Below are 461,373 nucleotides of genomic sequence, written 5' to 3'. Positions count from 1 at the left end.
TTAAAAAAAGCCTGCCACAGTGGCAGGCTCCAGATTGTTGACAAAGGGCTAAAATGAACTTTATTTTAGCCCTTTGTCTTCTTTTCAGCGTGATAGAAAACCTTTGCAGCCCTAGGAAGGACGAGTACTGGCGCGGAGCGAATTTGGCATTCGTGAGCACCAGAGCGCAGGACTGACAAAGAATGCGAGGGTTTGTCTACACGCTGAAGCCTGCCATAGCGGCAGGCTCTTTCTCCATTATGACAATTCGAGCTGTTTTCTCAGCTCTTGTCTCACTTCTTCTAATCCTGGTCCATCTAACTCAAAGTAATACACATTCCCAGGCTGGTAATCGTGCCCTTTTAATTGGATGGTATCCACTGATTTTAATGAACTCAGTAAAGGGAATAGACCGATCAACTGTTTCATGGATAAATTGGTGGAGACGTTATCCCCAAGTGTATCAATGATGTTGTCATAAGACGGTATGGAAGAAATGGATTTTGATTTTTCAAAGATGGCTTGAAGTGCTTCCATTTGGCGCTTTCCGCGCATGAGATCACTATCTGCCTTTCTCGTTCTCACAAACGCTAATGCTTCTTCACCACTGAGCGTATGCGTGCCTGTTTCCACATGAACTTTTCCTTTTGAATCCTTCTCCATTTGTTTTGCAATGCCTTCATCTTCAATCGTTACGTCAATTCCATTTAGCTCATCGACAATGTCTTGAAACGCCTTAAAGTTTCCTGCAATCACATAGTCTACCGGGATGTTTAACAAATTCTCTACCGTTTTGACTGATAAATCTGCACTCCCAAACGCATGGGCGTGAGCAATTTTATCATATCCTCTCCCCGGTATATCAACATAAGAATCACGAGGAATACTTAGGAGCTTGATCGTTTTGTCTGTTCGATTCACCGTCGCCAGTAAGACCGCATCACTTCTTGCTTCGTCTACCGTTTCACCTGGACGGCTGTCAATCCCTAAGAGCAGCACCGAAAAACTATCCTTTCCTGGATCAAAAGCTTTCACACGCTTTTGCGAGGTCTCTCCTCTTTCTAAAGATACTTGCGCTTTATTCGACGCTTTTGAAATTTTATAGTATGCGTATCCTGTGACAGATACTGCCATGATCATGACAAATGCCATGATAAACAGCACGACTTTCACCCAAGGTCTTAGCCTTCTTTTTGATCTTGTTTTCTCCTTCATCCTTTCCGAACCCTCACTCTATCTTAGTCTCACAATGTAGGTTCCACTATAACATATTTTGATGAAAGTTTCCTGCACGCAACATATTTTTATGTATCCACAATAAAAAAGCTGCTCGATAGGAGCAGCTTTTCATCCATTACTTTTGTTCAATTCCTTTTTTCACTTCATCAATCATCGCATTCAATGATTCAAGGCCGCCGCCTGCTAAATACCACATGTCAGAGTTTAAATACACCACATGATTGTTTTTAACCGCTTTGACTGATTTCACATAATCATTTTCAACAAGCTGTTTCGCAGACGTTTCTTCTCCAATTGCCGCGCCGCGATCCACGACAAATAAGTAATCTGGGTTCGTTTTGACCATATACTCATACGAAATGCTTTGTCCATGTTTATCAGATGGCTCTAGCTTTTGATCTGCTGGTGTGATGCCAAATACATCATGAATCAGACCATATCTTGACTTAGGACCAAATGCCGTCATTTTGCTGTCGTTCGCCATAATGACGAGTCCATTTTTCTTTAACTCTTTGGCTTGTTTCTTTAATGAAGCCACTTTTTGGTCAATGGCAGAAAGTTCTTTTTTGACTTTGTCTTCCTTATCAAAAATCTTTCCTAATGTTTCAGCATTCTTTTTAAATGATTCCATATAGTTTGCGTTATCTACATCCATATAAATCGTCGGAGCAAATTTAGAAAATTCATCAAATGCATCTGCTTGACGGTGCTGAATAATGATCAAGTCAGGCTTCATCTCTGCAATTTTCTCAAAGTTTGGCTCTTTTAACCCGCCGACATTCTCATATTTGTCACTTTCATATTTAGATAAATAGTGAGGAATCACTTGTTTTGGTAAAGCTGTCACGTTGACACCAAGCTTATCAAGTGTATCGAGACTTCCCATATCAAAAACGACGACTTTTTTCGGGTTTTTCTTGATCTTCACACCGTCTTTATTCAACATATCCTTTACTGTTACGGTTTCCTCATTCGTTCCCGCTGTTTTTCCTTGGTTACCACAGGCAGCAAGGACAGCAATCGCTGTTAATACTGTTATCATCCAAATCCATTTTTTCATGATTGATCACCTCTTCATTTTTTCAAGAAAAATATAAGCAAATACGCTCACCACGAATGACTTCGATCGGTATGCGCATGTCATAAATGTGTTCAAGTGCTTCTGTTTGAATCACTTCATCAACGCTTCCTTCTTTGATTACCTGACCCTCTTTTAAGGCGACGATGTGATCTGAATAGACAGATGCAAAGTTAATATCATGGAGAACAACAACAATCGTTTTTCCAAGATCTTTCACGAGCTGCTGAAACAGCTTCATCATTTCAACTGAATGGTTCATATCTAAATTATTTAAAGGCTCATCTAAGAAAATATAATCCGTATCCTGAGCCAGCACCATGGCAATAAAGGCTCTCTGCCTTTGTCCGCCGCTTAGTTCATCTAAATATTGATGCTGGATTTCGACGAGTCTCATGTATTGAAGCGACACATCAATCATGTTCTCATCTTCTTTTGTCAAGCGGCCTTGAGAGTAAGGAAAGCGGCCAAAGCTGACAAGCTCACGAACGGTCAGACGCACACTCATGTGGTTCGACTGCTTCAAGATGCTCATTTTTTTCGCAAGCTCCTGAGGAGCGTACGCTCGATAAGGTTTATCCTCTAAATAAGCTTCCCCAGTATCAGGTTGAATCAGGCGGCTCATGATGGACAAAAGCGTACTTTTGCCTGCACCATTTGGACCAATGAGAGAGGTCAGCTGTCCTTTTTTTACACTGACAGTTGTTTCGTGAAGCACTGTTTTTCCGTTATATGTCTTACTGACTCCCTTCATCACGACCATGAACGACTCTCCTTTAAAAGTAGATAAATAAAATACAGTCCGCCGACTAAATCAATTAGCACACTAAGCGGTGTTTGAAACGTAAATACCTTTTCCACAAGAAATTCCCCGCCTACAAGCGCAATGACACTAATGAAAAACGAGCCTAATAGCAAGTACGTGTGCCGATATGTACGAAACAGCTCTCTTGCCACATTCACAACGAGTAAGCCAAGAAACGTAATCGGGCCGACGAGGGCCGTCGCAATAGAAACAAGGACGGCAATGACGATCAGCATCTTTTTTGTGATCCCGTCATAGTCAATCCCGAGATTCACAGCCTGTTCCTTTCCTAACGACATGACATCTAATTTCGCGCGGAAGGTCCATATATAAAGACAAAGTGCCGCAAATAAAAGAGAAGCGAAGAGTAAAATATCTGTGTTCATGTGATTAAAGCTGGCAAAGGACTTGTCCTGTACGACTTGGTATTCATTCGGGTCAATGAGCATTTCCATAAAGGAAGAAAGACTTTTGAACAATGTTCCAAACACAATCCCGACAAGCAGGAGTAAGAAAATATGCTTGTTTTTGCGCTTGAACATCACCGTATAGAGCAGCACAGAAAAAAGAATCATCAATCCAACGCAGAGAAAGAAATTCAGGTTCTTATTCGCGATCATCAAATTGGTCGATCCAAAAAGATAAATAATTGCCGTTTGCAAAAACAAGTAAAGCGCGTCTAACCCTAAAATGCTTGGCGTTAAGATTCGGTTATTGGTCAATGTTTGAAACACAACAGAGGAAAAGGCAATCGCGCCTCCTGTCAAAGTCATGGCAAGCACCTTTTTTAAACGGCTCGGCACTGTGTACTCCCAGTACCCCATTTGAAAGGTGACGAAGATGACAACGAATACGGCTGCAATGGCTGCAATGAGAAATAATGTTCGTTTCTTATGCATAGCGCTTCCTCCTTAATAACATGTACAGGAAGATCGCACTTCCAATGATGCCGACCATAAGCCCGACAGATATTTCATATGGATAAATGATCACTCGTCCGAGCACGTCACATATGAGCACAAAAATGGCCCCTAATAAAGCCGTATGCGGAAGGCTCTTTTTCAAGTGATCCCCTCGGTAGATCGATACAATATTCGGAATGATTAAGCCGAGGAAAGGTAGCATGCCAACAGTCAAAATCGTTACAGAAGTAATCATCGAAACAATCACCAAACCAACTGCCATGACACGTTTATACGTTAAACCTAAATTGACGGCAAAGCTCTCACCCATACCAGCCACTGTAAAGCGGTCAGCATATAAATACGCGATGATCAATAGAGGAACACTTACATAGAGCAGTTCATAACGCCCCTGAACAATAAGAGAAAAATCCCCTTGCAGCCATGCGGATACGTTTTGGATCAAATCATATTTATAGGCTATAAACGTGGAAATTGAACTAACAATTCCGCCAAACATTAAGCCGACTAACGGTACGTAGATCGTATCGTTCACCTTAATATGGCGTAGAATTTTTAAGAATAATAGATTGCCAGCTAACGTAAATAAAAACGCAATCGCCATTTTCATCAGCGGGCTTGCCTGTGTAAAAACAAGCATAGCGGTTAAAATACCCAGCTTGGCCCAATCCATTGTTCCTGCAGTCGTTGGAGAGACAAATTTATTTCTCGTCATGCTTTGCATGATAAAACCGCATAAGCTCAGGCTCATGCCAGCAAGCACAATACTCATCAGCCGCGGGATGCGACTTGAAAATAAGGTGTTCATTTGTTCATCTGATAGATGAAACAACTGTAAAAGAGACAGGTCCTGTACTCCGACAAACAGCGACGCACATGCCAAACACACAAACAACAAACTTAATTGGTACAACTTCATACAGGGTTCACACTTTCTATCAAGCTCTCTGCCACAAATGATTATCATTATCAATTAACGGCAGTTCATATATTATCATATTTAGTGAAATATTCAATAGTAGAATGAGAAAGGGTGAAAACCGCATAAAAAAACAGCTTTTAGGATCAGCTGCTTTTTTACGCTTCAATATTCAATTGAAACTGCCCTTGCAATTCCTCTTCAGCCTCTTGAAATAACTGCCGCAAATTCTCTGCATAATCACCAAGCTCGTCTTTGCTTGCTTGATAATGAATCCATGTAAGCTCTACAGGCAAGCTCACTTCTCCTGTTAAACAGTCCCAAAGGGCATCAAGATTTTTCCCGTAATGATCAGGAAGTTGTAACACTGTTTTTAGTTGATCATGAAGCTCCTCTTGTGATCTGCACATCGCACCATTTAGCTGTACTTTTTTCATTTCCCTCCCCCTCTTCTGTCTTTATTTTAAACGAATTGGAGAGGAAAGAGAAAGAATCCATTTCACTTTTGCCTCTCTCTGAAACTTAAACTAAACAAGATCAGACAGGCTGCCAGCACGAGCATGAAAAAGAGCGTTAACACTGTCTGAGTACCGTACATATCAGCAAAGAGACCAACGAACACACTTGGTATGCCAAGACCTAGATACGCAAACAAGTAATATCCAGCAACGGCTCTAGCCGCTTCCTTCTTCCCTTTCTCAACAATCAGCTGGAGACCGCCTAAGTAAGTAAATCCATAGCAAGCTGTGCCCGCTAAAAGAGTTCCAGCAAGGACAAGGAATATAGACCCGCTATTAGCACCGAATAACAGCAGGCCATATCCGCACGGAAGACAAATAAAACCGATACGAAGCGCTGCACTGCTATTCATCTTTCGGACAAAAGGCTGCATCAGAACACCTGCCATATTAATAAAAAACAGCGCCGGGCCTACCCACAATTCATAGCCATTTAATTTAAGCTGTGCTGGCAAAATCGAAATGACAAGACCGCACACAGACCATGCGATAGCAATGGCTATGTTCGCAGGCATTGTCCCTTTTGGAAACCTCGGCATGTTCATTAGCGGTTTACTTGCATCCCCTTGTACAGGCGGCACCAAAAAGAATACAGCAACAATCGTCAACATGATCAAGACCAACACAATCCAATAGCTAAGAGGCGTCAGTGACACTCGCTCAAAAGAAAGAATCGCTGTAAAAAGAGCACCTCCTCCAAATCCAATTGAACTGCATAATGCGATAAACGTTGGGATCCAGCCCGATTTCTCTGGATATAAAGCAATCAAGTAGGCAGTACATGTGCCAACACTTAACCCAAGTCCCACTCCTTGCAGCAGCCGGGCGACAAAGAGCATTTGTATGGTCGGCTGCACGATCATGAGCAGGGTGGCACATAATGAAAAGCAAAGAGCGATCAATAAAATCGGTTTTCGTCCAGCCCGGTCAGACATGCCGCCAAGTAACAATAATACTGGAATCAGTCCGAAAACATACGCAGCAAACACAAGGGCTGTTGACGCCTTTCCGTATCCTGCCTGCTCTGCATATTCCGTATAAAGAGGGACTTGCAGGTTCACTGCTGTTGTAATCATAAAAAGGCTAAATAAAACGAACACAAACGGAATCATAGATAGCTGTGCTGTTTCTTCTTTTGATGCAGGAATCATGGGACTCTCTCCTCTGTGTAAATGATATGAACCAGTGTACACATCATTTGGATTTCTTCCCACATCCAAAAATGAAGCTATTGACCAGTCCATAATTCCATGTCATCATCAATGATGACATGACAAAGGAAAGAAGGTGCACTGTGTACATTCATTTAGACCGTTCCAGCTCTACCCCGCTCTGGCAGCAAATCGTCAATGGCATCATTCAAAAAATTCATACAAACACACTGAATCCTGATGATCAGTTGACTCCGACAAGAGTATTAGCACAAGAGCTCAACGTATCTCGATCCACCGTACAGCTTGCCTATGATGAACTGCTAGCAAGAGGCTATGTCAGCACCTCTAGAAGAGGCGGGACAAAGGTCATTTCAAGTAATCACTATGCTGCTTCTCCCCCACATCAAAACGAACCGCCTTTTGCACTTCCGACAAGACCTCACTTTGACGAGGCTGAAAAACAAATGGATCACTGGCTCTCGGCCAATCAATTTCATGACACACTTGAGATTGATTTCCGCCATCAAGAACCAGCCATCGACGACCATTTTCAAAACATATGGAAACGCTCGCTTCTAAAAGCACTACAGCGCTTAAATATGAAGGATTGGGGCTATTCTTCTCCGCATGGATTATGGGAAGTGCGTTCAGAAATTCGCCAATACTTATCGGTTGAACGCGGCATTGATATAGAAGAAGACCAAATGGTGTTAACAGGGGGCACACAGCAAGCCATTGACTTAATTTCACAAGTCATGCTCAAAAAAGGAGATACAGTCGCTGTTGAAGATCCTGGTTTTCCTGGAGCTAGGTTGTCCTTTTTACATCGCGAAATGACTATTTACCCCGCACCAGTCGATGAAGAAGGAATGATGGTGAATACATTGCCAGAACGTACAAAGCTGATCGCTGTAACGCCCTCTCATCAGCGGCCAACCGGTGTCTGTATGAGCGTCAATAGAAGACGGGAGCTGTTGCAGTTTGCTGCGAAGGCTCAATCTTACATATTAGAAGATGATTTTGATGGGGATTATCGTTATCATGGCGGACCGCTTCCTTCTTTATTTTCAGAAGCACCCGATCATGTGATCTATATTGTCAGTTTTTCCAAGGTACTTGCTCCAGGCATCCGCCTTGCTGCCATCATCGGCTCCAAAGCAGTCATCAAAGAAATCGCTGCACTGCAATCACTTATTCAAAGACAGCTGCCGATCATGGAGCAAATCACCCTTGCCTCTTTTTTCAGAGAAGGCGAGTTTACGCGATATGTCAGGCGGATGAGACAGGTGTATAAAAAACGGCAGGCAGCGATGATGGATGCTCTTTTGACACATCACTTTGACAAACACTTCCGTTTATATGGAACCGATACAGGCCTTCACGTCTTTTTGGAAGGAACATCAGACTTTGATGAACAAGGTACGATTGAGGCCGCAAAAGCGGCAGGTGTCGGCATTTATCCATTAAGCCCCTATTGTTATGAAAGCAAAAGGAAAGGGTTGCTGCTTGGTTTTGCCTGTACGGATGAAGCCATGATTCAAGAAGGTGTACGCCGATTAAAGCAAACACTGCACATCTAAAAAAGCCTGGAAGTCTCTCTTCCAGGCTTTTCATTGTGATTGCTGAACGTTTCCTACTTCTTCAATGAAAGAGGCTGTCTCTTGCAATCCATCTTGAAAATATTGAGTGGCTGACATAAACAGCTTTTCTTGATCAGGACGCTTCAACAGCTGCTCTACCTTGCTCATTCCTTTTTCAAATGAAGCAAGACCTGTCTTTAATTGTTTGTCTGCCTTTTGATACACAGCTGGCACTTCTTGATGAGTAAGCCCTTTTTGAATGACACGGTCGAATGCTTTCGTTGCTTTTGTCAATTTGTCATTGACTTGAATTTTTCCATGTCCATCCGAAATAAATTGATCGGTCATGTTTTCATATGCTTCATTTAACTCATCCATATAACGCTGAACCCATTGTTCATACGCAGCTTCTTTTGTGTTTTGTTTTGAAGGCGGCTGACCTGCTTGATTGCAGGCCGTGAGTAGTGTCACTGTCACGGTAAATAGCAGCATCAAATGCCATCGTTTTTTCATACACGGCCCCCATTTCTCTTTCCCATTTGTTCATATCGGTCAAATATGATCAACTTTTACCTCATACGAACACCTTGCAAGAAATGACTTATTTTTATTGTAACAGACCGCATGTATCACTTCTGTGATTTATGCGGAAATGAATGAAAATCCTTCTAATGGTTCACATTTCCCTGCCATTTCATGATGATACAGTCAATAGACGACGAGAAAGGCACATTTGGTTTCAATCTAATTCATCTTCGCCATTTTTTCTCCAATAAAAAAGACCCCTTTCGGCGCCTTTTATGATCCTACCCATTTATTGCAGCTTTCCTTTACAAGCAATCTCCAGCTCTTCTACCACTTCGCCATCTTGAATGAGGTATGCTTTTTCATGAAGATTCACAGCAGGACAGATGTGATTCGGAATAATTTGCACCTTCTCACCGATCTGTACACTTTGACGAAAGCCTTCATGATAGATAATGGCATGCTCGTCAAATACGCTTGAAACAAATACATCATCATATTCTTTCACTTTGCCTAAGCCCTCTGTTTTGGTCAGCCCTTTTGTACGTGTTTGTGCCGTCAGCCCCTTGGCCCCTACATCTGTAATCACCCGGCGCTCTGTCGGTTTACTAATGACCGTCGTCAGCACAGATGCTGCACAATGTGAATATGTGCCGATTACATTGGACTGGGAAGCATCCATCAAGATGTATGTGCCTGGCCGTATTTCTGTGACTCCTTTTGGGATATCAAATTGAAATAAAAATGGCGGTGTTGATCCAATACTGACGACCTCTATCGGCATACCAGCTTCTTCTGCAATCTGCGCAAAACGGAGCGTTCGATTTACAGCCTCCTTGTATAATGTCCGGCAATGTGCTTTACTTTCCGCTTGATATGTATGGCCATCATGAGAAAAAATCCCCTTTAAATGAACGGCATCACTTGTTTGAATCGCCTCTAATATGTGGCAGAAATCACGTTCTTCAATGACACCAGACCTTCCTTCTCCAACCTCTATCTCAATTAAAACCTCCGCTTTTTTCTCTGATTCACGAAAGACTTGCTCAATCTGCTTCACATGCTCAACACAATCTATACCGAATGAAATCTGTATCGACTCTGCCAGTTTACGAATCCGCTTGAGTTTAGTCTCACCTACAATTTGATTGGCGATAAAAATATCCTTGAGCCCATGGGCTGCCATTACTTCAGCCTCTCCTACTTTCGCTACCGTAATGCCAGATGCACCTTTCTCTTCCTGCAGCTTGGCAAGTGCAGGCGTTTTATGCGTTTTCGTATGAGGGCGCAATTTGACATGCTGACGGTCTGCGTATTGCTGCATCGCCGCTACATTCTCCATCATCACCCGTTTATCAATGAGTAGTGCCGGCGTATCCAGTTCTTCATACATCATCCCCATGACCCCTTTCGTTGTATAAAAAATTATATGATATAGATAAATTATATATTTTTTTATATAATAATCAATGGTTTTTTCTGCAAAAAAGTGATGACGATGGGTAAGCATTCCAGCGGCTGTCTGCCGCTGGTCTCTCACTAATAACGATTACGAAGTTCTCTTAAGATAAAATCATACACAAGGTTGAGCTGCTGTTCCTTTGGATACAGCATAAATTCTTGTTTCTTAGGAAGACCTCCATCAAGTCGATCTTGAAATTTCGTTCGGAGATACGCTGTTCGGTGTACCTGACTCTCAAATGACTTATATGAGACATCTAGTTTGACCGATTGCTCATTTGTAAAAGTAACAACCGTGTCTCCGAGGGATGATTCCTGAAAGATATGAATGTATTTGTGGGAGATCCATCCGCATTGAGGGCGGTTGGATGAATAGGTTGGGAAGAAATACAGATGATTGGATGAGTCAATCACGATGGGAGGCTTGTGGGAAATACCTGTTACTTCATATGTTCCCGCTTTTCTGCCTGCATAGCTTGAGCCAAAGAACCTGCAACTGCGTTCTATAATTTGCAGCGGCTTTAATTCAACATAAAAGCTTGTCTCTCTTTCGATCACTTTTGAATATACTCGTTTTCCTTCTTCAACCGGAAGGACCGCCATTGTTGTTTGATTAATGACGTATGAATCTAATGGTGTTTCACTAATTCCTGACACTTCATTTCCTCCTGTGTTAATTTTTGGTTATTTTAGATACTATTAATCTATCACCAACGTATAAGAAACGACAGGATTTTTTCAATATTTATTTAAAATTATCTTTTTATCATGTTTTTTAGTACATTCGATCTATCTAAAAGCCATTTTTAAAGATATATCGCATCTTGTCGACTGGACAAGGGGTGTCGATATGGCTCAAAAATAAATTGTCTAAAAATTATAAATTCTTGTTGATTTTTTCTCCGCCAATCCATATACTATAAAAAAGGCATCGGGGGGATTCTTTATGAAAGAGAAAAAAACGTATGCTGAGCTCATGAAGTCCCGCAACACCCAAAAAACCGAAGAGAATGGCGTTACTATTTTAGACATTTATATTCAAATGGTTTTAGATGAGGCGCTTTATAAACAGCGCTTAACCTTCCTTAGAGAAGAGATTGACAAGGCGCTAGATCAGCGTGATGAAAAACGTTTTAATGACCTGTCAGCTCAATATGCAGAACACTGCTTACATCAATCATGATGATTTTACTTGCGGCAGAGAGACAGAAACTTGTCTCTTTACCGCAAGTTTTTTGTTTTTATCCATTTAATATGGTTCCGCCATTCACATGAATCATTTGTCCATTTATATAAGAAGAGTCTTCGCTCGCTAAAAATAAATAACTCGGCGCTAACTCTACTGGTTCACCAGGCCGCTCCATTGGGACATCTCCACCAAATTCAGACACTTCCTTTTCCGTAAATGTGGATGGAATCAGCGGTGTCCAAATCGGTCCAGGCGCTACCCCATTTACCCGAATCCCTTGTTTGATAAGAGATAGAGATAATGATCTTGTAAACGTTACAACCGCCCCTTTTGTCGATGAATAATCAATTAAGGTTTCATGACCTTTATAAGCAGTGACCGATGCTGTATTAATAATACTGCTTCCTTTCTTTAAATGAGGGAGCACCGCTTTTGTTAAATAGAACATGGCAAATATATTCGTTTGAAATGTCCGAAGAAGCTGGTGAGAGGTAATCTGTTCAATGCTTTTTTGCGGATGCTGTTCACCTGCGTTGTTGACCAAAATATCAATCGAACCGAAAGCATCTTTTGTTTTTTTGACGACCTCGTTTGAAAAAGCTTCATCCCCTAGGTCACCTGCTATTAAAATGACGCGTCCTCCCATCTTTTCAATATAGTCCTTCGTTTCTTCCGCATCGCGATGTTCATTCAAATAAACAATTGCTACATTGGCTCCTTCTTTCGCAAATAAGACAGATACTGCTCTTCCAATCCCGCTGTCTCCACCTGTGACAATCGCCGTTTTCCCTGTCAGCTTTTTGCCTTGCACCTCTCGATCAAAGATAGGTCTAGGGTTCATTTTATATTCAAGTCCTGGACGTTCGTTCTGATGCTGAGGCGGTAACGTTTTCTTTGGCTGCTTTGTTGACACGTCAGTCCACTCCTTCCTTTTTATCTCGTTTATTTTTATGTGTTGCTCATTTTTTTATGTATTTCGCTCTTGTTTCCATTAAAATGTATGATTTTCAGCATCGTGGAAAAATTATACACAACAAGTGACTGGAGGCGACAACATGGAACAAGAACATAAAGGATCGGAACAAGCAAAGTCGTTATGGCTAGCTGATAGTGAGAAGCCCTCTTTTCCTACTGTCAGCGAAGATCTTACAGCAGATGTCATCATTGTCGGTGCCGGTATTACAGGTATCGCTACTGCATTTGAGATGATAGAACGCGGGCTGGATGTCATCATCATAGATGCTGATCAAGTATTGCAAGGAACCACCGGACATACAACAGCGAAAATTACCTCCCAGCATGATGTTTACTATCATGAGCTGATTCAGCATATTGGTATGCCGAAAGCCCGTTTATATGTAGAAGCAAATGAAAAAGCAAAGGAGCTCATCCAAGCACGTGTGAAAGAGTATGACATTGATTGTCAGCTTGAGGTAAAAGATGCTTACCTTTATACAACAGAAGAAAACGGCGTCAAAAAGTTAAAGAAGGAATTAGATGCGTATAAACAGCTCGGTATCGATCGCGAATGGAAAACAGCGCTCCCGTTTGATGCTGGCATCAAGGCAGCCCTCGCCATGACGCAGCAGGCACAATTTCATCCTCTTCATTATCTTCATGCACTGATCGATCAGCTCATTGACCGAGGCGTGCGCATATTTGAACAGACAACGGCAGTCGATGTAAAAGAAGGAAAACACCCTGCTGTCATCACAAAAAGTGGCCATCATCTGATGGGGCGCTCTATCATTTCATGCTCACACTTTCCTTTTTACGATGGCAAAGGACTGTATTTCACTCGAATCCATCCTGAGCAATCTTATGTCGTCGCAGCCAAAACAAAAAAACCGCTCCCAGACGGCATGTACTTAGGAATTGATCAGCCTGCCCATTCATTAAGAACGGCGAGATTCCATGGAGAAGATGTCGTGCTCATCGGTGGACAAGGTCATAAAACCGGACAAGGCGGAGATGAATCCGCACACTATGAAGCACTAGAAAAGTTTGGTGAAGCCACCCTTGGTATAACGGAAGTCCTTTACCGCTGGTCCACTCATGATATGGTCACAATGGATCAAATCCCTTACATTGGCCGCCTGACATCACATCATTCGAATATTTTTGTGGCAACAGGCTTTAGAAAATGGGGCATGACCACAAGCCACGTAGCAGCGACACTGATCGGAGATTTGATCGAAGGAAAATCGAATCCTTACGAATCCCTCTTTACTCCATCAAGACTCGTGTCAGACGCATTCGTAAAAGACTTTATCAAAGAAAACACCAATGTTGCAGCAAAGCTGATCAGCGGTAAATTAAAGCGAGCTGATCAAACAATTGATGATTTAAAACCGGGTGAAGGCGGCATTGTATCTTATGAGCACAAAAAATGTGGCGCTTTTAAGTCAGAGGACGGCGATCTCTTTCTTGTCGATACAACCTGTACTCACTTAGGCTGCGAAGTCGCGTGGAATAATAGTGACCGCACGTGGGACTGTCCTTGTCACGGGTCTCGTTTCTCCATTACGGGAGAAGTAGTAGAAGGTCCGGCGAAAAAACCACTAAAAAGGTCATATAAAGAACAGTAAAATTTCACTGTTTCCCCTTTAAAAAATCCAATATTATCCGATAAAAAACATAAAGTCTGATATTTTTGATGATCATGGGGGGACAAACACATTGTTATTTAAAAAAGAGAGTAAAAAGAAAAACACTGCTTTTTTCACACAGCAGGATGATGGGATAAAACGAATCAATTTTCCGGAGAATACGGACATTGCCAAACAAATTAAAATGATTGATTTGACGCAGCAAGACCTTTTTATCTTGAAACAGCTGAATCCAATCGTTCAAGATGAAATTGAACATATCGTCGATAAATTTTATAAAAACCTAGAAGTCGAGTCTTCCTTGATGCACATCATTCAAGATAACAGCTCAGTCGAGCGTCTAAAGAAAACACTACGCATTCATATTAGTGAAATGTTTGCCGGTGTGATTGACGAATCTTATGTGGCCAAAAGAATTAAAATTGCACAAGTTCATTTAAGAATTGGGCTTCAACCTAAATGGTATATGGCAGCCTTCCAAGACCTATTGCTATCCATTATGGATTTATTTGCCCAGCATATCCAAGATTTCAAAGAATATCAGACGGCAGTGAAGGCGACGACGAAAATTTTAAATCTAGAGCAGCAGCTTGTCCTAGATACGTTCCAAAATGAATACTCTAAAGTTCGTGATGAAGCAGAACTACAGCAAAAAGAGCTTCATACAAAAATTACAGAAACATCTAATTCACTTGCTTCTCTCTTCTCAAACACAACAAATGCAGTGGACAAACTTGTATCAAAATCTGATGAGATGGCGGATATGTCACAGGCTGGCACAAAGATTTCTGCACAAGTTGAAGAGAAATCAATTGGCGGTAAAAAAGAGTTAGAAATTCAGCAGACGCAAATGAACCAAATTGACGGCAGTATGACAAAGATTGAAACAGAAATTAAACGCTTAGAAGAAATTGCAAAACAAATTGAACAAATTTTTGGGATCGTCACAGGTATTGCGGAGCAAACGAATTTACTATCTTTAAACGCTTCAATCGAATCAGCTCGAGCAGGTGAACATGGCAAAGGCTTTGCTGTCGTTGCAAACGAGGTTCGCAAATTATCAGAGGATACAAAGAAAACGGTTTCAACTGTATCTGAGCTCGTCAACAACACAAATTCACAAATCGCCATTGTGTCACAGCATATTGCTGATGTGAATTTACTTGTGACAGACAGTAAAGAAAAAATGACCCAAATCAACTCGCTATTCGATGATATCGTCAGCAGCATGAACTTAAGCAAAAACCAAAACGGAAAAATTGAAATAGATTTGCAAACATTCCTAAACGAATTGAAAGAAGTCAAACAAACAGTGTCCCAAGTGGCAAGTTCGGTCGAGTCCTTAACGAGTCTGACAAATCACTGATCCAGTCATTCTTCTTCTGTTTTAGTATAATAGAAGAAAAGATAGAAAAGGCGGGATTTGATTGACAGCAATTTGCCTAGTCAGACACGGAGAAACCGATTGGAATGCAGCAAAACGAATTCAAGGACGAACAGATATCCCTTTAAATGACACTGGTAAATGGCAAGCGGAACAAACCGGTCTTTACTTAAAAGATGCCCACTGGGATGTTGTCATTTCCAGTCCGCTATCAAGGGCAAAAGAAACAGCTCATTTGATTTTACAGCATGTACATGCACCGCTCGTGATCATGGACGATTTTATTGAACGTGACTATGGCGACGCTGAAGGCATGTCATTTGAGGAACGTCAGAAACTGTTTCCAAATAAACAGTATCCAAATATGGAACCACTATCGGCACTTCAAGATCGAATGCTAGAAGGTATCGAAAAAGTGAGAGCAACCTACCCAGATCAACGGGTACTAATCGTAGCACACGGTGCTGCCATCCATGCCTTACTCACCTCACTAGCTGACGAACAGATGGGTATTAAGGATACAAGACTTGAGAATGCCTGCTTAAATTATGTGGAATGGACAGATGGTGAATGGAAGGTGAACGATTACAACGTGGTCAGCCATTTAACACAATCTGCCCCTTCTTAAAGAACCTGTTTTCATAACAGGTTCTTTTTCATGTCAAAAATAATGATAAAATAATATTTTTTTATATCGAAATTCGAAATAGATGATAGCCTTTTCTACCTATTTTATAGCATTTCGGGTATCGAATGTTTATCCCCAAATAGATCATGAGAAAAAAAGCACGATTCCTTTTTAACAGAAAATCTTTGAAGACACACAATAAACATATTTTACCATCATTTCCAAGCGACTTAATTCCCTATTTTCCGCTAGGACTTCCACAAAAATTCAGGTCTACTCTTATTTGCCTACCTCTATTAAACTGAAAATACAGAATAATCAAACGGATCATTCTTATAGACTACGGATGATTATTCTGAAATAAGAAAAAAGGGATGTGGAATGTGCGTGAAAAAGAAAAATGTGATGACAAGTGTTTTATTGGCTGTCCCTCTTCTGTTTTCAGCAGGGTTTGGAGGCTCGATGGCAAATGCCGAGACTGCCTCAAAGACAGAAAGTGAAAAAAGCTATATCGTTGGCTTTAAAGCTTCTGCCACCACAAACAGCTCTAAGAAACAAGCAGTGACACAAAATGGTGGGAAATTAGAAAAACAATACCGCCTCATTAATGCTGCACAAGTGAAGATGTCTGAACAAGCCGCAAAAAAACTTGAACACGACCCTAGCATTGCTTATGTAGAAGAAGACCACAAAGCAGAAGCATATGCCCAAACCGTCCCTTATGGTATCCCTCAAATCAAAGCTCCAGCCGTACACGCTCAAGGTTATAAAGGTGCTAACGTCAAAGTAGCTGTACTTGATACTGGAATCCACGCCGCACACCCTGACTTAAATGTTGCAGGCGGTGCTAGCTTCGTCCCTTCAGAGCCAAATGCCACACAAGACTTTCAATCACACGGAACTCACGTAGCCGGAACCATTGCTGCCCTTGATAACACGATTGGTGTTCTTGGGGTCGCGCCAAGCGCCTCCTTGTATGCCGTTAAAGTGTTAGATCGAAACGGAGATGGACAATACAGCTGGATTATCAGCGGTATTGAATGGGCTGTTGCCAATAACATGGATGTCATCAATATGAGCTTAGGCGGCCCAAGCGGCTCCACAGCGCTTAAAAATGCTGTAGACACAGCGAATAACCGCGGAGTGGTTGTCGTTGCCGCAGCAGGGAATTCAGGTTCCACTGGCTCTACTAGCACCGTAGGCTATCCTGCAAAATACGACTCTACGATTGCTGTTGCCAACGTGAACAGCAACAATGTCAGAAACTCGTCCTCTAGCGCAGGTCCTGAATTAGATGTTTCTGCACCTGGTACATCGATTTTAAGTACAGTACCAAGCAGTGGATATACATCTTATACGGGAACATCGATGGCATCTCCTCATGTAGCAGGAGCAGCAGCGCTTATCCTTTCTAAGTATCCGAATCTATCAACGTCTCAGGTTCGTCAGCGCTTAGAAAATACGGCAACACCGCTTGGTAATTCGTTCTATTATGGAAAAGGATTGATTAACGTTCAAGCAGCTTCTAACTAAAATAAGTGTGACAAAAAATCCGGCTAACTGAGCCGGATTTTTTATTTATTGCTTTTTCGATGTTTCCTCTTTTTTCGATGTTTCCTCTTTTTTCGATGTTTCCTCTTTTTTCGATGTTTCCTCTTTTTTCGCCGCTTTTTCCATATCGATGATTCTCTCCATCATCGTCGGGTGTCCATAGCGGAATATTTTCACTAAAAGTGGCGGATTGACTTGGGAAAGCCCTGATTTTGCAAGCTTTTGAAATGATGTTACCCCCGCCTCTCCATCTTTCGTCAAGTTCACGGCGTATTCATCAGCTGCACGTTCTTGATGCCTTGACACAGCATTTGTGAAAGGAGAAGCAGCAAATGACAGCATAGATACAATGATCAAAAGAAGCGGAAGAGCAGCAACGTCATATGGTGCCTTCAGACGAAATGGAGAAGCGCCTTTTTGGTAAAGGGAAAAATAAAGACGGTCAATGGCAAAAAATCCAACCAGAGACAACACTAAATATCCTGCTAAACCGATATACACATGCTTCATCACGTAATGTCCCATCTCATGCGCCATGATAAATAAGATTTCACGGTCTTTCAGCTTTTGAAGTGTCGTATCCCACAAAACAATACGTTTATTTTCACCAATTCCTGTGACGTAAGCATTCATCGTGTTTGTTTTCTCTGACATGTTGACTTCATATACATGATCTGCTGGAATGTGTGCTTTCTCTGCAAGAGTTAATATCTTTTTCTCAAGCGCTTGATCCTTCAATGGGTAAAAATCATTGTAGAGTGGATCAATAACGACCGGCTGTATAAAGAAGAGAAATAGTGTAACTGGAACGGTTAAACACCAAGCATACAGCCACCAATATTTCCTTTTCTTTTGAATGAGCCAAAAGAACACAATCGCGCATAGAACAAGCAGTGGATATTGAATCCAAAAATCAAGCGTTTGGTCTTTTAGCCAACTTGCTGTGCTTTGTGCTGAAACACCGTAGTACAAGGACAACTGGTAGCTCACCCACTTGACCGGCAATGTGATCAGCATCGTCAAAAGTGACAGCACAAACACATACACAAGTTTGCTCACAAGGTGAAAACGAGCTGCTGCCAAGCTCCAATCTGCTAATTTCCTTGAAAACCCTGAAATGAGCAAAAGGAAAAAGACATACCAATCTAAAGGAATTGTCATAAAGTACAACAGGTTACGAATGTTCGAGTAATTTCCACTGATCAAAAGCTCATGGCTTGTCATAAATGTATGCGGGTCTGCACTTGTCCCTTTCACACTGTCAGGGACAGATGAATCCCCCATTAGAAATAAGTAAGAATAAATAAAAAGACCATACAATATGTATGCTACCGTTGCAAGGGCTATCCATTTGCGTACTCGCACTGGTCAGCCTCCTTTCCATTTCTCTCTCTATTGTAATCACGCACGTTTTTGTTTAGAACCTGTCTCATGTGGCTCCATCATAGCATGCCCTATCTGAAAAAGCTTGAGTGAAAAAAATGATTATGCTGTTCAAAAATCGGAGAAACTAACTATAAAAAAGTGAGTTGGAGGTTCATCATGAAGAAAATCCTTGCAGGAATTGTGATCTTTGGGCTTTTACTGATTACCTTCTTTTATGTGTTCAGCCGGACAAGTGACATCTTCGATGAAAATCGAGCAGAGAAATTATTGCTTTCACCGACGAACCAGTCCATTTCTTATGAAATAGATGATAAAGATACAACTGAGGATCTAATTGAACAATTAAACAAAGGGAAACAAACAAGCAGCCATCTCAAAAAGAATGTAAAGAAGCCAGATTATATCGCCAAGGTCATGTTCGGACGGACAAATGGCACTTCTTTTCAGCTATGGACCAACCGCTCTCAAGTTGTTTTTTTAGTAGACGGCACCTATTATGAATTAAATCAAAAACAGTCAAATTCCTTTCGAAAACAGGTACAAGAAGCGATTCAAAAAGGAGCCTCTTCATAAGAGACTCCCTAGATTGTTGACAAAGGGATAAAATGAACTTGATTTTATCCCCTTGTCTTCTTTTCAGCGTGATAGAAAACCTTTGCAGTCTAGGAGGCGCGGAGCGAATGTGACATTCGTGAGCACCAGCACGCAGGACTGACAAAGAATGCGAGGGTTTGTCTACACGCTGAGGAGCCGCCTCATAAGAAGAGACTCTTTTTTTATTTACTTGTTTCTGCTTGGTACTTATCCTTTAGCGCTCTTCTTAAAATTTTACCAGTCGTGTTTTTTGGAATATCATCAATGAAATGGATCGTTTGGGGCTGCTTATATTTCGCCAAATAGCGTGAACAATGTGTGATGATGTCTTCTTGATTGATGTGAGCATGTTTCTTAGGGGAAATGTAACAGACAACAGCCTCTCCTGTGTTTGGATCGGGCACACCGATGACAACGGCTTCTGCTACAGCTTCATGTTGATAAAGCACTTCTTCTACTTCTCTTGGATAGACATTATACCCGCCTACGAGAATCATATCCTTTTTTCGATCGACGATATAAATATATCCGTCTTCATCTCTTCTCGCCAAATCTCCTGTGTACAGCCAGCCATCTTTCAGTGCTGCTTCTGTGTCTTCTGGCATTTGATAATAGCCTTTCATAATGTTTGGCCCTTTTGCGATCAGTTCTCCGACTTCGTTTGGTCCAACTTCCTCTCCAAGTTCATTCACGATCTTATTTTTCACATTCATAATATCAGTGCCGACCGAGCCTGGTTTTCTTTTTCCATCAAGGGGATTGAATGCCGTCACTGGGGAAGCCTCTGACAATCCATAGCCCTCTAACACCGTGACACCGAACTTTTCTTCAAAACCGTGAAGTAAAGCAACAGGCATGGACGCACCGCCTGATATACAAATCCTCACCGACTTCATCGCTTCCTCATGACCGTCCTGACGATATAAATAGTTATACATGGTTGGAACACCAACAAATAGCGTTGGTTTTTCTTTCTCCATCATTCGTAAAAGCTCTGATGGGCTGAAATGCGGCAGGACATAGATGGTCGCTCCATGAATCAAAGGGGCATTCATACAGACGGTCAAACAAAACACATGGAACATCGGCAAAGCAGCAATCACCTTGTCCTTCTCATCAATTGACAGGTACTCCGCAATGTCTCTTGCATTTGAATATAGGTTAACATGAGTGAGCATTGCCCCTTTTGGTTTTCCTGTTGTGCCAGATGTAAATAAAATAACGGCCGTATCGTCAGGTTGTATGACAGGATGCTCAGTTTCCGGCGCATCTCCAGACACAAGCTTTCCGAAGAAAACAAGACGATCAGATACTTCTTTTAAACTTGACCTGCACGCAGATTCATTTTGTGCACAAATAATGACTCGTTCAATAGATGGAAGCTGTTCATACACCTGCTCGTATATCGGCAGAAGCTGATCCGGTGCAACAATCCCTTTTACATCACCAGTGACAAGCATATAGCCGATTTCACTTGGCGTATATGTTGGATTGACAGGTACAACAACAAGTCCTGCCTTTAATGCACCAAAAAATGAAATCACAAAATGCGGTGAATTTCCTAAAATCAGCGCGATATGATCTCCCGCTTGAAACCCTTCGCTCACTAAACCATCTGCAAAACGTTCGATACTTGTCATCAGTTCTTGATAGGTCCACTTGTTCCCTTCAAAGATCAGTGCGACGTTCTCTCCCTTGGTCATCGCAGTCTGCTCAAGATTTTTGATCAAATCCATTCTCCCACCCCTTATACTTCATCAATGAATGAATAGCCATTCATTTCATGACCAAACATTCCTCCTTTCTATTATAATAGACAATCGAAAAAATTCACAAGATCAAATGTAAACCGCTTTCATCTCTTTCATTAGAAAAAGCACCGCTATCTCTAGCCGTGCTTGTCCTTGCTTAATAAATCAAATCCAGAAAATCTTCTTTTGATACGTTACCAAAATAATGGCGCATATCCATGTCTTCTAATACATCACTAATGGTTTTGCGATCATATTGCTGCCCAATGAGTCGTTTCTCAATATCAGCAATATCCCCTACACCGAAGAAGTCACCAAAAATTTTGCAGTCTTGAATGATGCCTTTTTTCACTTCTAATCGAAGATCAATCGATCCAGCTGGAAAACGCTTAGAGTGCTGCAAGTTAAACTTAGGTGAACGGCCGTAGTTCCATTCCCATTTTTGGTATCGATCACGAGAAATCTCATGAATCTTCTCCCAATCCTTTTCTGTCAGCTGATACTCAGGCACGTCTCCGTTCGTGTCAAAAATATAGCTTAAAAGAATTTTTCTAAATTCTTCTGTTGTCATCTTTTGATCCATCAGTTCACTAATATTCGCAACCCTGCTTCTAATGGATTTGATACCTTTTGATTCGATCTTTTCTTTCTTCACATTTAATGCCGAGACAACATGTTCGATTTCTGAATCAAATAATAGGGTGCCATGACTGAAGATACGTCCTCGTGTAGCAAATTGAGCATTCCCCGAAATTTTACGCCCATCTGCCATGATGTCATTTCTGCCGCTTAATTCCGCTTTGACGCCAAGCTTTTCAAGCGCTTTGATGACTGGCTCGGTGAATTTTTTAAAGTTATGAAAGCTGTCCCCATCGTCTTTTGTAATAAAACTGAAGTTCAAGTTTCCTTTGTCATGGTAAACTGCACCACCGCCAGATAACCTGCGAACGACTTTGATGCCATTGTCTTCGACATATTTTGTATTGATTTCTTCTATTGTATTTTGGTTCTTTCCAATAATAATGGATGGCTGGTTGATGTAAAACAGCAAATACGTTTCTTCTGGATCTAAATATTTTAAGCAATACTCTTCAATTGCTAAATTAATCATTGGGTCATAATGTTGCTCGTTATCGATAAACAGCATCTCTATCTTCCTTCCTTGTTCCATCTAAGCCCTGATTGGGCAAGCTGTATATTGCCAGTATATAACGCCTGTGCTTCATTGACTAGGTCTTTATGCCGACCGAAATGAGGCAGATGGGTGATGATAAGCTCTCCAACATTTGCTTCACTTGCCAGCTTCCCTACTTCAGTGCTGTTCATATGTCCTGCACCCGATCCGTCTTGTCCGGCGTAAAAGTTGCTTTCGGCAATAAGTAAGTCTGCATCCTTGCTAAAAGGGATAAATGCATCTTGATAGCTGGAGTCAGCTGTATACACCACCACAGCCTCATTTGCCTGAATTCTCATCGCATAGCATTCTGCCGGATGAACCGTTTTCAAAAAATCAATTTGAAATGGTCCAATTTGAATGCCCTCTTCCGGGTGATAAGGTTTTGTCTTTGTATGTACATCATCAGAGAGCCGCTGAAATGCTGCTTGATCCCCGGTATGTCCGTAGATCGTCAGCGGACCACTGCTTTTTCCTAAATGATAACCCACTAGCTTCGCATATTGGAGAGGTCCGATATCTGCAACATGATCGTGATGATAATGAGAAAGGAGTACAGCATCTAGTTCTTCTATATCAATGTATTGCTGAAGCTTTGACAGAACTCCGCTCCCGCAGTCGACAAGCAGACGAAAACCATCTGATTCAAAAAGATAACCTGATGTGGCTTCACCAGCTGCTGGAAATCCTCCGTAGCAGCCAATCACGGTTAATTTCATCGTCATATTTCCTCCTTTTCAAAAAATCCCCTTCTTACAATATACCCATTTTTCATAAAAAAAGCATTCTTCTTGCCTATTGTTACAAAACAGATTGACAATTATCAATCTGTTATAATACAATGATAGCAATAAAACGTATTGGAGGATGACAAATGCTAGGAAAAATCACTGAGTTTTTTAGAAATTTGCCTTCAAAAAAATGCACAAAATGTGGAAATGATTTAATGGAACAGCACGAGTGTTACGGTAATGAATGTGAGGAATGCTCACAAGTAAGTTATCTCAAATAAGGAAATAAATAGAATAAAAAAGCACTTTTTTCCTCCTTCGTCAGTTGGAGTCAAAAGTGCTTTTTATTTTTTCTGAAAAATAGGTAAAAAGGTAAAACCCTTGGTACAAAAGGGTTTTTTAGTATTTTCATATGATGACTTTTAGTTCGGAAGGCACTTTTTATTGACTTAAAACAACGAAGGGGGTTCGAAGTGTCCATTTTTTCAAATAATTTTGTATTTTCTTAATATAATTTAATCGTGGACGAACCTCTTTAATTTTAGTTATACTTTAATTCATATATTAAAACTTAATATAATGGGAATATTCCTTTAATGAATATGTTAGGGAGGAAATCTATGAAAAAATTAAAATTTGGATTAGCTACTCAAATCCTAATCGGTCTTATTCTCGGTGTCGTGGTTGGTGCGATCTTTTTCGGTAACCCTGGTGTTGAGACATATTTAAAACCAATTGGAGACTTCTTCTTACGACTCATTAAGATGATTGTCATTCCGATTGTCGTATCTAGCTTAATTTTAGGTGTTGCAGGTGCGGGTGATGGTAAAAAAGTAGGGAAGCTTGGTTTTAGAACCATTCTTTATTTTGAAATTATCACAACGTTTGCGATCATCCTTGGTCTTGTGCTTGCGAACTTTGTTCAACCAGGTGCAGGCGTTGACTTTGGACATACAGAAAAACAGGATATTAGCCAGTATGTTGAAACGGAAAAAGAACAAAGCAGTAAATCAGTTGCTGATACGTTCCTTCATATCGTTCCGACGAACTTCTTCCAATCATTGGCGGAAGGTGATTTGCTTGCGATTATTTTCTTCACTGTATTATTCGCACTTGGCGTTTCAGCGATTGGTGAACGCGGCAAACCAGTGCTCGCCTTCTTTGAAGGTGTGTCACATGCGATGTTCCATGTCGTCAATGTTGTGATGAAAGCTGCACCATTTGGTGTGTTCGCGCTCATTGGTGTGACAGTATCAAAATTTGGTCTTGAATCTCTTGTTTCATTAGGTAAGCTCGTAGGTCTTGTTTATTTTGCGCTCGCTCTCTTCCTTATCGTTGTATTCGGAATTATTGGAAAGATGATTGGCGTCAATATTTTCAGATTTCTTGCTTACATGAAAGACGAAATGCTTCTCGCCTTTAGTACATCCAGCTCTGAAACAGTTTTACCGAGAGTCATGGATAAAATGGAGCGCATCGGGTGTCCAAAAGGAATTGTTTCTTTTGTTATCCCAATTGGTTATACGTTTAATCTGGACGGCTCCGTCTTGTATCAAGCCATTGCGGCGCTTTTCCTAGCGCAGGTATATGGCATTGACCTCACGATCATACAGCAGCTCACACTAATCCTTGTACTGATGGTGACATCAAAAGGAATGGCTGCCGTTCCTGGTACATCCTTTGTTGTATTACTTGCAACACTCGGAACGATTGGTGTTCCTGCTGAAGGTCTAGCCTTTATTGCAGGTGTTGATCGTATCATGGATATGGCAAGAACCGTTGTCAACTTAACTGGTAATGCACTTGCAGCAGTCGTGATGTCTAAATGGGAAGGGCAATATGACCCTGAAAAAGGACACCGCGTGATGACTGGACAAGATGTACCTGAGCCAACACAACTTTCAAGCTAATCAAAAAGAACCCCGATCATGGGGTTCTTTTTTTATACTGTGATTAATTTGCTTTGAACATAGTGGTACAGTAGATTGGCTGTATGAATCAATGAGTCTTCATGGGTTCTTTCAAAGGCATGCGAAGAGTCAATGCCAGGTCCAATCAGTCCATGAATGATATCATGCCCTGCTCGAATCGCTGCCGACGCATCTGAGCCATAATAAGGGTATATATCAAGGCGGTAATCGATCTTATTTGCCTCAGCTAATGCTGCTAAATGTTTGCGCAGACCATAGTGATAAGGACCGCTAGAATCCTTCACACATATCGACACACTGTATTCATCGGTTGATTGACCATCACCGATGGCTCCCATATCAACAGCCAAATATTCCACCGTTTCTTCCGGGATATTCGAGTTCCCACCGTATCCGATTTCTTCATTATTTGAAATTAAGAAATGTGTCGTATGCGGCAATGTGATGTTCTCTGTTTGAATGCGGTGAATCAATCTCAGCAACAACGCCACACTTGCCTTATCATCAAGGTGTCTTGATTTAATAAAACCTGAAGATGTCACTTCCACTCTAGGATCAAATGAGATAAAGTCTCCTACTTGAATGCCGAGTGCTTGCACATCGTCTGCATTTTTCACTTTCTCATCTAAGCGAATCTCCATATTTTCTTGATTTCGCTTCGCTTTTCCAGCATCCTCATATACGTGAACGGACGTTTGATGCATCAGAATGGTACCTGTGTATGTACGACCTGTTACTGTTTCAATTTCACAATACTCGCCTTCTATCGAGTTATATTGAAAGCCTCCAATGAGTGCAAGACGCAGCCGGCCATTTGATTTAATTTCTTTGACCATCGCACCGAGCGTATCGACATGTGCTGTCAACATGCGGTGTTCCTTGTCATCTGTTCCTTTTAGGGTGGCAATTAATCCACCTTTTCGATTTCGCTTCGTTTCAATATTTAAATCTTGTAAAAAACGTTCGACAAAGCCAATCACTTTCTCAGTATTTCCTGATGGACTTGGGATCGACACAAGCTTTTGAATAAGCTGAATCGTTTCATTTACTTCCGTTGTCATTCGGCATATCCTCCTTCATCTAAAAGAAATTCTTTCCAAGCATGCCTTTTTTCAGCATCCTTCTTAAAATATATCGCTTCGGGTTCCTGATGTCTAATTTCTAATAGAAAAACCTTTCTCATGAAAGAGAAAGGTTTCAGATTGTTGACAAAGGGCTAAAATGAACTTGATTTTAGCCCTTTGTCTTCTTTTCAGCGTGATAGAAAACCTTTGCATGCTAGGAAGGACGAGCATCGGGGCGGAGCGAATTTAACATTCGTGAGCACCGAAGCGCAGGACTGACACCGCATGCGAGGGTTTGTCTACACGCTGAAAACCTTTCTCATGGAAGAGAAAGGTTTTTTTGATTAAGCTTCTTCTTGTTTCATTTTTCTTATGTTCCAAGCAAAGTATGCTGTTGTTGCAGCCATCATGATGATGGCTACTGTTCCAAGAATCGCTGCTTGGTGCCATAAATAACTGTTATCACCGCTTGCAATGATCGTTCTAAATCCGTTGATGGTATACGTCATTGGAAGCAGACTGTGAATGACTTGGAAGAATTTTGGTACAAGCTCAAGCGGGAATGTACCCGCACTTGCTGCAAGCTGAAGAACCAAGATAATGACGGCAATAAAGCGTCCTGGGTTCCCCATCGTCGTCGCAAGAAGCTGAATGATCGCTAGGAATGTCAGACTGACGATGATTGCAAAGAGATAGAAGCGCCAGAGGCTTTCCACTTCAAGTCCAAGCCCAAAGATCAGCATGGTGCTTGCAATCACTGCCTGCAAGATACCGACTAAGAGAAGCACACTATATTTGCTGACAAACCATTCAAACGCATTTCTAGGGCGTCCTGCAGGATCTTTCATTGGGAATACAACAGTCAGCATAAGAGCTCCAACAAAGAGTCCCATTGATAAAATATATGGTGTGAGCCCTGTTCCATAGTTATCAATTTTTTTCGCTGTATCATTCTCTGTTTTGACTGGGCTTGCAATCATATTGTAGTTGTCCTGCCCCGCATCAATGTCTCCTGTTTCATCTGCAGCGCTTTTTAGCTTATCAGAAAGCTTTCCAGTTCCACTTTTTAAGTCACCTAATCCTTTATCAAGGGATTTTGACCCTTCAGCCAGTTTAGATGAGTTGCTTTGGATACTCTCTGATCCACTTTCTAGTTTATTCAATGCTGCACTAAGCTGGCTTGAACCATTTGCCAGTTTATCCGCACCACTTTTCGCTGTGTCAAGCTTTCCATTTGCTGTTTGCAGGCCATCTTGTAATTTCCCTTGACCCGTTTGAAGCTTCAGTGCACCTTGATACAATTTATTCGTACCAGATGTCATTTGATCAATCGCATTTTGTATGGCGACTGTTGATGTATACAGCTGTTCTGTTTTCTCTGGCAGCTGCTTGACTTGCTGTAGCTGTGCTTTTGCAGATGCAACCGCAGACTGAACTTCACTTGCGTCAGGCAGTTCTTGCAGCGCCGCTAAGCTTTGCTCAAGACCAGACAAATCAGGCAGTTCGATTGTAGGAAGACTGTCTAGCTGATCCATTGCCGCCTTTTTCTCTTCATCTGTCATCGAGCTGTTTTGAATAATACTTTTTACTTTTGCATCTCGATTAGATAATGCTTCTTTTAAAGAAGCAAGTTTGGTACTAAACGTTTTTGCATCTTTTTTCACCTGATCAATCTTAGGCGCCATCTTTTCAAGATTCGCTAATTCAGGTGAAGACAATACTTTCTCCACAGCAGCGATTTTTTCTGAAAATGACTGTGCTTTATTGTTCAGCTGCTCAATGCCTGCTGTGAATTGCGGCATTTTAGAAGAAAGCTGCTCATGACCTTCACGGCTTGTGTTTAACCCTTCGGTCAATGTATCAATTCCTGTGCCAAGTTCACCAAATTTCTGATCAATCGTTTGATAGCCTGTTAAGAGCTGACCAAGACCGCTATCAAGAGATTGAATTCCAGTGTTCAGTTCACCCATTTTTCCTGCAAACTGATGAACACCTTCGCTATACGTTAACGTTCCTTCTGCCAATTTCGCCAAATTGTCTTTTAACTTTTGGCTACCGTCTTTTGCGCTTTTTGTTCCGTCATCAATTTTCTTCGCTCCATCGCTTGCTTGATCTAATCCTTTTGCAATCGTTTTGAAGTTATCAAAGATGACCTCTGCATAATTTTCTGTGACTTCCTTTGAAACCGAATCTTTTAATTTGATAATGGCGTTATTCGCAATTTGAGACGCAGCATAGTTTGCGCCTGGATTCGTATAATATTTCAGATTCGATTTTTTCGGATGTTTGTCTAGTACTGTACTCGCATTTTTCGAGAAATCTTTCGGAATCTCGACGACGAGATAATAGTCTTCGTTATTTAACCCATTGATGGCCTTTTCTTCACTATCAACAAAATGCCATTTAAAACTATCGTTTTTCTTCAATTCCTTCACTAAATCATCGCCCACTTGAAGGGTTTTGCCGTCATAATGACTGCCTTCATCCAAGTTGACAACCGCTACAGGTAATTGATCAACTGTACCATATGGATCCCAGTAAGCTTTTAAAAATACACCACTATAAATCAGTGGAATAAATAAGACAGCTAAAATCGGGATCAGTAGTTTTTTGCTCGTCACAATGTCTTTCCATTGATTCCGAATTACATTCATTGCTGTTTTCCTCCCATTGGTGAATGACTAAATTAAGAATTCGGTCATTTGAACTTAAAAAAAATTATGTTGTTGCAGACAGTCCTTTTAGTACATAAAGCTCGAGCGATTCAGCGACCTCTTCTTTTGTTAAAGGCTCATATCGCTTTTCCCAGTCAAAAATAAGTGCAATATATAGTTTCACCATCACAAATGCCGTCAATTCAGGATCACAGGGCTTAATGTCGCCTTTTTCAATCGCTTCTTTTACTTTTGTTTTAATATAGCGAATGATCATCTGTTCCATTTTTTCAATCATTTCTTTCACTGCTGATGTGCCAAGCTCCGCATTTTCCTGAAAGATTTTAATTGTAAGCTGGTGGTTTTTTCGAAATTCTAATATTGCAAAGAGTGCTAAATGAAGGTTTTCTGAGAAACTATTCTTCTCATCTATTGCTTCATCTGCAATTTTCCTCATCTCCATTAACAGTGATGTGAAAATTTCATCGAACAGCTCTTCTTTGTTTTTGAAAAAAGTATAAATCGTTCCTTTTCCAACGTTGGCAAGCTTTGCTACAAGGTCCATTGTCGTGGCTTTATACCCGAACTGGGTAAATGCCTTTGTTGCTCCATCTAAAATCATTTGTCTCCTATCAACACTCATGATCTCACTCCCAAAATGACTATTTGAACGTTTCGGTCATTAAGTACAGAAAGTAATATACCACATCCTTTTCCTCAGATGCAACAACTTTGTTCAATTTTATTATTCACCACTCTTTTCTAAACATACGAACATGAAAAACTCCCTTTCCATGACAGAAAAGGGAGTTTGTTTTTTATGAAAATAGATAAGATACAGCTTCTGAGATGGCAGCTTTTCCTTGATCAATACAATCAGGAATTCCAACACCTTCAAATGCAGCACCCGTGATATAAATACCAGGATATGATTGCTTAAACGTTTCTCTCATCGTCGAAATCTCTTTTTGATGACCCACATGATATTGCGGCATGCTTGTTTTCCAGCGAGTCACTGTCGTCAGCTCTGGATCTGCTTTAATATCCATGATCTTCTTCAAATCCTCCAGCACGATGCTCACGATTTGATGATCAGACTGTTCAACAATTGATTCATCGCCAGCTTTCCCAACGTATGCACGGAGCAATGTTTTTCCTTTAGGTGCAGTGTGAGGCCATTTCTTATTTGTCCACGTACATGCTGTAATGGAGAAATCACTATTTCTTGAGATGACAAAACCAGTACCATCATATTCATTGTGAACATCCTCTTCTTTGAATCCGAGTGCAACTGTTGCAACAGAAGTCGATGTCATGTCATGCAAGTACTCAAGCCCTGCTTCTTTTGGAAACATGGAATAGATCGATTGGTGAGGAGTTGTCACAATGGCAGAATCTGCAAAAAGCGTTTGACCGCTGTCTAATTGAACGCCATAGCCTCCCTCGGCTTTTTCGATCTGGGTCACTTTTGTCCCTTTGTAAATCTTCGTCAGCTTGAGTTTACTTTCGACCGCTTCAACAAGTGCTTGCAGCCCTTGATTGATTGTCTGGAACTGTCCTTGCTTTTTCGCTGTCACTTGTTGCGCTTTTGCATGCTGCTGTGATTTTTTCATCCCAAGAATCAAACTGCGATGCTTCTGTTCTGTTTGATAGAACTGCGGGAAGGTAGACATTAAGCTCAGGCGATCAATGTCACCAGCATAAATGCCTGATAGTAGCGGTTCAATTAAATTCTCCACCACTTCATCACCCACACGTCTTCTAAAAAATTCCCCCAGAGACTGATCTTCTGTCTGTTTGCTTTTTGGCAAAACGAAATCCATCGCTGCACGTGCTTTTCCGACAACTGAAAAAAGCCCAGTTGTAATGAAAGGACTGATTTGAGTTGGAATGCCCATGACAGCGCCCTTTGGCATCGGATGAAGGGTTTCATTGACTAATACATACGCTTGCCCTGTTTCATTATTGACGAGCTGATCAGATAGGCCAACATCTTTTGCCAGCTGGGGTCCACTGACCTTTCTTTCTAAAAATGAATCGGGTCCACGTTCAATGATATAACCGTCTTTATATAATGTTTGAATTTTTCCACCTAGCCTAGGACTCGCTTCAATAAGAGATATTTGGATAGGAAGGCCTTTTTCTTCAATTTCCTTTTCCAAATAGAAGGCGGCGGCCAAACCTGTGATGCCACCGCCAATGATGACAAGGTGTTTTTGATTGTCATGCATAGGATCGCCTTCTTTTATATGATTACTTGCTTTCATTAAGCTTCTTTAATACGACTGCTGCCAGTGCATCAATAAATGCTGGTTTCGCATTTGGCATTTCTGGACGATAGTAAGCTGCACCAATTTCATCCGTGACGACTTTACATTCATAATCATTGTCGTATAACACTTCAAGGTGATCAGCGACAAAACCAACAGGCACGTATACAAATGTTTTATAGCCTTTTTGCTCAAATAGGTCACGCGTGAGATCCTGTACGTCTGGTCCAAGCCACGGATCAGGCGTATTGCCTTCACTTTGCCAGCCAATTTCATAATGCTCAATTCCTGCAGCTTCAGCAATCATTTTTGCAGATTGTGCAAGCTGATCAGGGTATGGGTCCCCTGCTGCAATAATTTTTTCAGGAAGACTGTGTGCAGACACAATCAGCACTGCTGAATCTCTCTCTTCCTGACTCATGGATGCATACGTCTCTTTCACTTGTTTCACCCAATAGTCCACAAACTTCGGCTCATCGTACCAGCTTTCAACAGAAGTAATGTTCAGATGGCCAAGCTTTTCTGCTTCATCTTGTGCACGTTTGTTATACGATTTCACACTAAATGTGGAGAAGTGCGGTGCTAGGACAATACTCACCGCTTCTGTGATGCCATCTCGGTGCATGTCAGCGACTGCATCTTCAATGAAAGGCTCAATATGTTTTAACCCAATGTATACATGAAATTCAATCTCGTCTTGGATCTCATTCAAATGTTCACACAAACCATTTGCCTGCTGTTCTGTAATTTTTGATAAAGGAGAAATGCCGCCAATTGCCTTGTAGCGGTCCTTTAAATCTTGCAGCATCTCCGGCTCTGGCTTTCTGCCTCTGCGGATATGTGTATAGTAACGTTCAATGTCTTCTTCTTTATATGGGGTGCCATATGCCATGACAAGTAGCCCCATTTTCTTTTTCTCCACAACCAACACTCCTTCAGATCATTTGAAATCATTTAGATGGATGTCTTTTTATGTTTAGCTGAATAATCGTGAATAAAATCAGTCAGCTTCTTTAACGTGTCTGGTGAGACATCAGGAAATACCCCGTGACCTAAGTTAAAGATGAATTGATCTGATTTCATTCCTTGATCTAAAATCGCTTTTGCTCTTTCTTCAATCACTTCCCAAGGAGAAAGTAAAATCGTTGGATCAAGGTTTCCTTGTAACGTTTTTGTTAAGCCTTCTTTTCGCGCTTCGTCTATACTCATACGCCAATCCAGTCCAACGACATCAAGCGGCAAGTCATGCCAATCTTTCGCCAGATGGCTCGCACCGACACCATACATAATCATTGGTACGTTTTCAGACTTCAGCTCTGTGAAAATACGCTGCATGACAGGCTTAATGAAGTCCCGGTAATCTGCTGCATTTAAAGCGCCAACCCAAGAGTCGAAGATTTGAAATGCTCGGACGCCTGCTTTTACCTGAGCGCGTATGTATGTGATCGTCATATCGGCTAATTTATTCATCAAAAGCATCCATGTCTCTGGCTCACTGTACATGAGCGCCTTTGTTTTATGATAATTTTTAGATGGACCGCCTTCGATCATATAGCTTGCCATCGTAAAAGGTGCACCTGCGAAACCAATCAGCGGAACATTCAACTGCTCCTCTGTTAACAGCTTGATCGTATCAAGCACATACGGCAGGTCTTCTTCAGGATGAAGCTCTCCAAGACGCTGGATATCTGCCTTTGTCCGAATAGGCGAGTCAATCACTGGTCCAATTCCATTTTTAATTTCAACATCCACACCAATAGCTGGAAGCGGAGTCATAATATCTTTATATAAAATAGCGGCATCTACACCATATTGTTCTACAGGAAGTCTTGTTACGTAAGCACATAGCTCTGGCTGATGCGTAATTTCAAATAGCCCGTATTTTTCTTTAAGGGCACGATATTCAGGCTGCGAGCGTCCTGCCTGTCTCATATACCAAACCGGTACATGGTCTGTTTTTTCCCCTTTGCACGCCTTTAAGAACGTGTCATTAAAAGCCTTCGTTTTTCCCATTACCTTTCATTCCACCTTTCGCCTCACACTCTCTTTGTATAAGGCTCAAACACTGCTTTTACTATACCGCTTTTTCAGGGCTCGGTATACTAAAGCGGCTCAATGTTCAAAAAATCGCCGAATATTAACGTCCAAAAGCCTCTGGCTTGATATAAGCACTGCCTTCGCCTTCTTCTTGTGTTTGAGTATTGTATGGAACAACCTTATACTGCGCATCTGAAAACACATTCGCATACGGCATTGTGTAGCTGTTTGTTCCTGTTACTGAGTCGATCAGAGTCTCGCTTCCATTTCTCTTTTCATAAATACGATATTCAACGCGTTTGTCTTCCTGTTCATCCCATGACAGCTCCAATGTAAAGAGCCCTTTGATTTTAAATGCATACCGTGCTTCAAAGCCTGACAATCCTTCTAAATGGATTGGCGATTGAAGTTCTTTAATTCCCTCTGGTTTTTGGAATGTTTCATTGGTTATTTGAGCGGTCGTTAAAATATCTTTCATTAACTGCACTGGATACTGACTGCCGCCAGTTAAATAATGACTGTTATCCGTTTTGTCATACCCCATCCAGATTGCCCCTGTTGTACTAGGCGTGTAGCCAGCAAACCAAGCATCTTTCGTTGCCCCTTTGACACCGGAATACGTAGTTGTGCCTGTTTTACCAGCCAAATCTCCAGCGTATGATCCGCTCTGAGCGGTTCCGCCTTTGACGACCTGTTGAAGCATTCTTGTCATATTCCAAGCATTTTGTACGCTAAACACTCGTTCTTCTTTGTTTCGATTTTTTTCAACGGTTTCACCATCATCATTCGTGATTTTCTGAATGAAGAACGGCTTTTTATAGACGCCTTCATTTGCAAATGTATGAAATGCTCCAGCTATCTGCAATGGAGAAACCCCTTTTTCTAGACCGCCAAGCGCTATGGCAAGTCCCTTATCCGAAATATCCATTCCCATTTTCTCAAGATAGGATTTAGACGTATCGATGCCAAGCTGGCTTAACGTCCATACGGCAGACGTATTTTTACTTTTCATGAGAGCCTCTACCATCGTGACCCTGCCCTCGTACTGTCCATCGTAGTTCTTTGGAGAATAGCCGTCATAGCTTTTTTCCTTGTCCTCAAGCAGTGAATATGGTCTGAATTTTTTCTCCTGAATCGCTGGACCATATACTGCGATCGGCTTAAAGACAGAACCAGGCTGTCTAACAGCTGTGACTCTGTTATAGCCTCTTGCCTGATATTCTCGTCCGCCTATTGCTGCTTTTACACCACCAGATGCGTTGTCAATAAACACAGCGCTTCCTTCAGGTGACCCGCTTTTTCCCGGGAAATAACGATTGTTTTTCATCGCATCATAGGCAACTTTTTGCAAATTCATATCGATTGGTACCGTAATGGTATAGCCGCCTTGAAGCAATTGTTCATGCGAAATCGAATACTGTGATTCTGCTTCTTTAATCATGAGATCTACATAACTGTCCACCCAAGGGGTTTCTGATTTCTTTTTTAAATGAATACCAAGTGTTCTTCCTTTTGCTTCAACTGTTTCTTTAGAAGACAAATATCCTTGTTCATTCATTAAATTCAGGATGGTATCCCGTCTTTGTTTATTTTTATCTGGGTATAGAACAGGGGAATACGTTGAAGGTGCCTTTGGCATGGCAGCAAGTGTAGCTCCTTCACTGACAGTGAGATCTTTTACATCTTTACTAAAATAGTAATTGGCCGCTGCTTGGATCCCATAGACGCCATGACCAAAGTAAAGCTGATTCAAATACATTTCGAGCAGCTTGTCCTTTGAATAATCTCTTTCTAAATTGATCGCAATAATGACTTCTTTTGTTTTTCGAAGAAACGTTTTATCATTTGTGAGAAAGATATTTTTGGCGAGCTGCTGGGTGATGGTACTGCCGCCTTCTACCTTTCCACCTGCTAATATATCTCGATAAACCGCCCTTGAAATCGATTGTGCATCAATTCCGTGGTGCTCATAAAAGCGCTTGTCCTCTACAGCAACAAAAGCTTTCGCCACTTTATCTGGGACCTCTTTTAATGACACAGGGTCCCGATTTTCTGAATACATGCTTGTGAGTTCTTTTCCATTCTGATCAATGATTTTCGAGGAAGCGTGAAAAACGAGCTTCTTCTCATCTATGACATAATGTCCTAAAAATAAAATGGTCAGATAGCCAATAAATGAAAGCACGATTGTACTTCCTGCAATGACTAATGGAATGATTATCTTCTTTTTCTTCAAATTAGGTCACCTCATTCCTTTATACGGATAGTATGGGATGTATTGCTTCATAATATGTTTTATGGATTGACTACCAAAGAATTATATATCATTCTTTTGTTATACTATCAAGCAGGAGGCGGTTTAGATGAATTTCTATATTACATATGGAACAGCAGACTTTTTGCAAAAAATCGCAAAAAAACATCATCTTGAAAATCTGCTTTATACGGTCGGTAAGGAACAAGCGGCTCTTTTTCATGAAACGGAGGGTGAGACAGTCTTTAAAGCCCCCCATGCCTATGATGTGATTTATACAAAAGGTGAGCTCGTCCAATCTGGCTTTGTCACGCTGAATCATATCCCTGTAAAGCTCGAAAGCAGAGCACTTTTTGAATCCACCTTTCAGAAAAAAACAAACATATCAGAACACCAGCGCGGCTTTCAGGCGCTTCGTGTGTTAAGACCAAAAAAGGATGAAGAAGTGTACTTAATTTTGACCCTTTGGGAATCTGAAGACTTATTTCAAGACTTCCAAGAGTCAGAAGCATTCTTTCAGCCACACGAGGATACTGGCTCCATCTTCTCTCGTCCTGCCTATCTGACATCCTATCATGCCGTCATAGACCATTAAGGAAGTGCTACTTTTCGCACTTCTTTTTTTCATAAAAAAAAGCCCTTCTGCTGGGCTTTCAACGCTTATCTCTAAGCTCGTACCGATGAATGATTGGCTGAAGTACATAAAAATTCAGCAAGATCCATCCTAATAAGATTGGCCATTTGAGCATAGGTGAAGCACCTTTCATCTGAATAAGTAGTACCAACAGTGGAATCAAACAAATCATCAAAAAGCTCATCTTCGAAACGAACGTTTCTTTGATTTGATGCCGGCAGCTTGGACAAAGCATCATTCTCGTATGCGATAAATGAAATTTTTCGACGAAAGAAAATGCTTTTGAACAATTTGGACAGCTTCCCAATGCCACTCCCCCTTTTCAAGCTTCATACTTAACCTTCGACTTTTATGTAAAATGACCTTTTCTGTCATTCTCGACATCCTCTTCTGTTGAAAGATTCTAACAATTACCATACAATCAGTAAAAGAGCTTAAAGGAGGTTTTCGGATCAATGACAGTATCCACTTTACACAAAAGGATCAATGAACGTCTTGATGAACATTATGAGGAAATGGTTGAAATTAGACGCCATCTCCATATGAATCCAGAACTTTCTTTTCAGGAAGAGGAAACAGCTGCTTACATCGCTCAATATTATGACAGATTACATATCCCAACACGCACACATGTAGGCGGACATGGTGTACTCGCTTTTATTGAAGGAGCTTCCCCTGGACCGACCATTGCATTGAGAGCTGATTTTGATGCACTTCCCATTCATGATGAAAAGGATGTACCTTACCGTTCAACAAAACCTGGCGTCATGCACGCATGCGGTCACGATGGCCACACAGCAACACTTCTCGTCTTAGCGAAGATCTTACATGAGCACCGAGATCAATTAAAAGGAAAAATCGTCCTCATTCATCAACACGCTGAAGAATATGCCCCCGGCGGTGCGAAACCAATGATTGAAGATGGCTGTTTAGACGGTGTTGACGTCATTTTCGGCACCCACCTTTGGTCCTCAGAGCCATGCGGCACTGTTCTTTATAAAAGCGGGAACTTTATGGCAGCCGCCGATCGTTTCTCTATTCAAGTGCAAGGGAAAGGCGGACATGGCGCACAGCCGCACCTGACGAAAGATGCCGTACTCATCGGTTCACAAATTGTAGCCAATCTTCAGCAGGTCGTGGCCCGTAAAGTCAACCCGATTGATTCTGCGGTGGTATCTGTAGGGGGATTTGTCGCTGAAAATGCCTTTAACGTCATTGCAGATTCGGCCGTGCTAACAGGTACTGCACGTTCCTTTGAAGAGAGTGCACGCCATATCATTGAACGTGAAATTGAACAGGTGGTGAAAGGTGTCTGCCACATGCACGATGCCTCTTATACTTATGAATATGTAAGAGGCTATCCTGCAGTCAAAAATCACCCTGCACCAACTGAATATATAGCAGAAATAGCCAAACAGACAGAAGGAGTCACAGAAGTAAAAGAAGCCGAAACCCAAATGGGCGGAGAAGACTTTGCTTACTACCTTCAGCATGTTCCTGGTACTTTCTTCTACACAGGCGCTATGCCAGAAAACAGCCAAGATGTGTATCCACATCACCATCCGAAATTTGATATTAACGAAAACGCAATGCCTGTCGCAGCAAAGGTAATCGCTCATGCCGTCCTTTCCTACGATGAATGAAAAAAAGCCGCTGCTGGGCAGCGGCTTTTCTATTTCGATTCTTTCAACACTCTCAAGTGAAACACATGGCGTGCGACTTCACCAAGCTGTCCTGTCAGCTGATGATTTGCCACCCCACCAACAGCGGCACCGACCACAGGCATTAATTGAAACAGCTTCACAAGGTCAATATAATCTCGATATTCCTGCTGAAAGCTATACCAATCCATTTCTTCCCGGGTTGTTTCCCATTCTTCAATGAGTTTCATCATTTTTTGACGGTGTGTACTGCTTGAAAAGGCGAGTTGAAAAATACAAAGCAAAAAGAGTCTTTCCTCTTTTTGAGACAAATCAAATCCATATATACAGGCAAGCTCATAAAGACATTTCATCTTGATACTTAAAAGGAGAGGGAAATCCGCCATTCCGAGAAACAATCCACCCGCACCTGTGCCAATTCCTTCAATCGCAGCGGCCTTTTGATAATATGTCACCTTTTCCTTTGCCAGCTCATTTCGCTCTACAATAGACAATTGTTCATCAATGACTGTAAATGAAGTAAAATGGCTTCCTGATACGGTGGATTCAACCATTGTTTTCACCGCACTTGTGATGACTTGATGAAATCGAGCAGGGATTCGGCGATTCACTTGCTGCTGAACACCTTTTGAAAACCGCTCGATCTTGGATGGTTTTCCCGCATTTGAAAAAAAATGGCCTCTTCATACAGTTCCCGTTCAGCTGCATTCATCCCAGTTCCCTCCTTGGTGACATCATACACACGCTGTAAAAAATGCTTATCTCATCTTTTTTAATCTGCTTTGTACGTAAGGCTTGAATAGGACAAGCACAAATACCAATGAAATGAGAAGAGCAAGTCCGCTTCCCTTCCATCCACCTGCTGGGAAAACGGCGGAGCTCAGTACAATTGACTGGATGATGAGTACATTTCGTACGAGAACAAAAAAGCTTCGATCTTTTTCTTGCTGAGACACAGGATAAAGTGCCTGTAACGACAGATGAGCAAAGTGCTTTGTTAACGGGACAAGCTGTACACCTGTGATAAAGACTGTAAACAAGACAAGTAATGCCCCCACCCAGCCTGCTGCACCTGTATACAAGAGGATGAGCACAAACACGACCGTTAACCTAAACACAAGACCAAAATAGTCATTTGAACGTAAAAACGCCCTCACATACATATAAGAAAAAGCTTTACGCTGTTCATCAGGAACAAACTGCAAGACCCAGTCCATATACGCCCTTCTTTTCACTTGTTTCTTTAAATGAGGGACATCCGTAAATAAGTTTGCCAAGCGGTAAAAACGCTGTTTTCGTTTTAACTCATCAGAAATATGCAATTCCCATTGAAAGGGCTGTTTTTTTACTGCATTTGTTAGATAAATGAGATAGACAGCATATAAAAGATAAAAGACGATGGCAATGGCATAAGCTGCTTGTAAAACGGTATACATTAACATTGTATTGAGCAGAAAACGAATCACTGCATCAATCCATCTCACATGTTTCCCTTGAAAATAAGTGATTCTCCACTGAATCGCTGTATTCAGACCTTTTATTAAGATCATTTGCGCCAAAATGAGCACATATAGCATCAGATCGCCTGAGGAGACAGCCGAATATAGCGGAAGTGCAATAATGGACACGGCAATCAAAGGAAATAACTGAGAAATGAAGCTAAAGTTAAACGCTTGTTTTAAATAAGGGTCCATCTTAGCTTCCAAAGGAAGCATAAACACAAGATCTGCCTCTTTGATCAACGTTCGCACGTAAGAACTAGTCAGTACCAATGAGAAAACAACTGCCATGACCCAATAGGATGGAAAGTGAGCTGGAATATGCTTCAGCCAATTACTGTACCAGCTCGCCCCGCCTGCAAGGAAAAAAATGAGCACAATCACAAGATGATCGTTGAACATATATTTTAAATATTTTCTTGTTTCTTGTACGTGTTCTTCTAATCGTGATTTCCAAATGGTTTGCGTTGTTTTACTCATAGCTTTCTTCCTTTGTTAATTCCAAATAAAGATCATCGAGTGTCGCATCTCTCATGTTGAACTGCTCTCTTAGTTCTGTCAGTGTTCCTTTCGCTCTAATTTCCCCTTCATGCAAAATAATAAAGGAATCACAATAACGTTCCGCTGTGGCTAAAATATGCGTTGACATCAGAACACTTGCGCCGTTTTGTTTCGCCGCATTCATCCGTTCTAATAGTGCGTTGATCGCAAGCGGATCAAGCCCTAAAAACGGCTCATCGATAATATACAACTCTGGCTCCACAAGAAACGCACACATAATCATCACCTTCTGCTTCATCCCTTTAGAAAAATGAGCAGGGAACCATTTCAATCTCTTCTCCATTCGGAATTCCTTCAGCAAAGACGGCAGACGTTCTTCTAATTGTTCTTTTGAAAGGCCGTAAGCCATCGCTGTCAGCTCTAAATGCTCTTTTAACGTTAATTCTTCATATAAGACAGGTGTCTCTGGAATAAACGTAAATTGTGAACGATACGCCTCTTGATCTTCTTGAAGGGTTCGTCCATTCAGCTCAATGACCCCTTTATGAGGTTTCATTAATCCAATAATATGACGAATGGTTGTACTTTTTCCCGCCCCGTTTAAGCCAATGAGACCAACGATTTGGTTTCTTTCTAATTCAAATGAAATATTTTTCAGAACGGGATTCTTTGTATATCCACCCGTTACATCTTTTACAGTTAGAAGGGACATCAGTTCGTTCCTTTCTTTCTTTTTTCCTTTATAGTACCAAAAACGAAAGACAATTTGAAATGTTTACCTATAGACAACTCATGAATAAAACATCGGCATACTGGTCATCATAATGTATGTAGAAGAAATGAACTTGATGACCAATACGTAAATGAGGTGTTTGTTAAAGGCAATAACCGCATGACAAGTTGGTTTTTCATCTAAAAACCTTAGCTTCTGTTTTGCTTCACTGATTCTTGATTTTTGTGTCCTATACAAATATGTATACGACGAATCAAAACGTCAAATGAGGTGTTTACGGCAGAAATAGCAGGCATATGAATTCTTTATTTCAGTAAATAGAGAATTCAAAAGGCATATCAAATGAAAACATCAGCATTTCTTCTGCAGGAGCAGGATGAGCGACCAAAGGAGTTCGCTTGTCCTGTTTTCTTTTTTGCTTCTTTTTGTGATACGATAAAGGAAAAATAATGAGGAGTGACATGGCGTGAGCGACTGCATTTTTTGCAAGATCATTGATGGAGACATTCCATGTGCAAAAGTATATGAAGACGAGCATGTATTGGCTTTTCTTGATATCAGCCAAGTAACAAAAGGACATACCCTTGTAATCCCGAAAATACATAAAGAAAACATTTATGACATGACACCAGAAGTGTCTAATCATTACTTCCAAGCGATTCCAAAAATCGCTAGAGCCATCAAACAAGAATTTGAACCAATTGGTTTAAACCTTCTGAACAACAACGGTGAAAAAGCCGGACAATCTGTGTTCCATTACCATATGCATATTATTCCGCGTTATGGCAAAGGCGACGGCTTTGGTGCCGTATGGAAATCTCACCAAGATCAATATACATCAGAGGATTTAAAAGACATTTCTTCTGCCATCCATACGCGCCTTACCTCATCTTAATTGATGAGGTTTTTCTTTTTTTCGCCTCTTTTCTGAGCTTATCCTCTGAATCGTAAGATATTTAGGACGATTCAAATTTTTTGTCCAAATGCTTCAAATTTGTGATAGGATGGTTTTATCTTTTGATCCATTAACGCGAGAAATAGGGAGAGATTGTGATGAAGCGAACGACGAATTTTAATGCTGGTCCGGCGGCGCTGCCGCTAGAAGTGCTTCAAAAAGCACAGGAAGAACTTGTTGATTTTAAACAAACCGGGATGTCTGTGATGGAACTTTCTCATCGCAGCGGTGAGTATGAAGAAGTCCACAATAAAGCGAAAGCACTCTTGGTAGAATTGATGGACATTCCAGAAGATTATGAGGTCCTCTTTTTACAAGGCGGGGCAAGTCTTCAATTTGCAATGATTCCGATGAACTTCTTACATGAAGGCGAAACGGCTCATTTCATCCAAACAGGTGCTTGGTCAGAGAAAGCCTTGTCAGAAGCAAAAGGGTTTGGTGAAACATCAGTGTTTGCCTCAAGTGAAGACGACAACTATTCGTATATTCCAGATGTAGATGCGTCCGTTTTAAATGACGGTGCTTACTTGCACATCACATCGAACAATACCATTTTCGGTACTCAGTGGAAAACGTTCCCGAACACGTCACTCCCGCTTATTGCCGACATGTCCAGTGATATTCTCAGCAAAAAAATAGACGTGTCTTCATTTGATTTCATTTATGCCGGGGCACAAAAAAATCTAGGGCCTTCTGGTATCACGATTGTGATCGCGCGCAAACGTTTATTAGAGAAAGAAAAAAGCGGCACACCTAAAATTTTAAAATATTCAACACATGCCAAAGCCAATTCTCTTTATCACACACCACCAACTTTTGCGATTTATATGCTGTCCCTTGTCCTGGAGCATGTGAAACAGGCGGGCGGTGTAGAAGCAGCAGAAAAACGCAATGAACAAAAAGCAGCGCTTCTGTATGATACGATTGATCAAAGTGGCGATTTTTACAAAGGGCATGCACGTGCTGACAGCCGTTCACATATGAATGTCACGTTTACCCTGCGTGATGATGCACTCACTGCATCCTTTGTGGAGAAAGCAAAACAAGAACAAATGGTTGGACTCGCCGGCCACCGTTCTGTTGGCGGATGCAGAGCCTCGATTTACAACGCCGTCTCTATAGAAGACTGCCAAAAGCTTGCGGACTTTATGAAAAAGTTCCAGCAAGAAAATGAGTAAAAAGGCTTTTCTATCGTGAAATAAATTTGTTATAATAACGAGAAATATAAAGTCATGACTCTTGCAATAAATGATCAGCCATATTATTGGAGAGTTCTAAGAGCTTAGCAGAGGAGAGCATAGAAATGAAAACAAAAGAATTAGTGATTATGTCATTGCTTGCAGCAATGGGAGCTGTTTTGCATACGATTTTCCCGCCCATCTTTTTTGGAATGAAACCTGATATGATGCTGGTTATGATGTTTTTAAGCATCATCCTTTTTCCGAAGGTACAGCATGTCGTTGTGATCGCCCTAGTCACTGGGGTCATTTCCGCTTTGACAACAGGTTTTCCAGGCGGACAAATTCCAAATATGATTGATAAACCGGTGACAGCCTTTATCTTCTTAGCCCTTTTCTTATCTTGCCTGAAGATCAAGAACAAAGTCGTTCTGACCGCTGTACTCACCGCTGTTGGGACCGTCGTATCGGGCGTGATTTTCCTATCTGCCGCTTTACTGATTACTGGACTGCCGGCTGCGTTACCAGCACTTCTTGTAGGTGTTGTCCTGCCAGCAACTGTGATCAATACGATAGCTATGGTATTTGTCTTCCCGATTGCTCAGTCCATATTAAAGCGCGCAAGAATGATTGAAGTCGCTTAACGAATAACTGAACCTCTTCATTAGATGAAGAGGTTTTTTTCATGCTTCTATAAAAGAAAAAGGGTAAGCAGCAAAATGGAGAGCGAAATCCCTGCACCTGCTGCACACACAATTGCTTTTTGTCTTAATACATGTTTTGGCGGATAAGACCCTGCATACCCAAGCTGCCTTACATAATGAATAGAACCACCTGCGAAAATCACACACATACACGTAAAAACGAACAGAAAGACAGACAACCTTCTCCCCTCCCTTTTCTTCAAAAGTATGCTAAAATAAAGCAAGCTATGTATGGAAGTTCAATGAAGCTGATCGTCAGCTCAGAGAGAACATGCGAATGTGTAAAATTTGACTAGAGGTGATTGGAATGGCTAGTGGACGTTCTTTATTAACAGGATTATTTGTAGGCGGTCTCCTCGGAGGTGCGGCAGTGCTCCTGACGACTCCCTCTTCTGGCAGAGATGTACGCGGAAAGATGAAAGACGGCTATGACAAATTCGAAGATACGCTGACAAGATTAAAAAGAGATGGACAAGCTTTAAAAGAGCAGATTGTTGAAACCGCAAAAGAAAGTGCTGAAGTCATTAAAGAGGTCGGAACTGAATTACAAACATCGATACAGCAATGGCGCGAGGAAATCAAACCTCATCAGCAGGACTTACAAAAGGAAATTCAGGAAATTGAGGAAAAGCTCAAACAACTGGAGAAAACCTTACAAAACTAATATACTCACAAAAAAATATTCGTTTACAAAAGTGTGCGGGGTGCGTATCCCGCACTTTTTTTGTTGAAAAAAGGTTATTTTATCAATGTTTTTCATGACTTTTAAAAATTCTTGAATTTTCAGCTTTATTAATCTTTATTTTATTGGCATAATAGAATTACAAGAAAAAGAGAAGTAGGTGAAATGGATGAATCATTCGGAACAGCCTTTCGATGTAAAAGAAGCACTTTTATTCAGTCAAAGAATGGCCCAATTGAGCAAAGCTCTTTGGAAATCCATTGAAAAGGACTGGCAGCAGTGGATCAAACCGTATAACCTAAATATCAATGAACATCATATTTTGTGGATTGCGTATCAATTAAAAGGAGCTTCAATATCAGAAATTGCAAAGTTTGGCGTCATGCATGTATCAACGGCGTTTAACTTCTCTAAAAAATTAGAGGAAAGAGGATTTTTAAAATTTTCTAAAAAGTTAAACGATAAACGCAATACGTATATTGAACTAACGCCAAAAGGCGAAGAGACATTCCATAAACTACTCGAAGATTACGACCCGGCCCGAACTGGTATTGTCAAAGGCGCACAGCCGCTTCATGACATTTACGGAAAGTTCCCTGAAATTTTAGAAATGATGTGTATTATCCGAAACATTTATGGTGAGGATTTCATGGAGATTTTTGAGAAATCGTTTTCAAACATTGAGAAGGACTTTTTGAATGAACGTGGGAAAGTCACGAAAAAGCCTGAAGAACTTGAAGACTCAGCAGAGGAAAAAGCTTCTAAAGCAAATCAAATTGTTTAATGATCTTTATAAATTCATTCATTAACGGCTGAAACAGCCCTTGATCATGCAAAGCAAAAATCGTCTCATGAACATCCAGCTTTTCAATTAACTGTCCCGCAAACAGCGCAAGGAGATCGTCGAACATGACGTAGCCTTGTGCTTTTTGCTTGTCCATTTCATCTGAGAGCTCAGCACAAATACGCTCAATGTCCTTTGCCTCTTCTTTCGATACACGCTGCCGGATCAATAGCGCATAATATGGATAACGGCTCATATCTGTTGCCGTCAGTAACAGTTCCATATAATATTCGAGCTGGCTCATTCGTTCCTCAATACTCATGTACGTTCCCTCTTTCTCTTAGTCACTCTATTTTAGCCGAAATTACTCATTGACGAAAGAGACGAACCTCCCCCTTATGTCTTTTTTTCTTGAAAAACCCAAAGTTCCCTCTCTTTATTCCATATGAATGTAACAATTTATTTTTTTTCTTGAAAACCATTGATTTTTATCCTCAGGAAGAGTAAATTATCTTGAGATATTCAATTAGTTTTTTTGAGATTGGAAGGATGAAAAATGAATTGTTGGAAGACCATTAATCTTGAAAAGGATTATGGTTATACGAGAATGATGATTTCAGCCATATGTCTTACTGTATTTTTTTTCATTATGGCATTTTTATGTTTTCAACTGACTCATCCTGAAACGAGACTCAGCAGTCACAATGCACCACTTTTTGTCGTGCTTTTACTTGCGACATTGCTTGTCCACCGCGTGGTTCACTTGATCCCAGTCATGAAACATAAGAAAAAAATGACGTTATTTAAACGAAATTGCTGGCAGCGCGTGCCTAAGAGAGTGATGCTTTTCTCACTGCTCAGCCCGTTTTGTGTCATCTCACCTGTTTACTTTGTTTTAGGAATGGCATTTCCAATGTACGCACACTATTTTATCATGATCGCAAGTATTCATGCAGGCTATTGTTTGCCTGACTTTTTATTTGCTTGGAAACTGCTAAAAGCGCCAAAATCATGCATCATTGATCAAGCCCAAGACGAGTTTGATATTTTAGTTGACCCAACTTCCTCATCATGAGGTTTTTAAAGCCAACTTCTATCTTTTTCATAAAAAATTTGGTAATGTAGTATGGGAATAGCATAGAGAGGGGGGATCTCCGATAGTTTTATTTTACTTCATCGTCTTTGCCGCGTTTATTGTGTATTCAATAAACAGGCTTACTAATACATTATGCCTTGTCAGAGAGATTCCTGAAGAACGGCAAGATAAGGTGTTTCGCTTTATCAATGTATCGATACTGATCTTACTGATCTCATCATTTGTTGAAATTACCATATCTATTTAAGATCAAAGCAAAAGCTGCCTGTTTGATGGCAGCTTTTTGTGTATGATGATCTATTAGCAAATCCACGATGCACCGATAATGATCAATAAGATGAATAACACGACGACTAGTGCAAAACCGCCAGCAAAGACTTCTCCTCCCATGTGAAAACACCTCCTGCCAGTTCTTCCTCTGTTCTAAGCTCAGTGTATGCAAAAAATTTTAAAACGTTTAGGCACCTGTCATCGTTTTAAAAAAGAACCGCCCGCACGCATGGCAGGACGGCTCCTTTCTGTTACAGCGATTTAATTAATAAAGATATGCTGCACCAACGATGATCAGCAAAATGAATAGCACGACCAATAAAGCAAACCCATTAGAATATCCTGCTCCCATATAATTCAGCCTCCTTTTTGTGATCAATATATGTGTATGTTGGTCGCAAAAATTTGACTAGACGAATGCCCTCCCATTTGCATTTCTTTTTACAGCATGTCACAATATGTTATGATACAAGCAATGATAAATAAATTGGAAAGATTAGGAGTGTTTTTTGAATGAAAAAAATGGCTTTAGCAGCTGTAACAGCAGTAAGTGTTTTAACTCTTGGCGCATGCAGTAGCGGTGACAAAGAAGTGATCGCAACAACAAAATCAGGAGATGTCACAAAAGAAGAGCTTTACACAACACTTAAGAAACAAGCAGGTGGAGATGCTTTAAACCTACTTGTTCAACAAAAGGTTCTTGCTGACAAATACAAAGTATCAGATAAAGAAATTGATAAGAAATTGGAAGAATATAAAAAGACACTTGGTGAAGATCGTTTAAAACAACTTCAAGATGAATTCGGAAAAGATTACATCAAAGATCAAGTAAAATATGAGCTGCTGACTCAAAAGGCTGCCAAAGCTAACATCAAAATCACTGACAAAGAAGTAAAAGCGTATTACGATGACCTAAAAGGAAAAATCCGCGCAAGCCACATTTTAGTTGCTGACAAGAAAACAGCAGATGAAGTAGAAAAGAAATTAGATAAAGGCGAAAAGTGGGATGACCTTGTATCTGAATATTCAACTGACACTGCTTCAGCAGCACAAGGCGGCGATGTAGGCTGGTTCGCAAAAGATGGCCAAATGGATGAGAACTTCAGTAAAGCTGCCTTCAAACTAAAAGTAAATGAAATCAGCAAACCAGTAAAATCTCAATTTGGTTACCATATCATTAAAAAGACCGAAGAACGCGGTAAATACGATGACATGAAAGCAGACTTGAAAAAAGAACTGCTTGATCAAAAACAAGCAGATAACAATGAAATTCAAACGATCTTAAACAAATTGGTGAAAGATGCTGATGTGAAAGTAAAAGATAAAGAACTTGAAAATACATTCAAAGAAAAATCTGAGCAAACCACACAACAAACAACAAACCAATAATGAACGAAAAACCCCTCTACATGAACTTGTAGAGGGGTTTTTTATTCTTATTGATTATGCAATCGAATGGTCCTCATGCTTCGCTGTTTCCTGTGATCGTTTCATTTGCTGTCCTTGACGTCTACGCTCTCTCTCCTGCTCCATTCGTTCGATAAAGATTTCTCCCTCTTTTTCAATAAAGGATTGATCAATCTCTTGCTCCTCTTTGGCTGTCGTCATTAATTTATAGGCACAAAAGATAATACCAATGATACATGCATATACCCACCATGGAAAAAATAACATTGTCTTCCCCTCCTTTTTCAGGACTAATCTCTCTTCCTTTGTGTTACATGCTTATGCGAAAAGAAGACAAGTTATGAAAAAAAACGCCCGCATCAAACGGGCGTTTTATCATGATGATTCATTGTGAAAGGTTGGTTTATAAAACGAACGATTCTCTAGTGCAAAAATACGCTCTGTATATTCTCCTGGCTTCACATGCTCAAGCGCACGATCCATCATGTTCATTTTTGCATCTAAATTATCTATATAGTGGAGAATTTCGGCTTCCTTCACCATTGGTGGTTTAGGACTGCCCCACTCCCCTTTTCCATGATGACTCAGCACTAAATGCTGCAGAATCAGAATTTCCTCAGAATCAATGCCAAGCTCCTCTGCGGCTTTCGCAATTTCTGTCACCATAATAGAAATGTGGCCAATTAAGTTCCCTTCTACTGTATATGTGGTGGAGACAGGACCCGAAAGCTCTTTGACTTTCCCTAAATCATGTAGAATGATCCCTGAATATAAAAGATCTCGATCTAGTGATGGGTATAGATCAACAATGGATTTCGCTAAATGAAGCATCGATACCACGTGATAGGCAAGACCCGAAACAAACTCGTGATGGTTTTTCGTAGCTGCTGGGTAATCAGCGAATTCCTGTCCATATTTCTTCAGCAAATGTCTTGTGACACGCTGAATATTAGGGTTTTTCATATCAAAAATATATTGCATGATGGTATCCATCATATCGTGCTTTGGAATAGGAGCTGTTTCTAGAAAATCATCAATGCGGATTTGCTCGTTTTCAGCAACAGGACGTATATTCCTAAGCTTCAGCTGATTCCTTCCGCGATAATGATGAATATCACCTACTACCTTCACAATGGTTTGCGCAGCATATGTGAGTTCATCATTCTGCTTTGCATCCCATAGCTTCGCCTCAATATCTCCACTTTGATCTTGAAGAATTAACGTTAAAAATGGTTTGCCATTACTCGCAATCCCTTTAGTAGATGATTTAATTAATAAATGCAGGTCAACTTGTTCGCCGACGTCATAGGTCATGATCCCTTTAGCCATTCAATAAATGCTCCTTCCATGTTTCTGCTCATATAAGTATAACATAAGTCATAATTTGTCAATCATTCCACTACTAAACTCGTAATCTGCCCGTCTTCCGCTGCTTGTTTCATATAATGATGACAAGTGAAATAAAACAGCTGTGTTTCAAAACGAGTGAGTTCACTCATCAGCTCCAGCACCCTGTCTAGACGGACATGATCAAAGTGAACGAAACTGTCATCCATCATAAATGGGAGCTGACAATCTTGCTGGTGGGACAAAGCAAGTGCAAAACGAATCGAGAGATAAATTTGCTCACATGTTGCTTGTGAAAGCTCCTCCGGGCGGAATAGGCGTCCATCCCTCCGTTTCACAATCAGACGGTCATCTTCGGCAGAAAATAAAATCACTTCATATCGATCATTCGTTAACGGCTGAATAAATCGTGAAGCTGTTTGGAGGAGTGCTGGTAGCCTCGTTTCTTTATGCTCATTGAGTTTCTCTCGAATGACGGAACGAACGAGCTGAATAGCCGCCCATTTTTTCGCTAGATGCTTTGCCTGCTCCTGCTCTACAGCAAGCTGATGAGTCAAATCAGACACTGTACCTGATGCTTCTATTTGGCGTATTTCTACTGCTAATTCTGCCAAGCGTTTTTTCATATTCGTCACATTCTCTTGCATGTCATTCAGACGTCTTTTTGCTTGTGCACACTGCTCCTCAAGGGTGCGTAAACCTTTACGGACAATGACCTCTTCCTCATCTATATAACCGCTTTTGTGCAGCTCTTGGTTCTGCTGCTGCAAATTGTACAGCCGCTCACGGTATTCTTTGGATAGATGAGACAGGACATGATAATCTTCTTTTGACGCTGCTTCTACTTTTCGAAAAAGCTCGTCCGTTTGTTTTTCATAATATTGAACTTCTCCTTCTAATGTTGTCAGCTGCTGCTCTACATGCTGAATGGATACGTGCAATGTCTGACGTTCTTTTTCTCTTTTTTCCTCATCTTTCAATATCTCTTGAAAGGCTGAGATATTCTCTTGAATGGTCCCTTCTTTTCTTTGAAGGAGACTCATGAGCGCTGAAACTCTTTGCTCGTAGGTCGATTGCTGCTGTGTGAGCATCTTTATTTCCTTGTTAAGCGCCTCATATGCCGCTGTATTCGCTTTTAATTGTTTCAAGATATGGAAAGCTTCCACAAGGAATGAGAGCTCTGAGGACAACCCCAGCTGCCTTCTCATATCTTCTACTTGCTGCTGTACAGGTTCCAGTTCCCGCTCCCAGTCTTCATATTGCTGTATCATTCTTTCGTATAAAAGCTCCTTTTGCTTCACTAGCGTTTCAGCTGAAGCTGTTTGAACTTGAAAAGAATGATAGGCGTTACTGTCGTTTGCTTCCTTCATCTGAGTCTGTTTAAGCACTGGATAAATAGCAATCAAGATAAATACGGAAAATCCTGCAAACAGTAACGTCACCCAGCTCTCTGCTAAAACGAATAAGACCGTGAGAATGATAGCACATAGCACGAACATCAGCGGGAATAACCACACTCTGGAATGCTTCTGTTTCACTGTAGCCTTTGTGCCCCTGACATCTTCTGCATCTTGCTCTTTAACGGGCTGTTCCTTTAATCCTTTTAGAGCGGTTTCCGCTTCTTCTAGCTCATGTCTTGCATGATCAAACCGGTCATCGAGCTGCGTTTTCCTATCCATTAAACGAACGTATTGGCTCACAGCCTCTTTTAATTCCCACTCAAAGTCAAGTGAATCATCCAGCTGGTCAAGCTTGATTGGACGCTGCCACTTCAGCTTCGCTGATGCTTCTTCTATTTTTTGTTTCAAAGAATTCTGCTCTGTTTTCCCTTCTGCTAAGCGTTTCTTCACAAGTTCAGCATCAGATGATTCAGCTATGACTCGCTTCATCTCCAATACCGTATCCTTGTCATAGAGTGGCTGAACTTGCGTGAGCGACGTTTGCAAATGATCTAATTTTTGTTTCAGTGCCGTCACTTGCGCCTTTTTTGGGTGAAGGTGTGATTCTAATTTATCAAGTTCATGCGCAGTTTCCGGTCTAAACCGTTTGACTCGTTCTGGATAACTAGCCAAATCTTTTTTTAACTCTATCTTGTTTTCTACCATAGGATAAAGTCGAATATGTTCAGTCAAAAGCTGAATCTCTTCTTCAGTCTGTCTCATTTCATGCTGAAGCATTTCTACCTTCTCGGTTAATTCAGCTTGTTCTTTTTTCTTTGCGGTATAACGACTTTCTACCAATTTGGCCTGTTTTAACTTACCTGACAGCTCTTTTACATGATCAAGCTGCTGATTTAATTCAGGCTTACGTCCATTCGGTTTAAAAAGCTGCTCCTGCTGTTTTAGCAGCCTGCTGTCCATTTTGGATGCCGCATCTGAGCCAAACAAACTTGAAAAGAGTAGAAATTCCCCTATTTGATCTTGATTTAATGCTTGTACATTTTGCAGACCAAACACGTCAAAAGAATAGATCGATTGGTATAATCTGCGATCTGTTCCCTTTAACATCGCATGTAGAAACGCTTCATCTTTCACTTCACCATTTGGCAGCAACACCTGAGCTTGGCCGCCATGATCAGATGTTCTTTCAATATGAATCACACCTAATTCATCATCTAAACATGTAAGAGACCCGCCATAAAATGAGCCATGCTTTGGCTTATACATATGGCTTTTGGAAAAACCAAATAACATCGATTCAATAAACGCCTTCAATGTCGTTTTCCCCGATTCATTCAGGCCATAAACCAACTGAAAACCGTCATCAGAAAAGTGGAAGGTTTGATTGGAAAATTTCCCGAAATTCGCAATATGGAGTGAACGTATTTTCATCATGCCTCTCCTTTTCTCATAAATGCTTCAGCTGTTCTGCCAGCAGCCTTTGTGCCTCTTCTTTAATATCGATCTCGTCCTCTTTTGTAAAAGCTCTTCCTGCCTTTCTATAGGTTGGATGACGCTTGATCGGTGAAAGCAGCTCATCATACGCATCAAACTCGGCAATTTCTGCTGTTAGTTCTGTCAAAAAAGAATCTTCTGGATAGACGGCATCTTCATGTGTCCGGCAGTCAATCGACATCACCCAAACGAACAAGTCTTCATCTTCCTCCTGTTCATGAAGAACAGCCATCAGCTCCTCAAGCACTTCAAGCTGCGTGAGCTCCATATAAGCAGGAGCATCGCCAGTTAGTTCGATTTTCACAAAATGAGGAACACCTCTCTCTTTCAGTCCACTCATCTTTTTGTCCACAAGTATCACAAGATCGGTCATATGAGCGGTATGTGTGATATCTATTGTCAATGTCTCAAAGATGACATCTGAACAGCCCATAAACTCCGCTCTTTGAGCATCTTCAGATAGGTAAACGACATAACAGCCTTTCTCTCCTGTTTCTTTTATATGTCTTCCTTGCACGTTTCCAGGATAGATCACCATCGGGTCTTCATGCAGAAGAGCCCGCTTATGAATATGTCCAAGCGCCCAATAATCAAAATCCCGCGCTAGAAGCTGCTGAAGCTGAAATGGTGCATACGCATCATGCCCTTCTTGACCTGCTAATGTGCCGTGAAGCATTGCAATATGATAAGGGGCATCTGTTGTTTTTTCATAATAAGGTGTCATATTTTCATGGACAGCTCGCTCTTTGTAGCTGAACCCGTAAATACTTGCCACAAGCTGACCTTCTCTATAAAAGGCTTGCTCACTTGGCGTACTGCTCAAAAAAACGTGAACATTCTCTGGCCACTCAATTGGTGTCCATTCACCACCTAAATGATCATGATTACCATAAATAATAAACACTTCAATCCCGTGTGATTGTAGCTGTAGAAACTGATTTCTTAAAAAAAGCTGTGCTTTTAGGCTGCGATTCGATTCGTCAAATATATCTCCGCTCAGCAGCATAAAGTCTACTTCTCGATCAATTGCAAGTTCAAACATGTTCTTGGCACTTTGAAATGTACTTTCTTTCAACCTCTTAAAAATTCGGTTCGGTATATTGGACATTCCCGCAAACGGACTATCTAAATGAAGATCTGCGGCATGAATAAAAGTGAGCTTCGTCAAACGTCTATCTCCTTGTACGTTACTGTAGTTGTCCATATTTTATCACGCCGTTTTTACGAATGCACGTTCTATCGCTCTCATTCTAAAAAACACATTTTTAGGGGTGAAAAAAGAGGTTTTAACTTCCTCCTTGTATAATTCATTAAAAAACAAGAAGGAAGGGAAGATCAGAGATGGAGAAAACCTACTATTTGACTGTATTTGATTCGTCAGGTGAAACCTTATTAAACGAAAAAATCACCACAGATAGTGATGAAAAAGCAAAAGAATTAGGACGTCATCGTTTAATCGAACAACAATACACAAAGCATTCTCACCGGCTCGTAAATGATGCAGGTAAACTTCTTTTATTTGAACGTTAAAAAAGCCGGCATCCGCCGGCCATTCATTCTTCTATTTAATGAAACACAGGACGTCTTTTTTCCAAAAACGCTTGAACACCCTCCTGATGATCACGGCTTTGTCTCAGTCTAGCTTGTGCAGCACGCTCTTTTTGAAGAACGGCTAACAGCTGTGATTCTGACTGCTGAAAATAAATCATCTTTGTTTCAACAAAGGCTTGAAGCGGCATATTTAAAAATGGCTTGACGCACGCTTTTTGATACGTATCCACCTCATCTTGAAACACGCCGTCTGCAAGGCGAAGCTTGAGCGCTTCTTCAGCCGGCAGCTTTTGCCCGCTCCAAATCAATTGTTTAGCGGTTTGTTCACTAACTCTTTTGGTGAGGAAAAAATGCCCTCCTCCATCTGGGATTAACCCGATTCCATTAAAGTTCATGGCAAGTTTAGCATCTTGATGCATAAACAAATAGTCACAACTAAGGGCAAAGCTAAAAGCAAGACCAGCCGCTGCCCCGTGGACAAGTGCAATCGTCACTTTTTTCATACTGGCTAAAGAAAGTGTAATTCCCTCGATCAGATCCATCACGCGATGAAAATCTTCTTCACGATCTTGCTTTAGCATCATGCCAATATCTCCGCCTGCTGAAAACCCTTTGCCCATCCCCTTGAGTACAACAATTTTCGCACTGCTCTCACTCGCTGTATCACACGCTTCCTTCAATTCAGCAAACATGTCAACATGAAACGAATTATACGCTTCAGGCCTATTGAAAACGATTTCAAAAATATCCCCATCTACCTGACAATTGATATATGTCATCATCCATTCCCCCTCTTTCTTTTCAAGCTCATCACTTACTTCAATTTCCATCAAGCAATTCCTTTTCCTCTACACAAAAAATTTCAAGATCAACTGATACTAAAATAAGCATAATTGTTGAAACGAGAAATATATTTTTATATAGTAAAATAAGAAATAAAACATCATATGAAAGGGGGAGAATGTTTGATAAGAAGTTCCATATGTATATTGATTAGCTGCATCGTCATGTTTTCTCCCTTTTCAAATGTCGTTTTTGCTTCACAAGCAGAAGCGAGCACACCGAGCCTGATTTCTCCATCGGTTTATGATGAAGAAATCAACGCTGTGAAGACACCTCCATTTTCAAAAAAACATGCATCATCTCTTCTGTTAAAACAGAGGTTATCAATGGGCGCTTCAAAAGCTTTTCTTGTAAAGCTTGCACTAGCCACAGCGTTATCTATTGATTTATGTTTTTTAGAAATGAAGTGTGCAATCCCCATTATGTACCAATCAAATTACCTCGACTTATTCATTTTATTTCATCCGTACTCACTATATGAAAAACAAAACCTATCATATTCGGAGGGATAAAATGAACATTAAAGAAAATGATCTTCCTGGGATTGGAAAGAAATTTGAAATTGAAACGAGAAATAGAGAAAAGATGACGATTGTGATTCATGATGATGGCAGACGGGAGATTTATCGTTTCGACGATGAAGATCCAGATGAAGTACTGTCCACCATTTCTCTCGATGATGCTGAAGCCCGGCAAATTGCTGCCATTATTGGCGGTATGGTGTATAAGCCGCAAGCACTTGAAACGATTGAAATGGCGTTCAATGATTTGATCATTGAATGGTTTAAGGTAGAAAAAGACGCAAAAGCGGTTGGACATACACTCGGCGATTTAGATGTGAGACAAAATTATGAAGTCACCGTCATTGCGATCATTAAACATACAAATGAAAAATTACTCAACCCTGGTGCCGATTCGATTATTCAAGCAAATGATACGATGGTCATTTCAGGCGAAAGAAAACACTTGAAGCGATTGATACGTGATTTTCTTTCTAGAGGGGGAGAGTGATGAATGGATCATTTAGTCTTTGAAGTTGGAACGGCGCTTATTCTCATCGCCATTGCCAGCTTAATCGCCAATAAAATTAAATTTTCTATCATTCCTTTTCTCATTGTCCTCGGGATGATTGTTGGTCCGCATGCACCAACCATCGGGATCATTGATTTGAAGTTTATCGAGAGCACCGAGATTATTTCATTTTTTGGTAGAATGGGTGTCCTGTTCCTTCTATTCTACCTTGGGCTTGAGTTCTCTGTCGGCAAACTCATAAAATCGGGTAAATCCATTGCAGTCGGCGGATCTATTTATATTTTGATCAACTTTAGCTTAGGATTGCTTTATGGGTTTATCACAGGCTTTGGATTCCTTGAAGTTCTCATTATGGCAGGCGTTATCACCATTTCATCCAGCGCCATTGTCGCCAAAGTCCTTGTCGATTTAAAACGGACAGCGAACCCTGAAACAGAGTTAATTCTTGGGATTATTATGTTTGAGGATATTTTTCTCGCCGTTTATTTATCTGTCGTATCAGGTCTTGTCCTTGGAGATGCCACATCCGTTGGCGGTGCCTTATTATCTATTTTAATCGCTTTTGGTTACATGATGATTTTCTTTATCATCGCGCGTAAGCTGCCAAAACTATTAAACAAACTATTCGATATCCGTTCAAATGAAGTATTTATCATTGTCATTTTTGCCGCTTTGTTCTTCGTGGCTGGTTTTTCAGAGACGATTCATGTCGCAGAGGCCATTGGCGCTCTCTTACTCGGTCTTGTGTTTTCAGAAACAGAGCACTCAGACCGCATTGAACATCTCGTTGTTCCTTTTAGAGATTTCTTTGGCGCCATGTTCTTCTTCAGCTTTGGACTAAGTATTGATCCATTTACATTAGGAGATGCCTTCTGGCTTGCGATCGGTGCTGTCATTCTCACCTTGATCGGGAACTTCACCGCCGGGATGTTTGCTGGAAGAAGAGCCGGTTTCTCTCATAAAGCCTCTTCTAATATTGGATTAACCATCGTATCAAGAGGAGAGTTTTCCATCATTGTAGCCGAACTTGGGATTGCAGGCGGGCTTGCCGCTACATTGAAGCCATTTGCTGCATTATATGTATTAATCCTTGCGATTTTAGGACCGCTAGTGACGAAAGAATCAAAGCGTATCTATCAAATCCTAAACAAAATCTTCAAATGGAAAACTGAAAAACCAAAAGTAAAAAGAGAAACAACCATTTAATTGAAAAGGGCCCTGTGCAGGGGCCCTTTTTTATATCTATTCAAATTGCTGAAATGCTGTTTCTTGCTTCACTTGTTCTTTCGTATCCCCGCGAATGGTTCGGATGACTTTCTGATTGCGGTAGATCGATAGTTTTAAATTGGTCGCCGCTGTTCCATGAGAGTGATCGAGGTTCGTGAATGTAAAGAAATGATGAGACCGTTTGTCTTTAAACACAAGCCTGAAGTCATCTGTCACTTTAAAATGCTTATCGCTCTCCCATTCAATCAATGGTTCATATGCGCTAAACCATTCCGGAATATTAGGCGTATATCCTGTAGCCAATACCACATGATCGGCTGTCATTTTCTTTTCTTTCTTCAGTTGCCATTGTTTCAAATGCAGCTCTAACTGCTGCTCATCCTCCATATGTATCGCTTCAAGCTCAGTCATTGGCTGAATGAGTACAGAAGGCTCTTCTCCTGAAACGGAGCGATGGTACAATTCCTGATAAATACGAGAAAGCGTCGATGCATCTATGCCATTCCTTAATCCTGCCAGTCTAGGCAATGTGTTCATCCGTTCTTCATAAGGAAGGGAATGAAAATATTCAACATACTTAGGTGTAAATAGCTCCTGACCAAGCTCCGCTGTCTCTAGTTCTCTAAATTCACTTGAACGTGTAAACCATGAAAGCTGCTGTCCTTTCTTCTGATGCTGAAGCAGGTCTAAGAAAATTTCAGCTGCACTCTGACCTGAACCAATCACCGCCACCGTTTCAGCTTCATGAAGTTCTTTTTGTTGATCTACATAACGGCTGCTATGGGTCACATGCGGCAACGCAGCTTCTGGCACATCGACAGGGACCATCGGCTTGCTTCCAGTTCCAAGGACGACATGCTTTGCACGATATTCAGAAAGCGCCCCATCTTTCAACCGCCGAACTTTTACAAGATACCCGTCTTCACAGTCGGTCACTTCTTCCACCTTCATCCCGAACTGACAGCTATCTAATTCACCTGCAACCCAGGATAAATACTCATTGAATTCTCTCCGGGGGATATCAAATTGTTCAAATGTATAAAAGCGGTGAAGCCTGTTTGATTCATGTAAATAATTTAAAAATGTATACTTGCTCCTTGGATTAGCCATTGTCACAAGGTCCGCTAGAAAGGAAACTTGCAAGTCCGTTCCTTTGATGAGCATACCAGGATGCCAAGCAAATTCGGTTTCCTGTTCAAAAAAACAGCATGTCACATCTTCATACTCCTCTAATAAAGCGGCCAATCCTAAATTTGCTGGCCCAATCCCAATTCCGATCACATCCATCATATGTACACCTGCTTTATCTTTTTACCCCCTATATACCCTTTTACAAATGAAAAAAACACTGCGTCACCGCAGTGTTTACATGTGAGAAACAAATAATGACTCAAGAAACTGAATCTTCTCTTCCGTATAGTGCTCATAACGATCATTATAAGATTTTGGATCTTTTGGATTGGCATATTGCGTAATTTTTCCGGTTCGCGGATCAATGAATTTACTCGCAGCACCGCATCCGATGCCAATGATCGTCTGCACCTCTTCCATAATGATAATATTATACAAACTTTCCTGTCCATCTAACGAATACCCGACATTTTCGAGATTCCCCAAAATGTTTTTTTGTCTGTATAAATAGTACGGATGATAGTCATGTGCTTTTGTCCAAGCAACCGCTTCATCCATCATACGTGTGATCTCTTCTCGGTCTGCCACTTGATACTTTTCCTTATTGCGGGTCATTTCAGACGCTCTCTTAAAGGAAAGTGTATGCACCGTTAAAGATTCAGGCTTCAGTTCTTCTGTTTGCTGCAAGGAATGTTGGAATTCCTTTAGCCCTTCTCCTGGCAGCCCGATGATTAAGTCCATGTTAATATTATTCATGCCATACTGCCTTGATAAATGATACTTTTCAATCGTTTCTTCCACACTATGGTGCCGGCCAATCGCTTTCAATGTTTCATTCTCATATGATTGCGGATTGATACTAATCCGGTCAATATGATAACGGTTGAGCACCTCCAGCTTATCAGGTGAAATCGTATCAGGTCGTCCCGCTTCTACTGTGACTTCCCGAATATGTTTCACATCTGGAAAAGAGCGATACATCTCCTCATACAGCAAATCCATTTCTTCTGCTGTAATACTCGTTGGAGTACCTCCGCCAAAATAAACAGTCGTCACTTTAATCCCATGTTCCTTTAACCATTCGCCCATTTTTTGCATCTCATAATGCAGCCCAAAAAGAAACGTTCCCACTCTTCCAGCTTGTCCTTGAATGGCATAAGCAGGGAACGTGCAATAAGCACATTTTGTTGGACAGAAAGGAATACCGATATAAATACTCACTTCCTCCTGTAGATCGTACAGATCTGGAATGGCTTTGATTTGACGATCAACAATTTCCTGCATCAAATGGATCTTTTCATCATGAATCAAGTAATCGCGCTTTAACGCTGCATGTGCTTCTTCCTTTGTCATGCCTTCTCTTAGCATCTTATGAAGTAATTTTGTAGGGCGTATCCCCGTAAGAATCCCCCATTTTTGCGTCATTCCTGTATAATCCTGAAGCAGATGTAAATAAACAGACAGCACAGTGTTTTTGATTTGCTTCCAGCGCTCTTTTTCATTCAAGCCCTCTGGCATCTCTCTTGTAAAACGACTCGTCATATCTGTTCCGGCGATATGGCCAGAAGCCTCCACCATACCGCCAGTTTCTTTCCAATCAAACACCATGACCAGGCCATCGTTTGCTTCACCTGAATCAAACAGCACTTCACTATCTTCTTCAAATAAATTGGCTATATTGACAAGCGGTCGATGAAATCGTTCATCAGACAGCCCTTTAACTAAAATTCGCATCGTATCACCTTTATCTTCAAACTTGTTTCATTTTACAAAATTCATCTAGGAAAAGCAATGAAGAGAACAGACGAAGGCCCTGCCATTTCTTAATAGACAGGGCCTTCACTATATTATCGTTTAATATCAAATTGATGTAAAAAACCTTCCCTTTGCTGCATTCTAAAGTATTCTTTGATCATATAAGCAACACCCTGTTCATCATGAGAACGTGTCACCCAATCGGCTTTACGTTTGACCGAATGAGGTGCATTCCCCATCGCAACGCCTAAGCCAGCTAACTCAAGCATCGGGATGTCGTCTGTCCCGTGACCGATCACGACCGTATCTTCTAATGTAAAACCTAATGCTGAAGTTAAAAGAGAAAGTCCTGCTTCTTTCGATACCCCTTTGCATACAATGTTCATTTTCTCATCACTGATCTTAATCAGATCAACAGATGGGAATGCTTGTTGAATGGTTGTGTGGATTTCAGGCTGAAGTGCTGCCGTCGAATACACTTCAATGACAGGTGTGCTAACCGGTTCATCCATGAGCATATCACTTAATGATTCAACAAATTGAACGGGATAGAAAATGGGATCAGACGGATGAATCAACGTTTTTCCCATCAGTTGAGACTGTGTTTTTTTCCGATTGCCGATTGAGAATTTTTCATGTAACAAGCGAACATTACAATCAAAGCTTTCAAGGATCTGCACAAGATTAAATGTTTTCTCTTCCGTTAATTTCTTCACATGGAGCGGCTCATCAAGCTTATCCGCGATAAATGCACCACTATGCGTCACAAGAGTTGAAGTTGGTATTTTCAACGCCTTGGCAATTTTTTGTGCAGATCGAAAATGACGGTTGGTGACAATCGTCACGTAAACCCCTTTTTTCTTAACATATTCCACAGCTTCTTTTGTAGCGGAATGGATTTTCCCATTGGAACGAAGTAACGTTCCATCTATATTGAGTGCAAGTAGCTTTTTTGACACTGAGGCATCCCCCTTCTTGATGACTGTACTTACGATGAGGATATGCCCTAGCTTATCGCTTTAGAACATGCAGTTGAAGCAGCCCTTGTTTTATGCCTCAATCGCAAATAAAAAAAGCCTACCCCTAGGCTTTTTTTTATGTATGGTTTGGATGCGTAACAATGGCGTGATGAAGCTCCCTATGATCCCCTCATCTTTCACACACCAAAGCATTGCTTATATCATATCCCCTTATGCTTTGCTTTTCTCCCAGAAGCGCTTCTCTCTCATTTGACTCATCGTCGTAAATCCAAAGTGGAACGCACCCAATTCATCACGATAGCGCTTTTTGAAAGCACTTTCAATAAGTATTATCGCAGAATTTACGAGCTTCGACAACCCTTTTTTTAAAGATATACAAGCGGCGATATGAATGAAAAAAAGGGCGAATATGATCGCCCTTTCAATTAATTTTCTTCTGCATTTCCATAAAGCTCTTCAAGAGGCTTCATGATAATTTTATTTAATTCACCGATGAGAACACTTACGCGTTGTTCTGCTTCCATCAACTGAGAGATTTTATCGTGCTGCTGCACAAGTGCAACCGTTTTTTGCGCTTGCTCTACTTCTTCTTGTGTAATCTCTTGACCAGTCATTTGTTTTTGTTGAAGGTTTACTTGAATGTCACGGAAGTTCTCAAACATTCTTTTAGAGGACTCATCCCCGTTTACCTCATCATAAAGATTTCTTAACGCTGAATATTCTTCGCTATGACGCAGTGCTTTTTCAAGGTCATATGCAACATCATAAAGATTTACAGACATGTTATGTCTCCTTTCTATCCGTTATCACCGATATGGATCGGCGGACACCACTCCACTATAACAAACTATGGCTTTCGTTTCACATATATACAATAAATTCATCGAAATTTCTCGATCTTGCCTTAGAATAAGGTGACAAAAATCGCTTGGACAGCACCGATCAATCCACCTAAAAGACCGCCTAAAAATGTGATCATCTTCAGCTCCTTATTAGATATGCTGATCACAAGCTCTTCCATTTTTTCAAGCGGGAAAAGTTCAATTTGTTCACGAATAATTTCTTCAAATTGGAGCTTTGCGAGCAGTCCCTCAAGCGCATTAGATGCGGCTTCAATCCCTTTATCAATGAGAGATGGAGCAAATTTGGTCTTAAGATCACCCGCTACTGCACTGATGTAAACTCCTACTGGTCTATCTAACAGCACCTTTGTAGAAAAATGTGAAAGCAATTGCTTTTTCACACTAAATAGAAGCTCTTTCACATTCCATTTTTCATCAAGCTCATGTAAAGAAAATTGCTTTACCTTGTCCCATTCTTGAACAAGTAGATCTGATAAAAACCTTTTTGTCTCTGCATTCTTTAAGAACTTCATCATTTCAGGATGCACGCGATCAATTAAACTTGAATTCCCTAAAAACATTTGGACCATACTGCCAAGCATTCCTCGTTCTTTTAAGAAATCATCTATCATATGACCGAGTCTTGCTTTTCCCTCATCACTTTCAAAATAATGAATGCCTCTCTTTAAAATATAATCTGCGGCATCTGGAATTTTGGATGCAAGCTTATTTTCTACATCCTGTGGCAACAGCTCAGACAGCGTTTGCTGATCATACTTTTCAAGCAGTGAGTGGAGCTTATGATCAGTCCACTGATGAAGCCATGCGTCAGCTTTAACGTCAGCCTGTGAAAAACCGTATTTTTCTAACATAGAGAAAACCGTCATTTCCATATCAGCACCTTTATCAATATATCGGTGCACTGCCTGCAATATCTCTTGCTTTGCCTCTGATGATTCAAATCGTTTTTTAATACCCTCTGGCGTTAGTAAATGCTCCATCACCATGACGCCAACCTGCTTGGCTACTTCATCTCTTCTTTTAGGAATGAGACCCGGTGTAAAAGGGAGCTGCTTCCCAAATAAATAATATGGCTTATACGGACGAAAAAGCATTTTAATTGCGAGATGGTTTGTTGCTGCCCCTATCACTGCACCTATCACAATCATAAAGAGAAACGTTGTGAATATATCCAAAGTCGTCATCTACCTTTCAAACAACACCTGAAGTTTATTGTTTTTATCTATACGTATTATAGTTGTTGTCAAGAGTCCAAGCAAATGAAGCATTCAATGTGACATATGAGACAACGATCTGTCGTAATGATATAGGAACGCCAAGTTTATGTAAAATCAACAAAAAGTGTTTTTCAGATGTTAAAAAATGAATTTGAAAAGTAGGTGTTGTTTCATGATGTCAACGCTCGGCATTGTCACTCTTTCTCCGAAGCATGAAGAAGCATTCACACATCAGCTTGCCAAAGCAGCCTCTTCTTTTGAATTAGAAGTTGTTCGTTTTTCACCTCTAGATTTAAAGCCTGCTTCAAATGTCATTCACGGTCAAAAATTTAAGACTGGCAAAGGATTTGAAGCGTCAGAATTTCAGATTCCTGACTTGATTTATGATCGTTGTCTTTATCAGCATGACGCACAATCAAAAAAAGCAAAACCTATCATGAATTGGTTAAAAAAGTATCCAAAAACCGTTTTTTTGAATACTGGAATTTCAAATAAAATGCGGCTATTCGAGCAGCTCCGTCTCCTCCCTTCTTTACAACCATACTTACCTGTCTGCTCTCTATTGACAGAGCCTTCAGACCTTCTCAACTTGGTTAGAAAGGGCGGATATTGTAAAATACAGCCGCTTTCTCAACAGCACGCAGCACCCTCTTGCTTCATTTCTTTAAGAGACAAATCACTCATTACTGTGCAGCTAAACGCTAAGCAAATCATCACCTTTTCACATTCAGCAGAGGTTGTGCGCTGGTGCAAAAAGTATATCGGCCGATCTTTCCTTCAATTTTTTAACACGAATGATCAAAAAGACGTTATATTCAATGAAATTAGGATTTTTCTTATAAAAAATTCACAAAATCAATGGAATAGCATGGGGATTCATACAAAACCATCAGTAGAAAACAGCCTTTTAAGCAATACACAAAATTCCATTCATGTGGTAGCCTTTGATCACTACTTAAACTCATTAAAGCCACACATCAAAGAGCTGCTGTTAGATGATATTGCCTCCATTCAGTCATCTCTTCCAGCGTTTATAGACAAAACTTTCTCACCGTGTATTGAATTCGCTATAGACTTGCTTCATACAAATGAAGGCAGACTTTTCATCTCAAATGTAAGATCCAAGCCAGGACGATCCTCTTTTTTAGAAGCTTACCCTGAGAGGGAGAATCAATTGATTCAGACCATACTTGAACATGCCAAATCGATGATGGCTGAAGAAAAGGAGGTTCCTTATGAACAGAAAACGCTACATCATCGCTCCTCATTCAGCAAGTGAAAAAACAGTACATCTCCCTGTCCAGTTTAAAGAGCAGGGGGCAATTTTATCTATTGCTTTAGTTTCTTGTTTAGTAGATGATTTCACCATTTCCTATCATCATCAATCACAAAGGATTTTATTATCAGAAGACCTTTATCGCGCTTTACTCATTCCATACAAAACGAAAGCTGATGTCATATTAGTTCAACATACACTCTATATAGGACCTCTCATCGGCATTTTCACTGCAGGATTCGAACAAAATACAGCACCTTTAGGCGCAAGATCTTCCTATTTTATAAAACTGCTGCAATCTTGCAGGCAGCATGCTGGTTTTGCATATCTTTTTGGTACTCATTCTATCGATTGGGATAAAGGAATAGTAGACGGTTTGCTTTACCAAGAGGAGCGCTGGGTAAAAAAGCAGATGCCCCTCCCATCCGTTGTTTATGACCGGCTGCCTAATAGAAAGGCTGCTCAGTCGGCATTCATTCAAGAAACAAAACGAAAACTCACTCAAGACTACGATATCCCTTGGTTCAACCCTTATTTTTTTAATAAATGGGACATTCATGAGCAATTATTAACAGATGAAAAAACAAGCTCTTTCTTACCACATTCCATACGATTAGATCCTTTTGATGCTTTAATTAAAATAGAAACACTCCTTCATCTGCATCATGTCATTTATTTAAAACCAACAAACGGCAGTCACGGAGACGGTATTTATCAGTTAAAGAAGACGGAAAACGGGATCACTGTCTGCTCAAATAAAGGGAAATCCACTTCATATCATTCCGTAGACCATTTCGTGAAAAAACTGCGAAAAGATTGTGCAATGCAAGACTTGATTGCACAACAAGGCATTGAGCTTCTTCAAATAGACAATCAACCACTGGATTTCAGAATTCATACGAATAAAAATAAGTATGGTCATTGGACTGTTACAGCCGTTGCTGGAAAAGTTTCAGGAGATCACACTGTCACAACCCATCAACTGCATGGTGGTTCAGTAAAAACACTGTATGATATCTTTCCTGATGCAGAGAAACGTTTGAAGATTTTGCAAGAGCTCTCTGATACTGCCCTCGCACTTAGTCGTGTGATAGATGAAAAAATGCCTGGTCTGATTGGGGAAATTGGCTTTGACTTAGGTATTGATCACTTGGGTGCTATCTGGATGTTTGAAGCCAATTCTCGTCCAGGCCGCGAGATTTTTCTGCATGCACCATTGAAAAACTCAGAATGGCTGATTGGGAAAAGAATCGTTGAATACGCATCTTACCTAACACAAATGGCTCTTACTCCTATAGACCATGCAAACGCCTACTGATGATTTCTTTTCATGTCTCTGAAATCTGTGCTTTCCCTATGCTCTTTTCATCAGATGAGATACAATAAAACCAAGTTCAAGGTTGTTTCCGTATTGTCGTGTGTATTTATTGTTTCATCAATAAAAGCAAGGAGGCAATGATGATATGATTTCTCATTTTCAATGGAAACCTCTCTTTAAAAAAGCGCAATTACCTGGCTGGAAAATATCCTTTTTTCATAATGGTTCACACTATGAAGGCATTTATCACAAAACGGGTGATATTGAATGGGGCTCTCAGCTTCCGCCTCATGAAGTTGAACCAACCTTAAAAGAAGAAATCCACGAATTAATGCTATTCCATGTGTATGATTAAACTGTTTAAGGAGCCTCGCCATGTTAGAAAAGCTAAAACTTGTTTACGGACACCATATCATCAGTTCACCAACAAATGATAAACAAACTCTCTGGTATCAAACAGACGAAGGCGAAATATTCGGAGTAAACAAAACGGAGCTAACAGAAAGGGAAACGCTTCTTCTCAATTCATTCCTCACACCAATTGATGTACCTCATACGCAGGAAACGGAAGAAGAACAGAAATGGTACAGCTATCTCTTTGAAAACAAATCAATCACCATCGATCACTCCGTCCGTGTTCATTTTTTTAAAATGGATCACCAAGCAGAACAAAGGCAGCAAATAAAAGAGGCTGTGAACAGCAGCCTCGAACATATTCATTTCATATGGACAGGCACTGAAACAGCTATGCTCATTCAAACAAACGCTACATCAGAAAATGGTCAACTTGAACAGCTACATGATTTGTCTCAAGCCATCACAAGTGATTTTTTAACAGACGTTGTCTTCATGCAAGGACAGCTGCATTTGCCGAATGGAAATTTAAAAATGAGATTATTAAATGAACATCAGCTCTTTTTATGGCATCTGAAGCAAGGAAAACTTAGGTCAGGGGTTGCAACATTTTATCAATGTCTACCTGCTTTCATTCGCCATGATACAGACATGGTTTCTGCCGCTATTTCAGATGCATTTATAGAAACAATCTTTGATCGGGACGTTTACCGGACTCTCACGACCTATATGCAGTGTAATTTAAATGCATCGCAGGCAGCAAAAGCTTTATATGTTCATCGAAACAGCCTTCAGTATCGGATTGATAAATTTATTGAACGGACAGGACTAGATATACGGCATTTTCAAGAAGCGTCAGCTGCCTATTTCATGATGAATCTTCTCGATCTTTCTTAAATGATCCTATCATGAGCACCTTGCCTAAAAATGAAAATAAGATGTTGTGCACGTTGTCCATTTACAGACACCCTTCCTTTTTATACACTTCATTTATAAGTAAAGCGCTTTCAAAAAAAGGGACTGGGAGGCTACCACCTATGGCCGAAATGATGCTGAATCAAATTTATAAAGTGTACGATAACAAAGTAACAGCAGTAGATAACTTTAATCTACATATTGAGGATAAAGAATTTATTGTGTTTGTTGGTCCATCTGGGTGCGGAAAATCAACAACCCTCCGCATGATTGCAGGCCTTGAAGAAATTTCACAAGGGGATTTTCTATTAGACGGCAAGCGAATGAATGATGTGGCACCAAAAGATCGGGATATTGCGATGGTTTTTCAAAACTATGCCTTATACCCTCATATGAATGTGTACGATAATATGGCTTTTGGATTAAAGCTTCGAAAATTTCCTAAAGCAGAAATTGATGAGCGGGTACGAAACGCTGCGAAAATATTAGGGCTTGAACAATACTTAGATCGAAAACCTAAGGCATTGTCTGGAGGTCAAAGACAGCGTGTTGCACTTGGAAGGGCCATTGTGCGCGATGCAAAAGTCTTTCTTTTGGATGAACCTCTTTCTAATTTAGATGCTAAACTTCGTGTTCAGATGCGTGCCGAAATTTCTAAACTTCATCAGCGGTTGCAGACGACATTCATCTATGTCACACACGATCAAACAGAAGCCATGACAATGGCTACTCGGCTTGTTGTCATGAAAGATGGCTTTATTCAGCAGGTTGGCGCACCAAAGGATGTGTATGAAAACCCAGAGAATGTCTTTGTAGGAGGATTTATTGGCTCTCCAGCGATGAACTTTTTTACAGGAAAACTGTCTGACGGAGCCATTGCCATTGGGAATACGCACATTCGTGTACCAGAAGGAAAAATGAAAGTATTACGCAGTCAGGGCTATATCGGAAAAGATGTGATTCTAGGCATCAGACCAGAAGATTTCCATGATGAGCCTGTGTTTATAGAGGCTTCTGAGGGAACAAAAATTGAAGCAAACGTAGAAGTGGCTGAATTAATGGGAGCCGAAACGATGCTTTATTCTTCTCTCGCTGGTCAAACGTTTATTGCACGAGTTGATTCTCGCACAGATATTCAGGCAGGTCAGACGATCCCTCTTGCCATTGATATGAATAAAGCTCACTTCTTTGATACAGAGACTGAGCTGCGCATCCGCTCAGCTGAATAAGAAGACGTTCCACAAACCATCACCATTGGGTGGTGGTTTTTTGTATATGAAAACAACATTTACCATGTTCTTTTTCCGTATGTTTTTTTCGTAGCGAACCATAATATTTAGTACAAAGCAGTTACCGCATTGGGTTTCGCCAAGTGGCAAATGACTTGGTCATTTCGCTGGTGCGACTCCAGCAAACCCAACCAAAAAAATCATATATAAAAAGGAGATTCACATCATGGCAAATTCTAATAGTTCAAATCAATTACTAGTTCCTGGAGCAGCGCAAGCAATCGATCAAATGAAATACGAAATCGCTTCTGAGTTTGGTGTAAACCTTGGAGCAGAAACAACAGCTCGTGCTAACGGTTCAGTTGGTGGAGAAATCACTAAACGTCTTGTATCTTACGCTCAGCAAAACCTTGGCGGAACAAAAGCTTAATTTCATATCTGGATCATAGAAGGCACCTCTTATGGTGTCTTCTTTTTTTGGTTTTATCCCTCACCGATTCCTTTTGAATTCATATGATGTATTAGAAAGGAGCGGATCTTCATGGACATTATTTCAGGTGTGAATTTTGAACTTCTACAATTTGTTGGTCTCTCTCTATTATGTGAATATGCTCATAGTATTCGGTCCTTTCATCTTTATAAAAAAAGCATGACATAAAACTGTACCATTTTAAGTTCTTTTCACTTATAGTATGTAGTGGAGGGATCGATCAGATGAAAATAGCTCTTTTCGGTGCTCATGGACGTGTAGGACAAGCATTTCTTCGTTTCGTAAAAGAAGATGATCGTTACATGGTTCGCTCGTTAATTCGGACAAACCGGGAAGAAATGCTTGCGGGTATGTTTCAAGTCACCGGCAATTCCAGAAATCAAGAGGATGTGCTTGAAACGATTAAAGGATCAGATATTGTCGTGAGCTGTCTATCAACAGATGGTGATGATACTTTATCTGTTTCAATGGAGCATATCGTACAAGCCATGAAGCAAACAGGAACATCAAGAATTATCACGATTGGCACTGCGGGGATTTTAAAAGCAAGGCAGCAGCCTGAGCTTTACCGCTTTGAAACAAATGAATCAAGGCGAACCACTTCCCGAGCTGCTAAAGAACATGCCAAAGCATTTGAAATTCTTCAATCAACTGAACTAGATTGGACAATCATTTGCCCAACCTATTTACCAGATGGAGAAGTGACACGGTCATATCGCTATGAAAAGAATTTTCTCCCTATAGATGGACAGAAAATTTCAGTTGAAGATACCGCACACTTTTTGTATCAGCAGTTAAACTCAAAGGAATTTGTGCATCAACGCGTCGGTATCGCTTATTGACCATTTAGTTCGTGTAAATGATATACAACGAGTAAAAGTCGAGATCATTTCATGAAGCCTCGACTTTTTTCATTGCCATGAAAAAAGCCTCTTTCAAATTGAAAGAGGCTTTTGCTGCTCATCCTATCAGCTGCTCGTCACAGCTCCCTTTTGTAATTCGTACATTTGCGCATACAGTCCGCCTTGCTCCATGAGCTCTTCGTGGCTGCCGCGCTCGACAATCTCACCCTTTTCTAACACCAAAATCATGTCAGCTTTCTTAATAGTAGATAATCGGTGTGCAATGACAAAAGTGGTTCGGCCTTCTTTGACGACATCTAGTGCCCGTTGAATGATGGCTTCTGTTTCTGTATCGATGTTAGCCGTCGCTTCATCTAGAATTAAGATCGCTGGATCGTATGCCAGTGCACGGGCAAATGAAATCAATTGACGCTCCCCAGAGGAAAGAGTACTCCCCTTTTCAACAACTGGTTCATCAAAACCTTCAGGCAAATGCTTTAATAGTTCTGCTGCGCCCACTTGCTTTAACGATGTTTCAATCGTTTCTCTTTTAATGTCTTCATTTCCTAAACTGACATTGGATGCGATCGTTCCAGAAAATAAATAAGGATCTTGAAGTACAATGCCCATTTGTTTACGCAACGTTTGGCGCGACTGATCATAGATGCTTTTTCCATCAATGAGGATGTCCCCATGCTGAATATCATAAAAACGTAGTAGCAAATTCATGATCGAACTTTTCCCAGAACCGGTATGTCCAACAAGTGCCACCGTCTGACCTTTTTTCGCCTCAAAGGTGATGTTCTTTAATACATTTTTCCCTTCATTATACGCGAAGGTAACATCCTGAAATTGAACGTGTCCCTCTAGTTTCTTCTGAACTGGTTCTTCCACTTCAGTACCTGGCTCATCTAATAATCGAAAGACCCGTTCAGATGAAACCCTTGCTAATTCTAATCTAGAAAATTGATTCACAATGCCTGTAATCGGCTGGAACAAACGATTTAAATAATCGACAAATGCATAGAGCACCCCAATCGACACAATGCCCGTCGCACTTAAGGACGCGCCGCCAAAATACCAAATGAGTGCGACATATGCTAAGTTCCGAAGCAGATTCACCAGGTTATGTGAAAGCAGTGAATTTAAATGAAGCATCTTTCGCTGATATCGAAAGTGATTGTTATTCAGCTCATCAAATTCTTCTTTCGTTGCTTGTTCATGTCGAAATGCTTGAATAATCGTCATTCCTTGAATAGCTTCATTTAGCTTGGCATTAATTTCACTGATGATGGATCGAATGCGATGATTGTAAACCGACGCAAACTTTCGGTAAGTCATCGACCATAGGAAAATAATCGGAACAGCCACTAAACAAATGAGCGCCAGCTTCACATTTAATAAGAACATGGCGATATAAATTCCAACCATGTAAATGGCACTTGTGACGAAATTAGCGAGTACTGTTACATATAAATCACGAATGGTTTCTGTGTCATTCGTAATCCGCGCGACAACCTTTCCAGCCGGTAAATTATCAAAATACCGAATCGGAAGCGTTTGGATATGTTCAAATACGTCCACTCGCATTTTTTGAATAATGCGATTTGCAATACGCTGGAGTAAATAGTGCTGCCCATATTGAAAGAAAATCGCAATGACGAGCATCCCAAAATAAAATAGAACAAGCTGCACCAAACCACTGATTTCCGGCTGATAAAAAGCGAAGATTTCCTCTTTGGATAAACGCTGTACCTGATACGTCTCACGCTCGCTCCCATTTTCAATGGTGAGCTGATCCCCTTCTATTGTCCGGCTCCCGTCAAATCGAATCGGTTCATTCACAAAATAGTACCCAAATCCGACTTGCACGACATTGATTTGCTTTCCAGCTTCATTTTGATTCTGTAGCCGGTCACTTCTTATATAGTTATTTCCCTGGTAATAAACCGTTTTATCTGTTTTTTCATCTACCTCAACATACGGTTTTTCTACACCTAAAATATGATCATCAATCATTTTTTTCCCAATGAAAGGTCCTGTCAACTCAGCACCAACTGCAATGATCAGAAAGATCAAAGCAACAGACAATACTTTTTTATATAGGAGTGCATAGGCAAGAAGTCTTCTCCCTGTTGTCATGCCTCATCCCCTCCTTCCAGCTGATTTGTCAGCTGCTGACGCAGAAATTGCTCTTTATACCAGCCATCTTGCTGAATAAGCGCTTGATGGGTTCCCTTTTGAACAATACGCCCTTCTTCCATGACAAGAATGAGATCCGCATGCTCAACAGCTGATAGACGGTGGGTTGTAATAAATGTCGTTTTTCCATGACGATTTTGTCTTAAATTCTCTAAAATAGCCGTTTCTGTTTTTGCATCAACTGCAGATAACGAGTCATCCAAAATCAAAATGTCTGGATCAATTAATAATGCACGTGCAATGGAAATCCGCTGCTTCTGTCCTCCTGACAGCGCCACTCCCTTTTCTCCAACCATGGTTTCCAAGCCTTCTGGTAAAAGGCGTAAATCCTTTTCAAAGTAAGCATCTTTAATCGCTTGTGCTAATTCAGCTTCTTTCGCGTCTCTATGACCGAAACGCATATTCTCTTCTACACTTTTTGAGAAAAGGACATGATCTTGCGGAACATAGCCAATCCATTGGAACAGTTGATCCAATTCAATGTCATCAATTGGAACACCTGAAAACAAGATCTTTCCATCACCTGTCGGATACTGACGAAGAAGCTGTTTGACAATCGTTGTTTTTCCGCTTCCCGTTTTTCCTGTAATACCAATCGTTTGCCCTTTTCGTACAGTAAAGGAGACATCCGTTAGATTATCTTTAGAAGAAGTTGGATACCTAAATGTCACATGTTCAAATTGAATATCGCCAGGCTCTTGTAATCTTTTTGGCTTGGCTGCGTCAGTTACATCCGGTTGATAACTGAGTGTATGATTCAACCGGTCTAATGAGGCATTTCCTCTTTGCATGATATTAATCAATTCACCAATGGCAAACATTGGCCAGATCATCATCCCCAGATAGACGTTAAATGCGACAAGCTCACCAATGGTTAAATCACTTTGGAACACAAGATATGCGCCGTAACCGATACCGATTAAATAACTGATCCCCACAAGCAATTTCACCGTCGGCTCAAACAATGAATCAATGATCGCCACTCTCATATTTTTTTGAAAGACATCATCTGTCATTTCTCGAAAGCGATTCACATCTTGTTTTTCCTGTACAAAAGACCGAATCACCCGAACGCCGGCAACTGATTCTAATACACGATCATTCATATCACCAAATGCATCTTGAGCGACTGTAAAGCGTTCATGAATTTTACTGCCATAAAACGCTATCAAAATCGCCATCAGTGGCATTGGAATAATGGCCATTAAAGTTAATTTCCAGCTGATCGTCAGTCCCATCGTAAAAAAGATCATCAGCATGTAAGCAGTGGAATCGACTAATGTTAAAACGCCAAAGCCTGTTGTTAAAGCCACAGCATTCAAATCATTTGTACCTAACGCCATTAAATTTCCGGTTTTTTTCTTTTCATAAAAGGTGGGTGTCATCTTAAGTAAGTGGCGCATTAATTTTCCGCGCATCACACGCTCCATGACATTTGCGCCGCCAAATAACTGATACATCCAAAAGTAGGTGAGCGCATAGACACTGACACCAAGTAAGCAAAAAATGGTTACGTAAAATAAGATACTGGATGTTGTAAATTGACCAGACCGAATGTCATCAACTGCTTGACCTAGATACCTCGGTGGCAGCATTTCAAGCACATTCACAATGAGTAGCAGCGTAATGGCGATTGTATAGCGCCTCCACTCTTGTTTAAAGAACCAGCCTAATTTCACAAATACTGAAAACATGTTTGTCTCTCCTTTTAAAGCTAGCCGCTTTCTATATTTTCCTGATTGTCACCTTGTTTCGTTTTTTGAGCTTTTGTCATTTGTCTTGCCTTTGGCATGTTCACATGCTTTCACTCCTCTTCATTTAGTTGTTGATGCATTCCATTATTTCGATATACGAAATGTATACAACAAAAAAAGAGGCAACCAGCTGACTGGTACGCCTCTTTTATACATGATAAAAAGGCGCATGTTGACAAATACGCAACATACGCCTTGATTCATCCGATCAATTGGAACATACGAGTCCCTTTTCAATGACCAATGAAGGTGTAATTGTCACGTGAATCAACCCATTCATGCAGTTTGATTTCATTCTTCCAATGATGTTGCACATGACATTTCCTCCTTTTGGCTCTTGAATCTTTTTTTATCTTATAGTGGCTGTCACCATTTTGTCAATAAATATTTTTCAATAAATGAAATTTTCTAACAAAAAGTTCACACCCTTTATGTGTATCTTTTTCAGATATCGGGTATACCATGAACGTATAGACTCCTTTTGAAAGGAATGAGGACATTGTTTCAAGCTGATCGGATGGTCGTTGCGTTTGATGGACATGAAGACAGTAAGAAAGCATTAAAGAAGGCAATCGCTTTAGCCAAAACTTTGCATGCCAAGCTGACCATTGCCTACGCTCATGATGGGAAATCCAGCAGACAGGTGTTTGATGCACCTCGCCCAATGACTGGCGGCGCTTATATCGGAGGCGGCATGGCAGACCTTCAAACACCCCCTGTGTATGTACCTCATGATGAACAGCAAAGTCCCTTGATTTTTGAAGACCATACAGAAGAGGTCGTTGCAGAAGCAAGAATGCTGTTAAATGAAGAGCAGTTTGAAGCTGCGATTGAAATTGTTGAAGGGGAGCCTGCAGAAGCGATTATCGAATACGCTGAAGAGATTTCAGCAGACCTCATCGTCATGGGAGCACGTGACCAAAGCAGATTGAAAAAAATGCTCTTTGGCAGTGTGAGTGAAAAGTTATCGTCCAAATCAGATATACCTGTACTGATCGTGAAATAAATGTCATCACAAAAGGCTAAAATGAACTTTATTTTAGCCCTTTGTCTTCTTTTCAGCGTGATAGAAAACCTTTGCAGCCCTAGGAAGGACGAGTACTGGCGCGGAGCGAATTTGACATTCGTGAGCACCAGCACGCAGGACTGACACCGAATGCGAGGGTTTGTCTACACGCTGAAAGGCTGTAAACATTGGTTTACAGCCTTTTTCCTTTTACGAAGAAATAGATGCTTCGCTTTCATGCTTAATTTTTTTCTGGAACCCTTCCTGTACACGCTTCGTGATCTCCCCTGGAACACCTTCCCCAACTGGCTGACCATCTATCTCTACAATTGGAATCACTTCAGCTGTCGTTGAACTAATGAAAATTTCCTGCGCATGCAAAAGTTCGTCTTTACTCATGCGGGTTTCTTCCACACGACATCCTTCTTCCTGACAAACCTCTAGCAGCTTTCTACGTGTAATGCCGTTTAAAATCAGGTTATTTGCTGGGTGTGTACGAATGACACCGTCAATGACGGCATACACATTCGAGGACGTTCCCTCTGTCACAAAGCCGTCTCTTATTAAAATCGCTTCAAACGCACCAGCTTCAGACGCTTTCTGCTTTTCCATGACGTTATATAAAAGGTTTAAGCTTTTAATATCACATCTTAACCAGCGAAGATCTTCAGACAATAGAGCTTTCGCACCAGCTGTCTGCTCTTGAATAGGCTTTTTCACTTGAAATGTATATGCCGTAATCTGAGGGGTAAGTGCACCATATTGATGTTTACGAGGTGCGACGCCTCGCGTGACTTGAATATACACGCCACCATCAATCACTTGATTATCTGCGACTAGCTTCTTCAAATTCTCTTCCATATCGGATACTGTACCTTGCAGATGAATGCCGATTTCCTTTGCACTCTTGAATAGACGCTCAGTATGCTCTTTTAATGTAAACAAAGTTCCATTATATACGCGGATGACCTCATAGACTCCGTCGCCAAATTGATAGCCTCTGTCTTCAATATCAACATGTGCATCTTTTTTTTCAATAAAATCCCCATTGTACAATACTTTCATATGGAATCTCCCCTTCGCTTTGCTTAATGGTTGAATCTGATGCTATCTTAGCGGATAAATGTAAACGTTTCAATGATTATTCAGAATTATTTCATATCCATTTGACTGGATAACCTTCTATTGTAACAAATATAGATTCATAACCAAAAAGATTCCAATTTTTTAGCATCTTCTATATTCATAGGATCTTTTTTCCTGTATACTTACTCCATATGAGCACGACAAAAAACAGCGAAAAAAGACAGAATCCACTACGTGATTCGACACAAACTACTGATTTATTGGAGCGATTGTAATGCAACGGGTTACGAAAAAACAGACACCTTCAAACACGATGCTGCTCTCAAAGGCAATTGGTCTAGTCATTCTGACATTGATCCTTTTTTTCATTTGGGATATATCTAAAACCAATATGCAGGCAGCAGATCAACCGAATGAAGTGTCTGCGAGCAGTCCATTTCGAGACACAAGTACAAGTCTGAAAGCAAAAGATGATTCGCCAAAAACATTAGATGCACATTTTAAGATCAATCCAAACAAACATGTAACGGATCAAACGATCTTTTTGACCTTTGATGATGGCCCTTCTGCTACATCAAATCAGCTGTTAGATGTGCTAAAATCACAGCAAGTGAAGGCCACATTCTTTATGCTCGGGCCGCAAATCAAAGAACACCCAACAGCTGTGAAAAGACTTCATCAAGAAGGTCATCAATTAGGACTTCATGGCATCACGCATGATGTGAAACGCTTTTATCAAAAAAGTGATTCTCCTGTAAATGAGATGAAAGAAGATCAACGTATATTGGCTTCTGTTACTGGTGAATATACACATCTTGTGAGAACACCTTATGGCAGTTCTCCAAACTTAACAGACCAGCAAAAAACACGTTTAAAACAAAAAGGCTTTGTATACTGGGACTGGACCATTGACAGTCTTGACTGGAAATATAAAAGCTCAAAATATGTACCAGAAGTATTAAATCAGCTGCAGGTACTTGAAACCAAGTACCCGAAAGAGCCAAAAATCATCTTAATGCATGATCAGCCAGCTACCGCAAAATACTTAAACAGTCTGATCACACAATTAAAGGCGAAGGGCTACACGTTTGAAGTCCTTGATGAAACAATGAAGCCACTACAACAATAAAGCAAACCCGCACCTATTGGATGCGGGTTTTTTATGATTTATAAAGCATTCACAAGCTCGCCAATTCGTTCGTGAAAGACAAGATCAAACAGCGGATCGAATTCCGTTTCACTTAAATTCATCATGACCTTAAAGATGGAAGGATGATGAGCAGCATCTTCTGGAATATATCGGGCTGGTGCCACTTCTAAGGACGTTCCCATGACGAGTAGCATGTCCGTTTGCAGGAGCGATTTCTCCACTTGATCAAAGTGCTTCACCATGTCCCCAAAAAGGACAACATCTGTTTTAAGTACTCGTCCACATGTGCGGCCGTCTGATGAAATCCGCTCACAAACCGGCACCTCTTCTTGTAATAAATAAGGCAGTTCGTATGTTGACCCGCATGATGGACATGTAGCTGTTTGAATGGAACCATGCAGTTCATACACATGCTGGCTTCCCGCTTTTTTATGCAGACCATCGATATTTTGCGTGAAAATATCCACGCGTTTTCCTTGCTTTTCTAAATTGGCTAAAAAAGCATGTCCAGCGTTTGGCTCGTACTCTCCACTCATCTTCATTTGAAACAATTCTTTGAATTTCGGCCAAAATTGATGAGGATGTGATAAAAAGTAGGACCGGCTCATTGCCTCCATGCGAGAGGTATCTTCTGTCCATAGTCCACCTGTTGATCTAAAATCGGGAATTCCCGATTCTGTGCTCATCCCAGCACCTGAAAGGACCGTAATATGTGAGGCCTTTGATAATCTCTCTCTTAGCGCTGCCACTTTTGTTTGATCCAACCACCATTCCTCCTTTATTCACCGAGCTGTTTCTCACCTTTTTGTTTCATATAAATGGTCTGTCCAGGGAAAGCAAATTCTACCCCTTCTTCATGGAAAATATCAATAATGCGATAGTTAATATCCTGCTTAATATCCAGGTTTTCAGACCAAGCCGTTGTGTTTGTATAAAAGTTAAAGAATAAGTTTAAATAGCTGTCTGCCAGCACATCGAAATTCACCATTATCGTTTCCTTATGAACCCCATCATGCTCATAAAGCATTTGTTTCAGACGTTTGATGCACTTATCAATGTTTTCTTTCGGTGTATTGTAAGATACGCGAACAGAGAACGTAATTTGACGTTTATTCATTCTCGTCCAATTTGTGATCGGCTCCTTTGAAAGGGTCGAATTTGGCACGGTCACCACCGCTTCAGCAGGTGTTCTAAATTTTGTGCTTCGGAAGGTAATGTCCTCTACAGTCCCAAGTACACTTGGAGTCTCTACAAAATCGCCCATTGTAAAAGGCTTCTCTGTAATAATCACAATTCCTCCAAAAAAGTTCGCCACTGTATCCTGCGCAGCGAGCGCAAAAGCAAGACCACCTAGACCAAGCCCTGCCACAAGTCCGTTCACATCATAATTAAACTCTTGTGCAATGACGCTAATACTCAGTGCAATAATAATAAAACGAAGAACCTTTGATAAAAATGGCGCTAAAATATCATCCATCTCTAATTCAAATTTTGAATTCACTTTTTGAAATAAGAAGGAAGAAGCTGCGGTTAGATTACAAAGTCCCCACGTCAGCATCAAAATAATAGAGGATCTATACAATTTGACAATGACATCCATATGGTGCTCAAAGTATGGGGCTTGTCTTAACGCAAAATATAAACCTAGTGCCACAAAAAACAGTCTCGCAGGTTTTTCAAACGCTACGACAATTTGATTAATGACTTCGGTTTTAGACCGGTTTGTCAGCTTAAAGAGCAGGTGAAACAAGTATTTCGTAAATACTTTTCGAAGTAATAAAAAAAGCAATAAAATACAAAGGCTAATGCCTATCTGGATCGCAATATCGACTGTAAAATATGTATCCATCCATTTTTGTGTAAACATCTCTGTCTCTCTCCTTTAAAACAATCCTCTCTAGTTTATAATATAACCTTCGTTTATGTCCTCTCTTAAATGTCTGACCTCTATATAAAAAGCCTCGGGACCTATCCCGAGGCATGATGTTCAATTATGAAATTTTGGCTTGAGACATATCGACGGGCAGCAAACTACTTTTTCTTCTGAGCCTGATCAAGGAGAGTCGCTTTAAACATTTCAGCATCCGTTTCGGCCTTAATACGTTCTTCCACTCTAATTCTCCCTTTACCCAATCATCTCGCCTCCTTTTCATCATTATAAAACATCAGAATTTTCAGTCAACATGACGAAAGCACTAATATTTTGACGAACGCTGACGATTTGGACAAAATTGATCGAAGAAAAATTGATGTAATTCAGGTTTACTCAATCAAAGCTTGCTCTATTCCTGTAACTTTTCAAAATGATACATCAAGCTTTTTCGGTACATGAGGTTCCATGATAATACCGCGCTCTTCTTCTCCATATAGTAAAGAAGGAAAACCACCAAAGCATTTGATATGATAAGACCAGAACTTATGTCAGGGAGCTGGAGCAAGTGTATATTATCGCACATAGAGGGTCATCAAGCGCCGCCCCAGAAAATACAATCGCTGCGTTTGATGTAGCTGTCGAGCAAGGAGCAGATTATATTGAATTAGACGTACAAATGACAATGGATCAGCACGTCGTCGTCATCCATGATGATACCGTTGATCGAACGACGAACGGAAACGGATTAGTCAAAAGCTATACACTTGATCAGTTGAAAAAACTGGACGCAGGAAGCTGGTTTGACCAACAGTATACGAATGAACGAATTCCAACATTACAAGAAATTCTTGAAAGATACAGTCAGCGGATTGGGATATTGATCGAGATCAAACACCCAAAACGGCAGATAGGAATCGAAAAGGCAGTTGCCCGCATCATCAATCGGTTTGCCTATTCTCGTCATATCATGATTCAATCTTTTGATGTTCATGCACTGCAAAGAATCAAAACATTCGCCCCTTCTCTTCGCACAGCTTTGATTATAAAGCCTGATGCATTTAAACTAACGAAACGAAAGTTAACGACATACAGCTCGTTTGCAAATGGTCTTAATATGAAGAAAACGATGATCAATAAATGGTGGATAGATCGTATTCATTCATTCGGAATGGAAGTATTCATATGGACTGTAAAAGATCAAAAAACAGCGGATCGAATTAAAAAATATCCAATTGATGGTGTGGTAACGGATAACCCGCTATTTTTTCAAAAGGAGAAATGATGCAGATGAAAACTTATTTCGCCGTTTTTATCGGTGGATTGATTGGTACACTTTGCAGATATGAACTAAGCCAAACTGTCATCAGCCAGACATTCCCCTATGCAACGATGATTGAAAACATTTCTGGCAGCCTGCTTCTTGGTTTTGCGACAGGATACTTTCTATTTCAGAAAGCAAAAAAAGATCTTGCAGCTTTGATTGGAACAGGGTTTTGCGGCGGGTTTACGACCATGTCCACCTTTTCTAAAGAGACAGTTCTTCTGTTACAGGCAGGGCAGTTCAATTTAAGTATGATGTACATCCTGCTCTCAGTCATTGCTGGAGTAGCCGCTGCTTTAGCTGGCCTGATCCTTGCTGAACGGCTCTTTCATCAAAATAAGCAGCAGAAAGGAAGCAGATAAATGATTGTTTTTTATACAGCTGTAGCTGGAGGGATCGGCAGTGCATGTCGTTTCTTCATCAGCCAAACAATCCAGAAAACTCCATCCCATGCCCTTTTCCCGTACAGTATTATTTGCATTAATTTATTAGGTGCAGCCGGTTTAGGTTTTCTCACAGGCGCTGTAACGTCCAATCATCCACTGCTAGTGATCATAGGAACCGGTTTTTTTGGCGGCTTTACCACATTCTCTACGTTTAGTGTAGAATCTGCGACGATGCTGATGCAGCGTCAAATAGGAAAGCTTGCTGCCTATTTACTTGTGACAATTATCGGCTCTTTATGCATTTTTGCGGTGTTTTATCAAATAGGACAACTTCTGTTTTAAATATCTGTGATGGCAGCTAGGCTGATGAGCAGTTGATCCATCAGCTGGCGCTTCATTAAAAATAGTGTCTTCTCACTATAGCCGATTTCGATTGCACATTTTGCCATGCGCCAATCTCGAAAATACTTATAATCAATGAGCTGCTGCTCTATTTCATCCAATTCTTTTAAAGCCGTTTCAATACAAGCAACAATCAGTTCATACTGACTTTTCTGCTCTTCTAATTTTTGACGTGCCATATGATGATGTTGGAGAGAACTTCGCTTTTCAAGCTGTCTTTCAATATTTAAAATGGCCGCTTGATAGTTCTTGAAATTTTTTAAATGAAACTCAATACGTTTCATTGAGGTTTTTTTCTCCGTGATACTTGCTGTTTCATACCAGAGCATGTCCATCCCCCTTTTACGAACGTTTGTTCTTATTATATACGAACATACATTCTCAAAAAAGAGGCTAAATACCTAAAAAAACCTTGAGCTTATTTTTCGCTCAAGGTCATTTCATTTACTAACAGTGGCTCTTTTATATCAAGCCCTGTTCGTGTATTTTCTTTTACTGATGATGTGACGCCTTTTTTCAGGTCGATCTTTTTCACATAGCGTCCATCCATCTCCAAGACCTTCATCCGAATATCATCAAGATAAATGGATTGTCCTTCTCGGATATCAATGTTCTCATTTAAGATTAGCCCGCCTATCGTATCAATTTCTTCATCATGATATGACATTTCGATCAAATCTTGAACTTCCTCTAATCTCACTTTTCCATCTAATATATAATGATGCTCCGCTCTCTTTTGAATGACCGGCTGCTCATCTTCATCGAATTCATCTCGAATGTCTCCAACAATCTCTTCTAAAATATCCTCCGTTGTGACAAGTCCAGATGTCCCGCCATATTCATCCGTTAAAATCGCCATATGCATTCGATCGCGCTGCATCTTGACGAGAAGCTCTTGAATTGGAATCGTGTCAATCACTTCAATCACTGGATAAATATAATCTTGAAGCTTCAGTTGATCTTTTTCTCCTAGATACACAATATCTGCAAAGAGCTGCTTTTTGTTGAGCATGCCAATGACATGGTCTTTATCCCCTGAAAACACGGGGAAACGTGTGTACTTTTCCTTTGTCATGATCGCCAGTATTTCGTCTAACGGCATATCTTCTGGAATCGCACAAATTTCTCTTCGCGGTATCATAATTTCTCTTGCGATTCGATTATCAAAATCGAATATCTTGTTCATATAATTATACTCTGATGAGTTGATTTCCCCATTTTTTAAGCTTTCAGATAATAAAATCTTTAATTCCTCTTCGGAATGGGAATGTTCTTTTTCAGACCCCATATCGATACCCATCATTTTCGTTAGTACACGGGCTGACCCGTTCAACACATAAATGAAAGGGTACATAAGGATATAAAATGCATGCAGCGGTCCTGACAGCCAAAGCGTCATTTTTTCTGCCTTTTGTATGGCAAGTGTTTTTGGTGCAAGCTCGCCAACAACTACATGCAAAAAGGTAATAATAGAGAACGCAAGTGTTGCTGAGATCAGGCTGATTGCTGAATCAGGAATGTTTGTCAAACCAAAACCTCGAACTAAAAGTTCTTTTACTGCCGGTTTACCGATCCACCCTAAACCAAGGGATGTCACTGTAATACCGAGCTGGCAGGCTGACAAATATTCATCTAGCCTTGATGTCACCTTTTTCGCCATGATAGCCTTTTTGGACCCTTCGGCAACAAGCTGATTAATTCTTGAACTTCTCACCTTTACAATGGCAAATTCAGATGCAACAAAGAAAGCTGTTAAAGCAATCAAAACTCCGACTATACTCAGATTAACAATATCGTCCATTTAACCTTGCTCTTTCTTAGAAGAACAAGGAGTCACCTCCTGATTGATGATGTTGTCTTTTGCAAAACGGTTAACTGATTAAATAAGACTACTTTGAGGGCCCCACTTAACCACCTCCGGTTCACGTAAAATCCGTCTCTCTACATATATATGAAACGGTATTCATTTTATCTTACCATAAATAATCTGAAAATTCCTGTATCGCTACAGTATTTTAGAGATGATAACCTAAATTGATGGAAATGCCCTTTGTTTCTTCATATTGGCAGGAAATCTGAACAATTATCTTGTATTTCAGACTCGAATTATATTAAACTATTTTCATAAACTATAACGTGACGGTTAGGAGGAGATGTTCAGATGGGGCTGAGAAAAAGTATCGTATTGGTGAACTAGCACAGATTGCACAGGTGACGAAACGAACTGTAGATTATTATACGAATCTAGGGTTGCTTGCGCCTGTTAGATCTTGCTCTAATTATCGTTATTACGATGAACATGCTTTAAAACGATTACAATTAATCGTTCTTTGCAAACAGCAGAGATTGGCTCTTTCTGACATCAAATCCAGATTAGATGAACAATTCCCTTCTCAAAAGGAAGAACATGACGAACTTGTCCATTTAACCTCTGATATCGATCGGATGAATGAGCATATGGACCGCATTTTGGCACGTTGTAAGCAGCTTCAGCCAGAACAACGTGAAAAACTAAAAGAGCAGCTTACTCCTGAAAAAATGACGGCTGTCCAATCATTTTTACTGCTGTTAAGTTAAAATTTTTACTAAACAGGAGGTGTTACCTTCGTTCTCAAAGTCAGAACGAAGGCCTTAATTGGACATAGTGAATTTACTCATAGTTGCTTTACTTATAGCTTTAACCGCGTTTTTCGTTGCATCGGAGTTTGCGATCATTCGCTTAAGAAGCTCAAGAATTGATCAATTAATTGCAGAAGGTAATAAAACAGCAGTTGCTGTCAAGCACGTCACGACTCACCTTGATGAGTATCTGTCGGCCTGTCAGCTCGGTATTACCATTACCGCCCTTGGGATTGGTTGGTTAGGGGAAGAAACAATTGCGCACATGCTTGCTCCACTATTTGTAGAGCTGTCGATTCCTCAATCAGCCAGTCATATTGTCACTTTTATTATTGCGTTTAGTATTATGACGTTTTTACACGTCGTGGTTGGAGAGCTTGCACCAAAAACACTCGCCATTCAAAAGGCTGAGCAAGTGTCCCTTCTATTTGCTAGACCGCTTATGATTTTTTACAAAGTGATGTTCCCTTTTATCTGGGTGTTAAATGGATCTGCTCGTTTATTAACGAAAGCATTTGGTCTTCAACAAGTATCTGAGCATGACATGGCGCACTCTGAAGAAGAATTGCGGATTATTTTATCAGAGAGCTATAAGAGCGGCGAGATTAACCAGTCTGAATTCAAATATGTGAATAAAATTTTTGAATTTGATGACCGTCTGGCGAAAGAAATTATGATTCCTCGTACCGAAGTCGTCAGCTTCCCTCATGATATTACGATTGAGGAAATGCTGAAAGTGACAAAGGTCGAGAAATATACACGTTATCCAATTGAAGATGGCGATAAAGACAACATCATCGGTGTTGTGAATATTAAAGAAGTACTCACTGCATGTATTAGTGGTGAATGTTCCACAAGTGATACGATCGAACATTTTGTAAACCCGATTATTCATGTAATTGAAACAGTTCCTGTTCATGATCTACTGCTTAAAATGCAGCGTGAGCGTGTACACATGGCCATTTTATCAGATGAATATGGCGGTACAGCAGGACTTGTAACGGTTGAAGACATCCTTGAAGAAATCGTCGGTGAGATTCGTGATGAATTCGATATTGATGAAATCAACGAAGTGCGTAAACTGGGAGAAGACCACTATATCTTTGATGGAAAGGTCCTTGTAGATCAAGTTAACCTGCTACTAGGTATTCAGCTTGATAACGAAGAAGTCGACACAATCGGCGGCTGGTTCCTTACACAAAAATATGAAGTCGAGAAAAATGACGCGATTCGTGAACAAGGCTATGAATTTATCATTAATGAAGTCGATGGACACCATGTGGCATACATCGAAGTCAAAAAACTAAACGAACAACTATTAGAAGCAGCTGAAGAAGGCGCTTCTTAAGAAAAAAACGACCCTTGCCTTAGCAAGTGGTCGTTTTCTTTATCCCTTTTCGATTAACTTAGCTTCAAGTTCTTTGATTCTTGTGTTTAATACTTCTGTCATCGCACCTAATCTTTCTTTTGGCGGCAGATGATCAAATTCAGACAGCTCAATCGGTTCACCAATGATTAAGCGCATTTTCCCCTTCTTAAAAAGGCTTTTTGCATTAGAAGGTCCTTTGTACGCTGCTGGTACGATTGGTGATTTGCCGAGCTGCGCAATCGTAACGGCCCCTCTTTTTAAAGGAACATCTTCTGTTGTACGTGTTCCGCTTGGAAAAATCCCAACGATTTTCCCCTCTTTTAATAATTTAATGGGCGTTTTAATACTGCTTGGCCCAGGATTCTCTCGATCAACTGGAAAAGCATGAATCTTCTTTAAAAATCCGCCGATCCATTTATTTGCAAACAATTCTTTTTTCGCCATGTAGTGGATCTCAAACGGAAGAATTCCTGCGCCTAATGCAAGAACATCCACAAAACCCTCATGCGTACAAGCAATGACAAACCCCCGGTCTGTTGGCAGATTCTCTTTTTGATATACTTTGATTCCGCCTCGGAGAGCAAAAAATGCTTTGACGGTATAGCCTGAAAATTTATACATAGTGCACTTCCTTTGTTTGAAGAATGAAGGATTTGTTTCTATTATAACAAATTTTTTATTACCTGGTACTAAAAATTTTCTCCTGCTGATAAAATAGAGACGGTTCACTAAAATCATCTTTTCACTTAAGATGACCGCTCCTTCTGTATTCAAGCATGTGTTTTTAGGAAAGAATAGAGAAAGAAATGTGTCCAAAATTGTCGTTTTTTGAGTTTTTTTCCTGATTTGTTCTATTGAAAACACTTTATAAATGATGCAAATTTCGCTATGATAAGGAGAAATGATTTTGATTCGGTGAAAGAGATGAGTAATGTACGGCCTATGAGAAGTTTCGTGCAACTTTATGCCTTTCTTATGCGTGTATAACATAGAGGGGAGAAAAATCAGTGACGATCGATGAAATTTATCAAATGTATATGAACGATGTTTACAGGTTTCTGCTCTCCATGACAAAAGACAAACATTTGGCAGAGGACTTATTGCAGGAAACCTTTATGCGTGCTTATATACATATTCATTCCTACGACCATAGCAAAGTGAAACCTTGGTTATTTCAGGTGGCACGAAATGCTTTTATTGATTATGTCAGGAAACATAAAAAAGAAGTGACCATATCGGATGATCTCATTGGCGGCCTTTTACAAACGTCTGTACAAAGTCCTGCTGAACAGATTGAAATAAAAGAAGTTCTCAACATGTATTTGGAGCAACTTCCAGATAACTACAAGGAAGCGTTGACATTGTATTATTTAAAAGAACTAAATTACAAAGAAGCATCCAAGGTCATGAATATTACTGAAGCAAATTTTAAAAGTGTTTTATTTCGTGCAAGGCAGCGCCTAAAAGCACTATATAACAGAGGTGTTAATGATGAATGAAGAGTTTAATAAGCGATGGGAACAATATAATAATGGCGAGATGAACGAGGAAGAAATGATGGCGTTTGAAGAAGAGCTGGAAGAAAATGAAAAACGCTTAAGCCAAGAACTGAATGACTCAGATTGGACAGACTTCTCCATCAGTCCTGAAAAACAAAAAGCCATTTTACAATACGGAAAAAGAAAGTCCTATTTACGTATTTCTGTGCTTGCTGTTATATCTACATTGATTATTTTACCGCTTTGTACACTAGGTAGTTATCTATACTACGGCGTTGGCGGAGCAGACAGTAAAGGCAATCATTTTATGGAAACGGCCGCTGTAACAGTCGCCCTAACAAAACCGAATGTCGCCATTGATATGAAGGATTTAAAAGGGCAAGTCAAACTATTTGGTATGAACACAGAACTTAAGCTGCAAAAACAAATTGGCAATAAAACAGAAGCCATCGGCAGTGAACAAATCGAAATGTTTTTCGATAAATTAAAGCAGCCTACGATCTCTTATTATGGCGACAGCGCACGTAATACGGAGGATTTCTTTACGCACCCTTCGTCTCAGGCAGATACATCTAAAAAACAAACACTCACTACTCTAGACAAGCTACCTGAAGGAACAGTGAGTGAAGTGTATGTATCCTATGACAAAGCATACACACCGAAAGACGTGTATTCATTTGCTAAAAAATATGATATGAAAGTGCTTTGGAATGCGATCAAAACAGAAGATTCATTAAGTGGAAATCAGCGTCCAATCGGTTTTCCCGGGAAAGACTCTGAATTTTTAAAAGAGCTTCAGCACACATCAAAAACAGAGGTTGATCAGTTCAAAGATGCCCTCGCCTATGTCAACCAGCATCCATCCTGGGCAAAAACGATCTCTGGCAGACCTGAACTTGACCTCTCTAACCGAATACGCTATATCAATCAAAATGGTGTCACGGTTTACGGTTCTGTTGTCACAGGTCCTTCTAAAGAAATAGAGAAATTTGTGAAGACAAAACGCATTAAAACGGCCAAAGTGAGCGAGGTGGAATTATGGAATTGGTAAGAATTTTTAAAGAGCATAATGTGTTTGGCTGGATTTCGGTCGGCACCGCTATTTTATCGCTGCTCATGCTGAACCTCGCCATTATCAGCAATGTGACATTTTATTCGTTTCAAATGCTTCCTTTTGCAATGGCCGCAGTTCCATTCGGTGTGATTGAACTGTTCATTAAAAAAGGCCGCACTGGACCAGGTTTCCTAGGCGTCGTTCTGAATATTTTTGTCATCGTTTGTGTCTATGCGATCGTCTCCATTGATGTCGATCTTCAATTAGGTTTTTAATACTAAAAAGCCAGTCATACTTGACTGGCTTTCAGATTGTTGACAAAGGGCTAAAATGTTGTTTATTTTAGCCCTTTGTCTTCTTTTCAGCGTGACCTGAAAACCTTTGCAGTCTATGAAGGACGAGTACTGGAGCGGAGCGAATTTGACATTCGTGAGCACCAGCGCGCAGAACTGACAAAGAATGCGAAGGTTTGTCTACACGCTGAGCCAGTCATACTGGCTTTTTCTGTACACTCTTATTTTTTGTTTAATTCGGAGTGCTTTCTTGAATATAAGAAATAGACAACAAGCCCAATGGCAAGCCAGATTAAGAAACGAACAAATGTGATGGTGCCAAGCTTATAAATGAGCAGTCCGCAAGATAGAATAGCCAAGATTGGAATGAGCGGCACTGCGGGGCATCTGAATGCTCTCGGTAAATCAGGTTGTGTTTTTCTCATGACAATGACAGCAACTGAAATCAAAATGAAAGCTGAAAGTGTTCCGATGTTCACTAGACTTGCCAGCTCATCAAGCGGAATGAATCCACCCATTAATGCTGACAATGTTCCAAAGAAAAGAGTATTGATATAAGGTGTTTTATGTTTTGGATGAACCTTTGAAAGAACCTTTGGTACCAAGCCATCACGAGACATGGCAAACATGACACGTGTTTGGCCGTACAGCATGACAAGCATGACCGTGGTCATCCCTAAAATCGCCCCAACATCTACAATACCCGCCACCCAATTTTGACCGGCTACTTGTAAAACAAGAGACACTGGATGGGATACTCCCTCAAAGTTCATAAATGGAACAATGCCTGTCATGATGGCACTGACTACCACATACAACACGGTACAAATCAATAAGGAAGTGATGATTCCTCTTGGCAAGTTGCGGGATGGATTTTTTGTTTCCTCTGCCGCAGAAGCAACTGCATCAAATCCGATAAATGCAAAGAATACGAGAGCTGCTGCACTTAACACGCCTGAAGTTCCAAAAGGAACGAATGGTGTCCAGTTTTCAGGTTTTACATATTTCACAGCGACTAAAATAAAGAGCAGAATCACCGCAATTTTCATAATGACCATAATGTTGTTGACTCGTTTTGATTCTTTAATACCGAAGTACAGCAAGAAGGTGATGATCATTAAAATAATAAATGCAGGAAGATTAAAATATGTCACTTGACCCTTTAAACCACCTGGTGCTGCTGTTAATTCAACCGGTATATGAATCCCTATCCCATTTAAAAACGACACAAAGTAGCCTGACCAGCCTGCTGAAACGGCACTAGCGGCTAGCATATATTCTAATATCAAATCCCAGCCAATGATAAACGCTAAAAATTCTCCCATAGATGCGTACGTAAATGTATAAACAGATCCTGATACTGGCACTGTGGAAGCGAATTCCGCATATGACAATGCCGCAAATAAACATGCAAGACCTGCAATCACAAATGATAAAACAAGTCCTGGTCCTGCTGTGACGGCGCCTGTACCTGTCAGTACAAATATCCCTGTACCGATAATCGCTCCAATACCAAGCATCGTTAAGTCAAATGAACCTAATTCCTTTCTTAACGCTTTTTCCCCTTGTGTTGCCGCAATTAGCTCTGAAATGCTTTTCTTTCTAAACAACGAATTGCTCATACCATCACTCCCAAAACTTAGTATCCGTCTAAAGACGCCACCACTTCGTAATTCACTTTATTTTCTGAATATTTAGATTTAATTTAGCGCAATAAATTAGTGGCGTAAAATTATTATATATGAAAATTAAAAAATGAAAACACTTTTTTTCAAAATAGAGTGAAAATTCTTATTTATCAACAAAATATTTGTCAATCATCAGGGTAGATTTTCTTCAATCTTTATTTAAATCATAGCTTGGCTTCTTCTATTTATTATACAACATACAAAATTATACTTTTTTGATATAATTTTTATAAAGTGAAAATAAAATTATTCTTTTGATAACTTGTCTTCACTTTTGCTTATTTAAAAGCCTTTAGACTCATAGAGAGCTATGATAAAGGACTGATTGAGCTGCGCAAACGATATACAAAAAAAGAGACTGCCTAGTAAGCAGTCTCTTAAGATCCATTATTAGTTTACAAATGTCTTTGCGCCAAGGTAAATTGGCTTCCAATAGCTTGAAGTCATATCGCTGATCGTCACACCATCAGAAGCAGCGTGGATAAACTTGTTGTTCCCAAGGTAGACACCCATGTGAGATGGGCCAGATTTATAGGTTGTAAAGAAGACAAAATCTCCAACTTTAGGTGTTGAGACGCTTTTCATTGATCCCCAAAAACCTTCAGTTGTTTGTCTTGAAATCTTTGTTTGTTTGTTAATGATATACCACATAAAACCGCTGCAATCAAAGCCTTTCGGTGTCGTTCCACCCCATTTATATGGTGTACCGTTTTGTGCTTTCGCATCTGCTACGAGTTTAGACGTGTTTAAAGAAGAAGTAGCAACTGTTTTTTCTTTGACAGGTGTTGGTTTCACTTTGGATGTCTTTTTCACTTTCAGCTTTTGTCCAATTTTAATCAGGTCTGTTTTGAGTTTATTTAACGATTTCAGCTCTTTCACTGTCATTCCATATTTTTTGCCGATTTTAGATAAAGTATCACCTTTGACAACTTTATGAGTGGCTGTCGCTGAAGACGCTTTTACTTTTGTTGTTGTTTTTGATGTTTTCGTTACCTTTTTTGAAGAAGTACCATTCACTTTTAAAGTTTGTCCAACATAAATCGTGTTAGATTTCAACTTATTGTCTGATTTAATCTTACTCACGGTTGTTTTGTATTTTTTCGCTAGAACAGAAAGAGAGTCACCTTTTTGAACCTTTACTGATTGTGCTGAGGCAGCTCCGGCAAATAATGTCGTCCCAAGTAGAACTGCACTTGCAGCTGTGATCAATTGTTTTTTCATTTGTTCCTCCTGTATGTATCTATCGTGATCCGAATTTTTATCTACTTTCTATTATAAGGATCGAATACCAGAAGAAATAGTCTTGACTTCCTACGACATTATGCTTATTAATTCGGCAAAAATTATTTTTTTTTAGGGTTCTTTTTATTTCATTTTTATTACACAATCATGACAAAACAAATGCATCTTGTCATAGATAAATCATACATTCATTTCTCTTTTTGGTTCATTCTATGTAAAGTGGACCTTTACAATTTTAAAGTGAACTTTACGGTGCTGTCATTTGGAATCCACACTTCTGTTCTACCATTGTAAACGTGAGAGCGATACATAAACAATGAGGAGGCAAAATGAATGAGTGTGTTGAAAAGCTCGAAAACGAAAATAGCTGCAATCGCAGCTGCATCAGTGTTATCGATTGGTATTTTTTCAGGAATTGAATTTGGACAGGCTGACAAAGCTGAGGCTAAAAAGAAACCAAAAAATGACGTACAAAATGTGATCGTGCTCATTGGAGATGGCATGGGAACACCTTACCTTTCAACTTACCGCTCATTTAAACACAACGGTGATCTTTCCAAGAAAACAGCGTTTGACCCTTACCTCACTGGCATGCATAAAACATACCCTGATGATTCTAAAAGTAACATTACTGATTCAGCAGCAGCTGGGACAGCCATGGCAACTGGTCAAAAGACATACAACAACGCCATTGGTGTAAACAAAAATGGCAAAAAACTAAAAACAGTATTAGAAGAAGCAAAACGCAAAGGAAAGTCTACTGGTCTCGTCGTCACATCTGAATTAACCAATGCGACACCTGCTGCGTATGCCGCCCACGATGTTTCTAGAAAAAACACAGCAGCCATTGCTGATGATTTCTTCGATGAGAAAATTGGTAAACAGCATACAGTCGATGTCATGCTTGGCGGAGGGCTGATCGATTTTGTCCGCAAAGATCGTGATTTGACGAAGGAATTTCAAAAAGCAGGCTATCGTTACGTAACCAATAAAGCTGACTTACAAAAAAACAAACAGCAAAAATTGTTAGGCATTTTTGCTGACGGTGGTCTCGATAAAGCAATTGATCGTGATAAAATGACCCCTTCCTTGCAAGACATGACATCCTCAGCCATCAAACAGCTGTCTAAAAACAAAAAAGGATTTTTCCTCATGGTTGAAGGCAGTCAAATTGACTGGGCTGGACATGACCACGATATTGTCAGTGCGATGAGTGAGATGAAGGATTTTGAAAAAGCATTTGAAGAAGCCATTCGTTTCGCAAAAAAGGATAAAAACACATTAGTCATCACGACCGCAGATCATTCAACTGGCGGCCTTTCCTTCGGGGCAGACGGCTCGGGCAGCTGGGATTATCAGCCTGTCAAAGCAGCAAAAAAGACACCTGATTTCATTGCAAACAAAATTGTAGAGGGTATGACGGTCGAGACTGCGCTCAAACAATACATCGACCTTGATTTCACAAAAGAGGAAATCGCCTCTATTCAAAAGGCAGCTGAAACAAAAGATCCTGTTCAAATTGATGATGCCATCGAAAAAGTCATCAATACAAGGTCTCATACAGGCTGGACCACATCAGGTCATACAGGGGATGAAGTACCATTTTATGCTTATGGACCAACAAGCGAACAGCTAAAAGGGCTCATGGAAAATACAGATCAAGCGAAACACATTTTCAAACTGCTGAAAAACCAATAAAGTGCTAATCACAAAAAAAGATGTCTAGTCGTAGACATCTTTTTTGATCATTAAGTGAGATACTTCCTATGAACCCCTTTTCCATCGTATGAAAACATCACTTCTTTTCCTTCAAGAACTGACTCGATGTGCACACTTCTTCCCCATAGCTGATACAAATATGGGAGCACCTTTTCTAAGTATTTGAGATCGAGCTCAATGCCTTCATACCAATGTTTAATATAGAGTTCATTGTTTTTTAAATAGTCACCATCGATGACTGTCAAATACGGAAAGCCGCCATTGACCCTCATGCTGACTAGCTGATCACGGACTGCCTTCCATTCTTTATCAATGACTTTATAGTCTCTCCCCTGCTTTTGAAACAAGTACAAATCTTCCCTCATCACAAGGTCTTTCGTTAAGTAATTTCGAATAAAAGAAATGTCTGATTCAATTTCTCGCACTTCAAACATTTTGCTGCGACCGGACCCTTCCGTCACTCCTGCTTTTTTTAATTCCTCGCATGGATGATCGTAGCGCTCTTCAATATCTTCAAAAATCTTCAGCCCTAAATAGTAAGGATTGATTCCTGTCTTAGATGGCTGCACGACACCTGCATTTAATTTGGCAAATTCAATCGATTCACTTGAATCTAAATCAAGTTCACGCATAATCCGCTGGTGCCAATACGATGCCCAGCCTTCATTCATGATTTTCGTTTCTAGCTGTGGCCAAAAATAGAGCATTTCCTCTCTCAGCATCGTCAGCACATCCCGCTGCCAAGGCTCTAGCTCTCGGGAGTGTGCCTCGATAAAGAGCAAAATATCTTTTTCTGGCTTTGGGGGGAATTGCTTGATCGTTTTCTTTTTCTCACGTGTTTTCGGTTCATCCATTCCCCACAAATCATCATATGGCGTTTGACGTTTTGGTTTGTCCTCTTCATATTCATCTTCATCGTCGAGATTCCAGCTTAATTTTGAACGAACAAGCGACGGATCAATATGCTCCTGCAATGCCAATACAGCATCTAAAAAGGACTCGACTTCTTTTGTACCGTGGATATGTTCATATTCTTTGATTCGCTCTGCTGCCGCTGACATACTTTCCACCATATCTCGTTTTGTGTTTTGGAAACGGCAGTTGTTTTTAAAGAAATCGCAGTGTGCCAAGACATGAGCCACAATTAGTTTATTTTGAACAAGCGAATTGTTATCAAGGAGAAAGGCATAGCAAGGATTTGAATTAATCACAAGCTCATAAATTTTGCTTAATCCTAAATCATAATGAAGCTTCATTTTGTGAAATTGCTTTCCAAAGCTCCAGTGGCTAAATCGTGTTGGCATGCCATATGCACCGAATGTATAAATAATCTCCGCGGGACAGATTTCATACCTCATCGGATAAAAATCTAGACCAAATCCTTCTGCAATTTCTGTAATTTCATCAATGGCTCGTTGTAATAGACGCTTTTCAGATACGCTCAAGGAAACCATCCCTCCTCATCGGACTTATCCCTACTATATGAGCGTACTTAATAAAACATGATGTTCAGCCAGTTGTTTAGACGACTTCCATCTCTTTCATGGACTGCCCGCCGAACGATTCATAATGGATATTCTCTTCCGGGATGTCCATCGCTTTTAAACTAAGGATCATCTCTTGTGTAAATGCTGGGGAACCGCAAACATAAAATTGGCCTTTCCCTTCACCAATGACTGATTGGAGGAATGGCTGGTCAATACGGGAAGCCGCCTTCTCAACCAGCTCACTCTTTACACTCTTTTCAAATTGTTCGTTACAAAGGATAATACGCCCCTCTGGAGATGAAATGAGAACGTGTTCAAACTCTTGTTCGAAAGCAGTTACATCCTCTAGTCTGTCTGCATGAATCATCGTGAATGGTTGATTGTTATGCGAAGCTGTTTTCACTAAACCAATCATTGGTGTGACACCAGAACCAGCACTAATCAAATAAACGGGTTCTTTTGTGTCATCTTGCAAGCAGAACATTCCCTGCGGCATACTGACGTGAAGAATATCGCCTTCTTCCATTTCATCATGCAGGAATGTGGAGACATGCCCATCTCGTTTCACGGTGATGCGATAGTAAGATGGGTGATATTGATCTGATAAACTGTATTGTCTGCTGCATATATAGGCTTCACCCGGCATATCTACCTGCACCGTAATGTATTGACCAGCTTCATACATTGGCAACTCCGATTCATCCTCTGGTACGAAATAAAAGGAAATGAGTGATGGAGATTCTTGTTTCTTTTTCTTCAGAATAAACGGTTTGACATCTGCCCATCCACCCGTTTGTTTCACATTTTCAGCCATCATTTCTGCCTCAATGGTGATGAATATATTCGCAATGATGTCATATGCAGCCTTCCAAGCCAACAATGTGTCATCTTCCTCTGATAACCCAAATACCTCTTTCATTGCTTCAAGAAGGTGATATCCGACGATTGGGTACTGCTCTTTTTTCACCATGACACTGACATGCTTATGGGCAATTTGTTTCACAGCAGGAAGCAAGTCTGCCAAGCGATCAATGTGCAGTGCAGCTTGATAGAGTGTTGCGGCAAGCGCCTCTGGCTGGCTTCCATTCATGAGATTTGTTTTATTAAACTGATTGAGTAGCTCTGGGTGCTGTCTAATCATATTTTGATAAAAAACAGTCACAAGTTTTGTTCCCTCAGCTTTTAGAAGAGGGGCTGATTGTTTAATGGCATTCATTTGATCTGTGGATAACATCGTTATTCCTTCTTTCAAAAGATGTATTTTGAATACATCTTTATCGTAATGGATGACAGCTTATAAAAGCAATATTTAAAATGCATGTTTTAAATGTTGTCACATTTAGTACTTTCTCGAACAGTTTTTGTCTAAAATGTGTTACGATGATACAAAACTCTATTAGGTTTAGAGGTCGTCCAAATGAAACTTACGAATTATACAGATTTCTCATTAAGGGTACTCATTTATTTAGCTTCGAGAGAAAACAATGAACTGTCAAATATTCAGCAGATTGCCGATATTTATGGCATTTCGAAAAATCACCTGACAAAGGTCATTTACCATCTAGGAAAACGTGGTTATGTAGAAACGATCCGCGGAAGAAATGGTGGGATTAGGCTGGGGAAAAGCCCAGAAAGCATTAATATTGGTGAGGTTGTCCGCTATACAGAGGATGATTTAGTCATGGTTGAATGCTTTGATCCGAAGAAAAACAGCTGTATTATCTCCCCGATTTGTTCATTAAAGCACGTACTTCATGAAGCACTCACTGCTTATTTACGCGTTCTTGACCAATACACATTAAGTGATTTAACACAAAACAAAGATGCTCTAAGAGAGCTTCTGCTCTAAGGCGAAAGAATTTTATTCTTTCGTCTTTTTCTTTACCTCTTTGTAATAATAATTTATTTAAAATTATTATAAATAAATATTGACTATCATGTTTGATTCAATATAATTAGGGTATATAGATTGCTAGAAACCATTTTTGTTTACAGGAGGAGAAAAAGAATGACAAATTCTAATCATAAAAATTTGACGACGAATCAAGGCGTGCCAGTTGGCGATAATCAAAACTCAAGAACTGCTGGTCACAGAGGGCCTTCATTTCTTGATGATTACCATTTGATTGAAAAACTTGCACACTTTGACCGTGAACGTATTCCAGAGCGTGTTGTTCATGCAAGAGGCGCTGGCGCTTATGGTGTGTTTGAAGTAGAAAATAGCATGGAGAAACATACAAGAGCAGCTTTCTTAAGTGAAGAAGGAAAACAAACAGATGTTTTTGTCCGTTTCTCAACGGTTATTCACCCTAAAGGTTCACCTGAAACATTACGTGACCCTCGTGGTTTCGCTGTCAAATTTTATACAGAAGAAGGCAACTATGATCTAGTTGGGAACAACTTGCCGATCTTCTTCATTCGTGATGCACTCAAATTCCCTGACATGGTTCACTCTCTTAAGCCAGATCCTGTAACCAACATTCAAGATCCTGACCGTTATTGGGATTTTATGACGTTAACACCTGAATCCACTCACATGCTCACATGGCTCTTCTCTGACGAAGGTATTCCTGCGAACTACGCTGAAATGCGCGGTTCTGGTGTTCATACGTTTAGATGGGTAAACAAATACGGAGAAACAAAATATGTGAAATACCACTGGAGACCATCAGAAGGCATTCGCAATTTATCGATGGAAGAAGCTGCAGAAATCCAAGCAAACGACTTCCAGCATGCGACAAGAGACTTGTATGATCGTATTGAAAAAGGAAATTATCCAGCATGGGATCTTTACGTTCAGCTTATGCCGCTCAGTGATTATGATGAACTAGATTATGATCCATGTGATCCGACGAAGACGTGGAGCGAGGAAGATTATCCACTGCAAAAAGTGGGCCGCATGACACTGAACCGCAATCCAGAAAATTTCTTTGCTGAAACAGAGCAAGCTGCTTTCACGCCAAGTGCCCTAGTACCAGGAATTGAAGCATCTGAAGACAAACTGCTTCAAGGCCGACTGTTCTCTTATCCTGACACGCAGCGTCACCGCCTAGGTGCAAACTACATGCGCATCCCAGTGAACTGTCCTTATGCGCCTGTTCACAATAACCAACAGGATGGTTTTATGACAACAACTCGTCCAAGCGGTCATATTAACTATGAACCAAACCGTTATGATGATCAGCCAAAAGAAAACCCTCACTACAAAGAAAGTGAACCAGTTCTTCATGGTGACCGTATAGTGAGACAAAAAATTGAAAAACCAAATGATTTCAAACAAGCTGGAGAAAAATATCGAAGCTACTCTGAAGAAGAGAAACAAGCATTGATCAAAAACCTGACAGCTGACTTGAAAGATGTAAATGAAAAAACGAAATTACTTGCGATCTGTAACTTCTATCGTGCAGATGAAGATTACGGACAGCGTTTAGCGGATTCACTCGGTGTGGATATTCGCTCATATCTTCAAGGAAGCATGAAATAGATCTTGTTTTCAGCTGGAGCACCTCTTTTTAAAAGAGGTGCTTTTTTATAGCCGAAATACGTTAATACTAATCAAATGACCCGTCACTGGATGAAAATAAATTTCTGCATGTGCTGCAAATCGTGTGGAGCCTTCCTTCACGGTCACGCGAAACACATCTTTTGTTTGATCTTCATTCACTTGTGTACGTCCAATGTAATGATAATCGTTTAAAGCGGCGCCTTCATATTCATCTTGCAAGGCAGTATACGCAAGTCTTTCCCAATTCTCTGCCGGCTGCACAGCTGCTTGTGAAGATGAATGAATCATGAGACTGCCAAATAAAACAATTCCTGCTGCAAAAAGCATCCATAATTTCGGGTGCATAATATCAATATTCTCACTTTCATGTCTATTTTGTTTAGGTTTTGCTGGTTGGTTCTTTTTCATACATCAAGCATTTATTCAGCCTATAATTCCCGGTACCCAGTTTATGCAGACACCAACTTTTCCCCTGAAAAAGTCGACCTGATCCGAGCAAACTAATGAGGACTTCTCAAGGGAAAGGAGAAGGTTTAATGAATGTGGCAGATTATGATAAGGCACTTTATTATACGCATCGCTCGCAATGGGATAATTTACTTATTCTTATGGTCCGTACGCAAGATGATTTGCTCTCGAAACGTATTGAGCATTTCTTACATGCGTATCAATTTAACCGGAACGATGCAGATGTTGAAAAATGTTTATATGGACTCCTGCAGTATATCGACCATGCTTCAGAAGCTGCCGTTGCTGAAGCATATGCTGAACCAATGTACACATAAAGGAAAAGGTTGATTTTCGATTGTTGACAAAGGGCTAAAATGAACTTTATTTTAGCTCTTTGTTTTCTTTTCAGCCTTTTACTAACCGCCTTTCATAAAGAAGAAAAGACTTCACGAGAGAATACTCATGAAGTCTTTTGGAATGTCCACCATGACTGTTTACAACAGCTCTTTCGGCTGATTTTTTTGATAATCTACCGCATATAGAGCGGCCTGAGTTCGATCTGCCAGCTCTAACTTTGATAACACATGAGACACGTGAGTTTTCACAGTCTTTTCAGAAATAAAAAGCGATGAGGCAATTTCTTTGTTACTTTTCCCTTTTGCGATTTCAAATAAGACATCACGTTCTCTATTGGTCAGTTCGTTCATCAATGCCCATTTCTGCTCTTTAGGTTCAGTTAGATGCTGGACGAGAAACGTCGTAATATGACCGTCTAATTGATACGTACCATTTTGCACCTCAATCATTGTCGTGAGAAGCTTTTCAGGTGCTACATCCTTGAGCTGATAAGCCTTCGCTCCCGCTTGGATAGCAGGGATCACATAGTCCTTATCTGCATAGCTTGTCAGAATGACAATGCGGACATCCGGCATATCCAGCGTCATTTGCTTTGTCGCCTCAATTCCATTCATTACAGGCATAGAGAGATCCATCAAGACAATGTCAGGCTTTGTTTGCCTAACTACCTGCAGTGCCTCTTCCCCATTGGATGCCTCACCGACGATGTCTACATCTGGCTGAGTTTGCAAGAAAAAGACCAGCCCTTTTCTGACAATATGATGATCATCTGCAATAACTACCCTCATGACAATCCCTTCCTTTCTTGAGAAAATGGTACTTTCACATCAATCGTCGTTCCCTTACCTAGCTCAGAATTGATGCAAAATGTACCGCCTGCTCTTCGGATACGATCAGCCATCCCTTTCAGCCCAAATGAAGGAAGACTCATTTGTTCATCATACTGAAATCCCTTTCCCTGATCGATGATTTTCATACCAAACGTATCTCCTGATTGCTCCAGTTTGACCTCTACTTTCTCAACGCCCGCATGCTTTTGGCAGTTATTTAGAGCTTCTTGACATACGCGAAATAAAGTCTCGTGCTTTGAATGATCTATTTCCATACAGCCTGATAAAGACAATGAACAATTTAGACCTAAAAGCTGTGCATACTCTTCAATCGCTGTCGTAAATCCTTTTTCAAGTCCTTTTGGTCTTAACTGCCATATGAGTGAACGCATTTCAATGAGGGCATCTTGTGATAAATGCTGAATAAAATCAATCATTTCCCCTAAATGTTGATCACTTGTCATTTGACGCGCTGCCTTTGCAGTCAAACTCACGGAAAACAGCATTTGATTCACAGAATCGTGTAAATCCTGCGCAAGCCGGTTTCGTTCTTCTAGCAGTGCATGCTGCTGCTCATTTTGCACAAGCTTCATGCGCTGAATAGCCGTACCTATTTGCAGTGCAATACTTTCAAGCAGATTCAGCTCCTCCTGTGTAAATGTGACCTTCCCTTTTGCCGCCACATTTAATAAGCCAAACGTACGCTTACATGCTTGGAGCGGAACGGTTGCATGATGGGTAATTCCTTCTGTATCTCCAAGCTTTTGCTCAATCGCCGTTTCAATCCGTTTACAATTGATGATATTGGTCGCTGATTGCAGTGAGCCTTTCGTGTAGCGGTTGATGCAATAGCAATCGTTTTGACACATGAGCTCTTTTTGATGCTTTGCCAGCGCTTCAGGTAAGCATACTTCTGCCATTAGTTCATACGATCCGTCTTCTTCTATAAAATAAATCCATGCTGTTTGAAAGCCTGTCACTTCCATAAGCATATGAAGCACTTCATGAAGCGTTTCCTTCATTTCCATTCCTTCATTTAACTTTTCAGCAATTTCTTTTAACGTTTTTAATGTTTTGACTTTTTCTTGGTAATCTCCCATCGTGTGTACCCCCGGCTTTTACTGCCTCTCTGATCAATATGTTGATTATACCATGAGCATCTGTGCGGCTCTTTCTCAAAAAGGATGATTTTTTCTCATCCTTTCGACTGAGAAAAGCCATCATGCATGACATGATGGCTTTGTGATGTTTTATTTAGCTGTTTCTTCCACAATGTCATAGACGACTTTCATGACTTCTTCTGATAAGTGTTTCAGCTTTTCTTCGCTGTCAGTTAACGATGTGCCTTTGACTGCAATATAAAATTTGACTTTAGGCTCCGTACCAGAAGGTCGTAAACAAAACCATGAGCCATCTTCAAGGAAATATTTCAGGACGTTTGATGCCGGCAGATGAATCGTTTCTTCTTTCTTTTCAGCTACAAGGTGCCTTTGACTTGATTGATAATCCTCAATGACCGTAATGCGCTGACCAGCGATGGAAGCTGGCGGGTTTGATCTAAAGGTATGAAGAATAGCAGAAATCTGCTCCGCTCCTACTTTCCCCTTTAAGGTTAATGACTTTAACCCTTCTCTGTAAAATCCAAATTCCTTAAAAATATCAACAAGCGCATCATATAATGACTTCCCTTGTTTCTTATAAAAGGCTGCGACTTCAACTGCTAATAGCGCAGCTTGAACTGCATCTTTATCTCGTGCAAAATCACCGATCAAATAGCCATAGCTTTCTTCATAGCCGAATTGAAACGTGTATTCTCCGCTTTCCTCAAACTGCTTGATTTTTTCTCCGATAAATTTAAAGCCAGTGAGCGTATCAATCGTGTCAGCTCCAAATGCTGAGGCAACAGCACGCCCAAGCTCACTTGTCACAATCGTTTTCATCACAACGGGGCGAGGCGGCAACTGACCTAGTTTTTGTTTTTCAGATAATAAATAATGAAGTAGTAAGGCGCCTGTTTGGTTGCCGGTCAAAACGGTAAATTCACCATCATGATTTTTCACAGCGATACCTAATCGATCTGCATCTGGATCTGTCGCAATCAACATATCAGCATTTTGCTTTTCGCCAAGCTTGATGGCGTATTCAAAAGCGGCATGCTCCTCTGGATTTGGAGACGTGACCGTCGAGAATTGTGGATCTGGTTTTTCCTGTTCAGGTACAACCGTCACATGCTCATAACCAAAGGCCTGAAGTCCGTTTCGGACAGGTTTATTCGCCGTTCCATGAAGCGGGGTAAACACCACTTTGACATCGACTTCTTTTGCAAGCTCAGGGTGCACACGAATGGTTTTTAATTTTTCCATATACGCTTGATCGATTTCTTCACCAATCATGCGGATCAAACCATTTTGCTTCAATACTTCTTCTGATTCCACTGAAATGGCTAATTCATTTTCGATGGCATCTACTTCTTTAATGACTTGATCTGCTTCAAATGGGGGCATTTGGCCTCCATCTTCTCCATATACTTTATAGCCATTATATTCCGGCGGATTGTGACTTGCTGTCACAACAATCCCTGCAAAGGCATTCAGTTCTCGAACTGCAAAAGAGAGTTCTGGTGTCGGACGCAGTTCATCAAATACGTATGTTTGAATGCCATGTGAAGCAAGTGTTTTGGCCGCTTCCATCGCAAATTCAGGAGATTTATGGCGTGAATCATAGGCAATGGCGACACCTCTTTTTTTTGCATCCTCTCCATGTGCTGCAATATACGCAGCAAGACCAGCGGATGCTTTTCGAACAGTGTAAACATTCATTCGATTCGTTCCAGCACCAATTTCTCCGCGCATTCCTCCAGTACCAAACTCAAGGTTTTTGTAGAAACAGTCTTCAAGTGCTTGATGATCATCTTGATGTGCCTCCAGCCATTCCCTCAGTTCAGTATCCAGGTGCTTCTCATTGATCCAACGCTCATAATTCGTATTCCAACTCATGGTCGTCCTCCCAGCTCTTATCATCAATAAAATAACATCTACTGTTATTTTATATGGAATTATCCTTCATGTCATGTTATATCATGAACATATGAAAAAACGATGAACAAAATAAAAAAAGCCGATACACGATCGGCTTTTTACTTATTCAGCATCAAGCGGTACGACTGCTTCATGGAATAGTCGGTCTAATTCAGTTTGATGTTTCTGTTTTGTCGCTTCATCCCAGCCAAAACGATCTGCCATATAGTCAACAACAGGCTGTGCATACGTTTTTGCCCAATTGATATTAAATAATAGGCTGCCTGTTCTTCTCAAGAAGAAATCAACAGGTGTTACAGCCAATTCTTCTTCGATCGCATAGACAAGTTCAGCCAACACATATGCGGGAATGTTTCGTTTGTCTGCTTCCCCTTGAAGCTGCTCTACACGATTGAAGACATTGCTGACGTTTGAGCCATATTTCTCAGCTAATTTTTGTGCAATCGGTTCTGTCAAACCAACGGATGCTCCTTCTGCCGTTTTCGCTTGAACAAAGGATGCCATATTTTTCGAACCGCCTACATGCCCACCTGAAATTGGCATATGTTTCGTTTTACATGGTCCGAAATCTTTTCCAGTTTCCTCTTTCAGTCCATCACGTACAAGATTCACAATGTGTTCAGCCATTTTACGGTAACCTGTTAATTTACCGCCGGCAATCGTAATTAAGCCTGAAGATGATGTCCATACCTCATCTTTACGAGAAATTTCTGAAGGATCTTTCCCTTCTTCATGAATAAGTGGACGAAGACCAGCCCAGTTAGATTCAACGTCTTTCTCTGTAATGTTAAGATCTGGGAACATATATTGAATGGCTTTGATCACGTAATCACGATCTTCTTTTGTCATACGCGGATGTTCCAGCTGTTTTTTGTAAACGGTATCTGTTGTTCCCACGTACGTTTTTCCTTCTCTTGGAATGGCAAAGACCATTCGTTTATCAGGCGTGTCAAAGTAGATTGCTTGTTTTAATGGGAAAACAGATTGATCAAATACTAAGTGAATTCCTTTTGTATGTTGTAAATGTTTCCCCTCTTTTGAGTGGTCCTTGTCTCTTAGCTGATCGACCCATGGACCTGTCGCATTGACGATTTTTTTCGCATATACATCGTATGTTTTCTGTGTTGTGACATCTTCAATGACAACACCGACAACTTTGCCTTTATCATAAATAAATTCTTTTACTTTCGCATAGTTGACCGCTTCTGCCCCGAATTTCACAGCCTCTTTCATGACTTCAATTGTCAGGCGTGCATCATCTGTACGGTATTCAACATAGTAGCCCCCGCCTTTTAAGCCATCCTTTTTCACAAGTGGTTCTTTTGCAAGTGTCTCTTTTGCACTTAGCATACTTCTGCGTTCACTATGCTTAACGCCAGCTAAAAAGTCATATACTCTAAGTCCGATTGAAGTTGAAAACTTACCGAATGTCCCGCCTTTATGCATCGGAAGAAGCATCCATTCTGGCGTTGTCACATGAGGACCGTTTTCGTATACGATGGCACGCTCTTTACCGACCTCTGCGACCATTTTCACTTCAAATTGTTTTAAATAACGAAGTCCACCGTGCACTAGTTTCGTTGAGCGGCTAGACGTACCTGCTGCGAAATCCTGCATTTCCGCAAGACCGACACGCATCCCGCGTGAAGCCGCATCAAGTGCCGTACCTGCGCCTGTAATACCCCCACCAATGATAAACACATCATATGGTTTTTTTGTCATGTCCTGAAGCATTTGTTCTCTTTCTAAGCTAGAAAAAGTCATCTCTTGTTCCTCCCATGTTGTACGGTAAAGAAAAAGAGACCGCAAACACCCAAAGCGTATTTCTACACTTCGGTGCTTGCGGTCTCTCCAGTTCTCCAACCGTTCTATTAACTTACTTGAAGTATACCATACTTTTTGTTTATTTGAAAGCTTGAGCTGCTTTTACAGCCTTTTTCCACCCGCTGTATAACGAGTCACGGCTGTCTTCTTCCATTTTAGGTTCAAAGCGCTTGTCAAGGTTCCATTGTTTTGCAATGTCTGAACGGTCGTTCCAGAAGCCAACTGCTATTCCCGCAAGATAGGCCGCACCGAGTGCCGTCGTTTCATTAATTTCTGGACGTTCTACTGGTACATCGAGCAAATCACTTTGGAAGCCCATTAAGAAATCATTCTTTACAGCTCCGCCATCGACACGTAATGTTTTAAGTGAGATGTTTGAATCTTTTTCCATCGCATCTAAAACATCTTTCGTTTGATAAGCAAGTGATTCTAACGTTGCACGAACAAAGTGCTCTTTAGAAGTACCGCGTGTTAAACCGAATACAGCGCCTCGGACATCACTATCCCAATATGGTGTGCCTAAACCAACGAATGCTGGTACGACATATACGCCGTCTGTTGACTCAACGCGCTCAGCATAAGCTTCACTGTCTTTTGAGTCTTTAAACATTCTAAGTCCATCACGCAGCCACTGGATCGCTGAGCCAGCAACGAAAATACTTCCTTCTAAAGCATATTCAACTTTGCCGTCAATGCCCCATGCAATCGTCGTTAACAATCCATGATCCGACTTAATTGCTTTTTCCCCTGTATTCATCAACATGAAACATCCTGTACCATATGTGTTCTTCGCCATTCCTTCTTCAAAGCAAGCCTGACCGAATAACGCAGACTGCTGATCTCCCGCCGCTCCTGCAATCGGAATATTTTTACCGAAGAAGTGATAGTCTGTTGTTTCACCATAAATGTGTGATGATGGTTTGACGTCTGGCAGCATGGAAGCTGGAACACCTAAGATATCAAGGAGTTCTTCATCCCATTTCAGATCGTAAATATTGAACATTAACGTTCTTGATGCATTCGAATAATCTGTCACGTGTGATTGCCCGCCAGTCATTTTCCAAATGAGCCATGTATCGATTGTGCCAAACAGTAAGTCACCATTTTCTGCTTTCTCACGAGCACCTTCGACATTGTCTAAAATCCATTTCACTTTAGTGCCTGAGAAATAAGCATCAATCAGAAGACCGGTTTTATTTCTAAACGTTTCATCGTGCCCTTGCGCTTTTAGCTCATCACATATACCCGATGTTTGTCTAGACTGCCAAACAATTGCATTGTAAACGGGTGCGCCTGTATGTTTATCCCAAACGACAGCTGTCTCACGCTGGTTCGTAATTCCGATACCGGCGATTTGATCTGCTTCAATTCCTGATTCGATTAAAGCAGTTGAAATAACTGATAGAACAGAGCTCCAAATTTCATTTGCATTGTGTTCTACCCAGCCTGGGTTCGGAAAATATTGATTGAATTCCTTCTGAGCTGTATGTGCAATTTTACCTTCTTGATCAAATAAGATCGCTCTTGAGCTTGTTGTCCCTTGATCTAATGCGAGAATATATTTTTCTTTTGCCATGGTGTTTTCCTCCCCTTACATACTTTCATTGACAGCATTTGTCTGGTTTTTCGTAGAAACATAGAGTCCTAACAATACCACAACTAAAATAACGCTTACAATCCAAAAGGCTGGTGTGACGTTCGCTTTAAAGGCTGCATTATAGAAAACACCGCCAAATGCACCGCCCAAAATTGGACCAACAACAGGAACCCAAGCATATTTCCAATTTGATGGACCTTTACCTGGAATCGGCAGAATGGCATGTGCGATTCTTGGACCTAAATCACGTGCAGGGTTAATTGCGTAACCAGTTGTACCACCTAATGAAAGACCAATTGCGACAATTAAGAAACCAACAATCAGCGGATTGACTCCGTCTGCAAATTTATTTGCACCAATCGCTAGAATTCCTACCACCAATACAAATGTACCGATGACTTCACTGAGCACGTTTGCAAAAGTATGCGGAATCGCAGGACCAGTTGAGAATACCCCTAGTTTTGCACCTGGATCGTCTGTCGCTTTCCAGTGTGGTAAGTAATGTAAGAAGACAATAATAGCTCCGAGTAATGCGCCAAGCATTTGACCGACAATATACATTGGAACATCAGCCCAAGGAAAACTTCCTTCTAATGCAAGACCTATTGTCAGCGCCGGGTTTAAATGTGCACCGCTGATTCCTCCAGTGGCATAAGCTGCAATCGCTACTGCAAATCCCCATCCGAAAGCGATTACAATCCAGCCGGACTGATAAGCGAGCGATTTCTTTAAACTGACTGCCGCACACACACCGCCTCCGAAAATAATCAGAAGCATTGTACCAACGACTTCACCCCAAAATGGTGTCATGAAAAATTCCTCCTCTGGTTCAGTTGCCATCCCCTATAAATGTGTAGAAAAGATAAAGAAAAAAGACCCACAACAAACATACTTTACATCAGGGTCATTTGTCACCTAGTAAAGCGTCGTTGTGGATCTCCGTTTCTCCATCACATGATATTAACTTAGTGCAATAGTATCAGAGGATGAAAACGTTGTCAATCAATTTTCACATTTTATCTTTTTCACTTTTGGAACGCTTTCCAAAGCTTTGTATTCGATGTGGTGACAGCTGTCGCCCCTGCTGCAAGCGCCCGTTCTACATCTTCTTTTGTTCGGATAAATCCTCCTGCAAATATTGGTATTCCAGCTCTTTCGCGCACTTCTGTAATTAAATCTGGCACGACACCCGGCAATACTTCAATAAAATCTGGACGATGTTTTCCGACAAACTCCATGCTTTTTTCCATCGCACTTGTATCAAGTAAAAACATTCGCTGGATGGCATATACCTTTTTCTGCTTGGCTTTTACTATGACAGAAGACCTAGTAGAAATAATGCCAGCTGGTTTCATTTCCTGACAAATAAATTCCGTTCCGTACTCATCATGTTTGATTCCGTGAATGAGATCGACATGGACAAACATTTTTTTATGATGCGCATTCGCCTCATTCATGATGCCCTTAAGCCGCCCTAAGTGAACATCAAGTAAGACCCCATATGTAAATGGACTTTTTAAAAATTCCTCAAATTGCTTCATATTGCGAACAGCAGGTAGAATGGGTTGATCATGAAAACTCATATGCCGTCTCCTTCTCGTGTGTATTGGTTCTATCTTCTCCTTACAGTAATAGAATCGCATGTTTTTTTCAATACACCTAGTGTGCCCATTGACCATTCAGCCTAGCAGATCTATTAAGATCTGATCCTTTCTGGACATAGAAAAAAGCAGAGAAATCTCTCTGCTACAGCGTGTAGACAAACCCTCGCATTCTTTGTCAGTTCTGCGTGCTGGTGCTCGTCCTTCCTAGACTTCAAAGATTTTCTATCACGCTGAAAAGAAGACAAAGGGCTAAAATAAAGTTCATTTTAGCCCTTTGTCAACAATCTGAAGCAGAGAAATCTCTGCTATAATTGCGCCATGCTTTCTTTTAAAGTATGAATAATGAATGAGGCGTCTTCATCAGTGATATTTAGCGGTGGTGCGAGCTGTGCCACGTTATTATAGCCAGCCACTGTATCGCCATTTTTCCCAATGATCAATCCTCGTTTTTTACATTCTGCAATCAATTGACCGACTACACTTGGATCAGCTGGCTTTTTTGACGCCTGATCCTGCACAAGCTCAATTCCAAACAGCAGGCCTTTTCCTCTCACATCACCGACAAATGGATGCTCTTTTAACTCTTGCAAACGTTCGAGCATGTCTTGGCCAAGCGTGCGTGACCGCTCCACTAATTGCTCGTTTTCCATGATCTCTAGGTTAGCAAGCGCAACCGCACAGGAAGCAGGGTGACCGCCAAATGTATTCACATGCCGTAGCCTGTCATACGTATCTTCTCCTGCATACGCTTCATAAATGTCTCGTTTCACGCACGTTGCAGATAGCGGTAAATATCCACTTGTGATCCCTTTTGCCATGGTGATAATATCTGGTTTTACCTCTTCATGCATAAATCCAAACCGCTTTCCTGTCCGGCCAAAGCCGCATATCACTTCATCCACAATGAGGAGCGCCCCATGATCTTCACAGATTTCTTTCACCTTCTTCAAATATCCTTTTGGCGGCATTAAGATACCGCCTCCTGTAATCATCGGCTCCATGATGACGCCAGCAATGGTCTCACTTAATTCCCACGTCATCGCTTGATCGATTGCATCAGCACTTGCCAAGCTCTCTTGATCTTCAGGATGCCGGTACATATCAGGCGGTGCGACATGGATAAATCCCTGCCCTAACGGTTCATATTTGTACTTGCGCTGCGCTTGACCCGTTGCGGCTAGAGCTGCTGCTGTATTGCCATGATACGATCGATATCGGGAAATGAATTTTGTTCGTGTACTCTCTCCCTTTTGCGCATGATATTGTTTGGCTATTTTAAATGCCGCTTCGTTCGCTTCAGAACCACTGTTAGAAAAGAAAATCACATAGTCCCCGCCTAGCCATTCATTGAGCTTCTCAGCCAGCTGAATCGCTGGCACATGGCTTTGTGTCAGTGGGTAGTAAGGCATCGTATTTAATTGCCTATACGCCGCTTCTGCAAGCTCTTTACGTCCATATCCGGCATTTACACACCACAACCCTGACATCCCGTCTAAATAGCGATTTCCATGAATATCTGTCACCCATGCGCCTTCTGCCTCATGAATCACCATACTTTCATTTTCTTTGTTTGTCCCTTTCATATGATGCCAAATAAACTGATCATCTTTCGCCTGAAGATCTTGTGCGTTATGTGTTTTCATCTTCCCACGCCCCCATGTATCCGTTTTCATCATCAAAGAAGCTTAAACCGGTCCTGCATATGACCTCTCCATTCATTATATGGATAAAAAGTGAGGCATATGAAACTGAAACAAGACCGCCCATGTCGTTACTCTCATTATAAAAAAGGGGCCAGACACATTACATTAGACAGATCGTCAACTGATTGAAAAGAACCATGAGACACTCTACTTGATCCCTTGGCAAATCTAACATATACCGTTAATGGCGATTCCCCTGTAAAAATTCATAAGCAAGGATCGCAAATTCAAGCGCTTGACGTTTCGGCGCTTGCATCATATCCTCACCAAGTAAAACATGAAGCTTATCCAATCTGTGATAAAGCGTCTGCCTCACAATATAGAGCTGGCTTGCGGTTTCTTTTTTAGAACCGTTTGTCTGTAAAAAGATATTCAGCGTCTGATAGAGCCTGCCGCTATTTTGTTTATCATATAAAATCACCGGCTCTAAATACTCTTTCACCATGCATTCTAATAACCCGCTTTCTTTCATGACAGGCATCAACCGAAGCATATGTAAATCTTGATAAAATGGGCTTTCTACCCGCTGCGGCATCACTTTCTTTAAATGCAGCACTTCTTTCGCTGCTTGAAAACTTTTTCTCATGTGCTGAAATTGCTCACAATATGAACCGATTCCATAATTGATGACTGCCTCGCCGGGCTGCTCACGGTCATATAATTGCGTGATGTCGTTTGCCGCTTTTTCTGCACGCTCTTTCCAGTCCTCAACTTTTCTTGTATTCAATAAGATAAATAAGGTTTGTCCTTGATGCTCGTACACAATCAAATGGAAACCAGCACGCTGAAAAATAGAGCGGCAAGAGACAAGAAAATAAAGATTCCCTGCGATTTCTTCTATTTGGTGGTTTTTTTGAAAGAGCATCACCACACAGCCGGTCGGTTTTTTCAGCCCTTCTGTCTCCTCAAGGTGTTCTATGATCTCTCTTTCTGTATGATCTTCATGAAACCATTTTTGCAGCCATTCATTCTCTTTTGTCTTCTTCAGCTCTTCTGTATACAGCTCTCTTAATGTTTGCTGGGCAAGGGCATTCGCTCCTTTATCCATCACAAGCAGTTCAAATTCCGAGAGCGTGTTCGATTGATGAATGAGGACGAGGTCTGCAAAGGTTTGTTTGAGTGCAAGGACTTGTTTTTGCGTCACTTCATATCCTTTTGGTAATGAAGCATATTGCAAATAATTCATCACAAGCTCTTCTGTTTGTTTGGAAGAATCACATAAAATAATCGGCTCACCTTGAACAGGGATCAGCAGTAGTATCCCTCTCACGTGCTGATACACTTGATCCAAAATATCCATCTGCGGATGAGGAGTTAGTAAAAGCTCATTCAGCTTTGACGACAAGGCTTCTAAATCTGCCATCATCTGATACTGACGTTCAATCATCATCGTATGGAGATGCTGTGTAATATTGACGAACTTCACTTCTTTTGTAAACAGAATTAGCGGAAAATCACGTTCTTCTGCATAAATAATCAGTTCTTCCGGTACATCAAACCGGAGCGGTACAAACTCAATACATAATCCAGCCGCACCTGAGTCAATCAACTGCCTTAAAAACGCCTGAAAGACTTCCAATTGATCATGGAAGCCTGCGGCCGTCGTTAAAATCAGCTCGCCTCCGTTTAACAAATCCTCTACAGCAGGCACTTCAAGTACATGTACCCATTTTACCTGCCGAAACAATCCCTTTTCCCCAGCTAACACTTTCGCATGCGTAAAATGCTTCGTTTTTAACACATCACTTACTTGAAAATGAACATCTACATTCATTCATAAGTCCCCCTTTGTTTGCCGTCCCCTATCCCAGAGGGTGCATGGATAAAATCCATAATAAAACAGGTAAAGTCACAATACTTAAAATCGTACTGAGAAACGTCGTGCTTGAGACAAACTCAGGCTTCGTTCGAAATTGCACAGCCATCAGCGTGGTATTCGCCGCAGTCGGCATCGCTGCAACTAAAATCATAATTTGTTTCACCAAATCATCTACCGGTAAAATAAGCGTAAAGCCGAATGCGATGAGTGGTGAGATAAACAGCTTCAGCAGCACCGCATAGGAAATATTACGATAATCCACTTGTTTAAAAGAAATCACTGCGAGCTGCATACCTAAAATTAGCATAATCGTTGGTATCGCTGCATCCCCGACCAGCTGAACACCTGTCATAAGCTCTTTAGGTAATGAAAGGTCAATGAGCTGAAATAATAGACCAAGAAGAGCCCCGTAAGCAACCGGCATACGCAGCACTTTTTTTAGAACGACCTTCAAGTCTCCCGCGTCCTCTCCACCTTTTGCTGCATAATACATGCCGATCGTACTCATGACGAGCTGCTGAAGGACCATTAGCACAATCGCAATATCTAAACCAGCTGCTCCAAAAACAAGAAGGACAACAGGCGTGCCGTAATTTCCATTATTCATAAATGCTGATGACAAAATCATGGCACAATACGTTTCATTCGAATACCCGTAAATTCGAGATAAAATGAAGACACATAAAACAAGTGAAAGACAAAGCCCTACGACAAATATTGATAAGTACACATAGTCCATCGATACTTTATTTTGATAAAAGGTTTCAAACGCAAGAAATGGTGACATTAAATATAAAGACATTGATGAGAGCGTATGTATATCAAAACCAATTGTCTTCTGCCCAATATACCCTATAAAGAATATGCCGAACACTGGCATTAAGACAAGTAAAAACTCCATGTAGCACCTACTTTTCTCTAGATGAATTCCTTCTTTTTTACCCTCTTATCATACCACTGATCATCAATTAAAAAGAAGCACCCTTATGAAAGGTCGCTTCTCTCCTCATCCATATAAAACACTTCCCATAAATGACCATCACGATCCTGAAAGCTCCAGCCATACATGAAATCATGGTCTTGTTTTTCTTTAAACGGTGAACCACCAGCTGCGATCGCACGCTCTACAAGCTCATCAACCTCTTCCCTCGTCTCGACCTGTAAAGAGATAATGACCTCTGCGCCATTTCTGGCATCTACCAATTCCTTCTCTGAAATGGATTGGAAATGCTTAAGTGATAACAGCATGACGGTGATCGTCTCATTCATCACAAAACAAGCAGCATGTTCATTCGTCAGTTCTTGTTGAAAGTCAAAACCCAGCTGTTCAAAGAAAGCCTTTGACTCATTTACATGCTTAACCGGCAAATTGATATACAAATGTTTAGATTGTCGCCCCATATCCCTCTCCCTTTGTAAAACATCATTTCCATTCAGTATATTCGTCTTTTCATTTGGCATCCCTTTGTCGCATGAAAAAATAAGCGGTAAGTCTCATTACCTTATTTTAACAAAAATGTATAATAAATCTCGTGCACAATACTAAATGAACTAGGAGGTTTTCTTAATGAAAACAATCGCAAAATCTTTGATGCTCTCCACCACTGTCCTTTTATTCGCTTCACCTATTACACAGACAGCTGATGCTGCATCTATTCAAACGAAGCAGGTGACAGCAGAAAGTGATTTTCAGCTTCCTTCAACAACAGACACCATTAAACAAAACATCGAACAATCTTTCCAAAAACAAGAAAAGTGGCTACAAAAATTAGAAGTGATTGCCGGACAAGAAAAACGTGAACAATTTGAACAGTTTTTCAACCAGCATGTAGGACCTGATTTAAAAAATCTTTTAGAAGAGTCTGATCTTACATGGAAACAAGTAGAAAAAACGATTTATCAATCTCTTGTTAAATCAGACGTTCCATTTTTAGCTGCCAAAAGCATTGCCCATTTTGCTACAGTGGCATTAAAGAAAATGTAAACATACAGAAAAGCGCCTCGCATAACTGCGGGGCGCTTGTTTTGGTTATTTCTTATATTCAATATGGTACACGTCTCTTCTTCGGTCTTTTAGCTGACGAACCGTCCCATCTTGACGCTGCCTTCTTAATATTTCTAAGTCGACATCACCAACAACCACCATTTCAATATTCGGGTTGCACTCACCTACAATGCCATCTCTTGCGAATTCAAAATCAGATGGTGCAAAGATGGCTGATTGTGCATATTGGACATCCATGTTTTCTGTTTGCGGAAGGTTTCCGACCGTTCCAGAAATGACCGTATATATCTGATTTTCAACCGCTCTCGCCTGCGCACAGTAACGCACACGTAAATAGCCTTGACGGTCTTCTGTACAGAATGGAGTGAAAATAATTTTCGCTCCTTTGTCAGCTGCAATTCGAGCAAGCTCAGGAAATTCAATATCGTAGCAAATTTGGATCGCAATTTTACCGCAGTCCGTATCAAATACCCGGACTTGGTCACCAGCTGAAATCCCCCACCATTTTCTTTCATTCGGCGTGATATGCAGCTTATATTGCTTTTCAATCGTTCCATCACGTCTAAATAAATAGGCGATATTATAGATTTTCCCTTCCTCTTCAACGAAATGAGAACCACCGATGATATTAATGTTGTACTTGACCGAGAGATCTGTAAACAAATTGATGTAGTCCTCGGTATATTCTGTGATCCGCTGCACTGCTAGACTTGGTGATCTCTCTTCTAAATATGACATAAGCTGCGTTGTAAAGATTTCCGGGAAAACGGCAAAGTCAGCTGACGCATCTGATGCCACATCCACGTAATACTCCACTTGATTCATAAACTCCTCAAAGGAATGTATTTGCTTCATTGCATATTGAATGACACAAATTCGTACTGGGAACGCCGATTTATAATATCTTTTCGATTGCGGACGATAATCGACATTGTTCCATTCCATTAGCGTTGCGTACGTACTGGAAGCTTTATCATCCGGCAAGTAATTCGGATTGATCCGCATCAGGCTAAATTCATTTAACAGCTGAAAAGATAGCACAGGATCATAAATTTGGTGCAGCATAACTTGCTCTACATATTGGCGAGGCGTCATTTCCTCTTGATATTTATGATAATTCGGGATACGTCCGCCAATAATGATGCTTTTTAAATTTAATCTTCTCGCTAAGTCTTTTCTTGCTTCGTATAAACGATGACCGATTTTCATCCGGCGGTACTCAGGACTGACCATTACTTCAATTCCGTACATATTCATCCCATCTGGATTATGGTTTGTGATATATCCATCATCTGTGATGTCCTGCCATGTGTGACGATCATCGTATTCATCAAAGTTAATTAATAAACTTGAACATGAGCCAATGATTTCTCCCTCGAATTCCGCACAGAACTGGCCTTCTGGGAAATGTTCAAGGTGGCTTTCAAGGTGCTCTTTTTTCCAAGGGTCCATGCCTGGAAAGCATACCTCTTGCAATGCGATGATTCGGTCGATATCTTCTTCTCTAATATTTCGAATCACCATTCTTTTTTCAAATCGCGTTAAATCTAGTTTTTCTGCCATGATGTATTGCCCCCTTACTGATCCTCTTTTTCAAGCTGATGGAATAGCTGGAGCAATTCGATTTCAGCCATGGATTCTAATCTCGCGTCATATTCTTCAAACTGCAGTGTGCTCGTCACTTTATTTGGCACGATGACACATTTCATACCCGCTCGTTTGGCAGCGATTGACCCATTCACAGAGTCCTCAAATGCCACGCAATCTTTTGGCTCAACGCCTAAGCATTGTGCGGTTTGCAAATAAAGTTCTGGGTGAGGTTTCACTTCTTCCACATCGTCTGACGTGCGGATACATTCAAAGTAATCGAAAAGTCCAATTTGTTTCAGGTGATCAGACACCCATTTATAATCTGAGCTGGAAGCAAGTCCAATCTTAATTCCAAGCTCCTTTGCCGCTTCTAAATAAGCTTCTACACCAGGTCTTGCTGCTTCGTCCTTCATTCTCTTTTGAAAACGTGAACGCCGATCTTCTGTGAGTGCCTCATGATCTAATGTCTTTCCTAACTGCTCTTCCAAATATTTAAAAGGCTTAAAACCTGCCTGCGTTCCAATCACATTTCCCCATACAGACAGAGGCAGCTCCGATTCATGCTCCGCAAACATTTCCTGCAGAACCTCATATTCATGTGTTTCTGTATCTAAAATTAATCCATCAAAATCAAATATAATCGCCTTTACCAAAGAGGCCACTCCTTTTTTCCGAAAGTCTGAAATATCTTCCATACTGCTATCATATCGTGAATAAAATTGACTTTCAAAGATGAATGTCTGCTAAAATGATTATGTATAAAAGGAGCCTGCATCGTTTGGTCAGGCTCCTGTCATGTTCGATTCTTTCTGCAAGAGATCCAAGCGCTCCGATTCGTGGAGAATAGACATTGTTGAAAAAGAGCGGAATTGGTATTACAGATCTTGAAGGTTTCTCCGTTCCCTTAAAAATAGTATGTGCGACGACCTTGTAAGTTAACAAGGAAGTTCACACCAACTTTTACGCATTTTGAAGGTGACGGCCTGCAAAATCATCTAAATCAAACGGGAAAGAAAAGCCGCACGCATTAACTTGTTCACGGTTGAGTTCAAATAACTCACGATCTCGTTTTGTGATATGACGCTTCGGCTTTAAAATAATGGTATGTAATAACTGAAGACCTGATAAAATACGAAAAGCATCATCCATTGTCCCGTTATACACACCATCAATGAATGTAAGCGGGGGTTGTTTTTCCTGCTCTTCTCCATTAACAGAATGGGATAAAAGATCTTCAATTTCCTTTGATATTTCTTCAATTTCCTGCTCCTGAAGGTCTGTCGCAGCTTTCATTAATCTCACGTGGCATCTACCTCTCTGTCGTTATTACTCCATTCAGAATAGCACAGAAAAAAAGTCATTCGCTAAGGTAAGTGTTTCCTATATATACCCAAAGAGAGGACGAATATCATGATCATAAAAGGACACACGCTCTCCCTAAAAGTAGGAGAGCAGCAAAATGGCATTTCCTTAAGTCAATTTTTAAAAGGCGAAGTGTTTGCCTCTAAACCGATTATCCATTTTTGGATGGAGCACCAAAAAGTCCGTCTCAATCAAAAAACTGCCCACCATGCTGCAAAAGTGAGTACAGGTGATCAGATTCTCATTGATTTATTTGAGACGGAAGAAAGTGATGTGACGCCAGAATACGGTGAATTAGAGGTACTCTTTGAAGACGAGCATTTATTAGTTGTCCAAAAGCCTGCTGGAAGGCCGACGCATCCAAATGAAAAAGGACAAACAGGTACGCTGGCGAACCTAGTCGCTTTCCATTTTCAAGCAAATGGAGAAGAAAAGCGGGTCAGACATATACATAGGCTGGATCAAGATACAAGCGGCACCGTCATTTTTGCCAAACACAGGTTGGCACATGCTGTACTCGATCAAATGCTTTCAAAAAAAGCGATTAACAGAACGTATCTTGCCATCGCACAAGGACTGTTTAAGAAAAAGAAAGGAACGATCCAAGCTGCCATTGGACGTGATAAACACCATGCCGTCAGAAGGAGAGTTTCTCCTACTGGTCAAAGCGCCAAGACTCATTATGAGGTCTTCCATCTCAATAAACGTTTACAGATGACGGCCGTCAAGCTGCAATTAGAAACAGGCAGAACACATCAAATTCGGGTTCATCTTAGCAGTCTCGGGCATCCTTTAGCTGGCGATACATTATATGGCGGGAAGCGTGACCTGATAAACAGATGCGCCCTTCATGCCAAACAAGTAGACATGAACCATCCATTCACAGGTGAAAAGCTGACGATAGAAGCACCGCTCCCACCTGATATGGCTGAATTAATGGACAATATGTAGAAAAAAGAGCCTGATCATACAGGCTCTTTTGACGTTAGACAGATGCTCTTTTCGCATAAATAATGTACCGCTCTGGTGCGTTGCCGACAAAATGAAATGGATAGCATGTGGTTAACACAAGCTCTTCTTTTTTATTTTGTAAGGTAATAATGGATGTATCATGCTGATCCACAATTTTCGTATGCGTGATTTCATAAACAAACTCACCATACGGTACAGTGATTTTCAGCTGATCCCCAATATCCAGTTCACCAGTCCGGCGGAAGACCGTATCCCTGTGTCCCGACAAAACGATTTGTCCATTTTGATCAGGGTAATAACTGCCTTTATAATGACCGACGCCTTTGGCAAGGTCGTCCGCATCTGTCCCTTCAACAATCGGCAAATCGGCTTTTAATTTCGGAATGGTCAGGATGCCAGAGGCTTTCCCCATTTCAGGTGAAAATTTTTCCTTTGTCATCCCTTGATCAGTTTCTACGACCTTCTTTGCTTCCTCTAACGAATGTGCTGTTTGTAAGTGAGTAGAAGCGATTTGCCAGATTCCCCAGCCAAGCACCACAATTCCCGCTGACATGACAATCACTGCAAGCCATTTTTTCATGCGTTAACTCCTTTGTCTTTGCTGATGATTCTTTAGCTTGCTGCTGCCTTTTCTTCTTGTTTCGCTTGTTGAATTCGGCCCTCTTTTTGATACACAATAGAAGCTCCCTCGAAGCTCTTTACAAAAGCAACCGTTGCTTCTAAATCTTCTGGGCCTGTTTCCGGATTTTTCCCTAGCCGCCCAATCGGTGCATACTTACTTCCAGTGGCAGTCGCCATGAAGTTGTTCACTGTGAGTGTATACGTTTTATCGAAATCAACGGAAGAACCATCAGGCAGTTTTAAGTCGACTACTTTATATGTTAACGGATCGTACGAATAAGAAAAGCCTGAAATGCTATAATCTGGTCCAAATTGAGGAGATATTTGAGCTTCAATGATATCAACTAAATCTTTCCCCTTGATGTCCAGCTTTACTAACACATTTCCAAATGGCTGAATATTAAAGAGGTCTCCCCAAGTAATGGGTCCTTTTTCGAGATTTTGTCTGATACCGCCGCCATTCATCATGGCAAAGTCACTTTTCATTGAATATCTCATGCCATCCGCAATGAGGTTGCCAAGTGGTGTATCACCATCATTGGAATAGCCACCTTCCATCTTGACGCCAGCTTCTCCAACAACCTCACTAATAATCGGCTCCACTTCTTTTCCGTAATGGGCTAAAATGTCCGCTGCTTCCTGATCCTTTTCAATACCAGCCTGGTCTACATACTGGATGTTTGCACTCTTTTTGACAATATCCTTTGTTTTCCGGTCAAGTGTGACATTGACTTCTCCAATTGCCTTTCCGTATTCAAAGGCTTGGACAATTAATTTTCCATTCATTTCTCCATTGACCACTTCGTGATTATGGCCAGCGAAAATGACATCAATTTCGTCATCACCTTCTTTGGCGAGCCTTGCGCTTTCTCCAGTAATGGTATCACCATTTTGAGAGGCGGTCATATGAGCCAGAACTGCGATCGCTTTAATCCCTTTTTGCTTTAATTCTTTCGTTGCTTCATTGACAGCTTTGACTTCATCAGTAAATTGAATATCTTTAATTCCTTCTGGCATGACCATTCCTGCCGCTGATGTTGTCACTACCCCGATAAAAGCCACAGGAATTCCTTCGACATCCATGATTTCATAGGCCGGTAAAAGTGGTTTGCCAGTGTCCTTGTATTCGCAGTTTGCACAAACAAGCGGGAAGTTCTGCCCATCGTATCCTTTTGTGCCTTTCGGGTGATCTCCACCTTTTAAGATGCGCAATAATTCATCTACACCTTCATCAAACTCATGGTTGCCGACAGTCCCAACATCAAAGCCGATGTTCTCCATTAGTTCAACGGTTGGTTCATCTTGTAAAAGAGAAGAAACCGGCGAGCTTCCGCCTATCATATCTCCTGCATGAACTGTCAGTGTATTTTTTTGCGCAGCTTGCTTTTGTTTTATATAAGCCGCCACATAATCCATCCGTCCATATGTTCCTTTACTGCCATCACCTTTTACATCCAGCTCATATTGCTGATCAATTTTCCCATGTAAATCATTCATGCTTAAAATGGTTAATGGAACTTCACGGGTTGATGCTGACGCCTGATATCCAGCCTGCTCTGCTTCTTCTTTAGAAGCAAAAAAGATACGTTTATCCACATCGATCTCATTCCAGCTGTCAGGTGATACGTAGGTTTTTGCAGATGAATCCCCCACATAACGTGTGAGCCCTTTTTTCTGCTCGCGTGCTCTAAATTCAAACGGCTGTTCTAGCAGAGGATCTTCTTCATTCCAAATACCAAGCCCTTTTTCCTTGGCATCTTTCACTGCTTGCTGGAACATCCGATACTCTTTTTCATCTCCAACAGGCCAAATGAAATAAGTAGGGGCATATCCTTTTTTCACAAGCTCTAGGTTCGTATTCAGCCCTTTTTTGGTTTTGACTTGAGCTAAAAGACGTCCATATCCATCCTTTGCTTCCGGGCCAATCTTTAATGTGACTCGATCACCACTTGAAAGAAGCGTTTTTAAATAATCCGTCGCTTTTTGTCCAAAGCGCAGCTGGTTTTGATCTAATTCATTTTTGGGCTGGTGGTAGGTTTCTGGTGTGTCCATATTCACGAAGCGTACCTTTGTTGTGCCGAGCACAGGCTTCTTCAAATGAATGGTATCTCCATCCACAACACGATCTACCGTTGCCTCATATTCTTTTTTGATTTTTGGCGGCTTTGGCTGGTGCTTCAGCAATTTGACATCGGTTTTGTGTCTTGGAAGTACTTGCAGCGTATCATATCTGCTTAAAACGCCAGTAAACTCATACCATTTTCCGGTCTTCACTTGATCAATGGCACCCGTATCAACCATGACTCTAAGAACTGTGCTATGATATTTTTTATCGATGATGACCACATTGTATCCACCGCCAGCTGGCTGATCTGGCGCTTGTTCTACATAGCCTTTTACCTTCACTAATCTTCCTTCATATTTGCTTGCCTGATCCGATTCCAATTGTTTAATGGAAACTTTCTTTGGCGAAGGCAATGGCTGATTCACAGCATCTATCTTCAGACGATCTTGATCTGGCACAATTTCAACGAGCCCTTTATAAGTCGTCACCTTGCCAGTCACCGTGACCTTCATGCCTGCTTTCAGTTCTGGAAAATTCTTCGGCTGCGCAGAATAAATATTGAGACCAGCTGTTTTGTCTTGAATATATGTTGATAGTTTCCCATTCCCTATAGCGGATTGATCTGCTGTTACGATTCCGCTCACCGTTACCGTTTCTCCTATCAGTTTTCGGGCTTTTTTTATGTTCATCGGCTTTGTTTGTTTCCATAAAGTCTCCTTTTTCTCAGAAGAAGAAAACGCCTCAGCTGTCATCATACTAGGCAGTAAAGATTGCAGACTAAATATCACCAAAATCAAACAACAGACCATTCGAATGGATTGTATACGTTTCATTAGATTTCTCCCCTTTGAACTTCATCTCTTCTATTGTACAAAGCAATTATTGAGAATGGATGGATTTCATGTAAAGCTGATCTCAATTACTTGGAAACGTAATAATCACACGTGTCCCTTCAAAGCTTTTGCTCTCAAAACGAATGGTACCGCCATGGCTTTCAATAATCTTAATGGTCATCATTAATCCAAGACCCGTGCCTTTTTCTTTCGTTGTGTAAAAAGGTTCACCTAATTTCCCAATCTCGTCTTCTGGTATGCCCTTTCCTTGGTCTTCAAATATCAGCATCATTTGGTCGTTTTTCAATAATGAAGTCACTTGGATCACACCTGTTACTCCATCCATCGCTTCAATTCCATTTTTAAGAATGTTAAGGAACACTTGTTTTAGTTCATTTGGAATGCCTTGAATATGTGGCAGAGAGGGCGCCAGATTCTTTTGAATCGACACTCCTTTTAAGACCGCCTGAGATTCAACGACCATAATGACTTCTTCGAGCAGAAGATTCACATTCACCGGTTCAAATTTAACAGATTTGCTTCTAGAGAGCACAAGGAATTCGTTAATAATAGACTCAAGCCGATTAAACTCTGACATCATCACATCGGCATAATCCTTCTGATACTTTTTACTTTGAATCATTAGCTGTAAAAAGCCTTTTAACGACGTAAGTGGGTTACGTATCTCATGGGCAATACCAGCTGCAAGCTGTCCAACTGCTGACAGCATTTCAGACTTCATCAGCATTTTCTCAGACTGTTTTTGACTTGTAATATCCTCCGAAATCCGCATGACAGTAGACTGCATTTTGTCAGGGTCATCGATTCGGTGTAAAGAGACTCTTTCCCATCGCTCACGCCCTGATAAGTCCTGAAAATACAACTCACCTGTCCAGCTGCCCTCTCTTAAACACACGTCCCATTGTTTCGCTAGATCATCACATTGACACAACGCATAATAGACAGAAAAAATATCTTTTCCGATCAAGTCATATTCATGCTGCTGTACAAACTGACAAAAGCGCTGATTGACACACTGAATAACGCCTTCTCCCGTTGCAACCACAATATGAATATGGCTGTTATCAAGTGCTGTCACCGCAAGATGAAGAGCCTGCTTCAATTTCGTCATTTCGGTCATTTTGATCCAGGTCATCACCGCTCCCTCGCGATCTTGATCATAGAAAGGTGTCATATGAACCGTGAATTGTTCTCCTTCGTTCGTTTCAATTTCACGTTCGATCACGCGCCTATCTGAAATGACAGATTGAATATCATGATAGAGCATTTCCTTCGATAGCTTCTTCACCATCGACTGAAACGTTTGCTGGTGCCGGGTTTGAGCTGAAGTGAATAAAGAGGTAGCTGTAGGAGTGTGATAGCGAATATTCATTTCCCGGTCCACAAACAACGTGGCAAGTTCTGGCTTCACAGACGGCCGGTACAGTTCTTCTCTTGTCACCTTTAAGTTGTTTATGATATTAATAAAATGCTCGTTTGTTTTCTCGCGCACTTCTATTTGCTTGTTTTTTTCTTTTAATTGAGCCCTTGCTTCTTGCTCCTTTTGTTTGACCTCATTGAGCTCGTTTTCTAAATCGACAATTCGCTGTTGATAAACCGAATTCTGCTCTAACATCCCTTTGTCCCTGCCGTTCTTTTGATTTTTTCCTCTCTCACTCTTCCGAATGAGAATGACGTATACTCCTTTAAAACGGCGATCAAAATGTTTCACTGTAAAATCTGCATACTGCTTTCTGCCATTTTCCGAAATGAGGACATGTTGAAAAACAACCTCAGTCTCTTCAGTCCATACCTTTTGAAAGCTTTGACTTAGTATCTCTTTCATATAATCAGGGGTTACATATTCACATAATTCATCTGAGACTTCTGCATGCGCTAAGAAAGAATAGGCACCGTTTGATATCGCGAGGATTTTCTCGCAATCGTCTATGATGAAACATGCATCATACTCCTGCTCTACTTCTTTCATATATTGGACAGCTCGTTTTTTTAACTCCGTATGACCTACATTGTATTTAGGAACGTTTGAGTGGGTGTAAATGTTCCACTTTTCATTTAACAAATGAAATAAACGAGGGATATTGGGTACCTTTTCATTCGGTCCTAATATCAACATCCCTTGATCCTTTAGTGCATATTGGAATCGAGATAAGACTCGTTTTTGTACTTCTGGCTGGAAGTACATCAGAACATTTCGGCAACTGATAAAATCGAGGTGGATAAAAGGTGAATCGATCAATAAATTGTGAGGAGCAAAGACAATATGTTTTCTAAGCGACTGCTTCACAATAAAAGCGTCACCTTTTTTTTCGAAATATCGCGCCCTCCATTTTTCTGGCATCCGTGCCATAGACTCAAGCGAATAAACACCTTTGCTTGCACTTTGGATGGCTTTCCGGTTGATGTCTGTTGCAAACACTTGAAGTTCAATGGACACTTGTCTTCGTTTCATTTCTTCTAAAAATAACATCGCAAAAGAATAGGCTTCTTCACCTGTAGAACATCCTGCAATCCAAATGCGGCATCGAGATTTCCCATTTTTCATTGTGTTTTCAATGATCGACGGAATGATGTGATGTTCACATACTCGAAAGGCTTCCATATCTCTAAAAAAGGAAGTCGTGCCGCTTAAAAGCTGTACATGCAGGCGATCAAGCTCATCTGGTTCTCTCTCTAATAAACGATCGTACTCGGACAATAAGGAGATCGATTGGTTCGCACTCCTCATTCTTTTTTGAATGACAGAGAGCAGTCTGCGCTTCTCATAGGTTGAAAATGCAATTCCTTTATGCATTTCAAGACGTTCAATGATTCTGATCAAAACAGGGTCTGCAACATCTGTATGCGGAACGTTGATGATGTTGGCTATATATGACGCAAGTGCAGAAGGGTCTTGAAATGTTTGATGATACATACGATCAAACCCCCTATTTGTCTCACTGCACGATATAGCTGTACCGCCTTGCTCAACGATTTGAAGCAAACCACTTCCTACACAATAGCCTTTTTGAAAAAAGATCGCATAGGCCTCTTCCTTTTGCACATTGGCAAGTGACTGAAACAACGAATTTACAGCACACGCCTTGTTTGTAGGATGCTGCTCTGTTATGTGTAGCCGTTTGTCTTCTGTCAATGTCACAGCTGCATGCTGCGGACAAACATAAATCGTATTTTTCATGACTTTCTCACCATGCTTAATCGGCTTTGCCCGGTAGCCAATCGGTAAAACAAGTGCTTCCAAATCAGTTACACAATCGCCTGTCACATGATTTTGCACAACAATAAAAGAGGCATTTAATTCATGCGGAAATGATTGAAAAAAAGCCTCAAGATGATGCTGTTCAAACGGCGAAACACCGATGCCAATCACTGGTGCCTGCACATGTTCGTCTTCTATCAAACGATTAATGATTTTGTCCTGCATCTGGTACCCCCATGTTCATTCGTCTGATACATTTTTTCGACAAAAAGGAAGAAAACCCTCTAATTGTAAATAATGTTTTTTGCATGAAAGGAGGAAAACTTCCTCACATTAAAACAGACTGTATAAAACAGAAGGAGGATTCTTTATGCAAAACGATCAGCAACCAAACGTTCAAGGACATGTCCAGCAGCCCCAATTCAATCATGGCGGGCATGAGTTATTTGATTTAAATGAGGTATTAGCAGGGACCATTAATATTTTGGATCAATACATGATCTTTCGGCAATTTATCCAAGATCCCGCATTATCCGACATGTTAGATCGACAATATCAATTTGTATTGTCCCAGTACAACGTCACGGTAGATTGCTTTTCTACTGGTCAAAAGCCTAGTGAAGAAACATCTACTTATATGATGAACGAACAGACACAGGTGACATACGGAATAAAACCATCTCAGCCTAAGAAGCCAAATCAATCATTACAGGATGTAAAGGATGCGGGAATTACAGGGCATATGCTTGGTCTCGTGAAATCTCATGCTGGATTACTCTCAATGACTGCATTAGAGGTCACAAACCCTGTGGTACGACGTGTGCTTGCAGCGCAAATCCCGAACTTTATTGAAATGGCGTATGAAATTTTCTTATATCAAAACAAACATAGCTATTATCAAGTTCCGCAGCTTACAGCTCAAGATATGCAGGCGATGACATCTACATTTGCCCCTATGCAGGGACAAGTGCAGATGCCGCCGAGCAAAGCCAACCAGCAAAAACCGCTTCATTAAACAAAAAAACGGCTACCCGATTTTCAGGTCAGCCGTTTTTTCTTTGATATTTCAGTTTAAATTGCTCTTCAAAATCTGTGAGACGTTGTCCTGTCGCTTGTTCAAACCCTCTATCAAAACGACTAGTTTTCGCCGTTTCCTCCATGATCTCATGTATGACATCTCGTCCATAAAGCTCCACAAGCTCATAGATCATATAGTAGCTTTGTAAATAAACATCTGTCTCATACGTCGTGCGAGATTCTTGCCAGTCTTGATCAGAATAAAGAGATTTAAAAGGAATGACGTCAAACCGTTCAGACGTGGCATTCAGCACATCATAGGCCGTCCATTCTGCTGTTCCTTCATGGAACCAAAGGGGAAAGACGACTGGAGATACCTTATATGCATGCACCTTTTCATAGAAAACAAAATGGGCATACTCATGAATGAATAACGTGTTGAAAAAGTATAAAGGCAGTGTCTCTTTCTTCAACAATTCTTCCCGTTTATCTGGGTATAATCCAATCATATGATCAACATCAGAATAAAAACCTGTAATATGCTTGATACCGGCAAATTGCTCAATCGTCTCTTTATCATCAAAATAAATGATATCTAACGGTTTATCAGCTTCATACTGAAACACTGACATCGTCCTCTTCTTTGCCTGCTCAAGCGCTTCTATGGTCAGATCGACAAAGGCGCCCTCATCCTCTGCATAGTAGATTCGAATATGTTCATAGACTTGCTTATTGAGTCCTTCCGTTAAAACCGTTTTAGGCGAAGAATGCTGCTCTAGATATTGCTCTGCCAGCTGGAACGCTACATAAATCAAGTACGCAGTGAACGCATAAAAAATCAAACCTGCTGCAATCATTCCGCTTACAAGTTTTTTATGAATTAATGACGGTTTTGCTTTCATTTACTCCCCACCTGAATTCATCCTGCAACCTCTTTCTCTTTCTATGAAAAAACAAAGATCAACAAGAGGTGATATATTTTTTACTTTATGCAGTCAGGTGCGCAAGGTGCGGTTCCAAACAAAAAAGCCGCATATGACATACGGCTTTTGTCGTAGCTATTTTGATTCAGGGAAGACACGTCGAACCGTTTCAGTAAACTCGTCGAAGAATCCTGAAATTGGTTCTCCACTTCTAATACGTTTTCCGTACCCTGCCATACGATCGACAAAGTCTGGATTAGCAGATACATACACATTATCAATTTGTTGATCCGTCGATTTGACTTTGTCAGAAATTTTCTTTTTCAAATCGTCTGTTACATCTCCGCTTTTATTGCCTTCAAGCACGACAGCAACAAATGCATTTTTCCCTGTGACAAGTACGTTCGCTGTTTTCACTTCAGACATGTTGGCAACAAGCTCTGATGCCTTATCTGCCACTTTCACCTTCTGAGGTGTCTGCACATTTGGTTGATCCTGTCTCATGTTGTCGTTCTTATATGTGACATTTTCATACTGTCGTTTCATTGTTCCTCTTCGTTCATCGCCCTGGTTGTTCATTCCACACCCAGCAGTGATCAATGTTGGAACGAGTAATAAAGATAGCATCCATTTCTTATTCATCAATTGATTCCCTCCTTTTGCTCATAGGTTTTTCATCCAGCAGACTTTTTATGCACACATCCTCTATTTCAGCAATGAATTCATAAATCAGCCTTGATTGGTCATCCTAAACATGATGAAGAAGTATCATCACGATCAAATGGAGGGATTCGTTTGTTTAAAAAGAGAAAAGGTATGAGTACTGGTGCAATGATCGCAGCATCAACAGCCATCATTGCATTATTTTCACCACTATTACGGAGAAGACTAAGCAGCATGACTCAAATGAATTTGTCCTCAATGATGAAAGGCAAAGATCAACACCAGCATGAGCCATCTCGCCATGAGTCCCATTCGCATTCACGTAAAGACTCAAAAGGCACAGCTGAAGTCGGACAAATGATCAAGCAGGCATTCACCGCTGTCCAGCCAAATGAAACAAATCAGCATCAAACATCATCAAAAACATACCAAACTCATCAGCCGCCGAGAGAGTCTTACGCCCAGTCTCTTCACATTGATGAAAGTGTCATGAATGTAATGGATGATGAATCTATTCAGCAAGTGCTCAATGACATCGAGCACAAATAACTAAAACAGGAGCCTTTTTTCAGAAAGGCTCCTGTTCATTCTCCTGAAAAATGCTCTTTCACCATGATGCAGAAGGAAGGTAAGAAGGTGATTTCGATCGTGATAACAAACCGTTCCACACCATCTAATAGTATCAACAGCTCTTTTTCATGCTGCCGATCCTTTTTTATTTCTACATGTCGCACAGTTTTAAAGGCATATACTCCTAAAACGGATGCGTCCTTTTTTCGAACAGCCTTCAAAGAAAATTCTTGTACTCCAAAAGACATCGTCACTATAAATCGCTCTTCCTCATTCTCAAACCGAAACGTTAGATCTTGATATTCAATGGGCATATCCCGTTCAAACCCTTCATCAGGCCACGTCTCAAAAAAAGAAAGCCAGTCCGTTCGATCTGGAAATTGATTTCTCCTCATTTTAAACCCCTCATAAGTGAAATTTTTATTAATTATCTTGTTTCCCCTTTTCTTTTGCAACAAATTTTAGTAATTTTAAAAAGGTGATTTTATTTTGCTAAGAGACCTCTTTATTAATTTAACAATTCTTGTCACTTTCCATTATTTATTGATGCTTGTGTTTAAAGAGAATTTTTTAAAAAAGGAAGACACCCTGCTCAGACAAATTTTTAAAGGAATGATTTCTGGGTTACTCGGTGTCCTCTTAATGTTTTTCTCTATTAAAGCAGGACCAGCCATCATCGATTTAAGACATATCCCCCTTATTTTAACGGCATTTTATGGAGGCATTGCACAAACGTTCATTGCAGCCTGTGTGATCATTATTGGCCGATTATTAATCGAAGCCAATGTCGCTTCTTTCATTAATATTTTTTCCATGATATTTATCGCCACAGCTTCCTTTTTAATTGCTGAGCGTCATATCAATCACGTCGTAAAAATGCTGTTATCGATTACCATGAGCAACGTCATTGCGACGATTTTATTTATCATCATCGTCAATGAAAGATCGTTTGAACTGCATACTGCCTATTGGATTTTCTCGTATATTGCCGGTTTATTTAACTTTTATGTCATTGAGCATCAAACAAAAGCGTATCAGATGTTAAATTTGTATAAATTCCAAGCTCATTATGACTTTTTAACTGGTGTTTTAAATAAACGGAAATTCGATGAAATATTAAGTGATGCTTTTTCTCTGAACTTAAAGCAACCTATCCATCAAATGTCCTTGATTTACCTAGACATCGATTATTTCAAAACCATCAATGATCAGTATGGACATCATGAGGGAGATATCGTTTTAAAAGAAATCGGAACAAGGCTGATTAAGAACACAAGAAGCTCTGATTATATTGGGCGGATCGGCGGTGAAGAATTTGCTGTGCTTTTACCGAATTGTTCCGTTGAAAAAACATGGCAAATTGCGGAACGTTTACGAAAAAAAATGGCGGATCAGCCAATTTATTTACAAAACGGAACATCGATTCACATTACGGTGTCAATTGGATGTGCTTATGATGCAGGAACAAGTGAAAACATGAAACAATTACCGATTATTGCAGACCAGGAGCTCTATAAAGCGAAGCAGTCAGGCAGAAACAAAGTGAGCTTTTCTGGACGAAAAAGAGAACACATAACATAGGCTTTTTCCTCAATTTGTTAGCGCTAATTATTTTTAAAAAAGTTTTCGTATAACAGTTGTTTTTTCCCGCAAACACTGGTAAAGTAAAGGTAATTATTTTTGTTCGTATCATCTTTAAGAAGAAAGTTTTGAAAGAGTTTTCGTCTTTGAAGTTTGTGTAAGAGCAAGAATAGTGAATTTAAGCGTTAAGATCGCTTTAGGAGGAAATTTCATGTTAGAAGGTAAAGTAAAATGGTTCAACTCTGAAAAAGGTTTCGGATTCATCGAAGTAGAAGGTCAAGACGATGTATTCGTTCACTTCTCTGCTATCCAAGGCGAAGGCTTCAAAACTTTAGAAGAAGGTCAATCAGTTTCTTTCGAAATCGTTGAAGGTAACCGTGGACCACAAGCTGCTAACGTTAACAAAGCGTAATTTAAGAGCATCTGCTCTTTTAGCACTTTATAGAGTGAAGGAAAACCGCTCGGCTTATGCCGGCGGTTTTTTTGTGTAATAAAAAAGAGAACCTGACGAGAGGTTCTCTTTTTATTTGTCCTTCTGCTTTAGTTTCTGTAAAGCAGAACGATACATATCATCATTCATTTTCGTCTCTGGTTCTTCTTCTTTGACAGGTGGTTCTGGCTGTTTAAACTTTTGAAGCGCCTGTCTATAGAAATCATCACCTGACGGAGCATCATCTGTCTGAGAAGGCTCTGACGCTTTTTCTTCCACTTCAGGCTCTACAGGTCTCGCCGCAACTTCTGGCTCGCTATGCGGCACGTCAGGATGATTCGATACATCTTCTTTGATCTCTTCCTTCTCGGCCGAAGCGTGTCTGACATTGAACGCTACTAATCCGATAATGACTAGAACAGCAGCTACTAACGCTACAATAATCGTCGCCAAAAGAACCCTCTCCTTATCGCTTAAATGACGCAGTGACTGATGCTACACGTCTTCCTAATGCTTTCCCCAGCTCAATGCCTTCTGAAGAAATCACTTCATCAGAATCAATCGGGCACGTCACACCTGCTCCATAATAAGAGCCATATAACGCATTTTCTGGAACATTTCCAGGAAGGCCGACCACAAGCATCCCTTGATGGAACATTGGCGTAATCAAATTATGCATCGTCATTTCTAATCCGCCGTGTGTTGTTGCAGTGGTACAGAAAACGGCACCGACTTTATCGATGAGTTTTCCTTCTGCCCATAAATACCCAAGTCGGTCAATCCATGTCTTTAATCCAGAACTAATGGTACCAAAGTGACCAGGGCAGCCCCAAATGATTGCATCCATTTGATCAAGCTTGCGGATATCCGCATCTTTCACATGATCAATGAACACTTCAGCTTGCTCTGTTTCACCTGCGCCAGCTGCAATCGCTTCTGCAAGTGCTTTTGTATGGTCACCTTCACTATCGTATACGACATAAATTTTCATGTACGGTCCCTCCACACTTATCTTGCATCTTGGTTTGCTTCCTTAGGTGCTGGAAGCAATGTCATTTCTTGTTTCTTATCCTGCTTTTCTTTTCGCTTTTTATCCTTACGTACATCTCGCAGGAACAAGCTGAGAATCACACCAGCTGCACAGAATAATGTCACCCACATGTAAGCATCATTGATGCCCATCACATTGGAATCAACTTGAGCTTTCGTAAAGAGCTGGGTCGACACATATTTTTGAGCAGCTTCTGCTGTCATGCCCATATGGTGCATCACATTAGAGACAGCCGCCTGGAATGAATTCATAAAGAACGGGTCAGCTGTATTCGTTTGATCTGCCATATTGGAATAATGGAATGTCGTGCGATTTGTATAAATCGTCGTGATCAAACTCGTACCGATTGAACCACTGATTTGTCTCAGTGTGTTTGACATCGCTGTACCATGACTGTTTAAATGTTGCGGTAATTGGTTCATCCCAGCAGTCATGACTGGCATCATCAAGAGTGACATACCAAAGGCACGTACTGCATACATGAGCACAATGTGACTATAAGATGTATCAATCGTCAGCCTTGTAAACTCGTATGTGGTGACAACCGTAATTAGCATCCCCACAATGGCAAGTGGACGAGGTCCAAATTTATCAAACAAGATCCCTGAAATTGGGGACATAATGAGCATCGCAAGTGCCCCTGGAAGCATTAATAACCCCGATTGCAGTGCAGTAAACCCAACGAGGTTCTGCAAGTAGATCGGAAGTAAGAACATCCCAGTGTATAAGGCAACAGTAATAATAATGTTGATAACACTTGATAATGAGAAAATACTGTATTTAAACACGCGGAAATCAAGCATCGGATTATCCGCTTTTAGCTGTTGGAAAATAAAGAGAATGATCGCAATCGCACCAATGATAATCGTAGATAAAACGATTGGATCTGTCCAACCATCACTTCCCGCTTCACTCACTCCGTATAGAAGCGAAGCAAAACCAACGATCGACAGAATCGCACCAAGAGTGTCCAGCTTGATTTTTTTAGGCTCTACAATATTTTTAAACATAAAGAAAGCCGCGATAATGACAATCGCACCGATTGGTACAAGTCCATAAAACATAATACGCCATGAATAGTGTTCAATAATATAACCAGATAACGTTGGTCCGACAGCTGGCGCAAACATCATCGCAAGACCAAAAATCCCCATTCCTTTCCCTCTGTTTTCTGGAGGGAAAATAAAAAGGATTGTTGTCATGACGAGCGGCTGTAAGATACCGCCACCGACTGCCTGAATCAAACGACCAATCAGCATCGTAGAAAAGTTTGGCGCAATACCGCAAATAAAAGTCCCTAGTGTAAATGAAATCATCGCCACGAGGAATAAGCTGCGCTGGCCAAAACGTGTGATTAAAAACGCAGATAACGGAATGAGCACACCGTTAACAAGCATGTAACCTGTTGTAAGCCACTGAATTGTCGTCGCACTCACATTAAATTCAGTCATTAAATGGGGCATGGCTACGTTCAAAAGCGTTTGGTTTAAAATCGCTACGAACAAACCGGCCATTAAAATGATCAGTAAAGACAAGGAGCCTGCTCCCTGTTTTGTCGCTGCAGGTTGATTTGCCATCTCAGACAACCTCCTTTCATTTTTTGATATCAGTCATCATTAAGATGAAATTTTGACAGAAGCATTCATACCTGGAAGTACTTTGTCAGATGGATTTTTAATTGAAATTTTCACTGCTACTTTTTGTGTCACTTTCGTGTAGTTACCACTTGAGTTTGTGGCTGGCAGCATATTGAATGTTGAGTTTGTTGCATAACCAATTTGTTCAACTGTTCCTTCAAATGTTGTATCAGGATCGCCGTCTACAACGATGTCCACTTTGTCACCTTTTTCAATGTTCTTAATGTCTGTTTCTTTAATATTCGCTGTAATGTAAAGCTTGCTTAGGTCAATCGTTTCACCAAGAACTGTCCCAGGCTGCACTTGTTGGTTGTTTTGTACTTCTTTTTTGACTAATGTGCCATCAGCCACTGCTTTAATGTTTGTTTTTGCTTCTCCTTCAACTTTTGCCACTGTGCTGTCTTTTTGCACTTCGTCACCTTCATTGATATCCCAGCCTTTGATTTGTCCAGCTGCTGGCGCTGTAATTTGGTACATGTCACCTGTCACTTTTGCTTCATCTGTTTTTACGAAGTTTGTGCTTTCGTAGTAGTAATAAGCACCTCCGGCAATAATGGCAAGAATCACAATAAGGCCAATAATATTTGTTAGCAATAAACGCCCTCTGTTCATGTTTTGTTTCTCCTTTCATGTATAAAAATATAGTGTCATCTGCTTTAGCAAACTTAGAATGCCCATCATCTGACAGATTATGAAACAAGCTCATAGAGCTGTCTGTTTCCCCTTTTTCTACTCCGCTGAAAATGGTGTGCAGCCCATTTATACTTATTGTTCACTTATGAGCAAAAAGCAGAAAAAGAAGAAAAGACGATCGGCATCTTTTTTGAAAAACTTATATTTAACAAGATTAAATATTAATAAATGAAAATTGAAATGTCAAAGAGAAAGTTTTACTTTTTTTCTGGTGATCCCTTCCTTCTCCACATAAAAAACCTTTCAGCCCTTATGCTGAAAGGTTTTTTTGAATGTTCTCTTTAAGAAAGAACTTCTTCCTGCTGAAAAAATTTTTTTAATGCGAGAAAAACGTCTGATTTTTGCTTCAAAATATAATGCTTAAATTTCTCATCCTGAATATGTTTATATGCTGACATTAACGTAGAATGCCGATTATATTGATTCACTTCACCATAACAAAATAAATTGGCTTTTTTCATAATTTCAGAAACGAGCTTCACGCACCGTGCATTATCAGAGGTCAAATTGTCACCATCAGAAAAATGGAAAGGATAAATATTATATCGTGACGGGGGATATCGTTCGTCTATGAGCTCTAGTGCCTTTCGATAGACAGAAGAACAAATGGTTCCCCCGCTCTCTCCCCGAGAAAAGAAGTGCTCCTCGTCTACGACCTTCGCCTCTGTATGGTGGGCAATGAATTCGATCTCGACTGTCTCATACTTTGTCCGCAAGAAACGTGTCATCCAAAAGAAAAAGCTTCTTGCCATATATTTTTCCCAAAGCCCCATACTTCCGCTCGTATCCATCATCGCTAGGACAACCGCTTTCGATTCTGGTTTGGTGACTTCATTCCACGTCTTATACTTAATATCCTCTGGATAAATGGGATAAAAGGAAGGGCTTCCTGTCATGGCATTTCGTTTAAATGCTGACAGCATTGTTCGTTTTTTATGGATATTACCGGTTAACCCCGTTTTGCGAATATCATTAAACTCAATTTCCTCGACAACGATATCATCAAGTTCCTTTTGTTTAAGATTTGGTAGCTCCAGCTCACGAAATAGCGCTTCCTCTAAATCCATTAATGAGACTTCAGCTTCGTAATAATCATCACCGGCTTGATCTCCAGCACCTTGACCTTTTCCCTGCCCTTGCTTACTGTCAGATCCATCCCGAGCGACCACATCGCCAACTTGGCTGTCTCCATCTCCTTGACCTACATGCTTATTTTTATCATAGTTGTACCGAATTTTATATTCATCTAAAGAACGGATCGGAATTTTGACCACATCTTTGCCATTAGACATGATGATGCTTTCCTCTGTGACAAGATCCGGCAAATTGTTTTTAATCGCCTCTTTGACTTTTTTCTGATGACGCTGCTGGTCATCAAAGCCTTTTCGATGGAGGGACCAGTCTTCCTGAGACACAATAAACTGACTTTTTTCTTGCCGGGACATCCATCCCCCTCCTCACCTTTTTGCACAATTCTTGTACCCATCGATTCCATTATCGTATGCTGGTCGTCGTCGAAATGACGACGATTTTTAAAAAAGACATTACCGGTGCTGGTTTGCGCCAATAATGCCTCCTTCATTTATTAACGATTCAGAAGACTGCCTACATATTTTAAGAGTTCATTTGCACTTGTAGAATTATAGCCATGCTCATCAATCAATCGCGCCACTACTTCATTGACCTTTTTCAACTGCTGCTCATCCGGCGTTTTCGTCGATGTTGTAATTTTCACGACATCTTTCAAATCGGCAAAGAGCTTCTTCTGAATGGCTTCTCGTAATCTCTCGTGAGAATTATAATCAAAGCGTTTGCCCTTTCTCGCATAAGCCGAAATCCGAATGAGGATTTCTTCTCTGAATGCCTTTTTGGCGTTTTCAGAAATGCCGATCTGTTCCTCAATTGAACGCATGAGCTTTTCATCAGGATTCATTTCTTCACCTGTTAACGGATCACGCAGTTTGTTTTTATTGCAGTACGCCTCAACATTATCTAAGTAATTATCCATGAGAGTTTTCGCAGACTCCTCATAGGAATACACAAATGCCTTTTGAACTTCCTTCTTCGCCATATCGTCATACTCTTTTCGTGCGACAGAAATAAAATTCAAATAACGTTCCCGATCTTCACTTGAGATCGATGGATGCTGATCGAGTCCCTCTTTTAAGGAACGGAGAACATCCAGTGCATTGATGGATTCCATGTTCTTTCGAATAATAGTGGATGAAATGCGGTTAATGACATATCTCGGGTCAATTCCGCTCATTCCTTCGTCATGAAATTCCTTTTTCATCTCATCAATATCAACAGATTGGAAACCTTCGACACTTTCCCCATCATATAGTCGCATTTTTTTCACCAAATCGATATCAGACCGCTTCGGCTCTTTCAGCCTTGTCAAAATAGAGAACATCGCAGCCACCTTTAGCGTATGCGGCGCAATATGAACATCTGAGACATCACTTTCTGAAATCATCTTATGATAGATGCGTTCTTCCTCTGTCACCTTTAAATTATAAGGGATCGGCATCACAATAATTCTTGAGTGTAAAGCCTCGTTCTTTTTATTTGAAATAAATGACCGGTACTCCGTTTCATTCGTATGTGCAACAATCAATTCATCCGCACTAATCAACGCAAAACGCCCTGCCTTAAAATTTCCCTCCTGCGTTAATGAAAGAAGATGCCATAGAAATTTCTCATCACACTTTAACATCTCCTGAAATTCCATCATTCCACGGTTCGCTTTATTGAGCTCTCCATCAAACCGGTACGCACGCGGGTCTGACTCTGAACCAAATTCAGCAATCGTTGAAAAATCAATACTTCCTGTTAAGTCGGCAATGTCCTGAGATTTCGGATCCGACGGGCTGAAGGTACCAATGCCGGTCCGTTTGTCCTCTGAGAAAAAAATTCGTTCCACTCTCACATCCTCAATGCGGCCACCATATTCCTCTTCGAGCCTCATCAAGTTCAAAGGTGATAAATTCCCCTGCACACGTATGCCGTATTCTCTATAGAAATCCTCCCGCAGATTTTGCGGAATGAGATGAAGCGGATCTTCATGCATTGGGCAGCCTTTAATCGCATAGACTGCGCCATGATCTGTTAGTGAATACTCTTCCAGCCCTCTTTTCAGCCTTGTGACAAGCGTCGATTTCCCGCCGCTGACTGGACCCATTAACAATAAAATACGCTTTCTGACATCTAAACGTTTAGCCGCAGGGTGAAAATACTCTTCCACTAGCCTTTCCAATGATTCCTCTAATCCAAAAAGCTCCTGATCAAAAAATTTGTAGGTTCTGACCCCATTCTCCTCTTCAATCCCGCTGTCCTTAATCATATGATAAACGCGAGAATGAGCAGATTGAGCGACAAGTGGATTTTCTCTAATAATATCTAAATATTCGCTGAATGTGCCTTCCCATTTCAGTCGCTGCTCTTCTTCTCTGTGCTGTTCAATTTTCTTTAAAATATCCATATGAACCTCCTCTTTCAAGATTGAAGCTAGAAATCAGATACTGTTTTACAATCTATGCGGAGGCGTCCTATTACATGCTTTCGTTCTTCAAAATGACGAATTGGCAAACTGAATTGACAACCATCGGCAAGACCCTTCATAATAAAGGAAAAACAGGAGAAAAATGATCTTCATCTCCTGCTTTTCAAGGCGAACTTCACAACATATGAAACCGGCAGCAAAGGAACAAAGGGATAAGGGGGAGCTTATATGAGAACGGTCATTATGATGGGCGTCATCATTACGTTTTTAGTATCCATTTTCACAGCTGGCTACGAAGGCAAGCCCGGTAAATGAAAAAAAGGATGTTCCATCAGCGGAACATCCTTTTTCATTTCGTTCATATTTTCAGCACTTACATATTCACTGAAAGCGAGATGGGATCTCGGCTTTTATCTTGTTCTTATATCAAATCTCGGTATTGCTGCTGGCGAAGCGCCTCATACACAAGAATCGCTGCCGTATTCGATAGATTCAGTGAACGAACATGCTCTGTCATCGGTAAACGTAGACAGCGATCCATATTCCGTTCAATCAAATCTTTTGGCAATCCACTCGTCTCTCTGCCAAATACAAAGAAGTAGTCTTCATCTAGCTGCGAGTAATCAAACGTTGTATGCGGCTTTTGCCCAAACTTTGTGATATAGAAAAATTGCCCCTTCGGATGAGCCTCAAACAATTCATCTAATGAATCATGATAGACGACATTGGCATATTTCCAATAATCGAGTCCTGCACGCTTCAGCATTTTATCATCTGTCGAAAAACCAAGCGGACGAATCAGATGAAGTGTTGTATTTGTTGCTGCACATGTTCGCGCAATATTTCCAGTATTAGCTGGAATTTCTGGTTGATATAAAACGACATGAAGTCCCAAAAAAGTTCACCTCTAATTTTCTTTTCCGCTCAACATTATACCATTAACTATCCTTCGGAGCATCGTCCAAAATGTGAAAAAACGTATAACGAATACTAGGTGTATAAGCCGTTGAATCTTCATACGACCAGTAACGCATACGGCTGTCATACGTTTGTGCATTCACAAGAGGCATTCCGCCTTTATCATGATCAACGACAATGGTTGTATGATTATACCTACCGTCACCTTCAAAATCGTAGCAAATAACATCACCTATTTGAAGCTCCTGCGGCTCCTTGAGCTTCTTCGCTCTCAACCCCGCTTTGGAATTCGCTAAATAATTTTTCATCGAATGGGCCACCGTCCAGCTGTAGCTCCATGTATGTGGACGAACCCACCAGCCAGATCCACGGTTCGGATATCCTCTCGTTGGCGCATTCCCTGCTTTTAGACATTGTGAAATAAAATTCGTACAGTTATCTTCGAAATTTTTATAGGCTGGATTTCGTTTATTCCAATACGTCTCAGCATATTGAACAGCTGCACGCCGGTCATAGTGAAAAGCTCTTCCAAATTGGTCTTCATTTTGGAAGCGCTCATCCACCTGATCTTCCTTTTGTCGTTCTTCTAACATCATCCGATCTTTCACAAGCATGTCGTTATAAAGAAACGCTTCTCTTTTCTCAACCTGTTCCTCTAAATAAAAAGAATCGTCTATATCCTTACAGACATAAGTGAGGTGCGCGAGATATTGTACTTGCTGAGCTCCATCATCTTGAATAGCTGAATCGAGAAGTTTTGCTTTTGCTTTCGCCTTGACAATCTCAACTTGTCTTCTTGCAAACAGCTCTTTCTTTCGCTCCACAGCGTCCACATCAGACATCAGCTGCGGCTGTTTGATCGTACTGCCATTTAATAAATATGCCAGTCTGTCTTCTAACGTTTGTTCTAATAATTGTTTCACACAGACACCACCAAACTTTTTTTAACATCTCTGTTTGGTTCATTCTATGTTCAATGGGAGGTTATTTAGTATTTAAAGGTGTTTGTAACAATTCAATCCCTTTGATGATCTCTTGTTTTGCTTCTTCATCACTTTCCCGCTCAAGGGCTTTTTCGAGTTCTGAAAGCTGCTGACCATCGCCAATTTTACCGATTGCCCAAGCAGACGTGCCTCGAATGACCGGTCTTGGATCTTTATGCATCAGTTCAACCAAATCTGGCAAAGCAGATGCATCTTTAAAGTGAGCAAGTGCCAAAATGGCATTCCGCTGAATAGGCTTTTTCCCTCGCCATGATCCAGAAACATGACCATACTTCTCTTTAAACTCACGATTGCTGATTGTCAGCAGTGGCTTTAAGAGCGGCTTTGCAATTTCAGGATCTGGCTCCATTTCAGGATGTAGATGAAAGTCTTTCCCTTTATTAATTGGGCAGACCGTTTGGCACGTATCACATCCATACAACCGATTCCCTATTTTCGAGCGAAATTCGTCAGGTAAAAACCCTTTTGTCTGTGTTAAAAACGAAATACACCTTTGAGAATTGAGCTGGCCTGGATTCACAAGAGCACCCGTTGGGCATGAATCCACACATTTATTACAAGTTCCGCACTGGTCTTCTATTTTCTCATCCGGTTCAAATGGAACATTTGTAATCATCTCAGCCAAATAGACATAAGATCCGAACTCTGGTGTGATAATCATACAGTTCTTTGCACTAAAGCCAATGCCAGCACGTTCGGCTACAGCACGGTCAGACAATTCACCTGTGTCCACCATTGATTTTGTCCGTATATCTTCGTGTTTACTGCGCAAAAACTCTTCAAGCATGTCGAGCTTTTTTTTCAGCACAACATGATAATCAGTTCCCCATGAAGCCCTGCAAAAAATCCCTCTTCTTGCATCCTTTGTACTTCGGGGAGCATCTTTCATTTTAGAAGGATATGCGAGCGCAATGGCGACAATTGATTTTGCTTTTGGAAGCAGCAAAGCAGGATTTGTTCGTTTTTCGATATCAGGCTCTTCAAAACCGGACAAATACCCTAACGATTCATGTAAGATGAGGCGGTCCTTTAATGAATCAAATGTATCAGCACTTGCAAATCGAATTTTATCGACACCAATTTCGTTCGCATATTGAATTAACTCTTCTTTTAATTGTCCAACATGAATCACCTTGCAAACCTCCTTTCTTTGTTTCTTCAGTTGTTTTCAGTATAATACGAGTGTATCATGACCGATTGGAGTGAGTCACTGTGAAGATACAAATGAAAATCTCCCAACCTCAAAGCCCGTCTATCCATGTTGGACAGATTGAATATTCACATATTGAGATAGGAAAATCCCCTCAAATGTTAAAAGGCCGACTGCGCCTGTTTCAAGAATCTTTGTTTTTTGAATATGAAGATCAAACTTTGGAAGAAGTACCAGCGATCAAAGAATGGACAAATCTTCTAGAAGATGTCCCTTTTCTTCCGCTTCTTGCTGATATTCAAAAAGAACAATTTATTGACTCGACCAATTCCGTACAGGATTTGTCGATATTTTTTTCATTAAAATATTTCTTGCCTATCCTTACATTAGATGCCGATCAATTGAAAGGGCCTCTTTCATTATCCAAAAATGAAACTGGTCATATTGAATGGCAGGATGGCGCAGAGCTTAAAGGGTTATTTTCTCAACCAAGTAAAGCTCAAATTTCTCAAGACACAAAAAGCATTCTTCAAATCATTCTCTTCCCACCATCTATTTCCCGGGAAAAGAGTGAGGCACTTATACAATCCTTGACGAAGATGTTTATACAAATACATGGTGGAGAAAGTAAATATGAACTCATTGAAAAAGCACTGTAGGTCACAGTGCTCTTTACATTATACTGACATAATAAAAAACGCAACACTTCGTTTATCTATGAAACGAAATACTGCGTTATAAACAAAATTATGTATTGGAGCGGGTGATGAGAATCGAACTCACGACATCAGCTTGGAAGGCTGAGGTTTTACCACTAAACTACACCCGCATCAATCTTTTAAAGACATCGTCATTGCGTTGACTTTTATTATGTTACAACTTTCTTAACAATTCGTCAAGAGAATATGAAGATTTTTCGTCAAAAAATTTCATATTCTCCATATATATTACGATAGTTATTTATCGAGCTGGATATAAAATAAGTAGGCATGTGAAATATGTTTCAGCGCTTGCTTTGGATTTTTTTCAATTTTATCAAGCATAGGAACATCGCCATTTTTCCCCATTGCCGCTGTGTACGCAATGAGTGCCTTATCTCCTGAAGCGACTTTAACAGATTCAGATTGTGCAGAGAAGACATAATCACTTACTTTGAATGGAAAGCTTGACGTCGCTTTCGTTATTCCGCCATTCTTCTTATCTGACCAAATGCTAAATTGTGAGTTGAATATATCTTTCTCATGACTTAGTTGAAAGAGTACATTCATCGTTTGGTCAGTTCCATCCTGATGTAACGTAAAAGTCGAAGAAGATACTTCCTTATCAACTAGTCGGCCATTTTTGTAGTGGCTCCCGATAAAAGTAATACTCTTATCATTCTTCGTTAATCCTTTAAGTGTAAGAGCTACTATTTCATTCGTCGTTGATGCCTCTAGTAAGTTTTTTTCTTTCTTTGTCAATTTCATTTTTTCAATCGTTACTTGGTTTTTAGAGTCAGACTCTGTTTCTATTTTAGAGACCGTTTTCTCTGTCGTTGTTGTTTCTGCAGCCTTCTCGCCGCATCCTGCTAATAGAAAAACAGTAAATAAAAGAATGCTCCATTTCTTAATCATTGATATCCCCTTTAGTATTTTTATTCTTTATTATACTAAAATTTGGTTGATTATACAAAAAAAGATTAGGAGAATTCTCCTAATCTTTCGCTTTTTTCTGTTTCATGGCTGATAGGAATGCCACAATGAGAAAACTGACAGCAAAAATGACAACCATATAAATAAAAAAGTTTGGTTTGATTTGGAACGTAAATGCAGACGAACCTTCCATTTCAAAAGCAAGACTGTTAAATAATAATTCATTATTTGTTTTTGATTGAAATAAGTGATAGAACAGAACACCAATGGTCAGCATCGGAAAACCTAAGAAACCTAGGAAACTACCAACAATTGCACCTTGTTTCATTGCCTGAACGTTCATGATCGTTGTCCTCCCATTCCACCAAGCAATAACTGCTTCATAATAGACTTACCATCCCCCATAAACGGAAGAAGGTAGAGCAATTGAATAAAATACGTGATTGAAAAAATGAAAAACCCTGTCGAAATTGGATTTTCTTTTAGAAATAAAACAGTCACAATGATTCCGGCTGCGCCAATGAGCCCCGGCAAAAGCGGACCAAGCAGTGTAATCCACACCTGTTTTTTCTGAAATGGATCTAAAACAGGCCTCACAAATTTCACAGACATCATATCGCTCGCAAAAAAGCCTTGAGGACCATCCCGGCCGGCGAACTTCCGATGTGCATACCCATGTGCCGCCTCATGCAAGGCAGTTCCTGTAATTAATCCGAAATAAATAATCGTAAAATAAATGGCAATGGCTGCAATCGATGGATCAGGAATAAATAAAAAGGCGATTCCCGCCATGATCATAAAGAGCACCCAGAAAAAAATGATTTTACGCGTCACCATCAGCAGAGCCGTGCCTAGTATGTGAAGAAATGAATGACCCGTGCAGTCAAACCGCTCTTTCATCTTTACTTGATACTGTTTAAAAAATTGACAGCAGGCTGTGACAGCTCGATATGGTGATTGATAATGAATCGATAGCAAGTGATGCTGATTCAGCCCCATCATCAATTGATAAAAATCGCGGGCAATCACAGACTCATCGACTTGAAACAAATCGGCGAGCTCTGCCGTAATACTCGCCTCTGTCCTTTGACCATCCACTTTCGTTAACATATGATATGCACTTTCGTTAATTGGAAGTGAGCTTCCGTACTGCGTATCAGTCAAATGCCTTTTTTGTAAAGTCACATAAGGCGCAAGTGCCGGCACCCGCTCAATCTTTAGCTTAGTGTTAAGAAGTTGAATCATGTGAATACCTCCATGAAAAACCTTTATATATGGCAAAGATGAGCAGACATTCAAATCCTGCCACAAGCAGCCACTGAATCATTTGACTCGATTCCCCTATCACATAGTTTCCAATAAATACAATCGGAATCATGATTAAAATAAGCGCTCCAAACGAGAAAATGCCTGTGTAAGGATTATTTCGATCAAGGGGCAATAAAATACCCACCACATAAAAGAGAGCCGTTGCATTACACAAGACAGCAGCACCAATCAACACGATCCAGATCTGATCCGGTAGCGTCAGTGTTGTGATCATAAATAAAACAATTTGGATCACACCAACGAGCAAAAGTCCGAGAAACTTATAAAGAGCCACTTCCCACGGCCTTAGACCAAACGTTTTATACATCCCAAGCATACGTTTGTCATTGCCAAATGAATTAAAAGCTGTTAACCCAGCTAGCGCACATAAGACAAAAAAAGCTTCTCCTTCAAAGCGGAAGGCAAACTGATAACGGACAAATAAAATGACAATAAGGAGGATGAGAAAATTTAAAATATTTTCTTCATTTCTCACTTGTGACTTTATTTCCTTTACAATGAGTGACCACTTTTTCGAAGATGAAAATGGCAGTTTGTGCAGAAAGGTTAACGCTTTTTTCTCAGCCATAATTGGCATTAAAGAAAGAGAAATAAATGCGCCTCCCGCAGATAATAGGATGAAGAGGATCAACATCGCATAATTCACCCCGTCAGGAGACATCCCTTGTGCCGCTAAGAAAAACGGTGCTGTAAAATACATCAAATGATAATCAAACTGTACATATGATTGCTGTATTTGATTGATGTCGAAATGTGTCATTCCATACGCTACAACTAGCGCTAATAAAACAAATATCGCTGCAAATTTTTGCAACGGTAATTTTAATTTTAGTACGAGTAAATAAGTCACGTTGTAAATGAGCTGAAGCAGTGTTAAGACAAAGAGTGATTGCAACAGCACCATCAAAAAGAACGTAAGAATAAAGAAAATACTGATCCCTTGTGCAATAAAATTAGGTAAAAGCAAGATCCCGATGAAAAATAAAACAAGCCCTGTGACGACTGTCACCATCGGAATGAAGTAACCAAGACTTTTTTGAAAGGTAGACAGCGGAAACCAGCTGAGCTGCATAGAAAAACGATCTTGTTCAGGTGTTCTGACTTTGATCAGCACAAATAACAAGCTTGTAAAAATGGATGCATTGATTGCCATCGACACAACCAACAACCCAAGTGAACGTTCATCTCCATTTAAGAAAGCCTTCATAAAGACACCCGTAAAACTGTATCCGATGATGGCTCCCATTGTGACTGCAAACAAAAAGAATAAGACCACAATGATTCGCTTCGTTTGAGTATCAAAGAGCTTATACATCTCCTGCTGCCACATTTTAAGCATCATTTTAGAAATGATTAATGATTTCATCAAAATGTGCACCCCTATCACTTAACATTGAAGCTTTCAGAAACACCTGTTCCAATGTGCTTGATTGATACTTTTCTTTTAAGGCTGAAACCGTCCCTTCATCCATTTTATTTCCTTTAGAAATAATGGCGATCTTGTGGCACAGCTCTTCCGCTGAAAGCATATCATGCGTTGAAAGCAAGATTGCACCATGGTGCTCGGCATAACGTTTCATCAGTTTCTTTGTGTTTATAACCGCTTCAATATCAAGTCCTCTAAAGGGCTCATCCATGATCACTAATTGACTCTCAAGCATAAAGGCAGCAATCAGCTGTGTCTTTTTTTTCATGCCATGGGAATAGGTTTCAATTGGTCTTGATAAAGCTGATTCCATATCAAACAATTCAATTAGTTGATTTCTTCTTTGAATTGTTTTACATTCATACATAGAAGAAACAAAATCTAAATATTCAGCACCAGTCAATGCTTCAGGGAGCAGCAGATCATCTGGAACATAGGCGACTTGTTTTTTAAAGGATGGATCATCATTTGTGACATCCTTGATATGAATGGTTCCTTCTGTATGCTTAATGATGCCGAGTACACAGTTAATCATCGTTGTTTTACCGGATCCATTTGGTCCAGCCACAGCAACGATTTGATGAGGGGCAATTTTCAAATGAAAATCATTGACAGCAGTCACGTTATTTTTATACGTCTTGGTTAAATTCTCGATCGTAAACATATAACCTCCAAGTGTCTGCATATTCTTTAAAAACAGATCAGGCTAAACCGCCCGCCACAGACGGTTTAGCCCTGGTGTCTTATCTAAGAAGTAAAAAGATGAATCCTAAGTATAGCTACTTACATTCAATTTGGACTTTTAAGCCACTTTCCCACTGAACGGCTCCTGTAAAGCTACCCTTGCCGTTTGCTAAACACCAAACTGCTGCTCCTAGAACAACTGTTGCTCCCAATCCAAGAAGGACAGCAACAAATACTAAGAACCAAGCTTGGTCCATAATAGCAGGTTCCATAGTGGAATAGTCAACTTGCGGCGCTGCATAAGTCATACTTTTCACCTCCCAGCTTATGATGATCGTATCATAGGCGTCACACTCCAAACATCAACAGAAGATCCCATTTTTGACCGAACATATTTTCGTGTAAAATGTGACTTTTTATTCAATTATTCATGTTCAACTGTATAAATTCTTCCTTTTTTACTATTTTTCACCACAACTCAAGAACCACAAAACCCATATAATGTCAATTAAACCATCTTTTTTCTGCCTTTTTTCAAATAGTTCATTTTCATCATCTCTTCTATTTAATCTTTCATTTTTTTGAGATAGAAAGAATTCCCCCGATATATCAGATATAAAAGTCCTAATTATATGTCGTTAACACATCAAATACGACATATTAACTGATAATTCCAACAAAAGAGTGAGCATATTTTCCTTCTTCTCTTGTCTCTTAAAATATGTATATACAAGAAAACCTATTGGGAAAAAAGCCCTTGCCTTCTTCCACAGCACATATCATTTTACTTGCATCTCTTTCTATAAAAAAAGCAAAGCAGCCCGACAAGTATGACTGCTTTGCTTTCATTTATGAGGAACTTGTAGCAGAGGCTGTATCAGGAAAGTAATTGTTCCCAATAATTTCACCAGCAGGAACGTGTGGTCCTGCATCACCATTTCTTTTAAATGGGAGAAGCGGGAAAACAAGTTCTGCTAAATAATAAGATTCTTCTAAGTGCGGATAACCAGAAAAGATAAATGTATCAATACCTAGAGACTGATATTCTATTATACGTTCTGCTACTGTATGCGGGTCCCCGACGAGCGCTGTTCCTGCCCCGCCTCTAACTAAGCCAATGCCTGCCCAAAGATTAGGGCTAATTTCAAGCTTCTCTTTATTCCCTTGATGTAATTCAACCATTCGTTTTTGCCCTACTGAGTCCATCCCTTGTAAAGTCTTTTGCGCCTCATCAATAGTCTCTTGATCTAAATGACGAATCAGATGTTCCGCTGCCTGCCAAGCTTCATCTTCCGTTTCTCTCACGATCACATGAAGTCGAATACCAAACCTCACCGTTCTTCCTTCCTTTTCAGCCTGCTTTTTCACTTGTGCGATTTTCTCTTTTACTTGTGCAGGCGGCTCGCCCCAAGTTAAATAAACATCTGTATGTTTTGCAGCGGCTTGAATGCCTGCTTCTGATGATCCTCCAAAAAAAACGGGTGGATGTGGTGTTTGAGCTGGTGGAAATAGCAGACGTCCATTTTGTGCTTGCAGATGCTTCCCTTGAAACTGAACATTCTCTCCTTTCAATAACCGCTTCCAGATGGTCAAAAATTCTTCTGTTGCCTCATAGCGTTCATCATGAGAAATGAATAGCCCGTCTCCTTCAAGTTCTTCTTTACTTCCTCCCGCTACAACATTGATCAGCAGTCTCCCGCCTGAAAGCCGATCAAATGTGGAGGTCATTCTAGCAGCAACAGACGGCTGCATCAACCCTGGCCGAAGAGCCACAAGAAACTTTAAATGGGTTGTTTCTGCAGCTAAAGCAGCCGCTGTCAGCCATGGATCTTCACAAGATCTACCTGTAGGCAGCAAGACCCCTGTGTACCCAAGCTGATCGGCAGCTTGAGCAATTTGTTTAAAATACGGATAGTCTGCCTGTCTTGCCCCTTTCGATGATCCTAAATAACGCCCATCCCCATGCGTTGGAATAAACCATAGAATATTCATCATATCGCCTCCTATTATTTTTCACCTTGATAACTTGTGCGCCATTTGAGCAGTCGCTTTTCTAACAGCCGTACAAATGAATCAGTCATCTTACCAACTACCGCAAAGATGATAATCCCTACAAACACTTTATCCGTTTGCGAGAATTGTCTTGCATCCATAATCATGTAGCCGACTCCACTACTCGACCCCATCAATTCAGCCACCACTAAACCAAGCCAGGCAATGCCTAATGAAAGCCTCACGCCCAGAAGAATATGAGGAAGGGCAGCAGGTAAAATGAGCTTTGTGATATTTTGATACAGATTAAACTCTAAAGCGCGAGCCACATCGAACAGCTTGTTATCTACACTGCGAATTCCTAGAAAGGTATTGATATAGATCGGAAAAAAAGCCCCAAGTGCAATCAATAAAATTTTCGCTGATTCATCAAAACCAAACCAAAGAATAAATAAAGGAGTCACCGCTAAATGAGGAACTGTTCTCAGCATTTGCAAGGTCGGATCTACATACTGCTCGGTTTTCCTAGAAAAACCGACACACAAACCCATCGCAAGTCCTAAACCTCCCCCAAGTAAAAACCCGCATATTGCTCTGTAGAGACTGATGTAAATATGGCCAAACAGCTCACCGGAACGAATCAACTCACGAAAAGATTCTGCAATGACAGTGGGTGCAGGTAGTACAGTAGAAGAAACGATTTGGGAAGCAGCAGCTCCCTGCCAAATCGCAATGAGTAAAGCAGGTAATACAAGTCCTTTTAACATGATGAAGGATGAAGCTTTTCTCCTTTTTTTCTTCATTCGCTCGGTTTTAGTCACAAGGGCTGGGTTAGATGCAGCTTTCATCAATTCTTCTCCTCTTTCAGCATTTTTTCAATAAACGAATTATCTACCACCTGATTGACATCAATCTTCCGCTGTATCGCCTTTGTTTGATATTGAAAATCAGCTGTATGCTGCTGGACGTTTATGATTTTCTTAGAAATGGGCTCATTGAGCGGCTCTGTATTGTTTAATACTTGTGTCACCACCTTCTGATCTAATTGTTTCAAACGAGCATAAAGTGTAATGGCTTCCTGTTGATGATCTTTCTGCCATTTCACCGCTTTGTCATATACTTTTAAAAATTGCACCACTAGTTCAGGGTACTCATCGGCAAACTTGGTTCTGACAAGTGTGAATCCAGGTGAATATAAATCGGTCGCTTCTCCATTAACCAGTAGCTTTGCTCCCTTTTCTATCGTTTCAAGTGATAAGAACGGCTCCCAGATCGACCAAGCATCAACTGACCCATTTTCAAACGCAGATATTGCCTCATCCGGCTGAAGCTGAATGATCTGGACATCCTTTGCAGATAAACCTGCCTGATCCAATACTTTGTATAAAAAGTCAAAACCACTGCTTCCTTTGGCAACGGCGATTTTTTTCCCTTTTAAATCTTCTACTTTTTGAATCTCACTGTTCTTATTCACTAAAATCCCATTCGCCTTTAACCCATCCTGAGATAAACCAATTTCCTTAAAATCAATACCTGCTGCCTGACCAGCTATAACAGGTGAATTACCAACCTGTGAAAAATCTAATTGATTGGCGGCAAGCCCTTCGAATTGGGGAGGACCACTTTGGAACTCCACCCACTTGACTTTCACACCTTCTTTTTCAAATGATTGCTCAAACCACCCTTTTTCCTTTGCTAAAAGAAGTGGGCTTAGACTTTGCTGAATCCCAATCCGAATCTCTTTCGGCTTGTCTTCTGATCCATTCGCTGCTTGACCACACCCAGCTAATACAAGGAGGATACCCAGAAAGAGAACGATCCTTTTTTGCCTTTTCATTCGATTTGACCTCCTTAAATTCCTGAGCCATTCGTCAGTAACAGCTCATCTGTTTTCTCAAATTCTGAAAGCACCTTTTGTCTTAAGCTCTGAAAAGCTGTTGACGTTCTATTCCGCGGGAATGGTAAGTTCACGGGAAGGATTTTATGAATTCGGCCGGGTCTTGCTTGTAACAGCACAATTTCATTGGCTAAATAAATGGATTCGTCAATATCATGAGTGACAAGCACCATCGTTGTTCTTTTCTCCTGCCAAATATCCAGCAGCACATCCTGTAAGTGTTTCCGTGTAAATGCATCTAGCGCACCAAAAGGTTCATCAAGCAATAAAATCTCCGGATCACGCAGGAGTGCTCTTGCAATAGCAACACGTTGTGACATCCCGCCTGAAAGCTCATGTGGATAGGCGTGTTCAAAACCTTTTAACCGAACAATTTCAATTAATTCATCCACTTTGCGGCGAACAGCTGCTTGTTTTAAATTGAAATTGGCAGCGATATTTTCTTCGACCGTCAACCATGGAAATAAGCGATGCTCTTGAAAAATAAAGCCCTGTTTCATTCCTGGTTCTGTCACACGCCTTTCTCCTATCACGATCTGCCCATCATAATCTGTATCAAGCCCTCCAATCATCTTCAGCAATGTACTTTTCCCGCAACCGCTCGGACCAATCACCGTCACGAATTCACCAGGAACGATGGTGAACCTTACGTTTTCAAGCACTTGAATGGTTTGTTTGTCTTTCCAAAAAGACTTATCCACAATATCAACGGAAATAGTCAATGCAAGTTCACTCCTCTTGTCATCAGATAGATACACAGAAAGGCCCTTATCCCAAAAATAGAGATAAGAGCCTTCGTGTTGTCCGATCAGCTATTCATATTGAGTTGTTAGCACCATCCTAAATCATATTATTCCTATGAATCAACTATATTTTATAAAATAGTTATTTCGACCTTGTATGCTTTTCATCAATACGATCGTAAATGGCTTCTATTCGTTCTTGATTGCTGTAAATCTCATATTTGTTTCGCTCAATCAAAATGTCTAATGTGATATCCAAATGTTTTCTGTATTTTTTTCGTTTTTTCTTTTTCTCCATCTTCAACTTCCCTCCTGATTAAAATAAAAAAAGGCCCTTCACTCATGCCTGAGTGAACGAGCCTTCGGTTGACCGATCAGCAATTCTTGTTGGTATTTTCAGTATGCTTATGTTAATACATACTATTCCGACATGTCAACTATATTTATTGTTTTTTCAGATTTATCTAAAAAATGATTGACCGGGCAGTAAACAAGATTTATAGTCTTATTAAATATTTCTTATTAAAGTAGTTGGTTTTATCTAACAAAAGGAGGATACACACATGTCAGAAGAACTTCAATTTCGTTTAGAAACAAAAGCAATACACGCAGGTCAAGAACTGGACTCAGCCACCTATTCAAGAGCTGTACCTATTTACCAAACAAGCTCTTTCGGTTTTAGAGATAGTGAGCATGCGGCGAATTTATTTGGACTTCAGGAACCCGGTAATATTTATTCACGTATTATGAACCCGACAAATGATGTGTTTGAAAAACGGATCGCTGAGCTTGAAGGCGGAATTGGTGCACTTGCTGTCTCCTCAGGACAAGCAGCGACCACTTACTCCATTTTAAACATTGCAGGAGCTGGTGACGAAATCGTATCCTCCAGCAGTCTGTATGGCGGCACATATAATTTATTTGCTCATACCTTGAAAAAGCTTGGAATAACAGTAAAGTTTGTGGATTCCTCAAACCTTGAAGAACTTGAAGCAGCCATTACAGATAAAACAAAAGCAGTGTATGCAGAGAGCATCGGAAATCCAAAAGGCGACATTTTACATATTGAAGCCGTATCAGCCATTGCACACAAGCACCACATCCCTCTAATTGTGGATAACACACTTGCCAGCCCTTATTTGTTAAGACCGATTGAATTTGGCGCAGACATTGTTGTCCATTCAGCGACGAAATTCATCGGCGGCCACGGCACATCCATTGGCGGAGTCATCGTCGACAGCGGCAAGTTTCCGTGGGCTGACAGTGATAAGTTCAAAGGACTGACGGAACCAGACCCTAGCTATCATGGCCTGACGTATACGGAAGCGATTGGAGAAGCGGCTTATATCACAAAGGCACGTGTACAGCTCTTACGTGATCTAGGGGCGGCTTTATCACCATTCAACTCATTTTTACTCTTGCAAGGCTTAGAAACATTGCATCTTCGCCTTGAACGCCACAGTGAAAATGCATTGAAGACAGCACAATTTTTACAAAATCATCCTCTTGTAGAATGGGTCAGCTATCCAGGTCTTGAAGGCCATGAATCCTTTGAGCTGGCTCAAACTTATTTACCAAAAGGACAAGGCGCCATCCTCACATTCGGCATTAAAGGTGGCAAAGACGCAGGAAAAAAACTCATTGATTCGGTTCAGCTTTTCTCACATCTTGCAAACGTAGGCGACTCTAAGTCACTCATCATCCACCCTGCCAGCACAACGCATCAGCAATTAAGTGAAGCAGAGCAAAAAGCCACAGGGGTGACACCAGAACTTATTCGTTTATCTGTTGGAACTGAAGCGATTGAAGATATTCTGGCAGATCTAGAACAGGCGATTTCAAAAAGTCAGTCTTAACCAAACAAAAAAAAGCACACCGGCGTGTGCTTTTTCTTATTGATTAGTGATTGATTAATCGAATATCTTGGAAGGGATAAAACACGAATGATGTTGTCCCTTGAATGTCACTCTTTGTAAAAAGACCTAAACCGTTGCGACTGTCCATTGATTTTTGGCGATTGTCACCCATGACAAAGTACTTTCCTTTAGGGACTGTAAGAGGACCAAAATCAGGTGTCAGCAAGGTGCCATCTGCGGCAGCTTTCTTTTTGTTTGATGTTAAATAAGGCTCCGCCACTTTTTGACCGTTCACATATAGCTGGTCATTTTTCATTTCGATTTTATCACCAGGTAAACCAATCAATCGTTTCACATAGTGAGTACTGCGGTCTTCCCCATCAAGAACAATGATCTGTCCGCGTTTATAATCGCCGAAGTAATCGACTGTTTTATTCACAAACACCCGCTCTGTATTATGCAGTGTCGGTTCCATAGAAGTCCCCTTCACAATATACGGTGCGAATAAAAAGTTACGAATGATAAAAACAGCAATAAATGCGATTAAGATGGCTTTGATCCAGCCCCATAATTCTGATTTCTTTTTTTGTGTTTTTGTATTTGTTGTCATAAGCTCCTCCTGAAATCCCCTAGGACAAAATGAGTTATCGCCAGCTGACCGCTAGCGCCACGCTTGTTTCTCCCTAAATATAAACATATTTTGCCAACAAATCAAGCTGTAAGAGAGAAAAAGGCAAGCACCTTTCTGTGCTTGCCCAAAACTCAGTTAGTTAGCAGAAGAATCCGTTTCTGTCTCTTTGTTTGTTTTACCATAGAAATAATCAGATGGATTTACTGGTTTAAAATCAGATAGCTTATGGAATCGAAGAAGATCCCTGTACAGTACTTTATCTGACAGGCTTAACTGATTATCAACACGGGCTTTAATCGCTTCTGTCTTTTTGTTTTGTTTCACCACTTTACCCGTTTTTGTATCGTAGACCGTATTATCTACAAGGGTATATTTTGGTGTCACATAGTTTCCGTTACGGAATGCAACAGTTTGATCATGCTTCTTAGAGAATAAATCTGTTCCAAAATTCACGTACTCATTTGAATCAATACCTTGTAAGTGAAGAAGCGTTGGCATCACGTCTACTTCACCGCCATACGTATGATTCACGCCGCCTTGTTTCCCAGGGATACGAATCATGAGCGGTACACGCTGATTTTGTGCATTTTGATATGGCGTAATTTCTTTCCCTTGAATCTCACTCATTGCACGGTTATGGTTTTCAGAAATACCGTTATGGTCACCATATAATAGAATCACTGAGTCTTTATACAGACCCGATTTTTTCAAGTCCTTAAAGAATTGTTCTAATGACTCATCCAAGTATCTCGCTGTTTGGAAATAATTATCCACTGTTTTATCGCCAGTTGTTGCCTTAGCGATTGTCGCATCTTTCTCATCTAAATTAAATGGATAATGGTTGGTCAATGTCATTAAGTGTGCATAAAATGGCTTTTTCATTGATTCTAACATTGGGATTGATTCTTTAAAGAATGGTTTATCCTTCAGACCCATGTTTACAAGGTTTTCTTCATCCATGTTGTAATAAGATGCATCGAAGAATTGATCAATTCCCATATGTTTATAAATCGTGTCACGGTTCCAGAAAGATTTATAATCCCCGTGAAGCACTGCACTCGTATAGCCTGCTTTTTGATCTAAGATGGCAGGAAGTGATTGGAAGGTATTTTCACCTTTTGTCACAAACGCTGCACCCTCTGGCAAGCCAAACATACTATTATCCATCATGAGCTCAGCATCAGAAGTCTTCCCTTGACCAGTCTGGTGGAAGAAGTTATCAAAATACGTAAAATCTTCTTTTCCATGAGCTAGTTTGTTTAAAAACGGCGTCACTTCTTCTCCATTTAACTTGTAGTCAATTAAAAATGACTGGAAGCTTTCTAAATGGATTTTGATGATGTTTTTCCCTTTAGCTTGACCAAAGTATTCTGCATTTGGTTTCGCATAGTGAGAGGTTGTATAGTTCACGACATCCGTTAAATCATCACTACTCGCATTTGCTACCTGCGTTGCATTTTGTGCGGTTTGCACGCCGTCATAAATCGCATAGTTATAAACACCTAAATATTTCACAATGTACTTATGATCAAATGTTCTCGTCAATAATTCTGGACGGTCTTTTTCAGCTAAGTGTAGGTTAACGAAGAATAGTCCAACACCTGCAGCCACAATCAGCAGTGCGAAAGTTTTTTTCATTTGGAACTTCTTCACTTCTGGTCTCCAAATGACAATGGCAATTAAAATGATGATATCAAGGAAGTACAAAAGGTCATGCGGCTTAATACTTGCTAAAACACCACCGGTCATACCTCCCCCAAGATTACCGGCTTGTTTCATTGTCGGGAATGTTAAAAAATCATCAAAGAAACGATAGTACGCTACATTCGCATATAAAAGTGCGGTCATAATAAAGTCAATGACAATTAAAACAATGGCCGATTTACGCCCCTTCAAAAAGAGAGCAAGTCCTAAAAACACGATGGCTGAACTGAATGGATTTAATAAGAGAAGACCCTCTTGAAAAGATCCCTTCACTCCTAAATTAAAGTCCATTTTGTAGGCTGTGTACGATTTTGCCCAAAATAAAAGGACAGCCAAAACAAAAAAGCTATATTTGTTCGCAAATATTTTTTTCATAAAACCTCTTCTTTCTTATTTTCGATCTGATATAAATGAAATCATAAAAAATTTACATTGATTTTGCAAATGTAAATCTTCTGCACCAAGCATTCCGATGCTCTTTTCTCCGCAGGTTACATGTGCTCCTTTAATATAACGAATAAGAAGCATCATAAGTTTCAAAAAAAATACGAGTAAATAAAAGGAAAAATATCCATTTACATTAAATTTACTGCCTCTACATGTTTCAGAGAATGATGAAGGTTTTGTAAATCACTCAGTACTACTTTACTTTTTTCATCTAATCGTGTCAAAGTAATTATAAAGAAAAGGAAGAATCACCTAGGCTTTTCGACTCACTTAGCCAAATTTATACAAAATCCGAACCGATTTGCTTTTTTATTGTGACTCAACCTCCTACAATCCATGTATCCTCTCTGCTGCCACATACCTAAAAAACAGTTTTAAATAAAAAAAGCTTGATTTCCCCTGCCAATGTACGGTGTGATAAAGGTATAGCTCCATCAAATAAATCAAGCTGGGGGACATCCTATGAAATCAAACAAACAAATCAACATATTTGAACAAAGATTCTCAGAAGAAGTGATAGACATCATGGCTGTTACAGGACCTTCTGGAGTCGGCGCAGGAAAAGCAGGAAAAGAGACTCTTTGGACTGCTTCAATCCCGCTCATTGCATGGAAGGAAAAAGACCGCATCATAACCGAAAAAGTGAGACTGTGCTGGTTAACAGATGAAAAGGGATTACGAGAAAAACAAGCGCAATTACATAAAGAATCTATCGTCACACTTCAAGTACGTAAAGGTGAAGGTGAATTTATGCTCGTTTCACTTGTTGATACAGATACTGAAGATAAAGAACTTCAAGAAATATTAGAAGAAGCTCAACAACCTATCTTTTACCATGATGACAAGCTGGGTACCTTTGAATTAGTGAAAGGACTAGACTTATTTGAAACAACCATCAAGTGGGGCAATGAGGAGTGCCTTCTTTACTTCAATCTTGAAGAAGAGGAAGAAATGAATGACTCTCTGAAAACGGCTAGACAACTCGTAGAAGAGCAGACAACATGGGATGCCTCCATGAAGTCATATGCAGCAAATCAGCTGATTGAACTAGCAAAAGATTGGCAGGAACAAGACGACTCCGCTGAACATTCAGAAGAGATCACACCGGATCAATTTATCAGCCGCATCTCTCTTGAAAGCCTCCATGCTTATCCAAATGGAGAATTCGAAGCCTACTATCATGACGGAGATTTATTTTGGGGACATGTCATCATTGTCTCTGGCAATATGAATGGAACGTTTCAAGATGCACACATTGCTGGCTAAAGAATGGAGGATAGATAAATGAAGATCAAAGCTTTTGACGAATTAAATCAACTAGGAAAAACACCTATTGTAGCCAAAATAGGCGGGTTTCGCCCTGATCCTTCTAAGTACAGCTGGTTTGCAGGTCATTTTTTCATCCAACGTGATAAAGGGTGGCCGGCAGATCAAGATGGAGCTATGATTCCCATTTTACAAATGTATTTACCCGAAGTACCAGGGGGAATGAACGGCTTTGATGAATGTAAGATGATTCAAATTTTCATCAACAAGAAAAACCTTCCGATCGATATCGCCAAAAACGGTGAGGGCTGGAAACTCATTGAATATTCATCAATGGAAGGATTAGAAATCGCTGAGACCCCTGAAGACGTGAAAGGAATGAAACCTTTCCAGATAGAGTGGCTCGAAGGGGAACAACCGGATTATCCATGCTGGGAGGAAGCTTGGTCATACGTTGACTTATCAGAGGTTAATGAAAGTGAAGAAGCGACAGATCATTTCTTCGAGCATTACTCAAACTACTCGTTCACAAAAATCGGTGGATACGGAGCTTACATCCAATCTCCTCCCCACCAGATGTCAGGAGAATTCATGCTGCAAATCGCCTCAGAAGAAAAACCTCGGTTCATGATTGGTGATAACGGCACGATGTATTTCTATTATGACAAAAACAATAAAGAATGGTTCATGCACTGGGATTGTTTTTAAAACCAACTGTATGGAACCATTCCCCTTTCTAATCGTAATAAACGATATGAAGGGGGCCGGTAATATGGGATTCATTTTAGACATCTTCAATCTTGCTCTGTATATCCCTTTTTTACAGGTAGATGAAGATGATATATCACGAAATGCAGCTCAGCTAAAAAAATACAGCTGGTTTCAAGCGTTATTAAGTGATCAAACGAGCAGAGAGCTGATCATTTATGATCAAGGAGTCCGCCGTGTAATTGGTCAATTTAAGACGAGTAAACTCCATAAGAAGCCATACAACATCAGATGCGAACGAAAGGTACAACAAGCCATACACCGTGCCATGTCAAAACACGGAAAGATCCGCACTTAGCTGTGGCTCTTTCCGTACAAATGTAGTAAATCCTTTTGAAGAAAACAATTGACGCTCGGACAACTCTCCCCGTATATTATGTATAAATCCATCTTTTTTTAGAAAAGGGGGCCTCACATGCGCTTGTTTAAGAACTGGAGAAAAAAGCAGCACAAACAGCCGATTACTTCAGATACGCAAGAAGACAGCATCCCAATTAATTTTTCTGCCCTTCCCTTTGGCACAGACACCGTAGATGATTTTTTGTTCAACTTAGACCTAACCTCCAAACTGATAGATCCATACAAAGAAGCAGACACGAACAAATAGAACCTCAACTTTCGTGAACCCTCATCCAATATTGGATGATTTTTTTATACTTAGAGGAAGGTGTCCCCCCTATGAAGACATATTATTTCGTCAGACACTGTCAAGCAGATGGACAATCCGAGGATGCGTCTTTAACGCCTCAAGGCATCACACAATCGCATGAACTCGCACAGTTTTTTTCCGACATTCAGCTCAACCAGATCATCTCAAGTCCTTATAAACGAGCGATTCAAACCGCTGAGCCCCTTGCTCATGCCAAGCAGATAAAGGTACAAATGGATAAGCGTCTCTCTGAACGTAGGTTAAGCAGTCAACCAATGGAAGATTGGTATGAAAAACTAAAGCTCAGTTTTTCGGACTTGCATATGACCTGTGAAGGCGGAGAGTCGAGCCAAGAAGCGATGAATCGTATTGTAGAGGCACTCTATGAACAAATAAACTTAGGAAGAGATCATACTTTATTCGCCACTCATGGCAATATTATGAGCCTGCTTCTAAAACACGCCGATCCTGCAATTGGATTCAAGGAGTGGGAACAACTAAGCAATCCTGATGTCTACATCCTGAAATATTTTAAAGCAGACCATGTAGAAATAGAAAGAATATGGCATAAATAAAAAAGGCAGGGTTGACCCCAGCCTTTTTCTTATGAAAAACAACTATTGATTATAGTAAAATGTCTGTACCCACTCATAGGGCTTCTTACGATCCGCACACCATTTCACAAAGCCTCTTGTCTCCGTCTGCTGAAATTCCTTCCAGTCCGATAAAAGTTGGTTATAGTAGACTGCTAGTTTTTCAACATTGGTTTGAACCTTTTTATCTTCGATCAGTTTCATGACATCTTGAATCCCTTGAATTCGCTCATGATCTTTCTCATAGGTACTTAAATAAAGATCTTCATGTATATGATGAAACGAATACCACAAAGCCGAGAAATAGGTTTCGCAAATTTGAACAATCACTCGCTGCTCTTTGCTGCCTCCCATCTCTAGTGCCTTCAATAAATAGGGCAGCCCTTCCCCCTGATGCACAAACAAGCCTTGCCAGCGATACGGTCTCACATCCATTGGATCAATATTTTCCCACTCTCGAATAACAGGATGGATCACCCCGTGTACCAATGGATACACAAGCAAATGATGACCATCCTCAAAACGTTCAATGTAATCAAACAGCCAAACAACAAATGAACGCCGTGCTGTAAATTCGTTCTTATTCATCTCTTCAACAAAAGACTGAAGAACCTTTAACGCATCTTTACGCAGCCCCTGTTCTTTCCTTACACAGTACTGTCTAAAAAGCGGATAATCATGTGATCGCTCATCTTCAATCATAGTCTGTAATATCGTCTTCATTTGCAAGATAACAACTCCGCCTCTTTACATTCATTTTATTGAACTATTATAACCAATTGTAACATCCACATGAAACTAGTAAAAAAATGAGTTGTCCTTTTTCTTTTATAAAACCCTTGGCATCCTCAAATCCATTCTTTTCTGTGTTCATGAATGAATTGTATGTCTTTTTGATAATGTTCAAGGTGCCCGTCATGAATCATTTTTTGAAAGGCTCTATCCCCTTCATTCGCTTTTCGCTTCATGTATTGACATAGACCTTCTAAACGCAGCAACACCATGTCCACATAATCTTCTGGTATTTCCTCACCATAAGCTTCAAAAAACAGTTTGACTCTATACTTTATATGGGCTGCATGCTCTAACGAATGATAATTTACGACCTCCCCTGTTACTGTACGAAAAAACCTACTGAGAGGGACACAAGTATAGAGAGTATATGCAATATCCCAAAGCCTTGGACCAGGGGCGGCTACATCAAAATCAATGATTCCCACTGGCTTTTTATTTTTGAAAATAATATTGTACATCGCAAAATCATTATGGCACACAACCTCTATGTTGTTAGGCGTATTGTCCATTCGTTCCCAATCGTCTGAAATGGGAAAATCACAAACAGCATCATGATACAGTCTAAGCATTTTCGCTATTTCTTTTAAAGCATTGTGAGAGCACATGTATTCTTTTAAGGGATCATGACCGGCCACCCCTTCAATGAAGGACAAGATCTCTCTACCTTTTTCATCAACCCCTAAAAATGTTGGAGCATAGGAGAAATTCTTTTTTTCTAAATGCTTTAGCAGCTTTTGTATATTCATATTGTCTGACTTTACCTCTCTGCGAACCGTATCTCCCGAACGATATACGTTGGAGACATTTCCACCTGTCAATAACTCTTCATGATCATTTTGTTTTTTCATAAATTCTCCCCCAAACTTGGGTCACAATGATGATGCCAGCTAAAGATGTGCATGTACCCACAAATATTCATTTAGTTACACAAAGGTAATTCACTGTTTTATGTGAATGCGCCAATCCATTCTGTTTCCTTATATGGTTAAATGTATCGTACCAAATGTTGCAAATCATCAAAAGTTTATTCTGTTAAAATTAGTACATGCTCATTCTATTCTAATAGGATTCTATTTTCATCTAAATAACTCATTTAAACCACAAAAAAACGTTTCACCACGAGGGTGAAACGTTAGGTTCACGGTAAAAAACAAAATTATAATAGATACCGGTGGCCGGAGTCGAACCGACACTCCGTGATAAATGAGTCCAAAAAGGCAAGGTATACTCTCTGAAAGTAAAGCAGCCGTTAATGAAATAAGAATTAAAGTTCTTCTTGATATATTGCTGATTTTATCGGCTTTAAAGTCAAAGGAATTTTAAACTCATGAATACTTTCAATATGATGAAAAAAATGATCTATATCGTCATAATCCATTGACCATTCTTCTACTACCTTTAACTTTTTTAACTCGCTTGTTGGTTTAAATAAAAATTCACAGTGCAGTTGTTCCATGTGAGAATAATCATCTTCTTCATAAATTGTAAACTGACGTACAAAATCAAGATGAAATAGTTCCTCTCCTGTAAAATCATAGACACCACACTGAAATAAAATTTCTTTATCTTCTTCGCCCTCAACGGTCTCCTTTGAAAAAGCCTTAAATGTTTCCCAAACCTTATTTATCTCATCGGTATCTTCACCGATGCTATCTTTAAGATAACTTTCAGCATTTTTAACCGTAATCATTACAACACCTCCTATGTACAATTGATCCAATCCATCTTCAATTGTCCTGCCCCTTTAGTTTAATCATAAGGTAACCATCAATAAAGTAAAAGTTAATCTCCTTTGAACACAATTTGAAGTAATTTTTTCGTGTGAAAAATCAGGTAAACAACAAATAAAAAAAGCCCTCCTACAATTTGTAGAAAGACGTTTTAAACGTTAATATTCCTTAATTCTTCTGTAATTGACGATAATAAAGAATATCTTAAACTAGATACCGGTGGCCGGGGTCGAACCGGCACTCCGTGAGGAACACGATTTTGAGTCGTGCGCGTCTGCCAATTCCGCCACACCGGCATGATCATTAAAGAGCGCAACTTATAATAATAAAAAATGGTGCCGAGGGCCGGACTTGAACCGGCACGGTAGTCACCTACCGCAGGATTTTAAGTCCTGTGTGTCTGCCAATTCCACCACCCCGGCAGTCTTTTCAAAAAAGGCGACACCCGGATTTGAACCGGGGATAAAGGTTTTGCAGACCTCTGCCTTACCACTTGGCTATGCCGCCATAATTGGAGCGGAAGACGGGATTCGAACCCGCGACCCCCACCTTGGCAAGGTGGTGTTCTACCACTGAACTACTTCCGCATATCAACTGGGCTAGCTGGATTCGAACCAACGCATGACGGAGTCAAAGTCCGTTGCCTTACCGCTTGGCTATAGCCCAATAATAAAATGGGGCGATTGATGGGAATCGAACCCACGAGTGCCAGAGCCACAATCTGGTGCGTTAACCACTTCGCCACAACCGCCATAGATGTTATGAATCATATAATTGGCAGGGGCAGTAGGAATCGAACCCACACCGGAGGTTTTGGAGACCTCTGTTCTACCGTTAAACTATGCCCCTATGAAAATAAAAATGGTGGAGGGGGGCGGATTCGAACCGCCGAACCCGGAGGGAGCGGATTTACAGTCCGCCGCGTTTAGCCACTTCGCTACCCCTCCACATTTGAAAAACAGTGCCGGCAAGAGGACTTGAACCCCCAACCTACTGATTACAAGTCAGTTGCTCTACCAATTGAGCTACACCGGCAAATAGTGGTGGCTCGGGACGGAATCGAACCGCCGACACACGGATTTTCAGTCCGTTGCTCTACCAACTGAGCTACCGAGCCAAGTATTCTTTTTAAAAAATGGCGGTCCGGACGGGACTCGAACCCGCGACCTCCTGCGTGACAGGCAGGCATTCTAACCAACTGAACTACCGGACCAATAAAGATAAATTTGGTTGCGGGGGCAGGATTTGAACCTGCGACCTTCGGGTTATGAGCCCGACGAGCTACCGAACTGCTCCACCCCGCGACGATATAAAAGATATGGTGGAGGATGACGGGCTCGAACCGCCGACCCTCTGCTTGTAAGGCAGATGCTCTCCCAGCTGAGCTAATCCTCCGAATAAAATGCTGGTATGTATTTCTATAAAAATGGTGACCCGTACGGGATTCGAACCCGTGTTACCGCCGTGAAAGGGCGGTGTCTTAACCGCTTGACCAACGGGCCCTTTATTATGTAAATTGTGGCGGAGAGCAAGGGATTCGAACCCTTGAGACGGGGTTACCGCCTACACGATTTCCAATCGTGCTCCTTCGGCCACTCGGACAGCTCTCCAAATTGGCTCCGCAGGTAGGATTCGAACCTACGACCGATCGGTTAACAGCCGATAGCTCTACCACTGAGCTACTGCGGAATGAAGAAAGCCTGGCGATGTCCTACTCTCACAGGGGGAAACCCCCAACTACCATCGGCGCTGAAGAGCTTAACTTCCGTGTTCGGTATGGGAACGGGTGTGACCTCTTCGCCATCATCACCAGACAATTTAGTGACAAAAAATATTATACTATGTATTACAAATAAATCAAGAGATTTTTGAAAAATGTTCTCTCAAAACTAGATAACAATGTTCATTTTTCACATTAGAATATAGGTTAAGTCCTCGATCTATTAGTATCTGTCAGCTCCACGTGTCACCACGCTTCCACCTCAGACCTATCAACCTGATCATCTTTCAGGGATCTTACTTCCTTGCGGAATGGGAAATCTCATCTTGAGGGGGGCTTCATGCTTAGATGCTTTCAGCACTTATCCCGTCCGCACATAGCTACCCAGCGATGCCCTTGGCAGAACAACTGGTACACCAGCGGTGCGTCCATCCCGGTCCTCTCGTACTAAGGACAGCTCCTCTCAAATTTCCTGCGCCCGCGACGGATAGGGACCGAACTGTCTCACGACGTTCTGAACCCAGCTCGCGTACCGCTTTAATGGGCGAACAGCCCAACCCTTGGGACCGACTACAGCCCCAGGATGCGATGAGCCGACATCGAGGTGCCAAACCTCCCCGTCGATGTGGACTCTTGGGGGAGATAAGCCTGTTATCCCCGGGGTAGCTTTTATCCGTTGAGCGATGGCCCTTCCATGCGGAACCACCGGATCACTAAGCCCGACTTTCGTCCCTGCTCGACTTGTAGGTCTCGCAGTCAAGCTCCCTTGTGCCTTTACACTCTGCGAATGATTTCCAACCATTCTGAGGGAACCTTTGGGCGCCTCCGTTACATTTTAGGAGGCGACCGCCCCAGTCAAACTGCCCACCTGACACTGTCTCCCTGCCCGATAAGGGCAGCGGGTTAGAAGGTCAATACAGCCAGGGTAGTATCCCACCGATGCCTCCACCGAAGCTAGCGCTCCGGTTTCCAAGGCTCCTACCTATCCTGTACAAGCTGTACCAACATTCAATATCAGGCTGCAGTAAAGCTCCACGGGGTCTTTCCGTCCTGTCGCGGGTAACCTGCATCTTCACAGGTACTATAATTTCACCGAGTCTCTCGTTGAGACAGTGCCCAGATCGTTGCGCCTTTCGTGCGGGTCGGAACTTACCCGACAAGGAATTTCGCTACCTTAGGACCGTTATAGTTACGGCCGCCGTTTACTGGGGCTTCAATTCGCACCTTCGCTTACGCTAAGCGCTCCTCTTAACCTTCCAGCACCGGGCAGGCGTCAGCCCCTATACTTCGCCTTACGGCTTCGCAGAGACCTGTGTTTTTGCTAAACAGTCGCCTGGGCCTATTCACTGCGGCTTCTCGGGGCTTTAACACCCTAAGAAGCACCCCTTCTCCCGAAGTTACGGGGTCATTTTGCCGAGTTCCTTAACGAGAGTTCTCTCGATCACCTTAGGATTCTCTCCTCGCCTACCTGTGTCGGTTTGCGGTACGGGCACCTCTCACCTCGCTAGAGGCTTTTCTTGGCAGTGTGGAATCAGGAACTTCGCTACTAAATTTCGCTCGCCATCACAGCTCAGCCTTCACGGGAAACGGATTTGCCTATTTCCCAGCCTAACTGCTTGGACGCGGATATCCAATACCGCGCTTACCCTATCCTCCTGCGTCCCCCCATTGCTCAAATGGTGAGGAGGTGGTACAGGAATATCAACCTGTTGTCCATCGCCTACGCCTTTCGGCCTCGGCTTAGGTCCCGACTAACCCTGAGCGGACGAGCCTTCCTCAGGAAACCTTAGGCATTCGGTGGACGGGATTCTCACCCGTCTTTCGCTACTCATACCGGCATTCTCACTTCTAAGCGCTCCACCAGTCCTTCCGGTCTGACTTCACTGCACTTAGAACGCTCTCCTACCACTGTTCGTAAGAACAGTCCGCAGCTTCGGTGATACGTTTAGCCCCGGTACATTTTCGGCGCAGAGTCACTCGACCAGTGAGCTATTACGCACTCTTTAAATGGTGGCTGCTTCTAAGCCAACATCCTGGTTGTCTAAGCAACTCCACATCCTTTTCCACTTAACGTATACTTTGGGACCTTAGCTGGCGGTCTGGGCTGTTTCCCTTTCGACTACGGATCTTATCACTCGCAGTCTGACTCCCAAGGATAAGTCATCGGCATTCGGAGTTTGACTGAATTCGGTAACCCGGTAGGGGCCCCTAGTCCAATCAGTGCTCTACCTCCGAGACTCTTACCTTGAGGCTAGCCCTAAAGCTATTTCGGAGAGAACCAGCTATCTCCAGGTTCGATTGGCATTTCACCCCTACCCACACCTCATCCCCGCACTTTTCAACGTGCGTGGGTTCGGGCCTCCATTCAGTGTTACCTGAACTTCACCCTGGACATGGGTAGATCACCTGGTTTCGGGTCTACGACCACGTACTCATGCGCCCTATTCAGACTCGCTTTCGCTGCGGCTCCGCATCTTCTGCTTAACCTTGCACGGGATCGTAACTCGCCGGTTCATTCTACAAAAGGCACGCCATCACCCGTTAACGGGCTCTGACTACTTGTAGGCACACGGTTTCAGGATCTATTTCACTCCCCTTCCGGGGTGCTTTTCACCTTTCCCTCACGGTACTGGTTCACTATCGGTCACTAGGGAGTATTTAGCCTTGGGAGATGGTCCTCCCGGATTCCGACGGAATTTCACGTGTTCCGCCGTACTCAGGATCCACTCTGGAGAGAACAACATTTCAGTTACAGGGCTGTTACCTTCTTTGGCGGGCCTTTCCAGACCTCTTCGCTTATATCGTTCCTTTGTAACTCCGTATAGAGTGTCCTACAACCCCAAGAGGCAAGCCTCTTGGTTTGGGCTGTTCCCGTTTCGCTCGCCGCTACTCAGGGAATCGCATTTGCTTTCTCTTCCTCCGGGTACTTAGATGTTTCAGTTCCCCGGGTATGCCTTCTCATACTCTATGTATTCAAGTATGGATACTACTCCATTACGAGCAGTGGGTTTCCCCATTCGGAAATCTCCGGATCAAAGCTTGCTTACAGCTCCCCGAAGCATATCGGTGTTCGTCCCGTCCTTCATCGGCTCCTAGTGCCAAGGCATCCACCGTGCGCCCTTTCTAACTTAACCATTTCTTACTTTAGAAAGAATCACTATGTGTGATGAACTTTGCATTGCATTCAATGTGAATGTATTACTTATTGTTATCTAGTTTTCAAAGAACAATCCTGTCTCGCTAGAGACATGTTTGAAGGAATGATCCTTCAAAACTAAACAAGACGAAAAACGTACGCTGCTCCATATATCCTTAGAAAGGAGGTGATCCAGCCGCACCTTCCGATACGGCTACCTTGTTACGACTTCACCCCAATCATCTGCCCCACCTTCGGCGGCTGGCTCCATAAAGGTTACCTCACCGACTTCGGGTGTTGCAAACTCTCGTGGTGTGACGGGCGGTGTGTACAAGGCCCGGGAACGTATTCACCGCGGCATGCTGATCCGCGATTACTAGCGATTCCAGCTTCACGCAGTCGAGTTGCAGACTGCGATCCGAACTGAGAACAGATTTGTGGGATTGGCTAAACCTTGCGGTCTCGCAGCCCTTTGTTCTGTCCATTGTAGCACGTGTGTAGCCCAGGTCATAAGGGGCATGATGATTTGACGTCATCCCCACCTTCCTCCGGTTTGTCACCGGCAGTCACCTTAGAGTGCCCAACTAAATGCTGGCAACTAAGATCAAGGGTTGCGCTCGTTGCGGGACTTAACCCAACATCTCACGACACGAGCTGACGACAACCATGCACCACCTGTCACTCTGTCCCCGAAGGGAAAGCCCTATCTCTAGGGTTGTCAGAGGATGTCAAGACCTGGTAAGGTTCTTCGCGTTGCTTCGAATTAAACCACATGCTCCACCGCTTGTGCGGGCCCCCGTCAATTCCTTTGAGTTTCAGTCTTGCGACCGTACTCCCCAGGCGGAGTGCTTAATGCGTTAGCTGCAGCACTAAGGGGCGGAAACCCCCTAACACTTAGCACTCATCGTTTACGGCGTGGACTACCAGGGTATCTAATCCTGTTCGCTCCCCACGCTTTCGCTCCTCAGCGTCAGTTACAGACCAGAGAGTCGCCTTCGCCACTGGTGTTCCTCCACATCTCTACGCATTTCACCGCTACACGTGGAATTCCACTCTCCTCTTCTGCACTCAAGTTTCCCAGTTTCCAATGACCCTCCCCGGTTGAGCCGGGGGCTTTCACATCAGACTTAAGAAACCGCCTGCGAGCCCTTTACGCCCAATAATTCCGGACAACGCTTGCCACCTACGTATTACCGCGGCTGCTGGCACGTAGTTAGCCGTGGCTTTCTGGTTAGGTACCGTCAAGGTGCAAGCAGTTACTCTTGCACTTGTTCTTCCCTAACAACAGAGCTTTACGATCCGAAAACCTTCATCACTCACGCGGCGTTGCTCCGTCAGACTTTCGTCCATTGCGGAAGATTCCCTACTGCTGCCTCCCGTAGGAGTCTGGGCCGTGTCTCAGTCCCAGTGTGGCCGATCACCCTCTCAGGTCGGCTACGCATCGTCGCCTTGGTGAGCCGTTACCTCACCAACTAGCTAATGCGCCGCGGGTCCATCTGTAAGTGACAGCCGAAACCGTCTTTCATCCTTGAACCATGCGGTTCAAGGAACTATCCGGTATTAGCTCCGGTTTCCCGGAGTTATCCCAGTCTTACAGGCAGGTTACCCACGTGTTACTCACCCGTCCGCCGCTAACATCCGGGAGCAAGCTCCCTTCTGTCCGCTCGACTTGCATGTATTAGGCACGCCGCCAGCGTTCGTCCTGAGCCAGGATCAAACTCTCCGAGGTATGCAGGATGCATATCACACATGCGTTGCTACACGATGTAGCGAACTTAGCATGTGATCATTTCCTGCCTCGTCAGTCTGACTGACTACCTATGATGTATCATAGGATTTTTTATAAAAACTCGAATTAACAGGTACGTTTTGTCTTGTTTAGTTTTCAAAGATCATCTTCGTTATCGCTCAGAGGCGACTTTCTTAATATAACATTTGAGCACCGTGTGCGTCAAGTGTTTTTCTGAAATTCTTTTTGTCCGCTTTTCTTTCAAAGCAACTCGGTTGCTCATTAGCGACGTTTAATAATATACCATCATAATATTCATGCGTCAATATCTTTTTTAACAAAATATCCTCGATGATAGATTTTTTGCCCCTTCGTCTCAATTGGCTCTACTAGCACAATGCCTTTTTCCACAAAGAAATCAATCATCACACTAAGATCAGGCGTGAAATGTTTGAGATCAGGATGTGCAAGAAGCTCGCCAAACAGCCAAATTTCCTGCTGTTCCATGACATGACGCAAATGAGCCGCACCAATTTCTGCTTTTGAATGAATCAAGAAATCATTCGCTAGGAATAAAAGTTCTAACCGCTTATGAAGACTTTCGTGGCTTTCAATCAACTCTGAATAAAGTTTATATACTTCTGGCTCCATATGACGTACTTGGTTCCAAACGGTCACTTCTGGGTGGAAGCCTTTATCAATCACTTCAATACGCGCCAGATGATGCAGGGCATGCACAATGGAATTATATGCATCGAGGAATTGATTTGATTCAAAAAATGCTTTTCCTTCTATATATCTACGAATGAGCTTGCCATATTCTAAACCAATTTTGAGCTTACGGTTAGAAAACGGGAATGTACTCAGTTCATCAATCAAGTTGAAAATATATTCATTTCGATCAAACAGGACTTTGCCGTTTAAAATCCAATCAATAATCCGCCTGTTGGTACCTAAGGTAATCCATTCCTTCAACTGATCATCTGTGACAACATTTAAAGAAGCTGTTTGGTGATCGGATTCATAGTGCTTAATAAATAACGGTTCTTCCGCATCCTTTACGATGACTAGAAGCGCTGCATCAAAGTTATCCGTCTCAGAAGATACTTTATGTCTTCTTTCTACTATAATCACAGCTAATGTATCTGGATGACTTGCTCTCTCTTGATAAATAGGACGGAGAAGATTTTCCATAGTGATTCCTCCAATACTCGGGTGTAAGGTTCTTCTCTAATGCTATGTATTTCTCCTCATAGAATCAAAATTCCTTCAATACATGAAAAAAGATCGTTGAATCATTATAAGCAATTTATTCACAAAACTCTATAACTAATTCAAACAGAAAGGTAAAATGTGCTATATTGGAGATAAGGGGGACTAGGGATGGCGAAATACTCCAGTAAGATTAATAAAATCAGAACATTTGCACTTAGTTTGGTTTTTGTTGGTTTTTTGATCATGTATATCGGTGTGTTCTTCAAGGAATCGGTCTGGCTGTCGACCTTCTTTATGCTACTCGGCGTGTTATCGATTGGTTTGAGTACAGCCGTTTACTTTTGGATCGGTATGCTTTCTACGAAGGCAGTCCGGGTCGTATGTCCAGGCTGTGAGAAGGAAACAAAAGTGCTTGGGCGGGTGGACATGTGCATGCATTGCAGAGAGCCACTTACACTCGATCCAGCATTAGAAGGCAAAGAGTTTGATGAATCCTACAATCGAAAAAAGTCATAAAAATAAGCTGACCATTCAACTGGTCAGCTTTTTCATTAATGATTTTCTTTTTTTGCACATTCTTGACAAGTGCCATAGATCTCCAAGCGATGATGACTTACTGTAAAGCCTGTCACATGGGATGCAAGCTGTTCTACTTCATCAAGGCCAGGATAGTGAAAGTCCACAATCTTTCCGCAGTTTTCACAAATCGCATGGTAATGGTCAGATGTCGCAAAGTCAAATCGGCTTGAGGAATCCCCATACGTTAATTCTTTTACTAATCCAGATTCCCGGAAGACTCGTAAATTGTTGTAAACCGTTGCTACACTCATATTAGGAAATTTCCCTTCAAGTGCCTTATATATATCGTCCGCGGTTGGGTGTGTCATAGAATTTACGAGAAACTCCAAGATGGCATGGCGCTGCGGAGTAATTCGAACACCGGTTTCTTTTAGAGCATCTAAAGCGTCTTTTAGTTCGTGAGCAGCCATTTCATCATGCACCTCTCTTTTCAAAAATATTCTTATATTATAATCTTTATAAATAGTGTACCCCCAGAGCCGAAACTTTGTCAATTACAATCCTCTTTTTTACCTATTCTTCAATACAAAAAAGACCGGCACGACTGCCGATCTCATCACGTCAACAGATTAAGCGTGAGCTTTCAGTTCCTCAAGCGCTTCTTCCACATGATCTTTCACCTTTACTTTACGCCACTCTTTCACAAGCTTTCCTTCTTTATTAATAAGAAACGTTGAGCGTTCAATTCCCATGTATTCCTTACCAAAGTTCTTTTTCAGCTTCCACACACCGAAAGCTTCAGACAATTTTTGTTCGTCATCTACAAGAAGCAGGAAAGGTAAGTCATGTTTTTCTTTAAACTTTTGGTGCTTGTCTTGACCGTCTGGGCTTACGCCGATAATCACAGCATCTAATTCGGCAAAGCTTTGATGGCGGTCACGAAAATCACAGGCTTCCGTTGTGCAGCCCGGCGTCATATCTTTTGGATAAAAATAAAGGACAATGTGTTTCCCTTTAAAATCAGAGAGCTTTACTTTCTCTCCATTATCACCAAGTAATTCAATATCAGGTACTTGCTGCCCCACTTCGATTGTCATGATACAATCCCTCCAACCTATTTTTTCATTAGCCTATCCAATTTCGAGAAGATATTCAACTAAGGACGCTTGCATCGGCATGTTAAAATAATGATAGACGACGTGATACGTTGAGATAGGAGGCTATTTATGAAATTCACCGAATCAGAAAAATTACATCAAGAGGCGCTGGAGCATATTGTTGGAGGGGTTAACAGCCCATCTCGTTCATATAAAGCAGTGGGCGGCGGGTCACCTGTTGCAATGGAAAAAGGCGAAGGCGCTTATTTTTGGGATGTTGACGGAAACCGTTATATCGACTATTTAGCAGCATACGGTCCAATTATTACGGGACATGCTCATCCTCATATTACAAAAGCCATCACGAAAGCAGCCGAGTCGGGTGTCCTTTACGGAACACCAACGAAGCATGAAGTCACTTTTGCTAAGATGCTGAAGGAAGCGATGCCTGCTTTGGACAAAGTTCGTTTTGTCAATTCAGGTACCGAAGCTGTGATGACGACAATCCGTGTCGCTCGCGCTTATACAGGCAGAACAAAGATCATTAAGTTTGCCGGATGTTACCACGGCCATTCTGATCTTGTGCTAGTTGCGGCCGGCTCTGGACCTTCCACTTTAGGAACACCAGATTCAGCGGGCGTGCCTAAAAGTATTGCTAATGAAGTCATTACCGTTCCATTCAACGATATAGACAGCTACAAAGAAGCATTAGACCGCTGGGGTGATGAAGTAGCAGCTGTTCTTGTTGAGCCAATTGTCGGGAACTTTGGCATCGTAGAGCCTAAAGACGGTTTCCTGCAGCAGGTGAATGACCTGACTCATGAAAAAGGGGCTCTAGTCATCTATGATGAAGTCATTACAGCTTTCCGCTTTATGTATGGTGGTGCACAGGACTTGCTTCAAGTAAAACCTGACCTCACTGCATTAGGTAAAATTATCGGCGGCGGTCTTCCAATCGGCGCTTACGGCGGCAAAAAAGAAATTATGGAGCAAGTCGCCCCGCTTGGACCAGCCTACCAAGCTGGTACGATGGCAGGTAATCCCGCCTCCATCCTTTCTGGTATTGCATGTTTGGAAGTGTTAAAAGAAGACGGAGTCTACGAACGTCTGGATCAGCTCGGGGCCATGTTAGAAGAGGGAATTTTAGCCCACGCAAAAAAACATCAAGTAGATATTACAGTGAATCGCTTAAAAGGTGCTCTCACCATTTATTTTACAAAAGAAACGATTGTGAACTACGAGCAGGCTGAAAATACGGATGGTGAAATGTTCGCCCGTTTCTTTAAATTCATGCTCGCACAAGGTATTAACCTCGCTCCTTCTAAATATGAAGCGTGGTTCTTAACCATTGCACATACTGAAAATGATATTTCTGAAACGCTCAAAGCGGTAGATCATGCGTTTGAACAACTGAAACAATCATAATGAAGAGAAAAACAGACGTAAATTCATGCGTCTGTTTTTTTATTTACCAGCTCTTGATTGTCAAAAGCGAGTGAATCTGTTACATTTTTTCTCAATACCTTCTTTTGATGTTTTCATGAACTTTCAAAAATCACTTGAATATTTCGGAAGACCGCTGTATATTACTTAGTTGTTTCATCAAAATATTTATGATATATGACAAGTGGTCATCTATTATCGAAAAGAAAGGAATGCAGGGACAAAACCAATGAAACTTGGAGCCCGTATTTTAAAAACTGGTATTGCCATTGTACTCGCGCTTTACCTGGCAACATGGCTTGGGTTGCCGACACCCGTCTTCGCGGGAATTGCAGCTGTATTTGCTATCCAGCCATCTATTTATCGATCATTTTTAACGATTGTTGATCAAGTGCAAGCCAATATTATTGGAGCAGCACTTGCCATTACGTTCGGTCTGCTTTTTGGCACAGGACCAGTCATCATCGGCTTAACTGCCGTCATGGTCATTGCGATTAATTTAAAGCTGAAGATTGAACACACGATTCCGATTGCACTCGTAACCGTCATCGCGATTTTAGAAAGTGCAGGGGATCATTTCCTTTCCTTTGCCTTAATTCGAACAGCAACTGTGGTGTTAGGCGTACTTTCTTCATTTTTAGTGAATTTGATTTTCCTGCCGCCAAAGTATGAAACAAAGCTTGTTCATCACATTATGGAAAATACGGAGGAGATTTTAAAATGGATCCGTCTGAGCTCCAGACAGTCTACTGATCATTCCACTTTAAAGGATGACATCGATCAAATAAAAGAACGCATGATCAAATTAGATCACATTTACTTGTTATACAAAGAAGAACGAAGCTATTTAAAGAAAACAACTTATGTCAAATCTAGAAAGCTTGTTTTATTCAGACAGGCAATCATGACGTCTAATCGAGCGCTGTACTTGCTGAAAAAGCTTCATAAGTTAGAAAATGAAATTCATTTGATGCCAGAGCATTTCAGAGAGAGCTTAACAGATGAGATTGATTATTTACTGTACTGGCATGAACGTACCTTGATGAAGTTTGTTGGAAAAATGAAACCGCAGGACGATGATTTTCAGAATGAATGCTCTCTTCGTCTTGAAGCATTAACGAAATCATTTATTCAGCACCAGCAAAATCAAGAAAACGACTTGCTGGATTACAATATGCTGAATGTGATGTCGAGTATTATTGAATACCGTGATGAATTGGAGCATCTAGATACTTTGATTACAAGCTTCCAAACGTATCACCCAAAAGATAGTGAGATTGAGACAGAAGAAAAAGAAGCTTAAATCGAAAAGACCGATTCTTAGAATCGGTCTTATTTTATTTTCTTCATTTTAGGATCAAGGGTGTCTCTTAATCCATCTCCCATCAAGTTAAAGCCAAGAACCGTCAGCATGATCGCAATCCCCGGGAAAAATAAAGTCCATGGCGCTTGTACGAGATAAGGTCTCGCATCTGCAAGCATTTTCCCCCACTCTGGACTTGGCGCTTGTGCACCTAATCCTAAAAATCCTAAAGCCGCCGCTTCAATAATGGCAGTACCAATCGCAAGCGTCGCTTGAACGATCACCGGCACCATACTATTTGGCAGAATGTGACGAAGAACGATGCGGCGGTGTGACATCCCGACTGCCTTTGCTGCTAAAACGTATTCTTCTTGCTTAATGCTCAGCACTTTTGAACGAACCAGCCGGCCAAATGTCGGGACGTTAATAATTGCTATGGCAATAAGGGCATTTTGTAAGGAAGGGCCTAAGATGGAAACGATCGCAATCGCTAATAGAATGCTAGGAAAAGCGAGTAAAATATCAAATAGTCTTGAGATGACAGCATCCAGCAATCTACCGCCGTAACCTGCCATCAATCCGAGCAATGTTCCTAAAATAACCGACCCGAGAACGGAGAAGAAACCCACCCATAATGAAATCCGAGCTCCATGCACGACTCTAGAAAATATGTCTCTCCCGAAATCATCCGTACCAAACCAATGCGCAGCTGAAGGGGCACTAAATCGTTCGCCTAGTGACTGCTCGTTGATTCCATAAGGAGCAATGAGCGGTGCAAAGATTGCTAGGATCAGGAATAAAAAGACAATCACAGTGCCAATGACCGCCAGCTTGTGCTGAAAGAACAGTTTCATCGATTCAAGAATCAGTGATTGAGAGCGTTCTTCCTTTTGTTTAGGTGCTTGAAGCTCTTTTTGCGCTTCCATGTCGTCACTCTCCTTCTCTTAGTATTTAATCCTCGGATCAATGACTGCATACAAGATATCCACAATGAAATTGATCAGCACAAATATGAGCGCAACAACAAGAATGCCAGTTTGAATGACAGGATAATCACGATAGCTAATGGCATCGTAAATATACCGCCCAATTCCCGGCCAAGCAAAGATCGTTTCTGTTAAAATGGCTCCGCCTAGCAAGAGACCTGTTTGAAGACCAATAATCGTTAAAATCGGAATGAGCGCATTTTTCAGCCCATGCTGATAAATGATGAAAAATGAACGTACCCCTTTTGCTTTTGCTGTTCGAATAAAATCTGAATGAAGAACTTCCAACATACTTGCCCTCGTAATCCTTGCAATAATCGCAGCAGGAATCGTTGCGAGAGCGGTACTTGGTAAAATTAAATGCTTGATGCTGTCAAAGAATTGATCAAATCGTCCTTGCAAAAGCGTGTCCAGCGTATGAATATAGGTGATCGACTCTACCGGATTTCTGACGTTTTCTCGTCCTGTAGTCGGCAAAATACCTAATTCAATCGAGAATAGCCACTGTCCCATTAAGCCTAACCAGAAAATCGGCATGGACACCCCAATGAGCGCAATAAACATGGCCACATAATCAAAGAAAGAATGTTTAAACCACGCACTAATGATTCCGGCATTCACACCGACAATAATCGCCAGCAACATAGCGAAGAAAGTCAATTCTAATGTAGCGAATAAGTAAGGCTTCATTTCCTGGGCAATAGCCGCTCCTGTTCGTATGGAAGTCCCTAGATCGCCTTTTAAAAGCCCCAGCATGTAGTGACCATATTGTACGTACCACGGCTGGTCTAAACCAAGCTGAATCGTCAATTGCTCTACTGCTTCTTTCGTTGCCCGCTGTCCTAAGATGACCTGCGCCGGATTTCCAGGGATAAACCGAATAATAGAAAATACAACTAAGGTCATTCCGATCAGTACTGGAATGAGCATTCCTGCTCGCTTCATACAATAAGCAAACAAACAGCTTTCACCGCCTTTTCATGGTTTGGATAAGGGAGATCGAACGATCTCCCTTATTTGCTTATTCGAAATATACGTCAGTCAATGCTTCGGAACCAGTCGGATGCGGCTGGTAGCCTTTTAAATCTTTAGATGCGGCAAGCATTGGAATTGAATGGACTAATGGAATCCAAGGCGCTTCATCATGAATGATTTCTTGAGCTTCTTGATATAATTCATTTCGCTTCTTTTGATCCGTATCGGTCTGCGCTTCAATGAGGATGTCATGCATTTTATCGTTTTGGAAGAATGTATAGTTGTTGCCGCCAATACTGTCTTTATCTAATAATGTATAGATGAAATTATCAGGATCGCCATTGTCCCCTGTCCATCCTAATAAGAACACATCTGCTTCGCCTTTACTTGCTTTATCTAAATAAGTCGCCCAATCATATGTGACGATTTCGGCTTTGACACCAACTTTTTCAAAGTTTGACTGAATGACTTCAGCTACCTTCATCCCGTCTGGCATATATGGACGCGGCACAGGCATTGCCCAAAGCTTGATGCGAAAACCGTCAGGGAAGCCTGCCTCTTTCAATAGTTCTTTTGCTTTTTCCGGATTATATGGATATGGCTCAATCTCGTCATTGTAGCCTTCTAATGACGGAGGAAGTGGATTTTTTGCTGGTTCAGCAAGTCCTCCATAAAACGACTCGATGATTGATTCTTTATCAACTGCATAATTGAGCGCCTGACGAACCAACTTGTTATCAAGCGGCTTTCTAGTCACTGTCAGCCCGATATAACCTACGTTCATGGATGGTCTTTCAATCAGCTGGAGCGCTTTGTCTGTTTTAATACCATCTAAATCGGACGGATTGACGCCATCCATTAAGTCGATTTCGCCTGTTTTAAGCGCATTTAAACGAGCAGAGTTTTCAGGAATAGAGCGGAAGATGATTTGTTTCAGTTTTGGTTTATCTTTTTGCCAGTAATCTTCGTTCTTTTCTAAGACAATACGATCGTTCTGCTTCCATTCTTTAAACTTAAATGGTCCTGTGCCAACTGGGTTTTCTCTAAATGAATCACCGCTTTTTTCAACTGCTGCAGGACTGGCGATACCAAATGGTGACATGGCGATGTTTTTCAGAAATGTTGCTTGAGGGCGTTTGAGTTGAAATTCAATTTCATGCTCTCCTTTGACGATGATGTCTTTAATGACATGCCCTTTATCTTTTTTATAGCCGCCAAACATGCCGTAGTAAGGAAATTTTTCGGCATCTCCATTCATCCAGCGGTCAAAGTTGAATTTTACAGCTTCTGCATTAAAGTCTGTGCCATCGTGAAATTTCACACCTTCTCTTAAGTAGAACGTGTACGATTTTCCGTCCTTTGCAACATCCCATTCTGTTGCGAGGCCCGGATGGATGGTCGTGTCTTTTTCACCGTAATTCAAAAGCTTTTCAAACATATTCTCTGTGACCTTAAAGGTTTCGCCTTCTGTTGTTGTAATCGGATCAAGTGACGTAGAGTCCCCTCCTCTGCCAAATACGAGAGTGTCTTTTGTGGCTTTTTCTTCTGATGTTGATGAAGATGAACAGCCCCCTAAAAATAACGCAAGTGCTAGCACAAGAATGAAACTACTGAATAACCATGTCTTCTTCATTGTGTTCCTCCTTTTGATATAAATAGCACGCAGCTGCATGACCTGTTTCCTCCTCATACAAAGGCGGAACAGCTTGCAAGCATTGCGCCCACCTTTTTGGACATCTTTTATAGAAAGGACAGCCATCTTCTGACACCAGGGTGGATTCTTCCGCTGACACATCCTGCGTTTCCAGCACGTGATCCATATGTGGAATGGATGTCAGAAGAAGCGATGTATAAGGATGAAGCGGCTTGTGAAATACGTCCTCCGCAGGACCCATTTCTACAATACGGCCAGCGTACATCACTGCAATTCGGTCGCTCATATACTTGACAACGCCTAGATCGTGAGAAATAAACAAGTACGTCAGAGAAAGCGTCTTTTGCAATTCGAGCATTAAATTCAAAATTTGCGCTTGAACCGATACATCTAAAGCGGAAACTGGCTCATCGGCAATCACAAGACTTGGATGAGTAATGAGCGCCCTAGCAATTCCAATACGCTGCCTCTGACCGCCGCTGAATTGGTGCGCATATCGATCTCCATAAGATGGGTCAAACCCAACAATGTGCAGCATCTCTTTTACCCGCTTTTGTCTTTCTGCTTTTGTTCCATGTTTATGGACAATGAGCGGTTCTTCTAAAATGTCTTTGATTTTCATTCGTGGATTTAAGGAAGCGTATGGATCTTGGAAGATCATTTGAATGTCTTTTCTGAAGGAACGCATGTCTCGTTCTTTCAGAAGCGTCACTTCTTGTCCTTTCATTTGGATTGAGCCAGAAGTCGGTTCGATTAATCTCATTAAGCTTTTGCCAAGGGTTGATTTCCCGCAGCCAGATTCGCCCACAATGCCGAGCGTCTCTCCTTCTTTCACATGAAAGGACACTTGATTTAAAGCCAAGGTCGTCTGTTTGTGTTTAGAAAAAAATGCCGATGTGTCATAACGCTTCGTCAGTTGATTCACTTGCAATAGTGGGTGATTCAGTGTCTTCTCCTCCTTCCATTAGAAAACATGCGACGCGGTGATTGTGTGAAATGGATTGTAAAGATGGGTCTTTTTCAAGACATTGCGTCATTTGATATGGACAGCGTGGTGCAAATTGACAGCCGGACCGAATAGCTCCTGGCTTAGGTACATGACCCGGAATAGACATGAGTTTTTCTTTTTTCTCTTTAAATGATGGAACAGAGGCGAAAAGACCTTTCGTGTAGGGATGCAGAGGTTTTTGAAAAATACGGTCAACGGTTCCTTCTTCTACGATTCGACCGGCATACATAATCATGACACGCTGGCATATTTGCCGCACGACGCCTAAATCATGAGTAATAAATAAAATAGCGGTGTCCATCTCTTCATTTAACTTTTTGAGCAAACGAAGAATTTGTGCTTGGATGGTGACATCAAGTGCAGTCGTTGGTTCATCTGCAATCATGAGCTTTGGGTGACACAGCATCGCCATCGCAATCATCACACGCTGACGCATGCCGCCCGATAGTTCATGTGGATATTTTTTGAGTAATGACGCTGCTTGTTTCAGGCCTACCGTTTGAAGCAAATCTACTGCCTTCACTTTTGCTTCTTTTTGGCTGATAGTCTGATGTGTAAAAAGGGCTTCTGTCATTTGCTTGCCGATGGTCATGAGTGGATTGAGAGAAGTCATGGGTTCCTGAAAAATCATTGAGATGTCATTCCCTCTGACCTCTCGCCATTGTTTCTCCGACAGTGACAGCAGGTTTTGACCTTCAAATTGTATGTGACCTGTTGTTTCTGTTTGGTGATTCAGCCCCATTAAAGACATCGATGTGATGCTTTTCCCGCAGCCAGATTCGCCCACAATACCTAAGGTTTCTCCTTTTTGAATAGAGAATGAGATGTCATGAACGATCGGCACTCTCTGCTTTTTTTGCTGAAAGGCAATGGACAGCTGTTTGACATCTAGCAATACTTCTTGTTCTTTCACATCTTCACCACCCCGTCATACTTTTTAAAATTGTATTGAGACAAGCTGGGAAATATGTCATGTTTTTGACAAGCATAAAAAAGCCTATCCGCTAGAATCGGATAGGCTTCTACTAATTTAATGTTTGAATGGTAAATAGATGGCGATAGTGGCTGTCTCGGTTCATTAATTCTTCATGTGTTCCTTTTTCCACAATCTCGCCTTGTTCCATGACCACAATGAGGTCCGCATGTGTAATCGTTGATAAACGGTGCGCAACTATAAAAGTTGTGCGATCTTTTGCCAGCTTTTGCATCGCTTCTTGAATGTAATGTTCACTTTCTAAATCAAGTGCAGACGTCGCTTCGTCTAAAATAAGCAGCGGTGGATTTTTAAGAAATACCCTTGCAATTGAAATTCGTTGTTTTTGACCGCCTGATAGCTTTACGCCACGTTCTCCTACTTTCGTGTCATATCCTTCAGGAAGAGACATGATAAAATCATGCGCATTAGCCGCTTTGGCAGCCGACACAATTTTCTCAAAGGATGCTTCCGGGTCTCCCACAGCGATATTTTCTTTAATGGTGTCACTGAATAAAAATGTATCTTGGAGCACCATCCCGACTTGATTACGCAGGCTTCTTGCCTTGTACTCTTTAATATCAATGCCGTCAATTTCGAGTGATCCGCTTGTGACATCATAAAATCTTGGAATTAAGCTGACGAGTGTCGACTTCCCTCCGCCGCTCATTCCTACAAGCGCAACGGTTTGGCCTTTTTCTACTTTCAAGGAGATATTGTGTAAAATCTCTTCCTGTGTATGTTCGTAACGGAACGTCACATCTTTAAATTCTACCTCTCCTTTTAAGTGATTGGCTTCTTTTGCATTGGGCTTGTCTGTTACTTCATACGGTTCATCAATAAACTCAAAAATACGATCCATTGAGGCTACTGACTGAGTTAAAGTCGTCGATGAGTTAATGAGACGACGAATCGGGTTGTACATCCGGTCAATGTAGCCAACAAAGGCAATCATTGTCCCAATTGAAAGCGACCCGTTAATGACGGTATAGCCAGCAAAAGCAATGATGAGCAGCGGCGCAATGTCTGTGATCGTATTGACGACGGCGAAAGTTTTGGCATTCCAATTCGTATGATTGATCGCTTTGTTTAAGAAATTTTTATTTTCATCGTGAAAATTTTCTTGTTCGTATTCTTCAATCGCAAAGCTGCGAATGACAGGCATTCCTTGTACTCGCTCATGCAGGTGCCCTTGTACCTCAGCGAGTGCCTGCGATCGCTCTTTTGTCAGCTTGCGAAGCCGTCCGTAAAAATACTTCACTGCTAACGCATACAGCGGAAAAATAATGACAGACACAATGGTGAGTTTAAGATCCAGTGTACACATAATGGCTATCACAATCAGGACGGTCATCAAATCAAGCCAAATGTTCATAAGCCCTGTGATGACAAATTCCTTTGTTTGCTCCACATCGTTGATGACCCTTGAAATAATTTCCCCCGTTCTCGTGTTGGCGTAATAACGAAGGCTTAGCTTTTGAATGTGCGAGAACAGCTTTTCCCGAATATCAAATAATACTTTACTGCCTGTCCACTGCGCATAGTATTGTCTGTAGTACTCAACAGGCGGTCTCATCACTAAAAATAAAACAAGCATGATTCCCATAATAATAAAGAGAGTGGATGTTTTTTCTTCAGCCGATCCAGAGCCTTGAATGACATCATCAATGACATACTTTAAAAGCAGAGGCAATGTTAAGGGAATCGAGAACTTAATCATTCCGATCACCATTGTCAATGCAATCTGTTTTTTATACGGTGTTACAAAAGCCATGTAACGTTTTATGACCCCCATGTAAATCTCCTTCCCAATCTATCAGTGCCTCTTATCCGTACGCAGTCAAAAACCTGTTGGCTTTGAAAAGCCAAACAGGTTTTAGCTGCTGTTACTTATTTTGTATAACGCAAAAAACGTTCATACCACATATCCACAAATTCTGGAGCAAACGGTCCTTTCCGCTGGTGAATCCAATGCAGTAATGTATTTAGATGCTCTCGTAAGATACTATCGATTTCTTTTGGATAATTCATCTGCCTCTTATGATCTGCATATTCATCCTCATCCAAAATATTATACGTCATGTCCGGAAAGACTTTGACATCTAAGTCGTAATCAATATACTTAATCGCCTCTTCATCTGTCGCAAAAGGAGAGCTGATGTTGCAGTAATAATACACCCCATCATCTCGAAGCATCCCAATGACATTAAACCATTGTTTTGCATGAAAATAGCAAATAGCCGGTTCTCTTGTCATCCATGTTCGGCCATCGGATTCAGTCACCATTGTTCGATCGTTTGCACCAATGATACACAATTCCGTTGCTTTCAGAATGGTGGTTTCATTCCAAATCCTGTGGATCAAGCCATTATGTTTATAGCTTTGAATTTGGATGGTTTCTCCTTCCTTGGGATAGCCCATATTTTCTCCCCTACTTTCTATAACAAACAAACCTAACAGTCCAAAGACCTAATTTCCCAACTAAACATGTCTCTATTATATTATACCGTTACATCATTAAAAAATGAAATGAAAAAGCCATTCAACCCAATTGAACGGCACACTCTTTTACATCACGGTTGATCTTTTCTCCATTTGTTTATACGAATTGATGACTTGTTTAGTCTGTTTTGTAAATAGTGTTTGGACTTTTTGCAGTTCCTCTCGTTTCCGTTTGATTTGATCATGAAGCTTATGCCGCTCTTCCTTTTTTTCACCTTGCAGCAATTGTTTTTCTGTCTCTAAGTACAGATCAAGTTCTCCTTGTACATCGAGCAGCTGATCCATAAGCTGCATTTGTTCTCTGACAAGCTGATCGAAATCAGACATCTAACTCCTCCCTTTCATTCGTATCGACTTTTTGTATCTATACCATTTCTTGAAAGAAGGAAGAAGTCCTTTGACTGTTTATGTAGAGGTTTTACAGGTTTTGTCGGATGGTGGGGAGAGGCAAAAAGAAAAGCACTTCATTCGTAGATGAAGTGCTTCCCTCTGTTTCAGTGATTAGCTGTTTTGTTGTTTGTTTTGCTCAGCTTTTTGGTTGTATTTTTTTACGTGCTGTGCGTCAGTCTCGCTAGCAAATTCAGTGCCATATTGACCACCTTGTGCAGCAGCTTGGTTTTGTTTTTTCACTTGTTGTGCGTTTGTTTTGTTTTGTTGTTTATCCATCATTATCACCTCCACGCACATTAATTTGTGCAGAAGGTGTACATCTTATTCATGATTTTTTTAAACAAGCAAAGAACGTCCGCCATCGACGATAATCGTCTGTCCTCTAATCATATCTGCTTTGCCTGATACAAGGAATTCTACACTGTCGACCATGTCTTTAATTTCCACCATACGGCCTGCTGGTGTATTTTTCTTAGCGTCTTCTAATAGCTCTTCACGATTTGGGAAGTGCTTGAGTGCATCTGTATCGATGGCGCCGCCTGATACGGCATTTACGACGATATTTTTTTGTGACAGCTCAACGGATAGGTAGCGTGTCAAAGCTTCTAGTGCTGCTTTAGATACACCGACCACCGTGTAGTTTTCAAGGTAGCGGATAGAGCCTAGTGAGCTAATGCTGACGATATGTCCGCCGCCGTTTTTCTCCATTAATTTGGCTGCTTCTTGTCCGCAGAATAACAAGGCTTTCGCATTGATATTCATGGTCCAGTCCCAATGATTTTCTTCAAGATCCATGATTGGGCGCTGAACGCCAGATGCCGCATTGTTCACAAATACGTCTAAACGGCCAAACGTTTCGTCAATTTGCTGGAACATGTCTTTGATTTTCTCTGGCTGACCAACGTTGGCTTTGACAACTAATGTTTTAACACCCATCGCTTCAATTTCTTCAGCTGTTTCAAGTGCTGCTTTTTTGCTTCTTGCGTAGTTAATGACAATGTCATATCCTTTTTCAGCCAGGCGAAGGGCTACTTCTTTCCCGACACCTCTACTGCTGCCTGTAATTAGTGCACATTTACGCTTGTTCATTATGGTTCATCTCCTGATTTGAATAGTTTTCGTCCATTCGCTTCACACTAATAGGAAAGTTCCTATTAGGAGGTTACATTCATGTATGTCGGACGCGATTTAAGCCAGCTTGGCATGATGTCAAAGGATCAATGGAAAGATACTGAGCTTGCTTTTTTTCATCATGCTTTCCAACAAATTTTACCTTATTTAAACGAAGAAGGGCAATCTAAGTATCGAGAAATCATTTCTGAAATTGAAAACCGCGGGGGTCTGCACCGAAATGAAGCCGATTATACCCATGGTACAACGGTTAAATATGACTAGGCTGTTCAAGTGCCATCTTCCATATTTTTTGATGTGAGACTGGCAAAGCATATGCCTCAAATTCTTCTGTTGTGACTTTTTTCAGCATCGTGTCATCAGATACAGAGGTCACACGTCCAAAGAAAACAGAAATATTCCAGATGAGGTGGGTAAATACATGTTGAATGGTGCCTTCTAAATCACCAAGTTCTGCTTGTACACCCGCTTCCTCTTTTAAGAAATCAATCAGCTGCTCTTTTTCCGTTTTTCTTCCCTTCATTGTTTCCATGTTTGGGAACTCCCATAAATTCGCAAGCAGACCTGTACTTGGACGCTTATGAATATAGAGGTGGCCTTGATCATCAAATAACACCACCGCTGCCATTGATTTCGCAGTCGGCTTTTTCTTTTTACTTTTCACCGGCAGCTCATGCTGAACGCCTTCCTCAAGTGCCGAGCAATGCATGTTTACAGGACAAATGAGGCATGCGGGAGAGGTTGGGGTGCAAATAAGCGCACCTAGCTCCATTAGCCCTTGATTGAATTCTGACGGCTTTTCCCGGGAAATGAGCTGATCAACCGCAAATTCGAAAATGTTTCTCGTTTTTGGTTTTGCAATATCATCCCATATGGACAAGATACGGGAAATGACCCTCATCACGTTGCCGTCTACCGCAGGGTATGGCTTGTTATAGGCGATACTCAGCACTGCGCCGCTCGTATACGGACCTACACCTTTCAGCTTTGAAAATTGCTCTTTCGTATCAGGGACAACGCCCTCGTAGGATTCATATACTTCTTTCACAGCAGCCTGTAAATTACGCACTCTTGAGTAGTAGCCAAGACCTTCCCATGCTTTCATGACCTTTTCTTCATCAGCTAGTGCGAGATCTTTCACCGTCGGGAATTGCTCCATAAACCGGTTGAAGTACGGAATGACCGTATCCACTCTCGTTTGCTGGAGCATCACTTCTGATACCCAGACGCGGTATGGATCTTGATTTTCACGCCATGGAAGTGTTCGTTGTTCTTTTTCATACCAATCAATTAAATCATGCTGAAAACCCGCAATATCTTTGCGGTCCAGCTTTTCTTGAATGTCTTTCATCTCTATACTCCTTCTTATCGAACCGAGAGCTAACGTTCTGAAAAGAACCTTATTTGTTGTATACTGTTTGTAGATACGTTAACATGTTACATTAAATCGGGATAAAGCAAAAGTGATTTTGCACATAGTCTTGTTGAGAAACGTATACTTTGTATGATTGTTCCTAAGCATGACAACTAGGAGGTAATCAATTGGACACTGGTACTCATGTAGTAATGGGCATTTCTCTTGGGGGACTTGCGCTTTTAGATCCAGCCGTCAGCGCAGATCCACACATGGCTCATGCCGTGATGATTGCGACTATTGCCGGCTCCCAAGCACCAGACATTGATACTGTGCTAAAACTAAAAAATAATGCAGTTTATATAAGAAATCACCGAGGATTTACTCATTCCATTCCGGCTGTACTGTTCTGGTCATTGCTGATTCCGGCTGTGATTTTCCCATTTGTGCCGGGGGCAAATTTACTTCACCTTTGGTTATGGACACTATTAGCCGTCGTGCTTCATGTGTTTGTCGATATTTTCAATGCATACGGCACACAGGCCATTCGGCCATTTTCAAAGAAGTGGGTAGCGCTAGGGATCATTAATACGTTTGATCCGTTTATCTTTTTTACACATCTTGTCGCCATTGTCGTTTGGGCGATTGGCGGGCATCCCGGCTATACGTTCATCTCGCTATATGCCGTGATTTTTTGTTATTATATCGTCAGGGTCATCATGCAGCTTCAGATTAAACGTCAGCTGCGTGCACGGTTCGATGAGATTGAAGACATTATTATTTCGCCTACAATGAAGTTCAGACAATGGCGTATTGCTGTGAAATGTAAATCCTCTTTCCATGTTGGACGCAGTATGAATGGTGAGATCATCATTTTAGACACCTTTAACCGTGTGCCGGTCCCTGATACTGAGATTATGAAAATTGCCAAACAGGATGAAAACATTTCAGCCTTTCTCTCCTTCTCCCCTGTCTACCGGTGGGAAGTAGATAAATACAAGGATCATTATGAAGTCCGGTTTATTGATTTGCGCTACCGCAGCAAAGGTCACTATCCTTTTGTTGCGATCTGCCATATCGACATGGACCACCAAATCAAAAATTCCTATACCGGCTGGATTTTCAGTGAAGAAAAACTGCAAAAAAAATTAAGACTCGGCTCTGTGTGAGCGAGTCTTTTTTTGTGCTTACATCTTCGTCATATATTCCACAATAAACTCCCAAAAGCCAGGTCCCTCTTGGTAAATCAGCCAGTCTACTTTTTCGATGAGTTTGATGTAGAGTTCTTGTTCGAGGTCTTCCCTTTCTTGATATGCCGTGTTTTGTAGTTTCTTTTTGATCATGGGTGTGAAGGTTTCAATGAGTTCTTCCATTTCTCCATTGGTCATTTTGTCTTCGTTCACGGACATTTCCCCCTGTTTCTTCTTTTAGTTTGTTGAGCGCTTTTTTGTGGATGTTTGAGATGTTTTGTCTCGTTTCGCCTAGCCGGTCGGCTATTTCTTTCATTGTTTGACCATCGACATAGATTTGGGTTAGAACCATTTTTTGTTTTTCTGTGAGCTGCTGATAGGCCTTGTACAATCTTGGGTCTTGCAGGTGCTCCCCTAAGTCTTGTTGGTTAAAGAGCACAGCTTCATACGTATCTGTTTGAACAGGGTCTTTCACTTCTTGCGTATCAGGATGATCGAGTATGAGCGGAAAACGCTGCTGCTTTTTTTTCACTCGTTTGTCAAAGTCGACTGAAAAGATGCGGATCATTGTGGAAATATACTTGATGATGCGGATTTTTTGATAAAACTGCTTGAACTCGGAATCTAGTTTTTTCGCATTTTCTTCGTTTGGCTCTTCCATGACTTGCCTAAGCAGTTGCTGGTTTTTAGGATTGCTTAAAAATTGCTGAATGAGCGGGTGGTCAACGATTTCCTTCCATTTTGCTTTCAATAACAGCCGATAATCCATGTGCATCCTCCCCTTTGTTCTCTCTACTTGCATTAAGTGGACAAAAGTTAAAAAAAGTAAACTTTGTGAAACGGGTCTAATGGTTCATTTTCTCCCCCTTTGCTTTCATATTTCTTCTTTCATACCACTTATAGAGAAGACGAGCATCCGCTGGGAGGTGAGATAAATGGAGACCTTTTTTTCGGAGGAATGGTTGAAGCAGCTCGGTCAGGCTGGCTTTCCTGCCATTTTGACGGTTTATTTGCTGACACGCTTTGAACGAAAGTTTGATGAATTAAGCAAACTCATCCAACGATTGGTCGCTGTTCAAAAAAATGATGAATCAGATTGACATCTTCTTGATTCGTTTCACCTTATGAAAGCGAGGGCGAAATGAAAGGCCTTTTGTCACCTCACACAATACGATGTTGAAAGGGGATTTTATCATGAGTGAAAAGCAAAATGGGGTACCGCAGCCGATTCGAGGAGAAAAAGGAGCAACGGTCAAAATTCCACGTAATCTCGAGCGAGACAGGCAAAACCCAGATATGCTCACGCCACCAGAAACCGATCATGGAACGGTTCCCAACATGAAATATTCTTTTTCTGATACGCACAACCGTTTAGAAAAAGGCGGCTATGCAAGAGAAGTCACGGTACGTGAACTGCCAATCTCTAAAAGTCTTGCCTCTGTGAACATGCGGCTAAAACCTGGTGCAATTCGCGAGCTGCACTGGCATAAGGAAGCGGAATGGGCGTACATGATTTATGGGGAAGCCCGAATTACATCGGTTGATGCAGAGGGGCGGAATTTTACAGAGGATGTGACTGAGGGAGATTTATGGTACTTCCCTTCTGGCTTGCCGCACTCTATTCAAGCACTTGAACCAGGAGCTGAATTCTTGCTTGTGTTTGATGATGGTTCCTTCTCTGAAAATAGTACGTTCCAAGTGACTGATTGGCTTGCCCATACCCCAGAGGAAGTCGTTCTCCAAAACTTTGGAATGACAAAGGAGCAATTTAAGAAGCTGCCAGAGAAAGAGAAGTATATTTTCCAAAAAGGAATTCCTGGTTCCCTTGAATGTGACAAGGTGAAAACAGAGCAAGGAGAAGTCCCGAACTCCTTTAAATATGAGCTGTTAAAGCAAGAGCCGATTACGTCAAGCGGTGGACAAGTGTGGATTGCGGATTCTACCAATTTCAAAGCGTCTAAAACGATTGCCTCCGCTCTTGTGAAAGTTGATCCAGGTGCCATTCGTGAGCTGCACTGGCACCCAAATACGGATGAATGGCAATATTTCATTTCTGGAAAGGCACGAATGACGGTCTTTGCTTCTGATGGACATGCGAGAACCTTCAACTATCAGGCGGGAGACGTTGGCTATGTGCCATTTGCGATGGGGCATTATGTAGAAAATACAGGCGACGAACCGCTCTATTTCTTAGAAATCTTTAAGAGCGATCATTATGCAGACATTTCACTCAATCAGTGGCTTGCGGTCACACCGAAACAGCTTGTTTTGGATCATTTAGATCAAGGCGAAGATTTCTTAAAACTGCTTGATACAGAAAAACACCCTGTCATCGCTGCCCCTAAAAAAGAGGATTAATTCCACCTTCCTGCAAAAAGGCTGTCCTTTTTGCAGGTATCTTCATGTAAAGGAGTGTTGTTTACCCATGCAACAATCTGTTCACGCTTTATGGCAAGGGCTGAAATGGCTCATGGCGCTATCAGCTGTCTGTTACATATTTTTGTTGTTTTGTGTGCTGTTCTTTCATTTGACCGGTGCTTTTTACCAATCGATTTTATCGCTGCTACTGTTTATGGGCATCTATGTTGTACTTGGGATCTCTTTTGAACATCTGGAACACGTGCTCATGCGGTTTGTTCGTAAGTGTCGGTCCAAAAAACGATCCATCGTTTTCTATACCGTTTTATTTCACCTTTTGTTTATTTGGGGTGCTGTCTACTTATCAGATGAATTGGTTGACGGCATTTTGCTGACTACTTCTGAAGAAATTCTCTTTGCGCTAAGTCTTTGGCTATTTCATTTTTTGTTTGATTATGCGTCGTTTTCGTTTGATAAGGAAGCTTCGTGAGGCGCTATCGTCTTTCTGTAGAGAGCGCTTGTTTGACCTGCTCCATATGATGGAGATCATGTTTAATCAAACCTTGAAAATAACTTGATAACGTCAGCTCGGTTTGACCGATCAGAAAGGGTGTAGCCCAGCGAGATGCTTCGATTTTCTTCATTTCTTGAAGCAATTTTGTTCTAACAGCAATAAATCGCCCGATCGTCTCGCTTCTCTCTTCCTTTCTTGCTCTTTCGGCTGACTGCTGATTCATTTCATGCACATCAGGTGCCTGAGGTAACGCTTTATTGTTCCAAAATTCCTTTAGGCGATCGTGTAAAATAAATTCATCCCATGGAACGAAATGTGCGATGATCTCAGCAATGCTCCACTTTCCATCAGCGATGGCGCTACGCCATTCTTCTTCTGTTACTTCCGTTAGTGACTGTACCCATTCAAGGGTGTGTTCATAGTGTTTTATCACGGTGTCTTTGTTCATGTTTTGTTATCCCCTTCATGTTTTTAAAAGAAGTTGATCAGAAATTGGTTAGTTTCATTCTTGCTAAATCATTTATAACATATTATCATATACTTTAATTACCAAATGAAAAGGGGGAATTGTGATACGCTGTCCTATATGAAAAAGCTAATTTTTTTGCGCCAAAATAAACCGACCGGTCTGTTTATAAAAAGGGAGGAAAAATGATGAAATCTCAAAATGTGATCATTATCGGCAGTGGTGTAGCAGGATTGGCTACTGCTTTATTTTTAAAAAAGGCTGGAATGGAAAGTACGATTTATGAAAGCAGGTCAGATGAAGAATTAGAAACAGGAGCAGGTTTTTTACTATCTCCGAATGGGGTAAAGATTTTGGATGGAATCGGGTGTAAAAATGAAGTGATAGCAAATGCAACAGTGATAAAGAAGATCCAGCAAATAAACAGTGAAAATGAAATAGAAGCGATCTTTCACAATTATAGTGAAAAATATTATGATGCCCCTTTACTGAACGTCATGAGAGACCAAATCATCAAATCACTTTTAAAAGAAGTTCACCGCCAAGGAATAGAAGTGAAATACAACAAAAAGTTAACCTCGATCAAACAGCAGCCTCATTCCGTTCAGGCTCTTTTTGAAGATGAAACTGTGATAACAGGTGATATCGTAATAGGAGCAGATGGAACTTTTTCTAAAACAAGAGAGGCTATTGCGTTTAATGCTAAATTAGACTATAGCGGTTTTTGGGGACTACAAGGAGTATCGTTTGTGAAGGATTTTGTATTGGATGAGGCAACAAGTTATTTTTACAATGACGGAAACTTTCAATTCATTTTTGGGAAAGCGCATCCAACAAATAAAATGAATATTTTATGGCAAGCTTTCTCTCAGTGTCCTGAGAAGTTACCTACAAAACATTTTGAGAAAGCCAATCAAGAAACCATCCGACAGTTATTATATAAACAAATGGAACATTGGAACATTCCTAAACACCTTTCTGACATCATCGATCATACAAACATGTTCTTTCCAAGAAGTATCTATGAAATAAAGGATTTTCCTGTGTGGTCAAAAGGACGTGTTGTTCTTGTAGGTGATGCGGTACATACGGCGAACCCTTTTGTTGGTCAAGGAGCATCGTATAGTCTAGAAGATGCCATGCTCATAGCAAAGATGCTAAGGGATCATGATTATCGAGATGCGTTCTATTATTATGAAAAGGATCGAAGAAAGAGGACAGAAGAATTGAATGCGCTATTTCAGCACATGAGTATTCAAAACGATATTGATAAAAAAATGAACGAATACACGATTGAATGGGATGAAGAAACTTACGTATGAGATGAAAGATAAAAAAACACCACTTATGCTGAAAAGTGGTGTTTCTTGTTTTTTCTCCGTGCATATAAAATCGCAACGATCAAACTGACGAGTGAAATCAATGCGAGAATTCTGATATAAGGCGGATAGTAGGTTAGCACGATCTCGTTTTTGCCTTTTTCTATTGGAAAACCGATAAACGCATAATTGGCTTGTTCAATATCGGTTTGATGGCCGTTCACCGTGAGCTCCCAGCCTTTTTCATATGGAACAGGCAGAATCATATAATCATCGCCGCGCTTGTTCTCATAAGAAATCGTAAAGCGGTTATTTTTAAGTTTCACCTGCTGGCTGCCATCATCCTGTTTTTCTTTTTCATATGCCCGCGCAAGGGTGCGGTAAGGCTCATGATACAGCTTTAATTGACTCAGCTCATACGTCCCTTTTGGAACTCGTATGGAAAGGATTTTTTCCGCAGGGACTCGGATCGTCACGTCATTAACGCCTGTTTTGTAGATAGACGTATTGCTTTTGCGTGATGTGACGTAGTCATCCACAGATAACTGAAATCCTTCGTTACGGTCGGTCCGCTTCACATAAAAGCTCACATACACATCCCCCATGCGAGCGATATCATCTGGAAGGGTGATATTCAGTCCGCCCGTTTTCCCGTATACATCAAGCATGCCATTTTCGTATACCGCTTGTTCAGTATGAATGTTTGTATCCTTTATTCGATCAGGCGATTGGTCGATTTCAGCATTTCCTTTTTTGTTTAAGATCACACCTTGCAACATCGCATGTTCTTTATCAAGTGCTGACGCATGCTCTAGTGACTTTTCTGAATAGACAGTACTCGTTGTTCTTGCAAATGGGAGCGGGCGTGTATTTTCATACACTTCATAATGTTCGCTTTCCAATATGGGCTTAAAATAAACCGGCGGTGAGAAAGACATCGATTTGTCTCTCATATAATACTTCCCGTAGGTCAGACTGTATAAATTCGCCCTGTCCCCCATTGTTGCATACCGGCTGACACTTTCCCGTCCCATATCAATTTGCAGGTCATTCCAGTAGAAATGGAGCAGATGCTGATTCAATATACTGGAATACGCACTCATGCCTTGAAAGCCTTCAAATAACGGGGTGTTGTTGCGCACGCCGTTCATCCAATCAATCCGGGCAAGCGGATCTTCTTTTGAGCGGCTTTGAATCTGCTGAATGAGCTTCATTTGCTCATGTCCAGCATACGCCTCACTATTCAGATACGTATCTGATACGCTCTTAATATTGCTTCTTTCAAATAAGTAGCCCTGCTGATACACGCCTGCTGTCAGTAAGCTCACAACGATGAGCACAGCTGAAAAGAGACGAAGGTGCAGACGTTTCCCAGCATGTATCGAGAGGAAGAACAAGCTGATCACAAGCAGTCCTATTCCGGTAAATACAACAACATCCATATTTCCCTTTGCTCGTTCTGAAAGGGCGACTGCGAGAAGGAATACAATCCAAGCGCCTAAAACCGCACGTGTTTTCCACTTCCACTCCATTTGCGAGAAATGCTTGATGGTGATGGCTACGACTGCTCCAACTGTAAAAGCAAGAATGTATTCAAATCTGTACTGCGGTGCAGAAAAACCATTAAACACGCTCGCCATCTTTGGACTGTAGTGAAAAATGATCAGCAGAACACTGATCGATGTGAACATGAAAAACCATCTGTTCCGGTATAGCGGAACGAGAAACAGACAAATCAGAAAGATGACCGGCAATAAATACACCCTGCTTGTAAACAGCAGATGATCATGCAGCTCGAACCAAGGAATTGCCTGTTCATACGGCGGTCTTACATTATTGAGAAAGCCGTAAACAGACGGGATAAAAAAGGCAGCACTGATCCCAAACGATAACAACGTAGAGATCGCAAGGGTCCAGAACACCTTCCAGCCTCGCTCCTCGCTTTGGAGCTTAATCATATATCTGAAGACGAGATAAATGGCTAAAAAGATAAAGTGAATGTAAGCAAAGTAAAAGTTATTGATCAGCATGAGACTGCAAGCCGCAATAAACCAAGCCGGCTTGCCTGTTTTAAAAATCCGTTCAACCCCGAGCACAAGCAGCGGAAGCCACATCATGCTGTCGGTGAAAAACTCCCAAAACGTTTGATGCCGAAAGTACACAATAGACAGTCCGTAAATACCGGCACCTGTCAGCGCCCCCAGCCTATGCTGCACAATCGAAAGGAGCACACGATATGCGATGAACAGAATGACTGTCAGCTTGATCACACTCAGCCAAATAACAGCATTTGCCCAAAAGTGAATGTCTGTTGACTGTATAAGGTGAAGCGCATTCAACAGCCAGACGACAGCGACTGTGACCATAAAGACCATCGACGTTGTAAAATAATAACCTAATTGCGTATATGTACCGCCGCCTAGACCAAATTGATAGGAATAAAAGAAGTTTCCTTTGACGTATTCATCATACAGCAGCTTTTTAAACGGGAGCATTTGCGAAATGCCATCTCCATCTCCCGTCATATATCGGCCTTGCGTATATTCATATAAGAAAAAGGAGTGTCCTAATAAAGCAAGAATGAGGCACATTCCAATGAGTATCCATCTACGTTTCATCATCTAAATCCTTTCTCCAAAAGATCCACTGTTCATTGAAACAAAACAACCCAGCAAGCGATTCGTGCTTGCCGGTTATTTGACTCCACGTTATTTAAATAACTGCGTTAACACTCGGTCTTGTTTTTTTGAGCTTGTCTCTTGTTCCATGACATTTGATTCTTGAATTAAGTAATGCGGCCTCTTTTTCGTTTCATAGTATATTCGGCCAATGTATTCTCCAATCACACCTAGACTCAAGAGCTGGACACCACCTAGGAAAAGCACAGCTGAGATTAAAGTGAAATAACCCGGTACCATGATGCCCGTTCTGACGATTTGAATAAAGGTCGCCACGATGTAAATCAAAGAGAGAAATAAGATCAAAATACCCGTATAAAAACAAATACGCAGCGGGCGGTTGTTAAAGGAAATGACACCATCAATCCCGTAGTTAAATAATTTCTTCAGTGACCATTTTGTATCACCATGCTGTCTTTCCACATTTTCATAATAGATGACCTTTTCTTCAAAGCCAATCCAGCAAAAAAGGCCTTTTGAAAAACGATTTCCCTCTTTCAGTTGAAGCAATGCGTCGATCGCTTGACGGGAAATTAAACGGAAATCTCCTACACCATCACGCAAGTCCACTTCGACCACCTTGTTCATCACTTTATAATACATCGATGATAGGTAAGAACGAAGCTTGCTGTCCCCTTTACGGTTTCGTTTGGCAATGACTTGATGATAACCTTCTTCGTAGCCTCTAACAAAATCCTGAATCAAATACGTTGGGTGCTGCAGGTCGGCGTCCATAATGATCGCAGCTTCCCCTTTTGCATGCTCAAGACCTGCTAAAATTGCAGCTTCTTTCCCAAAGTTACGAGAAAAGGAAATGTATTTGACTTTTGCACTTTTGTGAGAGAGCTCTCTCATGTATTGAAGCGTATTGTCTTTGCTTCCATCATTCACAAAGATGATTTCAAAGTCATAATGAAAATCGCGAAACTCTTCCTCGAGTGCCTCAAAGATTCGTCTGATGTTTTCACCTTCATTGTAAGAAGGAATTATAACAGAGAGCAGTTCCCGTTCCATATCGCACCTTCTCTTCACTTTTTTCACATAGTCTGTTATGTTCATTATTCCTTTTTTGTCAGAAAACGAAACCCTTTTTTATTATCCATAAATTTCATGTATCCTTAATCGTTACATTATATCAGAGTTTTATTTCCAGTGATTTTCACCAACATGAATTTAATGTAATTTTAAGTTTATCCATTGTAAAAAGCCTGTAATTTTGATCACAGACTGGGTATTGTTTCATAAAATTGTTTGGTCAATTATATATTTTCCTGTTTATTGAAAAAATGAGTGGAAGTGAAAAGGGCAACCCTTTTAATGCAGCAGCCCTTTGTCGTTTTGTTGCAGATGCTCATTTGCCTTCGATTGTTTATTTTGAAATAAATGCAGCTGAGCGCCGTAGCTCTCGATCCATTCTCGGACAATCCGTTCAGTCGTTTCTTGTCCTTTATACTTGCGGCCAGCCTTTGCATAGGTTGTTTCAAAATCACTCCAAAGGAGCTCTACCCATGTACGTGCTTCTTCATATGTGAGCATATTGTTTTTTTCCATTAGTTGTTCGGTTAATCGCTCAAAATATTGTTCCATACTGGTTCCTCCTTCATCTAGCAGAAAGTGCCTTTTTAAAAAAATCTCTTTTTTCATATACTACCCTTACGTCTTCAAAAGACGCAAATGATTTGTATTGTTTGGAGGGAATCAGTATGCGTAATAAAGCAAAGGGCTTTCCAAATCAAGTGAATCACAAGTTTGAAGGCGAACCAGGGGCCACAGATGCTTATGCGTCTAAAAGGCCGAACGGTGAGACGAATACACGTCCACAGGAACGTATGAGGGCATCAGGGAAACGCTAATTTTTCCAAAGGGAGTGCTTGAGATATGAGTTCAAATGGGAAATCGTATATGGAAGACTTTGTTCAATTAAGAACAACCGCTTACCCTCAACCATGGGCGAATGCTAAACATTCTGCCTCTCAGGTCAACGGAGAAACGCAGCAAACGCAGCACGACATCGTACTTCAGAACAACGTCCGTAAACAACGTTCGAAGTAAAGAAAAGGACTGATCTCTAGGGATCAGTCCTTTTGCGTAAGCATTGAAATCGGCAGGGCATCTTCTTTATTTGGCACTGATACTCTGTAGCCCCAAGCAAAAACACCATTTAAATACTCCACATAAAACTGCTCGTCTGTATCTTTGATGTGATAGGTCGTTTTGGTCTGAATAGCAGCTGGATCTAATAAATAGGCTTTCGCCATGTCAATTTTCCGCTCCAACACGGCAAATTCATTCACAATGCCTAGCTGCTCAGCCTTTCTTGCTTTTTCAGAAAGAGCGGCAATCTCCTGCTTTAATTCGTATTCTGTCATTTCACTATAGCGTTTTTCCATCTGTCATTCCCCTTTGTCTAAAACGTGATCAATTGTATCAAGATCAAAACCTTTTCGGTAAAGGAATTGCTTTACTTTCATTTTTTTCTCAAATGATCCGTCATATCCTACCTTGCGTTTTGCCTTCTCAAGCATATAGTGAAGGGCTTCTTCTTCCTTTTCCTCTTCTTGTCCATCATAGGCTTCTTGAAGGGCTTTATCAATAATATCAAATGAAAATCCTTTTCGCTGAAGCTGCAATTTGATACGCTGTTCAATTTCTTTTGCGGACCGGTTTTTCTCTTTCTTAACCAGCTTTAGCACTTGTTTCACTGCTTCCTCTAGCTGCAAATCATTCGGATATTGCGATAGTGCTTGTTCGATGGTGTCATCGTCTATGCCTTTCAGCTTTAATTCTTTTTTTAGCACTGACGGGCCTTTGCTATTCGTTTTTCGGTGGGTGCTTACATACGCTTCTGCAAATTCAAGATCATTTACATACTTATAATGTTTTAATTTGTGTATAATTTCACTAATAGCAGGTGCTGGTATGTCTTTTTTCGTCAAGTAATCGGTGACTTCTTTCACTGATCTCATCCGATACGATAAATAATCGACGGCCTGCTGAAATCCTTTTTTTACTGCATCACCGAATTGAATCTCTATGATATCGGCTTCGTCCAGCTCTTTTCCCTTTTTCAAATCATGCTGGACGAGCACATCTAGATCAACGCTAAAAGCGTACTTTTCATCAAGAAAGATGTTCACGCGTTCTGTATTGTTTTGCTGAGCAGAGATTTTCGTAATATAGGGCATCCTGTGATCACTCCTTTTTTCAAACAGTCAGGATGTTTCTTCTGATTCAAAATCGTGAAAGATATAGGTATGTATATGAGAGGAGAAGATGTCAATTGAATATCGCCATTACCGGAGGAACCGGGTTTATCGGCCAGCATGTCACAAAGGTGCTCGCAGCTGAAGGACATCATCTATATATTCTAACAAGAAATCCAAAGGAATCCGAACAAAATCATTTACATTACGTGCAGTGGCTGACAGATGGTGCTAAACCTGAACATGAATTGCCTGCGATTGATGTATGGATTAACCTTGCTGGAAAATCCATTTTCACACGCTGGACGGACAAAGCAAAAAAAGGCATTCTCTCCAGCCGTATTCAATCCACACAAGAAGTGAGACGCATTATAGAAGCGCAGGAATCGAAACCATCTGTGCTCATTCAAGCAAGTGCTGTCGGTATCTACGGCACTTCCAAGACAGAAGACTTTACGGAGGAGGCCCCTCCAGCCGATACAGACTTTTTAAGTCATACATCTAAACTTTGGGAAGCTGAAGGGCAAAAAATTGAGGCGCTCGGTATTCGCACGGTTTATACACGCTTTGGGGTAGTGCTAGGAGAAAAAGGCACACTTCCTCTTATGACCTTGCCATACAAGCTGTTTGCCGGTGGAACGATTGGCTCTGGCTCGCAATGGGTATCTTGGGTTCACGTGGAGGATGTAGCACATCTCATTGCGTATGCCATTCAACATGAACACATATCAGGTCCACTCAATGTCACATCTCCAAATCCTGTTCAAATGAAGCAGCTGGGGCAAACTATTGCATCTACCCTTCATCGCCCTCACTGGCTGAAGGTGCCGTCCTTTGTTATCAAAACCGCACTTGGCGACATGTCATTGCTTGTATTAGAAGGCCAACGTGCTCTGCCGAAAAAGGCACTGCTTTCTTCTTATGAATTTTTGCACCCTGAGCTAAAAGAAGCGATTTTGCATTCAGAGGAATAAATTTTGTCAAAAACACCCATCCTATTAAAAATGAGATGAGGGGGCGATTTTGATGAAGAAAAAAGAACACCAGCCGACTTCAAAACTGAAGAAAACCCAGGAAGTTCTGTATCAACAGGAATTCAAAAAAGCGGAAAGAGCAGCAGAAAAAAGAAACAAATAAAACGGATATTCCTCTTTTACAAGCACATAACTAAAGTGATCTTGTAAAGGAGGGAAAAGCTTTGAAAAAAGACCAACACAAAAAATCCAACCACCAGCTTGCGGCACAAGAGACGGATGGCGAATATGTTGAATTTTCCAAAGAACTTGCAGATCCGAATGACGTAAAAGCGATGGCACGTATGAAAGCAGCCGATCAGCGTGCCAAAAAACAATAAGTAAAAAAAAACAGACCCTATCAAAAGGTCTGTTTTTATTTGATTTCAGTTAGCAGGCTTGATGCCTTCTGACGTGACTTTTCCTCAGGCACCTCTTCTGGATAACCGATGTGAAGAATCGCGGCAAAGCGTTCGTTTTCCTTTAATCCCATATCCTGTTGAAACCCTTTGTCGTATAAGATACGGCCGCTCTTCCATACCATACCGATTCCTTGATCCCAAGCCAGCAGCTGGAAGTTTTGAATGAGCGCACTCACAGCGGCAAAATCATCATTTCTCACAACTGGATTTTCGTCTTCTTTTAGAACAACAAGTAAAAGTGCTGGTACTTTAGAAAAATAATCTATGTACTGATTAATCTTTTCTTCTTTTGCGTCTGGATTGTTGCGTTTAAAGAAAGCAATAAACCGCTCAACAAATACCTCTTTCGCTTCATCCGTCACTGCATATAAAAAACGCCAAGGTTCCGTGATTTTATGATTGGGTGCATAGACTGCGTCCTCTAATAATGGCTGAAGCTGTTCAATGCTCACCGGCGTTTCTTTGAATTTTCGAATCGATCGTCTATATCTGACAGCGTCTCGAACCGTTAACGCTTCTGTTTGTTGTTTTGTTTCTGGCATATATGTCATCCTTTCAATCAACCTTAATTGAAATTGATTCTCATTCACATTATAAACATGATCATGTGCTGTTTGCAAATAAGACCTCACCTCTCTGCTAAAAAGTTGTTTGCCTTTTTCAAGTAATGTTACAATCATATTACGTTTTAAACAAATTTTGAGAAAAAAGCCAAGATGATGAAATGATTTCAGGTATTTCCACTTTGTCTCATGCGGCTATTTTTTCAAAAAGCTTTCAACCCATGATTGGAAGGGAGGCTTCTGGATGGAATGAAAATCAATATTGGGCAAATCATCAAACTCTATCGTTATAAACAAAATATGACCCAATCGGAGTTGGCAGAAGGAATTTGTTCTGTCTCTCATTTAAGTAAAATTGAAAATGGCTCAAAAGAGGCCAATCAAGATACGATCAATCTTTTGCTTGAACGGCTTGGAATTAGTCAAGAAACGCTGTCGCAAAAGGCGCGTCATCTGTTGTCATTACTCGATGAGTTTCAGATGAACATGTATTTCTATGCGCTCGATCAAGCAGAGCAAAATGCAGAAATGATCATTCATCACGAGGAACAGTTCTTTTCGCTAGATTTAGGGATTCAGTATCATTTGTCCTTATTTCAATTTTATTTATTAACAGAAAAACAGCAGCTTGCCTTAAAAACGCACCGCGTGCTTAAGAAGTTTGAAAAAACCTTTATTGACACAGAAAAAGAAACGTTTGAATATCTAGATGGCATCCACCAGATTAAAATCGGTCAGCTCGAAGAAGGATTGAAAAGACTTGAAAGCTGCTTTTCTTACGCTTCTGTTGAACAGAGCGACCTGTATTATCACTATGCAAAAGCACTTGGAGCTATGGGGCATCTCGGTGATGCGCTTGAGGCTACACATCAAGCAATGGATTTGTATAGACAAAAAAATAATTTCAAGCGGGTCATTCATTGTACACTCATTCATGGGGTCATCTCACTGGAATTAAAGGCCTTTCAAACAGCTAAAAGATATTTAAAAGAAGTGATTTTACACACGTCGCTTCACCCTGATGCTTATATTAAGATGACAGCTTATTTTTATTACGGGGTTCTCTTAAAACGCCAAGGAGATTTCTCATCCGCTGTGCCTTATTTACTAGATTCACTCAATTATTTTAATCAAGAACAGATAGAAGATCGTTACTGTGAAACGCTTTATGAAATCGCGACATTGTATGCGGAATATGATCGCAAAAAGGCGCTTCCATACATACACGAGCTGCTCAAACAGCCTCGTATTCAACCTAACTGTTTATATATGATTAAAATCTATAAATTGATGATTGAAGAGAATCCTCATGATTTGAAAACTTATTTAGTAGAAGCAGCGATTCCTTACTTTGAACACAATCAGCTCCACAATGAGTACTTGTTTGCTCTTAGAACCTTGCTTTCCTATGCGGCTTCTGAGCTTGATAAGCGTGCATATATGTCTTACACAACGAAGCTGCTTGATCACTTAGCATCATTTATCCCATATTACAAAAAAGCATGACCTTCTGCCGATCGAAGGTCATGCTTTTTCTATGATTAGATGGTCTTTTGTTGATCTGTATCGGGACGGGTGACTTGTTCGACAGAATGAATGTACCGTTTTCTCGCAAAATAATCGTAAGCATGCTGCCCAAAGCCAAGCCAAATGCTGAGTACAATGAATGGGACCGTTCCCCATAATGCAGGGATGTGACAAGCCATTCTCAGCCAAGTATAAATCCCTGAGTTTTTTTGATTTTTCGCTAAGGAAATAGATACGATTCGTTTCTCTGCCTTCTCTTCACTAATTTTATTCAGTCTCAGCAGCTGTGAGTGTCTAAATGATTCAAAGTGAATTCGGTTTTTCCAATCGAGTGATTTCAACAGGTCAATCGCTTTTGCACATGAAGGACTTTGTCCGTCATAAAACACAAGCAGTCTGAGTGATTTGATGGAACGCTGTTCTCTTTTCTTTGATTCAGCGAGCTTCTTTTTTTCTTGATCGAGATAGATGATTTTTTTCATAAATTGATCGCCAGCCCTTTTCCTTCATTTATTTTTTTTTAGTTCGTTCAAAGGAGATTACAACTAGATTACTATAGTTGCTGGGCCTCTTGTATTGGGAAAAAGCCATCCGACGTGCGTTATATGAGCCTTTAGATAAGGGCAAAATAGCTGTTTTCATGGCATATATGAGGTTTTTCAACTAAAAGTGGTTGGGAAAATCGTGATGCTTTGCGGTTTTCTGCGGTATTTGATAGAATTCTGCGGTTTTTCTACATCTTTATGCGGTGTTTTGTAGGTGAAACGCAAAAACAAGATAAAAAAAGACTACTTCCCATTGCGGCGAAGTAGTCTTTTGGTTTATATTTTTGCCAAAACTTCTACTATTTCTTTCTCAATATCTTTCCATAAGTAACGATCTGTCGTATAGTGATGTGCGGCTTCTTTCGCAAACACTTTAAATGCTTCCTCAAAATCGGGTGCATCTTTATCCGGCTTTTTCTCGTCGACAAAGCGCTGAGCTTCTGCTGAGCGAGGTCCCCATTTCCCCACTTCTTTCCCGTCCTGATCAATGATGACGATAATCGGAATCGATCTTGCGGTCCCGTTCGTTAAATACTGATCCATCAGGTCTAGATGCTCGTCCCGAATGAAATAGCGCGCATCAATCAGTGCTTCATTTGCAATACGCATGAAAATAGGTACATTGACCATCGCATCGCCGCACCAATCTGCCGTGATCACAAGCGCTCTCAGTTTTTTCTTTTGAAGTTTTTGAAGCAGCTCTTTTTCCTTTTGATGAATTGCGTACTGGTTGTACACCGTGAGTAAGTTTTCACGATTTTTCTCCATGTTGTGTACATATGTACGTTCAGCTAATCCCTTTGTAAACCATTCATTTAGTGTCATGTGAACATCCCCCTTACCCTTCAACTTTACCACTTTTGCTATTCTTTTGTCTAAAAAAACCTTCACCTAGTGAAAGGTAAAGGTTCTTTGGACTTATGGACGCCGTTTTCGATTTGGGTCCATTCCTATCAGCTTAGTGACGAGCACCATTGTGACAGGCAGTGATGTATTCTTTTTATACGCTAAATATTTTCCGCGCCATTCTGGTTTATATTTCTGTTTAAACGACCGTAAGCCGCTGAAACTATACATATATCTGACGTTATTGAAGATAACACTCGCCAAACGTTCTGTCAGAAAGGACTGGTGGAACGTGCCTACATTCGATAATGGCGCCATTCCCATGTTAAAGGATGTGTAGCCTTGTTCTTTCGCCCATTGGAAGAGGTGGATAAACAGCGCATCCATCATCCCGTTCGGTGCATCATGCATATGACGCATGAGGTCGATGGATATCTCTCCTTTTTGGTACATCGGCATTAAGGACACAAAAGATATGATCTGTCCTTGTTCATCCTTTAAAATCGCAATCGGTGCTTTTTGAATGTAGTCTTCATTGAAATAGCCTAATGAAAATCCTTTTTCTTTTTTCTTGCCCAGCCAGCTGTCAGAGATTTGTTTTAAGGTTGAGATCAATTCCTCTGAAAAGGGCGGCTCCAGCATTTCAAACGTATAGCCTTCTCGTTCAAATTTATTTGCGACAGCCCGTAAGTTTGATTTTTTCTTTCCTGACAAAGAGAACGTTTCTAAATCGACCATGGCTTCTTCCCCAAGCTTAAAGAAGTGAAAACCTAGGTCATGATAAAGCGCCATTCCTTCACGTTCTACTTGATAAAAAGCGACACGATAGCCTGCTTTTTCTGTCTGCTCCAAAAATTCTTCCAGTACAAGCGGATAAGAGGCTCTACGCCCAGAAGGATCTCCAAGCACAATAACGCAGCGGCCAATCCGGCCAAACTGAAGCATCGCCTCTCCATCACTTGAGAAAAACAGCTTTTTGTCTCCCAAAAAACCTAGATGACTAAGAGCATTTCCTCCCTTTTCTTCGAGAAAAGTTTTTAATTTTTCTTCATCTGCTTCTTCGCCGATTGGAACTGCTTTTTTATTAAAAATCAATTTACTAATGAAAAAGAAAAGAGGGACGCCAATTAAAGCAATCATACTGGTCATCGTGATATGCCGTTCATTATGAACCAAATAGTCCTTGCTTAGGAAATGACCAATTTTCATCCAAATGAAGTTCCCAATGACATTATAGTTAAACAACACGAGTAAATATCCGGCGGCGGCGGCCACAAACTGATTCAAAGAATAAGGGGCCTGCTGCTTCACAAATTGATTTCGAAGCGAGAAAAATACCACCATGATGACCGGCAATATAAAGATCAAACTCAAGTTAAACCCTTTTAGTAAAGTAAACACAAAGCCGCCTGCTAGGGCAATCATTGTCAATAGATAAGACCGTTTTGTTCTTTTATACACTTCAATGGACAAAATCATTAAAATGATCCCGAACATTAAAGAAAGACCATTAAATCCTGATAACAAAAAGCGTGGAATGGTTGTGATCACACCTAAACGATCAACAGGAAGCACAACGGAAGCCATAATGAGCAAACCGCTTCCAAACGTTAAAATGGACAAAGATCCGTACAATAAACGGATGAGCAAAGCTCGGTGCAACACAATTAAGACGTTTGTTGTTTCAATAGCAGGCGCCATTCTCGGATTGCCTTCAAGACGCCTGAGTGTTGTTCCAGTTAAATCGTATGCCGCTAGACAAAGTCCAAGAATAAACGGGAAAATGGAGTAAACGAAGCGGTACAAGACAAGCGCTGTCAGCACCATCTCTTTATCAAACCCAATGTATTGCATACTGAGTAAAAAGATCAGATCAAACGAACCAAATCCGCCCGGAACCATACTGATTAAACCGCCGATTGACGCAATCGCAAAGACGCCTAATACAATACGGACATCAACGTTCATCCCCATAGAGACAACAGCCATGTACATGACAAGACCAGCTGCCAGCCACTCTAAAAACGATGCACCAATATAAGCATAGATCGGGTGCTTCAGTCCGTTTTCACCGCTCTCAATCGAGCTTTTTCGAATGGACGCCATGATGATGTAAATGGGCACAATACAAGCAAAAATAATGACAAATGCCCATAACCACGGCTCCTGACTAATAATACTTTCAACTGGCAAGACCCTAACTAAAATCAAATCACTGAAAATAGATAAGCCCAGCAGAACAGAGGATGTTAAAAGGGCAATGCCTTTCAGCAGTTTTTTCGTATCGGTTATGTATTCCTTGTATAGAAGCGTTCTAAGCCCTGCTCCTGATAAACCACCGAATCCAAGTACACTGTTAAAGGAGTTGGCGATCCAAGAAATTCGGATCGTTTTCCAGCCGCTGATGGGCATATCAAGGCTTTTTCTTAAAATAAAATCATATAAGGACATGGATAAAACAGCGACAAGTCCAAGAAAGACAAGAATAAACAAGTCCATTCGATTCAAGCTGTCAATAATATAAAACGTCTTTTTAATGGAAAGGCCGCTCAGCTCCTGCTTGGCGACAAAAATTAAGACAAGGATGATCACGATCGGAAAGAGCATTTTTAAGATCGTCATACCCGTTTTTTTGTTCCACATGTTTCTCCCAACTTTCTAAGTTGCTTCATTAATTTCAACTGACCATTATTATACAACAAATACCACTTAATTCATGCAGTTTAACATTCAAAAGCTTCATGATACTTTCAATTAGAAGTAAAAATCAGTAATATAAAGAAAAGAGCCGCTTAAAGGAAGTGAACAAGCGTGGAATATAATATTCATGACACCACCGTACTAAAAGAGGAAATCCTATCTCCTGAGGAAAAAAAGACATGGGTGCTGTATATGAAAGTGCTCACTGCTGCAGGACTTGGAGATGTTTCTGAATGGATGAAGCTTGATATGAGTATGCCTCAAATGAAAGTACTCATGCTGCTCAATAACCATGGCTCTCTTAAAGTGTCCGAAATTGCTGAAAAAATGGGGGCTTCTTTGTCCAATATGACAGGGCTGCTTGATCGGTTAGAACAATCGAACTTTGTGGAACGAAAGCATTCTGAGCGTGATCGTCGAATCATTGTCGTAGAATTGACAGAGGAAGCGAAAAATATTTTCAGAAGTATTTATCAAAAAGGGCATGAAAAAATTAAAAATTCCCTGCAACGGCTCAATGACGAGGAAAAAGAAAAAGTTAATGAAGGTCTAGCCATTTTAGAAAAAGCACTTCGTCCTGAACGTGGCTAAAAAAGAAAAAAAGACGGTCACTTGAGGTCCGTCTTTTTTCATTCTTCTTTTCCTTGTTTATCTGGGGTGAAAAGATATTGACGAATGACTTCCCGATCATCCCACAGGAGATAACCTAAACCGATAATGAGAAAAATGATGCTGATCCACGTACCGCCTGGGAGTATATCTTCCAGTTCCTCGATCGTTCTTACTGTGCTTACATTTCCACCATAACGAATCTCAAACAAAACGAATTTTGCTATATAAAACAATGCCGCCATGCAGATAAACATAGCGCCGACAATTCTTCTACTAGACATGTGTTGACTCCTTTACTTCCACTGATTTCTTTTGATTAATTCCGTGATATGGGCGAGATGATGCTGTGAATGCCAGACGTACATTCCTGTTGCATCATATAAGGACACCGTTTGTTGATCGGCCGGATGGTAATATGCAGCGTTGAAATCTTCCTCTGTCATCTCGCGAAGTAATGTGACCCACCGGCGATGCAGACTGCTGATTAACGGCAGTGATAGGCTGATAGGCGCCTTACTGTCAGGAAGTGAAGCAAATGCCTCCTGATCATATGGACGTATGTGCGGTGTTTCTTCTGTCAGCGCAAGCTTAAATCGCAAGTAAGCGTTCAGATGGCTGTCCGCTACGTGGTGAATGAGCTGACGAACAGTCCATCCACCTGGCCGGTATGGGGTATCCAGCTGATCATTTGTCAATGGGACAACTGAATCTTCATACTTTTGAGGAATGAGTGCCAGCTCATCAATCCATGCCTCCAGCTGCTTTTTCGTTTGTTGGTCCACCGGTTCATATAAGCCAATCGGATATTGTAATGATGTCATCTACTGCCCCTCCTTAAAATCCTTCTAGAACAAATTTACCTATCATCTTCCCTTGCTCAAGTGTTTGATGTGCCTGCTTCAAATTGGCGGCATTGATGGGGCTGAGCACCTTTGTTAATGTATGTTTTAACTTCTTCTCTTCAAATAATGTACTCGCTTCTTTTAAAAGCTCGTGCTGCTTCATCATATCCGATGTTTTGTACATCGGCCGTGTGAACATGAATTCCCATACAAATGCAGCACTTTTATTTTTGAGTAATTGAATGTCTAAATGCTGCTGATTTTCAACAATGGTACAGATCGTCCCTTGAGGTTTAATCGCTTCTGCCATCCCTTTGAAATGGCCATCTGTATCATTTAAGCATAAAATGTAATCCACTTCGCCAATCCCTTTTTCCTGAAGCTGCGCTAAGAGCGGCTGGTGATGGTCAATGATATGATCAGCCCCTAATGAGAGACACCATTCATTTGTTTCAGGTCTTGAAGCAGTGGCGATCACAGTCGCTTTCGCTAATTTGGCGAGTTGAATGGCGATAGAGCCCACTCCGCCTGCTCCACCGATGATCAGCAAGGTCGAGCCTTCTGCATTCCGCTTCATATGCATTCGGTCGAATAGCGCTTCATATGCCGTAATTGTTGTAAGAGGCATGGCAGCTGCTTCGGCAAAAGAGAGATTTGCAGGCTTTTTCGCCACAATTCTCTCATCCACAAGCTGGTATTCACTATTTGAGCCTTGTCGCGTGATATCTCCTGCGTAATAGACGTGGTCACCCGGCTGAAACAACGTACACGCTTCGCCCACTTCCACCACCGTACCGCTTGCATCGTAGCCAAGAATTTTCAGTTTTTCTTCTTTCTGATTCTTCGGTGACCTCACCTTTGTATCCACTGGATTCACCGACACAGCCTCTACTTTCACCAAAATATCCCTGCCAGCTGCTTTGGGCTTTGCCACCTCCTGATCGATCAAGCTTTGTTCATGCTCAATTGGCAAATACTCAAATAGTCCAACTGCTTTCACTCGCTCGCACTCCCTTTCTCCATGCTTCTTTTCCACATTTTATCATACATTTCTGATGCTGATGGATCAGTCAGCAAGCGATTGCACATTTAGGAGTTCTTCAAAGCCCTTCGTTCCCTCACGATGTAAGAAGGTCGAGCCTTTTGTAAAGAGAGGACATAGGTGAACCAGCCGCTCGATTTAAAGAAGTACTGAACATAATAAAACTGAATGTGCTGAAAGAAAACGACGATGAACAGAAAAATTGTGAATAATAGCGTCACAATGTCTCCCTGCATCAATCCACTGATCAATAACATCACAAAACCGAGCATCATGAGCTGTTCGAGCCTCTGCATGATCAGGATAACGAGATGTCCCCGTTTGGTTAGGTCACCTGATTGACGCTTTCGAATGTTTCTTGATTTATAAAACCATACGATACTTGTCACTAGATGATGAATGATAAAAAGAGCGATCATGACCATCAATAAAGGAGTTGATTCAAAAAGATCTTTTATAATGAATGGGATCACCAAAAAATAAAATGCGGTAAATGCGTGTCTAGCTGATAAGAGAAATAATTGTTTTTCTATGTATCGCTGCATGTGTCTCACCTCTATATGTAGTACGTCTCATTTGTCATAAGGTTCCTTCTGCCTATCAAAAAAGGATGCCCTGAAAAAGGCATCCTTCATGAATCAAGCTTAAAATGCAGCACTCAGTACGACAGGACCTTGCGGAAGCTTGTTATCCTTTTTTGGTTCAAGGGTGACAGCCACAGTATCCCATGATTCGTTTGCTTCTTTTTCAGATAATGCATAGGTGACGGTGCCCTCCCCTTTGCTATCTGTTTTAAAGGCACCGGCCGGAACGGGCTGATCTCCTTTAATGAGCCATACTTGATAAACAGCTGATGAATCAAGCTGGCCTTTTAATCCGTCAGCACTCACGACAAGCTCTTTTTTGCCGTGATGCTCAATCACTGAAAAAGCACCCGTTGTTTTTGCCGATTCAGCAGATGCCAGTGATTTTGTCGCAACAACTTTGACAGGTTGTTCTGCTTGTTCTGTTCCATTTGTTAAGAAATACACGTTCCCAGCTGCAGAAATGAGAAGTAGTGCGGCAACGAGAGGCAAAAGCCATTGATTTTTCTTCTTCATTGGCGGTTTCGTCTCATTTGCATCACGCACTATTTTGAGATCTTGAGGCGGGTTCGATGTTGCAGCGATTGTTGTCTCTGATATCTCTTCTTCAAATACTCTTGATAAAATGCGGCCTTTCATCCCTGCCGGAGGCGTTTCGTCCTCTGCTAGAAACGGAATATCAGACATGAGCGATGTCAGTTCTTCAAGCTCTTCTTTGCAATCCGAGCAATGTTTGATGTGTTCTTCAAACTGCGTCTTTTCTTCTCCTTGTAAATGCCCGTTAAAGTAATCAATGACTTGATGTTTACACTGAGTCATGCCTCTTCCTCCTTTCCTCCGCGAGACAGTTTCGTTCGTAAATGCTTCAATGACAACCGAACTCTTCCCTTCACCGTTCCAATAGGGATGCCTAGTTTTTCCGCAATGCTCTTTTGTGTCATTCCTTTAAAATAAACATCTTCGATGATGGTTTGCTGTTCTTTCGACAATGTTGATACTGCTTCACGTATGATTTGTTTTTCTACGTTCCATTCTACTTCTTTTGACACATCTTCTTGATGATCTGCCAAGTATTCAATATGCTCATCTTCAAGAGCTGTTTCATTTCGGTGTTTCCTTAATAGATCGATTGCCGTGTTTCGTGACATCATAAATAACCATGAGGAAAATTTCCCTTTATCTGTATTGTATTCTCCTATGCCGCGCCAGAGCTTGATAAAGACTTCTTGAAGCACTTCCTCCGCCAGCTCACGGTTTCCAGTCATTTTATAAATAAACGAATATAACACACGTTCATAGCGATCGTACAATAATTCAAGCGAGGGCTTATGTCGATCATGTTTGATCTTGTGATACAGCTCAAAATCCTTCAGTGTGTCCATGGTCATCTCCTTCCTTTTTCATGAGAAAGAGCATTATGCATTCATCATGAAATCTTCACGTATGGCTCATCACCCAAATTGCTGAGATCAGCCTCCTTTGTACTTTACTCTTTTTTCAAGGAGAAAAAAAGAGCGCTGAAAAAGGAAATGTGTTCCTCATGAGAATGTACTTACTAAACGGATGGATTGACCATTTGGATCACCCACCTCAAGGAAAGTCAAGAATCCATGTGTTTCATTCACTGTTCAGTTGATTTTAGCAAACTCTCGTCAGGCTCTCAATTTACATCAGGTAGAACACATCCTTTCATCATGTCATAATAGAACGAAATAGGAGAACTGGAGTGTCCGTCAATGATTGTAACGATTGTTCTTTTTTTATTAGCTGGTCTGGCTGAAATAGGCGGCGGTTATCTTGTCTGGCTGTGGCTGCGTGAAGCAAAACCCGTCAGCTACGGAATCGCAGGTAGCCTCATCTTGGTCGCTTACGGCGTCATCCCTACATTCCAGCAGTTCCCGACCTTTGGGCGGGTTTATGCGGCCTATGGCGGTGTTTTTGTCGTTCTCGCTGTGTTTTGGGGCTGGTGGGTCGATCGCAAAACCCCTGATATGTACGACTGGATGGGTGCTTTGATCTGTTTAGCTGGTGTCAGTGTGATGTTATTTGCCCCCCGCAGTTAATGGTCGGATGATGATCACACGCTAAAAAGCCGGCAATATGCCGGCTTTTCCTCTTTTACATTCTAAATTGTGTTTCATATAAACGCCGGTACATCCCGTCCATTTCAAGCAGGTCCTCATGCCTGCCTTGCTCCTTGATGCCCTCTTTTGTTAAAACTACAATCCGGTCAGCATGCTGGATGGTCGCTAGGCGATGCGCAATAATAAACGTGGTTCGTCCTTCAGATAGTTCTTCAAGTGAGCCCTGAATAAAGGATTCTGTCTCCGTATCCAGAGAAGATGTGGCTTCATCTAAAATAAAAATTGGCGGATTTTTAAGAAAGATACGTGCAATGGAGATACGCTGTTTTTGTCCGCCAGATAACATCATTCCGCGTTCACCGATGATCGTATCAAGCCCATTTGGCAAGCTATTTACAAGATCCTTCAGTTGGGCTTTCTCCACTGCCTGCCACACTTCTTCATCAGATGCATCGAGTTTTCCGTATAAAATGTTTTCTCGGATGGTCCCATGGAATAAATAAATATCTTGCTGGACGACACCAATTTGTCTACGCAGCGAAGGCAGTGTCATCTTTCTTGTCTCTATGCCATCAATTGTAATGATTCCCTCCTGCCATTCGTAAAAGCGTGGCAGTAAACTGCAAAGCGTCGATTTTCCAGCACCAGAGGGACCTACGACCGCAATGGTCTCTCCTTGTTTCACCTCAAGATTGATGTCATGAAGAACCGGTTTGTCTGATTCATATTGAAAAGACACGTGCTCAAAAACGATATCCCCTTTTAACTGATCAACTTCAATGGCATCATCCGCGTCCTTTTCATCAGGTGATTGATCGATGAGTGATGCAAATCGTTTAAAGCCCGCTGCACCTTTTGGATACATTTCAATGACTGCATTGATTTGTTGAATGGGTCCTAAGAAGATGCCTGTTAATAGTACAAATGACACAAATTCCCCATACGTCATATTTTTTTGCAGCACAAACCATGCGCCGCATACAAGGCCAAACACTGTCACACTCTTAATAAGAAAATGACTAACAGCGGTATGCACAGCCATCATTTGATATGTGGTTAGCTTTGTCTTTCTAAATTGCTCGTTATGTTCAATAAATCGGTCCATTTCATGTGATTCATTTCCGAATGCTTTCACAACCCGTATGCCACTAATATTGTTTTCCACACGTGAATGGAATTGACCAATACTCGAGAACATTTTATCAAAAGCAGCAGACATTTTTTTCGTAAAGTAGACGGATAATCCGATCAAGAATGGAACGACAATAAATGTGAGAACTGCCAGCTGCCAATTAATCGACAGCATCAAACCAAAGGCACCTGTGAGTGTCATCACAGCGATAAATAAATCCTCCGGGCCATGATGCGCAATTTCTCCAATATCCATTAAATCATTTGTCATACGGGACACGAGTTTTCCCGTTTTCTTTTTATCAAAGAAGCGAAAGGACATTCTTTGTACATGAGAAAATAGCTGATTCCTCATATCCGTTTCTATATTAATGCCTAATTTGTGCCCAAAATAGGTCACGACATAATGCATCGTAGAACTGATCACGTATAAAACGAGGAGCAGAATGCCCCAAAACCAAATGGCATCCCAATCACCATTTGGCAGTAAATCGTCCATCACTTTACTGATGGCAAGGGGAAAGGATAATTCGAGTAAGGCTGCCAGTACCGCACAGGAAAAATCTAATATAAACAGCCCCATATATGGTTTGTAGTATGAGAAGAAACGCTTTAACAATTGACAGACCTCCTACCGATTAGACATTTCTGTCAATATGTCAGCAAACTCTTCCGCTTGATTGGCTACTGCAATCGGATCGTAAGGCCAGAAGAACTCTGTATCCATTTGATAGGTCTGTTCTTTTTTGACAGATTCTAGACTCTTCCAAATAGAATTGTTTTTATCAAATGTTCCGCCGTTGCTTTCATCAATGAAAATGTAGTCTCCTGCATATTCAGGAAGGGTTTCATAAGAAATGACTTCATACCCTGTCTTACTTTTTAAAATCGTATCTCTGACCTGTTTTGGCGGGTTTACCTGTAATTGCTCATATAATGCCTGCCCGCCTCGATAAATACCGTTACCATATACATAGACATCATTTTTAAAAGCGCCCATGATCGAGACCGTATCATTCTCTTTTAAAGCAGACTTCACTTTTTTCCTAGCAGCCTCAATTCGTTGATCGAAGGCGGTGAGGAATGCTTTTCCTTCCTCTTCTTTATTTAAAATTTTTGCCAGCGTCGTTAATTCTTCATGTGCATCTTTGAAAGAACCGTAAGGATACACGATGGTAGGCGCTATTTTTTTGTACACATCATAGACTTTTTCATCCTGTACGGCTGTGATAATCAGATCAGGCTTTAAGCTAAGTGCTTTTTCAGCTGAACGCTCGTCACTGATGTCCTCTATTCCTTTTATCTTGCCCTTTAAGTGTACGTTCTTTAAATCCTGCGTGGTCGATCCAACAGGCTGAACGTCAAGTGCAATCACACTCCCTAAATATCCATCTACAAGAATTCGTTTAGGTTCAGCTGGAATCTCTATCTTTCCTTTCACTGTTTCAACCGTTTTCGTTTCTTGCTTTGATTCTGCTGTTTTGGCTTGTTCTTTATTGCCACAAGCCGTCAATATCATTAGAAGAATGACAGCACATATCCAATACGTCTTTTTCATCTCCATATTCCTCCTTCATTTTCGCCACTACAAATGAGAATAGTTATCAATTACTAGTCTCATGTATTCTATCAACCTCACCCGTAGTGGTCTATGGAGGATTCTCGCAACTTACATATGGACAATTGTTGGATAGGCTGGCTGTGTCAACTGAGAGACAAACCGGTCCATCAAAAGAAGTGCACGCTCTCCTTCATCAAATCGAAACTCCTCCAGTTTTACTGGATAAAAGGTACCATTTTTCACAGCCGATAATTGACGAAGAACATCACTTTCTTCCATTCGCTTGTCCATTTGCTTATACCACCCATATTGGTCAGAGACAATAAAAAACATATGATCCGCCTCGTATTCTCCAAGTCTCTCTAAAGGAATGACTGTATGTTGATTAGGAAGAAGAACTTCTTCTAAAATGGCTTTTGGAGGTTTTAAGCCAAGCGTTTCGTAAAGATAGAAGGCCCCTCTTGCCTCATAGGACCACATATACACTTTGTCATGTCCTCTCATTTCATAGATTGCAACGGTCTCGCCTTTTTCTCTAAAGGAAGACAGGGTGTTTCTTGCCTGTTGACTAAGTTGTTCAAATCGTTTCACCCAATCGTTTGCCTCATTTTCTCTTCCTAAAAGGCGTCCTATAGACAGTACATCTTGTACAGCATGATGACCAGCGTATGGCAGAACAAGAACAGGTGCGATTTGCTCCAATCGCTTGATCAATGCAGGTTTTGAATAATAATAGTTAGGGACGATGATGACATCTAATTGAAGTGATTTAAAGACGTCATCAGGCGTATGTTCATTTATGATAAGCGAACTGGCCAGATGTTCTTTGAGTATATCTGAATGGAGATCGGTTTCTTCGTCAATACAAACAGGCTCAATGCCTATTGCAACCAATAACCCGACAAATTGAAAAGCAGCAATCCGCTCTGGTCTTCGGTTCATTCGAAACTGACTGGGCGTTCTTCCTGTTTTTTGACGGAACTTCCTGCTGAAATATAAACTGTCTGCATACCCGACTTGCCGTGCTATGATTTGAATTTGATCGTCTGTTTGCAGAAGACGTTTTTTGGCTTCGTCTATTCGAATTTGTGCAATGTATTCTGTCACACTCATCCCCATACTTTGTTTGAAAAAGGTAGAAAAGTAACTCTCATGAAACCCCATCTTATGAGCTAAGTCTTTTCTTGTTAGTTTTTGATCATAATGCTCAGCCATATACTGCAAGATCATGTTAATCGAATAATGCACTTTTTCGTTGTATGGCTTGGATTGTTTGCGGAAAATGAACATGATTTCTTCCAGCCATTTCGCCTGTTCTTGTATGATTTGGCTCGTCTGTATTTGTTTGATGTAAGAAAAAAGGACGGCAGAGCCTTTCACAACTTCCCCGTTATCAGGGAGATGATCGTGATTCACCTTATAGACCAATTCATTTTGTGCATCATGTGCCAGAGTGAATTGGTCAAATGTGACCGTATAGATCACTACTTGCTCGCTGGATAAAGATTCAACCATGACATCTATTCCTGAGCGGATCAACACACTGTCTTTTGCATTTAGCTCATATCGAATTCCTTCCATGTCAACTCTCACCGCACCGTCCGTAGTCAAGAACATCAGTGAAGATGTTTGCCATGAGTCCGTTTGTTTCACAGAAAGAGATCGTTTACTGCTTTCTTTCATGCGAAGAATTGTATGATTATAGGCGGTCATTTTCTCTTTCTCCTTCCATATAAAAAAGTGCTAAAATAAACCATTTTAGCACTTCAATGTCTGACTGAATGGTGATTATCGCGCTCCAGCCGTTTGTAATTCTTTGTTTTTCTCTTTAAAGCGTTCATTATGTGAAGACACGTACGCTACTTTTTCTGCTTCTGGTTCGATGTATAGCTTTGCGCTATTGAGTGCATTGACTCCATCAACAAACGTACCGGCAATTAAACGCACTTTACTTTTATGTGTGCATAAGTCGCCAACTGCATAGACGCCAGGTAAATTGGTTTCCATCTTTTCATTGACCTCGATGAGTCCCCACTCACCTTGCTTGAGTCCCCATTCTGATAGAACGCTTAAATCACCTTTCATGCCATGGTTGACGATGACAGCATCGGTTTCGATTCGTTCGATGTCGCCTGTTTCTAAGTGCTGAATGGTGACGGCTTCAATTTTGTCACCTTGACCATGAAGCTCTGTGAGTTCATGCGGTGTGAGAATGCGAGCACTAGATGCTTTCATGTTGGCGACGTTTTTTTCATGTCCACCAAACATATCACGACGATGCACAACGGTCACACTTTCAGCAATTGGAACGAGGGCATTGGCCCAATCAACAGCTGAATCTCCGCCTCCAGAGATGACCACCCGCTTTCCTGCAAACGTCTTTAGCTCCTGCACAGTGTAATAAAGGTTTGTTACTTCATAACGGTCTGCATGCTCGATTTCAAGTTTTCGCTGAACTGGAATTCCGTGACCCATCGCTAAGATGAGGGTCTTTGTCAAATGACGATCGCCATTTTCAGCCGTCAGCAGGATATGACCATTCTCATCCCGCTCGAATTGCGTGATTTTTTGATTCAACGCAATCTCTGGTTCAAATGTTTTCGCCTGCGTTTCTAGCTGCTGGATCAGCTGTTCACCTCTTGTTGGTGGCAAACCACCCACATCCCATATGACTTTTTCAGGATATAAGAGGATTTTTCCGCCAAGGCTTTCGTTATACTCCAGTACCTTCGTCTTTAAATCCCGCATCCCACTATAAAAGGCGGTGTACATTCCTGCTGGACCGCCGCCAATAATGGTAACGTCAAACAATTCAAGTTGTTCTGTCATTTGAGTCCCTCCAGTTTTTCATCGATTGATCTATTTATAAGTGATATTGATTCTCATTATCATATGTACCTATTGTAGTCTACTCTGGTGAAGGGAATCAATAGCTTTCTGCAAAAAAAGAACAGGACGAGCGCTTTCTCGTCCTGTCAGCCATCACACAATCGTTAATCCAAGGTCCTTTAATTCCAGCGAAACAAGTCTTGCAATCGCATCTGCCCCTTCTTTTGTAAAGTGCGTGCGATCCTCTATACCTGTTGACAGCATAAAGTAAGAAGTCGTTTTCTCTATGCCGGAAATTTGATAAAACTGGAGACTAACTGTATTTAAATCAACGAGAAGAACTTCTTCTTCATCGGCAAGTTCTTTCATAGCGGCACAGTAATCAGGGAAATCATTGATATATTCTCCGTCTTTTTCATGAAAGCGGCCGACTGGCGTTAATAAAAGCGGTGTAGCTCCTTTCGCTCTTGCTCCGTGAATATATTGAGACAAATAGCTTTTATACGTTGTGAAAGGATCTGTATGCCGTTCGGGCTTCTCCGTTGAAGCATCATTGTGCCCCATTTGTGTGAAAAGCCAGTCCCCAGGCTGAATGTCAGCCAATATTTTATCAAGCCGTCCTTCTTCAATGAATGTTTTTGAGCTTCTTCCACCGATTGCGCGGTTGTCGACGCTCACACCCTGCGCTGTGTAGCGATGTAAAAACTCTCCCCACCCTCCTTGAACAGGACGATCTGGGTAAGATGAAACGGTTGAATCACCAGCTAAATAGATGGTTGTCATGTTCATACGCCTCCTTTTTCATCTAGCCACTCTAATAAGCGATGCGGACATCCAAGTGGCTGCTGAAAAGATATGAAACAATCAGCATCGCTACTTCATTCATTCTCTTTTTAATGATCAAAACCCTGCTTACCGGTAGATGTGAATACATTAAATATGCGGCGGAAGTTCTACTTTTGTCTCAACGGCTTGCTTTAACGCCTGAAGCATATAGCCAATTCCTTTATATGGAGCCAGCGGATAAATCGCTGTCTGATGAGGAAGTAATAACGGATCGATCACCTTTCGATATTTTTTTCCACCTAGTATCACTAATTCATCATATGCAGTGAGATGTTTTTCATGAAATTGCTGACTTAGTGCTTTTCTTGTTATCTGATCAGTATGCGGTGTACCAAAAGCCACATCATAATTTTCATGAATAATATCATCTGCCTTTAAGAATCCATGCTTCGCTGAAATAATTAGGTAGTCTGAAAAGAACGTTCGGGCATAGCTTTTCGTACGCTGATGCAGCGGACTTAAATAAACGAGGTTCGCCGGCTGGCTCCCTGCCTCTGGATGGACGTCCCATATTTTCTTCGCCCCACATGGAATGATACAAACTCGCTTCACTTGATTTTCTCCTTCCTTCGTTGATACATCCGATACAACATACAACCTAGCGCTGTGCCAAGTGTATTTAAGAGAATATCATCTATATCGCTGCTTCTTGTAATCATACCAGATTGTGAGAATATCCATTGAAGGATTTCGATGATCGCTGACAAGATCAACCCAGCCAGCACCGCCTTTTGAAAGCGACATGTCCGAAAGGCTTGATATAGAAAAAAACCGAGCGGCACAAATAAGAGAATGTTCCCTGCCACATTTAACAAGACAAGGTTTGGATAGCCATGCTGAAAGGCGTGTAGGTTTTGTTGAATGGAGTGGAAGGGAATCAGATTGACGCTCACTTGATCTTTTGGTGCCGAAAAGCGATTCGGAAAGACCGTTAAATAAAAGAGAACATTCGTATATACAAATAGAAAAGCAAGGACCATTTCTGTTCGTAAATAGATAAAACGTTGCTGCTTTTTTGCCAGTCTATATCTCATATTTAGATAGAACGGGACGAGCAGAAGAAAATAAGCCATTGAAAACATAGCACTGGATGTCATACAAATAGCTGCCCCTTTCTTACATCATGCTTGACCATATTACAGGTTATTCAAGCTTTCCTGTATCTATTCATCACTTATTCTCACAATTCATGCGATATTGACAAATCGTCATTTTCTCGGTATACTGACTGACATTCAGTCATTTTAAGGTCGGTGATCCTGTGTCAAAACGAGAAAAAATTATGCTTGCTGCGATTGATGCCTTTAAAGAGAAGGGAATTGAAAAGACGACTATATCGGATATTGTGAAAACAGCAGGAGTAGCGCAAGGAACTTTTTATTTATATTTTCCTTCAAAGCTGTCTGTCATGCCTGCCATCGCTGAACATCTAATCGCACAGATGGTCCCTGCCATTGAAAAGGAACTCACTCAGCATGCGGATGTACTTGATCAAGCAGATGCGCTAGTTGAATTTATTTTCTCTTTTACAAGACAATACCGTGATGTTCTTGCCCTAACGTATTCAGGTTTAGCTGCCACCGAGCATTTAAAGGAATGGGAAGATATTTATGAACCGATTTACAAATGGGTCGCTTCTTTTTTAGAAAAGGCAAAACAGGACAAAAGAGTACGTGCGAACTTGAACTGTCAATATGCTGCGAAATTCATTATCGGTTTACTTGAATCATCAGCTGAGCAAATGTACTTATTTACAGAAACAGATACAGAAGAGGTTCTGATTCAAAAACGAGAGGTGAAGCAATTTCTCCTTTACGCACTTGGCATAGAGACACCTTAACTTAGTACAGCACTTGCTGTACGCTCTTTTTTGGTTTCAAAATGACGAATCGTCAGTTTTCAGTTTTAGGAGGAAATACGATGAAAAAAAGCTGGATGTATGTTGCACTCACATGTTTATTTGAATTACTTTGGGTGTTTGGTTTAAATAGAGCTGATGCTGTGTGGGAGTGGGCGATCATTATCTGCCTGATCCCGGTTGATTTTTATTTTTTAATGAAAGCCTGCGAGAAGCTGCCGACAGGGACTGTGTACGCCGTGTTTGCAGGAGTTGGAACGATTGGTACATCTTTGATGGATTATGCGCTGTTCGGCGGTTCGTTTTCATTAGAAAAGCTTTTATTTATGGGCATTTTAATTCTCGGAATTATTGGACTGAAGGTGTCTGATGGAGATGCACATGAGCAGAAAGGAGAAGCGGTATAAATGGGCTGGTTTTTTGTACTGTTGGCCTCTGCCTGTGAAATTGGCGGAACCATTGGCCTCAATATGTTTAGTAAGAAAAAGCAACTCACGACAGGCATTATATTTGTCGGCGGATTTGCCTTATCCTTTTTGTTTTTGTACGCCTCGTTCTCTTCCGTTCAAGTCTCCGTTGCCTATACGGTTTGGATTGGACTTGGAACAGCGGGTTCTGTCTTGTTTAATATGATTCTATTTAAAGAGCCGAAAAACATGATTCGTATCCTCAGCTTGCTGCTGATTGTGATTGGCGTCGTTGGGCTGAAGTTGTTTGCGTAATAGAAAAAGCAATGGAATAGATTATCCATTGCTTTTTAAGTTAATTTTTATACTTTTCTTGGTACGCTTTAAATTGTTCTTCGTATTTTTGCAACTTTTTCCCATCGACTTTTGAATTTAATTTCGGTTTCCGCTTTCCAATTACCATTACATCTTTATCTACAATAGGACTTGATAAAAAGATGTATGGTGCAAAACGATCACACTTCGTATTTGGAAGGGTGACGGATAATCTAGCGTATTCTTCTGTCGGGAATTGGTTTGAAATATCAAGTTCCTCGAGTCCCTCTAATGCCGATATTGGCTCTAAAGACTCGTCCTTCACTTTTATATTTGATAAGCACAGATATTTTAAATTCTTGAGGTATCTTAAAGGTTCTAGAGTATTTAAATTTAATGTATTCCAAATCCCACCTGACAATTGCAACCATTCTAAACCAGTGTTTTTTTGCAAAGGGGCTATGTCATTCAACTTTGAAAAATCTGTTAAGGATAAAGATTTTAAAAAAGTGTTTTTTGATAGATCCCATAAACTTTGTGCCTTTGTATTCCATTCAAGTGACAATACCTCAACATCTTGAAGAGAACTGATGATTGATAAATCTTCTACTCTCAGTTCACGCATATAGAGCATTTTGGGATTAACTAAGCTCAAGATCGTATTGAATTCCTTTTGGCTCACTTTGTAAATCCACAATTTCGTCAGGTTAGAAAAAGAGTTCAACCTTTCAATATTTTTAATTTTACCTGTGATTACTAACTCAGTGGCATTTTCATCTACATCGGCTAAATCATGAACAGCTTCTGGTCGTGCATCATGACGAAAAATATATTCAGGGTCTTCTTTTAACATTCTTTTACCTCCACACCTACAAATGATGGATATCTAAATGAATTTTATCAGAGTTTTTCCGAAGAAACAGGGAAAGGGATAAAATCTAGATGGTCTTCTTTGGTCCGTTTAACCACAATCCGCCGATGATTAAGTCTATTTTCAATCCATTTTATAAAATCTTTATCATCTAAAATATGGAGCAACAACATATCAACGACTTCGCTTTCACTATACTCCATATATTCTGCACAGGTCTTGACGATAGCTTGTACTCTTTCATATAAACAAATAAAAGAACTCCAATTCATATACGAATTAGAGTCCTCATTATATGACTAATACAATTTTCCCACCTTAAAACCGAACCCGTTCATTAAAGATCTTGCTTTTTTATTTCTCGTTTAATGTGGATCATGCTGCTCAAGCAAGAAATCCATTGCGTAAATCGATTCGCCTTTTTCATCCAATAAAAAGTACACAATCAAAGGCTCTCCAAAGGACCCTGTCTGCTGCGTGAACAAAACACATGTGAATTTTTCAATACCTATCGGAATCTTCCTTCTTAATAAAGGATGAAGAATAGGCGAAGTCCGAATTGTATCTATATCCACATCCCAACGTTCGTTTTTTAAAGTGGGATAATGTTCTACTAACAATTGGTGTAACATGTCGGTCGTGAGCGTTGCTTTTCCATCAAACTCATCATCTATTATGTTGGTGTTATACATCCGACGGTTGCTTATCCTTTGAAGCATTGATTCGTATTCCTTTTAAGACAAATCGTTTCTGGCCATCAAGAGTACAAGTGATCAATGTCAGTTCATTTTTCCCGCGATCCTTTAGTACATCAACATCCGTCGATTCTATCGTAGCTGAGCTGACAATTTTGTATTCGTATGTTTCTGCTTGATGATGTAAGACGACTTTTTCTCCTTTAGGCACCTCTGGCAGCTGTCGGAAAAGCCGGTCGCCTCTATACCCTCTATGGCCTGCAATCGTGAAATTTCCTTCCCCTGGCATTTGATGAGATTTAATTTGAGTCAGTGCAATACTTAAATTTTCTTTTGTTGTAACAGGAAGCACTTTTTCGTTTAAATCAATTGACGGGATCTCAAGCTCCATCGTATCTCGCAGGTCTTCTTCTGACACAGTTAAATGTGGAATAGAAGAAAGGGCATCACTGTCATTTTCTTCAATCATTTTCAATGCCTCTTCCATGGCTGTTGCCTCTTGAGACGTTCGCCACTCATATAGAAAAGGAACGGAGATAAGCATTAGTCCTGCGACCACCAAAAAGCTGCCTAATAAGGTTCTTTTTTTCATCAATACACTCGTTCCTTCCTTTTACTGAATGGTCCTTCTTCTGACTACAAGAAGAACAGTTCCAGACACTACTAGTAAAATCCCTGCATACATCAAATAACGTAGCCATTCTTCTCCCGTCTTTGGCAATTCACCGTTTGAATCATGAGGCGGATGTTGATCCCCTTGATCTGAGGCTGGGGGATTCGTGTGGTCCTCTTCATTCTTCATTGGAGCATTTTTTACAATCAATGTCTTGATCTCCACTTCGCCCATTTGAATTGTAAAAGCGAGTGGTTTTTTTAACGCTACATAACCATTTGGAGCTTTCGTCTCTGTGAGTGTATATTCACCAGGTTTAAGCCCTTTGACAATGGCTTCTCCGTCTTTTCCTGTTGTCACAGATTTGATGATTTTCCCGGCTTTTGTACGAATGTCGAAGGCTGCACCTTTTAAGGTTCTATCAGTCTGCTGGTCTACCTTTATGATACGCAGACTTCCTAAAATCAAGTGATTCTTCGCTGTTACTTGAAGAGGCTTCTGCTGATTTTTCTCAATCGTAAACCGGATCGGCTGATCATCTAATTCATAGCCGTGAGGCGCTTTCGTTTCAACGAATTGATATTCTCCCGGTTTTAGATCGTTGATGTGAAGCTTTCCTTTTTGATCCGTTACAAGTGATTTCTTCAACGTTTTCCCGTCTTTACTCTGAAGAGCAAACTCTGCGTTTTCCAGCGTGTGTCCTTCAGCATCCACTTTGGTCAGTTCCACTGCTCCCGGCGTCAGTTTGTTGATCATTTCTACTTTTGCTGGTTTGTCTTGACCTAAACGAATCGTAAATGAGACAGGTGTCTGATCCAATTCATAGCCGGCAATGCTTGCTGTTTCGACAAATTGGTAGGTTCCTGGCTTCAGTTGATCGACTGTCAGTTGACCGTTTTTGTCTGTCTTTAAGTCTTTCTTCACACGCTGATCGTGCGCATCAATCAGGTCAAAGGTCACGCCAGCGAGCAATTGACCATCCTCCCCTTTTTTCTCAAGCTTCACAGCACTTGTCGTCCGAATATTTTCTTTCGTCACTTTCACCAGTTGATTTGGATTGAAATCAATCTTGAAGTCTACTGGTTCTGCATCAAGTTGATGTCCAAAAGGAGCCTTCGTTTCAACCAATTGGTAAGCGCCTGGTTTCAAATCGTTGACAGTGATGATGCCTTTTTCATTTGTTGTTAAACCTGACATCAATTCTTTACCATCGTCATTGAAAAGTGTAAATTCTGCGCCTTTCAATCTTTCTTGTTCTTCCCCTATTTTAGTTAGTTCTACAGAACCTTTCTTGAGCTGATTGATGGCCTCCACTTGAATCAAGTCTTTTTGACCTAATTCAACTTCAAAGACAAGTGGTTTCGCACTCAATTCATAGCCTTCAAGACTCTTTCTTTCAACAAATTGATAGGTTCCAGGTTTAAGACCTGTGAAGGTAATCTTTCCATCCTGATTGGTTGTAATCCCTTCTCCTCCTGCCACTATCTTTCCTTTGGCATCAGATAGATCAAAGACAACCCCTTCTAATGATTTCCCATCTTCGCCTGTTTTGTGTAATAGCACTCCGCCAGTTGTGCGGCTATTTTCTTTTGTCACACTGACCAGCTTCTCAGGGTTAAATGGAATAGCAAAAGTGACAGGTGTTTCGTCAAGCTCATGACCGAATGGCGCCTTCGTTTCAACAAACTGATAGGTTCCAGGTTTCAGATTGTTGACGATGATCTTCCCGTTCTCATCTGTGACAAGACCTGTTTTTATCTCTTTTCCATTTGCATCTACTAGCTTGAATTCTGCTCCTTCAAGCACATCATTCTTTTCACCGAGTTTCGTGAGCTGGACAGCTCCAGTTTTGAGATCATTGATCACTTTGATCTCTGCCGGTTTTTTTTGTGCGATTTCGATGGTAAACGGATAAGGTTTATTTTTCTTTTGGTAACCATCAATACTCTCTGTCTCCACAAGCTGATATTTGCCCGGTTTGAGGTCATCGACCAACAGCTTCCCATCTTCATCTGTTGTCAAATCTTTACGCACGACTTTGTCATTTTGATCCAAGACTTCAAATCGAACACCTTGAAGCTTCTTGCCATCTTCCCCTTCTTTCATCACTTCTAATGCACTTGTTTCATAGAGGTTCTTTTGTGAAATGATGACTGGTTCTTTTGGATCGAGTGGTACTTCAAATGTGATGGGTGTTTCATCTAATACATAACCGTCTGGTGCGTTTGTTTCGATGAGCTGATACGAACCCGGTCTTAGTTCATTGATCGTGATCTTGCCATCTTTTCCTGTGACAAGCGCACCATTTAGCTCATGCCCATCTTGATCTAAGAGCTTGAACTGTGCACCTTCTAGTCTCTCTCCGCCTTCACCTATTTTGCTCAATTCTGCAGAGCCTTTGATGATGTCATTTACTGCGGTGACAACCGTTGTTTCTGTTTGATTTTCTTTAATGGTGAACGGCCATTTTTGCTGATTTAATTGATAGCCTTTCGGTGCGTTTGTTTCAACAAAATAATAGGAACCTGGCTCAAGATGTTTGAATAGGATTTCTCCTTTTTCATCCGTTTTCAAATGGGTTTGGACGGTATCTCCAGATTCATTTTTCAGTTCAAATTCTGCATTTTCTAATGCCGCACCCGTTTCTTTGTCTTTTTTCGTGAGCTTCACATGCTGGCGGATTTCTTGGTTTTGCACCGTCATGCTGTTTCCTATTTTCGTTTGATCTCCTGATTCGTAAGGCTGATCAATCGTGACATTGATCGGTTCCTTCGTTTTCAAATAACCATCAGGTGCTTTCTCTTCTGTCACGATATAGTCACCATACAGAAGACGATCAAATCGAAGAGCTCCTTCTTCATCTGTTGTCTTTGTTCCAATGACGATACCGCTCGCAGCATCTGTCAGAGAAAAGGTTGCTCCTTTTAGCGCTTTTCCACCACTCGCATCTACCTTTTTAATGGTTAAAGCGCCAATCGCTCCTGTGCCATCTCCCATGCCAGCGGTACGTTTGACCACAATTGAGGCTTCGGATTCCTTTTTGATTTCTTTTACATTTTCACCTCTAAACGTTACTTCGTTTTGAAGTGTACTTCCCACCTTATCTAAAATGAGAGATTGGTATTCTAAAATATAGGGTCTCGTGATTTCTTCTTTAAATTTGATTTGAAAAGAATCTGGATCGAATTCAAGGTCTAGTTCATAATCCTTCCCTTTTTCCAGCTCATCCTTTTTAGTCACTTGCCCTTTTTCATCTATTGTTGTCGAATACAGATGAAATGAGTTTTCTATTATGGCTTGATTACTGCTCGGATGGTCTATAATCGTCGCATCTTGGACTGTTGATTGACCAAAGTTGATATTCAGTTTCCAATCAATGACTTTCCCTTGTTGATTTCCTGATTTGCTCGTGTATTTCCCTCCATTTGGAATGGACACCACAGCATTCACGTCTGATTCTTTCGTCTTCCCATCATAAAGAGTCGCTTTATTTTCGTAGGTTTTCTGTACTAAATCCATTCCTTCAACACTTGTTTGATACGTGATTTTGTATGGGGAATCAATGGCATGTTTGAAAATGACTTCGAAGCCTGATTCTCCCTTTTCATTTTCGAGGAATTTGATGTCATAATGTTCTTTCGCTAATACTTCTTTTTCTTCCGCACCATTTTCCCCGCCTTGTAAATCAAGCGAGTAGACGATGATTGACTCTTTAAGCAAACGCTGATTTCCTTGAATGAAATCCTCGATTTTCGCCTCTTCTAGATGTTTCAAATTATAGTTCACACCGATATTCCATGTGATCTCTTTTTTCTTTGCATCATATGTTCCATTCTTGAACCCATTTGACTGCGTGTATGTGTCAGGCGTAAAGACAGATTGGTTTTCCTTCGTCAAATCCTTGCCATCTTCATTTACCCATTCAAGTTTTACATGGTTACGCAGGTTCTTTTGATCTTTATCTGCTCTTTTTTCATAATCAAAAGACGTTGTATATGTGATGGTATGTTCTGTCTTGATTTCTTTCGTAAATTGAATATCAAATCCATTTGCATGTTCAACGATTTGATAATCTGTGCCTTCTTCAAGCACTGTATTACCTGTCGTCACTTTTAAACTATCTTTTTGCAGCGTCAATCCTTCGTTGGTAAACGTATCTTTTAATATCACGTTGTTCATGGTTTGTTGATCTTTGTTGAAGATGATACGCCATGGAATGGTCTTGTTCTTGTAATCCGGTGTTCCGTGGTCTTTCGTTAGGATTTGCTGATCAATTCTTTGCTTCCCTTGTTCGCTCTCTTTGCCAGCTGTTACAGTATTGATAATGTCTTCAGCTTCGAAAATTCGCTCGGTTGCTTTTGTTTGATATGTGATCAGGTAAGCCGAGTGGATATCTTGATTGAATTGCAAGGTAAACCCGTTTTGTTCATCCTTTTTTTGAGGTTGAACCACATAATCTTCAAACGCTTTTGTTCCTGATTCTTTGCCATTCTCATCAATTGTGACTTCTTTGACTTGAATTGAATCAGATATTAGCGCCTGTGTACCGTTAAAGAAGTCTTCTATTAAAGCATCCTTTTGAGCCAGCTTTTTTTCGTTATAGTTATACCGAATTTCCCAAGTAATCGTTTGAGTGACTGGATCGTAGTGGGCGGCTTTTTTATTTAAAGGACTGCCTCTTGTCACATTCACTGTTCCTTCTGCTGAACTAATCTCTTTATCAGCAGAGACAAGGGACGCTTTATTACGAAACACAGACTGATCTTGATTCGTAATGTCCGTTTCATACATTAAACGGTAAGCGAGATGCACGTCATCTTTAAATTCGATCGTGAAATCTTGACCATCTGCTGTTTGGCCGATGGTGTAGTGATTTTCGTCAAGCAGCTGTCCAAGCGATGTTTCACCATTTAGCTTTGTATCTACACGATAAAGCTTGATTGAATCTTTTTTTAACGCTTGACCTTCTTGAATCGGATCTAACAGTTTCGCTTGTTTCACATCATCTAAGTCCATATTAAAATCGACTGTCCATTGAATGGTTTCAGCATTGTAAGATCGATTGGGTTCTCCCTTTTTAGAGACATTCGGACCATTTGGAATGAATTGAATCGGAATCGATATCGTATCTTTGCCTTCAATCGGGGTAATCACCACTTCTTTTTCTTCAGTGATCACTGTTTGTTTATCTAATTGTGTCCATACTTGAAGTGTTCCTTGGATATTTGAATATTGTTTAATAAAATCTGTGAATTCGATAGAGGCATTTCCGCTTTCATCTACAGAAAAATAACCGATGATCGATTGATTAAATTTCATCTCGAGTCGATCGATTTTTTCGTAAATGACTAATTCCTCTGGAACCTTGAAATGGAATTCATCCCCGCCATTATAGTTATGACCATTCGGGATGGCCCACTTATAGTTAATGGAAATCAGTGAGTTGACGTCAGGCTTATCAACTGAATTACCTTCCTGATCTTCAAAAATTAATTTCGCATCAGTAAGGAGATTTTCTTGTATCTGCATTTGTTTTGAAACACTTTGCAGCCCTACACGCTTAGACACGTTCACTTTGTTTTTTAGTAACTCATCTTCATCGCTTTGTGTCTTTTGAACAGTTTCTTGATTGTTAGCAGCTTTGTCTTTCTCCGATGAGGTTGAATCATCTTTTGAAAGATTTTCTTTATGCTCATTTTGCTTTGTTTTCTCTTTTTTCTCAGCTATACTGGTGACGTCAATATCTATAGATCCTTCTAAATTCGGATCAAGCTCAATATCCTCATTGAATGTGACAGTCACTTCATTTTGTTTTGAAACGGTATACTCACCAACAGGGATGTCATCGACAGTAATGAGTTCTTTCTGCTCCTTCTCTACCTGCATGACTGAAGGAAGAGAGAGAATATACGGATATTGCTTTTTGAGATCAATTCCTTTGATAGACCAATGCACAATGGCCTTTCTAACTTGCTGATCTTCTATGCTTGATAACTTGTTGCCTTCGCTATCAGCAAACTCAATATTCCCATAAATATTCTCTTGAATGTCTTTAGCTTGTGCCCCTGCTAAAGGCAAGATTCCTAATATACTAGACTGTATGACTAACACCGCAATGAGAGCCAATGACAATATTCTTTTCAATACATCCACCCTTTTCTAAAATTAATTTTCAACAATGACAAAAAAATCAGTTGTATACTGTCAGATCGATCACTCCGCTTCTGATCAAATATTTTCTAAAAAAATGCACCTTAAGACCCTATGAATAAGATGAGTTGATCAATCATGAATTGAAAGGAAATCATGAGTAGTGGGTATAGTAAATAGATAGGGGTCTATAGCAATGGGGAATAGTGAGAGGGAACATGAAAAGAATAAATGTGAATTTTTCTATTTATACTGGAATGAACAACAAATGATTAGTACATGCATATATAAGCATGTATTCACATATAGAACGTTCATATAAAACAAGCATGTATCATATGGTATGTATGGTGAGATAGTTCAGCATCATATAGATCGCATTCCTTCTACTCCCTTCCATATGGTAATCAAAAAGCCGATGCTTTTTATTCTTACTTTTACCGTTTGAGCAGCAAAAAGATAAACAAAATGATCCATTTTTATGGGATTCATGGCATACTTATCATCTTTTAAAAGAAAGATATGGAGAATCAGGGTATAACATTTGTTTTCGTCTAATTTTTTTCTCTTTTATTATGAAAAGTGAAGACAAAACGATTTAGCCTAAACATTAAAATCATTTTATGCCTATTTAGAAATTAAAATGTTCTTTAAGTGAACTTCATAATATAAAGGCAAGCCAAGGGAAGGAGTTAGTTGTTTAATGGAGCTCATTGATAATAAATCAAAGAGATGGATAAAAATTCTAAAACTGCTTGTATCAAAAGATAAGTGGTGGAGCCTTCAAGAGATATCGAATGAACAAATCGGTTCGGTTCGTGCCATTCAAAACGATTTAGAACAAATGAAGTCGTTCCAAACAGAGAACGGTGAGCCGTTAATCCGCATAAAGCCAAGACAAGGCATATCCATTTGTTATACACAGACGATACGAGTCGACTACTATATCAAAGAAATTCTAAAAGATACGATTGAAATTCGATTGATTGACGGCGTTTTCTTTGAACAAAACAGGTCTTTTTATGAATGGATGGACACGCTGAATATCAGTAGATCCACATTGTATAACACCATACATAAAATCAATTCGCTTCTTACCTCGTATGACATTGAGTTACGACCAGATAGTATGCAGTTCCATGGAAATGAGAAGGAGATTCGTCAATTTTTTGTGGAATTTTTGTTTGAAGTTTATGGAAGCAGGCTTTGGCCATTCGATGATATTCAAAAGCAAGAAGCAGTTGATTTTTTACAAAAGCTATTTCAGGTGCTCGAAGTCAATCTACCTGATGTGGCTTTAGATAAATTTTGCCTATGGCTCGCCGTTTCCATACACCGATTGAGGAAAAATTTTACCATACGACGCAATTATAGGTACTCAATGGATAAGGAAAAACAAACATCTACAGCTAAAGGTATCTATAAACAAATCAAAAACTTGGAAGAACACGTTTGCCAAATGACAAAGGACACTTTTGGTGTTACATTGGATCGTCACGAATTTGTCTTTTTATTATTGATTGAACCAGCTATTGGCCATTATAAATCAATTGAAACGGTCGAAGAAAAATTGACGTTCTTTCAATCGCATACACCACAGCTCTTTGAAGCCATTCATTCCTTTATCAATCAATTGGAGTTGATTTTTCATCAAGAGGTGGCTAATCGCAAGGCGATGACACTGATTCTTCTCCAATATTATGTGTATTCTAGGGAAATTACCGTAAGAGATGGATTCCTTTTCAAAAAGAAATCGAGTTATTTATCAGAGGTAAAAAAACAGCTTCCTTACTTCTATTCGAGGATTACTCATATCATCCAAGAGTTAAAAACAGACGATATACTCGCTTCTTTTGTGAAAAATGAACGAGAATTGATTCGTATCATTACTTCTAACTGGAGAGGGCTTGTTCATTTGGAAATGGATCGGAGAAACGTGTTGAACATTTTTGTCATTTCAACATTAGGTTATAATCATAGTTTGTTTATTGCGGATTTAATTAAATTAAGATTGCCTCCTCTCATTCATATTTTCACAAGTCCAGAAAATACATTAAATGAACTGACAATGGATCGACTTGGGATTGATATGATTGTGACCGATACTGAGCTTCCTCATCAATTAGGACGGTCTACGCTGCTGATCAGCTCTTTTCCAACAAAGAAAGAATTGGACAACTTGCAATCAAGATTGGTTGATATGACAAACTAAGTTTCACCAAAAAAGCTGCTGAGACATGCTCAAGCAGCTTTTTGGTTCTGTATTAATGAAGCACGATTTGTTCATTCATCAAATCAATGGCGTAAAGCGATTGCTCATATTCATCTAATAAAAGGTATACTTTGAGCGGGGCAGTGGTTTGATCTGTTTGCTGCGTGAATAGGACACAAGTGAATTTTTCAATCCCATCTGGCAGCTTGCTTTTCAGAAAAGGATGAAGAATAGGAGAGATTCGAAGGGTATCAACATCTTTCAGCCAAAGCTCATCTTGTAACGCAGGATAATGGTCAACCAAAAACTGACGAAACACTTCCAATGTACTCAAGGTAGATATCCTCACTTTCTTCTAACTTGGCTTCAAACTCACCTAAAAACAAACGGAACCAACTCATCATATGATCTCGGTACACGTATTTTCGCATACGGCTTGAGACACAATCACTCACTTTTTAGACATGAACTGTAGATCGACTGTACTGTCACGAATGTTTAATATGTATAACGTTTCCTATGTCATCTCATTGACTCCACCACGAATCCAAACAATGGACCTATGATCATATTCTTACCTGTTTTCTTTCGTGATGAAACGACAACTTCCTGCTACAATATTCCATTTTTCTGCAAAAAAGAGGGAGATGGGACAAAAAAAGAACAGCACTGACTGTTCTTCTGATAGCGTAAAATGCCAATTCAAATATCCTGTAAAGGAATGACTTCCCCGCTCACTGCATCCACTCCATCATGACAATCTAGTTTTCCACATAAGACATACTGCTTTTCTGTAAAATCATATACATAGATGGGGGTCAGCTCTAACCGATCTTTTAATTTTTCGAAGGCTTCTTGTTTTGTCAGGGTGATTTCGCCAGGGGGTTGGAGTTCATCCAACATGCCACACTCCTTAAACATTTCTTTTCTATCTATGTAATTAACGGCTTCAAATGTAAGGGCATCAATGAATATCAAGATTTTATCTGTAAGCAAGCTTTTCTCTTGTCTATTTGCTTTTACTGTTGCATGAATGTAATGATCACGATGAAGAGAAATGCAAACCCATTTTCCGGTGTCGTTAGGATATTCCTGACTCAACAATTTTTGAACTGCTTTCAAACACTTATCTTTTTCTTCCTCTGTTATGGGCATTGTATCTGGTGAGGGTTCAATTGAAAAGGCTTGATCATCTGAGATGTCTTCTTGAATATTTAATTCCTTTCTTACAAAAGGTTCAGTTATTGGTTCATCCCATTTGATGATTTGGTTGATATTGAGACATTGATGTTCCTGTATCGTACCTTCAAACGGGAGGATTCCGGTTCCATCATTCTTTACATACACTTCTTCTAACGCATAAATTGGACGAATTTTATTCTGATCAAAGGAAGGCCATTCGATTCGTTGCACTTGCTGAAGGGCTAAGCTTTCAATCTTCTCAATGAGCAACGTATATTTTTCAGCCCTGTGCTTTTTTATAGAAACAAATGGGCCGTGAAGAACAAAGTAAATGAGTTGTCCATGTTCATCCCATTTCACATCAATCATGCCCGAAGGGGTCACTGGTACACCAGCAATTTTTTCCTCAAAAATAAGCTCCCCTTTTTCCTCCTTATGCAAGTGAAAGTGCTCTCCATATATCAACCCTGTTTCTTGTTCAATCCATTTGATGGCGTCATTCTGACCGCTATCAAAGCACACACCCTCCTTTGCATATGTTTTACCCATGACAAAAACAGCACTCTCAACCTTTCCTGTATTCAAATTCACTTCTATCACGGCTGTGCCATCCGGGTTTAAATCTTCGTCCACAGGTGCCGTTTGATGTGGAGGAAACCATTCCATACACAATTTATAAATTGTTTCATTAAACATATTCACATTTCGGTAATACTCGTAGTTTTTTAAACAATAATCATCTAAGCCGAACTTCTTTCTTGTATCATCTATTAGATGCTGTAGAGTTTCATTCATTTGTTTCACCTCAATCTGTTAAGTGATTATCTTATGGAAGGACGAATATGACGATAAAGCCGAATAGGATGATGATGGTCAAGAAACCTAAAGCCATTGCCATCATATTTGACTCTTTTGTATAACCTTTTAATTCGTGTTTCTCAGTAGATCGATCGATTTTTCTAATTCGAAAAAGCATACTTACATTGATAAGAGCTAAAGAAATAACCAAGAAGAAAATGAGAAAAATAGGTTCTATGTCAAAGAATGGATTCGGTATATTTTGAATATTAAACGACTGAAAGAACATAAGTCCACTCAATATCAATTTCCAAATATTCTCCATCTTTTTTTCTTTGTACCATTCTTTACCCAGTTTCTCCTTTTCATAAATAGCTACCTGCTCGAAAAGAGGAATGAAAGACTTTGTTGTTCCTTTTTTGATAAAGCCCAATACACCTTGAAAAAGCATTAGAATGCCTAAACAAAAAAAGAAATGTGTAAATCGTATTTCAGAAATTTGAATAATCATAAAAAAGATCACCATCATGATGCCAAATATTAAATTAGACGCTGCTATTTGTTTTATTCGCATCTTTTTTAATACAGCTTGTTCCATACTATACTCCTCCCCGTTCAAATGGTTTGATAATCGCTCTATCTGTACTACGTTTTTATCGGAAAAATGTTTCAATATTTTTCCTTTCTATTGTGAATTTGGTTTTTCACACACGAAAAAAGTAAAGAGTAATTCCCTTTACTTTTTCGCTTGCCTCTATGGGTTTAGTCCTATTCTCAAACCGCTGAATTGACTGCTTACTCATTTTCATGGACTGTCTAATCAGTTGATATTAGTGTTTAAAAATTCCCCTTCACAATCGTTCTTTTGGCTTTCTTGACAATTCTGCTAGTTGCTTTTGTATCAGAATCTTTTAACCACTGTTCACACAGGTTTATGACCCAATTTGGTTGTGTTTTACTAGCGTCATTGAGCCAGTTTCCTACAGAATCTTGAACATATGTTGATGGATCAGATTTGAGCAAGTCTAGAATAGGCTGTGCCCTCATTGGCTCTTGTTTTAATGACTCAATATGCTTTGTCCAAACACCTCTTGGGCGAATAGCTTCTACTGAGAATCGGCGAATATTTTCATCATTACTTTTAGCCCATGCTGTTAAATGTTCTATACTTTGATCGAGCTGATCCGTTAGGCTTTCTCTCACTGACATCCACGCAATTTCTCGAACTCCAAAATGAGGATCAGCTGCAAATGGTTGAATGTACGCCAATTTCTCTTCCAAAGTTGATAAACGGGGTTTGTTCATATAAGCAGCCCAACAGCGGACGCTATCAGATACATGGTGAGTAAACGCCTGTAGCACTTCCGCTTGTTTTTCCCCATTCTCTTTCTGCAACACTTCATCTAACAATTGACCGATGAGACGAATTGCTTTCATTCCAGACTCAGCCTTTTGTTGAGTGACATCAGATGATACATCGTCTAAATGATGGTCTAAACCAACGGATGGCAAAACATGATGTAATAACGTCAGATGATTGACAGCCAGCCATTCAGTTAAATTCACACTCTCTATTTTTCCTTGATTCAAAAGGAACAAGACGTCATGAGGGATATCAGTCCCCTTTCGAGCACCTTTTCGATTGATGATCTCTTCGCTGATTTGCATTTATTTTCTCTCCTCGTCTAGTGGTGCTTTTGTTTGATATTCATCGTTTTTAAAAGAAATATATGAATGCCTTCAATCTTTGGATATTGCCCCCTATTGTATCAAATAAACCACTTTACTGGTGCATTCTTCAAACCAAAAAGGAACTACCCAAAATAAGTAGTCCCTTCCATACAAAATTGAATTTAAGTTACCTTCCTTGCTCGATCACCTTCAAACTCTTCTGCTGAGAGATTCTGTCAAACGCCACCATCAAGATGGTCATGAGTAAAGCGAGAAGAACCGTTCCAGCACTGATCCAGCTCAGGTGCAATATAGATGTCCTGCTCAATACAATCCCCCCTAACCCCGAGCCTAAAGCAAATCCGAATTGAATAAATGATGTATTAACACTTAATGCGATATCAGGAGATTTTGGAACAAGGGTTACTAGATATAGCTGCTGAGCTGGTGATGTACTCCATGTTGCGATCATCCATATCATGATAACAGCCACCATGACCACGAGATTCCCTGTGACAAATGCTAGTAGCATGAGCATCATGATTTGCAAGATGATGCCAGAAAAAATCGTGAAGATGGGCCCTTTTTTATCTGCTGCCATCCCTCCAAGGCTTGATCCTAAAAAGCTGCATATTCCCGCTAGTAACAAAATGCCACTGATTTCTGTGATGCTTAGGTTGGCTGATTTTTGGAGGAAAGGCGTTAAATAGGTAAATAAAGTCGAATATCCCCCTACATAGAATAACGTGACTGCCACTGCAAGCAATATTCGCTTGTCTTTTAAAATCGATAATTGCATACGAAGCGTCACCGGTTCTTGTTCTTTCATAGAAGGGATCCGCCTATACACCACAATTAGCGGAATAAGCGTGATCACTCCAATGGCTGCGAATAATGCTTTCCATCCGATCATACTGCTTAGAAATGTCCCGATTGGAACGCCTAAAACCAAGGAGCTGCTTAATCCCATTAAAATGATGCCAATCGCTGTTCCTCTTTTTTCTCGTTCCACAAGACGAGTTGCCACAGCCATTGCCACTACAATCGCCGTTCCCCCACTGATTCCTTGTAAAATTCTTGTGATCATGACCATTTCAAACGAATGGCTGATACTTGTGATAAAGTTACTTAAAATAAAAATGATCAGCGCCCATGTTAATATTTTTCTGCGGTCCATATTGATGGTTAGTGCAATGACAATCGGTGCGCCGATTGCGGCCGAAAGTGCTAAAGATGTGACCAATAAGCCAGCAGTAGACGTTGTGACATGTAAATCATGTGCGACCATTTGAATAATGCCAGTAATGATGTATTCGATCGTTCCGATTAAAAAAGCTGCTAAAGCAAGTAAATAGACAACGGTTTTATTTTTCATCGTGACGTTTCTCCTTTGGGCCATGTTTACGATTTGATTTCATTTTTAATAGGAATTTGAATTTCAATGAGTCTGCCTTCTTCATTTTCTGACAATGGGTAATAGATTTCTCGGCCCGGCTGATCATCTTTCACGCGGTATCCGTTATGTTCGATCCATGTCGCCAGGTCAACACAAGCAGTTTGTGCGGATGGAGAATGTGAATGAAATAAGAGTGTCGCCATGGTGTCTTCTGCAGGTAACGTACGAATTGTCATTCCCTGAGGAAGCGAGCACCTGAACGATTTGACGGAATACCCCACCTCAAATTCGAACTCACTTTCTTTATCCAGTGATTCTCTCCATAGCACCACTTGCGGTCCCGAGATCGATTCTTGTTGATGTTTATGTAATAAATGATGAAACATTTGAAAGAATGAAGGGATTTCTTCAACAGTTCCGTTGGATTGAAAAGACATGATGCGTTTGCTTTCAACCGATTTGATGATGACCTCCTGTTCTTTTTCAACACACCCCTCTCGTTTGATGAGGTGCATCCGCTCCTTAATACGCGCTAATTTCTGTTGTTCTCTTTCGATCAATTGCTGAATCTCACTCTCTTTCAAGAGAAACATGCCCTGAATTTGCTCTACCGAAATATCTTCACGAAGAAGCTGCCCCATTTGTTTTAACGTAAAGCCTAATTCCTTATAGAGAAAAATTCGATTGACCTCAAGCAGCTGCTCAGCTGAGTAATAACGGTATCCCGAATCTTGATCGATCTGTTTAGGTTTTAATAAATCGATCTGGTCATAGTACCTTAAGGTTTTGACAGGGACTTTACTTAACATAGAAAAATCGCCAATCTTGAACATCCTGATCTCCTCCGATTTGTTGATCTGATCACAGTATAAACCTTTCAGTAAAGGGGAAAGTCAATAGAAGATTTTAAAATACAATTTATTCGCATATAAAAAAGCCCTATCTCAAATAGGGCTCGTTGTTTGATGAATTTTATTTGTCCTCCAAAATATGTTTAGCCGCTTCTAGTGCTGAAGCTGCTTTAGGCCATCCGATATAAAAACTAAGATGAGTGATGACTTCAATCAATTCGTTCTTCGTGACACCATTTTCTTTGGCAAGATGTAAATGGTATTCCAGCTGATTCAGACTGCCCGTACTTACTAAAGCTGAGACTGTAATCATACTGCGATCTCTAAGAGAAAGTTCCTCCCTTCTCCATAAATCTCCAAAGAGAACTTTTTCTGAATACTCAACAAATGCTGGAGCAAAATCTCCGAGAGTGAATTTTACAGTTTGCTTGATTGGTTGATGCATAGCTATTTCCCCTTTCAATCGTTCCGTTACTTGATCATCTGCGCAAGCCCTTCTCCAAAGGACCAATTTTCCAAGCCTGTCTCAATCAGCATAATGAATACATTTTCTTTTGATATATGGAGTTTGTTATACAACTGGTCAGCTATTTCCTTATATAAAGATTGCTTCTGTCCCTCGGTTCTTCCTGAACCACATGTAATTTGGATATATAAAAGACAATGATCTCTTTCATGACGAACAAGATAATGGGGATCATAAAAAAATTCTTCTTTCTTATGTGAACTGAATACCTGAAAGTAGTCTTTTTTAGGAACTTGAAATTCTTTTATCAGAGCCTTCATGATCGTTTGGCTAATAGAAGTTAAGCTTTCTTTATCGTACTCATCTTCCATATAATTGACTTTTACAAATGGCATGTATGTCATCTCCCTTTTTCTGTCTCACTTCATTTTACATCCCAATACTCGTTTTATATAATTGAATAATATATAAAAAACGTATTCATATATCGAATGGAGAATATTAGAAATGGACCTAAAAGAGTTAAAAGCATTTCAAGCCGTGATTCAGGAAGGGACCTTCTCAAAAGCCGCTCAAAAATTGAATTATGCACAGTCGACCATAACGAATCAGATTAAACGATTAGAAAAGGAGTTAGGATTTCAATTGTTTGTAAGAGGATGGGAGGCTGAATTAACCCCTTCAGGACAATTGTTTGCCAAAGAGATTGATCAGTTGATACTCCATTGGCATTTTGTATTAGAGCAATCACAAAAACTCCAAAAAGAAGAAATCGGAACCTTGAATATAGGCGTCATAGAACCAATTGCTGTCTCTATTCTTCCTTCCGTCCTTCAAACATTCAGAAAGCAAAAACCGAATATCACATGCCACTTTATCATCGGTAATACAGATTTCCTTCACAAGCAGCTCCTCCAGGGGGAGATCGATTTTGCTATTGCAGGGGAACCTGTGATGAACACACTTCCGTTTGAGGAGTTGTACAAGGAGGAAATGTCTTTTATTATTGCAAAACAGCAGGCAGATCAAGTTGGAACGATCTCATTGATCAAGGAACTTTATGAACAGCCTCTGATCATAGGCGGGGAAAGTTGTTTATATCACATGAAGTTACAAAAGGAACTTTCAAGAATAAATGTGGAGCCCTTCACTTATACCGTCAGCCAGATTTCAGCCATTCCATCATTTCTAAAGGGATTTCCCTCTGTCGGCGTCGTCCTTTCCTCTACCCCATTGTCAGACGAGTTTGTGAAAGTTCCAATTGAAATGGAGGACCCTTTTATCCCGATAGGAGTCTTAACTCATAAGGACCCCCATCTCTCTCTGGAAAACACCAAGCAGCTGCTGCTTAATCTATTTCGTCAAGGAGCGGAGCAATTCACATGCTCGTGATCTCGTATCAAAAACAATAAACCTAGCTTTCATACATCTAGGTTTTTTAATCTTTCAAGCCATTTCAAGATCGCTCCACTTTTAAAGAAATTGAATATGGCTCCCTCACTAAATCGCTCAGCTCTCAAAACCCCCATGATGAGAGCAAGTACACACTGTGCATTTAAATTTGAGATGTCCACATGCTCCATATCGTTCGTTCCCCATTCAATGCCATTTTCTTTGAGGATTTCTCTATAGTGGGTAAGTTCCATTTCTTGATGCTGTTCTGCAAAGGTATAGACATCTTCAATAAAGCGTTGGACCGTTTCTGAATAATTCACAAAAGGCATCTGGATTGGGCGTTCAGCTGTTCCATCATTTTCTTGATCGATCACCCATTCTCCGATATGATCCTCCTGAAGCTTCGGTATGTATTTTGTCAGAATCTCAAATTGACTCATCGTTATCCTCCTCTATTTTTTTAGAATGCTTTCAAGTCCGACAATAATAAAAGGAAACATTTTCAGGCCATGTATCGTGCATACAGGAATGACATTAGTTCAGAATTAAGCTGGAGCCTTCAAATAGATCGAAGGCTCCATTTCCAACTAAATTGCTTTAGCTAAAATAATAAATCGGTGTTGTTTTGCGTCAAAATAACCCCTTTGTTCAATGGTTTTATGAATGGTGTATAATTCATCCTTGAAATTACTTATTTCAAAACCTGGCACTTGCCAAGGAATTGCTTTTAGATAATACACCAATGCTCCGATATCATAAAATCTTAGAATGGGGAACTCTTCAGCACTTTTCAACACCTCAAAATGATTCTCCTGTATCTCTTTTAAAGCTAGCTTTAAGTTCCAATCAATAAATTCTTCATTTATTGGTACCCTTAGATTCTCATTAATCTCTATGCAATCGAGTCCACCGACTTGTTGAGTTAGAAAAATACCTTCTTTCGAGATAATTCTTCTCACCTCTTGAGATGAAAATGACTCATGTTGATTGATGATAAGATTAAATTTTCCAGTCTCAAACGGCAAATTTTCATCATTAGAAATTTGAACTACCTTAACTCCTAAAGGGGTTAATCGTTCTTTTGCGACAGGTACATTAGGTAAGTAACCTTCTGTAGCATAAACTGATGTTGGAAAAGGTCTTAATTTTGATAAAAACTCTCCACCACCTGTTCCCATGTCCAGCATTGATTTTGCACTTTGAACAAGAGAAGTAGCTATACTACCATATGACCATGAAAGCAACTCACTTTTCATTCTTCCAGTTTCAGATATGAATGAGAAATCCCACCCAACAAAAGGTTCATCTGCTTGTTTTATAAATGAAGAAAACTGTTTGTCATTCATCATAATCCCTCCAATTATCATTTTGCAGTTTTAATGATTAAATAATAGGTGGGCCTCTTACGAATATATAAAGTTGTTATATTTCATGTTCTTTTAGTCTCATATTCAATAACTCCCTGTAAGAATCTTGATTTTTGACATTCATTCCAAAATTCATTCAACTGATATTTGAGTAAGACATGATTTTGTTTGAGAATCGAGAGTTCATGATGGATGTCTCATTATAGAGGTCTAAGTACAATGATAGAAGAGAATACGAAAAAAGAGCTTAGGAAAAAATAGATTGTTAGTTAAAGTAAAACCCCTCCTGTTGGAAGGGTTTTTTCATTTAGTTACTGCCTTTTCTATTGCTGTTTTCGGTCCACCAATTTCGTCTGCTGTGGGTCCATATATAGTTGGAATCGTTTGAATGCATTTTGGTCTATCATAGCTGTCATTCCCTTTTTATTTAAGAGATAAAGACACTACACACTCCACATGCGCCGTATGCGGAAACATATCCACTGGTTGCATGTATTCGATCTTGTAGTCTTTTGACATGTATTCGAGGTCTTTTGCTAGTGTAGATGGGTTGCAAGAGACGTAGACAAAGCGTTTTGGTTTGACTTGTTTGACGGTGTCTAGGAAAGTGCGTTCGCAGCCTGTTCTTGGCGGGTCGACGACGATAACATCGGGACGGAAGCCTTCTTTAACCCATTTTGGCAGCCAGTGTTCGGCTGTGCCTGTCACATAAGTCGCGTTTTTCATGCCGTGTTTTTTGGCATTTTTCTTCGCGTCATCAATTGATTCTTTGATGACATCCATACCTCTTACTTCTTTTGCGCCATCTGAGAGCCACATTCCAATGGTTCCAACACCGCAATACGCATCGACTACCTTTTCTTTGCCAGTCAGTTTGGCCGCTTTTTTCGCTTCGTCGTAAAGCTTTAATGTCTGCTTCGGATTCAATTGGAAGAAAGCCCGTGCACTCAATTCAAATGAGACGTCTCCTAAAAATTCTTGGATGACCATGTTGCCAGCTAGGAGCGATGTTTTATGCCCAAAGATGACTGACGTTTTTTCGCCATTGATATTGTGCATAATAGACGTCACTTCTGGCAGACGTTTTTGAATGGCTTCGGCGATTTCTTTTTTCTTTGGAAACTCAGGCTTTGATGTGACAAGGACGACTTGTACTTCACCTGTTTCAAAGCCGACACGCACAACAATCGAGCGCACGTCGCCTTTTCTTGTCCGCTCGTTGTAGACAGATACGCCGAATTTCTCTAAAATTTTGCGGACGACGCCTGTTGTTTTGTTCGTTTTCGGATGCTGGACGATACATTCCTTGATCGGAACAAGTTTATGAGAATTCAGCCCATAAAGCCCTGCGATGATGTCGCCGCTATGTGATCTTCCGACTTGGAACTGACTTTTATTCCGGTAGTGCCATGGATCTTCCATACCGATTGTTGGTCTAATATCGATCTTTTCAACCGACAGCTTTGTATGACGCTCCATTGATTGAATGACAATATCGCGTTTTTCCTTTAATTGCTGCTCGTATGCCAAATGCTGAAGCTGACAGCCTCCGCACTCTTCGTATACTGAGCACGGCGGTTTCACTCGATGTTCTGAGCGCTTGCGAACTTTCCTCACCGTACCTTCTGCATATTTCGCTTGAACATTCGTTGCTTCAACTACTACTTCCTCACCTGGAAGTGCACCTGGGACAAAGACCACTTGCTTTTTAAAATAACCGACCCCTTCCCCATTAATGCCAAGGCGTTTAATGGTAAGCGGGAACTGCTGTCCCTTTTGCAGAAGGGCTCCTTGCTGTTTTTCTTTCACGTTTATTCTCTCCGTTCTATTTAAACCTTTATCGGTTGTCCTCATTTTATTCCATCTGATTAGTATATCACGACTTGGACGAAGAGAGAAAATGCCTTTCAATTATTTATCTGTCTCTATGCTTCTCCATAAATAAAGGGAGGCGTAGCTTAAATACGGTGCCCACTCCTTGCTTAAAACTGCCATCTCTTCTTTTGTTGGCTTTTCTGGCAGGTCAAAGTGACGTTTGATCGCATTTTGAATCCCGATATCTGCCATTGGAAAGAGATTTGGTCTTCCTAGTCCATTCATGAGGACATTTTGAACCGTCCAAGGTCCAATCCCTCTAATCGGAAGCAGACGTTCTTCAATTTCAATATCCGTTAAGTCGTGTAATTCCTCTAAATCCAGAGAGCCGCTCACTATTCGCTTTGAGACATCAATCACATATTCCGCTTTTCGCTGACTGAATTGCAGTTTTCTCAAATCGTCGGTTTCAAGTGATGCAATGGTTTTCGGTAAAGGGTCAAACCAGACGCCGTCGATTTGCTCACCATACGTATGAACAAACCGTTTCGTCAGCTCATAAGCAAATGCAAGATTGAGCTGCTGATGAATGATGCATTTCATCAAGCAATGATATAGATGGAAATCCAGCATAAGCGGCGTTCCGATATGACGGTCAAAAATGGGCGCAAGATTTGTTTGAGCAAAATGGTCATGCACAGCATGTAATTGATGTTCCATGCCAAATATCCGCTTCACCTCAGAAAGGATGGCTTCCTCCGGCCCGTTAGCCTGTACCCGGAACGAAGGTGCTTCTTTTGTTCCTGTCGCTTGAACGACTGCAATGTACGGTTTATGATTCAGCCTCATCGGTACTTTGATTTCTCTTTTATCCAGATCGACCGCCTTTAATGGATCGCTCGATAAACGTCTCAGCACTTGATCGAAGTGATAGGGTGGTTCAACCAATAGGTGTTTTTCCCACATGTTTTTCCTCTTCCTTTCTGTCAACACACGCAGATGTGATTGTTTCACTTTGCATGAATGATTCTCTATATTGAATACTTTTAAATATAAAGAGTACAAGAATTTATCAGTTATATCTTCCTTATTTATGGTCATTCTCCTTTTGGATAGATGAAAATTTTTAGTCGAATTCAGCTAAAATTCGACAGCAATCTTCAACATTTTAGGATCATTTTCCTTAAATTAGAAATAGAACCTATGGGTGATATCTTCTATTTCAAAAATATTTGTATAATTATGACATATCAAGGAGGTGAACAAAGGAATTAGCGGATTAGGCAATCATTTGTTTCATCTTGCAGGAACATATTTACCTCATTGATAACCGGCTTCACCTAGTTTCACGTTTTACTAAAAGAAGACCCAAAATTTAAAAACAAAGGAGATCCGACCAATGAAAAAAACAATTCTTTCTGTTGCCCTTGCCACTGCTGTTTCTTCGACACTACCAGTATTCGCTGACGCTGCTGAAAAAACATCATCAGCACCCGTCTCTACTACACTACAGCAAACTGTTTTAAACAAAGCTGCTGAAGGTAAAGCTGGAACGACAGCTAGTCCTAATGTTAACGTCAATTTCGATGTCCTTGGAATTGCCAATGCAATCATTAACGCAGTAAATGCAAATGCCAACCGTTCTGGATTCGTTAAAGGTGTAATGGAAAGCACATTCTATGCTGCTGGCGGCAGATATAACGTCATGGTCTTTAACCTAAGCCAAAACTATGAAGACCGCTTTAATGGTGTGAAAACTTTCGCTACTGCTAACCTTGGTAATGTTGTTTACGGTATTTGGGTTTTTGAGAGCGGTACATTTAAAAACAACGGCGATGGCGGCTGGGATAACTGGGCATTTAGAGGCTGGTTTGACCGTCAAAATAAATTCGTTACGTTCCACCGTCCTTAATTCTCGCTTTATCCATCAATCATACACGCACATTGGACCGATCTCAGCGATGAGATCGGCTTTTTTATGGTGAAAACGTATAAGTTCACCGCTGCTGCTTCATGATATAATGCAAGTCTGGAGGGGTGCACATGCTGAAAAAACTTGCAGTGACAAAAAACGGTGACTTGATTGAACATGCAACATTGCAGCAGCTTTCAAGCCCCGATATCGCCTGGTATTGGATAGATTTTTATGCGCCAACGGAAAAGGAAGCAGCACTGTTAAAGGAATTTTTTCAGTTCCATCCGCTTGCGATTGAAGATTGCTTCCATTATTTACAGCGGCCGAAGCTTGATTTTTATGAAGGGTATTTATTTTTCGTCCTTCATGCCCTCAATCAAAAAACACTTCGATCTGAAGAAGTCGACCTGTTTGTTGGAGAAAACTATATCGTTACTTTTCATTTGAAGGAAGCACCCTACATTGATCGAGTCATTCGAAAGCTCAAAGGGTCTGATAAAGCGCGAGAGAGCGGTCCAGAGCATATGGCTTATATGCTGATCGACCAGCTCGTCGATGATTATTTTCCTATTATTTATCAAATTGAGGACAGGCTCAATGAAATCGAGGATGAAGAAGGGCATAAAACGTATGGTACATTAATGAACGAAGTATTCGGTATTCGATCCGATTTGCTCAAACTGCGCAGAACCATTATCCCGATGAGGGACCTCTTATATCGAATTGTGAACACGAATATGATGAAAAGCGATGCAAACCGGCAAGCATATTTTAATGATATTTATGATCATCTATTGAAACTAACAGAAATCGTTGAGTCAAACCGTGATATGACAGCCGATTTACGAGACAGCTATCAAACACTAAATTCCAACCGAATGAATGCCATCATGATGACACTGACCATTGTCTCGACGATTTTTATTCCACTCACCTTTATTGTTGGGGTGTATGGGATGAACTTTGATAACATGCCTGAATTACACTGGAAATATGGCTATTTTGGCGTACTGATTTTCATGGGTTTGCTTGTCTCAGGGATGCTTTTGTGGTTTAAACATAAAGGATGGTTTAGGATTTTCAAATAGTTTTTTGAGAGAAGTGCTTGAAAGGGAGATACTATGGAAAACTGGATTCCACTGACAGACAAAGAACTAAAGTACGCATGGAAAACATTTGATCAAGAGTTTAAATTTAACCCAAGCATCTCTCGCTTTCCCGGTTTTCAAGCACCATCTCCTTACATCACATATGATATCTCTGCTTATTTCGAGGACCCTTCTCTTCTAAGTGCGGATGAAGACCTTGAAAAGAAGGCACTGCTGTCTTTTCAGGAGAATATCACCGGAACCGGCGAATATATGCTGGTACTTGATTGGCAGCACGAATGCTATTGGATCACACCATACGGCTCATTTGAAAAAGATGAATTTGGAGAATGGAGAGTTCCTGTGCTCCCAAATGGGGATTACTATTTCTTTTTATCAAAAGAGATGACCTGGGGTTTACTAGGACATCCTTGGGAGCAAAGCATCACGATTTTCGGTGAGGGCTTGATTGACTCCTTTACTCGTCATCGTCCCCTTTTGTTCCAGCGTAAAATAAGAGAAGGATAAGTCAAAAAGCTTGCAGTGTCTGCAAGCTTTTTCTATAGCTGAGGGAGATGCCATACTTTTTCAAGCATGAGATCGTCTAAGCTTTTAAAGGTATATCCTTGTTTTTTTAAAGCAGTGATGGCATCATCAAGTGCCTCGGCATTGTCCCTTGAGACGGTATGAAGTAAGTAAATGGCACCCGGATGCGCCTGTTTCATCATTTGATTGTACGCATACTGTTTTCCTTTTTGATGGTGGATATGCCAATCTACAAACGCTACTGACCAGAAAACGGTTTGGTAGCCAAGCTGTTTCGTTTCCTTTAGTACCCTTTCACTGAACACCCCGCGCGGTGGACGAAGGTAGAGGTTATCTTGTTTTCCTGTGATTTTGTATACCGCTTCATTGACACGATCTAGCTCTTCTTTGATTTCTTTCGTACTCTTTGTTGTTAAATCTGGATGGTGATAGGAATGGTTGCCAATAATATGACCTTCCTCTGCCATACGTTTGACGAGCTTAGGCTGGTCCTTTACGAAGTGCCCAGTCACAAAAAAGGTGCCGGGTACTTGATGCTTTTTCAGCACGTCCAAGATTTTGGGTGTGTACCCATTTTCATAGCCATTGTCGAATGTAAAATAAATCTCTTTCTTTTTCGTATTTCCTAAATAGAAAGCATCATATTTCTTTAAGAGTGTCGTCAGTTCCTTGCCAGCATCTGCTGGCTTGTGCTCTTTGCTTTTAGCAAATCCCCAATGAATCGGCTGATTAGACACGGCTTCTAAGTTTGAAAAAGGCATCGATACAAAAAGCACACATAGACAGATCAGTATGCATTTTTTCATTTACGTCACTTCCCGGTTTTTCTTCTATTGTGCAGAATATACCGGGTACTCATACACTTTTTGACCTGCCAATTTAAAGAAAAAAGCCCGCATCAGCGCGAGCTATTCTTCCTTCCAATCGGTTTTAAACCGTTCATATTTCGCTTCTAGGTCGTCAATCATCTGGATGAGTCTGTCTATATCCTCAACGTCTGTGGATTCAGGATCTAATGAATCAATCACATTCATAAACATATCTAATCGGTTCTTTAAATAATCAACCTGCTGTTCTTTGCTGTCTGCTGCCTTGCCCATAGATACACTCCCTTTAGCATTTGTTTATAGCTTATCTTTTTTTCCTTTGTAAATCAATTGTGTCCCCTCTTGCGTATAACGGTGATGGGGCTTAAAATTAACTGTTGGCGGGTCTATGTTTGCCCGAATGAAAAGGAGATAGATACCATGAACCAAAAAACAGCACTTCGTCCGATTACACCTGCATTCGACCCTTGGGAAGCCTATCTCGATGTGCAGGATTACGGAGAAATGAAGCTGACAAATATTGAATTGACGACAACGACGTTGTGTAACATGAGATGTGAGCACTGTGCGGTTGGCTATACTTTGCAGCCAAAAGATCCGAATGCACTGCCACTCGATTTACTGCTTCGCCGTTTAGATGAAGTACCGCTCTTGCGTTCCCTTAGCATCACAGGCGGAGAGCCGATGCTGTCTCTGAAATCTGTACGGGAATATGTCGTTCCTTTATTAAAGTATGCCCATGAACGCGGCGTCCGTACCCAAATTAATTCGAATTTAACACTTGATTTGGCTCGATATGAAGAGATTATTCCATACTTGGATGTCCTACACATTTCACATAACTGGGGAACAGTCGAAGAGTTTGCTACGGTTGGTTTTGCAATGATGGACCGAAAGCCAACCTTTGAGCAGCGCGAGAAATTGTTTAACCGCATGATTGAGAATAGTCAAGCACTTGTGAAAGCGGGTGTAACCGTATCTGCTGAAACGATGCTGAATAAGCGTACGCTTCCTTATATTGAACACATCCATCGTCAAATCGTGGACGAGATGAAATGCCAGCGTCACGAAGTTCATCCGATGTATCCAAGTGATTTTGCCAGCGCCCTTGAATCATTGTCACTTCCGCAAATGCGGGATGCGATTCATCAGTTGCTCGATGTTCGTGATGAGAACACATGGATGCTGTTTGGCACATTGCCATTTTATTCATGCAGCACAGATGAAGAAGACCAGCGCCTCTTGACTCGATTGCGTCAAGCGAAAAATGTGACAGTACGAAATGACCCTGATGGCCGTTCACGGTTGAATGTGAATATTTTTGATGGGAATATTATTGTGACAGACTTTGGCGATACACCGCCATTAGGAAATATTGAAACCGATACGTTGCAATCAGCTTATACACGCTGGATGAACACAAAATTGGCAAAAGAACTGAATTGTCATTGCCCAAGTGTGCAATGCCTTGGTCCAAATGTTCTTGTGAAAAACAGTTATTATCAAGATGTTGATTTTACTTCTCGTACAGCCAGGGGGTAACCGATAGATGGACGAAACATTTCTGACAGTGGTCAAGAACAAATACATTGAAATTCTCCTTGTTGGACTCATTCTTTGGCTTGCCGTCTTTATGATCAACAAAGCGCTTCAGATTTTCTTTAAACGAACTGAATTCATTGAAGATAAAAAGAAAAAAACGATTGAGAGCTTGGTCAAATCGGTTTCAAAGTATACAGCTTCCATATGTTTTGTCTTATATGTGATTTCTCTATTTTTTCATGACTTTGGGAAGATTCTTGCGGGGGCTGGTGTTGCTGGAATTGTCATTGGTTTTGGCGCTCAGACCTTGATTCGTGATATTTTAGCCGGCATCTTCCTCATTTATGAAAGGCAAATTCATAAAGGTGATTATGTGACGGTCAATAATCTTTTTAACGGAACCATTGAAGAAATTGGTCTCCGGTCTTTGCAAATTAGAGAATGGAGCGGCAAGCTTTTAACCATTTCAAACGGAGACATTCGTCAAATCCAAAACTACAATATGCACTACATGCGTATCACAGAGTCAGTCTTGATCAGCGCAAACCAAAATCCTGATATTGCTTTCAAGGCGCTAGAAACAGCATGTGATCAGTTAAATCAAATGCATCATGATTTACTGAAAAAAGATGAATTCCAAAACGCCATTGAACCTTTTCAGGTTCATGGCATTATGGGGCTCAATAAATTGAATCGCGGGATTGAGATCACCGTAAAAGGAATGGTCGAGGATGAAAAATACTTTGAAGCCGCCCTCGCTGTGCGAAAAGAAATGATCACACAACTTCATCAGCATGATGTGAAATTGCTTGAGGATCTCGTCTATCCACAGCCTACAAAATAACCTCATTTGTGATGAGGTTATTTTTTTGATTGTTTTTAGTTAACCAGTTAATTATAATATTATATAGTTCACCGGTTAACTAAAAGAAAGGATGTTTACATTGAGAAAAACTGAAGCGATTTTTTTTATTAAGCAAATGTATCAAGAGGTGTTAATCCAATTAGATATAGAAAAGGTGGAGACTTATTTTTCTTCAGATTATCAGCAAGTCACTGATGGAAAGGTCTCTTCCCTTGATGAATTTAAAAAGCATCTCTCCACATTAAAAGTCATGACCAAACAGCTCGACATCCCCGCCTTTCATGATATGTTGTTTGATGAAGAGACTCAGCAAGGGTGTTTTCGTTACACTGTACATGTTGAGCTGTCCACAGGAGACCACGGTCTAATAGATGTGATGGCGTTATTTACTTTATTAGATGGTAGAATCATTCGGTGTGATGAGCTGACTAGACCGCATGAGAAAAATAAGACGCTTGAACAACTTGGACATATCAGCTAAGGAATTCTTTTCTTTTCAGCCGTCTTACTTCTATCCTCTTGACTGATTCATGTATAATAGAAAGCAGATTGATTTCATGCAGCATGGGGACCCTCATACTGTGTATTTACTAATTGAAAGAGAGTGAATAAGATGGGTCGTAAATGGAACAACATTAAAGAAAAGAAAGCATCAAAGGATGCCAATACAAGTCGTATTTACGCAAAATTCGGGCGTGAAATCTATGTGGCTGCCAAGCAAGGTGAGCCAAATCCAGAATCAAACCAAGCACTTCGCTTTGTCCTAGAACGTGCAAAAACATATAGTGTCCCAAAACACATTGTGGACCGTGCGATTGAAAAAGCAAAAGGCGGTGCAGAAGAGAACTTCGATGAGCTGCGTTACGAAGGATTTGGTCCAAACGGATCTATGGTGATCGTTGATGCCCTGACCAATAACGTCAACCGCACAGCGTCTGATGTTCGTGCAGCATTTGGGAAAAACGGCGGAAATATGGGCGTCAGTGGATCTGTTGCTTACATGTTTGACCAAACAGCGGTGATCGGTGTCGAGGGGAAAAGTGAAGAAGAAACGCTTGAACTTTTAATGGAAGCAGACATTGATGTACGTGACATTATGGAAGAAGATGATACGGTGATCGTCTACGCTGAACCAGATCAATTCCATCAAGTTCAAGAAGCGTTCAAACAGGCAGGCGTAGAAGAATTTACTGTCGCTGAAATCACAATGCTGCCTCAAAACGAAGTGACATTAGATGATGAATCGAAAGCACAATTCGAGAAACTAATCGATGTATTAGAAGAGCTTGAAGACGTGCAGCAAGTTTATCATAATGTGGATTTAGGAGAATAATCAGCTAAGCCATCGTAGTTGTTGGATTCATTCAACTTCCGCGTTGGCTTTTTTATTGTCTAGGTAAGGTTTACGTTCTACTCAAGACCATGTAATATGAAGAAAGAGTCGTTTCCACAAATAACCAAGGAGCTGAGTTTCATTTTTAAAACATGGTGGTTTTCGTATTATGGCTTTATGATCCTCCCTTTTATTGGCCTATGCTTAATTTTCAACAATTTGACGATATTCACTAAAGTCTTTCTCTTTCTTTTCTTTGTATGGTTTTTATATAACGCCTTTGATTTTTACATTCATGAAATGAAAAAGAAAAAAGATAGGACATCTTAATCAAAAAACAGTCATCTCCCCTTGGTAAGAGGAGATGACTGTTTTTAATTCATCCCTTGAAACCCAAACGTCAGGTGATCCTGAACAGGAATCCAAGCGCCGATTCCTTGTGAGGTCACATTTTTTACGACAAGTTTGCGTTTATTTCCCTTGAGCACAAGATACACTTCTCCGTAAGTAACCTTTCCTTTTTCGTTAATGGCTGGAGCGTATGCATGCAGGGATGCTGCTTTTTTCGGAGATACGTGGTAGGACTGATCTCGCTTTGTTCCTGCACCAATCACTGTGTCGAAGGCGAGCGGAAGTTTTGTTTTTTGGATGGCTTTTTGCATCATCAATGTTTTCACATCTTCTGGGTTTGGTACTTTTGCTGTGAGCCCTCCACTTACTTTTACTTGTTGCTTTTGCACATATTTGCCGATGGCTGTTTTGTTTCCGCCTCTATTATCAATGTGATTCGTGTTCACTTTTTTGTATTCCCAATTGGCGACGGTTTCGTTTGAATCATAGCTAAGTGCCCATCTTCCAAGAAAAATCGTTGCCCTGTAGCCAACTGCTAGCGGTGTACCTGATATACTGGATTCATTCAGCATTTTAATTAAATGTGTATTTTCAATTGGTACACTTGTTGTTTTAAATAATTCGGCCGTCAGCTCGCTCGGCTGTAGCAGCGGTTGATCTTGTGACGCATTTGGATACGTATTTTCCTTTGAGATACTGGCGACAGACGATGGCACCTTAAACGGCTTTGCTGCCTCGGCTGGAAAACTGTATAGAAAACTTAAGGATAAGAGAACAACAAACATGATGCGGGGCATCTTTTTCATATCATCACTCTTTCTCATTCATTTTTCCATAGTATTTTCCCGAAAGACGTCCCTTATCCACAAAAGATTATAAAAGGAAAAATCCAATCGCCATAATGAAATAGGCAGCGAGCAATGTAGCACCTTCAAACCAGTTCGTATCCCCATCATTTGAAAGGATGACCGTTAGTAAAACAGAGGATGCCATGGCAATGAGCTCTGGTAATGAGAAGATCAGTGGCATTTGCTTTTCAAAAAACAGAGAGCTGATCACAAGGATCGGTGCGACCATCATGGCGACTTGAAGTGTGGAACCGAAAGCAATTTCCACTGCGACATCCATTTTGTTTTTATACGCCATAATCACAGCAGAAGCGTGTTCTGCTGCATTACCGACAATCGCAACAATGATGACCCCGATAAACAGTTCACTCCAGCCAAACTGTTCTCCGACTGTGTCAAATGTATGGACGAGCCGCTCTGAAATATACGCCACAGCAATTGTCGCAAGGAGTAAAATCGCCGTGGCAAACTTCCCAGACCATTCTGGTGTTTCTTCTTCCGTCGCGGCTTCTCCTTCCGCAATTTCCTGCTTGGCAACATAAACACCTCTGTGGCTGACCAGTTTGAAATAGAGTGCTGCGACATAAAGCAAAATCATCACGATGCTAATGCCGATACTTAAAACAAATTGACGATCCTCTGCCATCCCTATGGAAAAGACTTCTGGAATGACAAATGCCACAATAATCGCAAACATAAGCAGCCCAGAGTTATGCCTTGCATCGTGGACATCGAACTCTTGTCGTTTAAATTTCAATCCGCCAACGAAAAAAGACAGTCCAGCCACAAGCAGTAAATTGCCGATCACTGAGCCAGTGAGTGAAGCAAGGACAATGGCGGTGAGTCCTTGTTTTAATGCAAAAAATGAAATGATTAATTCCACTGCATTTCCAAAAGTAGCGTTTAACAAACCGCCAATTCTTGGTCCCGCTATAATGGCAAGACTCTCTGTCGCTCTTCCCATATAACTTGCAAGACCGATGATGGCGATACAATAGACGGCGAACATGACAGCCTGCGGGAAATGAAGAAAACTGCCAATCACAGATAATGGAACACCGATTGCGACAATCACTAGAAACAAACGATTCATACAGCCAATCTCCTTTACATCATATCTGACTGTTATTCTTTCGTGAGTGCCGGCATCATATACATTTAGATTCGTTCGTGTGAAAGGGTGATATCGATCGTTCCTTTCACGGATTGCATCATGGAACAATGCTTCAACGCAAGTTTCATTACTTTTTCCAGCTGTTCATCAGAGGTGCTGATGCTTTCAAAGATCATATGTAAATGAATATGAGTGATTTTGTTTACAGTTCCTTCTCTTGTCGTTTCAGGTGTAATGGTCAGCCCTTGATAGGATATTCGTTTTTTCCGGCATACATGAATGACCATTTCTCCAAAACAGCCCGCAATAGCCGAGGTGAACAATTGATACGGCCTGTATCCCGCTTCTTCATTTCCTGAAATATGTAGCTGCCTTTGATCAGCATTTGCGATCCACCGATCATTTTCGTATATCAGCTTCATTCCTTTTCCACCTTTCTATTGAAACCCCTATGGTTCCATTGTACGATGAAAGCATGAACTTGTAAGGAGCTTCTTATGTCGAGAATTCATTTTATGATTTTAATTTTACTTGTATCCGTATCTGGTTTTTCACAGGGAGCGTTACTGCCAGTTATTTCGATTATTTTCGAACATGCCGGCACTTCTCCGACGTTAAACGGACTGCATGCCACCGGTTTATATATCGGCGTGCTGCTTGCGTCTCCTTTTATGGAAGCGCCGCTGCGCCGCTTCGGATTTAAACCATTGATCGTCATTGGGGGCGCTGCTGTCTTTTTAAGTTTGTTTAGCTTTGTCTTTATTGAATCTTATGTCGTCTGGTTCTTCTTGCGGCTGATGATCGGCATCGGTGATCATATGCTTCATTTCTCCACACAGACGTGGGTAACCTATGCCTCATCATCTAGAAATCGCGGGCGAAATATTTCATTGTATGGGTTATCCTTTGGACTCGGTTTTGCCGCTGGCCCTTTTTTAACACCACTCATTGAAATCAATCCATCCTTGCCGTTTATTGTGTCTGGTGCAGTTAGTTTGTGTATTTGGCTGCTTGTGTTTGTTTTAAAAAATACATATCCTGATACAGGTGAGATGCAGACGTCAGAGCAGACAAATAGTTTGAAGCGCTTCAAGAAGGCGTTTCAATTTGGCTGGGTAGCGTTTATGATGCCGTTTTGCTATGGCTTTTTAGAAACGACGCTCAATAGTAACTTCCCTGTGTATGCGCTGAGAAGCGGGGTGACGATAGATGCTGTTGCGTTTATTTTACCTGCGTTTGCGATTGGGAGTATTGTTTTTCAGCTTCCTCTCGGGATGCTGAGTGACCATTTCGGCAGACGACGCATGATTTTATTTGTGACACTCGTCGGTTCATTCTTTTTCCTTTTAGCAGGGATTTTCATTCAGTCCGTTTTGGCTGTTGCGATCTGTTTCTTTATCGCAGGTATGGCTGTAGGTTCGACCTTCTCACTTGGCATCAGTTATATGACGGACTTATTGCCAAAACATCTGCTGCCTGCTGGGAATTTGATGTGCGGGATGGCGTTCAGCGCAGGAAGTATTCTCGGTCCGGTTCTTGGCGGATTCTTTGTGCAGACGTTTGAGGGCATGAATTTACTTTACCTTGTCAGCATTGTGATTTTATTTGTGTTTTGTTGTGTTCGATTTGGGAAGACGCTGGCAGTGGTTGAAAGTAACTAAATGGAGGATCTATTTTGTTTACATTTAACATTTCAGATGACTTAAAATTGGCGTGTTTACAAGTAGCCGATGCAGAGGCATTATTTGCACTTATCCAGCAGAATAAAGATCACTTGGGAGAGTGGCTACCATGGGTGAATCACTGTCATCGCATAGAAGATGTTCAATCTTTTATTCAATCTGCCCACACTGCCTATGCTGAACGAAAAGACATAGAAGCGGGTATCGTATTAAACGATCAATTAATTGGGGTGTTCCGCATGACGTTTCAGCATCGGATAGGCAATATTGGGTATTGGATTGGTCAAGATGCACAAGGGCAAGGTATTGTGACCAAAACAGTGAAATGGATGACAGATACTTTTGCTCCTGAAGTCGATGGATTTGAAATCTTTTGTCCTGTTGGGCATGTCAGAAGTAAACGTGTTGCGATGAAAGCAGGCTTTCAGCTCGATCCAAACTATCAGCCAAAGCCTGATGCAACTTTTCTCCTGAAGCGTTATATACGGAAATTGAATCATTAAAAACTCCCCTGCACCTATGCAGAGGAGTTTTTTCATCTAGTGATACCCATTTTGCCCATTCGCACTTCCGCTTGTTTTGTGCTTTGGCTGATGGCCTTTGTTTTGTTTTGTGTTGCTTCCGCCTTTTTTCGATTGTTTAGACATTCGGTATTCCCCCATCCGTCAAGATTGAACATGTTCGTTCTTCTTTAGGATGCCCGGTTTTCTTTAGAGCTTGCCTGGTACGATTTTACGCTTATGTAAAAGCGCATTGAGCTCGCCGCCGAGGATGATCATAATGCCGGTTAAATAAAACCAGATCATTAATATAATGATTCCCCCAATGCTTCCGTACATCGCACTATAGTTGGCAAATTCGCCTACATAAAATGAGAACAGCATGCTGACGAGAATCCAGCCAACAGAGGCAAATATGGCACCTGGCAGCACAAATTTCAATTTCAGCCTAATGTTAGGGGCAAAATAATATAGGGATGTAAAAACAATCAGTAAAATCAGTGGACTAATAATCCACCTCATGGCTGTCCAAATGGTGAGAAACGCATCTGACTGCCCTACTAATTTGGCAACGAATAAGCCAAGCTCTTTTCCAAAGACAGGCAGCATCAAGGCAAAAATAATCGTAAGCACCATCGCAATGGTTAAGATAATCGATGTTAAACGTACGAGAATGAAGGAACGATTTTCCTCGACTTCGTAAGCATGGTTAAATGCTCTGACAACCGCATTAATACCGTTGGATGCAGACCAGAGTGCCGCAATAATCCCGAATGACAACAATCCGCCGTTACGGTTATTCAGCGTCTCTTCGGCAATGGATTCAATCATCGAAAGCGCTCCCTCTGGCGCATAACCAGAAATGACGCTTAGAACATCCTTTGATGTCAGCGGCAAATAACCAACAAGCGTCAGCACGAAGATGAGAAACGGAAATAATGAAAGCAAAAAGAAATACGCAAGTTCAGCTGATTTTGCCGGTCCTTCATGCAGCAAAAAGCGTTCAATTAACGCTTTAACAAAACCCATACGCCTCATCTCCAATGATCAATCTTTCTGTTTCTTTTGAAAGTGATCCTTTGTTTCTTCAAAAATCTCTAATACCTTTGGTGTTGTTTCCTTTAACTGATTCACCTGTTCATTCAGAAAAGACAAATCATCTGAGACCGTTCTCATCAATTGCTTCGTTTCTTCCATTTTTTCCTTCACGCAAGCAGACATCTTGCCAGGCTCTAGGCGGTATTCATCCAGCTTTTGCTGGCAGTCATTCCATTTTTCTTTCAGTGCAGTTCTTGTTGGACGATGAAATAATGTCAGCAATATGCCGCAGGCTGCGCCTATAACAGCTCCCCGAAGCACGATTTGTTTGTTCTCTTCCATCTCATCTGATCTCCTTTCAGTTAAAGGTGTTTCTCTTTTTTTACATACGTCAAAAAACGATCAATTCCTGTTTCAATTAAATCATGTACTTCCTCAAAGTTCCCAGTGTAATAAGGATCTGGCACATCGTCTCGATCGTCGTCTTCTACAAAGTCAAGAAGACGGCCAATAAAGTGATGTTTTCCATAGCCAGCTAAACTGCGGAGGGCGCCTACATTTTCAGCATCCATCGCAATGATATAGTCGTATGTGGTGATATCCTTATCCATGATTTGTCTTGCAGTCATTCCTTCATAGCTGATACCCTTTTCATCAAGCAGCTTTCGTGTTCCTTCATGCGGAGGACTGCCTTGATGCCAGCCGCCAATGCCTGCTGAATCAATCACAAAGTGTTCACTCAGCCCTTCGTCTTCGACTCGTTTTCTAAACATCGCCTCTGCCATCGGTGACCTGCAAATATTGCCGAGGCACACAAATAATACATGAATCATCCTTCATTCTCCTCCTATCTTTTCCCTAAGAATCCCTTTGGAAAACCTTTTCTCTATCATATCAAGCCCTTTTTCTTTTGGAAACTTTGCAAGAAAAACTCCCATCGGCATTGACAAAATACACAAAAAAAGGAGAAACTTTAGGAGAATTACACAAACAAAGGGGGACATTAGATGGGAATCATTGAGCAGTTTGTCACGACGATGAACAATTTTTTGTGGGGGCCTCCCCTGTTGATTTTAATTGTTGGTACTGGAATCTACCTCACCTTTCGCATCCTCTTCATTCAAATTAGATTACTTCCTTATTCTTTAAAGCTCGCTTTTTCAAAACAAGACAAAACATCAGAGGGAGATATCTCCCATTTCCAAGCATTAATGACGGCTCTTGCTGCAACTGTCGGTACAGGGAATATCGTCGGTGTTGCCTCAGCTGTCATTGCAGGTGGTCCTGGTGCAGTATTTTGGATGTGGTTTGCTGCATTTTTCGGGATGGCCACCAAGTTTGCAGAAGCAGTTCTTGCTGTGAAATACAGGGTCAAAAACGAAAAAGGCGAAATGTCTGGCGGACCTATGTATTATTTAGAGCATGGCTTAAAACAGAAATGGCTAGGGGTGCTATTTGCTGTTTTCGGTGCCAGTGCTGCCTTTGGGATCGGCAACCTGGTACAGTCTAATTCCATCTCAGGCGTCATGAATTCTACTTTTCAAATTCCAACATGGGTAACAGGTATCATCATTACTGCCTTTACGGCACTCGTGATTTTAGGCGGAATTAAAAGTATCGGCCGAGTGACATCTATTTTTGTACCAGTCATGGCTTTATTTTACGTCATTTGTGGGCTCATCATTCTTGTCATGAATGCTGATCTTGTTCCTGGCGCAGTCAGTCTTATTTTCTCAGATGCCTTTACAGGTCAAGCCGTGGCAGGTGGTGCGATTGGAACCGTTATTCGTTGGGGTGTCGCGCGAGGCGTCTTTTCCAATGAAGCTGGACTTGGATCAGCACCAATTGCTGCTGCAGCTGCGAAAACGGATATGCCTGCCCGTCAAGCGCTCGTCTCTATGACGCAAGTGTTTATTGACACCATCATTGTTTGTTCTATCACTGGCATTACGATTGTTATGGCAGATATGTATTTAACAGAAAAAAGTGATGCGCTGACTTCGTTATCCTTTGCTCACTTCCTCGGTCCAGCTGGCTCAACCATCGTGGCAATCGGGCTGCTCCTATTTGCCTATTCAACCATCATTGGCTGGTCCTATTATGGAGAGAAATGCTTTACATATTTGGCGAAGGATTCGTACGTCATGTATTACCGCATCGTGTTTGTGATAGCTGTCTTTTTCGGTGCCGTGTTTAAGAATGACTTCGTCTGGGGCGTAGCAGATATGCTCAATGGGCTGATGGCCATTCCAAACTTAATTGGCCTCATCGGTTTATCAGGTGTTGTGGTGTTTGAATCCAAACGAATCATTGATAAGATCAAAGAGGAGAAAAAGGAAAAAAACATTTCAGTGTCGTCATAATAGCCCTTTTATTCTTTTGCTTTTCTGTTAAAATAGACATATTATTCGACACATGCAGGAAAGGACGTGCCGCCCTTGTCACAGCAAAAAGCGGCTGAAGTCAATCAGCTGATTGAAGACATTTCGCAAAAGCTCAATATGCTGAATATTGGAGTCATCAAAGCCGAAGACTTCAGTCCAGATAAGTATGAAGATATTGAATTTCTTCACCAAATGGTGATGAAAAAATCTTCATTCAGCCCAAGTGAAATGCAAGCCATTGCAAGCGAGCTGAAAAGCTTAAGAAAATAATCGTGCACCTGATACTGAATTGCGGTTGACGCCGCTTTCTTATATCCATGCACAGAAAAAGCCAGCACCTCCCAAGGTGCTGGCTTTGTTTATCCTGTCAAAACTACTTATTTTGCGAGCAGTTTTAATGATTCACGGTTAAATGCTGGAATGTCATCAGGTGTACGGCTTGTGACAAGCTGATCCTGACAAACGACGACTTCTTCATCTTTGAATTTGGCGCCTGCGTTTTCCATATCTACTTGAATGGATGTATAGCCGGTCGCGCCTCTTCCTTCCAGCGTCTTCGCTGTAATAAGCAATTGCGGTCCATGACAGATCGCAAATACTGGTTTTTTCTCGTCCATAAAGGCTTTTGTGAATTGCACGTAGCGATCATCCGCACGCAGAATGTCTGGTGAGAAGCCGCCAGGAATCAGAAGTGCATCGAAGTCTTCTGGTTTCACGTTATCGATAGACGCATCGACTCTTACTTCTGCCTCTCCTTGCTTTCCTTTCACTGTTTTTCCTTTTTCGTTTTCAATCACTGTGATCTCATGGCCTGCGTCTTTAAAGGCTTTTGCAGGCTCGGTGAATTCAACATCCTCAAAGTAATCTGTTAAGACAACTGCAATTTTCTTACCCATGTAGAAACCCTCCTGCTTGATTATCGTTTACACTACACACTATACCCCCGCCAATTGAAATCAAACATCCTATCCCTATGAGAAAACCCCCTTTCAGAAAAATAAGCATTTAGACTCATTCACCTCCCCTTAACAAGGTAATTCGTATGATTTATGTTATCTTTACAATAATCTGCAAAAAATAACTACAAAAGTTAACGAAACATTTCTACAATAGGTATTGTGGTCAAAAAAATTAGAAAGGCGGAGATCAGGTGAAGAAGCAAGCACATAGGTCTAAACGAAGGAAAAACCTGTCTATTCTGCTCACTTCCATGATGTTGATTAGTCTCATTCTCCCAGCAGTACCTACTCATGCAGAAACAGAAAGCGGCAGTGCCGTAAAGGTCAGTATCTTAGCCACAACGGATGTTCATGCGAACATGATGAATTATGATTACTACAGTGACAAAGAAACAAATGAATTCGGTTTGGCAAAAACAGCCGAGCTGATTGACAAGCACCGTTCACAAAATCCCAATACACTCCTTGTTGATAACGGAGACCTGATTCAAGGAACCCCTCTTGGAGAATACGTTTATAAAAATGAAAAAGACAGCATCATCAATCAAACAAAGGTTCACCCCATTATTCATACACTCAACAAATTAAAATATGATGCAGGTACACTCGGCAATCATGAATTTAACTACGGTTTATCTTTTCTTGACGGTACCATTGCGGGCGCCAACTTCCCGATTGTCAATGCGAACGTCAAAAAGTTAAACGGAGAACACCGATTTACTCCTTATGTCATTCAGGATAAAACCTTTAAAGATGCAAACGGAGCCTCCCAAACTGTGAAAGTCGGTTACATAGGATTCGTACCACCACAAATTATGACGTGGGATAAGAAACATTTAGATGGACAAGTTCAAGTGCAAGATATTGTGGAGTCTGCCAATGAAACCATTCCAGAAATGAAAGCAAAAGGCGCAGATGTCATCGTCGCTCTTGCTCATACAGGAATTGAAAAAACAGCTTCACCTAAAGGATCAGAAAATATGATCTTTGACCTTGCCACGAAAACAAAAGGCATTGATGCGATTGTGTCTGGCCACCAGCATGGCACATTCCCAAGCGCTGAATATAGCGGCGTTGACAAATTTGATGTCGCAAAGGGAACCATTAATGGCATTCCTGTCGTCATGTCAAAAAACTGGGGAAGCTACCTCGGGGTCATTGATTTAACGCTAGAACCAGACGGAAGCAACTGGAAAGTCACAGACGGAACAGGCAAAATCGAATCCGTTGCCGGGGTGACATCTCAAAACAGTACAGTAAAAGATGCCATTCAAACAACTCACCAAAACACCCTGGATTATGTCAGAAAGCCAGTTGGAAAAACAGAAGCAGACATTAACAGCTTTTTCGCTCAAGTAATGGATGACCCTTCTATTCAAATCGTGACAGATGCCCAGAAATGGTATGCACAAGAAAAAATGAAAGATACTTCGTACAAAAACTTGCCGATTCTCTCTGCGGGTGCGCCATTTAAAGCCGGCGGACGCAACGGTGTGAACTATTATACAAATATCGCAAAAGGTGATTTAGCGATTAAAAACATCGGTGATCTCTATCTTTACGATAACACCGTACAGATTGTAAAACTAAAAGGCAGTGAAGTAAAAGACTGGCTTGAAATGTCTGCAGGTCAGTTTAACCAGATCAAACCAAATACTTCAAATGAACAGCCTATTTTAAACGAAGAATACCGCTCATATAATTTTGATGTGATCGATGGTGTGACGTACCAAGTAGATGTCACACAGCCTGCTAAATACAGCACAACGGGCACACTTGTTAACGCTAGTGCGAACCGCATCAAAAACTTGTCTTACAATGGAAAACCCGTTTCTGACAATCAAGAATTTTTAGTCGTAACAAACAACTACCGTGCATCTGGCGGCGGAGGCTTCCCGCACCTCACACAAGATAAAGTCGTGCTCGCCTCAGCAGATGAGAACCGCCAAGTGCTGATGGATTATATTATTGAACAAAAAACCATTAACCCAAGCGCAGATCAAAACTGGTCCATTGCACCGATCAAAGGCGCAACCGTCACTTTTGAATCTTCTCTTTTAGCCAAACCGTTTGCTGAGAAATCAAGCAGCGTCGACTTTATTCGGAATGCCAGCACAGACGGACTTGGCGTGTACAAGCTAGCGTTTAAAGATGATGGTACTACAGAACCACCTGCAACAGACAATTGGCATTTAACGGTGATGCATACAAACGATACACATGCCCATCTGGATGATGCAGCAAGACGCGCAACCAAGATCAAAGAAGTTCGCGCCCAAAGCGAAAACAATATTTTATTAGACGCTGGAGATGTCTTCTCTGGTGATCTCTATTTCACAAAATGGCAAGGACTTGCCGATCTGAAACTGATGAACTTAATGAAATACGATGCCATGACGTTTGGGAATCATGAATTTGACAAAGGTCCATCTGTCCTTCGTCAATTCCTGACAGGTGATGCATCCAGTGTAGATGCTCAAAACCGTCATCAGTTTGAAAAACCGAACTTCCCGATCGTGTCATCAAACGTGAATGTCTCTAAGGAAAAACAGTTAAGCGACTTAGTGAAAAAACCAGCAACATTTAAAGCTGGTGAGAAAAAAGAAGCTGGCATTTACCCTTACATTCTGATTGATGTAAATGGTGAAAAGGTCGCTGTATTCGGTCTAACCACTGAAGACACGGCCATTACATCCAGCAGTGGTCCAAACATTCAATTTCAAGATGCATACAAAAAAGCAAAAGAAACAGTCAATACCATTCAAACTGAAGAAAAAATCAATAAAATTATTGCGCTCACACATATTGGCTATAACCGTGATCTAGAACTGGCTCAAAAAGTAGATGGCATTGATCTCATCATTGGTGGTCACACCCACACCCTTGTTGAAAAATTAAAGGTCATCAATAAAAAAGAACCAACGATTGTTGCGCAAGTAAAAGACTACGGACAATTTTTAGGAAAAGTAGACGTGGCCTTTGACAAAAAAGGCGTCGTACAGCCAAAAGAATCTACTTTTGACCTCATCACGATCGACGACTCTGTGAAAGAAGATGCGGACGCAAAAGCGATTCTTGATCAGTACAAGGCAGATATCCAAGATTTAAAAACCGAAAAAGTCGGGACGTCAGATGTCTTCTTAGATGGACAGCGTGAACACGTCCGTGCAAAGGAAACGAACCTTGGAAACTTTATTGCAGATGGCATGTTAAAGAAAGCACAAGAATCTGCTGGGGCTGACCTTGCCATTACAAACGGTGGCGGTATTCGAGGCAGCATTGAAAAAGGAGATATCACATTAGGGGATATTTTAACCGTGATGCCTTTTGGAAACACACTATATGTCGCAGATTTAAAAGGCAGTCAAATTAAAAAAGCGCTTGAACAAGGTCTTTCAGGCATTGAAGAAGGCGGAGGCGCATTCCCTCATGTAGCTGGCATTGAATATACGTTTACACTGAGTAAACCGGCTGGCAGCAGACTGATTGATGTCAAATTGAAAGATCAAAAGGGCAATCTGACTGACATTGATGATCAGAAAACATACCGCGTGGCGACTAACGCATTTGTTGGCACAGGCGGTGATGGCTACAGCGTCTTTACAGAAGCGTCTCATGGTGAAGACTTAGGCTATGTTGACTATGAAATTTTCAAAGAGCAAATTGAACAGGCAGACGGTCATATTTCTCCAGTCATCGACCATCGAGTGAAAGAAGTATTCCTTCCTCGCTTGAAAGGAAAAGGCACCTATGACATTCAAGATGATGAGAAATTCCAAAAGTATGTGCAGCATACGAACAAAGCATTGCTCTATTTAGACAAAGCAACCGGAGCGAAAAAGGTTCAATTGTCTCTATCAAAAGGGCAAGTAGCTGAACTGAAGAAACGAGAGCAAGATCCAAACGTCACCATCTATCATGACAAAGTCGGTCTAGCATTACCGCTCTCCAATTTGTCAGAGCAACATGCAGATATATCGATGGCAAAAACAAATAAGGTGAAAAACGCATTAACCGACACATACGATTTCCAAATCAAACAAGATCAGAAAAATGTGTCTACCTTTAAAGATCCCGTCACACTGTTCTTTACATTAGACGCGCCTGAAAAAGCGAAGAAACCAGGTGTCTATTATGTCGATCGTGAGAAAAACCGCTATGCCAAAACAAGTAACGGTTCATTCGAAAACGGGATTGTCTCAGGTAAAACGGAGCACTTTAGTGAATACACCGTACTCAATCAAAGTGAAGCTGCTGGAACAGCTCCAGACCAAACTGGCGGAGACGGTGGAACTTCTGCTCCAGGCGGTTCGGATCCAAGTCAGGATGGAAGCAGCTTACCAGGCGGCACACTGCCGAATACGGCAACGATGATGTATACAGCGGTATTAATTGGCTTACTCATGCTCGCCTCAGGCGGTATCCTTTATTACTACCAGCGCAAGCGCACACGAGACAAAGTATCATCTTAATAGAAAAAGGACAGAGCATTGGCTCTGTCCTTTCAGATTGAGGACAAAGGGCTAAAATGTACTTTATTTTAGCCCTTTGTCTTCTTTTCAGCGTGATAGAAAACCTTTGCAGTCTAGGAAAGTCGAGCACCGGAGCGGAGCGAATTTGACATTCGTGAGCACCGGAGCACAGATTTGACAACGAATGCGAGGGTTTGTCTACACGCTGGGGACAGAGCTTCGGCTCTGTCCTTTTTCCATCTCACTATCAATCTTGGGATAAATACATCCAATGACGGTCATCAAATTCTTTCACATCATCTGACCCTATATGACGCAGCATTCTATTAAAAAACGCGATATCATCTTCATCATCAACGGCATATAAATCCTCTTGAACATATTCTCTCGTAATGAAATTCGTTAAGTTCGTGTTATTCACAAATTCAGCAAAGTACGATTTCACAAGGGTTAAATCTTCTTCATTTAATGTTTCATCACTGATAATTGAAATATGAAATACATTCAAAATCGCTTGAATGTCTTCTTCATCCATATCACATAATGGCTCTAATTTTCTATCTTCTTCCGTAAACGGTTTTCGCGTGTCTTCAATGATGACATAACATAAAATCCTGTGATCTTTCATCACGCTAAAAATTTCTAAATCTCTTAATTTTAATGGTCTATTCAGTCTGATCATTTGTCCTCCTAGAATGTTGCTCTTGTTTCCCTAAAACCTGAAATAGACAGAGCCTCGGCCCTGTCTACTTCTCTCTTCTAGCAAAATCCACGAACCTGAAACGATCTAGGCGGTGGCGGCTTTCTGTGTATTGGAATAGACTCGTATCCTCCAAGAACACATAATTCTTCACCACTACCACATGATCAAACCCGTTCAAATCGAGATACCTTTCATCTTCTTCAGTACATGGCTCGACCACAAATTCCTTTTGAGCATAACTAATCGAGACCCCAAGTTCTCCTTCAATATACTCGTAAATCGATCCTTCACAAATGTCCTTAGACAAGACCTGCACATGTTTTTGCAAAAAGTAATCTTTGTCTAAAATGACTTCTTCTCCGCTAATATTGCGAGAGCGAATCACTTCCCAAACGTCCTCCTGCCCACTGATTTTCAGCTGAGACTGAATATACTGATCTGGCTTGATTAAACCGAACTCATGAACCGTTGTTACCGTCTTTCGCCCAAGCGTTTGGGAAAGCTCTTTAAAGCTGACAAGACCCGAAACTGGGAACTGCATTTTCTCTCGATTCAGCAATACTGAGCCTTTCCCACGAATTTTTTGGATATAGCCATTTTGCACAAGGATGTTTAATGCCTTTCTCACCGTCTCACGGGATGTGTCATACATGACAGACAGCTCATGTTCTGATGGGAGGATGCCTTTATCCTGCCATTCACCTTGTTCAATTCGTCTTGCGAGCTGATCATAAATCACTCGAAACTTATTCTCTTTCATTTTCCTTCCGCCCCATTTACTAGCGTTTGGTTAAATGATAAACGATTGACTCATATGGGCGCAACGTAAATCCCTTGATATCTGCCGGCACATCCTCATAATTGGACAGCAGAACTTGCCCTTCCATTTCATTGACATCCTTTGCAAGCTCATCTGGAAGTGTAAAGTCCGTCTCGCCTGCATAAAAATGGTTGATCACGAGAATCTTCTCATCTTTGCCTTCTCGGACATACGCAAACACCTTTGGATCATCTGCCAGCAGTAAAGTAAAGCTCCCATAGGTGATTACATCAAGTTCCTTACGAAGCCTGCAAAGGGCTTGATAATGATAAAAAATCGACGTCTCATCTTTTAAGGCAGCTTCTACTGAAATGCCGTTTTGAGCCGGTTCAATCCAAGACGTACCTTTTGAGAACCCCACATTTTTTTCCGACGTCCATTGCATAGGTGTCCTTGCGTTATCTCTTGATTTGACCTGTAAAATCGCCAAAGCTTCTTCCTTTGTTTTCCCTTTTTCAAGCATGACTTCGTACATATTGAGTGATTCGATATCGCGGTATGACGAAATGTCCTCAAAGCGAGGATTCTTCATCCCAATTTCTTCACCTTGATAAATATAAGGAGTGCCTTGCATCAAATGAATGGTGGTCGCCAGCATCTTCGCTGATTGCTGATGGTACGTGCCATCATCACCGTATCTAGACACGATGCGTGGCTGGTCATGGTTGCACCAAAAGAGTGCGTTCCAGCCGCCGCCCTCATGCATTTTCGTCTGCCATTCTGACAGAATTGATTTCAACTCTAGAAAATCAAATGGCGCAATGGCCCACTTTTCACCGTTAGGATAGTCGACTTTTAAATGATGAAAATTAAACGTCATATCCAGCTCCTGCCGATCAGGTCTTGTATACCGAATGCAGTCTGCAATATTCGTTGAAGACATTTCCCCCACGGTCATGCTATCGTATTTCGAAAACACTTCCTGGTTCATTTCATGCAAGAATTCATGAATTCTCGGCCCATCTGTATAGTACATACGCCCGTCACCTTGCACTGATTGCCCGGCATCATCTAAAAAGCGTTGATCCTTTGAAATGTTATTGATGACATCCAGTCTGAATCCATCGATCCCTTTTTCAAACCAAAAGTGCATGATGTCATATACTTTCCTGCGTACTTCATCATGTTCCCAATTGAGGTCTGCCTGGGTAACATCATATAAATGAAGATAATAGTCACCTGTCGCTTCATCTAATTCCCACGCTGGCCCGCCAAACTTTGACTGCCAGTCATTCGGAGGAGAGCCGTCCGCTTTCGGTTCCTTCCAAATATAATAGTCTCGATACGGGTTCTCCTTGGACTCTCGGGAGGCTTGAAACCACTCATGGAAAATCGACGTATGGTTCACGGCTAGATCCATGATGACACGAATCCCTCGTTCATGTGCTTCTTTCAGCATGTGCTCAAAATCGGCCATTGTGCCGTACATGTCATGTATTTTTGTATAATTACTAATATCATAACCGTTGTCATGCTGTGGTGACTCATACATAGGTGTCAGCCAAATACAATCCGCCCCTAGCTCTTTGATATAGTCGAGCTTTTTCGTCACGCCATTGATATCACCTGTACCAGAGCCTGTTGTGTCTAAAAAGCTCTTCGGATAGATTTGATAGACCACGGCTTTTTTCCACCATGGTTCGTTTGTTTGTTGATTCAATTTCCTTCACCACCACTAGTTAAGTTCTTGTGATACATCCTTCTTTTTAAGTTTTGCATATAAAAGGGTACCAATGAATGGGACGATCAGCACAATCACCATTCCGATGGCAAATGCCCCCCAATATTTCGGAATGATCGAGAAGATTCCTGGAATGCCTCCAACGCCGACTGAACTTGCCAGTACCCCTTGTGAGGCAATAAACATACCAGCTATCCCTGAACTGATCAGGGCAAAAATAAATGGGAATCTATAGCGCAAGTTCACCCCAAACATCGCCGGTTCAGTAATGCCCAAGTAAGCAGAAATACTTGATGTCAGCGAGAGCCCTTTTTGCTTTTCATCTTTTAAGACAAACATCATCGCAAGTGCCGCCGACCCTTGAGCAATATTAGACAGGGCGAGCATTGGCCATAGGAACGTGCCGTGCAGTTTTGAGTTAATCAGCTGAATATCGACTGCTAGGAACGTATGATGCATGCCTGTAATGACTAACGCTGCATACAATCCGCCATATAAAAGACCGCCAAGTGCTGCGAATTGCTGAAATACGGTGACGAGTCCAGATGTTAAAACGTTTCCGATCGCAAATGTAACGGGACCAATGACGATAAATGATAAAAATCCAATGAGCAGTAATGTAATTGGTGCAACAACTAACAGCTGAATACTTTCAGGTGTCCGTTTTGTTATAAATAATTCGAGCTTTGCGAGTAAATAGGAGGCGACGAGTATCGGAAGAACCTGCCCTTGGTAACCTACCTTTTGTACTTCAAGTCCAAACAAATTCCAAACAGGAATGTCACCTGTCTTTTCCGCCGCTCCATATCCCCACGCATTCAACAGATCTGGATGTACAAGCATCAGTCCGAGGACCATCCCTAAAAGTGGATTACCTCCAAACCGCTTGACAGCCGACCAGCCGATTAATGCTGGCAAAAAGGTAAAGGCAGTACCTGCAATCAAGTTGATCATATTCGCTAAATCCGCCCATGCCGGATACACATCCACAATGGATTTTTGATCAAAGAAAATATCAGGAGCTGTTAAAATATTATTAATCCCCATCAATAAACCGGCTGTCACGATAGCTGGAAGGATTGGAATGAAGATATCTGCAAGCGTTTTCACCGCACGCTGAAGTGGGTTTAATTTCTGATCAGAGGCACGCTTGACGTCCTCTTTTGTCGCTTCGCCGATTCCCGTCTGTTTGACCATTTCGGCATAAACCCGATTCACCACTCCTTGACCAATGACCACTTGGTATTGGCCATTCGCTGAGAAAGATCCCTTCACTTCATCAATTTGTTCTAGTGCTTTCTCATCCACCTTAGCTTCATCTTTTAGCACAAAACGAAGTCTTGTCACACAATGTGTGGCTTGATCAATGTTTTCTTTGCCGCCAATGGCTTTCACAATCTGATCTGCCGCTGCCTGATAATCAGCCATGATATCCCCTCCGAGATCGTTTTTTTATAAGAAAAAAGAATCAAAACTTGTATATACATGTTCACTTCATATTTTATATTTGTATATACATGTAGTCAATAAGAAAATGTAGCGCTTTCATAAAAAAAGCTCCCTCAATGTGCTCAGAGAGGCAGCGTGTCATCATCTTTTTTATGCTCCGTTAGTTTTTCGTAGACCCTATTCTTATAAAAGGAGGAGGCTGGACGAGCAAACGTTTGGCGCTTGGATGTGAGTTCATCGAGGCGTTTCTGTTTTTCCTCACATATGAGAGAGAGTTTTTTTCTTTCTTCTCCATCTATACTCGTTTTCAGTAATTCTTTGACCGTCATTAGTTCTTTTTTCAAAGCGGTTTCTTCCCCGGCAAAGCCTGCATTTTTCATGATTCGATAGCCCATCCTCAGCTCTTCAGGTACATGAGCAGCATCATCCTTTGGCAGAGGTTTCCCAAAGCCTGATAGTCCTTCAAAAGCTCCATGGTCCATCGCCTTTTTGATCCGTTCTTCTGACAATCTCTGCGCAAAATCCATGACACGTCTCCTTTCAGATCGTCTGATATTTGGTTAAGCATAGCAAAAAAGCTGACTCTCTCACAAGAGCCAGCTTTCTCGTTATTTTTTGTCGATTTTAAAAGTAGATACCATTTGTGCCAAGTCCTCTGACATGTCAGAGAGCTGTTCAATCGCACTTGAAATTTGCTGCATGCCAGCACTTTGTTGTTCTGTTGCTGCCGCTACTTCTTGAGAGCTTGCCGCATGTTCTTCTGACACGACCGAAATTTGTTCAATCGATGTAGAAATTGTTTGATATGCTCGTTCTACCTGCTGAATAGATTGAAGCAAATTGTTCGTTCTGCTTGCAAATTGAGACACTCCATCATAAATACCAGCGAAGTTCTGCGAGGTGCCTTTCATTTGCTCCCGGCCTTCTTCCACTGCTTTACTGCTTTCCTCCACGCTTTCAAGGACACGCTGACTATTTTCCTGTGTGCCAATGACTAAGTCTGAGACCGTTTTAGCTGCATCAGCTGACTGTTCAGCTAACTTACGGACTTCATCAGCCACAACAGCAAATCCTTTTCCTTCTTCTCCTACACGTGCTGCTTCAATAGAAGCATTCAGTGCAAGCAGATTCGTTTGCGCTGAAATGTCCGTAATAATGGAGATGACACTTTCAATTTCTGTTGAATGTGATTGCAATTCTTCTGCCGCTTGCTTGGAGCTTGTCATCATGTCGTGTAACATGTTGAGATGTTCAAGCACATGCTGCACCAATTTTTGACCAGATTCTGACTGCTCTTGTACTTTTGATGAAACAGATTTCATTTCATCCACTTCTTTTGTCACGCCTTCGATTTGAGTATCGATTTCCGCAACAGATGTTGTGCAGTCTGTAATGTTTGCGACTGAATCATTGATTCCTTCACTCATATTCGTCATCGCTTCTGACACTTGTTGTGCACTTTGACTAGATTCCGTTGTCACTGTGCGAAGCTGTGAAGACATTTTCGACACTTCACTTGATGAGTTTGAGATCTTTCCAATAAGTTCTTTGATCCGTCCCTGCATTTTCTGGAAGGAAGCTGCTAATTGACCGATCTCATCTTTACTTTGAACTTCTACCATGCCAGTTAAATCACCATCTGCAATTCGATCCGCTGATTCCATTAATGAACGTGCTGGTTTTGCAATTCTTCTTCCCATGAAGAATGAGAAGAGTAATCCTCCGATGAGCACAATCGCAGATGCTACTGTAATATAAATTGTCAGCTTTTTCGTTGTTGCTGGAACAACAGACGCATCTAAGTCAATTCCTAAAATCCCCGTGAGTTCACCGCCTGAATCTTTAATTGGTAAAAAGACGGATTTATGAGTCCCATACGAATCAACGTAAATATCACTTTTGACCATTTTATCTTCAGAAAGAGCTTGTTTCATTTCATCTGAAAAGACATAATCTTGATCAAAATCATTGTCTTCCCCTGTTAGTACGATGATTCTTTCTTTGCCGCCCTTATTTGATAACACGTATAAGTTCTCAAGCGTATGATCTTCTTTCAGCTCTGTGAATTTCTTTTTGATCTCCACATAAATAGGATCATCCTTCCCGCTAATGCTAAGGACATTTCCATCCATATTATCGATTTCTTTTTTCGCTGTATCAATATCTGTTGTTAATCGATAATCAAATTGCTTTAATAATTGCGAAGATAAATCCTGGCTAACTAAATAAAATGTTAGAACGAATAATGCAACGGTTGCGAGTAATGTTACGACAACGACTGACATGATTTTGGAGGATATCGTAAGTCCTCCAAACTTCCTTTGTTTCGCCATTTTTTTCTACATCTCCACTCTCAATTTTAATTTAAGCCTCTACACTTTCAAATTGTCCACAAACAGATGCAATGACATCTTTTAAATAAGATACGATATGAGGGATATGCTCCGGTAACGTATAAGGTGAAATCACAAAAAATTTACTCACACTTAGATAGAATTCTTGACCTTCTTTGGCATTGACTTGTAAAAACTTCGTTGTATCGCCAAAGAACATTTCGTCTCTTTTCTCTCCAAGCTTTTCAAAGAGGATTTTGTTCAAATCATTGTTGCGCTCAATTTCCATAGCAGTTGCTTCACCAGACACTTCTTCCTTAAAACGAGGAGAGCCGTCTAGGTAAATTCTAAACAATGTAGCCATTCCGACATTGTCATCATTGACGACTTCTGCTTGTGGAATTTCCTGACGAAGTGCTTCTCTAAATGCAAGGTTCACCTCTAAAAATTGACCGAGCAAGCGCTGGTATCCTTCAATTCCAAACGTTAGCAGCACACTTAGCATGCTGATGGAACTTCCCATTCTTGAGCATTCCAGTGTATAACCGGTATGGTATTCCCCGTATCCTCTATGTCCAACGTATGGTGTTTCTTGTTCTTCTAGGTCCAAGCGCTTTAAGTCAGCAGCGTTTTTCACCAAGAATAAACTAGATGTGTACGGTGTTTGTCCGAGCTTTTGAAAGTCAAAGCACATCGTGTCAGCAAGAGAAAGATGCTGGAATTTCGCTTTGATTTCTTTTAGCATACGAAGAACACCGTCTGAGAATTGCAGCGGGTTTTCAGATACATCATACTCATTAAAGAAAGCAAAGAATCCACCAAGCGCCGAATCCGCATGAATATGCGGCACCTTGAGACCATACTCCTCAGCAATGGCTTCTGCCGTTTCACGTACCCCTTTTACATCATCAATTGCAATGGCATCTGTTGTTCCGGTTGTTGCCACAATATAAACGGGAATTCCGCCATTTTGGGCAACACGTTCCATTTGACAACGCAAATCTTCCATATCCATCGAATGATCTTTATTCGTCTTAATTCTGATTAAGTTGTCTGTGCCAAGCCCTGTTGCTTCCATTGACTTAAATAAGCTGTAATGTGCTGCATCAGAACAAAACGCATAAAGATTTTGCGGGACACCTTTTCGTAATGACTCCGGTGCAACTTTCGAAATTGCTAAACGAAGCCCCGAGAAAATAGCCCCTTGACCTCCCCATGTTGTGTAGCCCCCGCTCACATTTGGATCATATCCGATGAGCTTAGACATCATTGAGACCACTCTGACCTCAGCTTCTGCGCCTGCTGGTCCATACACATCCCATAGGTTGTTTCCGTTAACCAGCATAGCCGTCAGCATGCCTAGAATTCCTGGTGTACTTGCCATTGGCAAAATGTTCGTGAAGAAATACTTCGTGTGGTATGGATGATTATGTAAAAGCTTCAGTAATTCTTCATTCACAAGTTCCGCTTGTTGTCCGTTCATCGGAATTTGACTTGTTTCAGTGAGCTTTTTGTAAAAGTCCTCCTCGCGATTCTTTTCACCTTTTAGGTGAGCACGGTTCGGATCCTTCAGGTCATCGACCCCTGAAATGATCTGTTCCATTAATTTAATGAGTTCTTTCCGCTCTTCTGCATTTCCGTCCTCACTCGGAAACCAGTTCTGAACGAGGTTCTGTGCTCGTACAGTCATATACTATCAATCCTTTCAATGGAAGATTTCCTGTCACTGTCTATATCGACCCCGTTTCAAAAGTTTATAGTGTCGAACTGTTCACTTAAGTATATTTAGATAATTTGTTCACCCATCAAAAAGAATAAAACCCTTACAATACACATCAAAACCATTATGTTTGTGAAACAACAATATATATCAATATACTTTCTTGAAGGAATTATTATCCAGACAATTCAGCGGTTTATTCATTCATTTTTTTTACTTAACCTGCATAAACATTAATAAACACTGGAAATCCGCCTAAATACACCATTGTAGAAATCAAATTAATTCTTTAGACTTGTGTCTTTTTACCTGTTTTATTGATATAGCAACAGGAAAAATACAGAATTTTCTGTAATTATTAGGATGAATTTCACAAAAAGTTTTTCGGAGATCGAATATTTTCGATGTCTTCCCATTTCTAGCTCGGACAGGCTGCCTTAGGTGCTCACCGGTTATGACTTTTCTATTTGTGCATTTCATGGTATATTCTAATGGTTCGTTTTCTTTCGTTCCGCCTCTTCCGTTTAACGGAGAAAAGGAGTGTTTAAATGAAAACATTTATTCAAAAAAGGGGCCTCGGCTTCTTTGTGATTGCAGCCATCTTGTTATGGCTCAAGACGTATACAGCTTATTTAATCGAATTTAAACTTGGTATATCAAATGTGCTTCAGCATATTTTGCTTTTTGTGAATCCTATTAGCTCCAGCTTGTTCTTTCTTGGCTTTGCTTTATTGTTCAAGAAAAAATGGCAGCCTGCCGCTATCATTGTGATTCACTTTTTCATGTCTTTTTTACTTTACGCAAACATCGTGTACTATCGATTCTTCAATGACTTTATCACGCTGCCTACAGTGATGCAGGCAGGAACGAATGGCGGACAATTAGGTGATAGTGCATTTTCACTCATGCGTTGGACTGATATGTTTTACTTTCTCGATACCATCATCTTGATCGTACTCGCAGTCCGCATGAAAAGACAGCAGCAAACAAGTACAGCAACTGTACCTGTTCAAAAAACAAAATCGTTTAGACTCGTTCTTGTGTCCTCTGTTCTGATCTTTGTTGTCAACTTAATCGCAGCAGAAATTGATCGCCCAGAGCTTTTATCAAGATCGTTCGACCGCAATTATTTAGTCAAATACTTGGGTGCTTATAATTTTACGGTGTTTGATGCCATTCAAAATGTGAAATCAAACAGCCAGCGTGCCCTGGCAAATTCAAGTGACGTAACAGATGTAGAGAATTATCTAAAGGCGAACAGCGCTGATCCAAACCCGGCTTATTACGGGAAAGCGAAAGGCATGAACGTCATTACGATTTCTCTTGAATCACTGCAAAACTTTGTCATTGATTACAAGGTGAATGGAAAAGAGGTCACTCCTTTCCTCAATTCATTAGCCCATGACAACAAAACGTTTTATTTTGATAACTTCTTCCATCAAACAGGACAAGGAAAGACATCTGATGCGGAATTTATGATGGATACGGGGCTTTTCCCATTATCACAAGGCTCTGTGTTTATTAACAAAGCTCAAAACACATATCAGGCGCTTCCTGGCATTTTGAAAAAGGACCAATACACGTCCGCTGAATTCCACGGAAATACGAAAACGTTCTGGAACCGGAATGAAATGTTTAAGTCCTTTGGATATGACAGATTTTACGATTCTGAGTACTACGATATGAATGAACAAGATACGAAGAACTATGGATTGAAAGACAAACCGTTCTTCAAAGAATCCATGCCAATGCTTGAAAATCTAAAACAGCCGTTTTATTCGAAATTCATTACGCTGTCAAACCACTTCCCATTTGGTATGGATGAAGGTGATACCGATTTTGAACCTGGCGACTTCGGAGACTCCGTCGTTGATAACTACTTCCAATCTGCTCATTATTTAGATGAAGCCATTGAACAGTTCTTTAATGACTTGAAGAAATCCGGTCTCTATGACAATACCGTCGTCATTATGTACGGTGACCATTACGGCATTTCAGAAAACCATAATGAAGCGATGGAAAAAGTGACTGGCGAAAAAATTGGAGACTATGAAAATGCCCAGCTTATGCGTGTGCCGCTCTTTATCCATGTGCCAGGCGTAAAAGGCGGACAGATTCATAAATACTCTGGTGAAGTGGATGTTGCGCCTACCCTTCTCCACCTGCTCGGAGATGATACAAAGAACTATTTAATGTCTGGTTCTGATATCTTATCGAAGAACTTTAAAGAGCTTGTGCCATTTAGAAATGGAGACTTCGTGTCTAAGGACTACACGAAAGTAGGCAACAACTATTACAGCAACAAAACAGGTGAAAAAATCGAGCCGACTGAAAAGGCATCACAAGAAAACGAAACGGTGAAAAAGATGCTAGAGACATCTGATAAGATTGTCACGGAAGATTTACTCCGTTTCTACAAACCTAAAGGCTTTACACCAATTGAGCGAAATGATTATGACTACACAAAGAAAGTACAGGATGAAAAAGATTCCTCTTCCGCCAAAGATGAATCCAGCTCGTCTTCCAAATAACTTTCTCATTTAAAGCCCCAGCCGATCCAAGATCAGCTGGGGCTTTTTACGTTTGATCCGCATGACACCGGGTATAGGTGAAGAAGGAGGGATTATTGATCATGAAAAAAACAGCAGCATTTCTCGTGACCGCTTCACTCGCTTCTTCCACCTTATTTGCTTTCAGCCCGGCGATTTCAGCGCACGCCCTGACCCAAACGCAGGCAGAACAATCCATTCCTCAAGGTCCGAAAGCAGCACTAAACAGCATTTATCAGCTGGCGCATAAAGGACAAATGCCATACTATGCAGAAGGACTCAAAATAGGGGTTCAAACAAAAAAAGACGTACGGCATAAATTAGGACAGCCTTATCCAGCAACAGATCAAAGCGGCTTTGATTTGTATCATGCTGAGATGGGCAACCCTGGATTTGCTTTTCACTATGACAAAAAAGGCAAGATTAACGAAATCCGTTATTTTGGAACAAATGTAGAAAAAGAAACGAATATCGGAGGAATGACTCCTTCCCTATTAAAGAAACAGCTTGGATCAGCAGATTCAGTCAGCACCATCCCGCAAACAAAAGAGAAAAAATACGTTTATCAGACCGGTAATTATGAGCTCGAATTTATCGTCGGACATGATCCAGATATCAGTCAGCACGAGCTGACTGTGGTGCATATTAACCTCATCAAAGCCGGTTCCTAAATAAAAAGCATCCTGAGTTTTCGCTCAGGATGCTTTCTTTTATTAAGATGCCACTTCTAAATGCGGCTTTCTTTTCAGTTTTCTCTTAAGGACTGGACCTGCTACATAATCAAGGCCAAGTTTTCCGGCATTTCCTTTCGCTGCCATAATGAAGACGGCGATTAGAAGAAGAAGCGGGTTAACAGAAACGGTTCCAGCTAGTAAGAAAGAGACATTCATCACGCTTCCAAAAAAGGCTGCTGTTGTTGTGAACAATCCAACAATTAGTCCTAGACCAACTAAGATTTCTCCCCACATGACCATGGCACTGAAGAGTCCGGCATTTGGCAACGCGACATTTTCTAAAAACCAGACATAGAACGGATAAACAAGATGTCCATCTTTCACAACAGGTTCAGCTATGGCAAATTGCAAATATCCTGATGCATCGAATCCGCCTGTTAGTTTTCCAATACCAGATGTCAGCCAAGTCCATCCGATATAAAGTCTTGCTGCCAAAAGGATAACCGCTGCCCATACATTCGTTTGTAAGAATTTTGTAAACATGATGATGCCTCCTTTTAAATTATGTGAAATATTTCACATTTTCTTTATGATCTTATTATACTACTTAATATACATTTGTGATCCTTTTCACATATATATTCACAAATTGTTCATGAATATCTAGTCGAGGTAAACTTTCCCCTTGCTATTGCCGTCTAAGTTATTTCAGACAGTAAAAAGGGGTTACATTTTGTATGAAAACATTATTTCATTTTGCTTATTTACAGGCCATCTCTTGTCTATTTCCTGTCATGATCTTTACGGCGCTTGCCCTATCAAAGGTCGTGTCTATTCCTTTTCTTCATCGATATGATGTTATTCTTCTGCTTTGCCTCATGGCACAGCTTCTCATGCTGATGCTACGGCTTGAGACGCTGACAGAGTTGAAGGTTATTTGTCTCTTTCATGTGATTGGAATAGGCTTAGAAATCTACAAAGTACATATGGGTTCATGGTCCTATCCTGAAGAAGCTTATACGAAAATTTTGGGGGTTCCGCTCTATAGCGGTTTTATGTATGCGAGCGTGGCAAGCTATATTTATCAGGCACTGACTCGGCTTCACGTGAAGGTGAAAGCATGGCCTCAGCCGTACCTTTCGATTGGGATCAGTTTATGTATTTACCTCAATTTCTTTACTCATCACTGGATCTATGATTTACGCTGGTGGCTGACATTACTCCTAGTGGTTGTGTTTCGAAAAACAACAGTTTCCTTTCAGGTCGGTTCATCGACCTTTCGCATGCCGCTTGTTATCTCGTTTTTGCTGATTGGATTTTTTATTTGGGTGGCCGAAAATGTCACGACCTTTTTAGGAGCATGGCAATATCCAAATCAGCAGCATGCTTGGTCTCTCGTCCATCTTGGTAAAATCAGTTCATGGTTTTTACTTGTTGTCATCAGCATTGTACTGGTGATCGAACAGCGAAAACAAAAAAGCGTTCAGCCCATTTGATCTGGCTGAACGCTTTTTTTAGTCCCGAGCGACTTCCTTGCGAAGATCATCGGCGACAAATTCGACATTTGTTCCAATGATGATTTGTACAGAAGTTTTTCCTGACGTCAGTACCCCTTTGGCACCTGCTTTTTTCAATGTACCTTCATTTAATAAATCTGTATCTTCTACTGTTAAACGAAGACGGGTCGCACAATGGTCAATTGTGGTGATATTGCCTTTGCCGCCTAGTCCCTCTACGAGCATACTTGCTCCGGCAGTATGTGTATCATCCCCTGAAATATCTTCGATGTCATCATCTTCCCTGCCCGGTGTTTTTAGCTTTAACAATTTAATCAGGAAATAGAAAACAACAAAGTAAATCACGCCATAGATGACCCCAACCACAAGTAACAGAATGGGTTTTTGCGCAATTCCAAAACTTAAAACGTAATCAATCGCACCGGCTGAAAAAGCGAAACCGCTATGAATGCCTAAGGTGTTGACAATAAAGAGCGAAAGACCAGTTAATATCGCATGAACACCATATAAAAGTGGAGATAAAAACATAAATGAGAATTCAATTGGTTCTGTGATTCCTGTAATAAATGACGTCAGTGCCATTCCAATCATAAGACCGGCTGTTGCTTTTCGTTTTTCAGGCTTTGCGGTCACAACCATCGCGAGACATGCCGCCGGCAGCCCGAACATCATCACTGGGAAGAAACCAGTCATAAAGACACCTGCACTTGGATCGCCTTTGAAGAACCGCGCTAAATCACCTGTCGCTCCGCTGAATTCACCGAATTGAAACCAAAATAGATTATTCAACACATGATGAAGTCCTAATGGAATGAGCAGGCGGTTAAAGAAGCCAAACAGCCCGGCACCCGTTGCTCCAAGACTTAAAATCCACTCCCCTAAATCATTGATCACACTTTGAATTGGAGGCCATACATATCCAAAAACGGCTGCTAATAGAATGGTAAAAAGTGCTGTCATAATTGGCACAAGCCGTCTTCCACTAAAGAAACCTAAGTATTCCGGCAGTTTCGTGTCCTTAAATTTATTGTAAACGTAACCTGCCAAAAGTCCGCACAAAATACCACCCAATACCCCCATATTGTTGGTCGAATTGATCGACGTGGTACCAGCTGACAAAATAAAATAAGAGATCGCTCCAGATAACGCCGCTGCCCCGTTACCGTCCTTTGAAATACCAATCGCTACACCCATAGCAAAAATTAAAGCCAAATTCGCAAAAATTGCATTTCCTGCCGCATGAATAAACGGGATGTTGAATACATCTTCTCGCCCAATAGCCAAAATGATACCCGCTGCAGGAAGCACAGCGATTGGAAGCATAAATGATTTTCCTAACTTTTGAAAAAACTGAAACACCATCTTATTTCTCCCCCCTTCGTCATCATCATGAACAAATCTCTCATGATGTTCATAAAAAATATATCATATGCACATCTAGTTATCTATACCAATTTGTCCACATCTCACCCAAATCTCAGCCTTTACTCTTTTGGCGTAAAATGTGGTAAGCTATTGAATAGAATGAAGTTATAGAAAGCGGGAATGAACAGTGATTGTCAAACATGATCATGAGTTAGAAGCCTTAAAAAAAGTCGGCCGAATTGTCGCTTTGGCAAGAGAAGAAATGAAAAGCCAAGCGAAACCAGGCATGTCTACAAAAGAATTAGATTTGATAGGGAAAAAAATATTAGAAGAACATGGAGCCAATTCAGCTCCTGAAAAAGAATATGATTTCCCCGGTACGACTTGTATCAGTGTCAATGATGAAGTCGCACATGGCATTCCAAGTGAAAAAACCATTTTACAAGAGGGCGACCTCATTAATATTGATATCTCAGCAGAGCTTGATGGATATTATTCCGATACTGGGATTTCATTCGTTTTAGGTACAGGAGATGCTCGTCTTGAAGCATTATGCCAGTGTGCAGAGGATGCATTCCTTGAAGGATTAAAGCATGCGAAAGCCGGAAAAAGACAAAATCAAATTGGCCGTGCGGTCTACAATACGGCGAAAGAACAAGGATTTACCGTCATTAAGAACTTGACAGGACACGGCATTGGGAAAAGCCTGCATGAAGCACCTAACCATATTTTGAACTACTATGATCCATTCGATAATGCTTTGTTTAAGAATGGGACAGTCATCGCCTTTGAACCTTTCATTTCAACAAATGCTGAGTCGATTTATCAAGCGGATGACGGCTGGACATTTAAAACACCTGATAAGAGTCTGGTCGCACAGATTGAACATACGATTGTGATCACAAAAGACGAACCGATTATTTTAACAAAGCTGTAAGCAAGCGGGTCCCCTCCTTCACTGGAGGGGATTTTAGCGTGTAGACAAACCCTCGCATTCGGTGTCAGTCCTGCGCGCCAGTACTCGTCCTTCCTAGACTTCAAAGGTTTTCTATCACGCTGAAGAGAAGACAAAGGGCTAAAATCAAGTTCATTTTAGCCCTTTCTCAACAATCTGCAATCCCTTTCACGAATCTGTCACGACTAAACAAAAATGCCTGTGGTAAAATAGGCAAAGATATGCGAAAGGGGTCTTATTTGATATGTGGTTCATCATCATCGGTATTATCTTCTTTATTGAAAGTATTATTTTAACGGTTGTAGGTATTAAGAAAAAACAATCCATGATGACCTACCTCGGTATTGTCATCATGATTATGACAGTGGGCATGATCATCGTTACCCTCAACCCGCCAAATTCATAAATAATTATTTCCAGCATATACATGGATCATAGGCAGATAGAATCAGTTTTCATTTCTAAACACCTGCACACTTTTCACGTCCTTTTTTGAGATGTTACAATGCAGGCAGTTTCCATTGAAAGGAGTTTTCTATCATGCATTATGGTAGCAAAGGCTGGTATGTCGAAGAATTAAAGAAGCTTGGTGTGACCAAGCATGAAGGAAGAAAGCTTCAAAGCTTTAAAACTTATTTCCTTGCAAATCTTCTTGAGCAAAAGAAAACGAGCTCTTAAATGTTGAAAAGCCGTACATCCATAGCAGATGTACGGCTTTTTTATATGGGCTGAACACGTTTTTCTAAAGATTTTCTGACCACATCTGCTAAGGCATCTACTTCAAGAACTGCTTTCAGCCTGTTTTGATCTACTTGACGGTATTTGACTTCATTGACTTCGTGGACTGTGATGGGATGGGGCGCTTTTTCGACTAACACAAGAGCTTCATCAGGAGAGACCATTCCTTCTTTCAGCACACGCAAATAAAAACCGGTATATCCCGTTTGCTGCACTTCCTTTACAAGCTTCATGTTTCCATGCTTAAGAGAGAGCTTCACACATGGCTGTCTTGGCTGGCTGACCTCAACTAGCGCATCCCCAAGCTGAAATACATCTCCAATACGAACTTCTGTCTCTACAAGCTGATGCACGGTCACGTTTTCACCGAAGGCTGCCTCCTGTAACGGCACCCCTAAAAATTGCTCAAAATAAGTATAGTGATCATATGGAAAGACGCAAACGGCTTTATCATCACCTCCGTGATGGACCAAATCACCTTGTCCATCTCCATCAAAATTGAGCTTACTCAAATAAACAGGCTCGTGAATACGCTTTTTGTTGATGGCTGTTTTGATTTCTTTTCCATTCACATAGGTGGTGATAGGTTGTCCTACTTGAATTCCTTCGATGTCGTACCTTGTCTGCCCCACTCTCGCCATCTCCTTTGATTGTCTGATTGCTTTTATTTTACATGGTTTGACAGTCAAATCATAGTCGGTACGTGAAGGAACGAGACAGGTTATGGTACGATGAGAAAAAAGGAGAGATGACATTGGTTCATTATCACGCTATTGTAAAAGGACGAGTTCAAGGAGTCGGTTTTCGTTATTTTGTTCAAGGAGAAGCCGTCAATCGAGGGATAAAAGGCTGGGTACGCAACACAGATGAGGGTCACGTGGAGTTAAAAGTAGAAGGAGAGCAGCAGGAGGTGTTTGACTTTTTAGAGACCGTCCGTAAAGGTAGTCCTTTTTCAAAAGTCACACATTTGGACATGGAGCCGCTCACCAAGTTCGCCCATTATCAAGACTTTCGGATTAAAGGATAGTTGATGTGTATCCTTTATTTCACAACAGTAAATGGGTTTGCAACATCATAACCAATCAAGGTTGTACGTGAAGCATCTTTGTAGAGACTCACATGAACATCATAGTTGACTGATCCACTGTTAGGAAGTAATAAACGAGTAGGTGCTGCGAAAGCGTTTTGTCCAGAGATAGACCCTTCGTGTGTAAAGACTGGTGTCACTGGGAAAGTAAGTTTTCGAATAGCAGCTGTATAATAAAGTGTTTCATTTGTTATTGCTGTCATGTTGACGTTGACCTGAGGATGAAGCGAAGTATAAGTTGAACGATCGGTTGTCACCTTTAAATCGATGTCATTCTGAACCATTGCTACAGTCGTTGCTTTAGCTCTTTCATCACCTAGTGGTAGAAATCCGTTGAAACTGAATACAGCCAAAAATATGAGCAACGTCATTTTTTTCATCTATATTCCCCCTTTTTGATTTCACCGCCATTAAACCATCATTTTCCAAATCAAACAACATTCCAAAGACTCATTTCATACAAAAAAACCTAGCTTTTCGCTAGGCTCTTTCCGTCCCGTGGTAGGGTTTTTCCTGATAAAAATAATTCGGTTTCACGATCGTATTGTCATAGTGACGATGGAAGATATGCGTAGCAGCTGGTGATACTGGCGGAATCAGCCATGTCCAATCACCAGTCAGCTTACGATCAGCTTTTTCTTCCTGTTTTTCAAATTGTTTGAACTGATGGGCAGCTGTATGATGATCGACAATGGTCACCCCTGCTTCCCTGTAAGAATGGAGAACCGCGACATTCAATTCGACAATGGCTTTGTCTTTCCAAAGTGACGAATTTTTTGTTGTATCGAGCCCTAAAATAGAAGCGACTTTTTTCAACATATTGTAGCGGTTTTCGTCAGCTAGATTACGTGCGCCAATTTCTGTTCCCATATACCATCCATTAAACGGTGCCGCATTGTAATGAATGCCGCCAATTTCTAATTTCATATCAGCAATAATCGGAACAGCATACCATTTCAGTCCTAAATCACCGAACCCATCATATTCAGGATGAGTGATCTCTACCTCTTGAACGATTTCTTTCGGAAGATCATACAAAACCGGCGGCTGATCTTTTAGCTGAAACATAAGTGGCAGAAGGTCAAAATGCGTGCCTTCGCCTTTCCAGCCATGCGCTTCACACAACTTGGTTAATTCAAGTGATGTCTCGTCCCCAATGATGCCATATTCCGACTCATATCCCGCATAACGAACGAGCTGATGATTATAAATAACGACTTCCTTCCGTCCCTTGTTCTCTGGTGGGAAGATGGTAATGGACGGTTTGATTTTACCCCCATTTGTCGCATACTCAATATGATGAAAGAGTGCCTCTTTCACCTCATCTTCTGTTGTCACGTGCCGGCAGTCATGCACATGCAGTGTTGACCAAAACAAGCGCCCAATGCACCGGTTGCTGTTGCGCCATGCCATTTTTGCCCCGTGAGCTAATTCTTCCTGCGTATGAGTATACATGCCGTCAGACTCAATTTCTTGTTTTATTTCATGCAGACGTGCTGCTTTTTCTTCATTTGACTTGCCTAATTCTTCATAGCATACAGAAATAAAAGCTTCTGCTTCATTCCACAACGCTTCTTGGTTACTCAAACATACTCGCCTCACTTTAATACGAATATATCCATTGTAGCGGTTTCTATTGATAAATTCACTTGTTTCAAACCATTTTTTATCATATCGTGCGACGATTGTCCTTAGACAATGGATGAATCAATGACTTCAAGGGTCTTTTGGAGCCAGCGAACATACCCTTTTTCCCTTTCAATTGCTCTTGTCAGCACTAAATAATGCCCGAATTGTGTTGAATGCAGTGATTGGGCAGATGGATCTTCTTCTGTTAAAACGTTCAGTTTCTGTTCAAGCACCTCTACTTTCTTTGTTCGCTCCTGCAGCTGATGTGAGAAGAGACCGGCCGCTTCTTTTTGATCCATAGACGAGATAAAGAACGTTTTTAACATAAATTCATCTTTTGTTGTGTCTGGAATCGGGCCTTTTTCCCTTAACCATTCATGCAGTTCTCTTTTTCCTGCATCAGTGATTTGATAAACCTTCTTCTCTAGCTTCTTTCCTTGTATGTGAATATCAAATTCAATAAAACCCTCTTCTGTTAGCCGCTTTAATTCAGGGTATATTTGACTATGCTTCGCACTCCAAAACTGTCCAAGGGAATCTTCAAAGTGTTTCTTCATATCGTATCCCGTCAGCTCACGCTGATCTAGTAAGCCAAGAATGGCATATTTCAGTACTCTCATGACATGCCTCCAACGCATATTCTTTGACAATAGTATACCATACACCCTAAAATAAACATGTAAATCATGACATGTTTGAAACAACATCATTTTAATTGAAAGAAGGAATAAACATGGATCAATTCGTTGGACTTCATATGATTTATACGTATGAAAATGGCTGGGAATATGAGATTTACATTAAAAATGATCACACCATTGATTACCGCATTCATAGCGGAATGGTTGGAGGCCGCTGGGTTCGTGATCAAGAAGTGAATATTGTGAAACTGACAAAAGGGGTATACAAAGTTTCCTGGACGGAACCGACTGGGACAGACGTGTCTTTGAACTTTATGCCTGAGGAGAAACGCATGCATGGCGTCATTTTCTTCCCAAAATGGGTGCATGAACGTCCAGATATCACCGTTTGCTATCAAAATGACTATATCGACCTCATGAAAGAATCCCGTGAAAAATATGAAACCTATCCGAAGTATGTCGTACCAGAATTCGCAGACATTACGTACATCCACCATGCTGGGGTAAACGATGAAACGATTATCGCAGAAGCACCGTATGAAGGCATGACCGATGAGATCAGAGCTGGACGAAAATAGAAAAAGCGGCACGCACTGTGCCGCTTCTAGATGGTTGACAAAGGGCTAAAAAGTTACTTCATTTTAGCCCTTTTTATTTCATACCTAACGTCTTTTGAGATAACAAGAATCGGTAAACTGGTAGTTCATCGCCCACTTTCGATGCAATAAAACCAGATGACATATAGCTGTCTTTTGATTCTGGTTCAAGGGCAAGCGATAGCAAATTGGTTTGCGGCTGTGCCGTCACATATACCTTTGTTCCTTTTGGCAGCTGACGTTTCTTTTCAACCAGTCTCGTTTCAAGCTGAATATCTGTTTTGCTTGTTTCCACCCGTTTTATCACCTGATAGGCTTGAACTGGCACTTTCATGCCAACAGGAAGTGTCACACTTTTCAACCCTAAAGTTCTGAGCTTTCTATCTACCCCTTCATGCCCTGGGAGAATGAGATAAGCTGTCGGCCGTTCTCTTGTTAAGACAGGAACCGCATCACTTGCACTATGAAAACGTACCGGGACATTAGTGGTTTGTCCTTTCTCAATATCCACCATTTCGAGTGAATCGTTCACAGGCGCCTTGTAAGCATCTTGAATGACTACTTGATCCTCATCGTTTGATTGAAGACCTTTTTTCACAAGTTTCAGCCGCTCTGTCACCATTTGCTGCTTCACCTGCTTAGCATGCTTCACTGTTGTCTCAATGATTTTTTCATGAGTGGTGACTTGTGCTGCCACGCGCCGGGTAAAGTCCTCTCTGCCAATTCCAATCCCCCTACTTTCTACAAGAAAGGATAAAGCTGGTGAAAGCGCTAGGGCATTTCGGCCAATTCGTGCATCAGTTCCGCCTTCATAAAGATCGATTTTTCCGTCCTTCCCTCTTGTGTTTGTATAATATAAATCGTTGGAAAATCCTTTATTCGTCAATGCTTCACGCACTCCGTTGACGTACAATTCATTTGACGTTAATCGAATGCTTTCAGGAATGTTCAAATTCTTACCGGATAATATCAGCAAATCGTGATACTTGAGAGCACCTGATGCACCGATGTCTTCAAACTGCTTTTGACCGACATCATATTCATGGGCATCGATGACGACCTCGGGCGCAAAGCGATTAAATTCTTGATGAAGGGCTGTCAGCTCTGGAGATTCTAAGGTCATGTGGTCACGGTTGCCATCCATTCCGTTTGCAAGCCTGCGGTCAAATGCATAAGAACCATCTGGATTGATTCTTGGAACAATGATGACGTTAACATGGCTCAGTATACGATCTCCTTCATCACCTGCTAGTCGTTTGGCGATGACAAGGGCAGATTCACCGGAGGCTGGTTCATTTCCGTGTATTTGTGCTTGAAGCCAGATCGTTGGCTTTTTTGACAGTGGAGAGATGTGACGATCCTTTGTAAAATAGAGGGCTGGAATGGATCTGCCTTCAATGGATGTTCCAATCTGTTTCTGCGTGGCGTAAGGACTTTTACTGACAATGTCACGTAAAAAATCTTGAAGCTCTTCTTGTGTGGTAAATGCTTCTCCTTTTTTCTGAAAGGCAGGGGTATCAAACGTTTCGTCAGGCTCAGGATACAGTTTTTGAACCGAGGCTGGCTGCTCATAGCTTTTTCCATAATAAGGGGTCTCTGCATTCGCTGAAGCTGGGGTCACCATCGACAAACTTCCTGCCATGAGGCATACAGCAGCAAAAAGAATGGTACTTTTCTGTTTGGACATGCTATCCTCTCCCTTCGTTGATTTGCATTATAAAGAAAAAAACAGCAAAAGTGTCAACATTTTTCAAAAATATATCTTTTGGAGGAATCATGCATGTCTTTATATAGGGCAAATGAATGGATGTTGCCCTGCAATAGGACCTAAAAAAGAGTGCCTGCATGAGCAGCAGACACTCTTCTCATTACCAGATCGAAATGGCCCCAATGAGAACCGCCATCACTGTCATGGCGACGACTGCAAGAACCGCCCATTTCATACCAAATTTCTGATGCTGATCTAGTGATACCCCAACGAGTCCCACAAGTAAATGAGTCGATGGAACAAGTGGGCTTAACATATGAATCGGCTGACCAATGATAGATGCTCTCGCAATCTCAATTTTATCGACACCGTATGCTGCCGCTGTTTCTGATAGGATCGGCAGTACCCCATAAAAGTATGCATCATTCGGCATAAAGAAAGTGAAGATCCCGCTTGTTAGCGCGACAATGACTGGAATAAACCCGCCAAGCTGCTCTGGAATAGCAGAAACAATCGAAATCGCCATTTCATCAACCATTTTCGTCCCAGTTAAGATGCCTGTAAAAACACCTGCTGCAAAGATCATGGAAGCAATCGCTAAGACGTTGGTTGAGTGAGCCGCAATCCGCTCACGCTGCTGCTCTAAATTCGGATAGTTCACGATGATTGCCACACAGAAAGCCAGAACAAATAGAACCGTTAAGCTGACTTTTCCTGAGACAAGAAGGAGCACCAATAACAACGTAAGCGTTAGGTTAAACCACCAAAGTTTCGGTCGCTTAATATCATCTTGCAGTGCCGCTGCCATTTCATTTGCATGAATCGGCTGTTCGAGCTCAATAACACCAAGACGTTTTCTTTCAGACTTCCCAAGAAAGTATGCCACCACAATCATGCTCAAAACCCCTGCACCAATGACTGGAATCATCGGGCCAAATAAAAGCGATGGATCAACGCCAAGTGCACTTGCCGCTCTAGGTGTTGCCCCTCCCCATGGAATCGTATTCATAATCCCCATGCCGACTCCGGCGATACCCGCTAAAATAATCGGACGAATGCCAAGCAGTGTAAATAGTGGAAGCATGGCTGTTGTTGTAATCATGTACGTTGTGGTTCCATCACCGTCAAGTGCGACAAGCATCGTCAGGACGGCTGTTCCGACAACAATTTTTAATGGATCGCCTTTGACGATCTTTAAAATTTTCGCCACCATTGGATCGAATAAACCTGCATCAATCATAATCCCGAAGTACAAAATGGCAAACATGATCATGACCGCCGTTGGTGCAACTTGCTGTACACCTTTGACAATCATGTCTGAAATTTCTGTAAAATGAAAACCTGCAATAAGAGCAAATGCAATCGGTGTTAATACCAATGCCGTTAAAACAGACATACGTTTCGTCATAATTAAAACCATAAATACAATCATCATAAGAAATCCTAAGATCGCTAACATTTCGTTCACCCCTTATGTTGTATACGCTTTCATTAAATGTTGGTATCCCATTTCCAACCCTTTCTGTCATGATATCTGACGCCTTAATTGAAGTAAATATTATGAATTTTAATTCTTTTTTGGTCGATAAATGCTTTTTGTTCATTTTGTGCAATTGTTGTTGTTTGTTGGTTCCATGAAAAAAAGCGGTCTCATTTGACCGCTTTCTCTCCTTGTATAAATTGCTCATAACGCCTTAATTGATCTTCCATATAGACCTTTGCTTCTTTACTATTCATATAACGGCCTGTCCAGCCTTTTTGTTTTAACTGCTTTTTCCATGACTTCGTTTGCGTCATTTTTTGAAGAAGCTGATCCCATGCTCGAATGTCGTGCTGATTCATTTGCTTTGGTCCCATCACACCACGCCAATGAGAGAAGATGAGCGGAATCCCTTGTTCTTTCCAAGTGGGCACGTCTTTGAATCCTTCTAAACGCTGATTCGTTGTGGTTGCAACGAGCTTCAACCTTTTCTTTTCATAATCATGGCGAACTTCTGTAATGGTTGTAGTCGCCGCATCTACCTCATGGTCAATGAGTGCTTGAAATAAATCATCTGCACTGTCAAATTTTAAAAACTGAATGCGGTACGGATCTATCCCTGCCATTTCGGCAGCCCGTGCGAATGAGATTTGATCATCATTTCCAAAGTCCGGGGCAAACCCAATTTTTAAGGAATCCGGTTTCTTTTTTAGTGCGTGTAATAGCTCTTTTCCATTTGAGAAAGGAGAATCAACTGGCACTGCGACTACCTGCCACTCTTCCGCAAGAATAGCGAGCGGGGTAACATCATTCATGGTCACGTTACTGCTGCCCAGCAAATTACGGCTTAATAATAAGCTTGAATTTAAACTGATATAATTGGCATCTCGCTCCATCATATAGGTCCAGCCTTTATCAACCGTTCCGCCTCTTTGATAAAGAATATGCACAGGCTCTTCCACTAGCTTTTCTTGTTCTAGTACGGTTTTCATCACTTGAGCCGTTTGGTCAAATCCGCCATCAGGTACACCTGATACCACAATATATAATGGGCTGTGCTCCAGGAAAGAATCTTTTGCTGTTTTTTCATTAAAGGTGAGCGTTGTACAAAGACAGACCAAAATGAGTAAGAGTATTCCTTTTTTCATTTTTATGACTCCGTTTGTTTTTTGGCGGGATAATATTTTCGTTCTGGTCTACCAATGATTCCATATGCCAGCTCTGCCCGGCATTCTCCCGTTGTCACAAGATACTCTACGTATCGTCTTGCTGTTGTGCGTGATGCGCCCATTTTTTCTCCGAGTTCTTCTGCTGTAATTCCGTTCATCTCTGCTGCCATGAATGTTTTCACTTTGTCCAAAGTCAGTGAATTAATGCCTGTTGGCAAGTCTCGCTCATCCTTTTGTTGCGATTCTTCCTGTATTTGACCAAAAAACAGATCAATCATCGTTTGATTGACTTCCTCTTTTGAATTGATTAACTCTCTCTTCTCTTTATATTCGGTTAACACCTGCGTGAATTTTTGGGCGGTCACTGGTTTGATTAAATAATGAACGACTCCATAATGCAGGGCGTCTCTTAACAGCATCGTTTCCGTTGCAGCCGTGATAATGATCACATCCACTTCAGGATGGCGCTCTCTTAACAGCGGCAAAAGGTTCGTGCCGAGCTCATCAGGCATGTAGACATCAAGTAAAATGAGATCCACTTGTTCTTTTTGAAGTGCCTCCCACAGATCCTTTGCACTCTTTGCCTTGCCGGCCACTTGAAAGCCTTGTACCTTTTGTATATAAGATTCATGAATCGCAGCGATTCGAAAATCATCTTCCGCAATGAGTACCTTGATCACAACCTATTCCCCCTTTGTGCCTTTCGGTATGTAAACAGTGAAGATGGCACCACCTTCTTTTTGGTTCGCAACTTCAATCCAGCCCCCAAGTTCATCTAGCACTTCTTTGACATTGGCAAGTCCATAACCTCGCCCTTCTCCCTTTGATGAATGTCCTCTTGTGAAAAGTTGTGAAATGGCTCCTTCATCTACACCGTCCCCTGAATCAGATACCTCTATGATAATATCAAATCCAATATCTGTGATGAACAAGCTGACTTCTCTTGTCTCCTTATTCAATACAGCCTCAAACGCATTATCTACGAGATTGCCAATGATGGTAATAAAGTGAGATAAACTCAAATGGGCTGGGAGCGGCTCCAATGAACTATTTTCATCAATGTGAAAATGGACCTTTTTCTCAGATGCCTTTCCTAACTTCCCAAGTAAAATGGCTTGTATCTTCGGAGAGCGAATTTGCTTCATGAGTAAATCATGCTGGCGATTTTGAAGTGTATACTCTTCTTTAATTAACTCAATGGCTTCATCCACTTGTTTCAACTCAAGCAAGCCTAAAATAGCGTACAGCTTATTCGAAAATTCGTGTGTTTGTGCTCTAAGGTCTTCTGAATATTGACTGACCTCTGTCAATGTATCCAGCAGCTTTGTCAGCTCGGTTTTCTCCCTGAAGCTCACAATTCCTCCAAATACTCGATTGTCCTGCACCACTTTTTTGACATTTAGCACGAAGGTTTTATCATTGACGACTGATTCTATGTTAGGTTCAATCGTCTCTACCTTTAGATAGGAAAGAAGATTGGCATTTGGCAACACTTGATCAATATGAAGAGGCAGCGTTGAAGAGACGCGTAGCATCTGTTCAGCTGACGTATTCATCATCGTAATGGCACCTTTACGGTCAAATGCAATAATTCCCTCTTTAATCGCATGCAGCATCGCTTCTCTTTCTCGATATAATGAAGCAATTTCATGCGGTTCAAGCCCTAATATATCTTTTCGAATACTCCTTGTTAAAAAAATCGCTCCAAAAACCCCAGGCAAGAGCACAAGAAGGGCAATATAACTTAATTTGAATAGTTGATGAGCTGTCGCTTGGTCGATATCTCTTTTTAAAAATTCGACACTGACTGTCCCAATAATCTCTTCATAACTGCCAGTTTCTTTCATGATCGGAGCACTTCCTCTGACAACGGTTTCACCATCAGAATCACCCGTTGATATGGAAGTTCCTCCAAATAGCAGTGTACTTCTTCCTTCCGACACACTGATGGTTTTCCCTACATCCTCATGATTCGTATGAAAAAGAACCTTTCCTTTTTGATTGGTGATAAAAATGGCATGCGCTCTTACTTGCTCTTTCATTTGCTCAAGCACAGCCTGTTCTTCATTTTGCGAATCTCCCGTGGCCACCGATGTTTTAATGGGCGGCATATAAGATATCGTTCTAGCAGTTTGCACCGCCAGCTGTTCAGCTTGGTTCTGCCTTTCTGATGTCTGCAAAAAACCAAAACAAATGGTTAATAAGGCAATAACAACAAGCAAAAGACCAATAATTAACCCCAAAATTTTTGTTTGTAAAGTGACTTTCCTTTTGCCCATCCTCACCGCCACAACCCCTAATTCAGTAGATTCACCCGAATAGACTCTAAGAAAATCATATCATTTTTTCTCATGAAGTTAAGAGAAAATTCACACAGACAAAAAAGGATGACTCAGTATTGAGTCATCCCTGTGTGCCTATTACGTGATGGATAAACCAGCACTTGCATAGCCTGCTACAGTATTCACTAAGGAAAGACCAGTAGCTGTTGCCGAGAATACAACAAGCAATCTTGTTTGCGGTGTGACTGGTACATTTAAACCAGTAGCGATACCGTTTGTAATAGCCCCTATCGTTAAAACACCGGTTAACGCTGGAGCCAATGTAACGCTCGCTACTTGAGTGAAGCTGTTATCTGGTGTTGGTGAAGCAAACAGACTAGCAGTTACAGTAATACTCGTGCCAACTAAAGAAAGGGCTGCAGTCGTGCTAAAATAGCCAGCAAATGACGTAATGGTTCCAGCTCTTGGAACGGAGAATGCCATGTTTAACAATGTTCCTGCTGCTCCGGTTAAATCAATGATTCCTCCTACAATACTGACACCAGTGGCTGAGTTACCGAATCCGACCAAGCTAGATGTTCCAACTAGACCGCCTGCGATTGTGGTTAAAACAGCTGGCGTACCAGATGCAAATGGAATAATCGCACTTGATCCTGTCGCACCTGTGGCGCCTGTTGCACCGGTTGCTCCCGTGGCGCCTGTTCCTGTAGCCCCTGTTGCACCCGTATCTCCTGTTACACCTGTGGCGCCTGTGACTCCGGTCGCTCCTGTTGGACCTGTATCTCCGGTGACACCGGTTGCTCCCGTGGCGCCTGTCACACCTGCGGCTGCCAATAACGTATAATCTGGAGACGTATCTGGTGTGCCAGTTGGTGGTGCTGTATTTACGACATAAGTTCCACCTTCATATGTCACCACTTGACCTACTGGATAGGTTGGAGCTGTTGCTGGGTCAAATGCCAAAATACCAGCTAACCCTACTCCGGTTGCCCCGGTATCTCCCGTTGCACCTGTGGCTCCGGTTACTCCAGTCGCTCCTGTATCTCCTGTTGCACCTGTGGCTCCGGTTACTCCAGTCGCTCCCGTATCTCCCGTTGCACCCGTGGCTCCGGTTACTCCGGTCGCTCCCGTATCTCCCGTTGCACCTGTAGCTCCGGTTACTCCGGTCGCTCCTGTATCTCCCGTAGCGCCAGTTGCTCCGGTTACTCCAGTCGCTCCCGTATCTCCTGTTGCACCTGTAGCTCCCGTTACTCCAGTCGCTCCCGTATCTCCCGTTACACCTGTGACTCCAGTTACTCCGGTCGCTCCCGTATCTCCCGTTGCACCCGTGGCTCCGGTTACTCCGGTCGCTCCCGTATCTCCCGTTACACCTGTGGCTCCGGTTACTCCGGTCGCTCCTGTATCTCCCGTGGCGCCTGTCACACCTGCGGCTGCCAATAACGTATAATCTGGAGACGTATCTGGTGTGCCAGTTGGTGGCGCTGTATTTACGATATAAGTTCCACCTTCATATGTCACCACTTGACCTACTGGATAGGTTGGAGCTGTTGCTGGGTCAAATGCCAAAATACCAGCTAACCCTACTCCGGTTGCCCCGGTATCTCCTGTTGCACCTGTAGCTCCTGTTGCACCTGTAGCTCCTGTCGCTCCCGTATCTCCCGTTGCACCTGTGGCTCCGGTTACTCCGGTCGCTCCCGTATCTCCCGTTACACCTGTGGCTCCGGTTACTCCGGTCGCTCCCGTATCTCCCGTTGCACCCGTGGCTCCGGTTACTCCAGTCGCTCCCGTATCTCCCGTTACACCTGTGACTCCGGTTACTCCAGTCGCTCCCGTATCTCCCGTTACACCTGTGGCTCCGGTTACTCCAGTCGCTCCCGTATCTCCCGTTACACCTGTGGCTCCGGTTACTCCGGTCGCTCCCGTATCTCCCGTTACACCTGTGGCTCCGGTTACTCCAGTTGCTCCCGTATCTCCCGTTGCACCCGTGGCTCCAGTTACTCCGGTCGCTCCCGTATCTCCCGTTGCACCGGTCGCTCCAATTGCTCCTGTCGCTCCGGTTGCGCCTGTATCTCCTGTAGCGCCGGTCGCTCCTGTTCCTGTGGCTCCCGTGGCACCCGTATCTCCTGTGGCTCCTGTCGCTCCGGTTGCGCCTGTATCTCCTGTAGCGCCGGTCGCTCCTGTTCCTGTGGCTCCAGTTGCGCCCGTTGCTCCTGTGGCTCCTGTCGCTCCGGTTGCGCCTGTATCTCCTGTAGCACCGGTCGCTCCTGTTCCTGTGGCTCCAGTTGCGCCCGTTGCTCCTGTGGCTCCTGTCGCTCCGGTTGCGCCTGTATCTCCTGTAGCACCGGTCGCTCCCGTTCCTGTGGTTCCAGTTGCGCCCGTTGCTCCTGTGGCTCCTGTCGCTCCGGTTGCGCCTGTATCTCCTGTAGCACCGGTCGCTCCTGTTCCTGTGGCTCCAGTTGCGCCCGTTGCTCCTGTGGCTCCTGTCGCTCCGGTTGCGCCTGTATCTCCTGTAGCACCGGTCGCTCCTGTTCCTGTGGCTCCAGTTGCGCCCGTTGCTCCTGTGGCTCCTGTCGCTCCGGTTGCGCCTGTATCTCCTGTAGCACCGGTCGCTCCTGTTCCTGTGGCTCCTGTGGCACCCGTGGCGCCCGTATCTCCCGCAGCTGCTAACAATGTATAATCTGGAGACGTACCTGGCGTACCTGTTGGTGAAGCTGTATTCGCCACATACGTACTTCCATCAAATGTCACCACTTGACCTTCTGGATAGGTTGGGGCATCCGCTGGATCAAATGCCACGATACCGGTTAAGCCTACACCGGTGGCGCCTGTTGCGCCCGTTGCTCCTGCTGGACCCGCTGGGCCTACTGGACCCACTGGACCCGCCGGACCTGCTGGGCCTCTCCTTCCTCTTCCCCCTGGCGGTCCTTGAATGACACACACACAAGGATCTTTTCCGCAGCATGGATTTTTTACTGGTTTCCTTGGTTTGTCTGATTTACCTTTCTTACAACTATCACATTCCCAGCCATCATCCTTATACGCATCATACCAGCTTCCTTTTTGGTAGTGGTCTGTCGAATGAGTTGGGTATATCTTTCCGCATTGTCTACATTTTCTCATAGAATCACCCCAATCCATCGTATTCATCATGATCGATAAAGGTGTATGTACAATTTTATTTTTATCAAAAAATTTGAAAGGCCTTGCACTCTACGTGCAAGGACCTCTCTCCATCGTTAAAATGTCATCGTCATTTTTAAATCTTTTCCTACCATACTATATTCAATATCCGCTGGACGGATCGCCTTTTTTAGTTTTTTCACACCTTCTCCTTCAAAAAAAGTAGGTGCATCTTTCCCTCCGATTAATAAAGGTGCCATATAGATAACAGCTTCGTTCACAAGTGATGCTTCTAAAAATGACGCACTCACACTGCCCCCTGCCTCTACAAGCACTGACATCACAGAGCGCTTCTTCAACATGTGTAACACAGCCTGAAGATCTGTCCGGTGTTCTCCGCTTGTGACAAATACTTGATGACCTTTTTGTATCAACTGTTGATACTTTTGATGATCATAATCTTGTGATGTACAAATTATGGTTTCTGCCCTATGATCTGTTAAGCATTTGGCATGAAGCGGTATCCTTAATGTTGAATCTAAAATGACACGAATGGGCTGATGGTTGAATGAATCCTTTACAATTAAGCCGGCATCATCTTGAATAATCGTTTCCACTCCTGTCAGCACCGCATCTGCTTCTTGACGTAAGCGCTGCACTTCTGTTCTCGCTTCTATTCCAGTGATCCATTTGCTTTCTTGCTCAGCCGTGGCAATTTTCCCATCTATCGAAATAGCTGATTTTAAAATGACATAAGGAAGGTTTGTTTGCATCAAATAAAAAAAAGGCGCATTTAAACGATCTGCTTCTTGTTTACATATCCCTTGCTCCACTTCAATTCCAGCCTTTTTCAAAAAGGCAATTCCTTTACCTGCAACAACCGGATTCGGATCTTGGGTGGCAATCAACACTTTCTTCACACCACTTTTGATGATTGCTTCGGTGCAAGGGCCTGTTTTTCCGTGATGTGTACAAGGTTCGAGTGTCACATACATGTCAGCTCCCTTCGCCTTTTCTCCTGCCATTCGCAGTGCATGAATTTCAGCATGAGGCTCGCCAGCCTTCATGTGCGCACCAATCCCAACGATCTTACCGCTCTGAACAATCACTGCACCAACAAGCGGATTGGGTGAGGTTTGTCCTTTCATCGCCTTCGCGTTGGCAATCGCCAGCTTCATATAAAAAACATCGTCTTTCATCTCGGGCTCCTTTCTTCTCTCAAGGGAAAGAACTCCTTCAGAAAATGAAGGAGTTCTATTCTCATGTGCTATACTTTCTCAAGCCGTTTCTTTTCAGATCGATCATAGTAAGGCAAGGAATAAAACAGTTTATATGATGCTCGTTGTTTACAAAAACAGCATTTGCGACATTCATATTTATTAATGAGGAGCACATGCGGACAATTGAGTACAGTCAGACCTTTTTTCATATGTTCCTTGCAAACACTTATCATGAGAATCCCCCGCTTACATTCTTTTTCTTAATGAGAGATTACTTCTTTCGGAAATTGTTCAAATAAGCGCAGTACTTCCGTATGTGTGCCATCTTCTCGAATATGATAAATACCACCGTCATATGAGCTTGCATACACATCATTTCCTAGTTGTCTAATGGCACTAATACCATTCTTAGCAATTCGAATCGGACCTGTATTGACATCTAGCTCTGGATTCCAGACCACAATATATCCCCAATAGTCTCCGCTCACAATATAGCCAGAGTCTGTCACAGTGATGGATTTAATGGAATATTGATGCTCGTTGTGCTGATTTAAAATTCTGCCTGTATGCAAATCAAACAATCGGACGTTTTTATCACGGCTGACAATGGCAATACGATCTCTTTTGCTATCAATAAATACATCATTTAACAGCTCTGTCGCCCCGATATATTCTGCTGTTAAGGACAAACTCTTTTTATCGAGAAGACAGATGGTTCCTTCAACTGCCGCTGTGATGATATGATCTCCTTCTACCTTTAATGCTTTGACTGCGCAATCATGTGCTTTAGAACGGCCGATTTCCTTTAAGTGTTCTGTCGAAATGACATGCACATAACCGCCATAAGTGCCAATATAAAATTGACGATCCTCCTCATGGAAATACACACTATTGACAGGACCTGTGTTGAGATCAAAAGAGACCATTTGCTGCAATGACTCGTGTACAATATGCACCTGACTCGCATGATCGCCCCATGCATAATAGCTTCCATCCCGTGCAACAGCCACTCCATTTGTGAGAACACCTGTTGATTTTGCGATTTCGATTCCATTCTTTCTGAATTTTCCGTCATCTGATGCAGTGATAATATCACCCGCTTCAGTCAACGCAATATCATTAATAGAAGGTGTCGCCAATTCCTGCTCATCAGAGATCACTTTTCCTTCTTGAATGGACCATTCACAATACGTTTTCCCAAAGCTGGCTCCTAAAATGGCTTGCTCGTCTTCTGTCCAAACAAGCGAGCGCTCCCATTGATATTTATGAGGCAGCAACGTATCAATTAAATCACCGGTTTCATAATTCCACAGCTTAATTAGATGGTCATAACCCGCTGTAAGCAAGTAGTTACCGCTCGGTGAAAAATTCACACGTTTCACACCTTGTAAATGAGCTTTAATGATTTTTTTCTCCTGTAATGTAGCGGCATCATAAATGATAACTGTGCCATCATCTCTGCCAAGGGCGAATACTTCTTTTTGATTGCTGCCGCTGATGGTATCCAGCTCATAATCAAACGGGCCAATTTCACCTACAATTTCTCCTGTTTCATAGAGCCATACAAGGACATAGCCATCGTCACCAGTTGTATAAGCTTTATCCTCATGAATCCATACAGCTAATACATCCTTGCTATGTCCATGAAATTCTCTTAAAATGGCTCCCGTTTCAATATCCCAAACTAAGCATCTTCTGTCTCTGGACACCGATACAAGAAGCGTATCCTGCTTTGCAAATGCGACAGCTTCCACGTCATCCGCATGACCATATAGCGTACGAATTCTTGTATGTGTGCTAGTATCATATAATTGAATGGTATAGTCTGACGATGCACTCGCTAAATACGTTCCATTTTCCGAAAGGGATAAAGAGTTGATGATATGCTCGTGACTACCAATGAATGTTCCTTCTCCCGTGGCACGGTCCCATTTATAAATACAGCGGTCATAGCCGCCTGTGTAGACAATTTGGTCATGCTGAGTTGATAAAACGGATGTAATCGGTCCTCTATGCATGGTTTTACACTCCCACCTTTATATGTTGTTTTTGACGAGTAACTACACGAAAACCAGTAAATCGAAAAACAGGGTCTGGGTGTTTCCCGTGTCTTCTTGCGACTCTGCATAAATCTCCGCCTCTTGCGAAGGAGCCACCTTTTAAAATGTAGTAATCACTGCCGAGTGTCTCGGTTAAATCATCTACAACCTCAATGCCGCCTTCATATATGTGATACTTGGTGTTGACCCATTCTTCGACATTGCCACCCATATCATATAGTCCAAATAGAGATCTTCCTTTTTCGTAATGACGGACAGGTGTCGTTTTTTCAATATTTGATTCGTGTGTATTACAGTAAGAGGGGTTAAACTCATCTCCCCAAGGATATTGATGTCTCGTATTGCCCCTGGCAGCATATTCCCATTCTTCCTCAGTAGGGATCGATACCTCATATCCAAGCTTCCCGCTCAGCCACTGACAAAATGAGAAAGCTTCCTCGATGTCCATGCCCCAAGCTGGATGGTCTTTTCCCCCGCCAAGTTCTAGGTTCGTCAAGCTCTCTGGATAAGGCTTTCCTGTCTCGTCGCAATAGCTTTGATACCATTCATTGGTGACGACCGTATCTGAAATGAAAAATTCGCTCATATACGGCTGATAAGATGGAAATTCTTTGTACAGCCATTTTTGAAATTTTTTCTCACGGCCATAGGTTGGATTCAGAAGTTTGTCCTTCCAAAATTCTGATGCCTTTTTCATATCTTCTTCATTACTTCCAATCGTCGCATAGCCGCTTGGGATTTGAATCCAATTGATATCAGGTTTCACGCTTTTCTCCCGCCTTCTTTAAATAAACTCATCTACTGATTAATTAATTTCTTCTCATCGACCATATGCCCTGATGCTGCTTTTGCCTTTAAATACGCCTCATTATAGAGAGAGGCTTCTACCGTATGATCAAACCGTAAAACCGGAAGACCGTAAGCAGCAATGGAATCGACTTTATCTGGATTATTGGTTAAGAGATGCAATGGTTTCCCTTTGTTTAAATAGTGCAAGACAGCCGCTGCTTCCTCGTAATGCCGATCATCATCTCCGCAGCCGATCAACCTGTTCGCCTCAAATGTATCCAGTTTCATTTCCTGTAATTTATACGTGAAGGCTTTGGCCATTAGCCCAATAGAGCGCCCTTCTTGATTGGCCATATACACAAGCATGCCTTTTCCGTAATCGGTGATTTTTTTTAGCGATGATGCAAGCTGTGGACCGCAATCACATTTCAGTGACCCAAACACATCCCCTGTTTGGCAGACACTATGAATTCGCACAAGCGGCGGCACTTCATTTTCAAAGTCGCCAAAAAGGAGACAAGAGGAAAATGTTTGCTGCTCGGTACTCATTTGTACAATAGACTCAACCGTTGGCGTTGTATCAGCTTCTACAGACGCAAAGGCATACCATGTAAACTGCACTTCTTCATGTTCAATAGAGATCGGCAGGTTCACTGGCCCCACGAGCAAATAGTGTTTTTCTTGAAATGTAAAATGATGAATCATTGATTGTAGTTCAGCTACAAACTTGTTCATTTGTCTCCCCCTATTCATCACTGCACCCCATTGAACTCTCTCAGCGCAGTGATGGCGTGATGAATATGTGTATGCACTCCCTTTGCATCCTGAGCACCGGTTCCAGCTAGAATCATGGCTCAGGAGAAATTTCCTGTCATACTGGCTGAATAGATGTGCGATGCCAATCATCCATCAGTACCTTTCATAAAGACTCTTTTTAGACTGTCACTTGTCCAGTACAAAGGAGCAGAAATCGAGCTTCATACGCTGTATTCTCTGTAAGAGAGCAACACCATTTGATGATTCTTGAATGGAAACTGACATGCTCTTTCTCTAAAAGAATATCTCTGCTAGCTTCAAGCTGCTTTCTCCTTTACTAGAAGCTCTGGTTCTTCAAATGCACGTCATCCGGTTGTGCCCTTTGATTGGATGAATAATCCGTACTTCAATTCAGCTACATTGATTGAAGCATGACACCCGCCTAGGTATGCACCAAGAACCATCACATCAAACATCGCGTTTATCCTCCTTTGCACTAGATTTTGACAGCAATGACATGATGCTGGCTGATCCCAGCCTTCGCTTGTAATGGTGTAATCGAAACGAGCTCAAGCCCTGATGTACAAATCTTTTCTCCAAGCTGAGTATCTGAGAATGAAAAATGGAAGCGTCCATCTTCTCCGATTAAGCCTGTTTTCCACTCTTCTCCCCATACAACAAGGGAAAACACACCACCTTCATGAAGCAGCGAGGAAATCTGCTTTAAGTATCGTTCGTGGTCATCAGGGTGCTGATGGTGAAAGCAGCCATGATCTAAAATCAAATCAAACGTCAGCTCGCGCCCTTGATCCATTGACCAAGACATAAAATCTTGATGATAAAAATGGACAGGAACCTCTTTTCTCTTCTTCAATCCTTGCCATTCCTCATGCTCATAAAGGTCAATGCCGGTATATGCCGACAGTCCTTGTAAATGTTCAAGAGCCCGTCCATTCCCGCAGCCGATATCCAGCACAGAAGCAAGTGCATCCTTTTCCCTGGAACGCCATGCCTTGAGAGACATCACAGCAGCGTCTGTTAATGATGGATCAGTAGACCACATATCTGTTCTTTGCTCATAGTGTTCTTGAAAAGCCATGCGCATCTTCTCTAAATACAACCCGCTGTCTTCATGATACAAAGCCTTTTTCATCACTTGACCTCCTTCAATTCACAATCACCTTTCCTAACAAAGGTGGTTTTCAAGCAAAAAGCCTTATGATAAAATGAAAGATGGATTTTTTAGGAAATCTGTTTTCTGAAAAAGGAGAGAAGCATCCCACATGTCACTCTTCTTTTTCAGCACTCATCTTCACATACAACCACAGCCATTCAACTATTACAGCGCCTCAGTTTGTTATACATTTTCTTCATATGGGTTCACCTCCTTAACAGCGCTAGGAAAGCGCTTTCTTTATGATGATCCTCTGAATATTACCATTGAGAAGTAGGCATAGTAGAAAAACGAATCTACCGTTCTAAGCTATCTATCATTCATTTCTTTTTGTCTAATAGATATTTCTTCAGTATCGCTTTGCCCCAGAAGTGCTCTTCCTTAGGTCTTAATGCATCATCATTTACAGAATTGATCCTGAAATCCACCTATCAAAAATTTAACAACTAATTCCATAATGACTTGATTAAGCCAAATATATTGTTTTTAGATTATTTTGTCAACAAATTATTTCCTAAACATTAGAATGATTTTCTAATTGAAAATACAGGTATATTTCGTGGTTTTTTGACCTTAAAACACTTATTTCTACACAAAAATACAACTTAAACCAATAGAACTAAGAAATTTATCTACTAAATTACACAAGATTTTTATTTCATTTTGAGATAAAAATAAAGATATCATAATTATTTCCCGAATGGTTTTTTGTGATATTTTCACTACTTTTTTCTTTTTTTTGATGGTATCCTTTGATATTTCTATATTTTCAATTAGACATTTTACTGTTTACCCCAATTTTTTAACCTGTCTTATTATAGTGAAAAAGACAGATGGTAGATTTTAATTATCGCAGCATGAAAAAAAGCCCCTTACAAAAGTAAGAGGCTTTCAGCGTGTAGACAAACCCTCGCATTCTTTGTCAGTCCTGCGTGCTGGTGCTCACGAATGTGAAATTCGCTCCGCGTCAGTACTCGTCCTTCCTAGACTGCAAAGATTTTCTATCACGCTGAAAAGAAGACAAAGGACTAAAATCAAGTTCATTTTAGCCCTTTGTCAAAAATCTGAAAAAAGCCCCTTACAAAAGTAAGAGGCTTTTTACGATGGCGTTTATGCCCAATTTTTCACTTTTTCATGGTCAGTCACAAAGAGAAGAACTTTTCCTTCGTCTAAATGTTCTTCAAATGTCTCAGCTTCATCTTTTGAGAAACCAATTTCGTGAATCTTATTGCGGAGTTCATCTCCCTTTTTGCTAAAGATGTTTCCAACCGCATGCTTGAGTCCAACTTCTTTTGGACCTATCGTATTGGCATCTGCATTGCTTGCAATACGCTCAGTTCGATCATCGTCATGGGACAGAACATAAATGTCCTCTCTTGCAACACCGAGTTGTTTTAATTGCTCCACATCTCTTTGAAGTGTTTCATCATTTGAATACTCTCTTACAACAGGTTTCATTTATTATTCCTCCTTTAACGTCTTACGAATCTTTTACCCGTCACTTTTGTCATTAAACCTTCCTCCAGCACATCCATTTTTACTCTGTGAACTTCATGCGTCTATGGACTTATTTTTGACAAAAAGACTGTAAAAATGACTAAATTTTCTGAAAAATTATATGCTTTCCTTGTCATTTGTTGTACAATTCTTATACTGGAGGCTAGAAATGGGGGGGAGCTGATGTATTATTTTTCAGCTGAGCAGCAGTTTAATGCATGGGTTGTCAGTGATTTGGTGAAACAGCTTTTTCAAAAATGGAATCCTGAAGAATCAAAAGCAAAGCCGCTTACTTTGTTTGCTGAACAGCACTTTCACATCTGCATCGATTATCTCTTTTCTATTATTATTAACATTGGAGATATCGAGTCAATCGAACAAGATCCACAAGACCTGTTGTCCTCATATTTAAATATCCTTTTTCCTTTTGTGACGCACGATATGATGAAAGCCTCCATGCAAAATGCAAATGAATATTTATTAAAAGAACGTGATGCGGATGAGTATCAACTGTTTGGTTGTCTCCCGCCGCTCCTTTCTGTCTCTCTTCAAAAAAAGTAGTCCCCTTCTTTTAGATGGTGGCTGCTTTTTTGTATGTGCTTGGAAAAGACCGTATGTTTTGAACGAAAAGAAGCATCATGTTAATGTAAATCTAGGTTGCAAGTGAAAGGGAGGATTTGACATGAGTCAACAAAAACAAATTCAATTAGCAAAACGTCCAAAAGGGTTACCTACTAAAGATGTTTTTCATTTTGAAACAGTTGATATACCAACGCCGCAAGATGGCGAAGTCTTGATTCAAACGAAATATGTGTCTGTAGATCCTTACATGAGAGGACGAATGCAAGATACAAAATCCTATACACCTCCGTTCAAGCTGAATGAAGTCATTCAAGGTGGTGTGGTCGGAGAAGTCGTCGAGTCCAAATCTCCTCAATTTGAGAAAGGTGATTTTGTACTTGGATTCCTTGGCTGGCAGGAATATTCTACTGCCAAAGCAGAGTCTCTGACAAAAATTGATCCATCCATTGCGCCGTTATCTTATTACTTAGGGATTTTGGGCATGCCAGGACAAACCGCCTATTTTGGACTTCTTGCGATTGGTCAGCCAAAAGAAGGCGAAACGGTTGTCATTTCTGGAGCCGCAGGTGCCGTTGGTTCTGTTGTCGGACAGATCGCTAAAATCAAAGGTGCCCACGTTGTTGGAATTGCCGGATCTGATGATAAGCTGGCTTATTTAAAAGAACTGGGCTTTGATGAAACCATTAATTATAAAACAACAAATGATTTAGATGACGCCATTGCAAAAGCCTGCCCAAACGGTGTCGATGTGTATTTTGACAATGTGGGCGGCGACATCTCTGATGCTGTAATGAATCATTTGAACCGTTTTGCACGTATTCCAGTCTGCGGCGCCATTTCTTCTTATAACATTAGTGCAAGCGAAGACATTGGCCCTCGTGTGCAAACAAAACTCATTAAAACAAGCGCATTGATGCAGGGCTTCATTGTTGCCAACTACTCTGATCGTTTTGAAGAGGCGGCAAAAGATCTCGCACAATGGGTAAAAGAAGAAAAACTCACATATAAAGAAACAATCATTGAAGGCTTTGACAACATTCCAGATGCATTCCTTGGACTATTCAAAGGGGAAAATGTCGGAAAACAACTTGTCAAAATTTCATAACAAAAAAGGACCCTGCCAATAGATGGAGGGTCCTTTTCTTATGCCTGCTTGGGTGCAAGGTGCAGCTGGCCTTGCTTATACACGATTTCTTCAAGCGAAAGATTCAGCTTTTTCGCCATTTTTTTCAGCATTGATTGCTCTTGAGGTGTGACAAGACTGATGACTGCGCCTTCTTTTCCTGCGCGTCCGGTTCTGCCTGAACGGTGAATGTAGCCTTCTTCATTTGGCAGATCTGCATGAATCACATATGGCAGATCATCAATATCGATTCCTCTTGCTGCAATATCTGTTGCAAGGAGGAGCGGGAATTCACGCTGTTCAAAAGCCTTTAAGATGACAGCACGCTCTGCTTTTTTCGCTTCACTGTGAAGCACACCAAGGTCGACATGGTGATACGCTAATTTTTCTGCATAAATGCTCAAATTCGTAATATCTCGCACAAAGACAAGCGCCTGCATGTCCTCAAGCCGTGATAGCTTTTGCAGCAGTTTCACTTTGTCACGCTGATCACATAACAGATAATAGTGACCCACTTTCTGTGCTTCTTCCTCCCTTCTAGCAATTTTCAATACTTCTGGTTCAGATGTCATTTCTTTGATCAGCTGAACGGTTTCTTCTTTCAATGTTGCAGAAAAACAAAGGATTTGTCTTTCTTTTAATGTGGACTTAATGATCCCTTGGATCGTTTTCATATGCTCTGGCACAAGAAGCTGATCTGCTTCGTCTAATACAATCGTTTTGACTTCGTGCATTTTCAGTTTCTTGATTTTGATTAACTCTTGTACGCGACCCGGTGTCGCCACCACGATATTCGGGTGTTTTTTTAGCTTTTCCTGCTGCTTCTTGATATTTGCCCCGCCTATTAAGGAAATAGCTTTGATGTCTGAACCTTGTTTGAACTCTTGCACGACATCAAAAATTTGCATCACAAGCTCTCTTGAAGGTGCCAAGATTAAGACTTGCGGGTGTTTGATACTCACATCAATTTTATTTAAAAGCGGCAGAACATACGCAAGGGTCTTCCCTGTTCCAGTCGGTGATTCTGCGATCACATCGCGTTTTTCCGTAATCCACTCTGCTGTTTGTTCTTGTATCGCTGTTGGCTTCTCAAAGCCAGCCGCTTCAAAGTTCTTTTGAATAAATGGCTTTGCTTCTTTCAAAAATGCCCAATTTTCCGTCATGTTGATCTCCTTTATCCTCATTCAATCTATCCTTTAGTATCTCAAAATCAGCTTTGAAACGCAATTTTTCTTTTGATGCTTTTATCGAGCCGGACAGTTCGATATAATCATGAGAGGCACTAGCCGTTTTGAATCTATTTGAGGTGTAAAAAATGATATTATCTGTTAAAGATTTAAGTCATGGCTTTGGCGACAGAGCCATTTTCCACGAAGTCTCCTTCCGGTTATTAAAAGGCGAGCATGTCGGCTTGATCGGCGCCAACGGTGAAGGAAAGTCAACGTTTATGAATATTATTACTGGCAAGCTTGAGCCAGATGCAGGAAAGGTCGAATGGGCAAAAAATGTCCGTGTCGGCTACCTCGATCAGCATACCGTGCTTGAAAAAGGAAGAACCATTCGTGAAGTCCTTCAAGATGCCTTCCATTATTTATTCTCAATGGAAACCGCAATGAATGACATTTACGAAAAAATGGGTGAAGCAGATCCTGATGAGCTAGAAAAGCTTTTAGAAGAAGTAGGCGTCATTCAGGATGCCCTGACGAACAATGATTTTTATATCATTGATTCCAAGGTAGAGGAAATTGCAAGAGGTCTTGGGTTAACAGATCTCGGGCTGGATCGTGATGTGACAGAGCTGAGCGGCGGACAGCGGACAAAAGTACTGCTTGCGAAATTGCTGTTAGAGAAGCCTGAAATTCTTCTTCTTGACGAGCCGACCAACTATTTAGATGAACAGCATATTGAGTGGCTGAAGCGCTATTTGCAGGAATATGAAAATGCATTTATCCTCATTTCACATGATATCCCGTTCCTAAACAGTGTCATTAACTTGATTTATCATGTCGAAAATCAAGAACTCACGCGATACGTTGGTGATTATGATCAATTTAAACAAGTATACGAAGTGAAAAAGCAGCAGCTAGAAGCAGCGTATAAAAGGCAGCAGCAAGAAGTGGCTGAACTAAAGGATTTTGTCGCAAGAAACAAAGCACGTGTCAGCACTCGAAATATGGCGATGTCTCGTCAAAAGAAACTGGATAAGATGGATATGATTGAACTGGCGGCCGAAAAGCCAAAACCAGAATTCCACTTTAAACCGGCACGTACGTCTGGGAAACTGATTTTTGAAACGAAAGATTTAGTCATCGGTTATGATGAACCGCTCTCCCGCCCATTGAATTTGAAAATGGAACGTGGTCAAAAAATTGCGTTATACGGTGCCAACGGTATCGGAAAAACGACACTGCTCCGAAGCTTGCTTGGAGAAATCTCCCCCATTTCTGGTGAGGTGGAACGCGGAGAATTCCTGCATATTGGTTACTTTGAACAAGAAGTAAAAGAGCAAAACAGCAACACTTGTATCGAAGAGGTGTGGAGCACCTTCCCATCGTACACACAATATGAAGTCAGAGCCGCCCTTGCCAAATGCGGTTTAACGACAAAACATATTGAAAGCCGTGTGTCTGTTTTAAGTGGTGGTGAAAAAGCGAAGGTCCGCCTTTGTAAGCTGATCAATGAAGAAACCAACCTACTTGTTCTCGATGAGCCGACAAACCACTTGGATGTCGATGCAAAAGAAGAATTAAAGCGCGCATTAAAAGAATATAAAGGTAGCGTCCTATTGATTTCCCACGAACCTGAATTTTATCAAGATGTGGCCACTGAAACTTGGAATTGCGAATCCTGGACAACCAAAGTATTATAAAGACAAAAAAGCCTTATATCGTTTGCAGATATAAGGCTTTTTTCTATTAATGACCTGCCTGGATATTCACCAAATGCTTACGGCCAAGAAGCAGGATGACCAATCCTAAGAGAACAACAGCCGCCCCTACATAATAAGGGGTGCTTGCTGTGTAAGTTTCAGCGAGTACTCCTGCAATCCAAGGCGCAATCGCACCACCAATAAATCGTACAGCACTGTATGAGGATGATGCAATTGAACGCTCAACAGGAGCTGATCCCATCACAGCCGTCGTCAGCACCGTATTGATCATGCCGAGAATTCCCCCAGCAATGACAATACCGCAAATGACCACGACCACATGTGATGTCCATATTCCAATGCCGAATAAAATCACAGCAAACGAAGCGAAGAGAACAACAAGAGCTGTTAATGTACCCAATTTGCGATGAATGACCGGCGCTGAGAAGACAGATGTCACAGCCAAAAATAATCCCCATCCAAAAAAGACATAGCCAAGACCATGCTCATCAAGATGAAGCACAAATGGCGAATAAGCTAGAAGAACAAAGAATCCAAAGTTATATAAGAAAGCAGCAGATGCCATCGTTAAAAGCCCCTTATATTTCAAGGCTCCAACAGCTTCAAATAACTTCACCTTTTTCTGCGGCTTTTGCATCGGTGGAAGCATAAACGTAATGGCTAAAAGAGCAACGAGCATTAACACTGCCACACCAAAGAATGGCCCGCGCCAAGAGATCGTTCCAAGCTCACCGCCAAGGAGCGGCCCGACAGAAATCCCAAGACCTAGTGCCGCCTCATATAAAATGATGGCTTTCGCACTTCCTCCAACAGACACACCGACAATCACTGATAATGCCGTTGAAATAAATAAGGCATTCCCAATGCCCCATCCGCCTCTAAAACCAATTAATTCATTAATGGTTGAAGAAGTACCGCCTAAAGCAGAAAAGACAATAATAAAGATGAGTCCTAATAATAACGTCCATTTGGCACCAATACGACTAGAAATAAAACCGGTAAAAAACATCACAAAGCCGGTGACAAGCAAATAGCTCGTAAATAAAAGAGACACCTGACTTGGAGATGCATGTAATTGTGATGCAATGGCTGGCAAAATTGGGTCTACAAGCCCTATGCCCATAAATGAAATCACACAAGCAAAGGCCACCGCCCAGACGGCCTTTGGCTGTCTAAGCAGACTCGTACGCTGTTTCAATACTTCTTCTTCCTTCATTCCATCAGAACCTTTCCTACAGTTGTTTAACAAAATAAAATAAACACGCTGAGGTGTTTATTTTTGTAATTGCTCAATGGCATGAGCCGCTCTTTCTTTCATCATTTCAAGATCCTTTTTAAAGGATTGAATCGTTTCTAGCTTTTTTGTAATCAATTGATGCTGCACAGTCAGCTGCGCCTCAATATCTAACAGTTTCTCTAATCGTTCCTTCGGGTCAAGTGACAACAAGTAGCCTTCTTTATTCAGCTCAAGCTGTTTTCCGATTTCCATAAACGACTGAAGCTCTTGTAAAGAAAAGCCAAGTACTTCTTTGGCCTGCATCACTTTCTCCAGTTCTTCCATGTCATCCTCTGAGTAAAGTCTGACACCGCCCTCTGTCCGCTTTGGTGCTGGTAATAAACCAATCTCTTCATAGAAACGAATGGTTCGTTTCGTCAGACCGCTTCTTTTCGCCACTTGATCAATTTTCATCCATTCCATCGCCAGTGCCTCCTGCTCATCAATTCATGTTTTATTATACACCTTTATAACCTTAACGTAAACGTTAATGTTTAATCACTTGATTTCTATTGTGGTTTGATGCAAAATAAATAGGAATCATTACGTTTTAAAGGAGGTACCATATGCGTTCATTTCCATCCAAAAAAGAACGACACGCCCAATTCGGTTCTGTCCCGCCAAGCGCTAGAACAAAACCTTGTCAAAAAGAGGACATGATAGACATCCAACAAACCGAACAGGACTTTTATTTTGATCTGGAACAGGTCGGACTTTGCCGTGTGTCGTACCCTGTACATATTTTGTCTAAAACGGCTCCACAGCAGCAAACCTCTTCCGCTGATTTTACGTTGAGTACATATTTGCCAGCTCATCAAAAAGGCATTCATATGAGCCGTCTCACCGAGCAGCTTCACTCCTTTTATGAGAGCGGAAAGCCGGTTGATGTGGATTCCTTAAAAGAATTGACGGAACAGCTTGCCAAGCAAATGAATCAGCCATCCGCCTCGATTCAAGTTTCCTTTCCGTGGTACATGGAAAAAAAGAGTCCCATCAGCGGAAAGTCCGGTTTGATGCATGCAGACGTGCAATATGTCATCCACTTTCATGAAGAAAACGGATGGATTTGTCATATTGGCTGCACTGCTCAAGTGACAACGTTATGTCCTTGTTCAAAAGAAATCAGTGAATACGGCGCACATAATCAGCGTGGCACTGTATCTATTCAGGTAGAGCTGTTTGAACAAGGTCAACTCCCTGACGACATGAAAGCAGATCTACTGCAGATCATCGAGTCTAATGCGAGTGCGCCCCTTTACCCTGTACTCAAAAGACCAGATGAAAAACAAGTGACAGAAGAGGCCTATGAAAATCCACGTTTTGTAGAGGATGTTGCGAGGTTAATTGCAGCAGAGCTATATGAACAAAACTGGATTAAAGGCTTTCAAATTGAGTGTCGAAATGAAGAATCCATTCATCAGCACGATGCTTATGCCAAATGTTCTTATCAAAAAAAACTGTAGATTGTCTCTACAGTTTTTTTGCCAACCTTTATTTTTCATTACTTTCTAATTCCTCAATCATCAGCGACAGTTCTGTCCAGCGATCCATCGCTTGTTCTAATTCTTCAGCGACGGCTTTTTGCTTGTCCATCAGCTCTTGAATTTTCCCAAAATCACTGCCAGCCTCAGCAATGCTGGCTTCGAGCTGCTGGTGTTTGTCCTCTAGTGCTTGTATCCGATCTTCAATCCCATCCCATTCAAGCTGGTCCTTATAGGATAGTTTTTTCCTCTTTTTCGGTGCAGCTTCTACTTGTTTTTCAGCTGGTTTTGTCTCTGTCCGCTTCTGTTCTTTTTCTTGCTCCATGTAATCGCTGTAAGCACCCTGGAAGTGTGAAATGCGTCCATTTCCTTCAAACACAAGCAGACGATGGACGACTCGGTCTAAGAAATAACGATCATGCGACACGGTGATGACTACGCCTGGGAACTGCTCCAAATAATCCTCTAAAATGCTGAGCGTCTCTGTATCAAGATCATTCGTCGGCTCATCTAAAAAGAGAACATTCGGCTCTTCCATCAATACCTTCAATAAATACAATCTGCGGCGCTCTCCCCCTGACAGCTTGCGGATAAACGTGCGCTGCATGGATCTAGGGAATAAAAATCTCTCCAACATCTGCTCTGCTGTCACAATGACGCCATCTGCCGTTTTGACAATTTCAGCTGTTTCTTTGATGTAATCAATGATATTCAGCTCTTCATTCATTTCATTATGGTCCTGCGTGTAATAGCCAATGCGGACTGTTTGTCCAATGGTCAATTGCCCATTCGTCGGTTCGATTTTACCCGCCAGGCAATTGAGTAAAGTCGTTTTGCCCACTCCATTCGGTCCGATAAATCCGATACGATCCCCTGGCACGACTAAATCACTGAACTGATCCACAAGGGTTTGACCAGCAAATGTGATGCTGATCTCTTCTGCCTCAATCACTTGTTTTCCAAGCCGGTGAGAACCGATCGCAAAATCAAGCTCTCCCTTTGCATCAGGTCCCTTTTGATCCTTCAGCTCTTCCACTCTGCCGATACGTGCTTTTTGCTTTGTCGTTCGAGCCTTTGCCCCTCTTCTGAGCCATGCAAGCTCACGTCTAAGCAAATTTTGACGTTTCGTTTCTTTTACTTGAGCTTCTGCTTCTCGTTCCGCTCTTTTTTCTAAAAAGACTTCATAATTTCCTTTATATGTGTAAAGCTGCCCCTGGTTTAATTCATAAATCCGATTGGCGACACGGTTTAAGAAATAACGATCATGGGTAACAAGAATGACAGCCCCGCTGTATTGACTCAAATATCCTTCAAGCCATTCAATGGTTGCGTTGTCCAGATGGTTTGTCGGCTCATCTAAAATCAGCAAACCCGCAGGCTGAATTAAATTTTTGGCGATCGCCACACGCTTTTTCTGTCCACCTGATAACGCATGAACAGATCGGCTCACATCTTTAACGCCAAGCTTTGTCAAAATCGTTTTCGCCGAAAGGTTCGCATCCCATGCGTCGTCCTGATCCATTTTATTTTGCATACGCATAAGCGCTTCTTGTTTTGCCTCGTTTTGTGGATCATGCTCTAAATCAGCCAGTGCCTTTTCATAGGCCTTCATTGTTTGAATCATTGGTGCTGTTCCTGAAAAAATATAGTCGAGAATCGTTTCATCCCCGCTCATTTCAGGATCTTGCTCGAGAAATTCGATATCAAGTGTCCCTGCCTTTGTGATGTCGCCTTCCTCAAATGATTCAAGTCCTGCAATGACTTTTAAAAGCGTTGACTTCCCTGTTCCATTCGGTCCAATTAACCCGATGCGTTCCTTTGGTTCTATATGAAAAGAGATATGATCAAACAGCGTTTTTTCGCCATAGGTTTTATATAATCCTTCTACATTCAATAAACTCATTTTATCAGCCCTTACATAGATTCTTCCTTTATTTTAAATCAGCCAGTAGCAGAAAACTAGTTTTAAAAAAACACGCTGCTGAAAAGAATGTTTCCTTTTGATGCTCGATACACTATGAAGAGGTGATCTAAAGATGATAACCATTAGTTTATGTATGATTGTGAAAAATGAAGAGGAGGTTTTGGCTGACTGCCTATCTTCTGTTCAAGACATTGTAGATGAGATGATCATTGTTGATACAGGATCAACGGATCAAACAAAGGACATTGCTCACTCCTTTTCAGCAAAGGTGCTCGACTTTGAATGGGTCCAGCATTTTGCAAAAGCACGCAATTTCGCTTTTTCCCATGCGACAAAAGAGTATATCTTATGGCTGGATGCCGACGATGTCCTACTTGAGGAGGACCGGCAAAAACTGCTTCAGCTCAAACAGACGCTAGATCCCGCAGTAGATGCCGTCTCGATGTTTTACCACGTTGGATTTAGCGAGGACGGTCAGGTGAATTTTAAATATAGAAGAAATCGGCTCGTCAAGCGTGCCTTGAACTTTCAGTGGTATGGGGCCGTTCATGAATTCCTTCAAGTGTATGGCAACATTTTTCCCGCTGATATCGCCGTCACCCATCAAAAGCGTAAGAAAACAACCGCCGGAGAGCCTGGACGCAATCTGCGCATTTATGAAAACATGCTTGCAAAAGGCGAAGAGATGACGCCTCGTGATCTCTTTTACTTCGCCAATGAATTACGAGATAACAAGCAGCATGTGAAGGCGATTCGCTTTTATCACAAATTTTTAGCCACAAAACAATGCTGGATTGAGGATGAAATTCGCACATGCCAAAATTTAGCTGACTGCTATTATGCAGTCGGTTTTGAGGAAGCCGCCCTATCCTCCTTATTGAGATCCTTCTTATATGATCAGCCCCGTCCAGAATTTTGCTGCCGGATTGGGGATCATTTCAAAGCACAAAATAAATACAAAGCGGCCATCTATTGGTATGAGCAGGCACTGAAGGCACCTGAAATCGAAACAGCCTTTACACTGACACAATATAAAACATGGTATCCTCACCTTCAGCTTTGCTATTGTTATTATCAGCTCGGTGATTTGGCTCAAGCCAAAACCCATCATCTTGCATCCTCAGCCCATTACCCAACCCATCCTAGTGTGCTGTACAATGAAAAAATATTTGCTGAAGAAACGTAAATCTCCTGTTATCACATCCGCCTGTCAATGACGGCGGATGTCTTTTGATACATATTAGACTTTTGTGACATTTAACACTTTAGTGATTTAAAGCGTTTTTCAACCAATTGACTAAATTGTCATTTACGCATATACTAACATTCGTCTTACGAAAAGATTTATCCATTAGGAGGTCAACATGAGTTCTTTATTTAGAAAAAAGTCTCTCGACCAGCTCATGCTTGAAAGTCAAACGAAGCGGCTGAGCCGTTCTTTGAATACATTTGATTTAATCTTGCTTGGCATTGGCTGTGTGGTCGGGACTGGAATTTTTGTGATAACGGGGGTTGCGGCTGCGAAAGATGCGGGACCTGCGATTATTATATCTTTTATTTTGGCTGCGATCGCATGCGCCCTTGCTGCTTTTTGCTACGCTGAATTTTCCTCGTCCATTCCAGTGTCAGGAAGTGTCTATACGTATTCTTACGCAACACTTGGAGAATTCCTCGCCTTTTTAATGGGCTGGGATTTAATGCTTGAATATGTTGTTGCGCTCTCTGCTGTGGCAAGCGGATGGTCATCCTATTTTCAATCACTGCTCAGTGGATTTGGTCTGCACATACCGAAGGCTTTATCGGCTGCACCTGGAGCCGCTGATGGGGCCATCTTCAACCTGCCAGGCGCACTCATTATTTTACTCATTACCTTTATTGTCTCAAGAGGCGTAAAAGAGAGCACGAAGCTGAATAACATCATTGTGCTCATCAAAATTGCCATTGTCCTCCTCTTTATCATTTCAGGCTTTGCTTACGTTAAACCTGAAAATTGGACACCTTTTATGCCAATGGGCTTCCATGGCGTGATTGCTGGAGCGGCAACTGTCTTTTTTGCTTACCTTGGATTTGATGCAATCGCTAATGCATCAGAAGAAGTCAAAAATCCGCAAAAAGCGATGCCAATTGGAATCATCGGTGCGCTCGGCGTTTGTACGATTTTATACATCGGGGTTTCATTTGTCTTAACAGGCATGGTTCACTACACGAAGCTGAATGTCAGTGACCCTGTCGCTTTTGCTTTACAAGTGGTTGGCTTGAATAGTGTCGCTGGTATTATATCGGCAGGTGCTATTATCGGGATTACGACCGTGTTAATTGCACTTGTTTACGCTCAGGTTCGTTTAACCTTTGCTATGAGCCGTGATGGACTCATGCCGAAAATCTTTTCAAACGTTCATCCAAAATCGAAGACACCAGTTGCCAACACTTGGCTGACAGGCGTTGTTGCGGCATGTATCGTTGGTTTCGTCAACTTATCAACTCTTGCTAATTTAGTCAGCATCGGTACACTTGCAGCCTTTACGGTGATCTCGATCGCTGTGATCATACTCCGGAAAAAACATCCGAATATGAAAACAGCGTTTAAAGTACCCTTTGTTCCTGTTCTTCCCATCATTAGTGCGGTCATTTGTATGATCTTGGCTGCTACACTGAAATGGGAGACATGGCGAGCCTTCCTCATCTGGGTAGCCATTGGTGTCGTTGTGTATTTTACCTATGCAAGACGCAAAAGCCACCTGAATCAAACACAATAGAAAAGAGACACGGGGAATCCCGGTCTCTTTTTTTGTTTAAATCACACTGTTTTTCACTGAATTCGAATCCACCATATCTGGATCGAGTACGCTTGAAATTGGAATGACAAGCGGTGAACAATCTCCATTGTCCTCACCAAAACCCTGGTTCAATTTCATCGAGAGAAAATAATCGATCTGCTGATAAGGTCCTAGCGTCAGTGATGCCCCCCGATCCATTGCATTGATTTTAAAAGCACCGACATTGACGACTGAGGGTGAGAATAACATCACACATCACTTCCTTGGAATAGGTTTAGCTGCTGGCGAAAAAGAGGCAGGTGAGTCCACTTGATCTCGATCATCTACATGGCTCTTTGTTCCGACAAAACCGCTGGCATCTCCAAAATTCTGTCCGTACCCCTGATTTTTTTTATCTGAGTTTTGCCACTCTGCTAACAAATTTTGTCCGACATTCACCGCCGACGCATTTTCAAAGGAATTAATTTTTAACATGAAAATATTAATATTGATATACGGAGTTGGTTGAACCACAGATAAACCTCCTTTTTATAGGTATATGCGAGCACCCATCAAGTATGTTAACAGGAGGTCTTCACATGGACTTCGAAAAAATGAAGCAGTGGATGGACATTGCCCAGCAAATGCATGGAGATGATTTTTGGAAAATGATATTCGATGATGAGCAAAGATCTCCCTTTATGGCAAATGGTCCGTCTCCCTTTACATTCTCGCAGCAAGATCAGCGAGGAACAGATGCATCGTTTCCACCAGTCGACATTGTGGAAACCCCTACTGAATTTCAGTACTTAATTTATCTGCCTGGCTACCGGAAGGAAGATGTTCAGGTGCTGTCATATGGTGAATATTTAGTTGTAAAAGGACAGCGTTTTTCCTTTTTTAACGAACAGGATTTTCGCCAAAGACAAGGAAAGTATGGTCCGTTTGAAAGAAAAATTCGGCTCCCAGATATGATTCTTGGTCAAATGAATGCGGCCTTTAAAGACGGCGTGCTATACATTCGCCTGCAAAAAGATGAAGGAAAAGCAACTGCGATTATCATAGATGACGAATATTGATACTGACTGCGTCTATTAGATCACGATCATCAATCGTTTCAATCGGCAAGATCGTGATCACGCCATCGGCATTTTGTTCACCAAAACCATTGTTTCTTTTGATCGTCGAGCAGTGATTTCGTACGATCGTTGAGCCGAATGTCATCGAGGACCCTGTACCAATCGTATTCGTCTTCATATGGGTAATCTGAATGCGTGTAGGCAGCATGCCCTTCTCCCCTTTCATGTATCTCTATAAGTATATACCGGGCAGCTTTTCCATAGACTAGAGCAAGGCGAAAGAAAAGGTTGTGGTCCATTTGAAACATTTCATTCAATCACTCTTTAAAAAAACTGAATCCAGTCCATCCCCATCTGTCGTCGAGCTGGAAAAAAGACTCACCGCTCTTGAGCAAAAAATGTCTGCACCTGCTCCGCCTGTCTCGGAGGATACGCACATTCATATTGAATCACTGCATGTGGACAAAATTGACTACCATTTAGAGTTTGGTGAGCTTTCCATTGATCAGCTTAAAGGCAGACTCAACATTGGAGCCACCTATTACACGCCAAAGGACCCGCACCTCAAAAAGGCAGCTTCAGTACCGAAGCCAAAAGAAACAAAAACACCAAAAGTCTCCATTCGATCAAAGTCTTCATCTCAGAACGACCGGAAGCCAAAAATAAACCGCAAGCACAATCGCTACAATACTGATCACATTTAACCAAAAGCCAGCCTTGACCATATCAGATATTTTCAGCACGTCCGCACTAAAGACAGCCGCATTTGGCGGTGTGGAGATTGGCAGCATAAATGCACATGAAGATGCTAACGCAGCCGCAGCCATTAAGCCGTACGGCTCCATGCCAATTGCAAGTCCAAGCCCTACTGTAATCGGAATGATCATGTTCGCAACTGCTGTATTAGACATAATTTCGGTCATAAATAAAATTGAAGCCGTTAAAATAATCAGCAGCATGAGGTAAGACAGCCCATTTAAATGCTGTAAATTTTCCCCGATCCATCCTGTTAGATTCGTTTCCGCAAATCCTGTAGCGAGCGAAAGCCCGCCTCCAAACAAAAGCAAAAGCCCCCATGGCAGCTGTTTCATATCCTGCCATTCTAGTATTCTCTCTCCATTTGTCGCTGGAATGAGAAATAACAGCATCGCCCCAAAGATTGCGATCGACGTATCCGAGACAGGAAGCCCGCCAAACAAAAAGATTTTAAAGATCCATAAAAAAGCCGTCATAAGAAAAATAGCAAAAACCCATTTTTCTTCTTGTTTCATTTTGCCTAAATCCTCTAAACCCTTCCGTATAAACACTGCTCCCATTTCCCCTGTGTGCTCTACCTTGAATTGTATCTTGGTCAAATACAGAAATAAGAGAATGAGCAGAACAGCCGCCACCGGAAAACCAAACAAAAACCATTCAAAAAACATAATTTCTCGATCTAACAGCTTTTTTGACATCGCCGCAAAAACAGCATTTGGCACAGACCCAACGAGTGTCGCCAGTCCGCCAATAGAGGCTGAATAAGCGACCGATAATAGGATGCTTTTACTGAATCGGTCAAGAGATGCACCAGACAAAATATCGTTCGCCTTCACCTCTTTAATCACAGCCAGTGCCACAGGCAGCATCATCAGTGCTGTGGCTGCATTCGAAATCCACATAGATAGAAAAGCCGTTGCTATCATAACCCCTAATACAATGCGGTCACTTCTTGTGCCAATGATGTTTAAAATATGTAAAGCCATTCTTCTATGTAAATTCCATTTTTCAATGGCAATGGCAATCATAAATCCACCCATGTACATAAAAACAATCGGATCTCCATAAGCTCTTGATGTTTGCTCCATCGATAGCCCGCCAAGTGTTGGCAAAAGGATGATGGGCAATAAAGAAGTAGCCGGTATAGGCAAAGCTTCTGTGACCCACCATGTCGCAGTCCAAGCCGTAACGCCCAGTACCACTCTTGGTGCATAGGTCAATTCACTTTCTGGAATGAGCAAAAAAATAAGCAAAAAGAAGATCGGTCCAAGAACAAGTCCAGTTAGATTCACTTTTTTATAAACGATCACAATTCCTCCTTCATGAAAACGCTTTTAATTTTTTCTAGTTTTTCACATTCGATGATCACATAAAAAATCCTTTAAATCATAAGAAAAAATGAAGAGATTCTTCAGCAGCAACTGTGTCTTGATTCATATTTCCACTTCATGTCTTGGTCTATTTTCATAGGAGAAACTATACAAATCCTACACAGTAACTGTAAACTATAGAGGATCTAATCAAAAATTGAGGTGTTTTCATTGTATACAGATCAACGAAAATCATTTTGGAAACAGAAAAAAGTCATCATTCCCCTTCTTAGCATCATCGTGATTGCTGCTGCTCTCTTTTTCTTAAAAGATTCGCTTTTCTCAAAAGAAAAAGAGGCGCTGAAAGCCGCTGAATCCTTTACGAAACATCTGGAGAAAAAAGAATTCACGAAACTGGCAGATGAGGTCACAAGTGGCTCTCTGAAAGCCAGTGACTTTTCTAAAAAACAACTTGCCGAAAAATACGATAAGATCTTTAGCGGCATTGGTGCAAGTGATCTAAACGTCTCAAACGTCAACGTAGAAAAACAGGACAAAGGAAATGGGTATCAATTCACCTATGAAGTCACGATGAAAACGTCACTTGGAAAACTGAACAAACTCTCTTACAAGGGCGTTCTCTCCGAAGAGGATAACGAGTGGAAAGTAGACTGGAAACCAAATCTCATCTTCCCGCAAATGGAAACGGGTGACACCATCAAAGTGACAACGGATCCTGCGGTACGCGGAAATATTGTAGATCGAAAAGGGCGCACGTTAGCCGAAACAACTGGTGGACACGCACTTGGCATCATCCCTGGAAAACTCGGGACAGGCACGGAAAAAGAAAGCAACATCAAAAAAATCAGCAGCGCTTTTGATATAGATGAAGAGCTGATTCAAAATCAGCTGAAACAAGCATGGGTTACAGATGACACATTTGTCCCGCTAAAGTCTATGTTAGAGCAAAAGCCGATTCCAAAAGACATAAATGGCGTCACCTATCAAACGAAGGAAATGCGCTACTATCCATATAACGAAGCCGCTGCCCATCTGACAGGCTATGTGGGAAAAGCAAATGCGGATGATATCAAAAGAAATCCAGCTTTAAAGGCGGATCAAATCATCGGCAAAACCGGCCTTGAATTCACATTTGACAAGAACTTAAGAGGACAAGATGGCGGAAGCATCCTCATTATCCATGATGAAACAGGTATTGAAGAAACATTACAAAAAACAGACCGAAAAGACGGAAAAACAGTCAAGCTGACCATTGATGCATCTTTACAGAAAAAAGCCTATCAACAGCTGAAAGGTGAAAAAGGGGCTGTCACCATTATGAACCCATCATCAGGTGATTTATTAGCGCTTGTTAGCACCCCTTCTTACGATGTCAATTTAATGACCAACGGGATCACGCCTAAACAATATCAAGCATACAGTGAAAATCCTGATCTCCCATTCCAAGCTCGATATGCGAGCAGATATGCACCAGGATCTACTTTCAAAACCATTACAGCAGCGATTGGACTGGAAACAGGTGTCACAAAACCTAATAAAGTACGCACCATTCATGGACTGAAATGGCAGAAGGATCAATCTTGGGGAAATTATCGCATTACACGGGTTCATGACAAAGAACAAGTCAATATGGTCGATGCCCTCGTGTACTCAGATAATATTTATTTTGGACAGGAAGCCCTTGAAATCGGCAAAGATACTTACGAGAAAAAAGTGAAAACATTTGGGTTTGGTGATGATTTAAACATGCCGTTTACAATGAAACCGGCACAAGTGTCTAACGACGGAATCAAATCAGACATCTTACTTGCCGACTCAGCATATGGCCAAGGAGAATTACTCATGTCACCAATTGAACAAGTACATGCCTATTCTCCATTTGCAACAGGAGGAAAGCTTGTGTACCCTCGAGTCATTCAGGATGAAAAAACAGCATCACCAAAACAGATCATCAAAGAAGATACTGCAAATACGGTGAAGGACGCACTGACTCAAGTCGTCACCAATTCAAACGGAACCGCTCACTCGTTGCAAATAAAAGGGGCTGATATAGCCGCTAAAACGGGAACAGCGGAACTCAAGAGCAAACAAGGTGCGACAGACGGTACTGAAAATGGATTTTTACTTGCGTTTAATCCTAAAAAAGAAGATTACGTCCTCGTCGGCATGATTGAAGGTGTGAAAAACCGTGGAGGCAGTGGACTTGTCATTCAAAAAATGAAGCCTGTCATCGCTTCTTTCTATAAATAACCCTTTAGAGACACACGCTCCATCAAGCGCATGTGTCTCTTTTTTTCTAAATCATGACAATTTGCTATTGTTTTATAGTTCACCTTATGAATAAAATGAGGAGAATGAAAAAAAGAAACAAGTTGAATGAAAGGAGGAAGTCTCATTGGCTATTGCTGCTCAAACAAAGAATAAACCTCAAAAAGCGGTCACCGGTTCAACGGTTTATCCTATTTTATTGATTATTGGTATTTGCCATATGCTCAACGACACATTGCAAGCCGTGATTCCTGCCATGTTCCCTATTTTAGAACGCTCAATGGGGCTGACCTTTACTCAATTAGGGCTAATCGCCTTTACATTAAATATGGTCTCCTCTGTCATGCAGCCTGCGATCGGGTGGTACACAGATAAACGGCCGATGCCCTATGCACTGCCTATCGCATTATTTTCAAGTGCTGTCGGCATTTTCGGCCTTGCGTTTGCGCCATCATTTGCGACCATCCTACTGTGCGTCGTCTTTATTGGACTCGGCTCTGCGATTTTCCATCCAGAGGGCTCACGGGTTGCCAACATGGCAGCTGGTCCTAGACGGGGTCTTGCTCAATCCATCTATCAAGTCGGCGGAAATACAGGTCAAGCCTTTGCTCCGCTAATCGCTGCATTCATGCTCGTCCCTCTCGGTCAGCCAGGTGTGGCTTGGTTTACGATTGTTGGAATGATTGCTGTCGGTTTCCTTCTTTATATTTCGAGATGGTACGCAAGAAAGCTTCAAACCATTCGAGCACAAGCGAAAAAAGCGCCTGCAAAAGCAGCAAGATCTGAACTTCACCGCAAGTCAGCGCTCACAGCACTTGGCATTATCGTCTTTCTTATTTTCGCGCGTTCTTGGTATGGAAATGCGATCTCGAATTTCTATGCGTTTTATGCGATTGAGCAATATGGTTTGACGATTAAAGAATCACAAACTTATATTTTCTTATTTCTTATATTGGGTGCGATTGGGACATTTTTAGGCGGGCCGCTTGCAGACCGCTTCGGCAAGAAAACCGTCATTTTAATTTCTTTATTGGCATCCTTTCCGCTTGCCCTACTTCTCCCATTTGCCGGACCGGTTGTTGCTTATGTTTTACTTGGACTCATTGGGATCATTCTGACCTCAAGCTTCTCTGTCACCGTGGTCTATGCCCAAGAACTATTTCCCGGAAAAATTGGCACAATGTCTGGTTTAACTGTTGGACTTGCGTTTGGTATGGGAGCGATTGGATCCGTTGCCCTCGGCTCATTAATTGATGCAGTCGGTTTAACGCCTACCATGATCGGTGTCGCCTTTTTACCGATATTAGGCATCCTAGCCTTCTTACTGCCAAGCGATCAGACCATAGCGAAATGGAATGAATCATAAAAGGTAAAAACCGCTCAATAAATGAGCGGTTTTTTCATAACTTATAAAAATGCGTGTCAGGAACATGCTTCTTTGCAATAAACCCCTGCTGAAAGTCTGGAAAGACCTTTTGCACCTGTTTAATTTTCAGATGAATCAAATCCGCATACGGAATATACAAATGATCCACAAGAGTGTGTTCTGTCATATAGTAATACCAATTCAGATTAAAGTTCTTTTCATCAATGATCGTAAAGGCAGAAAAATGATAGAACAGCAGTGGACATTCGTCGAGATACATATCTCCTTTCACAACGGAGAGCTTATAGTTTTCAATATTCCAAATCGCTGCATTGGCACCTTTAGATGCCACCACATGGACACCCTCAAAATCATCGACCCATCTTTCAACATACCGCTGATCACCATATGTCTTTTTTTCCGTATCCATTTCTACTGTACAGTGCGCAATGCAGTTCTCTTTCCACTGCGTCACAGCCCGTTTGGCCACATCTGTGTTTCGACAGCCTACAAAGCCAGTATTAAAACGGCCGGATAATTCATAAAAGTGATAGAATCGCTTGGAATTCATATGATCTGTCAAAAATACATGAGCGAGTGGATTTTCTGCAAATATCGCCTCTGGATCATGATAAAAATACAAATCCGTATCCAAATGAGCGAGATAATCTGCATCAGAGGACTCAAGAATTTTGAGTAGAAACGCAGGCTTAAGCGTCCAGCAATACTCGTGGAACGTACGATCCGCCTTTGCTTTTCGCAGCGAATCATCTTCCACATCTTCAAGCTGTTCATATTGGACATGTGGATGAGGAAACTGACTTAACACCTTGTAAGCCAAAGGATCAGCACATAAGACAGAAAGTTTGTATGATTGAGCCGTCTGCTCAAGTGAATGAATCAGCGCCAGCAGCTTAAATACATGGGTATTGGACACAATGGTTGTGAAATGATAGGATGCCATCTACAACACATCCACTTGGAACAAGTCAACATGCAGCAGCTCTTTTGTGAGCCCTTGAATGGCTTCTACCAGCACCGTGCATCCATGTTCCTGCTTGGCAAGCTGGGCCGCCTCTGACAGCTTTTTCAAAGGGAAATGCTTTGCCGTCAGCACGTCCTTTTGATCACGTTTAATACCCACATTCCGCTCTGTGATCATATGAAGTAGCTCCAAAAAATAAGCAAGCAGATCATCATATGCTGCATTCTTACGCAGCTGGCGAATGTCTTTCACGATATCATTTGTCACGGTATGAGAAAATGGTCCAGAGAAAGCCAGATGAACATCAATCGAATCAATATTGTTGTACTTCTCGCACATATACAAAATGTTATATTTGATGTCATCGAATGACGTTAAATTACTTGGATGTTCCTGATGCACACTTAAAATATCCTCACGCAGCTCAAATGAGAGGCCAAGCTGATGCAGACGAATGCCTAAATCATAATCCTCAAACCCGTATCGAACGATTTTTTCATCAAACATCCCTAGTTCCATAACATGCTTTCGCTTGACGGAAGAGTTATTTGTGATAAAAAATCGCCACGGCAATTGATAAGAACTTAAATCATAGTCGTACGTGTTTAAAATGTCTTTCAGAATATCAATAAATTCGGACTGCAAGTCGAAGCTTCTCTCTAGAAATGCGCCGTTTTTTATTTCCTCCATCGACACAAGAGACGTTTTGTCTTTCATTTTCCGCTGATACAGCCCTTGTTTTTTTAATCGATTCACATGATCTTTATCAAAACCTTTGTAAAAATAACGATAGATTCGCTTCCAGCAAACACCGCAAATCACACGGTCCTCATGATCAGCATGTGCCTCTGCGTGCTTTTGAATAAATTGGGGCTCTGCCAACATATCGCTGTCATGGAATATTAAGAGGTCTCCCTCTGCCTCACGAATGGCATGATTGCGCCCCTTGGCAATTCCTTGATTGACAGGAATACGCACCTTTTTGAATGGAAAGTTCACCTCAATGTTTTCGAGCATTTCCATCGTGCCGTCCGTTGACCCATTATCAGCAACAATGACCTCAAATGGAATATCGGTTTCCTGAAGCGTTAAGGAAAAGAGGCTCCCTTCTAAACGCTCTTTCGCATTATAACTCGGAATAATGACGCTGACTTTCGGCTTTTCATTCATGCGCCATCCTCCTCCAGTTTGGCATAGCCGTTAAACATCGGATTGACTTGTTCTACCGATTCAATCACATGACGCAGCACTTCCCGATAGGCTTCTTGGAAAAATGGCAAGTCATCTCTTCCTTTTTCATGGATTTGCTGCATATCATCTTTGCTTAAGATCCGAAAACCACTGAAATGATAGCAAATGAGTGGGCTTCCATCCTCAAGCAAAATACGTCCATTCTCTTCCTGATAAGAATGCTGGCCATAATTCCAGTGACCAATATTCACACCCTTTGTTTGAATATCTTCTACTTTTTCAAACAGCATCGGCATATGATCCAAATACCCTTGATCGCCAAATTTTCCTTCTCCAGGCGCATTTTTGCATTCCTTTAGACATTCTTCTTGCCACCAGCTCAGGCACTTTCGGCCGGCTTCATCTCCTTTAAAATGGAGGAAGCCTGAATTGTAGCGCCCTAAAAGTTTTTGAAGCATCTTCACTTCCTCTGGATCAAAGCTTGGAATGACAATATCCCCTCTTGATAGAAGCACAGACGCATCAGGCTGGTTTTGAAAAATCACTTGCGGACGCTCATAAAAGAACAAATCCGCATCAAGATACGTCACTTCCTCCGCCTGGTCCTGCTTAAATAGCCACTCAATCCAAATCGGTTTTAATGTCCAGCAATATTCCGAATCATTTCGTTCCTTTTTGATCTCTAGAAGCTCCGGCGTTTCAAGCTCACGCACATGAACAAGATCGACATGCGGGAAATTCATTTGATGAAGCAAATCAAATGCAGCATCATCCATACATAACGTCTTGATGACAGCATCATCTTCTACTTGCTTCAACGATAAGAAAAACGCAATGGCTTGATAAAGTCTTCCACTTGATAGAACCGTACAATATATGCTGTTCATCTGTATACACCTCTATTTTTGAAAGAATTCGCGATACCATTCAATTGTCTTTTCTAACCCTTCATCAATGGAGTAATCAGGCTTCCAATCAAGCAGCTTTCTCGCCTTTTCTGCTGATAAATATTGATGCTTAATCTCATGCGTTCCTTGATTCAAAATACACGGCTTTAGTTCACTGCCCATCGCCTTTAAGATTTTATCAACGAGCTCAAGCACGGTCAGCTGAATTTCATTACTAAAGTTAAATGCTTCTCCTGCAAGCCCTTTTTCCTCCATTTTTTCAGCTAGGAGTAAATAAGCCTTGACCGCATCTTCAATATAGAAATAATCACGGATAAAGGTTCCGTCACTTCTAATTTCTGGCGCCTTTCCCTCTAACACAAGCTGGATGGTTTGCGGAATGATTCGGTTAAAATTCAAATCCCCGCCTCCATATAAATTACCGCAGCGCGTAATACAAACCGGAAGACCATATGTGTTGTAGTACGTGTGAGAAATTAAATCTGCACAGCTTTTTGACACATCATATGGATGCTTGCCGTTAAGCGGCATGTCTTCATCATAAGGAAGCTGCTCTTGATCCCCGTATGCTTTATCACTCGATGCCACAATCACTCGTTTGATAAGCGGCTGCCTTCTGCATGCCTCCAGCACATTCCATGTTCCTAAAATATTGGCTTCAAATGTAGAGACCGGGTGACGATTTGCGACCCCAACAATCGCTTGGGCGGCCAAATGAAAGACCGTATCAATCTCATATTCTCCTAACGCACGTTCTATCGTTTGCATGTCCTCAAGTGCGCCTTGGACGACATTCATCTTTTCAAATTGACCGCCTTGATATAAGTTCGATCTTGGCACCTGATCACGTACAAGCCCTGTTACGTTTGCTCCTTGATCTATCAATTCCTTGACGAGGTAACTCCCTAACAATCCCGTACACCCGGTCACAAATACGTTTTTCCCATTCCAAAATCCGCTCATGCTGTCACCAAACCTTCCATGGTTGTTTTCCTTCAGTCCACATGCCGTTGATTTCTTTCAAGTTTTTATACGTATCAATTGCTGTCCAAAATCCGTGGTGCTCATAGACTGCAAGCTCGCCATCATTCGCCAAGTTCTGAAGAGGCTCTGCTTCAAAGACGCACTGATCATCATCTGTTAAATAATCAAAAACCTTTGGAGACAACACAAAAAATCCTCCATTGATCATCCCGATACTGTCTGTCTTCTCAGAGAAGGATTGTGCCATCCCGTTATACACCTTCAGCGTGCCGTACTGTGATGTCTTTTCAATTCCTGTGACAGTGGCAGCTGCTCCAAGCTCTTGATGGCGCTTGAGCAAATGAAACATATTGATATTGGCAAGTCCGTCACCGTACGTCATCATAAATGTCTCATCACCAATATAATCCTGTACCTGCTTTAACCGCCCGCCTGTCATCGTATTCTCACCCGTATCTAAAAAGGTGATTTTCCAATTCTCCGAATTCCCTAAAAGCTTCATTTCCCCTGTCGACATATCCAGCTGCATGCTGTGATGCCGCCAGTCGTAGTTGAGAAAATACTCTTTGATTTTCTCTCCTTTATATCCAAGCAATAAGATAAACTCGTCTACACCGTAATACTGATAGATTTTCATAATATGCCATAGAATAGGCCGATCTCCGATCATAGCAAGTGGTTTAGGAAGCGCTTGTGTGACCTCACTCATTCTCGTTCCCTTTCCTCCGCAGAGAATGACTGCTTTCATCTTCTCCCCTCATCTCTCTATGAAAATTTTTGATTGAAAACCCTATCTTCATGCGGAAAATCAGTACATGTACCCTTATACTTTGTCCGACATCAGGTTTTGAATCTACTCTATTCATATGTCGGAATAAGAGAGGGTGCCACCTAGCATTTAACTATTTTTACAAACAAAAAAGAGCGAGATTTGCATTCTCGCTCTTTCAAAGTTTAAATTGTATATTTTCAGGGTAGATGGTATGATAAACATGTGCATAAACAGCACAAACAGCCTCTTTCGATAAAGAGACTACTAGATTGGATGAACTCAAGTGGCAGCTTGCTTCATTCTTAATATGAATCACGGAGGTGAATTCCCATGGCACAAAATGTACTTTGTGAAGTGAACTCTTGCCGTTTTTGGGCTGACAACAGCTGTACAGCCTCTACAATTAAAATTGGTAAAAGCACAATGACTGACGTGACTCGCAATGCTGAAACGGATTGCGAAACATTTGAAACAAAATAATACATGATTTTCTGAGATGAAGGAACTGGCAGGTTCCTTCTTTTCTTTTATCATTCTATCAAGAATGATAATTATTATCAAGCGTTTTTCACTAAACATTTCTCGGGAAATAATGACACGAAATTTCTCCATTCGTTGACGATTTTCACTCCTTTTTCTATACTCAACATATCCGAAGAAGAAAAAGTGGTGACCAATCAGTGGATTTTACGATACGTTTCCTATCATTCTATGTGGTTGAAGTAGAAGGCAAAGAGGAACAAGCAAATAAACGGTTTAAACATTACCAAACATTAGACCAAGAGGAATTTGAACAAAGTGAGCTGAAAGACTTTCTAGACGGTGAGCTTAAAAAAATCGTCAAACGAAAAGTGGACAGACACCCTAAGTCTGAGCAAGTACCGACTAAAATCGGCCGATTTATTGTCGAACCCGGCCATGAACTCGATTCAAATCCAAACTACAATTTATTTCATCAGACGAGATTTGCAGATACAAAAGAAGTATTTAACGAATGCAGTGAACAGTTTGTTCGCACCTATTTAGATACAAGTGCTGTCAGAGGCGGCGTGTTTTTGGTTGCATCTGCGGTTCCTAAAAAGTATTTCGATGACTCTTTTGTCTTTATCATGAAATGCGATTTTGAACAGAAAGTCGCTTCTATTGCTGATACATCTACCTTGATCAAAAAAGTAGAAATGGCGATTACAACAAAAAACATGAAATCGATTCAATACCCGTTTATGCCAGAAGAGGGCATGACTGAGGAAGCCGAAGTGAAAATTCACCAATCCTCACACGCTCGTTATTTTGAAGACTTTCTGAAATTCGTCGAATACGGAGAATCAATGCCTGAAATCATGAAATCACAGGTCATGAATATGGTTCAGGAACACGTATTTGAAACATTACAGGATGAAAGTGAAGAATTAAAACAATTTGAAGAGGACCTTGAAATATGGGAAGCAAGTGAAAAGCGGGAGATTAGGGAGCGCCTCGATACAGAACAGGTCACACTAGCGGCTTCACATATTGTGGAACAAACCCCTGATATCACGATGAAGATGCGTCTAGGCGAAACAGAAATTAAAGGGCTTTTAGCCGACTTCGGCCACTCGATTCATATTGCAAAGGTCAACAATCGATATGTCGTGCTCGTTGAAGCAGATCAAATTGTATTTGAAAAAGGAAGCACACCCGTTGAATTCCATAAACCCAATGGCTTGAAAGAGGTCGTCAGCCAGCTGACACAAAAAGCCTATGATTCAGACTTAGAATAAGAGAATATGACTGCCTCCTGCGATCAGCTGCATGAGGCAGTTTTTTATATAACGTTTTATTTTTTACACTGCACTAGAAGAAACATGCTGCCCGCTTCTTATCCACATGCTGACGAGCATTAAGCTTATGATAAGCATCAGCCAAAAGACGCTGTTTGTTCCGAAAAACTGGATCAACGTATACCCACACAAAGGTCCTAAAGCAGCCCCCATATCTTGAACAAAAGAATAGCTGGCGAGAAAGCGGTTCTTATCTGTTTGAGCAGAAGCTTTTTGAAAGGCAAGTGTATCGGTGAACGTTGTGACAATTGTTGCCATTAGTTGAATCAAAAGCAGCATCAATAGGAACCAGCCGCTTACCTTCAGCATGATCCCAAGAAAACTGAGCCCTCCAAATGAAAGAAACATCCAGCATAACATTCGTTCCTTCATCACAAGACGATCAAACCATTTGCCCGTTCTCGGTGCGAGAAATGGTTCCCATACCCACCTGAGTGCTTGAATAACACCGCTTAAAGCCGAAGCTCCGATGACAAAGCCAAACAGAGTCAATTCATCTTGGGCAATCTTTGCTTCAATGACATGACTCAGGGTGGATGCGAATAAACCTTGGATGATCAGTGCGATCAGCATGCCTGTTATCAGTACTTTTACCACATCTCGTGTAAACCACTTCTGTTTGATGCCATGATACACCTGCGTGCCTTCTCTCTTTTCAATTTCATCCAACGATACATAAAAAATGCAGCCCATTAATGTGAGTAAGCCAAAGACAAGCGTCATGGACTGAAAACCGATCAAGCTGGCAAGGATTCCCCCAAATAACATGCCAAATAAACTGCCAAGCCGGTAAAGCCCATTATAAAGACCCGTCAAATGTCCTTGTGAGCCTTCGTCCATTTCAGCTAGGACCCTCATCCCACTCATACGGAGTAACGTCCAAGCGAGACCCCATGCACAGCGGCAAATCAATAGCAGCCAAAATCCACTCATACCATATAATATCGTGGTCACTGACGCGATCAATATTGCGATCAGTACACCGGTCTTCATTGGAATATATCGATAAAGCCACCATACGACAGGTGCTAGCGGGATACGAATGAATCGGTTGATAGACAGCAGTAACCCCACCTCCCAAATGGATGATAAACCAATCTCTTTCCAATAGACCGGGAGAACAATATAGAGCATTGAATCCCCAATAAGGGCAAATGCTGTGATGAGTGCAATTGACACCACTTGCTTTTGACGACGATCCATTTTTTCTTCCCCCTTCGCTACCTTTACGATAAGGGATACCTTATAATAAATCTAATGAATGTTTTTGATTGAATCATCAAAATAATTGATAGGCGGTGCAAAGATGAATTTACATGCCCTCCGTATTTTTGCAAAGGTAGCCGAAACAAAAAGTGTCACACAAACGGCAGACGTGCTGTCTTTGACGCAGCCGGCTGTGACAGCACAATTACGAAGCATTGAACGAGAGATCGGCTTTCGTCTTTTCAAACGAAACGGCCGGGGGATTACCCTGACGGAGATGGGGAAGATCCTGTATCCATATGCCCGGCAAGTATTCGAGGCGGAAAAAGAAGTAGAATATCAGATTACTCTTCTGCAAAACGGAAAAAAAGGAAGACTCAGAATTGCTTCTACCTACGTACCACTTAACTTTTTGCTGCCTGATTGGCTTGCCTCTTTTAAAACAGCATCGCCACAGACAGATATTGAATTAAAAAGCGGAAACTCCGCTCAAGTGATCGAAAGCCTGCTTCAATATCAATCAGATGTGGCGATCGCCGTAATAGAGGATCTGCACCACGAAGATCTTCACACCTCTCACTTAACTGATTTAAGTTATGACTTTATCGTGCCTGTGGATCATCCGTTAAATGGACAAACCGTCCCCCTAGAACGCCTAAGCCACGAACCCTTTTTAATGCGAGAAGAAGGCAGTTCGACGAGAGACAAGCTTTTTTCCCTTTTTACCGCTAAAGGAATTAAAAAACCGACCGTTGATTTACAATTCAGTGGTGTCCACGAAGCCATTCAAATGATCAAAGCTGGCTATGGCATCACCCTTGTTCCTCGTGACGCTGTTCAGCGAAGCTTAGAACGTGGAGAGATTGGGCGCGTGTATATCGAAGGAATTGACATTATCAGACCTGTTGTGGTCTGCAAACGGGCGAATGACCTTGAGGAAAATAGGACGGTGAATGCTTTTCTGCAAATGAAAGACATCGGACCCTTTATAGCACCTGCCTCCAATTAAAAAAGTGCCTGCTTCAAAAACAGGCACTTTTTCTACTCGGATGGCTGAACAAGATCAAATGGGACCGCTTTTGAGGCTATCACTAATTGTTCTGGTGTGATGAGGATTTCATTTCCCCATTCTCCCGCTCCAACGCCTAATATCTCTTCTTCTAATAGCGATGCTTCGATAATCGTGCGGAACCCTTCAGGCTGCCAACAAAATGGCGGAATCGAGCCAATCCGATAGCCCGTCACTTCAAGCACTGTGTCTGGTGAAGCCATTTTGATATTGCGAGAGCCTGCGGCTTTCTTTAGTTTCCCTGATTTGATGTGCTGGTCAGCACCCACCATTACAAGCAGCTGCTCCCCTTCCCCTGTTTCAAAGATCAATGTCTTGATCATTTGTCTTTCTCTAAAACCAAGAGCAGCCGCTACATTCGCTGCGCCCTTCTCTGTGTCGGCAGAAAATGTTTTGATGTCATACGGGATGCCATACTTGTCCAAAAAGTCATGTGCTGGTAATTTTTTCAATGGATTGAACCCCTTTCCTTACGATGTTCTTTCATTTAGCTTATCACAATCCTCTCATCCTTAAGATGTATTTTTCAATGGAAAACCTCTGCACACTTCGCCAACATGCTATACTGAACTTGTTTTTGAAAAGGAGTCGGTTGGATATGGGAAATAAGTTTTGGTTTTATACAGGCAGTAAAAGCCTTCTCATGCTAAGTGATATTCTATTTTTGATGACAGTCACATTGGTTATTTATCAAGATACACAATCTGTCGCCTATGCGGCTGTATTTCCGCTCATAAGAACACTATGTCAGCTATTGGCTGGGCTCCTCTCTCCTGTTTTGACAGAACTCTTTCAAGCCAAGCGTCTATTGAAATGGGTCCCTCTTTTACGTATTGGAATGCTCGTCGTATTCACGACCCAATTTGATTTCTTTCAGCAGCACCTGATCTGGCTGTTTAGTGCGTTCGTATTGATTTCCATCACAGGCGGGTTCATCAGCCCTTTATTACAGGCCATCATGCCGATGCTTGTATCAGCAAATCAGCTTGTGAAAGCGAACAGTACAGCCTCCGTTTTTTATCAATCTGTTCAAATCGCCGGCTATTCGTTTACTGGAATGCTCGTCCTGTTGATTGGTCCATTTTATTTAATGTGGGCCTCTTGTTTCATGATTGTGTTGTCCTATCTATTGATCATCCCTGTTTTTCCTCTACTCAAGCAAGAAGACACGGTTCAAAAAGAAAATAAGATGAACGGGTTCAAGGATGGCTGGAAGATCATTTGGACAAACAAAACGGTTCGCATCCTGACTTTCATGGATGTTAGTGAAAATATTGCAGGTGCTTTGTGGGTCGGACCGGTTACGCTTGCCTTTGTCACACTTGTTTTAAATGAAGGTGCGGAATGGTGGGGATATATCAATGCCGCATATTATATAGGTGCCATTATAGGCGGACTCATGGCCGCATGGCTAAGTCAGTTTATTCAAAAACAACTTCTCCTCTTTATGGCAGCGGGCTCTTTTATTTATGCAGTGCTGACGATCCTATTTTCGCTAAACAGCCTGCCATGGCTTGCATTGCTGCTCTGTATTTTAATGGGGCCTGCCTATCAAATTCGGGATGTTTCGCAGCAAACCATCCTCCAAACGGAAACGCCAGTCCATGAGTTATCAAAGGTGTATTCGGCTCAATACGTTCTCTCTTCTATGTCTGTCAGTTTATCTATTTTCTTTGTTGGATTAATTGCGGATACATTCGGAGCGAGATTTGTGTATTTGTTAGGCGGACTGTTTGTACTCATCTGCTCAAGCATTGCCATCACCGCTTTCATGATGCAGAAAAAAAGAGCAGCTGTTTGAAGCAGCGGCTCTTTTACTTTTCTTTTAACATCGCAAACATGTCACGCGCCATTGCTTCTAGGATATACACAACGGGTGTCTGTGTAGTAATGTTGGCTCTATGGACTCGTTCGTCTGTGACGTAATAAGCAATATTCAAGTCAGAAATACGAGAAATTGTACAGTGCTGATTGTTTGTAATACTAATGATCGTGCTGCCTTCTCTTTTAAGTTTCGAAATATGATCAATCGTAATACTGTTCTCTCCTGATACCGACAGCACAATGGTGACACTATTGTCTAAATACTGCATATTCATCGGGAAAAACGGATCATTGATGTAGAATGAAAATTTCTCAAGACTTGAAAAGTACCTTGCCCCATACTGCGCCAAAATACCAGAACTGCCTGTCCCGATAAATAGCACATTTTTTGCATCCGCAATGAGCTTCGCTGCCTCTTTAATCTTCTCTTCAAAATCTCCTTTAAGTGTCCGTTCGATAAATTCATACAGGAAATGCTGCGTGCTTTTCAAAGAAGGTGTTTGTTCTGCTTCTAAATACATTTTGAGCTTCACCTTAAATTCTGAAAATCCTTCACAATTCACTTTTCGACAAAAGCGAAGGACAGATGAGGTCGATATATGTGCGGCATCTGCCAAATCACGAATTCTCATATAGACGACTTTTTCACTGTTTTCCATAATGTATCGGTATAAAGCGCTTTCTAGTTCATTAAAGCTGGAAATGACCTCACTTGAAAACATCTGACTTCCCCTTTCTCCAACAACATGACACAAGACGTTTCTTTTATGTAACAAATCTCTAAATAGGGCACCCTTGCCTAAAGACGCTGAAACCGTTTACGCACAAGGTACTCTCACGATAAGCTATAGATGTACAAACAAATGATAAAAGATTGATTCACTCTATTATAACATTGTGCGTTACATTATTCGGAGGTGCAGAACATGGCAAAAGGATTAAAGGTTGTCACAATCGGCGGAGGATCAAGCTATACACCAGAGCTAGTCGAAGGATTCATTAAACGGTACGATGAATTTCCAATTAGCGAACTTTGGCTCGTCGATATCGAAGCAGGTAAAGAAAAGCTTGAGATCGTCGGAAATCTTGCAAAACGTATGGTGAAAAAAGCGGGACTTCCAATCGAGGTTCATTTAACTTTAGATCGCCGGAAAGCACTGGTAGACGCTGATTTCGTCACAACACAATTCCGCGTCGGATTACTGGAAGCACGTATGAAGGATGAACGCATTCCTTTAAAATATGATGTCATTGGTCAAGAAACAAACGGTCCAGGCGGTCTATTCAAGGGTCTGCGCACCATCCCTGTCATTCTTGAGATTGTGAAAGATATTGAAGAATTATGCCCGGATGCTTGGCTTGTGAATTTCACCAATCCAGCTGGTATGGTCACAGAAGCTGTACTTCGCTATTCAAACCACCGCAAAGTCGTTGGCTTATGTAACGTACCAATCGGCATTCGCATGGGCATCGCCAAAGGACTTGATGTCGACGCAAGCAGAGTCGAAGTCAGCTTTGCTGGATTAAACCATATGGTCTTTGGACTGAACGTGTTCTTAGATGGCAGAAGCATCATGGATCAAGTGATCGAAGACATGGCAGATCCAAACTCCACCATGTCCATGAACAACATTCAAGCGATTCCGTGGGATGCAGATTTCTTAAAAGGGCTTGGTGTGATTCCTTGTCCGTACCACCGCTACTACTACAAAACAAGTGATATGTTGGCTGAAGAAAAGAAAGCAGCAGAGAATGAAGGAACTCGTGCAGAAGTCGTTCGTGCACTAGAAAATGACCTGTTCGAGCTTTACAAAGATCCTGATCTTGATATTAAGCCACCACAGCTTGAAAAACGAGGCGGTGCTTATTACAGTGATGCAGCATGTAACTTAATCGTATCTATTTATAACGACAAGCACGACATTCAGCCTGTAAACACCATCAACAATGGCGCCATCAGTGACATTCCAAATGATTCTGCCGTTGAACTGAACTGTGTCATCACAAAAGACGGCCCAAAACCAATCGCTGTTGGTGAAATGCCGGTCGCTGTCAAAGGACTTATTTCTCAAATTAAATCCTTTGAACGTGTAGCCGCTGAAGCAGCCGTGACAGGCGACTACAACACAGCACTTGTCGCCATGACCATCAATCCGCTCGTCCCATCAGATGCCATTGCAAAAAGCATCCTAGATGAAATGCTAGAAGCACATAAAGAATATCTACCACAGTTTTTCAATAAAGTCGAAGCATAAAAAGAAGCCGCACTTGTCAAAAGTGCGGTTTTCTTATTTCCCGGCAAACAACTGATCCATCTGAGCACGGTCATAGTCTAAGAGCCAGTGCTGTAAACCTTCATAAACTGGACGCAGATGTTCTGGATCTGCCGCAATAAGATCACAACCTCGATCATCATATAAGTGGAAAATCATCTGTTTTGAGAGATTGATGAGATAAATGTCATAACCAAGCTTTCCTTTCAAGATTTGATTCGGTTTGTAGAAATCCTCTTGGCATATGGCTTGTAGAAGCGGGCGCAATCGAATATCTTGCAGCTGACACTTGAGTGTAAATCTCTCTATTTTCATTGTTTCTTCTAGTTTTGATTGTACATAAGTCAAACGCTCGTAACGCAATCGATGACGCACTTGCCGGTCGGCATATTTTTGATAAACTAGGAGCTTTTGCTTCGTTAATTCATGTTCATGCTGCGTATAGACATCCGTGACAAGTAGAATATCGTCTTCTGGATCAAAAGCATATCTGACAATTTTTAAAGCCCGATCGCCTGCTTTTTCTAATACAACCGATTCTTCTCCTAATGACCAATCTGCCCCTTCAAAGCGAAGACCAAAAGGCCACCCATAAAAAAGAGGCGGCGTGAGGACAAGATCAGGAAAATGACTTTTTAAAAAACGATTGGTTTGATCGCTCATGTCATGTCCTTCCAGTGGTTTTATTTCTTATTTTACCGTTGAAACTGATGGAAATTCAATTGGAAATAAACTGTCATTTCTTATATGATAGAAAGAGATGGAGGTGTGACCAATTGAAAAAATGGTTTTTACAGGTGTTCCTCACCGCATTGATCACGATGTGGATACAGACTGGACTTGATCAGGCGAACATCATTCATATCACCAATGTATGGGTCGATGTCAGCAGCTGGATCCTAATCTTCTTTGTCATCTACGCACTTTTTGAATGGACTGCTCACGTCTTAGCAAAACGGAAAATCGCTCATCGCTGAACATCTCTTTTTACAGAGATGTTTTTTGTTGAAACTCTTCCTGCACAAGTTCATGAATCACGCCCATTCCTGCCTGACTTCCTGCTGCTGCTGCAAGAACAAGCTGAGCAGGTCCGCCTAAATTATCACCACATGCAAAAATACCGCTGACGGTTGTACGCCCAAGAATATCTGTTTCAATGCCCCCATTTTTCGTCATTTGACAGCCTAGTTTTTCAGCAAAAGGGGTTGACTGCTTGAAATCACTTGCGACAAATCCGCCTTCTCTTTTCACCGTTTCCCCATTCGCAAGGTGAAGAGAGTGAAGCTGCCCATTGTCATGATTGATCGCTACAATTGGTACATCAATGACTTGAATAGAATGCGCTGATAGCAGTGCTTTCTCCTCTTCAGCTAACACTTGCTGTCCATTTGTAAACACAATCAAATCCTTTGTCCAATTGGAAAGAAGTTTCGCCATATGCAAAGCGCGCTGGTTCTCTGCAATCAGAGCCAGCGGCTTGTCCTTTAGCTCCCAGCCATCACAGAAAGGACAGCTAAACAACGTCTTTCCATACACTTCATGAATCCCCTTCATTTCTGGCAGTATATCCTGAAGTCCTGTTGCCAATATGATTTTCTTCGCTTCGAATCTTTCTCCCTCTTGTGTCAGTAACGCGAAGTTGTCCTCATGATTTTGTATCTCCACAATTCTGCTTCGTTTGATTTGGATATTGGGGTAGTTTTGGAGATCCGCTTCTCCTGCTTGTCTGATCTCAAACGGTGTCATTCCATCGTTTGTAATAAATCCATGTGATTCCTGAGTCACTCGATTTCTTGGCATCTCATCATCGAATACCATGACCTGTTTTCTGCCCCGCCCCACAACAAGAGCTGCATTTAATCCGGCTGGCCCGCCTCCAATAATGGCACAATCTAATAACATATAAATCTCTCCTTTTTATCCAAGACTTTAAAGACTCTTAATATCTATAATTTACTCAAAAAAAATCACATCTTGAAAAATGGATTTTTTTCTGTCTGCTCTATTTGGCTTGCAATATCAACTAACCGCTTTTGACTTAACGTCTCCTGCATTTTCATTTCAACATCCTGCATGACTTGTTCAATCAAACAGCCATCGTGAGGCATGAAAGAATCATGTGCTAAGGAACAACGAAATAAATGGGTTTGTCCTTCTACCGCCTGAATGACGTCTAAAAACGAAATGTCCTCTTTCTTTTTCAGAATGGTGTAACCGCCTTTTGCGCCAGGTGTTGATTCAATCAATCCCGCCTTCACAAGCTTTGTTAAAATTTTGGATAAATAGGTAGGTGAAAGATCCTGCATCTTGGCGAGAGGCTCAACGCCTATTGCTTTCCCTTTTGGTGCAAGGGTTAAAAATACCATCGTATGAAGCGCATAGTTGGTCGCTTTAGAATATTTCATCAAAACATTCCTTTCTATCTATTGTAGACCTTTTATATCTATAATTGATCATAAAAGATTCAAGTTGAAAAAGCAAGTATTGTGGATCTGCTTCTTTTTTCATTCCACATTTCGCATTTCCTTCCGATAATAGAAGTAAGCACGAATAAAAGCTTGATGAAGACTAGAAGGAGTGAAAAAAATGTCAGATCAACAGCACAATGCAGCACACGAAGAAGAAGAGGAATTTAACGTATATGACATGCTTCCACCCGCAGGAACAATCATTGGCGAAGCAACAGAAGAAGAAATGGAAGCTGCGGCAGCATTAGAAGTGAGACATTACGCCTTTATGCGTCTGCAAGACTCGTACATTCAATTTGATGGATCTTCTTATAAAGAATTACTTAAAGACTTTCAAGAACTAGAATTTGATTCTGCAAAGTTTTGGAGAGCCATCGCACGACGCCTGCAAGTCCCATACGAATGGCCAATCCGAATCGACCATGCAAACGGTCCTATTTATATTGGTGAAACAGAAGATAGCCGTGATGTTGAGGAGAGTGCGGAGTAAAGGAATTGGTGACCCCCTTTTGGTGAGGGGGTCTTTTTAATAATTTAAAAGATTTCTATTTCTGATATTTTTCACATGAAATAGATATTCTTATTGCTCTTCTAAATCAAATTCCAACCATAATGATATATTAAAAGCGATTTCATGCATTTCTTCTATTTTTGATTGATTCAATTGCTCCGCAAAACGACGTGCCCTTTGAAAAATATCGTCATTCTGCTTAACCACCACATCATTCAGTGTAAGGATTGTGCTGATCGCCCAGCCAGCAGTTACTAACATATTTTCGTCTTGAATTGAGTTCATAAAAGTTTCTACTTCTGAAAAAAACCACTTGATATCATCAATTTGGTCTAAATGAAAAAATACAATTTTATGAAGTGCCTCAGGGTCTCGAGTCTTCAATATGTCTTTCACTTCTTCTTTTGATAATGGCGGATTCTGCTTTTCATATTCAGCCTGCCACTCTTCATCTGACATCCCATCTTCTTCGCTATCTTCTGCGGTATAATGCCCCGCAATCAATTCATCAAACGAATCCGCTAATTTAAAATTCGTCTCATATTCTAGATCAAAGTAATGAATTGGCGGATGTTCCTTTGTTTCTCTATAATCCAATGCGATCCACGTATGACCATCCCCACAAATCAGCACAAGCCTCTCAGGCAATTCCCATTCTTCTATTAAATAATCACTGTCCATAATACCTTCGCCTTTGGCAATTCCTCTTAAATGATCAAATGACACATGACCTTCTGCCCATCCATTCGGCTGGTCCGTTGGAAAAGCATTATGCAAGGTATAACCGCCATTTTGTTCGAGGATAAGCTTCTTATATGTATCAGGCAAGATGACGCCTAGTTTCTTTTCTGCTTTTGCAATGCCTTTTTCATTGATTTTCTTAAATGTCTCTTCACTTTCTCTGTCTGTATCCCAAAATGGTTTCAAATAAAATACCTCCAAAAGTTATTTCTATCTCATTTTACCATTTAAGAAAACTAGTTTAATAGTCCTATTCATAAAAAAAGAGAAGGGTTCTCCCTCCTCTTTTTGATCATGAATGTTCTTGATTTCTCGCTTCAAATTCATCTAGCATTGCACGCACTTCATCTGTTGATGATGTGTTCATTAATTGGTTTCTTAGGAAGCTCGCTCCTCTGAATCCTTTTACATAAATCTTAAAGAAACGATGCAGTGCCTTAAATGGTCGCAAACCTAATGAAGAATATTGATCATGAAGATCAAGATGCACTCTTAAAAGACCTAGCAGTTCATCACTCGTATGCTCTTTCGGCTCTTTTTCAAAGGCAAATGGGTTATGGAAAATTCCGCGCCCAATCATCACTCCGTCTATCCCATATTGCTCAGCGAGCTTTAAACCAGTTTGACGATCAGGAATATCACCATTGATCGTCAAAAGCGTATCAGGTGCTACTTCATCACGCAATTTCTTAATCTCAGGAATGAGCTCCCAATGCGCATCCACCTGGCTCATTTCCTTTCTTGTGCGAAGGTGAATCGATAAATTCACAATATCTTGCTCCAAAATGTGTCTGAGCCATCCGCGCCATTCATCGACCTCAGTAAAACCAAGTCTTGTTTTGACGCTGACAGGTAATCCCCCAGCTTTTGCTGCTTGAATCAGCTCTGCGGCAACATCTGGACGAAGAATCAATCCACTACCCTTCCCGTTTTGCGTGACATTTGGGACAGGACAACCCATATTAATATCAAGCCCCTGAAATCCTAACTCCGCCATTCCAATACTCATTTGTCTAAAGTTCTCAGGCTTGTCTCCCCAAATATGAGCAACAATCGGCTGCTCATCCTCTGTAAACGTTAAACGGCCTTTCACACTTTGAATACCATCAGGGTGGCAGTAGCTCTCACTGTTCGTAAACTCTGTAAAAAACACATCCGGTCTCGCCGCCTCACTCACAACATGACGAAACACAACATCTGTCACTTCTTCCATTGGTGCTAATATAAAAAATGGCCGTGGTAAATCACGCCAGAAATTTTTACTCATCTTTCATCCAATTCCTCTCATGACATAGCGCCTAAAGGGCATGTCCTTCTATGAAGTCATACAGCAATTTTTATCATTATATACTTTAATATGAACTAGGTAAAATTGCAAAAAAGGACATTTGGTAATGAAATAAGGGCTGAAAATATTGATCCCACTTCCAAATATCATTTTTTAATGCAGATTGAACAAACAAAAATAAAAACATCCCGATATCGATGTTTTTCATGAAATCGGGATGTCTCTCAATAATTACTGATTAATTACAAGGCTTGCTACACATTCTACATGTGATATGTGTTGAAGTGGTTCATAATTTTATGAAGATTTTGCAGGTTCACCTAACTCATAAAAGTATTTATCTCTTAACTCTTGAATGACTAACTCTTTAAAACTGCCTCTTTGATCCATTAGACGTATAAAGCCTTCTTCAAAGTTTGGCAATAATTTATTTCCTAAACCCGTAGATATTGCTTTCTTTCCATTTAAATAAACTATTAACGAGTTGAAATTTCTAGTATATATATCATTGTCTATCTTAGAAAGCATTTCGTTATAATAAGATTCGATTAAGTCTATGTTTATATTTTGACTTACTTCGGCTTTTAATGCTTCTATGTCTCTCATTTCAATTAATAAATTATGCTTCAACTGATTATTTATTTTATTATTAGCATACCAGGTAGAAATTTTATTTTTTTCTCTTGATGCATATTTGATTAGACCTTCCTCAAACTCGTTTATCTTTTGAGGATCGCCAACTGTTTCTTCAATTATTTTATTTAAAAAAACCTTTTGACACATTGCATTCTCTATCTCGTTGAATGGCAAGACAAAAATGTTATTTTCCTTATATTTTTGGCGCTGTGCTTCACTCCATGTGTCACCATCTATTATACCGTATGCCCTTAATCTCCCAACACTTTGGTTAGCATTAAAGGACTTGCAATAATTAATAACATTATCATGTCCCCCTACAGGAATAACATTATGTTTTGAGAATATTCTAGAGTATATTTTAAAATCAAGACTATTTCTATCGTCACCCTCACAAAATAAAACGTCTTTTCTACTTCCCATTATTTCTAAAAGAAGTCGCTCTGGGATATTATCATCTTTTTTAATTATTGAAAAATCCCATGAAAATGGTGCCTCATAATGTTTATTCCAAATTAAAGTTTTATTATTTCTCGAGACTGCAAAATCTATGTTATGAGTAATGTATATAAATTTACAATCACTTCTATAATTCTCCAATAAATCCCACATACGTATACAAATAGATAAATGTAAATGATTTTCAGGTTCATCAATTATAATATAACTATCTTTATCTGCCAGTAATATATGCCCTATATAATAAAAAACAGCTTTTTCACCTTCACTCAAACTATTAAAATCGTATTGCTTTCCATCGAGAGTTTCAACATGTATTCCATATCTAGAATTCTGTTTTAACTTTCTATGAGTGATTAAACTTTCCCATATGCTTATAGTTTGATCTAACAACGATTCTTTTCTTTCTTCCACCATATTATATAATCTATCTGCTCTTTCAGCTTTTTCATCAAAAAGAGCAATCATTAGGTTTTCTAAATCTTTAGTAATAATTTTTAGTAAATCTTCATCACTACCCAACTTATTTATTCTTTGAAAACTCCTAACTTGTTCTTGCATATCTCTACCAACAGATATACTTGTCGGATTCATATATATAAGTAAATGTTGAGCTGAAATAATCGATATGTTTCCTTTTAATTTTCCATTCAAATTTCTAGCAAATGTGCTTTTCCCTGATCCATTTGGTCCAATTATCACTATATTATTTTCTATATGTTGAATATTATTGAATATTCGTACTGATGCAACTTTACCAATAAGTTCATTTTCATATTTGATACCTTGATGTATTATCATTTTTAATACATCCAAAGCATTAAACTCCTCAGTTCCTAAAGAATTCTGAATTCTCAGTGACTCTATAAAATTTTTAAAAATAGCCTTATTATGCTGACTTGTTAAGTGATAATTCCCGAAATTAATACTTAGCAATTCTCTCTCCAAGTACATATTATATTGTGTAGAGATACTCAAAGTAGTAATATTCTCAATAATATTATCTATTGCTTCTTCACTATTTAATAAATTAGTTATTCTATAATCAATATTTTTATAAAACATATCTAGAGTTGATAAGTTCAATCTTTGCTTATCCAAATTAATAATATTTTTTAATGTGTTTTGATTATCAGAAAACCATATATAATATTCTTTCAAATTACTAATATGTGTTTTTATTTGTATAAATTTTTGAACATAACTTTCTGTCACTTTATTCATTTAAATCCCCCCAAAATCGCTTATGAATTATTACCACTTAATTCGATTAAATAGTTTATCCAAAAATAACTGTAAGCTATATATAATAATTAATTTGAAATTTTCGACATAAATATTAATCTCGACTAAAACTAATAAACGTGCTGCTATTGCGGACAATAAAGTAATCATTATCTTTATTTCTTGAATGCGAGTAGTCTTATAAATAATATGATAAGCAAACTAGAAAATAGACTCTATAAAAATTATCGTAAAAATTATAATGTTCTTGTTATGCTTTGTCCACTCAAAAATAAAGCTTATATTAACTAAATTAACGGACGCGGATAATCCCAAAACTGCAATAAAAAGGATTATAGAAAAAAATTAAGCATAAAATATAGGAATAGAAAGAAAATTCCCAGGAAAATCCAGTAAAATTTTTTCGTTCCTTCCAAAATATATATTTTTTTAATACCATAGTTGAAATTGCAACTGATAGAGCTATTATAATCAAGCAATAAAATATAAATACACAGCAGAAAAATAAGACGTTTCCAAATGCATTAATAATTCCAACCCCAATTCCTCCTACAATTAAATTGATCAAAAAAGGATTTAAAAACCATTAAAACCATATTTGTTTTCTTTTTTCAAGATATCAACATTTTTTTGTAATCAACTCAAAAAAAGCATTGAAAAGTGTCGTATAATTTCTTTGCTCCATACTTAATTACAGTTTCCCATTCCTTTAATATTTCCACTCATCCCTATAACTATCTAAAAAAATTGGCAAAATTTTAGTATCATTTCTTTTTCTCACATCTTCTTGAAGGATTACTAAAGATGTTAAAATTATGGCTTCTAATACAGATGAAATCAAAATCAGTGCAGCTTCAACAAACTCTTCATAACTAATAGAAAATGCGATAGGATCATATTTTCTTTCCTGTTACTAGCTCAAGGAAATAACCAACTGTCATGGATTTTTAAATATTTATGCTCTAAATGATTGCGAATTTCTTTAAAAGACTCTAGTCTTTTATATTTCAATTCCATAAAATTACTATAAGCCGTTGCATCGTGGTACGCTACTATATCTTTTTCTAATAAGTTATGTTTATTGAATTGTGATCACTTTAAACAATCTATTGTAATTTGATTTAATGTTTCTGCATCGTTCTCTTCGAAAGCTTTGTCTGCCAAAAAAGCCATTTCATCGATTTCTCAACTAATCACATTCAAGCTTCCATAAATATAATTCGAAAAATAAAAAGGTAATAATGCTAATTCAATTATACACGAAACCATATAATTACTTAATTAGTGTAAATTCATATTACATTATATAATTACACCTAATAGTATTATTCACCAATATTAGAACTCATTCACAGCTACAGTTAAGTATTGATCATTCCAAAGTCCTTGATATCACTGCATTAAAATCTGTTGCAGTATGAGCGAAATAAAATAGATGTTGCTAATTTGAAAGCATATATCATAAATCAATTAAATCATAAACAACCACTTATAGAGCTAACTCAAACAATTCTAGCTCTTTTCATTCATAAAATAAAATAACAGCAAAAGCAGATGGTCAATTAGAAGTGCATTATAGCATTTCTAAACCATCTGCTTTTTATGTTTCAATAAATATTAAGTTAGCTATTTTAAAGACACAACAAAGTATTGAGCATGTAAAAAGCATGGTTAACTTAGGCTTAGTCAGCTAGTTCAAGCAACGCACAGCACTCCACATGACTCGTATGCGGAAACATATCCACCGGCTGCACTTCCTCCGTCACATACCCGCCATCTTCAAGAATACGCAAATCACGAGCAAGCGTCCCTGGATTACAGGAAACATACACAACACGGTTCGGTTTCATTTTTAAAATGGTGTCTAGCAGTGCTTCGTCGCAGCCTTTTCTTGGCGGATCGACAACTAGCGTATCTGCTTTGATGCCTTCTTTATACCAGTTTGGGATAACGGTTTCTGCTTCGCCGACGGCGAATTCGACGTTGTTAATTCCGTTTAAGGCAGCATTGCGTTTTGCATCTTCAATTGCTTCTGGGACAATTTCAACGCCATATACTCTGCCTGCTTTTTGTGCGAGAAATAAGGAAATCGTCCCGATTCCGCAGTATGCATCGATCACGGTTTCTTCTCCTTGCAGCTCGGCATATTCAAGGGCTTTATCATAAAGAACCTTTGTTTGAGCTGGATTCACTTGATAAAACGAGCGGGCTGAAATGGCAAATTTGATGTCGCCAATCGTGTCATAAATGTATTCTTCTCCCCATAAAACGGTCGTTTCGTCTCCGAAAATGACATTTGTCTTCTTTGAATTCACGTTTTGCACAATTGACCGAACGTGTGGGAAGCGTGCTATAATCTGCTCAATCACTTGTTGCTTTTGCGGAAAATCAGACGTTCTTGTGACAAACACAACCATCATTTCACCTGTTGCAATACCGTAGCGAACCATGACATGACGGAGCCAGCCTTTATGCCGCTCTTCGTTATATGCTTTGATGCCAAACGCATTGCAGATGTCTTTTACTGCCTGTACTACTTCGTCATTTTCTGATTGCTGGATTAAACATTTTTCCATATCAATGATTTCATGGGTACGCTGCTGATAAAATCCTGCAACAAGTCCTCCTTCCCGTTCGCCAACTGGTACTTGTGCTTTGTTTCTGTAATTCCAAGGGTCTTCCATGCCGAGTACAGGATGAACTTTTACACGGCTCATATCAAGCTTGCCGATCCGCTCCAATACGTCCTTTACTTGTTTCTGTTTAAAAAGCAGCTGGCCTTTATAGCTCATGTGCTGAATTTGACAGCCTCCGCACTGCTTATAGATAGGACATGGCGCATCTTGCCTGTGCTGACTTTCCTTTGTCAGCTCCATGAGTCGTCCAAAAGCAAATCCTTTTTTGACACGTGTGACTTTGATTTTCCCTTGTTCGTCAGGAAGGGCATTCGGTACAAACACAGGGAAACCCTCAACTTTCGCTACACCTGCACCTTCGTGCGTTAAATCTTCGAAGGTTACATTGTAGTATTCATTTTTTTCAACAGGCGGTTTCATTTTCACCAATTTTATCACCTCATTTGCAAAGAAAAACTTGGCCGCCATAAGGAACCAAGTTTAGTCTTCACCCTATTTTTTCAGCTGTTGCTTTTGGCACAATAAATTCAATATGGCGATACAGGTTTTCAAATTCACCTGGCAGCATGCCGCCGTATTCACCATCTAAATTCAATTGCATTTTATCTTTTACATCTACCTTCACGCGATTCGCTTTTGCGTAGATGACATTGTTATCATGAATATGCTCGCCTCTGAGTGCAAGGCTGACCACTCGAATGGCTTCTGCTAGATTGACCTTCTTTAGAATGATCAGGTCAAACATCCCATCATCTAGAATGGAATCTGGTGCGAGCTTTTCAAAGCCGCCTACTGAGTTTGTTAGTGAAACAAGAAACAGCATGATTTCGCCATGAAACAATTTGCCGTCATATTCAATTTCGACTTCTGTCGGGCGAATGGAAGGAAGCATCTCCATGCCTTTCAAATAATACGCAAGTTGTCCTAGCATGGTTTTCAGCTTACTAGGCACTTCATAGGTCAGCTCTGTTAATCGGCCGCCTCCCGCAATATTAATGAAATACTGTCCATTCACTTTACCAATATCAAGCGGCTTTGCTACACCATCAATGATCGCATCTGTCGCTTTTAAAATATCTTCTCTTGGAATGCCAAGTGCTCTTGCGAAGTCATTGGTCGTTCCAACTGGAATGATTCCTAATTTTGGTCTTTTTTCAAGCGGCGCTAATCCGTTGACGACTTCATTAATCGTGCCGTCTCCACCAGCTGCTACAATTAAATCAAAGTCTCTCTGTGCGGCTTTTTCGGCTGCTTGTGTTGCATCTCCTGCACATGTCGTCGCATGACAAGATGTTTCATAGCCAGCCTGTTCAAATTTTTGCAAAACCTGCGGTAAATTCTTCTTAAAGAGTTCACGTCCAGATGTCGGATTGTATATAATTCGAGCACGTTTCATTCATCATCATCCTATTATCATTATGCAATCTATTTTCACCACTAACAACCTTTAATTATACTATGAGATTTGAAAATGGCAACAGAACAACCCCCTAATATTTGAAATCTCATGGTACGTTTCCCTCAGCAGATCACCATTCTGATAAGATAAAAGAAAACGATGAAAAGGATGGTATGCCATGAAAAAGCCTGTCTATTTCAACCATGACGGCGGTGTTGATGATCTCGTGTCCTTATTTCTACTTCTTCAAATGGAACACCTGAAAGTGATCGGGATGTCTGTGATTCCTGCTGATTGTTATTTAGAGCCTGCGCTGAGCGCCTCTCAGAAAATTATTGATCGATTTAGCCCATATGAGATTGAAGTCGCCGCTTCCAATTCTAGAGGTGTGAATCCATTTCCAAAGGAATGGCGTATGCATGCCTTTTATGTAGATGCCCTGCCGATTTTAAACGAAAAAGGTGCTGTTGATACAAAAGTATCTAAGCTTCCTGCACATCTTCACCTGATTGAAACGGTGAAAAAGTCAACCGAACCTGTTACGCTGCTCTTTACAGGACCGCTCACAGACCTTGCACGCGCCTTAGAAGAAGATCCTTCCATCTCAAATAAAATTGAGAAACTGGTGTGGATGGGCGGCACATTCCTTGAAAAAGGCAATGTCGAAGAACCCGAGCATGATGGAACAGCAGAATGGAATGCTTTTTGGGACCCTTATGCTGTGAGCACCGTATTTCAAGAGCGTTTTCCAATAGAAATGGTCGCACTGGAAAGCACGAATCAAGTCCCGCTCACACTCGATGTCCGTCAACGCTGGGCTTCCCTTCGCTCTCACATCGGGATTGACTTTATTGGACAATGTTATGCCTTTTGTCCGCCTCTCATTCATCACGAAACGAACTCGACTTACTACTTATGGGATGTGCTGACAACGATCACTCTTGCATCTACCTCATTTACCCGTTCAAAAGAAATGAATGCAATTGTTTATACCGAAACACCAAGACAAGGACGTACCGAAGAACATCCAGATGGAAAATTGATTCAAGTCATTGACCACGTCGATCGGGATGCCTTTTTCGAGGCCTTTGAAGAGCTGATGAGAAAAGCGGTTTGTCAGATTTCATCATAAAAAAGCCCCGCTTATTAGCGGGGCTCAGATTGTTGACAAAGGACTAAATTATACTTTTTTAGCCCTGTGTCTTCTTTTCAACGTGATAGAAAACCTTTGCAGCCCTAGGAAGGACGAGTACCGGCGCGGAGCGAATTTGACATTCGTGAGCACCGGAACGCAGGATTGACAAAGAATGCGAGTGTTTGTCTACACGCTGAAGCCCCGCTCATTAGCGGGGCTTCCTCTTACTCTTCTTCAGCGTACTTTTTCTTACGTCTAAACTTGCTTAAGATTTCATACACGATTGGCACGATGACCAATGTGAGAAGTGTAGAACTTGTTAAACCGCCAATAACGGTGACGCCAAGTCCTTTTGATACGATCTGACTTCCGCCTTCAAAACCTAATGCGAGTGGCAGCAATGCACCAATTGTCGCAAGTGCCGTCATTAAGATTGGGCGTAATCTTGTTGTACCTGCTTCAAGTAAAGCTTCTCTTGTTGAAAGACCTTCTTTTTCTTTATGAATCACTCGGTCAATCAAGACAATGGCATTTGTTACAACGATTCCGATTAGCATCAGCAATCCAATCATGGCATTTAAACTGATGGTTTCTTTCGCTACAAACAATCCAACGAGTGCCCCAATAACCGTAAATGGAAGTGAGAACAGAATCGCAAATGGTGCAAGACCTCCGCCAAATGTAATGACGAGAACGAGGTATACAATCGCAATCGCTGCAAGCATTGCGAGTCCTAGCTGTGTAAAGGATTCCTCAATATCCGCACTTACACCGCCTGTATCAATCGTAACGCCAGATTTCAAATCAAGCTTGTCAACTTTCTTCTGGACATCTTGTGTCACACTTGATACGTCGTCTGTTGTCATGTCACCAGATACTTCAGCATAAATCTTCCCATCACGCTTTGTCACAGTGTTTGCTGTTGTGCCATCTTTCACTTTCACCACATCGCCAATTCGGACTTGTTGTCCTGTTGGTGTTGTGATCTTTTTATTCTCTAGATCTTTTTTACTCTTGTATTCATCTTTTTCCGTTTGAAGCTTCACATCTAGTTCTTTGCCGTCCTCTGTTACTTTCGTCAACGTTGTTTCATTACTTTGAGGAGCGATCGCCTGTGCGATTTGTGAAGCGGTTAAGCCTTGTTTCGCCAGTTTTTCTTGATCTGCATTAAACGTATATTCGTCATATTTCTCAGATAAGCTTGTGCTGACGTTTTTCAAGTTCTTTTCATCTTTTAAAATGTTCTCGACATCTTTGACTGTGCCTTCAATATCACTTGCTTTGTCACCGTACACATAGTACGTCACTGTATTGCTTGCGCCAGCAGATGAGAAGTCTTGTGATTTCCATTCCCCTTTAGACGTTTTGTCTTGAAGGGCTTTAACCATACGATCTTTTTCTTTATCAAAGTTCGGTGTGTCCTCGTCGTATTGTACGAAGAATAATGCACCGTTAGAGTTTCCGCCAACACTTGCTGTCATTGCATTTGAAGAGCCTAATGAATATTGAACCGTATTGACATGATCACGTTTCATTAAGTAATCTTCTGCCTTTTTCGTTTCAGCAACGGCTTGTTCTCTCGTTTGTCCAGGCTCTGGCGTGTATGTCACCATTGCCGTTTTTTCTGCTTCCTGTGGTAAGAAGCTGACACCGACAAGTGGTGCGAGGAATAAGCTTCCGACCAGCATCAGAATCGCAATTCCTGACGTGATCCATTTATGGTTCAATGTCCAATTGAGTACACGTCTATAACCACCAGCAAGTTTGCTTGGTTTGTGTTCTTTTACCTTTTTCGCTTTGCCATACAGGTTCTTTTTAAATAGGCTGTGAGCCATCATTGGAACGATTGTAATGGCAACAAGTAGTGAAGCCATTAGAGCAAACACAATGGTTAATGCAAATGGGATGAATAATTCACCAATCATTCCACCCACTAGCGCTAATGGCAAGAATACCGCAATTGTGACAATCGTCGAAGACATAATCGGAATAAACATTTCTTTTGTGGCTTCTCTAACGAGTGCTTTGCCTTTTAACGGTTCATCTTTTAACGCCATTCGTCGATAGATGTTTTCTATGACAACAATCGAGTCATCGACAACACGTCCAATGGCGACTGTCATGGCACCGAGTGTCATGATATTTAATGTGATATCGAGCTGATTTAATAATAAAACAGCAATCAACAGGGATAACGGAATGGAGATGACCGAAATTAATGTTGATTTGATATCTCGAAGGAACAACATGATGATAATGATCGCAAAGATTGCTCCGATGATCGCCTTGTTCAGCATTGTGCTGACAGATTCTTTAATCGGCTCTGCTTGATCATATGTCGTGCTGACTTTGATTCCTTTATTGTCTTTTTTGAATGTTTCAAGTTCTTTTGTGACTGCTTCTGCTACACTCACTGTGTTGGCATCAGAGCCTTTGACAATTTGCAAACCGATACTGTCTTTTCCGTTCGTTCTAGAAATCGATTCTGCATCTTTCACGACTTTAATATCTGCTATCTCAGAAAGTTTGATCGTCGGCAGTTCTACCGATTGACCGCTTGCTGCACCAGTTTGTTGCTGAGCTGCTGCTTGCTGCTGACTTGCACTTCCAGCCTGTTGATCGGTACCTTGAGCACCTGCATTTCCTGAGCCGCTAGCAGATGCACCAGCTCCTGCGCTTCCCGCACCGCCGCTTGCACTTGGTGTGACAGGAATTCGCATGTTTTTCAAATCTTTAACACTTAAAATATTGCCATCCACTACGACTGATTTTTGCTTGTTGCCAAATGTGTATAACCCTAAAGGTACATTGACATCAGAGCCTTTGATCATGTTTTGGACAGTTTCTTCATCTAAACCATATTCCTTCAATTTCTTTTGTTTAAAAGAAAATTCTACTTCTTTGATTTGTTGTCCAGAAGCTTCGACAGACGAGACACCCTCTAAGCTTTGAAGAGAAGGAATAAGGTCATTTTCCACTTTTTGTGTCAGGTCTTGTAATGATTCTTTATCACCGGAGACACTTAGAGCTAAGATTGGAATCGCATTGATGCTAAAACGTGTGATTTTTGGTTTTTCTGCATTTTCTGGAAAATTGATATTGCTAATGGCATCTTCAATTTCCTTCTTTGCTTCATCCATATCTTTATTGTAATCGTACTCGATTTGAATCGATGAGGCATTTTCAAAAGAATTAGAAGTGACCACATTCACCCCATTGAGATTTTGTATCGACTTCTCAATTGGATCTGTCACCTTATCTGATACTTCGTCCGGCGTTGCGCCAGGATACGTTGTAGAAACCGTAATGACTGGAGTGTTGATATTCGGGATTGATTCTTGTTTCATATTCAATCCGGCATATAGACCAGCAACTGTTACGATAATCGTCATGAGCCATACAGCGAACTTGTTCTTTAATACAAAATTGATGATCGAATTCATTATGTCCTCCATTTTCCTTTATGTATTGACTGACTGGTCATTCTATATCATAATAAACGGTGATATACAATGCCGTCAACCATTTCACTTGCGTTTGACGTAACATTCTAAAGCTGAAGGGGCCTTATTTCATGAACGAAAAAAAAGAAAAAATCATTAAAGCAAGCATTCAGTTGTTTGCGAAAAAAGGTTTTTCTTCTACGACCATTCAGGAAATTGCAGATGAATGCGGAATTTCTAAAGGTGCATTTTATTTGCATTTCAAATCAAAAGAACAGCTTTTCAACAGAGCGTTTGAATATTATATCGACACGTCTATGCAAAGTATTGAAAAGATTCGAAAAGAAAATCAACATCTTGCGCCTAGAGATATCTTTCAGAAACAAATCGCTGAACAGTTCCAGCACTTTGCTGAGAACAAGGATTTTATCATTTTGATCCTCAGCGAGAACATTATTCCGGAAAATCAGCAAATTAAAAAGTATTCCAAAACGGTTAAAAAGCAGATGAATGATGAAATCCAAATTTCTATTTTGACCACGTATGGACAGGAGATCGAACCATATATAACTGACCTGTCAGTCATGATTCAAGGAATCATCCAATCTTATGTGCAAGTACTGCTTTTGCAAGATCAGATGCAATTATCATGTGATGAGCTCTCATCCTTTATTCTCGACCGATTTGATGATTTGGTGCATGGGCTTCTCCGTTCTCATGCGAAGCCGATTCTAAAGCAAAACATTTGGGATGATGAAGCGCCAAATGCCGCTACTCTTCAAGAAGAGCTTCGATTGTTAAAATCTGAGCATCTGCTTTCGGATGATACCCTTGTATCCATTGAAGTTATTGAAGAAGAATTGGCCAAAGATGAGCCGCGCAAGCCGGTCATTCAAGGGATGCTGACAAATTTAGAAACGTGTGAGGACTCCGCTGTCCAAAGAGCTGTGGAACAATTGAAGCTATTCCTCCAATGACAATACGTGGCGATGTTCACTTTAGTTCACCTTTATCCCCTTCGAATATGTGCTAAAGCTTATGCTTCATTATAAAAAAAGAACCAATGAATTGATATACGGCGGTGGTCTGAATCTGTGATAAGACCCTGTCATTATCCATCAACAAAAAAACCGCCTCTTCCATGAGGCGGTTTTTGCGATTTATCGTTTTTTGATTTCTTCGAGAAGAATCTTGTTGACCATCGGTGGGTTTGCTTGTCCCTTCGATGCTTTCATGATTTGTCCGACTAAGAAACCAATTGCGCGGTCTTTTCCATTTTTGAAGTCTTCAATGGATTGCGGATTGTTATCAAGAGCTTCTGTGACAAGTTTGAGCAGTGCACCTTCGTCAGAAATTTGGACAAGTCCTTTTTCTTTGACGATTGTTTCTGCGTCGCCCCCATTTTCGATAAGTTCTTTGAATACCTTTTTGGCAATCTTAGAAGAAATCGTTCCTTTTTCGATAAGCTTGATCATGCCAGCCAGTCCTTGAGGCGTTAGCTTCGTATCTTCCAGCTCTTTTTGAGCCGAGTTCAAGTAGGCAGATACTTCACCCATGAGCCAGTTTGATGCTTGCTTCGCTTCAGCACCTTCTGAAATGGTCGCTTCAAAGAAATCAGACATTTCTTTTGTCAGCGTCAGTACCATTGCGTCATATGCAGGAAGTCCTAGTTCATCAATGTAGCGTTTGCGGCGCTCGTCTGGAAGCTCTGGAATGGATGCTCTTACACGTTCTTTCCACTCGTCATCAATATACAGCTCCACCAAATCTGGTTCTGGGAAGTAACGGTAATCATCAGAACCTTCTTTGACACGCATGAGGATCGTCTTTTTAGACGCCTCGTCATAGCGGCGAGTTTCTTGTTCGATCAAGCCGCCAGAAAGCAATACTTGCTCTTGACGTTTTTCTTCAAACTCAAGACCTTTTTGGACGAAAGCAAATGAGTTTAAGTTCTTCAGCTCTGTTTTTGTTCCAAACTCTTCACGACCGATTGGACGAAGAGAAATGTTGGCATCACAACGTAGTGAGCCTTCTTCCATCTTACAGTCAGAAACGCCTGTATATTGAATAATGGATTTTAATTTTTCTAAGTAAGCATACGCTTCTTCTGGCGTACGAATGTCAGGCTCAGATACGATTTCAACAAGTGGTGTACCTTGACGGTTGAAATCGACGAGTGAATAACCGTCGCCTGTGTGCGTCAGTTTTCCTGCATCCTCTTCCAAATGAAGACGTGTAATACCAATTCGTTTTGTCTTGCCGTCTACTTCAATTTCAATCCAGCCGTTTTCACCGATCGGTTTATCAAATTGAGAAATTTGATACGCCTTTGGGTTATCAGGATAGAAATAGTTTTTACGGTCAAATTTTGTATCAGTTGCAATCTCACAGTTCAGTGCCATTGCTGCTTTCATCGCAAAGTTCACCGCTTCTTTGTTCAGCACAGGCAGTACGCCTGGATAACCAAGATCGATGACACTTGTTTGCGTATTGGCAGCCGCACCAAAAGGCGTCGGTGAGCTTGAGAAAATTTTTGATTGTGTTTTGAGCTCTACGTGGACTTCAAGTCCAATTACCGTTTCAAAGTTCATTCTGATTCACCCCTTACAGTTCAGGTTTTGCTTTATGATGATCTGTTGCTTGTTCGAAAGCGTGAGCCACGCGGTAAACGGTTCCTTCATCAAAGTGTTTACCGATGATTTGCAGTCCTAACGGAAGACCATTTGCAAATCCACAAGGCACACTGATTCCTGGGACGCCTGCAAGGTTAACAGGGATCGTTAAAATGTCGTTTGCATACATCGTCAGTGGATCGCTTGTCTTTTCACCAATGTTAAATGCCGGAGTTGGTGTTGTTGGTCCTACAATGACATCATACTTTTCAAAAACATCTTCAAAGTCTTTTTTGATCAGTGTACGGACTTTTTGCGCTTTTTTATAGTATGCATCGTAATATCCTGAGCTTAGAGCGAATGTGCCAAGCATGATGCGGCGTTTGACTTCGTCTCCAAAGCCTTCAGAACGGGTATTTTTATATAAATCAATCAGGTTGTCTGCATTGTCTGTACGGTAGCCATAGCGAATACCGTCAAAACGAGCAAGGTTTGCAGATGCTTCTGAAGATGAAAGCAAGTAGTAAGTCGCAAGCGCATATTTAGAATGCGGAAGAGATACTTCTTCCCATGTGGCACCAAGTCCTTCTAATACTTTCAACGCTTGAAGAACAGACTCTTTTGCTTCTTCGCCAACACCTTCGCCAAGATATTCTTTTGGCACAGCGATTTTCAAGCCTTTGATGTCGCCAGTTAATGAAGAAAGAAAATCTGGGACATCGACATTTGCACTCGTTGCGTCCATTTGATCAACACCAGAAATCGCTTGAAGAACATATGCATTGTCCTCAACATTACGCGTAATCGGCCCAATTTGATCTAATGATGAAGCAAATGCGATTAAACCGTATCTAGATACACGGCCATACGTTGGTTTAAGACCAACAACACCACAGAATGATGCCGGCTGGCGAATGGAGCCGCCTGTATCTGATCCAAGAGAGAATGGTACTTCTCCAGCTGCAACAGATGCTGCTGAGCCACCACTTGACCCACCTGGAACTGTGTTTAAATTCCACGGGTTCTTCGTTGCTTTGAAGCCTGAGTTCTCCGTAGAAGATCCCATCGCAAATTCGTCCATGTTTAATTTACCGATTGTGACAGCTTCCGCTTCTCTTAAGCGGTTCACAACGGTTGCATCGTAAATAGGATCGAAGTTTTGCAAGATTTTACTTGATGCCGTTGTACGTAAATCTTTCGTCACGATGTTATCTTTGACACCGATCGGCATACCGAACAATAGACCAAGCTCGTCCTTTTCACCAACGGCCTCGTCCAATTCTTTTGCGTACGCACGTGCTTTCTCTTCGTCCAGCGCTAGGAATGCTTGTACTTTCCCGTCTACTTCATGGATTCGTTTGTAAGACTCGTCCACTAGATCAGAAACAGACAGTTCCTTTTTATGTAAAAGCTCTTTTAATTCAGAAATTTTGTGGTCAAACAGTGACATGCCTCAGGCCTCCTTTAGTCCAAAATTGATGGCACACGAATATAGCCGTCTTTATGATCAGGCGCGTTTTTGATGACTGCCTCAATGGAAAGACCTTTATTCGGAACATCTTCTCTCATGACGTTTTTCATTTTTAATACGTGTGTTGTTGGTTCAACGTTTTCCGTATCTACCTCGTTTAACTGCTCTGCAAATGAAATGATGCTATCAAGCTGTTCTGTAAACATCTCAGCTTCTTCTTCTGTAATCGCAAGCCGTGCCAAATGCGCAACATGCTTTACTTCTTCTATTGAAATTCTTGACATGCAGGTTCACCTCCAAAATGATACGTGTTCGTGGTCATGATCATAAGTCATATACACTTTATCATATCAAATTTTACTGTTCTAAAGCAACTTTACGAGGACGCCTAGAAAGGCTTTGTCCACTAATATGTCATTGTGGTGTAGCCAGTGTCTAAAATATTCATCAAGGTGACTTTTTATTTTTCAGAAAATTTTTACTTTAGTTTATTTTTGTAAACGCATACATATAGAAGCTTATCACCGATCCGTGCATTTTTTCTTAAAGATAAAGATGTTTAAGAAGGTTGATCACTTGGGAATACTCTGATAGGTTAAGTAACCATAGCAGTGAGCAGGGCAGTGAAATGTCATTTCTGTCTAGCACTTCTGTATATTTTGATTGAGGTGATGTCAAATTAATACGAAAAAGGTGAGAAAACAAAATGAGTATTGAAGTTACGATTTCCTTATCTATCTATTTTATCGGGATGCTTGCCATTGGTTGGTATGCGTTTAGGAAAACACATGATTTAAATGATTATATGCTTGGTGGACGAGGTCTTGGTCCATTCGTTACAGCTCTATCAGCAGGTGCTGCGGATATGAGTGGTTGGATGCTGATGGGTGTACCAGGTGAAATGTATAAAACAGGTTTATCGACAACCTGGCTTGCAATTGGTTTAATTGTCGGTGCTTATTTGAACTATTTAATTCTTGCACCTCGTTTACGTTCTTATACAGAAATTGCTGATGATGCCATTACGATTCCTGATTTCTTTGACAAACGATTCAAAGGATCATCTGCTTTATTAAAAGCAGTTTCAGCCGTCATCATTTTAATCTTCTTTACGTTGTATACATCATCTGGGATGGTATCAGGCGGACGTTTATTTGAGTCAGCATTCGGTGCTCACTACATGTTTGGTCTGATATTGACATCAAGTATCGTGATTTTGTATACACTGTTCGGTGGATTTCTAGCAGTGAGCTTAACGGACTTTGTCCAAGGAGCTATTATGTTTTTAGCATTAGTGCTCGTGCCGATCGTTGCCTTTACTCAATTAGGTGGACCTGTTGCCACATTCAATGATATTCAACAGATTGACCCTAAATTGCTTGATATTTTTAGAGGAACGAGCGTCATTGGCATTATTTCCTTCCTCGCTTGGGGATTAGGTTACTTTGGACAGCCTCATATTATCGTACGTTTTATGGCGATTACGTCCGTAAAAGATTTAAAACCAGCACGCCGAATCGGAATGAGCTGGATGATTATCTCTGTCATTGGTTCACTATCTGTTGGTTTAGTTGGTGTCGCATACGTACATGAAACGGGTATGAACCTTGCTGATCCTGAAACGATCTTTATCGTCTTTTCTAAAGTATTGTTCCATCCTTACATTACTGGATTCTTACTTTCTGCCATTTTAGCAGCCATTATGAGTTCAATTTCTTCTCAGCTGCTTGTGACAGCAAGTGCCATGACAGAGGATTTATACAGAACGTTTTTTAGAAAGAAAGCCTCAGATAAAGAGCTTGTGATGATTGGTCGTATGTCTGTACTCGTTGTTGCGATTATTGCTCTTTGTCTATCTCTAAACCCAAGCGACACCATTCTTGACCTCGTCGGTTATGCTTGGGCAGGATTTGGTTCTTCATTCGGTCCAGTCATCTTGCTTTGCCTATACTGGAAACGAATGAATCATCACGGTGCACTTGTCGGAATGATTGTGGGTGCCGTTGTGGTTCTTACATGGATCACGACAGGTCTCAACCATTCAACAGGTATCTATGAAATGATTCCTGGCTTTACGTTAAGTGGCTTAGCCGCAATTGTTGTGAGCTTAATGACAAGTAAACCGACAAAAGCATCAAAGCAGCTATTTAACAAAATGGAAGACCATCTCGAAGAAGAAACAAAATAACCAAACATGAGGAGTCATCTGCATTATGCGGATGACTCTCTTTATTTTTAAATAAAATGCTTTTCTTTCTCCCGTTTCTGAATAAAATAGAAGTTGTGCAGCCATATGGGCTGTGAGAAGATCATATACATGATGTGAAACGTACATGAAGTGAAAGGAGCGATACGCATGTTTTGGACAATTGAATGGGATACGGTCTTGAAATTAGCCGTTGCCACCTTAATCGGTTTGATCATCGGTCTTGAACGCGAACTTAAGAAAAAGCCGCTTGGGCTAAAAACGTGTATTGTCATTGCTGTCAGCTCCTGCGTATTAACCATCATCAGCATTGATGCAGCCTACAATTTCCCTCGAGTCTCTAAGCTTCAAATGGACCCACTCAGGTTACCGGCGCAAATTATATCTGGTGTTGGTTTTATTGGAGCAGGTGTGATTCTTCGCAAAAGCAATGACGTCATCTCAGGTCTTACGACATCTGCGATGATTTGGGGAGCAGCAGGACTTGGGGTTGCAACAGGTGCAGGTTTTTATAAAGAAGCCTTCCTCAGTCTTTTCTTTATTCTTGTCAGTGTGGAATTTTTACCTTGGCTCTTCCAGCGGATTGGACCCATTCGCTTACAGGAAAAAGAAATCCGCATCAGAATGTCACTTTCTGACCGAAACCGCATGACAGAGATTTTAAAAGAAATGAAAGCACTCAATATTCGGATTCATTCTGTACGTATTGATGATTTAAAGGAAAAAGACTATCCGATCATGGAAGTACGTGTTCGCGTACATAAAGACCGCTATACAACCGATGTGTACTTTGATATTAAAGATTTAGAAGGCGTTGTTGGTGTGAAGTGTGATACGGTGTAGGATAAAAAGCCCCTTGCTATGTCAAACAGCAAGGGGCTTTTGATTTATGTTGTTAGCTGATGAAAGTCAAAAGGCGTAATTGGGGTTTTGTCCTCAATCTCCTTTCGAAAACGCGCCAGCATGGCACTTTCGTCAGCGCTTAGTGTTCGGAGATCAAATGCTTGATGTAAAAGCCCATAAATAAGCATATGACGCAGCATAAGGAAATCTGGTATTGTCGCCAGCCATGCGTCATCAAGCTCATTCTCCTGTCGATAGCCTTTGAGAAAATGGCTCATAAATTCACCCGTAAATTCAGCTTTATCCTCATACGGAATCACCGGATACCAAAGAACGTTGTATAGCAAAATGCTCATATCGTTGATAAACCAGTGATACCCACAATCATCAAAATCAAATGCAATGATTTCTCCCTGATGATAATGGAAGTTCCCGTGATGTAAATCCGCATGCACCAGTCCATAGACATCCTTGGATATTCGGAGCTGGTGAAGCTTTTGCATCAGTTCATCTTTTCGCTGCAACACAACCGTTTGATCAGAAGGAATATACGTTTCAAGCTTTAATTGCTCCTCCTCATACCACTCTTGACGCTTATAGCGAGGATCTTTCACTTGATATTGTTTAGTCGTTTGATGCATACGCCCTGTATAGGCTCCTAACGCTTGAAACAACTGTCCATTCCAATCTGCTTCGGTCACTTTTCTGCCAGGCGCCTTTTCGTACACTCTCAGCAAAAAAGCGCCTCCTGCTTGATCGGGAATCGCTTCAACATCTTTTCCTCTTGCGGATAAAACCGGTTTAGCTACTGAGCTTCCATGTTGAGATAAATACCGAATCCAGTCCATTTCTCCTAGAATATATGTGCGGGAGCGGCGAATGGTATGGGTGATTTTCAATATATAACTCGACCCTTTTTCATCCGTATATTCATACACATAATTTTCTGCATCGGCTAGAAATGTGACCTGTTCTGGCTGAAAATGATAGAGTAGAGCCGCTTTCTTTAAGACCATTTGTTCATCGTATCGTGCTTTTACTTTTTTATGCATGCTGATTCTCCTTTTATCGTCTTTTTACTTATACATGACGGTAATCAGCATTTATACGAGCATCAACATACCTGCCTTTCCTTTTGGTTTCTTCACATACTTTGACAAAAGTTGAAAGATTCCTCTAATTAGAAATAAAAAAACCGCCAAAAGGCGGTTTTCAGATTGTTGACAAAGGGCGAAAATGAACTTGATTTTAGCCCTTTGTCTTCTTTTCAGCGTGATGAAAACCTTTGCAGCCCTAGGAAGGACGAGTACTGGCGCGGAGCGAATGTCACATTCGTGAGCACCAGCACGCAGGACTGACAAAGAATGCGAGGTTTGTCTACACGCTAAAAACCGCCAAAAGGCGGTTTTTATTTAGTCATATATATGGACCGTTGGTTCTTTATCTTCAGCATTTTTTGTGATGAGGGCTTCTTGCTGATCAGAAGAGGTGATGTTGATTTCTATATTGGTGCTCTTATAGTAATCCATGACTTCACCTGTTAAGTATTGCGTGAATGCCACGACTTCTGTTTTGCCGTAGAATTGCATTGGAATTTCTACTTTCATTTTTTGCAAGTTCCCGTTTTTATAGAAACCTTTGCCTACCACACCTGTGTAATTCGGGAAGTAGTCTTCTACCTTTGTCTTGAAGCGGTCAAATCGCTCTGAATCATCTTTGTAGCTGCTCTTGGCATTATCTGAAGGGAAGAAGACATTCTCTTCTTTAATCGTATCCCAACTGCCAATATCAGCTGATCCTGCTTTTACATCAGTTTTAGCGATGAAGTTTCCTGGAACAATAGATGATTTTGGTGCTTGTTTATAAAGAGCAATCATGACTGGGACTTTTTGCAGTCCGTCCATTTGACGAAGTCGTTTAATGACTTGTTCCGCAATTTTTTCGCCCTCTGCTAAAAGTTTCTTTGAATTCTTCGATGAATCGATGGTCACCTCTTGCTGAGGATCTCCGATATTTTCGCGATAATAATAGACAGAGTTAAGCGCAAGACCGATAACAACCCCGCCAAGCTGTAAGCTATTTTTATCTTTTCTGATTAAATAATTATGCTCTAACATGGAAGCTAAGTAGATTGGACTATTTTCGTTTTTTGACTTTGTTGAACCTGAGTTTGGAAGAGCAGGGTTTAAGCCTAAGTTCTTAAAGTCTTTGTCTTCTTTTTCAGCTTTTTTCAGATCACTGCCTGTTTTTTTGCGGGCAAGCCAGCTGAGAACAGTATCTTCATCTAAATGCTGTCCTTCTTGGAACAGATAGTCGTTTGTATTGAATGATTCTGTTGCCAGGCGCATGAGTCCTGTTTCAAATTCATCAATGTCTAAGCGTGTATTGAGACGCTCTGCAGTTAGTCCTCTTGCCGCTCCTTGTTTAAACGGCAGCACCATTTTGTAATAGGAATCAGAGATGTTGTACATTGGGATGATCGCTGTTTCTTTCGTTTCATCCGTTTTTTGTGTAACCTCTTCCTCATCCTTTCCCCCAAAAGGTGCACACGCTGACAATACCAGTGTGAGCATTGTCAGCAGCAATAGCAACTTTTTCAATAGAAAACACTCCTCTTATTTCTTTAGCTCCTCGAGCATTTTGGCTTCGTCCCAAATTTCAATATTGAGTTCTTCTGCCTTTGTCAGCTTGCTTCCAGCTGCTTCGCCGGCAATGACTAAGTCTGTTTTTTTACTTACGCTACCTGCTAACTTGCCGCCTAATGCTTCGATCGCTGCCTTTGCATCATTTCGCGACATTTCTTCTAATTTTCCCGTCAGCACAATGGTTTTTCCTGCAAAGTAGGAATCACTTTCTTCTACTTTCACCGGTTTTGGCCCTGTGTAGGTCATATTGACCCCAAGTTCTTTTAGTTCATTTAGCAGATCTAGTATTTCTTCTTTCTCAAAGTACGTGACGACTGCATCGGCCATTTTTTCACCAATTTCATCTACTTCAAGTAATTGTTCTTTCGTTGCTTGTTTTAACTGATCGATATCCTCAAAGTGCATGGCCAACGTCTTCGCTGCTTTAGAACCAATAAATCGAATACCGAGTCCAAATAATAACCGTTCAAGAGAGTTTTCTTTCGATTGCTCGATCGAACGCAGTAAGTTATCGACTGACTTTTCGCCCATTCGTTCTAGCTGAATCAACTCTTCTTTTGTTAAACGGTAAAGGTCTGATACACGAGAGACAAGCTGTTCTTTGAAAAGTTGTGTAATGACTCGCTCGCCTAGCCCATCAATATTCATCGCATTACGAGACACAAAGTGAATGAGTCCTTCACGTATTTGAGCGGGGCATTGTGGATTGATGCACCGAAGCGCCACTTCTCCTTCAATTCTGACCAGCTCACTATGACACTCTGGACATTCAGTCGGCATGTGAAACGGCTCTTCTTCTCCTGTTCGCTGATCAACAAGAACCCCTGCAACCTCTGGGATAATATCGCCCGCTTTTTTGACAATCACTTGATCAAAAAGGCGGATATCCTTCTCTTTGATCAAATCTTCATTATGAAGAGAAGCACGCTGCACTGTCGTTCCTGCCACTTTTACAGGCTCAAGAATCGCTGTTGGGGTGATGACGCCAGTACGCCCCACACTTAGTTCAATATCAATCAGCTTCGTCACGACTTCTTCGGCCGGAAATTTGTACGCAACAGCCCAGCGTGGACTTTTTGCTGTGAAGCCTAGTTCTTCTTGCTGTGCCAATGAATTGACTTTAATGACAATGCCATCGATTTCGTATGAGAAATCAGCACGCTTTGTTTTCAGTGTTTCAATGAGGTCGATCACTTCTTCAATGGTTTGGCACATCCGTCTTTCTTTGTTCGTTTTAAAGCCAAGCTCATCGAGAAGATCAAGTCCTGCGCTTTGCGTATTAACACCAATTTCATCAAGCTCCGCTATACTGTAGACGAAGATATCAAGGTTTCGTTTCGCTGCAATTTTCGTATCGAGCTGACGAAGTGAGCCAGCAGCCGCATTACGCGGGTTCGCAAACGGCTCTTCTTCGTTTTGTAATCTTTTTTCGTTAAGGGCTTCAAAAGAAGGTTTTGGCATAAATGCCTCTCCTCTCACTTCAATCGACAGAGGCCGATTGATTTTGAGCGGGATGGAACGAATGGTTTTGAGGTTCTCGGTTATATCCTCACCTGTTGTCCCATCACCCCGCGTGGCACCCCGGACAAACACGCCATTTTCATAACGGAGAGAAACAGCGAGTCCGTCAATTTTCAGCTCGACATTGTAAGCGACGTCGTCACCGACTGCTTGACGAACCCGGCGGTCAAAATCAAGAAGGTCCTGTTCATGAAACGCATTGCCGAGACTGAGCATCGGTGTGCCGTGACGTACTTTTTGGAAGGCGTCTAAAACAGCACCTCCTACTCTTTGCGAGGGTGAATCGGCTGCTTTTAAATCAGGGTATTCTTCCTCCAGAGAGATCAGCTCACGCATCCGCGCATCATATTCAGCGTCAGGAACACTTGGACGATCCAGTGTGTGATATTCGTAGTTGTATTGATTCAAAATCTGGTGTAGTTCCTCGATCCGGCGTTTCGCTGCTTCTTTATCCATCTGCTTCTTCCTTTCACTTCATCCGTTTTGTCAGTCCTATCAGTTTATTGCTTTTCGATTGGCGCAAAGGCGGCAAGGAGACGCTTAATGCCTGTAGGGCTTGGGAAGGCAATATCAAGCTCTGTACTATCTCCACTACCTTTTACACTCACAACCGTGCCAACGCCCCATTTTTTATGAGCGGCTTTATCACCGACAGCCCAGCCAATGCTGCCGCCGCCTGTGTTTTGAATGGTTTGCGTTTGTGGACGTGAGACAGGCCCTCGTCTTTGCGGTCTTTCTCTCGTTTGGCCAAACGGTGTTTTCGTTTCTTTTTTCTCATTTAGGTTGTCCAATAAATCAGCTGGTATTTCTCTGATAAATCGTGATTCCAGATTCATGTTCGTCCGGCCGAATAACGTTCTCATCTTCGCACTTGATAAATAAAGCTCTTCTTCGGCCCGTGTGATCCCTACATAAGCGAGACGGCGCTCTTCTTCCATCTCGGCATCTTCCATTAATGAACGACTGTGCGGGAAGACACCTTCCTCCATTCCCATTAAGAACACAACGGGGAATTCAAGTCCTTTTGCTGCGTGAAGCGTCATTAAAATGACCGCATCCTGATCTTCTTCCTCAGCCTCATCCAGCTTATCAATGTCTGCGACGAGGGCGAGGTCTGTCAGGAAGGTGACAAGTGATTTATCTTCATTTTGTTCTTCAAAGTTTTTAGTGACCGATAGAAACTCGTCAATATTTTCTAAACGGCTTTGTGCTTCAATCGTTTTTTCGATCTTCAGTGCTTCACGATAGCCTGTTTTCTCTAGGATCTCTTCCGTTAATTCTGTGACAGATAAATAATCCTGCATATTTGTCATTTGATCAATGAGCTGTTTGAACTCATCAAGTGCATTGGCTGCTCTTGCACTGAGTCCAATGAAATCCACCTGACCAAGTGCTTCAAACATAGAGAGATCATTCATTTCTGCGTATGCGGCAATTTTATCAACAGAAGTCGCCCCAATTCCTCGTTTTGGTACGTTGACAATGCGTGCAAAACTAATATCGTCATCTGGATTTGCCACAAGGCGTAAGTATGCCAAAATGTCCTTGATCTCTTTTCTGTCATAGAACTTCGTGCCACCGACGATGTTGTATTGAATGTTCGCCTTCATTAACGTTTCCTCTATGACACGTGACTGGGCGTTCGTTCGATAGAGGATCGCAAAATCAGATAATTTACGCTTGCCGCTCTGATGAAGCTGACGAATCTTTCCAGCGACAAATTGACCTTCACCGAATTCATTATCCGCACGGTAATAGGCAATCTTCGCTCCTTCGTCATTTTCTGTCCACAGGTTTTTTGGCTTGCGGTTTGAATTGTTTTGAATGACCGTGTTTGCGGCATTCAGAATACGTTTAGTCGATCTGTAATTTTGCTCAAGCAAAATCACTTCACTGGACGGATAATCTTTTTCAAAGGAAAGAATGTTTGTAATATCCGCTCCACGCCAGCGGTAGATGGACTGATCCGAGTCACCGACCACACATATATTTTGAAAACGCTGCGCGAGCAATTTCACAAGCATGTACTGCGCTCTGTTCGTATCCTGATACTCATCGACATGAATGTATTGGAATTTTCGCTGATAGTGTTCTAATACTTCAGGAATTCGCTCAAACAGACGAATCGTCATCATAATAAGATCATCAAAATCGAGTGATTGGTTTTTGAGTAATCGTTTTTGATAATCTGTGTAGACATCGCTCACGACTTGATCGTAAAAGTCACCGGCTGTTTTTGCGTATTCCTCTGCGTCAATGAGTTCGTTTTTTGCACTACTGATTGAACCTAAAATGCTACGTGGATCAAACTTTTTAGGATCGATATTTCGTTCTTTTAAAATGTTTTTAATGACTGAAAGCTGATCAGATGTGTCTAATATAGAAAAGTTGCGATTCACACCAATACGGTCAATATCGCGTCGTAAAATGCGCACACACATGCTGTGGAACGTAGAGATCCAAATGTCATCCGCACCAGGCCCTAAAATCGCTTGTACACGCTCACGCATTTCTCTTGCTGCTTTATTTGTAAAGGTAATCGCTAAAATATTCCACGGTGCCACATGCTTTTCTGCCATTAAATACGCAATTCGATGCGTGAGCACTCGTGTTTTTCCACTACCTGCTCCTGCCATCAGTAGCAGCGGCCCGTCTGTTGCTTTGACCGCTTCTTTCTGCGCGTCATTCAGCCCTTCTAATAGATGATTCGATATTTCATTCATTTCATTCACCGCCAATTCGAACTTATGTTCTATTTTAACCCGTTTCGTCTTGTTTGACTATGATGACTTTTTCACTGCGTCGACTGTCTTTAACGCTTCTTTAAAATTGTCATAAATGACGTTCCCCACGACGACAACGTCTGCATGCTGTGCAAAGTCTTTCGCCTGCTCTTTGCTTTCAATACCGCCGCCATAAAATAGAACCGTTTCATGTAGCACTGCTTTGGTTTCTTTCACAAGCTCTATGTCTCCAAGCGTCCCGCTGTATTCTAAGTAAAAGATGGGTAGTTTCATCAAGTGCTCTGCCACTCTCGCATATGCCCTTACGTCATCTATATCCAGTGCCGTATTTGCCTCTGTCAGCTTAGCCGCTTTACACTCTTCGTTTAAGATGACATATCCTTCCGGCACAATCTCTTCCATTGACATCAAATCACCGTATTCCTTCATCGCATCCTTATGCAGACCAACAATCCAATCAGGATGAGCGCTGTTTAACACAGTGGGGATAAAATACAGGTCAAAGCCAGGCACAATCATCTCATGTGTCGAGATTTCAAGGACACATGGCACAAGAAAGCGGCGCACCTTTGACATCAGTTGCAGCACGTTGTCTTCTGTCACGTTGTCACTGCCGCCAATTAAAATGGCATCCGTACCGGATTCACAAATTGCTTCAAGTTGTTCATCGGAAATCTCTTTATTTGGATCGAGTTTAAAGACATGCTTCCACTCGGTAACATCATACATGAAAAACGTTCCTCCATTCGTTTCATTCCATTTAAATATTATAACAAAATCAGACACCGCAAAAAATGGGTAACCTCCTTCAGCTAAAAGTTTCATTCTTTTGAAAATAGTCGATTTCACTTTAGGCGAAGTGAATGGAGATTATATGAAAAACGCCACTTCAAGAGGAACTGAGGGAGATCAATAGATGGATACTGTACTGAAATGAGAGCTACTTCATCTCATCACATGATATTATACATGAAAGGAACATTTTACTATCGACCAAGCAGGTGAATGATTTGAAAAGAACCATCACATATGATCAAACGATCGACATCGGATACATCTATCTCATCCCGCCTCGAATCGGGACAATTAAAGAAACCATTGAATTAGACGTGAATGAATGTGTGAACGTAGACATCGACAAAGAGGGCCGAGTGGCTGGGCTGGAGTTATTTGCAGAAGAAGCAGAGGTGTTGAAACACACACCCGTTTATGAAGACGAGCTTTCGTTACGTTTTACGGATCAGGAAGTTCTCTCAACCTATCATTTATCGGGCATTGAATTTCAATTCTCAACGCCTGATCACAATGGACTAATTGGTTTTACCATTGTCGATCCTCTTAAATATCATGTCAAAAGAAAGACAAGAAAAAACCGTTTTGATTGATTCAAAACGGTTTTTTAAAGCTATTGTCTCACTTCATTAAAATAATGAACAGATGTCATGGCCCCTTCATCGACCATCTTGTTGTCTTGAATATCTAATGGATCAGGGTGTCCAGCTTTTTCAGGAACCTTTTCATCTGATCGGAACATGCTTGCCCATTTTTTGAGATGCTGTTTATTTTTCACTGCTAATAACACTGCACCACCAACCCCTAATCCTGCAAGTACATACGCATTCGGACGCTTATTCATGTATGTTCCCTCCCCTTATGATCTTATTTGTAAGTTACCCCGCCTTTTCATTTCTAAACGTCACAAGCTGTTGAAGTGGTTTCTCTTTCAATGAAAAGTGGAATAACAACAGTAATGATAGAGAAAAGAGGGGATTTTCGTGACAACAACTTTCATTGTCATTGGCGCATTATTAGTGATTTTTTTCATCATACCAATCATTTTATTCATCTGGATTTGGATGCGAGATGAAAAACAGGAAGAGCATTCTGTCCTACGAAATTATCCGGTCATTGGAAAATTGAGGTTCATTTTTGAAAAAATAGGACTTGAGCTTCGTCAATATCTGTTTCTAAATGATCGAGAGGAGCTTCCTTTCTCAAGAAGAGAATACGAGCAAGCTGTCATGTCTGGGAAGTACAAAAGCCGGACAATGGGCTTTGGATCAAAACGTGATTTTGACAAGCCTGGTTACTATATTCGCAACGTCCTATTTCCAAAGCAGCGAGATGAGTTACGCATCGATCAATCTGAAAAAATCCCAACAAAAGTGTATCAGATCGATCAAGACAATTTACTGAGAAGAAGTGAACACACGAAAGAAGTCGAAGCAAAACCTTATTATCTCCATGAAGAAGATGTACAAATCATTGGTGAACATACGTGCCAAAAACCTTTCCGCGTCAAAGGATTGATCGGTCAATCAGCCATGAGCTACGGCTCCTTAGGCGACCGGGCGATTACGGCTCTATCCTCCGGTTTAAAAATGGCTGGCGGCACATGGATGAACACAGGTGAAGGCGGGCTTTCGCCTTACCATCTCAAAGGGGGCGCCGATATCATTTGCCAGATTGGGCCTGGTTTATTTGGGGTTCGAACGGAGGATGGCGCATTTTCGTTTGAAGAGTTTAAGAAAAAAAGTGAACATGATGAAGTAAAAGCCTTTGAACTCAAGCTAGCACAAGGAGCGAAAACACGCGGGGGACACATTGACGGTGAAAAAGTCACAGAAGAAATTGCCCAAATCCGTAAACTGCCGCCGCACCAATCCATTGACAGTCCGAACCGATTCGAGATGTTTCACTCCATTCCTGACATGTTTGATTTTATTGAACAACTGCGAAACATCGGCGGAAAACCAGTTGGAATCAAGCTAGTTGTTGGGCATAAAGAAGATATCGAGGAGCTTGCTCTCTATATGAAAAAAAGCGGAAAACATCCTGATTTCATTACAGTGGATGGCGGAGAAGGTGGCACAGGTGCTTCCTTTCATGAACTGGCTGATTCCGCAGGCCTGCCCATTTTCACCGCACTGCCGATGGTCCATCAAATTTTGAAGAAATATGGGGTTCGAGATCAGGTCAAGCTGTTTGCGTCTGGTAAACTTCTCTCCCCTGATAAAATCGCAATTGCCCTTTCCATGGGAGCAGATTTTGTGAATATCGCACGAGGATTGATGTTCTCGGTTGGCTGTATTCGGGCGCAAGTATGCCACACGAATAAATGCCCTGTTGGGGTTGCCACCACAGATCCAAAGCTGCAAAAAGGTTTATCCATTGAAGAAAAGAAATACCGAGTCTGCAATTATATCCTGTCCCTTAGAGAAGGTTTGTTTAATTTATGCGCAGCAGCTGGAATTGAATCACCTATTCATTTTAACGAAAAACATATTATTTTTAGACAAGAAAACGGCCAGACAAGTGAAGTCCCTATGTTCTCAGGCACAGAGCAGTCTGTCTAGCTTAAAAAGGTGCGTTTCCGCACCTTTTTTCGTTGACATTCTTGCTCAATCACGTATAAAGAACTTAATAGATCTTTGATAAGGAGAAAGAGTATGCGTGAAAAAAAGGTCCGCGGTATGAAACGAAAGACTCAACAGATCATAAAAGAAATGAACGCACATACGCAATCGTTTCCGGCGAATGTTTCTGACTACTGGCACCTGCCTTTACCAGCGGCTTATGATTTTATGACGTCCAACAGAACACCGAAAAAGATCAAACGTCTATGCATTCAAACTCTATTGAATAGAGCTGAGCATCTCATTGATTTGAAACCAAACGACGGGGACATATATCGTGTCGTGGTCGCAGTCGATCTGCCTGGATTATGGCATTCACAAATCATTGTGTTTAAAGGGGATTCTTATGTGAAAGATTTCTTCAACAGACAAGATGAGTATCAGACATGGCTTCCCCTTTCTGATCAGAGAAATATTCAAAAAGAATGGGATTTATCTGTTCCGCAAAATATGCGAACCATCGGTTTTAAGGAAGTAATCACTGATGACGATGAAGTGTCCTATGAAGGTGAACGATGGTTTATGGGGGAACTTGATGATATCAAATAGAGCCATTTCAAATGAAATGGCTCTATTTGTTCAACTTCAAAACGACAAATCATAAAGAATGTTTGCAGTGAAAGCTGCTTTATTTTGCTTCGTCCGTTGCTTGTTGCTCTGCTACGCGGTCAAGTGCCATCGTATAGGCATCATTTCCGTAGTTCAAGCAGCGTTTGACACGTGAGATAGTGGCTGTACTTGCACCTGTTTCCGTTTCAATTTTGTGATACGTATTTCCCTCGCGAAGCATACGCGCTACTTCAAGACGCTGTGATAAAGATTGGATTTCATTGATGGTGCACAAATCATCAAAAAATCGATAACATTCTTCCAGGTCTTTAAGGGACAAGATGGAGTTGAATAGCTGATCTAAGCTTTTTCCCCTTAATTTATCAATTTGCATCTTTATACATCTTCTCCTTTACTATTGGCACACCGCTCCGCACTGACTTTTCCGAGAAAGCGGTATCTTTCCTGACTCATTTTTTTCAACCTCAGCAATGAGCTTTGAACGAATCATGACAGGTTTGGTTCTACGCTGAAAATGCCATCAGGTTCTTTCGTAAGCCGAAGCTTCTTTATCGTAAACAAATTCGACAAGTTTTGTCATATTCCTTGTGCGACAATCTGACAAACTTGTTTGCCTCCGATATCTAGAACACTTCTGCTCTGTTAGGTCTTTCCCTAAAAAAACAGTATGTGTAGAAAGCTTGGCGAGACGACAAACCTGCGCCCCGCCTTGCTTGATTATTCAAAATATGTTGGTCGGCCAGCGTAACCGACAGATTCATTTTACAATTGGGCACTTCATTCGTCATGTCAAAGCCCTATGCTTTGTCACCATATCTAGCAGCGAAGAGATCTTTTGCTCACTCCTGCCCTATAACAGCGGTCAGAAATCTAGCAAATATGATACAGCTCCACTCTGTTATATTTTAACGCATTATAGACGGAAAGAGTACAGTTTTTTTCATGACATCAAATATTCCTCTTGGTGTCACCCGAATATACGGCAAGTGTGTGCTTTGGAAAAAGACAAGTGTATCAATTGGGCAGTCAAATGGATACCCGCGCTCAATGAGTAGCTCGCGTAACGTTTGCTCCTGCTGAAGAACCGTTTCAAACGATTCAGCTGATGCACAGCCTGATAATTGCAGCGGGATTTCATGCAAAATCTTTCCGTTTTCTGTGAGCACAATTCCCCCGCCAATTTCTTTCATTCGCTTATGAGCAAGCATCATATCATCTTTATTTTTCCCAATCACTAAAATGTCACCAGTGGTTGAAAATGAGCTGACAAACCCTTGCACCTTGTTTGCAAATCCTTTTAACATTGTGTTCACGCGCCACTCGCCTTTTCGATCAATCAGACTGAAGAAGCTTTGATCATGGTCACAGGACAGCTGATTGACAGAGTTATCAATCTCCACTGTATAAGGCTCCATAATGACAGCATTTCGCATTTTGACACCGAGCGGCATTGAGAATTGCAAGTCACTCATCGTCAGGTCATAGCTTAAATCTAATGGTTCGAGCCCGCCATTTTCCCATTTTGTCTCTTGGAATTGATGCTGGTTCTCCCCCTCTAATTTAAGGATCACCCCTTTAGAAATCACCGTTTCTGGATTTGGATTCATCGGATCATCTAAAATATTCAAAGAAGCCAATCGGCCAGGACCGACCACGCCTAATAAGTCATCAATTTGATAGTATTTCGCAATGTTAAAGGTTGCCATATTGTACGCATCAATAGTAGGCACGCCTTCTTCAAGGGCAATGGAAATGAGACGATTGATCATGCCTTCTTCATAAAAATGAGGTGCTGATCCATCTGTTGTATAGAAAAAGTGATCGTAGTGCCTAAAGTCACGCTCATGCAACTCTCTTAAAATGTTCACTAAATCTGGGCGGATGGAAGAATGACGCAAGGACACATGATAGCCAAGAGACAAGCGTTTGAGCACATCGTCTGCATTCATTGCTTCATGATCACTGTCCGCTCCAAACAGCTTCATTTTTGTTAGCGTTTTCTCAGAAGCCCCAGGGAAATGTCCTTCAATTCGTTTTCTCTGCTTCTTCGTTTCTTGCATGCAATATAAAATGAGATCATCACCGTCCATTAATCTTGGCCAGCTCGTTAATTCGCCGCCTTGAAGGACGTCGGGATGATCAATCCATTCTTTCCGATAGTTAATAGGCAGCATCTCATCTTCATACCTGACCTCGGTTTGAAGATCGTATCTGGACCACCAGAAGTACTGAAATGGCTGCTTTTTTAATTCACACAGAGTGGAAAGCGCTTTCTTTTCATTGCTTTGCAAAAGAAGAAATAAGTTATCGCTGACCATCGTTGTTGTGCCAAATTGAGACACATATTCTGCAAGTGATTGGGGATTATAAATATGGAACGGATGCGCGTGAGGTTCAATATACCCCGGCACAATGTATTTACCTTCACAATCAATCACACGTTTAGCTGATTTATTTTGAGGAAGCTCTGCTCCGACATAAACAATTCGATCATCATGTATCCAAATATTTGCCTTCACCCATTGCTTCAAAAACGGGTTTAGCACGAGTCCATTCGTTAAAAGGAGTGTTGGAACTATTTTTGAGTCGACTACATCGATTTGTGTGCGGATGTCATTGTTTCTCCAATTAAAAGTACGTTCGGACATTCACATACTCTCCTTCATTTGTATTAGCCCTATCGTAACATAACGAACCACGTTACGCATTAATGAAACGTTACAATTTCTTGAAATCACACTTAAAATAATTTAAAAAAGGAGAATCACTTGCAATGAAACCTAATCTTGGCTTAATGGAAGCGCTCATGAGAATTGCCTGCGGAATGACGATATGTACTGTAGCTGGATCCTTATATGCTCGAAAACCATGGAGTAAAATGCTGCTTTTTGGCATCATGCTCGGCGGATTAAAATTGGGTTCTGGTATTCTTCGTTTTTGTCCAGTGACCTATATGTGTGAACAGCAGAATACACATAAAGAGAAGGCTGAGTAGACAGCCTTCTTTTTTTGTGTGTGAATCATTCCGCTGCTTCGCACCATTTGACCAACGTACCAGCAATGATTTCTGCTGCTTCAATGACATGTTTGATCTCAATAGATTCATTCGGGAAATGGGCAAGCTCTGTCGTTCCAGGTCCAAACACAATGATTGGGATATCCGCTGCTTGTGACAGTAATCCGCCGTCTGTCCCCCAAGGGGCGGCTTCTACCTTTGGCGGGTGCTGCATGACCTCTTCATATTGTTCCTTCAATAGACCTAAAAGCGGGTGATCAGAGTCGATTGACCCTGGAAGCCACCTAGCACCAAACCACTCCACCTCCACAGGATGTTCTTGAAACCAATCATCCTTTTCAGCGAGTCCAGTCATCCAATTTTCTAATTCCTTCTCTGCCTGCTCAACTGTCTCACCTGGCATCACACCAAGCCTGCCTTCCATTGTGACAAGATCTGCGACAGAGGACGGCCAATCACCGCCTTGAATTTTCCCAATGTTGATTGGAATTGGAATCGGGATATGCTGAAACAGCGGCTCCGTCACTCGCTGATTTCTTTCTTTTTCTAGTGCCGCTATATGAGAAAGGACCACCGTGCTCTTTTCAATAGCAGAAACACCGTGATACCTTGTTCCGCCATGAGCTGCCCTTCCTTTAATATGCAACCTGAACCACTTTGACCCTTGCTGAATCGGAAAAATGTTCATATGACTTGGCTCCGGAATGATGGCAGCATCCGCTGTGTACCCTTTCAATATCGCAGCAAGTGTGCCTGCTCCGCCACTTTCCTCTTCGACGACACTATGAAACACCACATCTCCTTTCAGGGGAATCTGAAGCGCATGCAGTGCCTCAAGCGCAAAGAGTAAAGAAACGTTTCCACCTTTCATATCTGTTGCCCCGCGTCCATAGAGTCTCCCGTTTATGATATGCCCGCTGTAAGGCGGATATGTCCATTGATTCTTATCTCCTGCCGGAACCACATCTACATGTCCGTTTAATAAAATCGATTTGCCGCCACCTTTTCCTTTCAATCGCCCAGCAACGTTGGGACTCCCTTGAAAAGATCGGCGCGGGGAATAAAAATAAGGATGCTCTAGTAATTCATCGCCGCCAATTTCCCAAACGTCTACATCAAAGCCAATGGCGGACAGTTTATTGGCCACGATCTGCTGAACCTCTTCTTCATTTCCTTGGGTGCTGTCACATTGCACCATTTGCTGAAGAAGCGTAATGGCTTCATCCTGATGCTCTTTCATCCAGTTTCTGATACGTGTCATTGGCTGCAAGTCGTTCATCCTTTCTACACAACAGATTTGACATCAGGCGCTAAAATTAATGGCGCTTCAGTCGCCCTTATGACATCTTCCGGCTGAAATGGCGGCATGACTTCACGTAAAATGAGCAGCTGAGACTTGACCTCAATGACCGCCATATCCGTAATAATCAAATCGACACACGCTTTAGCGGTTAAGGGCAATGTACAAGCCGATTTCACTTTAGATCGACCGTGTTTATCCAGATGGCTCATCACCACCACCACTTTTTTTGCTTTTTGCGCCAGTTCAATCGCTCCGCCCATACCCGGTACTCTTTTCCCCGGTACAATCCAATTGGCAAGATCCCCTTGGCTACTTACTTCAAGTGCACCCAAAATCGTCATATCCAACATTCCTTTTCGGATGATGCCGAAAGCAGTCGTACTGTCCATGTACGAGCCGCCCTTTGTCAACGTAATGGGAAAACCACCGGCATTGCACAAATTCGGATCTTCTTCCCCTTGCAGAGGCGAGGCTCCTGCCCCCATAATGCCGTTTTCTGCATGCAGCCACACCTCGTAATGTGATGGAATGTAATCTGCTGCTAGGGTCGGAATGCCGATCCCAAGATTCACAATCATGCCGTCTTCAATTTCTTGTGCTGCTCTTTTGGCAATGCGGTGTCTTAAATCGATGTCTCCCATGCCCATGTCCAGTTCACTCCTTTTGATTGCACGATTTGATTCACAAATACGCCTGGCGTCACGATTTCTTCTGGATCGAGCTGCCCCGCTGCCACAATTTCTTCTGCCTCCGCTATGGTCCAGTCTCCTGCCATCGCCACAATCGGGTTTGTATTCCGTGCGCTTTTATCAAAAATCAAGTTTCCCACTTCATCTGCTTTGTAGGCATTGACGATGGCAATATCCGCTGTGAGCGCAGGCTCTAACATATAATTCTTCCCATTCAGCTCAACCAATTGTTTCTCATCTAGATTCAGGCTATCCATCCCAACATCTGTCACAATGCCCGCCAGCCCCATTCCGCCTGCTCTGATTTTTTCTGCAAGAATGCCCTGCGGATAAAAATGAACGTCTAATGTACCAGCCTGCATTTTCTGTCCGGCAATGGGATTTGAGCCGATATGAGAGGCGATGATTTTTTTCACTCTTCCTTCTGTGATGAGCCGGCCCACACCAATTTGCGGGAAACCTGCATCATTTCCGATCAATGTCAGATCTTGAATATTTGCTTCCAAAATGGCATCAATCAACGATGGTGGTGAACCTACGCCGCCAAATCCGCCAAACATGATGGTCATGCCATCTTTTAATCGCGTCATCACTTCATCCAAACCCACAGTTTTGTTCATGTTCGTTCCTCCTTACATAGCAGATGGGAAAAATCCTCGATTGATCACTTCTTGTTCGACTTGTGTGATGGTCTGCCCGAATAAATCAATCAGTTCATCCATTTCCTGCTGTGTGATGGAAAGCGGCGGTGCGATCATAACCGCTGCTCCTCCGACTCCATCCTCTCCAGCGCTTGCTGGATACACCAGCAGTCCATTTTGTTTTGCCGTTTCAACGACAAGATTGGTTATCTGAGCATGTGCAGGAAATGGCGTTTTGGATAAACGATCTGCGACAAACTCAATGCCAATCAGCAATCCCTTCCCTCTCACATCTCCTATGATGGAATGATTTACTTGCAAATCTTTTAAAGCATTCATCAGATATCGCCCAGAAAGATCAGCCCGGTCGGGAAGCTGATGCTTTTTCATATATCGAATGACCGCTAATGAAACGGCTGCTGAAAGTGGATTGGCACTATATGTGTGCCCTGCCATGACAGAGCCGGAGCCGCTGATAATCGGTGCCATCACACGATCCGTTGAGACAACTGCTGCGATTGGAGAATAACCAGCGCTCATGCCCTTTCCAAGAACCATGATATCTGGTACGGTGCCCCAATGTTCCATCGCAAACATTTTCCCAGTTCGTCCAAAGCCCGTCATGACTTCATCTGCGATCATTAAAATGTCGTTTTCTTCACAGACACGCTTCATCGCTTCGAAATATCCGTCTGGCGGCAGGAGCGCCGCTCCTGCTGCGCCAACAATCGGTTCAGCAATCAATGCGGCAATCCTCTCTTTTCCTATACGCTGGATGACGGTTTTAAATTCCTGGACATACCACTCGACCTGCTTGCTGTCTTCCTTTGGCAGCCATGACCTGTAGCTATAGGGCGGAGACAGCACTGGGTGCTTTTCAAGCAGTGGTTCAAAACGCTCTCTCCTTGCAATATGACCTGACATCGACAGCGCCCCTAATGTAATGCCGTGGTAACTCATCCATCTTGAGATGATATGATTTTTTTCCGTCTTCCCCTGCTCCTGCCAATGCTGTATCGCCATTTTCATAGCAGTCTCCGTTGCTTCTGAACCACTCCCTACAAAAAAAGACCAGTTCAGATCACCTGGGCAAAGTGTACTCAATTCATACGCTAGTTCTTCCGCTGGTTCATTCGTAAATTGTGATCTGTACGTAAAGCTCACCTTTTTCGCTTGCTCCGTCATCGCATCAATAATCTCTTGTATGCCATGTCCAATACTTGCCGTGACTGCCCCTGATGAACCATCTATATATTTTTTTCCGTCCCGATCATATAAATAAATCCCCTCTCCTCTCACAGCCACAGGATATTGCTGATTTAACATCGGTTTGATTAAGTAATCCCGGGTCTCCACTTTGTCATTCCTCCCTCTCTTGTCAGCAGCTGCACTTTTCTTTTTACATGAATCGCAAGAAAATTTTGTATACTTGGTATAAGATTAGCTTAATCAAGAGGGCAGTCATCCTCCATTCGCCATATGCCCGAATTTCACACGTGTTTTTTATACATGGTGTATAAGAGTGTTCAAAAGGAGGTCATGAGTCTATGGCGATTCTCGTCAAAGATGCACTCTCGCTCGATATGATGAAAGAAACCAAACTGCTTGCTGGAGAAAATGGACTGGATCGTCTTATCCAGTGGGTGACCATTGTGGAAATTATTGAAGACACGTCTAGACTTTCTGAAGGAGAACTACTTGTTACAACTGGATTTGGACTGACAGAAAATAAAGAAAGACGCATCCGGCTTGAAAAATTGATTCAATCTCATCGTCTTTCAGCCATTGCCATCTATAAAGGCGTGTACTTAACGGAAATTCCCGCATCACTCATTGAAGCCGCCGAAAATAGCGGTATTCCGCTCATCGAGATTCCGCCCCATGTCAATTTTTCAGACATCACAAAAGCCGTTCTAGAACAAATCGTCAGCAGTCAGCTCCATCAGCTCAAATATTCTTCTGCGATTCATCAAAGACTGACCCATTTAAATGTGAGCAATAAAAATGTCACGCAAATTACGGATGAACTGGCACATCTCACAGCGGCAAATATCGTCGTACTGGATGTGTTTTTGCACCAAACAGCAGCTCATCTCGAAACAGATGAAGTGACCTATTCTCCTACTTTTGGCTTTCTAACAGATGACGAACCGATTGAAACCTCTTCTCTGCTCAAGCAGGCAGAGGAAAAAGGCCGGCTCGTCTATGTCACATATGATGCGTTTGTTCTAGCAGCATGCCCTGTGATTGCAATGGGTGATATTTTCGGGTTCATTGTGGCGTTAAAGAAAAAAGAGACGTGGCACCATCTCGATGCCATCGCCATTGAGCATGCCGGTGCGGTGTATGCGATTGAATGGTTGAAACAAAAAGCCATTCAAGATACAGAAAACCAAATGCAGGGGCATTTATTGGATGATATGCTGCAGCAGCAATACACAGAAGAAAGCTATGTCATCGAACAAGCAAGAAAGCTGCAATATGATATGAGCGAAGAACAAGTCGTCATCTACTTTCAATTTCAGCATCAGCACACACAGCTCGACCATCAAATGGTGCAGCGCCTATCCCAATTGCTCACATCCATTTTTGAACGCAGACAAATTCCTTTTTTATTAAAGGCAAGGCTTGATTCCATTTTCGTCTTGACACCCGCAGGGAAAAGCACGTATCAAGAAACAAATTGGTATCGCGCATCAGAAGAATGCTGCAGTACTTGGTCTTATTTTTTCCCCGTCCATCCCATTGTGATTGGCATTGGAAGAGCCTACGACCAGATCAGCCTCTTTTCCAAAAGTGCAAAAGAAGCCCAGTATGCAGCAAGGCTTCTTCCTCTTTTGAAAACAGATGACAGCATCATTCATTATCAGAAGCTCGGTCTATATGGGATGTTGCTTGAAATGAACGAAGCCGGAATGAATTTGCATGACTTTTATGTGGAGCTGTTAAGCCCGCTGCTTTATACAAAAAAACAAGGGGCTGACCTCATTCATACACTCGAAGTGTATTTGGCACACAATGAAAATATTCAAAAGTCAGCGGGGGAATTGTTTATTCACCGGCATACGTTAAGCTACCGGTTGAAACAAATTGAAACGAGAACAGGCTGCAGCCTCAAATCCACTGATGATCGGATGAAGCTGCAGCTCAGTATCATGGCGTACCGCCTATCTGGTCTGCTTGATCAGATGAGAACCATTTCATGATTCATTTGGCGTTTTGACCCATAGATTCATATCTTCAATTTTGTCAAAAATATAGCAGTTGTTTTGAAAGCGTCCGGTGTATGTATACCCGAGCTGATAAAATACTTGATTCATTCCATAGGACAGTGCACGGGCAAGAGAATAAAAGACATAAATGTGCATGGATTGAAGCTCTTGTTCGAGGGCTAGAATCAAATGATGCATGAATCCTAGTTTTCTGTATGTGGGAAGGGTTGCACAATCTGTTAGTTCTGCATGACCATACGGTACATTGATTTCAGCAGAAGCGGCACTTACAAGTTGACCGTCATGTTCAACGGCATAAAAAACCGTCCCTTCCTCCATTACCTTTCGGATGTAATCTGGCTCATTCATTGGCGTGGGGTACGTTTCAAAGACCGTATCATAGAGCGCTGCCAGCTTGTGCACATCCTCTGGACCGGCTTTCCTCATCACATACTCATCCTGCCACACGCCTTGGTCTTTTTTAATCGGCTTTTCTTGAATAGACGCAACGATTTCATCTTCCTTCAACCAAAATGGGCTGTTCATTCGATCTTCGGTCAGAAAGAGCGACATGCCGTATGCATCACTTCCGAGGAAATAATGAGAAAACACGCCTTCAAGCCGAAAGCCTTTTTCTAAAAAAAGAGGCATATGCTCACGCCTTACTTTTACAATGACCTTAGACGCCTTGCAGTCCGCCGCTTCCTGAAGCACGGACTGAATCACATCACGCACCCTGCCGCTATAATCATCCAAACGAATTCTCTCGTTAAATGAATCCATACAGATCAAAGCAGAAAAACGATCGTTTGCAAGCTTCTTCAATTGCACCATATACTCATTCCCCTCTTAGCTAATAAAAAAACTTCCAAATTAAAAATGAAGAAATAGCAATACCAGAAAAAATGGATAGGATCATATAACTAATGGCAAAGCCTTTTTTCAATTTATTCTGCTTAATGGCAGTCACCATGATGTTATTTATAGTTATGAGATATAAAACAAGCATGACGTTTGCAAAGATGATAAATGCTTTGATTTCCATGTTTCCTCCCTAAATCTATTCGTAATCCCATACTACTTCTTCATCATCTGCCCGCATCCCTCCTATGAACAGAAGAAGAAAAAACACCTTTCCATCTCGTCAGATAGAAAGGTGTTTTGATTAAACGTTTTTCCCCGCTGCCTTCAGCGCACGGGCGCCAATGTCACGGCGATAAAATAAACCTGGCTGAATGATTTCTTCAACCGCTTCATACACTCTTGATCTTGCTGCTTCAAATGTGTCGTCAAATGCGGTCACATTTGCTACTCGGCCGCCATTTGTGACAAATTGATCGTTTTCTTTTTTTGTTCCTGCGTGGAAGGTCACAACATCAGAGACCGTTGTTTGCAAAGCACCGATTGGTGTGCCTTTTGCGTAGTCTTCCGGGTATCCTTCTGAAGCAAGAACCACACTGACAGCGGCTGTGTCTTTCCACTGCAAGTCCACATCTTTTCCGTCCAGAACATCGAGGAATACTTGGACTAGATCTGATTCAAGACGAGGGAGCACTACTTGCGTTTCAGGGTCGCCAAAGCGTGCATTGAACTCAATGACTTTTGAGCCTTCTGGTGTTAGCATTAAGCCCGCATATAAAATGCCTGTAAACGGACGCTCTTCCTGCACCATCGCGCGAGCTGCTGGTTTGACGACGTCTTCCACCGCTTTTTGTACCACTTCATCAGAAATTTGTGGAACCGGTGAATAAGCGCCCATCCCGCCGGTGTTTGGTCCTTTGTCATCTTCAAATGCCCGTTTATGATCCTGTGCGATCACCATCGGATACACCTTTTCTCCATTGACAAAGGCCATCAGAGAAAACTCTTCACCTGTTAAAAATTCTTCAATGACAACCGATGCACTCGCATCGCCAAACTTTTCATCCTCTAAAAAGTCATGCAGGCAGTTGATTGCCTCTTCAAGCGTCATTGCCACTGTCACGCCTTTTCCTGCGGCAAGCCCATCTGCTTTAATGACAATTGGGGCACCCTTTTCTTCCACATATGCCTTCGCTTCTTCAAACGATGTAAAAGTGGCGTAAGCGGCCGTCGGAATCTCATAATTTTTCATTAAGTCTTTTGCAAATTCTTTTGAGCCTTCAATGACTGCGGCTTTTGCATTCGGTCCAAATACCTTTAGACCTGCTTCTTCAAATGCATCGACGACACCTGCAATTAAAGGAACCTCTGGACCGACAATTGTTAAACCGATGTTATTGTCTTTTGCAAAACGAATTAACGCCTCATGATCACCTTCGTCGATCGGTACAAGCTTCGCAGCGTCTGTCATTCCATCATTGCCGGGTGCGACAAATACTTGGCTGACAAGTTCACTTTGATTCACTTTCCATGCGATGGTATGCTCTCTTCCACCTCTGCCGATAATTAATACGTTCACACTGTCATCCCCTTAATGTTTGAAATGTCTAACGCCAGTGAAGACCATGGCGATGCCGTATTCATCTGCCTTTTGAATCGATTCTTCATCACGAATAGATCCACCTGGCTGGATGATCGCTGTAACGCCTGCCTTTGCAGCAGCTTCCACTGTATCGCCCATTGGGAAAAATGCATCAGAACCTAGTGCACTGCCTTTTGCCTTTTCACCTGCTTGCTCAATCGCAATATTAGCCGAGCCAACACGGTTCATTTGACCAGCGCCGATGCCTGCTGTCATTTGATCCTTCGCTAGAACGATGGCATTTGATTTCACATGCTTGACGACTTTCCAAGCGAGCTTTAAGTCTTTCCATTCGTCTTCAGTCGGCTCTCTTTTCGTTGGGATAGAGATCGTTGCTTCCTCTAAGCCGTATGTGTCGATATCCTGAACGAGCAATCCACCATGAACACTTGTGAGCTGCTTTTCTTTTTTCCCAAGATCTGCTTCTACATCTAATGTTAGTAGACGAAGGTTCTTTTTCGCTGTTAACACGTCAAGTGCTTCTTGGCTAAACGATGGAGCAATGACGATTTCTAAGAAAATCGTATGGAGCACCTCAGCCGTTTGCTTGTCTACTTCACGATTAAGCGCCACAATGCCGCCGAAAATAGATGTTTCATCTGCTTTAAATGCACGGTCAAATGCTTCTGCAATCGTTTCACCTGTCCCAACACCACATGGGTTCATATGCTTTACAGCCACAGCCGCTGGCTCCGTAAATTCACGTACAATTTGAAGAGCTGCATCTGCATCTTTGATGTTGTTGTAGGAAAGTTCTTTTCCATGTAATTGCGTTGCCGTAGCTAAAGAGCCTTTGCTTGGAAGCGCATTTTCATAGAACGTCGCCGCTTGGTGCGGGTTTTCTCCATAACGAAGAGATTGTTTTTTCTCAAATGTAACTGTGAACTGTTCTGGCTCTGTTTCACCAACAAAGTTCGTTAAATAATCCGCAATCAGGGCATCGTAAGCAGCTGTATGACGGAATACTTTTGCTGCAAGCTCACGTTTTTTCTCTAGTGAGACGCCGCCTTCTTTGATTTGTTGAACGACAGAATCATAATCACGCGGGTCTACAATCACCGTGACGTCCTGATGGTTTTTAGAAGCAGCACGAAGCATACCCGGTCCGCCAATATCAATGTTTTCAATCGCTTCTTCATACGTGACATCGTCTTTTGAAATGGTCTCTTTGAATGGATATAGATTCACAACGACAAGATCAATCGGCTGAATGCCGTGTTTTTCAATCTGTGCCATATGCTCATCGTTTTCTCTCACTGCTAACAGTCCACCATGAATGTTCGGATGAAGCGTTTTGAGTCGTCCGTCCATGATTTCTGGGAAGCCAGTCACTTCAGAAATACCAATGACATCAATGCCGTTCTCTTGAAGAAGTTTGTGTGTACCACCAGTTGAAATCACTTCAACGCCAAGTTCTGTTAGTTCTTTCACAAAAGGTACAAGATTTGTTTTATCGGAAACACTGATTAATGCGCGTTTGATCGTCATGCCTTTGTCACCTCATTAAGATAATTCTAAAAGTGATTTGATCACTTTTGGATATAGTGTATGTTCTAATTCATGCATTCTTTTTTCAATGGATTCAAGGTCTTCCCCTTGTTCAATATGAATGGCTGCTTGGTCAATAATCGGGCCGGTATCCATGCCTTCGTCGACATAATGTACCGTGATGCCTGCCACTTTGACTCCTGCTTGATAGGCTTGTCCAATCGCATCGAGTCCAGGAAATGCTGGCAGTAAAGAAGGGTGGATATTCACGATTTTCCCTCTAAATGCATCAAGCAATGTCGGACCGATCAGTCGCATATACCCAGCGAGGAAAATCCATTCCACTTCATGCAGCTTCAGCTGTTCAATGATGGTTTGCTCAAAAGCGGCTTTACTCGGGAAAGCCTTCGGCGTAAAAGAAAAGGACGGAATGCCCTCTTTCTCTGCCCGCTCCAGCACCTTCGCACCCGGTTTATCACAGATCACAATGGCGGCTTTTGCCGGCCACTGTTCTTCTTTTAACGTATCAATAATGGCTTGAAAATTTGTCCCGCTTCCAGAGGCGAAGATCGCAAACTTTTTCATGAGAGGCTTCCACCACCGAAAGTGACGCCTTCTCCTTTTTGAACTCGTCCGATAAGGAAGGCTTTCTCTCCGTCTTGTTCAAGTCCGCTGATCACATCCACAAGATCATCCTCTTTGACGGCTAGGACAAAGCCGATACCCATATTAAATACATTGAACATCTCTTCTGCTTTCAATTGCCCTTTTTCTTGGATAAAGGAGAAAATAGGCGGAACTGGCCATGAGCCGTTATCAATCTCCACACCAAGTCCTTCAGGTAGCATACGTGGTAAATTCTCAATAAAGCCGCCGCCTGTCACATGTGCCATACCGTCAACCTTGCCAGCTTTCACTTGTTTAAGAACAGGCTTGACATAAATCTTCGTCGGTTCAAGCAGCTCTTCTCCAAGTGGTCTTGTAAAAGGTTCATACGTTTGGTGAAGATCTAGACCCGCATCTTCAAGCAATACTTTTCGTACAAGAGAATAGCCATTGCTATGAATTCCGCTAGAGCTGAGTCCAATCAGCAAATGCCCTTCCTTGATGTTCTCTCCTGTGACGATTTCATCTTTTTCAACGACACCTACAGAAAATCCAGCAATATCATATTCTTCTTCTGTGTAAAGACCCGGCATTTCTGCTGTCTCTCCGCCGACAAGCGCTGAGCCAGACTGCTCGCATCCGTCAGCTACACCTTTGACGATGGATTCAATTTTCAAAGGATCTGCTTTTCCAACTGCTAAGTAATCTAAGAAAAAGAGCGGCTCTGCCCCTTGTGCAAGTACATCGTTCACACACATAGCAACAGCATCTACACCGATCGTATCGTGTTGATCCATTAAAAAAGCGAGCTTTAATTTCGTACCAACACCATCTGTTCCTGAGACAAGTACGGGCTTTTTATATGGCAGTTCAGATAAATCAAACATCCCGCCAAATCCGCCTAGAGCCCCCATGACACCTGCTCTTTTTGTACGTTCTACGTGTGTTTTCATTCGTTTAACGGCTTCGTATCCTGCTTCGATGTCGACACCGGCGTTTTTATATGCTTCTGACATCCCATTCACTCCTTTTATCTGCTTGTCTTCCATGTATTTTCGGCAGAATGAAAGAGCAGCATATCAAATCACGTTGACTGCTGCTCCATTATTCGATTATTTCGTCAGGACTGTTTCCTTCACATGAGGAAGGACAGTATCTTCATAAATTTCGGTCGGGTATTTTCCAGTAAAGCATGCTAAACACTGACCGCGCTGCGGATCATCATACTTTCTGCCAATCCCGTCCATTAAACCGTCTACAGATAAAAATGCAATGGTGTCTGCACCGATCTCCTGTCTAATTTCTTCCACTGAATGAGATGACGCAATCAGCTCTTCGTGTGTAGACGTATCAATTCCATAAAAACACGGATGAGCGATTGGCGGTGAACTAATGCGTACATGCACTTCCGTCGCACCTGCTTCTCTTAGCATCGTCACAATTCGGCGGCTTGTTGTTCCGCGTACGATGGAATCATCCACCATGACGACACGTTTGCCTTCGACCACCCCGCGCACAGCAGACAGCTTCATTCGCACGCCCTGCTCACGCAATGCTTGAGACGGCTGAATAAATGTCCGGCCGACATATCGGTTTTTAATTAAACCTAGCTCATATGGAATACCTGTTGCTTCGGCATAACCAATCGCTGCAGAAATACTGGAGTCTGGCACACCTGTCACGACATCTGCTTCGACATGTGCTTCTTCTGCAAGCTTCTTGCCAAGATTCTTTCTCGCACTATGCACGTTGATGCCATTGATATTGCTGTCCGGTCTTGAGAAATAAATGTATTCCATGCTGCACATGCTGCGGTTAATGTTCATTGAGAAGCGCTCAGATTTTAAGCCTTCATCATTAATGATCAGCATTTCGCCAGGCTCTACATCTCGTAAATAGGTAGCACCGACGACATCAAAAGCACATGTTTCAGAAGCGACAACATAAGCATCCCCAAGCATACCAAGTGAAAGTGGGCGTAATCCGTTCGGATCAAGCGCTACGATCATTTCTGTTTCCGTCATAATTAAGAAAGCATAAGCTCCTTTTAACATGGACAGAGCATTTTTGATTTGATCCTTCAAATCCATATATCCGCTACGCTTAATTAAGTGAGCGAGCACTTCGGTATCAGAAGACGTTTGAAAAATACTTCCTTGATTCTCTAGCTGCTGTTTTAATTGCGTTGCATTGACCAAGTTTCCATTATGAGCAAGGGCAAGACTACCATTGTTTTGTGAGCGGAAGAAGAGGGGCTGCACATTCTCAAAGCCGCCTCCGCCTGCTGTCGCATACCGAACGTGTCCGATCGCACCTTTTCCCTTTAAATCCTTAAGCTCACCGTTTTGGAACACTTCCGTAATCAGTCCAAGGCCTTTGTGTGACGTCAGGTTTTCACCGTCTGTTGCAATAATTCCCGCACCTTCTTGTCCTCGGTGCTGAAGGCTATGCAATCCGTAATATGTGATTTGCGGGGCTTCTTCGTGTCCCCAAACCCCAAAGACGCCACATTCTTCGTTTAAGCCTCTGATTTCAGCAAGCATGGGATCGCTCCTTTCCATGCGCGTTCAAGCTCGTTGACTGCCGCATGAATCCATTGTTGTCCTTCTTGATTTTTGACAGTGAATACACCATCATTTGTGACCGTTCCAACTTCTTTTGCATCTTGCACAGCCGCAGCAAATGCTTCGCGGTTTTCTGGTTTCACTGTGACGACAAAACGTGACTGTGATTCACTAAATAGTGATGCAGCGCTGTTTAGATCGATCTGGATATCAGCGCCAAGACCATCTGTTCCAAATGTACTTTCAGCTAGAGCTACACCAAGACCGCCTTCAGACACATCATGTGCTGACTGAACAAGTCCGTTTTGAATTGCTGCTAATAGGGCTTCTTGACGCGCCAGCTCTACATCCAAATCAATTTCTGGTGCTTTTCCGTAGATACGGCCTTCTGTCATTTTTTGAAGCTCACTGCCTGCGAATTCTTCCTTCGTTTCACCAATGACGAAAATCACATCACCTGCCTGCTGGAACGATTGAGTCGTAATATGAGCTGTATCTTCAATCAAACCAACCATGCCAATGACTGGCGTTGGGTAAATGGCTGTTCCATTTGACTCGTTATATAAAGAGACGTTACCGCCGATGACCGGTGTACTTAAAGTACGGCAAGCTTCGCTAATGCCGTCAGCAGATTTTTCAATCTGCCAGAAGATTTCTGGTTTCTCCGGGTTACCGAAGTTCAAGTTATCTGTTACTGCAAGCGGACGAGCGCCTGAGCAGACAATGTTACGTGCGGCTTCTGCAACGGCGATTTTCCCGCCGACCTCTGGATCAAGGTAGAGATAACGTGCGTTACAATCTGTTGTCATCGCAAGAGCTTTTTTCGTCCCACGGATTCTGAGCACACCCGCATCAGAGCCAGGTGCAACGACTGTGTTTGTACGAACCATATAGTCGTATTGATCGTAAACCCATTCTTTACTCGCAATCGTTGGCTGTTTTAACAGCTGTTTCAATGTATCTGCTGCATCTGTGATCGCTGGAGCTTCCACTTTTGTTTCTAAAAACTCGCGATAGTATGCAGGCTCACTTGACGGCTTGTGATAAACCGGTGCTTCTTCTGCAAGTGCATCAACTGGAAGCTCACACACTACTTCTCCTTGATGGAGTAAACGAAGCATTTTATCGTCTGTCACATGACCGACTGAGACTGCTTCAAGATCGTATTTTTCAAAAATATCAATGATTTCTTGCTCACGGCCTTTTTCAATGACCAACAGCATTCTCTCTTGGGATTCAGACAACATCATTTCATACGCTGACATGCCTGTTTCACGCTGAGGGATCAGGTCTAGGTTCATTTCGATACCTGAACCGGCTTTACTTGCCATCTCTGCACTTGAGCTAGTTAAGCCAGCCGCTCCCATATCTTGAATGCCCACAAGCGCATCATTTTTGATGACTTCAAGACATGCTTCAAGCAAAAGCTTTTCCATGAACGGATCGCCGACTTGAACCGCTGAACGTTTTTCTTCTGATTCATCAGAAAATTCTTCAGACGCAAATGTTGCACCGTGAATCCCGTCACGTCCCGTTTTAGCACCAACGTACATGACCGTATTGCCAACACCTTTTGCCTGCCCTTTCTTGATGTCTTCATGGTTGATTAACCCTACACACATCGCGTTAACGAGCGGGTTGCCTTCATAGCTTTGATCAAAATGAACTTCTCCACCGACTGTTGGAATCCCGATACAGTTTCCATAGCCTGCAATCCCTGCCACTACTTCTTCAAACAAGTACTTCACGCGCGGTGAAGTCAGTTCACCAAAACGAAGAGAGTTTAATACCGCAATTGGACGAGCACCCATGGAGAATACATCACGGATGATTCCGCCGACACCTGTTGCCGCTCCTTGATACGGTTCAATTGCAGATGGATGGTTATGTGATTCGATTTTAAATACAACCGCTTGGTTGTCTCCAATATCAACGATTCCAGCGCCTTCCCCAGGACCTTGCAGAACATGCTCTCCTTTTGTCGGGAATTTGCTTAAAACAGGCTTTGAGTTTTTATAACTGCAATGCTCTGACCACATGACAGAAAAGATACCCGTTTCTGTGTAGTTTGGCAGCCTGCCAATAATGGATTCGATTAAAGCGAATTCTTCATCACTCAATCCCATTTGCTGATACATTTTCTCTTCTTTAATTTGCTTGTGACTTGGTTCAAGCAGTAGTGACATGAGTGTCCCTCCAATTTTTCACGATAGATTGAAACAATTTAAGTCCGTCTGCGCTGCCTAGTAATGAATCAACCGCGCGCTCAGGGTGCGGCATCATGCCGAGTACATTGCCCTGTTCATTCGTTACACCTGCAATTCGATTCACACTGCCGTTAATATCGTCACCGTAAGTGAAAGCGATTTGGCCTTGTTCAATCAGCTTCGCTAACGTGTCTTCGTCACAGTAGAAGTTGCCTTCTCCGTGTGCTACAGGAATCGTAATCGATTCACCTTTTTGATAACCGCTTGTAAATTGCGTTTCGTTGTTCTCTACAATGAGTTCAACTGGACGACAGATAAATTTTAGATCTTTATTTCGTCTCATTGCGCCTGGCAGAATGCCAAGCTCTTGAAGAATTTGGAACCCGTTACAAACACCAAGAACAGGTTTTCCTTCCGCAGCTGCTTTTTTCACAGCCGGCATGATGTTAGAAAAACGAGCAATCGCACCGCATCTTAAGTAATCCCCATAAGAGAAACCGCCTGGTACGAGTACACCGTCAAAACCATCAAGACTCGTTTCGTCGTGCCATACATATTCAACTTGTTCACCTAACTCATCTTGAATCGCATGGTACATATCGATATCACAGTTAGAGCCAGGCAAGACGATCACTGCAAACTTCACTGTGCGACAACCTCCTCCACCTCATAGCGATAATCTTCAATCACCGTGTTGGCAAGCAATTTTTCACACATTTCTTTGACCACTGTATCTAAGTCACGATCTGATTTCTCAATGACTAGCTCCATATATTTCCCGATACGGACATCCTTTACTTCCTGATAAGACATGCTGTGCAAAGCGTGCTGCACGGCACTTCCTTGTGGATCAAGAACGCTCTCTTTTAAGCTGACAAAAATTTTCACTTTATACATGTTTATGGCCTCCAAGTCTTTTGAAAATTTCTTCGTATGCATTTGTTAAGCCGCCTAGGTTTCGTCTGAACACGTCTTTATCAAGCTTTTCGTTTGTATCTTTGTCCCAAAGCCTGCACGTATCAGGTGAAATCTCATCAGCTAGCAAAATACGATTCTCGTGATCTATTCCGAATTCAAGCTTGAAATCAATTAAATTCACATGGCAATCTGAGAAGATTTGCTTCAATTCTTCATTCACTTGTCTTGTGATCTGTTTCATTTCCTCGACCTGCTCAGGTGTCGCTGCATGTAAAATGCGAATATGATCTTCTGTAATGAGCGGATCACCGAGTGCATCATCTTTGTAGTAAAACTCGATCAAAGGTGTGTCCAGTTTCGTTCCCTCTGGAATCCCAAGACGTTTTGACATACTGCCTGCCACCACGTTTCGCACAACGACTTCAAGCGGTACGATGTCTACCTTTTGAATGAGCTGTTCTGTTTCAGATAGGCGTTTCACAAAGTGATTGTTGATTCCTTTCTCATGTAGCATTTGAAAAATCAAGCTAGAAATTTCGTTATTCAGTCTGCCTTTTCCTTCAATTTCCGCTTTCTTTTCACCGTTAAATGCTGTAGCTGAGTCTTTATATTCAACATATAAAATATGCTCGTCATCGGTCTGATAGATTCTTTTCGCTTTGCCTTCGTAGAGAAGTTCTTGTTTCACAGTCATTCAGATTGGCCTCCTAATTTGAATGTTGGCAATTTTCAGGATTAGGCGCCTGACTAGCAGGCGGCCCATTTCTTACGCAAGACCTAGACGTTCGAAAATCATATCGACATTTTTCAAGTGATAGTTGTAATCGAAGCAGTCAGCGATTTGTTCAGGTGTTAAGCGTGAAGTGATTTTCTCTTCTGCTTCTACTAATGAACGGAATGGTACTTGTTTTTCCCAAGCTTCCATCGCTTTTGGCTGAACCGTGTCATATGCTTCTTCACGTGCCATACCTGTATCAATAAGTGCAAGAAGAACACGCTGAGAGTAGATCAAGCCAAGTGTGCGGTCCATGTTGCGTTTCATATTCTCAGGGAAGACCGTCAAGTTCTTCACAATGTTAGAGAAACGGTTCAGCATATAGTTCAGTGCAATCGTTGCATCTGGTAAAATGATGCGTTCAGCAGATGAATGAGAAATATCACGCTCATGCCAAAGTGGTACATTTTCATAAGCAGTCAGCATATAACCACGGATGACGCGGGCAATTCCCGTCATATTTTCAGAACCGATCGGGTTTCGTTTATGAGGCATCGCTGATGATCCTTTTTGTCCTTTTGCAAAGAATTCTTCTACTTCACGTGTTTCACTCTTTTGAAGACCACGAATTTCAACAGCAAATTTCTCAATGCTTGTTGCCACTAAAGCAAGGGTTGCCATGTAATCTGCATGACGGTCACGCTGCAAGGTTTGGGTGGAGATTGGTGCAGCTTTGATGCCAAGTTTCTCACATACATATTGCTCAACAAACGGGTCGATGTTCGCATATGTGCCAACAGCACCAGAGATTTTGCCGTATTCGATGCCGGCTTTTGCTTGTTTAAAACGTTCTAAGTTACGCTTCATTTCCTCGTACCAAAGAGCAAGCTTCAAGCCAAATGTTGTCGGTTCAGCGTGTACACCATGCGTACGGCCCATCATGACGGTATATTTGTGCTCTTTTGCTTTTTCTTTTAGTATGTCAACAAATCTCTCAATGTCCTTGAGCAAAATATCGTTCGCCTGTTTTAATAGATATGAAAGCGCCGTATCCACTACGTCTGTAGATGTTAACCCGTAATGAACCCACTTTCTTTCTTCTCCTAGAGATTCAGATACAGCACGCGTAAAGGCAACCACGTCGTGGCGCGTGTCTTGTTCAATCTCCAAAATACGTCCAATATCAAAGCTTGCATTCTTGCGCATTGTCACAACGTCTTCTTTCGGAATGATGCCAAGTTCTGCCCAAGCTTCACAAGCGAGAATTTCTACTTCAAGCCATGCATTAAATTTGTTTTCCTCTGTCCAGATTGCTGACATTTCTGGTCGTGCGTAACGTTCGATCATTTCCCGTTTCCTCCATCTCTTTCAGTCCATATCTTTGTGATGTTTGCCATCCATTCATCATCAAGCTGTTTCATAAATGTCATATGCCCCATTTTGCGGCCGGCTTTTACTTCATGTTTACCATATAGATAAAGCTTCGCTTCCTTTAAAAGCTCAGGATGTTCTTTTGGGATGTCCACTTCATCGCCCAGCAAATTCACCATCATGCCCTCTGATAAAAGAGCTGTTCCGCCAAGCGGCAAACCGCATATGGCGCGAATGTGCTGTTCAAACTGACTCGTCTCACATAAATCCAATGTGTAATGTCCAGAGTTATGCGGGCGGGGTGCCAGTTCATTGACGAGCAGCTTCCCTTCATTTGTCAAGAACAGTTCAACAGCAAGCGTACCGACTAGCCCTAGCTTTTCAGCAAGCGTTGTTGCCAGTTCTTTTGCTTTCTCCTGAATGCTGCCATCTACCCGTGCAGGCACGATGCTTTGGAATAAAATATTGTGCTTATGAATGTTCTCAGCGACTGGGAATGTCGCAATTTCTCCATGAACAGACCGCGTCACAATCACGGACAGTTCCATTTGGAAAGGAACCCAGCTTTCTAAAATACATGTCCCATGAGTGAGAAGTGCAGCCGCTTCATGAAGCTGATCCTTCTCTTTGATCACGTACTGTCCTTTACCGTCGTAACCGCCTCTGCATGTTTTCAGCACAGCTGGCAAACCAAGCGCATTTACTGCGTCTTCCAGCTCCTTCTCATCATGAACGATGCGATAAGGGGCGACTTCACAGCCTGCATCTACAATCCCTTTTTTCTCGGTTTCACGGTTTTGGGTTAAAAGAAGAAGTTCGCTTCCTTGCGGTAAATACGCCTCTTCCTTCAGCTGATTGAGTGCATCATAGTCAATGTTTTCAAATTCATATGTGACCACATCACTGATGTCCGCCAGCTGCCTGATCGCTTCAAGGTCACTGTATGCGGCTGTGATTTCTGTATCAGCAACCTGTCCACAAGGAGAAAGTTTGACTGGGTCAAGAACTGCTGCACGGTAGCCCATTTGCTTTGCACTGACAGCCATGTATCTGCCAAGCTGTCCGCCGCCGATGATACCAATGGTTGCGTTTGGAAAAATGGTCTGCTTAGCCAAGCTGATCACTGCTTTCTAATACAGTTTGTTTTGTTTGTTCTCTTCTTTCTTCAAGGCGTGCTGCAACGGCTTCATCGAATGCTGAAATCATTTGTGCGGCTAGAAGCCCTGCATTTGTTGCACCGGCTTTGCCGATTGCCACTGTAGCAACAGGTACACCGCCTGGCATTTGAACGATGGATAATAAGGAATCCAGCCCGTTTAATGCTTTTGATTGTACGGGCACACCAATGACCGGCAGTGTCGTTTTTGCTGCGACCATCCCCGGTAAATGTGCTGCGCCTCCAGCACCGGCAATAATGACCTTGAGTCCTTTACCTCTTGCTTCAGTCGCATATTCAAACATCAAATCAGGTGTCCGATGTGCGGATACAACCTGTTTTTCATACGGAATGTTTAATTCCTCTAAGATATCGCACGCATGTTTCATTGTTTCCCAATCAGATGTACTTCCCATGATGACACCTACAAGCGGCTTCATTTTGTCCCCACCTTTAAGCTATTATTCGATTTTGTATCGTTTGACACGCTTCCCAAACCTAAGTAGCTTGTCAAACGCCGAACAAAAAGACCCGGTTTGTATTGCATTGTTAGGAAGCAACACAAACCGGGCCATGGTAAGCGCTGTTCGCTTTTAAAACGCCATGTCAGTTTTGTTCACTATCCTGCATAGTCCAGTCATTTACGGTAACTGGGTAGAAACTTATGGGCCATATTCCCAAGATTATATGAGGCTCGTGTTTTGATTTCATGTTTATCTTAACAACGGATGTTCATGATGTCAACGGATTTATCGAACAATCTATGAAGTCGTCGTTTTAATGTTCGGATTTAGAGTATTTTTCCCTCAAATACGATTTTTTTCCCAATCGGAATGATCTGAATCGACCCATTTTCCTTCTTTTCCTGAAAGATGGGCTCCTCCATTCGTCGGACAGGTGAGTAGCCTTCTTCCGCCATCTGGGACAACACTTGATCAATCGTCATGTTGTCTTCCACGTAGAATTTCTTTTTCTTTGGTTTTGCGGTCATTCTTTAATTCTCCTTTTCTTCACAGCCTTCACCCAGAAGCCGCCATGAATCGTTTTGGGCTCATACGAAATGATAAACGCCTTTGAATCAAGCGTTTTAATCGTTTCATATAATTGCAGTTCATATTTTCTCGGTGTTAAAATTTGCATCGCTGACCGGTCTCCTTCAAGACCTCCTACTACCCAGTTGGTGACGCCATATCCTTTTTCTCTCAATTGTTTTGGGAGATCTAGATCGATTTCTTTTGTAATCACGTTCACAGTAATGTAGCCAAGTGCCAGCTTCTCTTCAATTTTCATCCCGACAATGATTCCAATTCCATAACCTAGCGCATACGCAATGACATTTTGTACTTGATCTAAGTTATCTAATACGATACTCAAACCAATGACATAAATCAGCATCTCGACAGTACCAGCAAAAGCGGCTGCATATCTTCTGCCTTTCATTGTTAAAATTAAACGCATAGTGGAAAAAGAGACATAGACAATGTTAATCACTAAAATAATCAAAACCATGGTGAACGCATTGGATAAAAGTTGTTGAAGCACGATTCGAACCCCCTGCACTAAAAATCAAATAAAGCACCCCATATTCTACTAGAGAACAAACCTTGATACAATCAAATTTGCGCGAGAAAAACACATATATCTTTCGACAACAAGGGGTGGTCTTTGTTACCAAGAGTTTACCCGTTTTTTCCTCTTCTCAACATGAAAAACCTCCTTTTTCAAAAGGAGGCTTTAGATGGTTGATAAAGGGCTAAAATATACTTTATTTTAACCCTTTGTCTTTTTTCAGCATGATAGAAACCTTTGAATTCTAAGAAGGACGAATACCAGCGTGAAGCGAATTTCACATTCGTGAGCACCGTCACGCAGGACTGTAGCCGATTGCAAAGATTTGTCTACACGCTGAAACGTGTTTTTATCCAAACCGAACTGGAACAAGTGATGGGATCAAATACTCTCCGACAATGCCCCATAAAAGGGCAATGATGACGAGCTCAATCAACAAAAAGACCCAGCCGGCATACATCAAGTCTCCCCGCACAGCTTCTTGATCTGATTGAACGGAGCGGAAGAGCACAATGGCAATCAGCTGAAGACCGAAAAACATCATGACGGATAAAATCACCGTTACATATGGAATATTCAGCATGGCAAATACAAGCCAAAGGATAGATAAAACCAAAACCGGCACAAGCACAGCACCGAACTTCATGATCACTTCTTTCAGCGATATGTTTCCTTTCAGCATGTACTTACCGAGCACCCAAACCGTCAGCATCATCAGTGTCAACAAAATGAGTGTAAAGACCGCTACCTTTAAAAAGGCGTCACCAAAAGAATAATGAATACCAAAACCTAATAAACGGGTCTTTGACGCCTTTAATTGAACGTAGTTGCCTAAAGCAAAAAACACACTGAATAACACAATTGAAATCCAGGCGTACTTCATGCGTAAAGTGTCCGCTTGATGGATCGCACGACTCGGTGATTTTAACATCGCAAACCCATATGAGCCATAGCGCTTAAACGCACCGCCTACACCTCTTGCGATGCGCTGAATGGCTGAACCCTCTTCATCAGCTGGCTTAGCCGTTCTTCCTCGTTTTGCAGCACTGCGGCTGAGGCGGGACTGCCTCGTTTCTTGATCTATTGATGGCTCTTCGTTTTCGTTTTTTGTTTCGGATGTGACCTGCTCTTGATCTTTCTCTAACATCCCATATCAACTCCTATCTCAGACAATCCGCACAGGCTCAGGTGACCTGTCCGGATGACTCCTATTAAAGTAGCGGAGTCTCTCTATTCAGTCAAGATTCCTTGACGTTCATACGAATAGACGGATAAAAGAATGAAGAGGTTTTAAATGGAGAGAAAATAAGACAAAACAAAAAAGCTGATGAGTGGATCAGCTTTTCATCATCTTTCATCACTTTTCATGAACGATAGCGCGCCTGCTTTGCTTTCTGAATCCGAAGATTCTCTTGGTGTGCGGGGAAACGAGTCTTTTCTGTCGTATCGACTTGTGTAATTTGTCCATTATGAATGGTGATCACCACCGACCCGTATTCAATCCCTTTTAAGGCAGATAAAATAAAATTCAGCTTTTGTTCATCCATTGCTCATCCCCCATCCCACTAATTTTGCTTGCGCTCTTTTAAATAGAGAACCTCATTTTCCAGCTCATGAATCGTATAATGCATGAGCGCTTCATGTTTTTCTTCATGCCCCCATAATAGGAGCTGCTCAATCAATACCTGCTTTTTCCGCTCAATCACCTGCCTAAGCCAGCGTGACAAGTCATCCCCTCCCGTTATGATGAATGCAAGAAAAAAGGCACTCTGAACCCTTCTATAGAAAAAAGGAAATCAAAGCGCCTTTGGTGATCCAATCAGCGAATTATGTCTTTTTATCATAAACATATAATTCCTATAAGTCAACTGTGTTTTTGAAATTTCCCTACAAAAAACAGCAGCCTCCATGAGCTGCTGTTTCAGACAAACCATTAATGATTTAAGAAAGCAAAATATAGAATAAAGATGACAAACAGGCCGTACATAATTGGATGCACTTCTTTTGCTTTTCCTTTAAAGATCATGGTGATCGGGTAGAAAATGAAACCAATTGCAATCCCTGTCGCAATACTATATGTCAGTGGCATCATAATCATGGTTAAGAAGGCCGGTACCGCAATTTCAAAACGATCCCATGCGATCTTCGCAAGAGGTGCTACCATCAGTGCACCGACAATGATTAAAGCAGGTGCCGTTACATTTGATGTCACGACAGATAATAGTGGCGAGAAGAACATCGCAAGTAAGAAGAAAATACCTGTCACGACGGCTGCAAACCCAGAGCGGGCACCCGCAGCAACACCTGAACTAGATTCAACATAAGACGTCGTCGTTGATGTACCAAGAACAGAACCGACGACGATAGAAGAAGAATCCGCCAGAAGCGCTCTTCCTGCACGAGGCAGCTCATTATTTTTCATTAAACCAGCCTGCGTTGCCACAGCCACAAGTGTACCAGCTGTATCAAAGAACCCAACGAATAGGAACGTTAAAATGACCACAAGCATTTGAATGGAGAAGATGTCTGGCAAGTGAATCAAAGCTTGACCAAAGGTTGGAGACAAACTTGGAATGCTTCCGATAATTTGAGATGGAACTGGCACAAGACCAAAGATCATTCCAGCAATGGCTGTCACAAGCATCCCAATGAAGACACCTGCATTCACACGAAGAACCATTAAAATGACAGTCACAACGATACCAAATACCGTTAACAGGACAGGACCACTATGAATATTCCCGATCGATACAAGCGTATTATCGTTATTGGCAATAATGCCAGAGCCTTGAAGACCTACAAATGTAATGAACAAACCAATCCCTGCACCAACCGCCAGCTTCAGCTCAGATGGAATGGCATTAATGATTTTTTCACGAAAACCTGTTAAAGAAAGAGCAACGAAAATCAATCCTGAAACAAACACCCCGGAAAGTGCTGCCTGCCAGGAGATCCCCATACCAAGAACAACTGAGAAAGCGAAGAACGCATTCAGTCCCATACCTGGTGCAATTGCAATCGGGTACCTGGCGATCAATCCCATCAGGAAACAACCTGCCGCAGAAGCTAACGCCGTTGCTGTAAAGACAGCCCCCTGATCAATTCGTAATTTATCTGGAAAATCCGGTACTGCTACTAAAGCAAGTGTGATCGGATTGACAAACAAGATGTAAGCCATCGACAAAAATGTCGTTAAACCGCCGATGATCTCTCTGCGATAATTCGTACCTAACTCATCAAACTGAAAAAACTGTTTCAAAGCCAACTGACTCCCTTCATGTCCTTTTGCTTTAGTCTGTCCCATTCACAAGTCAAATAAAAAACGCCCCAACAGTTTTTGGGACGCTTGACTACAATGTGAATTCAGACCGTGACATCAAACAAGAACAATGCATGATTTATATCAAACGAGTGTGAATTGACGTAGTCAAGCCATTTACGGTAGCTTGGTAGAAACTTGCGGGCCATATCCCCGCCATTATACGACTTCTATCTATTTGATTTCTGTGTCTATTGTACCAACTTCATTTTTAAAACACAATACAAAAAGCGAACATTTTTCAAAGAAATGTCCGCTTCATTCGTCTTATTACACGAATTTGGAAAATCACATCTAGTTCTTTATACACCCATCACTGAATTCTGGCAAAAACCGTTTCTGCTACATCGAAAAATGCCTTCACAGCAGGAGAAGCTTGCGTGAGCGATGGACAGGCAAGCGCCACCTCACGATGATGCGATACATTCAGATGACTGATCTGCACAAGTTGCTGCGTTTTCAGGAATAACTCAGGACCTATCGTCACACCAAGTCCTTCCCCAACCATGCGGGCAATGGTCGTACAATCATGCACTTCAAATAAAATAGACGGCTTGATTTGCGCCTCTGAAAAAATATCCTCTACATGGGATTGATACATGCCAGTTGGCATAATAAATGGTTCATCTGCTAATTCTTCCATGTCTACAATTGGCTGCTGCTCAAAACGATGATTTTCGTGATAGGCGACCACCATTTTATCTTTCATAAGTGGCAATAGATCAAACGATTCATCCGCTTTACCTTTTACAACAAAACCAACATCAATAATGCCAGAATCGAGCCACTCCAAGATCTCTTCATATGTCCCCTCATAGAACTTAAATTCAATATTTGGATGCTTTTTCTGATAGCTCACAAGCAGTTTTGGCAATAAACAAGCGGATGCACTGGCAAATGTTCCAATCCGAATCAAGCCAGATTCAATATTTTTGGTGAGCGCAATTTCCTGCTGAATTTTCTCTACTCGATTTAGCACTTCTCTTATATGCGGAAGAAGGGTTTCACCGGTGTCTGTCAGCGTAATGCCCTTTTTTCGGTCACGCACGAATAAAGACACACCCCACTCCGTCTCTAAACTTGCCACCGCATGACTCACGGCAGACTGTGTCATATTTAATGCTTCAGCTGCAGCTGTAAAACTGCCTAGCTCGACCACCTTAGCCATCGTCTCGAATCGAACAAAGCTCATGAGTATTCACTCATCCCTTTCATGAAAAACATCAATTTTACTTATGTTAGCACGGAATTTAAAATGAATACAACGTTTCAACATAAAGGAAGGGTTCAAAATGAAAAGTACATCTTATCCATTGCTCATATTTCTTTTAGCCGTCGGTTCTTTCGTCACAGGTACTTCAGAATTCGTCGTATCAGGCATACTGGACATCATTTCTGACGATCTGCACATCTCCATCCCGGTTGCAGGACAGCTCATCACCATCTATTCTCTTTTTTATGCGGTGGGTGCCCTCTTTTTAGTCATGGCCACATCGAAATTGAATCGAAAAAAGGTTCTTTTATCGGCGATTTCCATGTTTATAGCAGGTAATGTGCTTGCCTTTTTTAGCCATCACTTTATGCTGCTCATGCTCTCGCGAGTCATCATGGCCATGAGTGGCGGCTTATATATTGTGCTCGCAACAAATTACGCAGCGCAGCTCGCCCCGCCAGAAAAAAAGGGGAGTGCGATGGCAACAGTAATCACTGGATTTACTGTTTCACTAGTACTCGGTGTACCGATTGGAACATTTTTAGCAGGATATGTAGATTGGCATGCCATTTTTCTCATCATTGCAATAGGGACCACATGTCTCTTGTTTCTTCTGTATCGATTATTACCGCCTATGGAGGGACATTCCTATGTGCCATTTAAGCAGCAAATGCAAATTCTTCAAGACCGCAGGGTGTTAAGCGGATTAGCCACGACAGCCTTTTGGATCTTAGGTTACACGATGGTATTTGCTTACATTTCGCCATTATTGCGGCAAACATCCGGATTTACGCTTGAACTGACAAGCATTGCCTTGCTTGTCTTAGGCATCTCCGCTTTTATTGGCTCGCGCTTTGGTGGATACGCTGTCGATCAATGGGGACCAAACCGAACCATTTCAATCAGCATCACGGTTCAGATGCTCATGCTCTTTGCATTATCCTTTACACAATTTTCGGTAGTTGGCGTCTTCATCACGCTCGCCATTTGGGGCACCGCCACATGGACAACAACACCAGCGAAGCAATTTTATCTCATCTCCCTAAAACCCGAAACATCTGAAACCGTGCTGAGCTTTAATACAGCGATTATGAATATCGGCATGATGCTCGGATCATCAATGGGCGGTCTAATTATTCAATATACAAATGTAACGAATTTAAGTTGGATTGGCGGGCTAGCCAGTTTTGTTGCGTTGATGTTGATTCGGTACTCGTTCAATCGCAATCGGCGGATGCATCAACAGATAAAAAGCGAACATGTGTAATCATGTTCGCTCATTTATTTATCGATTAGCTTTTGATGTTTCTTTTTTGACTGGAATGGTTACGGGTATATCTTCCTGTGGTGCCAATCGGTTCAGATCTGACAAATTAAGATACAGCCCATAATCCTTAATTGAAAATGTGTCTAACTTCTTCACATCAAATTCAAAGGTAGATTGCATAGAGGCTGTCTTGAAATTGGTCACCTTCGCATCGTTTCTCTCCAAGTAATATCCGTTTTCATCAAGTACTTCAGGGTCTGACCACGATTTAAGCTTTTTAACATCACCTAATCCTATCCACTCACCTACATTCTCCATAAAATCCTCATCTACTTTCTGATCTACTCCAGTAAATTGATAATAAACTGTCACAGAATGCCCCTTTTGCTCTATTTTATTGATTTTGATCCCTATTCCATGATGCTTTGTTTTGAACTGAACAGGTAGCTTTGTCTGAAGAGGAATGATTTTGCTTTCTTCTTGTTCGTCTGTCACACCCGTGTAAAATGTTAATTCAGTTGCCTCTGGATCAATCGACTGATCTAAAATGGTCAAATGATTTTTTCTAGTTTTGTCAGAAGTCAGTTGTTTTTCTCCTAAAACTGTTCCAATTTCGAGCTGATAATCATTTCCTAGATTATCCTTCATTCTATCTATACTAACTATATCGTCTTTAGCAAAACCATTGTAATCAATGGTATATTGAATAACAGAGCTTTTCACTCCATTTTCTACCTTTACATTTCTTAAGTGATAACGTCCATTTAAAATAGACACGTCTTTTTGTCCAGCTAATAAAGTGGTTTTTTGCTTGACCACTGGTACCTTGAAGCGCCAATTCCCTACAATATCTCCAATTTTCGAAATGACAAGTGGCACTTGTTGACCTCGTTTGATCGTTTGACCATTTGTATAGACTGTCACCTGCCCTACATAACGGCCGTCTTTTATTTTTTTCAATTCATGATTGTAGGAGCTCGATTGGGAAGCTTGATTTACTGGATCTAAGTCGACTATGAAAGGGACAACATCTTTTTTTGTATTCAAACGATTCACAGTAAACGTATAAACAAGCCGCCCGGCATCATAATACACACTGTTCACTTTCACAGTAACCCCTCTTGATTCAGCTCCCTCATTGACATGCTTCACCAACTCACTCTGAAAAAGAGACATTCCTACTTTATCATGAAACATCATATATAACTGTCCAACCAATGGCACTCGAGCCATCGCTGTATTAAGAGAAGGAAAAAGGAAACCTGATGAAAAATAAAGAACGATTAGTACGATGGCAGAATATATTGGCGTTCTCCAATTCCATGTGAACCACCGTCTTTTCTTTTCCGCTTTCACATCTCCTATTGCTTGACGAATTGCAGAGGTCAATTCAACTTTTGGTACATCAATCTCTTCATAAAGCTTTTTCATTTCTTTTCGTTCCATCGACACTCTCCTCCTTCTCCAACGTTTGCTTTAATAACTTTCTTGCTCGATACAAATGAGTTTTGACCGTTCCTTCGGGCACACCCATCTGTTCAGAAATCATTGAAATCGAATAATCTTGAAAATAAAATAGCTGAATCACGAGCTGATATTGCTCATCTAAAACATCTAGTGCGTTTTTTAAATCGAGCTTGTCTTCCAAAAAATCATGACGCTCAACGCTCTCATGATGCTGTTCAAACGGAACAATGTCTTGCTGCTTTTTCTTCATCTCAAAAATTGTATGAATCAAAATCCGCGTCAGCCATGTAGAAAAATAGGCTGGTTCTTTTAAGCCCGATAGATGCTTAAATGCTTTAATGACCGTCTCCTGAACAGCATCTAACGAATCCTCCTTATTTCTTGTGTAGAGAAAAGCCGTTTTATATAAACGCTCTTGATACATCAGCATTAATGTCTCAAATGCCGGGACATTCCCTTTTTGTGCTTTTTTAATTAGACGCACTTGCTTCATCTCATCCACACCTCCTACACCTGTTAGAGCACACTTTCTCACAAACGGTTTCAACAAACAGAAATTTCTTTTACTTAGCATATGTCGGACAAAAATAGAGAAAGTGAAGAATAGGCCGCAAAGATCGTATTGAACTTTTGATATAATGGAAGAAATATCTACAAAAAGGAGGATATTGATTGTTTCTATTTGAAGAACCTGCTTGTGCTAGCTGCCAAAAGAAGATAGAAGGTAACGAAGAAGTGTACGTTAAGCTGGTCTATCCAAAGAGAAAAGGAATGACAGAGGTGAAGGCTTGGCTGAGGAATGAAGGGGTTTTTTATTGTAAGGCATGTACAGAACAAAAGACATCATAAGGGGGATAAATGCATGAACAAAATTACTTTTCCACAATCATTTCCAACGATACATACCGAAAGACTGATCTTAAAACAAGCAACGATCACAGATGCTGAGGATATGCACATCTATTTATCCAATGAAACCGTGTGCCGCTATATGGGCATTGATGCACATGAAACCATCGAAGACACAAAAGGAGAAATCAAGTGGTATGACAATATCTTCAAAGAACAAACAGGCATCCGCTGGGGCATTTCTTTAAAAAACAACCCCACCATCATCGGCAGCTGCGGATTTCTTAACTTGGAAAAACAGCACTACCGCACCGAAATTGGCTATGAATTACACCATGATCATTGGAGAAAAGGCATCATGAAGGAAGCGATTACTGCGGTATTGCGATATGGATTTCAGGAGATGAACCTGAACCGGATTGAAGCGATCATTGATCCAGCAAATACGTCTTCTGTTCAATTATTGGAGAAAATTAATTTTGTACGAGAGGGTTTATTGAGGGAGTATGATCTTGGTCAGAATGGGTTTGATGATGTGTATATGTATGCGATTTTGAAGAGGGATTACGAGAAAAAAAGACTCTTACATTTCTAAATTAAAAATTAACGAACCTAAACAAGTTATTGTTTTCCTTCAAAAGAAATTTATGTTAAAATTATATTGCTAGTACTATTGTCATTTATTAGAGTGCTAGGTATGTTGTATAACAATGTCAAGAGATATTACTGTGAAAGCTGAAACTTGTATACCGTATGCTAATCTTAAGATCAGCATACTAGATAAGTAGCAAGCCAAAGTCATATCTATCATCATAGAACACTTCACCACCAGAACTTGTCTTCTTGTTATATTATACATTATTTGTATTTGTGAGTATTAAACTCACCCCGCCATACCATATAATATGCCGCGTGGTATAGTAGAGCCTAAGGATAGCGGCGCTTTAGGCAGAGTGCAAGTCAGAAGAAATATAGTAGCGGGACTAAGTCTGTACTTGCTCCAACAATAAAAAAAGGGATGTGAGTTTTAAATGGTATATAAATATCCATCTAAACCTTACTTGCATTTTGATAAAATTGCGTCTTTTAATAAAAAGGTAGAAAACTACGTCCTTGGTTTTAAACAAAACCCATCACATAGTTTTCTACCTTTAATTTTTAGTGAGTTAACCTTTGAGAAATTTAGCGATATTAATGATGGAACCACTATGAAGAGAAACGGTCAATTAATACCTATTAAAGTTAAAAAACGACCGATTATGTATGCTGCTCATATTGATAACTTTATATACAAACATTACAGTTTAGAGTTAAATGACTTTTATAATAGCTATGCTAAAGTTCAACAAATTGATGAATCTGTTACTGCCTATAGAAACAACAAAAAAAGACAAAACAATATACATTTCGCAGCTGAAGTAATTAACTTCATTGCAAAGAATCCAAATTGCTATATATACATAGGAGATTACCAAAATTTTTTCGACACTTTAGATCATAAATTACTTAAAGAAATGATTAACTTGATTTACGGAAGTGAAATGCCAATTCATCAATATAAAATCTTCAAGAGTCTCACTAAATATTCATACATTAATAAAAAAGATATCAATATAAGAGTAGGCGAAGATAAAGAAATATTTAGAACTAATCAAACCTGTTATTTCACTTCATTTAAAGAGTTTAGAAGGTTCAAAAATGAGAGAAGTTTAATTACAAATGATAACAGCAAAGTCCTAAAAGTAAATACGGATACCAAAGGTATTCCTCAAGGAACTGCTATGAGTGCTATTTACTCTAATATATATATGATAAAGATCGATGAATATATTACTAATTTATTAGCTAGCACAGGAGGTTTATATAGGAGATATTCTGATGATTTCATCTTGGTTTTTACTAATATAAATGAAGAAAAATTTTACACTATTAAAAATCAAATAGAGAATCAAATCAAAAAAAACAAATTATTAATTCATCCCCAGAAAACGCAAACCTTAATATTTGATGGGAGAAAAATTTTCGATATTAAATCTCAAAGACTTTCTAAAATTGATTATCTAGGATTCATTTTTAATGGTAATGAAGTTAGAATAAGAGAAAAAAGCATTTATAAATACTATAGAACTGTTTATAAGTTAATAAAGAAAGGTGAAATTGTTTCAAGAAAAAAGGGCTTTACTAAAGATCGAATACGCTTAACTTATAAAAGAAAATTATATCAACATTATCATCAGTTAGGAGAAAGAACTGACATAAAATATAACTATAAGAAAAGAGAATTCGGAACATTTATCACATACGCAAATAAGTGCAATAAAATATTTAATGAGATTTCGCCGCTTACTACAAATTTAATGAAAGAACAAATTAAAAACCACCGAAAGAAAATCAACAAAAAAATCCAGAAGTCTTTAAATACTCTAATGGATTAATGTTAATAGATTCATTACCTAAAAAAAGTATCCTTAACTTTTCACCTAAAGCAGTTCACACACGTCGTGGCACGTATACAACGTTCAAGAAAAAAACCGTAACATTTCCTTATACTTTTTATGAAACGGTGAAATTAATTATTCAATAGAATCTAATCAAGAGCATTTAAAAACATTATAATAGGCGTTCACACAACAAAAAGGAAAGGAAGAAGCTTTTAGGTGGTTGCATATGAATGAACAAACAAAAAAGTTTGCTTATTTCCCAGTTCAAGATAGACAAATACATGTATTGGAAGCACTTTGGCTGAGAAATCAAGGTATAATTGAAATGAATCGAGAAAATCCTGCTTTTTTTGACTTCAAGAACCCCTCTATTCGAAGCGGAGTATTACCAGTTTCTCCTACTTTCAGTGGAGAAAAAAAGATTAAAGACGCATTTTACCGATATTATCATAAAGAAGACATGAAACAGATTCTTTATTCAAAAAAAATGACAACTGCTCATTCCCTTTTTCAAATGATGTTTTCACAACTTAATCAATTCAAAATTGAAGACAAAGAAAAAAAGGAAATTAGAGTAGCTATTGAATCAGCAGAAATAGAATCTTATATTAAATATAATGATAAAAAAGGTATATTAATTGATATCTTATTGCGCATCAAACAAACGTATCCATACTCTTATAAGTATCTATGGAATAAAAAGTTGGCAATTGAAGTTAAAGTAACCCATGCTGTTGATCCAAAGAAAAAGCGCATATTACTCGATAATAATATTTCAACTTACGAAGCACCTGTTCCTAATGTTATTAAAAAATTGATTCCAAAAGCTCACGAAATATTAAAAAATAAAAAGCTTAGACAAAAAGAAATTGACAAACTAACTAAAATTTATAGCAAAAACAATTGGACTTTATTTGGAGACTTTATTGTAAACTCTAAAGTAGAAGATGAAAATAAGGAGAATTATCTATTGTTATCCCAAGCTGAAATTGAACTAGATAAATACAAAAAAAGAAAAAAAGAATTATCTGAAGAAATACAAAAATCTGAAGAATATAAGCTACATTTATCTGAAATTATTCATAAGCTAAACAAAGATTTATACACTCTCAAAGAAAAAGTTGAAGTTAATCAAGAATTACTATTGGCTTCTCAAAGAAATAATGAATTAGTATTAAAATTGAAACAAAAAGACCAACAAATTGAAAATTTTAAAAAAGAAAATGATATCCTCAAGAACAATGTAAATAAACTTCATGACGAATCCTTTTTGAAATGGATCAAGAGGAAAATTTTAAAATAACCTTTAAATCCAAAATCATAATTCTTTACTAATTTATAAATTATAAAATCAAAGAAATTTGAAATGAGCATAGAAATGTAAAAAAAGAATCCGAACTATTGGAAACACTTTGAAGTGGTTCCTAAATAGTTCGGTTTTCTTATTGGTGAAGAGTTTTTTATCCTTATTAAAAATTATTCCCACTCAATCGTAGTAGGTGTTCCAAACCCCTTTAAAACAAAGGTTTCTTTTAACCTTTTGCTACTTTGGTGGGGTTTTTGGTGGGGTTCTGCTTATTTATCGCCTGATTACCATTGAAACGAAGTTTTGTTTCAGATGCAGTCTTTATATTAATATTTCCAGCCATCATTTCTGCTATCGTATTATCCGCCCCAGTCCACATATGGGCATAATGCTTTAATGTGATTTCTGGACTTGAATGGCCCATACGTTGGGATAAAACAAGAACTGAAACATTAAATTCATTGATTAGATAAGATGCATGTGAATGGCGTAGCCCCTTCGCTTGTATCTTCTTCACTCCCGCCAATTTTGCATATCGAGAAAGCATCCTACCAATTGTTGATTTAATCATGGGCAAACCATCATAACTAAAGACAAAATCATCTACTTTCCCTAAACCTATAGTTAGCTGTCTTTCACGCCAAACTTTTAATATGTTTATAGTGTCATCATCAAGCGCAATGGTTCTCTTTCCATCTTCAGTTTTTGTATAAGAGTTTCTTTTCCATTCTGTTCTCGTTTTAAGAATCAACATATGATGGACACGCATACGTTTCTTTTTCAAATCAATATCAGACCAATTTAAAGCAGTTCCTTCATTCACTCTGATACCGGTCATGTAATAGACCCATATCATAACAAAATTTAAGTGTTCATAAAAGTCATCAATATAAATTTGATTTATTACTTGTTCAAACTCTTCTTTTGTCCAATATGCAACAACTGCTTTACCTTTTGGTATTGCTTTAACTTTCTTTGATATATTGTATTCCAAATACTGCATATCAACTGCTTTATCTAAACTCTGTCGAAAGACGCCAAAAACCATACTAGCGTAGGATTGAGAATATCCAGCTCCTCCTCTTTTTTTGCTCGTTAATAGCCATGTACGGAAATTTTGTACATCCTCAATAGATATTGATCTAAGAGACATCGAACCAAACCTATCTTTTATTTTTTCAAGAATCCCTTCCCTAACTTCAAAGGTACTTTCTTCAACTTCTGTTTGGTAATAAGGTATATAGACTTGGTTCATGAATTGTTCGTAAGTCATCTTATAATTCGAGAAGTTATTAACTTTATGGTATTCTCTTTTCAATCGTGTTAACTCTTTATTAGCCTCAAAGGCTGATGCAAAGGGTTTTCCATTAGCATCTTTTCTTCCTTTTTTTCTTATCCTCTTACCTGTTATACGATCTATTCCAAATTCAGACTGATAAAAAAACCTTCCTTTTTCGTCTACATAGACTCCTGGATATTTTGTTTTTTCTTGTTTCTTTTTCAAAGGTGATCATTTGACCTCCTTTTATTCATTTCTCCTTTTAATCTAGTTACCTCTTTATGAGCTTCAAAAGCAGACAAAAAAGGTTTTCCATCACTCCCCACTTTAGATTTTTTACGTATTCTTTTCCCTTCACTATGACTCTCTATTTGATAAAAAATAACTCCGTTATCATCAATGTAAACATCATCATACTTAGTTCTCTTTTTCATTGGGAAGCTCCTCTCACTTCTTCTGATAAAGACACCCCTAAAATAGATTCAACTACATCTCTCGGAACTCTTCCGAGCCTTTTATTATTATAATAAGGGCAACCTTTTTGAACCATGATCGCTTTTGCTTCTCTAATTAAATTCACAGCTTGATATTTTTTATATCCAATTTTGATCAGATCATCTTTACATATTGTTGTACCCATTAAAATTCTCCTTTCATAACACAATAATTATTTGACCTGCACATTATCAACAATCCATTTATTCTCTTTTTTTATTAACTCCGTTTGAATAATAATGGTTTGTTGTGTGGTGATGGCATTCACCGTAAGCGCGATTTTTGCTTCATTAAGGTATAATTCATGCTTTTCATCAACTTTCTTTGAATAGCTTTCTAAAGAAAGTAAATCCCCCTGCATGGTTACACTATGTTTCTTTGGAGCCTTCGAGGGGAAGGCATAACTCATTGCTTTATCGGTCGCCAACTTTCGAACAGCCTTCTCCCGATCGTCAGCATCTTCATACTGAAAGAACGCTTCAAAGAATTTCTGATTCACTTTAGCAGCTTCAGATTCTGCCAATTGACTCATTTTATTCTCGATTTTTTGTTTATCTCTAATAGCTTGATTTTTCTCATCAGTCAATTTGTTGTAAGTCATGTAGTAGCTGAACGCCCCTAATATCAATATGACACCACCTATTAGCCAAAATATTTTCTTCACGAAATAACCCCCTATTTTTTTATACGACCAAATGAAACTAAGTGATCTCTCCAATATCCTTTTTTCAAATCAGAATATTGAACGCCACTATCATTAGAATTGAACATTCTACCTTCACCAACATATATGCCAACGTGTGTGATGAATTTTCCTTGATACGTTCCAGTAAAAAAGACTAAATCCCCCGCAACTGCTTCACTTTCAGCAATCTTTTTCGTTGCGCCATACTGTTCTTGGGCTGTTCTTGGCAATGAAATACCTGCCTTTCTATAAGCCCATTGAACAAGTCCAGAACAATCAAAACCCGTATTAGGAGTTGAACCAGCCCATTGATATGGATTCCCTTCGTATTTAAGAGCTTCATTCATAATGACTTCATACCCTTCAATAGCTCCATTCACTGGTTTAACGCTTCCACCGCCTTTTAGATACCGAAAGACGTTATCAACATAATTGGGATCACCATAGCTTCGCCAACCTAATTTCAAGGCTTGAAATTTGCTAAATTCTAGCGCAAGAGCTTTTGTATACTTTCCTCCACGTTCCTTCACGAAGTCAATAAATCCACCACCGTAATTGTAAGACTGTAATGTTAATCGAACGTCTCCACCTGCTTTTTTATAGACAGCCGCAAAGTGCTTTATACCAACCTGTATCGAATATTCTGGATTGGTTATCGTATTAGGCGGCAAACCTATTGATTCGCTTGATTGCATGATGTCAAGATAACGCCCCCCACTCTCTTGCATAGTAAGAGCCATTATAATGTTTAATTGATCATAAACCCCTTCTTTGCGTGCATATTTTTCAAAAATGTGACGAATCCTTTCGATCTCTGGCGCAATGCCATTTGTCATGTACTCATCATCACCACCGCCAATTTCTTCTTTTTGGTTACTGCCCCCGAATATCAACACAACCACAATCAACAATCCCCCCAAAAATGCGATTGGAAGAACAGTAAAAAAAGCCGTCAATAGCTTTTTCATGATCTGTCACCTCGACCATTTTTGCTTTGACGGCTCTCTATGTGGTCTAACTCAATTTTTACATGTTTTGGTTGCTGCTGAATAACTCTTTTAGTTTTTGGTTGTGTATTTGACGTGGCATTTGGCGTCTTAACTGTTTCAGTATCACTTTTTGGAACAGTAGTTAAAGTTTTTGGTGTACTTCTATTTCTGTCTGGATGGATTTGTTCACTAGACACTTGATCATTTCTTTCTACATCAACATTAGCAACAGTATTCAAAGGCTTTTGATTACTCATATTTCCCTCTGCTAACGTTTTTTCATTAAAGCCTTGATCGCTTCTTTCAACATCAATTTTAGGAACTGACGTTGAAGCCTTCGAGTTACTGGTCTTTTCTTCGGCAATATGTTCTTTAATTTGATCACTTCTTTCAGCATCCATTCTAGGAATAGATGATACTGGTATTGTGTTATTCCCTTTGCTTTCTGCTTCTAGATTTTCTTTAGTCAACTGGTCATTTCTGTCTATATCAACTTTCGGTAAATAATTTGATGACGTTGGACTACTTTTTCTTCCTTCGGATTCCAAATCAGCTTTTGTTTGTTCACTTCTATTCACATCAATTTTCGGCAAATTAGAAGCGCTTGTACCTGTTTCCTTTTGATCCGTTCTTTCCACATCTTCTCCGTCGACTGTATACAATGGCGGCTTATAATCATCAGCTTTTGTATCTACATTTGAACCATCAAGCTGCCGTCCTCTTTCAACTTCTTTTTTCGGAGAAGCATCACTCTTAAGAGGATTATTCTGTGAAGTTCGATCAAATTTAGATTTAGAATTTCCGTCAGTTGATTGATGCGGCGCACTACGTTTATCTCCTAAAGGCTGTTCTTCAGCCGCCTTTGCTGCATCACGTTTCTTTTTCCACTCACTAAAACTATTACCAACTTTTTTCATTCGTTCCCATGAAGGCTGCACAACCTGTTTTCTAGTGTTTTCAAGTAGGTTGGCGTCCACCGATTGAACTTTACCAGCAGTCACAAATTTGATGATATTGTCACGTTTTAAGAACGCAAAGATCAGAACCGATGACATTGCTGCTACATTTAAAAAATACATTCCTAAATTAGTTGGCGGAATAGTTTTGTTAACAATAACGCAGATAGCATAAACAAATACAAGAACAAGAGTTAGCATTGCTTTCATAATAAACAAAGCGAACATTCTCCCTAGCGACACAAAGCCACTATAGGCAAATTGCGGAACATAAGAAAGAATAAACGCAAAAGGAAGAAAGAATGCGATCGCCAAAACAATAATTTGAATCAAGAAGTTAAGAAACGGAATCAAAAAGAATGGAACACCTAGAGAAATTGCGGCAAGCATTCCTATAAATGAATAACCTAACTGTGCATAAATACTTCCCTCTGCAATACTTTGGTTTTTATATTCTTTTACCTCTTTGTCATTAACGAACTCTTTCTTTGCACTTCGACCCTCACTGGTCAATTTGAAAGAAAGTAGCGTATCTATACGATCAAGCCCACCTTTTCCATCCCCCTTCTTCAAAATTGTTTTTTCATTTGGTGTACCATAGTTAGTCACCAAATAAGGACTTTTCAAGGCAGCATTAAAATAAAAGTTTCTCAGAACGGCTGTCGTTCCTTTGAGCTCTTGACCTTTTTTCACGTCATCCATGGTTAAAGAAGAATCACCTTTACTCGAAAATGAATCGGTTAACTTATTACCAACTGTGATTAATTTTCCCTGTGTTTCTATCGACAAAGCATTCAGAGATTCTATCCAATATCCAGCTTTACTGACCCAAAGCCCTGCCACAATCATGACCATAAAAAATAAAACAAAACGTCTCATACCTTCTTTAAAACTTCCACGAATCAAAAACAGATAGACTACGAAGCCTATCATAAATACAAAAATTATTTCTCCGAAGCTATTCTTTAGCACGCTGTACATTTTCTTTGAGACATCCGTCACAGCATCACTAAATCCTTCTATCGGTTCAGCACTCATAAATAAGTCCATCGCTTTATCAACGACAAGAACTATTATTTGCGTTGTGCCTAGCATTACATTAGACAAAGAAACGATAGCACCCTTTATCATTCCATCCTCGGCTTGGTTGTGGGCCTGATAATGCTCCAATGGAAAGCGACTTATTTCAAGCTCAACTCCCCCTACTTTCTCTACTTTCGGTTGTACTGTTTTATCACCATCTTTATCCTCAGCACTTGCAACAGCCATAATAGAAATTAATATTAAGAGGATTATAGACACAATGATTAAATGCTTTTTCATCTCATCACTCCTAAAAATTGAAATAAAAATAGCCGTCCAATTAAGGAACGGCTTAAAAATGACTATTTACTATTCAATCAGACAGTTCAAAATACGCTTTTAGCAATATTGCATAAAACACACCAATTGATGGATGTTTTAAGGTATAATCAAAAAAGAGCCTAGGCTAGTGCAATAGCCCAAGCTCATTCCACCTCAAAGGAGGTGAATAAAATGATGAAAATTACAACTTGCTTGTTTTTAATAATAGCTTCAGCAAACCTTCTGGTTAATTTGCTGATCTTAATCAAGCAAATGTAAGTTCATCTAGTCTGAAGAATGGTCCAGTTGGGCCATTTTTTTGTTTTTCCTCCGCCTTCAAATTAAAAGACCTCATCGGATATATATGTTATTTGGCGTTTATTAACGCCTTGATTACGCATTCTCTTCGCCTTTAGCTTCAAAAAACAAACTGTAAAGACATCATTCTTTAATTATTTGTTGCGCCTCGAGTATAATCTTTCGTTTAATACCGCTATGCTCCCGCCTTCTCTCCGTCCTTTATCCGATGGAAAGCGACCAGAAACACAAGAGAAGATGTGTTATTTGTACTTTATTCAAAATGGAAACACATCATTTTGCAATTATTTGTTGCGTCTCGTGTATACTCTCTCATTCAATACCGCCATGCTCCCGCCTTCTCTCCGTCCTTTATCCGATGGAAAGCGACCAGAAACACAAGAGAAGATGTGTTATTTGTACTTTATTCAAAATGGAAACACATCATTTTGCAATTATTTGTTGCGCCCCGTGTATAATCTCTCGTTTAATACCGCTGTGCTCCCGCCTTCTCTCCGTCTTTTATCGTTGAAAAACGTCCAGAAACACAAGGTGAGATATGTGTTATTTGTACTTTATTCAAAATGGAAACACATCATTTTGCAATTATTTGTTGCGTCTCGTGCATACTCTCTCGTTTAATATCGCTGTGCTCCCGCCTTCTCTCCGTCCTTTATCGATGGAAAGCGACCAGAAACACAAGAGAAGATGTGTTATTTGCAATACTTTTGTTTTACGCTGTGCTTTGTGTATAAATTTTATTTTAATGCTCTAATTCATTGCAATGGTTTTGTTTAATAAAATTTTAAAAAACTCGTGTAACCTCGTGTAACCTCGTGTAACCTCGTGTAACCTCGTGTGTAATTACAGTTTCCTGTAGTATATCATATTTCTGTATACATGTACTCAGAAGTATGATATTCCGACTCAAATCATTAATTCAATGTTAAAATCATAAATACATTTCTTCCGCATATGCAACCTCACTTTTGTTGATTGTTTCAAATGCCCCCATCCACTCATCAAACAAACATTCAATAGAAATTTTTGCAGTACGTCCATAAATATCCTTGAATAAGCATTGACCCTGAAACATGGATTCAAGCATTTTTTTGTTTTCCTCACTCGGTTCAAGATTCATCCATTTCAAGACTTCTTCACGTTCGTTTGGCTCATCGAAAGCAAAAGCGACACCGAAGTTTCCTGTATCATCCTCATGTAAAGCATCCTTTGTTGATTGTGAGATGAAGAATTCAGCATTGTTGTAAGAACGCCCAATACGTCTCATTTGACGCTCTACTTTTTTACCCTGTGGTGAAGCTGTAAATATCCATGCTTCATCAATAAATTCCGCTGTTTTTTCTTCTGCATTCATTCCAAAAAGCTCGCAAAACTTACCAAGCGCAAACATGACCGCACTTGATTTTAATTGTGACTTCGTAAAATTTTCTATACGTTCCCCAAAGTCTGGTAAGTCCATGTTCTCAACTTCTAAAATTGTGATTCGCTCTTTTAAAGACAGTGAAGGATTAGAACCATCATGAACTAGCAACTTCATGATAGAGTCCTGTACAACCTCATATAAATAGTCTCCAGCTTTTTGCACTACTTCTTCTTTATGCTTCTGCAATTCATAAATGACATGCAGCGATCCAACTTGTTCACCACGTTCTTTCCTTTCGAGCACTTTTGTAATTGCTCTTAGAAAAGCAGTGCTCACATCATCTTTGCCTTTAAAATCATATACCTGTTCAAATATAACTTCTAACAAGTCTTTCGCTTTACTTGACGGCATGAAGGAAATTGGGTCTAATGCGCCCCAGTTCTCTTCTTGTTCATGATCTAATGTTATAAAATGATAATTCTCTAAATGCTTAATATACAAAGGGAAATCTTTACGAGTTTGTGGGTTGCTGATAACTTTTCTAATCCATTTCCTCATTTCCTTTTTCGGGTCGATGTACAGCGATTTAATATCCATAAAGGATATATATGTGTACAACAGCTTTGCAAGGAAAGACTTACCATTACCTGTATCGCCTGTAATTAAGCAATGCGGCGATCTAGTTTTTGAGCCTTTAATTTGCTGATTAGCAAGAAAAGGATGAAACAAAACAAAGTCTCGACTTGATCGAATGGCGCTTTCTAAATCTGTATGCTTATCAAAGCGATCTCCCCATCCTAAAAAGAAACCAATCTTTGAACCAACAAAAGAATCAACTCCCAATAAGCATTCAGCCAATCCATTTTGTGTTGTTTTTTGAATCCAGTTTTTATCCATGACATCCAACTTTTCAGCAGGAAGCATTTTATAAAAAAGCGACAGTTGATCAGCAATAGGAATCCTACATTTAATTCCTGCCCCTTTTAAATGTCGAACAACCAGACGAGCCTTTTCAGCGCATTCTTTTTTAGTGCGTCCGTCAACGATCACAACAGCAAGCCAGTTGATCAAAGACACTTCTTCTTTCTTAATCTTGTTTTGAAGGTCTTTGACCAGAAATGCACTTGTCATTGTTGACTGGTCGCTTTCGTCTCCAACACTATACTTTTCATTTTGTTCTTCTCTCAATTGCTGGTGCTTAATATTTAATGTTGTCTTTGTCATAGACTTACTTTCTACTTTTGCCTTTACCTCTACCTCCACTGGAAAAGGCAAAGACTGAACCTCATAAAACAAGTTGCTATTTGCCATGTTATCTAGAAATTCGTCAACAACAATCATTGAAATATGACCTTCATCTTGATCACTAACGAGCTTTAACGCCCCTGGAATTGTTGGGTCTATAACAGTGTTTGTAATTGAATGAATATCGCCATTTTGACTCTCTTCCTCGACATCGTGATAAAGCCCCCTTATAAAGTGATAACGATTGATATATTTAAGCTCGGCTTCTCTCAATCTCTCCCCAAACACAAATGTAACCGTACTAGCCAAATCATCCTCAATCTCTTTATATTGTTCAAAAAATTGGGATGATACATCTTGTTCCCACCCAAGCATATTTACAACGGTGTCTGTGACAGTATTAAACATTGAAAGAACGTTGTCTTTAATATCAGCATCCAAACTAAGCAACGTCTTATTTAGCTTAATTCCAATGATGAAGTCGGGTCTTGTCAATCTTCCCAAACGCTGCTGCATCACACTTACTGTTTCCTGCATATAATATGAAGCTACTTCTAAAGCATCCTCATGTATATCCTTTTTCAATACATTCAAACGCCCTTCGAGATCAAAACGACTCGGATACATCATCAAATGAAAATCTTCATACTCTGTAATTTCTTCATAAAAAGACGTCCACTTGTCTTTATAAACTTCTATTTCATTTTCGTTTCGAGACGGAATGGAACTACTCTTTATTCGATAATACGCCCAAACGTCTCCCGTTTTCGTCAAGATCATGTTGTTTAGTATACTCTTCATTGGTGTTTTCAGATTCACCACCATTTTTTCGCACCACCTTTACTAATGACTTGAATTTTATTTCTTGATCATTTGCAAAATCCATAACTTTATCATTACAATATTTTTTCTTTGGCAATTTGATTAGAACAAGGTACTTTATCAAACCCCAAAAATACAGATAAATATTTTTCCCTTCTGGTTTAATCTTGGTTATTAGAATCGTTAAACCTAGTGGAATGCCAAAGATCACGATCACATAAGTATTTTCAAAGGCGCTAGGAAAAAATTTCCTAACACCTAAGAAAAAGCCAAAACTAATAGCGACAAAAATAAAATAGTTGATCGTGGGGATCAACTCTATCGCAAACGGTAAACTATAATTTTCAGTTATCCTTTGAATTTTCTTTGGTTCCCTAAGTGCCTTGCGATAGTTAAATACAAACCTCGACACTCTATCACCTCTTACATCGTTTTAAGTAGTGCACCAACCCAACCTGTGACAGTAGACCAGTTTTGAACGCAAAATACACCAGCACTTGTAATGATTATTGCACCGACCACTTTACCAATACTTAATTTCGCAAGATTTTTCAGAATTAAGTACATAGCTATAATCGCTATAGCCTGCACAACAACTTGCTTCCACCAACTACGCACACCACCAATTGTTGGTAAGTCTGCTTTGGCTCCTAAGATCAGATAGTCTAAAAACTCCATTTTTTTCACTCCTTATTGATGTTTTAGTTGTTTTACATAATACTGACCACTGTTTTTTGTAACGAACAAAGTAAAACGTTCTTTTATCGGTATGCTTGTTTCTTTTTCTTTGAAAATGACAACAGAAGATATTTCAAAGCCATCATCATTCTTGTAAATACTGAAGTTTTCGACATCACCAAATACCAGATGACCGTTTAAAGTCTCTGGTGTTTTCATGACATACGACATGTCATCTTTTGATTCTTCCGCATATTTTCGGAAGAATGTATTTAGAAATTCTTTTATGGCTGCTGTTTGATCTCCATCATATTCCTCACGATCTTCTTTCGTATTTGCTATATCACCTTTTAGGTCATATATTTCCGAAAGATATGGCGTACCATTTACAGCAAATTCGTCACCTCTATGTTTCACAGGGATATTTAATAATGCTGATTTATCAACCTTGTGTTCTTTCTTTTTGATCTTTACTACATTCGCATAATTCACCTTATATTGAAAAAGTGAATCTCCATCCCCTTTTTTGACATTGTAGAGGACATAATCATTTAATACTCGATCCCCCTGCGCACCAGATGTATCAAACCATGTTTCTTGGTCCATCTCATCATCAGCAACAAGATATTTCATCAAGGTATTTTGACGCTGTTCAGCAGCAGCCCTTTCATTTTTCACATTGATGTACTGCTCAATGAATCCAGATAAGAAGCGTTCTCCTGCTACAATAGACACTTCTTCTTTTTGCTTACTGTTTCGCTCTTGATTTCGTTCAATATCGTTTACTACAGATCTTGTATTGATCGACAGCAACACAGACAAGAAAGCAAAAAAGATGAGCGTTGCAATCATTGACCATATACCTATGGCAATCATTTTTGAACGATCTTTTGGAATTGATTTAGATTTCTTTTCTGGCTTTTTCACACCTTTCAGCTTCTTCTTAAAAGCTGAAAGCAATGGATTGTTTTCAATGACCATCTTACCGTCATTCTTTTTCTTTTTCATTTTTCCCCTCCTTTACATTAATTGACCACTTGAGCAAACGGATGCAGCAGTAAAGAGCTAGTAATACCAATGCAAACCCCAAAGAATTAACAGAAATGTGACGTATAACAATAGATTCATGAGTAAACAATCTATATAGAGAACCACCAAATGCAATAAGTATTATGAAAAACAATAAAGCAATTAAAAAATACCTAGCAATGCTGGCGATCCACTTCAAAAAAGTCATTATACATCCCCTTCCTTCAAGTTTTTATACTACTTAGTACTTTAAGTAGCATAAGACCAATAGACGTTAAATATAGTATTTTCAAAAATTGTATCCATGCCAAAACTGTAGAAGTCATTCCACATAGATAGAACAATAGAACGCCAATAACAACGCAAGAACAAGCAACTCCACCAAGAAAAAACAGTTTTATCATGACTAAAGAACCTCACTTTCAAAAAAGAGCAAGCCCCGAAAGACTTGCCCCTACATCATTTGTTATTTTTTTGCGAGTCCTTTAATGCTCGTTTGAATAAAGTCCATAAGCCATGGAACAAAATCCGTCAATCCTGCAAGAAGTGCCATTCCTACTGCTCCCGCAATTACTGCTGCTAATGTTCCCCATGAAAAACGATCCACATTCTCTGGTACTGCCATAATTATCATTCTCCTTTTTTTAGTGCATGTCTCCTGTGACATGCTCGATAAAGTTTTCAATATCTCGCATTACATTTGGATAATCATCTTTCAAACCCATTATTGTTAAACCCAAAACTATGAATAAAACCGCCATAATACCTAATCTAAATATGTTCTGTTCCAATCTACCTCCCTCCTTATCTAACCAAAGACAAAGCCCCTCCTCTTGCTGTAATCTCTTGTTTATGTCCACCAATCAAAAATTGATAAGTAGTTTTAATACTGTAAGTAATTTCAGTACCGTAAGGATACTTTTGGTTCAAAGAACTGCTTTCAATTTGAAAACTGCCCCCATACGAATCTTCATTCTTTTTCGTAATCGCTTGAAACGCATCTTTGGTCAATCCTCCTCTTCTCTCAATCTGGTAATTTGCATACTGCTTAAAGTCATTTATTTGATTTAACCTAATGCAATAGTTTGCCACATCCGCAACAAGAACAAGGCAGAAACAAAAAATATAAACCTTAAACAGTGTCATTACTGATCCTTCAACCATTTTTTATCACCCACCTCCATTAATAAACTGGATGGACTTCACACCATCTATCAATAGAGTGATAAAAAATGAGATCATCACAATCATGACTGGCATAGCAACTTTAGTCGGGAAAGTACCGAATTTCCGCAATTTATATTCAACAATGTCATCAACTGTCATGAATAATTGTTCATTCGTCATCTTTCCTAATTCATAGATAATGCTGTCATCATTTGAATTTTGCTGATACTCATACAAAGTGAGCATGAACAATCTAGCACTATCACCACCACTTGTATCATTCGCAAAATCTATAAAGGGCTGCACATCATTAGGCTTTTCATGCATTGAAATTAATAAATTTCTCAATGCATCTTTCAAAAGACCCTCATCAAGCCTTGATGATAGACGTTCAAATGCTTGATAGACAGTAGACATGTTTTCCAACAAATAAATGTAGACTTCCCTAGAGAACTTGAAAAAGACAAGCTCTCTTTGGAATTTTTCAACCTCATACCAACCCTTGATTTTCCTGTAGTCCATATGGTAAATGAAGCAGGCTAACGCCAATGCCACAACTGCTACAACTGGCTTAAAAGCAATTAATGGTAACGAAGCCAAAAAGATTGAAGCAGCTTTAAAGAATCTCTTCTTTTGAAATCCTTCAAAACTCAATTCTGGATTCAAATAGAGCAACATTTCACGCAAGTTACTTTCCCCGATTTTTTCCCAAAAAGAAAAGACCGTCTTTTGTTTGACCGTCTGTTTCGCCTTCTCGTTTTTCATGTTTTTAGATTCTCACCTCCGTTACAGCATCATCAAAATACCTTTGATTAAACTGATGATAGACATAGAAAATGATAGATAGGTAAACCGTATTCGCTATCATCCCCACTAAGGCATGTGCGTAAATATCAACGTATTTCTTTAGGGTAAATGAAAGCATAATACCTACAATAAACCCTATTGAATAGAGAATCATTGTTCTAAAGTCTTTCTTATGTTGCTGCTTATCTTCAATAAATCTTTGCTGTTTCAACAAAACTTTATTATGATAATCTTTTGTATCTTTGAGCGTCAAAATTGATGTGCGCCCCTCAACAAACATGATTCCTAGCTGCTCTATATATTGATCGAATTGCACATCATTTTTATATGCATTCCTCAAACTTTTAAAAGCCTTCACGATCTCCTTTTCATCTGAATCAACTAAAGTTATTTGAAGATCAATGAGCTTTTGTTTCAATTCACCTTCTGCATATTGAGCACATGCAGAAAAGGCCTCTATCAATGGCATGTCATCATTCGTCAATAATTGGGTCATATTATTTAAAAACCTGTTTCTTTCTAGAAAAGCTGCCATTTCATAATCATTTTTGACTTTTCTTCGCAACTGATAAAACCAACCATACGAACCACCAATCAATCCTGCAAGAATTGCCATCCACCAATAATGAAAAAGTAAATAAGTTAATCCTGCAAAACACACAAATGGAATCAAAATAAATTTTGCATATTCTCTTTTTTGTAATGGCTGACCAAATGCTATAGACATGGCACGTATTTCCTCTAAGCTATAGAGCTTCTTTTTACGAAATTTCATGGACCCCCCACCCATCTATAATTTTGTTTTGAAGTTGAATATCCACACGTTTTTCCATCATTCGTTTCATGAAAATGCTACTCACCTTACCCAGCACATATTCAAATCCTTTATTGGTGAGATCACAACGAAAAACCGTCAAGACTTCACCATTCGGCAAAAACTCCACGATTTCTTTCAAATACCTTTCCATACGCCCTTCTCCATCTTCAATTTTTTCAATATGAATCCCGAAATTTAGATAACGGAAAATATCCTCCCTCATAGATGTTTCGTCAATGTCGTAACCCATTTTCATCATATTAATAAGTCGTGATGGTATAGCACGAGCATTAACAGCGTGCAATGTTGTAATCAATCTGTGACCCGTTAAAATCCCTTGCATCATTTCATATGCTTCTTGACCTCGTGTCTCTGAAACAACCTGCCAAGCAGGGTTATTTCTTAAACCTGCTTTCACCAACATTTCAATGTTTATTGAAGGATTAGTGATCCATGATTTAATGTCCTTTTTAGGAAAAAGGATTTTCGCATGGCTCTCAGGAGTATCTTCAATCATGACAATATGATCTTTGTACTCAACAAACGATAACAGAAGTTTTTGCAGCTCGGTTTTACCTGTTCCAGTTCCACCAGCAATTGTGACGTTAGATTTAGAAGCCACTATCGCTTTCAATAAATCGAAAATATAATCTGGAGCAAAAGATTTAAAGTTCTCTTGATGTAAAGCTAATTTTGGTCTGACGACCCGAAGTGCCATTGTTGTACCATATTGCGCAATCTCCTTATGAACAGCATTTAAACGCAAATTAGAAAACGAAGCATCCAAGATAGGATTTTTTCGGGTGAATTCTTTGCGGCAGGCATTAGCGAATTTTTGAATGATCTTGATAATGTATGATTCTTCGATTTCTCCATAACGGAATTTCCCTTGATTCGTAATGACGTCAAGATGTGTACCGTTATACGAAATGTCTGTTACGCCCTCATACTCATCAATGATCTTTTCAATGACCCCTAAGCCAACGACTTCCGCCACGACAAATTTTAATTCTTCATTACTCAAATGAGGAAAGTCTTTCTTGACCACCTCATTCACTTTTCCCCTTGCTTCAAGATCGACAAAGGCTTTTAATAATTCCGAAGGATGATTTAGTTTTAAATGTTTTCGTACATCCTCCAGTAGCTTCTTTTGTTCCTCAATTTCAGTAATCATTTACGATCTCCCTTCGGTTTATCGACAACCAGTGTAGTTCGATATTCTTTATTTTTTTGATCGGTTAATATAATCTTTACAGCTTTCATTTTTTCATCAGCACCTTTGAGGTACTTATATTTGAAAGATGTTTTTCCAAGTTCCACGTTGTTTTTCTCATTAAAAGAACTTTCGAAATTCAATTCGAAAGCCCTCTGTGACAATTCAACTTTTCCTTCTTCTATTCTAATACTGTTATCTACGTTTCTAAGGCTCGCTATACGTGCCGATTCATTCATTGTAGCGATTATGCTATGTTGCTTATAATCAGCAACATAATAGTAAGTAGTCGCACCCACAATAAAAAGGATAACCGCCACCATCAGAAGAATTAATGGTACACCTTTCAACTCCCCTCCCTCCCTTCAAAAACCATTTTTTAACGCTTATCTTCCGATTTTATAAACCTTGATGCAATTCTAAATGTTGAAAGATAAATTCATTACATCCTGGTGCATCTTCTACAGGAGCAACTAGAACAGAGACATCTAAGCGTGCCCTACGATCATCTTTATCTATGATAGGATAATGAAAAACAACATTTTCCGACTCCTTGATATGACTTTTGTAGTCTCCCATTTCTTCAATGACATTATCAAAGCAGAACAAGCAATCAACTTTTTCTAGCTCATCTCTCAACTTACTACTTTCTTTGAAAATAAAATTCATTAATTATGCACCTCCTTTCAAAAGAATTAGTTATAGAGCCAGTAGCTTCTCATTCTCTTTTTTCTAAGGTCAAATGATCAAATGACCATGATCTCCAAAGATGATCTCCTTTTCCTTCATTGCGTACAAAAGTCACCGCTAGTCTATGGCGAACTCCTTCAATTTTGACAAATTCAACAACGGTCGCATTCTCATCTGCCGGAAAATAATCGAGTTCCATCATAATGTTGTGATAGACCCCTAAACATCCAACTCTTTCTAACTCATTTACCAAGTCATTTTGATTCTTTAAGTCATAGCTCAATTTTCAATACCTCCTTATTTATCTTTAATCTTCATTCTTTTTTTCCAGCCACAAACAATCAAAACTGCAAATCGGCAAAGCAGCAATAGGCGTTTCAACTTCTTCGCTTGGCTCTTCTATTGAAAAGAAAACTCTTAAATTATAAGTCTCTTCACCTTCTTCAATTTCTGTCCCAACATCAAACGAGACCGCCCCAGCTTCTACATTTTTACGTACCGCCTTTAAAAATGAACCACTAGGGAAAGTGCATCCAACTTTTTTTAGTTCACTTTCAAATTTTGAAATGTTCTCAAAAACAAAAGCCATTTATATCCCCCCTTCATTAATCTTGTAGTTCAAACCCTTGATAAAAAACATCAACATATGTTTCTCCGTCTCTCTCTTCTGGAAATTGGGCTTCAAAATCCACTTTCAAAATAGATTCCTTTCCATCCATTTCAATTTTCTTGCGAACGGTAATCGTTCCAAGAAATTCTTCAATAGTCCTAGCAGACCTAATTTGATCTGTCGCTTCTAACCAGATACTTTCCCATGCAATTCTAGCCTTTTTTTCAATCTCTCTTAGCTCACTAGCAAATTGTAAACCGTTAGCAAAATTTAAGATCATTGTTTTTTCCTCCTTTTTAAAAAACAAAAAGGACAGCCTATTGACTATCCTTTAAAATCTTTTTTACATATCTCTCTTTATTTCAAGCATTAAAAGTAAAATTGGTGTTATTCCGCCAAGGATGCACAGCAGCATTTCCAAAAACACCACCCCTCAAAATTAAGAACTCATCCCCCTATTCCCCCGATTCTTCGGGGGACTCCCTCGCCGGTAGGCAGCTCAAAAGGTGTGATGACCTTTTGAGACATTAAAAGGGTTTTGGGGGCGCTGATTGTTTCAACTCCTTAATGCTCCCTGCGGTGCGCTTACCGTTGACACAAGCCTTAATCGCATCACCTGTGTTTATTAGTGTTAACGAGACATAACCCAATCTAAATCCTTTTTAGTCCACCCTTCTGGCAGACCATTAGGAAAAGGGTTGCCAGCATAAACAGGTTTCAGCAACACTTCATCTTGATCTATGGTTTTACTGTCCATGTGAGCATACATAGAAGCGTAAAGCTCCAATTGTTCTGTTACTTCCGTTTTGACCAGATTTACACCCATTGGTTTTGACTTGATTTTTGTATCGTATTTTCCTAACTCCGCCCAAATTGGAGAATAGAATTTACGTCCACCATCAACAAGCTCATGCGCAATTCTTTTGTCTTTATTTTCAACTTGTTCATCACTAAACAAGCTGCCTGTGTGTCTTTCCACATTGATATGAGGAAGCTCATACACAAGGTCATGGACTGACGTTTCACCCTGTTTTTTGTTAATGGCTTTCGTTTGTTCCATAGTGATCAATGAGCGATCACCGCTTTTTTTGTACGTCAAATAACTATCGACTAAACGTGTGGGAACTTCAAAGTCAAATGATGGCTGAATGCTGCCGCCAATTTCATTTTCATAATGAAGATTCACCTTTCGCTCGAATCCATAGCCTGTTTTCTTCTTTTCAATTTTCGCTAATGGGAAAGTAAGTGTTTCATAATAAACCTTTCCTGCTGATGGCGTTTTTTCAGTCATTACAACGCCTTTGTATGAAAATTCTTTTTGCTTTTCAGAAGTTGCCTTGATCGTTTTTTCGCTTGCTGCATATCCATCGGTACTCAATGTAGATGCAGCATCAATTTTAAAATCATTTTTGTTGAAGCCTGTAAATTTCACAGTATAGAGATTTTTAACAGCAGCCTTCAAACCGTCAGATGGTATTGTCATTTCTATTTTCTTAGGTAGCTCTTTCGCCGAATATGTTTTAGAAACGATTTTCTTATCCTTCAAGTACATGCCTACTGTGATTTTCTTTTCTTCAAAATCTTTTAAAGTGGTCTTATAATTCATTTCTTTAGACAGATGAACTTTCACAGGTAAACCCTTTGTGGATTTAGCTGTGTAGATTTGCAACTTATCAAATGACAGCTTTGCCAATGGCTTATCATAATGATAATTGATGACAATATTCTTGCCGCCAATCGTTCCACTTTCTTTGTCTCCATCAGTTCTTATATAACGATACTTGTATTCTCCACTTTTGATAGAAGGGTGCTTTTCTGAATACTTTTCTCCACGCACCTTTTTGTATTTCTTACTTTCCTTAATTTTTTCACCTGTACGGTTGTCATAATAATTAACCGTCACAGACCTCTCCAGGTTGTAATAAAACTTGATCGTCACATCTTTGCTGCCTAATGTGCCTGTTTTCTTATTTGTGTTCACAGGAATAAATTTTTCTTTCCCTTTTGCAATGGATTTTTTAGGCGAAAATGAATACGTTGAACCTATGTTTCTTGTATAGCTCTCCTTTTCCAAGACTTCTCCAGAATATTTATCAATGTGCTGCACATTGATTTTCTTCTGGCGCACTTCAAATTTTGCGGTAAAAGACGTCTTATCATCTGGGTCTCTATATACGTCCATCATTCCCAAAACTTGTGTATTTCCACCCACAGGCTTTGTAATCAAAGGCTGATACCTTTCTCTCTTACTTCCATAAAGGTCACCAGTAGAATAATTCAATCCAACCCCCATACCAGCTTCTAATCTTATCCTTTCATTTCCATGAACAATCATTTTTCCACCAGTAATCTTTTTCCCTGTACTTTCATTAATAATTGTCACATTGCTAGGAACTTTTATGTTTACACTATTTGATTTATGCGATTTAAACGTTGTGGATTCTGTCACTTGTTTGTTTCCTTTTACAGAAACAGCAAGTTTTCTTTTGGAGAAAGTCGTTCTATTATCAGGCACTTCACCATTAATCACTTTATCCCACAGCTCATCATACTTCTTTAAATTCTTACCACTGCCACCATTTGAATAAATTCGATCTAATACTAATGAAGTAACAACTATACCCAAATCTTCCTCACTGTCTTTAAAAATGTTCTCTTGACCACCCCATCCATAATAAAGCGCCCTTTGCACCTTTTCATTATTATATGGAACAGATTCATCATATTTCGCCCCAGTACCAGGGGTAGGTTTAGAGTGCTGAAAACAAAAAGCAATCTTACCATCAACCTTAAATTTCCCAACAACCGAACCACCATAATTGATCTTTCCTAAATACGTTATTTTCGGTGGTGCTGCATCCGCCTTTTTTAATGAAATAAAATCAAAGGCCAATGAAAGCAATCCTTTCTTCTTTTTCTCAATCTCTTTTTCTATTAGAAGAGTTTGACCAATATCACCATCATTTAATAATTTATCGAATTTTGCTTTTTCATAATCGCCACTAACTTTCATATAAAGCGATTGACCACCCATTACTAGAAAACCATCTTCATTTATAGATAATCCTAGCGTTTGGTTGCTATCTATTGGTCTGTCATCCCTTTGAATAGTAAAGAGTAGAGAGAAAAGAGTAAGTGATAAAAATATCAACAGAGCCTTTTTCAATAACACTAACAACTCCTTCTTTTCAAAAAGAAAAGGATATTCCGAAGAATACCCTTAACTTTTATTTATTCAATTCATCCCAAGGAACATCCAAATCTTTTTCACTGTAAGTGTGTTTGTCATATGAATAAGTGCTTTCTCCACTTCCAGCATGATTTTCAATCTTTCCTTGTCCTGTTTTCTTTCCGTTACTTGTAGAATTATTTGCAGGCGTTTTTTTAGGAACAGCAGTTGATTTTTTAGGCGCACTGGATTTACTTTGATTTGAACCGCCATTACTCACGTATTTCTTTTTGGGCTGAACATTTTTTGAAGGACTGGAAGAACCAGTAGTATTTCTATATACTTGCGTTTGTTGTTTTTTCACAGGAGCTTCACTAACACTATTATTGTTATTCTTTTTCGGTTCATTGGAAGCAACGATTCTTTCTTTTTGTTTAGGCTGCTCACTAATAACCTGCTTTTGTTTCTTTTCTACTTTCTTTACCTTTTTAGGTTTAGATTTTTTAACTTCTTTTACTTCCTTCTTCTTCACTTCTTTTTTCGTTTCCTTTGTTTCTTTTACAGCAGCAGCCGTTTTGGTTTCCTGTTTATCTTGTGTTTCTTGCTTCGCTTCATTTTTAGCATTAGCAGAGAACCCCCAAATAGTTCCACCAACTAAAACGCCCGCCAACCCTAGACTAATTACAACTTTTTTCGCTTTCATAGTCTCCCCGACTCCTTCTTTTTACGTTTTATTCTTAATACAATTATACCATTTTTTGCACTTTTTTACATCAAAAAGTTTAGTTATTTTCCAAATAATTGATATAATTTAGCACTTTATTATAAACCTGTCGCACACTACTTCTTTCTAAAAACACTTTAGTACTGGTCATCCTTCCATCTTTCAAAAATTTAGTTTTATAAAAGGAGTACCGGTACTCTGAAAACCCTTTTAACCTTTCTCCCTCTACTATCAAAAACCATTCACGGCTCAATTGCCTTTCGTACACCAAAGAAGGAACACCAACCATAAAACCCAAATTATTCAGCCTATGATCTAAACCTTTCCATTGGCCCATGTTACCTCACACAGCTTGATCCAATTTAAGTCTTTTAAAATTCAAGACAACATAATCATCCTGCTGCTGATAGTCCGTAATGAAGCTAATTCTCCCTAATACGCACCTTCCTGTATAATTCCCATCTTTATACTCACGTAATTGAATCAAATCCCCCACTTTAAAATCCCTATCATTTTTTCGTATTTCAAAGCATTTGTGACCTGTTTTACAAGCCCAAAAGTATTGAGGTAGTATTTTTAATTCATGAAATCCTTCCTTCAAGAAAATCTCCCCTTTCTTATCCAAACAAAAAAGGACAGTCTTTCGACTATCCTTTAATGATCTTTTTTTACATATCTCTCTTTATTTCAAGCATCAAAAGTAAAATTGGTGTAATTCCGCCAAGCATGAACATCAGCACTTCCAAAAACAGAACCCCCTCAAGATTAAAAACTCATCCCCCTATTCCCCCACTCATGGGGGACTCCCTCGCCGGTAGGCAGCTCAAAAGGTGTGGTGACCTTTTGAGACATTAAAAGGGTATTGGGGACGCTGATTGTTTCAACTCCTTATCCTCACTACGTTCCGGTACCGTTGACACAAGCGATATTCGCATCACCTGTGTTTAATAACAGCAAGCCCCTAAAATTAAACCACCATTTCATGAATTGGCGTTAAGAATGTTTCCAACATTTTTTCATGCTTATCTTGTAATTTTGCATTCAAGATCATATCAGATAAGTCATTTTCACCCAATGCTTTATCAGCTTCTAAAATCATCTTCATTGTGGGAGCACAACTATTTTTCAACCAGTTACGGGACTTTTCATAAAAGTCATTTTCTGGTTTCATGTACAAGCTAAGTTTGCCGACATCACCGACAAATCTTGACCAAAATTCACTTGGTTCCCAAAATCGTCTTTCTCTTTCAGTAGGATCAACAAACTTTATATAATTGTTGATGATCTGCAATGCTATATAAGTTAAATCTCGTTCTTTTATCAACTCACACACAGCCGTTTGTGCTCTATCATTTTTTAAACGGATTTCATATCTATTCCAATCCTCAATTTCTTCATATGGAATATTATATTTTTCAGCTTGTTCATGACCCTTTTGATAAAAGCACAAATATGCTTCCGATTTTTTAGAACCGAAATACATAGTTGTTCCACCCAATAGCCCATCGTTTAAACTGAATGAACCATTATAGTCAGACTTTCTAAAACGAGAAATACATTCACCCTGTTGAGCTTTTTGTAATAGCTCTGGAATAGAAAAATACGTTTTTTTGTCGTCAATTGCTAAATCCAATCTTGTGAATTTACCTTTTCTATCAAGGCACTCTTGAAAAAAATCAAACCATGTCTTTTTTCGGCAATCTAAGAAGGATTCGAACTGTCTGCATCCTTTACCAGAAAACTCTATTAAAGTTCCTCTGTCATCACCTTCGGCACTGTAGAACACTTTAATCATATCCATTTCCCAAGTGCCCACATAACCATAAAAACCAGTTTGTTTCTCTGTCATAAAATCCTTACTGATGTGCAAAATATTTTCGATTATGTCATCTACATCATGTGTTTTAAAACTAACACGTATGTAGTCAACCATTGATACTAAAGGATTTTCAGCACTTTCTATTCTATCCATTTTACATTACTACCCCCCTGTTAGCGTGGGGGGGTTTCACTTTCCCCGTCATTCGCTACACTCACTCCTCCTAAGTCACTTCGGGCGCTTTCGCTGTCGCTTGCGGCTGTCGCCGTCTGCGCGCCCTGCGCTCCTTTAGCAAGTCGGATTTCTTCTAGGAAATCATAGCCACTTGGTATTAAAGGGCTGTAAAATTCCATAATATTTCCCGATCCTGCATAGGCGTATCCTCTACCTTTAATATCCTTTTCAACAAATTTTTTATCAGTGTCACCAAACAACATACCGTAACCCGTTTCGCTCATTTTTCCCAAAGACACTCTGAAATTAAACTGGTCTCTTATTCCGTCAGCAAAGTATTTAGCATCTGGTCTTTGAGCACCAGCAATGAGAAAAAAACCTGCCTGTCTACCTAGCATTACAATTTGCTTAACGCTCTGTATCGCTTTATCACGTTCCTTAAAATCAAGCATATCCATGAATGCAACGTATTCATCGAATATGATAAATACAGGTTTATATCCCAAATAAGCATAGTTTTCCCCAGTCCTATAATTCGGATGTTTTTTCATATCATCCATTCTTTGCATCATGTCCTCAACAGAATTTTGCAAGGTCATCATAATTCCGTTTTTACGAGAAAACACTTTCCGATCAAAAATTCCTTCTAAATCAGCCAAATCAGCATTTTTAGGGTCTAATATACGCACATCTGCACCTGATGCAACAAGGGACTTTACCAGAGTCAGTATAAAATATGTTTTCCCTCCACCTGTTCCCCCAGAAATCAGCATGTGCGGTAACTTATCAAATGCCCAATCAATATGCTGCATTAGCTTCATAGAGCCTTTATTTACTATAGCGTCATCAATAGATATACGGTTTTTCCCTGCATCATATAGCAGCTTATAGGTGAAAAAACCATCTTCCATATCTGTAGAGACTAAATCACAAAAGAACCCATTCTCGAATTCCTTCCCTAATTCCATAAATCGAGACTGGAACCTGCTCATATCCATAGCAATTTTGATAAAAATATAATGATTATCCTTGACCCTATAATAAAACCTAGGAAAATAGGAGATTTTTTGAATCATCCTATCAGTCACTTTACTCTTTACGTTTTTTGTATCATAGAATTTATTAGAAAATATCATTCGTGCTATTTTCTGTCTGTGATAGATTTTTTTGTAGTTATGATGAAAGATGTAATACCATACAAAAATTAAAGCCGCAGGTACTATAAGAGACACCAATAAACTTTTAATAATTAACGGCTTATTAAAGGTGAAGCTTTGAAATGTATCCTCTAAACCCTTATCATATATAATCCAAAGATGATCTTTCCAAAAAAGAGTCATCAGCAACAAAAAAACAGGCACACTTATTAATGCACCTGTTTTTAAAACGTTATTTTTATGTCTAGGACGAATCTTTGTCCCTTTATACTTCCATAGCTTAGAAATGGTCATGCACTCCTAACACTATTACTTTTTGTCATTCGTTACTGGGGCTGTTGCTTTTGCAGCATTAGCATTTGAACCTTTGAGTCGAATATCTTCTGCAAGAATAGTCCAAACGAGCGTACCAAACCGACCACCATTGTCCACTCTTGCTTCAATAATAGGGTTTACCAATTCCACATCTTGCATAAAGTCATATTCCTTTAATTCAATATTAGAAGGTAAGACGACTTCAACGGGACCACCTTGACAACTAGCAGCTAGATTATAAGTTCTGCTTTCTAATTCATCAGTTCTTTTTTGATTGACTTGATCATAAACAAATTTTTCACGTTTAAATCCTAAGAATTTGCAATCTCCAAAAGTTTCTTCTTTGTTTGGTACAATAAATTTCAATTCCATTTTATGTTCTCCTTTGATTCGTGTTCATCACGTTTTTTATTAGTTTATTAAAAAATAAAATCGCTCCGACACTGTCATCATGGCGCTTATCAGTCGCTCACAGCATAACCAGTCATGGCAACCTAGTAGACCATTTATGATCATCAAGTTGATTAATGGTGACAACTATCCCACACGCTTTTTCTAGCCTGCTACGGCATTATTAAACATGATTGCCGTTAATCGTCAAATACTCACGCATGACATTTCAATCAAGAAGCCTTATAATAAAAGTGTCTATGTTTTATCTAAGGCGTTCTTGATGAATATCAAGGCGCTTTTTTTGTCTGTATGTATTTTTCAAAGAACTTCATTCCTTTTTTAAAGAAATACTCCACCCACATATGGGCCATTCAAAAGAATAACTTTTGGTTTAGCACCAAATATGACTGGTGATTCATCTACAAGAGGTGTCCTAAAATATTGTATTGGCTTCCCCTCTGAATCATAAAACGCTTTTCTAAACCATTGATCAAATTCCTCATATTCTTCGTGCAGCGACTCATCAATCTTTTTTTGAATTACTGCTGCTAGAGCAAATGTAATTGGTTCTTTTTCATTTTCAAACCTTTTTAAAGATTGATTGAAAAATTCTAAAAGGCTCAATTACTTCACAACCTCTCTTTTCTCTCACGCTTTATAGTGGTGTAAACTCACACTATTCATTTAGCGAGAAGAGAAGAAATTTCTTTTATCCCGACATTATAATGTTTCTTGATTCGTCGAAATGATATCCCTTTTAGTAACAAATTTTCAATTACTTCTCGTGTCAATGGCTGCGATAAATAGTGCTCTGTATATGCATTATTAAGTGCCATCTTCATTCTCGCTGTCCAATTACCCTCAAGCTGCTTTGCTAATGATACAGCCTTTTTCATTACGTCGTTTGTTTTAGACTTGCTCATCAACATTCTCCACCTCCTTAGTTGCATAGTAACAACTTTCAAAATAACTCTTATTTACTTTTCCTTTTATTACTTTAAATCCATTTTCTTTTAATTGAGAATTTAATTCTCTAATCATCATGTATGCTTTGTTTTGTGAAACATCCATTATCTTCATAATGTCATTCACATCTAAAAATTCCTTCATTTTAGCCTCCTTTGTTTATTTTTACTCCTTTTTGTTGTTAATTATATTTTATTACTCCTTTTAGGAGAAGTCAATGTTTTTTTATCGAAAAGAGGTTAAAATTCAAATATATACAACTTTTCGTTGTAAACTTTATTTTACAGAGGAATGATATTATGTCATTAGCAGAAAGGTTAAAAAAGGCGAGAATAAATGCAGGTTTTAAAACTCAAAAAGATGCTGCACAAAAACTAAACATCAGACAACAGGTCTTATCTAATTACGAAAACGGAAGAAATAGCCCCGACACTGAAATGCTGAGAGAATTAGCCGATCTATATAATGTGTCAACAGATTATTTATTAGAATCTAAACGAAAGCCTTCAAAAGTAGAAGAAACAATAAATGATGCATTAGCAGAATTAGAAAAAGAAGATACATTGCTATTAATGAAAAACGCAGACATTGATGAGGAAACAGCCAAATTAATCAAACAAGCTCTTATTAACGGCATTCGTTATGTTGATGAAATGACCAAAAAAAAGAAAGAGTGAAAAGGGTTGTATACAGATAAAAGAATTAAACATATTGCACAACATGTTATTAATGATCATCAATCAAACGATCCACAAGTTCTATCAAAAAAGTTAGATATAATAATACTCCCTTCTAATTTAGGAAGTAAAATTAATGGTTTTTTACAATATCATGAGGGTGCAAATAAGTATCTCATTCACCTCAACAACAACTTAGATTTTCATGATCAACAAGCGACACTTGCCCACGAACTAGGTCATTTCTTCTTGCACAAGGAATTTAATACTTTCAAGATAAAGAAAACTTCAATTGTCCTTGAAAGTAAATTGGAATCCCAAGCAAATACTTTCGCAGCAGAACTATTGCTTCCAGATAGTTTATTAAAAGGGTCAAACCTTTGTATAAGAAATTTATCTGCTGAAACAATTGCAACACGTTATAATGTTCCATTAGCAATAGCCAAGATCAAATATAAACAAAATAAAAAGCTCTCTATTTACAATAGAAGAGAAAACTTCCATGAAAACCATGTTGTAATAATTTAAAAAAATCTCGTGTTATTGTTCAATAGAAGAACTAACACGAGATTTTTTATTAAGCTACTATTCTTTCAGCAACATCATGTTTAGATTGTTGTACATCACTAACATAAGCAAATGTTAAAAAACTAATGACCAGTGTAGACATAATCAATAACATCTTTTTCTTTTTCATTATTTTTTCTCACTTCCTTCCTAATATGGTATCTTGACTCGATATTCATTTTATAATAAAAAGTGGATAATTCAAAATCACCATTCTTTTCATAATATTGACCCACATCATTTGAAAGGTATTCAATATCAGCGTAGAGCCTTTTCTTCGTTAAATACTCAAAGCACTCATCAATCAGATTTTCATCACCTTCAAAGTACAAAACAGTCAGAACCTTGAACTTCTGTTGATATTCCTCATCATTCATAAGTTCAGAGTATTTGGTTCCCTTAAAATAAAAATATTTCGCCTGTTCTAAATTTCCAATTTTACAATGAATCCTTGTCAGCATAAATAAAATTTTTGTCAAATATATTCTTTTATAATTTTCTAATATATCCAAGGCTTTATCTAAATGAAAAGTAGCATTATCATAATCCTCCAGCTCATCATAACATACACCAATATTTATGTGGGCCATCCCTTTTATTAGAAAATCTGATTTCTTTTCAGCCGTATCTAATACTCGAAGAAATATCTCTAAAGCTTCATCATACCTTAAATCATCAATTAAATTACCACCAACAATGAAACGACATCTAAGAGAATGTTCAAGGTATTCTTCATTCTTATCATAAATTTTAAGAGCTCTTTCAGCATAATTTAAACTAAAATAAGTTTGTTTTTTTGCATAATAAACATGCGCCATTTTGTAATAAAAATCCGCCTTTTCTATTATGTCATCAACTTCATCAAGTTTGCTTTCAGCCTTCCTATAAGCACTAATAGCTGTGCTCAATTCATTTCTGCGGAACTCATACATCCCCATGAAGAAATAAAAATAAAATTCCAACATTCCAGTTAGGTTTTCTTGTCTCTCGACTTTCCTCAGAGACAAGTAGTCATCATCTAGCATTTTGATATCATGAACATTAATTTCATTAATCATCATGTAGTGTCTAAATTCAAGCAATTGATAATATAGAAATACGTCTGGATTTTCTTCCATATTGTCTAGCTCTTCAACGACTTCTTCCTTTATAGATTCAGCCTGTTCTATTCGGTTATTTTTTATTGCTGTATACCAGTAATTGAGTTTGGTGGCAACTAAATCATAGGGTATCATTTTATCCATTGCCTTCCCCCCTTTAAATCATGCTAATTTAAATATTTACACCATTATTTCAAATCCACCTTTTTTCTTAAAGATGAATACGACACAATCCAAAAAAAATAACGCAAACAAAAATATAACTAATTAACCATAATGTAACAAGTATATTTACCTATTGTAAATTTTTCAAGTGTTAAATAATTAGATGTTTTAATAAATAAAGATGCACACAAAAAAGCCAAGTCCTCATAAAAAGGAATTGGCTTTTCTCTCCCCTTTGGTGGGGTTTTTGGTGGGGAACCATATCATTTTAGAGTGTTTTTCGTCATTTCTAAACAACTCAAACCCTTATAAATCAACATTAACACACCAAATCAATTATATATTTCATTCCCACTCAATCGTAGCAGGCGGCTTACTCGTAATATCATACACCACGCGGTTAATATGCTTCACTTCATTCACGATACGAGTCGAGATCTTCTCAAGTACATCCCAAGGGATTCTTGCCCAGTCACTCGTCATACCATCAATAGACGTAACAGCACGGATACCGATAGTGTAATCGTATGTTCTTGCGTCGCCCATGACACCTACGCTGCGGATGTCTGGGAGGACTGTGAAGTATTGCCAGATGTCGCGCTCAAGGCCGAAGTTGGCAATTTCTTCTCGTAGAATCGCATCAGATTCACGGACGATTTCTAGTTTTTCTTCAGAAATTTCACCTAGTACACGGATTCCTAGTCCTGGACCTGGGAATGGCTGTCTCCATACGATGTCGTCTGGAATACCTAGCTCTGACCCTAGAGCACGGACTTCATCCTTGAATAGTGTATTGAGTGGCTCAATCAATTCAAACTGCATGTCTTCTGGAAGACCGCCTACGTTGTGGTGAGATTTGATTGTTTGTGCCGTTGCAGTTCCACTCTCAATGATGTCTGTGTAAAGAGTTCCTTGTGCTAAGTAGTCGATTCCTTTTAGCTTGTCCGCCTCGTCATCGAATACATAGATGAATTCGTTACCGATGATTTTACGTTTTTGCTCAGGATCAGACACACCTTTTAGCTTGTTTAAGAAGCGATCTTTCGCATCTACTTTAATCACGTTCATGTTGAAACCTTCGCTAAATGTTTTCATTACCCCTTCTGCTTCGCCTTTGCGAAGAAGACCGTGGTCAACGAAAATACATGTCAGCTGATCGCCGATGGCTTTGTGGATCAATACAGCCACAACAGATGAATCTACACCGCCGCTTAGTGCGCACAATACTTGTTTGTCGCCTACTGTTTGACGGATTTTCTGCATTTCGATTTCAATGAAGTTCTCCATTGACCATTTGCCATCGCAGTCACATACGCCGAAGACAAAGTTCTTCAATAGATCATTTCCGTACTCAGAGTGACGTACCTCTGGGTGGAACTGAACGCCATAGAAATTCTTCTCAGCTAAGCTCATCGCTGAGTTTGGACAATGTGCACTTGTTGCATCAACTGTAAAGCCTTCTGGTACTTCAACGACAAGGTCACCATGGCTCATCCAAACGACTTGATCCGTTGGAAGGTCTTTGAATAAAGCAGGTGTTCCGTTAATATGGATGTCTGCTTTCCCATATTCACGCTGGCTAGCCGCTTCTACTTTCCCGCCTAAATAGTGAGTCATCAGCTGCATGCCGTAGCAAATGCCTAGAACCGGAATGCCTAGATCAAAAATCTTTTCGTCACAGCGGAAAGATCCTTCATCATATACACTGTTTGGTCCACCAGAAAGGATGATTCCTTTCGGCGCCATTTCTTTAATTTCTTCAGCAGTTAAAGTGTGCGGATGAAGCTCACTGTACACACCAAATTCACGAATACGGCGAGTGATCAGCTGATTGTACTGACTACCGAAATCGAGAACCAAAATCATTTCATTTACTAAATTTGTCATGGTGTCACCTCTATGTCCAATATAGTTTTTATAAACGCACAGAAAAAATGAGAGGAGAAAACCTGCTCTCAGTGTAAATCACGCTTTTGAAGCGCCCAGACTCACATCCGAACGCTTCAATTTCATGTATTTTAGAAGGTTTTAATATTCACCTATTCTAACAACAGGAAGGTACGGGGTCAAGACTATCTCCTGTTTATTAAATTTTCCCATAACTTCACCGACTGCCGCCAAAGCGCCGACGCATCTTCTCGCCTGTAGAGCGCCCGCTCATAGAACTGCGTTAGTTCAGACATGTGATGATTCCCTTCCTTGTCATCGATCAAAGAAGCAAATTCTCTTAGCGTCATGCCTGGCTTTTTCTCGATCCCTCTGCGCCTTAGCTGTTTTAATAGAGCAGCATACGCGTAGAAAAAAGCTTCCTCATCTGGCAGACGTTTTACCTTTCTCACAATAAAGATTGGCAGCCACCTTGCTCTGAACCGGTAAAGCATCCAGCCTATGAAACCAAGAAAGACAATCACACCTGCTGCGTAGCCCAAGATTGAACCAACATGAACCATACTTGGCTTTGCTTTAGCTGCTTGTTCCTCTTGTTTTGCCGCCTGTTCTGGTTCTTGTTGCTGCGGCTGCTGTGTCTGCTCGTTTTCTTGTTCATCAGATGCGGGCTGATCTTTTTCATCCTCTTGATCATCTGCTTGGTCGTTGTTAGCCGTGGTTTCATTCGTAAATGTCTCTGGGTTCGTGAACCCTTTTGTCGGTTCAAAAGTCACCCAACCACGGTTTGGAAAATACACCTCTACCCATGAATGGGCATTGTTATTGGTCACTTCATACACATTGTTTCCATCCATCTGTGTTTCATATAACTGACCAGACGTATATCCTTTCACCCATCTCGCCGGAATTCCAATCGAGCGAAGCATGACAATCATCGAGGTTGAAAAGTTATCACAATAGCCAATCATCGTATCAAATAAGAACTGATCCACATAGTCTTCGTTACGCCCAGGTACAGCGACATTTTGGGTTTCATATGAAAACTTCGCAGATCCTAAATAATCCTCAATCGCTTTTGCTTTATCATACATATTATCCTTCGTTTCCGTTAAGCTGTTCGCCAATGTTTTCACACGCTCTGGCAGCGAGGATGGGAGCTGCAAGTATTCACGTCCGACCTGCTGATTCACTTGCTTCTTGGTTGGCACTTTGATTCGCTGTAAGTCCTCTAGGATAAATGTAGGTGATAAGAAGCTGACTCGATAGTTCCCTAAATTTTTGGGCGGGTTTTGAGTAGACGGGACAATTTTCTCCGTTTTGCCCATCATTTGCAGTGGAATGTTTTCCATTGGCGTCAGCATAACCGTACCAATCGGATAAACAGCATGATTAAATCGATAATTTGATTCCATATCGACTCTCGTTTCATGCTCCTCTGTTTTCACGCGATTGGTAAACCACCGGTTCGGCACATCATTCCCTTTTAACCGAGTAGGTTTCGTATCATTTGAAGCATCCTCCCAGCCTTTCCCCGTGTAAATACTTTTTGTTTCTACACGAAAATAAGACGGCTCTTTTCCGCTCCATTTAAATACCGGTGTACGGTCCTCACTAAACGGTCCCCCAAGCGACGAATCATCCGCACTATATCCCACCTTATTCTGCCCGGCGGAACCATCTTGATTCGTGACCGCTTTAAAAAACGGGACAGGGTCAGGCCATTTCGGATCAGATTTTGGCAAAGAAGCACCGAGTGATGCTGATACAAGGACAAGCGCCAGCATGGGTAAGAACCAATTGAAACGCGCTTTCTGTGACACCCGCACACCTTCAGCCGAACGAAGCCGGTCGAAATAGAGCAGGCCAAGCAAACAAAAGCCAAATACCATAATTCGAACGATTGCAAAAGTCGCATCATAAGGCGTAAACGTATCAAGAATCGTGACATATACAATCGTCATCAGTAAAAAGAAAAAGATACGCTGCTGATACACAACCCAATAATGAAGCAAATAAACAAGCAGCCAAAGCAAAATATAGAACAACAATGTGCGGAAAGACGGATACATGTCACTCCACATGCCCATGCTCATCAAAGAAATATTATCTTGAATATCAGCAAACAGCGCAGGCAGATAACTTGGCTCTGATTGATAAAAAATCAAATATAATGCGAGCAAGATCAATCCAGCACAAATAGGAAACGTCACATACCACTTCAATCGAAAGAACGTAAACAAACACGTAAGCCCTATAAAAATGATGAAATAAGACGTATGACTCGTCTCTGTAAAATCTTGAAGCGGACGAAGCCACTCCCAAAGCAGCAGAAATGCGACAGCATAATAGATGAACAACTCAAAACGGCTTTGCCGCTGATGCATATGCAGCATAAATGTTTGTCACCTCACAGTTCTTTCATGCAGCCGGTCCTCAAATAAAAGGGTCGTGTGTATCCCAGAAGCTTTAAGCCGGTCCACAAGCTGTTTTTCTTTTGCCGTCAATCGATCAACGGCTCTCTTCACTAAAAGAACGGTGATGTTCTTTCTGTTTCGATTCCCAAGTAAAATGGCAGCAAGCTCTTCTTGCAGATGACCTGTCACCACATACTTTCCTGTCTGCTGGTGCTCACTCGCTGTTAATGATTGATAATCAGGTGAACGAGAAGGCTGATACTGCACCTTTGTTAAATAGTAGAGCATGTCCTGTAAGTGCCACTCTCCTTGATCCACTCGAAATAAGTGCTGATCGCCAAGCGGGACAAGGCCTACCGGCACCCCTTTTTTCATAGCCGTTTGCAGAACCGATGCGGCCATAGACACAATCGTTTCAAAAGCGGCTTCATCTGTAAAATCAGCAAACACCACCAAATCCTTTGTCTGATTCTGTTCAAACTCCTTCGTCATAAGCTGACCTCTTCTAGCTGTTGTCTTCCAGTCCACCCAAGCGAAACGGTCTCCTTGCTGGTATTCACGCACACCTGTCGTCACATTTGTCGGTTCATTTAACCAAGAGTGCACCGCTTTGCCTCCATTTTCATTCACCGATGCAGCAGATTCAACAGGAATATCCAACATTTTAGGATACACAAGCAATGTTTTCTCTAGTGGAAGAATCACTTCTTTTTCCACAAACCCAAACATATCACCCGTTTTGATTCTAACCGCCGTCAACTGATGCTCTCCCCGCATGATGTCATTGAATTGATACGAAAATCGCCACGTTTTCCGAAACCATGGAAAGATCATTCGCTTCATTTCAATCTGTTCCTGTAAATGGAAGGTATCCGGCGGTTCATCCTCAAGTATGGCGTACACGTACGGAAATAAATTCGTCCGCTTGATTTCAAGGTCAACAGACAGCACTTCCCCTGCCTTTAACCGGGTATGCTGTAATGTCCTTTTGGCTGTTGCACGAAGTGGAACAAGGGCAAACAGCAAAGCATACAAAGCATATGGTGAAAATGCATAAAAAAGGAACCAGCTCACAAAGCCGCCCTGAAACATGGCATAGCAAAAGGCTGCTGCCGTGAGGAGAAAGAGCATAAACACCCGTAACCATAGTGAAAAAGCGAAACGGTCACGTGACTTCATTGAGTCATCGACTTTTGAACTGGTACGCCAATATGCTCAATCATCTGTCGCAACAGTGTCTCCGCCTTCTTCCCTTCATACGTTGCTTCTGATGTCAAAATCATGCGATGCGGCAATGTGTAAGGCGCCAAATACTGTACATCATCAGGAATCACATAATCCCGCCTGTTCAACAGCGCATACGCCTGAGCCGCTTTCATCAATGCAATTGAACCCCTTGGGCTCACGCCTAAATAGACAGACGGATGATTTCGCGTCGCTTGGGCGATTTCGACAATATATTCTTTAATCGATGCATCCACATGTACGGTCTGAACCGCTTGCTGTAAAGCATGGATATGATCTTTTGTCATGACTGCCTGAAGCGTGTCAATTGGCGATTGTTTCTCCTGCAAATTCAGCACCTCAAGCTCCTCCAGCATGGTTGGATACCCCATCTGTAGCTTAAATAAGAAGCGGTCCATTTGCGCTTCTGGAAGTGGATAGGTTCCCTCATACTCCACTGGATTTTGCGTAGCCATCACAAAGAAAGGATCTGCCAGCGGCATCGTTTCTCCGTCCACTGTGACACTGCCTTCTTCCATCGCTTCAAGAAGGGCTGATTGTGTTTTAGGAGAGGTTCGGTTGATTTCATCAGCCAAAATAATCTGCCCCATAATCGGTCCTTGTCTAAATTCAAACTCGTTTGTCTTTTTATTATAAATCGACACACCTGTTACATCTGAAGGCAAAAGGTCAGGCGTAAATTGGATTCGCTTAAACTCACAGCCAATGGATTTTGCCAGAGCACGAACCATCATGGTCTTCCCAACGCCAGGCACATCCTCTAATAACACATGCCCCTTCGCCAAAATCGCAACAAGGCTTAATATCGCAATATCTTTTTTCCCCACCATCACTTTATTGATGTTATCTACGATTTTTTGTAAATCTGAATGCATCGGTTCATCAAATGCCATCCTGATCCTCCTATCACGTTTCCGTCAATTTTCATATAGTCTAACTTTACCATACAACACGCATTTGCATGAAACATCAACACGTAGAAAAAAGAAGCCTTCTCACGATGGAAAAGACTTCTGCTCCTCTTTAGGTTCACTTGCTGGTTCCATATGAACATGAGAGTGTAGAATATCATGTTCCTGCTTCATTCTGCGTTCAATTTCATCTGCAATATCATGGCTTTCTGCGATGTTTAAATGCGGTTCTACTTCAACGACCACATCCACATGGACGGTGCTTCCAAGATAACGAGCTTTAATGTCTTTCAAATCGCCCACTCCTGGTGTCGCTTCAATCGTCTCTTTATATTTAGACATATCTTTTATATGAAAACCGTCCGTTAACGAATGAGACGCATCTCTGAAAATCTCCCACGCCGTTTTACAGATAATTAAGCCAATCACAAACGCAGCAAGCGTATCAACCCACGCCAGCTGAAATTGAGAGGCGATAATTCCGACAAACGTCCCGATACTCACATAAGCATCTGATTTATTATCAGCCGCTGCCGCATATAGCGCCTGGCTATTAATTCGTTTAGACAGTTTACGGTTATACATATACACGCCATACATCACAACAGCACTTCCTGCTGCCGTCCAAGCTGCAATCATATCAGGCGTTTGATGCTCTGATGAGAAAAGCGACTGGCCTGCACTCAGCAAAACCTGAAGCCCGACAAGCATCATAATAAAGGAAGCCACAAGTGACGCAATATTTTCAGCTCTAAAATGACCGTATGGATGATCCTCATCAGGTGGCTTCTGAGAAATACGCAGCCCAATTAATACGGCAAGCGAAGCAATGATATCTGTCGTATTATTCAAGCCATCTGCGGAAAGGGCTTCTGAATGAAACACATACCCAATGATCAGTTTGACAGCAGATAAGATCACATAGGCTATAATGCTGACCCAAGCACCTGTTTCACCTTGTCTTAATTCGTTGTAGCGCTCCATACCGAACAGCGCCTCCTCACACATTACTTTTCTATATTTATCTTACAAAGCCAAGCCCGTGTGGGTCTACAGCAACATGATTCGCTTGAATCAGCAAAATAGGATACATAGAAATGTGTTGACCTAAGCAAACTTATTTTTATAAGGTCAATTGACCTCAAGACCTACTCCCATCAATGTTTTTCAAAACCACCCCGAAAAATGAAAAAGAACAAAATCACTCTACCATACAATTGTCAGAATAGTTTTATTTTAAAACACAACTTTTCTTTCTTCCTTCTTATGCTATTTTTAAGAATGGGCAGAGGAAAATGAGGGAACATAATCTCTCAAATCCTTTATACTTTTTAACATCATGTTAAGAGGTTTGAAATGTCAGTTTGATAACCTGTCCAATGCTGAATGACAATTCAGTATGATAAAATTTAAAATATTCTAAAAACAAACTCTCGAATAAAAGAGAAATGTTTGGAGGTAAAGAAATGTCCAACATGACAAACGGTCTTCAAAAAAACCTTAAGACAAGACATATTTCAATGATCTCCATTGCCGGGGTCATTGGGGCAGGGCTATTTGTTGGTAGTGGTGCCGTCATTCATTCGGCAGGGCCTGGATCGATTCTTTCCTATTCATTTGCCGGACTTCTGGTCATCTTTATTATGAGAATGCTTGGAGAAATGGCATGTGCCTATCCGACAAGCGGCTCTTTCTCACAATATGCGAGCGACGCCATCGGCCCGTGGGCTGGCTTTACAATCGGCTGGCTTTACTGGTTCTTCTGGGTCATCGTCATCGCCATTGAAGCCATTGCCGGTGCTGCCATTATTCAATATTGGTATGGAGATGCACCTGTTTGGCTCACAAGTCTTATCCTCACAATCCTCTTAACTTTGACAAATATCTTTTCTGTTAAATCTTTTGGCGAATTTGAATATTGGTTTTCATTGATTAAAGTCGTCAGCATTATTCTATTCCTACTCATTGGTTTTGCATTTATCTTTGGTTTTGGCGGTCATCATACTGCAGGTCTTGCCAATTTAACGGGGAATGGCGGTTTCCTTCCAAACGGGTTCGGCTCTGTGCTCCTCGGGATTGTCGTTGTCATCTTTTCATTCATGGGAACCGAGATTGTGGCAATTGCCGCAGGTGAATCAGCAGACCCTGTCAAATCTGTGACAACAGCTACTCGTTCAGTTGTATGGCGTATTATTGTTTTCTACGTCGGATCGATCGCTGTCGTTGTCACGTTACTCCCATGGAATTCAGCGAATATTTTAACAAGTCCGTTCGTTGCAGTATTAGAATACATCGGTGTCCCATCAGCCGCTCAAGTCATGAACGTCATTGTTTTAACAGCCGTTCTTTCTTGTTTAAACTCCGGCCTATACACAACGTCCAGAATGCTTTATTCATTAGCAGAAAGAGGCGAAGCACCAAAACGTTTTATGAAAATCAGCAAACGCGGTGTCCCTGTAGCAGCTACAGTCGCTGGTACCTTCTTTTCCTATATTGCCGTCATGATGAACTACTTTTACCCTGAAACCATCTTTCTATTTCTAGTCAATGCCTCTGGTGCCATTGCACTTCTTGTCTACTTGGTCATTGCCGTTTCACAATTAAGAATGCGTCGTAAAATTGAAAAAGAAAATCCAGAACAACTCAAAATCAAAATGTGGCTGTTCCCATACCTTACGTACTTTACCATTTTGGTCATCTGCGCCATCTTGGCCTCTATGCTGTTTATCGAATCGATGAGACCTCAGCTCATACTGACAAGCATCATTACCATCAGTGTACTAGCCGCCTACTTCATCTTTAAACCAAATAAAAAAGTGCCTGCAAGTGCAGCGCTTGAAAATAAACACCCTTAATTCTCCCGCTGAAAAGCGGGTTTTTTTATTTTATTCACCTATTTGGATGTCCGCACTTATAATGTATCAAATTGATTTTAAGTGAGGATTAGTCAACATGAACCTAGAAAAGTTTGTTGACGAGCTGCCAATTCCAGAAGTCGCAGAGCCCGTCAAAAAAAACCCAAGACAAACATATTATGAAATCGCTATGGAGGAGGTGTTCCTAAAAGTTCATAGAGATCTGCCCCCAACCAAGCTATGGACCTATAATGGCAGTTTGCCTGGTCCAACCATTAAAGCGAATCGAAATGAAAAGGTCAAAGTGAAATGGATGAACAAATTGCCGCTGAAACACTTCCTGCCTGTCGATCATACCATTCACGCTGGACATCATGATGAACCCGAAGTCAAAACAGTCGTTCACCTGCATGGGGGCGTGACACCTGCAAGCAGTGACGGTTATCCAGAGGCTTGGTTTTCGCGAGACTTTGAAGCGACCGGCCCCTTCTTTGAACGAGAGGTTTACGAATACCCTAATCACCAGCAAGCATGCACATTGTGGTATCACGATCATGCCATGGCATTGACACGATTAAATGTATACGCCGGATTAGCTGGCTTTTATTTGATCTCAGATGCATTTGAAAAATCGCTCGAATTACCAAAAGATGAATATGATATCCCTTTAATGATCATGGACCGGACGTTTCAGGAGGATGGCGCACTGTTTTACCCAAGTAGACCAAATAACACACCAGAAGATAGTGACCTTCCAGATCCCTCCATCGTGCCATTTTTTTGCGGGGAAACGATTTTAGTCAATGGAAAAGTATGGCCATATTTAGAAGTAGAGCCGCGAAAATATCGTTTTCGTATCTTAAACGCGTCCAATACAAGAACTTACGAGCTTCATCTAGATAACGACGCCACAATCTTACAAATTGGATCTGATGGCGGCTTTTTGCCAAGACCTGTTCATCACCAATCTTTTAGCATTGCACCTGCTGAACGTTTTGATGTCATCATCGACTTCTCAGCTTACGAAAACAAAACGATTGTTTTAAAAAATACGGCAGGCTGCGGTCAGGAAGTCAATCCAGAAACAGATGCGAACATTATGCAATTTAAAGTCACTCGTCCGCTCAAAGGAAGAGCAGCTAAAACATTACGTCCGATCTTCAAACCACTGCCACCGCTCCGGCCGAGCCGAGCTGATAACGAGCGAACGCTGACCCTTACTGGCACACAAGATAAATATGGGCGCCCGATTTTATTACTAGATAACCAGTTTTGGAATGATCCTGTCACAGAAAATCCTCGACTTGGCAGTGTAGAGGTGTGGAACATCGTCAATCCAACAAGAGGTACACACCCTATTCATTTACATCTTGTTCAATTTCGAGTGATTGATAGAAGACCATTCGATACAGACATCTATCAATCGACAGGTGAAATCGTGTACACGGGACCAAATGAAGCGCCTCCTTTGCATGAACAAGGCTACAAGGATACAATTCAGGCGCATGCCGGTGAAGTCATTCGCATCATCGCTCGGTTTGTCCCATATAGCGGACGATATGTGTGGCATTGTCACATTTTAGAACACGAGGATTATGACATGATGCGGCCGATGGATATCATTTAGTAAATATGAAACCTCCTCTCTGTTAATTGCGTAATATGAAAAAGGGCTAACAGCTTTTATTTATTAGCCCTCTATTTTCTTTTCAATCTCCATGAGAAAAAACGAACAATGTATCACATGAATGGCATTTATTTGAACATTCCACACTTAAAAAGTTGATGAAGTAAACCGATAATACTACTATATACCCATTACCTCTATCAAAAGGCACTTAAGAAACCATGCACGAACAAATAGAAAATCGTCATAAAAAACGGAGGAGTTCAATTTGAATGAAGAAAAAGAGACTTGCCAGGTCAAGCAAGAAACAGTGGCAGGTAACAGGGAGAAGCTTTCAATTCATGAAAACGAGAGCATTCGATCAAACATTGAACAACTAACAATTGAACTCGGTGAACAAAAAGAATTCAATCACTTCATATTAGATGAAAAACAGAAGGCCATCAGCACATTATCGGCTCTCATTGCAAAAGGTGATTGTGATGAAGAGTTAAAAGCTCATTTTGTACAAGCATTACATATCGGGCTCTCTGTTATAGAGATTATGGAGATCATTAAGCACTGTACAAAGGTTGCAGGATTCCCTCATTCCATTAATGCCTTGTTTATTTTTCAAAACTTACTAGATGAAAACAATAAATAATTAAGAGAAAACGAGAAGTCTTCTGTCCTCTCGTTTTTTTATTTCCACTTACTTTACTCTCTTACGCTGATTCTGTCACAGCAGCAAAATATCAAAATACCACTCATTTCCTTATTTAAAAAGTGATTTTCATTTCACAAATCTGCATTTTTCACCGACACATCCCATTACAAAATAAAAAAACGTCCAGTTATATGAAATAACTGAACGCGCATCTTTTACCAATTGACAGTGAAATTGTTAACAATCCCGCCTTCTTTCTCCCAAGCGGTTTCTACTGTTTTCTTCTTAATATCATATTCAAAAATGGTTCTGACCTTCGCCTTTCGTCCTGTGTCATCCTTTAATTCCTTTGCGTTCTTTGCAACACCTAAGAAATAAACAGATGTACCATCCGCAGAAAATTGCGGCTGGGCAGCACTTAAAATACGCACATCTTGGCTGTTTTTAACGAGTGTCTTCGTTTTTCCTGTATCTACATCCATCACCTTAATAGATGATACTTCTTTTTCATTTCGAACCTTCACTTCTGTATAAATGAGTTTTTTATGATCTGGTGAAAAAGAAATATCATTGATGGTTTGAGAAATACGTGCAATTCGCTTACCCTTCTCACCTGTTTGAAGGGTAATCTTCATGGTCGTTGGTTCAGGATCCATTCCTTTTTCATTTGCCTCATCCGTCTTTTTATAATCCTCTTTTAACGAATAATGCTGAATGGCCAACAGATTTGATGCTGGATCATAAGCAAAAGAACTCACCGTATCATCATCACTTTTTTCTGGATATAACACTTTCACTTTCTGTGTTTTCAAATCAAAAGACGCTATATAAAATTGCTCACCTGAATCCTTGTTATACCTTAGATATAACTGTTTTCCGTCACCAGAAAGTCTCATACTGTCGATTGAATCGTCACTCGTAAAGAGCGTTTTTTCTTTATCCGTTTTCACATTCAATTCCCGTATACTTACTTTTTGTGTGTCTTCATCTGTATACGTGTAGTATAAAAGCTGTTTCGCCTGATCATAAGCAATTGAAGGATATGCTGTCAGTTTTTCTGTATGAAGCGCCTTGTCATGCAAGTAATAAGTATTGTTTAACTTTTGATCCGTAAAAGAAACAAGCAATTCGTCTTTTGCATCTTGATTTGTTTTCACATTTCCTTCCTGTTTCGCCTCTTGCCCAGGCTTCATCATGAAGAAAATAACGGCCGCAATCACTGCGACTCCAATTACTGTGATGATCCACCATGTTGATTTTTTCATTGACTTTCAGACCCTCTCCACAAGAAAAGAAGCCAGAAAATGAACTTTTCCCGCTTCTTTGCATGCCTATGTATTAATAAGTGTAATGCCCTTTGACGACACCTTTACTTGTTGAATACCCAAGTGCTTTGAATGCTTTCGGACTTACGTCTAATACTGCGTTTGGCATTCTACCTACATCATATTTATATACTGTAATCACTTTATGTGGTTTCGCTTTTGTTGTCACTCTTAGTTTTGTACCTTTTTTCGGTACGTCAAATCCCATTTTTGTTGCTGCATCCCAATGACCGAGTTTTTTTCCATCTGCGCCTTTTTTACCAACACCATTATACCAAGTAATATTGCCGCTTACTTTTTTTGCACTTGCTCCATGTGAGAAACTAAACGCTAAAAATAAACTAGCTACTGTTACGATTGTCGCGATAAGCTTTTTATTCATTAAAAAATCCTCCGTATTTGGTTTCTGACCCTATTATACATGAAGATGCACCCAGTTATTTTACAGTCACATTACAATTCGAATACAAGTTGACCACTTAATGACCGATTTTGTTCATAAATTTCACCAAAAACAGCCAGAACATTGTCAGTAGATCCCTCCCTTTCGTTTTATATAATAGAAATGAATCAAAGATAAGGAGGAATTTTCATGAAAAAGTGGTTCATCGTTTTGAGTGTAAGTTTGACCTTCGTTTTGATGTTTTCAAGTATTCCCGCCTCTGCGGCTGGTCCTCGTCACGGCGCCATCGTGACACAAACGGATGAAGCCAAATGGTCAGGTATCTCGGCTGATATTGTGCTGCCAAAAACAGCCACCATTAAAAATGGTTATGCTGACTGGTATCTTGGTCTCGGTTCTGCCGTTGTTGAGAGCGGAATTTCAAAAACATCTTCTGGCTATAAGGTCTTTTTAGGCAGCGGCTCCCAAGGCGGCAGTCAATATTGGAACAGCGAATACGATTCAAGTATTAAAGATGGTGCACGTGTCAACTTAAAGCTCATCAACAACGGTGATGGCACAGTGTCACTATACGTCAACGGAAAACTGCGTTATAAACAGCCTGTTTTCAATCCTAGTCGTCTGAAAGACCTCGATGTCGTCAAAATGGTACATGGCGTACAAGATAATGGAACAAACAGCTACTCGCAAGCAAGTTTCTCTAATGTACAGCTTCGTGCAAATACATCTGGAAGTGTCTATAAAAAATGGGACGGCACCGTCAAATCATCTCTTTTACGCAAAAATCTAGAATCAGGTGCTTCGACTCCAAAATTCACGGTCATTTCGTCTATCCCACTTAGTACAACCCTTTCAGCACAATAAAACATGAGCACCCACCTTTGGGTGCTTTTGATTGTTCACAGCTTATCAACACTTCTCTTTTAATCAAAACATCGATTCGTGGTAACATAAGCATACATACTTTGAAGAACAAAGGAGAAAGAACGTGAGAAAAAGTCTACTTGTTTTCATGAGTCTTGTTGCAACCTTCTCTATCCTAGCAGCTTGCTCAAATACGGCAAAAGAAGAAAAAACAGAATCTACGGCACTTCCAACGATTAATGAACGCATTCAAAATGAAACGAAAGAGGTCATGGAGCAGTCTAAGCTCGTAAAAGACACAGCGATCACCGTTGATCAAAAGAAAAAAGTCATTTCCTTAAACGTGACGGCTTCATCTGAGACCAATAGTGATTACGCTGAAGTCATTGGTTTGAACTTTGCCAAAACACTAGCTATTGGTGCATCCACTGAAAAGGAAAACAGCCTGCATAAACCGGAAAATGACAGCCTCGGCGCCCTCTACTCCTTTTATGACCTAAACATCACCGTGAAACAAGAAAACGGAAAAGTACTGGCAAAAGGAAAGAAAACAACAAATGAAACAAAGATTACCTGGGAGAGAGCCCAGTAATTGGACAAGAAAATTCTTTATGGATTTTCTTGTTTTTTTTAACAAAACTATTAATATTGTGAAAAGAATGCCGATGAGTAAGATTGTGTTGGTTCTTAAGTACCAATAATTCTTATTTACATATCGGAGGAAAGTATCATGAAAAGAACGACAGAATTTGTTTTAGGCTTAATTGGAGGTATTTTGGGATTTTTCGGTGCAATGTTTGCACTTGCTTTTGGAGGACTAGATGCCGCATTTAATGAATCAGGTACGAGTCAATTCACAGGATTAGGCTGGTCAGCGATGCTTTTCTCTATTCTTGCGATTGTGGCATCTGTTATCGTGAAGAAAAAAGCAAAGCTTGGTGGCATTTTATTATTAGTTTCTGCTGTAGGCGGTATTATTTCTATTTTTGTGTTCTTTATCCTTCCAGCTGTATTAATCATCATCGCAGGATGCATGGGTGTGTTTAGAAAAGAGCCTGTCAAAACAGTTCCTGCTGAATAAAGTTGATATAAAAAAGCTTGTAGAGGGTCGCTCTATAAGCTTCTTTTATTGTATATTTTCATTTAAATCTTCTCTTATGATATCAATCAGCGTGTCAATATCCGAGTGAGCTCTAGATGCTAATCGTACCAGCAAATGATCGATATCCTCATACAAATGACGATCTTTCAACATATACTTCCCATAATACGGAATGACAAAGAAATAGAGCAAATCAGCTACTTCTAGTGCAACGTCATCACCAACTTCATTCTTTAGCGCCTCCCCAACACATTGGATCAGCCAATTCAAATCTTCTTTCTTTTCAATCGGAACGTACATCAGCTGATGAATACGGTCCGTATCTCCCGTTTGTAAAATCTGCTCCGCTACTCCCTTTGATAGAGCACCAATCTCTTTAGAAGATATATTAAGAACCGCGAATTCATTCTCTGATCTGTCTTGATCCATTTGCAGCACGTTTTGGTCCATCTCGACTCACTCCCCGTTCTCAGATACTTTTATTATAAGGAATTCATCTGATTTTTTATGGAAATAGTGGATTTTTTTATGTAATTTTAAACAAAAAAAGAACCAAATGATATGATTCAATCTCAATTGACATAAAAAAACCATTGCACTTTATTTCAATCTATCTCAATATATGTATGTTAGTAGATTGAAAGGGATGAGAGAAATGAAGATGAAATACCCGTGGATCAAAGGAATTATTGTCAGTGTGGTTCTCGTACTTGGGCTTGGAATCTTTCCTGTCCAGCTGCCCTTTTTACACATGACTCATGCGACACCAGTCGCAAAAGCAGCCGCACCGAAATACGTGACAACAGCGAATGTTCATCTTCGCAAGGGACCTGGAACAAAATATTCAGTGATATTGACCATTCCAAAAGGGAAAAGGATTCCTTATCTTAAAAAGAATGGTTCATGGATTCAAACAAAGTATAAAGGAAAGACGGGTTACGTCAGCTCTCAATATATCAAAAAAGCAGGCAAAAGCTCACCAGCTTCATATGCTGCTCCTTCCACTAAAACGCCAGGTACGTATGTAAAAGAGATATTGGTTGTTAATAAGAAACATAGACTCCCATCTTCATACAATCCCGGAGAAAACAAACAAGCGAGAAAAGCAGTAAACGCTATGATCGCGAAAGCAAAAAAAGCAAACATCCGACTCACCGCTTTTAGCACCTTCCGTTCATACGACCGTCAGCGTGTCTTGTACAACAATTACGTCGCCTCTCATGGCAAAAAACAAGCAGAGCGATTTAGCGCAAGACCAGGCTATTCCGAACATCAAACCGGCCTTGCTTTTGATATCGGCGGTGCCAATTCAAAACATTGGGCTGAAGATTCTTTTGCCAATACAAAAGAAGCGAAATGGCTGGCCAAACATGCCCATGAATTTGGTTTTATCATCCGTTATCCGAAAGGTAAAGAAAAAGTGACAGGCTATCAATATGAACCATGGCACCTCAGATACCTCGGATCAACCAATGCGAAAAAAGTAAATAAGAGCGGCAAAACCCTTGAAGAATATTTAAACATAAAAGGATAACAACAAAAGCACTCTTTTTCTTCAGAGTGCTTTTTCATATATTCTCTTCTCTTTTTTTCATCGCAGCCGCCATTTCCACTTCACCCTCTGCTTCCAGCTGTTCAATAATGCGAGCATAATCTCTTTCATGGCGATTTTGGCTTAACTTAAAAGCAGCTTGAACTTCATCAATGATGATTTTGAAGCCCACAATCCCTTTCATTTGTTTCTCTAACAGTTCCTCAGACAACGTATCCCATAACACTGGCTGATCTCTATGACTTTCATATGTCTCCAGCATCGCTGTTAATTCCTTGACCAGTTCTGATTTTTCGAGCAGTGCAGCCTTTCCATATACATGTACAGCTTGATAATTCCACGTCGGTACGGCTTCTTTCTCATACCATGAAGAGGATATGTAAGCATGCGGCCCTTGAAAGATGACGAGCACCTTCTCATTTTCTTCAAACGTTTTCCACTGAGGATTTCCAATCGCCATATGCCCTGAGATCACATACGAATCGCCAATTTGATGAAAACTCACTGGAATATGTGTCGCAATGGGCTTTTCATTCGTTGTCGTCACAACTGTAGCAAATGAATGAGATTGAATAAATGATTTGATTTTCTCCATATCTTTCACTTGAAAAAATGATGGTACATGCATGTTCCCTTCCCCCCTTATTTAATTAGTAGCTTCTCTTTTTGCCTTTTTTCACATCTTCCCAATCTTTTTCGATATTCTTTCGCACCCTTAGAAGATACTCATAAATCTGTTCCGCTTCCTCTTCAGAAAATCCATCCAGCGCTACCCGATTTGAATGATCATGTTCTCGTTTGATCATTGGATAGACGGCTTTTCCTTTCTCAGTTGGAAACAGCTTCTTGATTTTTTTATTCACTGTGTCATCTTTCTTCTGAATAAAACCATGCAGCTCTAATTTTTGAATAGCCCGGGCCGCCGTTGTTCGGTCTACCTTGATCATCTCCGCTAGTTTTTCCTGAATGATGCCAGGCTCCTCACAAATACGCACAAGATACAAATACTGCCCCTTCGTTAAATCATACTCTTTAAATTCAATATTACTAATTGAATCAAGCGCCCGAGCAATCACGCCAATCTCCCGCAAAATTTCTCTCATTTATCACGCCTCTTTTTTATTGTATTTACATAAATTTTAAAAATTAGTATAGCTCATGAATATTGTATATGCAATAAAAAGCCCACTTCCTCTCTGGAAGTGGGTTCAACCTCTTATTTATCACGCCTCATCGATCCAAACAATCCAAACACGACAGCCAGTGCAACAATAATCGCCACCCAAGTCGTAAAGCCCATATGATCACCGCTTTTCTTTTAAAATCATCTCATCTCTTTATGTTAGATAAAACCAAAAAATCACTGTCTCTTTAGTTAACGGATGTAAAGCGGTGAAAGTTTCAATTCATTTAACGCTCTTAACCAAAAAATAGACAAAACAAAAACCCCTATATTTCAAGGGGTTTTCGAGGGGTGTTACATCATTCCACCCATGCCACCCATGCCGCCCATATCCGGCATTCCGCCGCCTGAGCCGCCTTCTTCTGGTTTGTCAGCTACGACTGCTTCAGTTGTAAGAAGCATAGCTGCTACAGAAGCTGCGTTTTGAAGTGCAGAGCGAGTGACTTTTGTTGGGTCAACGATTCCTTTTTCGATCATGTTTACCCATTCGTTTGTTGCTGCGTTGAAGCCTACGCCAATTTCTTCGTTTTTCAAGCGCTCAACGATGACTGATCCTTCAAGACCTGCGTTGTGAGCGATTTGACGAATTGGCTCTTCAAGAGAACGTAGCACGATGTTGACACCTGTTTGAACGTCACCATCAGCTTCGATGGAAGCGACTTTGTTGTATACATTCACAAGTGCTGTACCACCACCAGATACGATACCTTCTTCAACTGCTGCACGAGTTGAGTTCAGTGCATCCTCGATGCGTAGTTTACGTTCTTTTAGTTCTGTTTCAGTTGCAGCACCAACTTTGATGACAGCAACGCCGCCAGCTAGTTTTGCAAGACGTTCTTGTAATTTTTCTTTATCGAATTCAGAAGTTGTTTCTTCTACTTGCGCACGGATTTGGTTTACGCGTGCTGCGATTTGAGCAGAATCTCCTGAGCCTTCTACGATGGTTGTGTTTTCTTTTGTAACAACCACTTTAGACGCACGGCCAAGCTGACCAATTTCAGTTGATTTCAGGTCAAGTCCTAGGTCTTCAGTGATGAGTTCTCCGCCAGTTAGAACAGAGATGTCTTCAAGCATTGCTTTACGACGATCACCGAATCCAGGTGCTTTTACTGCCACTGCGTTGAATGTTCCACGAAGTTTGTTCACAACAAGTGTTGCAAGTGCTTCGCCTTCTACATCTTCAGCAATGATCAATAATGGTTTTCCTTGTTGTACGACTTGCTCAAGTACAGGAAGGATTTCTTGAATGTTTGTGATCTTTTTATCAGTGATTAAGATGTAAGGATTTTCAAGAACCGCTTCCATCTTATCAGAATCAGTGACCATGTATGGTGAAGCGTATCCACGGTCAAACTGCATTCCTTCAACCACTTCAAGCTCAGTTGTGAAACCTTTAGATTCTTCAATTGTGATGACGCCGTCGTTTCCTACACGCTCCATCGCTTCCGCAATGAGGCTGCCGACTTCTTCATCTGCTGCAGAAATAGACGCAACTTGAGCAATTGATTCTTTACCTTCGATTGGTTTAGAAATCTCGTGCAAGCCTTCAAGTGCTACTTTCACTGCTTCTTCGATGCCTTTACGAACGCCAACAGGGTTTGCACCAGCTGTTACGTTTTTAAGACCTTCACGGATCATCGCTTGAGCTAGAACTGTTGCAGTCGTTGTACCGTCACCAGCTACATCGTTTGTTTTGCTTGCAACTTCAGCCACAAGTTTTGCACCCATGTTTTCAAATGCATCTTCTAATTCGATTTCTTTTGCAATCGTTACACCATCATTTGTGATAAGTGGAGAACCGAATTTTTTCTCAAGAACCACGTTACGTCCTTTAGGTCCTAAAGTTACTTTTACAGCATCTGCAAGTGCATCTACACCACGTAACATCGCACGACGTGCTTCTTCACTGAACTTAATATCTTTTGCCATAATAACGAAACCTCCTCAGTCTTTTTAGAAATATATCTCAATCTTTGTTTATGTGATTAACCAATGACAGCTAAAATGTCGCTTTCACGAAGGATTAAATATTCTTTTCCTTCATATTTCACTTCAGTGCCTGCATATTTTGAGAAGATAATGCGGTCGCCTGTGTTTACTTCTAACGCAACGCGCTCACCACTTTCAAGTACACGACCTGAACCTGCTGCAACAATTTTACCTTCTTGCGGTTTTTCTTTTGCAGAATCCGGTAAGACAATACCGCTAGCGGTTTTTTCCTCAGATTCAACGAGTTCAATGATTACGCGATCGCCTAATGGCTTTAACATAAGAAACAACCTCCTCAATTTTTATATGTAGTCTTTTTTAGCACTCATCATCAACGAGTGCTAACACATTTATTATAATAAAGAATGTCTTCTGCAATTTCAAGTAAAAACCTTTAAAAATTTTTACGCTTTCATGATCTTTTTTCAACTCAAATTCTTTCCTTTTCAACGAAAAAGAAGACTTGTGTTACAATAAATCTAGTTCTTTTAGTAAAGGGGTTTTCGTTACTTGAAAAAACAATATTGGTACATCATCTTAACGTATATATTGGTGCAGGTTTCTGCGTTTCCGTATGTGTTCATCATGAAGTGGTTAGGTTACATTCAGACACCGATGACACAAGCAGAGCTCTCCAAATTGTCAGGAACATGGACAATCATCAGCTTCTGTATTGGACTAATCATTATTCTGCTCATCCTTCGGACTGTACCAAAAGCTTCACTTCGAAATGAAGCACCGGCATCAGTCGGCGTGGCAATCGCTTGGATCATTGGCGGTTTCTTTCTTTCCCTCTTTGCACAATCCATTGCGGGGGCGATTGAACAATATGCATTTGGCATTAGCCGAGAATCCGAAAATACTCAAAACATTTTAGCCATTATGGATGCAGTTCCATGGCTTGTCATCGTCATCGCTCTGATTGGACCGATATTAGAAGAAATCATTTTTCGAAAAATCATTTTTGGTGTCGTTTATGAAAAAACGAATTTTTTCATTGGCGCACTTGTCAGTTCAGTGGTTTTTGCTGCTGTACACAATGATTTCCCACATATCTTGCTCTATACCGCAATGGGCTTTACATTTGCCTTTTTATATGCGAAAACAAAACGAATCATTGTGCCAATCGGTGCTCATATGCTGATGAATTCGCTCGTTATCCTTGTGCAGATTGAGCCAGTAAGAAAAATGATTGAAGAACAATCTCAAACAATGCAAATGATTATTGGAGGCTTTTTCTCATGAGAAACCCTGTCGTATGGGGCATTATTTATTTTGCCGTAGGTGTGGCGTTCACCTATATGGCCATTCAAAATCCAGGTGACATGTGGTCATTTTACAGCATTTTGCTGATGGTGTTTGCGGCCTATAATATTAATATCGCGTTAAAAATGTTTGCTTTTTCTGTCAAAATGAAAAAACAACAGCAAAAATAAAGCAGAAACCATTTTCCGCCGTTTGGAAAATGGTTTTTTTATGGAGGTCATGTTTTGATGGAACACGAAAAACTGAACATCATGAACAATCAGCATGAAACGATTGGTACAGCCGCTCGATCTGATATCCATGCTGAGGGCCTTTGGCATGAAACCTTTCATTTCTGGCTTTTAAAAAAGGAAGATGACACAGTGTTTCTCTATTTTCAGCTGAGGAGTCCCTCCAAAAAGGATTTCCCTTCTCTATTTGATATCACAGCAGCAGGCCACCTTCTCGCAGATGAACAGCCTTCTGATGGCATCAGAGAAGTCGAAGAAGAGCTTGGTCTCTCCATCTCGTTTGAGAACCTTACCTTTGCTGGTGTCATTAAAGATGAAATCCATCTGCCATCGTTTACCGATCGTGAGTTTTGCCATGTGTATCTTTATATGGATCAAAAAGAGCACATGGATGTCCATCTACAGAAAGAAGAAGTTGCTGGACTTTATAGAGCAAGGCTGATGGATGCACAGCAGCTTTTAAGTAGAGAATGCAAAAAAATGAAAATCGAGGGCTTTGAAGTGGATGCAGACGGCAAGCGACGTGAGGAAAAGAGAGAGGTCCGTGTACATGATTTTGTCCCGCATGAACCTGCCTATTATGAGCATCTCTTTCAAGCAATCAATCAATTTCTTTCGCAATAGAAAAAGCATCGTGATCCCTATTTGGATCACGATGCTTTTTTATGAGACAACATCATTTTCTTTCTCCTCTGTCTCTGTTTGCTGCATTTTGCGATAGGTCACTCTTGAAATGACAATACTCACTTCATACAAAACGAGCATTGGCAAGGTAACCATGAGGTGAGAAACGAGCTCTGGCGGTGTAATAAGTGCGGCAATGACAAGGAGGACAAAATAGGCATACTTCCGTATTTTCGATAAAAACATCGGTGTAATGATGCCAAGTCTTGTGAGAAACATCAACACGACAGGCATCTGAAACAAAAAGCCAAATGGAAGTGTTAACTGCATCAGAAATGTAAAATACTCATGAATCCCAATCACTTGCTCCACATGTAAATCATTTGACATCCGTATCATAAAATCGACGACAAATGGAAACAAAATAAAATAAGAGAAAGCCACACCGCTCAGAAATAAAAGCAGTGCAATCGGAATATAAGCAAGTGTCACCTTTCTTTCTTTTTCATATAAGCCAGGACTCACAAACGCCCAAAGCTGGTATAAAATCACGGGACACGTCAAAACAAGAGCGATGACAAAAGCGAACTGCATAAACACGTACAGTGGATCTGTGAGCTTAAATGCGTTCAATGTCAGTGTGGCCGCTTCATCGGTATTTTGTAAATACACAATGACCGGCTTAGCGAGAAAAAAACCTGCCACCATAAAGGTGACAAAAAACATCGCAATGATCACTAAACGTTTTCGCAGTTCCACAATATGCTCCATAAGCGGCATATCTTTGACATTCATGAAGCTCATCCTATTCTACTGATCTTCTTTTTTCTTTTTTTCTTCCTGATCATCAGCTAAACCTTTTGTGGCATTTTTAAATTCACGTAATGTATCTCCTGCTGCTCTTCCTAATTCAGGAAGCTTTTTCGGCCCAAAAATAATGAGCGCAACAACCGCAATCAGAACCAAACTTCCAGGACCGATCGGACCCATTTGCTCCACCCCCTTTACCCCTTTTCGTCAATCCTCCTGTGTAACAGAGTAATGCTTTAAGAAATACACAAGAGACTGAAGTTCAACCGCCAAATCTATATGATGAATTCGAATGTGTTCCGGCACATTCAATCGAGCCGGCGTAAAGTTAAGGATTCCTTTGATGCCAAGGGCAATCAAACGATCTGTAATGGATTGAGCTGCTACGGCAGGCACTGTCAAAATCGCAACAGGAATATCTCCTACCTCTTGCACATGCTCTTCAAGCTTATCCAAATCATAGACAGGCACGCCGCCTATCTCACTTCCTATTTTACTCTCATTGACGTCAAAAGCCATTGAAATTTTTGTATTATTATTTTTAATGAAATTATAGTGTAAAAAAGCAGTCCCTAAATTCCCGACACCGATGAGCATGACATTCGTCATTTCATCTTGGTCAAGGGTCTTTCTAAAGAAGGTCAAGAGGTAATCGACATTATAGCCATACCCTTTCTTCCCAAGTGCACCAAAGTAAGAAAAATCTCGGCGAATGGTGGCAGAATCCACTTTGACTGCATCACTAAGCTCTGCCGATGACACCCTTTGTTTTCCTGATGCATGCAGATTTTTTAAAAAACGGTAGTAAAGCGGCAAACGTTTGGCTGTCGCTTGTGGAATTTTTGACTGGTCTATATTCATATAAGATCCTCCAACTTAAATATCAGATGCTCTGTGAAAATCACCGTTTTTCCCGCCTGTTTTTTCTACTAGATAGGTCGGGCCGATGATCATCCCTTTGTCTATTGCTTTGCACATGTCATAAACGGTCAGTGCACATACTGAGGCAGAAGTGAGCGCTTCCATCTCCACACCCGTACTTCCTTTTGTTTTCACCTGTACTTGTATGTTCAGAATGTACGCATTTCCGTCTTCCTCCCAATCAAAGGAGATATCGACACCTTTTAATGCAAGCGGATGACACATTGGAATGATGCTGGACGTTTGCTTTGCTGCCATAATGCCAGCTACCTGTGCGACAGATAGTACATCCCCTTTTCCAATGTCATGCTTTTGTATTTGATGAAATACTTCTTTTATCATACGAACGCTTGAAACAGCAACGGCAGTTCTCACTGTAGACGATTTGTCACTAATGTCGACCATCTTTGCTCTTCCTTGTTCGTTAAAGTGGCTAAATTGACTCATCTTTCAACGCTCCCTCACTCAAATCATACACTATTTTTTCCTATCTGTCTTTCATTTGAACATGGCAGCCGTATGTAAGATTTGCCGGTTTACTGCTGATAAGCTACACTTAACATATTATAGCAGAGGTGAAGTTACATGATGATTCTACAAGTGAATCAGCTGTCCAAATCGTTTGGCGCTGATACCGTTTTAACGAATATAAAATTGGAAGTCAAAGCGAGGGATCGTATTGCCATTGTTGGTCGTAACGGTGCAGGAAAATCCACGCTTTTAAAAATCATTGCCGGTCAAATGTCTTACGAACAAGGTGAGATTATCAAACCGAAAGACCTATCCATTGGATATCTCGCACAGCATACAGATGTGACGTCTACACGTACGCTAAAAGACGAACTACTATCCGTTTTCGATCATTTAAAAGAAATGGAACAAGAGATGAGAACCATAGAAGAGAAAATGGCTTCTTCCACAGGAACAGAATTAGATTCTCTAATGAAAACCTATGACAGGCTGCAGCAAGCATTTAAAGATCAAGGCGGCTACCAATATGAAGCGGATGTCCGCTCCATTTTACACGGACTCGGCTTTAGTCATTTTGAAGACCATACAACCGTCCAATCCTTAAGCGGCGGTCAGAAAACCCGTCTAGCGCTTGGAAAGCTATTATTGATGAAACCAGAACTCTTGATTTTGGATGAGCCAACCAACCATCTAGATATTGATACCTTATCATGGCTTGAGCAGTATTTGCAAAATTATACAGGAGCCATCCTCATCGTTTCCCATGACCGATACTTCTTAGACAAAGTCGTGAACCATGTATATGAAGTGTCAAGAACAGCGATGAAAAAGTTCGCTGGGAACTATAGTAAGTATCTTGACCAAAAAGCTGAGCAGCTAGAGCGTGATATGAAGCTGTATGAAAAACAACAAGAAGAAATTTCGAAGCTTCAAGATTTCGTGGATCGCAACTTAGCAAGAGCCTCCACCACAAAGCGTGCTCAAAGCAGGCGGAAACAGCTGGAACGGATGGATCGTTTAGATAAGCCGTTAGGAGATGAAAAATCCGCAAACTTCCATTTCGATATTATGAGGCAAAGCGGAAATGACGTGCTGAAGGTGCATGATCTCGATATTAGTTACGATAAAAAAACGCCGCTCCTCTCCTCACTCTCTTTTCATATTAAACGTGAAGATAGCGTGGCACTCATCGGTCCTAACGGTATCGGGAAATCAACTCTTTTAAAAACCTTAACGGATACGTTAAAACCAGTAAAAGGCGAGATCAGCTTTGGTTCTCATGTGACGATTGGCTACTATGATCAGGAACAAGACAAGCTGACATCCTCCAAAAAAGTGTTAAATGAACTTTGGGATGATTATCCCCATATGACTGAAAAAGACATTCGGACTTGTTTAGGAAACTTCCTTTTTTCAGGTGATGACGTCTTAAAGCCTGTACATGCATTAAGCGGTGGAGAAAAAGCACGACTTGCACTGGCAAAGCTGATGCTCCAAAAAGCCAATTTCCTCATTCTCGATGAACCGACGAACCATCTTGATTTAGACAGTAAGGAAATATTAGAGAATGCACTAATTGATTATCCAGGCACCATCTTGTTTGTTTCGCATGACCGTTACTTTATCAATCGCTTGGCAACAAAAGTACTTGAGCTTTCACCAAATGAAACAAAAGAATACCTTGGTGACTACGACTATTATCTTGAAAAGAAAAACGAACAATTAGAGCTTGAAGCACTCCAAACTCAGGAGACGCATAAAAAACAAGCAGAAAAACCAGTAGAAACAGCAAAACTTTCCTATGCAGAAGAGAAAGAACTCAAAAAGAAAGAAAGACAAAAGCAGCGCCGAATTGGAGAAATTGAAGAGCGTATCGCTGTCATCGAAGACAAGCTCGGTGAAAACGAAGAGCTTCTATGTGATCCTGCTATTTTCCAAGATCACGAGAAAGTACAAGCCATTCAAACAGAAAATGATGCGCTCAATCAAGAGATGGAATCACTTTTTGCGGAATGGGAAGATCTATCAGATGCATAAAGAGTGCCCTAACGGGTGCTCTTTTTTTAAGGTGAGAATCTTTATCCACAATGATACCCACAATAACATCTTGATTATTCTTAAATATTTTAAAGTTATCCACTTTATCCACAGTATTTTAATCACATATCCACATAAAAGATCACATTTATACACATTCTCTTCATTTTAAAAAGAATTTTCTAACAATTGTGGATATATAACGTTTACATGTGAATAAATCGCTTTCATTTCAAGAGAAAAAACCCCTGTATATCCACAGGAGTTCCAAATTGTTGACAAAGGGATAAAATGAACTTTATTTTAGTCCTTTGTCTTCTTTTCAGCTCAGCGTGATAGAAAACCTTTGCAGTCTAGGAAGGACGAGTACTGGCGCGGAGCGAATTTGATATTCGTGAGCACCAGCACGCAGGACTGACACCGAATGCAAGGGTTTGTCTACACGCTGAAACTCCTGTATATCCACAGGAGTTCTTATTTATAGGAGACAAGCGGCAGTCCAGGTTGACCGTTCATTGCCATGTCGCCTCTTATTCCCTTTTCAAATGCAATGGTTCCCGCAGCAGCAATCATGGCTGCATTGTCTGTACAAAGAGACAATGGCGGAATCATGACATTCACTTCAGGTAGCTTCGCAAATGCTGAAGTAAGGGCTTCTCTAAGACCTTTATTGGCAGCAACCCCGCCAGCTAGAACGACTTGTTTCACACCATACGATTCAGCCGCTTTTAATGTCTTTCCAACCAGCACCTCAATCACGCTTTCTTGGAAACTTGCAGCCAAATCCTCTGGCGCAATGGTTTCACCCTTTTGAGACGCATTGTGTAATGTGTTGATGACCGCTGATTTTAAACCGCTAAAGCTAAAATGATAGGATCCTTCTTCAAGCCATGCTCGAGGAAGCTTAATCGTTGGCTCCCCTTCATGTGCCAATCGATCAATGTGAGGTCCCCCTGGATATGGCAGACCCATTGTCCGAGCTACTTTGTCATACGCTTCTCCAGCCGCATCATCCAACGTTTCACCAATAACCTCAAAAGACCCATGCTCTTTCATCAAAACAAGCTCAGTATGCCCACCAGAGACGACTAGAGCTAAACAAGGAAACACCAGTTCACCAACGAGCTGGTTCGCATAAATGTGTCCAGCAATATGATGAACACCTACAAGCGGAATTTGATGTGCGAAACTCAGTGCTTTGGCTGCATTGACACCTATCAAAAGTGCACCAACTAAGCCTGGACCTTCTGTCACAGCAATGGCATCTAAATCCTGAAAGGTCATATTGGCCTGCGTCATGACTTCTTCTAATACGATCGTCATTTGTTCCACATGATGCCTTGAAGCGATTTCTGGTACCACGCCGCCAAATCGTTTATGGCTTTCTATTTGTGAGGCGACAACATTCGCTACGATCTCTTTCCCATTTTTCACAATGGACGCAGCTGTTTCGTCACAGCTTGTTTCTATACCTAATATGAATCGATCTTTTTTTTCACTCATTTATCTTCACCCACATGACTAATGCATCTTCCCCGTTATCCGTATAATAATTCTTTCGAATAGAAGCTGGTTTAAAACCGAGCTTTTCATAAAGGGATTGTGCTGGCGTATTTGATACCCGCACTTCTAGTGAAAGATGATCTGTCTTTTTTTCTTTGCAAAATTCCATGACATATCGAAGCAGCGCTTCCCCGTATCCTTTTCCCCGGTGCTCAGGGAGAATCGCAATATTCGTAATTTGTGCATCATCCATGACAATCCAAACGCCGCAATACCCAACAGGCTGACCATCTTCTTCAATGAGGAAATAATGGCTGTATTGGTTATGGAGAATTTCATAGACAAACGACTCTTTTTTCCAAGGCGCTGTAAACGAATGCACTTCAATCGTATATACCTCTGGGATGTCCTCTACTGTCATTCTTCGCATCTCTACTGTGTTGAGATTATTTTTGTCCTTCAAGCCATTTCACTTCCGCTTCTGCCAAACGAATATAATTAGGAACAAGCTGATGGACATCTTCAGCAGGGCGGTCTGCCCCCAAAAATGCGAGCACTGAAGGTCTTGGGTTGTGAAATGCCTCGTCTGCTAAAACGGCGGTTTCTCCAAGTATGGAGAGTATATTCTCTTGATGAAGATGCACATCATGTCCAAGAAATAAAACAGGGTTCCCTTCCTTTTTCAGCTCTTGAAGCCAATCAGTGAGCAGGATATTTTGATCAGGTTTCACTTCTTTTATCTTTCCACCTTCAAATGTATATAACCCTGTATAAACTTGTCCTCTTCTTGCATCAAATATAGGAGAAATCATTCCATTAAAATATCGAGCATTTGCCGCCAGCGTTTCTAAACTTGAAACAGCAGCTATCGGAATAGACAGCGTCCAAGCAAGTGTTTTTGCAATGGTCACACCGATTCTAACGCCAGTGTAAGAACCGGGTCCTTTGGCTACAACAATTTTGCTTAATTCGTTCGGTGCTACGCCGCATTCTTTCATCAGTGCTTCAACTGTCGGCATTGCACGTACTGAATGATTCTTCTTTAAGTACGTAATACTTTCCCCAACCACAGTGTCATCACGGACAAGAGCTATTCCGAGTGTATGGTTTGACGTATCAATTGCCAGTATGGTCAATGTCTTTCATCTCCTTACAAAGGGCCTCATAGCGCTCCCCTTTTGCATAAAACGTGAGATGACGTTCTTCTTCACGTTCTGTTCTCAGCATTTCAATTTTTAAATACGATGAAGGCAATTGAGGTTCAATGAGATGTGCCCATTCAACCAAACATACACCTTCCCCCTCAAAATATTCGACCAGTCCAATATCTTCTTCCGCATCTTCCATACGATACACATCCATATGATAAAGTGGCAGTCTGCCATCCGTATATTCTTTAATAATTGTAAAAGTAGGGCTGTTGACGATACGGGTAATACCTAAGCCTTCTGCAAAACCTTTTGAAAAAGTCGTTTTACCTGCGCCTAAGTCTCCTTCTAATGTTAAAACATCGCCGGGCATCACAAGTGTAGCCAAGGCAGCAGCAATTCGTTTCGTCTCATCCGCACCTTTTGTTGTCCACGTTAACTTCATGGTGGAGTCACCTCATTTCTTAAAATGATTATATCCTTTTTTCATTAAAATTGTTTGTTGATCATGGTCTTTTAAAATAACGCTGGACGCTCGGTCATCTTTGACTTGTCCAATACGCGTGACCTGAATGTGTTCTTTTTTACATTGCGTCTCAAATCGCTTCCAATCCGATTCAGGGATCGTACCAGTTAAGACAAAATCCTCTCCACCGAACAAGACCCATTCAAGCCACTCTTTATGTAACAACGGTAGATGTGGATGTTTTGGAAGCTGAGCAGCTTCAATTTCAATCGTCACACGACTGGCTTCCGCTATTTCGTTTAACTCACTCGCTAATCCGTCACTCACATCATTCAAGGTCACCCGGGGGAAGCTTGAACAAATAAGGCCAGCAGCAATATGCGGCTGCGGCATTTTGTGTCGCTCTAGAAAAAAAGCAGTGTCAATCGAATGTGCAGCATTTACTTCATTCATTAAAAGGGATAGCCCAGCAGCTGATGAACCTAGTTCACCTGTGACAAAGACAACGTCTCCTGTCTGAGCACTATGACGGTAACAGGCTGTTCCCTTTGGAATCTCACCAATGACCGTTACTGTGATGACAAAGTCACTGCGGGTGGCTACTGTATCTCCACCGATTAAATCCATATGATATGTGTCAGCCAATGCTTTCATTCCCTCGTAAAAAGCTGCGACAATTGCTTCATCCCCATGAGGCGGGATCGCAATTGATACAAGATAATACTTAGGGGTTCCTCCCATGGCTGCGATATCACTGATATTCACTGCCAGCGCTTTAAATCCAACCTCAAAGGGTGTGGAAAAATCAAATCGAAAATGGACATGCTCTACCATTGTATCAACACAAACGACCTCTTCACAATGTGAATGAGGTTGATAAACACTAGCATCATCACCGATGCCCATGACCAAAGAACGCTGATGCGTTTCTTTTGGTGTAATTCGGCGAATAAGATCAAATTCATCCATAAAAGACAGCCCCTTCATACAATCAACTGATTGAGCAAACATGATGTCAGACACAGTTAGTATTAGTGTAGCGAATATGAGCCTCGGTTCCAACTAAAAATGATATAAAGAAAGCCTGGTATAAAAAAACCAGGCGTTGTTTGTTGAAGTCATGATCTTTTCTTATCACATTTAGTGTAGCCAAACACAAGGAGTTTCATTGCATCTAGGATACTTATTGAAAGAAAAAGACATAAAAAAAAACGAAACTATACGTTTTCGTTTACAAGTTATAAAAATGGCGGTCCGGACGGGACTCGAACCCGCGACCTCCTGCGTGACAGGCAGGCATTCTAACCAACTGAACTACCGGACCATTTTGGCTGTACTCAATGAGTACTCCCTATTTAATAGGTAAAATAATTTGGTTGCGGGGGCAGGATTTGAACCTGCGACCTTCGGGTTATGAGCCCGACGAGCTACCGAACTGCTCCACCCCGCGACGATATAAAATAACAAGCTCGGCGGCGTCCTACTCTCACAGGGGGAAACCCCCAACTACCATCGGCGCTGAAGAGCTTAACTTCCGTGTTCGGTATGGGAACGGGTGTGACCTCTTCGCTATCGCCACCAAACCTGATGGAGAGAATGTTCTCTCAAAACTAGATAACAACGTTCATTTTTCACATTAGAATATAGGTTAAGTCCTCGATCTATTAGTATCTGTCAGCTCCACGTGTCACCACGCTTCCACCTCAGACCTATCAACCTGATCATCTTTCAGGGATCTTACTTCCTTGCGGAATGGGAAATCTCATCTTGAGGGGGGCTTCATGCTTAGATGCTTTCAGCACTTATCCCGTCCGCACATAGCTACCCAGCGATGCCCTTGGCAGAACAACTGGTACACCAGCGGTGCGTCCATCCCGGTCCTCTCGTACTAAGGACAGCTCCTCTCAAATTTCCTGCGCCCGCGACGGATAGGGACCGAACTGTCTCACGACGTTCTGAACCCAGCTCGCGTACCGCTTTAATGGGCGAACAGCCCAACCCTTGGGACCGACTACAGCCCCAGGATGCGATGAGCCGACATCGAGGTGCCAAACCTCCCCGTCGATGTGGACTCTTGGGGGAGATAAGCCTGTTATCCCCGGGGTAGCTTTTATCCGTTGAGCGATGGCCCTTCCATGCGGAACCACCGGATCACTAAGCCCGACTTTCGTCCCTGCTCGACTTGTAGGTCTCGCAGTCAAGCTCCCTTGTGCCTTTACACTCTGCGAATGATTTCCAACCATTCTGAGGGAACCTTTGGGCGCCTCCGTTACATTTTAGGAGGCGACCGCCCCAGTCAAACTGCCCACCTGACACTGTCTCCCTGCCCGATAAGGGCAGCGGGTTAGAAGGTCAATACAGCCAGGGTAGTATCCCACCGATGCCTCCACCGAAGCTAGCGCTCCGGTTTCCAAGGCTCCTACCTATCCTGTACAAGCTGTACCAACATTCAATATCAGGCTGCAGTAAAGCTCCACGGGGTCTTTCCGTCCTGTCGCGGGTAACCTGCATCTTCACAGGTACTATAATTTCACCGAGTCTCTCGTTGAGACAGTGCCCAGATCGTTGCGCCTTTCGTGCGGGTCGGAACTTACCCGACAAGGAATTTCGCTACCTTAGGACCGTTATAGTTACGGCCGCCGTTTACTGGGGCTTCAATTCGCACCTTCGCTTACGCTAAGCGCTCCTCTTAACCTTCCAGCACCGGGCAGGCGTCAGCCCCTATACTTCGCCTTACGGCTTCGCAGAGACCTGTGTTTTTGCTAAACAGTCGCCTGGGCCTATTCACTGCGGCTTCTCGGGGCTTTAACACCCTAAGAAGCACCCCTTCTCCCGAAGTTACGGGGTCATTTTGCCGAGTTCCTTAACGAGAGTTCTCTCGATCACCTTAGGATTCTCTCCTCGCCTACCTGTGTCGGTTTGCGGTACGGGCACCTCTCACCTCGCTAGAGGCTTTTCTTGGCAGTGTGGAATCAGGAACTTCGCTACTAAATTTCGCTCGCCATCACAGCTCAGCCTTCACGGGAAACGGATTTGCCTATTTCCCAGCCTAACTGCTTGGACGCGGATATCCAATACCGCGCTTACCCTATCCTCCTGCGTCCCCCCATTGCTCAAATGGTGAGGAGGTGGTACAGGAATATCAACCTGTTGTCCATCGCCTACGCCTTTCGGCCTCGGCTTAGGTCCCGACTAACCCTGAGCGGACGAGCCTTCCTCAGGAAACCTTAGGCATTCGGTGGACGGGATTCTCACCCGTCTTTCGCTACTCATACCGGCATTCTCACTTCTAAGCGCTCCACCAGTCCTTCCGGTCTGACTTCACTGCACTTAGAACGCTCTCCTACCACTGTTCGTAAGAACAGTCCGCAGCTTCGGTGATACGTTTAGCCCCGGTACATTTTCGGCGCAGAGTCACTCGACCAGTGAGCTATTACGCACTCTTTAAATGGTGGCTGCTTCTAAGCCAACATCCTGGTTGTCTAAGCAACTCCACATCCTTTTCCACTTAACGTATACTTTGGGACCTTAGCTGGCGGTCTGGGCTGTTTCCCTTTCGACTACGGATCTTATCACTCGCAGTCTGACTCCCAAGGATAAGTCATCGGCATTCGGAGTTTGACTGAATTCGGTAACCCGGTAGGGGCCCCTAGTCCAATCAGTGCTCTACCTCCGAGACTCTTACCTTGAGGCTAGCCCTAAAGCTATTTCGGAGAGAACCAGCTATCTCCAGGTTCGATTGGCATTTCACCCCTACCCACACCTCATCCCCGCACTTTTCAACGTGCGTGGGTTCGGGCCTCCATTCAGTGTTACCTGAACTTCACCCTGGACATGGGTAGATCACCTGGTTTCGGGTCTACGACCACGTACTCATGCGCCCTATTCAGACTCGCTTTCGCTGCGGCTCCGCATCTTCTGCTTAACCTTGCACGGGATCGTAACTCGCCGGTTCATTCTACAAAAGGCACGCCATCACCCGTTAACGGGCTCTGACTACTTGTAGGCACACGGTTTCAGGATCTATTTCACTCCCCTTCCGGGGTGCTTTTCACCTTTCCCTCACGGTACTGGTTCACTATCGGTCACTAGGGAGTATTTAGCCTTGGGAGATGGTCCTCCCGGATTCCGACGGAATTTCACGTGTTCCGCCGTACTCAGGATCCACTCTGGAGAGAACAACATTTCAGTTACAGGGCTGTTACCTTCTTTGGCGGGCCTTTCCAGACCTCTTCGCTTATATCGTTCCTTTGTAACTCCGTATAGAGTGTCCTACAACCCCAAGAGGCAAGCCTCTTGGTTTGGGCTGTTCCCGTTTCGCTCGCCGCTACTCAGGGAATCGCATTTGCTTTCTCTTCCTCCGGGTACTTAGATGTTTCAGTTCCCCGGGTATGCCTTCTCATACTCTATGTATTCAAGTATGGATACTACTCCATTACGAGCAGTGGGTTTCCCCATTCGGAAATCTCCGGATCAAAGCTTGCTTACAGCTCCCCGAAGCATATCGGTGTTCGTCCCGTCCTTCATCGGCTCCTAGTGCCAAGGCATCCACCGTGCGCCCTTTCTAACTTAACCATTTCTTACTTTAGAAAGAATCACTATGTGTGATGAACTTTGCATTGCATTCAATGTGAATGTATTACTTATTGTTATCTAGTTTTCAAAGAACAATCCTGTCTCGCTAGAGACATGTTTGAAGGAATGATCCTTCAAAACTAAACAAGACGAAAAACGTACGCTGCTCCATATATCCTTAGAAAGGAGGTGATCCAGCCGCACCTTCCGATACGGCTACCTTGTTACGACTTCACCCCAATCATCTGCCCCACCTTCGGCGGCTGGCTCCATAAAGGTTACCTCACCGACTTCGGGTGTTGCAAACTCTCGTGGTGTGACGGGCGGTGTGTACAAGGCCCGGGAACGTATTCACCGCGGCATGCTGATCCGCGATTACTAGCGATTCCAGCTTCACGCAGTCGAGTTGCAGACTGCGATCCGAACTGAGAACAGATTTGTGGGATTGGCTAAACCTTGCGGTCTCGCAGCCCTTTGTTCTGTCCATTGTAGCACGTGTGTAGCCCAGGTCATAAGGGGCATGATGATTTGACGTCATCCCCACCTTCCTCCGGTTTGTCACCGGCAGTCACCTTAGAGTGCCCAACTAAATGCTGGCAACTAAGATCAAGGGTTGCGCTCGTTGCGGGACTTAACCCAACATCTCACGACACGAGCTGACGACAACCATGCACCACCTGTCACTCTGTCCCCGAAGGGAAAGCCCTATCTCTAGGGTTGTCAGAGGATGTCAAGACCTGGTAAGGTTCTTCGCGTTGCTTCGAATTAAACCACATGCTCCACCGCTTGTGCGGGCCCCCGTCAATTCCTTTGAGTTTCAGTCTTGCGACCGTACTCCCCAGGCGGAGTGCTTAATGCGTTAGCTGCAGCACTAAGGGGCGGAAACCCCCTAACACTTAGCACTCATCGTTTACGGCGTGGACTACCAGGGTATCTAATCCTGTTCGCTCCCCACGCTTTCGCTCCTCAGCGTCAGTTACAGACCAGAGAGTCGCCTTCGCCACTGGTGTTCCTCCACATCTCTACGCATTTCACCGCTACACGTGGAATTCCACTCTCCTCTTCTGCACTCAAGTTTCCCAGTTTCCAATGACCCTCCCCGGTTGAGCCGGGGGCTTTCACATCAGACTTAAGAAACCGCCTGCGAGCCCTTTACGCCCAATAATTCCGGACAACGCTTGCCACCTACGTATTACCGCGGCTGCTGGCACGTAGTTAGCCGTGGCTTTCTGGTTAGGTACCGTCAAGGTGCAAGCAGTTACTCTTGCACTTGTTCTTCCCTAACAACAGAGCTTTACGATCCGAAAACCTTCATCACTCACGCGGCGTTGCTCCGTCAGACTTTCGTCCATTGCGGAAGATTCCCTACTGCTGCCTCCCGTAGGAGTCTGGGCCGTGTCTCAGTCCCAGTGTGGCCGATCACCCTCTCAGGTCGGCTACGCATCGTCGCCTTGGTGAGCCGTTACCTCACCAACTAGCTAATGCGCCGCGGGTCCATCTGTAAGTGACAGCCGAAACCGTCTTTCATCCTTGAACCATGCGGTTCAAGGAACTATCCGGTATTAGCTCCGGTTTCCCGGAGTTATCCCAGTCTTACAGGCAGGTTACCCACGTGTTACTCACCCGTCCGCCGCTAACATCCGGGAGCAAGCTCCCTTCTGTCCGCTCGACTTGCATGTATTAGGCACGCCGCCAGCGTTCGTCCTGAGCCAGGATCAAACTCTCCGAAAAAGTACAAAACCGAAGTTTTGTTTTTCGTCAGCGTTTGACTGACTACCTATGAAGTATCATAGGATTTTTTTATAAAAACTCGAATTAACAGGTACGTTTTGTCTTGTTTAGTTTTCAAAGATCATCTTTTAAAATGGAGCGGGTGATGAGAATCGAACTCACGACATCAGCTTGGAAGGCTGAGGTTTTACCACTAAACTACACCCGCGTGGTTAAATGTTATTGGCGCGCCCGAGAGGAGTCGAACCCCTAACCTTTTGATCCGTAGTCAAACGCTCTATCCAATTGAGCTACGGGCGCTTAATCAGGCGACTTAATTATCTTAACATATCGTTTTTATTAAGTCAACATCTTTTTGAAGTTTGTTTGTCGTATCTGTCTGAGCATCAGTGTTTCAGATGCGTCATCAGCGACGAATAAAAATATACCATGAATCATACAAAAGGGTCAATACATTTTTCTAAAAAAATTTCATGTTTTTTAAGAAGTGCTCTTTTGTTAGATAAATAGAGTTTCAATCGCCCTATTTTCATTTCTTTCTTCATAATTCTAATGATTCTTAAATAAAATCTTTCTAAATCCAAAGGAGGACAAAACATGGTCACCTAGAATTTTTATTTATTGGAAAATTCTTAATATTTTCCATGCATTTAAAGGAGGTAGGAGATGATGAAAAAGTTTGTCGCTTTTCAAATCATGATCGCTTTGGTGATAGGAGCTCTTATCGGCCACTTCTTCCCTGATTTCGGAATGGCACTGCGGCCCATTGGGGATGGCTTTATCCGATTGATTAAAATGATTGTAGTCCCTATTGTTTTCTCTACGATTGTCATCGGCGCAGCTGGCAGTGGTGGAATGAAGAAAATGGGTAGTCTCGGATTAAAGACAATCATTTGGTTTGAAGTCATTACGACCATCGTTCTTGGAATCGGGCTTTTATTGGCCAACGTGTTAAAGCCAGGCGTTGGACTCGATTTCTCTCAATTAGCTAAGAAAGATATTGGGGAACTCGATGGTTATACTCAAAAGGTCGTCGATTTTAAACAGATGGTTTTAGACATCATTCCAACCAATATCATCGATGTCATGGCTCAGAATGATTTACTAGCAGTGATTTTCTTCGCTATTTTATTCGGTGTAGCCGCAAGCGGTATTGGGAAAGCTTCCGCTCCTGTCCTTACCTTCTTTGAATCAGTAGCACAAATTATGTTTAAGCTCACACAAATGGTCATGGTGACAGCTCCTATTGGAGTTTTAGCATTAATGGCAGCTTCTGTCGGACAATACGGCATTGTTTTACTCATTCCTATGATGAAACTTGTTGGCACTGTCTTCTTAGGATTGTTTATTAT

General features: G+C 41.0%; 446 protein-coding genes, 21 tRNA genes, 6 rRNA genes, 3 pseudogenes and 2 riboswitches (2 of these 478 only partly in view). Of the genes and pseudogenes, 145 read left to right on the top strand and 331 right to left on the bottom strand.

Translation table 11 applies throughout. The annotated features are described in order from the left end of the window. Positions 1-4: the 3' portion of an enoyl-CoA hydratase gene (locus NST01_RS05270; protein ID WP_159145573.1), read on the top strand. Its footprint begins 431 nt before the window's first position; the window shows 4 of its 435 coding nt (coding positions 432-435); its start codon lies off the left edge, out of view; the stop codon is at positions 2-4. Between the two features lie 233 nt (positions 5-237). Here the strand turns inward: NST01_RS05270 and NST01_RS05265 are convergent, their stop codons facing one another. The 7 genes from NST01_RS05265 to NST01_RS05235 form a co-directional block, all read right to left on the bottom strand. Beyond that, entirely contained in the window at positions 238-1,194 is a 957-nt protein-coding gene (locus tag NST01_RS05265) for an LCP family protein (protein ID WP_007499147.1), read from the bottom strand. A gap of 139 nt (positions 1,195-1,333) precedes the next feature. Beyond that, positions 1,334-2,278 carry a siderophore ABC transporter substrate-binding protein gene (locus tag NST01_RS05260; RefSeq protein WP_058213981.1) on the bottom strand — a complete coding sequence of 315 codons (945 nt, stop codon included), beginning with the start codon at positions 2,276-2,278 and terminating at the stop codon, positions 1,334-1,336. Positions 2,279-2,300: 22 nt separating this feature from the next. Further along, complete coding sequence (locus tag NST01_RS05255; RefSeq protein ID WP_057079732.1) at positions 2,301-3,059, bottom strand: iron ABC transporter ATP-binding protein; 759 nt, start codon at positions 3,057-3,059, stop codon at positions 2,301-2,303. Then, on the bottom strand, positions 3,050-4,000 hold the full coding sequence (locus NST01_RS05250; RefSeq protein WP_019743340.1) for an iron chelate uptake ABC transporter family permease subunit: 951 nt from the start codon (positions 3,998-4,000) through the stop codon (positions 3,050-3,052). Before NST01_RS05250 ends, NST01_RS05255 begins: the two co-directional genes overlap by 10 nt. Continuing rightward, complete coding sequence (locus tag NST01_RS05245) at positions 3,993-4,943, bottom strand: ABC transporter permease (RefSeq protein ID WP_017366964.1); 951 nt, start codon at positions 4,941-4,943, stop codon at positions 3,993-3,995. The genes NST01_RS05250 and NST01_RS05245 overlap by 8 nt, the downstream gene beginning before the upstream one ends. Before the next feature lie 158 nt (positions 4,944-5,101). Beyond that, the gene (locus NST01_RS05240) at positions 5,102-5,380 is read right to left on the bottom strand and encodes a barstar family protein (RefSeq protein ID WP_017360231.1); all 279 of its coding nucleotides are present in this window, start codon (positions 5,378-5,380) and stop codon (positions 5,102-5,104) included. A 62-nt stretch (positions 5,381-5,442) separates the two neighbouring features. Next, positions 5,443-6,612 carry an MFS transporter gene (locus tag NST01_RS05235; RefSeq protein WP_025207100.1) on the bottom strand — a complete coding sequence of 390 codons (1,170 nt, stop codon included), beginning with the start codon at positions 6,610-6,612 and terminating at the stop codon, positions 5,443-5,445. A 143-nt stretch (positions 6,613-6,755) separates the two neighbouring features. Here NST01_RS05235 and pdxR point away from each other — a divergent pair, with 143 nt between their 5' ends. After that, positions 6,756-8,195: a MocR-like pyridoxine biosynthesis transcription factor PdxR gene (pdxR, locus tag NST01_RS05230; protein ID WP_025207099.1), complete on the top strand. Its 1,440-nt coding sequence runs from the start codon at positions 6,756-6,758 to the stop codon at positions 8,193-8,195. Between the two features lie 30 nt (positions 8,196-8,225). On the opposite strand, the gene NST01_RS05225 is transcribed toward pdxR, so the two are convergent. The 3 genes from NST01_RS05225 to NST01_RS05215 all read right to left on the bottom strand — a co-directional run bounded on the left by NST01_RS05225 (position 8,226) and on the right by NST01_RS05215 (position 10,838). Beyond that, entirely contained in the window at positions 8,226-8,708 is a 483-nt protein-coding gene (locus NST01_RS05225) for a hypothetical protein (RefSeq protein WP_017360234.1), read from the bottom strand. A 301-nt stretch (positions 8,709-9,009) separates the two neighbouring features. Next, complete coding sequence (locus NST01_RS05220; RefSeq protein WP_046526643.1) at positions 9,010-10,116, bottom strand: D-TA family PLP-dependent enzyme; 1,107 nt, start codon at positions 10,114-10,116, stop codon at positions 9,010-9,012. Between the two features lie 143 nt (positions 10,117-10,259). Continuing rightward, positions 10,260-10,838 carry a competence protein ComK gene (locus NST01_RS05215; protein ID WP_017366958.1) on the bottom strand — a complete coding sequence of 193 codons (579 nt, stop codon included), beginning with the start codon at positions 10,836-10,838 and terminating at the stop codon, positions 10,260-10,262. Between the two features lie 289 nt (positions 10,839-11,127). On the opposite strand from NST01_RS05215, the gene NST01_RS05210 reads away from it, so the two are divergent. Further along, complete coding sequence (locus NST01_RS05210) at positions 11,128-11,364, top strand: IDEAL domain-containing protein (RefSeq protein WP_008348804.1); 237 nt, start codon at positions 11,128-11,130, stop codon at positions 11,362-11,364. A 58-nt stretch (positions 11,365-11,422) separates the two neighbouring features. Here NST01_RS05210 and NST01_RS05205 read toward each other — a convergent pair whose 3' ends face one another. Continuing rightward, entirely contained in the window at positions 11,423-12,283 is an 861-nt protein-coding gene (locus NST01_RS05205; RefSeq protein ID WP_341041615.1) for an SDR family oxidoreductase, read from the bottom strand. Positions 12,284-12,425: 142 nt separating this feature from the next. Here NST01_RS05205 and NST01_RS05200 point away from each other — a divergent pair, with 142 nt between their 5' ends. From NST01_RS05200 to NST01_RS05185, 4 genes are all read left to right on the top strand, one after another. Beyond that, positions 12,426-13,958, top strand: coding sequence for an FAD-dependent oxidoreductase (locus tag NST01_RS05200; protein WP_341041613.1), 1,533 nt, complete (start codon positions 12,426-12,428; stop codon positions 13,956-13,958). Positions 13,959-13,983: 25 nt separating this feature from the next. Next, positions 13,984-15,345, top strand: coding sequence for a globin-coupled sensor protein (locus tag NST01_RS05195; protein ID WP_370539267.1), 1,362 nt, complete (start codon positions 13,984-13,986; stop codon positions 15,343-15,345). 61 nt (positions 15,346-15,406) lie between these two features. Beyond that, on the top strand, positions 15,407-15,991 hold the full coding sequence (locus tag NST01_RS05190; protein WP_007497198.1) for a histidine phosphatase family protein: 585 nt from the start codon (positions 15,407-15,409) through the stop codon (positions 15,989-15,991). Between the two features lie 387 nt (positions 15,992-16,378). Then, positions 16,379-17,524 carry a serine alkaline protease SapB gene (locus NST01_RS05185; RefSeq protein ID WP_341041612.1) on the top strand — a complete coding sequence of 382 codons (1,146 nt, stop codon included), beginning with the start codon at positions 16,379-16,381 and terminating at the stop codon, positions 17,522-17,524. Positions 17,525-17,569: 45 nt separating this feature from the next. On the opposite strand, the gene NST01_RS05180 is transcribed toward NST01_RS05185, so the two are convergent. Further along, entirely contained in the window at positions 17,570-18,907 is a 1,338-nt protein-coding gene (locus NST01_RS05180; RefSeq protein ID WP_341041610.1) for a M48 family metallopeptidase, read from the bottom strand. 177 nt (positions 18,908-19,084) lie between these two features. Between NST01_RS05180 and NST01_RS05175 the strand changes: the two genes are divergently transcribed. Beyond that, positions 19,085-19,501, top strand: a complete 417-nt coding sequence (locus NST01_RS05175) for a hypothetical protein (RefSeq protein WP_007497192.1) — start codon at positions 19,085-19,087, stop codon at positions 19,499-19,501. 203 nt (positions 19,502-19,704) lie between these two features. On the opposite strand, the gene NST01_RS05170 is transcribed toward NST01_RS05175, so the two are convergent. From NST01_RS05170 to NST01_RS05160, 3 genes are all read right to left on the bottom strand, one after another. Next, entirely contained in the window at positions 19,705-21,258 is a 1,554-nt protein-coding gene (locus NST01_RS05170) for a fatty acid--CoA ligase family protein (RefSeq protein WP_008348843.1), read from the bottom strand. A gap of 172 nt (positions 21,259-21,430) precedes the next feature. Further along, positions 21,431-22,420 (bottom strand): lipoate--protein ligase, encoded by a 990-nt coding sequence (locus tag NST01_RS05165; RefSeq protein ID WP_008348846.1) that lies wholly within the window; start codon positions 22,418-22,420, stop codon positions 21,431-21,433. A 2-nt stretch (positions 22,421-22,422) separates the two neighbouring features. Further along, positions 22,423-23,166 carry an MBL fold metallo-hydrolase gene (locus NST01_RS05160; protein WP_045034874.1) on the bottom strand — a complete coding sequence of 248 codons (744 nt, stop codon included), beginning with the start codon at positions 23,164-23,166 and terminating at the stop codon, positions 22,423-22,425. A 155-nt stretch (positions 23,167-23,321) separates the two neighbouring features. Between NST01_RS05160 and yhfH the strand changes: the two genes are divergently transcribed. Together yhfH and NST01_RS05150 are read left to right on the top strand one after the other, a co-directional pair. After that, a complete protein-coding gene (yhfH, locus tag NST01_RS05155) occupies positions 23,322-23,459 on the top strand; it encodes a protein YhfH (protein ID WP_008359029.1) in 138 nt (45 codons plus the stop codon). A 339-nt stretch (positions 23,460-23,798) separates the two neighbouring features. Continuing rightward, positions 23,799-25,088 (top strand): cation:dicarboxylate symporter family transporter, encoded by a 1,290-nt coding sequence (locus NST01_RS05150; RefSeq protein ID WP_341041608.1) that lies wholly within the window; start codon positions 23,799-23,801, stop codon positions 25,086-25,088. Positions 25,089-25,120: 32 nt separating this feature from the next. Here the strand turns inward: NST01_RS05150 and NST01_RS05145 are convergent, their stop codons facing one another. The 7 genes from NST01_RS05145 to NST01_RS05115 form a co-directional block, all read right to left on the bottom strand. Further along, the gene (locus tag NST01_RS05145; protein ID WP_024720001.1) at positions 25,121-26,170 is read right to left on the bottom strand and encodes a M42 family metallopeptidase; all 1,050 of its coding nucleotides are present in this window, start codon (positions 26,168-26,170) and stop codon (positions 25,121-25,123) included. Between the two features lie 347 nt (positions 26,171-26,517). Further along, positions 26,518-28,827 carry a YhgE/Pip domain-containing protein gene (locus NST01_RS05140; protein WP_050827109.1) on the bottom strand — a complete coding sequence of 770 codons (2,310 nt, stop codon included), beginning with the start codon at positions 28,825-28,827 and terminating at the stop codon, positions 26,518-26,520. A gap of 64 nt (positions 28,828-28,891) precedes the next feature. Beyond that, positions 28,892-29,470, bottom strand: a complete 579-nt coding sequence (locus NST01_RS05135; protein WP_007497184.1) for a TetR/AcrR family transcriptional regulator — start codon at positions 29,468-29,470, stop codon at positions 28,892-28,894. Between the two features lie 175 nt (positions 29,471-29,645). Next, on the bottom strand, positions 29,646-31,058 hold the full coding sequence (gene hemY, locus NST01_RS05130) for a protoporphyrinogen oxidase (protein ID WP_202734590.1): 1,413 nt from the start codon (positions 31,056-31,058) through the stop codon (positions 29,646-29,648). A 22-nt stretch (positions 31,059-31,080) separates the two neighbouring features. Beyond that, the gene (gene hemH, locus NST01_RS05125) at positions 31,081-32,019 is read right to left on the bottom strand and encodes a ferrochelatase (RefSeq protein WP_341041606.1); all 939 of its coding nucleotides are present in this window, start codon (positions 32,017-32,019) and stop codon (positions 31,081-31,083) included. A gap of 32 nt (positions 32,020-32,051) precedes the next feature. Continuing rightward, entirely contained in the window at positions 32,052-33,110 is a 1,059-nt protein-coding gene (gene hemE / locus NST01_RS05120) for a uroporphyrinogen decarboxylase (RefSeq protein ID WP_341041605.1), read from the bottom strand. Positions 33,111-33,234: 124 nt separating this feature from the next. Next, positions 33,235-35,370 (bottom strand): transglycosylase domain-containing protein, encoded by a 2,136-nt coding sequence (locus NST01_RS05115; RefSeq protein ID WP_341041604.1) that lies wholly within the window; start codon positions 35,368-35,370, stop codon positions 33,235-33,237. A gap of 127 nt (positions 35,371-35,497) precedes the next feature. Between NST01_RS05115 and NST01_RS05110 the strand changes: the two genes are divergently transcribed. Further along, a complete protein-coding gene (locus tag NST01_RS05110) occupies positions 35,498-35,983 on the top strand; it encodes an antibiotic biosynthesis monooxygenase family protein (protein ID WP_017366947.1) in 486 nt (161 codons plus the stop codon). A gap of 58 nt (positions 35,984-36,041) precedes the next feature. Here the strand turns inward: NST01_RS05110 and NST01_RS05105 are convergent, their stop codons facing one another. Continuing rightward, complete coding sequence (locus tag NST01_RS05105) at positions 36,042-36,329, bottom strand: hypothetical protein (RefSeq protein WP_223255613.1); 288 nt, start codon at positions 36,327-36,329, stop codon at positions 36,042-36,044. A gap of 148 nt (positions 36,330-36,477) precedes the next feature. Between NST01_RS05105 and NST01_RS05100 the strand changes: the two genes are divergently transcribed. After that, a complete protein-coding gene (locus NST01_RS05100; protein WP_270108693.1) occupies positions 36,478-37,665 on the top strand; it encodes a M20 family metallopeptidase in 1,188 nt (395 codons plus the stop codon). Between the two features lie 29 nt (positions 37,666-37,694). On the opposite strand, the gene NST01_RS05095 is transcribed toward NST01_RS05100, so the two are convergent. From NST01_RS05095 to NST01_RS05085, 3 genes are all read right to left on the bottom strand, one after another. Beyond that, the gene (locus tag NST01_RS05095; protein WP_445662194.1) at positions 37,695-38,294 is read right to left on the bottom strand and encodes an EcsC family protein; all 600 of its coding nucleotides are present in this window, start codon (positions 38,292-38,294) and stop codon (positions 37,695-37,697) included. Between the two features lie 147 nt (positions 38,295-38,441). Beyond that, positions 38,442-39,662, bottom strand: coding sequence for an ABC transporter permease (locus NST01_RS05090; RefSeq protein WP_341041602.1), 1,221 nt, complete (start codon positions 39,660-39,662; stop codon positions 38,442-38,444). Further along, complete coding sequence (locus NST01_RS05085; protein WP_008348877.1) at positions 39,655-40,395, bottom strand: ABC transporter ATP-binding protein; 741 nt, start codon at positions 40,393-40,395, stop codon at positions 39,655-39,657. The genes NST01_RS05090 and NST01_RS05085 overlap by 8 nt, the downstream gene beginning before the upstream one ends. 487 nt (positions 40,396-40,882) lie before the next feature. On the opposite strand from NST01_RS05085, the gene NST01_RS05080 reads away from it, so the two are divergent. The 3 genes from NST01_RS05080 to NST01_RS05070 all read left to right on the top strand — a co-directional run bounded on the left by NST01_RS05080 (position 40,883) and on the right by NST01_RS05070 (position 43,193). Next, complete coding sequence (locus tag NST01_RS05080; protein ID WP_008348883.1) at positions 40,883-41,311, top strand: HIT family protein; 429 nt, start codon at positions 40,883-40,885, stop codon at positions 41,309-41,311. 158 nt (positions 41,312-41,469) lie between these two features. Beyond that, on the top strand, positions 41,470-42,549 hold the full coding sequence (serC, locus tag NST01_RS05075) for a 3-phosphoserine/phosphohydroxythreonine transaminase (RefSeq protein ID WP_341041601.1): 1,080 nt from the start codon (positions 41,470-41,472) through the stop codon (positions 42,547-42,549). A gap of 125 nt (positions 42,550-42,674) precedes the next feature. Further along, positions 42,675-43,193, top strand: a complete 519-nt coding sequence (locus NST01_RS05070; protein WP_017360314.1) for a tryptophan transporter — start codon at positions 42,675-42,677, stop codon at positions 43,191-43,193. Positions 43,194-43,240: 47 nt separating this feature from the next. On the opposite strand, the gene NST01_RS05065 is transcribed toward NST01_RS05070, so the two are convergent. After that, complete coding sequence (locus tag NST01_RS05065) at positions 43,241-43,432, bottom strand: hypothetical protein (protein WP_008348888.1); 192 nt, start codon at positions 43,430-43,432, stop codon at positions 43,241-43,243. Positions 43,433-43,560: 128 nt separating this feature from the next. Between NST01_RS05065 and NST01_RS05060 the strand changes: the two genes are divergently transcribed. Further along, a complete protein-coding gene (locus tag NST01_RS05060; protein ID WP_007497160.1) occupies positions 43,561-43,917 on the top strand; it encodes a YtxH domain-containing protein in 357 nt (118 codons plus the stop codon). A gap of 187 nt (positions 43,918-44,104) precedes the next feature. Then, positions 44,105-44,719: an HTH-type transcriptional regulator Hpr gene (locus tag NST01_RS05055; protein WP_007497158.1), complete on the top strand. Its 615-nt coding sequence runs from the start codon at positions 44,105-44,107 to the stop codon at positions 44,717-44,719. On the opposite strand, the gene NST01_RS05050 is transcribed toward NST01_RS05055, so the two are convergent. Beyond that, positions 44,697-45,041, bottom strand: a complete 345-nt coding sequence (locus NST01_RS05050; RefSeq protein WP_007497157.1) for a YhaI family protein — start codon at positions 45,039-45,041, stop codon at positions 44,697-44,699. The genes NST01_RS05055 and NST01_RS05050 overlap by 23 nt on opposite strands. Positions 45,042-45,275: 234 nt before the next feature. Here NST01_RS05050 and NST01_RS05045 point away from each other — a divergent pair, with 234 nt between their 5' ends. Beyond that, positions 45,276-45,794 carry a DUF3267 domain-containing protein gene (locus tag NST01_RS05045; protein ID WP_007497155.1) on the top strand — a complete coding sequence of 173 codons (519 nt, stop codon included), beginning with the start codon at positions 45,276-45,278 and terminating at the stop codon, positions 45,792-45,794. An 82-nt stretch (positions 45,795-45,876) separates the two neighbouring features. Beyond that, positions 45,877-46,062 carry a hypothetical protein gene (locus tag NST01_RS05040; protein ID WP_072368131.1) on the top strand — a complete coding sequence of 62 codons (186 nt, stop codon included), beginning with the start codon at positions 45,877-45,879 and terminating at the stop codon, positions 46,060-46,062. 53 nt (positions 46,063-46,115) lie between these two features. On the opposite strand, the gene NST01_RS05035 is transcribed toward NST01_RS05040, so the two are convergent. Continuing rightward, a complete protein-coding gene (locus NST01_RS05035) occupies positions 46,116-46,205 on the bottom strand; it encodes a YjcZ family sporulation protein (RefSeq protein ID WP_017360317.1) in 90 nt (29 codons plus the stop codon). 145 nt (positions 46,206-46,350) lie between these two features. Next, positions 46,351-46,437 carry a YjcZ family sporulation protein gene (locus NST01_RS05030; RefSeq protein ID WP_008361129.1) on the bottom strand — a complete coding sequence of 29 codons (87 nt, stop codon included), beginning with the start codon at positions 46,435-46,437 and terminating at the stop codon, positions 46,351-46,353. Positions 46,438-46,598: 161 nt separating this feature from the next. Between NST01_RS05030 and NST01_RS05025 the strand changes: the two genes are divergently transcribed. After that, complete coding sequence (locus tag NST01_RS05025; RefSeq protein ID WP_007497153.1) at positions 46,599-47,474, top strand: peptidylprolyl isomerase; 876 nt, start codon at positions 46,599-46,601, stop codon at positions 47,472-47,474. 54 nt (positions 47,475-47,528) lie between these two features. On the opposite strand, the gene NST01_RS05020 is transcribed toward NST01_RS05025, so the two are convergent. The 4 genes from NST01_RS05020 to NST01_RS05005 form a co-directional block, all read right to left on the bottom strand. Next, a complete protein-coding gene (locus NST01_RS05020) occupies positions 47,529-47,759 on the bottom strand; it encodes a sporulation YhaL family protein (protein ID WP_017360318.1) in 231 nt (76 codons plus the stop codon). A 108-nt stretch (positions 47,760-47,867) separates the two neighbouring features. Continuing rightward, the gene (gene yhaM, locus NST01_RS05015; RefSeq protein ID WP_007497151.1) at positions 47,868-48,821 is read right to left on the bottom strand and encodes a 3'-5' exoribonuclease YhaM; all 954 of its coding nucleotides are present in this window, start codon (positions 48,819-48,821) and stop codon (positions 47,868-47,870) included. Between the two features lie 62 nt (positions 48,822-48,883). Next, positions 48,884-51,670, bottom strand: a complete 2,787-nt coding sequence (locus NST01_RS05010) for an ATP-binding protein (protein WP_341041600.1) — start codon at positions 51,668-51,670, stop codon at positions 48,884-48,886. A 16-nt stretch (positions 51,671-51,686) separates the two neighbouring features. After that, positions 51,687-52,901, bottom strand: a complete 1,215-nt coding sequence (locus NST01_RS05005) for a metallophosphoesterase family protein (RefSeq protein WP_060780933.1) — start codon at positions 52,899-52,901, stop codon at positions 51,687-51,689. A gap of 173 nt (positions 52,902-53,074) precedes the next feature. On the opposite strand from NST01_RS05005, the gene NST01_RS05000 reads away from it, so the two are divergent. Beyond that, positions 53,075-53,263: a YhzD family protein gene (locus tag NST01_RS05000; protein WP_024719988.1), complete on the top strand. Its 189-nt coding sequence runs from the start codon at positions 53,075-53,077 to the stop codon at positions 53,261-53,263. A gap of 35 nt (positions 53,264-53,298) precedes the next feature. On the opposite strand, the gene NST01_RS04995 is transcribed toward NST01_RS05000, so the two are convergent. Continuing rightward, a complete protein-coding gene (locus tag NST01_RS04995) occupies positions 53,299-54,114 on the bottom strand; it encodes an enoyl-CoA hydratase (RefSeq protein ID WP_080688154.1) in 816 nt (271 codons plus the stop codon). A 135-nt stretch (positions 54,115-54,249) separates the two neighbouring features. Between NST01_RS04995 and NST01_RS04990 the strand changes: the two genes are divergently transcribed. Genes NST01_RS04990 through NST01_RS04980 form a run of 3 tightly spaced genes read left to right on the top strand, consistent with a single transcriptional unit; the run spans position 54,250 to position 56,365 of the window. After that, positions 54,250-54,639 (top strand): potassium:proton antiporter, encoded by a 390-nt coding sequence (locus NST01_RS04990; protein ID WP_235674318.1) that lies wholly within the window; start codon positions 54,250-54,252, stop codon positions 54,637-54,639. A gap of 1 nt (position 54,640) precedes the next feature. Beyond that, on the top strand, positions 54,641-55,138 hold the full coding sequence (locus NST01_RS04985) for a cation:proton antiporter regulatory subunit (RefSeq protein WP_017366937.1): 498 nt from the start codon (positions 54,641-54,643) through the stop codon (positions 55,136-55,138). A 3-nt stretch (positions 55,139-55,141) separates the two neighbouring features. After that, the gene (locus tag NST01_RS04980; RefSeq protein WP_007497140.1) at positions 55,142-56,365 is read left to right on the top strand and encodes a cation:proton antiporter; all 1,224 of its coding nucleotides are present in this window, start codon (positions 55,142-55,144) and stop codon (positions 56,363-56,365) included. 36 nt (positions 56,366-56,401) lie between these two features. Here NST01_RS04980 and NST01_RS04975 read toward each other — a convergent pair whose 3' ends face one another. From NST01_RS04975 to NST01_RS04955, 5 genes are all read right to left on the bottom strand, one after another. Continuing rightward, complete coding sequence (locus NST01_RS04975) at positions 56,402-57,676, bottom strand: lysine N(6)-hydroxylase/L-ornithine N(5)-oxygenase family protein (RefSeq protein ID WP_024719984.1); 1,275 nt, start codon at positions 57,674-57,676, stop codon at positions 56,402-56,404. 75 nt (positions 57,677-57,751) lie between these two features. Further along, positions 57,752-59,251 (bottom strand): coproporphyrinogen III oxidase, encoded by a 1,500-nt coding sequence (locus NST01_RS04970; protein WP_341041597.1) that lies wholly within the window; start codon positions 59,249-59,251, stop codon positions 57,752-57,754. Positions 59,252-59,364: 113 nt separating this feature from the next. Beyond that, positions 59,365-60,231: a Cof-type HAD-IIB family hydrolase gene (locus NST01_RS04965; RefSeq protein ID WP_008348923.1), complete on the bottom strand. Its 867-nt coding sequence runs from the start codon at positions 60,229-60,231 to the stop codon at positions 59,365-59,367. Between the two features lie 446 nt (positions 60,232-60,677). Beyond that, positions 60,678-61,034 (bottom strand): YlbF family regulator, encoded by a 357-nt coding sequence (locus NST01_RS04960; protein WP_007497132.1) that lies wholly within the window; start codon positions 61,032-61,034, stop codon positions 60,678-60,680. A gap of 122 nt (positions 61,035-61,156) precedes the next feature. Further along, a complete protein-coding gene (locus tag NST01_RS04955; RefSeq protein ID WP_341041596.1) occupies positions 61,157-62,290 on the bottom strand; it encodes a DUF445 domain-containing protein in 1,134 nt (377 codons plus the stop codon). Positions 62,291-62,504: 214 nt separating this feature from the next. On the opposite strand from NST01_RS04955, the gene NST01_RS04950 reads away from it, so the two are divergent. From NST01_RS04950 to NST01_RS04920, 7 genes are all read left to right on the top strand, one after another. Then, complete coding sequence (locus NST01_RS04950) at positions 62,505-63,611, top strand: YheC/YheD family protein (protein ID WP_341041595.1); 1,107 nt, start codon at positions 62,505-62,507, stop codon at positions 63,609-63,611. Then, complete coding sequence (locus NST01_RS04945) at positions 63,568-64,926, top strand: YheC/YheD family endospore coat-associated protein (protein WP_144610768.1); 1,359 nt, start codon at positions 63,568-63,570, stop codon at positions 64,924-64,926. Before NST01_RS04950 ends, NST01_RS04945 begins: the two co-directional genes overlap by 44 nt. 145 nt (positions 64,927-65,071) lie before the next feature. After that, on the top strand, positions 65,072-65,281 hold the full coding sequence (locus NST01_RS04940) for a YheE family protein (RefSeq protein WP_008348933.1): 210 nt from the start codon (positions 65,072-65,074) through the stop codon (positions 65,279-65,281). Between the two features lie 20 nt (positions 65,282-65,301). Beyond that, positions 65,302-66,177, top strand: a complete 876-nt coding sequence (locus tag NST01_RS04935; RefSeq protein WP_008348935.1) for a helix-turn-helix domain-containing protein — start codon at positions 65,302-65,304, stop codon at positions 66,175-66,177. Between the two features lie 140 nt (positions 66,178-66,317). Further along, positions 66,318-67,424: an ABC transporter ATP-binding protein gene (locus tag NST01_RS04930; RefSeq protein ID WP_024719977.1), complete on the top strand. Its 1,107-nt coding sequence runs from the start codon at positions 66,318-66,320 to the stop codon at positions 67,422-67,424. 226 nt (positions 67,425-67,650) lie between these two features. Then, on the top strand, positions 67,651-67,854 hold the full coding sequence (locus tag NST01_RS04925) for an alpha/beta-type small acid-soluble spore protein (protein ID WP_008348940.1): 204 nt from the start codon (positions 67,651-67,653) through the stop codon (positions 67,852-67,854). A gap of 284 nt (positions 67,855-68,138) precedes the next feature. Next, on the top strand, positions 68,139-68,756 hold the full coding sequence (locus tag NST01_RS04920) for an NAD(P)-dependent oxidoreductase (protein WP_008348943.1): 618 nt from the start codon (positions 68,139-68,141) through the stop codon (positions 68,754-68,756). Positions 68,757-68,882: 126 nt separating this feature from the next. Here the strand turns inward: NST01_RS04920 and NST01_RS04915 are convergent, their stop codons facing one another. Beyond that, on the bottom strand, positions 68,883-70,898 hold the full coding sequence (locus tag NST01_RS04915) for an ABC transporter ATP-binding protein (protein ID WP_050827100.1): 2,016 nt from the start codon (positions 70,896-70,898) through the stop codon (positions 68,883-68,885). Further along, positions 70,895-72,652 carry an ABC transporter ATP-binding protein gene (locus NST01_RS04910; protein WP_050827099.1) on the bottom strand — a complete coding sequence of 586 codons (1,758 nt, stop codon included), beginning with the start codon at positions 72,650-72,652 and terminating at the stop codon, positions 70,895-70,897. Before NST01_RS04910 ends, NST01_RS04915 begins: the two co-directional genes overlap by 4 nt. Before the next feature lie 559 nt (positions 72,653-73,211). On the opposite strand from NST01_RS04910, the gene NST01_RS04905 reads away from it, so the two are divergent. Further along, positions 73,212-73,718 (top strand): universal stress protein, encoded by a 507-nt coding sequence (locus NST01_RS04905; protein ID WP_008348950.1) that lies wholly within the window; start codon positions 73,212-73,214, stop codon positions 73,716-73,718. A gap of 210 nt (positions 73,719-73,928) precedes the next feature. On the opposite strand, the gene dat is transcribed toward NST01_RS04905, so the two are convergent. Next, entirely contained in the window at positions 73,929-74,783 is an 855-nt protein-coding gene (gene dat, locus NST01_RS04900; protein WP_008348952.1) for a D-amino-acid transaminase, read from the bottom strand. 295 nt (positions 74,784-75,078) lie between these two features. Between dat and NST01_RS04895 the strand changes: the two genes are divergently transcribed. Then, positions 75,079-75,933 (top strand): polysaccharide deacetylase family protein, encoded by an 855-nt coding sequence (locus NST01_RS04895; RefSeq protein WP_008348955.1) that lies wholly within the window; start codon positions 75,079-75,081, stop codon positions 75,931-75,933. Positions 75,934-75,971: 38 nt separating this feature from the next. Here NST01_RS04895 and NST01_RS04890 read toward each other — a convergent pair whose 3' ends face one another. The 3 genes from NST01_RS04890 to NST01_RS04880 form a co-directional block, all read right to left on the bottom strand. Next, positions 75,972-76,703, bottom strand: a complete 732-nt coding sequence (locus tag NST01_RS04890; protein WP_373368002.1) for an NAD-dependent protein deacylase — start codon at positions 76,701-76,703, stop codon at positions 75,972-75,974. Between the two features lie 29 nt (positions 76,704-76,732). Then, positions 76,733-77,821 carry a mechanosensitive ion channel family protein gene (locus NST01_RS04885; protein ID WP_017360337.1) on the bottom strand — a complete coding sequence of 363 codons (1,089 nt, stop codon included), beginning with the start codon at positions 77,819-77,821 and terminating at the stop codon, positions 76,733-76,735. A gap of 164 nt (positions 77,822-77,985) precedes the next feature. Next, positions 77,986-78,087, bottom strand: coding sequence for a YhdX family protein (locus NST01_RS04880; protein WP_017360338.1), 102 nt, complete (start codon positions 78,085-78,087; stop codon positions 77,986-77,988). Between the two features lie 305 nt (positions 78,088-78,392). Here NST01_RS04880 and NST01_RS04875 point away from each other — a divergent pair, with 305 nt between their 5' ends. Genes NST01_RS04875 through crcB (NST01_RS04865) form a run of 3 tightly spaced genes read left to right on the top strand, consistent with a single transcriptional unit; the run spans position 78,393 to position 79,876 of the window. Then, positions 78,393-79,109, top strand: a complete 717-nt coding sequence (locus NST01_RS04875; RefSeq protein ID WP_060780927.1) for a glycerophosphodiester phosphodiesterase — start codon at positions 78,393-78,395, stop codon at positions 79,107-79,109. Beyond that, positions 79,109-79,510 (top strand): fluoride efflux transporter CrcB, encoded by a 402-nt coding sequence (gene crcB, locus NST01_RS04870; protein ID WP_060780926.1) that lies wholly within the window; start codon positions 79,109-79,111, stop codon positions 79,508-79,510. The genes NST01_RS04875 and crcB (NST01_RS04870) overlap by 1 nt, the downstream gene beginning before the upstream one ends. Further along, the gene (gene crcB, locus NST01_RS04865) at positions 79,511-79,876 is read left to right on the top strand and encodes a fluoride efflux transporter CrcB (protein ID WP_060780925.1); all 366 of its coding nucleotides are present in this window, start codon (positions 79,511-79,513) and stop codon (positions 79,874-79,876) included. Here the strand turns inward: crcB (NST01_RS04865) and NST01_RS04860 are convergent. Next, complete coding sequence (locus tag NST01_RS04860) at positions 79,873-80,265, bottom strand: hypothetical protein (protein WP_017360342.1); 393 nt, start codon at positions 80,263-80,265, stop codon at positions 79,873-79,875. The genes crcB (NST01_RS04865) and NST01_RS04860 overlap by 4 nt on opposite strands. A gap of 89 nt (positions 80,266-80,354) precedes the next feature. Beyond that, on the bottom strand, positions 80,355-81,737 hold the full coding sequence (locus NST01_RS04855) for a hemolysin family protein (RefSeq protein WP_341041593.1): 1,383 nt from the start codon (positions 81,735-81,737) through the stop codon (positions 80,355-80,357). A gap of 335 nt (positions 81,738-82,072) precedes the next feature. On the opposite strand from NST01_RS04855, the gene NST01_RS04850 reads away from it, so the two are divergent. Beyond that, the gene (locus tag NST01_RS04850; protein WP_076821966.1) at positions 82,073-82,513 is read left to right on the top strand and encodes a MerR family transcriptional regulator; all 441 of its coding nucleotides are present in this window, start codon (positions 82,073-82,075) and stop codon (positions 82,511-82,513) included. 58 nt (positions 82,514-82,571) lie between these two features. Further along, positions 82,572-83,903 carry a hemolysin family protein gene (locus NST01_RS04845; protein WP_007497105.1) on the top strand — a complete coding sequence of 444 codons (1,332 nt, stop codon included), beginning with the start codon at positions 82,572-82,574 and terminating at the stop codon, positions 83,901-83,903. Positions 83,904-83,942: 39 nt separating this feature from the next. Here NST01_RS04845 and NST01_RS04840 read toward each other — a convergent pair whose 3' ends face one another. After that, positions 83,943-84,545 carry a lysophospholipid acyltransferase family protein gene (locus NST01_RS04840; protein WP_017360344.1) on the bottom strand — a complete coding sequence of 201 codons (603 nt, stop codon included), beginning with the start codon at positions 84,543-84,545 and terminating at the stop codon, positions 83,943-83,945. A 386-nt stretch (positions 84,546-84,931) separates the two neighbouring features. Between NST01_RS04840 and NST01_RS04835 the strand changes: the two genes are divergently transcribed. From NST01_RS04835 to NST01_RS04825, 3 genes are read left to right on the top strand one after another with little or no spacing between them, the layout of a single operon-like run. After that, positions 84,932-85,423: a sigma-70 family RNA polymerase sigma factor gene (locus tag NST01_RS04835; RefSeq protein ID WP_008348979.1), complete on the top strand. Its 492-nt coding sequence runs from the start codon at positions 84,932-84,934 to the stop codon at positions 85,421-85,423. Then, the gene (locus NST01_RS04830; RefSeq protein WP_024719964.1) at positions 85,416-86,474 is read left to right on the top strand and encodes an anti-sigma factor; all 1,059 of its coding nucleotides are present in this window, start codon (positions 85,416-85,418) and stop codon (positions 86,472-86,474) included. The genes NST01_RS04835 and NST01_RS04830 overlap by 8 nt, the downstream gene beginning before the upstream one ends. Continuing rightward, positions 86,462-86,752: a hypothetical protein gene (locus tag NST01_RS04825; RefSeq protein WP_008348984.1), complete on the top strand. Its 291-nt coding sequence runs from the start codon at positions 86,462-86,464 to the stop codon at positions 86,750-86,752. Before NST01_RS04830 ends, NST01_RS04825 begins: the two co-directional genes overlap by 13 nt. A gap of 239 nt (positions 86,753-86,991) precedes the next feature. Here the strand turns inward: NST01_RS04825 and NST01_RS04820 are convergent, their stop codons facing one another. Continuing rightward, a complete protein-coding gene (locus tag NST01_RS04820) occupies positions 86,992-88,392 on the bottom strand; it encodes an amino acid permease (RefSeq protein ID WP_008348986.1) in 1,401 nt (466 codons plus the stop codon). A gap of 456 nt (positions 88,393-88,848) precedes the next feature. After that, positions 88,849-89,679: a C40 family peptidase gene (locus NST01_RS04815; RefSeq protein WP_008348987.1), complete on the bottom strand. Its 831-nt coding sequence runs from the start codon at positions 89,677-89,679 to the stop codon at positions 88,849-88,851. 354 nt (positions 89,680-90,033) lie between these two features. On the opposite strand from NST01_RS04815, the gene NST01_RS04810 reads away from it, so the two are divergent. Beyond that, positions 90,034-91,398, top strand: coding sequence for an alkaline phosphatase (locus NST01_RS04810; protein ID WP_270108769.1), 1,365 nt, complete (start codon positions 90,034-90,036; stop codon positions 91,396-91,398). Positions 91,399-91,448: 50 nt separating this feature from the next. On the opposite strand, the gene NST01_RS04805 is transcribed toward NST01_RS04810, so the two are convergent. Both NST01_RS04805 and NST01_RS04800 read right to left on the bottom strand, forming a co-directional pair. After that, positions 91,449-92,873, bottom strand: coding sequence for a SpoVR family protein (locus NST01_RS04805; protein ID WP_007497093.1), 1,425 nt, complete (start codon positions 92,871-92,873; stop codon positions 91,449-91,451). 67 nt (positions 92,874-92,940) lie between these two features. Further along, positions 92,941-94,140, bottom strand: a complete 1,200-nt coding sequence (locus NST01_RS04800; protein ID WP_326114172.1) for a globin domain-containing protein — start codon at positions 94,138-94,140, stop codon at positions 92,941-92,943. Positions 94,141-94,323: 183 nt separating this feature from the next. Between NST01_RS04800 and NST01_RS04795 the strand changes: the two genes are divergently transcribed. Together NST01_RS04795 and NST01_RS04790 are read left to right on the top strand one after the other, a co-directional pair. Then, positions 94,324-94,755, top strand: coding sequence for an Rrf2 family transcriptional regulator (locus NST01_RS04795; protein ID WP_007497090.1), 432 nt, complete (start codon positions 94,324-94,326; stop codon positions 94,753-94,755). Positions 94,756-94,914: 159 nt separating this feature from the next. Further along, positions 94,915-96,390 (top strand): catalase, encoded by a 1,476-nt coding sequence (locus NST01_RS04790; protein WP_144716556.1) that lies wholly within the window; start codon positions 94,915-94,917, stop codon positions 96,388-96,390. 45 nt (positions 96,391-96,435) lie between these two features. Here NST01_RS04790 and NST01_RS04785 read toward each other — a convergent pair whose 3' ends face one another. After that, complete coding sequence (locus tag NST01_RS04785; protein ID WP_411801823.1) at positions 96,436-96,819, bottom strand: YqzG/YhdC family protein; 384 nt, start codon at positions 96,817-96,819, stop codon at positions 96,436-96,438. Between the two features lie 128 nt (positions 96,820-96,947). Between NST01_RS04785 and NST01_RS04780 the strand changes: the two genes are divergently transcribed. Then, complete coding sequence (locus tag NST01_RS04780; RefSeq protein ID WP_008349000.1) at positions 96,948-97,196, top strand: YhdB family protein; 249 nt, start codon at positions 96,948-96,950, stop codon at positions 97,194-97,196. Between the two features lie 159 nt (positions 97,197-97,355). Here the strand turns inward: NST01_RS04780 and NST01_RS04775 are convergent, their stop codons facing one another. From NST01_RS04775 to NST01_RS04725, 11 genes are all read right to left on the bottom strand, one after another. Then, on the bottom strand, positions 97,356-98,006 hold the full coding sequence (locus tag NST01_RS04775) for a response regulator (protein WP_008349002.1): 651 nt from the start codon (positions 98,004-98,006) through the stop codon (positions 97,356-97,358). Next, positions 98,003-99,148 (bottom strand): GAF domain-containing sensor histidine kinase, encoded by a 1,146-nt coding sequence (locus NST01_RS04770; protein ID WP_008349005.1) that lies wholly within the window; start codon positions 99,146-99,148, stop codon positions 98,003-98,005. Before NST01_RS04770 ends, NST01_RS04775 begins: the two co-directional genes overlap by 4 nt. A 150-nt stretch (positions 99,149-99,298) precedes the next feature. Beyond that, positions 99,299-101,044, bottom strand: a complete 1,746-nt coding sequence (locus tag NST01_RS04765) for a phospho-sugar mutase (protein ID WP_041091804.1) — start codon at positions 101,042-101,044, stop codon at positions 99,299-99,301. Positions 101,045-101,188: 144 nt separating this feature from the next. Next, on the bottom strand, positions 101,189-102,850 hold the full coding sequence (gene glpD, locus NST01_RS04760; RefSeq protein WP_008349009.1) for a glycerol-3-phosphate dehydrogenase: 1,662 nt from the start codon (positions 102,848-102,850) through the stop codon (positions 101,189-101,191). A gap of 139 nt (positions 102,851-102,989) precedes the next feature. Next, on the bottom strand, positions 102,990-104,486 hold the full coding sequence (gene glpK / locus NST01_RS04755; RefSeq protein WP_007497075.1) for a glycerol kinase GlpK: 1,497 nt from the start codon (positions 104,484-104,486) through the stop codon (positions 102,990-102,992). A 15-nt stretch (positions 104,487-104,501) separates the two neighbouring features. After that, positions 104,502-105,317 (bottom strand): MIP/aquaporin family protein, encoded by an 816-nt coding sequence (locus tag NST01_RS04750; protein ID WP_008349011.1) that lies wholly within the window; start codon positions 105,315-105,317, stop codon positions 104,502-104,504. Between the two features lie 215 nt (positions 105,318-105,532). Then, entirely contained in the window at positions 105,533-106,090 is a 558-nt protein-coding gene (locus tag NST01_RS04745) for a glycerol-3-phosphate responsive antiterminator (protein ID WP_008349014.1), read from the bottom strand. A 326-nt stretch (positions 106,091-106,416) separates the two neighbouring features. Then, positions 106,417-107,754, bottom strand: a complete 1,338-nt coding sequence (locus NST01_RS04740) for an aspartate aminotransferase family protein (protein ID WP_099496410.1) — start codon at positions 107,752-107,754, stop codon at positions 106,417-106,419. A gap of 241 nt (positions 107,755-107,995) precedes the next feature. Then, a complete protein-coding gene (locus tag NST01_RS04735; RefSeq protein WP_081114738.1) occupies positions 107,996-109,588 on the bottom strand; it encodes a PucR family transcriptional regulator in 1,593 nt (530 codons plus the stop codon). Positions 109,589-109,616: 28 nt separating this feature from the next. Further along, a complete protein-coding gene (locus NST01_RS04730; RefSeq protein WP_138825449.1) occupies positions 109,617-110,534 on the bottom strand; it encodes an AEC family transporter in 918 nt (305 codons plus the stop codon). An 83-nt stretch (positions 110,535-110,617) separates the two neighbouring features. Further along, positions 110,618-111,034, bottom strand: coding sequence for a VOC family protein (locus NST01_RS04725; protein WP_008349030.1), 417 nt, complete (start codon positions 111,032-111,034; stop codon positions 110,618-110,620). A 166-nt stretch (positions 111,035-111,200) separates the two neighbouring features. Between NST01_RS04725 and NST01_RS04720 the strand changes: the two genes are divergently transcribed. After that, the gene (locus tag NST01_RS04720; RefSeq protein WP_007497062.1) at positions 111,201-111,617 is read left to right on the top strand and encodes a hypothetical protein; all 417 of its coding nucleotides are present in this window, start codon (positions 111,201-111,203) and stop codon (positions 111,615-111,617) included. Positions 111,618-111,662: 45 nt separating this feature from the next. Here the strand turns inward: NST01_RS04720 and NST01_RS04715 are convergent, their stop codons facing one another. The 3 genes from NST01_RS04715 to NST01_RS04705 form a co-directional block, all read right to left on the bottom strand. Further along, complete coding sequence (locus NST01_RS04715) at positions 111,663-113,201, bottom strand: bifunctional GNAT family N-acetyltransferase/carbon-nitrogen hydrolase family protein (protein WP_007497061.1); 1,539 nt, start codon at positions 113,199-113,201, stop codon at positions 111,663-111,665. Positions 113,202-113,215: 14 nt separating this feature from the next. Further along, positions 113,216-113,881 (bottom strand): HAD family hydrolase, encoded by a 666-nt coding sequence (locus NST01_RS04710; RefSeq protein WP_008349038.1) that lies wholly within the window; start codon positions 113,879-113,881, stop codon positions 113,216-113,218. A 307-nt stretch (positions 113,882-114,188) separates the two neighbouring features. Continuing rightward, positions 114,189-114,530: a DUF5365 family protein gene (locus NST01_RS04705; protein ID WP_017366912.1), complete on the bottom strand. Its 342-nt coding sequence runs from the start codon at positions 114,528-114,530 to the stop codon at positions 114,189-114,191. 108 nt (positions 114,531-114,638) lie between these two features. On the opposite strand from NST01_RS04705, the gene NST01_RS04700 reads away from it, so the two are divergent. After that, positions 114,639-115,541, top strand: coding sequence for an RluA family pseudouridine synthase (locus tag NST01_RS04700; protein WP_202734607.1), 903 nt, complete (start codon positions 114,639-114,641; stop codon positions 115,539-115,541). 34 nt (positions 115,542-115,575) lie between these two features. Here the strand turns inward: NST01_RS04700 and NST01_RS04695 are convergent, their stop codons facing one another. The 3 genes from NST01_RS04695 to NST01_RS04685 all read right to left on the bottom strand — a co-directional run bounded on the left by NST01_RS04695 (position 115,576) and on the right by NST01_RS04685 (position 122,526). After that, positions 115,576-116,142, bottom strand: coding sequence for a class D sortase (locus tag NST01_RS04695; RefSeq protein ID WP_025207002.1), 567 nt, complete (start codon positions 116,140-116,142; stop codon positions 115,576-115,578). A 32-nt stretch (positions 116,143-116,174) separates the two neighbouring features. Beyond that, on the bottom strand, positions 116,175-119,081 hold the full coding sequence (locus tag NST01_RS04690) for a 5'-nucleotidase C-terminal domain-containing protein (RefSeq protein ID WP_025207001.1): 2,907 nt from the start codon (positions 119,079-119,081) through the stop codon (positions 116,175-116,177). A gap of 82 nt (positions 119,082-119,163) precedes the next feature. Further along, positions 119,164-122,526: a CheR family methyltransferase gene (locus tag NST01_RS04685; RefSeq protein ID WP_341041582.1), complete on the bottom strand. Its 3,363-nt coding sequence runs from the start codon at positions 122,524-122,526 to the stop codon at positions 119,164-119,166. 145 nt (positions 122,527-122,671) lie between these two features. Here NST01_RS04685 and NST01_RS04680 point away from each other — a divergent pair, with 145 nt between their 5' ends. Continuing rightward, positions 122,672-123,316: a spore coat protein gene (locus NST01_RS04680; RefSeq protein WP_041093339.1), complete on the top strand. Its 645-nt coding sequence runs from the start codon at positions 122,672-122,674 to the stop codon at positions 123,314-123,316. Positions 123,317-123,344: 28 nt separating this feature from the next. Here NST01_RS04680 and NST01_RS04675 read toward each other — a convergent pair whose 3' ends face one another. Then, positions 123,345-124,220 carry a hypothetical protein gene (locus NST01_RS04675; protein WP_041093337.1) on the bottom strand — a complete coding sequence of 292 codons (876 nt, stop codon included), beginning with the start codon at positions 124,218-124,220 and terminating at the stop codon, positions 123,345-123,347. A 156-nt stretch (positions 124,221-124,376) separates the two neighbouring features. After that, positions 124,377-124,883 (bottom strand): YhcN/YlaJ family sporulation lipoprotein, encoded by a 507-nt coding sequence (locus NST01_RS04670; protein WP_008349054.1) that lies wholly within the window; start codon positions 124,881-124,883, stop codon positions 124,377-124,379. Positions 124,884-125,036: 153 nt separating this feature from the next. Between NST01_RS04670 and NST01_RS04665 the strand changes: the two genes are divergently transcribed. Then, complete coding sequence (locus NST01_RS04665) at positions 125,037-125,453, top strand: spore coat protein (RefSeq protein WP_212339167.1); 417 nt, start codon at positions 125,037-125,039, stop codon at positions 125,451-125,453. 35 nt (positions 125,454-125,488) lie between these two features. Here NST01_RS04665 and NST01_RS04660 read toward each other — a convergent pair whose 3' ends face one another. Then, positions 125,489-125,869, bottom strand: coding sequence for a hypothetical protein (locus NST01_RS04660; protein ID WP_212339165.1), 381 nt, complete (start codon positions 125,867-125,869; stop codon positions 125,489-125,491). Positions 125,870-125,963: 94 nt separating this feature from the next. On the opposite strand from NST01_RS04660, the gene NST01_RS04655 reads away from it, so the two are divergent. Together NST01_RS04655 and cspB are read left to right on the top strand one after the other, a co-directional pair. Then, positions 125,964-127,055: a GGDEF domain-containing protein gene (locus NST01_RS04655; RefSeq protein WP_181891778.1), complete on the top strand. Its 1,092-nt coding sequence runs from the start codon at positions 125,964-125,966 to the stop codon at positions 127,053-127,055. A 211-nt stretch (positions 127,056-127,266) separates the two neighbouring features. Continuing rightward, the gene (gene cspB / locus NST01_RS04650) at positions 127,267-127,467 is read left to right on the top strand and encodes a cold shock-like protein CspB (RefSeq protein WP_008349061.1); all 201 of its coding nucleotides are present in this window, start codon (positions 127,267-127,269) and stop codon (positions 127,465-127,467) included. A gap of 111 nt (positions 127,468-127,578) precedes the next feature. Here the strand turns inward: cspB and NST01_RS04645 are convergent, their stop codons facing one another. From NST01_RS04645 to queG, 9 genes are all read right to left on the bottom strand, one after another. Beyond that, entirely contained in the window at positions 127,579-127,938 is a 360-nt protein-coding gene (locus NST01_RS04645; RefSeq protein ID WP_017360371.1) for a hypothetical protein, read from the bottom strand. A gap of 13 nt (positions 127,939-127,951) precedes the next feature. After that, entirely contained in the window at positions 127,952-128,476 is a 525-nt protein-coding gene (locus NST01_RS04640; RefSeq protein WP_007497041.1) for a flavodoxin family protein, read from the bottom strand. A gap of 17 nt (positions 128,477-128,493) precedes the next feature. Further along, complete coding sequence (locus NST01_RS04635) at positions 128,494-130,113, bottom strand: DHA2 family efflux MFS transporter permease subunit (RefSeq protein WP_041507548.1); 1,620 nt, start codon at positions 130,111-130,113, stop codon at positions 128,494-128,496. Between the two features lie 39 nt (positions 130,114-130,152). Continuing rightward, positions 130,153-130,785: an HlyD family efflux transporter periplasmic adaptor subunit gene (locus NST01_RS04630; protein ID WP_007497037.1), complete on the bottom strand. Its 633-nt coding sequence runs from the start codon at positions 130,783-130,785 to the stop codon at positions 130,153-130,155. Positions 130,786-131,147: 362 nt separating this feature from the next. Continuing rightward, positions 131,148-132,311: a sporulation protein YhbH gene (gene yhbH / locus NST01_RS04625; protein WP_007497035.1), complete on the bottom strand. Its 1,164-nt coding sequence runs from the start codon at positions 132,309-132,311 to the stop codon at positions 131,148-131,150. Positions 132,312-132,451: 140 nt separating this feature from the next. Next, on the bottom strand, positions 132,452-134,347 hold the full coding sequence (locus tag NST01_RS04620) for a PrkA family serine protein kinase (RefSeq protein ID WP_341041581.1): 1,896 nt from the start codon (positions 134,345-134,347) through the stop codon (positions 132,452-132,454). 442 nt (positions 134,348-134,789) lie between these two features. Further along, positions 134,790-135,263, bottom strand: coding sequence for a tRNA (uridine(34)/cytosine(34)/5-carboxymethylaminomethyluridine(34)-2'-O)-methyltransferase TrmL (gene trmL / locus NST01_RS04615; RefSeq protein ID WP_003211950.1), 474 nt, complete (start codon positions 135,261-135,263; stop codon positions 134,790-134,792). 43 nt (positions 135,264-135,306) lie between these two features. Next, a complete protein-coding gene (locus NST01_RS04610) occupies positions 135,307-136,209 on the bottom strand; it encodes an amidase domain-containing protein (protein WP_008349082.1) in 903 nt (300 codons plus the stop codon). A 61-nt stretch (positions 136,210-136,270) separates the two neighbouring features. Continuing rightward, entirely contained in the window at positions 136,271-137,419 is a 1,149-nt protein-coding gene (queG, locus tag NST01_RS04605) for a tRNA epoxyqueuosine(34) reductase QueG (protein ID WP_251185416.1), read from the bottom strand. 83 nt (positions 137,420-137,502) lie between these two features. Between queG and NST01_RS04600 the strand changes: the two genes are divergently transcribed. Next, positions 137,503-138,099, top strand: coding sequence for a hypothetical protein (locus NST01_RS04600; protein WP_341041580.1), 597 nt, complete (start codon positions 137,503-137,505; stop codon positions 138,097-138,099). Between the two features lie 96 nt (positions 138,100-138,195). Here NST01_RS04600 and NST01_RS04595 read toward each other — a convergent pair. From NST01_RS04595 to NST01_RS04540, 12 genes are all read right to left on the bottom strand, one after another. After that, positions 138,196-138,269 (bottom strand) — tRNA-Gly (locus NST01_RS04595). A 127-nt stretch (positions 138,270-138,396) separates the two neighbouring features. Next, positions 138,397-139,053, bottom strand: a complete 657-nt coding sequence (locus tag NST01_RS04590; protein ID WP_268390533.1) for a hypothetical protein — start codon at positions 139,051-139,053, stop codon at positions 138,397-138,399. A gap of 79 nt (positions 139,054-139,132) precedes the next feature. Then, positions 139,133-139,414: a hypothetical protein gene (locus tag NST01_RS04585; protein WP_008349089.1), complete on the bottom strand. Its 282-nt coding sequence runs from the start codon at positions 139,412-139,414 to the stop codon at positions 139,133-139,135. Continuing rightward, positions 139,411-140,316: a PqqD family protein gene (locus NST01_RS04580; protein WP_341041579.1), complete on the bottom strand. Its 906-nt coding sequence runs from the start codon at positions 140,314-140,316 to the stop codon at positions 139,411-139,413. Before NST01_RS04580 ends, NST01_RS04585 begins: the two co-directional genes overlap by 4 nt. After that, positions 140,300-141,766 carry a hypothetical protein gene (locus tag NST01_RS04575; RefSeq protein WP_341041578.1) on the bottom strand — a complete coding sequence of 489 codons (1,467 nt, stop codon included), beginning with the start codon at positions 141,764-141,766 and terminating at the stop codon, positions 140,300-140,302. Before NST01_RS04575 ends, NST01_RS04580 begins: the two co-directional genes overlap by 17 nt. After that, a complete protein-coding gene (locus tag NST01_RS04570) occupies positions 141,744-142,490 on the bottom strand; it encodes an ABC transporter ATP-binding protein (protein WP_008349096.1) in 747 nt (248 codons plus the stop codon). Before NST01_RS04570 ends, NST01_RS04575 begins: the two co-directional genes overlap by 23 nt. A gap of 115 nt (positions 142,491-142,605) precedes the next feature. Continuing rightward, positions 142,606-142,818, bottom strand: a complete 213-nt coding sequence (locus NST01_RS04565) for a hypothetical protein (RefSeq protein ID WP_003211695.1) — start codon at positions 142,816-142,818, stop codon at positions 142,606-142,608. 541 nt (positions 142,819-143,359) lie between these two features. Further along, positions 143,360-144,502, bottom strand: coding sequence for an FMNH2-dependent alkanesulfonate monooxygenase (gene ssuD / locus NST01_RS04560; protein ID WP_108611617.1), 1,143 nt, complete (start codon positions 144,500-144,502; stop codon positions 143,360-143,362). Between the two features lie 14 nt (positions 144,503-144,516). After that, positions 144,517-145,305 (bottom strand): ABC transporter permease, encoded by a 789-nt coding sequence (locus NST01_RS04555; RefSeq protein WP_235562248.1) that lies wholly within the window; start codon positions 145,303-145,305, stop codon positions 144,517-144,519. A gap of 44 nt (positions 145,306-145,349) precedes the next feature. Further along, on the bottom strand, positions 145,350-146,339 hold the full coding sequence (locus NST01_RS04550; RefSeq protein ID WP_341041577.1) for an aliphatic sulfonate ABC transporter substrate-binding protein: 990 nt from the start codon (positions 146,337-146,339) through the stop codon (positions 145,350-145,352). Positions 146,340-146,353: 14 nt separating this feature from the next. Further along, positions 146,354-147,121, bottom strand: coding sequence for an ABC transporter ATP-binding protein (locus NST01_RS04545; protein WP_341041575.1), 768 nt, complete (start codon positions 147,119-147,121; stop codon positions 146,354-146,356). Positions 147,122-147,284: 163 nt separating this feature from the next. Continuing rightward, on the bottom strand, positions 147,285-147,440 hold the full coding sequence (locus tag NST01_RS04540) for an FbpB family small basic protein (RefSeq protein WP_019743964.1): 156 nt from the start codon (positions 147,438-147,440) through the stop codon (positions 147,285-147,287). Between the two features lie 265 nt (positions 147,441-147,705). Between NST01_RS04540 and NST01_RS04535 the strand changes: the two genes are divergently transcribed. Beyond that, positions 147,706-148,998, top strand: a complete 1,293-nt coding sequence (locus NST01_RS04535; protein ID WP_046527434.1) for a homocysteine synthase — start codon at positions 147,706-147,708, stop codon at positions 148,996-148,998. Positions 148,999-149,041: 43 nt separating this feature from the next. On the opposite strand, the gene lepB is transcribed toward NST01_RS04535, so the two are convergent. Both lepB and NST01_RS04525 read right to left on the bottom strand, forming a co-directional pair. Beyond that, the gene (gene lepB, locus NST01_RS04530) at positions 149,042-149,608 is read right to left on the bottom strand and encodes a signal peptidase I (protein WP_268363403.1); all 567 of its coding nucleotides are present in this window, start codon (positions 149,606-149,608) and stop codon (positions 149,042-149,044) included. Between the two features lie 156 nt (positions 149,609-149,764). Next, entirely contained in the window at positions 149,765-151,708 is a 1,944-nt protein-coding gene (locus tag NST01_RS04525) for an LTA synthase family protein (RefSeq protein ID WP_108611614.1), read from the bottom strand. Between the two features lie 534 nt (positions 151,709-152,242). Between NST01_RS04525 and NST01_RS04520 the strand changes: the two genes are divergently transcribed. The 5 genes from NST01_RS04520 (at position 152,243) to NST01_RS04500 (ending at position 155,038) form a co-directional block, all read left to right on the top strand. After that, positions 152,243-153,046: a DUF2262 domain-containing protein gene (locus tag NST01_RS04520; protein ID WP_017360389.1), complete on the top strand. Its 804-nt coding sequence runs from the start codon at positions 152,243-152,245 to the stop codon at positions 153,044-153,046. An 18-nt stretch (positions 153,047-153,064) separates the two neighbouring features. Beyond that, on the top strand, positions 153,065-153,754 hold the full coding sequence (locus tag NST01_RS04515; RefSeq protein ID WP_341041574.1) for a DUF1963 domain-containing protein: 690 nt from the start codon (positions 153,065-153,067) through the stop codon (positions 153,752-153,754). 64 nt (positions 153,755-153,818) lie between these two features. Next, positions 153,819-154,112: a hypothetical protein gene (locus NST01_RS04510; protein WP_024719925.1), complete on the top strand. Its 294-nt coding sequence runs from the start codon at positions 153,819-153,821 to the stop codon at positions 154,110-154,112. A 117-nt stretch (positions 154,113-154,229) separates the two neighbouring features. Then, positions 154,230-154,421 carry a hypothetical protein gene (locus NST01_RS04505; protein WP_045035292.1) on the top strand — a complete coding sequence of 64 codons (192 nt, stop codon included), beginning with the start codon at positions 154,230-154,232 and terminating at the stop codon, positions 154,419-154,421. Positions 154,422-154,492: 71 nt separating this feature from the next. Continuing rightward, positions 154,493-155,038, top strand: coding sequence for a histidine phosphatase family protein (locus tag NST01_RS04500; protein ID WP_056704288.1), 546 nt, complete (start codon positions 154,493-154,495; stop codon positions 155,036-155,038). 42 nt (positions 155,039-155,080) lie between these two features. Here NST01_RS04500 and NST01_RS04495 read toward each other — a convergent pair whose 3' ends face one another. The 23 genes from NST01_RS04495 to NST01_RS04385 all read right to left on the bottom strand — a co-directional run bounded on the left by NST01_RS04495 (position 155,081) and on the right by NST01_RS04385 (position 165,360). Beyond that, complete coding sequence (locus tag NST01_RS04495) at positions 155,081-155,785, bottom strand: hypothetical protein (RefSeq protein ID WP_048003255.1); 705 nt, start codon at positions 155,783-155,785, stop codon at positions 155,081-155,083. Between the two features lie 119 nt (positions 155,786-155,904). Next, on the bottom strand, positions 155,905-156,699 hold the full coding sequence (locus tag NST01_RS04490; RefSeq protein WP_046343022.1) for a phosphotransferase: 795 nt from the start codon (positions 156,697-156,699) through the stop codon (positions 155,905-155,907). A gap of 416 nt (positions 156,700-157,115) precedes the next feature. Continuing rightward, on the bottom strand, positions 157,116-157,541 hold the full coding sequence (locus NST01_RS04485; RefSeq protein ID WP_017360396.1) for a hypothetical protein: 426 nt from the start codon (positions 157,539-157,541) through the stop codon (positions 157,116-157,118). Between the two features lie 254 nt (positions 157,542-157,795). Further along, positions 157,796-157,877: transfer RNA gene (locus tag NST01_RS04480), tRNA-Leu, on the bottom strand. 37 nt (positions 157,878-157,914) lie between these two features. Then, a tRNA-Leu gene (locus NST01_RS04475) sits at positions 157,915-158,003 on the bottom strand. 14 nt (positions 158,004-158,017) lie between these two features. Beyond that, positions 158,018-158,088: transfer RNA gene (locus NST01_RS04470), tRNA-Cys, on the bottom strand. Positions 158,089-158,093: 5 nt separating this feature from the next. Continuing rightward, positions 158,094-158,168 (bottom strand) — tRNA-Gly (locus tag NST01_RS04465). Between the two features lie 7 nt (positions 158,169-158,175). Continuing rightward, positions 158,176-158,247 (bottom strand) — tRNA-Gln (locus tag NST01_RS04460). A 9-nt stretch (positions 158,248-158,256) separates the two neighbouring features. Beyond that, positions 158,257-158,332, bottom strand: a tRNA-His gene (locus NST01_RS04455). Between the two features lie 24 nt (positions 158,333-158,356). After that, a tRNA-Trp gene (locus NST01_RS04450) sits at positions 158,357-158,430 on the bottom strand. Between the two features lie 13 nt (positions 158,431-158,443). Beyond that, positions 158,444-158,528 (bottom strand) — tRNA-Tyr (locus NST01_RS04445). A gap of 15 nt (positions 158,529-158,543) precedes the next feature. Next, positions 158,544-158,616: transfer RNA gene (locus tag NST01_RS04440), tRNA-Thr, on the bottom strand. 6 nt (positions 158,617-158,622) lie between these two features. Then, positions 158,623-158,698, bottom strand: a tRNA-Phe gene (locus tag NST01_RS04435). A 19-nt stretch (positions 158,699-158,717) separates the two neighbouring features. Beyond that, a tRNA-Asp gene (locus NST01_RS04430) sits at positions 158,718-158,794 on the bottom strand. Positions 158,795-158,808: 14 nt separating this feature from the next. Continuing rightward, a tRNA-Met gene (locus NST01_RS04425) sits at positions 158,809-158,885 on the bottom strand. Between the two features lie 15 nt (positions 158,886-158,900). Then, positions 158,901-158,976 (bottom strand) — tRNA-Val (locus NST01_RS04420). 32 nt (positions 158,977-159,008) lie between these two features. Further along, a tRNA-Glu gene (locus NST01_RS04415) sits at positions 159,009-159,083 on the bottom strand. 17 nt (positions 159,084-159,100) lie between these two features. Further along, a tRNA-Ser gene (locus NST01_RS04410) sits at positions 159,101-159,191 on the bottom strand. Positions 159,192-159,195: 4 nt separating this feature from the next. Continuing rightward, positions 159,196-159,270 (bottom strand) — tRNA-Asn (locus tag NST01_RS04405). 9 nt (positions 159,271-159,279) lie between these two features. After that, positions 159,280-159,395: ribosomal RNA gene (rrf, locus tag NST01_RS04400) — 5S ribosomal RNA — on the bottom strand. Between the two features lie 109 nt (positions 159,396-159,504). After that, a 23S ribosomal RNA gene (locus NST01_RS04395) occupies positions 159,505-162,435 on the bottom strand. 182 nt (positions 162,436-162,617) lie between these two features. After that, a 16S ribosomal RNA gene (locus NST01_RS04390) occupies positions 162,618-164,166 on the bottom strand. The 16S, 23S and 5S rRNA genes sit together here with 16 tRNA genes alongside, the layout of an rRNA operon. Before the next feature lie 315 nt (positions 164,167-164,481). Then, complete coding sequence (locus NST01_RS04385; protein WP_007496752.1) at positions 164,482-165,360, bottom strand: nucleotidyltransferase-like protein; 879 nt, start codon at positions 165,358-165,360, stop codon at positions 164,482-164,484. 189 nt (positions 165,361-165,549) lie between these two features. Between NST01_RS04385 and NST01_RS04380 the strand changes: the two genes are divergently transcribed. Next, complete coding sequence (locus tag NST01_RS04380; protein WP_007496750.1) at positions 165,550-165,897, top strand: YgzB family protein; 348 nt, start codon at positions 165,550-165,552, stop codon at positions 165,895-165,897. A 35-nt stretch (positions 165,898-165,932) separates the two neighbouring features. On the opposite strand, the gene perR is transcribed toward NST01_RS04380, so the two are convergent. Beyond that, positions 165,933-166,370, bottom strand: coding sequence for a peroxide-responsive transcriptional repressor PerR (gene perR, locus NST01_RS04375; RefSeq protein ID WP_003217782.1), 438 nt, complete (start codon positions 166,368-166,370; stop codon positions 165,933-165,935). 159 nt (positions 166,371-166,529) lie between these two features. Then, a complete protein-coding gene (gene bcp, locus NST01_RS04370) occupies positions 166,530-166,997 on the bottom strand; it encodes a thioredoxin-dependent thiol peroxidase (RefSeq protein WP_007496746.1) in 468 nt (155 codons plus the stop codon). A gap of 129 nt (positions 166,998-167,126) precedes the next feature. Between bcp and NST01_RS04365 the strand changes: the two genes are divergently transcribed. Together NST01_RS04365 and NST01_RS04360 are read left to right on the top strand one after the other, a co-directional pair. Further along, positions 167,127-168,422, top strand: coding sequence for a glutamate-1-semialdehyde 2,1-aminomutase (locus NST01_RS04365; protein ID WP_341041573.1), 1,296 nt, complete (start codon positions 167,127-167,129; stop codon positions 168,420-168,422). A gap of 247 nt (positions 168,423-168,669) precedes the next feature. Then, positions 168,670-169,743, top strand: coding sequence for an FUSC family protein (locus NST01_RS04360; protein WP_025206980.1), 1,074 nt, complete (start codon positions 168,670-168,672; stop codon positions 169,741-169,743). 29 nt (positions 169,744-169,772) lie between these two features. On the opposite strand, the gene NST01_RS04355 is transcribed toward NST01_RS04360, so the two are convergent. From NST01_RS04355 to fabL, 10 genes and pseudogenes are all read right to left on the bottom strand, one after another. Further along, positions 169,773-170,669, bottom strand: coding sequence for an ABC transporter permease (locus tag NST01_RS04355; protein ID WP_007496739.1), 897 nt, complete (start codon positions 170,667-170,669; stop codon positions 169,773-169,775). 18 nt (positions 170,670-170,687) lie between these two features. Then, positions 170,688-171,689, bottom strand: a complete 1,002-nt coding sequence (locus tag NST01_RS04350; protein WP_007496737.1) for an ABC transporter permease — start codon at positions 171,687-171,689, stop codon at positions 170,688-170,690. 61 nt (positions 171,690-171,750) lie between these two features. Next, entirely contained in the window at positions 171,751-173,337 is a 1,587-nt protein-coding gene (locus NST01_RS04345; RefSeq protein ID WP_265786184.1) for an ABC transporter substrate-binding protein, read from the bottom strand. Then, complete coding sequence (locus NST01_RS04340; protein ID WP_019743187.1) at positions 173,312-174,289, bottom strand: ABC transporter ATP-binding protein; 978 nt, start codon at positions 174,287-174,289, stop codon at positions 173,312-173,314. Before NST01_RS04340 ends, NST01_RS04345 begins: the two co-directional genes overlap by 26 nt. After that, positions 174,258-175,280: an ABC transporter ATP-binding protein gene (locus NST01_RS04335; protein ID WP_138825425.1), complete on the bottom strand. Its 1,023-nt coding sequence runs from the start codon at positions 175,278-175,280 to the stop codon at positions 174,258-174,260. The genes NST01_RS04340 and NST01_RS04335 overlap by 32 nt, the downstream gene beginning before the upstream one ends. A gap of 112 nt (positions 175,281-175,392) precedes the next feature. Then, on the bottom strand, positions 175,393-177,135 hold the full coding sequence (locus NST01_RS04330; protein WP_041090773.1) for an ABC transporter ATP-binding protein: 1,743 nt from the start codon (positions 177,133-177,135) through the stop codon (positions 175,393-175,395). A gap of 95 nt (positions 177,136-177,230) precedes the next feature. Beyond that, on the bottom strand, positions 177,231-177,761 hold the full coding sequence (gene ntdP / locus NST01_RS04325; protein WP_008341956.1) for a nucleoside tri-diphosphate phosphatase: 531 nt from the start codon (positions 177,759-177,761) through the stop codon (positions 177,231-177,233). A gap of 147 nt (positions 177,762-177,908) precedes the next feature. Continuing rightward, positions 177,909-178,169, bottom strand: coding sequence for a YgaB family protein (locus tag NST01_RS04320; protein ID WP_019743185.1), 261 nt, complete (start codon positions 178,167-178,169; stop codon positions 177,909-177,911). Between the two features lie 174 nt (positions 178,170-178,343). Beyond that, a pseudogene (locus NST01_RS04315) lies at positions 178,344-178,493 on the bottom strand (gamma-type small acid-soluble spore protein); the annotation flags it as partial. A gap of 75 nt (positions 178,494-178,568) precedes the next feature. Next, positions 178,569-179,321, bottom strand: a complete 753-nt coding sequence (gene fabL, locus NST01_RS04310) for an enoyl-[acyl-carrier-protein] reductase FabL (protein ID WP_007496726.1) — start codon at positions 179,319-179,321, stop codon at positions 178,569-178,571. 81 nt (positions 179,322-179,402) lie between these two features. Here fabL and NST01_RS04305 point away from each other — a divergent pair, with 81 nt between their 5' ends. Then, positions 179,403-179,627 (top strand): hypothetical protein, encoded by a 225-nt coding sequence (locus NST01_RS04305; protein WP_008341962.1) that lies wholly within the window; start codon positions 179,403-179,405, stop codon positions 179,625-179,627. Here NST01_RS04305 and mutY read toward each other — a convergent pair. Beyond that, the gene (mutY, locus tag NST01_RS04300; RefSeq protein ID WP_025206974.1) at positions 179,614-180,714 is read right to left on the bottom strand and encodes an A/G-specific adenine glycosylase; all 1,101 of its coding nucleotides are present in this window, start codon (positions 180,712-180,714) and stop codon (positions 179,614-179,616) included. The genes NST01_RS04305 and mutY overlap by 14 nt on opposite strands. A gap of 191 nt (positions 180,715-180,905) precedes the next feature. Between mutY and NST01_RS04295 the strand changes: the two genes are divergently transcribed. Next, a complete protein-coding gene (locus NST01_RS04295) occupies positions 180,906-181,886 on the top strand; it encodes a metal-dependent hydrolase (RefSeq protein WP_061418435.1) in 981 nt (326 codons plus the stop codon). Positions 181,887-181,904: 18 nt separating this feature from the next. Here the strand turns inward: NST01_RS04295 and rsoA are convergent, their stop codons facing one another. Both rsoA and NST01_RS04285 read right to left on the bottom strand, forming a co-directional pair. Then, positions 181,905-182,126 carry a sigma-O factor regulator RsoA gene (gene rsoA, locus NST01_RS04290; RefSeq protein ID WP_038475040.1) on the bottom strand — a complete coding sequence of 74 codons (222 nt, stop codon included), beginning with the start codon at positions 182,124-182,126 and terminating at the stop codon, positions 181,905-181,907. Beyond that, entirely contained in the window at positions 182,074-182,676 is a 603-nt protein-coding gene (locus NST01_RS04285) for a sigma-70 family RNA polymerase sigma factor (protein ID WP_017366877.1), read from the bottom strand. Before NST01_RS04285 ends, rsoA begins: the two co-directional genes overlap by 53 nt. A 166-nt stretch (positions 182,677-182,842) precedes the next feature. Here NST01_RS04285 and NST01_RS04280 point away from each other — a divergent pair, with 166 nt between their 5' ends. The 3 genes from NST01_RS04280 (at position 182,843) to NST01_RS04270 (ending at position 184,755) form a co-directional block, all read left to right on the top strand. Next, positions 182,843-183,007, top strand: a complete 165-nt coding sequence (locus tag NST01_RS04280) for a YvrJ family protein (RefSeq protein WP_003217819.1) — start codon at positions 182,843-182,845, stop codon at positions 183,005-183,007. Between the two features lie 94 nt (positions 183,008-183,101). Then, on the top strand, positions 183,102-184,265 hold the full coding sequence (locus NST01_RS04275; RefSeq protein WP_025206971.1) for an oxalate decarboxylase family bicupin: 1,164 nt from the start codon (positions 183,102-183,104) through the stop codon (positions 184,263-184,265). 67 nt (positions 184,266-184,332) lie between these two features. Further along, positions 184,333-184,755, top strand: coding sequence for a regulatory YrvL family protein (locus NST01_RS04270; protein WP_108611439.1), 423 nt, complete (start codon positions 184,333-184,335; stop codon positions 184,753-184,755). Positions 184,756-184,759: 4 nt separating this feature from the next. On the opposite strand, the gene NST01_RS04265 is transcribed toward NST01_RS04270, so the two are convergent. Beyond that, a complete protein-coding gene (locus NST01_RS04265; RefSeq protein ID WP_025206969.1) occupies positions 184,760-185,227 on the bottom strand; it encodes a DinB family protein in 468 nt (155 codons plus the stop codon). 206 nt (positions 185,228-185,433) lie between these two features. Between NST01_RS04265 and NST01_RS04260 the strand changes: the two genes are divergently transcribed. After that, the gene (locus NST01_RS04260; protein ID WP_110487604.1) at positions 185,434-186,567 is read left to right on the top strand and encodes an FAD-dependent oxidoreductase; all 1,134 of its coding nucleotides are present in this window, start codon (positions 185,434-185,436) and stop codon (positions 186,565-186,567) included. Positions 186,568-186,590: 23 nt separating this feature from the next. Here the strand turns inward: NST01_RS04260 and NST01_RS04255 are convergent, their stop codons facing one another. The 3 genes from NST01_RS04255 to NST01_RS04245 all read right to left on the bottom strand — a co-directional run bounded on the left by NST01_RS04255 (position 186,591) and on the right by NST01_RS04245 (position 190,829). Further along, on the bottom strand, positions 186,591-189,185 hold the full coding sequence (locus NST01_RS04255) for a YfhO family protein (protein WP_341041569.1): 2,595 nt from the start codon (positions 189,183-189,185) through the stop codon (positions 186,591-186,593). An 87-nt stretch (positions 189,186-189,272) separates the two neighbouring features. Next, entirely contained in the window at positions 189,273-190,256 is a 984-nt protein-coding gene (locus NST01_RS04250) for a glycosyltransferase family 2 protein (RefSeq protein WP_017366872.1), read from the bottom strand. Between the two features lie 300 nt (positions 190,257-190,556). Beyond that, positions 190,557-190,829 carry a YfhJ family protein gene (locus NST01_RS04245; RefSeq protein WP_017366871.1) on the bottom strand — a complete coding sequence of 91 codons (273 nt, stop codon included), beginning with the start codon at positions 190,827-190,829 and terminating at the stop codon, positions 190,557-190,559. Positions 190,830-190,945: 116 nt separating this feature from the next. Between NST01_RS04245 and NST01_RS04240 the strand changes: the two genes are divergently transcribed. Both NST01_RS04240 and NST01_RS04235 read left to right on the top strand, forming a co-directional pair. Beyond that, positions 190,946-191,095 (top strand): small, acid-soluble spore protein K, encoded by a 150-nt coding sequence (locus NST01_RS04240; protein WP_003217849.1) that lies wholly within the window; start codon positions 190,946-190,948, stop codon positions 191,093-191,095. 25 nt (positions 191,096-191,120) lie between these two features. Continuing rightward, positions 191,121-191,294: a YpzG family protein gene (locus NST01_RS04235; protein ID WP_003217811.1), complete on the top strand. Its 174-nt coding sequence runs from the start codon at positions 191,121-191,123 to the stop codon at positions 191,292-191,294. A 23-nt stretch (positions 191,295-191,317) separates the two neighbouring features. Here NST01_RS04235 and NST01_RS04230 read toward each other — a convergent pair whose 3' ends face one another. Then, positions 191,318-191,632 carry a YfhH family protein gene (locus tag NST01_RS04230; protein WP_326115523.1) on the bottom strand — a complete coding sequence of 105 codons (315 nt, stop codon included), beginning with the start codon at positions 191,630-191,632 and terminating at the stop codon, positions 191,318-191,320. Positions 191,633-191,635: 3 nt separating this feature from the next. Then, positions 191,636-192,427, bottom strand: a complete 792-nt coding sequence (gene recX / locus NST01_RS04225; RefSeq protein ID WP_035391276.1) for a recombination regulator RecX — start codon at positions 192,425-192,427, stop codon at positions 191,636-191,638. A gap of 95 nt (positions 192,428-192,522) precedes the next feature. Between recX and NST01_RS04220 the strand changes: the two genes are divergently transcribed. The 3 genes from NST01_RS04220 to NST01_RS04210 all read left to right on the top strand — a co-directional run bounded on the left by NST01_RS04220 (position 192,523) and on the right by NST01_RS04210 (position 193,799). After that, complete coding sequence (locus NST01_RS04220) at positions 192,523-193,419, top strand: TIGR01777 family oxidoreductase (RefSeq protein WP_024720284.1); 897 nt, start codon at positions 192,523-192,525, stop codon at positions 193,417-193,419. Positions 193,420-193,471: 52 nt separating this feature from the next. Continuing rightward, positions 193,472-193,582 carry a YfhE family protein gene (locus tag NST01_RS04215; RefSeq protein WP_017358836.1) on the top strand — a complete coding sequence of 37 codons (111 nt, stop codon included), beginning with the start codon at positions 193,472-193,474 and terminating at the stop codon, positions 193,580-193,582. Between the two features lie 61 nt (positions 193,583-193,643). After that, positions 193,644-193,799 (top strand): YfhD family protein, encoded by a 156-nt coding sequence (locus NST01_RS04210; RefSeq protein ID WP_008341997.1) that lies wholly within the window; start codon positions 193,644-193,646, stop codon positions 193,797-193,799. A gap of 35 nt (positions 193,800-193,834) precedes the next feature. On the opposite strand, the gene NST01_RS04205 is transcribed toward NST01_RS04210, so the two are convergent. Beyond that, a complete protein-coding gene (locus NST01_RS04205) occupies positions 193,835-194,422 on the bottom strand; it encodes a nitroreductase family protein (RefSeq protein ID WP_341041568.1) in 588 nt (195 codons plus the stop codon). A 270-nt stretch (positions 194,423-194,692) separates the two neighbouring features. On the opposite strand from NST01_RS04205, the gene NST01_RS04200 reads away from it, so the two are divergent. Next, positions 194,693-195,949: a transcriptional regulator gene (locus NST01_RS04200; protein WP_035391280.1), complete on the top strand. Its 1,257-nt coding sequence runs from the start codon at positions 194,693-194,695 to the stop codon at positions 195,947-195,949. 35 nt (positions 195,950-195,984) lie between these two features. Here the strand turns inward: NST01_RS04200 and NST01_RS04195 are convergent, their stop codons facing one another. The 3 genes from NST01_RS04195 to mprF all read right to left on the bottom strand — a co-directional run bounded on the left by NST01_RS04195 (position 195,985) and on the right by mprF (position 200,004). After that, a complete protein-coding gene (locus tag NST01_RS04195) occupies positions 195,985-196,452 on the bottom strand; it encodes a thiol-disulfide oxidoreductase DCC family protein (RefSeq protein ID WP_007496690.1) in 468 nt (155 codons plus the stop codon). A gap of 339 nt (positions 196,453-196,791) precedes the next feature. Then, a complete protein-coding gene (locus NST01_RS04190; protein ID WP_008341670.1) occupies positions 196,792-197,340 on the bottom strand; it encodes a thioredoxin family protein in 549 nt (182 codons plus the stop codon). Positions 197,341-197,433: 93 nt separating this feature from the next. Further along, the gene (gene mprF, locus NST01_RS04185) at positions 197,434-200,004 is read right to left on the bottom strand and encodes a bifunctional lysylphosphatidylglycerol flippase/synthetase MprF (RefSeq protein ID WP_046342993.1); all 2,571 of its coding nucleotides are present in this window, start codon (positions 200,002-200,004) and stop codon (positions 197,434-197,436) included. A gap of 168 nt (positions 200,005-200,172) precedes the next feature. On the opposite strand from mprF, the gene NST01_RS04180 reads away from it, so the two are divergent. After that, positions 200,173-200,652: a MarR family transcriptional regulator gene (locus NST01_RS04180; RefSeq protein ID WP_008341672.1), complete on the top strand. Its 480-nt coding sequence runs from the start codon at positions 200,173-200,175 to the stop codon at positions 200,650-200,652. 38 nt (positions 200,653-200,690) lie between these two features. Here the strand turns inward: NST01_RS04180 and NST01_RS04175 are convergent, their stop codons facing one another. From NST01_RS04175 to NST01_RS04150, 6 genes are all read right to left on the bottom strand, one after another. Beyond that, a complete protein-coding gene (locus NST01_RS04175) occupies positions 200,691-200,954 on the bottom strand; it encodes a hypothetical protein (protein ID WP_035391285.1) in 264 nt (87 codons plus the stop codon). Between the two features lie 12 nt (positions 200,955-200,966). Next, complete coding sequence (locus tag NST01_RS04170; protein WP_265786187.1) at positions 200,967-201,494, bottom strand: YfiT family bacillithiol transferase; 528 nt, start codon at positions 201,492-201,494, stop codon at positions 200,967-200,969. Between the two features lie 13 nt (positions 201,495-201,507). Continuing rightward, a complete protein-coding gene (locus tag NST01_RS04165) occupies positions 201,508-202,515 on the bottom strand; it encodes a zinc-binding alcohol dehydrogenase family protein (protein ID WP_181891243.1) in 1,008 nt (335 codons plus the stop codon). 89 nt (positions 202,516-202,604) lie between these two features. Next, a complete protein-coding gene (locus NST01_RS04160) occupies positions 202,605-203,102 on the bottom strand; it encodes a hypothetical protein (RefSeq protein ID WP_326115530.1) in 498 nt (165 codons plus the stop codon). Positions 203,103-203,201: 99 nt separating this feature from the next. Further along, positions 203,202-203,960 carry an anti-sigma factor gene (locus tag NST01_RS04155; protein WP_326115532.1) on the bottom strand — a complete coding sequence of 253 codons (759 nt, stop codon included), beginning with the start codon at positions 203,958-203,960 and terminating at the stop codon, positions 203,202-203,204. Next, positions 203,957-204,523, bottom strand: a complete 567-nt coding sequence (locus NST01_RS04150; RefSeq protein WP_181891240.1) for an RNA polymerase sigma factor — start codon at positions 204,521-204,523, stop codon at positions 203,957-203,959. The genes NST01_RS04155 and NST01_RS04150 overlap by 4 nt, the downstream gene beginning before the upstream one ends. A 354-nt stretch (positions 204,524-204,877) precedes the next feature. Here NST01_RS04150 and NST01_RS04145 point away from each other — a divergent pair, with 354 nt between their 5' ends. After that, the gene (locus NST01_RS04145; RefSeq protein ID WP_007496671.1) at positions 204,878-205,204 is read left to right on the top strand and encodes a YnfA family protein; all 327 of its coding nucleotides are present in this window, start codon (positions 204,878-204,880) and stop codon (positions 205,202-205,204) included. Positions 205,205-205,259: 55 nt separating this feature from the next. Here NST01_RS04145 and NST01_RS04140 read toward each other — a convergent pair whose 3' ends face one another. The 7 genes from NST01_RS04140 to NST01_RS04110 all read right to left on the bottom strand — a co-directional run bounded on the left by NST01_RS04140 (position 205,260) and on the right by NST01_RS04110 (position 212,689). Beyond that, positions 205,260-206,975, bottom strand: a complete 1,716-nt coding sequence (locus tag NST01_RS04140; RefSeq protein ID WP_326115535.1) for an ABC transporter ATP-binding protein — start codon at positions 206,973-206,975, stop codon at positions 205,260-205,262. A 12-nt stretch (positions 206,976-206,987) separates the two neighbouring features. Beyond that, positions 206,988-207,914 carry an ABC transporter substrate-binding protein gene (locus tag NST01_RS04135; RefSeq protein ID WP_326115537.1) on the bottom strand — a complete coding sequence of 309 codons (927 nt, stop codon included), beginning with the start codon at positions 207,912-207,914 and terminating at the stop codon, positions 206,988-206,990. A gap of 111 nt (positions 207,915-208,025) precedes the next feature. Continuing rightward, a complete protein-coding gene (locus NST01_RS04130; RefSeq protein ID WP_326115538.1) occupies positions 208,026-209,630 on the bottom strand; it encodes an AraC family transcriptional regulator in 1,605 nt (534 codons plus the stop codon). Positions 209,631-209,705: 75 nt separating this feature from the next. Next, the gene (locus tag NST01_RS04125; RefSeq protein WP_007496663.1) at positions 209,706-210,746 is read right to left on the bottom strand and encodes an NAD(P)/FAD-dependent oxidoreductase; all 1,041 of its coding nucleotides are present in this window, start codon (positions 210,744-210,746) and stop codon (positions 209,706-209,708) included. 153 nt (positions 210,747-210,899) lie between these two features. Further along, positions 210,900-211,529 carry a rhamnogalacturonan acetylesterase gene (locus NST01_RS04120; RefSeq protein ID WP_017358823.1) on the bottom strand — a complete coding sequence of 210 codons (630 nt, stop codon included), beginning with the start codon at positions 211,527-211,529 and terminating at the stop codon, positions 210,900-210,902. 150 nt (positions 211,530-211,679) lie between these two features. Then, on the bottom strand, positions 211,680-212,144 hold the full coding sequence (locus NST01_RS04115; RefSeq protein WP_079919255.1) for a DUF6884 domain-containing protein: 465 nt from the start codon (positions 212,142-212,144) through the stop codon (positions 211,680-211,682). Next, a complete protein-coding gene (locus NST01_RS04110; protein ID WP_017358821.1) occupies positions 212,141-212,689 on the bottom strand; it encodes a VanZ family protein in 549 nt (182 codons plus the stop codon). Before NST01_RS04110 ends, NST01_RS04115 begins: the two co-directional genes overlap by 4 nt. 164 nt (positions 212,690-212,853) lie before the next feature. Between NST01_RS04110 and NST01_RS04105 the strand changes: the two genes are divergently transcribed. The 3 genes from NST01_RS04105 to NST01_RS04095 all read left to right on the top strand — a co-directional run bounded on the left by NST01_RS04105 (position 212,854) and on the right by NST01_RS04095 (position 214,172). Continuing rightward, the gene (locus tag NST01_RS04105; RefSeq protein ID WP_008341700.1) at positions 212,854-213,432 is read left to right on the top strand and encodes a TetR family transcriptional regulator; all 579 of its coding nucleotides are present in this window, start codon (positions 212,854-212,856) and stop codon (positions 213,430-213,432) included. Between the two features lie 80 nt (positions 213,433-213,512). Continuing rightward, positions 213,513-213,857 (top strand): DMT family transporter, encoded by a 345-nt coding sequence (locus NST01_RS04100; protein WP_003217798.1) that lies wholly within the window; start codon positions 213,513-213,515, stop codon positions 213,855-213,857. Next, positions 213,858-214,172 (top strand): DMT family transporter, encoded by a 315-nt coding sequence (locus NST01_RS04095; protein ID WP_017358818.1) that lies wholly within the window; start codon positions 213,858-213,860, stop codon positions 214,170-214,172. A 40-nt stretch (positions 214,173-214,212) separates the two neighbouring features. On the opposite strand, the gene NST01_RS04090 is transcribed toward NST01_RS04095, so the two are convergent. The 4 genes from NST01_RS04090 to NST01_RS04075 all read right to left on the bottom strand — a co-directional run bounded on the left by NST01_RS04090 (position 214,213) and on the right by NST01_RS04075 (position 222,504). Then, a complete protein-coding gene (locus NST01_RS04090) occupies positions 214,213-215,025 on the bottom strand; it encodes a leucine-rich repeat domain-containing protein (RefSeq protein WP_326115542.1) in 813 nt (270 codons plus the stop codon). A 383-nt stretch (positions 215,026-215,408) separates the two neighbouring features. Beyond that, positions 215,409-215,735, bottom strand: coding sequence for a hypothetical protein (locus NST01_RS04085; RefSeq protein WP_035703717.1), 327 nt, complete (start codon positions 215,733-215,735; stop codon positions 215,409-215,411). Beyond that, positions 215,728-216,330 (bottom strand): class D sortase, encoded by a 603-nt coding sequence (locus NST01_RS04080; protein WP_341041566.1) that lies wholly within the window; start codon positions 216,328-216,330, stop codon positions 215,728-215,730. The genes NST01_RS04085 and NST01_RS04080 overlap by 8 nt, the downstream gene beginning before the upstream one ends. A 21-nt stretch (positions 216,331-216,351) precedes the next feature. Next, positions 216,352-222,504 (bottom strand): SpaA isopeptide-forming pilin-related protein, encoded by a 6,153-nt coding sequence (locus NST01_RS04075; protein ID WP_341041565.1) that lies wholly within the window; start codon positions 222,502-222,504, stop codon positions 216,352-216,354. A 700-nt stretch (positions 222,505-223,204) separates the two neighbouring features. On the opposite strand from NST01_RS04075, the gene NST01_RS04070 reads away from it, so the two are divergent. After that, on the top strand, positions 223,205-224,713 hold the full coding sequence (locus NST01_RS04070) for a helix-turn-helix domain-containing protein (RefSeq protein ID WP_035391314.1): 1,509 nt from the start codon (positions 223,205-223,207) through the stop codon (positions 224,711-224,713). Between the two features lie 52 nt (positions 224,714-224,765). Here NST01_RS04070 and NST01_RS04065 read toward each other — a convergent pair whose 3' ends face one another. From NST01_RS04065 to NST01_RS04030, 8 genes are all read right to left on the bottom strand, one after another. After that, positions 224,766-225,047 (bottom strand): hypothetical protein, encoded by a 282-nt coding sequence (locus NST01_RS04065; protein WP_008341718.1) that lies wholly within the window; start codon positions 225,045-225,047, stop codon positions 224,766-224,768. Between the two features lie 368 nt (positions 225,048-225,415). Then, positions 225,416-226,690, bottom strand: a complete 1,275-nt coding sequence (locus NST01_RS04060; RefSeq protein WP_282900563.1) for a hypothetical protein — start codon at positions 226,688-226,690, stop codon at positions 225,416-225,418. 31 nt (positions 226,691-226,721) lie between these two features. After that, positions 226,722-227,291 (bottom strand): hypothetical protein, encoded by a 570-nt coding sequence (locus NST01_RS04055; RefSeq protein ID WP_046526911.1) that lies wholly within the window; start codon positions 227,289-227,291, stop codon positions 226,722-226,724. Between the two features lie 239 nt (positions 227,292-227,530). Next, a complete protein-coding gene (locus NST01_RS04050; protein WP_046526910.1) occupies positions 227,531-228,361 on the bottom strand; it encodes a DNA alkylation repair protein in 831 nt (276 codons plus the stop codon). Between the two features lie 190 nt (positions 228,362-228,551). Then, positions 228,552-229,739 carry an MFS transporter gene (locus NST01_RS04045; protein WP_058336520.1) on the bottom strand — a complete coding sequence of 396 codons (1,188 nt, stop codon included), beginning with the start codon at positions 229,737-229,739 and terminating at the stop codon, positions 228,552-228,554. A 26-nt stretch (positions 229,740-229,765) separates the two neighbouring features. Beyond that, positions 229,766-230,593 (bottom strand): MerR family transcriptional regulator, encoded by an 828-nt coding sequence (locus tag NST01_RS04040; protein ID WP_046526908.1) that lies wholly within the window; start codon positions 230,591-230,593, stop codon positions 229,766-229,768. Positions 230,594-230,732: 139 nt separating this feature from the next. After that, entirely contained in the window at positions 230,733-231,056 is a 324-nt protein-coding gene (locus NST01_RS04035) for a carboxymuconolactone decarboxylase family protein (RefSeq protein ID WP_046526907.1), read from the bottom strand. A 26-nt stretch (positions 231,057-231,082) separates the two neighbouring features. Further along, complete coding sequence (locus tag NST01_RS04030; protein ID WP_046526906.1) at positions 231,083-231,472, bottom strand: tautomerase family protein; 390 nt, start codon at positions 231,470-231,472, stop codon at positions 231,083-231,085. A 112-nt stretch (positions 231,473-231,584) separates the two neighbouring features. Between NST01_RS04030 and NST01_RS04025 the strand changes: the two genes are divergently transcribed. Further along, positions 231,585-232,469 (top strand): LysR family transcriptional regulator, encoded by an 885-nt coding sequence (locus NST01_RS04025; RefSeq protein WP_046526905.1) that lies wholly within the window; start codon positions 231,585-231,587, stop codon positions 232,467-232,469. A 29-nt stretch (positions 232,470-232,498) separates the two neighbouring features. On the opposite strand, the gene NST01_RS04020 is transcribed toward NST01_RS04025, so the two are convergent. The 4 genes from NST01_RS04020 to NST01_RS04005 form a co-directional block, all read right to left on the bottom strand. Beyond that, on the bottom strand, positions 232,499-232,912 hold the full coding sequence (locus NST01_RS04020) for a DUF6508 domain-containing protein (protein WP_046526904.1): 414 nt from the start codon (positions 232,910-232,912) through the stop codon (positions 232,499-232,501). Between the two features lie 147 nt (positions 232,913-233,059). After that, complete coding sequence (locus tag NST01_RS04015; RefSeq protein WP_377863175.1) at positions 233,060-233,821, bottom strand: methyltransferase domain-containing protein; 762 nt, start codon at positions 233,819-233,821, stop codon at positions 233,060-233,062. Positions 233,822-234,262: 441 nt separating this feature from the next. Beyond that, complete coding sequence (gene rlmD / locus NST01_RS04010) at positions 234,263-235,648, bottom strand: 23S rRNA (uracil(1939)-C(5))-methyltransferase RlmD (protein WP_411801899.1); 1,386 nt, start codon at positions 235,646-235,648, stop codon at positions 234,263-234,265. A gap of 102 nt (positions 235,649-235,750) precedes the next feature. Then, entirely contained in the window at positions 235,751-236,620 is an 870-nt protein-coding gene (locus NST01_RS04005; RefSeq protein ID WP_035391333.1) for a DNA-3-methyladenine glycosylase family protein, read from the bottom strand. 433 nt (positions 236,621-237,053) lie between these two features. On the opposite strand from NST01_RS04005, the gene NST01_RS04000 reads away from it, so the two are divergent. The 3 genes from NST01_RS04000 (at position 237,054) to NST01_RS03990 (ending at position 239,185) form a co-directional block, all read left to right on the top strand. Further along, a complete protein-coding gene (locus tag NST01_RS04000; protein WP_017366836.1) occupies positions 237,054-237,566 on the top strand; it encodes a hypothetical protein in 513 nt (170 codons plus the stop codon). 131 nt (positions 237,567-237,697) lie between these two features. Further along, positions 237,698-238,657: a magnesium/cobalt transporter CorA gene (gene corA, locus NST01_RS03995; protein ID WP_007496624.1), complete on the top strand. Its 960-nt coding sequence runs from the start codon at positions 237,698-237,700 to the stop codon at positions 238,655-238,657. Between the two features lie 33 nt (positions 238,658-238,690). Continuing rightward, the gene (locus tag NST01_RS03990) at positions 238,691-239,185 is read left to right on the top strand and encodes a DUF2716 domain-containing protein (RefSeq protein ID WP_035391335.1); all 495 of its coding nucleotides are present in this window, start codon (positions 238,691-238,693) and stop codon (positions 239,183-239,185) included. Between the two features lie 32 nt (positions 239,186-239,217). Here the strand turns inward: NST01_RS03990 and pdaA are convergent, their stop codons facing one another. Next, positions 239,218-240,009 (bottom strand): delta-lactam-biosynthetic de-N-acetylase, encoded by a 792-nt coding sequence (gene pdaA, locus NST01_RS03985; RefSeq protein WP_017358800.1) that lies wholly within the window; start codon positions 240,007-240,009, stop codon positions 239,218-239,220. A gap of 102 nt (positions 240,010-240,111) precedes the next feature. Then, positions 240,112-240,303: an SE1561 family protein gene (locus NST01_RS03980; RefSeq protein ID WP_003218031.1), complete on the bottom strand. Its 192-nt coding sequence runs from the start codon at positions 240,301-240,303 to the stop codon at positions 240,112-240,114. Between the two features lie 147 nt (positions 240,304-240,450). Here NST01_RS03980 and yfkAB point away from each other — a divergent pair, with 147 nt between their 5' ends. The 4 genes from yfkAB (at position 240,451) to NST01_RS03960 (ending at position 243,770) form a co-directional block, all read left to right on the top strand. After that, a complete protein-coding gene (yfkAB, locus tag NST01_RS03975) occupies positions 240,451-241,572 on the top strand; it encodes a radical SAM/CxCxxxxC motif protein YfkAB (RefSeq protein ID WP_017358799.1) in 1,122 nt (373 codons plus the stop codon). 7 nt (positions 241,573-241,579) lie between these two features. Beyond that, on the top strand, positions 241,580-242,416 hold the full coding sequence (locus tag NST01_RS03970) for a mechanosensitive ion channel family protein (protein ID WP_017358798.1): 837 nt from the start codon (positions 241,580-241,582) through the stop codon (positions 242,414-242,416). Between the two features lie 100 nt (positions 242,417-242,516). Further along, a complete protein-coding gene (locus tag NST01_RS03965; protein WP_017358797.1) occupies positions 242,517-242,918 on the top strand; it encodes a nuclear transport factor 2 family protein in 402 nt (133 codons plus the stop codon). Between the two features lie 132 nt (positions 242,919-243,050). Continuing rightward, positions 243,051-243,770: a YebC/PmpR family DNA-binding transcriptional regulator gene (locus tag NST01_RS03960; RefSeq protein WP_007496614.1), complete on the top strand. Its 720-nt coding sequence runs from the start codon at positions 243,051-243,053 to the stop codon at positions 243,768-243,770. A 374-nt stretch (positions 243,771-244,144) separates the two neighbouring features. Here the strand turns inward: NST01_RS03960 and NST01_RS03955 are convergent, their stop codons facing one another. From NST01_RS03955 to NST01_RS03945, 3 genes are all read right to left on the bottom strand, one after another. Continuing rightward, positions 244,145-244,927, bottom strand: coding sequence for a YfkD famly protein (locus NST01_RS03955; RefSeq protein ID WP_017358796.1), 783 nt, complete (start codon positions 244,925-244,927; stop codon positions 244,145-244,147). A 67-nt stretch (positions 244,928-244,994) separates the two neighbouring features. Beyond that, positions 244,995-246,062, bottom strand: a complete 1,068-nt coding sequence (gene cax / locus NST01_RS03950; RefSeq protein ID WP_341041555.1) for a calcium/proton exchanger — start codon at positions 246,060-246,062, stop codon at positions 244,995-244,997. 65 nt (positions 246,063-246,127) lie between these two features. After that, positions 246,128-246,505 (bottom strand): OsmC family protein, encoded by a 378-nt coding sequence (locus NST01_RS03945; protein WP_341041554.1) that lies wholly within the window; start codon positions 246,503-246,505, stop codon positions 246,128-246,130. A 75-nt stretch (positions 246,506-246,580) separates the two neighbouring features. On the opposite strand from NST01_RS03945, the gene NST01_RS03940 reads away from it, so the two are divergent. Then, entirely contained in the window at positions 246,581-247,744 is a 1,164-nt protein-coding gene (locus NST01_RS03940; protein WP_322536291.1) for an MFS transporter, read from the top strand. Between the two features lie 14 nt (positions 247,745-247,758). Next, positions 247,759-248,268 carry a GNAT family N-acetyltransferase gene (locus NST01_RS03935; protein ID WP_171465088.1) on the top strand — a complete coding sequence of 170 codons (510 nt, stop codon included), beginning with the start codon at positions 247,759-247,761 and terminating at the stop codon, positions 248,266-248,268. A 207-nt stretch (positions 248,269-248,475) separates the two neighbouring features. Here the strand turns inward: NST01_RS03935 and NST01_RS03930 are convergent, their stop codons facing one another. From NST01_RS03930 to NST01_RS03920, 3 genes are read right to left on the bottom strand one after another with little or no spacing between them, the layout of a single operon-like run. Then, on the bottom strand, positions 248,476-249,294 hold the full coding sequence (locus NST01_RS03930; RefSeq protein ID WP_171465087.1) for a YihY/virulence factor BrkB family protein: 819 nt from the start codon (positions 249,292-249,294) through the stop codon (positions 248,476-248,478). 18 nt (positions 249,295-249,312) lie between these two features. Then, positions 249,313-249,645 (bottom strand): hypothetical protein, encoded by a 333-nt coding sequence (locus tag NST01_RS03925; RefSeq protein WP_046527356.1) that lies wholly within the window; start codon positions 249,643-249,645, stop codon positions 249,313-249,315. 20 nt (positions 249,646-249,665) lie between these two features. Continuing rightward, positions 249,666-250,136: a low molecular weight protein-tyrosine-phosphatase gene (locus tag NST01_RS03920; protein WP_008341755.1), complete on the bottom strand. Its 471-nt coding sequence runs from the start codon at positions 250,134-250,136 to the stop codon at positions 249,666-249,668. 174 nt (positions 250,137-250,310) lie between these two features. On the opposite strand from NST01_RS03920, the gene NST01_RS03915 reads away from it, so the two are divergent. Both NST01_RS03915 and NST01_RS03910 read left to right on the top strand, forming a co-directional pair. Continuing rightward, a complete protein-coding gene (locus tag NST01_RS03915; RefSeq protein ID WP_039168032.1) occupies positions 250,311-251,666 on the top strand; it encodes an alanine/glycine:cation symporter family protein in 1,356 nt (451 codons plus the stop codon). A 75-nt stretch (positions 251,667-251,741) separates the two neighbouring features. Continuing rightward, entirely contained in the window at positions 251,742-251,957 is a 216-nt protein-coding gene (locus tag NST01_RS03910; protein ID WP_008341757.1) for a DUF1128 domain-containing protein, read from the top strand. 107 nt (positions 251,958-252,064) lie between these two features. Here NST01_RS03910 and NST01_RS03905 read toward each other — a convergent pair whose 3' ends face one another. After that, positions 252,065-252,583 carry a type 1 glutamine amidotransferase domain-containing protein gene (locus tag NST01_RS03905; protein ID WP_007496591.1) on the bottom strand — a complete coding sequence of 173 codons (519 nt, stop codon included), beginning with the start codon at positions 252,581-252,583 and terminating at the stop codon, positions 252,065-252,067. Between the two features lie 254 nt (positions 252,584-252,837). Here NST01_RS03905 and NST01_RS03900 point away from each other — a divergent pair, with 254 nt between their 5' ends. Further along, the gene (locus NST01_RS03900; protein WP_341041546.1) at positions 252,838-257,118 is read left to right on the top strand and encodes a multifunctional 2',3'-cyclic-nucleotide 2'-phosphodiesterase/3'-nucleotidase/5'-nucleotidase; all 4,281 of its coding nucleotides are present in this window, start codon (positions 252,838-252,840) and stop codon (positions 257,116-257,118) included. 247 nt (positions 257,119-257,365) lie between these two features. Here the strand turns inward: NST01_RS03900 and NST01_RS03895 are convergent, their stop codons facing one another. From NST01_RS03895 to NST01_RS03865, 7 genes are all read right to left on the bottom strand, one after another. Then, entirely contained in the window at positions 257,366-257,800 is a 435-nt protein-coding gene (locus tag NST01_RS03895) for a terpene synthase (RefSeq protein WP_268450652.1), read from the bottom strand. A gap of 64 nt (positions 257,801-257,864) precedes the next feature. Continuing rightward, positions 257,865-258,581, bottom strand: a complete 717-nt coding sequence (gene treR / locus NST01_RS03890) for a trehalose operon repressor (RefSeq protein WP_007496585.1) — start codon at positions 258,579-258,581, stop codon at positions 257,865-257,867. 19 nt (positions 258,582-258,600) lie between these two features. After that, positions 258,601-260,301 carry an alpha,alpha-phosphotrehalase gene (gene treC / locus NST01_RS03885; protein ID WP_341041544.1) on the bottom strand — a complete coding sequence of 567 codons (1,701 nt, stop codon included), beginning with the start codon at positions 260,299-260,301 and terminating at the stop codon, positions 258,601-258,603. A gap of 15 nt (positions 260,302-260,316) precedes the next feature. Next, positions 260,317-261,750, bottom strand: coding sequence for a PTS system trehalose-specific EIIBC component (treP, locus tag NST01_RS03880; RefSeq protein ID WP_035703666.1), 1,434 nt, complete (start codon positions 261,748-261,750; stop codon positions 260,317-260,319). Between the two features lie 143 nt (positions 261,751-261,893). Beyond that, positions 261,894-262,298: a DnaJ family domain-containing protein gene (locus NST01_RS03875; protein WP_017366818.1), complete on the bottom strand. Its 405-nt coding sequence runs from the start codon at positions 262,296-262,298 to the stop codon at positions 261,894-261,896. Between the two features lie 81 nt (positions 262,299-262,379). After that, a complete protein-coding gene (locus NST01_RS03870; protein WP_341041543.1) occupies positions 262,380-264,104 on the bottom strand; it encodes a methyl-accepting chemotaxis protein in 1,725 nt (574 codons plus the stop codon). A 31-nt stretch (positions 264,105-264,135) separates the two neighbouring features. Further along, a complete protein-coding gene (locus tag NST01_RS03865) occupies positions 264,136-265,794 on the bottom strand; it encodes a pyridoxal phosphate-dependent decarboxylase family protein (protein ID WP_008341763.1) in 1,659 nt (552 codons plus the stop codon). 578 nt (positions 265,795-266,372) lie between these two features. On the opposite strand from NST01_RS03865, the gene NST01_RS03860 reads away from it, so the two are divergent. Together NST01_RS03860 and NST01_RS03855 are read left to right on the top strand one after the other, a co-directional pair. After that, positions 266,373-268,355, top strand: a complete 1,983-nt coding sequence (locus tag NST01_RS03860; protein ID WP_017358781.1) for an LTA synthase family protein — start codon at positions 266,373-266,375, stop codon at positions 268,353-268,355. A gap of 101 nt (positions 268,356-268,456) precedes the next feature. Further along, positions 268,457-269,044, top strand: coding sequence for a YjgB family protein (locus NST01_RS03855; protein WP_050827677.1), 588 nt, complete (start codon positions 268,457-268,459; stop codon positions 269,042-269,044). A 42-nt stretch (positions 269,045-269,086) separates the two neighbouring features. Here the strand turns inward: NST01_RS03855 and NST01_RS03850 are convergent, their stop codons facing one another. Then, positions 269,087-269,590 (bottom strand): DoxX family protein, encoded by a 504-nt coding sequence (locus NST01_RS03850; protein ID WP_007496570.1) that lies wholly within the window; start codon positions 269,588-269,590, stop codon positions 269,087-269,089. A gap of 194 nt (positions 269,591-269,784) precedes the next feature. On the opposite strand from NST01_RS03850, the gene NST01_RS03845 reads away from it, so the two are divergent. Then, positions 269,785-270,543, top strand: coding sequence for a DUF817 domain-containing protein (locus NST01_RS03845; protein ID WP_146271601.1), 759 nt, complete (start codon positions 269,785-269,787; stop codon positions 270,541-270,543). Positions 270,544-270,561: 18 nt separating this feature from the next. Here the strand turns inward: NST01_RS03845 and nagE are convergent, their stop codons facing one another. After that, complete coding sequence (gene nagE / locus NST01_RS03840) at positions 270,562-271,926, bottom strand: N-acetylglucosamine-specific PTS transporter subunit IIBC (RefSeq protein ID WP_050827054.1); 1,365 nt, start codon at positions 271,924-271,926, stop codon at positions 270,562-270,564. Positions 271,927-272,116: 190 nt separating this feature from the next. Between nagE and map the strand changes: the two genes are divergently transcribed. From map to NST01_RS03825, 3 genes are all read left to right on the top strand, one after another. After that, positions 272,117-272,866: a type I methionyl aminopeptidase gene (map, locus tag NST01_RS03835; RefSeq protein WP_008341769.1), complete on the top strand. Its 750-nt coding sequence runs from the start codon at positions 272,117-272,119 to the stop codon at positions 272,864-272,866. A gap of 262 nt (positions 272,867-273,128) precedes the next feature. After that, positions 273,129-273,290, top strand: coding sequence for a hypothetical protein (locus tag NST01_RS03830; protein WP_017366810.1), 162 nt, complete (start codon positions 273,129-273,131; stop codon positions 273,288-273,290). Positions 273,291-273,424: 134 nt separating this feature from the next. After that, positions 273,425-273,562 carry a YflJ family protein gene (locus tag NST01_RS03825; protein WP_008341771.1) on the top strand — a complete coding sequence of 46 codons (138 nt, stop codon included), beginning with the start codon at positions 273,425-273,427 and terminating at the stop codon, positions 273,560-273,562. Positions 273,563-273,603: 41 nt separating this feature from the next. On the opposite strand, the gene NST01_RS03820 is transcribed toward NST01_RS03825, so the two are convergent. Continuing rightward, a complete protein-coding gene (locus NST01_RS03820; protein ID WP_046342941.1) occupies positions 273,604-274,254 on the bottom strand; it encodes an MOSC domain-containing protein in 651 nt (216 codons plus the stop codon). 122 nt (positions 274,255-274,376) lie between these two features. Between NST01_RS03820 and NST01_RS03815 the strand changes: the two genes are divergently transcribed. Next, entirely contained in the window at positions 274,377-274,649 is a 273-nt protein-coding gene (locus NST01_RS03815; RefSeq protein ID WP_035391366.1) for an acylphosphatase, read from the top strand. A gap of 14 nt (positions 274,650-274,663) precedes the next feature. Here the strand turns inward: NST01_RS03815 and NST01_RS03810 are convergent, their stop codons facing one another. From NST01_RS03810 to NST01_RS03800, 3 genes are all read right to left on the bottom strand, one after another. Then, the gene (locus NST01_RS03810) at positions 274,664-275,089 is read right to left on the bottom strand and encodes a hypothetical protein (protein ID WP_268391010.1); all 426 of its coding nucleotides are present in this window, start codon (positions 275,087-275,089) and stop codon (positions 274,664-274,666) included. A gap of 100 nt (positions 275,090-275,189) precedes the next feature. Then, positions 275,190-276,296, bottom strand: coding sequence for a nitric oxide synthase oxygenase (locus NST01_RS03805; protein ID WP_341041539.1), 1,107 nt, complete (start codon positions 276,294-276,296; stop codon positions 275,190-275,192). 104 nt (positions 276,297-276,400) lie between these two features. Further along, positions 276,401-276,958, bottom strand: a complete 558-nt coding sequence (locus NST01_RS03800) for a PadR family transcriptional regulator (RefSeq protein ID WP_335358030.1) — start codon at positions 276,956-276,958, stop codon at positions 276,401-276,403. A gap of 113 nt (positions 276,959-277,071) precedes the next feature. Here NST01_RS03800 and NST01_RS03795 point away from each other — a divergent pair, with 113 nt between their 5' ends. Next, on the top strand, positions 277,072-277,557 hold the full coding sequence (locus NST01_RS03795; RefSeq protein ID WP_008341777.1) for a phenolic acid decarboxylase: 486 nt from the start codon (positions 277,072-277,074) through the stop codon (positions 277,555-277,557). Positions 277,558-277,630: 73 nt separating this feature from the next. Here the strand turns inward: NST01_RS03795 and NST01_RS03790 are convergent, their stop codons facing one another. From NST01_RS03790 to NST01_RS03735, 12 genes are all read right to left on the bottom strand, one after another. Beyond that, positions 277,631-279,262: a M14 family metallopeptidase gene (locus NST01_RS03790; protein WP_341041537.1), complete on the bottom strand. Its 1,632-nt coding sequence runs from the start codon at positions 279,260-279,262 to the stop codon at positions 277,631-277,633. A 181-nt stretch (positions 279,263-279,443) separates the two neighbouring features. Then, complete coding sequence (locus NST01_RS03785) at positions 279,444-280,742, bottom strand: citrate:proton symporter (protein ID WP_008341779.1); 1,299 nt, start codon at positions 280,740-280,742, stop codon at positions 279,444-279,446. A 191-nt stretch (positions 280,743-280,933) separates the two neighbouring features. Beyond that, complete coding sequence (locus NST01_RS03780; protein ID WP_046342937.1) at positions 280,934-281,911, bottom strand: tripartite tricarboxylate transporter substrate-binding protein; 978 nt, start codon at positions 281,909-281,911, stop codon at positions 280,934-280,936. 2 nt (positions 281,912-281,913) lie between these two features. Then, positions 281,914-282,612 carry a response regulator gene (locus NST01_RS03775; protein ID WP_025206910.1) on the bottom strand — a complete coding sequence of 233 codons (699 nt, stop codon included), beginning with the start codon at positions 282,610-282,612 and terminating at the stop codon, positions 281,914-281,916. A gap of 3 nt (positions 282,613-282,615) precedes the next feature. Continuing rightward, positions 282,616-284,211 (bottom strand): sensor histidine kinase, encoded by a 1,596-nt coding sequence (locus tag NST01_RS03770; RefSeq protein ID WP_270109029.1) that lies wholly within the window; start codon positions 284,209-284,211, stop codon positions 282,616-282,618. A 141-nt stretch (positions 284,212-284,352) separates the two neighbouring features. After that, on the bottom strand, positions 284,353-287,334 hold the full coding sequence (locus NST01_RS03765; protein ID WP_341041533.1) for an exosporium glycoprotein BclB-related protein: 2,982 nt from the start codon (positions 287,332-287,334) through the stop codon (positions 284,353-284,355). 116 nt (positions 287,335-287,450) lie between these two features. Beyond that, positions 287,451-288,533 carry a bifunctional diaminohydroxyphosphoribosylaminopyrimidine deaminase/5-amino-6-(5-phosphoribosylamino)uracil reductase RibD gene (gene ribD, locus NST01_RS03760; protein WP_341041531.1) on the bottom strand — a complete coding sequence of 361 codons (1,083 nt, stop codon included), beginning with the start codon at positions 288,531-288,533 and terminating at the stop codon, positions 287,451-287,453. Positions 288,534-288,814: 281 nt separating this feature from the next. After that, positions 288,815-290,572 (bottom strand): WD40 repeat domain-containing protein, encoded by a 1,758-nt coding sequence (locus tag NST01_RS03755; protein WP_035391378.1) that lies wholly within the window; start codon positions 290,570-290,572, stop codon positions 288,815-288,817. 4 nt (positions 290,573-290,576) lie between these two features. Further along, positions 290,577-291,380 (bottom strand): formylglycine-generating enzyme family protein, encoded by an 804-nt coding sequence (locus NST01_RS03750; protein WP_039170356.1) that lies wholly within the window; start codon positions 291,378-291,380, stop codon positions 290,577-290,579. 32 nt (positions 291,381-291,412) lie between these two features. Next, positions 291,413-292,138 carry a GTP cyclohydrolase II gene (locus NST01_RS03745; RefSeq protein WP_017360404.1) on the bottom strand — a complete coding sequence of 242 codons (726 nt, stop codon included), beginning with the start codon at positions 292,136-292,138 and terminating at the stop codon, positions 291,413-291,415. A 517-nt stretch (positions 292,139-292,655) separates the two neighbouring features. After that, entirely contained in the window at positions 292,656-293,312 is a 657-nt protein-coding gene (locus NST01_RS03740; RefSeq protein ID WP_007496773.1) for a class I SAM-dependent methyltransferase, read from the bottom strand. A 1,131-nt stretch (positions 293,313-294,443) separates the two neighbouring features. After that, a complete protein-coding gene (locus tag NST01_RS03735; RefSeq protein WP_035391383.1) occupies positions 294,444-294,791 on the bottom strand; it encodes a general stress protein in 348 nt (115 codons plus the stop codon). Between the two features lie 222 nt (positions 294,792-295,013). Here NST01_RS03735 and NST01_RS03730 point away from each other — a divergent pair, with 222 nt between their 5' ends. Both NST01_RS03730 and NST01_RS03725 read left to right on the top strand, forming a co-directional pair. After that, positions 295,014-295,391 (top strand): YfmB family protein, encoded by a 378-nt coding sequence (locus tag NST01_RS03730; protein WP_017366799.1) that lies wholly within the window; start codon positions 295,014-295,016, stop codon positions 295,389-295,391. A 121-nt stretch (positions 295,392-295,512) separates the two neighbouring features. Continuing rightward, positions 295,513-296,517, top strand: a complete 1,005-nt coding sequence (locus NST01_RS03725; RefSeq protein WP_035391385.1) for an NADP-dependent oxidoreductase — start codon at positions 295,513-295,515, stop codon at positions 296,515-296,517. Between the two features lie 38 nt (positions 296,518-296,555). Here NST01_RS03725 and NST01_RS03720 read toward each other — a convergent pair whose 3' ends face one another. Further along, on the bottom strand, positions 296,556-297,698 hold the full coding sequence (locus NST01_RS03720; RefSeq protein WP_341041523.1) for a DEAD/DEAH box helicase: 1,143 nt from the start codon (positions 297,696-297,698) through the stop codon (positions 296,556-296,558). Between the two features lie 152 nt (positions 297,699-297,850). Here NST01_RS03720 and NST01_RS03715 point away from each other — a divergent pair, with 152 nt between their 5' ends. After that, positions 297,851-299,404 (top strand): ABC-F family ATP-binding cassette domain-containing protein, encoded by a 1,554-nt coding sequence (locus NST01_RS03715; protein WP_041090662.1) that lies wholly within the window; start codon positions 297,851-297,853, stop codon positions 299,402-299,404. Positions 299,405-299,450: 46 nt separating this feature from the next. Here the strand turns inward: NST01_RS03715 and NST01_RS03710 are convergent, their stop codons facing one another. Together NST01_RS03710 and NST01_RS03705 are read right to left on the bottom strand one after the other, a co-directional pair. Continuing rightward, entirely contained in the window at positions 299,451-300,641 is a 1,191-nt protein-coding gene (locus NST01_RS03710) for an MFS transporter (RefSeq protein WP_341002449.1), read from the bottom strand. 57 nt (positions 300,642-300,698) lie between these two features. Continuing rightward, a complete protein-coding gene (locus NST01_RS03705) occupies positions 300,699-301,124 on the bottom strand; it encodes a MerR family transcriptional regulator (protein ID WP_341041521.1) in 426 nt (141 codons plus the stop codon). A 143-nt stretch (positions 301,125-301,267) separates the two neighbouring features. On the opposite strand from NST01_RS03705, the gene folE2 reads away from it, so the two are divergent. Then, complete coding sequence (gene folE2, locus NST01_RS03700) at positions 301,268-302,164, top strand: GTP cyclohydrolase FolE2 (RefSeq protein ID WP_008344170.1); 897 nt, start codon at positions 301,268-301,270, stop codon at positions 302,162-302,164. Between the two features lie 28 nt (positions 302,165-302,192). Here the strand turns inward: folE2 and NST01_RS03695 are convergent, their stop codons facing one another. Next, positions 302,193-304,085 carry an ABC-F family ATP-binding cassette domain-containing protein gene (locus tag NST01_RS03695; RefSeq protein WP_045034453.1) on the bottom strand — a complete coding sequence of 631 codons (1,893 nt, stop codon included), beginning with the start codon at positions 304,083-304,085 and terminating at the stop codon, positions 302,193-302,195. Between the two features lie 133 nt (positions 304,086-304,218). Here NST01_RS03695 and NST01_RS03690 point away from each other — a divergent pair, with 133 nt between their 5' ends. Continuing rightward, entirely contained in the window at positions 304,219-305,292 is a 1,074-nt protein-coding gene (locus tag NST01_RS03690; RefSeq protein ID WP_017360413.1) for a tetratricopeptide repeat-containing glycosyltransferase family 2 protein, read from the top strand. Between the two features lie 178 nt (positions 305,293-305,470). Beyond that, positions 305,471-306,862 (top strand): amino acid permease, encoded by a 1,392-nt coding sequence (locus NST01_RS03685; protein ID WP_217816566.1) that lies wholly within the window; start codon positions 305,471-305,473, stop codon positions 306,860-306,862. Between the two features lie 36 nt (positions 306,863-306,898). Here NST01_RS03685 and NST01_RS03680 read toward each other — a convergent pair whose 3' ends face one another. Beyond that, positions 306,899-307,132, bottom strand: a complete 234-nt coding sequence (locus NST01_RS03680) for a hypothetical protein (RefSeq protein ID WP_008344178.1) — start codon at positions 307,130-307,132, stop codon at positions 306,899-306,901. A 6-nt stretch (positions 307,133-307,138) separates the two neighbouring features. Continuing rightward, positions 307,139-307,396, bottom strand: a complete 258-nt coding sequence (locus tag NST01_RS03675) for a hypothetical protein (RefSeq protein WP_008344180.1) — start codon at positions 307,394-307,396, stop codon at positions 307,139-307,141. Positions 307,397-307,461: 65 nt separating this feature from the next. Here NST01_RS03675 and NST01_RS03670 point away from each other — a divergent pair, with 65 nt between their 5' ends. Then, positions 307,462-307,941, top strand: a complete 480-nt coding sequence (locus tag NST01_RS03670) for an Hsp20/alpha crystallin family protein (protein WP_017360414.1) — start codon at positions 307,462-307,464, stop codon at positions 307,939-307,941. On the opposite strand, the gene NST01_RS03665 is transcribed toward NST01_RS03670, so the two are convergent. Beyond that, positions 307,922-308,149 (bottom strand): hypothetical protein, encoded by a 228-nt coding sequence (locus tag NST01_RS03665; protein ID WP_017360415.1) that lies wholly within the window; start codon positions 308,147-308,149, stop codon positions 307,922-307,924. The genes NST01_RS03670 and NST01_RS03665 overlap by 20 nt on opposite strands. 91 nt (positions 308,150-308,240) lie before the next feature. Between NST01_RS03665 and NST01_RS03660 the strand changes: the two genes are divergently transcribed. After that, the gene (locus NST01_RS03660) at positions 308,241-308,645 is read left to right on the top strand and encodes a hypothetical protein (RefSeq protein ID WP_035703615.1); all 405 of its coding nucleotides are present in this window, start codon (positions 308,241-308,243) and stop codon (positions 308,643-308,645) included. On the opposite strand, the gene NST01_RS03655 is transcribed toward NST01_RS03660, so the two are convergent. Then, on the bottom strand, positions 308,577-310,007 hold the full coding sequence (locus NST01_RS03655; protein WP_341041517.1) for an SLC13 family permease: 1,431 nt from the start codon (positions 310,005-310,007) through the stop codon (positions 308,577-308,579). The genes NST01_RS03660 and NST01_RS03655 overlap by 69 nt on opposite strands. A gap of 231 nt (positions 310,008-310,238) precedes the next feature. Here NST01_RS03655 and pbp4 point away from each other — a divergent pair, with 231 nt between their 5' ends. Then, positions 310,239-312,278, top strand: coding sequence for a penicillin-binding protein PBP4(5) (gene pbp4, locus NST01_RS03650; RefSeq protein ID WP_060780860.1), 2,040 nt, complete (start codon positions 310,239-310,241; stop codon positions 312,276-312,278). Positions 312,279-312,423: 145 nt separating this feature from the next. Then, on the top strand, positions 312,424-313,662 hold the full coding sequence (locus NST01_RS03645) for an MFS transporter (protein WP_108611402.1): 1,239 nt from the start codon (positions 312,424-312,426) through the stop codon (positions 313,660-313,662). A 34-nt stretch (positions 313,663-313,696) separates the two neighbouring features. On the opposite strand, the gene NST01_RS03640 is transcribed toward NST01_RS03645, so the two are convergent. Genes NST01_RS03640 through rfbF form a run of 5 tightly spaced genes read right to left on the bottom strand, consistent with a single transcriptional unit; the run spans position 313,697 to position 318,478 of the window. Further along, positions 313,697-314,626, bottom strand: coding sequence for a putative nucleotide-diphospho-sugar transferase (locus tag NST01_RS03640; protein WP_017360420.1), 930 nt, complete (start codon positions 314,624-314,626; stop codon positions 313,697-313,699). Then, entirely contained in the window at positions 314,627-315,817 is a 1,191-nt protein-coding gene (locus tag NST01_RS03635) for a glycosyltransferase family 2 protein (RefSeq protein ID WP_108611401.1), read from the bottom strand. Then, positions 315,814-316,725: a putative nucleotide-diphospho-sugar transferase gene (locus NST01_RS03630; protein WP_108611400.1), complete on the bottom strand. Its 912-nt coding sequence runs from the start codon at positions 316,723-316,725 to the stop codon at positions 315,814-315,816. The genes NST01_RS03635 and NST01_RS03630 overlap by 4 nt, the downstream gene beginning before the upstream one ends. Positions 316,726-316,737: 12 nt before the next feature. Further along, complete coding sequence (locus NST01_RS03625; RefSeq protein WP_057078351.1) at positions 316,738-317,709, bottom strand: GDP-mannose 4,6-dehydratase; 972 nt, start codon at positions 317,707-317,709, stop codon at positions 316,738-316,740. Positions 317,710-317,713: 4 nt separating this feature from the next. Beyond that, positions 317,714-318,478 (bottom strand): glucose-1-phosphate cytidylyltransferase, encoded by a 765-nt coding sequence (gene rfbF, locus NST01_RS03620; RefSeq protein WP_017360424.1) that lies wholly within the window; start codon positions 318,476-318,478, stop codon positions 317,714-317,716. A gap of 354 nt (positions 318,479-318,832) precedes the next feature. Between rfbF and NST01_RS03615 the strand changes: the two genes are divergently transcribed. Beyond that, a complete protein-coding gene (locus NST01_RS03615; RefSeq protein WP_008344201.1) occupies positions 318,833-318,982 on the top strand; it encodes a DUF1540 domain-containing protein in 150 nt (49 codons plus the stop codon). Between the two features lie 200 nt (positions 318,983-319,182). Further along, positions 319,183-320,262: a DUF3900 domain-containing protein gene (locus NST01_RS03610; protein WP_076822811.1), complete on the top strand. Its 1,080-nt coding sequence runs from the start codon at positions 319,183-319,185 to the stop codon at positions 320,260-320,262. A 63-nt stretch (positions 320,263-320,325) separates the two neighbouring features. Here the strand turns inward: NST01_RS03610 and NST01_RS03605 are convergent, their stop codons facing one another. Beyond that, positions 320,326-321,525, bottom strand: coding sequence for an MFS transporter (locus NST01_RS03605; RefSeq protein WP_341041515.1), 1,200 nt, complete (start codon positions 321,523-321,525; stop codon positions 320,326-320,328). Between the two features lie 103 nt (positions 321,526-321,628). On the opposite strand from NST01_RS03605, the gene NST01_RS03600 reads away from it, so the two are divergent. Next, positions 321,629-322,537 carry a LysR family transcriptional regulator gene (locus NST01_RS03600; RefSeq protein WP_025206891.1) on the top strand — a complete coding sequence of 303 codons (909 nt, stop codon included), beginning with the start codon at positions 321,629-321,631 and terminating at the stop codon, positions 322,535-322,537. Positions 322,538-322,569: 32 nt separating this feature from the next. On the opposite strand, the gene NST01_RS03595 is transcribed toward NST01_RS03600, so the two are convergent. After that, on the bottom strand, positions 322,570-323,049 hold the full coding sequence (locus tag NST01_RS03595) for an aminoacyl-tRNA deacylase (RefSeq protein WP_025206890.1): 480 nt from the start codon (positions 323,047-323,049) through the stop codon (positions 322,570-322,572). 146 nt (positions 323,050-323,195) lie between these two features. On the opposite strand from NST01_RS03595, the gene NST01_RS03590 reads away from it, so the two are divergent. Then, positions 323,196-324,398 carry an MFS transporter gene (locus NST01_RS03590; protein WP_341041513.1) on the top strand — a complete coding sequence of 401 codons (1,203 nt, stop codon included), beginning with the start codon at positions 323,196-323,198 and terminating at the stop codon, positions 324,396-324,398. Positions 324,399-324,411: 13 nt separating this feature from the next. Here the strand turns inward: NST01_RS03590 and NST01_RS03585 are convergent, their stop codons facing one another. Then, positions 324,412-325,143 carry a MurR/RpiR family transcriptional regulator gene (locus tag NST01_RS03585; protein WP_017366780.1) on the bottom strand — a complete coding sequence of 244 codons (732 nt, stop codon included), beginning with the start codon at positions 325,141-325,143 and terminating at the stop codon, positions 324,412-324,414. Positions 325,144-325,347: 204 nt separating this feature from the next. Here NST01_RS03585 and NST01_RS03580 point away from each other — a divergent pair, with 204 nt between their 5' ends. Beyond that, positions 325,348-326,676: a 6-phospho-beta-glucosidase gene (locus NST01_RS03580; protein ID WP_341041511.1), complete on the top strand. Its 1,329-nt coding sequence runs from the start codon at positions 325,348-325,350 to the stop codon at positions 326,674-326,676. A 33-nt stretch (positions 326,677-326,709) separates the two neighbouring features. Here the strand turns inward: NST01_RS03580 and NST01_RS03575 are convergent, their stop codons facing one another. After that, a complete protein-coding gene (locus NST01_RS03575; RefSeq protein ID WP_341041509.1) occupies positions 326,710-327,357 on the bottom strand; it encodes a DUF3885 domain-containing protein in 648 nt (215 codons plus the stop codon). Positions 327,358-327,470: 113 nt separating this feature from the next. Between NST01_RS03575 and NST01_RS03570 the strand changes: the two genes are divergently transcribed. Then, positions 327,471-327,671: a hypothetical protein gene (locus NST01_RS03570; protein WP_025206887.1), complete on the top strand. Its 201-nt coding sequence runs from the start codon at positions 327,471-327,473 to the stop codon at positions 327,669-327,671. A 10-nt stretch (positions 327,672-327,681) separates the two neighbouring features. Here NST01_RS03570 and NST01_RS03565 read toward each other — a convergent pair whose 3' ends face one another. After that, complete coding sequence (locus NST01_RS03565; protein WP_035703587.1) at positions 327,682-328,596, bottom strand: NAD(P)/FAD-dependent oxidoreductase; 915 nt, start codon at positions 328,594-328,596, stop codon at positions 327,682-327,684. A 65-nt stretch (positions 328,597-328,661) separates the two neighbouring features. Beyond that, entirely contained in the window at positions 328,662-329,099 is a 438-nt protein-coding gene (locus NST01_RS03560; RefSeq protein WP_035703585.1) for an Rrf2 family transcriptional regulator, read from the bottom strand. A gap of 181 nt (positions 329,100-329,280) precedes the next feature. Here NST01_RS03560 and NST01_RS03555 point away from each other — a divergent pair, with 181 nt between their 5' ends. Further along, positions 329,281-329,652: a hypothetical protein gene (locus NST01_RS03555; RefSeq protein ID WP_007496834.1), complete on the top strand. Its 372-nt coding sequence runs from the start codon at positions 329,281-329,283 to the stop codon at positions 329,650-329,652. A gap of 90 nt (positions 329,653-329,742) precedes the next feature. Here the strand turns inward: NST01_RS03555 and NST01_RS03550 are convergent, their stop codons facing one another. The 5 genes from NST01_RS03550 to NST01_RS03530 all read right to left on the bottom strand — a co-directional run bounded on the left by NST01_RS03550 (position 329,743) and on the right by NST01_RS03530 (position 338,074). Further along, positions 329,743-330,600, bottom strand: coding sequence for an SMI1/KNR4 family protein (locus NST01_RS03550; RefSeq protein WP_341041508.1), 858 nt, complete (start codon positions 330,598-330,600; stop codon positions 329,743-329,745). Positions 330,601-330,706: 106 nt separating this feature from the next. Continuing rightward, complete coding sequence (locus NST01_RS03545) at positions 330,707-331,681, bottom strand: tRNA dihydrouridine synthase (RefSeq protein WP_341041507.1); 975 nt, start codon at positions 331,679-331,681, stop codon at positions 330,707-330,709. Positions 331,682-331,999: 318 nt separating this feature from the next. After that, the gene (locus NST01_RS03540) at positions 332,000-334,021 is read right to left on the bottom strand and encodes an AAA family ATPase (protein ID WP_050827034.1); all 2,022 of its coding nucleotides are present in this window, start codon (positions 334,019-334,021) and stop codon (positions 332,000-332,002) included. 1,703 nt (positions 334,022-335,724) lie between these two features. Then, a complete protein-coding gene (gene rlmD, locus NST01_RS03535; protein WP_050827673.1) occupies positions 335,725-337,104 on the bottom strand; it encodes a 23S rRNA (uracil(1939)-C(5))-methyltransferase RlmD in 1,380 nt (459 codons plus the stop codon). A 61-nt stretch (positions 337,105-337,165) separates the two neighbouring features. Beyond that, positions 337,166-338,074, bottom strand: a complete 909-nt coding sequence (locus NST01_RS03530; RefSeq protein ID WP_007496845.1) for a diacylglycerol kinase — start codon at positions 338,072-338,074, stop codon at positions 337,166-337,168. A 181-nt stretch (positions 338,075-338,255) separates the two neighbouring features. Here NST01_RS03530 and NST01_RS03525 point away from each other — a divergent pair, with 181 nt between their 5' ends. Beyond that, positions 338,256-339,209, top strand: coding sequence for a nucleoside hydrolase (locus tag NST01_RS03525; protein WP_048002028.1), 954 nt, complete (start codon positions 338,256-338,258; stop codon positions 339,207-339,209). Positions 339,210-339,436: 227 nt separating this feature from the next. Here the strand turns inward: NST01_RS03525 and NST01_RS03520 are convergent, their stop codons facing one another. Next, the gene (locus tag NST01_RS03520; protein WP_341041505.1) at positions 339,437-342,655 is read right to left on the bottom strand and encodes an efflux RND transporter permease subunit; all 3,219 of its coding nucleotides are present in this window, start codon (positions 342,653-342,655) and stop codon (positions 339,437-339,439) included. Positions 342,656-342,786: 131 nt separating this feature from the next. Between NST01_RS03520 and NST01_RS03515 the strand changes: the two genes are divergently transcribed. Continuing rightward, positions 342,787-343,632 (top strand): TetR/AcrR family transcriptional regulator, encoded by an 846-nt coding sequence (locus tag NST01_RS03515; protein WP_017359798.1) that lies wholly within the window; start codon positions 342,787-342,789, stop codon positions 343,630-343,632. Positions 343,633-343,815: 183 nt separating this feature from the next. Here NST01_RS03515 and gatB read toward each other — a convergent pair whose 3' ends face one another. From gatB to gatC, 3 genes are read right to left on the bottom strand one after another with little or no spacing between them, the layout of a single operon-like run. Then, positions 343,816-345,246 (bottom strand): Asp-tRNA(Asn)/Glu-tRNA(Gln) amidotransferase subunit GatB, encoded by a 1,431-nt coding sequence (gene gatB / locus NST01_RS03510; protein ID WP_007496855.1) that lies wholly within the window; start codon positions 345,244-345,246, stop codon positions 343,816-343,818. Positions 345,247-345,259: 13 nt separating this feature from the next. Continuing rightward, positions 345,260-346,717 (bottom strand): Asp-tRNA(Asn)/Glu-tRNA(Gln) amidotransferase subunit GatA, encoded by a 1,458-nt coding sequence (gene gatA, locus NST01_RS03505; protein ID WP_007496857.1) that lies wholly within the window; start codon positions 346,715-346,717, stop codon positions 345,260-345,262. A 14-nt stretch (positions 346,718-346,731) separates the two neighbouring features. Beyond that, positions 346,732-347,022 (bottom strand): Asp-tRNA(Asn)/Glu-tRNA(Gln) amidotransferase subunit GatC, encoded by a 291-nt coding sequence (gene gatC / locus NST01_RS03500; RefSeq protein ID WP_003213898.1) that lies wholly within the window; start codon positions 347,020-347,022, stop codon positions 346,732-346,734. Positions 347,023-347,444: 422 nt separating this feature from the next. Here gatC and putP point away from each other — a divergent pair, with 422 nt between their 5' ends. Together putP and NST01_RS03490 are read left to right on the top strand one after the other, a co-directional pair. Continuing rightward, positions 347,445-348,926 carry a sodium/proline symporter PutP gene (putP, locus tag NST01_RS03495; RefSeq protein WP_017359800.1) on the top strand — a complete coding sequence of 494 codons (1,482 nt, stop codon included), beginning with the start codon at positions 347,445-347,447 and terminating at the stop codon, positions 348,924-348,926. Positions 348,927-349,094: 168 nt separating this feature from the next. Continuing rightward, complete coding sequence (locus NST01_RS03490) at positions 349,095-349,787, top strand: MgtC/SapB family protein (RefSeq protein ID WP_008344247.1); 693 nt, start codon at positions 349,095-349,097, stop codon at positions 349,785-349,787. Between the two features lie 44 nt (positions 349,788-349,831). On the opposite strand, the gene NST01_RS03485 is transcribed toward NST01_RS03490, so the two are convergent. The 5 genes from NST01_RS03485 to NST01_RS03465 form a co-directional block, all read right to left on the bottom strand. Then, positions 349,832-350,839 carry a phosphotransferase enzyme family protein gene (locus NST01_RS03485; protein WP_341041504.1) on the bottom strand — a complete coding sequence of 336 codons (1,008 nt, stop codon included), beginning with the start codon at positions 350,837-350,839 and terminating at the stop codon, positions 349,832-349,834. A gap of 360 nt (positions 350,840-351,199) precedes the next feature. Further along, positions 351,200-352,387 carry a CamS family sex pheromone protein gene (locus NST01_RS03480; protein WP_008344253.1) on the bottom strand — a complete coding sequence of 396 codons (1,188 nt, stop codon included), beginning with the start codon at positions 352,385-352,387 and terminating at the stop codon, positions 351,200-351,202. A 15-nt stretch (positions 352,388-352,402) separates the two neighbouring features. Beyond that, positions 352,403-354,409, bottom strand: coding sequence for an NAD-dependent DNA ligase LigA (gene ligA / locus NST01_RS03475; RefSeq protein ID WP_017366765.1), 2,007 nt, complete (start codon positions 354,407-354,409; stop codon positions 352,403-352,405). A gap of 44 nt (positions 354,410-354,453) precedes the next feature. Then, a complete protein-coding gene (pcrA, locus tag NST01_RS03470) occupies positions 354,454-356,676 on the bottom strand; it encodes a DNA helicase PcrA (RefSeq protein ID WP_017366764.1) in 2,223 nt (740 codons plus the stop codon). A gap of 57 nt (positions 356,677-356,733) precedes the next feature. Beyond that, positions 356,734-357,426 carry a heptaprenylglyceryl phosphate synthase gene (locus NST01_RS03465; RefSeq protein ID WP_041506655.1) on the bottom strand — a complete coding sequence of 231 codons (693 nt, stop codon included), beginning with the start codon at positions 357,424-357,426 and terminating at the stop codon, positions 356,734-356,736. Between the two features lie 281 nt (positions 357,427-357,707). Here NST01_RS03465 and NST01_RS03460 point away from each other — a divergent pair, with 281 nt between their 5' ends. Beyond that, on the top strand, positions 357,708-358,082 hold the full coding sequence (locus NST01_RS03460; RefSeq protein WP_017366763.1) for a DUF2283 domain-containing protein: 375 nt from the start codon (positions 357,708-357,710) through the stop codon (positions 358,080-358,082). 20 nt (positions 358,083-358,102) lie between these two features. Here NST01_RS03460 and NST01_RS03455 read toward each other — a convergent pair whose 3' ends face one another. After that, a complete protein-coding gene (locus NST01_RS03455; protein ID WP_017366762.1) occupies positions 358,103-358,333 on the bottom strand; it encodes a hypothetical protein in 231 nt (76 codons plus the stop codon). 139 nt (positions 358,334-358,472) lie between these two features. Between NST01_RS03455 and NST01_RS03450 the strand changes: the two genes are divergently transcribed. After that, on the top strand, positions 358,473-360,053 hold the full coding sequence (locus tag NST01_RS03450) for an FMN-binding glutamate synthase family protein (RefSeq protein ID WP_341041501.1): 1,581 nt from the start codon (positions 358,473-358,475) through the stop codon (positions 360,051-360,053). A gap of 93 nt (positions 360,054-360,146) precedes the next feature. Beyond that, positions 360,147-360,662, top strand: coding sequence for a DUF3916 domain-containing protein (locus NST01_RS03445; protein ID WP_138825297.1), 516 nt, complete (start codon positions 360,147-360,149; stop codon positions 360,660-360,662). Positions 360,663-360,741: 79 nt separating this feature from the next. Here the strand turns inward: NST01_RS03445 and NST01_RS03440 are convergent, their stop codons facing one another. After that, positions 360,742-361,056, bottom strand: a complete 315-nt coding sequence (locus tag NST01_RS03440; protein WP_065459944.1) for a YerC/YecD family TrpR-related protein — start codon at positions 361,054-361,056, stop codon at positions 360,742-360,744. A gap of 532 nt (positions 361,057-361,588) precedes the next feature. After that, on the bottom strand, positions 361,589-363,331 hold the full coding sequence (locus NST01_RS03435) for an adenine deaminase C-terminal domain-containing protein (protein ID WP_017366759.1): 1,743 nt from the start codon (positions 363,329-363,331) through the stop codon (positions 361,589-361,591). Between the two features lie 125 nt (positions 363,332-363,456). Between NST01_RS03435 and NST01_RS03430 the strand changes: the two genes are divergently transcribed. Then, a complete protein-coding gene (locus tag NST01_RS03430; RefSeq protein WP_008344274.1) occupies positions 363,457-363,678 on the top strand; it encodes a YgaP family membrane protein in 222 nt (73 codons plus the stop codon). 25 nt (positions 363,679-363,703) lie between these two features. Here NST01_RS03430 and NST01_RS03425 read toward each other — a convergent pair whose 3' ends face one another. Genes NST01_RS03425 through NST01_RS03410 form a run of 4 tightly spaced genes read right to left on the bottom strand, consistent with a single transcriptional unit; the run spans position 363,704 to position 367,688 of the window. After that, complete coding sequence (locus NST01_RS03425; protein WP_046342869.1) at positions 363,704-364,969, bottom strand: peptidase; 1,266 nt, start codon at positions 364,967-364,969, stop codon at positions 363,704-363,706. A gap of 14 nt (positions 364,970-364,983) precedes the next feature. After that, positions 364,984-365,649: a 3-oxoacid CoA-transferase subunit B gene (locus NST01_RS03420; RefSeq protein ID WP_008344276.1), complete on the bottom strand. Its 666-nt coding sequence runs from the start codon at positions 365,647-365,649 to the stop codon at positions 364,984-364,986. Beyond that, the gene (locus NST01_RS03415; RefSeq protein ID WP_008344277.1) at positions 365,625-366,311 is read right to left on the bottom strand and encodes a CoA transferase subunit A; all 687 of its coding nucleotides are present in this window, start codon (positions 366,309-366,311) and stop codon (positions 365,625-365,627) included. Before NST01_RS03415 ends, NST01_RS03420 begins: the two co-directional genes overlap by 25 nt. 12 nt (positions 366,312-366,323) lie before the next feature. After that, positions 366,324-367,688, bottom strand: coding sequence for an aspartate aminotransferase family protein (locus NST01_RS03410; protein ID WP_017359813.1), 1,365 nt, complete (start codon positions 367,686-367,688; stop codon positions 366,324-366,326). Positions 367,689-367,879: 191 nt separating this feature from the next. Here NST01_RS03410 and NST01_RS03405 point away from each other — a divergent pair, with 191 nt between their 5' ends. After that, the gene (locus tag NST01_RS03405; protein ID WP_017359814.1) at positions 367,880-369,538 is read left to right on the top strand and encodes a PucR family transcriptional regulator; all 1,659 of its coding nucleotides are present in this window, start codon (positions 367,880-367,882) and stop codon (positions 369,536-369,538) included. On the opposite strand, the gene ablB is transcribed toward NST01_RS03405, so the two are convergent. The 21 genes from ablB to NST01_RS03300 all read right to left on the bottom strand — a co-directional run bounded on the left by ablB (position 369,533) and on the right by NST01_RS03300 (position 389,152). Then, positions 369,533-370,378 carry a putative beta-lysine N-acetyltransferase gene (gene ablB, locus NST01_RS03400; RefSeq protein WP_035391446.1) on the bottom strand — a complete coding sequence of 282 codons (846 nt, stop codon included), beginning with the start codon at positions 370,376-370,378 and terminating at the stop codon, positions 369,533-369,535. The genes NST01_RS03405 and ablB overlap by 6 nt on opposite strands. Positions 370,379-370,397: 19 nt before the next feature. Further along, complete coding sequence (locus tag NST01_RS03395; protein WP_017359816.1) at positions 370,398-370,589, bottom strand: hypothetical protein; 192 nt, start codon at positions 370,587-370,589, stop codon at positions 370,398-370,400. Positions 370,590-370,709: 120 nt separating this feature from the next. Next, complete coding sequence (purD, locus tag NST01_RS03390) at positions 370,710-371,984, bottom strand: phosphoribosylamine--glycine ligase (RefSeq protein WP_046342862.1); 1,275 nt, start codon at positions 371,982-371,984, stop codon at positions 370,710-370,712. Positions 371,985-371,996: 12 nt separating this feature from the next. Continuing rightward, the gene (gene purH, locus NST01_RS03385) at positions 371,997-373,535 is read right to left on the bottom strand and encodes a bifunctional phosphoribosylaminoimidazolecarboxamide formyltransferase/IMP cyclohydrolase (protein WP_008344287.1); all 1,539 of its coding nucleotides are present in this window, start codon (positions 373,533-373,535) and stop codon (positions 371,997-371,999) included. A gap of 15 nt (positions 373,536-373,550) precedes the next feature. Next, positions 373,551-374,120 (bottom strand): phosphoribosylglycinamide formyltransferase, encoded by a 570-nt coding sequence (purN, locus tag NST01_RS03380; RefSeq protein ID WP_008344288.1) that lies wholly within the window; start codon positions 374,118-374,120, stop codon positions 373,551-373,553. Beyond that, positions 374,117-375,157, bottom strand: coding sequence for a phosphoribosylformylglycinamidine cyclo-ligase (gene purM, locus NST01_RS03375; protein ID WP_017366751.1), 1,041 nt, complete (start codon positions 375,155-375,157; stop codon positions 374,117-374,119). The genes purN and purM overlap by 4 nt, the downstream gene beginning before the upstream one ends. 96 nt (positions 375,158-375,253) lie before the next feature. Then, positions 375,254-376,684 (bottom strand): amidophosphoribosyltransferase, encoded by a 1,431-nt coding sequence (gene purF / locus NST01_RS03370; protein ID WP_017359819.1) that lies wholly within the window; start codon positions 376,682-376,684, stop codon positions 375,254-375,256. Continuing rightward, entirely contained in the window at positions 376,660-378,891 is a 2,232-nt protein-coding gene (purL, locus tag NST01_RS03365) for a phosphoribosylformylglycinamidine synthase subunit PurL (protein ID WP_341041493.1), read from the bottom strand. Before purL ends, purF begins: the two co-directional genes overlap by 25 nt. Then, positions 378,875-379,558 (bottom strand): phosphoribosylformylglycinamidine synthase subunit PurQ, encoded by a 684-nt coding sequence (gene purQ / locus NST01_RS03360; RefSeq protein WP_017359821.1) that lies wholly within the window; start codon positions 379,556-379,558, stop codon positions 378,875-378,877. Before purQ ends, purL begins: the two co-directional genes overlap by 17 nt. Next, complete coding sequence (purS, locus tag NST01_RS03355; RefSeq protein WP_003214349.1) at positions 379,555-379,809, bottom strand: phosphoribosylformylglycinamidine synthase subunit PurS; 255 nt, start codon at positions 379,807-379,809, stop codon at positions 379,555-379,557. Before purS ends, purQ begins: the two co-directional genes overlap by 4 nt. Next, on the bottom strand, positions 379,802-380,524 hold the full coding sequence (purC, locus tag NST01_RS03350; RefSeq protein ID WP_007496901.1) for a phosphoribosylaminoimidazolesuccinocarboxamide synthase: 723 nt from the start codon (positions 380,522-380,524) through the stop codon (positions 379,802-379,804). The genes purS and purC overlap by 8 nt, the downstream gene beginning before the upstream one ends. Positions 380,525-380,596: 72 nt before the next feature. Beyond that, on the bottom strand, positions 380,597-381,892 hold the full coding sequence (gene purB / locus NST01_RS03345; RefSeq protein ID WP_008344295.1) for an adenylosuccinate lyase: 1,296 nt from the start codon (positions 381,890-381,892) through the stop codon (positions 380,597-380,599). Next, positions 381,889-383,031, bottom strand: coding sequence for a 5-(carboxyamino)imidazole ribonucleotide synthase (gene purK / locus NST01_RS03340; protein ID WP_041093202.1), 1,143 nt, complete (start codon positions 383,029-383,031; stop codon positions 381,889-381,891). The genes purB and purK overlap by 4 nt, the downstream gene beginning before the upstream one ends. After that, a complete protein-coding gene (purE, locus tag NST01_RS03335) occupies positions 383,024-383,512 on the bottom strand; it encodes a 5-(carboxyamino)imidazole ribonucleotide mutase (RefSeq protein WP_017359824.1) in 489 nt (162 codons plus the stop codon). Before purE ends, purK begins: the two co-directional genes overlap by 8 nt. A 169-nt stretch (positions 383,513-383,681) precedes the next feature. Further along, a riboswitch (purine riboswitch) is annotated at positions 383,682-383,783 on the bottom strand. Between the two features lie 79 nt (positions 383,784-383,862). Then, entirely contained in the window at positions 383,863-384,063 is a 201-nt protein-coding gene (locus tag NST01_RS03330; RefSeq protein WP_008344299.1) for an NETI motif-containing protein, read from the bottom strand. Beyond that, positions 384,060-384,614: a DUF2179 domain-containing protein gene (locus NST01_RS03325; RefSeq protein ID WP_008344300.1), complete on the bottom strand. Its 555-nt coding sequence runs from the start codon at positions 384,612-384,614 to the stop codon at positions 384,060-384,062. The genes NST01_RS03330 and NST01_RS03325 overlap by 4 nt, the downstream gene beginning before the upstream one ends. A 376-nt stretch (positions 384,615-384,990) precedes the next feature. Beyond that, positions 384,991-385,788 (bottom strand): hypothetical protein, encoded by a 798-nt coding sequence (locus tag NST01_RS03320; RefSeq protein ID WP_035703528.1) that lies wholly within the window; start codon positions 385,786-385,788, stop codon positions 384,991-384,993. 217 nt (positions 385,789-386,005) lie between these two features. After that, entirely contained in the window at positions 386,006-386,188 is a 183-nt protein-coding gene (locus NST01_RS03315; protein ID WP_025206857.1) for a YezD family protein, read from the bottom strand. 18 nt (positions 386,189-386,206) lie between these two features. Next, positions 386,207-386,368 carry a hypothetical protein gene (locus tag NST01_RS03310; RefSeq protein ID WP_008344307.1) on the bottom strand — a complete coding sequence of 54 codons (162 nt, stop codon included), beginning with the start codon at positions 386,366-386,368 and terminating at the stop codon, positions 386,207-386,209. A gap of 206 nt (positions 386,369-386,574) precedes the next feature. After that, complete coding sequence (locus tag NST01_RS03305) at positions 386,575-387,900, bottom strand: NCS2 family permease (protein WP_024719393.1); 1,326 nt, start codon at positions 387,898-387,900, stop codon at positions 386,575-386,577. Positions 387,901-388,045: 145 nt separating this feature from the next. Continuing rightward, positions 388,046-388,147: riboswitch (purine riboswitch) on the bottom strand. Between the two features lie 126 nt (positions 388,148-388,273). Further along, positions 388,274-389,152, bottom strand: coding sequence for a LysR family transcriptional regulator (locus tag NST01_RS03300; RefSeq protein ID WP_017359827.1), 879 nt, complete (start codon positions 389,150-389,152; stop codon positions 388,274-388,276). Between the two features lie 100 nt (positions 389,153-389,252). On the opposite strand from NST01_RS03300, the gene NST01_RS03295 reads away from it, so the two are divergent. Continuing rightward, entirely contained in the window at positions 389,253-390,440 is a 1,188-nt protein-coding gene (locus NST01_RS03295) for an MFS transporter (protein ID WP_081114592.1), read from the top strand. 18 nt (positions 390,441-390,458) lie between these two features. On the opposite strand, the gene NST01_RS03290 is transcribed toward NST01_RS03295, so the two are convergent. Together NST01_RS03290 and NST01_RS03285 are read right to left on the bottom strand one after the other, a co-directional pair. After that, positions 390,459-391,886, bottom strand: coding sequence for a DUF4179 domain-containing protein (locus NST01_RS03290; RefSeq protein WP_341041488.1), 1,428 nt, complete (start codon positions 391,884-391,886; stop codon positions 390,459-390,461). Next, entirely contained in the window at positions 391,855-392,400 is a 546-nt protein-coding gene (locus NST01_RS03285; RefSeq protein ID WP_017359830.1) for a sigma-70 family RNA polymerase sigma factor, read from the bottom strand. Before NST01_RS03285 ends, NST01_RS03290 begins: the two co-directional genes overlap by 32 nt. A gap of 179 nt (positions 392,401-392,579) precedes the next feature. Here NST01_RS03285 and NST01_RS03280 point away from each other — a divergent pair, with 179 nt between their 5' ends. From NST01_RS03280 to NST01_RS03265, 4 genes are all read left to right on the top strand, one after another. Further along, positions 392,580-392,756 carry a hypothetical protein gene (locus NST01_RS03280; protein WP_019743763.1) on the top strand — a complete coding sequence of 59 codons (177 nt, stop codon included), beginning with the start codon at positions 392,580-392,582 and terminating at the stop codon, positions 392,754-392,756. Positions 392,757-392,769: 13 nt separating this feature from the next. Continuing rightward, complete coding sequence (locus NST01_RS03275) at positions 392,770-393,351, top strand: GNAT family N-acetyltransferase (RefSeq protein WP_035703520.1); 582 nt, start codon at positions 392,770-392,772, stop codon at positions 393,349-393,351. A gap of 436 nt (positions 393,352-393,787) precedes the next feature. After that, positions 393,788-395,191, top strand: a complete 1,404-nt coding sequence (locus NST01_RS03270) for a reverse transcriptase domain-containing protein (RefSeq protein ID WP_035703517.1) — start codon at positions 393,788-393,790, stop codon at positions 395,189-395,191. 232 nt (positions 395,192-395,423) lie between these two features. Then, entirely contained in the window at positions 395,424-396,500 is a 1,077-nt protein-coding gene (locus NST01_RS03265; RefSeq protein ID WP_035703515.1) for a hypothetical protein, read from the top strand. Positions 396,501-396,729: 229 nt separating this feature from the next. Here NST01_RS03265 and NST01_RS03260 read toward each other — a convergent pair whose 3' ends face one another. From NST01_RS03260 to NST01_RS03110, 31 genes and pseudogenes are all read right to left on the bottom strand, one after another. After that, the gene (locus tag NST01_RS03260; protein WP_106032825.1) at positions 396,730-398,007 is read right to left on the bottom strand and encodes a tyrosine-type recombinase/integrase; all 1,278 of its coding nucleotides are present in this window, start codon (positions 398,005-398,007) and stop codon (positions 396,730-396,732) included. Next, positions 398,004-398,216: a hypothetical protein gene (locus tag NST01_RS03255; protein WP_144667810.1), complete on the bottom strand. Its 213-nt coding sequence runs from the start codon at positions 398,214-398,216 to the stop codon at positions 398,004-398,006. The genes NST01_RS03260 and NST01_RS03255 overlap by 4 nt, the downstream gene beginning before the upstream one ends. Then, on the bottom strand, positions 398,213-398,422 hold the full coding sequence (locus NST01_RS03250; protein ID WP_073979923.1) for a DUF3173 domain-containing protein: 210 nt from the start codon (positions 398,420-398,422) through the stop codon (positions 398,213-398,215). The genes NST01_RS03255 and NST01_RS03250 overlap by 4 nt, the downstream gene beginning before the upstream one ends. A 27-nt stretch (positions 398,423-398,449) precedes the next feature. Beyond that, the gene (locus NST01_RS03245; RefSeq protein ID WP_268415866.1) at positions 398,450-398,941 is read right to left on the bottom strand and encodes a hypothetical protein; all 492 of its coding nucleotides are present in this window, start codon (positions 398,939-398,941) and stop codon (positions 398,450-398,452) included. 11 nt (positions 398,942-398,952) lie between these two features. Then, positions 398,953-399,930: a bifunctional lytic transglycosylase/C40 family peptidase gene (locus NST01_RS03240; RefSeq protein ID WP_341041485.1), complete on the bottom strand. Its 978-nt coding sequence runs from the start codon at positions 399,928-399,930 to the stop codon at positions 398,953-398,955. Next, the gene (locus NST01_RS03235) at positions 399,927-402,230 is read right to left on the bottom strand and encodes a CD3337/EF1877 family mobilome membrane protein (protein ID WP_341041483.1); all 2,304 of its coding nucleotides are present in this window, start codon (positions 402,228-402,230) and stop codon (positions 399,927-399,929) included. Before NST01_RS03235 ends, NST01_RS03240 begins: the two co-directional genes overlap by 4 nt. 1,270 nt (positions 402,231-403,500) lie before the next feature. Further along, positions 403,501-405,807, bottom strand: a complete 2,307-nt coding sequence (locus NST01_RS03230) for an ATP-binding protein (RefSeq protein ID WP_445662200.1) — start codon at positions 405,805-405,807, stop codon at positions 403,501-403,503. A gap of 97 nt (positions 405,808-405,904) precedes the next feature. Next, positions 405,905-406,411, bottom strand: a complete 507-nt coding sequence (locus NST01_RS03225) for a conjugal transfer protein (RefSeq protein WP_268415871.1) — start codon at positions 406,409-406,411, stop codon at positions 405,905-405,907. A gap of 11 nt (positions 406,412-406,422) precedes the next feature. Further along, entirely contained in the window at positions 406,423-406,677 is a 255-nt protein-coding gene (locus tag NST01_RS03220; RefSeq protein WP_341041481.1) for a hypothetical protein, read from the bottom strand. A gap of 12 nt (positions 406,678-406,689) precedes the next feature. After that, complete coding sequence (locus NST01_RS03215) at positions 406,690-407,685, bottom strand: conjugal transfer protein (protein ID WP_268415873.1); 996 nt, start codon at positions 407,683-407,685, stop codon at positions 406,690-406,692. 487 nt (positions 407,686-408,172) lie between these two features. Beyond that, entirely contained in the window at positions 408,173-408,331 is a 159-nt protein-coding gene (locus NST01_RS03210; RefSeq protein WP_157840133.1) for a hypothetical protein, read from the bottom strand. Between the two features lie 19 nt (positions 408,332-408,350). After that, the gene (locus tag NST01_RS03205; protein ID WP_164847189.1) at positions 408,351-408,497 is read right to left on the bottom strand and encodes a hypothetical protein; all 147 of its coding nucleotides are present in this window, start codon (positions 408,495-408,497) and stop codon (positions 408,351-408,353) included. A 13-nt stretch (positions 408,498-408,510) separates the two neighbouring features. Next, a complete protein-coding gene (locus tag NST01_RS03200; RefSeq protein WP_127687427.1) occupies positions 408,511-408,870 on the bottom strand; it encodes a hypothetical protein in 360 nt (119 codons plus the stop codon). A 6-nt stretch (positions 408,871-408,876) separates the two neighbouring features. Further along, positions 408,877-409,551, bottom strand: coding sequence for a hypothetical protein (locus tag NST01_RS03195; protein ID WP_234891344.1), 675 nt, complete (start codon positions 409,549-409,551; stop codon positions 408,877-408,879). A gap of 91 nt (positions 409,552-409,642) precedes the next feature. After that, positions 409,643-410,455, bottom strand: a complete 813-nt coding sequence (locus NST01_RS03190; RefSeq protein ID WP_181891259.1) for a hypothetical protein — start codon at positions 410,453-410,455, stop codon at positions 409,643-409,645. Further along, positions 410,442-411,671, bottom strand: coding sequence for a CpaF/VirB11 family protein (locus NST01_RS03185; protein WP_181891260.1), 1,230 nt, complete (start codon positions 411,669-411,671; stop codon positions 410,442-410,444). Before NST01_RS03185 ends, NST01_RS03190 begins: the two co-directional genes overlap by 14 nt. Beyond that, positions 411,668-412,060, bottom strand: a complete 393-nt coding sequence (locus NST01_RS03180) for a hypothetical protein (RefSeq protein ID WP_012009108.1) — start codon at positions 412,058-412,060, stop codon at positions 411,668-411,670. The genes NST01_RS03185 and NST01_RS03180 overlap by 4 nt, the downstream gene beginning before the upstream one ends. A gap of 49 nt (positions 412,061-412,109) precedes the next feature. Beyond that, on the bottom strand, positions 412,110-412,379 hold the full coding sequence (locus NST01_RS03175) for a hypothetical protein (RefSeq protein WP_181891261.1): 270 nt from the start codon (positions 412,377-412,379) through the stop codon (positions 412,110-412,112). Between the two features lie 49 nt (positions 412,380-412,428). Continuing rightward, a complete protein-coding gene (locus NST01_RS03170) occupies positions 412,429-412,683 on the bottom strand; it encodes a hypothetical protein (RefSeq protein ID WP_044141477.1) in 255 nt (84 codons plus the stop codon). A 24-nt stretch (positions 412,684-412,707) separates the two neighbouring features. Further along, positions 412,708-412,989, bottom strand: coding sequence for a hypothetical protein (locus tag NST01_RS03165; protein WP_181891262.1), 282 nt, complete (start codon positions 412,987-412,989; stop codon positions 412,708-412,710). 16 nt (positions 412,990-413,005) lie between these two features. Further along, complete coding sequence (locus tag NST01_RS03160; protein ID WP_041115299.1) at positions 413,006-413,290, bottom strand: hypothetical protein; 285 nt, start codon at positions 413,288-413,290, stop codon at positions 413,006-413,008. A gap of 351 nt (positions 413,291-413,641) precedes the next feature. Then, entirely contained in the window at positions 413,642-416,182 is a 2,541-nt protein-coding gene (locus NST01_RS03155) for a thioester domain-containing protein (protein WP_341041477.1), read from the bottom strand. Positions 416,183-416,237: 55 nt separating this feature from the next. Then, on the bottom strand, positions 416,238-416,882 hold the full coding sequence (locus NST01_RS03150; RefSeq protein ID WP_249476504.1) for a hypothetical protein: 645 nt from the start codon (positions 416,880-416,882) through the stop codon (positions 416,238-416,240). A gap of 21 nt (positions 416,883-416,903) precedes the next feature. Beyond that, a pseudogene (locus tag NST01_RS03145) lies at positions 416,904-417,240 on the bottom strand (hypothetical protein). Positions 417,241-417,246: 6 nt separating this feature from the next. Continuing rightward, positions 417,247-417,504 (bottom strand): DUF3850 domain-containing protein, encoded by a 258-nt coding sequence (locus NST01_RS03140; RefSeq protein WP_249476507.1) that lies wholly within the window; start codon positions 417,502-417,504, stop codon positions 417,247-417,249. 366 nt (positions 417,505-417,870) lie between these two features. Further along, positions 417,871-418,927, bottom strand: a pseudogene (locus tag NST01_RS03135) (replication initiation factor domain-containing protein). Then, positions 418,896-420,347 (bottom strand): FtsK/SpoIIIE domain-containing protein, encoded by a 1,452-nt coding sequence (locus NST01_RS03130; RefSeq protein WP_144667766.1) that lies wholly within the window; start codon positions 420,345-420,347, stop codon positions 418,896-418,898. Before NST01_RS03130 ends, NST01_RS03135 begins: the two are co-directional and overlap by 32 nt. 15 nt (positions 420,348-420,362) lie before the next feature. Continuing rightward, a complete protein-coding gene (locus NST01_RS03125; protein WP_144667763.1) occupies positions 420,363-420,740 on the bottom strand; it encodes a DUF961 family protein in 378 nt (125 codons plus the stop codon). A 360-nt stretch (positions 420,741-421,100) separates the two neighbouring features. Further along, positions 421,101-421,385: a hypothetical protein gene (locus NST01_RS03120; protein WP_144667760.1), complete on the bottom strand. Its 285-nt coding sequence runs from the start codon at positions 421,383-421,385 to the stop codon at positions 421,101-421,103. Positions 421,386-421,441: 56 nt separating this feature from the next. Next, on the bottom strand, positions 421,442-421,684 hold the full coding sequence (locus NST01_RS03115; RefSeq protein ID WP_235673332.1) for a hypothetical protein: 243 nt from the start codon (positions 421,682-421,684) through the stop codon (positions 421,442-421,444). After that, positions 421,671-421,871: an ICEBs1 excisionase gene (locus NST01_RS03110; protein ID WP_144667757.1), complete on the bottom strand. Its 201-nt coding sequence runs from the start codon at positions 421,869-421,871 to the stop codon at positions 421,671-421,673. Before NST01_RS03110 ends, NST01_RS03115 begins: the two co-directional genes overlap by 14 nt. Before the next feature lie 155 nt (positions 421,872-422,026). On the opposite strand from NST01_RS03110, the gene NST01_RS03105 reads away from it, so the two are divergent. Continuing rightward, positions 422,027-422,404: a helix-turn-helix domain-containing protein gene (locus NST01_RS03105; protein ID WP_041115327.1), complete on the top strand. Its 378-nt coding sequence runs from the start codon at positions 422,027-422,029 to the stop codon at positions 422,402-422,404. A gap of 6 nt (positions 422,405-422,410) precedes the next feature. Continuing rightward, positions 422,411-422,932, top strand: a complete 522-nt coding sequence (locus tag NST01_RS03100) for an ImmA/IrrE family metallo-endopeptidase (RefSeq protein WP_144667753.1) — start codon at positions 422,411-422,413, stop codon at positions 422,930-422,932. 122 nt (positions 422,933-423,054) lie between these two features. On the opposite strand, the gene NST01_RS03095 is transcribed toward NST01_RS03100, so the two are convergent. The 6 genes from NST01_RS03095 to NST01_RS03070 form a co-directional block, all read right to left on the bottom strand. Next, complete coding sequence (locus NST01_RS03095) at positions 423,055-424,215, bottom strand: response regulator aspartate phosphatase (protein ID WP_144667750.1); 1,161 nt, start codon at positions 424,213-424,215, stop codon at positions 423,055-423,057. Positions 424,216-424,581: 366 nt separating this feature from the next. Then, positions 424,582-426,123, bottom strand: a complete 1,542-nt coding sequence (gene guaA / locus NST01_RS03090; RefSeq protein WP_008344342.1) for a glutamine-hydrolyzing GMP synthase — start codon at positions 426,121-426,123, stop codon at positions 424,582-424,584. A 185-nt stretch (positions 426,124-426,308) separates the two neighbouring features. Continuing rightward, a complete protein-coding gene (locus NST01_RS03085; protein ID WP_341041469.1) occupies positions 426,309-428,516 on the bottom strand; it encodes a transglutaminase TgpA family protein in 2,208 nt (735 codons plus the stop codon). 9 nt (positions 428,517-428,525) lie between these two features. Continuing rightward, complete coding sequence (locus NST01_RS03080; protein ID WP_250026880.1) at positions 428,526-429,716, bottom strand: DUF58 domain-containing protein; 1,191 nt, start codon at positions 429,714-429,716, stop codon at positions 428,526-428,528. After that, positions 429,713-430,675 carry an AAA family ATPase gene (locus NST01_RS03075; protein WP_017366721.1) on the bottom strand — a complete coding sequence of 321 codons (963 nt, stop codon included), beginning with the start codon at positions 430,673-430,675 and terminating at the stop codon, positions 429,713-429,715. Before NST01_RS03075 ends, NST01_RS03080 begins: the two co-directional genes overlap by 4 nt. A gap of 102 nt (positions 430,676-430,777) precedes the next feature. Beyond that, positions 430,778-431,677 (bottom strand): cation diffusion facilitator family transporter, encoded by a 900-nt coding sequence (locus NST01_RS03070; RefSeq protein WP_008344349.1) that lies wholly within the window; start codon positions 431,675-431,677, stop codon positions 430,778-430,780. 482 nt (positions 431,678-432,159) lie between these two features. Between NST01_RS03070 and gabP the strand changes: the two genes are divergently transcribed. The 3 genes from gabP (at position 432,160) to NST01_RS03055 (ending at position 435,818) form a co-directional block, all read left to right on the top strand. Beyond that, positions 432,160-433,548 carry a GABA permease gene (gabP, locus tag NST01_RS03065; protein ID WP_017359846.1) on the top strand — a complete coding sequence of 463 codons (1,389 nt, stop codon included), beginning with the start codon at positions 432,160-432,162 and terminating at the stop codon, positions 433,546-433,548. Between the two features lie 97 nt (positions 433,549-433,645). Then, on the top strand, positions 433,646-435,175 hold the full coding sequence (locus NST01_RS03060; RefSeq protein ID WP_046526945.1) for a multicopper oxidase family protein: 1,530 nt from the start codon (positions 433,646-433,648) through the stop codon (positions 435,173-435,175). 268 nt (positions 435,176-435,443) lie between these two features. Continuing rightward, positions 435,444-435,818 (top strand): carboxymuconolactone decarboxylase family protein, encoded by a 375-nt coding sequence (locus NST01_RS03055; protein ID WP_007496965.1) that lies wholly within the window; start codon positions 435,444-435,446, stop codon positions 435,816-435,818. 218 nt (positions 435,819-436,036) lie between these two features. Here NST01_RS03055 and NST01_RS03050 read toward each other — a convergent pair whose 3' ends face one another. Further along, the gene (locus tag NST01_RS03050) at positions 436,037-437,086 is read right to left on the bottom strand and encodes a hypothetical protein (RefSeq protein ID WP_341041467.1); all 1,050 of its coding nucleotides are present in this window, start codon (positions 437,084-437,086) and stop codon (positions 436,037-436,039) included. Positions 437,087-437,159: 73 nt separating this feature from the next. Further along, complete coding sequence (locus NST01_RS03045) at positions 437,160-437,528, bottom strand: RlpA-like double-psi beta-barrel domain-containing protein (RefSeq protein WP_008344356.1); 369 nt, start codon at positions 437,526-437,528, stop codon at positions 437,160-437,162. A gap of 210 nt (positions 437,529-437,738) precedes the next feature. Here NST01_RS03045 and NST01_RS03040 point away from each other — a divergent pair, with 210 nt between their 5' ends. From NST01_RS03040 to NST01_RS03030, 3 genes are all read left to right on the top strand, one after another. Beyond that, positions 437,739-438,413 carry a hypothetical protein gene (locus NST01_RS03040; RefSeq protein ID WP_326115341.1) on the top strand — a complete coding sequence of 225 codons (675 nt, stop codon included), beginning with the start codon at positions 437,739-437,741 and terminating at the stop codon, positions 438,411-438,413. A 124-nt stretch (positions 438,414-438,537) separates the two neighbouring features. Continuing rightward, positions 438,538-439,005 carry a hypothetical protein gene (locus tag NST01_RS03035; protein ID WP_326115343.1) on the top strand — a complete coding sequence of 156 codons (468 nt, stop codon included), beginning with the start codon at positions 438,538-438,540 and terminating at the stop codon, positions 439,003-439,005. A 138-nt stretch (positions 439,006-439,143) separates the two neighbouring features. Next, entirely contained in the window at positions 439,144-439,494 is a 351-nt protein-coding gene (locus tag NST01_RS03030; protein ID WP_017366717.1) for a DUF4064 domain-containing protein, read from the top strand. A 45-nt stretch (positions 439,495-439,539) separates the two neighbouring features. Here the strand turns inward: NST01_RS03030 and NST01_RS03025 are convergent, their stop codons facing one another. Beyond that, positions 439,540-439,965 carry a hypothetical protein gene (locus NST01_RS03025; RefSeq protein ID WP_025206833.1) on the bottom strand — a complete coding sequence of 142 codons (426 nt, stop codon included), beginning with the start codon at positions 439,963-439,965 and terminating at the stop codon, positions 439,540-439,542. 205 nt (positions 439,966-440,170) lie between these two features. Here NST01_RS03025 and NST01_RS03020 point away from each other — a divergent pair, with 205 nt between their 5' ends. Next, a complete protein-coding gene (locus NST01_RS03020; RefSeq protein WP_341041465.1) occupies positions 440,171-441,049 on the top strand; it encodes a D-alanyl-D-alanine carboxypeptidase family protein in 879 nt (292 codons plus the stop codon). Between the two features lie 34 nt (positions 441,050-441,083). Here the strand turns inward: NST01_RS03020 and NST01_RS03015 are convergent, their stop codons facing one another. The 4 genes from NST01_RS03015 to groES form a co-directional block, all read right to left on the bottom strand. Then, on the bottom strand, positions 441,084-441,695 hold the full coding sequence (locus tag NST01_RS03015; RefSeq protein ID WP_035391498.1) for an FMN-binding negative transcriptional regulator: 612 nt from the start codon (positions 441,693-441,695) through the stop codon (positions 441,084-441,086). 22 nt (positions 441,696-441,717) lie between these two features. Further along, positions 441,718-442,170, bottom strand: a complete 453-nt coding sequence (locus tag NST01_RS03010) for a MarR family winged helix-turn-helix transcriptional regulator (protein ID WP_326115347.1) — start codon at positions 442,168-442,170, stop codon at positions 441,718-441,720. A gap of 374 nt (positions 442,171-442,544) precedes the next feature. Beyond that, on the bottom strand, positions 442,545-444,179 hold the full coding sequence (gene groL / locus NST01_RS03005) for a chaperonin GroEL (protein ID WP_007496015.1): 1,635 nt from the start codon (positions 444,177-444,179) through the stop codon (positions 442,545-442,547). 56 nt (positions 444,180-444,235) lie between these two features. Continuing rightward, the gene (gene groES, locus NST01_RS03000; protein WP_003214120.1) at positions 444,236-444,520 is read right to left on the bottom strand and encodes a co-chaperone GroES; all 285 of its coding nucleotides are present in this window, start codon (positions 444,518-444,520) and stop codon (positions 444,236-444,238) included. 229 nt (positions 444,521-444,749) lie between these two features. On the opposite strand from groES, the gene NST01_RS02995 reads away from it, so the two are divergent. Genes NST01_RS02995 through NST01_RS02985 form a run of 3 tightly spaced genes read left to right on the top strand, consistent with a single transcriptional unit; the run spans position 444,750 to position 446,359 of the window. Then, a complete protein-coding gene (locus NST01_RS02995) occupies positions 444,750-445,484 on the top strand; it encodes a CPBP family intramembrane glutamic endopeptidase (protein ID WP_046342812.1) in 735 nt (244 codons plus the stop codon). Beyond that, on the top strand, positions 445,481-445,675 hold the full coding sequence (locus NST01_RS02990; protein WP_017366710.1) for a YdiK family protein: 195 nt from the start codon (positions 445,481-445,483) through the stop codon (positions 445,673-445,675). The genes NST01_RS02995 and NST01_RS02990 overlap by 4 nt, the downstream gene beginning before the upstream one ends. A 57-nt stretch (positions 445,676-445,732) precedes the next feature. Next, on the top strand, positions 445,733-446,359 hold the full coding sequence (locus NST01_RS02985) for an NUDIX hydrolase (RefSeq protein WP_341041459.1): 627 nt from the start codon (positions 445,733-445,735) through the stop codon (positions 446,357-446,359). A gap of 39 nt (positions 446,360-446,398) precedes the next feature. Here NST01_RS02985 and tatC read toward each other — a convergent pair whose 3' ends face one another. Genes tatC through moaC form a run of 4 tightly spaced genes read right to left on the bottom strand, consistent with a single transcriptional unit; the run spans position 446,399 to position 448,537 of the window. Continuing rightward, positions 446,399-447,163 (bottom strand): twin-arginine translocase subunit TatC, encoded by a 765-nt coding sequence (gene tatC, locus NST01_RS02980; protein ID WP_096881072.1) that lies wholly within the window; start codon positions 447,161-447,163, stop codon positions 446,399-446,401. Between the two features lie 6 nt (positions 447,164-447,169). After that, complete coding sequence (locus tag NST01_RS02975; RefSeq protein WP_008344374.1) at positions 447,170-447,349, bottom strand: twin-arginine translocase TatA/TatE family subunit; 180 nt, start codon at positions 447,347-447,349, stop codon at positions 447,170-447,172. Between the two features lie 27 nt (positions 447,350-447,376). Further along, the gene (locus NST01_RS02970; protein ID WP_008355687.1) at positions 447,377-448,030 is read right to left on the bottom strand and encodes a redox-sensing transcriptional repressor Rex; all 654 of its coding nucleotides are present in this window, start codon (positions 448,028-448,030) and stop codon (positions 447,377-447,379) included. Positions 448,031-448,045: 15 nt separating this feature from the next. After that, positions 448,046-448,537 carry a cyclic pyranopterin monophosphate synthase MoaC gene (gene moaC / locus NST01_RS02965; RefSeq protein ID WP_026050052.1) on the bottom strand — a complete coding sequence of 164 codons (492 nt, stop codon included), beginning with the start codon at positions 448,535-448,537 and terminating at the stop codon, positions 448,046-448,048. A 138-nt stretch (positions 448,538-448,675) separates the two neighbouring features. On the opposite strand from moaC, the gene NST01_RS02960 reads away from it, so the two are divergent. After that, positions 448,676-450,598, top strand: a complete 1,923-nt coding sequence (locus NST01_RS02960; RefSeq protein ID WP_341041457.1) for an ABC-F family ATP-binding cassette domain-containing protein — start codon at positions 448,676-448,678, stop codon at positions 450,596-450,598. Positions 450,599-451,072: 474 nt separating this feature from the next. Here the strand turns inward: NST01_RS02960 and tsaD are convergent, their stop codons facing one another. From tsaD to NST01_RS02900, 12 genes are all read right to left on the bottom strand, one after another. Next, positions 451,073-452,101, bottom strand: a complete 1,029-nt coding sequence (gene tsaD / locus NST01_RS02955; RefSeq protein WP_019743791.1) for a tRNA (adenosine(37)-N6)-threonylcarbamoyltransferase complex transferase subunit TsaD — start codon at positions 452,099-452,101, stop codon at positions 451,073-451,075. Beyond that, on the bottom strand, positions 452,094-452,522 hold the full coding sequence (rimI, locus tag NST01_RS02950) for a ribosomal protein S18-alanine N-acetyltransferase (RefSeq protein ID WP_008344382.1): 429 nt from the start codon (positions 452,520-452,522) through the stop codon (positions 452,094-452,096). Before rimI ends, tsaD begins: the two co-directional genes overlap by 8 nt. A gap of 25 nt (positions 452,523-452,547) precedes the next feature. Continuing rightward, positions 452,548-453,237, bottom strand: a complete 690-nt coding sequence (tsaB, locus tag NST01_RS02945; RefSeq protein ID WP_035703483.1) for a tRNA (adenosine(37)-N6)-threonylcarbamoyltransferase complex dimerization subunit type 1 TsaB — start codon at positions 453,235-453,237, stop codon at positions 452,548-452,550. Beyond that, positions 453,218-453,694 (bottom strand): tRNA (adenosine(37)-N6)-threonylcarbamoyltransferase complex ATPase subunit type 1 TsaE, encoded by a 477-nt coding sequence (gene tsaE, locus NST01_RS02940; RefSeq protein WP_046527695.1) that lies wholly within the window; start codon positions 453,692-453,694, stop codon positions 453,218-453,220. Before tsaE ends, tsaB begins: the two co-directional genes overlap by 20 nt. Positions 453,695-453,706: 12 nt before the next feature. Then, positions 453,707-454,684 (bottom strand): thiamine-phosphate kinase, encoded by a 978-nt coding sequence (thiL, locus tag NST01_RS02935; RefSeq protein ID WP_019743793.1) that lies wholly within the window; start codon positions 454,682-454,684, stop codon positions 453,707-453,709. 278 nt (positions 454,685-454,962) lie between these two features. After that, a tRNA-Asp gene (locus NST01_RS02930) sits at positions 454,963-455,039 on the bottom strand. A 49-nt stretch (positions 455,040-455,088) separates the two neighbouring features. Next, a tRNA-Met gene (locus NST01_RS02925) sits at positions 455,089-455,165 on the bottom strand. 17 nt (positions 455,166-455,182) lie between these two features. Beyond that, positions 455,183-455,298, bottom strand: a 5S ribosomal RNA gene (rrf, locus tag NST01_RS02920). A 61-nt stretch (positions 455,299-455,359) separates the two neighbouring features. Further along, positions 455,360-458,290, bottom strand: a 23S ribosomal RNA gene (locus tag NST01_RS02915). Positions 458,291-458,472: 182 nt separating this feature from the next. Continuing rightward, positions 458,473-460,021, bottom strand: a 16S ribosomal RNA gene (locus tag NST01_RS02910). A 134-nt stretch (positions 460,022-460,155) separates the two neighbouring features. Then, a tRNA-Gly gene (locus NST01_RS02905) sits at positions 460,156-460,229 on the bottom strand. A 15-nt stretch (positions 460,230-460,244) separates the two neighbouring features. Continuing rightward, positions 460,245-460,321, bottom strand: a tRNA-Arg gene (locus NST01_RS02900). A gap of 369 nt (positions 460,322-460,690) precedes the next feature. On the opposite strand from NST01_RS02900, the gene gltP reads away from it, so the two are divergent. Further along, on the top strand, positions 460,691-461,373 hold the 5' portion of the coding sequence (gene gltP / locus NST01_RS02895) for a glutamate-aspartate/proton symporter GltP (RefSeq protein ID WP_024719154.1). It continues 568 nt past the right edge of the window; 683 of the gene's 1,251 nt are visible here — the first part of the coding sequence; it begins with the start codon at positions 460,691-460,693; its stop codon lies off the right edge, out of view.

Source organism: Bacillus sp. FSL R7-0166 (genome assembly GCF_038008935.1).
GTDB lineage: Bacteria > Bacillota > Bacilli > Bacillales > Bacillaceae > Bacillus > Bacillus altitudinis.
The sequence above is the reverse complement of the archived record's forward strand: the minus strand, read 5'-3'. Positions and strand labels throughout refer to the sequence as shown.

Coding starts and splice junctions, on each gene's coding strand:
- NST01_RS05265 (WP_007499147.1), bottom strand. CDS start 1,194: ATGAAGGAGAAAACAAGATCAAAAAGAAGGCTAAGACCTTGGGTGAAA.
- NST01_RS05260 (WP_058213981.1), bottom strand. CDS start 2,278: ATGAAAAAATGGATTTGGATGATAACAGTATTAACAGCGATTGCTGTC.
- NST01_RS05255 (WP_057079732.1), bottom strand. CDS start 3,059: ATGGTCGTGATGAAGGGAGTCAGTAAGACATATAACGGAAAAACAGTG.
- NST01_RS05250 (WP_019743340.1), bottom strand. CDS start 4,000: ATGCATAAGAAACGAACATTATTTCTCATTGCAGCCATTGCAGCCGTA.
- NST01_RS05245 (WP_017366964.1), bottom strand. CDS start 4,943: ATGAAGTTGTACCAATTAAGTTTGTTGTTTGTGTGTTTGGCATGTGCG.
- NST01_RS05240 (WP_017360231.1), bottom strand. CDS start 5,380: ATGAAAAAAGTACAGCTAAATGGTGCGATGTGCAGATCACAAGAGGAG.
- NST01_RS05235 (WP_025207100.1), bottom strand. CDS start 6,612: ATGATTCCTGCATCAAAAGAAGAAACAGCACAGCTATCTATGATTCCG.
- NST01_RS05225 (WP_017360234.1), bottom strand. CDS start 8,708: ATGAAAAAACGATGGCATTTGATGCTGCTATTTACCGTGACAGTGACA.
- NST01_RS05220 (WP_046526643.1), bottom strand. CDS start 10,116: ATGATGTATGAAGAACTGGATACGCCGGCACTACTCATTGATAAACGG.
- NST01_RS05210 (WP_008348804.1), top strand. CDS start 11,128: ATGAAAGAGAAAAAAACGTATGCTGAGCTCATGAAGTCCCGCAACACC.
- NST01_RS05200 (WP_341041613.1), top strand. CDS start 12,426: ATGGAACAAGAACATAAAGGATCGGAACAAGCAAAGTCGTTATGGCTA.
- NST01_RS05175 (WP_007497192.1), top strand. CDS start 19,085: ATGAAGAAAATCCTTGCAGGAATTGTGATCTTTGGGCTTTTACTGATT.
- NST01_RS05170 (WP_008348843.1), bottom strand. CDS start 21,258: ATGGATTTGATCAAAAATCTTGAGCAGACTGCGATGACCAAGGGAGAG.
- NST01_RS05165 (WP_008348846.1), bottom strand. CDS start 22,420: ATGCTGTTTATCGATAACGAGCAACATTATGACCCAATGATTAATTTA.
- NST01_RS05160 (WP_045034874.1), bottom strand. CDS start 23,166: ATGAAATTAACCGTGATTGGCTGCTACGGAGGATTTCCAGCAGCTGGT.
- yhfH (WP_008359029.1), top strand. CDS start 23,322: ATGCTAGGAAAAATCACTGAGTTTTTTAGAAATTTGCCTTCAAAAAAA.
- NST01_RS05150 (WP_341041608.1), top strand. CDS start 23,799: ATGAAAAAATTAAAATTTGGATTAGCTACTCAAATCCTAATCGGTCTT.
- NST01_RS05145 (WP_024720001.1), bottom strand. CDS start 26,170: ATGACAACGGAAGTAAATGAAACGATTCAGCTTATTCAAAAGCTTGTG.
- NST01_RS05140 (WP_050827109.1), bottom strand. CDS start 28,827: ATGAATGTAATTCGGAATCAATGGAAAGACATTGTGACGAGCAAAAAA.
- NST01_RS05135 (WP_007497184.1), bottom strand. CDS start 29,470: ATGAGTGTTGATAGGAGACAAATGATTTTAGATGGAGCAACAAAGGCA.
- hemY (WP_202734590.1), bottom strand. CDS start 31,058: ATGCATGACAATCAAAAACACCTTGTCATCATTGGCGGTGGCATCACA.
- hemE (WP_341041605.1), bottom strand. CDS start 33,110: ATGGGAAAAACGAAGGCTTTTAATGACACGTTCTTAAAGGCGTGCAAA.
- NST01_RS05110 (WP_017366947.1), top strand. CDS start 35,498: ATGAATTTCTATATTACATATGGAACAGCAGACTTTTTGCAAAAAATC.
- NST01_RS05100 (WP_270108693.1), top strand. CDS start 36,478: ATGACAGTATCCACTTTACACAAAAGGATCAATGAACGTCTTGATGAA.
- NST01_RS05090 (WP_341041602.1), bottom strand. CDS start 39,662: ATGAGTAAAACAACGCAAACCATTTGGAAATCACGATTAGAAGAACAC.
- NST01_RS05085 (WP_008348877.1), bottom strand. CDS start 40,395: ATGTCCCTTCTAACTGTAAAAGATGTAACGGGTGGATATACAAAGAAT.
- serC (WP_341041601.1), top strand. CDS start 41,470: ATGAAGCGAACGACGAATTTTAATGCTGGTCCGGCGGCGCTGCCGCTA.
- NST01_RS05070 (WP_017360314.1), top strand. CDS start 42,675: ATGAAAACAAAAGAATTAGTGATTATGTCATTGCTTGCAGCAATGGGA.
- NST01_RS05060 (WP_007497160.1), top strand. CDS start 43,561: ATGGCTAGTGGACGTTCTTTATTAACAGGATTATTTGTAGGCGGTCTC.
- NST01_RS05055 (WP_007497158.1), top strand. CDS start 44,105: ATGAATCATTCGGAACAGCCTTTCGATGTAAAAGAAGCACTTTTATTC.
- NST01_RS05050 (WP_007497157.1), bottom strand. CDS start 45,041: ATGAGTATTGAGGAACGAATGAGCCAGCTCGAATATTATATGGAACTG.
- NST01_RS05045 (WP_007497155.1), top strand. CDS start 45,276: ATGAATTGTTGGAAGACCATTAATCTTGAAAAGGATTATGGTTATACG.
- NST01_RS05035 (WP_017360317.1), bottom strand. CDS start 46,205: ATGGGAGGAGAAGTCTTTGCTGGCGGTTTTGCACTAGTCGTCGTGTTA.
- NST01_RS05030 (WP_008361129.1), bottom strand. CDS start 46,437: ATGGGAGCAGGATATTCTAATGGGTTTGCTTTATTGGTCGTGCTATTC.
- NST01_RS05025 (WP_007497153.1), top strand. CDS start 46,599: ATGAAAAAAATGGCTTTAGCAGCTGTAACAGCAGTAAGTGTTTTAACT.
- NST01_RS05020 (WP_017360318.1), bottom strand. CDS start 47,759: ATGTTATTTTTTCCATGGTGGGTATATGCATGTATCATTGGTATTATC.
- yhaM (WP_007497151.1), bottom strand. CDS start 48,821: ATGGCTAAAGGGATCATGACCTATGACGTCGGCGAACAAGTTGACCTG.
- NST01_RS05010 (WP_341041600.1), bottom strand. CDS start 51,670: ATGAAAATACGTTCACTCCATATTGCGAATTTCGGGAAATTTTCCAAT.
- NST01_RS05000 (WP_024719988.1), top strand. CDS start 53,075: ATGGAGAAAACCTACTATTTGACTGTATTTGATTCGTCAGGTGAAACC.
- NST01_RS04995 (WP_080688154.1), bottom strand. CDS start 54,114: ATGGAAATTGAAGTAAGTGATGAGCTTGAAAAGAAAGAGGGGGAATGG.
- NST01_RS04985 (WP_017366937.1), top strand. CDS start 54,641: ATGAACATTAAAGAAAATGATCTTCCTGGGATTGGAAAGAAATTTGAA.
- NST01_RS04980 (WP_007497140.1), top strand. CDS start 55,142: ATGGATCATTTAGTCTTTGAAGTTGGAACGGCGCTTATTCTCATCGCC.
- NST01_RS04975 (WP_024719984.1), bottom strand. CDS start 57,676: ATGATGGATGTGATCGGAATTGGGATTGGGCCAGCAAATTTAGGATTG.
- NST01_RS04970 (WP_341041597.1), bottom strand. CDS start 59,251: ATGCGAATTTTAGTTAAAGGGCTGTCTGATGAACGATTTCATCGACCG.
- NST01_RS04960 (WP_007497132.1), bottom strand. CDS start 61,034: ATGTCTGTAAATCTTTATGATGTTGCATATGACCTTGAAAAAGCACTG.
- NST01_RS04950 (WP_341041595.1), top strand. CDS start 62,505: ATGATGTCAACGCTCGGCATTGTCACTCTTTCTCCGAAGCATGAAGAA.
- NST01_RS04945 (WP_144610768.1), top strand. CDS start 63,568: ATGAACAGAAAACGCTACATCATCGCTCCTCATTCAGCAAGTGAAAAA.
- NST01_RS04940 (WP_008348933.1), top strand. CDS start 65,072: ATGATTTCTCATTTTCAATGGAAACCTCTCTTTAAAAAAGCGCAATTA.
- NST01_RS04935 (WP_008348935.1), top strand. CDS start 65,302: ATGTTAGAAAAGCTAAAACTTGTTTACGGACACCATATCATCAGTTCA.
- NST01_RS04930 (WP_024719977.1), top strand. CDS start 66,318: ATGGCCGAAATGATGCTGAATCAAATTTATAAAGTGTACGATAACAAA.
- NST01_RS04925 (WP_008348940.1), top strand. CDS start 67,651: ATGGCAAATTCTAATAGTTCAAATCAATTACTAGTTCCTGGAGCAGCG.
- NST01_RS04920 (WP_008348943.1), top strand. CDS start 68,139: ATGAAAATAGCTCTTTTCGGTGCTCATGGACGTGTAGGACAAGCATTT.
- NST01_RS04915 (WP_050827100.1), bottom strand. CDS start 70,898: ATGACAACAGGGAGAAGACTTCTTGCCTATGCACTCCTATATAAAAAA.
- NST01_RS04910 (WP_050827099.1), bottom strand. CDS start 72,652: ATGTTTTCAGTATTTGTGAAATTAGGCTGGTTCTTTAAACAAGAGTGG.
- dat (WP_008348952.1), bottom strand. CDS start 74,783: ATGAAAGTATTGTACAATGGGGATTTTATTGAAAAAAAAGATGCACAT.
- NST01_RS04895 (WP_008348955.1), top strand. CDS start 75,079: ATGCAACGGGTTACGAAAAAACAGACACCTTCAAACACGATGCTGCTC.
- NST01_RS04885 (WP_017360337.1), bottom strand. CDS start 77,821: ATGTTTACACAAAAATGGATGGATACATATTTTACAGTCGATATTGCG.
- crcB (WP_060780926.1), top strand. CDS start 79,109: ATGCAGATGAAAACTTATTTCGCCGTTTTTATCGGTGGATTGATTGGT.
- crcB (WP_060780925.1), top strand. CDS start 79,511: ATGATTGTTTTTTATACAGCTGTAGCTGGAGGGATCGGCAGTGCATGT.
- NST01_RS04860 (WP_017360342.1), bottom strand. CDS start 80,265: ATGCTCTGGTATGAAACAGCAAGTATCACGGAGAAAAAAACCTCAATG.
- NST01_RS04855 (WP_341041593.1), bottom strand. CDS start 81,737: ATGGACGATATTGTTAATCTGAGTATAGTCGGAGTTTTGATTGCTTTA.
- NST01_RS04840 (WP_017360344.1), bottom strand. CDS start 84,545: ATGTATAAATTTTCAGGCTATACCGTCAAAGCATTTTTTGCTCTCCGA.
- NST01_RS04830 (WP_024719964.1), top strand. CDS start 85,416: ATGAATGAAGAGTTTAATAAGCGATGGGAACAATATAATAATGGCGAG.
- NST01_RS04825 (WP_008348984.1), top strand. CDS start 86,462: ATGGAATTGGTAAGAATTTTTAAAGAGCATAATGTGTTTGGCTGGATT.
- NST01_RS04820 (WP_008348986.1), bottom strand. CDS start 88,392: ATGAGCAATTCGTTGTTTAGAAAGAAAAGCATTTCAGAGCTAATTGCG.
- NST01_RS04815 (WP_008348987.1), bottom strand. CDS start 89,679: ATGAAAAAACAATTGATCACAGCTGCAAGTGCAGTTCTACTTGGGACG.
- NST01_RS04810 (WP_270108769.1), top strand. CDS start 90,034: ATGAGTGTGTTGAAAAGCTCGAAAACGAAAATAGCTGCAATCGCAGCT.
- NST01_RS04805 (WP_007497093.1), bottom strand. CDS start 92,873: ATGGTTTCCTTGAGCGTATCTGAAAAGCGTCTATTACAACGAGCCATT.
- NST01_RS04800 (WP_326114172.1), bottom strand. CDS start 94,140: ATGTTATCCACAGATCAAATGAATGCCATTAAACAATCAGCCCCTCTT.
- NST01_RS04795 (WP_007497090.1), top strand. CDS start 94,324: ATGAAACTTACGAATTATACAGATTTCTCATTAAGGGTACTCATTTAT.
- NST01_RS04790 (WP_144716556.1), top strand. CDS start 94,915: ATGACAAATTCTAATCATAAAAATTTGACGACGAATCAAGGCGTGCCA.
- NST01_RS04785 (WP_411801823.1), bottom strand. CDS start 96,819: ATGAAAAAGAACCAACCAGCAAAACCTAAACAAAATAGACATGAAAGT.
- NST01_RS04780 (WP_008349000.1), top strand. CDS start 96,948: ATGAATGTGGCAGATTATGATAAGGCACTTTATTATACGCATCGCTCG.
- NST01_RS04775 (WP_008349002.1), bottom strand. CDS start 98,006: ATGAGGGTAGTTATTGCAGATGATCATCATATTGTCAGAAAAGGGCTG.
- NST01_RS04770 (WP_008349005.1), bottom strand. CDS start 99,148: ATGGGAGATTACCAAGAAAAAGTCAAAACATTAAAAACGTTAAAAGAA.
- NST01_RS04765 (WP_041091804.1), bottom strand. CDS start 101,044: ATGAGTTGGAATACGAATTATGAGCGTTGGATCAATGAGAAGCACCTG.
- glpD (WP_008349009.1), bottom strand. CDS start 102,850: ATGACTTTTTCTAGCTTAGAAAGAGAACAAATGCTTCAGGACATGACA.
- glpK (WP_007497075.1), bottom strand. CDS start 104,486: ATGGCAAAAGAAAAATATATTCTCGCATTAGATCAAGGGACAACAAGC.
- NST01_RS04750 (WP_008349011.1), bottom strand. CDS start 105,317: ATGACACCATTTTGGGGTGAAGTCGTTGGTACAATGCTTCTGATTATT.
- NST01_RS04745 (WP_008349014.1), bottom strand. CDS start 106,090: ATGAGTTTTCATGATCAACCCATTCTACCTGCTGTTCGCAATATGAAG.
- NST01_RS04740 (WP_099496410.1), bottom strand. CDS start 107,754: ATGAAAACACATAACGCACAAGATCTTCAGGCGAAAGATGATCAGTTT.
- NST01_RS04735 (WP_081114738.1), bottom strand. CDS start 109,588: ATGAATGTAGATGTTCATTTTCAAGTAAGTGATGTGTTAAAAACGAAG.
- NST01_RS04730 (WP_138825449.1), bottom strand. CDS start 110,534: ATGGAGTTTTTACTTGTCTTAATGCCAGTGTTCGGCATATTCTTTATA.
- NST01_RS04725 (WP_008349030.1), bottom strand. CDS start 111,034: ATGGGGCGACAATCTAAACATTTGTATATCAATTTGCCGGTTAAGCAT.
- NST01_RS04720 (WP_007497062.1), top strand. CDS start 111,201: ATGAAAACAATCGCAAAATCTTTGATGCTCTCCACCACTGTCCTTTTA.
- NST01_RS04715 (WP_007497061.1), bottom strand. CDS start 113,201: ATGGCAGAAAAACTAGATTTAACGCGATTTGAAAAAAGAATGGTGATT.
- NST01_RS04700 (WP_202734607.1), top strand. CDS start 114,639: ATGATCATAAAAGGACACACGCTCTCCCTAAAAGTAGGAGAGCAGCAA.
- NST01_RS04695 (WP_025207002.1), bottom strand. CDS start 116,142: ATGAAAAAATGGCTTGCAGTGATTGTCATGTCAGCGGGAATTGTGGTG.
- NST01_RS04690 (WP_025207001.1), bottom strand. CDS start 119,081: ATGAAACGTATACAATCCATTCGAATGGTCTGTTGTTTGATTTTGGTG.
- NST01_RS04685 (WP_341041582.1), bottom strand. CDS start 122,526: ATGCAGGACAAAATCATTAATCGTTTGATAGAAGACGAACATGTGCAG.
- NST01_RS04680 (WP_041093339.1), top strand. CDS start 122,672: ATGCAAAACGATCAGCAACCAAACGTTCAAGGACATGTCCAGCAGCCC.
- NST01_RS04675 (WP_041093337.1), bottom strand. CDS start 124,220: ATGAAAGCAAAACCGTCATTAATTCATAAAAAACTTGTAAGCGGAATG.
- NST01_RS04670 (WP_008349054.1), bottom strand. CDS start 124,883: ATGAATAAGAAATGGATGCTATCTTTATTACTCGTTCCAACATTGATC.
- NST01_RS04660 (WP_212339165.1), bottom strand. CDS start 125,869: ATGAGGAGAAATCAATTTCCAGATCGAACGGACTGGCTTTCTTTTTTT.
- cspB (WP_008349061.1), top strand. CDS start 127,267: ATGTTAGAAGGTAAAGTAAAATGGTTCAACTCTGAAAAAGGTTTCGGA.
- NST01_RS04640 (WP_007497041.1), bottom strand. CDS start 128,476: ATGAAAATTTATGTCGTATACGATAGTGAAGGTGACCATACAAAAGCA.
- NST01_RS04635 (WP_041507548.1), bottom strand. CDS start 130,113: ATGGCAAATCAACCTGCAGCGACAAAACAGGGAGCAGGCTCCTTGTCT.
- NST01_RS04630 (WP_007497037.1), bottom strand. CDS start 130,785: ATGAACAGAGGGCGTTTATTGCTAACAAATATTATTGGCCTTATTGTG.
- yhbH (WP_007497035.1), bottom strand. CDS start 132,311: ATGTCCCGGCAAGAAAAAAGTCAGTTTATTGTGTCTCAGGAAGACTGG.
- NST01_RS04620 (WP_341041581.1), bottom strand. CDS start 134,347: ATGGATATTTTAAAGAAAATTGAACAGCACAGAGAAGAAGAGCAGCGA.
- NST01_RS04590 (WP_268390533.1), bottom strand. CDS start 139,053: ATGATTAAGAAATGGAGCATTCTTTTATTTACTGTTTTTCTATTAGCA.
- NST01_RS04585 (WP_008349089.1), bottom strand. CDS start 139,414: ATGAACGTTCAGGCAATGAAACAAGGTGCAATTGTTGGTAGTTTCCTA.
- NST01_RS04580 (WP_341041579.1), bottom strand. CDS start 140,316: ATGATTCAACTTCTTAACACTAAGCTAAAGATTGAGCGGGTGCCGGCA.
- NST01_RS04575 (WP_341041578.1), bottom strand. CDS start 141,766: ATGAAATCATTAATCATTTCTAAAATGATGCTTAAAATGTGGCAGCAG.
- NST01_RS04570 (WP_008349096.1), bottom strand. CDS start 142,490: ATGTTTACGATCGAGAATTTAACCAAGACGTATAAAAATAACGTGACT.
- NST01_RS04565 (WP_003211695.1), bottom strand. CDS start 142,818: ATGACTTATGCAGCGCCGCAAGTTGACTATTCCACTATGGAACCTGCT.
- ssuD (WP_108611617.1), bottom strand. CDS start 144,502: ATGAATATTCTATGGTTTATTCCAACGCATGGGGATGGGCGTTATTTA.
- NST01_RS04555 (WP_235562248.1), bottom strand. CDS start 145,305: ATGAAGAAAAAAAGGAGAAAAGCTTCATCCTTCATCATGTTAAAAGGA.
- NST01_RS04550 (WP_341041577.1), bottom strand. CDS start 146,339: ATGAAAAGGCAAAAAAGGATCGTTCTCTTTCTGGGTATCCTCCTTGTA.
- NST01_RS04540 (WP_019743964.1), bottom strand. CDS start 147,440: ATGGAGAAAAAGAAAAAACGAAAAAAATACAGAAAACATTTGGATATC.
- NST01_RS04535 (WP_046527434.1), top strand. CDS start 147,706: ATGTCAGAAGAACTTCAATTTCGTTTAGAAACAAAAGCAATACACGCA.
- lepB (WP_268363403.1), bottom strand. CDS start 149,608: ATGACAACAAATACAAAAACACAAAAAAAGAAATCAGAATTATGGGGC.
- NST01_RS04525 (WP_108611614.1), bottom strand. CDS start 151,708: ATGAAAAAAATATTTGCGAACAAATATAGCTTTTTTGTTTTGGCTGTC.
- NST01_RS04520 (WP_017360389.1), top strand. CDS start 152,243: ATGAAATCAAACAAACAAATCAACATATTTGAACAAAGATTCTCAGAA.
- NST01_RS04515 (WP_341041574.1), top strand. CDS start 153,065: ATGAAGATCAAAGCTTTTGACGAATTAAATCAACTAGGAAAAACACCT.
- NST01_RS04510 (WP_024719925.1), top strand. CDS start 153,819: ATGGGATTCATTTTAGACATCTTCAATCTTGCTCTGTATATCCCTTTT.
- NST01_RS04505 (WP_045035292.1), top strand. CDS start 154,230: ATGCGCTTGTTTAAGAACTGGAGAAAAAAGCAGCACAAACAGCCGATT.
- NST01_RS04500 (WP_056704288.1), top strand. CDS start 154,493: ATGAAGACATATTATTTCGTCAGACACTGTCAAGCAGATGGACAATCC.
- NST01_RS04490 (WP_046343022.1), bottom strand. CDS start 156,699: ATGAAAAAACAAAATGATCATGAAGAGTTATTGACAGGTGGAAATGTC.
- NST01_RS04485 (WP_017360396.1), bottom strand. CDS start 157,541: ATGATTACGGTTAAAAATGCTGAAAGTTATCTTAAAGATAGCATCGGT.
- NST01_RS04385 (WP_007496752.1), bottom strand. CDS start 165,360: ATGGAAAATCTTCTCCGTCCTATTTATCAAGAGAGAGCAAGTCATCCA.
- NST01_RS04380 (WP_007496750.1), top strand. CDS start 165,550: ATGGCGAAATACTCCAGTAAGATTAATAAAATCAGAACATTTGCACTT.
- perR (WP_003217782.1), bottom strand. CDS start 166,370: ATGGCTGCTCACGAACTAAAAGACGCTTTAGATGCTCTAAAAGAAACC.
- bcp (WP_007496746.1), bottom strand. CDS start 166,997: ATGACAATCGAAGTGGGGCAGCAAGTACCTGATATTGAATTACTTGGT.
- NST01_RS04365 (WP_341041573.1), top strand. CDS start 167,127: ATGAAATTCACCGAATCAGAAAAATTACATCAAGAGGCGCTGGAGCAT.
- NST01_RS04360 (WP_025206980.1), top strand. CDS start 168,670: ATGAAACTTGGAGCCCGTATTTTAAAAACTGGTATTGCCATTGTACTC.
- NST01_RS04355 (WP_007496739.1), bottom strand. CDS start 170,669: ATGGAAGCGCAAAAAGAGCTTCAAGCACCTAAACAAAAGGAAGAACGC.
- NST01_RS04345 (WP_265786184.1), bottom strand. CDS start 173,337: ATGAAGAAGACATGGTTATTCAGTAGTTTCATTCTTGTGCTAGCACTT.
- NST01_RS04330 (WP_041090773.1), bottom strand. CDS start 177,135: ATGGGGGTCATAAAACGTTACATGGCTTTTGTAACACCGTATAAAAAA.
- ntdP (WP_008341956.1), bottom strand. CDS start 177,761: ATGGGCTATCCCAAGGAAGGAGAAACCATCCAAATTCAAAGCTATAAA.
- NST01_RS04320 (WP_019743185.1), bottom strand. CDS start 178,169: ATGTCTGATTTCGATCAGCTTGTCAGAGAACAAATGCAGCTTATGGAT.
- fabL (WP_007496726.1), bottom strand. CDS start 179,321: ATGAACAAGCGTAAATGTGCACTAATTACAGGCAGCAGTAGAGGTGTC.
- NST01_RS04305 (WP_008341962.1), top strand. CDS start 179,403: ATGTATGTCGGACGCGATTTAAGCCAGCTTGGCATGATGTCAAAGGAT.
- mutY (WP_025206974.1), bottom strand. CDS start 180,714: ATGAAAGACATTCAAGAAAAGCTGGACCGCAAAGATATTGCGGGTTTT.
- rsoA (WP_038475040.1), bottom strand. CDS start 182,126: ATGTCCGTGAACGAAGACAAAATGACCAATGGAGAAATGGAAGAACTC.
- NST01_RS04285 (WP_017366877.1), bottom strand. CDS start 182,676: ATGGATTATCGGCTGTTATTGAAAGCAAAATGGAAGGAAATCGTTGAC.
- NST01_RS04280 (WP_003217819.1), top strand. CDS start 182,843: ATGGAGACCTTTTTTTCGGAGGAATGGTTGAAGCAGCTCGGTCAGGCT.
- NST01_RS04275 (WP_025206971.1), top strand. CDS start 183,102: ATGAGTGAAAAGCAAAATGGGGTACCGCAGCCGATTCGAGGAGAAAAA.
- NST01_RS04270 (WP_108611439.1), top strand. CDS start 184,333: ATGCAACAATCTGTTCACGCTTTATGGCAAGGGCTGAAATGGCTCATG.
- NST01_RS04265 (WP_025206969.1), bottom strand. CDS start 185,227: ATGAACAAAGACACCGTGATAAAACACTATGAACACACCCTTGAATGG.
- NST01_RS04260 (WP_110487604.1), top strand. CDS start 185,434: ATGAAATCTCAAAATGTGATCATTATCGGCAGTGGTGTAGCAGGATTG.
- NST01_RS04255 (WP_341041569.1), bottom strand. CDS start 189,185: ATGATGAAACGTAGATGGATACTCATTGGAATGTGCCTCATTCTTGCT.
- NST01_RS04250 (WP_017366872.1), bottom strand. CDS start 190,256: ATGGAACGGGAACTGCTCTCTGTTATAATTCCTTCTTACAATGAAGGT.
- NST01_RS04245 (WP_017366871.1), bottom strand. CDS start 190,829: ATGGAACAATATTTTGAGCGATTAACCGAACAACTAATGGAAAAAAAC.
- NST01_RS04240 (WP_003217849.1), top strand. CDS start 190,946: ATGCGTAATAAAGCAAAGGGCTTTCCAAATCAAGTGAATCACAAGTTT.
- NST01_RS04235 (WP_003217811.1), top strand. CDS start 191,121: ATGAGTTCAAATGGGAAATCGTATATGGAAGACTTTGTTCAATTAAGA.
- NST01_RS04230 (WP_326115523.1), bottom strand. CDS start 191,632: ATGGAAAAACGCTATAGTGAAATGACAGAATACGAATTAAAGCAGGAG.
- recX (WP_035391276.1), bottom strand. CDS start 192,427: ATGCCCTATATTACGAAAATCTCTGCTCAGCAAAACAATACAGAACGC.
- NST01_RS04215 (WP_017358836.1), top strand. CDS start 193,472: ATGAAGAAAAAAGAACACCAGCCGACTTCAAAACTGAAGAAAACCCAG.
- NST01_RS04205 (WP_341041568.1), bottom strand. CDS start 194,422: ATGCCAGAAACAAAACAACAAACAGAAGCGTTAACGGTTCGAGACGCT.
- NST01_RS04200 (WP_035391280.1), top strand. CDS start 194,693: ATGAAAATCAATATTGGGCAAATCATCAAACTCTATCGTTATAAACAA.
- NST01_RS04195 (WP_007496690.1), bottom strand. CDS start 196,452: ATGAAAAAAATCATCTATCTCGATCAAGAAAAAAAGAAGCTCGCTGAA.
- NST01_RS04190 (WP_008341670.1), bottom strand. CDS start 197,340: ATGACACTAAATGAATGGTTTACAAAGGGATTAGCTGAACGTACATAT.
- mprF (WP_046342993.1), bottom strand. CDS start 200,004: ATGTGGAACAAAAAAACGGGTATGACGATCTTAAAAATGCTCTTTCCG.
- NST01_RS04175 (WP_035391285.1), bottom strand. CDS start 200,954: ATGTCTAGTAGAAGAATTGTCGGCGCTATGTTTATCTGCATGGCGGCA.
- NST01_RS04170 (WP_265786187.1), bottom strand. CDS start 201,494: ATGACATCATTACAATATCCGATTGGCTTATATGAACCGGTGGACCAA.
- NST01_RS04160 (WP_326115530.1), bottom strand. CDS start 203,102: ATGCAGCGATACATAGAAAAACAATTATTTCTCTTATCAGCTAGACAC.
- NST01_RS04155 (WP_326115532.1), bottom strand. CDS start 203,960: ATGACTCAGTGTAAACATCAAGTCATTGATTACTTTAACGGGCATTTA.
- NST01_RS04150 (WP_181891240.1), bottom strand. CDS start 204,523: ATGGACACACTGAAGGATTTTGAGCTGTATCACAAGATCAAACATGAT.
- NST01_RS04145 (WP_007496671.1), top strand. CDS start 204,878: ATGATTGTAACGATTGTTCTTTTTTTATTAGCTGGTCTGGCTGAAATA.
- NST01_RS04135 (WP_326115537.1), bottom strand. CDS start 207,914: ATGAAAAAGACGTATTGGATATGTGCTGTCATTCTTCTAATGATATTG.
- NST01_RS04130 (WP_326115538.1), bottom strand. CDS start 209,630: ATGACCGCCTATAATCATACAATTCTTCGCATGAAAGAAAGCAGTAAA.
- NST01_RS04125 (WP_007496663.1), bottom strand. CDS start 210,746: ATGACAGAACAACTTGAATTGTTTGACGTTACCATTATTGGCGGCGGT.
- NST01_RS04120 (WP_017358823.1), bottom strand. CDS start 211,529: ATGACAACCATCTATTTAGCTGGTGATTCAACCGTTTCATCTTACCCA.
- NST01_RS04110 (WP_017358821.1), bottom strand. CDS start 212,689: ATGACATCCAGTGCTATGTTTTCAATGGCTTATTTTCTTCTGCTCGTC.
- NST01_RS04100 (WP_003217798.1), top strand. CDS start 213,513: ATGAAAAAAAGCTGGATGTATGTTGCACTCACATGTTTATTTGAATTA.
- NST01_RS04095 (WP_017358818.1), top strand. CDS start 213,858: ATGGGCTGGTTTTTTGTACTGTTGGCCTCTGCCTGTGAAATTGGCGGA.
- NST01_RS04090 (WP_326115542.1), bottom strand. CDS start 215,025: ATGTTAAAAGAAGACCCTGAATATATTTTTCGTCATGATGCACGACCA.
- NST01_RS04085 (WP_035703717.1), bottom strand. CDS start 215,735: ATGTATAACACCAACATAATAGATGATGAGTTTGATGGAAAAGCAACG.
- NST01_RS04080 (WP_341041566.1), bottom strand. CDS start 216,330: ATGAAAAAAAGAACCTTATTAGGCAGCTTTTTGGTGGTCGCAGGACTA.
- NST01_RS04070 (WP_035391314.1), top strand. CDS start 223,205: ATGGAGCTCATTGATAATAAATCAAAGAGATGGATAAAAATTCTAAAA.
- NST01_RS04060 (WP_282900563.1), bottom strand. CDS start 226,690: ATGAATGAAACTCTACAGCATCTAATAGATGATACAAGAAAGAAGTTC.
- NST01_RS04055 (WP_046526911.1), bottom strand. CDS start 227,291: ATGGAACAAGCTGTATTAAAAAAGATGCGAATAAAACAAATAGCAGCG.
- NST01_RS04050 (WP_046526910.1), bottom strand. CDS start 228,361: ATGCAAATCAGCGAAGAGATCATCAATCGAAAAGGTGCTCGAAAGGGG.
- NST01_RS04045 (WP_058336520.1), bottom strand. CDS start 229,739: ATGAAAAATAAAACCGTTGTCTATTTACTTGCTTTAGCAGCTTTTTTA.
- NST01_RS04040 (WP_046526908.1), bottom strand. CDS start 230,593: ATGTTCAAGATTGGCGATTTTTCTATGTTAAGTAAAGTCCCTGTCAAA.
- NST01_RS04035 (WP_046526907.1), bottom strand. CDS start 231,056: ATGCATCAACCAATCAAGCAAACTGTAAAATTCACTCTCGGAGATTTT.
- NST01_RS04030 (WP_046526906.1), bottom strand. CDS start 231,472: ATGCCATTTGTAAAAGTCAATTATATGGAAGATGAGTACGATAAAGAA.
- NST01_RS04025 (WP_046526905.1), top strand. CDS start 231,585: ATGGACCTAAAAGAGTTAAAAGCATTTCAAGCCGTGATTCAGGAAGGG.
- NST01_RS04020 (WP_046526904.1), bottom strand. CDS start 232,912: ATGAGTCAATTTGAGATTCTGACAAAATACATACCGAAGCTTCAGGAG.
- NST01_RS04015 (WP_377863175.1), bottom strand. CDS start 233,821: ATGATGAATGACAAACAGTTTTCTTCATTTATAAAACAAGCAGATGAA.
- NST01_RS04005 (WP_035391333.1), bottom strand. CDS start 236,620: ATGTGGGAAAAACACCTATTGGTTGAACCACCCTATCACTTCGATCAA.
- NST01_RS04000 (WP_017366836.1), top strand. CDS start 237,054: ATGAAAAAAACAATTCTTTCTGTTGCCCTTGCCACTGCTGTTTCTTCG.
- corA (WP_007496624.1), top strand. CDS start 237,698: ATGCTGAAAAAACTTGCAGTGACAAAAAACGGTGACTTGATTGAACAT.
- NST01_RS03990 (WP_035391335.1), top strand. CDS start 238,691: ATGGAAAACTGGATTCCACTGACAGACAAAGAACTAAAGTACGCATGG.
- pdaA (WP_017358800.1), bottom strand. CDS start 240,009: ATGAAAAAATGCATACTGATCTGTCTATGTGTGCTTTTTGTATCGATG.
- NST01_RS03980 (WP_003218031.1), bottom strand. CDS start 240,303: ATGGGCAAGGCAGCAGACAGCAAAGAACAGCAGGTTGATTATTTAAAG.
- yfkAB (WP_017358799.1), top strand. CDS start 240,451: ATGAACCAAAAAACAGCACTTCGTCCGATTACACCTGCATTCGACCCT.
- NST01_RS03970 (WP_017358798.1), top strand. CDS start 241,580: ATGGACGAAACATTTCTGACAGTGGTCAAGAACAAATACATTGAAATT.
- NST01_RS03960 (WP_007496614.1), top strand. CDS start 243,051: ATGGGTCGTAAATGGAACAACATTAAAGAAAAGAAAGCATCAAAGGAT.
- NST01_RS03955 (WP_017358796.1), bottom strand. CDS start 244,927: ATGAAAAAGATGCCCCGCATCATGTTTGTTGTTCTCTTATCCTTAAGT.
- cax (WP_341041555.1), bottom strand. CDS start 246,062: ATGAATCGTTTGTTTCTAGTGATTGTCGCAATCGGTGTTCCATTATCT.
- NST01_RS03945 (WP_341041554.1), bottom strand. CDS start 246,505: ATGAAGCTGATATACGAAAATGATCGGTGGATCGCAAATGCTGATCAA.
- NST01_RS03940 (WP_322536291.1), top strand. CDS start 246,581: ATGTCGAGAATTCATTTTATGATTTTAATTTTACTTGTATCCGTATCT.
- NST01_RS03930 (WP_171465087.1), bottom strand. CDS start 249,294: ATGGGTTTTGTTAAAGCGTTAATTGAACGCTTTTTGCTGCATGAAGGA.
- NST01_RS03925 (WP_046527356.1), bottom strand. CDS start 249,645: ATGGAAGAGAACAAACAAATCGTGCTTCGGGGAGCTGTTATAGGCGCA.
- NST01_RS03920 (WP_008341755.1), bottom strand. CDS start 250,136: ATGATTCATGTATTATTTGTGTGCCTCGGCAATATTTGCAGGTCACCG.
- NST01_RS03915 (WP_039168032.1), top strand. CDS start 250,311: ATGGGAATCATTGAGCAGTTTGTCACGACGATGAACAATTTTTTGTGG.
- NST01_RS03905 (WP_007496591.1), bottom strand. CDS start 252,583: ATGGGTAAGAAAATTGCAGTTGTCTTAACAGATTACTTTGAGGATGTT.
- NST01_RS03895 (WP_268450652.1), bottom strand. CDS start 257,800: ATGATCAGACTGAATAGACCATTAAAATTAAGAGATTTAGAAATTTTT.
- treR (WP_007496585.1), bottom strand. CDS start 258,581: ATGAAAGAGAATAAGTTTCGAGTGATTTATGATCAGCTCGCAAGACGA.
- treP (WP_035703666.1), bottom strand. CDS start 261,750: ATGGCTGATTATCAGGCAGCGGCAGATCAGATTGTGAAAGCCATTGGC.
- NST01_RS03875 (WP_017366818.1), bottom strand. CDS start 262,298: ATGGATTTTGCGCAGAGATTGTCAGAAGAACGGATCAAAAAGGCGATG.
- NST01_RS03870 (WP_341041543.1), bottom strand. CDS start 264,104: ATGGCGAAACAAAGGAAGTTTGGAGGACTTACGATATCCTCCAAAATC.
- NST01_RS03865 (WP_008341763.1), bottom strand. CDS start 265,794: ATGACTGTACGAGCACAGAACCTCGTTCAGAACTGGTTTCCGAGTGAG.
- NST01_RS03860 (WP_017358781.1), top strand. CDS start 266,373: ATGAAAACATTTATTCAAAAAAGGGGCCTCGGCTTCTTTGTGATTGCA.
- NST01_RS03855 (WP_050827677.1), top strand. CDS start 268,457: ATGAAAAAAACAGCAGCATTTCTCGTGACCGCTTCACTCGCTTCTTCC.
- NST01_RS03850 (WP_007496570.1), bottom strand. CDS start 269,590: ATGTTTACAAAATTCTTACAAACGAATGTATGGGCAGCGGTTATCCTT.
- NST01_RS03845 (WP_146271601.1), top strand. CDS start 269,785: ATGAAAACATTATTTCATTTTGCTTATTTACAGGCCATCTCTTGTCTA.
- nagE (WP_050827054.1), bottom strand. CDS start 271,926: ATGGTGTTTCAGTTTTTTCAAAAGTTAGGAAAATCATTTATGCTTCCA.
- NST01_RS03830 (WP_017366810.1), top strand. CDS start 273,129: ATGTGGTTCATCATCATCGGTATTATCTTCTTTATTGAAAGTATTATT.
- NST01_RS03825 (WP_008341771.1), top strand. CDS start 273,425: ATGCATTATGGTAGCAAAGGCTGGTATGTCGAAGAATTAAAGAAGCTT.
- NST01_RS03810 (WP_268391010.1), bottom strand. CDS start 275,089: ATGAAAAAAATGACGTTGCTCATATTTTTGGCTGTATTCAGTTTCAAC.
- NST01_RS03800 (WP_335358030.1), bottom strand. CDS start 276,958: ATGAGAGTACTGAAATATGCCATTCTTGGCTTACTAGATCAGCGTGAG.
- NST01_RS03795 (WP_008341777.1), top strand. CDS start 277,072: ATGGATCAATTCGTTGGACTTCATATGATTTATACGTATGAAAATGGC.
- NST01_RS03790 (WP_341041537.1), bottom strand. CDS start 279,262: ATGTCCAAACAGAAAAGTACCATTCTTTTTGCTGCTGTATGCCTCATG.
- NST01_RS03785 (WP_008341779.1), bottom strand. CDS start 280,742: ATGTTAGCGATCTTAGGATTTCTTATGATGATTGTATTTATGGTTTTA.
- NST01_RS03780 (WP_046342937.1), bottom strand. CDS start 281,911: ATGAAAAAAGGAATACTCTTACTCATTTTGGTCTGTCTTTGTACAACG.
- NST01_RS03770 (WP_270109029.1), bottom strand. CDS start 284,211: ATGGGCAAAAGGAAAGTCACTTTACAAACAAAAATTTTGGGGTTAATT.
- NST01_RS03765 (WP_341041533.1), bottom strand. CDS start 287,334: ATGAGAAAATGTAGACAATGCGGAAAGATATACCCAACTCATTCGACA.
- ribD (WP_341041531.1), bottom strand. CDS start 288,533: ATGAAAGACGATGTTTTTTATATGAAGCTGGCGATTGCCAACGCGAAG.
- NST01_RS03755 (WP_035391378.1), bottom strand. CDS start 290,572: ATGCATAGAGGACCGATTACATCCGTTTTATCAACTCAGCATGACCAA.
- NST01_RS03745 (WP_017360404.1), bottom strand. CDS start 292,138: ATGAACAAGTTTGTAGCTGAACTACAATCAATGATTCATCATTTTACA.
- NST01_RS03740 (WP_007496773.1), bottom strand. CDS start 293,312: ATGAAAAAGGCTTTGTATCATGAAGACAGCGGGTTGTATTTAGAGAAG.
- NST01_RS03735 (WP_035391383.1), bottom strand. CDS start 294,791: ATGAAACCTGTTGTAAGAGAGTATTCAAATGATGAAACACTTCAAAGA.
- NST01_RS03730 (WP_017366799.1), top strand. CDS start 295,014: ATGTATTATTTTTCAGCTGAGCAGCAGTTTAATGCATGGGTTGTCAGT.
- NST01_RS03725 (WP_035391385.1), top strand. CDS start 295,513: ATGAGTCAACAAAAACAAATTCAATTAGCAAAACGTCCAAAAGGGTTA.
- NST01_RS03720 (WP_341041523.1), bottom strand. CDS start 297,698: ATGACGGAAAATTGGGCATTTTTGAAAGAAGCAAAGCCATTTATTCAA.
- NST01_RS03715 (WP_041090662.1), top strand. CDS start 297,851: ATGATATTATCTGTTAAAGATTTAAGTCATGGCTTTGGCGACAGAGCC.
- NST01_RS03710 (WP_341002449.1), bottom strand. CDS start 300,641: ATGAAGGAAGAAGAAGTATTGAAACAGCGTACGAGTCTGCTTAGACAG.
- NST01_RS03705 (WP_341041521.1), bottom strand. CDS start 301,124: ATGGAATGGATGAAAATTGATCAAGTGGCGAAAAGAAGCGGTCTGACG.
- folE2 (WP_008344170.1), top strand. CDS start 301,268: ATGCGTTCATTTCCATCCAAAAAAGAACGACACGCCCAATTCGGTTCT.
- NST01_RS03695 (WP_045034453.1), bottom strand. CDS start 304,085: ATGAGTTTATTGAATGTAGAAGGATTATATAAAACCTATGGCGAAAAA.
- NST01_RS03690 (WP_017360413.1), top strand. CDS start 304,219: ATGATAACCATTAGTTTATGTATGATTGTGAAAAATGAAGAGGAGGTT.
- NST01_RS03685 (WP_217816566.1), top strand. CDS start 305,471: ATGAGTTCTTTATTTAGAAAAAAGTCTCTCGACCAGCTCATGCTTGAA.
- NST01_RS03680 (WP_008344178.1), bottom strand. CDS start 307,132: ATGTTATTCTCACCCTCAGTCGTCAATGTCGGTGCTTTTAAAATCAAT.
- NST01_RS03670 (WP_017360414.1), top strand. CDS start 307,462: ATGGACTTCGAAAAAATGAAGCAGTGGATGGACATTGCCCAGCAAATG.
- NST01_RS03665 (WP_017360415.1), bottom strand. CDS start 308,149: ATGCTGCCTACACGCATTCAGATTACCCATATGAAGACGAATACGATT.
- NST01_RS03640 (WP_017360420.1), bottom strand. CDS start 314,626: ATGGCATCCTATCATTTCACAACCATTGTGTCCAATACCCATGTATTT.
- NST01_RS03635 (WP_108611401.1), bottom strand. CDS start 315,817: ATGAATGAAAAGCCGAAAGTCAGCGTCATTATTCCGAGTTATAATGCG.
- NST01_RS03630 (WP_108611400.1), bottom strand. CDS start 316,725: ATGAACAGCATATATTGTACGGTTCTATCAAGTGGAAGACTTTATCAA.
- NST01_RS03625 (WP_057078351.1), bottom strand. CDS start 317,709: ATGAGCGGATTTTGGAATGGGAAAAACGTATTTGTGACCGGGTGTACG.
- rfbF (WP_017360424.1), bottom strand. CDS start 318,478: ATGAAAGCAGTCATTCTCTGCGGAGGAAAGGGAACGAGAATGAGTGAG.
- NST01_RS03615 (WP_008344201.1), top strand. CDS start 318,833: ATGGCACAAAATGTACTTTGTGAAGTGAACTCTTGCCGTTTTTGGGCT.
- NST01_RS03605 (WP_341041515.1), bottom strand. CDS start 321,525: ATGGATCGTCGTCAAAAGCAAGTGGTGTCAATTGCACTCATCACAGCA.
- NST01_RS03600 (WP_025206891.1), top strand. CDS start 321,629: ATGAATTTACATGCCCTCCGTATTTTTGCAAAGGTAGCCGAAACAAAA.
- NST01_RS03590 (WP_341041513.1), top strand. CDS start 323,196: ATGGGAAATAAGTTTTGGTTTTATACAGGCAGTAAAAGCCTTCTCATG.
- NST01_RS03585 (WP_017366780.1), bottom strand. CDS start 325,143: ATGTTTTCAAGTGAGGTCATTTCCAGCTTTAATGAACTAGAAAGCGCT.
- NST01_RS03580 (WP_341041511.1), top strand. CDS start 325,348: ATGGCAAAAGGATTAAAGGTTGTCACAATCGGCGGAGGATCAAGCTAT.
- NST01_RS03575 (WP_341041509.1), bottom strand. CDS start 327,357: ATGAGCGATCAAACCAATCGTTTTTTAAAAAGTCATTTTCCTGATCTT.
- NST01_RS03565 (WP_035703587.1), bottom strand. CDS start 328,596: ATGTTATTAGATTGTGCCATTATTGGAGGCGGGCCAGCCGGATTAAAT.
- NST01_RS03560 (WP_035703585.1), bottom strand. CDS start 329,099: ATGAAATATTCTAAAGCGACCAACTATGCGCTTCATACGATGGTATTT.
- NST01_RS03555 (WP_007496834.1), top strand. CDS start 329,281: ATGTCAGATCAACAGCACAATGCAGCACACGAAGAAGAAGAGGAATTT.
- NST01_RS03545 (WP_341041507.1), bottom strand. CDS start 331,681: ATGAGTAAAAATTTCTGGCGTGATTTACCACGGCCATTTTTTATATTA.
- NST01_RS03540 (WP_050827034.1), bottom strand. CDS start 334,021: ATGAATAAAGTGACAGAAAGTTATGTTCAAAAATTTATACAAATAAAA.
- NST01_RS03530 (WP_007496845.1), bottom strand. CDS start 338,074: ATGAAACGTGCTCGAATTATATACAATCCGACATCTGGACGTGAACTC.
- NST01_RS03525 (WP_048002028.1), top strand. CDS start 338,256: ATGAAAAAGCCTGTCTATTTCAACCATGACGGCGGTGTTGATGATCTC.
- NST01_RS03520 (WP_341041505.1), bottom strand. CDS start 342,655: ATGAATTCGATCATCAATTTTGTATTAAAGAACAAGTTCGCTGTATGG.
- NST01_RS03515 (WP_017359798.1), top strand. CDS start 342,787: ATGAACGAAAAAAAAGAAAAAATCATTAAAGCAAGCATTCAGTTGTTT.
- gatB (WP_007496855.1), bottom strand. CDS start 345,246: ATGAACTTTGAAACGGTAATTGGACTTGAAGTCCACGTAGAGCTCAAA.
- gatA (WP_007496857.1), bottom strand. CDS start 346,717: ATGTCACTGTTTGACCACAAAATTTCTGAATTAAAAGAGCTTTTACAT.
- gatC (WP_003213898.1), bottom strand. CDS start 347,022: ATGTCAAGAATTTCAATAGAAGAAGTAAAGCATGTTGCGCATTTGGCA.
- putP (WP_017359800.1), top strand. CDS start 347,445: ATGAGTATTGAAGTTACGATTTCCTTATCTATCTATTTTATCGGGATG.
- NST01_RS03490 (WP_008344247.1), top strand. CDS start 349,095: ATGTTTTGGACAATTGAATGGGATACGGTCTTGAAATTAGCCGTTGCC.
- NST01_RS03485 (WP_341041504.1), bottom strand. CDS start 350,839: ATGCATAAAAAAGTAAAAGCACGATACGATGAACAAATGGTCTTAAAG.
- ligA (WP_017366765.1), bottom strand. CDS start 354,409: ATGGATAAAGAAGCAGCGAAACGCCGGATCGAGGAACTACACCAGATT.
- pcrA (WP_017366764.1), bottom strand. CDS start 356,676: ATGAATGAAATATCGAATCATCTATTAGAAGGGCTGAATGACGCGCAG.
- NST01_RS03465 (WP_041506655.1), bottom strand. CDS start 357,426: ATGTATGATGTTACCGAGTGGAAGCATGTCTTTAAACTCGATCCAAAT.
- NST01_RS03455 (WP_017366762.1), bottom strand. CDS start 358,333: ATGAATAAGCGTCCGAATGCGTATGTACTTGCAGGATTAGGGGTTGGT.
- NST01_RS03445 (WP_138825297.1), top strand. CDS start 360,147: ATGCGTGAAAAAAAGGTCCGCGGTATGAAACGAAAGACTCAACAGATC.
- NST01_RS03440 (WP_065459944.1), bottom strand. CDS start 361,056: ATGCAAATTGATAAATTAAGGGGAAAAAGCTTAGATCAGCTATTCAAC.
- NST01_RS03435 (WP_017366759.1), bottom strand. CDS start 363,331: ATGTCCGAACGTACTTTTAATTGGAGAAACAATGACATCCGCACACAA.
- NST01_RS03430 (WP_008344274.1), top strand. CDS start 363,457: ATGAAACCTAATCTTGGCTTAATGGAAGCGCTCATGAGAATTGCCTGC.
- NST01_RS03420 (WP_008344276.1), bottom strand. CDS start 365,649: ATGGGCATGGGAGACATCGATTTAAGACACCGCATTGCCAAAAGAGCA.
- NST01_RS03415 (WP_008344277.1), bottom strand. CDS start 366,311: ATGAACAAAACTGTGGGTTTGGATGAAGTGATGACGCGATTAAAAGAT.
- NST01_RS03405 (WP_017359814.1), top strand. CDS start 367,880: ATGGCGATTCTCGTCAAAGATGCACTCTCGCTCGATATGATGAAAGAA.
- ablB (WP_035391446.1), bottom strand. CDS start 370,378: ATGGTGCAATTGAAGAAGCTTGCAAACGATCGTTTTTCTGCTTTGATC.
- NST01_RS03395 (WP_017359816.1), bottom strand. CDS start 370,589: ATGGAAATCAAAGCATTTATCATCTTTGCAAACGTCATGCTTGTTTTA.
- purH (WP_008344287.1), bottom strand. CDS start 373,535: ATGACGATCAAACGCGCATTAATCAGTGTTTCCGATAAAACAAATCTT.
- purN (WP_008344288.1), bottom strand. CDS start 374,120: ATGAAAAAGTTTGCGATCTTCGCCTCTGGAAGCGGGACAAATTTTCAA.
- purM (WP_017366751.1), bottom strand. CDS start 375,157: ATGTCAGAAGCATATAAAAACGCCGGTGTCGACATCGAAGCAGGATAC.
- purF (WP_017359819.1), bottom strand. CDS start 376,684: ATGCTTGCTGAAATCAGAGGCTTAAACGAAGAATGTGGCGTCTTTGGG.
- purL (WP_341041493.1), bottom strand. CDS start 378,891: ATGTCACTACTGCTTGAACCAAGTCACAAGCAAATTAAAGAAGAGAAA.
- purS (WP_003214349.1), bottom strand. CDS start 379,809: ATGTATAAAGTGAAAATTTTTGTCAGCTTAAAAGAGAGCGTTCTTGAT.
- purC (WP_007496901.1), bottom strand. CDS start 380,524: ATGACTGTGAAACAAGAACTTCTCTACGAAGGCAAAGCGAAAAGAATC.
- purB (WP_008344295.1), bottom strand. CDS start 381,892: ATGATCGAACGTTACGCACGACCAGAAATGTCAGCAATCTGGACAGAG.
- purE (WP_017359824.1), bottom strand. CDS start 383,512: ATGAAGCCGCTTGTAGGTGTCATCATGGGAAGTACATCTGATTGGGAA.
- NST01_RS03330 (WP_008344299.1), bottom strand. CDS start 384,063: ATGACCGCAAAACCAAAGAAAAAGAAATTCTACGTGGAAGACAACATG.
- NST01_RS03320 (WP_035703528.1), bottom strand. CDS start 385,788: ATGTTAGAGAAAGATCAAGAGCAGGTCACATCCGAAACAAAAAACGAA.
- NST01_RS03315 (WP_025206857.1), bottom strand. CDS start 386,188: ATGGATGAACAAAAGCTGAATTTTATTTTATCTGCCTTAAAAGGGATT.
- NST01_RS03300 (WP_017359827.1), bottom strand. CDS start 389,152: ATGAGCTTTGTTCGATTCGAGACGATGGCTAAGGTGGTCGAGCTAGGC.
- NST01_RS03295 (WP_081114592.1), top strand. CDS start 389,253: ATGAAAAGTACATCTTATCCATTGCTCATATTTCTTTTAGCCGTCGGT.
- NST01_RS03290 (WP_341041488.1), bottom strand. CDS start 391,886: ATGGAACGAAAAGAAATGAAAAAGCTTTATGAAGAGATTGATGTACCA.
- NST01_RS03285 (WP_017359830.1), bottom strand. CDS start 392,400: ATGAAGCAAGTGCGTCTAATTAAAAAAGCACAAAAAGGGAATGTCCCG.
- NST01_RS03275 (WP_035703520.1), top strand. CDS start 392,770: ATGAACAAAATTACTTTTCCACAATCATTTCCAACGATACATACCGAA.
- NST01_RS03270 (WP_035703517.1), top strand. CDS start 393,788: ATGGTATATAAATATCCATCTAAACCTTACTTGCATTTTGATAAAATT.
- NST01_RS03265 (WP_035703515.1), top strand. CDS start 395,424: ATGAATGAACAAACAAAAAAGTTTGCTTATTTCCCAGTTCAAGATAGA.
- NST01_RS03255 (WP_144667810.1), bottom strand. CDS start 398,216: ATGAAAAAGAGAACTAAGTATGATGATGTTTACATTGATGATAACGGA.
- NST01_RS03250 (WP_073979923.1), bottom strand. CDS start 398,422: ATGGGTACAACAATATGTAAAGATGATCTGATCAAAATTGGATATAAA.
- NST01_RS03240 (WP_341041485.1), bottom strand. CDS start 399,930: ATGAAAAAGCTATTGACGGCTTTTTTTACTGTTCTTCCAATCGCATTT.
- NST01_RS03235 (WP_341041483.1), bottom strand. CDS start 402,230: ATGAAAAAGCATTTAATCATTGTGTCTATAATCCTCTTAATATTAATT.
- NST01_RS03230 (WP_445662200.1), bottom strand. CDS start 405,807: ATGATGTATCCGAGTCGTTTTGATCTCGAAGGGCGTTTGAATGTATTG.
- NST01_RS03220 (WP_341041481.1), bottom strand. CDS start 406,677: ATGGAGTTTTTAGACTATCTGATCTTAGGAGCCAAAGCAGACTTACCA.
- NST01_RS03215 (WP_268415873.1), bottom strand. CDS start 407,685: ATGAAAAAGAAAAAGAATGACGGTAAGATGGTCATTGAAAACAATCCA.
- NST01_RS03210 (WP_157840133.1), bottom strand. CDS start 408,331: ATGGCAGTACCAGAGAATGTGGATCGTTTTTCATGGGGAACATTAGCA.
- NST01_RS03200 (WP_127687427.1), bottom strand. CDS start 408,870: ATGGTTGAAGGATCAGTAATGACACTGTTTAAGGTTTATATTTTTTGT.
- NST01_RS03195 (WP_234891344.1), bottom strand. CDS start 409,551: ATGTTGCTCTATTTGAATCCAGAATTGAGTTTTGAAGGATTTCAAAAG.
- NST01_RS03190 (WP_181891259.1), bottom strand. CDS start 410,455: ATGAAATTTCGTAAAAAGAAGCTCTATAGCTTAGAGGAAATACGTGCC.
- NST01_RS03185 (WP_181891260.1), bottom strand. CDS start 411,671: ATGATTACTGAAATTGAGGAACAAAAGAAGCTACTGGAGGATGTACGA.
- NST01_RS03175 (WP_181891261.1), bottom strand. CDS start 412,379: ATGAATTTTATTTTCAAAGAAAGTAGTAAGTTGAGAGATGAGCTAGAA.
- NST01_RS03165 (WP_181891262.1), bottom strand. CDS start 412,989: ATGGCTTTTGTTTTTGAGAACATTTCAAAATTTGAAAGTGAACTAAAA.
- NST01_RS03160 (WP_041115299.1), bottom strand. CDS start 413,290: ATGATCTTAAATTTTGCTAACGGTTTACAATTTGCTAGTGAGCTAAGA.
- NST01_RS03150 (WP_249476504.1), bottom strand. CDS start 416,882: ATGAAAGCGAAAAAAGTTGTAATTAGTCTAGGGTTGGCGGGCGTTTTA.
- NST01_RS03130 (WP_144667766.1), bottom strand. CDS start 420,347: ATGACCATTTCTAAGCTATGGAAGTATAAAGGGACAAAGATTCGTCCT.
- NST01_RS03125 (WP_144667763.1), bottom strand. CDS start 420,740: ATGGAATTGAAATTTATTGTACCAAACAAAGAAGAAACTTTTGGAGAT.
- NST01_RS03115 (WP_235673332.1), bottom strand. CDS start 421,684: ATGAGCAAGTCTAAAACAAACGACGTAATGAAAAAGGCTGTATCATTA.
- NST01_RS03110 (WP_144667757.1), bottom strand. CDS start 421,871: ATGAAGGAATTTTTAGATGTGAATGACATTATGAAGATAATGGATGTT.
- NST01_RS03105 (WP_041115327.1), top strand. CDS start 422,027: ATGTCATTAGCAGAAAGGTTAAAAAAGGCGAGAATAAATGCAGGTTTT.
- NST01_RS03095 (WP_144667750.1), bottom strand. CDS start 424,215: ATGGATAAAATGATACCCTATGATTTAGTTGCCACCAAACTCAATTAC.
- guaA (WP_008344342.1), bottom strand. CDS start 426,123: ATGACAAATTTAGTAAATGAAATGATTTTGGTTCTCGATTTCGGTAGT.
- NST01_RS03085 (WP_341041469.1), bottom strand. CDS start 428,516: ATGCTGCATATGCATCAGCGGCAAAGCCGTTTTGAGTTGTTCATCTAT.
- NST01_RS03080 (WP_250026880.1), bottom strand. CDS start 429,716: ATGAAGTCACGTGACCGTTTCGCTTTTTCACTATGGTTACGGGTGTTT.
- NST01_RS03075 (WP_017366721.1), bottom strand. CDS start 430,675: ATGGCATTTGATGAACCGATGCATTCAGATTTACAAAAAATCGTAGAT.
- NST01_RS03070 (WP_008344349.1), bottom strand. CDS start 431,677: ATGGAGCGCTACAACGAATTAAGACAAGGTGAAACAGGTGCTTGGGTC.
- gabP (WP_017359846.1), top strand. CDS start 432,160: ATGTCCAACATGACAAACGGTCTTCAAAAAAACCTTAAGACAAGACAT.
- NST01_RS03060 (WP_046526945.1), top strand. CDS start 433,646: ATGAACCTAGAAAAGTTTGTTGACGAGCTGCCAATTCCAGAAGTCGCA.
- NST01_RS03050 (WP_341041467.1), bottom strand. CDS start 437,086: ATGAAAAAATCAACATGGTGGATCATCACAGTAATTGGAGTCGCAGTG.
- NST01_RS03045 (WP_008344356.1), bottom strand. CDS start 437,528: ATGAATAAAAAGCTTATCGCGACAATCGTAACAGTAGCTAGTTTATTT.
- NST01_RS03040 (WP_326115341.1), top strand. CDS start 437,739: ATGAAAAAGTGGTTCATCGTTTTGAGTGTAAGTTTGACCTTCGTTTTG.
- NST01_RS03030 (WP_017366717.1), top strand. CDS start 439,144: ATGAAAAGAACGACAGAATTTGTTTTAGGCTTAATTGGAGGTATTTTG.
- NST01_RS03025 (WP_025206833.1), bottom strand. CDS start 439,965: ATGGACCAAAACGTGCTGCAAATGGATCAAGACAGATCAGAGAATGAA.
- NST01_RS03020 (WP_341041465.1), top strand. CDS start 440,171: ATGAAGATGAAATACCCGTGGATCAAAGGAATTATTGTCAGTGTGGTT.
- NST01_RS03015 (WP_035391498.1), bottom strand. CDS start 441,695: ATGCATGTACCATCATTTTTTCAAGTGAAAGATATGGAGAAAATCAAA.
- NST01_RS03010 (WP_326115347.1), bottom strand. CDS start 442,170: ATGAGAGAAATTTTGCGGGAGATTGGCGTGATTGCTCGGGCGCTTGAT.
- groL (WP_007496015.1), bottom strand. CDS start 444,179: ATGGCAAAAGATATTAAGTTCAGTGAAGAAGCACGTCGTGCGATGTTA.
- groES (WP_003214120.1), bottom strand. CDS start 444,520: ATGTTAAAGCCATTAGGCGATCGCGTAATCATTGAACTCGTTGAATCT.
- NST01_RS02990 (WP_017366710.1), top strand. CDS start 445,481: ATGAGAAACCCTGTCGTATGGGGCATTATTTATTTTGCCGTAGGTGTG.
- NST01_RS02985 (WP_341041459.1), top strand. CDS start 445,733: ATGGAACACGAAAAACTGAACATCATGAACAATCAGCATGAAACGATT.
- tatC (WP_096881072.1), bottom strand. CDS start 447,163: ATGAGCTTCATGAATGTCAAAGATATGCCGCTTATGGAGCATATTGTG.
- NST01_RS02975 (WP_008344374.1), bottom strand. CDS start 447,349: ATGGGTCCGATCGGTCCTGGAAGTTTGGTTCTGATTGCGGTTGTTGCG.
- NST01_RS02970 (WP_008355687.1), bottom strand. CDS start 448,030: ATGAATATAGACCAGTCAAAAATTCCACAAGCGACAGCCAAACGTTTG.
- moaC (WP_026050052.1), bottom strand. CDS start 448,537: ATGAGTCAATTTAGCCACTTTAACGAACAAGGAAGAGCAAAGATGGTC.
- NST01_RS02960 (WP_341041457.1), top strand. CDS start 448,676: ATGATGATTCTACAAGTGAATCAGCTGTCCAAATCGTTTGGCGCTGAT.
- tsaD (WP_019743791.1), bottom strand. CDS start 452,101: ATGAGTGAAAAAAAAGATCGATTCATATTAGGTATAGAAACAAGCTGT.
- rimI (WP_008344382.1), bottom strand. CDS start 452,522: ATGACAGTAGAGGACATCCCAGAGGTATATACGATTGAAGTGCATTCG.
- tsaE (WP_046527695.1), bottom strand. CDS start 453,694: ATGAAGTTAACGTGGACAACAAAAGGTGCGGATGAGACGAAACGAATT.
- thiL (WP_019743793.1), bottom strand. CDS start 454,684: ATGGATGAATTTGATCTTATTCGCCGAATTACACCAAAAGAAACGCAT.